At 43.7% G+C, this 461,373-nt stretch carries 446 protein-coding genes, 1 tRNA gene, 1 other RNA gene, 12 pseudogenes, 3 riboswitches and 1 other annotated feature (2 of these 464 only partly in view); of the genes and pseudogenes, 128 read left to right on the forward strand and 332 right to left on the reverse strand.

Annotation, left to right across the window (positions count from 1 at the left end):
• Nucleotides 1-308 carry the 5' portion of a sulfite oxidase-like oxidoreductase gene (locus tag GYO_RS38210; RefSeq protein WP_014115014.1) on the reverse strand. The gene continues 289 nt to the left of window position 1, outside the view, so the window shows 308 of its 597 coding nt (coding positions 1-308); its start codon is at nt 306-308; the stop codon falls past the left edge of the window.
• A 102-nt stretch (nt 309-410) separates the two neighbouring features.
• Here GYO_RS38210 and GYO_RS38215 point away from each other — a divergent pair, with 102 nt between their 5' ends.
• A complete protein-coding gene (locus tag GYO_RS38215) occupies nt 411-1,013 on the forward strand; it encodes a biotin transporter BioY (protein WP_014115015.1) in 603 nt (200 codons plus the stop codon).
• A 69-nt stretch (nt 1,014-1,082) separates the two neighbouring features.
• Here GYO_RS38215 and GYO_RS38220 read toward each other — a convergent pair whose 3' ends face one another.
• Both GYO_RS38220 and GYO_RS38225 read right to left on the reverse strand, forming a co-directional pair.
• Nucleotides 1,083-2,411, reverse strand: a complete 1,329-nt coding sequence (locus GYO_RS38220; protein ID WP_014115016.1) for a Na+/H+ antiporter family protein — start codon at nt 2,409-2,411, stop codon at nt 1,083-1,085.
• Between the two features lie 144 nt (nt 2,412-2,555).
• The gene (locus GYO_RS38225; RefSeq protein ID WP_014115017.1) at nt 2,556-4,058 is read right to left on the reverse strand and encodes a leucyl aminopeptidase; all 1,503 of its coding nucleotides are present in this window, start codon (nt 4,056-4,058) and stop codon (nt 2,556-2,558) included.
• Nucleotides 4,059-4,215: 157 nt separating this feature from the next.
• On the opposite strand from GYO_RS38225, the gene GYO_RS38230 reads away from it, so the two are divergent.
• Nucleotides 4,216-4,692, forward strand: a complete 477-nt coding sequence (locus GYO_RS38230) for a divergent PAP2 family protein (RefSeq protein WP_014115018.1) — start codon at nt 4,216-4,218, stop codon at nt 4,690-4,692.
• Between the two features lie 28 nt (nt 4,693-4,720).
• Here GYO_RS38230 and spsC read toward each other — a convergent pair whose 3' ends face one another.
• From spsC to GYO_RS38250, 4 genes are all read right to left on the reverse strand, one after another.
• A complete protein-coding gene (spsC, locus tag GYO_RS38235; RefSeq protein ID WP_072182286.1) occupies nt 4,721-5,377 on the reverse strand; it encodes a stationary phase survival protein SpsC in 657 nt (218 codons plus the stop codon).
• Nucleotides 5,378-5,482: 105 nt separating this feature from the next.
• Complete coding sequence (locus GYO_RS38240) at nt 5,483-5,803, reverse strand: YuiB family protein (RefSeq protein WP_014115020.1); 321 nt, start codon at nt 5,801-5,803, stop codon at nt 5,483-5,485.
• A 52-nt stretch (nt 5,804-5,855) separates the two neighbouring features.
• A complete protein-coding gene (locus GYO_RS38245) occupies nt 5,856-5,999 on the reverse strand; it encodes a YuiA family protein (protein WP_003220621.1) in 144 nt (47 codons plus the stop codon).
• Nucleotides 6,000-6,171: 172 nt separating this feature from the next.
• On the reverse strand, nt 6,172-7,392 hold the full coding sequence (locus GYO_RS38250) for an NAD(P)/FAD-dependent oxidoreductase (protein ID WP_041521058.1): 1,221 nt from the start codon (nt 7,390-7,392) through the stop codon (nt 6,172-6,174).
• 331 nt (nt 7,393-7,723) lie between these two features.
• Here GYO_RS38250 and yumC point away from each other — a divergent pair, with 331 nt between their 5' ends.
• Nucleotides 7,724-8,722 (forward strand): ferredoxin--NADP reductase 2, encoded by a 999-nt coding sequence (gene yumC / locus GYO_RS38255; protein WP_003220618.1) that lies wholly within the window; start codon nt 7,724-7,726, stop codon nt 8,720-8,722.
• Nucleotides 8,723-8,760: 38 nt separating this feature from the next.
• On the opposite strand, the gene GYO_RS38260 is transcribed toward yumC, so the two are convergent.
• Nucleotides 8,761-8,901, reverse strand: a complete 141-nt coding sequence (locus GYO_RS38260; RefSeq protein ID WP_003220614.1) for a hypothetical protein — start codon at nt 8,899-8,901, stop codon at nt 8,761-8,763.
• A gap of 277 nt (nt 8,902-9,178) precedes the next feature.
• Here GYO_RS38260 and guaC point away from each other — a divergent pair, with 277 nt between their 5' ends.
• Nucleotides 9,179-10,159, forward strand: coding sequence for a GMP reductase (guaC, locus tag GYO_RS38265; RefSeq protein ID WP_014115023.1), 981 nt, complete (start codon nt 9,179-9,181; stop codon nt 10,157-10,159).
• A 72-nt stretch (nt 10,160-10,231) separates the two neighbouring features.
• Here the strand turns inward: guaC and paiB are convergent, their stop codons facing one another.
• From paiB to GYO_RS38295, 6 genes are all read right to left on the reverse strand, one after another.
• Nucleotides 10,232-10,855, reverse strand: coding sequence for a protease synthase/sporulation negative transcriptional regulator PaiB (paiB, locus tag GYO_RS38270; protein ID WP_014115024.1), 624 nt, complete (start codon nt 10,853-10,855; stop codon nt 10,232-10,234).
• A 23-nt stretch (nt 10,856-10,878) separates the two neighbouring features.
• Nucleotides 10,879-11,397 carry a spermidine/spermine N(1)-acetyltransferase gene (paiA, locus tag GYO_RS38275; RefSeq protein WP_014115025.1) on the reverse strand — a complete coding sequence of 173 codons (519 nt, stop codon included), beginning with the start codon at nt 11,395-11,397 and terminating at the stop codon, nt 10,879-10,881.
• A gap of 541 nt (nt 11,398-11,938) precedes the next feature.
• Nucleotides 11,939-12,301 (reverse strand): HesB/IscA family protein, encoded by a 363-nt coding sequence (locus GYO_RS38280; RefSeq protein ID WP_003222918.1) that lies wholly within the window; start codon nt 12,299-12,301, stop codon nt 11,939-11,941.
• A 78-nt stretch (nt 12,302-12,379) separates the two neighbouring features.
• Entirely contained in the window at nt 12,380-13,234 is an 855-nt protein-coding gene (dapF, locus tag GYO_RS38285) for a diaminopimelate epimerase (protein WP_014115027.1), read from the reverse strand.
• A 122-nt stretch (nt 13,235-13,356) separates the two neighbouring features.
• Nucleotides 13,357-14,571, reverse strand: coding sequence for a NupC/NupG family nucleoside CNT transporter (locus GYO_RS38290; protein WP_014115028.1), 1,215 nt, complete (start codon nt 14,569-14,571; stop codon nt 13,357-13,359).
• 138 nt (nt 14,572-14,709) lie between these two features.
• The gene (locus GYO_RS38295) at nt 14,710-14,946 is read right to left on the reverse strand and encodes a YuzB family protein (protein ID WP_003222913.1); all 237 of its coding nucleotides are present in this window, start codon (nt 14,944-14,946) and stop codon (nt 14,710-14,712) included.
• Between the two features lie 262 nt (nt 14,947-15,208).
• Between GYO_RS38295 and GYO_RS38300 the strand changes: the two genes are divergently transcribed.
• Complete coding sequence (locus tag GYO_RS38300; protein ID WP_014115029.1) at nt 15,209-16,276, forward strand: NAD(P)/FAD-dependent oxidoreductase; 1,068 nt, start codon at nt 15,209-15,211, stop codon at nt 16,274-16,276.
• A gap of 25 nt (nt 16,277-16,301) precedes the next feature.
• Here the strand turns inward: GYO_RS38300 and GYO_RS38305 are convergent, their stop codons facing one another.
• The gene (locus GYO_RS38305) at nt 16,302-16,628 is read right to left on the reverse strand and encodes a YuzD family protein (protein WP_014115030.1); all 327 of its coding nucleotides are present in this window, start codon (nt 16,626-16,628) and stop codon (nt 16,302-16,304) included.
• 99 nt (nt 16,629-16,727) lie between these two features.
• Between GYO_RS38305 and GYO_RS38310 the strand changes: the two genes are divergently transcribed.
• The gene (locus tag GYO_RS38310) at nt 16,728-17,063 is read left to right on the forward strand and encodes a NifU family protein (protein ID WP_171017000.1); all 336 of its coding nucleotides are present in this window, start codon (nt 16,728-16,730) and stop codon (nt 17,061-17,063) included.
• A gap of 41 nt (nt 17,064-17,104) precedes the next feature.
• Here GYO_RS38310 and GYO_RS38315 read toward each other — a convergent pair whose 3' ends face one another.
• The 5 genes from GYO_RS38315 to cotNH all read right to left on the reverse strand — a co-directional run bounded on the left by GYO_RS38315 (nt 17,105) and on the right by cotNH (nt 23,668).
• The gene (locus tag GYO_RS38315; protein ID WP_014115031.1) at nt 17,105-19,078 is read right to left on the reverse strand and encodes a S9 family peptidase; all 1,974 of its coding nucleotides are present in this window, start codon (nt 19,076-19,078) and stop codon (nt 17,105-17,107) included.
• A gap of 108 nt (nt 19,079-19,186) precedes the next feature.
• Nucleotides 19,187-20,116: a homoserine kinase gene (gene thrB / locus GYO_RS38320; protein WP_014115032.1), complete on the reverse strand. Its 930-nt coding sequence runs from the start codon at nt 20,114-20,116 to the stop codon at nt 19,187-19,189.
• On the reverse strand, nt 20,113-21,171 hold the full coding sequence (thrC, locus tag GYO_RS38325; RefSeq protein WP_014115033.1) for a threonine synthase: 1,059 nt from the start codon (nt 21,169-21,171) through the stop codon (nt 20,113-20,115). The genes thrB and thrC overlap by 4 nt, the downstream gene beginning before the upstream one ends.
• Nucleotides 21,171-22,472, reverse strand: coding sequence for a homoserine dehydrogenase (locus tag GYO_RS38330; RefSeq protein ID WP_014115034.1), 1,302 nt, complete (start codon nt 22,470-22,472; stop codon nt 21,171-21,173). Before GYO_RS38330 ends, thrC begins: the two co-directional genes overlap by 1 nt.
• 167 nt (nt 22,473-22,639) lie before the next feature.
• Nucleotides 22,640-23,668, reverse strand: coding sequence for a spore coat-associated protein CotNH (gene cotNH / locus GYO_RS38335; protein WP_041521191.1), 1,029 nt, complete (start codon nt 23,666-23,668; stop codon nt 22,640-22,642).
• Nucleotides 23,669-23,820: 152 nt separating this feature from the next.
• Between cotNH and GYO_RS38340 the strand changes: the two genes are divergently transcribed.
• Entirely contained in the window at nt 23,821-24,321 is a 501-nt protein-coding gene (locus GYO_RS38340; RefSeq protein WP_014115036.1) for a phosphatidylglycerophosphatase A family protein, read from the forward strand.
• 25 nt (nt 24,322-24,346) lie between these two features.
• On the opposite strand, the gene GYO_RS38345 is transcribed toward GYO_RS38340, so the two are convergent.
• The 3 genes from GYO_RS38345 to GYO_RS38355 are packed head-to-tail and all read right to left on the reverse strand — an operon-like array spanning nt 24,347 to nt 25,879.
• Nucleotides 24,347-25,117, reverse strand: coding sequence for a TIGR01457 family HAD-type hydrolase (locus tag GYO_RS38345; protein ID WP_014115037.1), 771 nt, complete (start codon nt 25,115-25,117; stop codon nt 24,347-24,349).
• A 28-nt stretch (nt 25,118-25,145) separates the two neighbouring features.
• A complete protein-coding gene (locus GYO_RS38350; RefSeq protein WP_014115038.1) occupies nt 25,146-25,580 on the reverse strand; it encodes a DUF86 domain-containing protein in 435 nt (144 codons plus the stop codon).
• A gap of 23 nt (nt 25,581-25,603) precedes the next feature.
• Nucleotides 25,604-25,879, reverse strand: coding sequence for a YutD family protein (locus GYO_RS38355; protein WP_003228682.1), 276 nt, complete (start codon nt 25,877-25,879; stop codon nt 25,604-25,606).
• Between the two features lie 113 nt (nt 25,880-25,992).
• Here GYO_RS38355 and GYO_RS38360 point away from each other — a divergent pair, with 113 nt between their 5' ends.
• Nucleotides 25,993-26,628, forward strand: a complete 636-nt coding sequence (locus tag GYO_RS38360; protein WP_014115039.1) for a YhcN/YlaJ family sporulation lipoprotein — start codon at nt 25,993-25,995, stop codon at nt 26,626-26,628.
• Nucleotides 26,629-26,643: 15 nt separating this feature from the next.
• Here the strand turns inward: GYO_RS38360 and lipA are convergent, their stop codons facing one another.
• Nucleotides 26,644-27,540: a lipoyl synthase gene (lipA, locus tag GYO_RS38365; RefSeq protein WP_003222888.1), complete on the reverse strand. Its 897-nt coding sequence runs from the start codon at nt 27,538-27,540 to the stop codon at nt 26,644-26,646.
• Nucleotides 27,541-27,774: 234 nt separating this feature from the next.
• Here lipA and lytH point away from each other — a divergent pair, with 234 nt between their 5' ends.
• Nucleotides 27,775-28,755, forward strand: a complete 981-nt coding sequence (gene lytH, locus GYO_RS38370; protein WP_041521059.1) for an L-Ala--D-Glu endopeptidase — start codon at nt 27,775-27,777, stop codon at nt 28,753-28,755.
• 27 nt (nt 28,756-28,782) lie between these two features.
• On the opposite strand, the gene yunB is transcribed toward lytH, so the two are convergent.
• The 7 genes from yunB to GYO_RS38405 form a co-directional block, all read right to left on the reverse strand.
• Nucleotides 28,783-29,556 (reverse strand): sporulation protein YunB, encoded by a 774-nt coding sequence (gene yunB / locus GYO_RS38375; protein WP_041521060.1) that lies wholly within the window; start codon nt 29,554-29,556, stop codon nt 28,783-28,785.
• 69 nt (nt 29,557-29,625) lie between these two features.
• Entirely contained in the window at nt 29,626-29,931 is a 306-nt protein-coding gene (locus tag GYO_RS38380) for a YunC family protein (protein ID WP_014115042.1), read from the reverse strand.
• Nucleotides 29,932-29,995: 64 nt separating this feature from the next.
• The gene (locus tag GYO_RS38385; protein ID WP_014115043.1) at nt 29,996-31,384 is read right to left on the reverse strand and encodes a bifunctional metallophosphatase/5'-nucleotidase; all 1,389 of its coding nucleotides are present in this window, start codon (nt 31,382-31,384) and stop codon (nt 29,996-29,998) included.
• A 19-nt stretch (nt 31,385-31,403) separates the two neighbouring features.
• Nucleotides 31,404-32,225: a sulfite exporter TauE/SafE family protein gene (locus GYO_RS38390; protein ID WP_014115044.1), complete on the reverse strand. Its 822-nt coding sequence runs from the start codon at nt 32,223-32,225 to the stop codon at nt 31,404-31,406.
• A 17-nt stretch (nt 32,226-32,242) separates the two neighbouring features.
• A complete protein-coding gene (locus GYO_RS38395; protein WP_014115045.1) occupies nt 32,243-33,091 on the reverse strand; it encodes a DUF72 domain-containing protein in 849 nt (282 codons plus the stop codon).
• 37 nt (nt 33,092-33,128) lie between these two features.
• Nucleotides 33,129-33,476: a YunG family protein gene (locus GYO_RS38400; protein ID WP_014115046.1), complete on the reverse strand. Its 348-nt coding sequence runs from the start codon at nt 33,474-33,476 to the stop codon at nt 33,129-33,131.
• 95 nt (nt 33,477-33,571) lie between these two features.
• Complete coding sequence (locus GYO_RS38405) at nt 33,572-34,912, reverse strand: allantoinase (RefSeq protein WP_014115047.1); 1,341 nt, start codon at nt 34,910-34,912, stop codon at nt 33,572-33,574.
• A 175-nt stretch (nt 34,913-35,087) separates the two neighbouring features.
• On the opposite strand from GYO_RS38405, the gene pucR reads away from it, so the two are divergent.
• The 6 genes from pucR to GYO_RS43515 all read left to right on the forward strand — a co-directional run bounded on the left by pucR (nt 35,088) and on the right by GYO_RS43515 (nt 41,740).
• Nucleotides 35,088-36,683, forward strand: a complete 1,596-nt coding sequence (pucR, locus tag GYO_RS38410) for a purine catabolism transcriptional regulator PucR (protein WP_014115048.1) — start codon at nt 35,088-35,090, stop codon at nt 36,681-36,683.
• Between the two features lie 146 nt (nt 36,684-36,829).
• Nucleotides 36,830-38,179 carry a nucleobase:cation symporter-2 family protein gene (pucJ, locus tag GYO_RS38415; protein ID WP_052303546.1) on the forward strand — a complete coding sequence of 450 codons (1,350 nt, stop codon included), beginning with the start codon at nt 36,830-36,832 and terminating at the stop codon, nt 38,177-38,179.
• A gap of 5 nt (nt 38,180-38,184) precedes the next feature.
• Nucleotides 38,185-39,477, forward strand: coding sequence for a uric acid permease PucK (gene pucK / locus GYO_RS38420; protein WP_014115050.1), 1,293 nt, complete (start codon nt 38,185-38,187; stop codon nt 39,475-39,477).
• A gap of 12 nt (nt 39,478-39,489) precedes the next feature.
• On the forward strand, nt 39,490-40,974 hold the full coding sequence (gene pucL / locus GYO_RS38425; RefSeq protein WP_014115051.1) for a factor-independent urate hydroxylase: 1,485 nt from the start codon (nt 39,490-39,492) through the stop codon (nt 40,972-40,974).
• A complete protein-coding gene (gene uraH / locus GYO_RS38430; RefSeq protein WP_014115052.1) occupies nt 40,974-41,324 on the forward strand; it encodes a hydroxyisourate hydrolase in 351 nt (116 codons plus the stop codon). Before pucL ends, uraH begins: the two co-directional genes overlap by 1 nt.
• Before the next feature lie 299 nt (nt 41,325-41,623).
• Complete coding sequence (locus GYO_RS43515; RefSeq protein WP_003240909.1) at nt 41,624-41,740, forward strand: YjcZ family sporulation protein; 117 nt, start codon at nt 41,624-41,626, stop codon at nt 41,738-41,740.
• 355 nt (nt 41,741-42,095) lie between these two features.
• On the opposite strand, the pseudogene GYO_RS44175 reads toward GYO_RS43515, so the two are convergent.
• A pseudogene (locus tag GYO_RS44175) lies at nt 42,096-42,411 on the reverse strand (aspartate phosphatase); the annotation flags it as partial.
• Between the two features lie 258 nt (nt 42,412-42,669).
• On the opposite strand from GYO_RS44175, the gene GYO_RS38440 reads away from it, so the two are divergent.
• Complete coding sequence (locus GYO_RS38440; RefSeq protein ID WP_238528863.1) at nt 42,670-43,434, forward strand: hypothetical protein; 765 nt, start codon at nt 42,670-42,672, stop codon at nt 43,432-43,434.
• Nucleotides 43,435-43,466: 32 nt separating this feature from the next.
• Here GYO_RS38440 and resA read toward each other — a convergent pair whose 3' ends face one another.
• Nucleotides 43,467-44,006, reverse strand: coding sequence for a thiol-disulfide oxidoreductase ResA (gene resA, locus GYO_RS38445; protein WP_014115056.1), 540 nt, complete (start codon nt 44,004-44,006; stop codon nt 43,467-43,469).
• Between the two features lie 40 nt (nt 44,007-44,046).
• Here resA and GYO_RS38450 point away from each other — a divergent pair, with 40 nt between their 5' ends.
• Nucleotides 44,047-44,760, forward strand: a complete 714-nt coding sequence (locus GYO_RS38450) for a cytochrome c biogenesis CcdA family protein (protein WP_014115057.1) — start codon at nt 44,047-44,049, stop codon at nt 44,758-44,760.
• Between the two features lie 38 nt (nt 44,761-44,798).
• Here GYO_RS38450 and GYO_RS38455 read toward each other — a convergent pair whose 3' ends face one another.
• A complete protein-coding gene (locus GYO_RS38455; protein WP_041521061.1) occupies nt 44,799-45,179 on the reverse strand; it encodes a hypothetical protein in 381 nt (126 codons plus the stop codon).
• Nucleotides 45,180-46,261: 1,082 nt separating this feature from the next.
• Here GYO_RS38455 and GYO_RS43525 point away from each other — a divergent pair.
• A complete protein-coding gene (locus GYO_RS43525) occupies nt 46,262-46,360 on the forward strand; it encodes a YjcZ family sporulation protein (protein ID WP_003222857.1) in 99 nt (32 codons plus the stop codon).
• 310 nt (nt 46,361-46,670) lie between these two features.
• Here GYO_RS43525 and pucE read toward each other — a convergent pair whose 3' ends face one another.
• The 7 genes from pucE to allC all read right to left on the reverse strand — a co-directional run bounded on the left by pucE (nt 46,671) and on the right by allC (nt 54,592).
• A complete protein-coding gene (gene pucE, locus GYO_RS38465) occupies nt 46,671-47,192 on the reverse strand; it encodes a xanthine dehydrogenase subunit E (protein ID WP_014115058.1) in 522 nt (173 codons plus the stop codon).
• Nucleotides 47,183-49,420 (reverse strand): xanthine dehydrogenase subunit D, encoded by a 2,238-nt coding sequence (pucD, locus tag GYO_RS38470; protein WP_014115059.1) that lies wholly within the window; start codon nt 49,418-49,420, stop codon nt 47,183-47,185. The genes pucE and pucD overlap by 10 nt, the downstream gene beginning before the upstream one ends.
• On the reverse strand, nt 49,421-50,254 hold the full coding sequence (gene pucC, locus GYO_RS38475; RefSeq protein ID WP_014115060.1) for a xanthine dehydrogenase subunit C: 834 nt from the start codon (nt 50,252-50,254) through the stop codon (nt 49,421-49,423).
• Nucleotides 50,251-50,868 (reverse strand): xanthine dehydrogenase accessory protein PucB, encoded by a 618-nt coding sequence (gene pucB, locus GYO_RS38480; RefSeq protein WP_041521062.1) that lies wholly within the window; start codon nt 50,866-50,868, stop codon nt 50,251-50,253. The genes pucC and pucB overlap by 4 nt, the downstream gene beginning before the upstream one ends.
• On the reverse strand, nt 50,865-51,857 hold the full coding sequence (locus tag GYO_RS38485; RefSeq protein ID WP_014115062.1) for an XdhC family protein: 993 nt from the start codon (nt 51,855-51,857) through the stop codon (nt 50,865-50,867). The genes pucB and GYO_RS38485 overlap by 4 nt, the downstream gene beginning before the upstream one ends.
• 229 nt (nt 51,858-52,086) lie before the next feature.
• Nucleotides 52,087-53,337 (reverse strand): (S)-ureidoglycine--glyoxylate transaminase, encoded by a 1,251-nt coding sequence (gene pucG, locus GYO_RS38490; RefSeq protein WP_014115063.1) that lies wholly within the window; start codon nt 53,335-53,337, stop codon nt 52,087-52,089.
• A 16-nt stretch (nt 53,338-53,353) separates the two neighbouring features.
• A complete protein-coding gene (gene allC / locus GYO_RS38495) occupies nt 53,354-54,592 on the reverse strand; it encodes an allantoate deiminase (protein WP_014115064.1) in 1,239 nt (412 codons plus the stop codon).
• Between the two features lie 557 nt (nt 54,593-55,149).
• Here allC and GYO_RS44185 point away from each other — a divergent pair.
• Nucleotides 55,150-55,221 (forward strand): annotated as a pseudogene (locus GYO_RS44185) (hypothetical protein); the annotation flags it as partial.
• Between the two features lie 81 nt (nt 55,222-55,302).
• On the forward strand, nt 55,303-56,169 hold the full coding sequence (locus GYO_RS38505; RefSeq protein WP_014115066.1) for an endonuclease I family protein: 867 nt from the start codon (nt 55,303-55,305) through the stop codon (nt 56,167-56,169).
• A gap of 32 nt (nt 56,170-56,201) precedes the next feature.
• On the opposite strand, the gene GYO_RS38510 is transcribed toward GYO_RS38505, so the two are convergent.
• Entirely contained in the window at nt 56,202-57,305 is a 1,104-nt protein-coding gene (locus tag GYO_RS38510) for an ABC transporter ATP-binding protein (protein ID WP_014115067.1), read from the reverse strand.
• A gap of 180 nt (nt 57,306-57,485) precedes the next feature.
• On the opposite strand from GYO_RS38510, the gene frlR reads away from it, so the two are divergent.
• The gene (gene frlR, locus GYO_RS38515; protein WP_014115068.1) at nt 57,486-58,214 is read left to right on the forward strand and encodes a transcriptional regulator FrlR; all 729 of its coding nucleotides are present in this window, start codon (nt 57,486-57,488) and stop codon (nt 58,212-58,214) included.
• Between the two features lie 24 nt (nt 58,215-58,238).
• On the opposite strand, the gene GYO_RS38520 is transcribed toward frlR, so the two are convergent.
• The 7 genes from GYO_RS38520 to GYO_RS38550 form a co-directional block, all read right to left on the reverse strand.
• A complete protein-coding gene (locus tag GYO_RS38520) occupies nt 58,239-59,093 on the reverse strand; it encodes a fructoselysine 6-kinase (RefSeq protein WP_014115069.1) in 855 nt (284 codons plus the stop codon).
• 13 nt (nt 59,094-59,106) lie between these two features.
• Complete coding sequence (locus GYO_RS38525) at nt 59,107-60,009, reverse strand: carbohydrate ABC transporter permease (RefSeq protein ID WP_014115070.1); 903 nt, start codon at nt 60,007-60,009, stop codon at nt 59,107-59,109.
• A 3-nt stretch (nt 60,010-60,012) separates the two neighbouring features.
• A complete protein-coding gene (locus tag GYO_RS38530) occupies nt 60,013-60,891 on the reverse strand; it encodes a carbohydrate ABC transporter permease (RefSeq protein WP_003222831.1) in 879 nt (292 codons plus the stop codon).
• A 57-nt stretch (nt 60,892-60,948) separates the two neighbouring features.
• The gene (locus GYO_RS38535) at nt 60,949-62,217 is read right to left on the reverse strand and encodes an ABC transporter substrate-binding protein (RefSeq protein ID WP_014115071.1); all 1,269 of its coding nucleotides are present in this window, start codon (nt 62,215-62,217) and stop codon (nt 60,949-60,951) included.
• A gap of 80 nt (nt 62,218-62,297) precedes the next feature.
• Complete coding sequence (gene frlB, locus GYO_RS38540; protein WP_014115072.1) at nt 62,298-63,284, reverse strand: fructosamine deglycase FrlB; 987 nt, start codon at nt 63,282-63,284, stop codon at nt 62,298-62,300.
• A gap of 214 nt (nt 63,285-63,498) precedes the next feature.
• On the reverse strand, nt 63,499-63,873 hold the full coding sequence (locus GYO_RS38545; protein ID WP_041521064.1) for a nucleotide excision repair endonuclease: 375 nt from the start codon (nt 63,871-63,873) through the stop codon (nt 63,499-63,501).
• Nucleotides 63,874-63,968: 95 nt separating this feature from the next.
• On the reverse strand, nt 63,969-65,093 hold the full coding sequence (locus GYO_RS38550) for an NAD(P)/FAD-dependent oxidoreductase (RefSeq protein ID WP_014115074.1): 1,125 nt from the start codon (nt 65,091-65,093) through the stop codon (nt 63,969-63,971).
• Between the two features lie 158 nt (nt 65,094-65,251).
• On the opposite strand from GYO_RS38550, the gene GYO_RS38555 reads away from it, so the two are divergent.
• Both GYO_RS38555 and GYO_RS38560 read left to right on the forward strand, forming a co-directional pair.
• Complete coding sequence (locus GYO_RS38555) at nt 65,252-65,401, forward strand: hypothetical protein (protein WP_003240873.1); 150 nt, start codon at nt 65,252-65,254, stop codon at nt 65,399-65,401.
• Nucleotides 65,401-65,673 carry a hypothetical protein gene (locus tag GYO_RS38560; protein ID WP_003222817.1) on the forward strand — a complete coding sequence of 91 codons (273 nt, stop codon included), beginning with the start codon at nt 65,401-65,403 and terminating at the stop codon, nt 65,671-65,673. The genes GYO_RS38555 and GYO_RS38560 overlap by 1 nt, the downstream gene beginning before the upstream one ends.
• Nucleotides 65,674-65,837: 164 nt before the next feature.
• On the opposite strand, the gene glxB is transcribed toward GYO_RS38560, so the two are convergent.
• From glxB to GYO_RS38665, 21 genes are all read right to left on the reverse strand, one after another.
• Nucleotides 65,838-66,221, reverse strand: coding sequence for a methylglyoxalase (gene glxB / locus GYO_RS38565; RefSeq protein WP_014115076.1), 384 nt, complete (start codon nt 66,219-66,221; stop codon nt 65,838-65,840).
• Between the two features lie 110 nt (nt 66,222-66,331).
• Nucleotides 66,332-66,610: an ArsR/SmtB family transcription factor gene (locus GYO_RS38570; protein WP_041521065.1), complete on the reverse strand. Its 279-nt coding sequence runs from the start codon at nt 66,608-66,610 to the stop codon at nt 66,332-66,334.
• Between the two features lie 452 nt (nt 66,611-67,062).
• Nucleotides 67,063-68,460: a Fe-S cluster assembly protein SufB gene (sufB, locus tag GYO_RS38575; RefSeq protein WP_003228608.1), complete on the reverse strand. Its 1,398-nt coding sequence runs from the start codon at nt 68,458-68,460 to the stop codon at nt 67,063-67,065.
• Nucleotides 68,461-68,480: 20 nt separating this feature from the next.
• On the reverse strand, nt 68,481-68,924 hold the full coding sequence (sufU, locus tag GYO_RS38580) for a Fe-S cluster assembly sulfur transfer protein SufU (RefSeq protein ID WP_003222809.1): 444 nt from the start codon (nt 68,922-68,924) through the stop codon (nt 68,481-68,483).
• Complete coding sequence (gene sufS / locus GYO_RS38585) at nt 68,914-70,134, reverse strand: cysteine desulfurase SufS (RefSeq protein WP_014115077.1); 1,221 nt, start codon at nt 70,132-70,134, stop codon at nt 68,914-68,916. The genes sufU and sufS overlap by 11 nt, the downstream gene beginning before the upstream one ends.
• Nucleotides 70,134-71,447, reverse strand: a complete 1,314-nt coding sequence (sufD, locus tag GYO_RS38590) for a Fe-S cluster assembly protein SufD (RefSeq protein ID WP_014115078.1) — start codon at nt 71,445-71,447, stop codon at nt 70,134-70,136. Before sufD ends, sufS begins: the two co-directional genes overlap by 1 nt.
• Nucleotides 71,448-71,464: 17 nt before the next feature.
• On the reverse strand, nt 71,465-72,250 hold the full coding sequence (gene sufC, locus GYO_RS38595; RefSeq protein WP_003151872.1) for a Fe-S cluster assembly ATPase SufC: 786 nt from the start codon (nt 72,248-72,250) through the stop codon (nt 71,465-71,467).
• Nucleotides 72,251-72,443: 193 nt separating this feature from the next.
• The gene (locus GYO_RS38600; protein ID WP_014115079.1) at nt 72,444-72,581 is read right to left on the reverse strand and encodes a YuzK family famiily protein; all 138 of its coding nucleotides are present in this window, start codon (nt 72,579-72,581) and stop codon (nt 72,444-72,446) included.
• 192 nt (nt 72,582-72,773) lie between these two features.
• The gene (locus GYO_RS38605; RefSeq protein ID WP_003222796.1) at nt 72,774-73,151 is read right to left on the reverse strand and encodes a carboxymuconolactone decarboxylase family protein; all 378 of its coding nucleotides are present in this window, start codon (nt 73,149-73,151) and stop codon (nt 72,774-72,776) included.
• Nucleotides 73,152-73,235: 84 nt separating this feature from the next.
• Nucleotides 73,236-74,060: a methionine ABC transporter substrate-binding lipoprotein MetQ gene (gene metQ, locus GYO_RS38610; protein ID WP_014115080.1), complete on the reverse strand. Its 825-nt coding sequence runs from the start codon at nt 74,058-74,060 to the stop codon at nt 73,236-73,238.
• Nucleotides 74,061-74,073: 13 nt separating this feature from the next.
• A complete protein-coding gene (gene metP / locus GYO_RS38615; protein ID WP_014115081.1) occupies nt 74,074-74,742 on the reverse strand; it encodes a methionine ABC transporter permease MetP in 669 nt (222 codons plus the stop codon).
• Nucleotides 74,735-75,760, reverse strand: coding sequence for a methionine ABC transporter ATP-binding protein MetN (gene metN, locus GYO_RS38620; protein WP_014115082.1), 1,026 nt, complete (start codon nt 75,758-75,760; stop codon nt 74,735-74,737). Before metN ends, metP begins: the two co-directional genes overlap by 8 nt.
• A gap of 105 nt (nt 75,761-75,865) precedes the next feature.
• Nucleotides 75,866-75,972, reverse strand: a riboswitch (SAM riboswitch).
• Between the two features lie 114 nt (nt 75,973-76,086).
• Nucleotides 76,087-76,431 (reverse strand): SCP2 sterol-binding domain-containing protein, encoded by a 345-nt coding sequence (locus GYO_RS38625; RefSeq protein WP_014115084.1) that lies wholly within the window; start codon nt 76,429-76,431, stop codon nt 76,087-76,089.
• 107 nt (nt 76,432-76,538) lie between these two features.
• Complete coding sequence (locus GYO_RS38630) at nt 76,539-76,859, reverse strand: thioredoxin family protein (RefSeq protein WP_014115085.1); 321 nt, start codon at nt 76,857-76,859, stop codon at nt 76,539-76,541.
• 1 nt (nt 76,860) lies between these two features.
• On the reverse strand, nt 76,861-77,223 hold the full coding sequence (locus GYO_RS38635; protein WP_014115086.1) for a toprim domain-containing protein: 363 nt from the start codon (nt 77,221-77,223) through the stop codon (nt 76,861-76,863).
• Between the two features lie 77 nt (nt 77,224-77,300).
• A complete protein-coding gene (locus tag GYO_RS38640) occupies nt 77,301-77,537 on the reverse strand; it encodes a YusG family protein (protein ID WP_003222783.1) in 237 nt (78 codons plus the stop codon).
• A gap of 55 nt (nt 77,538-77,592) precedes the next feature.
• Entirely contained in the window at nt 77,593-77,976 is a 384-nt protein-coding gene (gene gcvH / locus GYO_RS38645) for a glycine cleavage system protein GcvH (RefSeq protein ID WP_003222781.1), read from the reverse strand.
• A 66-nt stretch (nt 77,977-78,042) separates the two neighbouring features.
• Nucleotides 78,043-78,399, reverse strand: coding sequence for an arsenate reductase family protein (locus tag GYO_RS38650; protein WP_003222779.1), 357 nt, complete (start codon nt 78,397-78,399; stop codon nt 78,043-78,045).
• 108 nt (nt 78,400-78,507) lie between these two features.
• Nucleotides 78,508-80,292, reverse strand: coding sequence for an acyl-CoA dehydrogenase FadE (fadE, locus tag GYO_RS38655; RefSeq protein WP_014115087.1), 1,785 nt, complete (start codon nt 80,290-80,292; stop codon nt 78,508-78,510).
• 14 nt (nt 80,293-80,306) lie between these two features.
• Nucleotides 80,307-81,482 (reverse strand): acetyl-CoA C-acetyltransferase, encoded by a 1,176-nt coding sequence (locus GYO_RS38660; RefSeq protein WP_014115088.1) that lies wholly within the window; start codon nt 81,480-81,482, stop codon nt 80,307-80,309.
• A 10-nt stretch (nt 81,483-81,492) separates the two neighbouring features.
• Nucleotides 81,493-83,862, reverse strand: coding sequence for a 3-hydroxyacyl-CoA dehydrogenase/enoyl-CoA hydratase family protein (locus tag GYO_RS38665; RefSeq protein ID WP_014115089.1), 2,370 nt, complete (start codon nt 83,860-83,862; stop codon nt 81,493-81,495).
• Between the two features lie 174 nt (nt 83,863-84,036).
• On the opposite strand from GYO_RS38665, the gene GYO_RS38670 reads away from it, so the two are divergent.
• On the forward strand, nt 84,037-84,183 hold the full coding sequence (locus GYO_RS38670; RefSeq protein ID WP_003240817.1) for a YuzL family protein: 147 nt from the start codon (nt 84,037-84,039) through the stop codon (nt 84,181-84,183).
• 24 nt (nt 84,184-84,207) lie between these two features.
• On the opposite strand, the gene GYO_RS38675 is transcribed toward GYO_RS38670, so the two are convergent.
• A complete protein-coding gene (locus GYO_RS38675; protein WP_014115090.1) occupies nt 84,208-85,116 on the reverse strand; it encodes a proline dehydrogenase family protein in 909 nt (302 codons plus the stop codon).
• Between the two features lie 94 nt (nt 85,117-85,210).
• Here GYO_RS38675 and GYO_RS38680 point away from each other — a divergent pair, with 94 nt between their 5' ends.
• The 4 genes from GYO_RS38680 (at nt 85,211) to mdtP (ending at nt 88,047) form a co-directional block, all read left to right on the forward strand.
• Nucleotides 85,211-85,456, forward strand: a complete 246-nt coding sequence (locus tag GYO_RS38680; RefSeq protein WP_014115091.1) for a hypothetical protein — start codon at nt 85,211-85,213, stop codon at nt 85,454-85,456.
• Between the two features lie 12 nt (nt 85,457-85,468).
• Nucleotides 85,469-85,801: a spore coat protein gene (locus tag GYO_RS38685; RefSeq protein ID WP_003222766.1), complete on the forward strand. Its 333-nt coding sequence runs from the start codon at nt 85,469-85,471 to the stop codon at nt 85,799-85,801.
• Between the two features lie 160 nt (nt 85,802-85,961).
• A complete protein-coding gene (mdtR, locus tag GYO_RS38690; protein ID WP_014115092.1) occupies nt 85,962-86,429 on the forward strand; it encodes a MarR family transcriptional regulator MdtR in 468 nt (155 codons plus the stop codon).
• A 1-nt stretch (nt 86,430) separates the two neighbouring features.
• Nucleotides 86,431-88,047, forward strand: a complete 1,617-nt coding sequence (mdtP, locus tag GYO_RS38695; RefSeq protein ID WP_014115093.1) for a multidrug efflux MFS transporter MdtP — start codon at nt 86,431-86,433, stop codon at nt 88,045-88,047.
• A gap of 36 nt (nt 88,048-88,083) precedes the next feature.
• Here mdtP and GYO_RS38700 read toward each other — a convergent pair whose 3' ends face one another.
• On the reverse strand, nt 88,084-88,467 hold the full coding sequence (locus GYO_RS38700) for a tautomerase family protein (RefSeq protein ID WP_014115094.1): 384 nt from the start codon (nt 88,465-88,467) through the stop codon (nt 88,084-88,086).
• Between the two features lie 18 nt (nt 88,468-88,485).
• A complete protein-coding gene (locus GYO_RS38705) occupies nt 88,486-89,226 on the reverse strand; it encodes an SDR family NAD(P)-dependent oxidoreductase (RefSeq protein WP_014115095.1) in 741 nt (246 codons plus the stop codon).
• A gap of 133 nt (nt 89,227-89,359) precedes the next feature.
• Between GYO_RS38705 and GYO_RS38710 the strand changes: the two genes are divergently transcribed.
• Nucleotides 89,360-90,247, forward strand: a complete 888-nt coding sequence (locus GYO_RS38710) for a LysR family transcriptional regulator (RefSeq protein ID WP_014115096.1) — start codon at nt 89,360-89,362, stop codon at nt 90,245-90,247.
• A 20-nt stretch (nt 90,248-90,267) separates the two neighbouring features.
• On the opposite strand, the gene GYO_RS38715 is transcribed toward GYO_RS38710, so the two are convergent.
• The 4 genes from GYO_RS38715 to GYO_RS38730 form a co-directional block, all read right to left on the reverse strand.
• Entirely contained in the window at nt 90,268-90,555 is a 288-nt protein-coding gene (locus GYO_RS38715) for a YusU family protein (protein WP_014115097.1), read from the reverse strand.
• A 26-nt stretch (nt 90,556-90,581) separates the two neighbouring features.
• Nucleotides 90,582-91,409, reverse strand: a complete 828-nt coding sequence (locus tag GYO_RS38720; RefSeq protein ID WP_079288351.1) for an ABC transporter ATP-binding protein — start codon at nt 91,407-91,409, stop codon at nt 90,582-90,584.
• Nucleotides 91,410-91,625: 216 nt separating this feature from the next.
• On the reverse strand, nt 91,626-92,063 hold the full coding sequence (locus GYO_RS38725; protein WP_014115100.1) for a YusW family protein: 438 nt from the start codon (nt 92,061-92,063) through the stop codon (nt 91,626-91,628).
• A 148-nt stretch (nt 92,064-92,211) separates the two neighbouring features.
• The gene (locus GYO_RS38730) at nt 92,212-94,020 is read right to left on the reverse strand and encodes a M3 family oligoendopeptidase (protein WP_014115101.1); all 1,809 of its coding nucleotides are present in this window, start codon (nt 94,018-94,020) and stop codon (nt 92,212-92,214) included.
• Between the two features lie 133 nt (nt 94,021-94,153).
• Between GYO_RS38730 and GYO_RS38735 the strand changes: the two genes are divergently transcribed.
• A complete protein-coding gene (locus GYO_RS38735; RefSeq protein ID WP_014115102.1) occupies nt 94,154-95,008 on the forward strand; it encodes an oxidoreductase in 855 nt (284 codons plus the stop codon).
• Nucleotides 95,009-95,084: 76 nt separating this feature from the next.
• The gene (mrgA, locus tag GYO_RS38740; protein WP_014115103.1) at nt 95,085-95,546 is read left to right on the forward strand and encodes a metalloregulation DNA-binding stress protein MgrA; all 462 of its coding nucleotides are present in this window, start codon (nt 95,085-95,087) and stop codon (nt 95,544-95,546) included.
• A gap of 42 nt (nt 95,547-95,588) precedes the next feature.
• Here the strand turns inward: mrgA and htrB are convergent, their stop codons facing one another.
• Nucleotides 95,589-96,965, reverse strand: a complete 1,377-nt coding sequence (gene htrB / locus GYO_RS38745) for a serine protease Do-like protein HtrB (RefSeq protein ID WP_014115104.1) — start codon at nt 96,963-96,965, stop codon at nt 95,589-95,591.
• Between the two features lie 277 nt (nt 96,966-97,242).
• On the opposite strand from htrB, the gene cssR reads away from it, so the two are divergent.
• Both cssR and cssS read left to right on the forward strand, forming a co-directional pair.
• A complete protein-coding gene (cssR, locus tag GYO_RS38750) occupies nt 97,243-97,920 on the forward strand; it encodes a two-component system response regulator CssR (protein WP_003221685.1) in 678 nt (225 codons plus the stop codon).
• Complete coding sequence (cssS, locus tag GYO_RS38755) at nt 97,917-99,272, forward strand: two-component system sensor histidine kinase CssS (protein ID WP_014115106.1); 1,356 nt, start codon at nt 97,917-97,919, stop codon at nt 99,270-99,272. Before cssR ends, cssS begins: the two co-directional genes overlap by 4 nt.
• A 28-nt stretch (nt 99,273-99,300) precedes the next feature.
• Here the strand turns inward: cssS and spxO are convergent, their stop codons facing one another.
• Complete coding sequence (gene spxO / locus GYO_RS38760) at nt 99,301-99,465, reverse strand: anti-adapter protein SpxO (protein WP_003221681.1); 165 nt, start codon at nt 99,463-99,465, stop codon at nt 99,301-99,303.
• Nucleotides 99,466-99,633: 168 nt separating this feature from the next.
• On the opposite strand from spxO, the gene GYO_RS38765 reads away from it, so the two are divergent.
• Nucleotides 99,634-100,509, forward strand: coding sequence for a TetR/AcrR family transcriptional regulator (locus GYO_RS38765; RefSeq protein ID WP_014115107.1), 876 nt, complete (start codon nt 99,634-99,636; stop codon nt 100,507-100,509).
• A gap of 38 nt (nt 100,510-100,547) precedes the next feature.
• On the opposite strand, the gene fumC is transcribed toward GYO_RS38765, so the two are convergent.
• Together fumC and GYO_RS38775 are read right to left on the reverse strand one after the other, a co-directional pair.
• Nucleotides 100,548-101,936, reverse strand: a complete 1,389-nt coding sequence (gene fumC / locus GYO_RS38770) for a class II fumarate hydratase (RefSeq protein WP_014115108.1) — start codon at nt 101,934-101,936, stop codon at nt 100,548-100,550.
• A gap of 66 nt (nt 101,937-102,002) precedes the next feature.
• Entirely contained in the window at nt 102,003-102,188 is a 186-nt protein-coding gene (locus GYO_RS38775) for a YvzF family protein (protein WP_014115109.1), read from the reverse strand.
• Between the two features lie 116 nt (nt 102,189-102,304).
• On the opposite strand from GYO_RS38775, the gene gerAA reads away from it, so the two are divergent.
• From gerAA to gerAC, 3 genes are read left to right on the forward strand one after another with little or no spacing between them, the layout of a single operon-like run.
• Nucleotides 102,305-103,753 carry a spore germination receptor protein GerAA gene (gerAA, locus tag GYO_RS38780; RefSeq protein ID WP_014115110.1) on the forward strand — a complete coding sequence of 483 codons (1,449 nt, stop codon included), beginning with the start codon at nt 102,305-102,307 and terminating at the stop codon, nt 103,751-103,753.
• Nucleotides 103,722-104,819, forward strand: a complete 1,098-nt coding sequence (gene gerAB, locus GYO_RS38785; protein WP_014115111.1) for a spore germination receptor protein GerAB — start codon at nt 103,722-103,724, stop codon at nt 104,817-104,819. Before gerAA ends, gerAB begins: the two co-directional genes overlap by 32 nt.
• Nucleotides 104,816-105,937, forward strand: coding sequence for a spore germination receptor protein GerAC (gene gerAC / locus GYO_RS38790; RefSeq protein ID WP_014115112.1), 1,122 nt, complete (start codon nt 104,816-104,818; stop codon nt 105,935-105,937). The genes gerAB and gerAC overlap by 4 nt, the downstream gene beginning before the upstream one ends.
• Nucleotides 105,938-105,944: 7 nt before the next feature.
• On the opposite strand, the gene liaR is transcribed toward gerAC, so the two are convergent.
• The 11 genes from liaR to GYO_RS38845 form a co-directional block, all read right to left on the reverse strand.
• On the reverse strand, nt 105,945-106,580 hold the full coding sequence (liaR, locus tag GYO_RS38795) for a two-component system response regulator LiaR (RefSeq protein ID WP_014115113.1): 636 nt from the start codon (nt 106,578-106,580) through the stop codon (nt 105,945-105,947).
• Entirely contained in the window at nt 106,558-107,640 is a 1,083-nt protein-coding gene (gene liaS / locus GYO_RS38800) for a two-component system sensor histidine kinase LiaS (RefSeq protein ID WP_014115114.1), read from the reverse strand. The genes liaR and liaS overlap by 23 nt, the downstream gene beginning before the upstream one ends.
• A complete protein-coding gene (gene liaF / locus GYO_RS38805; RefSeq protein WP_014115115.1) occupies nt 107,637-108,362 on the reverse strand; it encodes a cell wall-active antibiotics response protein LiaF in 726 nt (241 codons plus the stop codon). The genes liaS and liaF overlap by 4 nt, the downstream gene beginning before the upstream one ends.
• 33 nt (nt 108,363-108,395) lie before the next feature.
• Complete coding sequence (gene liaG, locus GYO_RS38810; RefSeq protein ID WP_014115116.1) at nt 108,396-109,268, reverse strand: LiaG family protein; 873 nt, start codon at nt 109,266-109,268, stop codon at nt 108,396-108,398.
• A gap of 100 nt (nt 109,269-109,368) precedes the next feature.
• The gene (gene liaH / locus GYO_RS38815) at nt 109,369-110,049 is read right to left on the reverse strand and encodes a stress responsive protein LiaH (RefSeq protein ID WP_014115117.1); all 681 of its coding nucleotides are present in this window, start codon (nt 110,047-110,049) and stop codon (nt 109,369-109,371) included.
• 26 nt (nt 110,050-110,075) lie between these two features.
• Nucleotides 110,076-110,456 (reverse strand): cell envelope stress-induced membrane anchor protein LiaI, encoded by a 381-nt coding sequence (liaI, locus tag GYO_RS38820; protein WP_003221659.1) that lies wholly within the window; start codon nt 110,454-110,456, stop codon nt 110,076-110,078.
• A gap of 365 nt (nt 110,457-110,821) precedes the next feature.
• Entirely contained in the window at nt 110,822-112,090 is a 1,269-nt protein-coding gene (locus tag GYO_RS38825; RefSeq protein WP_014115119.1) for an MFS transporter, read from the reverse strand.
• 192 nt (nt 112,091-112,282) lie between these two features.
• Nucleotides 112,283-112,846, reverse strand: a complete 564-nt coding sequence (locus tag GYO_RS38830) for a cob(I)yrinic acid a,c-diamide adenosyltransferase (RefSeq protein WP_014115120.1) — start codon at nt 112,844-112,846, stop codon at nt 112,283-112,285.
• 21 nt (nt 112,847-112,867) lie between these two features.
• Entirely contained in the window at nt 112,868-114,190 is a 1,323-nt protein-coding gene (locus GYO_RS38835) for an ABC transporter ATP-binding protein (RefSeq protein ID WP_080010138.1), read from the reverse strand.
• Nucleotides 114,190-115,251 (reverse strand): FecCD family ABC transporter permease, encoded by a 1,062-nt coding sequence (locus tag GYO_RS38840; protein WP_041521066.1) that lies wholly within the window; start codon nt 115,249-115,251, stop codon nt 114,190-114,192. The genes GYO_RS38835 and GYO_RS38840 overlap by 1 nt, the downstream gene beginning before the upstream one ends.
• Nucleotides 115,214-116,158 carry an ABC transporter substrate-binding protein gene (locus GYO_RS38845; protein WP_014115123.1) on the reverse strand — a complete coding sequence of 315 codons (945 nt, stop codon included), beginning with the start codon at nt 116,156-116,158 and terminating at the stop codon, nt 115,214-115,216. The genes GYO_RS38840 and GYO_RS38845 overlap by 38 nt, the downstream gene beginning before the upstream one ends.
• Nucleotides 116,159-116,263: 105 nt before the next feature.
• Nucleotides 116,264-116,403, reverse strand: a riboswitch (cobalamin riboswitch).
• A 154-nt stretch (nt 116,404-116,557) separates the two neighbouring features.
• On the opposite strand from GYO_RS38845, the gene GYO_RS38855 reads away from it, so the two are divergent.
• Complete coding sequence (locus GYO_RS38855; RefSeq protein ID WP_014115124.1) at nt 116,558-117,349, forward strand: SDR family NAD(P)-dependent oxidoreductase; 792 nt, start codon at nt 116,558-116,560, stop codon at nt 117,347-117,349.
• 37 nt (nt 117,350-117,386) lie between these two features.
• Here GYO_RS38855 and GYO_RS38860 read toward each other — a convergent pair whose 3' ends face one another.
• From GYO_RS38860 to sigO, 5 genes are all read right to left on the reverse strand, one after another.
• Nucleotides 117,387-118,265 carry an SMP-30/gluconolactonase/LRE family protein gene (locus GYO_RS38860; RefSeq protein ID WP_014115125.1) on the reverse strand — a complete coding sequence of 293 codons (879 nt, stop codon included), beginning with the start codon at nt 118,263-118,265 and terminating at the stop codon, nt 117,387-117,389.
• A 68-nt stretch (nt 118,266-118,333) separates the two neighbouring features.
• Entirely contained in the window at nt 118,334-120,076 is a 1,743-nt protein-coding gene (yvrG, locus tag GYO_RS38865) for a two-component system sensor histidine kinase YvrG (RefSeq protein WP_041521067.1), read from the reverse strand.
• Nucleotides 120,073-120,786, reverse strand: coding sequence for a two-component system response regulator YvrH (yvrH, locus tag GYO_RS38870; protein ID WP_041521068.1), 714 nt, complete (start codon nt 120,784-120,786; stop codon nt 120,073-120,075). The genes yvrG and yvrH overlap by 4 nt, the downstream gene beginning before the upstream one ends.
• Before the next feature lie 153 nt (nt 120,787-120,939).
• Nucleotides 120,940-121,176 (reverse strand): sigma-O factor regulator RsoA, encoded by a 237-nt coding sequence (rsoA, locus tag GYO_RS38875; protein ID WP_014115127.1) that lies wholly within the window; start codon nt 121,174-121,176, stop codon nt 120,940-120,942.
• Entirely contained in the window at nt 121,173-121,709 is a 537-nt protein-coding gene (gene sigO / locus GYO_RS38880; protein WP_072566779.1) for an RNA polymerase sigma factor SigO, read from the reverse strand. Before sigO ends, rsoA begins: the two co-directional genes overlap by 4 nt.
• Nucleotides 121,710-121,912: 203 nt before the next feature.
• Here sigO and GYO_RS43980 point away from each other — a divergent pair, with 203 nt between their 5' ends.
• The 3 genes from GYO_RS43980 to rsiO all read left to right on the forward strand — a co-directional run bounded on the left by GYO_RS43980 (nt 121,913) and on the right by rsiO (nt 123,817).
• The gene (locus GYO_RS43980) at nt 121,913-122,068 is read left to right on the forward strand and encodes a YvrJ family protein (RefSeq protein ID WP_014115128.1); all 156 of its coding nucleotides are present in this window, start codon (nt 121,913-121,915) and stop codon (nt 122,066-122,068) included.
• A gap of 120 nt (nt 122,069-122,188) precedes the next feature.
• A complete protein-coding gene (gene oxdC / locus GYO_RS38890) occupies nt 122,189-123,346 on the forward strand; it encodes an oxalate decarboxylase (protein WP_014115129.1) in 1,158 nt (385 codons plus the stop codon).
• 60 nt (nt 123,347-123,406) lie between these two features.
• Complete coding sequence (gene rsiO, locus GYO_RS38895; RefSeq protein WP_014115130.1) at nt 123,407-123,817, forward strand: acid stress-sensitive anti sigma factor RsiO; 411 nt, start codon at nt 123,407-123,409, stop codon at nt 123,815-123,817.
• A 33-nt stretch (nt 123,818-123,850) separates the two neighbouring features.
• On the opposite strand, the gene GYO_RS38900 is transcribed toward rsiO, so the two are convergent.
• The 6 genes from GYO_RS38900 to GYO_RS38925 form a co-directional block, all read right to left on the reverse strand.
• Complete coding sequence (locus tag GYO_RS38900; RefSeq protein WP_014115131.1) at nt 123,851-125,080, reverse strand: ABC transporter permease; 1,230 nt, start codon at nt 125,078-125,080, stop codon at nt 123,851-123,853.
• Entirely contained in the window at nt 125,073-125,762 is a 690-nt protein-coding gene (locus GYO_RS38905; RefSeq protein WP_014115132.1) for an ABC transporter ATP-binding protein, read from the reverse strand. The genes GYO_RS38900 and GYO_RS38905 overlap by 8 nt, the downstream gene beginning before the upstream one ends.
• On the reverse strand, nt 125,746-126,939 hold the full coding sequence (locus GYO_RS38910) for an efflux RND transporter periplasmic adaptor subunit (protein WP_014115133.1): 1,194 nt from the start codon (nt 126,937-126,939) through the stop codon (nt 125,746-125,748). The genes GYO_RS38905 and GYO_RS38910 overlap by 17 nt, the downstream gene beginning before the upstream one ends.
• A 172-nt stretch (nt 126,940-127,111) precedes the next feature.
• Complete coding sequence (locus GYO_RS38915; protein ID WP_014115134.1) at nt 127,112-127,921, reverse strand: ABC transporter ATP-binding protein; 810 nt, start codon at nt 127,919-127,921, stop codon at nt 127,112-127,114.
• A 15-nt stretch (nt 127,922-127,936) separates the two neighbouring features.
• Entirely contained in the window at nt 127,937-128,947 is a 1,011-nt protein-coding gene (locus GYO_RS38920) for a FecCD family ABC transporter permease (protein WP_014115135.1), read from the reverse strand.
• Nucleotides 128,947-129,993 carry a FecCD family ABC transporter permease gene (locus GYO_RS38925; protein WP_014115136.1) on the reverse strand — a complete coding sequence of 349 codons (1,047 nt, stop codon included), beginning with the start codon at nt 129,991-129,993 and terminating at the stop codon, nt 128,947-128,949. The genes GYO_RS38920 and GYO_RS38925 overlap by 1 nt, the downstream gene beginning before the upstream one ends.
• 204 nt (nt 129,994-130,197) lie before the next feature.
• On the opposite strand from GYO_RS38925, the gene GYO_RS38930 reads away from it, so the two are divergent.
• On the forward strand, nt 130,198-131,145 hold the full coding sequence (locus GYO_RS38930) for an iron-hydroxamate ABC transporter substrate-binding protein (RefSeq protein ID WP_014115137.1): 948 nt from the start codon (nt 130,198-130,200) through the stop codon (nt 131,143-131,145).
• 358 nt (nt 131,146-131,503) lie between these two features.
• Here the strand turns inward: GYO_RS38930 and GYO_RS38935 are convergent, their stop codons facing one another.
• Together GYO_RS38935 and sspJ are read right to left on the reverse strand one after the other, a co-directional pair.
• Nucleotides 131,504-132,913 (reverse strand): amino acid permease, encoded by a 1,410-nt coding sequence (locus tag GYO_RS38935; protein WP_014115140.1) that lies wholly within the window; start codon nt 132,911-132,913, stop codon nt 131,504-131,506.
• Nucleotides 132,914-133,017: 104 nt separating this feature from the next.
• A riboswitch (Lysine riboswitch) is annotated at nt 133,018-133,197 on the reverse strand.
• A 118-nt stretch (nt 133,198-133,315) separates the two neighbouring features.
• Nucleotides 133,316-133,456: a small acid-soluble spore protein SspJ gene (gene sspJ, locus GYO_RS38940; protein ID WP_003240697.1), complete on the reverse strand. Its 141-nt coding sequence runs from the start codon at nt 133,454-133,456 to the stop codon at nt 133,316-133,318.
• Nucleotides 133,457-133,624: 168 nt separating this feature from the next.
• Here sspJ and GYO_RS38945 point away from each other — a divergent pair, with 168 nt between their 5' ends.
• Together GYO_RS38945 and GYO_RS38950 are read left to right on the forward strand one after the other, a co-directional pair.
• Nucleotides 133,625-134,107: a metal-dependent hydrolase gene (locus GYO_RS38945; RefSeq protein WP_014115141.1), complete on the forward strand. Its 483-nt coding sequence runs from the start codon at nt 133,625-133,627 to the stop codon at nt 134,105-134,107.
• 99 nt (nt 134,108-134,206) lie between these two features.
• Nucleotides 134,207-136,060, forward strand: a complete 1,854-nt coding sequence (locus GYO_RS38950) for an LTA synthase family protein (protein ID WP_014115142.1) — start codon at nt 134,207-134,209, stop codon at nt 136,058-136,060.
• A gap of 26 nt (nt 136,061-136,086) precedes the next feature.
• Here the strand turns inward: GYO_RS38950 and GYO_RS38955 are convergent, their stop codons facing one another.
• On the reverse strand, nt 136,087-137,013 hold the full coding sequence (locus GYO_RS38955; RefSeq protein ID WP_041521193.1) for a substrate-binding domain-containing protein: 927 nt from the start codon (nt 137,011-137,013) through the stop codon (nt 136,087-136,089).
• A 110-nt stretch (nt 137,014-137,123) separates the two neighbouring features.
• Here GYO_RS38955 and modA point away from each other — a divergent pair, with 110 nt between their 5' ends.
• Entirely contained in the window at nt 137,124-137,906 is a 783-nt protein-coding gene (modA, locus tag GYO_RS38960; RefSeq protein WP_014115144.1) for a molybdate ABC transporter substrate-binding protein, read from the forward strand.
• Entirely contained in the window at nt 137,878-138,570 is a 693-nt protein-coding gene (modB, locus tag GYO_RS38965) for a molybdate ABC transporter permease subunit (protein WP_120698838.1), read from the forward strand. The genes modA and modB overlap by 29 nt, the downstream gene beginning before the upstream one ends.
• Nucleotides 138,571-138,599: 29 nt before the next feature.
• On the opposite strand, the gene pgoN is transcribed toward modB, so the two are convergent.
• Nucleotides 138,600-139,430, reverse strand: coding sequence for a glyoxal/methylglyoxal reductase (gene pgoN, locus GYO_RS38970; protein WP_041521069.1), 831 nt, complete (start codon nt 139,428-139,430; stop codon nt 138,600-138,602).
• A gap of 222 nt (nt 139,431-139,652) precedes the next feature.
• Here pgoN and yvgO point away from each other — a divergent pair.
• Nucleotides 139,653-140,137: pseudogene (yvgO, locus tag GYO_RS38975) on the forward strand (stress response protein YvgO).
• Between the two features lie 43 nt (nt 140,138-140,180).
• Here yvgO and GYO_RS38980 read toward each other — a convergent pair.
• The 11 genes from GYO_RS38980 to csoR all read right to left on the reverse strand — a co-directional run bounded on the left by GYO_RS38980 (nt 140,181) and on the right by csoR (nt 156,050).
• Nucleotides 140,181-142,193, reverse strand: a complete 2,013-nt coding sequence (locus GYO_RS38980; protein ID WP_014115149.1) for a Na+/H+ antiporter — start codon at nt 142,191-142,193, stop codon at nt 140,181-140,183.
• A gap of 255 nt (nt 142,194-142,448) precedes the next feature.
• Nucleotides 142,449-144,164 carry an assimilatory sulfite reductase (NADPH) hemoprotein subunit gene (gene cysI, locus GYO_RS38985; RefSeq protein WP_014115150.1) on the reverse strand — a complete coding sequence of 572 codons (1,716 nt, stop codon included), beginning with the start codon at nt 144,162-144,164 and terminating at the stop codon, nt 142,449-142,451.
• 25 nt (nt 144,165-144,189) lie between these two features.
• The gene (locus GYO_RS38990) at nt 144,190-146,007 is read right to left on the reverse strand and encodes an assimilatory sulfite reductase (NADPH) flavoprotein subunit (protein ID WP_014115151.1); all 1,818 of its coding nucleotides are present in this window, start codon (nt 146,005-146,007) and stop codon (nt 144,190-144,192) included.
• A gap of 171 nt (nt 146,008-146,178) precedes the next feature.
• Nucleotides 146,179-148,503 (reverse strand): RNA polymerase recycling motor HelD, encoded by a 2,325-nt coding sequence (helD, locus tag GYO_RS38995; protein WP_014115152.1) that lies wholly within the window; start codon nt 148,501-148,503, stop codon nt 146,179-146,181.
• Between the two features lie 192 nt (nt 148,504-148,695).
• Complete coding sequence (locus GYO_RS39000) at nt 148,696-149,304, reverse strand: trimeric intracellular cation channel family protein (protein WP_003219999.1); 609 nt, start codon at nt 149,302-149,304, stop codon at nt 148,696-148,698.
• Between the two features lie 185 nt (nt 149,305-149,489).
• On the reverse strand, nt 149,490-149,906 hold the full coding sequence (locus GYO_RS39005; protein ID WP_003235152.1) for a disulfide oxidoreductase: 417 nt from the start codon (nt 149,904-149,906) through the stop codon (nt 149,490-149,492).
• A gap of 4 nt (nt 149,907-149,910) precedes the next feature.
• Nucleotides 149,911-150,579, reverse strand: a complete 669-nt coding sequence (gene bdbD, locus GYO_RS39010; protein ID WP_014115153.1) for a disulfide bond formation protein BdbD — start codon at nt 150,577-150,579, stop codon at nt 149,911-149,913.
• 120 nt (nt 150,580-150,699) lie between these two features.
• Nucleotides 150,700-152,808, reverse strand: coding sequence for a heavy metal translocating P-type ATPase (locus tag GYO_RS39015; protein WP_146881506.1), 2,109 nt, complete (start codon nt 152,806-152,808; stop codon nt 150,700-150,702).
• A 157-nt stretch (nt 152,809-152,965) separates the two neighbouring features.
• The gene (gene copA, locus GYO_RS39020; RefSeq protein ID WP_014115155.1) at nt 152,966-155,377 is read right to left on the reverse strand and encodes a copper-exporting P-type ATPase CopA; all 2,412 of its coding nucleotides are present in this window, start codon (nt 155,375-155,377) and stop codon (nt 152,966-152,968) included.
• An 83-nt stretch (nt 155,378-155,460) separates the two neighbouring features.
• The gene (copZ, locus tag GYO_RS39025; protein ID WP_014115156.1) at nt 155,461-155,670 is read right to left on the reverse strand and encodes a copper chaperone CopZ; all 210 of its coding nucleotides are present in this window, start codon (nt 155,668-155,670) and stop codon (nt 155,461-155,463) included.
• A gap of 74 nt (nt 155,671-155,744) precedes the next feature.
• Entirely contained in the window at nt 155,745-156,050 is a 306-nt protein-coding gene (csoR, locus tag GYO_RS39030) for a copper-sensing transcriptional repressor CsoR (protein ID WP_014115157.1), read from the reverse strand.
• A gap of 126 nt (nt 156,051-156,176) precedes the next feature.
• Between csoR and iolW the strand changes: the two genes are divergently transcribed.
• Nucleotides 156,177-157,253, forward strand: coding sequence for a scyllo-inositol 2-dehydrogenase (iolW, locus tag GYO_RS39035; RefSeq protein ID WP_014115158.1), 1,077 nt, complete (start codon nt 156,177-156,179; stop codon nt 157,251-157,253).
• 37 nt (nt 157,254-157,290) lie between these two features.
• Here the strand turns inward: iolW and azoRB are convergent, their stop codons facing one another.
• The 13 genes from azoRB to secG all read right to left on the reverse strand — a co-directional run bounded on the left by azoRB (nt 157,291) and on the right by secG (nt 168,828).
• Nucleotides 157,291-157,926 (reverse strand): FMN-dependent NADH-azoreductase AzoRB, encoded by a 636-nt coding sequence (gene azoRB / locus GYO_RS39040; protein WP_014115159.1) that lies wholly within the window; start codon nt 157,924-157,926, stop codon nt 157,291-157,293.
• Nucleotides 157,927-158,085: 159 nt separating this feature from the next.
• Nucleotides 158,086-159,984: an FUSC family protein gene (locus GYO_RS39045; RefSeq protein ID WP_014115160.1), complete on the reverse strand. Its 1,899-nt coding sequence runs from the start codon at nt 159,982-159,984 to the stop codon at nt 158,086-158,088.
• A gap of 105 nt (nt 159,985-160,089) precedes the next feature.
• Entirely contained in the window at nt 160,090-160,746 is a 657-nt protein-coding gene (locus tag GYO_RS39050) for a GntR family transcriptional regulator (RefSeq protein WP_014115161.1), read from the reverse strand.
• Nucleotides 160,747-160,753: 7 nt separating this feature from the next.
• Nucleotides 160,754-161,701 carry an EamA family transporter gene (locus GYO_RS39055; protein WP_014115162.1) on the reverse strand — a complete coding sequence of 316 codons (948 nt, stop codon included), beginning with the start codon at nt 161,699-161,701 and terminating at the stop codon, nt 160,754-160,756.
• A gap of 99 nt (nt 161,702-161,800) precedes the next feature.
• A complete protein-coding gene (locus GYO_RS39060) occupies nt 161,801-162,202 on the reverse strand; it encodes a YvaD family protein (protein ID WP_014115164.1) in 402 nt (133 codons plus the stop codon).
• Nucleotides 162,199-162,558, reverse strand: a complete 360-nt coding sequence (locus GYO_RS39065) for a DMT family transporter (protein ID WP_014115165.1) — start codon at nt 162,556-162,558, stop codon at nt 162,199-162,201. Before GYO_RS39065 ends, GYO_RS39060 begins: the two co-directional genes overlap by 4 nt.
• Entirely contained in the window at nt 162,555-163,127 is a 573-nt protein-coding gene (locus GYO_RS39070; RefSeq protein ID WP_014115166.1) for a TetR/AcrR family transcriptional regulator, read from the reverse strand. Before GYO_RS39070 ends, GYO_RS39065 begins: the two co-directional genes overlap by 4 nt.
• Nucleotides 163,128-163,237: 110 nt before the next feature.
• Nucleotides 163,238-164,032 carry an SDR family NAD(P)-dependent oxidoreductase gene (locus tag GYO_RS39075; protein WP_014115167.1) on the reverse strand — a complete coding sequence of 265 codons (795 nt, stop codon included), beginning with the start codon at nt 164,030-164,032 and terminating at the stop codon, nt 163,238-163,240.
• 183 nt (nt 164,033-164,215) lie between these two features.
• Nucleotides 164,216-164,577: a transfer-messenger RNA gene (gene ssrA, locus GYO_RS43545) on the reverse strand.
• 176 nt (nt 164,578-164,753) lie between these two features.
• A complete protein-coding gene (smpB, locus tag GYO_RS39080) occupies nt 164,754-165,224 on the reverse strand; it encodes an SsrA-binding protein (RefSeq protein ID WP_003220025.1) in 471 nt (156 codons plus the stop codon).
• A gap of 144 nt (nt 165,225-165,368) precedes the next feature.
• Nucleotides 165,369-167,708, reverse strand: coding sequence for a ribonuclease R (gene rnr, locus GYO_RS39085; protein ID WP_014115169.1), 2,340 nt, complete (start codon nt 167,706-167,708; stop codon nt 165,369-165,371).
• A gap of 18 nt (nt 167,709-167,726) precedes the next feature.
• Nucleotides 167,727-168,467 (reverse strand): alpha/beta hydrolase, encoded by a 741-nt coding sequence (locus tag GYO_RS39090; RefSeq protein ID WP_014115170.1) that lies wholly within the window; start codon nt 168,465-168,467, stop codon nt 167,727-167,729.
• Between the two features lie 130 nt (nt 168,468-168,597).
• Nucleotides 168,598-168,828 carry a preprotein translocase subunit SecG gene (secG, locus tag GYO_RS39095; RefSeq protein ID WP_003220028.1) on the reverse strand — a complete coding sequence of 77 codons (231 nt, stop codon included), beginning with the start codon at nt 168,826-168,828 and terminating at the stop codon, nt 168,598-168,600.
• Nucleotides 168,829-168,978: 150 nt separating this feature from the next.
• Here secG and GYO_RS39100 point away from each other — a divergent pair, with 150 nt between their 5' ends.
• Complete coding sequence (locus GYO_RS39100) at nt 168,979-169,749, forward strand: alpha/beta fold hydrolase (protein ID WP_014115171.1); 771 nt, start codon at nt 168,979-168,981, stop codon at nt 169,747-169,749.
• 38 nt (nt 169,750-169,787) lie between these two features.
• Here GYO_RS39100 and GYO_RS39105 read toward each other — a convergent pair whose 3' ends face one another.
• Nucleotides 169,788-170,021, reverse strand: coding sequence for a helix-turn-helix domain-containing protein (locus GYO_RS39105; RefSeq protein ID WP_003220031.1), 234 nt, complete (start codon nt 170,019-170,021; stop codon nt 169,788-169,790).
• A gap of 151 nt (nt 170,022-170,172) precedes the next feature.
• Here GYO_RS39105 and rghR point away from each other — a divergent pair, with 151 nt between their 5' ends.
• The 4 genes from rghR (at nt 170,173) to GYO_RS39125 (ending at nt 173,281) form a co-directional block, all read left to right on the forward strand.
• Nucleotides 170,173-170,580: a transcriptional repressor RghR gene (gene rghR / locus GYO_RS39110; RefSeq protein WP_014115172.1), complete on the forward strand. Its 408-nt coding sequence runs from the start codon at nt 170,173-170,175 to the stop codon at nt 170,578-170,580.
• 28 nt (nt 170,581-170,608) lie between these two features.
• The gene (locus tag GYO_RS39115) at nt 170,609-171,028 is read left to right on the forward strand and encodes a helix-turn-helix domain-containing protein (protein ID WP_014115173.1); all 420 of its coding nucleotides are present in this window, start codon (nt 170,609-170,611) and stop codon (nt 171,026-171,028) included.
• 91 nt (nt 171,029-171,119) lie between these two features.
• On the forward strand, nt 171,120-171,446 hold the full coding sequence (catR, locus tag GYO_RS39120; protein ID WP_003220037.1) for a catDE operon transcriptional regulator CatR: 327 nt from the start codon (nt 171,120-171,122) through the stop codon (nt 171,444-171,446).
• Between the two features lie 134 nt (nt 171,447-171,580).
• A complete protein-coding gene (locus tag GYO_RS39125; protein ID WP_014115174.1) occupies nt 171,581-173,281 on the forward strand; it encodes a methyl-accepting chemotaxis protein in 1,701 nt (566 codons plus the stop codon).
• Nucleotides 173,282-173,321: 40 nt separating this feature from the next.
• On the opposite strand, the gene GYO_RS39130 is transcribed toward GYO_RS39125, so the two are convergent.
• The 14 genes from GYO_RS39130 to opuBA form a co-directional block, all read right to left on the reverse strand.
• On the reverse strand, nt 173,322-174,692 hold the full coding sequence (locus GYO_RS39130) for a HAMP domain-containing histidine kinase (protein ID WP_041521070.1): 1,371 nt from the start codon (nt 174,690-174,692) through the stop codon (nt 173,322-173,324).
• Nucleotides 174,683-175,345 (reverse strand): response regulator transcription factor, encoded by a 663-nt coding sequence (locus tag GYO_RS39135; protein ID WP_014115176.1) that lies wholly within the window; start codon nt 175,343-175,345, stop codon nt 174,683-174,685. Before GYO_RS39135 ends, GYO_RS39130 begins: the two co-directional genes overlap by 10 nt.
• A gap of 17 nt (nt 175,346-175,362) precedes the next feature.
• Complete coding sequence (locus GYO_RS39140) at nt 175,363-176,133, reverse strand: lantibiotic immunity ABC transporter MutG family permease subunit (protein ID WP_041521071.1); 771 nt, start codon at nt 176,131-176,133, stop codon at nt 175,363-175,365.
• Between the two features lies 1 nt (nt 176,134).
• On the reverse strand, nt 176,135-176,890 hold the full coding sequence (locus GYO_RS39145; RefSeq protein WP_014115178.1) for a lantibiotic immunity ABC transporter MutE/EpiE family permease subunit: 756 nt from the start codon (nt 176,888-176,890) through the stop codon (nt 176,135-176,137).
• The gene (locus GYO_RS39150) at nt 176,887-177,603 is read right to left on the reverse strand and encodes a lantibiotic protection ABC transporter ATP-binding protein (protein WP_014115179.1); all 717 of its coding nucleotides are present in this window, start codon (nt 177,601-177,603) and stop codon (nt 176,887-176,889) included. Before GYO_RS39150 ends, GYO_RS39145 begins: the two co-directional genes overlap by 4 nt.
• Nucleotides 177,604-177,616: 13 nt before the next feature.
• Nucleotides 177,617-178,114 (reverse strand): NisI/SpaI family lantibiotic immunity lipoprotein, encoded by a 498-nt coding sequence (locus tag GYO_RS39155; RefSeq protein WP_014115180.1) that lies wholly within the window; start codon nt 178,112-178,114, stop codon nt 177,617-177,619.
• 566 nt (nt 178,115-178,680) lie between these two features.
• Entirely contained in the window at nt 178,681-178,851 is a 171-nt protein-coding gene (locus GYO_RS39160) for a gallidermin/nisin family lantibiotic (protein ID WP_041521073.1), read from the reverse strand.
• 73 nt (nt 178,852-178,924) lie between these two features.
• The gene (locus GYO_RS39165; RefSeq protein ID WP_014115182.1) at nt 178,925-180,250 is read right to left on the reverse strand and encodes a lanthionine synthetase C family protein; all 1,326 of its coding nucleotides are present in this window, start codon (nt 180,248-180,250) and stop codon (nt 178,925-178,927) included.
• Entirely contained in the window at nt 180,223-182,067 is a 1,845-nt protein-coding gene (locus tag GYO_RS39170) for an ABC transporter ATP-binding protein (RefSeq protein ID WP_014115183.1), read from the reverse strand. The genes GYO_RS39165 and GYO_RS39170 overlap by 28 nt, the downstream gene beginning before the upstream one ends.
• Nucleotides 182,058-185,150, reverse strand: coding sequence for a lantibiotic dehydratase (locus GYO_RS39175; protein ID WP_014115184.1), 3,093 nt, complete (start codon nt 185,148-185,150; stop codon nt 182,058-182,060). Before GYO_RS39175 ends, GYO_RS39170 begins: the two co-directional genes overlap by 10 nt.
• A 219-nt stretch (nt 185,151-185,369) precedes the next feature.
• Nucleotides 185,370-186,041 carry an ABC transporter permease gene (locus tag GYO_RS39180; protein WP_014115185.1) on the reverse strand — a complete coding sequence of 224 codons (672 nt, stop codon included), beginning with the start codon at nt 186,039-186,041 and terminating at the stop codon, nt 185,370-185,372.
• A gap of 16 nt (nt 186,042-186,057) precedes the next feature.
• A complete protein-coding gene (gene opuBC / locus GYO_RS39185) occupies nt 186,058-186,978 on the reverse strand; it encodes a choline ABC transporter substrate-binding lipoprotein OpuBC (RefSeq protein WP_014115186.1) in 921 nt (306 codons plus the stop codon).
• Nucleotides 186,979-186,989: 11 nt separating this feature from the next.
• Nucleotides 186,990-187,643, reverse strand: coding sequence for a choline ABC transporter permease OpuBB (gene opuBB, locus GYO_RS39190; RefSeq protein ID WP_014115187.1), 654 nt, complete (start codon nt 187,641-187,643; stop codon nt 186,990-186,992).
• Nucleotides 187,644-187,657: 14 nt separating this feature from the next.
• The gene (opuBA, locus tag GYO_RS39195) at nt 187,658-188,803 is read right to left on the reverse strand and encodes a choline ABC transporter ATP-binding protein OpuBA (protein WP_014115188.1); all 1,146 of its coding nucleotides are present in this window, start codon (nt 188,801-188,803) and stop codon (nt 187,658-187,660) included.
• A 284-nt stretch (nt 188,804-189,087) separates the two neighbouring features.
• Here opuBA and GYO_RS39200 point away from each other — a divergent pair, with 284 nt between their 5' ends.
• Nucleotides 189,088-189,621, forward strand: coding sequence for a GbsR/MarR family transcriptional regulator (locus GYO_RS39200; protein ID WP_014115190.1), 534 nt, complete (start codon nt 189,088-189,090; stop codon nt 189,619-189,621).
• Between the two features lie 33 nt (nt 189,622-189,654).
• Here GYO_RS39200 and opuCD read toward each other — a convergent pair whose 3' ends face one another.
• Genes opuCD through opuCA form a run of 4 tightly spaced genes read right to left on the reverse strand, consistent with a single transcriptional unit; the run spans nt 189,655 to nt 193,087 of the window.
• On the reverse strand, nt 189,655-190,323 hold the full coding sequence (gene opuCD / locus GYO_RS39205; protein ID WP_014115191.1) for a glycine betaine/carnitine/choline/choline sulfate ABC transporter permease OpuCD: 669 nt from the start codon (nt 190,321-190,323) through the stop codon (nt 189,655-189,657).
• Between the two features lie 17 nt (nt 190,324-190,340).
• Complete coding sequence (opuCC, locus tag GYO_RS39210) at nt 190,341-191,258, reverse strand: osmoprotectant ABC transporter substrate-binding lipoprotein OpuCC (RefSeq protein ID WP_014115192.1); 918 nt, start codon at nt 191,256-191,258, stop codon at nt 190,341-190,343.
• Nucleotides 191,259-191,271: 13 nt separating this feature from the next.
• Nucleotides 191,272-191,925 (reverse strand): glycine betaine/carnitine/choline/choline sulfate ABC transporter permease OpuCB, encoded by a 654-nt coding sequence (opuCB, locus tag GYO_RS39215; RefSeq protein ID WP_003219978.1) that lies wholly within the window; start codon nt 191,923-191,925, stop codon nt 191,272-191,274.
• A 22-nt stretch (nt 191,926-191,947) separates the two neighbouring features.
• On the reverse strand, nt 191,948-193,087 hold the full coding sequence (opuCA, locus tag GYO_RS39220; protein WP_014115193.1) for an osmoprotectant ABC transporter ATP-binding protein OpuCA: 1,140 nt from the start codon (nt 193,085-193,087) through the stop codon (nt 191,948-191,950).
• Nucleotides 193,088-193,350: 263 nt separating this feature from the next.
• Between opuCA and opcR the strand changes: the two genes are divergently transcribed.
• A complete protein-coding gene (gene opcR, locus GYO_RS39225; RefSeq protein WP_014115194.1) occupies nt 193,351-193,908 on the forward strand; it encodes an opuC operon transcriptional regulator OpcR in 558 nt (185 codons plus the stop codon).
• Nucleotides 193,909-193,925: 17 nt separating this feature from the next.
• Here opcR and GYO_RS43550 read toward each other — a convergent pair.
• Nucleotides 193,926-194,042, reverse strand: a pseudogene (locus GYO_RS43550) (MarC family protein); the annotation flags it as partial.
• Here GYO_RS43550 and GYO_RS39230 point away from each other — a divergent pair.
• Nucleotides 194,038-194,283 (forward strand): annotated as a pseudogene (locus GYO_RS39230) (YvbH-like oligomerization domain-containing protein); the annotation flags it as partial. The pseudogenes GYO_RS43550 and GYO_RS39230 sit on opposite strands and share 5 nt — an antisense overlap.
• Before the next feature lie 152 nt (nt 194,284-194,435).
• Entirely contained in the window at nt 194,436-195,134 is a 699-nt protein-coding gene (locus GYO_RS39235; RefSeq protein ID WP_014115196.1) for a zinc ribbon domain-containing protein, read from the forward strand.
• Between the two features lie 35 nt (nt 195,135-195,169).
• Here GYO_RS39235 and GYO_RS39240 read toward each other — a convergent pair whose 3' ends face one another.
• On the reverse strand, nt 195,170-196,984 hold the full coding sequence (locus GYO_RS39240) for a zinc ribbon domain-containing protein YvbJ (protein WP_014115197.1): 1,815 nt from the start codon (nt 196,982-196,984) through the stop codon (nt 195,170-195,172).
• Between the two features lie 126 nt (nt 196,985-197,110).
• Here GYO_RS39240 and GYO_RS39245 point away from each other — a divergent pair, with 126 nt between their 5' ends.
• The gene (locus tag GYO_RS39245) at nt 197,111-197,578 is read left to right on the forward strand and encodes a GNAT family N-acetyltransferase (RefSeq protein ID WP_080010104.1); all 468 of its coding nucleotides are present in this window, start codon (nt 197,111-197,113) and stop codon (nt 197,576-197,578) included.
• Between the two features lie 42 nt (nt 197,579-197,620).
• Here the strand turns inward: GYO_RS39245 and eno are convergent, their stop codons facing one another.
• The 7 genes from eno to araE form a co-directional block, all read right to left on the reverse strand.
• Entirely contained in the window at nt 197,621-198,913 is a 1,293-nt protein-coding gene (gene eno, locus GYO_RS39250) for a phosphopyruvate hydratase (protein WP_007409956.1), read from the reverse strand.
• A gap of 28 nt (nt 198,914-198,941) precedes the next feature.
• Nucleotides 198,942-200,477 carry a 2,3-bisphosphoglycerate-independent phosphoglycerate mutase gene (gpmI, locus tag GYO_RS39255; protein WP_014115200.1) on the reverse strand — a complete coding sequence of 512 codons (1,536 nt, stop codon included), beginning with the start codon at nt 200,475-200,477 and terminating at the stop codon, nt 198,942-198,944.
• Nucleotides 200,470-201,231: a triose-phosphate isomerase gene (gene tpiA / locus GYO_RS39260; RefSeq protein WP_010328643.1), complete on the reverse strand. Its 762-nt coding sequence runs from the start codon at nt 201,229-201,231 to the stop codon at nt 200,470-200,472. The genes gpmI and tpiA overlap by 8 nt, the downstream gene beginning before the upstream one ends.
• Nucleotides 201,232-201,261: 30 nt before the next feature.
• Nucleotides 201,262-202,446 carry a phosphoglycerate kinase gene (locus GYO_RS39265; RefSeq protein ID WP_003219959.1) on the reverse strand — a complete coding sequence of 395 codons (1,185 nt, stop codon included), beginning with the start codon at nt 202,444-202,446 and terminating at the stop codon, nt 201,262-201,264.
• A 316-nt stretch (nt 202,447-202,762) separates the two neighbouring features.
• Nucleotides 202,763-203,770, reverse strand: coding sequence for a type I glyceraldehyde-3-phosphate dehydrogenase (gene gap, locus GYO_RS39275; protein ID WP_003219957.1), 1,008 nt, complete (start codon nt 203,768-203,770; stop codon nt 202,763-202,765).
• Between the two features lie 46 nt (nt 203,771-203,816).
• Nucleotides 203,817-204,839 carry a gapA transcriptional regulator CggR gene (gene cggR / locus GYO_RS39280; RefSeq protein WP_014115202.1) on the reverse strand — a complete coding sequence of 341 codons (1,023 nt, stop codon included), beginning with the start codon at nt 204,837-204,839 and terminating at the stop codon, nt 203,817-203,819.
• A gap of 300 nt (nt 204,840-205,139) precedes the next feature.
• Nucleotides 205,140-206,534 (reverse strand): arabinose-proton symporter AraE, encoded by a 1,395-nt coding sequence (gene araE / locus GYO_RS39285; RefSeq protein WP_014115204.1) that lies wholly within the window; start codon nt 206,532-206,534, stop codon nt 205,140-205,142.
• Nucleotides 206,535-206,737: 203 nt separating this feature from the next.
• Here araE and araR point away from each other — a divergent pair, with 203 nt between their 5' ends.
• A complete protein-coding gene (araR, locus tag GYO_RS39290; RefSeq protein WP_041521074.1) occupies nt 206,738-207,826 on the forward strand; it encodes an arabinose utilization transcriptional regulator AraR in 1,089 nt (362 codons plus the stop codon).
• A 50-nt stretch (nt 207,827-207,876) separates the two neighbouring features.
• On the opposite strand, the gene GYO_RS39295 is transcribed toward araR, so the two are convergent.
• Nucleotides 207,877-208,887, reverse strand: a complete 1,011-nt coding sequence (locus GYO_RS39295; protein WP_014115206.1) for an LLM class flavin-dependent oxidoreductase — start codon at nt 208,885-208,887, stop codon at nt 207,877-207,879.
• 157 nt (nt 208,888-209,044) lie between these two features.
• A complete protein-coding gene (locus GYO_RS39300) occupies nt 209,045-209,923 on the reverse strand; it encodes a LysR family transcriptional regulator (RefSeq protein ID WP_014115208.1) in 879 nt (292 codons plus the stop codon).
• A 97-nt stretch (nt 209,924-210,020) separates the two neighbouring features.
• On the opposite strand from GYO_RS39300, the gene GYO_RS39305 reads away from it, so the two are divergent.
• Nucleotides 210,021-210,938: a DMT family transporter gene (locus GYO_RS39305; protein ID WP_014115209.1), complete on the forward strand. Its 918-nt coding sequence runs from the start codon at nt 210,021-210,023 to the stop codon at nt 210,936-210,938.
• Between the two features lie 40 nt (nt 210,939-210,978).
• Here the strand turns inward: GYO_RS39305 and GYO_RS39310 are convergent, their stop codons facing one another.
• The 13 genes and pseudogenes from GYO_RS39310 to GYO_RS39375 all read right to left on the reverse strand — a co-directional run bounded on the left by GYO_RS39310 (nt 210,979) and on the right by GYO_RS39375 (nt 222,676).
• Entirely contained in the window at nt 210,979-212,322 is a 1,344-nt protein-coding gene (locus tag GYO_RS39310; protein WP_014115210.1) for an amino acid permease, read from the reverse strand.
• 68 nt (nt 212,323-212,390) lie between these two features.
• Nucleotides 212,391-212,626, reverse strand: a binding site (T-box leader).
• Nucleotides 212,627-212,723: 97 nt separating this feature from the next.
• A pseudogene (locus GYO_RS39315) lies at nt 212,724-213,500 on the reverse strand (glycosyl hydrolase family 18 protein); the annotation flags it as partial.
• A 39-nt stretch (nt 213,501-213,539) separates the two neighbouring features.
• Nucleotides 213,540-214,690, reverse strand: a protein-coding gene (locus GYO_RS39320) for an IS3 family transposase (RefSeq protein ID WP_087941766.1) whose coding sequence is annotated in 2 segments (ribosomal slippage) — nt 213,540-214,417 and nt 214,417-214,690 — 1,152 coding nt in all. Because the reading frame shifts where the segments join, the coding sequence is not laid out codon by codon here.
• Nucleotides 214,691-214,777: 87 nt separating this feature from the next.
• Nucleotides 214,778-215,047: pseudogene (locus GYO_RS39330) on the reverse strand (glycosyl hydrolase family 18 protein); the annotation flags it as partial.
• Between the two features lie 104 nt (nt 215,048-215,151).
• Complete coding sequence (lutC, locus tag GYO_RS39335; protein ID WP_014115213.1) at nt 215,152-215,874, reverse strand: lactate utilization protein LutC; 723 nt, start codon at nt 215,872-215,874, stop codon at nt 215,152-215,154.
• Entirely contained in the window at nt 215,874-217,313 is a 1,440-nt protein-coding gene (lutB, locus tag GYO_RS39340) for a lactate utilization iron-sulfur protein LutB (protein ID WP_014115214.1), read from the reverse strand. Before lutB ends, lutC begins: the two co-directional genes overlap by 1 nt.
• 26 nt (nt 217,314-217,339) lie before the next feature.
• Nucleotides 217,340-218,056: a lactate utilization iron-sulfur protein LutA gene (gene lutA, locus GYO_RS39345; RefSeq protein ID WP_014115215.1), complete on the reverse strand. Its 717-nt coding sequence runs from the start codon at nt 218,054-218,056 to the stop codon at nt 217,340-217,342.
• Between the two features lie 174 nt (nt 218,057-218,230).
• The gene (locus GYO_RS39350) at nt 218,231-218,848 is read right to left on the reverse strand and encodes a DUF2812 domain-containing protein (RefSeq protein ID WP_014115217.1); all 618 of its coding nucleotides are present in this window, start codon (nt 218,846-218,848) and stop codon (nt 218,231-218,233) included.
• The gene (locus GYO_RS39355) at nt 218,845-219,174 is read right to left on the reverse strand and encodes a PadR family transcriptional regulator (protein WP_014115218.1); all 330 of its coding nucleotides are present in this window, start codon (nt 219,172-219,174) and stop codon (nt 218,845-218,847) included. The genes GYO_RS39350 and GYO_RS39355 overlap by 4 nt, the downstream gene beginning before the upstream one ends.
• Nucleotides 219,175-219,293: 119 nt before the next feature.
• Complete coding sequence (yvfU, locus tag GYO_RS39360; protein WP_014115219.1) at nt 219,294-219,896, reverse strand: two-component system response regulator YvfU; 603 nt, start codon at nt 219,894-219,896, stop codon at nt 219,294-219,296.
• Complete coding sequence (locus GYO_RS39365) at nt 219,893-221,029, reverse strand: sensor histidine kinase (RefSeq protein ID WP_041521075.1); 1,137 nt, start codon at nt 221,027-221,029, stop codon at nt 219,893-219,895. Before GYO_RS39365 ends, yvfU begins: the two co-directional genes overlap by 4 nt.
• Nucleotides 221,030-221,032: 3 nt before the next feature.
• A complete protein-coding gene (locus tag GYO_RS39370; protein ID WP_003219923.1) occupies nt 221,033-221,770 on the reverse strand; it encodes an ABC transporter permease in 738 nt (245 codons plus the stop codon).
• Complete coding sequence (locus tag GYO_RS39375) at nt 221,771-222,676, reverse strand: ABC transporter ATP-binding protein (protein ID WP_080010105.1); 906 nt, start codon at nt 222,674-222,676, stop codon at nt 221,771-221,773.
• A gap of 284 nt (nt 222,677-222,960) precedes the next feature.
• Here GYO_RS39375 and rsbQ point away from each other — a divergent pair, with 284 nt between their 5' ends.
• Together rsbQ and rsbP are read left to right on the forward strand one after the other, a co-directional pair.
• Entirely contained in the window at nt 222,961-223,770 is an 810-nt protein-coding gene (gene rsbQ, locus GYO_RS39380) for a sigma factor SigB/phosphatase RsbP regulator RsbQ (protein ID WP_014115222.1), read from the forward strand.
• 34 nt (nt 223,771-223,804) lie between these two features.
• Nucleotides 223,805-225,016, forward strand: a complete 1,212-nt coding sequence (rsbP, locus tag GYO_RS39385) for a phosphoserine phosphatase RsbP (protein ID WP_014115223.1) — start codon at nt 223,805-223,807, stop codon at nt 225,014-225,016.
• A 40-nt stretch (nt 225,017-225,056) separates the two neighbouring features.
• On the opposite strand, the gene ganB is transcribed toward rsbP, so the two are convergent.
• The 7 genes and pseudogenes from ganB to lutR all read right to left on the reverse strand — a co-directional run bounded on the left by ganB (nt 225,057) and on the right by lutR (nt 233,965).
• Nucleotides 225,057-226,346: an arabinogalactan endo-beta-1,4-galactanase gene (ganB, locus tag GYO_RS39390; protein WP_014115224.1), complete on the reverse strand. Its 1,290-nt coding sequence runs from the start codon at nt 226,344-226,346 to the stop codon at nt 225,057-225,059.
• Between the two features lie 80 nt (nt 226,347-226,426).
• The gene (gene ganA, locus GYO_RS39395; RefSeq protein WP_014115225.1) at nt 226,427-228,490 is read right to left on the reverse strand and encodes a beta-galactosidase GanA; all 2,064 of its coding nucleotides are present in this window, start codon (nt 228,488-228,490) and stop codon (nt 226,427-226,429) included.
• 18 nt (nt 228,491-228,508) lie between these two features.
• On the reverse strand, nt 228,509-229,360 hold the full coding sequence (gene ganQ / locus GYO_RS39400) for a galactooligosaccharide ABC transporter permease GanQ (protein ID WP_014115226.1): 852 nt from the start codon (nt 229,358-229,360) through the stop codon (nt 228,509-228,511).
• 3 nt (nt 229,361-229,363) lie between these two features.
• Nucleotides 229,364-230,620, reverse strand: coding sequence for a galactooligosaccharide ABC transporter permease GanP (gene ganP / locus GYO_RS39405; protein WP_014115227.1), 1,257 nt, complete (start codon nt 230,618-230,620; stop codon nt 229,364-229,366).
• Nucleotides 230,621-230,659: 39 nt separating this feature from the next.
• Complete coding sequence (gene ganS, locus GYO_RS39410; protein WP_014115228.1) at nt 230,660-231,925, reverse strand: arabinogalactan oligomer ABC transporter substrate-binding protein GanS; 1,266 nt, start codon at nt 231,923-231,925, stop codon at nt 230,660-230,662.
• Nucleotides 231,926-232,065: 140 nt separating this feature from the next.
• Nucleotides 232,066-233,058, reverse strand: a complete 993-nt coding sequence (gene ganR, locus GYO_RS39415; RefSeq protein ID WP_014115229.1) for a galactan degradation operon transcriptional regulator GanR — start codon at nt 233,056-233,058, stop codon at nt 232,066-232,068.
• A gap of 174 nt (nt 233,059-233,232) precedes the next feature.
• A pseudogene (gene lutR / locus GYO_RS39420) lies at nt 233,233-233,965 on the reverse strand (L-lactate utilization/bacilysin biosynthesis transcriptional regulator LutR).
• A gap of 227 nt (nt 233,966-234,192) precedes the next feature.
• Between lutR and lutP the strand changes: the two are divergent.
• On the forward strand, nt 234,193-235,884 hold the full coding sequence (gene lutP / locus GYO_RS39425; RefSeq protein ID WP_014115231.1) for an L-lactate permease LutP: 1,692 nt from the start codon (nt 234,193-234,195) through the stop codon (nt 235,882-235,884).
• Nucleotides 235,885-235,910: 26 nt separating this feature from the next.
• Here the strand turns inward: lutP and rpoN are convergent, their stop codons facing one another.
• Nucleotides 235,911-237,221, reverse strand: a complete 1,311-nt coding sequence (gene rpoN, locus GYO_RS39430) for an RNA polymerase factor sigma-54 (RefSeq protein WP_014115232.1) — start codon at nt 237,219-237,221, stop codon at nt 235,911-235,913.
• Nucleotides 237,222-237,299: 78 nt separating this feature from the next.
• On the opposite strand from rpoN, the gene yvfG reads away from it, so the two are divergent.
• Complete coding sequence (gene yvfG / locus GYO_RS39435) at nt 237,300-237,518, forward strand: protein YvfG (protein WP_003219905.1); 219 nt, start codon at nt 237,300-237,302, stop codon at nt 237,516-237,518.
• A gap of 9 nt (nt 237,519-237,527) precedes the next feature.
• Here yvfG and GYO_RS39440 read toward each other — a convergent pair whose 3' ends face one another.
• The 15 genes and pseudogenes from GYO_RS39440 to GYO_RS39510 all read right to left on the reverse strand — a co-directional run bounded on the left by GYO_RS39440 (nt 237,528) and on the right by GYO_RS39510 (nt 253,273).
• Nucleotides 237,528-238,496 carry a polysaccharide pyruvyl transferase family protein gene (locus tag GYO_RS39440; RefSeq protein ID WP_014115233.1) on the reverse strand — a complete coding sequence of 323 codons (969 nt, stop codon included), beginning with the start codon at nt 238,494-238,496 and terminating at the stop codon, nt 237,528-237,530.
• Nucleotides 238,475-239,641, reverse strand: coding sequence for a DegT/DnrJ/EryC1/StrS family aminotransferase (locus GYO_RS39445; RefSeq protein WP_014115234.1), 1,167 nt, complete (start codon nt 239,639-239,641; stop codon nt 238,475-238,477). The genes GYO_RS39440 and GYO_RS39445 overlap by 22 nt, the downstream gene beginning before the upstream one ends.
• Nucleotides 239,642-239,657: 16 nt before the next feature.
• Nucleotides 239,658-240,299 carry an acetyltransferase gene (locus tag GYO_RS39450; RefSeq protein WP_014115235.1) on the reverse strand — a complete coding sequence of 214 codons (642 nt, stop codon included), beginning with the start codon at nt 240,297-240,299 and terminating at the stop codon, nt 239,658-239,660.
• Complete coding sequence (locus GYO_RS39455; RefSeq protein WP_003219897.1) at nt 240,296-240,904, reverse strand: sugar transferase; 609 nt, start codon at nt 240,902-240,904, stop codon at nt 240,296-240,298. The genes GYO_RS39450 and GYO_RS39455 overlap by 4 nt, the downstream gene beginning before the upstream one ends.
• Complete coding sequence (locus GYO_RS39460) at nt 240,901-242,418, reverse strand: MATE family efflux transporter (RefSeq protein WP_014115236.1); 1,518 nt, start codon at nt 242,416-242,418, stop codon at nt 240,901-240,903. The genes GYO_RS39455 and GYO_RS39460 overlap by 4 nt, the downstream gene beginning before the upstream one ends.
• On the reverse strand, nt 242,415-243,449 hold the full coding sequence (locus GYO_RS39465; RefSeq protein WP_014115237.1) for a glycosyltransferase: 1,035 nt from the start codon (nt 243,447-243,449) through the stop codon (nt 242,415-242,417). Before GYO_RS39465 ends, GYO_RS39460 begins: the two co-directional genes overlap by 4 nt.
• A complete protein-coding gene (locus tag GYO_RS39470; protein WP_014115238.1) occupies nt 243,446-244,522 on the reverse strand; it encodes a polysaccharide pyruvyl transferase family protein in 1,077 nt (358 codons plus the stop codon). Before GYO_RS39470 ends, GYO_RS39465 begins: the two co-directional genes overlap by 4 nt.
• 4 nt (nt 244,523-244,526) lie before the next feature.
• Entirely contained in the window at nt 244,527-245,561 is a 1,035-nt protein-coding gene (locus GYO_RS39475) for a glycosyltransferase family 2 protein (protein WP_014115239.1), read from the reverse strand.
• 24 nt (nt 245,562-245,585) lie between these two features.
• A complete protein-coding gene (gene epsG, locus GYO_RS39480; protein WP_014115240.1) occupies nt 245,586-246,689 on the reverse strand; it encodes a biofilm exopolysaccharide biosynthesis protein EpsG in 1,104 nt (367 codons plus the stop codon).
• Nucleotides 246,686-247,841: pseudogene (locus GYO_RS39485) on the reverse strand (glycosyltransferase family 1 protein). The gene epsG and the pseudogene GYO_RS39485 overlap by 4 nt, the downstream one beginning before the upstream one ends.
• Nucleotides 247,834-248,670, reverse strand: coding sequence for a glycosyltransferase EpsE (gene epsE, locus GYO_RS39490; RefSeq protein WP_014115242.1), 837 nt, complete (start codon nt 248,668-248,670; stop codon nt 247,834-247,836). The pseudogene GYO_RS39485 and the gene epsE overlap by 8 nt, the downstream one beginning before the upstream one ends.
• The gene (locus tag GYO_RS39495) at nt 248,667-249,812 is read right to left on the reverse strand and encodes a glycosyltransferase family 4 protein (RefSeq protein WP_014115243.1); all 1,146 of its coding nucleotides are present in this window, start codon (nt 249,810-249,812) and stop codon (nt 248,667-248,669) included. Before GYO_RS39495 ends, epsE begins: the two co-directional genes overlap by 4 nt.
• Nucleotides 249,813-249,823: 11 nt before the next feature.
• Nucleotides 249,824-251,644 carry a polysaccharide biosynthesis protein gene (locus GYO_RS39500; protein ID WP_174269684.1) on the reverse strand — a complete coding sequence of 607 codons (1,821 nt, stop codon included), beginning with the start codon at nt 251,642-251,644 and terminating at the stop codon, nt 249,824-249,826.
• Nucleotides 251,645-251,879: 235 nt separating this feature from the next.
• Entirely contained in the window at nt 251,880-252,563 is a 684-nt protein-coding gene (gene epsB, locus GYO_RS39505; RefSeq protein ID WP_014115245.1) for a protein tyrosine kinase EpsB, read from the reverse strand.
• 5 nt (nt 252,564-252,568) lie between these two features.
• On the reverse strand, nt 252,569-253,273 hold the full coding sequence (locus GYO_RS39510; RefSeq protein WP_014115246.1) for a YveK family protein: 705 nt from the start codon (nt 253,271-253,273) through the stop codon (nt 252,569-252,571).
• A gap of 245 nt (nt 253,274-253,518) precedes the next feature.
• On the opposite strand from GYO_RS39510, the gene slrR reads away from it, so the two are divergent.
• The 3 genes from slrR to GYO_RS39525 all read left to right on the forward strand — a co-directional run bounded on the left by slrR (nt 253,519) and on the right by GYO_RS39525 (nt 255,715).
• Nucleotides 253,519-253,977 carry an HTH-type transcriptional regulator SlrR gene (gene slrR, locus GYO_RS39515; protein ID WP_003219874.1) on the forward strand — a complete coding sequence of 153 codons (459 nt, stop codon included), beginning with the start codon at nt 253,519-253,521 and terminating at the stop codon, nt 253,975-253,977.
• Between the two features lie 74 nt (nt 253,978-254,051).
• A complete protein-coding gene (pnbA, locus tag GYO_RS39520) occupies nt 254,052-255,521 on the forward strand; it encodes a para-nitrobenzyl esterase (protein ID WP_014115247.1) in 1,470 nt (489 codons plus the stop codon).
• A 2-nt stretch (nt 255,522-255,523) separates the two neighbouring features.
• Nucleotides 255,524-255,715 (forward strand): hypothetical protein, encoded by a 192-nt coding sequence (locus GYO_RS39525; protein WP_014115248.1) that lies wholly within the window; start codon nt 255,524-255,526, stop codon nt 255,713-255,715.
• A gap of 26 nt (nt 255,716-255,741) precedes the next feature.
• Here GYO_RS39525 and padC read toward each other — a convergent pair whose 3' ends face one another.
• The 5 genes from padC to GYO_RS39550 form a co-directional block, all read right to left on the reverse strand.
• Nucleotides 255,742-256,227 (reverse strand): phenolic acid decarboxylase, encoded by a 486-nt coding sequence (padC, locus tag GYO_RS39530; protein WP_003235304.1) that lies wholly within the window; start codon nt 256,225-256,227, stop codon nt 255,742-255,744.
• Nucleotides 256,228-256,248: 21 nt separating this feature from the next.
• Nucleotides 256,249-256,704, reverse strand: coding sequence for a DUF3237 domain-containing protein (locus GYO_RS39535; protein ID WP_014115249.1), 456 nt, complete (start codon nt 256,702-256,704; stop codon nt 256,249-256,251).
• A 128-nt stretch (nt 256,705-256,832) separates the two neighbouring features.
• Nucleotides 256,833-257,516, reverse strand: coding sequence for a broad specificity amino-acid racemase RacX (gene racX / locus GYO_RS39540; RefSeq protein ID WP_014115250.1), 684 nt, complete (start codon nt 257,514-257,516; stop codon nt 256,833-256,835).
• Nucleotides 257,517-257,531: 15 nt separating this feature from the next.
• On the reverse strand, nt 257,532-258,887 hold the full coding sequence (locus GYO_RS39545; protein ID WP_014115251.1) for a serine hydrolase: 1,356 nt from the start codon (nt 258,885-258,887) through the stop codon (nt 257,532-257,534).
• 147 nt (nt 258,888-259,034) lie between these two features.
• A complete protein-coding gene (locus tag GYO_RS39550; protein WP_041521077.1) occupies nt 259,035-259,592 on the reverse strand; it encodes a C1q-like domain-containing protein in 558 nt (185 codons plus the stop codon).
• Between the two features lie 596 nt (nt 259,593-260,188).
• Between GYO_RS39550 and sacB the strand changes: the two genes are divergently transcribed.
• The 6 genes from sacB to GYO_RS39580 all read left to right on the forward strand — a co-directional run bounded on the left by sacB (nt 260,189) and on the right by GYO_RS39580 (nt 266,317).
• The gene (sacB, locus tag GYO_RS39555) at nt 260,189-261,610 is read left to right on the forward strand and encodes a levansucrase (RefSeq protein ID WP_014115253.1); all 1,422 of its coding nucleotides are present in this window, start codon (nt 260,189-260,191) and stop codon (nt 261,608-261,610) included.
• Nucleotides 261,611-261,686: 76 nt separating this feature from the next.
• The gene (levB, locus tag GYO_RS39560) at nt 261,687-263,237 is read left to right on the forward strand and encodes a 2,6-beta-fructan 6-levanbiohydrolase (RefSeq protein ID WP_014115254.1); all 1,551 of its coding nucleotides are present in this window, start codon (nt 261,687-261,689) and stop codon (nt 263,235-263,237) included.
• 107 nt (nt 263,238-263,344) lie between these two features.
• Nucleotides 263,345-264,907 carry an aspartate/proton symporter AspP gene (gene aspP, locus GYO_RS39565; protein WP_014115255.1) on the forward strand — a complete coding sequence of 521 codons (1,563 nt, stop codon included), beginning with the start codon at nt 263,345-263,347 and terminating at the stop codon, nt 264,905-264,907.
• 94 nt (nt 264,908-265,001) lie between these two features.
• Nucleotides 265,002-265,586, forward strand: coding sequence for a TetR/AcrR family transcriptional regulator (locus GYO_RS39570; protein WP_014115256.1), 585 nt, complete (start codon nt 265,002-265,004; stop codon nt 265,584-265,586).
• Nucleotides 265,587-265,667: 81 nt separating this feature from the next.
• Nucleotides 265,668-266,003 carry a DMT family transporter gene (locus GYO_RS39575; RefSeq protein WP_014115257.1) on the forward strand — a complete coding sequence of 112 codons (336 nt, stop codon included), beginning with the start codon at nt 265,668-265,670 and terminating at the stop codon, nt 266,001-266,003.
• Nucleotides 266,003-266,317, forward strand: coding sequence for a DMT family transporter (locus tag GYO_RS39580; protein ID WP_014115258.1), 315 nt, complete (start codon nt 266,003-266,005; stop codon nt 266,315-266,317). Before GYO_RS39575 ends, GYO_RS39580 begins: the two co-directional genes overlap by 1 nt.
• 41 nt (nt 266,318-266,358) lie before the next feature.
• Here the strand turns inward: GYO_RS39580 and GYO_RS39585 are convergent, their stop codons facing one another.
• A complete protein-coding gene (locus GYO_RS39585) occupies nt 266,359-266,871 on the reverse strand; it encodes a DUF3231 family protein (protein ID WP_014115259.1) in 513 nt (170 codons plus the stop codon).
• A gap of 153 nt (nt 266,872-267,024) precedes the next feature.
• Nucleotides 267,025-267,100, reverse strand: a tRNA-Arg gene (locus GYO_RS39590).
• A gap of 270 nt (nt 267,101-267,370) precedes the next feature.
• Between GYO_RS39590 and clpP the strand changes: the two genes are divergently transcribed.
• Nucleotides 267,371-267,967 carry an ATP-dependent Clp endopeptidase proteolytic subunit ClpP gene (gene clpP / locus GYO_RS39595; protein ID WP_014115260.1) on the forward strand — a complete coding sequence of 199 codons (597 nt, stop codon included), beginning with the start codon at nt 267,371-267,373 and terminating at the stop codon, nt 267,965-267,967.
• Between the two features lie 69 nt (nt 267,968-268,036).
• Here the strand turns inward: clpP and pgmB are convergent, their stop codons facing one another.
• From pgmB to GYO_RS39645, 10 genes are all read right to left on the reverse strand, one after another.
• Nucleotides 268,037-268,711: a beta-phosphoglucomutase gene (pgmB, locus tag GYO_RS39600; protein ID WP_014115261.1), complete on the reverse strand. Its 675-nt coding sequence runs from the start codon at nt 268,709-268,711 to the stop codon at nt 268,037-268,039.
• Entirely contained in the window at nt 268,708-270,393 is a 1,686-nt protein-coding gene (malL, locus tag GYO_RS39605) for an oligo-1,6-glucosidase (protein ID WP_014115262.1), read from the reverse strand. The genes pgmB and malL overlap by 4 nt, the downstream gene beginning before the upstream one ends.
• Nucleotides 270,386-272,659 carry a maltose phosphorylase MdxK gene (gene mdxK / locus GYO_RS39610; RefSeq protein ID WP_014115263.1) on the reverse strand — a complete coding sequence of 758 codons (2,274 nt, stop codon included), beginning with the start codon at nt 272,657-272,659 and terminating at the stop codon, nt 270,386-270,388. The genes malL and mdxK overlap by 8 nt, the downstream gene beginning before the upstream one ends.
• Complete coding sequence (locus GYO_RS39615; RefSeq protein WP_014115264.1) at nt 272,631-273,512, reverse strand: DUF1189 domain-containing protein; 882 nt, start codon at nt 273,510-273,512, stop codon at nt 272,631-272,633. Before GYO_RS39615 ends, mdxK begins: the two co-directional genes overlap by 29 nt.
• A gap of 4 nt (nt 273,513-273,516) precedes the next feature.
• Nucleotides 273,517-274,353, reverse strand: coding sequence for a maltodextrin ABC transporter permease MdxG (mdxG, locus tag GYO_RS39620; protein WP_014115265.1), 837 nt, complete (start codon nt 274,351-274,353; stop codon nt 273,517-273,519).
• The gene (gene mdxF, locus GYO_RS39625; RefSeq protein ID WP_014115266.1) at nt 274,354-275,661 is read right to left on the reverse strand and encodes a maltodextrin ABC transporter permease MdxF; all 1,308 of its coding nucleotides are present in this window, start codon (nt 275,659-275,661) and stop codon (nt 274,354-274,356) included. It abuts the gene before it with no gap.
• A 39-nt stretch (nt 275,662-275,700) separates the two neighbouring features.
• The gene (mdxE, locus tag GYO_RS39630; RefSeq protein WP_014115267.1) at nt 275,701-276,954 is read right to left on the reverse strand and encodes a maltodextrin ABC transporter substrate-binding protein MdxE; all 1,254 of its coding nucleotides are present in this window, start codon (nt 276,952-276,954) and stop codon (nt 275,701-275,703) included.
• 95 nt (nt 276,955-277,049) lie between these two features.
• Nucleotides 277,050-278,819: a maltogenic alpha-amylase gene (gene mdxD, locus GYO_RS39635; protein ID WP_014115268.1), complete on the reverse strand. Its 1,770-nt coding sequence runs from the start codon at nt 278,817-278,819 to the stop codon at nt 277,050-277,052.
• A 110-nt stretch (nt 278,820-278,929) separates the two neighbouring features.
• Nucleotides 278,930-279,880 carry a LacI family DNA-binding transcriptional regulator gene (locus GYO_RS39640; RefSeq protein WP_014115269.1) on the reverse strand — a complete coding sequence of 317 codons (951 nt, stop codon included), beginning with the start codon at nt 279,878-279,880 and terminating at the stop codon, nt 278,930-278,932.
• Nucleotides 279,881-280,103: 223 nt separating this feature from the next.
• Nucleotides 280,104-280,679, reverse strand: a complete 576-nt coding sequence (locus GYO_RS39645) for an LOG family protein (protein WP_014115270.1) — start codon at nt 280,677-280,679, stop codon at nt 280,104-280,106.
• Between the two features lie 117 nt (nt 280,680-280,796).
• On the opposite strand from GYO_RS39645, the gene GYO_RS39650 reads away from it, so the two are divergent.
• Entirely contained in the window at nt 280,797-281,117 is a 321-nt protein-coding gene (locus tag GYO_RS39650) for a MazG nucleotide pyrophosphohydrolase domain-containing protein (RefSeq protein ID WP_003219846.1), read from the forward strand.
• Between the two features lie 26 nt (nt 281,118-281,143).
• Here the strand turns inward: GYO_RS39650 and GYO_RS39655 are convergent, their stop codons facing one another.
• Together GYO_RS39655 and GYO_RS39660 are read right to left on the reverse strand one after the other, a co-directional pair.
• Entirely contained in the window at nt 281,144-282,736 is a 1,593-nt protein-coding gene (locus tag GYO_RS39655) for a SulP family inorganic anion transporter (protein WP_014115272.1), read from the reverse strand.
• Between the two features lie 18 nt (nt 282,737-282,754).
• On the reverse strand, nt 282,755-283,348 hold the full coding sequence (locus tag GYO_RS39660; protein WP_072182636.1) for a beta-class carbonic anhydrase: 594 nt from the start codon (nt 283,346-283,348) through the stop codon (nt 282,755-282,757).
• A 393-nt stretch (nt 283,349-283,741) separates the two neighbouring features.
• On the opposite strand from GYO_RS39660, the gene GYO_RS39665 reads away from it, so the two are divergent.
• Complete coding sequence (locus GYO_RS39665; protein ID WP_080010106.1) at nt 283,742-284,719, forward strand: 2-hydroxyacid dehydrogenase; 978 nt, start codon at nt 283,742-283,744, stop codon at nt 284,717-284,719.
• Between the two features lie 35 nt (nt 284,720-284,754).
• Here the strand turns inward: GYO_RS39665 and psdB are convergent, their stop codons facing one another.
• The 4 genes from psdB to psdR all read right to left on the reverse strand — a co-directional run bounded on the left by psdB (nt 284,755) and on the right by psdR (nt 289,309).
• A complete protein-coding gene (gene psdB / locus GYO_RS39670) occupies nt 284,755-286,695 on the reverse strand; it encodes a lantibiotic ABC transporter permease PsdB (protein ID WP_014115275.1) in 1,941 nt (646 codons plus the stop codon).
• Nucleotides 286,670-287,449, reverse strand: a complete 780-nt coding sequence (gene psdA / locus GYO_RS39675) for a lantibiotic ABC transporter ATP-binding protein PsdA (RefSeq protein ID WP_014115276.1) — start codon at nt 287,447-287,449, stop codon at nt 286,670-286,672. Before psdA ends, psdB begins: the two co-directional genes overlap by 26 nt.
• An 82-nt stretch (nt 287,450-287,531) precedes the next feature.
• Nucleotides 287,532-288,602 (reverse strand): HAMP domain-containing histidine kinase, encoded by a 1,071-nt coding sequence (psdS, locus tag GYO_RS39680; RefSeq protein WP_014115277.1) that lies wholly within the window; start codon nt 288,600-288,602, stop codon nt 287,532-287,534.
• Nucleotides 288,596-289,309: a two-component system response regulator PsdR gene (gene psdR, locus GYO_RS39685; RefSeq protein ID WP_014115278.1), complete on the reverse strand. Its 714-nt coding sequence runs from the start codon at nt 289,307-289,309 to the stop codon at nt 288,596-288,598. The genes psdS and psdR overlap by 7 nt, the downstream gene beginning before the upstream one ends.
• Before the next feature lie 146 nt (nt 289,310-289,455).
• Between psdR and GYO_RS39690 the strand changes: the two genes are divergently transcribed.
• Nucleotides 289,456-289,665 carry a hypothetical protein gene (locus GYO_RS39690; RefSeq protein WP_014115279.1) on the forward strand — a complete coding sequence of 70 codons (210 nt, stop codon included), beginning with the start codon at nt 289,456-289,458 and terminating at the stop codon, nt 289,663-289,665.
• Nucleotides 289,666-289,700: 35 nt separating this feature from the next.
• On the opposite strand, the gene GYO_RS39695 is transcribed toward GYO_RS39690, so the two are convergent.
• The 21 genes from GYO_RS39695 to GYO_RS39795 form a co-directional block, all read right to left on the reverse strand.
• Entirely contained in the window at nt 289,701-290,456 is a 756-nt protein-coding gene (locus tag GYO_RS39695; protein WP_014115280.1) for an arylamine N-acetyltransferase family protein, read from the reverse strand.
• Nucleotides 290,457-290,466: 10 nt separating this feature from the next.
• Nucleotides 290,467-290,724 (reverse strand): HPr family phosphocarrier protein, encoded by a 258-nt coding sequence (locus GYO_RS39700; RefSeq protein ID WP_003219835.1) that lies wholly within the window; start codon nt 290,722-290,724, stop codon nt 290,467-290,469.
• Between the two features lie 23 nt (nt 290,725-290,747).
• Complete coding sequence (gene whiA, locus GYO_RS39705) at nt 290,748-291,698, reverse strand: DNA-binding protein WhiA (RefSeq protein ID WP_003219831.1); 951 nt, start codon at nt 291,696-291,698, stop codon at nt 290,748-290,750.
• A 21-nt stretch (nt 291,699-291,719) separates the two neighbouring features.
• Complete coding sequence (mgfK, locus tag GYO_RS39710; RefSeq protein ID WP_041521197.1) at nt 291,720-292,673, reverse strand: gluconeogenesis morphogenetic factor MgfK; 954 nt, start codon at nt 292,671-292,673, stop codon at nt 291,720-291,722.
• Between the two features lies 1 nt (nt 292,674).
• Nucleotides 292,675-293,562, reverse strand: a complete 888-nt coding sequence (rapZ, locus tag GYO_RS39715) for an RNase adapter RapZ (protein ID WP_014115282.1) — start codon at nt 293,560-293,562, stop codon at nt 292,675-292,677.
• Between the two features lie 24 nt (nt 293,563-293,586).
• On the reverse strand, nt 293,587-294,054 hold the full coding sequence (locus GYO_RS39720) for an 8-oxo-dGTP diphosphatase (protein ID WP_014115283.1): 468 nt from the start codon (nt 294,052-294,054) through the stop codon (nt 293,587-293,589).
• Nucleotides 294,055-294,383: 329 nt separating this feature from the next.
• Nucleotides 294,384-295,334: a thioredoxin-disulfide reductase gene (gene trxB / locus GYO_RS39725; RefSeq protein ID WP_003228139.1), complete on the reverse strand. Its 951-nt coding sequence runs from the start codon at nt 295,332-295,334 to the stop codon at nt 294,384-294,386.
• A 219-nt stretch (nt 295,335-295,553) separates the two neighbouring features.
• Nucleotides 295,554-296,966, reverse strand: a complete 1,413-nt coding sequence (cwlO, locus tag GYO_RS39730; protein ID WP_014115285.1) for a peptidoglycan DL-endopeptidase CwlO — start codon at nt 296,964-296,966, stop codon at nt 295,554-295,556.
• Between the two features lie 380 nt (nt 296,967-297,346).
• Entirely contained in the window at nt 297,347-298,801 is a 1,455-nt protein-coding gene (locus GYO_RS39735) for a tetratricopeptide repeat protein (RefSeq protein ID WP_014115286.1), read from the reverse strand.
• A gap of 124 nt (nt 298,802-298,925) precedes the next feature.
• Nucleotides 298,926-300,695, reverse strand: coding sequence for a multidrug resistance ABC transporter ATP-binding protein/permease BmrA (bmrA, locus tag GYO_RS39740; RefSeq protein WP_014115287.1), 1,770 nt, complete (start codon nt 300,693-300,695; stop codon nt 298,926-298,928).
• A 166-nt stretch (nt 300,696-300,861) separates the two neighbouring features.
• Nucleotides 300,862-301,221 carry a hypothetical protein gene (locus GYO_RS39745; protein ID WP_014115289.1) on the reverse strand — a complete coding sequence of 120 codons (360 nt, stop codon included), beginning with the start codon at nt 301,219-301,221 and terminating at the stop codon, nt 300,862-300,864.
• A complete protein-coding gene (locus tag GYO_RS39750; protein WP_014115290.1) occupies nt 301,218-303,140 on the reverse strand; it encodes a DUF6792 domain-containing protein in 1,923 nt (640 codons plus the stop codon). The genes GYO_RS39745 and GYO_RS39750 overlap by 4 nt, the downstream gene beginning before the upstream one ends.
• Nucleotides 303,130-303,864, reverse strand: a complete 735-nt coding sequence (gene yvcA / locus GYO_RS39755) for a lipoprotein YvcA (protein ID WP_014115291.1) — start codon at nt 303,862-303,864, stop codon at nt 303,130-303,132. Before yvcA ends, GYO_RS39750 begins: the two co-directional genes overlap by 11 nt.
• A 252-nt stretch (nt 303,865-304,116) precedes the next feature.
• Nucleotides 304,117-304,740, reverse strand: a complete 624-nt coding sequence (hisIE, locus tag GYO_RS39760; protein ID WP_014115292.1) for a bifunctional phosphoribosyl-AMP cyclohydrolase/phosphoribosyl-ATP diphosphatase HisIE — start codon at nt 304,738-304,740, stop codon at nt 304,117-304,119.
• Nucleotides 304,737-305,495, reverse strand: coding sequence for an imidazole glycerol phosphate synthase subunit HisF (gene hisF, locus GYO_RS39765; RefSeq protein WP_014115293.1), 759 nt, complete (start codon nt 305,493-305,495; stop codon nt 304,737-304,739). The genes hisIE and hisF overlap by 4 nt, the downstream gene beginning before the upstream one ends.
• Nucleotides 305,492-306,229 carry a 1-(5-phosphoribosyl)-5-[(5-phosphoribosylamino)methylideneamino]imidazole-4-carboxamide isomerase gene (hisA, locus tag GYO_RS39770; protein ID WP_014115294.1) on the reverse strand — a complete coding sequence of 246 codons (738 nt, stop codon included), beginning with the start codon at nt 306,227-306,229 and terminating at the stop codon, nt 305,492-305,494. Before hisA ends, hisF begins: the two co-directional genes overlap by 4 nt.
• Nucleotides 306,226-306,864: an imidazole glycerol phosphate synthase subunit HisH gene (gene hisH, locus GYO_RS39775; RefSeq protein WP_014115295.1), complete on the reverse strand. Its 639-nt coding sequence runs from the start codon at nt 306,862-306,864 to the stop codon at nt 306,226-306,228. Before hisH ends, hisA begins: the two co-directional genes overlap by 4 nt.
• Nucleotides 306,865-307,449, reverse strand: a complete 585-nt coding sequence (hisB, locus tag GYO_RS39780; protein ID WP_014115296.1) for an imidazoleglycerol-phosphate dehydratase HisB — start codon at nt 307,447-307,449, stop codon at nt 306,865-306,867. It abuts the gene before it with no gap.
• The gene (hisD, locus tag GYO_RS39785) at nt 307,446-308,729 is read right to left on the reverse strand and encodes a histidinol dehydrogenase (RefSeq protein ID WP_014115297.1); all 1,284 of its coding nucleotides are present in this window, start codon (nt 308,727-308,729) and stop codon (nt 307,446-307,448) included. The genes hisB and hisD overlap by 4 nt, the downstream gene beginning before the upstream one ends.
• Entirely contained in the window at nt 308,726-309,367 is a 642-nt protein-coding gene (gene hisG / locus GYO_RS39790) for an ATP phosphoribosyltransferase (RefSeq protein WP_041521078.1), read from the reverse strand. Before hisG ends, hisD begins: the two co-directional genes overlap by 4 nt.
• Nucleotides 309,360-310,535 carry an ATP phosphoribosyltransferase regulatory subunit gene (locus GYO_RS39795; RefSeq protein ID WP_014115299.1) on the reverse strand — a complete coding sequence of 392 codons (1,176 nt, stop codon included), beginning with the start codon at nt 310,533-310,535 and terminating at the stop codon, nt 309,360-309,362. Before GYO_RS39795 ends, hisG begins: the two co-directional genes overlap by 8 nt.
• Before the next feature lie 249 nt (nt 310,536-310,784).
• Between GYO_RS39795 and GYO_RS39800 the strand changes: the two genes are divergently transcribed.
• Both GYO_RS39800 and pelC read left to right on the forward strand, forming a co-directional pair.
• Nucleotides 310,785-311,537, forward strand: coding sequence for a C39 family peptidase (locus tag GYO_RS39800; RefSeq protein ID WP_014115300.1), 753 nt, complete (start codon nt 310,785-310,787; stop codon nt 311,535-311,537).
• A 253-nt stretch (nt 311,538-311,790) separates the two neighbouring features.
• Nucleotides 311,791-312,455: pseudogene (gene pelC / locus GYO_RS39805) on the forward strand (pectate/pectin lyase PelC).
• A 23-nt stretch (nt 312,456-312,478) separates the two neighbouring features.
• Here pelC and GYO_RS39810 read toward each other — a convergent pair.
• From GYO_RS39810 to hprK, 5 genes are read right to left on the reverse strand one after another with little or no spacing between them, the layout of a single operon-like run.
• Nucleotides 312,479-312,997: an acyltransferase gene (locus GYO_RS39810; RefSeq protein WP_014115302.1), complete on the reverse strand. Its 519-nt coding sequence runs from the start codon at nt 312,995-312,997 to the stop codon at nt 312,479-312,481.
• A 3-nt stretch (nt 312,998-313,000) separates the two neighbouring features.
• The gene (gene ppaX / locus GYO_RS39815; protein WP_014115303.1) at nt 313,001-313,651 is read right to left on the reverse strand and encodes a pyrophosphatase PpaX; all 651 of its coding nucleotides are present in this window, start codon (nt 313,649-313,651) and stop codon (nt 313,001-313,003) included.
• On the reverse strand, nt 313,648-314,586 hold the full coding sequence (locus GYO_RS39820; RefSeq protein WP_014115304.1) for a nucleoside recognition domain-containing protein: 939 nt from the start codon (nt 314,584-314,586) through the stop codon (nt 313,648-313,650). The genes ppaX and GYO_RS39820 overlap by 4 nt, the downstream gene beginning before the upstream one ends.
• Before the next feature lie 23 nt (nt 314,587-314,609).
• On the reverse strand, nt 314,610-315,419 hold the full coding sequence (gene lgt, locus GYO_RS39825) for a prolipoprotein diacylglyceryl transferase (protein WP_014115305.1): 810 nt from the start codon (nt 315,417-315,419) through the stop codon (nt 314,610-314,612).
• 13 nt (nt 315,420-315,432) lie between these two features.
• Complete coding sequence (gene hprK / locus GYO_RS39830) at nt 315,433-316,365, reverse strand: HPr(Ser) kinase/phosphatase (RefSeq protein WP_014115306.1); 933 nt, start codon at nt 316,363-316,365, stop codon at nt 315,433-315,435.
• A 181-nt stretch (nt 316,366-316,546) separates the two neighbouring features.
• On the opposite strand from hprK, the gene nagA reads away from it, so the two are divergent.
• From nagA to nagR, 3 genes are read left to right on the forward strand one after another with little or no spacing between them, the layout of a single operon-like run.
• Entirely contained in the window at nt 316,547-317,737 is a 1,191-nt protein-coding gene (gene nagA / locus GYO_RS39835) for an N-acetylglucosamine-6-phosphate deacetylase (RefSeq protein WP_014115307.1), read from the forward strand.
• The gene (gene nagB, locus GYO_RS39840; RefSeq protein WP_014115308.1) at nt 317,734-318,462 is read left to right on the forward strand and encodes a glucosamine-6-phosphate deaminase; all 729 of its coding nucleotides are present in this window, start codon (nt 317,734-317,736) and stop codon (nt 318,460-318,462) included. Before nagA ends, nagB begins: the two co-directional genes overlap by 4 nt.
• 17 nt (nt 318,463-318,479) lie before the next feature.
• On the forward strand, nt 318,480-319,211 hold the full coding sequence (gene nagR, locus GYO_RS39845) for an N-acetylglucosamine utilization transcriptional regulator NagR (protein ID WP_014115309.1): 732 nt from the start codon (nt 318,480-318,482) through the stop codon (nt 319,209-319,211).
• Between the two features lie 18 nt (nt 319,212-319,229).
• On the opposite strand, the gene GYO_RS39850 is transcribed toward nagR, so the two are convergent.
• Nucleotides 319,230-323,099: a lamin tail domain-containing metallophosphoesterase family protein gene (locus GYO_RS39850; RefSeq protein ID WP_014115310.1), complete on the reverse strand. Its 3,870-nt coding sequence runs from the start codon at nt 323,097-323,099 to the stop codon at nt 319,230-319,232.
• A 164-nt stretch (nt 323,100-323,263) separates the two neighbouring features.
• On the opposite strand from GYO_RS39850, the gene GYO_RS39855 reads away from it, so the two are divergent.
• Nucleotides 323,264-323,737, forward strand: coding sequence for a MarR family transcriptional regulator (locus GYO_RS39855; RefSeq protein ID WP_014115311.1), 474 nt, complete (start codon nt 323,264-323,266; stop codon nt 323,735-323,737).
• Nucleotides 323,738-323,777: 40 nt separating this feature from the next.
• On the opposite strand, the gene cypX is transcribed toward GYO_RS39855, so the two are convergent.
• Both cypX and pchC read right to left on the reverse strand, forming a co-directional pair.
• On the reverse strand, nt 323,778-324,995 hold the full coding sequence (cypX, locus tag GYO_RS39860) for a pulcherriminic acid synthase (protein WP_014115312.1): 1,218 nt from the start codon (nt 324,993-324,995) through the stop codon (nt 323,778-323,780).
• A 14-nt stretch (nt 324,996-325,009) separates the two neighbouring features.
• A complete protein-coding gene (gene pchC / locus GYO_RS39865) occupies nt 325,010-325,756 on the reverse strand; it encodes a cyclo(L-leucyl-L-leucyl) synthase (RefSeq protein WP_014115313.1) in 747 nt (248 codons plus the stop codon).
• Nucleotides 325,757-326,194: 438 nt separating this feature from the next.
• Here pchC and pchR point away from each other — a divergent pair, with 438 nt between their 5' ends.
• Nucleotides 326,195-326,704, forward strand: coding sequence for a pulcherriminic acid biosynthesis transcriptional regulator PchR (pchR, locus tag GYO_RS39870; RefSeq protein WP_014115315.1), 510 nt, complete (start codon nt 326,195-326,197; stop codon nt 326,702-326,704).
• Between the two features lie 21 nt (nt 326,705-326,725).
• Entirely contained in the window at nt 326,726-327,937 is a 1,212-nt protein-coding gene (locus GYO_RS39875) for an MFS transporter (RefSeq protein ID WP_014115316.1), read from the forward strand.
• A gap of 30 nt (nt 327,938-327,967) precedes the next feature.
• On the opposite strand, the gene GYO_RS39880 is transcribed toward GYO_RS39875, so the two are convergent.
• The 4 genes from GYO_RS39880 to yvlA are packed head-to-tail and all read right to left on the reverse strand — an operon-like array spanning nt 327,968 to nt 329,979.
• Complete coding sequence (locus tag GYO_RS39880) at nt 327,968-328,327, reverse strand: phage holin family protein (protein ID WP_003219771.1); 360 nt, start codon at nt 328,325-328,327, stop codon at nt 327,968-327,970.
• A 1-nt stretch (nt 328,328) separates the two neighbouring features.
• Nucleotides 328,329-328,526 carry a PspC domain-containing protein gene (locus GYO_RS39885; protein WP_014115317.1) on the reverse strand — a complete coding sequence of 66 codons (198 nt, stop codon included), beginning with the start codon at nt 328,524-328,526 and terminating at the stop codon, nt 328,329-328,331.
• A 4-nt stretch (nt 328,527-328,530) separates the two neighbouring features.
• A complete protein-coding gene (locus GYO_RS39890) occupies nt 328,531-329,628 on the reverse strand; it encodes a DUF4097 family beta strand repeat-containing protein (RefSeq protein ID WP_014115318.1) in 1,098 nt (365 codons plus the stop codon).
• Between the two features lie 24 nt (nt 329,629-329,652).
• Nucleotides 329,653-329,979 carry a protein YvlA gene (gene yvlA / locus GYO_RS39895; protein WP_003219765.1) on the reverse strand — a complete coding sequence of 109 codons (327 nt, stop codon included), beginning with the start codon at nt 329,977-329,979 and terminating at the stop codon, nt 329,653-329,655.
• 219 nt (nt 329,980-330,198) lie between these two features.
• On the opposite strand from yvlA, the gene GYO_RS39900 reads away from it, so the two are divergent.
• Complete coding sequence (locus GYO_RS39900) at nt 330,199-330,429, forward strand: hypothetical protein (RefSeq protein ID WP_003219764.1); 231 nt, start codon at nt 330,199-330,201, stop codon at nt 330,427-330,429.
• Nucleotides 330,430-330,627: 198 nt separating this feature from the next.
• On the opposite strand, the gene hag (GYO_RS39905) is transcribed toward GYO_RS39900, so the two are convergent.
• The 4 genes from hag (GYO_RS39905) to GYO_RS39920 all read right to left on the reverse strand — a co-directional run bounded on the left by hag (GYO_RS39905) (nt 330,628) and on the right by GYO_RS39920 (nt 337,086).
• Nucleotides 330,628-331,452 (reverse strand): flagellin Hag, encoded by an 825-nt coding sequence (gene hag, locus GYO_RS39905; RefSeq protein WP_014115319.1) that lies wholly within the window; start codon nt 331,450-331,452, stop codon nt 330,628-330,630.
• Between the two features lie 352 nt (nt 331,453-331,804).
• On the reverse strand, nt 331,805-334,678 hold the full coding sequence (gene uvrA / locus GYO_RS39910; RefSeq protein ID WP_014115320.1) for an excinuclease ABC subunit UvrA: 2,874 nt from the start codon (nt 334,676-334,678) through the stop codon (nt 331,805-331,807).
• A 7-nt stretch (nt 334,679-334,685) separates the two neighbouring features.
• Nucleotides 334,686-336,671: an excinuclease ABC subunit UvrB gene (gene uvrB, locus GYO_RS39915; RefSeq protein WP_014115321.1), complete on the reverse strand. Its 1,986-nt coding sequence runs from the start codon at nt 336,669-336,671 to the stop codon at nt 334,686-334,688.
• Nucleotides 336,672-336,855: 184 nt separating this feature from the next.
• Nucleotides 336,856-337,086, reverse strand: a complete 231-nt coding sequence (locus GYO_RS39920) for a CsbA family protein (protein ID WP_003228053.1) — start codon at nt 337,084-337,086, stop codon at nt 336,856-336,858.
• 915 nt (nt 337,087-338,001) lie between these two features.
• Between GYO_RS39920 and GYO_RS39930 the strand changes: the two genes are divergently transcribed.
• The 3 genes from GYO_RS39930 (at nt 338,002) to GYO_RS39940 (ending at nt 342,506) form a co-directional block, all read left to right on the forward strand.
• The gene (locus tag GYO_RS39930) at nt 338,002-340,497 is read left to right on the forward strand and encodes a PEP/pyruvate-binding domain-containing protein (RefSeq protein ID WP_014115323.1); all 2,496 of its coding nucleotides are present in this window, start codon (nt 338,002-338,004) and stop codon (nt 340,495-340,497) included.
• A 76-nt stretch (nt 340,498-340,573) separates the two neighbouring features.
• The gene (locus tag GYO_RS39935) at nt 340,574-341,137 is read left to right on the forward strand and encodes a TetR/AcrR family transcriptional regulator (RefSeq protein WP_014115324.1); all 564 of its coding nucleotides are present in this window, start codon (nt 340,574-340,576) and stop codon (nt 341,135-341,137) included.
• A 34-nt stretch (nt 341,138-341,171) separates the two neighbouring features.
• Nucleotides 341,172-342,506 (forward strand): MFS transporter, encoded by a 1,335-nt coding sequence (locus GYO_RS39940; RefSeq protein WP_014115325.1) that lies wholly within the window; start codon nt 341,172-341,174, stop codon nt 342,504-342,506.
• Nucleotides 342,507-342,553: 47 nt separating this feature from the next.
• Here GYO_RS39940 and minJ read toward each other — a convergent pair whose 3' ends face one another.
• From minJ to degS, 31 genes are all read right to left on the reverse strand, one after another.
• Nucleotides 342,554-343,750: a cell division topological determinant MinJ gene (gene minJ / locus GYO_RS39945; protein WP_014115326.1), complete on the reverse strand. Its 1,197-nt coding sequence runs from the start codon at nt 343,748-343,750 to the stop codon at nt 342,554-342,556.
• Nucleotides 343,751-343,828: 78 nt separating this feature from the next.
• A complete protein-coding gene (gene swrA / locus GYO_RS39950; protein ID WP_015251121.1) occupies nt 343,829-344,182 on the reverse strand; it encodes a swarming motility protein SwrAA in 354 nt (117 codons plus the stop codon).
• Nucleotides 344,183-344,564: 382 nt separating this feature from the next.
• A complete protein-coding gene (gene ctpB / locus GYO_RS39955) occupies nt 344,565-346,007 on the reverse strand; it encodes a carboxy-terminal processing protease CtpB (RefSeq protein ID WP_014115327.1) in 1,443 nt (480 codons plus the stop codon).
• A gap of 138 nt (nt 346,008-346,145) precedes the next feature.
• Nucleotides 346,146-347,036 carry a permease-like cell division protein FtsX gene (ftsX, locus tag GYO_RS39960; RefSeq protein WP_041521198.1) on the reverse strand — a complete coding sequence of 297 codons (891 nt, stop codon included), beginning with the start codon at nt 347,034-347,036 and terminating at the stop codon, nt 346,146-346,148.
• Nucleotides 347,029-347,715, reverse strand: coding sequence for a cell division ATP-binding protein FtsE (ftsE, locus tag GYO_RS39965; protein ID WP_003219741.1), 687 nt, complete (start codon nt 347,713-347,715; stop codon nt 347,029-347,031). Before ftsE ends, ftsX begins: the two co-directional genes overlap by 8 nt.
• Before the next feature lie 233 nt (nt 347,716-347,948).
• Nucleotides 347,949-348,287, reverse strand: coding sequence for a cytochrome c551 (cccB, locus tag GYO_RS39970; protein WP_014115329.1), 339 nt, complete (start codon nt 348,285-348,287; stop codon nt 347,949-347,951).
• Between the two features lie 48 nt (nt 348,288-348,335).
• Nucleotides 348,336-349,181: a YitT family protein gene (locus GYO_RS39975; RefSeq protein WP_014115330.1), complete on the reverse strand. Its 846-nt coding sequence runs from the start codon at nt 349,179-349,181 to the stop codon at nt 348,336-348,338.
• Nucleotides 349,182-349,370: 189 nt separating this feature from the next.
• Nucleotides 349,371-350,521 (reverse strand): IS3 family transposase gene (locus GYO_RS39980; protein ID WP_087941767.1). Its coding sequence is split into 2 segments (ribosomal slippage): nt 349,371-350,248 and nt 350,248-350,521, totalling 1,152 coding nucleotides; the frame shifts between segments, so codons are not numbered across the junction.
• 125 nt (nt 350,522-350,646) lie between these two features.
• A protein-coding gene (gene prfB / locus GYO_RS39990; RefSeq protein ID WP_114151180.1) for a peptide chain release factor 2 occupies nt 350,647-351,748 on the reverse strand; the annotation gives its coding sequence in 2 pieces (ribosomal slippage) (nt 350,647-351,675 and nt 351,677-351,748; 1,101 coding nt in all).
• 69 nt (nt 351,749-351,817) lie between these two features.
• On the reverse strand, nt 351,818-354,343 hold the full coding sequence (secA, locus tag GYO_RS39995) for a preprotein translocase subunit SecA (RefSeq protein ID WP_014115334.1): 2,526 nt from the start codon (nt 354,341-354,343) through the stop codon (nt 351,818-351,820).
• Between the two features lie 167 nt (nt 354,344-354,510).
• Nucleotides 354,511-355,080 carry a ribosome hibernation-promoting factor, HPF/YfiA family gene (gene hpf, locus GYO_RS40000; protein ID WP_014115335.1) on the reverse strand — a complete coding sequence of 190 codons (570 nt, stop codon included), beginning with the start codon at nt 355,078-355,080 and terminating at the stop codon, nt 354,511-354,513.
• 190 nt (nt 355,081-355,270) lie between these two features.
• The gene (locus GYO_RS40005) at nt 355,271-355,648 is read right to left on the reverse strand and encodes a DUF8042 domain-containing protein (protein ID WP_014115337.1); all 378 of its coding nucleotides are present in this window, start codon (nt 355,646-355,648) and stop codon (nt 355,271-355,273) included.
• 9 nt (nt 355,649-355,657) lie between these two features.
• Nucleotides 355,658-355,999 carry a flagellar protein FliT gene (fliT, locus tag GYO_RS40010; protein WP_041521080.1) on the reverse strand — a complete coding sequence of 114 codons (342 nt, stop codon included), beginning with the start codon at nt 355,997-355,999 and terminating at the stop codon, nt 355,658-355,660.
• Entirely contained in the window at nt 355,996-356,397 is a 402-nt protein-coding gene (gene fliS, locus GYO_RS40015) for a flagellar export chaperone FliS (RefSeq protein ID WP_014115339.1), read from the reverse strand. Before fliS ends, fliT begins: the two co-directional genes overlap by 4 nt.
• Before the next feature lie 21 nt (nt 356,398-356,418).
• Nucleotides 356,419-357,915: a flagellar hook-associated protein 2 gene (locus GYO_RS40020; RefSeq protein ID WP_014115340.1), complete on the reverse strand. Its 1,497-nt coding sequence runs from the start codon at nt 357,913-357,915 to the stop codon at nt 356,419-356,421.
• A gap of 17 nt (nt 357,916-357,932) precedes the next feature.
• The gene (gene flaG, locus GYO_RS40025; RefSeq protein WP_041521081.1) at nt 357,933-358,262 is read right to left on the reverse strand and encodes a flagellar protein FlaG; all 330 of its coding nucleotides are present in this window, start codon (nt 358,260-358,262) and stop codon (nt 357,933-357,935) included.
• Nucleotides 358,263-358,491: 229 nt separating this feature from the next.
• Nucleotides 358,492-359,331 (reverse strand): flagellin Hag, encoded by an 840-nt coding sequence (hag, locus tag GYO_RS40030; protein WP_014115342.1) that lies wholly within the window; start codon nt 359,329-359,331, stop codon nt 358,492-358,494.
• Nucleotides 359,332-359,474: 143 nt separating this feature from the next.
• On the reverse strand, nt 359,475-359,699 hold the full coding sequence (gene csrA, locus GYO_RS40035; protein WP_014115343.1) for a carbon storage regulator CsrA: 225 nt from the start codon (nt 359,697-359,699) through the stop codon (nt 359,475-359,477).
• Complete coding sequence (fliW, locus tag GYO_RS40040) at nt 359,693-360,124, reverse strand: flagellar assembly protein FliW (RefSeq protein WP_014115344.1); 432 nt, start codon at nt 360,122-360,124, stop codon at nt 359,693-359,695. Before fliW ends, csrA begins: the two co-directional genes overlap by 7 nt.
• Before the next feature lie 20 nt (nt 360,125-360,144).
• Entirely contained in the window at nt 360,145-360,720 is a 576-nt protein-coding gene (locus GYO_RS40045; protein ID WP_014115345.1) for a DUF6470 family protein, read from the reverse strand.
• Nucleotides 360,721-360,767: 47 nt separating this feature from the next.
• Entirely contained in the window at nt 360,768-361,664 is an 897-nt protein-coding gene (gene flgL, locus GYO_RS40050) for a flagellar hook-associated protein FlgL (RefSeq protein WP_014115346.1), read from the reverse strand.
• A gap of 9 nt (nt 361,665-361,673) precedes the next feature.
• Nucleotides 361,674-363,197: a flagellar hook-associated protein FlgK gene (gene flgK, locus GYO_RS40055; protein WP_014115347.1), complete on the reverse strand. Its 1,524-nt coding sequence runs from the start codon at nt 363,195-363,197 to the stop codon at nt 361,674-361,676.
• Between the two features lie 18 nt (nt 363,198-363,215).
• Entirely contained in the window at nt 363,216-363,698 is a 483-nt protein-coding gene (gene flgN / locus GYO_RS40060) for a flagellar protein FlgN (protein ID WP_014115348.1), read from the reverse strand.
• Nucleotides 363,699-363,712: 14 nt separating this feature from the next.
• Nucleotides 363,713-363,979 (reverse strand): flagellar biosynthesis anti-sigma factor FlgM, encoded by a 267-nt coding sequence (gene flgM / locus GYO_RS40065; protein ID WP_014115349.1) that lies wholly within the window; start codon nt 363,977-363,979, stop codon nt 363,713-363,715.
• A gap of 79 nt (nt 363,980-364,058) precedes the next feature.
• The gene (locus tag GYO_RS40070) at nt 364,059-364,478 is read right to left on the reverse strand and encodes a TIGR03826 family flagellar region protein (RefSeq protein ID WP_014115350.1); all 420 of its coding nucleotides are present in this window, start codon (nt 364,476-364,478) and stop codon (nt 364,059-364,061) included.
• A gap of 72 nt (nt 364,479-364,550) precedes the next feature.
• Nucleotides 364,551-365,273 carry a ComF family protein gene (locus GYO_RS40075; protein ID WP_014115351.1) on the reverse strand — a complete coding sequence of 241 codons (723 nt, stop codon included), beginning with the start codon at nt 365,271-365,273 and terminating at the stop codon, nt 364,551-364,553.
• Nucleotides 365,237-365,533: a late competence protein ComFB gene (gene comFB / locus GYO_RS40080; protein ID WP_014115352.1), complete on the reverse strand. Its 297-nt coding sequence runs from the start codon at nt 365,531-365,533 to the stop codon at nt 365,237-365,239. Before comFB ends, GYO_RS40075 begins: the two co-directional genes overlap by 37 nt.
• 68 nt (nt 365,534-365,601) lie before the next feature.
• The gene (gene comFA, locus GYO_RS40085; RefSeq protein WP_080010142.1) at nt 365,602-366,984 is read right to left on the reverse strand and encodes an ATP-dependent helicase ComFA; all 1,383 of its coding nucleotides are present in this window, start codon (nt 366,982-366,984) and stop codon (nt 365,602-365,604) included.
• A 107-nt stretch (nt 366,985-367,091) separates the two neighbouring features.
• Nucleotides 367,092-367,937 (reverse strand): DegV family protein, encoded by an 846-nt coding sequence (fakB, locus tag GYO_RS40090; RefSeq protein WP_014115354.1) that lies wholly within the window; start codon nt 367,935-367,937, stop codon nt 367,092-367,094.
• A 99-nt stretch (nt 367,938-368,036) separates the two neighbouring features.
• Nucleotides 368,037-368,726, reverse strand: coding sequence for a two-component system response regulator DegU (gene degU, locus GYO_RS40095; protein ID WP_003219701.1), 690 nt, complete (start codon nt 368,724-368,726; stop codon nt 368,037-368,039).
• 82 nt (nt 368,727-368,808) lie between these two features.
• Nucleotides 368,809-369,966 (reverse strand): two-component sensor histidine kinase DegS, encoded by a 1,158-nt coding sequence (degS, locus tag GYO_RS40100; protein WP_014115355.1) that lies wholly within the window; start codon nt 369,964-369,966, stop codon nt 368,809-368,811.
• Nucleotides 369,967-370,181: 215 nt separating this feature from the next.
• Here degS and GYO_RS40105 point away from each other — a divergent pair, with 215 nt between their 5' ends.
• From GYO_RS40105 to GYO_RS40150, 9 genes are all read left to right on the forward strand, one after another.
• Entirely contained in the window at nt 370,182-370,835 is a 654-nt protein-coding gene (locus GYO_RS40105) for a YigZ family protein (protein ID WP_014115356.1), read from the forward strand.
• A complete protein-coding gene (locus tag GYO_RS40110) occupies nt 370,835-371,827 on the forward strand; it encodes an LCP family protein (protein ID WP_041521082.1) in 993 nt (330 codons plus the stop codon). The genes GYO_RS40105 and GYO_RS40110 overlap by 1 nt, the downstream gene beginning before the upstream one ends.
• 742 nt (nt 371,828-372,569) lie before the next feature.
• Nucleotides 372,570-373,019 carry a DUF2712 domain-containing protein gene (locus GYO_RS40115; RefSeq protein WP_238528883.1) on the forward strand — a complete coding sequence of 150 codons (450 nt, stop codon included), beginning with the start codon at nt 372,570-372,572 and terminating at the stop codon, nt 373,017-373,019.
• Nucleotides 373,020-373,071: 52 nt separating this feature from the next.
• Nucleotides 373,072-373,527 (forward strand): DUF2712 domain-containing protein, encoded by a 456-nt coding sequence (locus GYO_RS40120; RefSeq protein WP_014115359.1) that lies wholly within the window; start codon nt 373,072-373,074, stop codon nt 373,525-373,527.
• A 50-nt stretch (nt 373,528-373,577) separates the two neighbouring features.
• Nucleotides 373,578-374,030 (forward strand): DUF2712 domain-containing protein, encoded by a 453-nt coding sequence (locus GYO_RS40125; protein WP_014115360.1) that lies wholly within the window; start codon nt 373,578-373,580, stop codon nt 374,028-374,030.
• 74 nt (nt 374,031-374,104) lie between these two features.
• Complete coding sequence (locus GYO_RS40130) at nt 374,105-374,884, forward strand: membrane-spanning protein (RefSeq protein WP_014115361.1); 780 nt, start codon at nt 374,105-374,107, stop codon at nt 374,882-374,884.
• Nucleotides 374,871-375,662 carry a hypothetical protein gene (locus tag GYO_RS40135; protein WP_014115362.1) on the forward strand — a complete coding sequence of 264 codons (792 nt, stop codon included), beginning with the start codon at nt 374,871-374,873 and terminating at the stop codon, nt 375,660-375,662. Before GYO_RS40130 ends, GYO_RS40135 begins: the two co-directional genes overlap by 14 nt.
• Before the next feature lie 843 nt (nt 375,663-376,505).
• Entirely contained in the window at nt 376,506-377,165 is a 660-nt protein-coding gene (locus GYO_RS40145; RefSeq protein ID WP_014115364.1) for an ATP-binding cassette domain-containing protein, read from the forward strand.
• Nucleotides 377,166-377,192: 27 nt separating this feature from the next.
• Entirely contained in the window at nt 377,193-377,711 is a 519-nt protein-coding gene (locus GYO_RS40150) for a hypothetical protein (RefSeq protein WP_014115365.1), read from the forward strand.
• A gap of 70 nt (nt 377,712-377,781) precedes the next feature.
• Here the strand turns inward: GYO_RS40150 and GYO_RS40155 are convergent, their stop codons facing one another.
• The 13 genes from GYO_RS40155 to lytA all read right to left on the reverse strand — a co-directional run bounded on the left by GYO_RS40155 (nt 377,782) and on the right by lytA (nt 394,485).
• Nucleotides 377,782-378,858, reverse strand: a complete 1,077-nt coding sequence (locus GYO_RS40155; protein ID WP_014115366.1) for an MraY family glycosyltransferase — start codon at nt 378,856-378,858, stop codon at nt 377,782-377,784.
• A gap of 144 nt (nt 378,859-379,002) precedes the next feature.
• Nucleotides 379,003-380,196: a teichuronic acid biosynthesis protein TuaH gene (tuaH, locus tag GYO_RS40160; protein WP_014115367.1), complete on the reverse strand. Its 1,194-nt coding sequence runs from the start codon at nt 380,194-380,196 to the stop codon at nt 379,003-379,005.
• Between the two features lie 28 nt (nt 380,197-380,224).
• Nucleotides 380,225-380,983: a teichuronic acid biosynthesis protein TuaG gene (gene tuaG, locus GYO_RS40165; RefSeq protein ID WP_014115368.1), complete on the reverse strand. Its 759-nt coding sequence runs from the start codon at nt 380,981-380,983 to the stop codon at nt 380,225-380,227.
• 23 nt (nt 380,984-381,006) lie between these two features.
• On the reverse strand, nt 381,007-381,687 hold the full coding sequence (gene tuaF / locus GYO_RS40170; RefSeq protein ID WP_014115369.1) for a teichuronic acid biosynthesis protein TuaF: 681 nt from the start codon (nt 381,685-381,687) through the stop codon (nt 381,007-381,009).
• Nucleotides 381,688-381,715: 28 nt separating this feature from the next.
• Nucleotides 381,716-383,182: a teichuronic acid biosynthesis protein TuaE gene (gene tuaE, locus GYO_RS40175; RefSeq protein ID WP_014115370.1), complete on the reverse strand. Its 1,467-nt coding sequence runs from the start codon at nt 383,180-383,182 to the stop codon at nt 381,716-381,718.
• 85 nt (nt 383,183-383,267) lie between these two features.
• The gene (gene tuaD, locus GYO_RS40180) at nt 383,268-384,653 is read right to left on the reverse strand and encodes a UDP-glucose 6-dehydrogenase TuaD (RefSeq protein ID WP_014115371.1); all 1,386 of its coding nucleotides are present in this window, start codon (nt 384,651-384,653) and stop codon (nt 383,268-383,270) included.
• Between the two features lie 61 nt (nt 384,654-384,714).
• Nucleotides 384,715-385,884: a teichuronic acid biosynthesis protein TuaC gene (gene tuaC, locus GYO_RS40185; protein WP_014115372.1), complete on the reverse strand. Its 1,170-nt coding sequence runs from the start codon at nt 385,882-385,884 to the stop codon at nt 384,715-384,717.
• On the reverse strand, nt 385,881-387,332 hold the full coding sequence (gene tuaB, locus GYO_RS40190; RefSeq protein ID WP_041521199.1) for a teichuronic acid biosynthesis protein TuaB: 1,452 nt from the start codon (nt 387,330-387,332) through the stop codon (nt 385,881-385,883). Before tuaB ends, tuaC begins: the two co-directional genes overlap by 4 nt.
• A gap of 55 nt (nt 387,333-387,387) precedes the next feature.
• On the reverse strand, nt 387,388-388,047 hold the full coding sequence (locus GYO_RS40195) for a sugar transferase (protein WP_014115374.1): 660 nt from the start codon (nt 388,045-388,047) through the stop codon (nt 387,388-387,390).
• Nucleotides 388,048-388,281: 234 nt separating this feature from the next.
• A complete protein-coding gene (locus GYO_RS40200; RefSeq protein ID WP_014115375.1) occupies nt 388,282-390,186 on the reverse strand; it encodes a glycosyltransferase family 2 protein in 1,905 nt (634 codons plus the stop codon).
• A 219-nt stretch (nt 390,187-390,405) separates the two neighbouring features.
• The gene (locus tag GYO_RS40205) at nt 390,406-391,893 is read right to left on the reverse strand and encodes an N-acetylmuramoyl-L-alanine amidase (protein WP_014115376.1); all 1,488 of its coding nucleotides are present in this window, start codon (nt 391,891-391,893) and stop codon (nt 390,406-390,408) included.
• An 87-nt stretch (nt 391,894-391,980) separates the two neighbouring features.
• Nucleotides 391,981-394,134, reverse strand: a complete 2,154-nt coding sequence (locus tag GYO_RS40210; RefSeq protein ID WP_014115377.1) for a SpoIID/LytB domain-containing protein — start codon at nt 394,132-394,134, stop codon at nt 391,981-391,983.
• A gap of 27 nt (nt 394,135-394,161) precedes the next feature.
• The gene (gene lytA, locus GYO_RS40215) at nt 394,162-394,485 is read right to left on the reverse strand and encodes an acidic lipoprotein LytA (RefSeq protein ID WP_014115378.1); all 324 of its coding nucleotides are present in this window, start codon (nt 394,483-394,485) and stop codon (nt 394,162-394,164) included.
• A gap of 296 nt (nt 394,486-394,781) precedes the next feature.
• On the opposite strand from lytA, the pseudogene GYO_RS40220 reads away from it, so the two are divergent.
• Nucleotides 394,782-395,405, forward strand: a pseudogene (locus GYO_RS40220) (LCP family glycopolymer transferase); the annotation flags it as partial.
• 39 nt (nt 395,406-395,444) lie between these two features.
• On the opposite strand, the gene wecB reads toward GYO_RS40220, so the two are convergent.
• The 4 genes from wecB to GYO_RS40240 all read right to left on the reverse strand — a co-directional run bounded on the left by wecB (nt 395,445) and on the right by GYO_RS40240 (nt 401,511).
• Nucleotides 395,445-396,587 carry a non-hydrolyzing UDP-N-acetylglucosamine 2-epimerase gene (wecB, locus tag GYO_RS40225; protein ID WP_014115380.1) on the reverse strand — a complete coding sequence of 381 codons (1,143 nt, stop codon included), beginning with the start codon at nt 396,585-396,587 and terminating at the stop codon, nt 395,445-395,447.
• 22 nt (nt 396,588-396,609) lie between these two features.
• A complete protein-coding gene (locus GYO_RS40230) occupies nt 396,610-398,514 on the reverse strand; it encodes a glycosyltransferase (RefSeq protein WP_041521085.1) in 1,905 nt (634 codons plus the stop codon).
• Between the two features lie 74 nt (nt 398,515-398,588).
• Nucleotides 398,589-400,109 (reverse strand): glycosyltransferase, encoded by a 1,521-nt coding sequence (locus tag GYO_RS40235; RefSeq protein ID WP_014115382.1) that lies wholly within the window; start codon nt 400,107-400,109, stop codon nt 398,589-398,591.
• 34 nt (nt 400,110-400,143) lie between these two features.
• Entirely contained in the window at nt 400,144-401,511 is a 1,368-nt protein-coding gene (locus GYO_RS40240; protein WP_041521086.1) for an alpha-glucosyltransferase N-terminal domain-containing protein, read from the reverse strand.
• Nucleotides 401,512-401,846: 335 nt separating this feature from the next.
• Between GYO_RS40240 and galU the strand changes: the two genes are divergently transcribed.
• Nucleotides 401,847-402,725 (forward strand): UTP--glucose-1-phosphate uridylyltransferase GalU, encoded by an 879-nt coding sequence (gene galU / locus GYO_RS40245; RefSeq protein WP_014115384.1) that lies wholly within the window; start codon nt 401,847-401,849, stop codon nt 402,723-402,725.
• 38 nt (nt 402,726-402,763) lie between these two features.
• Here the strand turns inward: galU and tagH are convergent, their stop codons facing one another.
• From tagH to tagD, 6 genes are all read right to left on the reverse strand, one after another.
• On the reverse strand, nt 402,764-404,347 hold the full coding sequence (tagH, locus tag GYO_RS40250; protein WP_014115385.1) for a teichoic acids export ABC transporter ATP-binding subunit TagH: 1,584 nt from the start codon (nt 404,345-404,347) through the stop codon (nt 402,764-402,766).
• A 19-nt stretch (nt 404,348-404,366) separates the two neighbouring features.
• Nucleotides 404,367-405,194: a teichoic acids export ABC transporter permease subunit TagG gene (gene tagG / locus GYO_RS40255; protein WP_014115386.1), complete on the reverse strand. Its 828-nt coding sequence runs from the start codon at nt 405,192-405,194 to the stop codon at nt 404,367-404,369.
• Nucleotides 405,195-405,423: 229 nt separating this feature from the next.
• Nucleotides 405,424-406,734 (reverse strand): DUF6270 domain-containing protein, encoded by a 1,311-nt coding sequence (locus GYO_RS40260; RefSeq protein WP_014115387.1) that lies wholly within the window; start codon nt 406,732-406,734, stop codon nt 405,424-405,426.
• A gap of 61 nt (nt 406,735-406,795) precedes the next feature.
• Entirely contained in the window at nt 406,796-410,296 is a 3,501-nt protein-coding gene (locus tag GYO_RS43140; RefSeq protein WP_014115388.1) for a bifunctional glycosyltransferase/CDP-glycerol:glycerophosphate glycerophosphotransferase, read from the reverse strand.
• The gene (locus GYO_RS40270) at nt 410,277-411,482 is read right to left on the reverse strand and encodes a CDP-glycerol glycerophosphotransferase family protein (RefSeq protein ID WP_014115389.1); all 1,206 of its coding nucleotides are present in this window, start codon (nt 411,480-411,482) and stop codon (nt 410,277-410,279) included. The genes GYO_RS43140 and GYO_RS40270 overlap by 20 nt, the downstream gene beginning before the upstream one ends.
• 90 nt (nt 411,483-411,572) lie before the next feature.
• Nucleotides 411,573-411,962, reverse strand: coding sequence for a glycerol-3-phosphate cytidylyltransferase (gene tagD, locus GYO_RS40275; RefSeq protein WP_014115390.1), 390 nt, complete (start codon nt 411,960-411,962; stop codon nt 411,573-411,575).
• Between the two features lie 462 nt (nt 411,963-412,424).
• On the opposite strand from tagD, the gene GYO_RS40280 reads away from it, so the two are divergent.
• The 6 genes from GYO_RS40280 to GYO_RS40305 all read left to right on the forward strand — a co-directional run bounded on the left by GYO_RS40280 (nt 412,425) and on the right by GYO_RS40305 (nt 419,320).
• Complete coding sequence (locus tag GYO_RS40280) at nt 412,425-413,198, forward strand: WecB/TagA/CpsF family glycosyltransferase (protein ID WP_014115391.1); 774 nt, start codon at nt 412,425-412,427, stop codon at nt 413,196-413,198.
• Between the two features lie 95 nt (nt 413,199-413,293).
• A complete protein-coding gene (locus GYO_RS40285) occupies nt 413,294-414,445 on the forward strand; it encodes a CDP-glycerol--glycerophosphate glycerophosphotransferase (protein WP_014115393.1) in 1,152 nt (383 codons plus the stop codon).
• Between the two features lie 88 nt (nt 414,446-414,533).
• Entirely contained in the window at nt 414,534-415,247 is a 714-nt protein-coding gene (locus GYO_RS40290) for an IspD/TarI family cytidylyltransferase (RefSeq protein ID WP_014115394.1), read from the forward strand.
• Nucleotides 415,244-416,269: a ribitol-5-phosphate dehydrogenase gene (locus GYO_RS40295; protein ID WP_003219623.1), complete on the forward strand. Its 1,026-nt coding sequence runs from the start codon at nt 415,244-415,246 to the stop codon at nt 416,267-416,269. Before GYO_RS40290 ends, GYO_RS40295 begins: the two co-directional genes overlap by 4 nt.
• 3 nt (nt 416,270-416,272) lie before the next feature.
• Nucleotides 416,273-417,442, forward strand: coding sequence for a CDP-glycerol glycerophosphotransferase family protein (locus GYO_RS40300; RefSeq protein ID WP_014115395.1), 1,170 nt, complete (start codon nt 416,273-416,275; stop codon nt 417,440-417,442).
• A gap of 18 nt (nt 417,443-417,460) precedes the next feature.
• Entirely contained in the window at nt 417,461-419,320 is a 1,860-nt protein-coding gene (locus tag GYO_RS40305; RefSeq protein WP_041521087.1) for a CDP-glycerol glycerophosphotransferase family protein, read from the forward strand.
• A 38-nt stretch (nt 419,321-419,358) separates the two neighbouring features.
• Here GYO_RS40305 and lytD read toward each other — a convergent pair whose 3' ends face one another.
• Both lytD and manA read right to left on the reverse strand, forming a co-directional pair.
• Nucleotides 419,359-422,001 carry a beta-N-acetylglucosaminidase LytD gene (gene lytD, locus GYO_RS40310; RefSeq protein ID WP_014115397.1) on the reverse strand — a complete coding sequence of 881 codons (2,643 nt, stop codon included), beginning with the start codon at nt 421,999-422,001 and terminating at the stop codon, nt 419,359-419,361.
• 128 nt (nt 422,002-422,129) lie between these two features.
• Complete coding sequence (gene manA, locus GYO_RS40315; RefSeq protein WP_014115398.1) at nt 422,130-423,080, reverse strand: mannose-6-phosphate isomerase, class I; 951 nt, start codon at nt 423,078-423,080, stop codon at nt 422,130-422,132.
• Nucleotides 423,081-423,347: 267 nt separating this feature from the next.
• On the opposite strand from manA, the gene gerBA reads away from it, so the two are divergent.
• The 3 genes from gerBA to gerBC are packed head-to-tail and all read left to right on the forward strand — an operon-like array spanning nt 423,348 to nt 427,032.
• Complete coding sequence (gerBA, locus tag GYO_RS40325) at nt 423,348-424,799, forward strand: spore germination protein GerBA (RefSeq protein ID WP_041521088.1); 1,452 nt, start codon at nt 423,348-423,350, stop codon at nt 424,797-424,799.
• Nucleotides 424,800-424,804: 5 nt separating this feature from the next.
• Nucleotides 424,805-425,911, forward strand: a complete 1,107-nt coding sequence (gene gerBB, locus GYO_RS40330) for a spore germination protein GerBB (protein ID WP_014115399.1) — start codon at nt 424,805-424,807, stop codon at nt 425,909-425,911.
• Nucleotides 425,908-427,032, forward strand: a complete 1,125-nt coding sequence (gerBC, locus tag GYO_RS40335) for a spore germination protein GerBC (protein ID WP_014115400.1) — start codon at nt 425,908-425,910, stop codon at nt 427,030-427,032. Before gerBB ends, gerBC begins: the two co-directional genes overlap by 4 nt.
• 36 nt (nt 427,033-427,068) lie before the next feature.
• Here the strand turns inward: gerBC and GYO_RS40340 are convergent, their stop codons facing one another.
• Nucleotides 427,069-428,442 carry a sugar porter family MFS transporter gene (locus GYO_RS40340; RefSeq protein WP_014115401.1) on the reverse strand — a complete coding sequence of 458 codons (1,374 nt, stop codon included), beginning with the start codon at nt 428,440-428,442 and terminating at the stop codon, nt 427,069-427,071.
• A gap of 327 nt (nt 428,443-428,769) precedes the next feature.
• On the opposite strand from GYO_RS40340, the gene GYO_RS40345 reads away from it, so the two are divergent.
• Together GYO_RS40345 and ywtE are read left to right on the forward strand one after the other, a co-directional pair.
• Nucleotides 428,770-429,756 carry an LCP family protein gene (locus GYO_RS40345; RefSeq protein ID WP_014115402.1) on the forward strand — a complete coding sequence of 329 codons (987 nt, stop codon included), beginning with the start codon at nt 428,770-428,772 and terminating at the stop codon, nt 429,754-429,756.
• Nucleotides 429,757-429,912: 156 nt separating this feature from the next.
• A complete protein-coding gene (gene ywtE / locus GYO_RS40350; protein WP_014115403.1) occupies nt 429,913-430,773 on the forward strand; it encodes a 5-amino-6-(5-phospho-D-ribitylamino)uracil phosphatase YwtE in 861 nt (286 codons plus the stop codon).
• Between the two features lie 35 nt (nt 430,774-430,808).
• Here ywtE and pgdS read toward each other — a convergent pair whose 3' ends face one another.
• The 5 genes from pgdS to pgsB form a co-directional block, all read right to left on the reverse strand.
• Nucleotides 430,809-432,050: a gamma-DL-glutamyl hydrolase gene (pgdS, locus tag GYO_RS40355; RefSeq protein ID WP_014115404.1), complete on the reverse strand. Its 1,242-nt coding sequence runs from the start codon at nt 432,048-432,050 to the stop codon at nt 430,809-430,811.
• 139 nt (nt 432,051-432,189) lie between these two features.
• On the reverse strand, nt 432,190-432,357 hold the full coding sequence (gene edmS / locus GYO_RS40360) for an extrachromosomal elements maintenance protein EdmS (protein WP_014115405.1): 168 nt from the start codon (nt 432,355-432,357) through the stop codon (nt 432,190-432,192).
• Nucleotides 432,358-432,371: 14 nt separating this feature from the next.
• Nucleotides 432,372-433,514 carry a capsular polyglutamate synthetase PgsA gene (gene pgsA, locus GYO_RS40365; RefSeq protein WP_014115406.1) on the reverse strand — a complete coding sequence of 381 codons (1,143 nt, stop codon included), beginning with the start codon at nt 433,512-433,514 and terminating at the stop codon, nt 432,372-432,374.
• Nucleotides 433,515-433,532: 18 nt separating this feature from the next.
• Nucleotides 433,533-433,982 (reverse strand): poly-gamma-glutamate biosynthesis protein PgsC, encoded by a 450-nt coding sequence (gene pgsC / locus GYO_RS40370; protein ID WP_003227889.1) that lies wholly within the window; start codon nt 433,980-433,982, stop codon nt 433,533-433,535.
• A 14-nt stretch (nt 433,983-433,996) separates the two neighbouring features.
• The gene (gene pgsB / locus GYO_RS40375; protein WP_003219593.1) at nt 433,997-435,178 is read right to left on the reverse strand and encodes a poly-gamma-glutamate synthase PgsB; all 1,182 of its coding nucleotides are present in this window, start codon (nt 435,176-435,178) and stop codon (nt 433,997-433,999) included.
• Between the two features lie 781 nt (nt 435,179-435,959).
• Here pgsB and GYO_RS40380 point away from each other — a divergent pair.
• The 8 genes from GYO_RS40380 (at nt 435,960) to GYO_RS40415 (ending at nt 442,711) form a co-directional block, all read left to right on the forward strand.
• Nucleotides 435,960-436,949 (forward strand): LacI family DNA-binding transcriptional regulator, encoded by a 990-nt coding sequence (locus GYO_RS40380; RefSeq protein ID WP_014115407.1) that lies wholly within the window; start codon nt 435,960-435,962, stop codon nt 436,947-436,949.
• The gene (rbsK, locus tag GYO_RS40385; RefSeq protein WP_014115408.1) at nt 436,942-437,823 is read left to right on the forward strand and encodes a ribokinase; all 882 of its coding nucleotides are present in this window, start codon (nt 436,942-436,944) and stop codon (nt 437,821-437,823) included. Before GYO_RS40380 ends, rbsK begins: the two co-directional genes overlap by 8 nt.
• Nucleotides 437,820-438,215, forward strand: a complete 396-nt coding sequence (gene rbsD, locus GYO_RS40390; RefSeq protein ID WP_014115409.1) for a D-ribose pyranase — start codon at nt 437,820-437,822, stop codon at nt 438,213-438,215. Before rbsK ends, rbsD begins: the two co-directional genes overlap by 4 nt.
• A 15-nt stretch (nt 438,216-438,230) precedes the next feature.
• Nucleotides 438,231-439,712 (forward strand): ribose ABC transporter ATP-binding protein RbsA, encoded by a 1,482-nt coding sequence (gene rbsA / locus GYO_RS40395; RefSeq protein WP_014115410.1) that lies wholly within the window; start codon nt 438,231-438,233, stop codon nt 439,710-439,712.
• 1 nt (nt 439,713) lies between these two features.
• Complete coding sequence (gene rbsC / locus GYO_RS40400; RefSeq protein ID WP_014115411.1) at nt 439,714-440,682, forward strand: ribose ABC transporter permease RbsC; 969 nt, start codon at nt 439,714-439,716, stop codon at nt 440,680-440,682.
• A gap of 13 nt (nt 440,683-440,695) precedes the next feature.
• Complete coding sequence (rbsB, locus tag GYO_RS40405; protein WP_014115412.1) at nt 440,696-441,613, forward strand: ribose ABC transporter substrate-binding protein RbsB; 918 nt, start codon at nt 440,696-440,698, stop codon at nt 441,611-441,613.
• Between the two features lie 109 nt (nt 441,614-441,722).
• Entirely contained in the window at nt 441,723-442,259 is a 537-nt protein-coding gene (locus tag GYO_RS40410; protein WP_014115413.1) for an SH3 domain-containing protein, read from the forward strand.
• Between the two features lie 155 nt (nt 442,260-442,414).
• Complete coding sequence (locus GYO_RS40415) at nt 442,415-442,711, forward strand: DUF3892 domain-containing protein (protein ID WP_041521089.1); 297 nt, start codon at nt 442,415-442,417, stop codon at nt 442,709-442,711.
• Nucleotides 442,712-442,751: 40 nt separating this feature from the next.
• On the opposite strand, the gene GYO_RS40420 is transcribed toward GYO_RS40415, so the two are convergent.
• The 3 genes from GYO_RS40420 to alsS all read right to left on the reverse strand — a co-directional run bounded on the left by GYO_RS40420 (nt 442,752) and on the right by alsS (nt 445,920).
• Nucleotides 442,752-443,279 carry an NAD(P)H-dependent oxidoreductase gene (locus GYO_RS40420; RefSeq protein WP_014115415.1) on the reverse strand — a complete coding sequence of 176 codons (528 nt, stop codon included), beginning with the start codon at nt 443,277-443,279 and terminating at the stop codon, nt 442,752-442,754.
• A gap of 98 nt (nt 443,280-443,377) precedes the next feature.
• Nucleotides 443,378-444,145: an acetolactate decarboxylase gene (budA, locus tag GYO_RS40425; protein WP_003235587.1), complete on the reverse strand. Its 768-nt coding sequence runs from the start codon at nt 444,143-444,145 to the stop codon at nt 443,378-443,380.
• A gap of 62 nt (nt 444,146-444,207) precedes the next feature.
• Complete coding sequence (gene alsS / locus GYO_RS40430) at nt 444,208-445,920, reverse strand: acetolactate synthase AlsS (protein ID WP_014115416.1); 1,713 nt, start codon at nt 445,918-445,920, stop codon at nt 444,208-444,210.
• Between the two features lie 159 nt (nt 445,921-446,079).
• On the opposite strand from alsS, the gene alsR reads away from it, so the two are divergent.
• Entirely contained in the window at nt 446,080-446,967 is an 888-nt protein-coding gene (gene alsR, locus GYO_RS40435) for an acetoin biosynthesis transcriptional regulator AlsR (RefSeq protein ID WP_014115417.1), read from the forward strand.
• Between the two features lie 39 nt (nt 446,968-447,006).
• Here the strand turns inward: alsR and cotH are convergent, their stop codons facing one another.
• Nucleotides 447,007-448,098, reverse strand: a complete 1,092-nt coding sequence (gene cotH / locus GYO_RS40440; RefSeq protein WP_014115418.1) for a spore coat protein CotH — start codon at nt 448,096-448,098, stop codon at nt 447,007-447,009.
• Between the two features lie 140 nt (nt 448,099-448,238).
• Here cotH and GYO_RS40445 point away from each other — a divergent pair, with 140 nt between their 5' ends.
• The 3 genes from GYO_RS40445 (at nt 448,239) to GYO_RS40455 (ending at nt 450,135) form a co-directional block, all read left to right on the forward strand.
• Nucleotides 448,239-448,838: a CotG/ExsB N-terminal domain-containing protein gene (locus tag GYO_RS40445; protein WP_014115419.1), complete on the forward strand. Its 600-nt coding sequence runs from the start codon at nt 448,239-448,241 to the stop codon at nt 448,836-448,838.
• 170 nt (nt 448,839-449,008) lie between these two features.
• Complete coding sequence (locus GYO_RS40450) at nt 449,009-449,626, forward strand: flavin reductase family protein (RefSeq protein WP_014115420.1); 618 nt, start codon at nt 449,009-449,011, stop codon at nt 449,624-449,626.
• Between the two features lie 164 nt (nt 449,627-449,790).
• Nucleotides 449,791-450,135 carry a DUF4181 domain-containing protein gene (locus GYO_RS40455; protein ID WP_014115421.1) on the forward strand — a complete coding sequence of 115 codons (345 nt, stop codon included), beginning with the start codon at nt 449,791-449,793 and terminating at the stop codon, nt 450,133-450,135.
• 4 nt (nt 450,136-450,139) lie between these two features.
• Here the strand turns inward: GYO_RS40455 and ggt are convergent, their stop codons facing one another.
• The gene (gene ggt, locus GYO_RS40460; protein WP_014115422.1) at nt 450,140-451,717 is read right to left on the reverse strand and encodes a gamma-glutamyltransferase; all 1,578 of its coding nucleotides are present in this window, start codon (nt 451,715-451,717) and stop codon (nt 450,140-450,142) included.
• A gap of 214 nt (nt 451,718-451,931) precedes the next feature.
• Here ggt and chrS point away from each other — a divergent pair, with 214 nt between their 5' ends.
• Genes chrS through chrA form a run of 3 tightly spaced genes read left to right on the forward strand, consistent with a single transcriptional unit; the run spans nt 451,932 to nt 453,548 of the window.
• The gene (gene chrS, locus GYO_RS40465) at nt 451,932-452,408 is read left to right on the forward strand and encodes a chromate efflux transcriptional regulator ChrS (RefSeq protein ID WP_014115423.1); all 477 of its coding nucleotides are present in this window, start codon (nt 451,932-451,934) and stop codon (nt 452,406-452,408) included.
• Between the two features lie 13 nt (nt 452,409-452,421).
• Nucleotides 452,422-453,015, forward strand: coding sequence for a chromate efflux transporter subunit ChrB (chrB, locus tag GYO_RS40470; protein ID WP_014115424.1), 594 nt, complete (start codon nt 452,422-452,424; stop codon nt 453,013-453,015).
• The gene (gene chrA / locus GYO_RS40475; RefSeq protein ID WP_014115425.1) at nt 453,012-453,548 is read left to right on the forward strand and encodes a chromate resistance efflux protein ChrA; all 537 of its coding nucleotides are present in this window, start codon (nt 453,012-453,014) and stop codon (nt 453,546-453,548) included. Before chrB ends, chrA begins: the two co-directional genes overlap by 4 nt.
• A 26-nt stretch (nt 453,549-453,574) precedes the next feature.
• Here chrA and GYO_RS40480 read toward each other — a convergent pair whose 3' ends face one another.
• Both GYO_RS40480 and GYO_RS40485 read right to left on the reverse strand, forming a co-directional pair.
• Nucleotides 453,575-453,796 (reverse strand): hypothetical protein, encoded by a 222-nt coding sequence (locus GYO_RS40480; RefSeq protein WP_014115426.1) that lies wholly within the window; start codon nt 453,794-453,796, stop codon nt 453,575-453,577.
• On the reverse strand, nt 453,793-454,338 hold the full coding sequence (locus tag GYO_RS40485; RefSeq protein ID WP_014115427.1) for a flavodoxin family protein: 546 nt from the start codon (nt 454,336-454,338) through the stop codon (nt 453,793-453,795). Before GYO_RS40485 ends, GYO_RS40480 begins: the two co-directional genes overlap by 4 nt.
• Before the next feature lie 121 nt (nt 454,339-454,459).
• Between GYO_RS40485 and GYO_RS40490 the strand changes: the two genes are divergently transcribed.
• On the forward strand, nt 454,460-455,341 hold the full coding sequence (locus tag GYO_RS40490) for a LysR family transcriptional regulator (RefSeq protein WP_041521090.1): 882 nt from the start codon (nt 454,460-454,462) through the stop codon (nt 455,339-455,341).
• Between the two features lie 60 nt (nt 455,342-455,401).
• Here the strand turns inward: GYO_RS40490 and GYO_RS40495 are convergent, their stop codons facing one another.
• Nucleotides 455,402-457,687 (reverse strand): beta-L-arabinofuranosidase domain-containing protein, encoded by a 2,286-nt coding sequence (locus GYO_RS40495; protein ID WP_014115429.1) that lies wholly within the window; start codon nt 457,685-457,687, stop codon nt 455,402-455,404.
• Nucleotides 457,688-457,844: 157 nt separating this feature from the next.
• Between GYO_RS40495 and GYO_RS40500 the strand changes: the two genes are divergently transcribed.
• Nucleotides 457,845-458,711: a helix-turn-helix domain-containing protein gene (locus tag GYO_RS40500; protein ID WP_014115430.1), complete on the forward strand. Its 867-nt coding sequence runs from the start codon at nt 457,845-457,847 to the stop codon at nt 458,709-458,711.
• Between the two features lie 30 nt (nt 458,712-458,741).
• On the opposite strand, the gene GYO_RS40505 is transcribed toward GYO_RS40500, so the two are convergent.
• The 5 genes and pseudogenes from GYO_RS40505 to GYO_RS40525 form a co-directional block, all read right to left on the reverse strand.
• Nucleotides 458,742-459,458 carry an endonuclease V gene (locus tag GYO_RS40505; RefSeq protein WP_014115431.1) on the reverse strand — a complete coding sequence of 239 codons (717 nt, stop codon included), beginning with the start codon at nt 459,456-459,458 and terminating at the stop codon, nt 458,742-458,744.
• A 99-nt stretch (nt 459,459-459,557) separates the two neighbouring features.
• Nucleotides 459,558-459,937: pseudogene (locus tag GYO_RS40510) on the reverse strand (hypothetical protein); the annotation flags it as partial.
• Between the two features lie 76 nt (nt 459,938-460,013).
• On the reverse strand, nt 460,014-460,565 hold the full coding sequence (locus GYO_RS40515; RefSeq protein WP_041521091.1) for a hypothetical protein: 552 nt from the start codon (nt 460,563-460,565) through the stop codon (nt 460,014-460,016).
• A gap of 222 nt (nt 460,566-460,787) precedes the next feature.
• Entirely contained in the window at nt 460,788-461,006 is a 219-nt protein-coding gene (locus GYO_RS44385) for a PM0498 family protein (protein WP_503826128.1), read from the reverse strand.
• Between the two features lie 142 nt (nt 461,007-461,148).
• On the reverse strand, nt 461,149-461,373 hold the end of the coding sequence (locus GYO_RS40525) for an SUKH-4 family immunity protein (protein WP_003221754.1). The gene runs 327 nt beyond the window's last position; the window shows 225 of its 552 coding nt (coding positions 328-552); its start codon lies beyond the right edge, outside the window; the stop codon is at nt 461,149-461,151.

The following is a 461,373-nucleotide window of genomic DNA, read 5'->3' on the forward strand; positions in this document are numbered from 1 at the left end:
TCTTCTTTTACACCCGCTTTTTCCGCTATATCACGAGCCCGCACGCCTTGCCATACATTATCAAGCCTTGACCAGCCAGTGACGCAATGGATGTCATTTTTCGATTCGTACTGAGGAAAGGCTTTGACATCTTCAAAGCTTAGCAGCATCGGATGGTCAACCAATCCGTATACTTGAAGATTCCATTTAGCCATATCCTCGTAATACGGTACATTTCCCGTATGAAGCACAGGAAATGAGGTTGTGACGTTTTGGTTTGGCGGGACTCTCCCAGATTGATCGGATTGTTTTGTTTTTCCGAAATACATACAGAACCCTCCTTTTTGTTAACCTTATTTCAGTTTATGTTGACAATATTTCCGTTCTTTATTACTCTATGATTGTGTATGTAAACCTAAGGGGGAACAACAATGAAACAACATAAACTTCGTGCGGGCGATATGGCGCTGATCGGCATGTTCGCCGCACTTATGGCTGTCGGCGCCAACATTACATCAGTGGCACCCTTTTTACAAGTAGCCGGCATTCCGCTGTCAATGCAGCCGTTTTTCTGTCTCTTGGCAGCCATGCTTCTCGGCAGCAAACGAGCAGGTATTGCCATGATTGTATATGCACTTGTCGGATTGGCCGGAGCACCTGTGTTTGCTCAATTTTCAGCAGGCTTCGCACCGTTTGCGGGAAAAAGCGGCGGGTTTATTATCTCCTACATCCCTGCAGCATTTGCAGCTGGATGGTTCTTAGAACGCAAAATTCAGCCGAGTAAAATCCGATTTCTGACTGCTTCTCTTATTGGAACAGCCATCATGTATATCATCGGGACTACCTATATGTATCTTGCACTGAAGCTGTGGATTCATACGCCAGTGAGCTACGGCACGGCTTGGGGCTTTATGACTTGGTTTATGGTAAAAGACACGGCGATGGCTGTGGTACTGGCGTTTATCGCACCTGCGATCTACCGCTCAATTCATAAAGCAACTGGCTTTAACAGAAATCACATATCATCCACGTAAAAACCGTTCTATTGGACGGTTTTTTTATCATAACGAGAAAAGGCTCCCCAGTAAAGGGGAGCCTTTTTCCTATAAAACAAGCGCCGCAACCCAGCCAAAGATGATAAGCGGGATATTATAAAATAAAAATGTCGGCACACAAGTATCCCAAATGTGGTGATGCTGGCCGTCTGCACTTAAACCTGAAGTCGGCCCAAGTGTGCTGTCGCTGGCAGGTGAACCGGCATCGCCAAGCGCAGCAGCCGCTCCGATAATCGCAACCGTTGCCATCGGGCTGAATCCGAGCTGCATGCAAAGAGGCACAAAGATCGTTGTGATCACTGGAATCGTCGCAAAAGAAGATCCGATTCCCATTGTAATGAACAAGCCGACAATAAGCATCAGCAATGCGCCCACTAACTGACTGTGCCCCATAATGCCAGCTGCTGTTTTAACCAGTGACTCGACATCTCCGGTTTTCGTCAATACATTTGAAAATCCGGCTGCAACGAGCATGACAAAACCGATAAAGGCCATTAAAACCATTCCGTCAGTAATCAGTGAGTCCGCTTCATCACGCTTCATCACACCGCTGACAAACAGGATAATCAGACCTGCCAGCGCTCCCATAATCATCCCTTCTACTCCCAATGTCTGAGATAAGTAGAGCTGGACGCCGAGTGACACTGCGATGGCAAGCACCGCGATAGCCAGGCTTTTTTTCGTATATGGAGAAGCATTCGCACCAGATATTTCTTTTGTTTCGTATGTTTTCGGTTTACGAAACACGATGATTGATAAAATCAGACCTACAACCATACCTGCAACCGGGATCATTAAGGCGTAAGGAATATCACCGAGAGATACGTTTAATCCGGCATCCGCCATATTGTCCTTCAGCATCCCCTGGAAGATTTGGCCGAAACCAACCGGCACTAAAATATAAGGTGCCGTTAAACCGAATGTAATCACACACGCGATCAGACGGCGGTCCATTTCAAGTTCATTAAAGATTTTCAAAAGAGGCGGAATCAGCACCGGGATAAATGCGATGTGAACCGGAACCACGTTTTGCGAAAAACAAGATATGATTAAAATAATAAGCACAATCAGCACTTTGGACAGTGCTTTTTTGCGGGTGTCTTCTTTATTTCCGATTAATTTAACGGAGGCTTCCACCATTGCGTCCGGAAGACCCGTTTTCGTTAAAGCCGCAGCAAACGCGCCAAGCATGGCATAGCTGACTGCAACGGTAGCATTTCCGCCAAGCCCGTCCGTAAAAGCTTTAACCGTTTCGCCAAGCCCGAGCCCGCCTGTTAACCCGCCGGCCAAGGCACCTATAATTAATGCGATAACAATATTAACACGCAGCAAGCTTAAAACAAGCATAAGCAGCACTGCGATGACGACTGCATTCATGATAACCCTCCAAAAAATCCTTTAGTTTGCTAATGTAGTAGATAAATAAAGTACGAACGTATCTTATCATAACCGATGCACTTTAGTCAACTAAAGATTTTAGAAGAAAAAATCCCCGCTGCATTCCGCAGCAGGGATTTCACATTATTCGCTTTTATCTTCTTCCAATGTAAATCGTTCCGCAAGTGTGGCAAGTGTTCTGGCCATTACGCCGGTAGCCCCGGACGGCCCGAAGCAGGTTGCTTTATTGGAAGTAGCTGTGCCCGCAATATCAAGATGAACCCAAGGCGTTGTTTCAGCAAATTCACCAAGAAACGTTCCTGCCATAATCGCATGTCCTTCACGTCCCGGCGAATTGCTGAGATCCGCCATTTGGCTGCTTTTCACACGCTTTTTATCCTTCTCTGTTATCGGCAGCTGCCAGATCGCCTCGCCGCACTCTTGTGCAGCATCAGCTACCTGCTGATAAAAGCTTTGATCATTTGTCATAGCGCCAGTCGTTTCTGTTCCTAATGCCACAACGACGCCGCCGGTAAGCGTAGCCACATCAACAAGAACTGACGCGCCATGCTGTTTCGCGTATGTAATGCCATCTGCTAGCACAAGCCTTCCTTCAGCATCCGTATTGAGGATTTCAATTGTTTTTCCGCTTAATGATACGATGACATCATCAGGCTTCATCGCCCCGCCGGAGATCATATTATCGGTTGACGGAATAACAGCCAGCACGTTTTGCTCGGGACGAAGCTCTCCGATGGTTTCCATAGCACCGAGAACCGCAGCTGCTCCTCCCATATCAGATTTCATGCCGACAATTCCAGATTTCGTTTTAATGGAATAGCCACCTGTGTCAAAGGTAATCCCTTTTCCGACAAGTCCGACGACGTCTTCCCAATCCTTTTTGCCCTGGTACTTCAAAACAATCATTTTTGGGGGTTCGGTCGAGCCTTGGTTTACTGCAAGTATCCCGCCCATACCGAGCTCTTCCATCTCTGATTTCTCCAATATCTCACACTCAAAATCATATTTCGCCGCAAGCTCTTCTGCATAAGAAGCGAGGTCAGTCGCTGTCAGCATGTTTCCCGGCATATTTACAAGCGTTCTAGCCGAATTTGCCCCTTGCCCGTATGCCTGGCCGACGCGAAGTCCCGCCTGCACTTCTTGTATATCTTCATCTGTGACGGCATACACAGCTTCAATTTGTTTGTCAGGCTCATTTGATTTGTGCTTATAATCCTGCACCTCATAGGACGCAAGCAGGCAGCTCTCAGCTAAAGCATGAGCGGCATCGGCTGGAGGTACGTCTTCCGAAATAAACGTGTCAAGCAGGACTGCTGCTTCTTGTTTTCGGTCATTGTGAATGGCTTGAAAAACATGGGCAAAACGTTCCTTCACCTGTTCAAACGAATAATTTGCTTCTCTCCCCAGACCAACGAAATAAATCCGTTTCATACCCGCAGAAGATGGAGGGAATACTTTTGATACTTGATTCGGTTTCGAAGAGACATCACCATCTTTTAAAAGCTGTGTCAGATGGCCTTCCAGCATTTCATCAATTTCCAATGCTTTGCCTGTCAACTGGCTTTTTTGAAAAAGCCCGACCACAAGGGTTTCTGTATGCTCTAATTGCTGAACCGCATAAAACATGAGGCTTACACTCCTAACGTAATGGGTATTTGTAATGAACAATGGTATAATAGGAAAAACATTCTTTCCATTACACTTATTTTATCAAACAACAGTCTAAGACTTGCTTTTTTCTTTTGAAACACGAAGGATTTTTTAAATAGAAAGGATGTCGCCTATGGAACTTTTAACGAATTTCCCTTTATTATCAAGCCTGGCCGCGATTATTTTTGCTCAGGTCATCAAAGTGCCCATTCAGTTTATCGTGTCCAGAAAACTGGACTGGTCGCTGGTCACAAGCACAGGCGGCATGCCGAGCTCTCACTCCGCGGCGGTCACCGCACTTTCTACAGGCATCGCTTTGGATCATGGTTTAGGCTCCTCTCTCTTTGCGGTTTCCGCCATTTTCGCCGTCATTACCATGTTTGACGCTACTGGTGTCAGACGTCACGCCGGTGAGCAGGCAACAGTCATCAATAAGCTTGTCATTGATTTTAACCGCTTCGTAAATGAAGCAAAGGACTTCCCGAAGGCTGAAAATAAAGAAAAGCAAAAAAAGCTGAAAGAGCTTCTCGGACATCAGCCAATCGAGGTTTTTTTCGGAGGCTTAACAGGTATTTTACTAACATTGATACTCGCTTACTTTTTCATGTAAAAAACGCTCCAGCCATGGCTGGAGCGTTTTATTCTTTTACAGTTTTATATTGATTTCTGAACACCTGCAAAGATTTTGTTTCATTGAGCTTCTCAAGCTCATCCTCGGTGACCTTTCCCGTTCCCTTTTTAATCACATATACATCAAGGGTTTTTTTGCCCCACTCATTGTACACATCTTTGACGGTATCAAAGTACAGATCAAGGCGGTTTCCCTTAATAGCTGATCCTGTGTCGGCCACAACTCCGAGACCGTAGTTCGGAATGAATAAAATCGTGCCGATCGGAAAAACGGACGGATCAGCGGCAACCGTGGAGTACAAATCCCGTTTCACTTTCACACCTGAATATGTAAGCCCGTATAATGGATCGCCGGGCTTTTTTCCCGTCGATTCAACTCCTGCTGTGTAGCCTGTTGCTGTTACTCTTTGGACCGGATACTCGTCCCAGTCAAATGCTTCTTCTAACGGTTTTGTTTTATCCTTGTCCGCTGACATGGTTTGTGTTTTTTTCTGCTGCAATGCTTTTAATGTCAGTCCTGCATGCTTCAAGTGCTTTTCTTGATGTTCCTGCACCCATTTTGACAAGTCCTTCGCTTCGATTCCTGACACTGATAAAAATGTCGTGCCAAATGCAAGCAGAAATAAACAGGTCATCAGCAAACGTCTGATCATATTCAACATCATTCACCTCTCCTCCGAATCATTGTTCCCAATTGGAGAGAGCAATATTCAAAATGGCGAATGAACAGAAAGCACAAAAAAAAAGCTTTCTTTAGAAGAAAGCGGCATTTAAAACATTTGATATCCTCTTTTTCTGAGCATGTTGATCGCTATACCGGACACGATGGCGCCAGCCAAACCGCTGGCTAAAATCAGCACATCAGCAGCCGCTAATGATACGATACGATGAAACAGGCCGGCAAAGGATTCTCCCGGCGACTGGATATAGCTGACCAGCCTTTCCTTGCTAATAATGAAAAGGCATACAATCGGATAAATCACAGCCATAATCCAAGACATTCTCAGCAGCATGTTTAATAAGAAACCGATTCCAAAAAACAAGACAAAAAATAAAACAATTGAGATGATTACGACTGGCAGACTAATCAACCTATCCCACCCCCTGCGTTATTTTTAGTGTAACGCGGGGGCTGAAATAAAGTCAACGGCTGGAAAAAGAATGATTGTCTTTTCCTGTCCCCTGGCAAGACGGACAAGTTTCTGAACCACCGAGGATCAATTGAAAATACCCTTTCCCTGAGCAAAATGGGCATGCATGTGAAGCGGTTGTCGTTGCAGTTTTCATCTGATCATCACCCTTTTTCTTAATTTTCTGATAATATATCATATCAAGCTGTCAACAATAAAGTCAGATCATGTGACAAATCTTTTGATGTAAGCGGAAACATACTTGTTTTCCTCGCGTTATCTTTTAATTTTAGCGTTTTTTAATAAAGAAAACCCGCTTCCGCGGGTTTTTAGAAAAACTTGAACTTGCCTTTTTTTAGCGTCAGTCCGAGTCCGCCGATCAAAAACAGCGAGCGGTTATCGATGACTTTTTTCATAAACGAAGCCGGTGTGCCTTTCAGCTTTCTGCCATAAACGACCCCTACCGCGTTATGCTCGCCAAGAGAAGCCACCGTTCCTTTAATGTCCGGCTTGAATTCCTCAAGCTCTCCGCCTTTAATGAGCCTGCCAAGATTCTTAGCAACCGTTATTCCCTGCTGCATCGCAATTTGCGCCGTCGGCGGATACGGGCGCTCCGTATCTTCATTCATAAATAGCGAGCTGTCACCGAGAATGAAGACGTTGTCATGTCCGGGTGCGCGAAGGTCAGGATTGACTTTGACCCGGCCGCGCATATTTTCAAAACCGGCTTCCTCCACAATCGGATGGCCGCGGACACCCGCCGCCCATACAACGGTTTGCGATTTGATTTGCTCTGGTTCTTCATCTTTTTTCCCGACTCTGACTCCTTCCGGTGTACATTCTTGTACAGCCGTGCCGATCTTGAACTCAACTCCATTTTCCTCAAGATAATGTACGGCGTAATCAACAAGCTCAGGATCAAAGCCAGGCAAAACGGTCGGCGCTGCTTCTACACAAATAATGCGGACGAGACCCCTATCAACGTCATACTCCTTGCAGAGCTCAGGCACGCGGGCTGCCAGCTCGCCGAGAAATTCAATTCCCGTAAATCCGGCTCCGCCTACAACGATCGTTAACCTGTCCGGCCGTTTTTCCGCTTCCGTATGATAAGTCGCAAACTGCAGCTCAATATGTTCCCGCAGCAGACGCGACGTGTTGATGTTGGCAATCGGAAACGCATATTCTTTCAAACCTTTAATACCGAACGTTTCGGGCACCGCGCCGAGTCCGATGACTAAATAATCGTACTGCAGCTCTCCATTCGCAAGCACAACTTTTTTCTCATCAGTTTTGATTGCCTTTACGGTATCCTGTACAAAATTGACCCGCGACTGGTTGATTACATCTTTTATCTGATAACGGCAGCGGTCATGATGGAGCGTACCCGCGCTCGCTTCATGCATCCATGTCGTTTCATAATGATAATTGTGTTTATTCACAAGCGTAATATCAGCATCATTCGGCCCGACAAACTTTGTCAGCCTAGTTACCGTCATCAATCCGCCATATCCTGCACCTAAAATCACGATTTTGGGCTTATTCAATGCCATCACATCCACCTTCTCTTTTTTTGCTTTTGTTAGACGCATAATAAAAACATCATTTGTGTTAGCTTCAGCTTATTGGCGGGATTTTATGAAATATATTGAAAAGTTTTTTGTGAAGTCCTCACGCATAGCACTACTATCATATTTATCCGGCTGGCCCAGGAAACATTCAGAAAAAGATCAAATCATTTGGTTATCATCGTATCGGCCTGCGGAAATATTTTCAAGAATGGATGCGCACGCGATACACTCACGATTTTTTCTGCTGACTCGTCAATTTGAACGGCAATATGGTATAATTAATAACAATTTTCATTTAGGAGGCATTTTTCGTATGCGAGAGGATACAAAGGTTTATGATATTACAATTATAGGCGGGGGACCGGTCGGCTTATTCACCGCTTTTTACGGAGGCATGAGACAGGCAAGCGTCAAAATTATCGAAAGCCTGCCTCAGCTCGGCGGACAGCTTAGCGCCCTATACCCTGAGAAATATATATACGATGTAGCGGGATTCCCGAAAATCCGCGCACAAGAGCTTATCAATAACCTAAAAGAGCAAATGGCGAAATTCGACCAAACCATTTGTCTGGAGCAAGCGGTTGAATCTGTTGAAAAACAAGCGGACGGCGTATTTAAGCTTGTGACAAATGAAGAAACTCACTATTCTAAAACAGTCATCATCACTGCAGGAAACGGCGCATTCAAACCGAGAAAGCTGGAACTTGAAAATGCCGAGCAGTATGAAGGCAAAAACCTTCACTACTTCGTTGACGATTTGCAAAAATTCGCCGGCAGACGCGTTGCGATCCTTGGCGGAGGAGATTCAGCGGTTGACTGGGCGCTTATGCTTGAGCCGATCGCAAAAGAAGTATCCATCATTCACCGCCGCGATAAGTTCCGCGCGCACGAGCACAGTGTGGAAAACCTTCATGCGTCGAAGGTTAATGTCCTGACACCATTCGTCCCTGCGGAGCTGATCGGGGAAGACAAAATTGAACAGCTTGTGCTTGAAGAAGTCAAAGGCGATCGCAAAGAGATTTTAGAAATCGATGACTTAATCGTCAACTACGGTTTCGTTTCATCTCTTGGCCCGATCAAAAACTGGGGTCTGGACATCGAGAAAAATTCTATTGTTGTCAAATCAACAATGGAAACAAACATCGAAGGCTTCTTTGCCGCAGGTGACATTTGCACATACGAAGGAAAAGTCAACCTGATCGCAAGCGGCTTCGGCGAGGCACCGACAGCAGTGAACAACGCCAAAGCTTACATGGATCCGAAAGCCCGCGTACAGCCTCTTCACTCAACAAGTCTTTTTGAAAATAAGTAATAAAAAAAGGAGTTTGTGTCAGCGACACAGCTCCTTTTTTATTTGAAGATATTTATATAATTCATCGCAGTTCCAATAACCAGCGCAATCACAAGTGCTGCGACGATCCAGATCATTGTCATGATAATGCGGTCTTGGATCTTTTGGGACTTCGGTGTTTTTCCTTCGTTTTGAGTCATTTGATTCGCTCCTTTCACATGTCCATCTCATAAAGAAAGCCTGGTGCTGAACGACCAAGCTTTGCTGAACGTATATCATTCGCGTTTTAATCCGCTCTCTAAGACTTTTCGTTAAGACTATGATACCCAAACTCACCGAGCATGACAAGCTTCGACACTTGAACGTACATGCCAGCAAATAAAAACGTTTGACATCCTAAATAAAACAGAGTACATTATAGAAGGCGAACATTTCATATATTATTGTTTTAAATATTCGTTTTTAGGAGTGAAAACCATGGAAAACGTATTTGATTACGAAGATATTCAGCTAATTCCTGCAAAATGCATTGTAAACAGCCGTTCAGAATGTGATACATCCGTACGTTTAGGCGAACGTACATTTAAATTGCCCGTCGTTCCTGCCAATATGCAGACGATTATAGATGAAAAGCTAGCAATTCAATTAGCCGAAAATGGCTACTTTTATGTGATGCACCGATTTGAACCTGAAACACGAATTGATTTTATTAAAGATATGAACGCACGCGGATTATTCTCTTCTATCAGCGTGGGCGTCAAAGAAGAGGAATATGAATTTGTCTGCCAGCTGGCAGAAGAAAATCTGACTCCTGAATACGTGACAATAGACATTGCCCACGGGCACTCAAATGCTGTCATTGAAATGATTCAGCACCTAAAAAAACATTTGCCGGACAGCTTTGTTATTGCTGGCAATGTCGGAACGCCGGAAGCGGTCAGAGAACTTGAAAATGCGGGAGCGGATGCCACTAAGGTCGGCATCGGACCGGGAAAAGTATGTATTACGAAAATCAAAACCGGCTTCGGCACAGGGGGCTGGCAATTAGCGGCACTGCGCTGGTGTGCCAAAGCTGCCAGCAAACCGATTATCGCGGATGGCGGCATCCGTACACATGGTGACATCGCAAAATCAATCAGATTCGGCGCAACGATGGTCATGATCGGTTCACTATTTGCCGGGCACGAAGAATCACCAGGCCAAACGATCGAAAAAGACGGAAAGCTCTACAAAGAGTACTTCGGCTCAGCCTCTGAATTCCAAAAAGGCGAAAAGAAAAATGTAGAAGGCAAGAAAATGCACGTGGCACATAAAGGCTCAATTAAGGATACGCTGATTGAAATGGAACAGGATCTTCAATCTTCTATTTCTTATGCAGGCGGAACGAAACTTGACGCCATCCGCAATGTGGATTATGTGATTGTGAAGAATTCGATTTTTAATGGGGATAAGTATTAAAAATAAAAAACGCCAAGTCAGCGGTTCTCCGCTTGAGTTGGCGTTTTCTGCTACTTCTTCAGCAAAGTAAGCTTATATTTGCTTTTTGAATTTATTTTCCATCAGTTCTGCCATTTGTTTTGCATTTGGATTTTCTTCATTTTGTAACTGTTCAATGATGTTCATATAATCCGTTTCATTTCGGTTCTGGCTTAATTTATATGCCGCTTGAATGTCTTCCACCTTAATCTTAAATCCAACGATACCTTTCAATTCACTTTCTAAGAGTTTTGGAGAAAGTTTATCCCATAAAACAGGATTTTCACGATGTTTTTCGTATTTCTCCAGCATCATTGTTAATTCTTCTACTAATTCATCTTTCTCTAGGATACTTGCTTTTCCATACATGTGAACAGCCTGATAATTCCACGTCGGAACATTTTCACGCGAATACCAGGAAGAAGAAATATAAGCGTGCGGTCCCTGGAACATGACAAGCACTTTTTCACAGGCTTCAAACGTTCTCCACTGAGAATTTCCATAAGCAAAATGCCCAGTAATATAGTAATGATCGCCTTTTTTATTGAATCCTAACGGCAAATGAGTGGCAATTGGTTTTCCTTGTTCTGTTGTGACAACCGTACCAAAGGAGTTTTCTTGTACAAAATTCCAAATTTCTTCCGCATTTGTGACCTTAAAATATTTTGGAATATACATCATCATCCATCCTTCGAAAAAAGTTATATGAGTGTTTTGGCCATAATAAAGTCCGTTTGTTCTTCATCTCCCATATAAAAAGAGTGGGCGCCGGTCTGAACAAACCCCATTTTCTTATAAAAGGCAATGGCATTTTCATTTTTTTCCCATACACCTAGCCAAATGTTCTTTTTATTACGTTCCAGCGCAATTTCTATAGCTTTATTCAGCAGATGTTTGCCAAGCCCATGTTTTTGAAAGCTGTTCTTTATATAAACCCTCTCGATTTCAAGTGATTCATCACCCATTTTTTCAGACTGAGCATCATCGGTGTTGACCTTTAAATATCCAGCGACTTCATGATTAAAATAAACAAAAAAGAACTGTGAAGACGTATTGGATAATTCCTTTTCCAACTGTTTAGCGTTAAATGCACTTTCCAAATAGGCTTTCATATTTTCAGGTGAATTCTGATCTTTAAATGTATCGTTGAATGTTTCAATACTAAGTTCTTGGAGTATTTTTAAATCTTCACGGCTGCACTTTTTTATATTTATCGTCATTTAAAAATGTCGCTCCTTTATATAATCAATAGTTTCTCGTGTTTACTAAATTTCCAGTCCTTTTCTATTTATAAATGGAAATACATTTTTCCTTTCTCTGTTGGAAAAAGTTTTTTTATAGTACAAAATGCTTTTGTTCGATCTACTAATCTCATTTCAGCTAACTTTTCTTGATACTCCTGGGTTTGCACTTGCTACCACTCCCTTTCACGAAGAATCTCTCTCACCATCAACTCCTCAAACGTGTATTTTGTTGCAAATGCAATAAAAGTATCATACGTTAAATATAACTCAACTTTGTTGCATTTACAATAAAAATACAGATGAAGGAGGTCGAGTTAAAGTAAAATTTATCTGCTGAAACTCTCATAACTCTTGATCGTTCTGATTTTACACCATAATAAAAAACGCTTTCCTTAACGATGGTTTATCGCTAAGAAAAGCGTCATGAACAATCTTACGGTTAATCGTGGAATGCAATCACGCAATCCTCCGAAACAGGTGAGATGATCAATTCATATCTCGAAATATCGGGTAGCGCCTAGCACTCTTCAGGCGTACCTGTATTCGTCGCTGTTCTAAAAGAAGAACCGCAGCCGCATGAAGCGATGGCGTTTGGATTGTCGATAGTGAAGCCTCCGCCGAGCATGGATTGCTTATAATCAATCACGGTACCGTTCATGATATCAAGGCTTTCCTTGTCAACAAGAACAGTAATGCCGTGCTGATCAAACATGCTGTCTGATTCGCCCTTTTCATGCTCAAAGCCCATGCCGTAAGAAAGGCCGCTACAGCCGCCGCCTTTGACGCCGACACGCAGAAACGCATTTTCTTCTTCATGCTCTTTCATCATATCTTTTATATGCAAAGCTGCTGCTTCTGTAATTGTTACCGGGTTGCTCATCTTTGTGAACCTCCTTTTAAAAACCGGATGTTGTCTTTTATTATAAACATGATTGGTCCAATTCTCAAACAAGGTGTTTTACAAGAAATAGACACCCTCACAAACGGTCTCTGCCGGCCCTGTCATCATCACATGGCCGTTGTCTTTCCAGTTAATCACCAAATCTCCGCCTGCTAAATGCACCGTAATGTCCTGATTTCGTTTTGATACGCCGTTTAACACAGATGCGACGGCTGCTGCACAAGCTCCTGTCCCGCATGCCTGAGTTATGCCTGATCCCCGTTCCCAGACGCGGAAATGCAGTTCATGTTCATTCACGGCTTCGACGAATTCCACATTGACGCCTTCCGGAAATCTCGGATCTTTCTCAATCACCGGCCCCAGTGTCGTCAAGGGTGCCTGTTCAATGTCAGCGATCGGAAAAACGATATGGGGATTTCCCATTGAAACAGCAGTGCCTGTTAGTTCAGCTTCACCAAATGTCATGGTTTCATTGATCGTGTGCTCTTCTCCGCCGCCAAGCATCGGAAGTTCGGCTTTTGTCAGGCGCGGTTCACCCATATCGACAGTGACCACATTTACTTTTCCGTTTTCAACTTGAACCTCCGCTTTCACAAGCCCGGAGAGGGTTTCAATCAGAAAAGATGTTTCCTCAACCAGCTTATGCTCATACGCATATTTTGCGACGCAGCGCAGGCCGTTGCCGCAGTTTTTCCCTTCAGACCCATCATTATTAAAAATGCGCATTTTGACAGGCGCTTGATCTGAAGGGCATATTAGGATCATTCCGTCGGAACCGATCCCTGTATAAACAGAAGAAACCTGAACTGCAATCTCAGACAGTTTTTCTTCCGGAAGCTGTTCTTCAAATTGATTCACATAGATATAGCTGTTTCCCAGGCCGTGCATTTTGGTAAATCGAAATGAGTTCATAGGTGCCTCCAACTTTTTTTCTTTTTCTTAGTATAAAAGCTATTATAAACGGACACAATACAATTATCCCCCGTTTTTCATACATAAAAGCTCCTTGCACTGTCGCAAGGAGCTTTTATTGTTTATATAAACATGCCGGCAATGGCTGCGCTAAGCAGATTGGCTAATGTTCCCGCAAGAACAGCCTTCAAGCCGAGGCGTGCGATATCCGAACGGCGGCTAGGTGCTAAACCGCCAAGCGTACCGAGCATAATTGCAATTGACGAAAAATTGGCGAATCCGCATAACGCGAAACTGATAATGGTAGCGGTTTTCTTAGAAAACTCGCCGATGTGCGGACCGAAGTTAGAATAAGCGACAAACTCATTCAGCACCAATTTTTGGCCGATATAGCTTCCCGCCTGCAACGCTTCATGCCATGGCACGCCAATCAAAAAGGCGATTGGGGAAAACACATAACCGAGAATGGATTCTAATGTGACGCCTTTTAAACCGACCAAGCCGAAAACTCCGCCGAGAATACCATTTACTACGGCGATTAATGCAACGAACGCAAGCAGCATCGCTCCAACGTTTAAGGCAATTTGCAGACCTGTTGACGCTCCCTTTGCAGCTGCGTCAATGACATTGGCAGCGCCTTCGCCTTCATCCATATTAAAATCGCTTTTTACGGTTTGCGGCTTTTCCGTTTCGGGAATAATCAGTTTACCAAAGACAAGACCCGCCGGAGCAGCCATAAAGCTGGCCGCAAGCAGGTATTCAATCGGAATGCCGAGAAGCGCGTACCCAAACAAGGTAGAACCCGCAACAGCCGATAGACCGCTCGTCATAATCGTGAATAATTCAGAGCGCGTCAGCCCGGCTATCAGGGGTTTGATCACTAACGGAGATTCTGATTGTCCTACAAAAATATTAGCAGCAGCCGCAAGAGATTCCGTTTGGCTTGTCCCAAGGAGCTTTGACAATCCGCCGCCAATGACACGGAATATGAGCTGCATAATTTTCAAATGATATAAAACTGCAATCAGTGCTGAGAAGAAAATGATAACAGGCAGTACACTTAATGCAAATGCCGGACTGTCGCCGACTTTCAGAAGCGGTCCAAAAATAAAGCTGATGCCTTCATTCGCATAATCAATCAGAAGCTGTACACGGCTTGAAAACCATAAAAAAACAGCGCGTCCCGCTTCCCATTTCAACACGATGTATCCAAACGCCACCTGTGTACATAAACCAACGATGACGGTTCTTATCTTAATATTGCTTTTCTTTTCTGAAAATAAAAACGCGATAGCAATGATCGCAACTGCGCCGAGCAGTCCCCACAGAACACTCATGAATACACCTACACCTCTTAAAATTTTATTTAAAAAAATATCTTTTATACGATAACAATAATATTTTTTGATGTCTACACATTTTTTAGTTCTTTTGGACGACAAAATAAAAAAGGGCCTGTCCCAGGCCCTTTTCTGTTAAAACATTGGATTTTCTTCAATAAAGGTATATATATTCTCAACAAGCTCAGCAGGCGTTTCACCCATGACGACTTCTCCGTTTACAAGAGCGAAAAGCGACTCCATGCATGTCCCGCAGTAGCTTAAGCAGCCGTATTCAAGGACATCCAGATTTGGATCCTTCTCCAAAATCGCCCGGGCTTCCTGAGAGCCGTGAGCCAGATTGCTGACACAAAATTCAATCATTGGATTCATGCGATTTCACCTCACATATGTCCATTATCGCGAATTTTTAATCATTCGTCAAAGACAATGGATTGTTCAAAATTTATTATCGTAACATATCATTACTCGAATAACGTTTTACTAATTTGTGCTTTCAGGCTAATTTGTAGGTTATTTTCAAACTATTATTGTGATTTTAGATCAAATTCGATATAATTCTAGATGTTATTTTACATAGTTCGTATTTTCTTCAATGTGTCTATCATACTCTTCGGATTAAAGGGGAATTCAAATGAAAAAATTGGTCTTGATCGGCGGAGGTTACGGGAACATGCGTGTTCTTCATCGCTTATTGCCAAACCAGCTGCCTGATGATGTTTCAATCACGTTAATTGACAGAAATCCTTATCACTGCTTGAAAACAGAATATTATGCCCTTGCCGCAGGCACAATTTCTGACCATCATATCAGAGTGTCATTCCCAGAGCACCCTCGCCTGGATGTCCAATATGGTGATATCTCATCAATTGATACTGCACAAAAACAAGTGCTGTTCCAAGATCGTGAACCGATTTCTTACGATGACGCTGTAATCGGGCTCGGCTGCGAGGATAAATATCACAACGTGCCGGGAGCGCCTGAATTCACCTACAGCATTCAAACCATCGACCAGTCCCGCGAAACCTATCAAAAGCTGAATAACCTGAGCGCTAATGCCACTGTCGCCATTGTAGGAGCGGGCTTAAGCGGCGTTGAGCTTGCAAGTGAACTGAGAGAAAGCCGTGATGACCTGAACATCATTCTGTTCGACCGCGGTAATCTCATTTTATCAAGCTTTCCCGAGCGTTTGAGCAAATATGTGCAAAATTGGTTCGAAGAGCACGGTGTCCGCATTATTAACAGGGCAAATATCACAAAAGTTGAAGAAGGCATTGTGTATAACCACGATGAACCGATTTCTGCAGACGCCATCGTGTGGACAGCCGGCATACAGCCGAACAAAGTCGTCAGAGACTTAGATGTGGAAAAGGACGCACAAGGGCGTATCGTATTAACGCCTCATCACAATCTTCCTGGTGATGAACATCTGTACGTTGTCGGCGATTGCGCCAGCCTCCCTCATGCACCGAGCGCCCAGCTGGCAGAGGCTCAAGCAGAGCAGATTGTCCAAATCTTGCAAAAACGCTGGAATGGAGAAGCCCTTCCAGAATCAATGCCGCAGTTTAAGCTGAAAGGCGTCCTCGGTTCACTCGGAAAAAAAGCCGGCTTCGGTCTTGTTGCTGACCGCCCGCTGATCGGCCGTGTTCCGCGCATGTTGAAATCCGGCTTGCTGTGGATGTACAAACACCATAACGGTTAATGATAGAGAAGAACCGCTGATCATGTCAGCGGTTTTCTGTATACCCATGCTTCTCCATTTCCTCATAAACGTCTTTTAATTTCGGATTGCCTTCACCGACAATTTTGTCTTCTACGAGCACAAGCGGATAAAAATACTCATCATTTCTGATTTTTTCCGCAAGCTCTTTCGCATGTTCATTGTCAGGCGGCTCATAAATATCGATGTATTGCATCGCAAAAGGCTGATTTGGATATTTTCTTTTCAGCGCAGCCTCAAGCCACTCGTATGTATCCTTGGCCGTCGGCATATTGACACAGCTTGCACAAACGGTTTCTGCCCCGTACACGCTGAGCACGACAGGTTTTGTCACTGGTAAACGCCTCCTTCCCCCTATGTATGTCCTTTCTTTCAGTATACAGAGCCAAAAGACGTTTTTATAGAAAAAAACCGTTTTTGTGTTCAAGTCTTAATGTGCTATAATAGGGAAAGCAACTTTGCAAACCAAACAATAGATTTTTATTGTTACACTGAATATAATGGTTTTATGATGACGAAAGGAGCGAATGTCATGACTGAAGTTGAAATGAAAGAACAGGTGCAGGAAGTACTGGACAAACTTCGTCCGTTTTTACTTCGTGACGGCGGTGACTGTGAGCTTGTAGACGTAGATGAAGGTATCGTTAAGCTTCGTCTTCTAGGCGCATGCGGCAGCTGCCCAAGTTCAACAATTACGCTGAAAGCCGGAATTGAACGCGCTCTTCTTGAAGAAGTGCCGGGTGTCGTTGAAGTAGAACAAGTCTTTTAATAAAGCAGCCAGGCTGATCGTTAATCAGCCTGGCTTTTTTATTAGAGATATTGATCAAACCATGAGCTTATATAATTCAGGCGCTTGATCCGCTGTACCGGGTGTCCGCTGCGTGACAAATTGTGCGACGCTTTCGGAAAACGGACAAGCATCGTTTCCTTGCCCATTTTTTTCAGAGCAATAAATAGCTGCTCCGCCTGCTCGATCGGGCACCGGTCATCTCGCTCGCCATGCAGAATCAAAAGCGGTGTCTCCACGTTTGCTGCGTATTTTAAAGGGGAACGGTCCCAGAGCTTTTCTGTGTCTGCAAACATGTCATGCTCTAGCTGCCAGTCTGTAAAGAAATAGCCGATATCACTGACGCCATGAAAGCTGATCCAGTTTGAAATCGAGCGCTGGGTGACAGCGGCTTTAAAGCGGTTCGTCTGTCCAACGATCCAGTTGGTCATAAAGCCTCCATAACTTCCGCCCGTGACACCGAGCCGCTTAGGATCAATCTGCGGATCTCGTTTGATAGCCTCATCCACAGCCTGCATCACATCCGCATAATCCTTTCCTCCATAATCTCCTCTGACGGCATTCACAAATTCCTGCCCGTAACCGTGGCTTCCTCTCGGATTGACATAAACCACTGCGTATCCTTTCGCCGCCAGCACTTGAAATTCATGAAAATATGTATGCCCGTACATCATGTGCGGACCGCCGTGTATGTTGAGAATAAGAGGATATGAGGTTTCACCTTCCGGCTGTGCAGGCTTCATCAGCCAGCCGTTCACCGTCACGCCGTCTTCTGTGACATATTGAATATCTTCAGGTATTGAAATCGTATGCTCGCCGACAAACTTGTCATTCGCGCCAGTCAGCCGTTTCTCTTCCTGCCCAAGCGGGAGGCTGTAAAGCTCGCTCGGTCTGTCCGGCTTTGTCACACTGGCAATAAAGTGTTGTTCGTCAGGTGAAATGGAAAAACTATTGATGTACTCTTTTTCGAGACGAATCGGATACACAAGGCCTTCAATCGAAATATAATAGATTCCCGTACTGCCTTGATCTGTGCCGATGACATATAACCCTTGGCTGTCTTTCGTCCAAACCGGGCGCTGTTCGGCACCTCCGATCAGTGAATCTCCAATGAGCGCATCCGCTAAATGAACGTCAAGCATTTCAGTCAGACATGTAAGGTTGTCTTGTTCGATATCATAGAGCCACGCCTTTTCGAACGTTGCATTCTGATATTCCTTTTCATGTCCAAGCAAAGCAAGATACCTTCCGTCCGGTGAAAATGAGCTTGGTCCGAATGAGCCGCGATGAGACGTAATCTGCTTGAGATCTCCAGTATCCAGCGACATCATGCAGACATCGTGCGGCTTGCTGGCATCGTCCGTTTCAGTCAAATTAGCTGAGAAAACAAGCGATTTGCCGTCAGGAGAAAAAGCAGGGTCGCCATGATCGGCTTTGTGATTTGTCAGCTGCTTCACCTTACCAGACTTCACGCTGACAAGCACAAGCTGGGCATACGCACCTCTCGTCAGCCCTTTGCCGTCCCGTTTATAGGCTAGACCTTGAACTTCAACAGGTTCAAAACTGTCCGGCTCCGTTTTCTCCCGATCATTAATCCTTTCTCCCTCTCCCAAACTGACAGTAACAAGCACCCATTCGCCATCCGGGGACCATATTGGCTTTGACACGCCATACGGGATATCAGTCAGTTTTCTTGCTTCCCCGCCTTCAGCACTTATGATATACAGCTGTGCTGCATCGCCTTCACGATCAGAAATAAAGGCAAGCGTGCGCCCGTCCGGAGACCATCTTGGGTCCGTGCACCGCTTTTCTCCGTGTGTCCAAGGAATAGACCTGCCTGTTTTCGTTTCATAGATCCATATATTTGATGTATACGAATCTTTCTCTTGATTCGCTTGTGACTGGACATATGCGGCACGGGTGCCATCTGGGGCGTATTGAGGATCGGTTACAGAGACAATCGCTGTGGTGTCTTCTGCGGTTATCAGCTTTTTCATGTTCATCTCCTCCTTTTAACAACTATTTCGTTTTTCTAAATAAAAACTCCTTTATCTCCAGCAGAAAAAAAGCGCCCTCCGCTGATGCTGAGGGACGCTTGGCATGATCTATACACTTTTTACTTGGTATAAAGGATTTCGCTCTATTATACTTCCCTCTTGCGGAACGGTCAAAGCGTCGACTTCACAATGAGGGAAATGAAGCGCGAGCTGTTCTTTGAGCTCTTCTCCCTTTCCTTTTTCAGTCATAACAAGAATCGTCGGGCCTGCCCCGCTGAGAGCCGTTCCGTATGCGCCCTTCATCTCAGCGACATGTTCTACTTTGGACAGCTCAGGCACAAGCATCGCCCGGTATGGCTGGTGGAACATATCCTTCTTCATGATTTTCCCGACGAGCGGCCAATCCTTAGACATGATCGCAGCAATGAGGATATTGCTGACGGCACTTGCTTTTACAGCGTCCGCATACGGAAACTCTTTCGGAAGCACGTCTCTTGCGTCTCTTGTCAGCACTTCGTAAAAAGGAATGACAACGACAATATCAATGTCAGCATCCGGGACGCGGATCATTTGTGTCTCGTCATCTTCATGCAGGCCAATGACAAGTCCGCCAACGAGAGAAGCGCCCGCATTATCCGGGTGTCCTTCTTCAAGGCTGGCTACATGCAGCTTGTCCTCTTCAGAGAGCTTTAAGCCGCATAATTCATCAGCCAGTTCAACGGCCGCTACAATCGCCGCGGCGCTGCTGCCAAGGCCGCGTGCGAGCGGAATGTCGCTCCACACTTTCACATGGACAGGCGGCATTTCTTTACCGTATAAATCTGCTGTCCGTTTTGCCACTTGATAGATCAGATTATCTGTACCCGCCGGAATTCCGGCGACTGTTTCTGTTTCAGCTTCAAAAGACCACTTGTCGCTTTCAAAGACGGTCAGCTTCAAATATCTGCTGAGCGCCATTCCAACTGAATCGAAGCCAGGGCCTAGGTTAGCCGTGCTTCCGGGAACAGTGACAGTGAACAGCATGTCGGCTTCGTTCATACACGGGCCGCTCCTTTTACATATTCAAGGATGCTGTCTTCATTCGTCGGCAATGTGACCGGCTTGATTTCTGAAATGTCGACTGCTGTATTCGGATCTTTCAGCCCGTTTCCTGTTAACACAGCGACGACCTTGCTGCCTTTCGGAATTTCTCCGGATTTCACCTGTTTCAGAACGCCAGCAATGGAAGCGCAGGATCCTGGTTCTGCAAACACGCCTTCTTCACGGGCGATCAGCTGATACGCTTGAAGGATTTCATCATCAGTGACTTCGTCAATTTTCCCGTTGGATTCCTCAGCTGCCTTTACAGCTTTGTCCCAGCTTGCCGGGTTTCCGATACGAATGGCTGTTGCTATTGTTTCCGGATTTTCAATTACTTCATTGCGAACGATTGCCGCCGAGCCTTCCGCTTCAAATCCGCGCATTTTCGGGAGGCCTGTGCCGTTTTTCTCATGATATTCCTTGAAGCCCTTCCAATAAGCTGAGATATTGCCTGCGTTTCCGACCGGGATCGCTAAAACATCCGGTGCTTCGCCCAGCTGCTCGCACACTTCAAAGGCAGCTGTTTTTTGGCCTTCAAGGCGGTAAGGGTTGACTGAGTTGACAAGAGCAATCGGTGATTTCTCACAGATGGAACGGACAATTTTAAGCGCATCGTCAAAGTTTCCGTCAATTGCTATAATATCGGCTCCATACATGACAGCCTGAGCAAGTTTTCCGAATGCGATTTTGCCGTTCGGGATGATGACGATGCACTTCATGTTGGCGCGGGCTGCATAAGCGGCCGCAGCAGCGGACGTGTTTCCTGTTGACGCGCACATAATCGTATCATTGCCTTCTTCTTTTGCTTTCGCCACAGCCATGACCATTCCGCGGTCTTTAAATGATCCCGTAGGGTTGACACCTTCTGTTTTGACATGAAGCTCAATTCCGAGCTGCTCAGACAGCTTCGGCAGATGGATAAGAGGTGTATTTCCTTCATGTAAAGTAAGCGCTGGTGTTTGATCTGTTACAGGTAAAAATTCTTTATATTGATGGATAAGTCCTTTCCACATTAGCTCCAACCGTTCCCTTCTACACGATATGTGCTTTTGACTTCTTGAACGACTTCCAAATCATTTAGGTTTTGCAGAATATCACTGAAATCAGCTTCTGATGTATGGTGTGTCACAATCACGATTTCTGCCAACTCATCATGGTCTTTAATCGGCAGCTGAAGGATTTTTTCAAAGCTCACGCCCCGCTCTGAGAACACAGACGTAATTTTCGAGAATGAACCGACCTCATCTTTTACATGAATTCTTAAAAATTGCTGTGCGTAAATGTCAGACGGCGTCTTCATGTTTTTCTCATATTGCGGCCCAACAAAGCTGTTGCCGGTTACGCCGAGCCTCATATTTTTCATGACCGCGACAAGGTCAGAAACAACGGATGTCGCAGTCGGCATGCTCCCGGCTCCAGGCCCGTAGAACATCGTCTCACCAACAGCCTCTCCGTATACGTAAACGGCGTTAAACTCATTATGCACAGCAGAAAGCGGATGGTGGTCAGGAAGAAGTGTCGGCTGAACACTGACTTCAATTTTGCTGCCGTCACGCTGTGCAATCCCAATCAGTTTCATCGTATAGCCGAGACGTTTGCTGAAGCTGATGTCCTCGTCTGTAATTTGGGAGATCCCCTTTACTTTGACGTCTTCCAAATCTACATTCATCGAGAAGCCGAGGCGCGCCAATATCGCCATTTTCCGTGCGGCGTCAAGCCCTTCCACGTCTGAAGTCGGATCTGCTTCGGCAAAGCCAAGATCTTGCGCTTCTTTGAGCACTTCCTCGTATGGGCTTTTTTCTTTGATCATTTTTGTTAAGATAAAGTTCGTTGTTCCGTTCACGATCCCCATCATCTTTGTAATCCGGTCTGATGAGAGGCCTTCCTCTAACGTGCGCAGAATCGGAATCCCGCCGGCAACACTGGCTTCAAAGTAGATATCGCAGCCATTTTCCTTCGCTTCAGCAAGCAGCTCGGAACCGTACACAGCCATTAAATCCTTGTTTGCTGTGACAACATGCTTTTTCGATCTCAGCGCGTCGACCAAATATTGTTTTGTCTGCTCAACTCCGCCGATCACCTCGATGACGACATCAACATCTGGATCATCGATGACATCATACACTTCTGTCGTGAGCACTTCCTTCGGCAAATCTACTTCTCTCTTTTTCTCTAGATCTTTTACAAGCACTTTTTTTATCGTAATCGGACAGCCGACCTGATGCATCAGCTTATCCTGATGGTCTTGAATAATTTTAACGACACCGCTTCCGACGGTACCTAAACCTAAAAGCCCTACACGAATTGCTTTCAAAAAAACTCCACCTTTCTTTTAATTGTCCTCTCGAAAAAGACAATTGTTAACTCAACACAGACATATAAGTTACAAACATTATATAAGCCCACTCCTGTTTTGACAAGACAGTAATCGGCTGAATTTTATGAATGTAACCGCTTAACCCGTTGATATGACAAGATTCTTTATTTTCTAATTATTTTTCCGCCTTTGCCGAGCCAGCTCACGCGGGGAACAAACGGTTTCTGCGCCCGCATGTTCATGAATTCCTGCGCCGTATTTAGAAATTGCTCATAGCGTTCGCAGTCACTAAGAATGAAGTCAAGCTGCTCTTCATAATAATGCTTTTCTGATTCTGATGACATGTAGTAGCTCTCCACGATTTCAAAATAATGAAGCGGAAAGAGCAGGCGGCTGTATAAAAGACGTTTTGAAAACGAAGACAGCGACGTAACTTGCTCGTATTCCTGCAAAAAGTGAAAACCCTGCTGATGAAAATCTTGTCTATGATGCAAAAACGTATGCCTCATATATTCAGCCAAATCGCGTGAGGCGTGGTCAAATACCCAATCCGCAGGAATCCTGATCAGTGATTCGGGTGACCATGTATGCCTTTCCATCCGCTGATGGCATATCGTTCCTGAATCTGCGGCTTGAGGCTTGTCATCCAGCTCAGTGTCCACTAAATATTGTATCGCGTTTTCTGACAGCCCTAAATAATATGGAAATGATTCGATCATTTTTTTATCGAATGGCTCGTGAGGAGGGGTATGAACCTTTCGCTGCCAAAACACCTCCAGCTGATCAATGCGTTTTCCCCACAGATCCTTCCACTGGCCGATTCTTCCGGCTGCCTTCACTTCATACGGATACCCTCTGCCTTTTCGGTGAAATTCCGCCAGCTCCTGTCCAATAGAGAACGCACGGTTTGAAAAAGGGGGTGCCGCCTTCAGCAGAGCGTACGTTTTCCCCTCATGTTCAAACGTCAGCTCACCTTCTTTTGTAAAGATAAAAACCGAAACGTATGGGTCACTTTGTTCTTGTAAATACTGACTCATGTAATAAAGCTCTGCCAGTTCTGTCTCTGAGAATTGGGAAACGGGGACAATCAGAAAAAATGAATTCGGCGTCTGAAAGCATTGATATGTGTGCTGGTACATGGAAAGCTGCCTGATGTGAATACCGTATTTTTCTTTTATTGTACCTTTCACAATGATCACCTGCCTGTTGAATTAGGGCTCATCACATCGTAGTCATACACGTCCGGAATTATGAATACATATTTTAATCCGACGAAGGCGCAAGAAAAAGTCGTAAACATCTCAAACATTTTGTATAAACTAGTAAAAAAGATTGGGTGAAGCTGATGTCAGAAAACGAACAAATCAGTCAGATGGAAGCAAAAGCAAGAGCACGGATGAAGGAGCGCGGCGTTGAGGTATCAGACATTGCCGAGCTTGTCTTTTTTCTTCAGAAAAAATATCATCCGGATTTAAACATTGATGAATGCACGTTGAACGTCAATCGCGTTCTCGCAAAACGCGAGGTGCAAAATGCGATTTTAACGGGCATTGAATTGGATATTCTTGCTGAGCAGAAAAAACTGTCTGAGCCGCTGCAAACGATGCTGGAAACAGATGAAAGCCTATATGGGGTAGATGAAGTTCTGGCATTTTCCATCGTGAACATTTACGGATCAATCGGGTTTACGAACTACGGTTACATCGACAAAGAAAAACCCGGCATCCTTAAACATTTAAATGATAAATCAACCGGCGAATGCCATACCTTTTTAGATGACATCGTCGGCGCGATTTCCGCCGCGGCCTCAAGCAGGCTCGCACACCGCGCGCGGCATACAGAATAAGGGCACCCTTTTAGGGCGCCCTTTTTTAAATGTATGGAATCCATTCGGTCAGAGAGTCAATGGCGTGAGTCGGTTTTTCCATATCGTCTGTCATATGCTCTCTTTTCGTTACGCCTGTGTGAACGAGCAGCGTATCCATACCGGCGTTAATGCCGGCCATGATGTCCGTCGCGTAGTTGTCGCCGACCATGAGTGTTTCGGACACATCCGTGCCAAGAACGCGCATCGCCTGCTCCATAATGATTGATTCCGGCTTGCCGATAAATACCGGCTGTACGCCTGTGGATACAGTTAATACAGATGTCAGTGAACCGTTTCCAGGCAGAAGGCCTCTTTCAGTCGGGATCGCAATATCTCCATTAGTGGAAATAAAGCGGGCACCATTTCTGATTGCCAGGCAGCCGATAGCAAATTTTTCGTATGTAATGGAACGGTCAATACCGACAACGACAAAATCCGCGTTTTCCCCGCCAAACGTCAGGCCATTTTCTTCAATTGCCTGGCGGATTCCTTCTTCCCCGATCACATATACAGACGCGTCTTTTTTCTGCTGAGCGATATGCTGGGCAGTCGCCATGCTGGTCGTGAAGACCTGCTCTTCTGTTGCGGGAATATCAAAAGACACGAGCTTGTCCGCCACCTGCTTCGGTGTGCGCGAAGAGTTGTTTGTCACGAAAAGATAAGGAACTCCGCGATCTTTCAGCGTTCTGACAAATTCACACGCTTCCTCGATTTTTTCCGTGCCATTGTACATCGTTCCGTCTAAATCAATTAAATACCCTTTATATGTTTTCATTTCCAACACTCCTGTGGCTTTCCAGTTGTTATTTAAACGCAGAAACAGGGCCAAGCTCTGTTTCCAAGTAACTTCTGATCCGTTGCGGGAAGTCTTGCAGAGCTGTCTGATGTGCCGTGATCAGCCTGTAAAGCTCGGCGCTGTCAGCGAGCAGGTACTGCTGAACTAATGTTTTGCGGTAGGCGATCAATTGCTTGAGCTCACTTCCCTCTTGTTCCGTGACAACTTTTTCATCAACAAGTATGTCCATAATGTCATCATAGCTGCCCGGGTCCCGCATAATAAAACCGTCAATCATGTCATTGCCTGTATCCAGGATGCATTCGATTAACAAATGGCCTATACGCTGAAGCGCCGGTCCCCCGATTTCAGACTGCCAGTCTGTTTGTGAGTTAAAAAGCGCCAGCTGGTGCTCATAGAACCTGAGTGTTTGCTCGATCTTGTTTCTGTCAACAAAATACATGACAGCATCCCCTTTGTGTATGTTTATTTTCTGATCCGTTTCAAGACAAAATACGCACAGCCGAAATTGCAGTATTCGTAAATGTATTCATCTAATGTGCTGATTTTCGTTTCGAAGGTTGCCTTTTGATTCTGGTCGTCAAAGAAGCCCTTGAGCCTGAGCTGACCGTATCCCCAGTCTCCCACAATATAATCGTATTTATTTAAAATATCGGAGTAACGGGCTTTAAAAGCCTCTTCATTGAAGCCGTCTTTAAAATTGTGCACCAATTCAAATTCGGCATTTTGAATAAGAATCATGATCTCACCTCTTTTTCACTCATTCCTATCATAATTCATTGCCCCGTCCCCATCAATTGCTAAAGAATAAATCATGCGATTTGGCTACCCTACACATGAGGAGGGATTTACAAATGAAACGAACTGCTGTCAGCCTCTGCCTGTTGACCGGGCTTTTATCCGGGTGCGGAGGCGCAGGATTGGACAATGCCGGGCAAAATGTCCGAAATCAGGCGCAGAATCAAACCAGACCCATTCATGTGTCTGACCGCAACGAGGCTTTTAACCGGCATGATGAGAACGAACAATTTGGCTATGTCCGCTATCAAAAAGAACAATTTGACGGCGAACAGCAGAAAACGCCGGGAATGAACCGGGAAGAAACCGCTCACATCATATCAAGTTTAACGGTTCAGCTCCCCCATATTCAAGATGCTGCAACATTGGTCACCGATCAAGAAGCGCTTGTCGTATACAAAACCGATTCTAAAAACCGCGGGCTGACCGCCGATCAGGTGAAAAAAACGGCGGCTTCTGTAATACCGCGATACTATCATGTGTATATTTCTGATAATCCAAACCATATGCAGTCGATCGAAAATTTCAGCAATCTCGGCTCTGGTTCAAGGGATATCAGAGAAATCATGTCGGGGACGATTCAAGAAATGAAAACCTCCCCGCAAGGAAGCCCCGTCTCAGAGAATGAAAATGCCAACGGAGAAACCCGACAGGACATGAAAACCGATAGGAATGACAAAAACGCCAGATGATCTGGCGTTTTGGCATTATGCTTGTGCTTGGCGCTTTTTAGATGCTTCGTTCACTTGTTCATCCGCATGGTAAGAAGAACGGACAAGCGGGCCGGCTTCGCAGTGGCTGAAGCCTTTTTGCATCGCGATTTCCTTTAATTCTGCAAATTCATCAGGGTGATAGTACTTTTGAACTTTCAAATGTTTCTTCGTCGGCTGCAGATATTGGCCGATTGCCATAATATCCACGTTGTTTGCCAAGAGGTCGTCCATGACTTCAATAATTTCTTCCTTCGTTTCGCCGAGTCCGATCATGATGCTTGATTTTGTCGGAATGTCAGGTTGCATTTCTTTCGCACGGCGCAAAAATTCCAACGAACGGTCGTACGTCGCACGCGCGCGGACTCTTGGCGTCAGGCGGCGAACCGTTTCGATATTGTGATTCAGGATGTCTGGGCGTGTATCCATCAAGGTTTTCAGGTTATCATAGTTTCCGCCCATATCAGACGGCAGCACCTCAATTGTTGTGAACGGGCTTTTTCTGCGGATCGCACGGACAGTTTCCGCAAAAATGCCTGCCCCGCCGTCTTTCTGGTCGTCACGCGCAACAGCCGTAATGACCGCGTGTTTCAGATTCATAAGCGCGACAGAATCCGCTACGCGTTCCGGCTCTTGCAGATCTAGCTCAGTCGGAAGGCCCGTTTTGACAGCACAGAAACGGCATGCTCTTGTACAAACAGAACCTAAAATCATAAATGTAGCTGTACGTCTGACCGCCCAGCATTCATGAATATTCGGACATTTTGCTTCTTCGCATACGGTATGCAGGTTGTTTTCACGCATGAGTTTTTTGAGCCCTGTATAGTTTTCATTTGTGTTTAATTTGATTTTGAGCCATTCGGGCTTTCTGAGGTGTTCGTCTTTCTTTGCCAATTCCCATCATCTCCAATATCCAATATACTCAATTTCTGACACGAAACATTCTGAAAACGAGAAAGGTGCAGGTTTTATTTCTGCAACAAAAATAATGTTTTTCTAACTAAAGAAAGTCTTTTCTTTAGACACTTTAACATAGGAAAAATTTCTCGACAAGGGAAGATGATTACTGACATTTTTAAGCCGGCTTGCCGCAAACTATGTGTATTCAATATGAAAGGAGATTATTTTGTGAAAGTTTTGTTATCCGCTCTTCTTCTCCTTTTGTTTGCGTTTGAGCCTTCTGCGTCTGGAAAAAAGCTTTCAGATCCAGTGCTGTCGAAACGGATGGAATTATATCATAAAGTCGAGGCTGTGACGCAGATTCCTTGGTATGCGCTCGCCGCAGTAGACCAGTACGAGGAAAATGTGCGGAGTAACCGAAAAGATCTGCCTGACAAAGCGGGAATCATCAGCATCTATATACCGGATGAAATCTGGAGCGGGCCTGAAAACCCGAATCCGAAAGACGATGCACCGTTAAGCATCAAAGTATTTGATGGGATCGGGATGGATGGTGACGGAGACGGAAAAGCCGAGGTCAGCAATGATGAAGATATTTTGTATACATTCAGCCAATACTTGCTGTCGTATGGTACAGATGAGGATAACATCCGTATCGGGCTTTGGAATTATTACCGACGCGATCAGACAGTCGGGATCATATCTGAATTCATGAAGCTGTTTAAAGCTTACGGCCATATTGATCTGGGCGAGCATGCGTTTCCGCTTCCGATCAGAACCGATTACAGCTATCGCAGCACGTGGGGAGATGCCCGCGGCTTCGGAGGAAGACGGATTCATGAAGGCACGGATATCTTTGCCCATTATGGCCTTCCTGTCAAATCTACCTGTTACGGCATAGTTGAAATGAAGGGCTGGAACCGCTTCGGAGGATGGAGAATCGGCATCAGAGACATTAACAATACGTATCATTATTTTGCCCATCTCAATGGGTTTGCCAAAGGGATTAAAACAGGACAGATCGTTGAGCCCGGCCAAGTGATCGGATCAGTCGGCAGCTCAGGATACGGCCCGCCGGGAACAGCTGGAAAGTTCCCGCCGCATCTTCACTACGGCATGTACAAAGATAACGGAAAAACCGAATGGTCGTTTGATCCATACCCGCACTTGAGAGCGTGGGAGCGATATGAATACAAAAAAAAGAAATAACGAAAAGCCGCCTCTTCAACGGGCGGCTTATTTGCTGCTTTTTTCATTTTTCGATTCCGATTCAGCACTGTCCTCATCTTTGCTGCTTGGGAGCTGGACAGAAGGCGTGACACCTGAGCCGCCGCTTCCGTTATAAAACTGGGGCACTTCGCCCTGCACTGCTTTAATCGATACAGGAACATTATTTGTGACGACAGCGGTTTTGCTTGCAAACGGAATGATGACCTTCACTTTAATTTCGACAAAGATGCTGATATCAATAAGTGCATTATTTATGCCATACGGCTTGATTTTGGTTTTGACATCTGTAAAAGCGTCACCGATTAAATTGAACCGGACTGGGATTTTCGGCCCGAGGTTTCCGAGGAGGCTGTTGCCGGTTACCTGTCCCAGCGGAATGTTGATCATAATATTTTCACTGGCGCCGCTGTGTCCGGAGTGGGTTTCCATCTCTTTTAGATGAGCCTGAAGCTGCTTTGTCACTTTTGTTTTGACACTATTTACAACCTGTGTATTAAAATCGATTGTCGTTAAGTTTCCGTTTTCATCAGAATTCATTTGAAACATATCTTTCATATTTTCACTGTCAGACATATAATCCTCAATCGAATCCTGGATCACCTCTGTCGCTATACGCTTCGTTTCCATCTCGCCGATGTCCATTAAAACAGGTTTGATCGAGCCATTGATCATCCAAAGGCTGACTGTTGTTGACAGGATAAAAAAGACAACTGACAGAAGCATCACGTACCGGAAAGGCAAAGGTCCTCTCTTGCGAAAAGGGCCGCGATATCTTGGCAAGAAAATCCCCCCTTACATATCACAATATATGCTTGTAAGAGGGGACATAGTAATAGCCGGGCCAAATTTTTATTTCACCATTTTCAAAAGCGCTGCTCTGCCGCTCATGCCGGCATGAATGCCGAGATCTTCCGCGGCGTACGTGACGGATTCTAAAGGTGCGTCTAACAGCTGGTCAATGGTGCGTACACCAACTGCGCGCCCCGCCACAATGCCCCGCTCCTTTAATTTTTCATTCAGCAGCGCCACATCAAGCGCGCCGCACATAATGTATCCGTGCTCATTTGTGACAGCCATAAAATTCGTTTTTGGAAGCTTCACTGTCACAGCTGTAAAAGGCTGTCCTTCTATCATGATTGGTGTCAGATTTACCACGTCAACCACTCCCTTCATTCATCACTTTATGATGAAGGGCACAGCTTGTTGTGGGCTGACCTGCTTATTGCGCGAGCTTCCAAGCGAGCAGATCCCGCAAAAACTCCGGCATAAAATATTCTTTTTCTGCGGCGTCACGGATGATCGGAAACAGTCTGCCGAGGGTAAACATGTCAAGCACCGCAACAGAGTATTGTTTATGTTTTGCAATCTCTTCCCCGTTCAGCGTGATTCGTGTGACATGCGTGATTCCGTCATCCAGCCGTTTCGTTTCTACAGCAACACCCGAGTACACCATTTTTCCCATTACTTCTCCGCGGAAGCCGAGCCCTTTGATCCGGAGCTGCTCCATTTGTTCTGAAGCGGCATGGACAATGGTCTCTTTCAATTCTTCTCCCGTCAGTCGGACAGCCACCGGGTTGATCGGATGAGGGCAGATGCGGTGCAGATCCAGCTTCGTCACAGGACCCGCTTTCAGCGGACCGAGAATGACACCGGAATTCACCATACTGATGTCCGTCCCGCACCATTCCTTTAACGCGTACGCCAAAAGCAAAGGCAGCTCTGATTCTTCAAACCACTTCACCTCGGCATCTTGCGCAAGCTCCGCAACAGCATCGGACAGCTTCTCCTCGGCTTCACGTTCTTTTTCTTTGAGAAACGCTTTTGTTTCTGCTGATTCTCCTGTCCATTCCGCCATGTTTCGCACAGACGCTGTTTTGCTGATGATGCTTCGCTGTATGCTGTCCACCGTGATTTCTACACAGCCCACATAATGCCCGTATTTCTCGGCGCTGGCAAGCAACACGCCGTTTACCACTTGTCCATCTTCGAGCAAATGATGGGTGTGCGATTCGAGGATTACATCAATCTCAGGTACCGCTTCAGCCATTGCCTGATCATCTAGGATGCCTAAATGTGACAGCAGAACGATGATATCAGCCTGCCCTTTCACTTCCTGAATAGTTTCTTTTACGCTTTCAAAAGCATCGGTTACTGTCCATCCCAGCTTGTCATAAACGGGATAATACGGCACAGTTACACCTAAAAAAGCAATGGACATACCGTTTTTCAATGTTTTGATATGGTAAGGAACCGCCCAGGACGGACGGCTTCCGTTTTTGTCATATAGATTAGAGACGATAACGGGAAATTCAGCATGATCATATAAGGCTGCGAGCTCATCATGCGGAAGCGTAATCCCTTCGTTATTGCCGATCACCGCTCCATCAATGTGAAGACGGTTTAAGAGATCGACATTCGCTTTTCCGAAAGTCGCCTCTGTCACGAATTGAAAACGATCAAGATGATCGCCAATATCAAAAACGAGCGTCTCTTCGCTGTCTGATTGATGCTCTTTTCTTTTCTGCTCGATATAATCTACAATTTTCGGCCAGTTTTCAAAATGGCTGTGCAAATCATTTGTATGATATAAGCGGAGCTTCTCCTTCATATTATCTCTCCCTAATCGTTCAGCTGAAAATGCCTTCATAAATGAGCTGGCAGCCGATCAAAATCAATACGATCCGCATGATCATTACGATCGTTTTCGTCTGCATTTTTCTGTTGATGGCGGCGCCAAGCTTTCCGCCGAACCAGGCGCCGGGCACAAGTGCGAGGGCATACAGCCAATTGACATGCCCGGAAATAACATGTGAAACAGACCCTGTCATAGAGGACAGGAAAATAATAAACATGGACGTTGCCACCGCAACCTTCGGCGGGAACAGGAATAACAGCATCATCGCCGGAACCATGAGCGATCCGCCGCCTATTCCGAAAAGCCCCCCTAAAAAGCCGACAACAAAGGCAATCGCAATGCCGATAGGCGCCTGATATGAGTACGTATAAGGCTCACCGGCATCATCCTGAAATGTCCGAATAATCCCTTTGTGCGCTTTGTTGATCGGCCGGGCTTTCGCTTTGAGCATTAAGGATAATGAAATAAGAATCATAAAAATGCCAAACCAAATGGAAAACGAGTTTGAATTGAACAGCTTTGACACGTAAGCCCCGATAATGCTGCCGGGACCTGAACCAATAAAGAAAATGAGCCCGCTCTTATAATCAACGGTTTTATATTTAATATAAGCCAAAGTTGAAGAAAGACCCGTAAAAATAATGACCAAAAGCGAAGTTCCAATTGCGACCTGCGGCGTCACATCCTGAAACAGCGGCGTCACTGTGCTTAGAAACATCAGAGACGGCACGATCACAATTCCGCCGCCAAGCCCAATCAGGCTTCCTACCGTACCTGCGATTAATCCCAGTACGACCAAAATCACCAACGACATCAATCAAAACCTCTTTTCTAAAATAAATCGAGCTGTCTCGGAGCAAGTCCGCTGTACTCGATATCAAGCAGTTCAAGCATCTGCTTGCCATTATCCGCGGCGTCTCCGCCGGAATTGTTGTTGAACAGGACAAAAACATCCTTAGATTGCTGCTGCAATTCATTCAGGTGCTTTTTCCAATCCGCCAGCTCCTGTTGATTGTAGCGGTATAAGTACCTGACCTCCCGCCAGTTTTTCCCGCCGTCAGGCTTCATCCAGCCCTGCTTGTTGCGTCCGTGAAACCTGACGAGCGTTTTGTTTTCATCGGTCGCGCGCAACACAGTCGGGACGCTGCCTTCTCCGATTTGCGGTTCATCACAGACACTGTGAATCCAGCCTTCCGCTTTCATAAATGAAAGCGTCTGCTCATAAAATGGCGGCGAGAACCAGGAGCGGTTTCTGAATTCAAGCGCACATGGAATATCTCCCATTTGGTGCTTGCACCATCTCAAATAAGCGACATTCTCCTTCTTGCAGTCAAACCACGGCGGAAATTGAAACAGCACCATGGCAAGCTTATTGCTATGTAAATATGGCGTTAAAGACACCTTAAACGCGTCAAACATCTCCTCTTTTGAATCAAAGGGGATTTCTCCGCGCTGATGCCCTGTCATGCCCTGATACGCTTTCACGATAAATTGAAAGGTTTCCGGCGTTTCCTTCACCCACTTTTCATTATTTCGCGCCGGCTGAATTGCGTAAAAGCTCGCGTCTAATTCAACGATCGGAAAATGGGAGGAATAGGCCTGCAATTTTTTCTGGCTGGCCGTTTTCGGCGGATAGATGCTGTCATGATCCCCCCATCCCGTCAGTCCGATATAAATCACAATCATTCACCTCTCTCCCAGTTTATCACACGTGTTTTCAGGTTTCCTCGGAAATGCTGTTCATATGGCGGGAAAATGCTGAACGAAGATGCTGGTATTGTTCCTCATTCGTATCTAAAAACGCCTCTTCTCTTGAAGAAGGAATATGCTGATATTCAATCGGCGCCTGAAACTGTTCACTCGTAAAATCGTACATCACGCCATTGATGCTGTTATAAAAATGCCAGCTCTCACCGACTTTGGTTTTGAAAATGGCGCCGCCGAATTGATCTTGAATCACCAATGCCGTCACACCGCATTGTCCGCATGCCGGGCATTCTTCCGTCCATTTAGAGCTCGTATGGCGCGACCAAGATTGCTTGAGTATGTATGTGATATGTTCCATTGCCTCCGCCTCCTTTTAAAAAAGATACCACGTTGATTTCATTTTAAAAACAAGAACGGAGGAAATCAAAAAACCCGGCGGTAAAATCGCCGGGCTTACGAAGGAACGACCAGTGCTCCATCAATTTCGCTGACTGCTTCCCCATCATTGTACACGCACCGGCCTTTGCTGTAAGTGGCCGAAATGCTGCAGGGAAATGTATGTCCTTCGTAAATGCTTTTTTTATGCTTTGAAAACATCGATTCTTTTGTGACAGTGTACGGCTCCATGCTGACGAGCACAAAATCCGCATCACATCCCGCTTCAAGCCGCCCTTTTTTCTGAAGTCCGAATCGTCTCGCAGGGGCCGCCGCTGTCCATTCAGCGATGGTTTCAAACGGAATTTGATGCTCAAGCGCCAGTTCCAGCATTCCTAATAAAGTAAACTGTCCGCCGCTGATTCCGCCCCATGATAAAAACAGATTATCCTCCCGCTTTAAAGACGGACGACAAGGGGAATGGTCTGAGGAAACCATGTCAATGTGCCCCGCAATGAGCGCCTCGATCAGCGCTTCCTTCGATTGCTGTGACCGGAGCGGGGGCGCACATTTTGCGACAGAGCCCTTTTCCCGTAAATCGTCATGGCTGAACAAGACATAATGCGGGCATGTTTCAACCGAAACATTAAGCCCTTCCTGTCTCGCCTCTCTGATCAGCCGGACCGCTTTCGCCGTGCTGATATGGACAAAATGAACCGGACAGCCTGTCACCTTCGCATACTGGATCGTGCGATACACCGCTTCAGCTTCGGCTTCCTCCGGACGGGAGGCGGCGTACGCATCCGCATCCACTTTTCCTTTATTGGCCAAAACCATCTGCAGATAACTTGTGATTGCGTCGCTCTCCGCATGAAGAGCGAGGATTTTTCCTGCAGCCGCGATTTCTGTCATGCCTTTGAGCAAGGTACGTTCATCAACAGAGCGGAACTCGTCTGTGCCTGATTTTGATAAAAACGCTTTAAACCCGATCGCCCCCGCTTCAGCCATTGGGCGGATGTCATCGATATGACCTGGCACAAGCCCGCCCCATAGTGCAAAATCCACAGCTGATTTTCGCCTGCCGAGTTCGGCTTTTGCGAGAAGATTCTCTGCCGTCACGGTTGATGGAATGCAATTGAGCGGCATATCAAAATAGGTGGTGCAGCCGCCTGCTGCCATCATTTGCGAACCTGTTTCAAACCCCTCCCAGTCCTCTCTGCCCGGTTCATTGAAATGAACATGGCAGTCTATCGCACCTGGAAACACATATTGGCCTTCTGCCTGGATCATTGCTGCCCCGCTCGCTTCAATGTCTGAACCAATCTCGGTAATGACACCGTTTTGAACTGCAATATCAGCTTCTTTAACGCCATCTGGCATAACTGCCTTCGCACCTTTTATCACCATATCGTAAGCCATATTGATCCTCCCATGTAAGGTTGACGATTTTTCATGTCAGTTTATGTAACACAATCAGTTCTATTTTCAACAGTTTACTGCTACTATGATCGTATTACATTAGCAAAACCGCTAGAATTCCTATTGAAAATTATTCATCTTAACCAATGCTTTTTATAGAAAAGGAGAATGCGCTATGAATATTTTTGATGTGATGAAAATACCGGCTTATGAAAACGCCAATTTAATCGCAGGAAAAGCAGGAGGAGAAAGAGAGGTTCAGCATGTCAATATGATGGACGCTCCGGATATCGCAGACTTTCTGCATAAGAATGAATTGCTCGTCACCACCGCGTATCACCTGAAGGATCACCCGCACCAGTTATCTGAGCTAATTCGGCAAATGGCAAAACGCGGCTGCGCGGGCCTCGGTATTAAAACAAAGCGCTACCTGGAGGATATCCCGAAAGAAATCATCGAGCTGGCCGATTCATACGCGTTTCCGATCATCGAGCTTCCAGAACACATCCGCCTCGGCGATATTGTGAATGCAACACTCAGCCACATTCTCGATATGCGTTCTAACGAGCTGCAGCAAGCCATTTACGCGCACAAAAAATTCACAAACCACATTATGAGCGGCAAGGGGCTGCAATCTCTCCTCAAAAAGGTGTCAGACCTCCTTCAGCTTCCCGTGCTGCTTCTTGACCAGCATGCCAAAATGCTTTCTGCGTCCCATCAGATTTCATTTGAGACCGAAAAGCTGAAAGGCACCCTGAATACCGTATCCGGGCCGTTTTTCACTTGTTTCTCTACGTTCTCGGATCGAAAAACGTATTCTGTCCTTCCTATTTATAATCATGAAAAAAACTGCGGCTACCTGCTGATACCCGACATGGTGCAGGCCGGAGACAAAGGATTGATTCTCACCATTGAACAAGCTGCTAACGTCATTTCCTTTGAACTCCTGAAGGAAAATGCGCTGAAGCAATTCGGCCGGCGGGCGCGCAATGAGTTTTTCAGCAATTTTATTGAGCGCTCATTTTCTTCAGATGACGAAATCAAAAACCGGGCAAAGGAATTTAAGCTGCGCTGGGATCAAAAATACATGTGCATTGCGGGAAAACTCGACCGGAATGACGAATCGATCAGCTTTACAGAAAATCAGCTCGCCTCCGATGGCGTATTCGAATTTCTTGAAGGCGAATTATCGGCCTTCCCGTTTCCGCCCCACCTCTTTATTAAAGGAAATGTCGGCATTATTCTGATCGAGGCGACAGACAGCTGGAGTGAAATGCACGCCTCGGTGATCAGCTTTTTAGAGCAGTTTCAAACACAGGTCAGAGCTCAATTTAAACGGACTGTGTCCTTTGGCATCAGCAACATATGCCAAAAGCTCATTGACGTTCCCGACGCGTTTACAGAGGCATCTGACGCTCTGCAATCAGGGCATTTGTCAAGAAGCACGGAGTTTATTCAGGTGTATCATGCCAAAGATGTGCCTGAGCTTCTCCGCCTTCTCCCGGTTGAGGATTTAAAGAAATTTTACAACTCCACGCTTCAAAGCCTCGCTGAAAAACAGCAGGAGGATCAAAGCCTGCTTCATACGCTGTCCGTCTATTTAGAGACACACTGCCAAATTTCCGAGACGGCAAAGCGTCTGTACGTTCATCGCAATACCGTCATCTACCGCCTTGAAAAATGTGAGGAGCTGCTGGGCAAAAGCTTAAAAGATCCTGAGACGACGATGCGTTTGCGGCTTGCCTTACGGATGCAGCGGCTGATCAGCTAATGTTTGTCACATTCTCTTACAAACTGAATCGTTTTTCGTCACTTTCATCAATAACACCTGTCTTTTTCGGCTACAGTATCCAATGACACCCGGCAATCGGCACGCTATCATGTTACTAAAGTTCACATATAAAAGGAGGGACTATGGTGAAACAAAAATCGTTCGCGGTGTTGACTCTTGGCCTTCAGCATGTGCTGGCCATGTATGCAGGTGCGATTTTGGTGCCCCTGCTTGTCGGCAGGGCGCTGAATCTAACATCTGAACAGCTGTCTTACCTGTTGGCGATTGACCTGTTAACGTGCGGTGTGGCGACGCTTTTGCAAACCTTGCGCGGAGCATTCATCGGCATCGGGCTTCCCGTCATGCTCGGCAGTTCATTTGTGGCCGTCACCCCGATGATCGCAATCGGCACGAACTACGGCGTTCACGCGATTTACGGTTCAATCATCGCGACAGGGTTATTTATCTTTCTGTTTGCACGTTTTTTCGGCAAGCTGACCGTGTTATTCCCTCCTGTCGTAACAGGTACCGTTGTCACTTTAATCGGCCTTTCACTTGTTCCGACAGGTGTGAAAAATATGGCTGGCGGCGAAAAAATAAACGGCAGCGCCAACCCCGAATACGGTTCGCTCGAAAACCTTCTTCTCTCTGTCGGCGTCCTTGTCCTGATCTTAGTCCTCAACCGCTTTCTCAAAGGGTTTGCCCGAACGCTGTCCGTTCTGGTTGGAATCGCTGCCGGGACAGCGGCAGCAGCCATCATGGGCAAGGTCAGCTTTTCTGCTGTCACTGAAGCCCCGCTTTTTCAAGTCCCGAAGCTGTTTTACTTCGGAGCCCCTTCATTTGAAATCGGCCCGATCTTAACGATGCTGATTGTCGGAATCGTCATTATTGTCGAATCAACCGGCGTTTTCTACGCAATCGGAAAAATATGCGGCAGACCCTTAACCGAAAAAGACCTTGTCAAAGGCTATCGAGCGGAAGGAATCGCTATTCTTATCGGTGGACTGTTCAACGCCTTCCCCTATAACACCTTTGCGCAAAACGCCGGCTTACTACAGCTGACGAAAGTGAAAACAAGAAACATCGTCGTTACCGCCGGCTGTATCCTTGTCTGTCTCGGACTGGTTCCGAAGATTGCAGCCCTTGCTTCTGCCGTTCCTGCGGCTGTGCTTGGCGGCGCGACGGTTGTCATGTTCGGCATGGTGATTGCGTCAGGCGTCAAAATGCTCAGCACAGCGGATCTCAAAAATCAATATCACATGCTGACCATCGCATGCTCAATCGCACTCGGCATCGGCGCCAGCACGGTGCCCGGGATTTTCGCTGAATTCCCCGCTCCGATCCGGATTCTGGTTAGTGACGGAACCATCACCGGAAGCCTGACCGCCATCTTTTTGAATCTATTTTTCAGCTTGCGCGGCAAAAAAGAAACAACCGCTCAGAAAACTGAACTTCCGGTATTAGACCATACACTCGCATTAGAAAAAGAGGTGTAAAAAAGATGAAGGAACAGCACAATGTCTTTCAGCTGATGATGCTCGGACTTCAGCACATGCTCGCCATGTATGCGGGAGCAATTCTCGTTCCGCTGATCGTCGGAGCGGCGATCGGGCTGAATCCGGGGCAGCTGACGTATTTAATTGCGATCGATTTGTTCATGTGCGGGGCTGCGACTCTTTTGCAGCTGTGGAAAAACCGATACTTCGGCATCGGCCTCCCTGTTGTGCTCGGATGTACGTTTACCGCGGTCGGCCCGATGATTTCCATCGGCAGCACATACGGTGTCTCAGCGATATATGGCGCCATTATCGCCGCAGGGCTGATTGTCGTCTTAGCCGCGGGCTTCTTCGGAAAGCTTGTCCGTTTTTTTCCGCCTGTCGTGACCGGTTCAGTCGTCATGATCATCGGCATCAGCCTGATTCCGACGGCAATGAATAACCTGGCCGGCGGTGAAGGAAGCAAAGACTTCGGCTCACTGGACAACGTACTCCTCGGGTTTGGCGTCACAGCTTTTATCTTATTGCTGTTTTATTTCTTTAAAGGCTTTATACGCTCCATTGCGATTTTGCTCGGCCTTATCGCAGGAACAGCGGCTGCATTCTTTATGGGAAAAGTTGATTTTTCTGACGTCATAGAGGCGTCCTGGCTTCATGTTCCGTCTCTGTTTTATTTTGGCCCGCCAACCTTTGAGCTGCCGGCTGTTGTTACGATGCTCCTCGTTGCCATTGTCAGCCTGGTTGAATCGACAGGTGTTTACTTTGCTCTGGCCGATATCACAAACCGCAGGCTGTCGGAGAAGGATCTGGAAAAAGGCTACCGGGCGGAAGGCCTTGCGATTGTGCTTGGCGGCTTATTTAACGCGTTTCCCTATACAGCCTTCTCGCAAAATGTCGGTATCGTTCAGCTTTCAAAAATGAAAAGTGTCAATGTCATCGCCATCACAGGAATCATGCTCATGGCGATCGGACTGGTTCCAAAAGCCGCAGCATTGACAACAGTGATTCCAACCCCAGTTCTCGGCGGCGCGATGATTGTCATGTTCGGCATGGTCATTTCTTACGGGATCAAAATGCTTTCCAGCGTTGATTTCGATTCGCAAGGCAACCTACTGATTATCGCCTCTTCCGTCAGCTTAGGGCTCGGCGCCACAACAGTTCCCGCGTTGTTTTCATCTCTCCCGGGCTCGGCCACAGTCTTGGCTGAAAGCGGAATTGTGATCGGCAGTTTGACGGCAATTGCACTGCACGCTTTTTTTCAAACCAAACAGCCTAATGGCGCTGAAATAAAAACGTAAAGGAAGATGCCCATGTTCACAATGGATGACCTGAACCAAATGGACATACAAACACTGACAGACACGCTTGGATCTATTTTTGAACATTCTTCATGGATTGCGGAGAAAGCCGCGGCATTGCGCCCGTTTTCTTCCCTTTCTGACCTTCACCATAAAATGGCCGGCATTGTAAAAGCCGCGGACCGCCGGACACAGCTTGATTTAATCAACAAGCACCCCCGACTCGGAACAAAGAAAACAATGAGCGTTACCTCGGTAAGAGAGCAGCAAAACGCGGGGCTCAGCAAACTTGAACAAGAGGAATACGAGGAATTTCTCAAGCTGAATGAGTACTATTATGAACGCTTCGGCTTTCCTTTTATTTTAGCGGTAAAGGGAAAGACGAAACAGGACATTCACCAAGCCCTGTTGGAAAGGCTTGAGAACGAACGAGAAACGGAGTTCCAGCAGGCTCTTGAAGAAATTTACCGCATCGCCCGTTTTCGGCTGGCGGACATCATAACTGAAAAAGGAGAGACGCAAATGAAAAGAACCATGTCTTATGGCAAAGGAAATGTATTTGCATACCGAACGTTTTTAAAGCCGCTCACAGGAGTACGGCAAATCCCAGAGTCTTCTTTTACAGGGAGAGACAATACTGTTGTCGGCATTGATGTGACATGCGAAATTGGCGGAGATGCCTTTCTGCCATCATTTATAGACGGAGATAATACACTCGTCGTGGCTACAGACTCAATGAAAAACTTTATTCAGCGCCATCTCGCTTCCTATGAAGGGACGACAACCGAGGGATTCTTACACTATGTGGCTCACCGATTTTTAGATACCTATTCTCATATGGACACGATCACTTTGACAGGCGAAGACATTCCGTTTGAGGCGATGCCTGCATACGAGGAGCAAGAACTCGGCACAAGCCACCTCGTCTTTAGAAGATCACGCAATGAACGCGCCCGGTCTGTGCTGAAAGCGGAACGAACCCGGGATACAATAACGATCAAAGAGCAGTACAGCGAAATCATGGATCTTCAGCTCGTCAAGGTGAGCGGCAACTCCTTCGTTGGCTTTATCCGGGACGAATATACGACGCTCCCGGAGGACGGCAACCGCCCGCTGTTTGTCTATTTAAACATCAGCTGGCAGTATGAAAACACAGATGACGCACGTGCTACCGATCCCGCCCGCTACGTCGCGGCTGAGCAAGTTCGTGACTTGGCGAGCACCGTTTTTCACGAACTCGAAACCCCTTCAATTCAAAATTTAATCCATCATATTGGCTGCAGAATATTAACGAGATTCCCGCAGCTCACTGATGTCAGCTTCCAATCTCAAAACCACACATGGGATACAGTCGTTGAAGAGATCCCAGGATCCAAAGGAAAAGTCTACACCGAACCGCGCCCGCCATTCGGTTTCCAGCGCTTTACCGTGACAAGAGAAGACGCCGAGAAAGAAAAACAGAAAGCCGCTGAAGCATTAGGGAGCCTGAAGGCCTGATGGGAAAGCTGACAACCCATATCTTAGATTTAACCTGCGGCAAACCCGCGGCGAACGTAAAAATTGAATTGAAGCGGCTGAGCGAAGAGATCATCCTTGTTAAAGAGACATTCACCAACAATGACGGCCGAGTCGATGCTCCGTTGCTGGCAGGGGAAGAGCTGGTGTCTGGAGAGTATGTGATGGAATTTCATGCAGGAGACTATTTTGCGAGTCAAAAAGTGAACACGCCCGATAAGCCGTTTTTAACCATTGTCACCGTCCGTTTTCAGCTTGCAAATCCAGATGCGAATTATCATATCCCGCTTTTGCTGTCGCCTTTTGGTTATCAGGTGTATAGGGGGAGTTAAGGAGGAAGCTCGCCGGTGAGGCGGGCTTTAATATGTTTAGGCGGCTGGCAATACTGCATAAATAAAAACCTTCTCTACTTGAAAAGGTTCCTGGTTTGAAAACAGTAAGAAGCAGTATGGGTCATACTACATGTTTGATTTCTGTTAAGCTTTATCCTAACTGTTTAATAGTTTTTGATTATGCGTATTCTGTCTAGCCTTTAAACAAAATATTCATTTTTTCTTATTTGGACTTAAATCTATGTCGAAAATGATCGTTAGCCATATCTTATACTATCCTCACTGAAGGAGGTGGCAATATGGGTTACTCTAACGGTTATGGTAGCTCCTTTGCTTTGATTGTAGTGCTATTCATTCTATTAATCATTGTTGGAGCATCTTTCTTTGGAGGTTATCCAGAAGGCGTTCCAATTTAACAGTATGTTATAAGCACCTGCCCTGTTCGGGCTAGACGCCATAAGAAGTCTTTATGGCGTTTTGCTATGTTATTAACTAACGATGTGCTGACAAAGGTTCTGAACCAGGGAAATATAAACATCGTATTAGGTTCAATCGTTTTTGAGACATAAAAAAGACCCTCCGCGTTAGAAGGGATTATAGGAGTAATCTTTCTTCAGGTTTGAAGACGATCTGAAGCAATATGAAATGTGTTTTGAGTTTGGTTCTCTGGTAAGTTAACTATGAAACCACATACTAAAGTCAATGACAGCCCAAGAATTAAGAACACACTTTTTTACGTTTGAAAACGGTCAGAAGCAATATGGATCATGCTATAAGCTGTTTCTCCGCTTCTCTATAATAGTAGATGGCTTTCATATAGCTTTTGATCAAACTCATACATCCCTCGGAAAAACAGAGAATAATACGACAAAAGACCAGATATGCCTTTATTTGATGCCTCTATTTTTTCAAGCAGTTCAACAATAGTTGGCCTAATTCGTGTTGTAACTGGTTCCAAATAATCTAACATGTGCTGATACCGGAATTTCATGAGAGAGAAGTAAATAAGTAAATACTATTGACGAATCATTTTATACCATTCATTGATCTTTACGCCAACTTTTGATGATGGCAATACCGGATTCACAAGATCCCTCCTCATATACCACTTTGTGTAATATTCTAACATTTCCGATAATATGTATGTCCGCAAAAAAACCGCAAATTAATTTGCGGCAGATTCCATAAACACGCAACAGCTGTTATAGCTTAAAGAAAGAATGGCCTGTAATAAAACAAACCTAACACGATAACTGCCTCTATTATAGAAAGCGACAGTAGAAATGTTTGGTTTATTGCCGTTTTCATTAGCTTCTGTCCAATATAATTGATTAGATAAAAGATGATGAATAAAGTAACAACTGCAAAAATGATGCTCAACAACTTCATTCCTCCTTTTTATAAACATTACCATATTATAGTAGACAACCCATTATATGTAATGGTACCATTGTATTGTACTTTATCACGTGAAGAGGAGTTGAGCAATATGCGTTTTGGATCATTAAGTAAAAAAGTTTTGTTCTCGTCCCTTTTGCTTCCGGTTACTGCATTATCATTAGCCCTTAGTCCTGTTGACGTTAATGCCCAGACACCAAAAGAACCCGCTTACACTGAAAATACATTCACTATTCATAAGGCAAATCAAGCTCTTAGTGAGGCTAAAAAAGAAGTAAACAAGCAACTTGCATCTGGCAAAACAAATGTTGTAGTCAAAAAAGCACTGAATGTACAGGGTGACGGAATTGAACTAGGTGTCAATACTAAGACATCCGGTGAAGGCTCCATCAAAGCAGTACAACAGAAATCATATTCTGGCTACATCGCAAATACCTTTCCAGGGGCAGGATTTAAACACTCTGTTAGTGGTAAATTCACTTATGAAAAAGGTAAAATTAAAGGAAACAGTTACGATGTCTATTTAACCGGACCACTTTACTCAAAATCTCACTCAACATCAGTTTCTAAATTAGATCCTAGTGTTTGGGAGATTAGGAGTTCCGGGACATTTAAAGCGTTGAAATATACCCCTTTTGAATATACTACAAGAGTAGTTATTGGCCTTTATGGTAGTGGGACATATAGAGTTTTGACTGCTAAAATTAATTAATACTAAACCCCTTTAAGGGGTTTTTTGAGTTACTAAGATTTATTAGGTAATATATCTCTTATCCACTGGTCTAATTGTTTCATTTTCATTTCACCCTCATAGGTCCTTTCTATGGTTCCATTAGGATTTATAAAGACGGACGTTGGAAGATTAAAAATTTCCCATGATCGGTACACTTCCCCTTGCTTGTCTAAAGCAATCGGAAATGATAAGTCGTAACTTTTTATAAAATTTTTCACAGTAATGTCAGATTCTTGAACATTAATTGCAACTATTTCAAACTTATCTTTCTTATAATGATTATATGCATCTTGCATGGCAGGCATTTCATTTTTGCACGGTTCACACCACGATCCCCAAAAATTAACAAGTACAGCCTTTCCTTTAAGTTGTTTTAATTCAATGGGTTCTCCATTAAATTGAGCTAGTTTAAAGTTTGCCGCCGGCTTGTTGACTTGTACGGCTTCCTCGCTGTTTGCTGCAAATAAGTTTTGATACAGTGCAAATCCAATTGCCGTAAAAAGGAGAAACAAAATTAACATTCTAAGCAATAATCTTTTTCTTTTTTTCATGTCCTCACCTCTATAATTTTATTAAATAGGAGCTGATTCAATGGAAAATGTGACTGTATGGTTAGCTTTTGGTGGAGGGTTATTATCATTTATCTCACCCTGCTGTCTCCCTTTATACCCCTCATTCATATCTTATATTACAGGGGTTTCTGTCAATGAGTTAAAAAATAGAAATTCTAAAACACTTAATAAAAATATTGCTATTCATGCAGCATCATTTTTATTAGGATTTTCAATCATTTTTTACATATTAGGATTCTCTGCTAGTTCAATTGGAAGATTTTTCACCGAGTACAAAGATCTTATTAGAATGCTTGGCGGAATTTTTGTGTGTACAATGGGTTTTTTTTTACTAGGCATTTTTCAACCAAAATTCATGATGCAGGAAAAAAGATTTACTTTTCGAAGAGGCAAAATTGGCGTATTAAATTCAATATTAGTTGGCATCATTTTTGCAGCAGGATGGACTCCATGTATTGGCCCGATTTTCGGAACGATCATGTACGCAAACTTTAACAACCCAAACACGATAGATACTTTTATTAACGTAACCGGATATTCGTTAGGTTTTGCCATCCCTTTCTTTCTAATGGCATTTTTCATCGGAAAGGCAAGAGTGTTTCTCAAATATTCAAACCTGCTACTAAAGATAGGTGGAGGTTTACTTGTTATTATCGGCGTACTCTTATACACCAATAAAATGATATGGATAAACATATGGTTTTCAAACCTTACGACTTTATTTCAAAGTTAATATTAAGACGCCAAGCTATTGGCGTCTTTTACTTTGCATTATCTCACAGTAAGTAGGCCTTGACCATAACAACCTTTTTGACCGCCATTTTTCCCACAATATAACCTTAGTGAATATTCTGCCGCACCAGGATTTTTATAAGTATAGTCATAGATGGATGGAGAACTGGTTAGGTTACTGGTCCAAGCTTTACCGTTTTTGAATACAGTCAACTTAATCGTTTTATTGTTGAAAGGGAAAACACGAACTTGTAAATTTTGACCTGCTTTAACTTTAATTCTCTTCGTAGAGTTTGAAGTTTGTGATTTTTGGAGAATAGTCTCCACTTGTGAAGCTGCCGAAGCTGACTCTTGATGCACCATAAATGAACTGAATAAAACTGCACAACCAATTACTACAGAACCTAAAAATTTCTTCATGACTCTAACACCCTTTCGATTTTTAATATAATTTTACAAGTATGTAAAATACTTGAATATGTATACTCTATCATTTTTAAACACCATTATTCCAGAGGATTCTGTATTTTCCACAAAATATACAATTCTTCTACAAGTTCATTGATCATATATTATTGTGTTACAGCCCAACTATTACCGTCCGAAGTATGTTCAGAAAATTCAAATAGAAATTCTGATTTGAGGCGAGTTACCAATAAGATGCATTAAAAGGAGTCAAAATAGATGATTTTATACTTTTTAAAGAGACGAGATTAGGAGAATTTCATGATGTAACCGGAAAGGGAACGTGGATCTATAGTATTTCTTGGACATAATATTTAAGAGGAAGAAGTTGAGTTTGAACTCACCTTCTGAAAGGTGGTTAAAAGATGAAAAATTGGTGCATTCTTGATGAAAATAAAAGCAAAAGAGGAAATCATTGTTCCTACGATTTACCCTGACGAAGCTATAAACTTGAGATGGACATTACTATCGCCCAGAAAAATCTTATAGTAACCCTAAAAGGGAGCAACGCTTTCTTTTATTCATTATATTACAGAGTTTTCCGATTTATATGACCCATAAGTTTTTACAGTGCTATCCAACAACTCTTATACGATATGTATACCTTTCACTAACTTCAATAATGATTCAATAACTCCATAATAGTCGAGAAAGAAATAAGGGAATACCCTCTCGATCGTCTAACAGTATGAGAAATCAATTTTTACGTACGGCTTTTAAAAGCTAGACTCCCTTTTTCTACCATTCGATTCTTCTAGTCCTGCAAGCTGACCGCATAAATAATCCCGGTACACCCGCTCAAATTGCCTGCAACCTTTCTTCTATGCTTCACCTGTAGGGTGCGGGTTTTCTAAAAACAGCGTTTTGAGAGCAATCGTCATTCCTGGGGTGCAGCAGCATTTGAGATAGTGATTGATTATGCGTTCTCTCTTACACTTTTAGACAAAATATTCATTTTCTCTTTTTTAGACTTAAATCTATGTCGAAAATGATCGTTTGGCATATCTTATACTATCCTCACTAAAGGAGGTGGCAATATGGGTTACTCTAATGGTTATGGTAGCTCCTTCGCTTTAATCGTGGTGCTATTCATTTTGTTAATCATTGTTGGTACTTCTTTCTTTGGTGGTTTTTAAGCTTTAACTTTGCCTAGCACCTCCGTTTTATGAGCACCTCCCTGTTCGATAGACGCCATAAAAAATTTTTATGGCGTTTTGCTTATCTATCTGACACAAACGTTTCTTAATCAGGGAAATATAAACATTTTCTACAAATCTGCATCTTTAAAATATCCACAGTGTTCACCCTAATATGACCGTTTTGAAAATCTTTGTTCCCACTGGGTGAGTCCACAATGCCCCAGCAAGAGACCGGCAATTGATCCTTCGGCTGCTCTTTACATATGACAATTCGAAAATAAATTGATTAGACTAATAAGCCCGGCTTTTAAAAACCGGACTCCCTTTTCCCGCAGCTCAACTCTTTTCTAATCCTGCAAGCAGACCGCATAATCCCGCCATACCCGGTGCAGCGGCACAAATTCCCCGCCAGCCCTTCTTCTATTTCTTCATCTGTGGGATGCGGGTTTTCCTCGAACAGCGCTTTGAGGGCAATCGTCATGCCAGGGGTACAGTAGCCGCATTGGAAGCCCCCTTCTTCCAGGAAAGCGGTTTGGCAGATATCCAGTTCTTCTTTTTGAAGTCCCTCGATGGTTGTAATGGAATGGCCGTCCACTTGATAAGCCATGGTCATGCACGCATTGGCCAGCTTTCCGTCGATTAGGATGGAGCACGTTCCGCAGCGGCCGATTCCGCAGGACACCTTTGTCCCGGTCAGCTGAAATTCCATTCTAAGCAGGTCACTCAGACGTGTCGTAGGAACGGCTGCAACCTCCCGCTCCTGCCCATTCACGGTCATTCGGAACTGTTCCTTTTTTACAGGAAATGGTCCAGCTTCTTTTACGTCCATTGCTTCATCCCCTTTCTGTCTATCTCGTCAAGCAGCTCTTCTCTTGAAATCGGCAGCTTGTTTATCCAGCATCCGACCGCATCGTGCACTGCCTTTACAATCGCTGGGGTGATGGCAATCGTTCCGATTTCGCCTACACCGCGCGGGCCGTGGGAATCGCCTTCCATCAGCTCTTCTAACGCAGTCAGCTTCATTTCGGGAACATCCTTCACGCCGGGAATGATATACTGGTCGAGATTTTCCGCGGCATAACGGCCGTCCGTCATTTTCGCTTCCTCCATTAGTGTGTAGCCGAGCGCCATGGCAGCGCCGCCTTCGATTTGCCCCCGGTAGCCCTGTGGGCTGACAACCGGTCCTGCCGCAATGGCGTGCTCACAATCTATCAATTTGACATCGCCTGTTAATAGATCAACCTCCACCTCAACAGCCGCCGCGCCAAATGAGTAGAGAAAATGGCCGCCTACCACAGGATCAGGCGTTGTCGGAAAATCGAATGCTGTTTCCTCTACCAAAGGGCCTTCTTCAGCCAGCTCTCTATATGTCACCACGAGCTCCTTTGTGTTTTTGTCACGCAAGCCCTCGGCGCCGGGAATAAGGCTTTCCGCTGAACAGCCGCTCCATTCTGCCGCCCGTTTTTTCAGCTGAGAAAGAAACGGCTTCTTCAAACGCTGGATCGCGTGCCATACCATGCTTGTGCCGCGGGATGCTGTGGATGAGCCTGATTTTGGTACTTTTGCGGTATCCCCAATGACAATGGAAATATCTTCCGCAACACAGCCCAGCTCCTCGGTGACAATATGTTCGATTGCCGCTAGAATACCCTGTCCGCATTCTTCAAATCCGAACGAAGCCGTAATTTTGCCGTCACTTGAAAGGGACAAACGGCCTCCTGCCGCATCCATTCGTCCATACCCCAGCCCGCCGCCGTGCATTGTGATTGCCGCTCCCGTGCCTCTCCGTATATACCCGGAGTTCTGGTGTTTTCTTGTAAGAATGGGAGATTCAGAAATGGCATTCAACACCTGCGCCGCTCCGTCAGTCGGTGCAATCCGGTGCTCAAGCGGCCCCAAGTCATACGGTTTTCTGATATTTTTTCTTCTCAGCTCCAGCGGGTCGATGCCGAGCATGCCGCTGAGACGATCTAGATGGGTTTCGAGGGCAAATGTGATTTGGTTGCCGCCAAAGCCCCGAAATTCACCCGCCACCCCGTTGTTCGTAAACACAGATATCCCTTCAGTCCGGATATTTGGAATACGGTAAGGCCCCGCGGCGTGCTCGACAGAAAAGTCAAGAACAGCCGGTCCGAGTGTAGCGTAAGCGCCTGTGTCCGCAACAATTTTCACATCATGAGCCAAAAGTTTCCCCGCATGATCCGCACCCGTTTTTATCGTAATCTTCATCGGATGGCGTTTAATGCCAGAACGTACAGATTCCTTTCTGGTCTGATGAATTTTGACGGGAAGTCCGCTTTTCAGTGCTAAAAGAGCGGCATACGGCTGGATATTCAGCTCATCCTTCCCGCCGAACGAGCCGCCCATCGGACTCGACACAACCCTGATCTTTTCTTCAGAAATGTCAAAAATACGGGCAAGCTGGAAACGGTCTTTATAGCCATGCTGCGTTCCTGCATACATCGTAAAGCCCCCATTGTCTTCAGGAACGGCTACGCCTCCTTCCGTTTCCATATACGTATGCATCTGCCGCGGCAGCTCGTAGGTTTCTTCAAGGATCGTGCCAGATGCTTGAAACCCTTCTTCAACATCGCCGTGTGAAAAACATGCGCGATGCAGGATATTCCCGTCCTCGTGCAGTTTTTGCGCGTTCGGCCGAAGCGCTTTTTCTGGTGAATCAATGACCTCCAGTTCTTTATACTCAATACGAATCAGCTCCAGCGCCGCTTCCGCGATTTCCTCCGTTTCCGCAGCAACTGCGGCGACCGCATCTCCGACGTACCGTACCCTATCCGTACATAAAACCGGCTGATCAGGGATGACAATGCCAAATCGGTTTAAACCGGGAACGTCTTTATGAGTGACAACTGCCCGCACACCTTCCATTTCTTCAGCTTTCATGGTGCAAATCGACACGATCTCCGCATGAGGATAAGCGCTTCTCAGCACTTTGCCATACAGCATTCCTGGAAAGCTGAGATCGGTCATATATTTCAGTTCCCCTGTGACCTTTCCTCTTCCATCCGGCCTGATTCTTGACGGTTTGTTGATCATCATTTATTCCCCTCCCTCAGCCATCAGCTCTGCCATGATGACGTTGGCAGCGGCTTTTTTTCTGTATGCCGCTGACATAAAAGCATCTGCGGCAAACGGCAGCTCACGCATAAGCGTTTCGTAAAGCTCGTGCGGATTCCACCCTGACGCCATCCATATCGCTTCGCTTTCCATTAATCTTTCCGGTGTAATATCGGCATGGCCAGCGGCGAGGCTAATGCCGTCGTCTTTCAAAAAACGTCCAGCTATAACCGCAACAGCTCCAGTAAAAGCCTGGCGCCTCCCAAGCTTGCGGTAAAACACTCGCTCTCCCTCCGCACGAGGGATGATGACACGCGTAACGATGGCCGTTTCAAAGTCTTCATCTATGAGCCAATCGCCAAGCGGTAGCCTCATCAGCTCCTTTTGGTACACGATAAGCTCAGCATCAAGCACAAGCAGGAGGGGAAGCAAATCCCCGATTTTACTCGCGATGTTGCCGCCAAGCGTGGCCCGGCTGCGGATTCCGGGTGCAGCAACAGCGGAAGCAGCTTCGCTGAAACAACCAAGCGCACTCTTAATTAGGGAGTTCTTTCTGCATTCACTCAGTGTTGTAAGCGCCCCGATCGAGAGGTGGGTGTCACTGGCGCTGATTCCTCTCATCTCGTTGATTCCTTCAAGACTGACGAGATGCTGTTTCGGAAGAATCCCTTTGTCCCACTGAATCTGAAGCAGCGTGCTGCCCGAGACGGCACACACATCTGGTGCAAGCTGCTCCAAAAGTGAGTAGGCTTCATCGAGCGCTGCCGGCCTCCATAATTGAATATTCATCCTTGCTTTTGTCACTTGGCCATTCAAACCATCAACCTCCTCACCATGTCGTATTCCTCCGGTGTATCAATGTCTTTCAACTCCGAGCTTGCCTTTGCCTCCAAAACGGCTCCTGTTCCAAGCTGCCCGCTTTTCAGGAGACTGCGAGCCCCCTCATCTCCCTTTAACTCCTTTACATAAGGAAAACAAGCCGATGAGAAATAGATTGGCGGGGCGAACGCGCCTAAAGACGAAGACACGGCAAATGACTCAGGAGCCATTGCCACAAGGGCATTGAGATGATCAACGGAAAGCTGCGGCTGGTCGGCTAATAAAATGACAACCCCGTCCGCTCCCATGCTTTCTGCTTTTCTCACCCCGCTGCTGACTGAATGCCCTTGCCCTTTTTCAGCTTCTTGACAAACGTGCAGGCTCCAGCGTTTTCGAAAAGGCGGCGCGTGATATGGCGCTCCCATCCACTCATGGGAAGCACGTTCAGTTCTCTCGATGATCAGCACGTGATCAAGGCGGGACAAGAGAGCGGTTTTCAAAGAAAGCGATCCGATGGTTTCTCCCTTTAACGGCAAAGCCAGCTTGTTTTGCCCCATTCTTTTGCTTTTGCCGGCAGCGAGAAACACTCCGATCATATAGGGGTTTCTCATACAACCGCCAGCCGTTTTCTTGTTTGAATGATTTCCGCGACAACGCTGACGGCAATTTCCTCGGGGCCTTCCGCACCGATCTTCAGCCCGACCGGACTGTAAAAGTGAGCCGGCGGCTGTTTTTCATTCAGCAGCCGCTTCGTACGGTTTGCCGAACCCAACAGTCCGATATAATGAAGATTTTGAGAAAATAAGAAGTCGATGATCGCTTGATCGTGCTGAAAATGGTGGGTTGCCACAACAGCTGCATCATGCGGGTAAAACTGAAATTCACTGAGCATTTGTTCCGGAAAAGCGGTGATCAGCCGATCCGCTTTTGGGAATAGAGAGGATGTGCAATAAGCGGGACGCCAATCTGTCACGATAACAGAAAACCCTGTATCAGCCGCCAAATTGGCAAGCGGCACAATATCCGGCCCCGCTCCAAACAGAATGAGACGCGGCTTCGGTTCAATTCGCCGAATAAACATGTTGGTTGATGAATCAAAATGAGGTAAATGAAGCGTTGAAGCGGTACGTTGAATGTCTTGCAGAGGCGCGTCCGGCCAGTTCCCAAATTGCCCGTTCTCCGACAGAAATATATAACGGGAGGAGTCGAGCTGCGTAACGGCTGTGACAGCTTTGCCTGAATGAAGGCAGTCCCTCACTCTTTCATAGTGCCGTCTTTTTTCCTGAGTGATCCGCTCCGCATGAATATGAATTATGCCGTTACATCCGGCTCCCATGCCCCAGGAAAGATCGTCCTCCGCCCGCATGTCATATGGAATCAGCACTGACGTCAGCTGATCGCCCAGTTCACTAATTCTCTGGAGCAAATCTTCTTCCACACACCCGCCGCTCAGCAATCCGACCCGTTCGCCATTTTTCTTAAAGAGCATAGAAGCGCCTGCTTTTCGATACGATGAGCCTTCCACTTGAACAATTGTCGCAAGCACAGCCTCATCCTGATCTTCCAGGAGCGCATCTAACACCATGTGCAAATTTCCCAATGCTGCATCCCCCTCTCAAAAATCGCTGTAAGAAACAACAAGTTCAGCATGGTTTTATAGGTAACTTGTATAAAGAATAGATGATGGAAGGAGAAATGACTCATGCTTCGTCAGAAAATGCAACACAGAGAAAGAGGATTTGTAAAAAGAGTCAAACAAAGAAAAACAGATTGGAGAAAAAGCGAAATCGCATCACTAAAAAAGCTTGCGGCGTTCCGCAAGCTTTTCTTTATACCGCTGCCTGGCGGCCAGCGTTTTCATACACATCAAGCGCTGCCTGGAGGGCTTTTCCTGCTTCGATCCCTGCGCCATGTCTCAGCAGTACAGCCTCTAACCCGGCAAGCACGAACAGCACGTTTTCTTTCCTGCAGCTGTAGCCCATCGTGCCAATTCTCCAGATCTTTCCCGCCAGCGGGCCGAATGAGCTGGCGATTTCGATGCCGAATTGCGCCAACAGCATGTGGCGGACAGACTCGCCGTCAATGCCGCCGGGGATTTCTACACAAGTGACAACAGGCATTTTGCAGCTGTCATCTCCAAACAGCTTCAGCCCCATTGCCCTAATCCCAGCTGCTAATGCGGTCTCATGGTGGCGATGCCGCTCAAAACGGGCTTCAAGACCTTCTTCAAGCACCAGCCTGACACCCTCACGCAAGGCGTACAGCATCGTCGTCGCTTCTGTATGATGATTGAGCCGTCTTTCGCTCCAATAATCCTCAAGCTGGCTCAAATCAAAATAATTGCTTGTGATTGGCCGGTTTCCCGAAAGCGTTGTCCTGTCAGCTTGTGTCGCAATCCCGCGCTCCACCTTTTTACGCGCCGCAATCACATCCGCCACCCGCTCATTATATGTAATCGGCGCCATTCCCGATGGAACAGACAAGCACTTTTGTGTGCCGCCGATAGCCGCGTCAATCTTCCAATCATCGACTTTAACCCCGCAGCCGCCAATCGTCGCAACTGCATCGACAATAAACAATGCATCCTCGGCTCGGCAGGCTTCGCCGATGGCTTTTAGCGGGTGAATCCGCCCTGTCGATGTTTCCCCATGCACCATTGCCACAATTTTCGGCTTCACTTTTTTCATTTCCCGTATGATGTCATCCGGGTCAAAAACCGTTCCCCATTCACACTCAAGCGTATGAACATTCGCCCCATACCGTTCGGCAATTTCAGTCAGCAAATAACCGAAGCGGCCGTAAATTGGAATAAGCACATCATCTTCCGGCTCAATCACACTCGCAAGCACCGCTTCGATTCCCGCCCGTGAAGTACCGTCAATCGGATATGCCCAGCGGTTTTTCGTTTGGAACAGCTCCCGAAGCATCTCCATTGTTTCATTCATGATACCGGTAAACGCTGGATCAAATTGCCCAACAATCGGGGTACTCATCACTCTTAATACACGCGGATCAACCTCAACAGGACCCGGCGTCATAATCGTTCTTAACGGGGTACATAATTCTTTTCTGCCTGACACAGCCATTCCTCCTTTATCAATAAGCCAGTTTGTATAATAAATCAGTCAATGCGCGGACGCCGATCTCAAGCTGTCTGGCTGAAGTATATTCCTTCGGAGAGTGGCTGATGCCGCCGCGGCTTGGCACAAACAGCATACAAGCCGGATAGCACCTTCCGATCATTTGTGCATCATGCCCTGCTCCGCTCACCATTTCTTCACAGCTGATCCCGTTTTCTGCCGCTGTCTCAAAAGCCGCAGCCTTTAGCCTTTCGTCCATCGGCACAGGCTCTATCCGCATATATTCATCGATCATGGCGCGAATTCCTTTTTGATGGCAAATGCCGTTGATCAAAGCAGCCATATCTTCATGAAATTGCTCCAGCACGTGCTGATGCTGATGGCGAATATCGATTGAAAACTGCACGCGGCCCGGTATGACATTGGCTACATTGGGCTCTGCCGTTATTTTTCCGCATGTCAGACGAAGCTCATCCGGCTGCTCTTCCGACCGCAGCAGCAGTTCATGAATGATGCGGCTGCTGGTTGCAAGCGGGTCCTTGCGCCATTTCATGGAGGTGGTTCCCGCGTGATTGCATTCCCCCTCCAGCGTGACGAGATATCGCCTCTGCCCCGCAATACTTGTCACAATGCCGAGATCCCGTCCTGACATTTCCAATGTCTTCCCCTGTTCAATATGAAGCTCAACAAAAGCACTGATATCTGTCCTATACGCTGACTGAAACACGCCTTTGCCAAAGCCGTTCTCATACATCGCAGATTGCAGTGAAACTCCTGATTCGTCTCTCGGTTCTCCCGCATCCTGTACTGAAAAAACGCCTGTCATATTCCCCGATCCCCAATAGGTCATCGGGAAACGGCTCCCCTCCTCCTCACATAAGGAGACCGCTTCGAGTGTTTTTTTCGGCGCTCCGTACGTTTCTTTGAGCTGCTTGATCGCCAGCATGGCCGCAAGAACGCCGTAAGCGCCGTCATACTTTCCCCCATTGATGACAGTATCGATATGTGAACCGGTTACAATCACTTCATCCGGAGACTGGGTGCCCGAAAGCCTTCCAAAAACATTGCCGACATCGTCGAATCTTGTTTCAAGCCCGAATGAAGACATTTCCGTTTTGACTGCGAGCTGCGCGTCCATCCACTCTTTTGTATACAAAAGCCTCGTTACGCCGCCGTCCGCAGATGCGCCGTATTGGGCGAGCCATTCAATATAATCTGTGATGCTGTTTTTGACTGATAGCTTCTGCTTTTCCATGTACTCCCCCCTCTGGCCGTTATGGTGACTTCATTATAGAAGGAGGAACTCGATAGTTCATTGACAGAATAACCAAAAAAACGTTTATTTTTTAGTCACAGTATCTATCCAGCACCATAGCAACCAGAAACCTCCCTACCTCGCAGTGCCATTTTCATGTAAAGTCAAAAGAAAACACAGTAAGGGAGAGAGCCAAAATGCAACAATGGATTAAAGACACAGCAAGAGGAAAAAGGGGGTCAAAACACCTTTCATATGAACAAGCCAAGCTTGCGGGAGAAGCGATGTTTTCCGGTAAAGCAAGCGATGTGCAAATCGCGGCATTTCTGATCGCAGAACGGATCAAAACAGAAACGTCGGACGAAGCAGCAGTGGATCAAATAATGAGCCAGGCCGGACAGGCAGAAAAAATCAAGGCGATTCTCAGCGGCAGCGAGGAAGCCGGATTAGACTATGAAAGAAAGCAAGTCATCATGAATGCGGGACTGCGTTACTATTTATTCGGACATACCACATCAATTGAAGAAGGAACAGACCTTGCCAAATCTCAGCTGAAGCAAAAACGGGGCCTAAAGATATTGGAACAGTGGATATCTGCCTCCTCCAAAGGAACTAATTTACAATTTTAAAGAAAAATATACAAAATGACACTTCTATCCTTGATTTCATTTTTAGATAATAGACATGATCTGATAAAAGGAGGGCAAGTGATGACAAAAAGAACAAGGTTTCTGCCGCTCGTCTGTGTATTACTGATTTCTGGATGGTTTGCGCCCGCCGCATCAGCAAGCCCGCAAACCGCATTGAGCCTGAATGACCGATTAGCGTCTTCCCCTTCAGGAACCGTGGGCCTTCTCTCATTAGCCGCTCCCGCTGCACCCTACACTGACACAGATACCTATTATGAAGGGGCTGAAGGAAAAACAGGAGAATCGCTAAAAAGCGCTCTGCACCGCATCGTTAGCGGACACACGATGCTGTCCTACAGCGAAGTATGGAACGCGCTGAAAGAAACCGATGAAGATCCGGCAAACCCGAATAACGTCATCCTGCTCTATACGAATGAATCGCGGTCGAAAAACCTGAACGGCGGCAATGTCGGCGATTGGAACCGCGAGCATGTCTGGGCGAAATCTCATGGCAATTTTGGTACAAGCAAGGGACCTGGCACCGACATTCACCATTTGCGCCCGGCTGACGTTCAAGTCAACAGCGCCAGAGGAAATATGGATTTTGACAACGGCGGCACTGAATATGCAAAAGCGCCGGGAAATTATTATGATGGAGATTCATGGGAGCCTCGCGATGATGTAAAAGGCGATGTGGCGCGCATGCTGTTTTACATGGCTGTCCGTTACGAAGGTGATGACGGCTACCCTGACCTTGAGCTTAATGATAAAACAGGCAACGGCTCAGCCCCTTATCACGGAAAACAATCTGTCCTGCTTGAATGGAATAGGCAGGACCCGGTTGATGACCGCGAGAGAAAAAGAAATGAAATCATTTATGAGAAATATCAGCATAACCGCAATCCATTTATTGACCACCCTGAATGGGCTGACGACATTTGGCCGTAAGAAAAAGGTGCTCCTGTTTAGGAGCACCTTTTCTAATACACAGCCTCTTCTGTCTCCGCATCGAAAAAGACGGCGTGATCCATTTTCACTGCCAGCTGGATCAGATCGCCTGCGGCGATTCGCGTGTTTCCGTCCAGGCGGACCGTGAGCCGCTCGCCCCCAGACGTGACATGTACAATTTGCTCTGATCCCAGATTTTCATTCACTTCCACCTTCGCTTTAAACACTGAATCAAACAGCTGATCATTTTCAGTCATATGTGTGATATGCTCCGGCCGGACGCCGGCAATCATCTGCTCGCCGGCATATCCCTTTTCTTTAAGCCGCTTCGCTTTTTCTTCAGGAATATGAATCCGGATCGAAGGGTTTGTGAAAAACAGCTCGCCATGGTGCTCTTCAATGGCGCCTGTCAGAAAGTTCATTCCGGGAGAGCCGATGAAGCCTGCGACAAACAGATTTGCCGGGTAATGATAAATGTCATGAGGTTTCGCCACCTGCTGGATTTCCCCATCATTCATCACGACAATCCGATCGCCCATTGTCATCGCTTCGGTCTGGTCATGCGTGACATAAATGATGGTTGCCTCTAAACGCTGGTGCAGCTTGCTGATTTCTGTCCGCATCGTCACTCTCAGTTTTGCATCCAGATTGGAAAGCGGCTCGTCCATTAAAAAGACCTTCGGCTCCCTTACAATCGATCTGCCAAGCGCCACCCGTTGCCGCTGTCCGCCAGAGAGCGCCTTCGGTTTTCTCTTCAGCAAATGTTCAATCTCTAAAATTCTAGCTGCCGCATGAACCCGTTCAGCAATTTCCTGTTTCGCCATCTTCCTAAGTTTTAATCCGAACGCCATATTATCAAATACCGTCATATGCGGATAAAGCGCATAGTTTTGGAATACCATCGCAATATCACGTTCTTTCGGCGGGAGATCATTGACCCGTTCCCCATCAATGAGGAGGTTTCCTTCAGAGATGCTTTCCAGCCCCGCCACCATACGCAGCGTTGTCGATTTTCCGCATCCTGACGGCCCCACCAGCACCAAAAGCTCCTTATCCTTTACATCTAAATCAAAGTCCTTCACCGTTAATTGGGAGTGATATGATTTTTTGACATGTTCAAATGATAATGCAGCCATCAGAAATTCCCCCTATCTTTTAATCTGTTATTTCGTCACTGGAAACAACTTGGTCTTTCTGTTATTTTTAGAGTAATCGATTCCTATTTTTGCTATATTTCTAAAATAAAAAATGTAAATTTGTATTATAACGTCATAATACATTATAATATGAATAATAGCTTAAAAGGAGGCTACCCTTTGTTAAACAACGGAAGTTCTACACCTTTATACATTCAGCTAAAACAAATCATCACTGATGACATCAAAAAGGGCGTGTATTCCCCAACCGCCAAGCTGCCTACTGAAAACGAGCTTTGCAGCAAGTATAATGTCAGCCGCATTACCGTCAGGAAAGCCATTCTCGATTTAGTTGAAGAAGGCTATCTGATCCGGCAGCAAGGAAAGGGAACGTTCGTTAAAAGCCCTAAATTAAAACGAGAGCTGATTGCAGTAAACGGCTACTCGGAATTTATGGAATCAACCGGCAAAAAACCGAAGCATCAGGTGCTGTCCCATGAGATCATTCCGGCGGCAAAACCCATAGCCGAAAAGCTGCAAATCAATCCCGAGAGCCCTGTCGTTGAATTAAAACGGATTTTATATAACGATGATCAGCCGCTCACCTTTGAAGTGACACATTATCCGCTGGATTTGTTTCCCAGCATTGATACCTTTATTGCTGACGGCGTATCCATGCATGATATTTTACGACAGCAATACCAAGTTGTGCCCACACACAATACGAAGCTATTAAATGTTGTATATGCCCAGCAGGAGGAAAGCAAATACCTGGATTGCGATATAGGGGATGCACTATTTGAAATCGATAAAACGGCTTTTACATCAAACGACCAGCCAATCTACTGCTCATTGTTTTTGATGCACACAAACCGTGTTACTTTTACCATCAACAGCCCCTACACATAACAGGCATAAAAAACGAGACACTGCTTATAGTATTCTCGTTTTTTCACTGCTTCCCCCATCCTCCAAGCGAAAAGGATGGCCATAGCCGAAAGCCCCGTACACGCCGCATGTTTTTGCAGCCGTTTCCGCCGCTTTGCCCAAAGCATGCATTATGTCCTGCTTCTCGCAAAAAGCAGTCAAGAAACCCGCTATAAATGAATCTCCCGCTCCAAGTGTATCTATTATATCAGTTTCCACAATCGGCTGATGATAGATTCGGTCACCCGCAGACAAGATCGCCCCTTGGCCCCCGCGGGTCATACATACGACTTTCGCTCCATACTTATGAGCTTTTTCAGCAAGCTCGCCGCACTCTGACTCACTCAAATCGCTGCCTGAAAAAAACGCATACGTCACATAAGGACAGACCTTCCTCAAATAATTATCCTCCCGATTGGTTGAAAAATCAAAGGAGACCGGGATCAGGCCGCACAGCTGCGGAAGATCGTTCTCAAGTCTGCTGTACACACTGGTATGCAGCAGATCATGCCCGCTGATAAAGGATACATCTTTCTCCTGAAACACAAGACGGAGCCGGGACTGAATACCGCCTTTATTTGATCTGACAAAAATACGGTCCCCCTGTTCATCAAGGGTGACAATCGCCATTCCGTTTTCTCCGTGCGCCTGGCGAATATAATCCGCATTGACCTTCTCCAATTTCAATACGTTCAAAAGATGTGCCGCGGCTTCGTCATTGCCGACGATTCCGATATAGGAAGCCTCGTGCCCGAGCCGTTTGGCAAGCACTGCGACGTTTAAGGCATTTCCTCCCGGGTAGAACGTTTCTTGGTCCTGATAGTAATCTACAACGTTATCTCCAACCGCAATCAATTTCATTGTGCTTCCTCCTTTATCCTTTTACACTTCCGCTTGCAATCCCGCGGACAAAATATTTCTGCATAAATAAAAATAGAATAATAATCGGCGCAGCCGAAATCGTTAATCCCGCCAGCAGGACGCCCCAGTCTGTCTGCAGTGCGTCTCTGAACTGCATCAGCCCGGCTGGAATGGTCCGCAAATTCTCATCATCTATGAAAATAATCGCAAACATAAACTCATTCCACGTATGGTAAGCCGTCAAAATGCCGGATGTCACCAAAATCGGCATGCTCATTGGTAAGAAAATTCTGAAAAATACCCCGAAACTCGTACAGCCATCTAAATAAGCCGCCTCCTCCAATTCTTTGGAAATAGAGAGAAAATAAGAGCGGATCAAAATGATGGTGAACGGGATCCGGTAAGCAGCATACGGCAGGATTAACGCCCAATACGTATTGTAAAGGCCCAGCGACTGAATAATAGAATAAAGCGGCACAAGACTGACCTGCGGCGTCAGCATCAAACCGCCAAGACAAAGCACCAAAAAGAATCCTTTTCCTTTAAACTCAAACCGGGAAAGGCCGTACGCCGCCCATGCACTGATAAAGACGGTGATCACACACGTAAGCGACGTGACGATGACACTGTTCATAAAATAAGAAGAAATCCCCTGATTCCAGGCGGACACAAAATTTTCCGGATGCCACGAAGACGGCAGCGACCAGCTATGTTCAAAAATATCGTCCGAGTTTTTAAAGGCGCTCATCACCATCCATAGAAGCGGATAGGCGATCGCAATCAGATAAAGAAACAGAAAAACCCACACAGACGTTTCTCCGATGTACCATTTTCGTCTAGGCTTTCTTTTCATCTCAATGTGCCGGTCAGGCACAGGCTCCAATCTGAACGAATCTGTCTTCTTCTGAGGCAGCATCTGTTACTCCTCCTTTCCGGTTTTAAAGAACTTCATTTGCATGAGCGACAATGCGAGCGTAATGATTAACACAACGGTGGCTATCGCTGAGGCATAGCCCATCATATCCTTTGTAAAGGCGCTTTTATATAAAAACGTGCTTAAAACTTCTGAAGCGTTTCCCGGCCCGCCGCCTGTCAATATGTACGGTTCATTAAATACCGTAAAGGCGCCGGTCAGCGTCATGACCACCGCAACAAAAGACATCTCTTTCGTCTGGGGAACGGTAATATGAAAAAACTGCTGAATTTTCCCCGCGCCGTCAAGCCGGGCCGCTTCATACAGTTCATCCGGTATTTTTTGAATCGACACAATGTACAGCATCGCAATATAACCGACAGATTGCCATTGAGACACAAAAATAACAGAAAGCATAGCCGTGCTGTCCTCCCCAAGCCAGGCTCTCGTCAGCTGATCAAGACCGACCGCCTGAAGCAACTGATTCAAAAGCCCCGTCTCAGGGTTGTAAATAAAATCAAACAAAAGCGCGATCACCGTCATTGAGATGACAACCGGCAAAAAGAAAACAGTACGAAAAAACGGCGACCATTTTCTGACCAGCTTATCCTCAAGCACCGCCGCCAAAATCAAACCGCCAAATACCTGGCATACAATTGAGATCACTGCGTAAAGCACATTATTGGTAAGTGCCTGATAGAAGACAGGATCATGAAATAATTCAACATAGTTTTTCAATCCGATAAACGTTTTTTCCGGAGAAAAAGAGCTCCACTGAAACAGGCTGAGGAAGACATTCTCAAAAATCGGGATATAAACAAAAAGTAAAAAAACGAGAGCGGGCACCAAAAACAAATAGGGGATTATTTTATTCTGATTGACCAAGGATATCTCATCTCCTTTATAAAAAGAAAAGGTGCGAAGTTTCACCTTTTCTTTGATTTATTCAGCTGACGCTCTCACTTGCTTCGCTGCTTTTTGAACAGCTTTCATCACCTGCTCCGGTGTCATGTCGCCGCCAAGCATTTGCTGGACGCTCGTTAAGTACGCATCTGCGATTTCAACATCGACATCCATATCAAACCATGGAACCATTGATTTGGCATCAACAATTTGCTGAACCGCTTCACGCTGAATGGCTGTAGAATTTTCTTCGGTAGCCGTTCCTTGCACCGCGCTGTATTTCCCGACATCTTTGACGAGCTTTTCACCCATTTTTTTCGACGTCAGAAACTGCAAAAATTCCATCGCTTCCTTCGGATGTTTTGTTTTTGAGGCAATCATGAACCCTTCCGGCGCTCCCGTTAACGCTTCTGATGATCCTTTTTGCCCGCTGATTTCAGGGAATGGGAACATCCCCAGATTCACCGGTTCAACCAGCTTGATTTCCGCTGTTTCTGCATATATCATCGCCGACTTTCCGCTCTTAAATTGCTGTCTTACATATTCGTGGTCGACGGAGTTTACATGTTTATTGAAGTAAGGCATCAGCTCCTGAAGCTTTTCAAGTGCTTTTACATAGCCTTCATCAGTAAATTCACCCGTTTTGGCGTTATAGTCCTTTTCCCGTGTTTTTTCATCGACCATCCGCTGATTGAGCGTGCCGATATAGTGCGAGATTGTCCAAGTCGCCTTTGTTCCAAAGCTAATTGGTGTGTAGCCATTTTCTTTCAGCTTCTTTGACACATCGATTAATTCATCCCATGTCTTCGGAGGATCAAGGTTCAGCTTTTTAAAAATGTCTTTATTATAAAAGAATGATTTAGCGTCCATTTGCCATGGCACGCCATATTGCTTGTTTTCATAAGTAAATGGTGTAACTTGCGATTGAACGAGCTGTGATGACCAATCTGTATCACTTTCGTAGTAGGACGAAAGATCAAGTGCCTTATTGCCTCTGATGAATTTAAAAGCAAACTCGTCACTCCAAGAGAAGTAAATGTCAGGAGGGCTGGTGGTTCCCAGCATGACCTTAATTTTATCTTTATAAGAGTCATTCAAAACGGCTTCAATTTGAATGTCGATATCCGGATGTTCTTTTTCAAATTCCTTAACAACCTCTTCAAAATAACTTTTTTCCGGCTCCTTCGGCCATCTGTGGAAAAATTTCAATGTCACCTTTCCGTCTGATGAACTGCCCTGACTCGAACAGCCCGCAATGGTGAGCATACTGACAGCTGCAATGATCAAAAACAACAACATTTTCTTCAAAGGGTTGGCCTCCTCTGGACATTAGACTATAATGTTATATAACATTATAGTCTAATGCATAATGGTTCCTCAGTTTCAGATCAATACTCAACTTTCCACATGTATCTTCTATGAGATAAAGGATGATTTCTCGCCTCTGCCAGCTCATCCGCATAGCTTCTCAGTACACGGTTGAGAACGAGCGGAGCAAGGTAGCCTTTAACTGAATCGTCAATTGCAGTGAAGTCGTAAGATGCGGCATCAAGCACTGTGAGCTTTTTGCCATACTTTTTCGAGAAGGTAAGCGCCCGCTCTTCAAGAGGTCTAGTTTCATCTAAACCGAGCAGGATGATAAACGGCACGGATTCATCAATAATTTCAAACGGTCCGTGAAAATATTCTCCGGCATGAATGGCGTGGGAATGAATCCATTGCATTTCCATGAGAATGCAGATGCTGTAGGAGTAAGCGACACCGTAGTTTGCACCGCTTGCCATTGTATAAATAATGCTTTCTTTTTCATGAGCTTTTGCGAATTGCTGTGCGTTGTCAGCTTCCTGCTTAAGGGCTTCTTCATACACAGCCTGCAATTGATCTAAACCTTCAATTGCTTGTTCAAATTTCGTATTGTTTTCTAATACTTGCAGGGTGCCGAAAACGATTTGATACAGAACGCCATAGTTCGTATTGATCGCAAGCGCCTCGTCACCCCAATCGTACTGGGCAACATATTGTGCTTCCTGCGCTAAAGGAGACTCTGGTTTATACGTCATCGCAATCGTAAGTGCGCCTTTGCCCCTTGCAAACGCAGCGGCTTTGACTGTTTCCGGGGTATTTCCCGAATGCGAGCACAAAATAACAAGAGACTTTTCACCAAGCTGAACAGGGTTGCGCTGAATAAATTCATTAGAGCTGTAAAGGTCGGAGTTGATTGATTTTGACTCCCTGTCAAACACATATTTACTCGGATACATAATGGCCGAAGACCCTCCGCATGCGACAAAGAATACATGGTCAATGGTTTTCCCTTTCAAATCCTGCAAGAAAGCTTGAACCTCACGATTTACTTTTACTGTGGCCTGACTCAAATCCTTCACTCCTCATTTTTATTATATAACGTTATATAACATTATATATTGTTATATTAAAGTCCGGAGCTAGGATTGTCAATATTATTTTCTGAAATTTCTCAATAATTTACTCAGATGATAGTCAAAGGTCTATCTGCGGAAAAATGCCCAAATCAAAAGCCAGAACTTTACATAAGCTCTGGCTTCGCTGTTCAATCCGCAGACTGACTTCTTATTTAAAAAATACCTTGTCTATATTGTACTTCGAGTGCTGTGTATTGATGATATATGTTTCGTAAATTTCTCTTTCCATTGGATCTTCAACTACACATACTTCAATTTTATATACTTCGTCTCTGTGATGTTTGATCGGTGAGACAGTATCTTCAAAATGCTTCTTAATTCTCTGTCTTAACTTTCTAGCTTTACCGACAAACAGCAGCTCGTCATGAATGTTATAAAACATGAAGATGCCGCCTTTATCCCTTGGTATCTGGTGAAAGTCGATGAATCCGTAAATCGCCTTTATTTTCGGCTCGTTATCATTAGCTGACTGCTGTCGTTCGGTGATGGTGACATTCGGTGCAGGTATATCAATTTTTATCAAAATCAGTTCACGTCCTCTTTTTCATTAAAGGTAAATGCTAACACAGACAGAAAAGAAAAGCTAGAACAGCTTTACTATATTTGTTTGTTATGCTTTTACTTATTATGCAACGCTCCGGCTAGATCATAAGGGCTAAGGTCGATTTCTGTCTGTTTTCCGAGAACTAGCTTTGCGAGCTCTGATCCCAAGAACGGCCCCATCGTTAATCCCGAAGCGCCTAAACCGTTAGCGGCAAAAAGGCCTTGAACGTCCGGTACAGCGCCAACAACCGGCAAAAACCCTGGTGTAAACGGCCTGAAGCCCACTCTTGTTTCAATGGCAGCAGCATCAGCAAGACCCGGTGCTGACGCTAGCGCTTTACTCAATACTTCGTGCTGTCCTCCGGCTGTCACACGCAGATCATCTAGATCGGCATCGTTTTCGTGTGTGGCGCCAGCTACAATTCTGCCGTTATCAAACGAAAGAATGTACTGATCGTTCGGCGGCATCACAACCGGCCACGATCCTGTATCCGGTTTCGTCATTTCAAAATGCATAATCTGCGCTTTCTGAAAGGACACTTGAAAATGAATGCCAAGAGGTTTCATGACCTCATTGGCCCATGCCCCCGCTGTCACAATTACCGCGTCAGCCGTAAACTGCTGTGTGTCTATTTGTACACCGGTGACCGTTCCATTTTCAAAAAGCAAGGACGCATTTCCTTTGATGATCTTTGCGCCGCGTTTCTCTGCAGCGCTTAAAAGGGACCCGCACAGCGCTCTTCCGTTCACACGGGCGGCACCGCTGATATGAACTGATTCATAACCGTCAGCTAAAATCGGAAACAGCTTTTTCGTTTCACTTGCGGACAAGCGGGTAATGTCGCCGATCTCCGGCGCATCCTCCCGTCTCTTATACGCCCGCTCCTCCATCTTATCAAGCTTTGCCGCATCAGTATGAATGCTGATGGCACCGACACGCTTATATCCTGTATCCGTTTCTCCGTCTTCTTCCAATTGATGGATTAAATCCGTATAGTACCGTGCTCCTCCCTTAGCAAGCTGATACCAATCCTGATTGCGGCGCTGCGAAAGCCAAGGACAGACGATCCCTGCTGCCGCATCAGTCGCTTGACCAGGTTCCTTCCGGTCAATCACCATGACCCGGGCACCCAATTTGACAAGATGATAAGCCGTCGACGCACCAAGAATCCCTGCACCGACGATGATGTACGATTTCATATGCAAACACCTTTTCTTTTATAATGTCTATTCATTTTACCAAATAGAGTGCTTCCCTTCGACCTTTAGCCCCAATGTGAAAAAACCGCGAAGTTCGTCCAATCTCTTCACTCTCCTATCGAATATCCTATCACTATCAATAGAGAAAGGATGATACCATGAGCGAAAATCGTCATGAAAATGAAGAAAACCAAAAGCGCAATGTATCAGTTGCTAAAGTTGAAAACAGCGGCAATGCAAAAGTCGTAGTCAACGTGAATACAGATCAGGATCAGGCACAGGCACAGTCTCAAGACGGAGAAGAGTAATGAACGAGAATATCATTCCTATCAACAGACATACTCAAGAGATGCCTAACAATGGATCTATGATCGAAAACAGCGGCAACTCAGAGGTCCATATCGATATCCACATTGATACAATGCCGATCGCCTTTGCCATTTTATGCTCTGCATTAGCCGCAAAACAGATGTCAAAAGAGGAATTTGACACGGCTTATACTCGTTTACAAGAGATGAATAGGGAACATAACAGCAATACATCTGTAAAACAAATCATCAATCAGGAGATCGAAGAATAAGAAACCGCGGCCCCTCGGCCAGCGGTTTTTCTTCTGCATACAAAAAGGACGCGATTAAAAAATAGACACGTCCTTTTTTATGAAAAAATTCACTTAATTAATTGTGAATAAAACAGTTTTATTTTTTGATGAAAACCACTTTACTGAACTTAAACTCGCACCGGTTACTTCTGTACAATTTGAATAAGGTTGCCGCAAGTATCGTCGAAGACAGCTATTGTGACTTCGCCCATTTTTGTCGGTTCCATAGTAAACTTCACGCCTTTTTCCCTTAATCGTTTGTACTCTTTTTGAATATCTGCAACGCCAAACATTGTTGCTGGGAAGCCTTCGGCGAATATCTTCTTTTGATACTCCTTGGCGGCAGGATGTTCATTCGGTTCGAGTAAAAGCTCGGTTCCGTCTTGATCATCTTGAGAAACAAGCGTTATCCACCTAAATTTCCCCATAGGAACGTCTTCCTTTTTTACAAACCCCAGTTTTTCTGTATAAAACTCCAGTGCCTTGTCTTGATCTTGTACGAATATACTGGTAACAATGATTTTCATACTGTTTTTCCCTCCTTTGATATGAATGACGCATGGTAATGTGCTAACAATCTGGCTACAAGCAAAACAACCCACACATTTGTCAGAAGTCCTGTTCTGATTATATAAAATTATTCTACCCATCCTTTGAGCAAATTTTTAAGCGGTTCGTTGTTGAATATAAGTACTCGATATTTTCCCTTTCGTTTTGATTTTACGAGCTCTGCATCTTCCAGGACAGAAAGGTGTTTAGCTATCGCCTGTCGCGTTATGGAGAGGTTGTGCTTCGTAATGAGACGTACCGTAAGTTCATACAACGTCAGCTCGTTTCGTTCGGATAGTTCGTCTAATATAAGCCGACGAGTCGAATCGCCGAGTGCTTTGAATATAGCGTCGTTGTCCCAATTCATATATCGAGTATAAGCAACTACATGGTTGCGTGTCAAGTATAAGCAACTGTATGGTTGCTTGATAAAGGAACCGTATCATGCAGCCGTTAAAGTCACATAATAGTCGTTTGAATCTTATAAAAGTTTACTTATGCATGCAGGAGATATTGTCCCGATTGTATAGACATCATGTGGTCATTATCGCAACAAGAACAAATTTATCCTGAATTTTTCATTAGACTTCAATATTTTTCAGGATAGGCTTTTGACAAAAGAATCGCAAGTCTGACATATGTATTTTCGACTAGGATATTTAACCATCAAAAAAATAGTGGATACTTAACTTGATATCACTGAAAAAATAAAAGAAGACGAACTTCAAAAGTTCGTCTCCTACACACGAAATCGGCACGCCGACAATTTTACAATTTATAATAATCCCTTAAACCCTTGATAAACAAAGGTTTTCATCATTAACCAATAGAACCTTCCATTTCGAACTTAATCAAACGGTTCATTTCAACTGCGTATTCCATTGGAAGCTCTTTTGTGAATGGCTCGATGAAGCCCATTACGATCATTTCAGTCGCTTCTTCTTCAGAAATACCGCGGCTCATCAAGTAGAAGAGCTGCTCTTCAGATACTTTAGACACTTTCGCTTCGTGCTCCAATGAAATGTTATCATTTAAGATTTCATTGTAAGGAATTGTGTCTGAAGTTGATTTGTTATCCATAATGAGCGTATCGCACTCGATGTTAGAGCGGGCGCCTTCCGCTTTGCGTCCGAAGTGGACGATGCCGCGGTACGTTACTTTTCCGCCTTGTTTTGAAATCGATTTTGATACGATTGTGGATGATGTGTTTGGTGCAAGGTGAATCATTTTCGCACCTGCATCCTGATGCTGGCCTTTACCCGCAAGAGCGATAGAAAGCGTCATACCGCGCGCGCCTTCGCCTTTTAGGATACAAGCCGGATATTTCATTGTCAGTTTAGAACCGATGTTGCCGTCGATCCATTCCATTGTTGCGTTTTCTTCACAGACTGTACGCTTCGTTACTAGGTTGTAAACGTTGTTCGCCCAGTTTTGGATCGTTGTATAACGGCAGTAGCCGCCTTTTTTCACGATGATCTCAACAACTGCACTGTGAAGTGAGTTTGTTGTGTAAACAGGCGCAGTACAGCCTTCAACATAATGAACGCTTGCTTCTTCGTCAACGATGATCAGTGTACGTTCGAACTGACCCATGTTTTCAGAGTTGATACGGAAGTAAGCTTGAAGCGGTGTTTCAACCTTCACGCCTTTAGGGACGTAGATGAAAGATCCGCCGGACCAAACAGCTGAGTTAAGCGCCGCAAACTTGTTATCAGTCGGCGGGATCACTTTTGCCCAGTGCTCACGGAAAATATCTTCATTCTCTTTCAGCGCGCTGTCAGTGTCTTTAAAGACGATGCCTTGCGCTTCAAGATCTTCTTTCATGTTGTGGTATACAACCTCAGATTCGTACTGAGCAGAAACACCCGCAAGGTATTTTTGTTCAGCTTCAGGAATACCGAGCTTGTCGAATGTTTGCTTAATTTCTTCAGGAACTTCATCCCAAGAACGCTCTGAACGCTCAGACGGTTTTACGTAGTACGTAATTTCGTCAAAGTTCAGTGAGTTTAAATCTCCGCCCCATTGAGGCATCGGCATGTTGTAGAAATGCTCAAGTGATTTCAAGCGGAAATCAAGCATCCATTGAGGCTCTTCTTTCATGCGAGAAATTTCTTCTACGATTTCTTTTGTCAATCCGCGCTCTGAACGGAAAATGGAAACGTCCTTGTCGTGAAAACCATACTTGTATTCACCAATATCAGGCATTTTTTTAGCCATCCATTTTCACTCCAATCCTTTTAATTGCCGCCTTCTTCTTTTGCGACTCCTTTTTCAAGTGCTTTCCATGACAGGGTTGCACATTTGATACGGGCCGGGAATTTTGAAACGCCTTGAAGGGCTTCAATGTCCCCGAGATCTATAGAATCATCATATTCTTTCCCTTGCATCATATCCGAGAAAATCTTAGACATGGAAAGGGCTGTTTCAATATCTTTTCCTTTAATCGCCTGAGTCATCATCGAAGCGGATGCCATTGAAATGGAACAGCCTTCCCCTTCAAATTTCGCATCTTCCACGATGTCTCCGTCAAGCTTCATTGTCAGTCTGATTCGGTCGCCGCATGTCGGATTGTTCATATCCACGACGATGCTGTCATTCAAAACCCCTTTGTTGCGCGGGTTTTTGTAATGATCCATAATCACCTGTCTGTACAATGTATCTAAGTTTGCATTAAAAGACATTTGTAAAATACTCCTTTGTCTTTTGAAGAGCTTCCACAAGCTTATCAATCTCTTCCTCTGTATTATACAGATAAAAGCTTGCTCTTGCAGTAGCAGTTACATCCAGCCATTTCATCAACGGTTGCGCGCAATGATGGCCGGCTCTGACAGCGATCCCTTCCGCATCAAGTACGGTTGCCACATCGTGAGGATGAACATCATCAAGATTAAATGTGACAAGTCCGGCACGCTCTTCCGGTCCGTAAACTGTTACGCCGTCAAGCTGGCTGAAGCATTCAAGTGCATAAGCTGCAAGCTTGTGCTCGTGGCGGGAGATTTCATCAAGACCGATTTCTTCGAGAAAATCAATTGCGGCACCGAGACCGATTGCTCCTGCAATAATCGGCGTACCCGCTTCGAATTTCCACGGAAGCTCTTTCCAAGTTGATTCATAAAGCCCGACAAAGTCGATCATTTCACCGCCGAATTCGGCAGGCTCCATGCTTTCCAGCAGGGCTTTCTTTCCGTACAGCACACCAATACCGGTAGGGCCGCACATTTTATGGGAAGAAAGCGCAAAGAAGTCGCAATCGAGATCCTGCACGTCAATTTTCATGTGAGGCGTGCTTTGCGCACCGTCCACCACAATAACAGCACCATTGTCATGAGCGATTTTCGCCATGTCTTTAATCGGGTTGATCGTGCCGAGGACGTTAGATACATGAGACACCGCAACAATTTTTGTGTTGCTTGTGACCGTTTCTCTGACGTCTTCTAAAGAAATCGTTCCGTCTTCCTGCAGCGGAATATATTTTAATGTGGCGCCAGTCGCTTTGACAGCCTGCTGCCACGGAATGATATTCGCATGATGCTCCATGTAGGTGATAACCACTTCATCACCCGGTTTCAGGTTGGCGCGCGCATAGCTTAACGCCACCATATTCAGTGATGTGGTCGTGCCTTTTGTGAAAATAATCTCAGCCATTGACTTCGCGTTAATAAACTTGCGGACTTTTTCACGCGCTCCTTCATAACCGTCTGTCGCTCTGGTTCCAAGTGTATGGACGCCCCGGTGAACATTGGAATTGTATTGGTTATAATACTTATCCAGTGTTTCAATGACAGCACGCGGCTTCTGAGAAGTCGCCGCGCTGTCGAGATAAACGAGATCATGTCCGTTCACTTGCTGATGAAGGATCGGGAACTGTTCACGAATATCTGTGATATTCATTACTTCACTTTCCTTTCGATAACAGAAACTAATTGTTTCTTAACGCCTTCAATCGGAAGTTCGTTTACTACCGGCGCAAGGAATCCATAGATGACTAAGCGTTCTGCTTCTTCTTTCGCAATTCCGCGGCTCATCAGGTAGTAAAGCTGAATAGGGTCTACACGGCCGACAGATGCCGCATGTCCTGCAGTTACATCGTCTTCGTCAATTAAAAGAATAGGGTTTGCGTCTCCGCGTGCTTTTTCACTAAGCATCAGCACACGTGATTCTTGTTCCGCATTCGCTTTAGAAGCGCCATGTTCGATTTTGCCGATTCCGTTAAAGATAGAAGAAGCAGAATCCTTCATCACACCGTGCTTCAAGATATATCCTTCTGAAGCTTTACCGAAATGGATGATTTGTGTTGTAAAGTTCTCTGTTTGCTCTCCTCTTCCGACAACAACCGTTTTCGTATCGCCGTATGTGCCGTCACCGTAAAGGTTTGTTGTGTTTTCGGAAATCGTGTCGCCATCGTTCATCAGGCCGAGAGCCCACTCGATTTTGCTGTCGCGTCCGCGAGCAGCACCGCGGCGGTTCACATATGTTGTCACACCGCTAGACAGATTATCCACCGCACCGTATGTCACGCTGGCATTATCACCTGTGATGACCTCACTGATAATATTGAAGACAGCGTCTTTCGGGTTTACAGTGCTGATGTAGTTTTCTACATACGTTACAGAACTGTGGTCTTCAGCCACAATCAGTACGTGGTTGAAAAGAGCCGTATCATTGCTTTCGTGGACATAAACAGCCTGAACCGGCGTCTCCACCTGAACATTTTTCGGAACATAAAGGAATGCTCCTCCGTTAACAAGAGCTGCGTGAAGTGCAGTTAATTTATGCTCGTCAACCTTCACGCCGTCCTTCATAAAGTATTTCTCCACCAAATCGCTGTGCTCGCGTGCGGCAGTCAGAATATCAGTGAAGATGACACCTTTGTCTTTCAATTCTTGAGAAAGAGAAAGGTATGCCGGCGTCTGGTCACGCTGTACATATAATGTTTTATCTTCGTTTTCAACATCGATCAGCGCTTTTACTTCATCAGTCAAATCTTCCAATGAAGAAAGCGGTTCGTTATCAACTGTATGCTTCGCGAAATTCGTGAAGTTCCAGTTTGTGATTTTTGTTTTATCAGGCTTCGGCATCGGCAGATCCTCAGCTTGTTCAAGAGCCTGTAAGCGCAGGTCTTTCAGCCAGGCAGGTTCTTGATGCTTTTCGGAAAAGCTTTTGAGATACTCCTGATCTACGGATAGTTTTGTACCTAGTGTCATGTTAATCCCCCTAACGCTTACGCTTCTTGACCTACAGTTTCGTCTTCAATACCAAGTTCTTGTTTGATCCAGTCATAACCTTCTGCTTCAAGACGCTGTGCAAGCTCTGCACCGCCGGATTTTACAACACGGCCTTGCATCATAACGTGAACAACATCTGGAGTGATGTAGTTTAACAGGCGCTGATAGTGAGTGATCATCAGGCAGCCGAAGTTTTCGCTGCGCATTTTGTTGATTCCTTTAGATACAACTTTCAGTGCATCAATATCAAGACCTGAGTCGATTTCATCAAGGATGGCGATTTTCGGTTCAATCATCATTAATTGAAGGATTTCGTTGCGTTTTTTCTCCCCGCCTGAGAAGCCTTCGTTAAGGTAGCGCTGGGCCATTTCAGGGTCCATTTCAAGGAACTCCATGTTTTCGTCCATTTTGCGGATGAATTTCATAAGAGAAATTTCATCGCCTTCTTCTCTGCGCGCGTTGATTGCTGAGCGAAGGAAGTCGGCATTTGTCACACCGCTGATTTCACTTGGGTACTGCATCGCAAGGAATAAACCTGCCTGCGCACGCTCGTCCACTTCCATCTCCAGTACATCTTTGCCGTCAAGCGTGATGCTTCCTTTTGTTACTTCATATTTAGGATGCCCCATAATAGCAGCTGACAAAGTGGATTTACCTGTTCCGTTCGGTCCCATTACGGCGTGGAACTCTCCGCCTTTTATTTCAAGGTTTACACCCTTTAAGATCTCTTTCCCTTCGATTTCAACGTGAAGATCTTTGATCGTTAATGTTGAAGCAGCCATATCTATACCTCCAAAAATATATAATCATTATTCTCATTTTATTCTCATTCTAATTTTATAACAAATGAAAAGTAAATACAACTTTTTATCGTGCCTTGCACATTCCTCAAGTTTAACAAAGATCTGCACTTTATTAAAGCGATTGAAAAAGAAAAAGAGTGGATTCCCACCCTTTTTTAAAAGATTGATTTTCTCAATAACCTCCCGCAGAAATCCGCTTGCTCTTTTCATAATCAAGCTCTCTCTGCCGCTCTACTTTCATTCTTGTTTCCAGCCGGCGTCCGTATTCCTCGTATCCAATTCCGTGAGACAGAAGCATTGCTTTTTCCATTTCTGACGTATAATCGAGGTCCAGTCTATCCTGGCTGCTGCAAATAATGAATCAATCCCTTCATATATTTGCTTCTATTGTATCAACGCTGCAATGGATACCGCAAAAAGGATATGGCTTGAAATAACGGCAGATGAGACGAAGGCATCCTTTTAGATCAAATGAGAATGGTTTTTCGGAATATTCCTTCTCTTAATGCGTGGTGTTTCCAAATTCCTCTATGCACTGCTGGACAACTGTCACGCCTTGGCTGAGAGCCGCGCCGCCTCCAAATGCCGCCGCCACACTGACGGCTTCGAGAATATTTTCTTCTGTCGCTCCCTCATCAAGACAGCCTTTTGTGTGATAGATCATGCAATATTCATCCTGGGCATTGATGGCGATTCCGAGGGCGATCAGCTGTTTTTCTCTTTCAGTCAGAGAATTGCCGGCAAAGCATTGTTCAGTAAACTCGTTAAACTTTCTTCCCATCAGCGGCATCTTTTGTTCAAATGTGCCTAAACCTAATTTATACTGTTTTAGCGCGTCCTGCATGCTTCCTCTGTCTTGATTCAAAGAAAATCCCTCCATCTGTTTAACATTCCTTTTTATTATGAACAGCTTTTAGGAAAATACCCGAAAAAAACCCCGGATTTCTCATCCGGGGTTTCAGTCTTATTCAGATACAGGAAGCACAGCTCCGTCGTATTTTTTCTCGATGAAGTCTTTGATCTCTTTAGAATGAAGAACTTCCATTAGCGCTTTGATTTTTGCAGAATCTTCTTCGCCTTTTCTTACCGCAATGATGTTAGCGTATGGGTTGTTTTTCGTTGATTCTACTTCAATCGCATCTTTTTTAGGATTTAATTTATTTTGGATCGCATAGTTTACATTGATGAAGACCGCGTCTCCTTCTTTGTTATCATATGCTTTTGCCGTTAATTCAGGCGCTACTTTTTTGAATTCAAGGTTTTTCGGGTTTTTCTTAATGTCTTTCAATGTTGCGTCAACTGTTTCCACTTTAGAATCAAGTGTGATTAATCCTGCGTTTTCAAGCATTGCAAGCATACGGCCTTGTTCAGCGACGTTGTTTGTCAGGATAATTGTCGCACCGTTTGGAAGGTCTTTCAGTGATTTGTATTTTTTAGAGTAAATACCGAATGGCTCTAAGTGAACAGCTCCGGCATTCACAAGTTTGTAATCTGTGTTTTCTTTCATTTCTTGCTCAAGGTAAGGAATGTGCTGGAAGTAGTTCGCATCCACTTCTTTATCAGCTAAAGCTTTGTTGTACATCTTGTAATCACTAAGCACTTTCACTTTCAGCGTGTAGCCTTTTTCTTTCAACAATGGTTCAGCTTCTTTTAAAATTTCCGCATGCGGTGTTTTTGTCGCTGCAACCACAATTTCTTTCTTGCCGGATTCAGCGCCGTTATTTGAACCGCAGGCAGCCATAACCCCTGCAAATACAAGCAGTAATGCACCCAAAAATAGCTTTTTCAATGTAAATCCTCCCTTATCGTTTGTCTATAATATTTGTTATTACATCACCGATGATTTGAATAATAAAGACGATGATTAAAATAAACACAGTAGCAACGAAGGTAACATCAGCATTATTAGACTGATATCCTTCTACGTACGCAAGGTTTCCAAGGCCGCCTGAACCGATGGCTCCGGCAATTGCCGTTGAGCCAATCAAAGCGATGGCCGTAACCGTGATCCCAGAAATAAGAGCCGGCATAGACTCCGGAAGCAGCACTTTGAAAATAATCGTAGACGTTTTAGCGCCCATTGATTTAGCGGCTTCTATCACACCTTTATCAACCTCGCGCAATGCGATTTCAGCAAGGCGCGCGTAAAACGGTGCCGAACCGATCACCAGCGCCGGCAATGCGGCGTTAGGCCCTAAGATCGTGCCGACTAAGAACTTCGTAAACCCTAACAGTAAAATAATTAAAATTAGGAATGGAATCGATCTGAATATGTTGACAATGGCCGCAATCACAGAGTTGACCGCTTTATTTTGCCAAAGGCTCCCTTTGCTTGTCAGGAAAAGCAGCAAGCCGAGGATCACTCCGATGACAAAAGCAAACAATAAAGAGATCAGCGTCATATAAAGTGTTTCATATGTCGCGTTCCACAACTCAGTTAAATCAACGTTCGGAAAGTATTTTTCAAACATTCGTGATCACCTCTGCTTTCACCTGTTTGTCATTAATGAACCGGATCACGTTTTGCACTTCTTCCTCGTCTCCATCAATATGGATGAACAGTGAACCGTAAGCTCCATCCTTCGTCTGAGAGATTTTCCCTTGCAGAATATTGACGCTGACATTGAAGTTTCTGATCATCTCTGTAATCAGAGGCTGTTCAGCAGAATCACCGACAAATGTGAGCTGAACCATTTTTCCTGATGCTGTTTCATCAAGAAGGTGCTGTAGCGTTTCTTTCGTTTCTTCCGGCTCTGTCACCTGCTGAACAAATCGTTTTGTCATGTCTTCCTTCGGATTTTTGAAGACATCGAGAACTTCGCCTTCTTCCACAACCTTTCCGTTTTCCATGACAGCGACTCTGTTACAGATTTTGCGGATGACATGCATTTCGTGTGTGATCAGCACAATCGTCAAACCGAGTCTTTCATTAATATCGGACAATAGATCCAAAATTGAATCTGTCGTTTGCGGATCTAATGCTGATGTCGCTTCATCGCAAAGGAGAACCTTCGGATTGTTTGCAAGCGCTCTGGCGATTCCGACACGCTGCTTTTGTCCGCCGCTCAGCTGAGACGGATAAGATTTTTCTTTTCCTTCTAAACCTACCAGTTTAATCAGTTCATCGGCGCGCTTGATCCGTTCGCTCTTTTTCACCCCGGCAATTTCTAAAGGAAACATGATATTGTCTCTAACGGTCCGCGACCAAAGCAAATTGAAATGCTGGAAAATCATGCTGATTTCATGGCGTGCATTTCTTAAAGCGCGTCCGTTCACTTCATTAATCTTGGTTCCCGCCACTTCCACGGTTCCTGAGGTTGGTTTCTCAAGGCCGTTCAGCAGACGGATTAAGGAACTTTTACCAGCTCCGCTATATCCTATAATTCCAAAAATCTCACCTTTTTTAATGGAAAGCGAGACATTTTGGACAGCATTGACATCTCCGTGTTTCGACTTATAAACTTTTGAAACATCTTGAAGATTGATCAAAGCAATCACCTGCCTTAACACTATTCTAAGAAATCTTCCGGGTTTTTCTGCAAAAGAAAAGCCTTTCTGCACACTTGAGCAGAAAGGCTTATATAAAATGCCTTTCTCTCATCTTTCAAAGCTGAACGCTTCGTGTGAATTGGCACCATTTCAACAGCGTTGATGGTTGCCGGGCTTCATAGGGCACTTCCCTCCACCTCTCTTGATAAGAGAAATATATAGTCTTTTTCGTCCGGAAATTCTTAATGTAGAATAGCATGGCGAATGATTAAATGTCAATAAAATAAATGATGTCAACTTTTACTATTATAATAATTTCCTATTTTTTAATTCTTTAAAATCCTCTGAAAAAATCCGTTCGTCAGCCAGAGTATGGCTTCTAGTTTTAACAGGGCCCTGAATGACCCCTTTACTTTGAGGCTTCCGCTCTGAATAAGGTGCTGAAGGGAAATGTCTCCGTGCAATAAGTCAATAATTTCTGTTTGGTTTCCGTAAAAGGTCAGGTTGGACGTTTGGGGCGAAGAAATTTTTTTCATTTCTCCCTGTTCGTTTATTGAGACGGTTAAGGCTTCTGTTTCTCCTTGGAAGGTAATGAGCAATGTCGAAGCGTTCAAAAGGGGTTTTAAAAACAGATGCTGATACTCATCTTCTAAAACTTCCGCTTTCTCCATATGTACAACCTCCTATTTGTTGGTCATACATACACATTTCTCTTTCTGGCGCAAGAACCCCTTTATAAAACGAACGACAATTTCATTGGATTGTGCAGAGAAATATGTCATAAATGGGATGCGGAAGATGATTTTTGTTTGATCAGCTCATATAAATAAGAAACAGAGTGAAACGCATATCCTCTTTCGACCACTTTTCCGCCTTTAAACAGCAGAAAACAAGGGACGCTTTCAATTTGATATGCTTTTGCGAATGTCGGAGAGTAATTGACATTGTTTTTATAGAAGGCGACATCAGGCAGCATTTCTTTCACCACTGTCAGCATTTTGCTTGCTAGCTGGCAGGTGCCGCAAAACGGAGTATATAAATAAAGGAGATACACATCATCTTCAATGTGCTCAAGCTCATATTCTTGGAGTTCTTTCATGCTATACACCTCGGGATTTTCTTTCAAGAAAAATAGTATGGACATTCAAATTCGCGCGCAGCAATACAGAGGCGACATGGTGCCTGGGTGCAGCCGCTACTTCCTTATAGGCTCTGTCGATATGGAGATGGCAGGCTTCGTTAAATTCTCTTTTCAGCTGTTTTCTTAATTTCTCGCCTGATTCATCAGCATCAACTAATATATAGACGTCTTTATCGTAAAGCTCGTCAGCCAATTCCTCAAGCTTCAGCTGGCTGATTGTTCCGTTTGTGCAGATAATGCGCACTGGTTCATTCAGGACGCTTTCGATTTTCTCTTTATCTGTTTTCCCTTCGACAATCATAACCTTTTCCAGCTCATCCATCTTCATCTTCTTCACCTGCCGCGTCATATTTGAAACGTTCAGATTGTAAAAGAAGGCAGTGAAATTCACCGCCAACATTAACACCAGCCGTTTTCGTAGTCACAATCCACGTATTTTTCGTCGTTTCCTGAGACCACATCAGCTGTCTTATAAAATTTCTCATTTTCAAAGGAATAACCGGACTTAAGCTCATATTCATTCATGCTTGTCATTTGGCCGATCATCTCATTTTCATGATATAACGAGAGCCGGCCATTTTGAAAGCGGCCTGTCACATCATTGGTGACATCGAGCTTTTGTTTGCTGAAAGCCATATTGGACACCTCCCATAACGTTAGCGTGTCCAATTGCCTTTACAGCTATCCTGTTTTAGTCTTCTTGTGTCATCTCTTCGTATTGCTCTGCTGTCATCAGTTTTTCAATTTCAGAAGCGTCAGACGGCTCAACGACGATCATCCATGCTTTTTCGTACGGAGATTCGTTGACGAATTCCGGACTGTCATCAAGATCTTCGTTTACTTCCACAACAGTTCCGTTAATCGGTGCATAAAGCTCAGATACCGTTTTAACGGATTCAACACTGCCAAATGGCTCGTCCGCTTTGATTTCAGCGCCGACTTCAGGAAGTTCGACAAACACGATGTCGCCTAGCTCAGACTGGGCAAAATGCGTAATTCCAATTCTGGCTTTTTCTCCTTCAACTTTTACCCACTCGTGTTCTCCTGAGTAACGCAAATCTTTAGGTATGCTCAATTGAATCCCTCCATTTTTTACAGCACTACAATAAGAAGATAACATACTTTTCAAAAAAAATTTACATTAAGCCCAGTTTTCTTCAAATTGGTCTTCTTTAAATCCGACTGTCACTTTTTCGCCGTCTGTTGTAAGCGGGCGTTTGATCAGCATTCCGTCTGAAGCCAGCAGTTCAAGCTGCTCGTCCTCCGACATGTGATACAGCTTTTCCTTGAGATTCAGCTCACGGTATTTCATGCCGCTCGTGTTGAAAAATTTCTTGAGATCCAGCCCGCTTTTTTCATAAAGCGCTTTTAGTTCTTCTTTGCTTGGAGGCTGCTCTGCAATATGTATTTCGTTTATTTCTTTCCCATGCTCTTCAAGCCATTTCTTTGCTTTGCGGCACGTTCCGCATTTAGGGTACCAGTAAAAAGTTAACGACATCTTCTTCCCCCTCAATAAAATAATCGAGGTTATTTTAACACAGTTTGTTTTAAAAACCTAAAACAGTGCTTCTTAAAAAAGCTCCGCGCATGCGGAGCTCTTGGCCAATCAGACAATATATTTTTCAGCTTCAAAAACGCCCGCTGCCGCTTCGCGTTTTTTCTGAATAACGTTTTTAGGTGTTACACGCGTGAGCTTGCGCAGAGCGGAAAGCATCATGCGGAGTGAATCTCCTTCTTCCATTGCGATGAGGGATTCCTTCGCGTGCGCTTCAATTTCATTAAAGGCTTCTTGAATGAAAATTTCTGTATACAGCACCTTTTGCGCCGCTTTTTCTTCGCCTTGCGCGGCAATGGCCTTTTCCGTTCTGAGCACGGCTGATTCCATTGCATACACATTGCTGACGATATCCGCGACGTTGACGAGAATTTCTTGTTCGCGATCGATGGCTTTTCCGTATTTTTGCGCGGCGAGACCGGCAGCGAACAACGCGATTTTTTTGGCTTGCTTAACGATATATTTCTCCTGCTCTAACACGCCGCTGCCAGGCTCTTCAGGCATAAGCATCATGAGTTCTTCCTCCAGCGATTGCGCTTTTTCAAATAGAGGCAGTTCGCCTTTGAGCGCTTTTTTCAGGAAGGTGCTTGGCACGATTAACCGGTTGATTTCGTTTGTGCCTTCAAAAATCCGATTGATCCTTGAATCCCTGTAGGCTCTTTCTACTTCGTACTCCTGCATAAAACCGTAGCCTCCATGAATCTGCACGCCTTCATCTACGATATAATCAAGCGTTTCAGAGCCAAATACCTTATTCAGAGAGCATTCGATGGCATATTCGGCAATTGACTTGGCAATTTGCCGGCCGTCCTTGAGATCTTCGGCTGTAAACTGGCTCATATTGTCTTCAAACAGCCCAACAGTTCTGTACACAGAGCTTTCCATCGCGTACAGCCTTGATGCCATTGTGGCAATTTTTTCCTGGGTCAGCGAAAAGCTAGCAATCGGCGTTTTAAATTGGCGCCGCTGATTTGCGTATGCCGCAGACAGCTCGATTACCCGCTTAGATGCACCGATTGTGCCAACCGCCAGCTTGTAGCGGCCGATGTTTAAAATATTAAAGGCGATGACATGCCCTTTGCCGATTTCTCCAAGCAGGTTTTCTTTTGGCACTTCAGCCTGATCTAAAATAAGCGTTCTTGTCGATGATCCTTTGATTCCCATTTTCTTTTCTTCCGGACCCGTGGATACACCCGGGAAATTTTTTTCCACAATAAAGGCCGAGAACTTTTCGCCATCCACTTTAGCGTAAACAACAAATACATCAGCAAAGGCAGAGTTGGTAATCCACTGTTTTTCCCCGGTTAACACGTAATGCGTTCCTGCTTCATTCAGCACGGCTGTTGTTTTTGCTCCAAGCGCATCAGACCCAGAGCCCGGCTCAGTCAGTGCATAAGCAGCGATCTTTTCGCCTGAAGCGAGTCCTGGCAAATATGTTTTCTTTTGCACTTCTGATCCGAAAAAGACGATCGGCAAGGACCCGATGCCGACATGCGCCCCATAAGAAAGAGAAAAGCTTCCCGCACGCGAAAATTTTTCAGTGATGAGTGCCGAGCTGATTTTATCAAGACCGAGCCCTCCGTATTCCTCAGGCACATCAGCGCCAAGCAGCCCAAGTTCGCCCGCTTTCTTCAACAGCCTGACGGAATGCTCGAATTGATGGTTTTCGATGTCATCTATATGAGGGAGAACATCCTGCTCAATGTAGTCCTCAGTTGTTTTCGCAATCATTTTATGCTCGTCAGTGAAATCTTCCGGTGTATACATTTGATCGTATGGAACATCCTCGATTAAGAAACCGCCGCCTTTTTGTACTTCAGCCGCTTTTTTTGCCATTTGTTTTTCCCCCTTTAGCATAATTCAAATACACCGGCCGCTCCCATCCCGCCGCCGATACACATTGTAACGACTCCAAATTGCTCGTTTCTCCGTTTCATTTCATGAATCAGTGAAAGTGTAAGCTTTGTACCCGTACAACCGAGCGGATGTCCAAGCGCGATTGCGCCCCCGTTGACATTCACTTTTTCCTCATCAATTCCCAGTTCCCTTATCACTTGAATGGCCTGTGATGCAAAAGCTTCGTTCAGTTCAAACAAGCCGATGTCCTGCAGTTGAAGCCCGGCAAGCTTCAAGGCACGCGGAATGGCTTCCACCGGTCCGATGCCCATCACTTCCGGCGGCACGCCGCCTACTGCAAAGGAGCGGAATTTCACAAGCGGCGCCAAGCCCAGTGCATCAGCTTTTTCCCGGTCCATCAGCATAACTGCCGCCGCTCCGTCACTCGTCTGCGAGGAATTACCCGCAGTAACCGTTCCGTCAACGGAAAAAGCCGGGCGCAATGTCGCTAAGATGTCTGTCGTCGTTTGCGGGCGAACGCCTTCATCCTGAGAAAATACAAACTGTTTTTCCTGAGACTTATGGTTTTCTCCGATTTCTGTCACCGTCACTTCGACGGGAACAATCTCATCTTTAAATTTCCCCTCTGCAAGAGCTTTGGCCGCATTCTGGTGGCTGCGAACGGCAAACGCATCCTGATCCTCGCGGGAGACGCCGTATTTTTTCGCGACCTGCTCGGCTGTGTGGCCCATGCTCATGTAATATTCCGGCGCCTTTTCTGCCAATGCGAGGTTCGGACGGGTCACATGCCCCATCATCGGAACCTGAGACATGGATTCTGCTCCGCCGGCGATCGCTGTATCATAGGCGCCGAGCATAATTTTTTCTGCCGCATATGCGATGGACTGAAGACCTGAAGAGCAGTAGCGATTGACTGTAATTGCCGGGACCGTGTACGGCAGTCCCGCAAGCGCGCCAATATTTCTCGCCATATTTAGCCCCTGTTCCGCTTCAGGTGTTGCACAGCCGATAATCAAATCGTCAATATTGCCTTCGTAGCCGCCTGCCCGTTTCAGTGTTTCTTTTACGCAAATCGCTCCCAAATCATCCGGACGAACGGTGGCCAACGATCCTTTTTTTGCTTTCCCAACCGGTGTTCTTGCACCTGACACTATGACTGCCTCTTTCATAAGCTCCCTCCTAATTCCGTAAAGGTTTACCTTTCACAAGCATATGCTGCATTCTCGCTTGAGATTTCGCCTCTCCTGCCAAACTCAAAAACGCTTCTCTCTCGATCTCCAATAAATACTCTTCATCAACCTCTGTACCGAACGGCACTTTTCCGCCGGCAATGACATAAGCGAGTTTTTTCGCGATCTTGAAATCATGCTCTGATATATAGCCGGACAGCTTCATTTGCTCAGCGCCAAGCAAGAGTGCCGCATAACCGGTTTCTCCCGCCACCTTGACCTTTTCTTTTACAGGCGGCCGCCAGCCGGTATCGTATAAAGATGCGGCCAGCTGTTTTGCATCGTAAAGCAGGTGGTCCTGATTCATGCTGATGTGATCTGTTTCTTTTAAGATGTTCATCTCACGAGCCTCTTGGGCGGAAGCGGATACTTTCGCCATCGCAATCGTTTCAAATGTTTTCATTGCCGCATTCATCGGATCAAGACTGCGGCGAAGATGGTTGATGTACAGCTCTTTGTTTCCACCTCCGCCAGGGATGAGGCCGACGCCGGATTCCACAAGCCCCATATAGGCTTCGCTTGCTGCTTGAATACGAGCCGCCGGCAGACACACTTCCGTTCCTCCGCCGAGCGTCATGCCAAATGGCGCGGCGACAACCGGTTTCGCACTGTATTTGATCTTCATCATCGTCTCTTGGAAACGGCGTATCACGAAATCAACTTCCAAAAAGTTGTCATCCTGGACTTCCATTAAGATCATGCCAAGATTCGCGCCGACGCAGAAATTTTTTCCTTGGTTGCCGATGACAAGGCCTTTGTAGTTCCGCTCTGTTTCCTCTAACGCTTTGTTGATCATTTGAATGATATCGAGGCCGATCGCATTGCTTTTCGAATGGAATTCAAGAAGGGCCACATCATCTCCAAGGTCAATCAAGCTTGCTCCGTTATTTTTTGCAATCACGCCTTTTGTTTCTTTAAGTGCTTGTAAATGAATCCGTTTTTTGTTTTCTTTCACGGCTCTATATTCGCCGCGGTCATAATAAAATACCGTTCCGTTCTCTTTGATGTAGAAGGTTTCATTCCCTTTGTCCAGCATGTCTTTGATCCAGCCAGGCATATCTGCTCCAAGCTGCTCAAACTTTTCTGCCGACTGCCTGAGGCCGATGGCATCCCACATTTCAAACGGGCCCAGCTCCCAGCCGAATCCCCACTTCATGGCTTGGTCAATCGCATGAATATCATCGGCAATCTCACCAAGCAGTTCGGCTGAGTAAAGCAGGGTTTGAGATGTGATATTCCACAGCAACCTGCCGGCTCTGTCGTCTGAGTAAATAAGCGCTTTCATTTTCGCTTTAGTCCCTTTTGCCTGTTTTGCCGCTTCAAGTGCCGGTGATTTCATTTTTGTCCGCTCGCCATAAGTAAGCGTCACTGGGTCAAGCTCATAAATCGTTTTTCCTTCTTTTTTATAAAAGCCTTGTCCTGCCTTGCTTCCGATCCACCCTTTTTCCAGCATATCGTTCATGAAAACTGGCAGGCGGAACACTTCTTTCTCGTCTCCATCCGCTTTGTCATACACATTTCGGGCGACGTGGGCAAATGTATCGAGTCCGACAACATCAAGCGTTCTGAAGGTCGCGCTTTTCGGTCTGCCGATTAGCGGGCCTGTGATCGAATCAACTTCCCCAACCTGATAGCCGCCTTTCAGCATTTCTTGGACTGTGACGAGAAGTCCATATGTTCCGATGCGGTTTGCGATAAAGTTCGGTGTGTCCTTTGCTGTAACAACGCCTTTGCCGAGGACATTTTCACCGAAGGCTGTCATAAACTTTAAAATATCAGGATCAGTTTCCTTAATCGGAATGATCTCCAGCAGCTTTAAATAGCGGGCGGGATTAAAAAAGTGCGTTCCAAGAAAATGGGCTTTAAAATCATCCGACCGGCCTTCAGCCATTTCCTGCACTGATATGCCGGAGGTGTTGCTTGAGACAATGCTCCCAGGCTTCCGGTGTTCATCCACAAGTGCGAAAATTTGCTTTTTAACTTCAAGGTTTTCGACAACAACTTCAATAATCCAATCTGCTTCTTTGAGCTTTGCTGCATCATCCTCCAGATTGCCTGATGTGATATAGGAGGTATTTTTTGCTGATGTGAGGGGAGCGGGCTTTTGTTTCAGCAGTTTTTTCACCGCCTGCCGGCTCAGCCTGCTGCGCACCTCCGGACTGTCTTTCGTCAGTCCCCTTTTTTCCTCTTCCTTTGTCAAATCGTTCGGCACAATATCAAGCAGCAGGACAGGAATTCCGATGTTAGCCAAATGCGCCGCAATCCCGGAACCCATTACCCCCGATCCTAAAACGGCTGCCTTCCGAATGTGTTTGTGCATGAGATATCCCCCTTGAACATTGAATGAATAGTCATTCATTTTTTGACCAAAAAAAATGAAACCCGTTTCTTCTTTCATCTTAAAAGATTTCCGGTTCGACTTCAATAGCTAATTTGTTATTTTTTTGTATGAAGCTTATAAAAGACGGGCAACTTAAGCCCGGAGGTGAAGGGAATGGTGCGAGAGAAAAAAAATCCGTCTTCAGCGGCAGTCAGCGCGGCGAGCGTAAAGGGAGATGCCGGTCCGACTCAGCATTACGGCGGCGGAAAACGGACAAGTCAAAATCAGCAGTATAAAAAACATAACATGGAACAATCATAATGCAGCTGCTTCCCGCGGCTGCTTTTACTTTTTCAAGATCCCTTTTAACACAAACGCTGCATTGGCGGGCCGTTCGGCAATTCTTCTCATAAAGTAGCTGAACCAGTCCGTTCCATATGGGACATACACACGCATTCTGTACCCTTCCTTGGCGAGTTCCTTCTGCCGCTCCGGCCTGATGCCGTAAAGCATTTGAAACTCAAATTGTGACGCTGGGATATGATGTTCAGCAACGAGCTGTTTCGTAAACGCAATGATGTCATCGTCATGTGTGGCGACAGCCGTGTAGTTCCCACTTAACAGCTGCAGCTTTATTAGGCTCTGAAAATGAAGGTCTGTTCCTTTTTTGTCTGGAAACGCTACAGCCGCAGATTCTTTATAAGCGCCTTTCACAAGTCTGAGATTCGGCTTTAAGTCGCGCATATTTCTGATATCTTCTGCCGCCCGGTACAGATACGCCTGAATCACCGTGCCGAGCATCTCAAATTCCTGTTTGCATTGCCTGTAGATAGCGAGTGTCTGTTCATAATGAGAATAGTCTTCCATATCAATGGTCACAGCAACACCATATTGCTTCGCAGCGGATAGAATGGCACGCAAATGAGATAGGGCAAGTTCTTCTGAAAGATCGAGCCCGATCGAGGTCAGCTTTAATGAAAGCTCTGAGTCCAATTGATGTTTGGCAATGGCTTGAATGGCCTTCTTGCATTCCTCTGCGACTTGATCTGCTTCTTTTTCTGAAGCGGCATACTCGCCTAAATAATCAATTGTTGCGCATAAACCGGATCTGTTTAGCCTTTTGACGGTCTTAACCGCCGACTCAATTGTATCGCCGGCGACAAACCTTCGTGCCCCAAGCCGCGTTCCGTATGCTTTGGCGAACTTGGTAAGTGTTTTATTTTGAGATAAGAATAAAAACACATGTCTCAACATCCGACTCCCTCCTGCCTTCATCTTCAAAACACCTGTATATAACTCCCAGCCTGAAGGAAACTATAAAATGAACAGAAATCAAAGGAGGATCACAATGGAAAATCAGCAGCAATCTCAAATGCCGCCTTCCGTTATTTCGACAAAGGATCATTTGTATCTGAATGACATGCTGAACTGGAATTTGCTCGCGATGAAAAAAGCGCATTTCATGGCGCAGCAGTGCCAGGATCAATCGTTAAAACAAGAACTCGACCGCGTCGGACACATGCATCATGATCACTATCAAAGAATATTAAAGCACCTGCAGCCAGGCCAGCAGCAGTCCGGCTACATCCAATAAGGAGGCGCCAGAATGAATCAGCAAAATCAGAAAATCAGCAATCCGCAGACACCTGTACCGACAACTTCGGAAATGAATGACAGAGATTTCGTCAATGAGTTGCTGACAACAGAAAAATACATGACAACAGCTTATTGCACAGCCCTGCACGAATTCAGCCACGAGTCTCTTTATCAGGATATTCAATCCATTTTTGATGAGTCACAAAAAGCGCAAAGAAAACTGTATGACCTCATGTTCCAATATGGATGGTATTCTGTTGAAGCGGAGGATGCCCAAAAGCTGCAGCAATCCTATCAAAAATTCCAGCAGACCATTCAGCAGCAGTCTCCATATCAGCAGTAACAACATCAGCAAAAAGGATACGATGTTCTTCCGGGCATCTATCCTTTTTTTGTGCGTAAAATCAGTTGACTTTTCATTAACACTTATTTATATTTAATAAGCATTAACTATTTTGTCATCAAAATATATATACAGTGTATGTAACAGAGGGGAAATGAATATGAAGAGTGCGGATCAGTTAATGTCCGATATCCAATTATCGCTTCAGGCGCTCTTTCAAAAGATACAGCCTGAAATGCTAGAAAGCATGGAGAAACAAGGTGTCACCCCAGCGCAGCTGTTTGTGCTGGCCAGCTTAAAGAAACACGGCAGCCTCAAGATTTCTGAAATTGCCGAGCGTATGGAGGTTAAGCCAAGCGCGGTGACGCTAATGGCTGATCGCCTTGAACAAAAAAATCTTATCGCCAGAACACACAACACAAAAGACAGGCGAGTGATTGATCTCAGTCTTACTGATGAAGGAGACAGAAAGTTCGAGGAGGTTTTGGCGGGCAGAAAAGCCATTATGGCGCGATACCTTTCCTTCTTGACGGAGGAGGAAATGCTTCAGGCGGCGCATATTACAGAAAAGCTCGCACAAGCAGCGGAAACTGATGAAAAGCAAAACATGAAAGAAGGAAACGGATGAAATGAGTAATGAAGGCAAACAATCAAAACGAACGTTATTAATAACAGGCTTAATTATTGCCATGTTTTTTTCAGCTCTTGACGGTACCATTGTCGGAACGGCCATGCCGAAAATTGTCGGTGATCTGGGCGGTTTGAGCATGATGACCTGGCTGACAACTGCATATTTGTTAACATCAACAACCATTGTTCCAATTGCCGGTAAACTGGCCGATTTATTGGGACGCCGCATTGTCTATGTATCAGGATTAATTATTTTTATGGCAGCTTCTGCTTTGTGCGGGATGGCCAACAATATGACAGAATTGATTATCTTCCGAGGACTGCAGGGAATCGGTGGGGGCATTATGATGCCGATGGCGATGATTGTCATCGGTGACTTGTTCACAGGAAAACAGCGTGCTAAATTCCAAGGGGTCTTTGGCGCGATTTACGGGCTAGCTTCAGTGATTGGGCCGCAAATCGGCGGCTGGATTGTAGACTCACTAAACTGGAAATGGGTTTTCTATATTAACCTTCCAGTCGGAATTATTGCGGTTATTTTTATTGCCAGAGGATTGCAGGGCCGTCAGCAGACTGGTCCGATCAACTTCGATATCGCTGGTATTTTCACGATGATTGTCGGGGTTGTCAGCCTCCTTCTCGCCCTAAGCTTTGGCGGAAAAGATTATGCGTGGGGCTCATGGCAGATTCTTGGCTTGTTCGCACTCGCGCTGATCGGCATTGTCAGCTTTATTATCGTAGAATCAAAAGCAAAAGAGCCAATCCTGCCAATGTATTTATTTAAAAACAGAACGTTTACATTTTTAAACCTGATCGGCTTCTTTATGAGTATCGGAATGTTTGGTGCCATTACGTTTGTTCCTTTCTTTATGCAGGGAATTGTCGGAGTCAGCGCGTCTGAATCAGGTACAATTATGACACCGATGATGATCTCTATGATTATTACAAGTATTATCGGCGGCCAGCTTGTTTACAAAGTCGGCATTAAACCGCAAATTATTACAGGCATGATAGTTATGGCCGGAGGATTCCTGCTGTTAACGACTTTGGACCTTGATACGAGTAAGCTTGTTGCTACATCGTATATGGCAATTATTGGTCTAGGAATGGGTCTGGTTATGCCGATTCTGACACTAGCTTTACAGGAAAGCTTTTCGAAGGAGGAGCTTGGGGTTGTCACCTCTTCCAGCCAATTCTTCCGTTCTATCGGAGGAACATTCGGCATTACCATGCTGGGAGCCGTAATGAATGCAAGATCAGGAAGTTTATTAACAGATAAACTGGTGCCGTACTTAGACTCACTTCCGGCACAGGCAAGCTCATTTGCCTCCCAGCTAAAGGGTATGATTGATACAAATCCGCAAGGGCTGCTGCAATCACTGTTCAGCCCGGACGCAATCAAACAAATCCCTGCGGCTTTCTCATCCCATATTATGCCGATATTAAAAACATCGTTGATGGATTCACTCCACAGCGTGTTTTATACAGGCCTGATCTTTATCGCCGTCGGAGCCGTATTTACATTGTTCTTAAAACCTATCAAGCTATCAAATAAGAAAACGGGAGAACAAGTAAAGGAGAAAGCGGCACAAGCCGTTGAATCCCCTTCCCATTAATAGAGTGCCCCGCGGATACCAATCCGCGGGGTTTTGTTATTCGATCATCTGAGCCCTTCCATTTCCGAAGGACCAATCCTCATCCTGATTTCCGGCCAGCATAATAAACACATCTTCTTTTCTTACGCCAAGCTGGGAATGAATCCGGCTCGCGATTGAGTGGTAAAGGGATTTTTTCTGTTCAGTTGTTCTTGACTGTTTCAAGGTAAAATGAATGTATATCAGTTCATTGGTGCGCTCGACCTGCAGATAAGACGGATCATAAAAAAATTCACTATTTTCATATTGCCTGATGACTTGAAAGTAGTCATCTTCCGGCACATTAATTTCTTCGATCATCGATTGGTGAATGGTCCTGCTTAGTTTTTGAAGCCACGCTTCACTTCTTCCCGCCCGTAAATGAATCTGTACAAATGGCATCCCCCGCATCTCCTCTCTTTACAGCGTCTGTCCGCTGTCAATCGTGATGATTTGGCCTGTGAGTGATTCCTGTTCAACAAGCGAACAAATCAATTTGGCGACTTCATCCGGTTCAGCGATACGCTGTAACAGCAAAGTGCCGATCATGCTTTTCATTTTTTCTTCCCGGCCAGCCCACCATCTCGTTGCGACAGCTCCCGGTGCTACACCGCTCACCCTGATTTCGGGCGCTAAGGCGTGGGCCAATGATTTCGTTAAACCGTGCACCGCCGATTTTGACACTGCATAAGGCATAGATGAACCCGCCCCGGTTAACCCTGCGATGCTGCCGACATTTACGATCGCTCCAGCCTTGCTTTTTTTCATGAACGGAACCACTGCCCGCGCGCAGAAAAACATCCCTTTCACATTGACAGCGTATAACTCATCCCAGATGTCTTCTGTCGCAGCTTTAAGATCATCCATTGGAATGTGCCGTGTAATGCTGGCATTATTGACTAAAACATCAATCGTGCCGTATGTTTTCACGATTGATTGAACCATGTCCTGCACTTCGCTGTTTTTTGATACATCCGCTTGGATGGCGAAGGCTCGGCCGCCAGCTTTTTTAATCATATCCACTGTTTCCTGCGCTTCGGATTGTGAACGTGAATAATTCACCGCAACAATCGCTCCGCGTTTTGCCAATTCCATACTGGCTGCTCGTCCGATTCCTGTGCCGCCCCCCGTTACGAGAGCTATTTTGTTCATTACATTCATTGCCGCCACTCCTTGCTGTTGATTAACATCTCTTGCTGATTCCATTGTAATCCAGGTCAGGTGTTACGTATAATGATTGTTAAAGATACTTGCTATCACTCAGATTGATAGCAAGCGAACGGAGGAGTTCAACATGGAAAGTGGAGATTTACGTGTGTTTCAAATGGTAGCCCGTGAAGGCTCCATTACGAAAGCAGCCCTGCAGCTTGGCTATGTGCAATCGAATGTCACAGCCAGAATTCAGCAATTGGAAGCTGAGCTGGGCACCATCCTGTTTTTGCGCCACAATCGGGGTATGACACTTTCTGCAAGCGGAAAACTGCTGCTCGACTACGCAAATAAAATTATCGGCCTGCTGGATGAAGCGTCTAAAGCGCTCTTATCTACTGTAGAGCCAAGCGGACCGCTTATGATCGGCTCCACTCAGACAACAGCCGCGGTAAGGCTTCCGAAACTTCTGGCTTCTTATTATGAAGAACACCCAAACGTCCAGTTGTCTTTAACAACAGGACATACACAATTCCTCCTTGATAAAGTTCTCCGGTATGAATTAGATGGCGCATTTATCGGATGCGAATGCAATCATCCTGAGCTCGAATCCTATCCTGCATTTGAGGAAGAACCAGTAGTTGTTTCAGCTGCCTCCATATCCGATGCAGAGGAAGCCATCAAAAAGCCGATTCTCGTTTACAGCACAGGCTGTTCGTATCGAGAGACACTTGAAAAATGGCTGCGAACTGTCGGTGTCACACAGCCGGTCATTATGGAATTTGGTACGCTTGAAGCGATTATCGGCGGGGTTACAGCAGGTCTTGGCATCTCGTTGCTGCCGAGAACGGTTGTACAGAAACACGAGGCTGAAGGGTCGATTCGATTGTACCCGCTGCCCAAAGCTCTCAGACAGATGAAAACAGAATTTATTGTCCGAAAGGATTCGTTTATCAGCAGCGCGCTGCGGACCTTTATGGATTCCTTTGCGCCAGATAAAACGGCAGAATCACAAAAAAACAGTCTGCTATAATTGGCAGACTGCTTTTTTAGCTATTGTTTGTTTCGATGCGCTTCATTTAATTCCTTAATATGCTGAATGATATCTTTAATGCCCTGCTTCGCGTCAGGATATGTCGCATTCCAATGTTTAGCGAGCGGCGGCATGCTTTTGGCTATATGTGTGTACAAAATCCATTGCTTCACTTCTTCTTTTAGCTCATTGTTTGTGTCACCAAGCAGAAGCTCAGTATACTTCTCCAGCAATCCATCCAGCTGCTCCTGAAGTTTTTGTTCCATTTTCCATCTTCCTTTCGAAAAAACAGCAAGGAGCTTTCTCAAGTAAAAGCTCCTTTCGCTGGCGTTATTTATCCATGTGATGTGAAAGCCGCTTCCTGGACAATGCATCTGCCCCTGCCATGAGGAATGCAAAGAGGCGTTCCGAACAGCGGGTCCTGTGTGACCTGACAGTTCATAGAAAACACATTTTGCACAAGATCACAAGTGATGACCTCTTCCGGACGGCCTTCAGCATAAATCTGTTTATCTTTTATGGCCACAAGATGATGCGCATAGCGGCATGCCAAGTTTAAGTCATGGAGAACCATGACAATCGTCCGCTCTTCCTTTTCATTCAGCTCAAACAGCAAATCAAGAATTTCAATTTGGTGCGTCATGTCTAAATACGTCGTCGGCTCGTCTAAAAGGATAATGTCAGTCTCCTGTGCAAGCGTCATCGCGATCCAAGCCCGCTGGCGCTGTCCGCCTGACAAAGAATCGACGGCGCGGTCAGCCATGTCCTCAAGCTTTGTTGCTTTAAGCGCTCGCTCAACTGCTTCCTCATCCTCTTTTGACCATTGTTTCAGCCAGTTTTGATAAGGATATCTTCCTTGCTTCACCAGCTGATGTACTGTCAGCCCCTCTGGAGCCGAAGGACCCTGCGGCAGGATTGCGAGCTCTTTTGCGACTTCCTTTGTCGGAAGCTTGGCAATCGCTCTTCCTTCCAGCAGCACTGAACCGCCTCTCGGCTTCATCAATCGCGCTAATGAACGTAAAAGTGTCGATTTTCCGCAGCCGTTGCTGCCAATAAATACGGTAATTTCACCTTTGGGAATTGTTAAATTCAACTCATCAATAATAACGGCATCCCCGTATCCTAAGCTCAGCGTTTCTGTAGAAATTGCACTCATACCCATAACCGCTCCTTTTTGCTGGCTTTTTAGCAGCACTATGTATTGCACGTTTTCTATATACATGCGTTTTAAGTCAATTGTCATCAATGCAAGTGATTCGATATTCAGCCATTTGATTGGTCATATATCCCTCATTGTAGCAGAAAACAATGACTTTGAAAATCATTTTCAATTAGTTTTTTGGACATAATTGGCGTTTATGGGGTATTTAGCACAAGGTTATTTCTTAATTTCTCTGACTGAGCCGTTCTTCAGCTTCAGCTTTAAGTTGATATGATCATAATGGCTGTCCAGATTAAATGCTGCCAGTACACTGTGGATCACTTCTGTTTCTGCCATTTGGTCTGTCACGGAAAGCTCGCTCAGGATCATTTTCATCTCATCTAGCGCTTCTTCTCCCTCCTGTTTGACGCCGGAGAGCTTATCCTGTATTTCCGCTGTTTCCCGAGTCCCATTTTTTGTATATATACTTTCATAACGATTATGCTCACCATCTCCGTAGCTCACGCGAAGCGAGAAATTGCTGTAAGGAACGGACTTCTGCTGGGTGATGGCTGTATTTTCTCCTTCTGCCTGCTGCTGATCTTCATTGAGACGGCAGCCCGCAATCAGAACCACTGCGAGACAAACAGCCACGGCTGCTCTGATCAAACGCATATGTTTCCCCCCTGTAGGATTCCATTTATTTTAGGTATATCCAGAGAATGAAATCCTCATTCAGAGGAGAATTGAAAAAGCCGGGGCGTATAACGCCACGGCTTCAGCGTGTCGACAAATGCTCGCCCTTCCTAGACTTCAAGGGTTTTCATTCACGCTCAAAAGATTCAGTCAGTTGCAAAAAGTCTTCCGCGTCACGCACGGCTAGCTTGATGGCATTCTCCCAGAAATCGCGCTTCGTGATATCAGCACTCAAATGCTTCATCGCCAACTCTTCCACAGTCATAGAAGCCGTATCCTGCAATAGTGCGATATATTTCTCTTCAAACCCGTTTTTTTCTTCAAGCGCCAGTGCGTAAATGCCCAGAGAAAACAGATAGCCGAACGTATAAGGGAAATTGTAAAATGGCACCCTCGTGATATGGAAGTGCAGCTTTGATGCCCAAAAGAGCGGATGGTACTCTCCTAACGAATTGCAGTATGCCTCTTTTTGCGCCTCTTCCATCAGCTCATTCAAACGGCCGGCCGGGACGACTCCCCGCTTTCGTTCTTCGTAAAATCTCGTTTCGAATAAGAACCTTGCATGTATATTCATGAAGAACGCAACGCTTCTTTGCACTTTATCCTCAAGAAGGACAAGCTTTTCTTCCTTCGTCTCCGCTTGCTGGACAGTCGCGTCCGCCACAATCATCTCTGCGAACGTCGAGGCCGTTTCCGCGACGTTCATAGCGTAGGAACGGTTTAACGGCCTGACGTTGAGCATCGCTTCCTGATGGAACGCGTGTCCGAGCTCATGTGCAAGCGTTGAGACATTTGAGGCACTTCCCGAAAACGTCATGAAAATCCGCGATTCTCCGCTGTCCGGAAAGCTCGTGCAAAAGCCGCCGACTCTTTTTCCGCTCCTGTTTTCCGCTTCAATCCAGCGGTCCCGAAACGCTTTTTCTGTGAAAGAGGACAGCTTTTTGCCAAACGTTGAAAACTGGCTGACAATGACATTTGCAGCTTCATCATATGAATAGACCTTTCCATCAGAACCAATTGGGGCCTCAACATCGTACCAGCTAAGCTTTTCAAGGCCGAGCATGGATGCTTTCCGGTTCAAAAACTGAACGAACGGCTGCTTGTTTTCAGTGATGACCTGCCACATCGTATCCAGTGTTTCTTTTTTCATTCTGTTGATCTGCAGCGGCTCCTTCAGGACATTCTCCCAGCCGCGCGCTTTATAGGTTTCAAGCCGGAACCCCGCCAAATGATTGAGCGTGTTGCTGAAAATATCCTGTTTGCTTTCCCAAGCTTGATGCAAACGTTCATATATTGTTTTTCTGACAGCGCGGTCTTGATGGTCCATCACATTTTCAGCCTGACCGACAGACAATTGCTTGTTCACACCGTTTTCCTCATACGGTATTGTCATTTTTCCGACAACCATATTGTATAAGTCACTCCAAGCATGATATCCGTCCACCGCAAGGTTTCCAATCAGTTTTTCTTTACCCGGGCTGAGCTTTTCGGCAACCCTCTGTCTTCTTTCATTTAATATGTACGATACATAGCGTAACCCCGGCTTTGTTAATAATTCATTCCAAACGTTTTGTTCAATGGCCACCAGTTTATGATCTAATGTGACGAGGGATGATTGAAAATCTGCGGAAAGCCGATTCATGAGTGACTGATGCTCAGTAGCCTTTTGATCACTGATATTCTGGGCCTGAAGGCAAGCAACAAAAGCGCCGGCCTGCTGAAGCTTGACAGATGTCTGTTCGAATAAATCAAGCAAAGCAATCAGTCCTTCAGCATCTTCAGGCGATTCAGGCACCTGAAACGCCTCAGTCATGTCTTGAAAGGCACTCAGACTTTGTGACAGCTTCTCGATATATTTCTTGAATTCTTCTGATTGGCTCCCGCCCTTAAAAAATGAATCAAGATCCCATCTTTGGTCTACCCCTTGCAGCGCCATAATACAAAACCCCTTTCCTTCTTTCGTTTTATTATAGAACAATTCTGAATTATTGTATAAAAATTTCTTTTATAGGCGTCATTTTCCGTTCATGATTGTACAATAGCTGTAGCAGTTAAATAGGAGGTATATCATGAATAAAAAAATCGCGATTGTAACAGGAGCGTCAAAAGGCTTTGGTCAGCTGGCAGCCGTAAAGCTCGCCAAGTCATTTTTCGTGATTGCCACAACAAGACAGCCTGAGAAAGCTGAACAGCTTCGGGAATTGGCCGCAGCACACAATGTGGCTGATTCTATTCACATTACCGCTCTCGACGTCACAGATGAGCAATCCATAGCCTCATTCGGAAAAGCCATTAGCGCTTACGGTCCTATTGATCTTCTCGTCAACAACGCCGGAACGGCTTACGGAGGATTTGTCGAGGATGTGCCGATGGAACATTTCAGACAACAATTTGAAACGAATGTCTTCGGAGTGATCCATGTGACAAAAACCGTTCTGCCTTACATAAGAAAGCATAGCGGAGCAAAGATTATAAACGTGAGCAGCATCAGCGGTCTGACCGGATTCCCTGCGATGTCGCCTTATGCATCTTCCAAGCATGCATTGGAGGGTTTTTCTGAGAGCCTGCGTGTGGAGCTGCTTCCGTTCGGTATCCAAACCGCTTTGATCGAGCCAGGCTCATACAAGACATCGATCTGGTCCACATCATTATCAAATTATATGTCGGTGCCTGCTGACGATTCAGCTTATCATCAATACTATAAAAAGATCCTTTCCTACGTTGAAAAAAACGCAGATGAAAGCGGAGATCCCCAAGAGGTTGCCGACCTCATTTATCAATTGGCAACAAAACAGCACGTAAAGAAATTGCGATACCCGATCGGAAAAGGCATCAAGCTTACCTTGTTATTCCGATCGCTTTTTCCCTGGTCTGCGTGGGAATCTATCCTGAAGAAAAAACTATTCAGTTCATCTAAATTATAATTATTATAATTTAGTATTGATTTTTAATTAATACGTGGTATAATTAAATTAACAGATCACAAGGAGGACGTAACTTATGAAAACTGAAAATGCAAAAACAAATCAAACATTAGTTGAGAATTCAATGAACACACAATTATCAAACTGGTTCCTTTTATACTCTAAGCTCCACCGTTTCCATTGGTATGTAAAAGGGCCGCATTTCTTTACATTGCATAAGAAATTTGAAGAACTGTATGACCATGCGGCTGAAACAGTCGATACCATCGCTGAACGCCTGCTGGCGATCGGCGGACAGCCTGTTGCCACATTGAAAGAATACACTGAGCATGCGTCTATCTCAGACGGCGGAAACGAAACATCAGCGTCAGAAATGGTACAAGCATTGGTAAACGACTACAAACAAATCAGCAGCGAATCTAAATTCGTGATCGGCCTGGCTGAAGAAAATCAAGATAATGCGACAGCGGACTTGTTTGTCGGATTAATTGATGAAGTTGAAAAACAAGTGTGGATGCTTTCCGCTTATTTAGGATAAAAAAAGCTGAACCCTTTTCGGGTTCAGCTTTTTGATTACCGCTTAGCTTGAGCTGCTTTCTGTCTGCTTGGTCAGTGTCACGTTTAGCGTTTTCGTTTTTCCGTTCCGCAGCACTTGAATTGTCGTTTTATCTCCGACTTTCAAGTCTTTGTATAGGATCTGACGAATATCCGCGCTGCTTTCCACGTCTTTACCGTTTAGTTTGACAATGACATCCTCAGATTTGATGCCGGCTTTTGCCGCAGGTGAATTTCCTTGAACTCCTTTTACATAAACACCTTTTCCTAATTGATCTCCAAACATGCCGAGTGTATTTTCCTGATACGTTTCAGGAACTTGAGACATATCAATCATTTGCACGCCTAAAAACGGACGGTCTACCTTCCCGTTTTCCAGCAGCTGGTCAACAATGGGTTCGACATCATTGCTTGGGATCGCAAATCCAAGTGACTCCACGCCGCTTTCGCTCACCTTCAAACTGTTGATGCCGATGACCTGGCCGCTTGCATTGATTAACGGGCCTCCGCTGTTCCCCGGGTTGATCGCTGCGTCAGTTTGCAGCACGTTCATTTCCACCGTACCTTGTGTTGTATCCACATCAATCGTCCGGTTCAGTCCGCTGATGATGCCTTGTGTCACCGTACCGGAAAACTGCTGTCCGAGCGGATTTCCAATAGCGATGACCTTTTCGCCTGTGCGCAGCTGTGAAGAGTCACCGAAGCTCGCCACTTTTTTGACGTTCTTGCTGCTGATTTCCAGAACAGCTAAATCAGTTATCGTATCGCTGCCGACCAGCTTGGCAGTCTCCGTTTCTCCGTTGTAAAGCGTGACAGTCAATTTATTTGCGCCTTCAACGACATGGTTGTTTGTAATGATATACGCTTTATTGCTGTCTTTTTTGAAAATGACGCCTGACCCCGTTCCGCTTTCACTTTCTGAGCTGGAGCCGCCTCCCGTGCCGAATGTGTTATTTTGCGAGGTTTGGATATTTGAGATTCCCACAATCGTCGGCTCTAAATCCTCCACCATATCAGCGACGTTTGAAGCGTTCGTTATCGGTGTCGTTTTAAAATTACCTGACTGCACCTGTTTATTTGCAGAAACGGCCTCGGTCGCCTGATCTTGGTCTGATGGCAGATAAGGCGCGATGCCGAGCATCAGACCCCCGCCGATAATCCCGCCTAAAATAGGGCTAAGCCATGCGGCTCTCCGTTTCTTTTCTTTTTTCACAGCCGTTTCTGTCTTTTCCATTTCTAAAGAAGAAGCTGTTTCTTGTTTTCCCGCTTCATACGAAACCGGCTCGTCAAGCAATTCCTGTTCGGGATGTTCAATCAGCTGCCGGTTTTCTGTATTCTGATGTTCTGTATGTGAAGATTCTGTTTGATGTTGATCGTTTTGGTCATCACGTCGATAATCCATGTTCTTACACTCCTTTAACGGTTTTTCATTTATCGTTACATATTCATCGCATGTACAAGTTCAATTGTCCCAATAATGAGGAGAAAAGCAAAGCACCAAAATAGAATATGTTTGATCATCCTACATCTTCCTCGCTCTTTTTCTCTTCCTTTCTTCCCTTATACATATCATAAACAAACATTGTGGGATAAAAATGAAAAGAATATGTGAAATTATGAAAATTGCCTGCCGTATGTTAAAACTAGTTTATAATGACGTTGAAAGGATGTGAAGAGCCTTGTCATACACCATTTATCTAGTTGAAGATGAGGATAACCTGAATGAACTGCTGACGAAGTATTTAGAGAATGAGGGCTGGAACATTACATCTTTTACGAAAGGTGAAGACGCCAGAAAGAAAATGACGCCGTCTCCCCACCTGTGGATTCTCGATATCATGCTGCCGGATACCGACGGCTATACATTAATAAAAGAAATCAAAGCGAAAGATCCTGACGTACCGGTCATTTTTATTTCCGCCCGTGATGCAGATATTGACAGAGTGCTTGGCTTAGAGCTTGGCAGCAATGACTACATTTCAAAGCCGTTTCTGCCGCGGGAGCTGATCATACGTGTTCAAAAACTGCTACAGCTCGTTTATAAGGAAGCTCCGCCTGTACAAAAAAATGAAATCGCCGTCTCCTCGTATCGGGTCGCTGAAGACGCTCGCGAGGTCTATGATGAGAACGGAAATATCATCAATTTGACGTCGAAGGAATTTGATCTGCTGCTATTATTTATCCATCATAAAGGACATCCATACTCACGTGAGGATATTCTCGTAAAAGTATGGGGGCATGACTACTTCGGAACAGACCGAGTCGTTGATGACCTTGTCCGTAGACTGCGCAAAAAGATGCCTGAATTGAAGGTGGAGACGATTTACGGGTTCGGCTACAGGATGATGACATCATGAAAAACAAGCCGCTCTCGTTTCAAATATGGGTTGTCATATCCGGCATTCTGTTAGGGATATCCCTTTTACTGCTTGTGTTATTTTCAAACACACTGCGCGATTTCTTCACCAATGAAACGTATACGACGATTGAAAATGAGCAGCATGTTCTGACGGAATACCGCCTGCCGGGTTCAATTGAACGGCGCTATTACAGCGAAGAAGCCACGGCACCGACAACCGTTCGATCCGTACAGCACGTGCTTCTGCCTGAAAATGAAGATGCTTCTTCAGACAAGGATTTAAGCATTCTCTCGTCTTCGTTTATCCATAAAGTGTACAAACTGGCTGATAAACAGGAGGCCAAAAAGAAACGGTATAGCGCCGACGTCAATGGAGAGAAAGTGTTTTTTGTCATTAAAAAGGGGCTTTCCGTCAATGGGCAATCAGCTATGATGCTCTCTTACGCGCTTGATTCTTATCGGGACGACCTGGCCTATACCCTGTTCAAACAGCTTCTGTTTATTATAGCTGTTGTCATTTTATTAAGCTGGATTCCGGCCATTTGGCTTGCGAAGTATTTATCAAGGCCTCTCGTGTCATTTGAAAAGCACGTCAAACGGATTTCCGAACAGGATTGGGATGACCCAGTGATAGTGGATCGGAAAGATGAGATCGGCAAATTGGGCCATACCATCGAAGAGATGCGCCAAAAGCTTGTGCAAAAGGACGAAACAGAAAGAACCCTATTGCAAAATATCTCTCACGATTTGAAAACGCCGGTTATGGTCATCAGAGGCTATACGCAATCGATTAAAGACGGAATTTTCCCTAAAGGAGATCTTGAAAATACAGTAGATGTCATTGAAGGCGAAGCCCTTAAGCTGGAGAAGAAAATAAAGGATTTATTATATTTAACGAAGCTGGATTATTTAGCGAAGCAAAAAGTGCAGCACGACATGTTCAGTATCGTAGAAGTGACAGAAGAAGTCATCGAAAGACTGAAGTGGGCGCGGAAAGAATTATTGTGGGAAATTGATGTAGAAGAAGACATTCTGATGCCGGGCGATCCGGAGCAATGGAACAAACTCCTTGAAAATATTCTGGAAAATCAAATCCGCTATGCTGAGACAAAGATAGAAATCAGCATGAAACAAGATGATCGGAATATTGTGATCACCATTAAAAATGACGGACCGCATATTGAAGATGAGATGCTCTCCAGCCTCTATGAGCCTTTTAATAAAGGGAAGAAAGGCGAATTCGGCATTGGTCTAAGCATCGTAAAACGAATTTTAACTCTTCATAAGGCGTCTATCTCAATTGAAAATGACAAAACGGGTGTAACATACCGCATAGCAGTGCCAAAATAGACTGTAGATGTTTTTGCAGTCTATTTTTTTATGTGAAAGAATAGCCGTTAAAATCTCTATAATTTGTTTTGAGCGGCTGTTTGCATTGATGAACCCATTTTTTCTCTGACAAGGTCTGCTTCGGATATTTGACTTTCTCCACTTTAATTCCTCTGTTTCGCAAGCGGCTGATCATTTCGTCCAATTCTCTCATTCTAGATTCACCCTTTCGCTTGAGCTTTGACCATTCGGTCATCTCAATTTATAATATAAATAATACATGATAAAAAAACAAGTTACAATAAGGTTAATTTTATAACAGAAGGTGTGACTATATGGTCATATCCTGTGCAGGCCTCCGGGCTCCGAAAGGGTGGAACCATTGAAGGAAAAAGAAAAGCTGATTATTGAAACAGCCTTAAAACTATTTGCCCAAAAAGGATACAACTCAACATCAGTTCAGGAAATCGCAAAAGAATGCAAAATATCTAAAGGCGCTTTTTATATTTATTTTCCTTCGAAAGAAGCGCTTCTTCTGTCTATGCTGAACTACTATTATGATAAAACGTTTACCCGAATTTTAAATATTAAAACGAAGGGCGACAGCCCCAGAACGGCTTACCGCAAACAGCTGACCGTGCTCTATGAAAACATCCTTGAACACAAGGATTTTATCGGCATGCAGATGAAGGAAGGTTCTCTGCCTTACACGGAGGAAGTGGAGCAATGCGCCAAAAAAATCCGCCAGTCCTCACTTCAATTTCATATCGACAGCCTGCTGAACATTTACGGAAAAAAAGCGGAACCGTATACTGCAGAGCTTTGTTTTTTAATAGAGGGCATCAGCCAGATTTACCTGGAATGCATGATTTTGTTCGGCTATAATGTGAAGCCGGATCAATTAGCCGATATCATTATTAATAGAATTGATGATATGGTAAAAGGCATGTCTGAACGAAACGATAAGCCTTTCATCACATTGGAAGAGGCAAGCTCTTTATTTGGGCCTCTTACGCACGGACGGCCTGATCCGCTGACTGAATCGATTGTGAAAAGCCTTCGTGACAAAATTAACAGCTTAAACACAAACTCCTCTCTTGAATTATCGGAGAGCTTGGACATACTTGAAGCAGAAATGAAGAAAAAAACACCGAAGCTGGCGATCATAAAAGGAATGATCCATAACCTGACGGAGTCTGAAGCTCTCGCCAAAGATGCGGAGCAGCTTAAATATCTATTAAAACAGCAACATATTTAGAAGAACGGCTGCTTAAAAAGCAGCCGTTTTTCTTTCTCTTACGCCTTTGGTTTTACCATATCTTCCGGCTTAACCATTTCGTTAAATTGCTCCTCTGTCAGCAATTCAAGCTTCAAAGCCGCTTCTTTCAGCGTCAATCCCTCTTTATGGGCGAGCTTGGCGATTTTCGCCGCGTTTTCATATCCAATATGCGGGTTCAGCGCCGTAACAAGCATTAATGAATTTGACAGGTTTTCTTGGATGGTTTCTTTGTCAGGCTCAATACCGACAGCACATTTATCATGGAATGAATTCATGCCGTCACTCAGCAGCTGCACAGATTGCAGGAAGTTGTAAATGATAACAGGCTTAAACACGTTCAGTTCAAAGTTCCCCTGACTCGCCGCAAAGCCGATTGTCGCATCGTTCCCCATGATTTGCGCTGCGATCATTGTCAATGCTTCACTTTGTGTCGGGTTGACTTTACCAGGCATAATGGAGCTGCCCGGCTCATTTTCAGGAATGACGATCTCCCCGATGCCGCAGCGAGGCCCGCTTGCAAGCCATCTGACATCGTTCGCGATTTTCATTAAGTCAGCCGCAAGCGCTTTTAATGCGCCATGCGCATAAGTGATTTCATCATGGCTTGTCAGCGCGTGGAATTTATTCGGCGAGCTGCTGAACGTTTGGCCGGTCAGTTTTGTGATCTCTTCTGAGACAAGCTCTCCAAACTCTGGATGAGCGTTGATTCCCGTTCCGACAGCCGTTCCACCGATTGCAAGCGCACGCATTTTATCTGTCGCTTCCAATATCATTTCCTTCGAACGGTCCAGCATGTAAACCCATCCGCTGATTTCCTGTCCAAGCGTCAGAGGCGTAGCATCCTGAAGGTGCGTGCGTCCGATTTTGACAATATCATTGTATGCTTTCGCTTTTTCATCCAATGTATTGCGAAGCTGGTCAAGCGCAGGCACTAGCTGCTCGTAAACAGCCAAAACAGCGGCAACATGCATCGCAGTCGGGAATGTGTCGTTTGAGCTTTGGCTGCGGTTCACATCATCATTTGGATGAATCGTTTGATCAGAGTTCTTTTCTTTTAATAAAGCAGTCGCGCGGTTGGCTACCACTTCGTTCATGTTCATATTGCTTTGTGTGCCGCTTCCGGTCTGCCATACGACAAGCGGGAAGTTGTCATCGTATTTGCCTTTGAGCACATCATCACAAACCGCTGCAATCGCTTCCGCTTTTTCTGCGTCCAGATTGCCAAGGCGTTTATTAGCGAGAGCTGTGCTTCGTTTTAATATTGCAAACGCCTTCACAACACGCATCGGCATTTTTTCAGAACCGATCTTAAAGTTCTCCTTGCTTCGCTGTGTTTGGGCGCCCCAAAATTTATCAGCAGGAACTTTTACTTCTCCCATGGTGTCTCGTTCAATTCTGTATTCCATTTATGTATCCCTCCATAACGGTTGCTTCAATAGATCATAATTCGCCAGTGGTACAAAAAATCCTTTTTATTTTTCGATCTTGGCAGATTTTAATTTTAATTCAAGATATACGCGGGAATCCTTTGAATATTTGTACTTCGGATTCGTCCTGCCGTACTCCTTTGATGTATAAGAGACGTCATAATGCTTTTCAAATGATTTGATGAGCTGTTCTATTTCTTCTTGTTTTCCAGCAAGCCTTACCTGTGCCACTTTGTATCCTCCGCTTTCATAAAAAACTTACACCATAAAATACTCTAACACAGTATATCATTTTTTTAACAGGAAAAGATAACCTCTACTAAGGTTTTGGATAAGAGGTGACCTTGTTGGAACAAACAGAGTTTAAGGAATATATACACGATAATTTAGCATTGGTGCTTCCAAAATTAAAAGAAAACGATGATCTGGTGAAAAATAAAAAAATGCTCTCCAACGGTCTTGTTTTTTACTATCTCTATTTTAGTGAACTGAATGATCAGAAGAAGGTTGCAGAATCGATTAAAACCTTAATCAAAGATGAAGAGAGCCTCACGCTTGACCAAGTCAAAAAACGCCTTGACCAGCTTGACGCAAGACCCGTTGAAACAGCAGAAAAAACGGTCGAGGAGATTCTCAGCGGAAATTGTGCTGTATTTGTCAACGGTTTGGACAAAGCCTACATCCTGTCTACAGAAAAGAAAAAAACAAGAAGCCTGGCAGAGCCGACAACAGAAAAAGTGGTTCGCGGACCAAAAGTTGCGTTTGTAGAGGATATCGATACAAATATGGCTCTGATTAGACAACGGACCCCCCATCCAAAACTCATTACAAAAAAAATCATGATCGGCAAAAACAAGCTGAAGTCGGCGGCCATTATGTACATTGAGGGCAAAGCAAAAAAGTCCGTCATAAAAGAAGTAAAAGCGCGGCTTAAAAATGTTCAACTCGAGGATATCCAGGACAGCGGAACGCTTGAGGAGCTCATTGAAGATAATAAATATTCGCCGTTTCCGCAGATTCAAAATACGGAAAGACCCGATAAGGTATCGTCGGCCCTGTTTAACGGCCGTGTGGCGATTTTGGTCGACAGTTCACCATTTGTGCTGCTGGTGCCGGTTTCTCTCGGTGTCCTGATGCAGTCCCCGGATGACTACTACGAACGCTGGATTTCAGCATCTCTTATCCGGTCGCTGCGGTTTGCTTCTATCTTCATTACCTTGTTTTTGTCATCGATTTATATTGCACTCGTTTCCTTCCATCAGGGGCTGCTGCCGACCGCGCTCGCCGTCACGATTTCGGCAAACAGGGAAAACGTGCCGTTTCCACCGATATTTGAAGCCCTGCTGATGGAAGTAACCATCGAGCTGCTCAGAGAAGCCGGGCTGCGTCTTCCAAACCCGCTCGGCCAGACAATCGGGCTCGTTGGTGGCGTTGTCATCGGACAGGCGGCTGTAGAGGCGAATCTCGTCAGTTCGATTATGGTCATCGTTGTCAGCGTCATTGCCCTTGCATCCTTTACCGTTCCTCAATACGGAATGGGTCTGTCTTTTCGGGTCCTGCGTTTTATTTCGATGTTTTCCGCTGCTATTCTTGGGTTGTACGGGATTATTTTGTTTATGCTTGTCATTTATACGCACTTAACGAGACAAACGAGCTTTGGATCTCCTTATTTTTCGCCAAACGGATTCTTCAGCCTGAAAAACAAGGAGGATTCCATTATCCGTCTCCCAATTAAAAACAAACCAAAAGAGGCGAATAATCCAAATGAGCCAAAAACAGACTCCACTAAAACTTAATACCTTTCAAGGTATATCTATTGTTGCAAATACGATGCTTGGGGCCGGTCTTTTAACATTGCCGCGAGCGCTGACCAGTAAGGCTAATACTCCTGACGGCTGGATCGTGCTGATATTAGAAGGTATCATTTTTATCTTTTTTATTTATTTAAACACGCTCATTCAGAAGAAACATCAATACCCCTCTCTGTTTGAGTATTTGCAGGAAGGGCTTGGTAAATGGATCGGTAGCATTCTCGGCCTTTTGGTCAGCTGCTATTTTATCGGAGTGGCCAGCTTTGAAACCAGGGCAATGGCTGAAATGGTAAAGTTTTTCCTGCTGGAGAGAACGCCGATTCAGATCATTATTTTAACGTTTATATGCTGTGGCATCTATTTAATTGTTGGGGGGTTAAGTGATGTATCGCGGCTGTTTCCCTTTTATTTAATGATAACGATTATTATTTTGCTTGTTGTATTTGGGATCAGTTTTAAAATTTTTGACATCAATAATTTGCGCCCTGTTTTAGGTGAGGGCCTTGGACCCGTTGCAAACTCCCTTACTGTCGTTTCCATCTCTTTTTTAGGAATGGAAGTGATGCTGTTTCTTCCTGAACATATGAAGAAAAAGAAATACACATTCAGATACGCGGCTATCGGCTTTCTGATTCCGATTATTTTATATATCCTGACGTATGTCATCGTTGTTGGGGCTTTGACCGCTCCTGAGGTAAAAACGCTGATCTGGCCGACGATTTCTCTCTTTCAGTCTTTTGAGCTCAAAGGAATATTCATTGAAAGATTTGAATCGTTTTTACTGGTCGTCTGGATCATTCAATTTTTCACAACGTTTGTCATTTACGGGTATTTTGCCGCTAACGGGCTGAAGAAGACGTTTGGATTATCGACTAAAAAAAGCATGGTGATCATCGGTGCGGCTGTCTATTATTTTTCTTTATGGCCGGATGACTCTAATCAGGTCATGATGTACAGCGATTATCTCGGATACATTTTCGTCTGCCTGTTTCTGCTTCCCTTCATTCTCTTTTTCATTGTCGCTCTCAAAAGGAGGATTACAGCAAAATGAAAATCCGGATTTTATGTATGTTCATATGCACCCTATTACTGGCCGGATGCTGGGACAGCCGGAATATTGAGGAATTAAGCTTGGTGATCGGAGTAGGTCTAGACAAGCCTGATGATAAAAATTTAGAACTGACACAGCAGATTCTCGTCCCGAAAAAAATCAGCTCCAAGGAAGGCTCTTCATCTGACCCGACACAGCTTGCTATCACAAAGGGGGAAACTGTCCATCAAATGATGAGAACATCTGCATTAAAGCATAACCCTACGTTTTCACAGCATTTGCGTCTCATTCTGCTTTCCAAGAGCGTGATTGCGGATCATATTGGAATGGACGCGATCATTAACCAGTTTGTCAGAGACAACGGAACAAGGAGGAGTTCGTACGTCTTTGTCACCGATGGCAGAACTAAGGATATATTTAAAATGAATGATCAAGGCGAGCCCGCATCCAATGTAATTTATGATCTGACAGAGAATAATGCGGTAACGATCAGAATGATGGAGCCTGTTACATTGGGGGAGATCTCAGAACACTTGACCTCTGACGATTCGTTCCTCATCCCTCATGTCGGTAAGGAAAACGGCAAACTCGCAATAAACGGTGCTGCTATCATCAAAAATAAATTATGGAACCGGAATTTAACACCGGTTGAGGTTCAAAATATCAACTTATTTACAGGCACTGTCGAGGGAGGGGTCATTGATATGAGGCATAATGGCAATCTTTTTTCTTATGAAGTGTACTCCAGCAATCGCAAGATCAAGACAGACTACAAGGACGGAACGTTCAAATTCACCGTCACACGCAATATTGAAGGCCGTTTATCAGAGGACTGGAATCCGAATGAAGATTCATTTAAGGATTCATATATCAAAGATATTGAAAAGACAGTCGAAAAACGATTACACAAAACAGTAACAGCATTTATTACAGGCAAACTGCAGAAAGATATCAAAGCAGATGTCACCGGGCTGGGAAACGAGGTCAGAATTCATTATCCTCAAAAGTGGAAAAAGATTGCAAGAAAATGGGATGATGATTATTTCAGCAATGCGGAAATAGACTACCGGGTCAATGTGGTTGTCAGAGACTTCGGGACGAAAGGCGCAAACAAATAGCAGACGCCTATTTTACGAGGTGATTTCGGTGTGCGTACACCGCCGCCTGCGTCCGGTCACTGACATCCAGTTTTGATAAAATATTGGTGATATGGGTTTTGACTGTTTTAATGGTGATAAACAGTTCCTCGCCTATTTCTTTGTTTGTTTTTCCTTCTGCGATCAGGCAGAGAATTTCGAGCTCCCGTTTCGTAAGTGATTCATGCGGGAGCGCGTTTTCACCTGTGTGGCGCAGCCGGGATAATACTTTTCCCGCCACTTTTGATTCGAGCTTTGGCTCTCCCTTGCTTGCGGCGCGGATGGCATCGGCGATTTCCGCAGCTTTTGAGGTTTTCAATAGATAGCTGAGCGCACCAGCTTCAATGACCGGATACACTTTGTCATCATCAATGAAGCTTGTGAGCACTATAATTTTCGGATCTGGAAGCTCCCGGCAAATTTGCTTTGTGGCTTCAATGCCATCCATGCCCTCCATGACAAGATCCATTAAAATGACATCTGGCGACAGTTCCACAGCAAGCCGCACGCCTTCGCTGCCGTCAGACGCTTCGCCGATGACTTCAATATCGGGCTGTGCCTCCAAAAAAGCCGCGAGCCCCATTCTGACCATTTCATGATCATCAATCAATAATACTCGAATCACGTTCGTTCTCTCCTTTTTCTTCCGGGAAAATCGGAACCTTCACTTCGATTTGTGTGCCTTTTCCTTCTACTGAAATCACTTCGGCGACCCCGCCGATTTCGCTTGCACGTTCTTTCATAGAGTTCAAGCCGTATGAGGATGCTTTCACCTGATCATTTTTAAAGCCTTTTCCATTATCAATCACCTTTAGCCGGAGCTGATTGTTCTTTACGCCCAGAATCACGGATACTTTTGAGGCTTTTGAATGTCTAAATACATTCGAAAGGGCCTCCTGAACGATTCTGAACAAATGATCTTCCATCCCCTTAGATATCGGCGTGTCCTGAATATCCCACTCAATATCAAGCGGCTGTTTCTTCCGGAACTCGTCCAAAAGCTCCGTAAGCCCCTCTTTCAGTCCTTTTCCTTCAAGGGTAACAGGCCTTAAATGGAGCAGCAGCGCCCTCATTTCATTTTGGGCTTCACCTGCCATATGCTCGACCAGCTGGATCCGCTTGACCGTTTTATCATCAGCATCCTTGACATGTTCCAACACAGCTGATGTCATCATTGATATTGCAAAGAGCTGTTGGCTGACTGCATCATGAAGATCTCTTGCCAATCGCTGGCGTTCTTCTGAGATGACTGACTTCTTCATTTGCGCCTGCCATTCCGCACGTTCATTTGAAAGTTTTTGCAAGGAAGCGACTTGAAGCTCCACGCGCTTTGCCATTTCATTCAGCTGATCGGCGGCCAGGCCGATTTCATCATCTCCAAGCGGGGGTATTCGATAAGCGAAATTACCGTTTTCAAAGATTAAAATCGATTCGACTAATGAATCAACCCTTGTCTTCAGCCGGTTGCCGTACATATACCCTGAGGCAAAACCAACCGTCACACTGATCAGAAGCAATATCAGGATAAACGGAATTCCGAACCAGCTTGATGACAGCAAAACAAGCGGATCGAGCCGATAATAAAACATCATAAAGGAAATCAAACAGGCAAAAAGGAGCAGGCTGATTCCCGTTGTCATGCGGATGGCGCGCCACTGAAGGCTGGCAAGCAGTTTTTTTCTCATACGTACTTCACATCCACATCACCGATAAATAAGGAAACGGACACTTTGACACGGCGCTTTGACTCGCTGAAATCGGAGGACGCGGCATATACCTTCGTGCTTAATCCGCTTTTCTTCGAGCCAATCAGATTGATATCTCCGATAAAAACAGCCGAGCTGACAGCCACTTCAAGGTCTGATGGCACATAAATATCAACGTTTCCAATGACTCCGCTAATGACAATTGTACTTTCTCCCTCGGGAATCATCGCTTTAGACAAGTCGATTTTGATATCACCGATAAAACCAGAGACATTTAAATCATTCAGGTCAAACGGCTGCTTCATCATTTGCAGCTCTCCGATAAAAAAGCTGCGCATGTCAGGATGTTTCTCATCTTTTGGCGGCTCATGCCGTTCTTTTTTAGTGAGATCGATCCGTTTTTCATTCGATTCAAATATTGGCTTTCCTTTGACAAGCCTGTAGCCGGCGTAAATCAGAAATGCGGCAAACACATAGCCGAATAAATTAAAGGTGATGCTGAAGAGGTTTTTCAAGAATAGAAATGCGGCAAAGATGTACATGACGGAACCGAGCCAATCACGGGAATATCTTTTCAAGAAATAGCCGGCAATCAGAAAAAAGAGCGGCCAAAACAGCAGATCGCCTATTCCGATAATTTGCAAAAACATGCTGATGCCGAATAAAGCAATGATAAATCCGAGAAGCTGTTTTTTTGTCATTCCTAGTGTCCGCCTCCTTTCTTCTGCCTGGTGCTACCGTATCGTTAGATCCCCGCTGTCCGTTTTGATATCGATTTGATACTGGCCGTTTCCTTGCAAGCCTGTGATTTGATGATGTTCTTTATGTGCTGTATCAGCAAATGAATACGGCGAACTAACCTCTCCGCTCGTTGATTTTGCGTTGACTGTAAAGCTGCCATTTTGGGGAAGGCTCAAATCCGCATCACCGCTTGTCAGTGTGACAGATAAAGGACCCGTTACCTTTTTCGATGCAGCATCTAGGTTTCCTGAAGTCATCCTTACATCAAGAGAGCCTGATACATCAGCCAGATTTGCGTCTCCTGAAGCTAAGTCAATGCTGGTTGTTTTGGAGATGGTGTTTGAAATGGTAACATCTCCGGATGACCCCTTTACTTTCAGATCTTTAAGGCGGACGTCCGTCACTCTCATATTTCCGCTCGCAGATACTGCGTTCAGCCCGGAAAGCACAAGATGATGATTCCCGTCCACTGACACGTCACCACTTGAGGTTCGCACCGTCAGATGCCCTTTATACTCATATGGAATCCGGACAATAAGGGAAGAGCGATTAAACCCATTCAAAAATTGAAATTCCTTTTCCTTTGTGGTCAGCTCCAGTTTTCTTCTGTTTTCAGTAACAAATAACTTTCCTGAGTCTCCTGAAATGCCTGCCGATATGTCATTTCGCTCTTCTGCTATGATCTGGACATCCTTGTTATCTGACTCAATGACTACGCTGTCGATGTCTCGCGGCGATGCGCTGGCTGAATCGGCTTCTGTGCCGTTTACGAAACCCAAGCCTGCAGCAAACACGTCTTTTACGACGACGGCGAAAAATATAAGAATACCGGCAGTGATCAACAGTTTGCCCAGCATTTTTTTCATTCGATTTCATCCTTCTCATTCATTCTATTATAAAGGAAAAGCCTGTGAATTGATACGTGCGGAAGGGAAGGACTTGACCGCAAATCCTTCCCCGTTCCGCTTATTCATTTGCTGCATGTGATGTCTGATCTGTTTTTTGCAGTGAGAGCGCCCGCATTTTTTCAATCTCCGCTTCCACATCGTCTGCGAATTCTTTGCGCGTGAGTTCTGTGCCGGCTTCCGCTGACTTTGAATAATTCGCGCGGATTTCCATTTCTTCAATACGGTTTTCAATACGCAAAAATTCACGATACGCGCTTTCGCTGTCAATTTTGTCAAATGTCGTATTCATATGCTCTTTTGCTTTCGCGGCATTTGCCCGGGCAATCAGCGCCTGCTTTTTATCCTTTACGTCCTGTAGCTTTGTTTCAAGTGCAGCCAGCTGTTCTTTCAGATCAGTCAGCTGACTGTTCGCTTGTTCATAGGACGCTTTATGTTCAGCCGCCTTCCCTTCTAAATACTTCATTTCAGTCAGCGCCTTTTTCGCCAGCTCTTCTTCGCCTGCGTCAAATGCAAGCTGTGCCTGATTTTGGCGTTTTCCAGCCATTTCAGCTGCTTCTTCATATTTTTTCTTAAATTGATAGGCAATCGTGTGCTGTTTCACAATTGTTTGTTTTGCTTTTGCAATGTCGCTTTCCATATCACGGACATATTGATTCAGCATCACCTTTGGGTTCTCCATTTTATCAAGACCTTCATGAACTGACGCAACAAACATGTCTCTCATTCTTTTTAATACCATACCTGATTCCTCCTAATATGCTGATATTATTTTTTCTTCAAAAATTCTTCCCATTCGTCATCAAAGTGAGATTGGTAGGCAGCCGAAGCCGGTTCAGGATCAAAAGATGACACACCGTTATCAGCTGATCCGTTTTTCATGAGCTTCCAGCCGTAATACACCATAGCGGCCGCCAGCGCAATTCCGACGACAAACGGAAGTGAACAGATGAGCATGATCGCTCCGATACCGCCCAAGATGATTCCTGTGATCGTTTTTCCTGCGGCAAATCTTTTCATTCCTGCGTATGTCATCAAGCTCCCTATGGCGAGCGGGATGATAAAGCCGAAGCTTCCTCCTCCAAAAAAGACGGAGATCCCAAATACAATTAATAAGAATCCGCCTATTGTTTTCTTGTTTATCTTCATGCAGATCCTCCTTTCGTTTTCCTTGTCTTCATCTTAAACAAATTGGCATTTGCGCAAAACGAATCAGAGATTGATTTTTATATAAGACCGGAGTCGTATCTTGTGCCGGACCTATGGACACAAAAAAACACCATGCACGAGGCATGGCGTTTAAGATTGTTGACAAAATTCTAAAACGGTTTATAGTTTTAGGATTTTGTCATCCTTTCAGCGTGATTGAAAACCCTTGAAGTTTAGGAAAGGCGAGCATCGGAGCACAGCGAATGTTGGAATTCGTGAGCACCGAAGCGCAGGCTTGACAATGAATGCGAGGGTTTGTCTACACGCTGACACACCATGCACGGGGCATGGCGTTTCAAAACCCTTTACAGATGAACACTTGCTTCCCTTTCTTTGATCAGGTCGGACCGTTCTGCTTTAGCCAGCTTTGTGAACAGCAAAATGCCAATACCCGCAATAATTTCGACAACCCCTCCGACAGCGATCACAGTTCCTGAGCCAAAAGCGTTTGCAGCATACCCGCAAATGACAGCTCCGGCAGGTATGGAAATATTAGAGATCATATGTATAACGGCATAGACCTGCGGCTGATCCTCACTATCCACAGAGGTCTGGATAATCGTGTACTCTGGAACATTAACAGCACTGACTGCGGCGCCAAAGGTAAACGCAGCGAGAAAGACGAGCGGCAAAAAGGTATTCATACCGGTAATAAAGAAAGCGAATCCTTCAATAATGCCGGCAGTTACGAATAACAGGCCGTATCTGTTTACTTTGACTTTCGCCAGCACAAATCCCAATAAAAATGCGCCTGCGGCAGTGGTGGCCTTTAAAAGCGAGTAAACAATCGGCTGGCCGTTTAAATCCTCCGCAACGTAAACTGCTGAGAGCGCTTCCCAAGGGGCTGCCGCGAAATTCATAAAGATACAATAAATGGCGAGTGGATATAAAATTTGATGTCTTCTCACGAGCGTAAAACCGCGTTTCAGTCTGCCGGTATATGTGCCTCTCTGCGTAACGACAGCAGACTCTGATTGGGATTCAACCGCAGTGTACTTAATAAAAAGGACGAGAAAACCAGAAACCAAATAGAGAACAAGTGCAATAAGCATTGTATAAGAAGGGCTGATAAATGTAAGAAAAGCGCCGCATAACGTGACAGCTCCGAGCCGGACAATTTGAGCGGAGGATTGCAGCACGGCGTTTGCTTTTTGAATGCCCTGTTCATTTACGATTTGGGGAATTAAAGCTATGGAGGCGGGATTGTAGGCAGCCCCTGTAGCAGAATGGACAATCATAAGTGTCATGACAAACCACAGCGGAGAGAAGCCCGCAAAATGACAAAGAGGAATAATCAAGACAATCACAGCCCTTGTCAGATCTGAAAAGTACATCCAAAATTTCAGCGTATTCTGTTTCATGAAAGGACCCGTCACAGGCGCCAGCACAGCTTCCGGCAAAAAAGTAACAGCAATCAATAAAGCAGTGCCGATCGCACCTTTGCCGTCATAAATTAAAAACCATAATATCGAATTAAATGCGAACATATCGCCGGATATCTTGACTATTCTTGAGAAAAAAAGATAATTGAAATTTCTCTTCCAGATGCTATCACTTTCAATTAAATTCACCATCTATCAGAGCCCCCCACTGCCTATTTTTTACATCTATTTGTTACAATATCTCATTTTCCCACTTTTCAGTCAATAATTCATAAGGTTCATTTTTTGTCGTAAAATGGGAGATTGACAGAATGAAAAACAAAAAAGCCGGCATGTAGAGAACACGCCGGCTTTCATTTTCTTTTTTTATGATTCGCTGCTGTTTTAGTCCCGAAACACAATAGCGCTTCTTTCATATTCCACGTCGTCAATGCCGCTTCTCACATTCACAACCCGTGCGGCAGCAAAGAAATAATCGGAAAGACGATTGAGATAACGCAGCACTGTTTCATGAATCTCCTCCGATTTCATCAGTGCCACCACTCGGCGTTCCGCCCGCCTTGTTATGGTACGCGCCGCATGGAGAAGCGAAGCACCCTTCGAGCCGCCTGGAAGAATAAATTTCTTTAGTTCCGGCGCTTCTGATGTATAGGCATCAATGCGCGTTTCTAAAAAGGAAACGGATTCTTCAGTTAGTTTATAGTCTTTTCTTTCTGTGACGATTGCCAGATCGCCTCCGCAGTCAAACAGCTCATGCTGGATGATCAGCAGCTCGGCTGTCAAATCTTCAAAGCCGGGCTGCCCGGAAAGCTCTGCCAAAGCTAGCCCGACAAAGCTATTCAGCTCGTCAATCGTGCCGTAACTTTCAACGCGGAGGCTGTCCTTGTCCGTTCTGCCTCCGACTAAGCTCGTTTGTCCCTTATCGCCTGTTTTGGTATATAGTTTCATACATGAGTCTCCTTTACAGACTTATTCAAACAGCTCTGCCGCCTCTTTTACACATTCAGCTGTCCCTTTCTGTATCAATTGATTCAGCCGCTGTTCTGTGTTTTGAGATTGCTGAGTTTGTGTCGCGGCGATGAGAATATCCCCCTCTGTCAGTCCGTCTCCGAGCACTTTCACCCGTTCGGCTTCGGCGGTCATTAGGGCTTTGACGAAGAATTGATCCGCCGCATAGCCGTTGATCAAAATCCAGATCGAAAAGCCGGTCATGACGCATATGAAAACGGATAACTCTCCATCTTTATACGTTCGATTCACAAAACGGTCAAGCCTTCCCGGAGAAGCCATCGCACAAGTTTCGGGCAGATGAAAACCGTTTTCTAATAGGCAGGCCGTAAGCCCCTCTACAGGATCTGCCTGAACTGGCAGCCGTTTATGGATCAGCGTCCTGCTCCATGAGAACCCTGCACCGATAGGCGCTGAGGACAATGTTCGAAGCGGGATTTCCGTTTGCAGTAGAATGTCATCGCTCCCCGCCTGCAGCAATGTTTCAAATGGGATAGGCCGCTGCTTTACGCTGTCTTTTTCAGGCTGAATCACAACCATCGGTTTAGGTGAGCTGTGATGAACCAAAGCGGTGACATCTGTATCGTACACCGCCTTTATGTCTGAGACAGCATATTCCGGTTTTTGCTTAGGCCCGGCTGTACCGTTTTTCATAAACAAGAGCTCATCACAGTACAGGCTCGCGGTGTTCATATCATGAAAAACGCTGACAGCTGCCAATCCGCTATCTCTTGTCAGGCGTTTGATGAGATCAAGCAGTTCTTTTTGATAAGCCAAATCGAGAAAATTTGTCGGCTCGTCCAGAAATAAAATACGCGGCTGCTGCGCCAAAGCTTGAGCCAAATATACCCGCTGCTGTTCTCCTCCGCTTAGATCGCGGATCGATTTTTCCGCAAAAGCGGCCACTCCAGTTTGCTTCATTGCTTCCTGTACAATGGCTTCATCCTTTTCAGTATGCTGCCTGAATAGCCCTGTTTGGAATGGATATCTGCCGAAGGCTACCGTTTCTTTGACGGTAAAGGTAAAGGCTTGATCCGTTTTTTGCGGCAGGACGGCCATAATTTGCGCCAGTTCCTTCGGTTTATAGTCAGCCAGCGGTTTGCCAGCCAGATCAACGCTGCCTTCCTTGGCCGGCAGCGTACCTGTCAGCAAGTGCAAAAGCGTGGTTTTTCCGCTCCCATTAGGGCCGAGAATGCCGAGAAATTCACCCTTCTCCACTGTTAAGCTGACATTGTTGATCAGCCTGCTATCCCCGTATCCTCCCGACAGCCCTTCTGCCTTTATCATAAGCTTCTCCCCCCGCGGTGCTGCCGAATTAAAATAAGAGCGAAAACAGGCGCCCCCGCCAAGGACGTAATGATCCCAATCGGCAGTTCAATCGGCTCAATGATCGTTCTGGAAAGCAGATCGGCTAAAACGAGAAAACCTGCTCCGAGCAAGGCGGACAGCGGCAGTAAATGCCGATGGTCAGTTCCCCACAAAAGCCTTGTGATATGCGGAATCACAAGGCCGACAAAGCCGATCGTGCCGGATACAGCCACAGCGCTTCCCGTCAAAAGAGAGCCGGCGATCAAAATCAGCATTTTTCTCTGCTGGACACTGACTCCGAGAAGCTTTGCTTTGTCTTCTCCATAGGTCATTACGTTCAGCTCTCTTCCGTTTATGATCAGTAAAATCGTTCCTAAAAGAAAAAACGGCAGAAACAGAATAACATAGCTCCATCCCCTCATTGAGACGCTGCCAAGCAGCCAGTGCACAATCGGCAACAGGTTGTCGCCTGTTAGGGCAATGATAAGAGAAATAAATGCGCCCAAAAATGAGTTGATGATGACACCGGTCAAAATGAGGGTGGAGACAGACATTGAAGCATGAACGAGGCGGCTGAAGGAAAGGACCGCCGCAATCGTGACAAGTGCCGCGGCTACACTCACAACCGGGAGTGTAAACCCTCCGACGACAGGAAGCTGCAAGCCAAAAAACAAGGTCAACACCGCACCAACTGAAGCACCGGATGAAACGCCGAGTGTGTAGGGATCAGCAAGAGGATTTTTCAACAGTCCTTGAAAAGCGGCCCCTGCGATAGAAAGAGCCGCCCCCACAAGGGCGGCCAGCACAACTCTCGGCAGTCTAATATTCATCATAATATTTGTGTACATCGGGTCATCAGAGCCGATAGAGCCGCCGAAGCCTTCATGCCAAAAGACACGAAAGATAGCGGGGATAGGAATTTGCAGGCTGCCGCAAGATATTCCTAAGATGATGCTCGCAACTAAAAATGAGAAACCGATGATATATGCGGCATAACGATTATTCCTTAAACGTATCCGGGTAGATGCTTTCCGCAAGTTCTTCGACCCCTTCGATCAGACGGGGGCCGGAACGTGTCACGAGATCAGGATTTACATCATACACACGATGATGTTTCACAGCATTGATTTCGCTCCAGCCATCGCGTTTTTCCACTGCTTTCGCTTTTACTCCGTCTGTTGTAATGATAGCATCAGGATTGAGTTTTACGATCGCCTCGTCTGTCATTTGCACCCAGCCTGTTTGGTCCGCTGCTGCGTTTTTAGCATGGATGACATTCAGCATTTCATTCATAAACGTGTCTTTTCCGGTTGTGTAAATGTCAGGATCAGGAGAAACCTCGATAAATACGCTTTTCTCCTCTTTTTTTGAAATGTTTTTTGCTTTTTCTTTAATATCCTGCAAATCTGATTTCATGCGTTTTACGAGCTGATCGGCTTTTTTCTCTGCCCCGGCAGCTTCTCCGATCATTTCGATTGATTTGTACACCTCGGAAAATGATTGTGCATCATTGACAGTCAGTACAGTAATGCCCGCGTCCTTCAGCTGTTTGATGGCATCCGCTGACGCTGACATGGAAGACTCATGGGCAAGAACGAGATCCGGCTTTAGAGAAATGACTTTCTCAACGTTTACATTCATGTCTCCGACCTTCTCAACCTTTTTGACTTCCTTTGGATATGTATCGTTCGTGGTGACACCGACCACTTTGTCACCGAGGCCGAGAGCGTATGTGATTTCTGTGTTGCTCGGCATTAATGAAACAATCTTTTTCGGCTCCTTTTTGATGGTCACATCTTGATTTGACGCATCATCAATGGTGACAGGGAACGCTTCTGTCTTTTGTTTTGCCTTGGAATCCTTCTGATCCGCAGTATTGCCGCAGCCTGCCATCATAACGGCAGCCAGCAGAAGCGCAGTCCATATTCCGGCTAGTTTTTTCATAACCTTTCCTCCTAAGTGAACTAAAAAAAGCATCTCTACGATGGTAAAGATGCTGTAAACAACACAAAAAAGCCTATTGTTTACACATCATCTGTCCTCGCAGACTTCGTGCTGATCAAATAGGCAGGTATCCTGGCTTTTGACGCTATGGCCAATTACAGTGGCGGGACCGCACCGGCTTTTACCGGTTTCCCTATTAAGCCGGCTGTTGTTCACGGACCGGCACCTATTTGACATTCGTATCCTTTTTTCGGAGTAATTATACTATATGACTGACAGGCTTGTATATGCGCCCTGAATGACTTTTCCCCCTGTATATGTATGGAAGCAAAATCCTCGTAAACACTAATTTTGTTCTTGTATACTTAATACCATCATCTATAAAAAGGAATGATTCTTATGGATTTAAAGCTAAAAGACAAACTCGTCTTAATCACCGGCTCGACTTCCGGCATCGGGAAAGCCGCAGCAAAAAGCTTTCTGCAAGAGGGAGCGGCAGTGATTGTCAACGGGCGCAAACAGGAGACTGTCGATCGCACGATTGAAGAGCTTTCTGGATACGGAACGGTGCACGGCGTGGCAGCCGATTTGTCAAAAACAGATGAAGCAGCGGCTTTTATTGAAAAAGTAAATGAAATCGGTGATATCGATATCCTTGTCAACAACCTTGGCTTCTTCGGGGTAAAAGACTTTGCCGATGTGACAGATGAGGAGTGGAATCAATATTTTGAAGTGAACGTGATGAGCGCGGTTCGGACAAGCCGTCACTTCCTTCCAAAAATGCTTGCCAAAAACAGCGGCCGCATTTTAAATATCGCAAGTGAAGCAGGCATCAAACCGCTTCCAACAATGATTCCATACTCCATGACAAAAACGGCGCTGATCAGCCTTTCAAGAGGGATGGCTGAAATGACGAAAGGCACGAATGTGACAGTCAACTCAGTGCTTCCGGGACCTACTTGGACAGAGGGCGTGGCATCCTATATGGAAGGTGCCGCAAAAGCAGCCGGCCAGGATACAGATACATTCATCAAAGACTATTTTAAAGTTAATGAGCCGACTTCTCTTATTCAGCGATACGCGACAGCAGAAGAAGTCGCCAACACGATCGTATTCCTCGCATCTGACGCCGCATCCGCCATCAACGGCACGGCACAGCGTGTGGAAGGCGGCATTATCCGTTCTCTGTAATATACAAAAAACGCATCCGTGTTTCGGATGCGTTTTTTTATACATCTCCAGCGAATGGAACCGGCTGATAGCCGCCTGTTTCCAATTTTGCTGAAAACAATCCTCCCGCGTGAGGCTGCTCGTATCTTTCTGTTTCTGTCATTTGTTCCGTTGCCGTTGTGATGTAGAGGGTTTTTAAGTCTCTGCCTCCGAACGCGCAGCACGTGACATATTTAGCCGGCACGCTGATTGAATCGATTTCTTTTTTCTGAAACGGGTCAATGTGTACCACGCGGCTGCCGCCAAACAGCGCCACCCACAGCATGCCATTTTGGTCGATTGTCATGCCGTCCGGCAATCCTTCTGATTGATCAAAACGATAGACGGGTTCTGGATTTGAGACATCTCCGCTTTCAGGATCATACCTGTAGCGCACAATTTCCTGTGTCGGCGTGTCGATGTAATACATCAAATTCCGCTCGCGATCCCAATCCAAACCGTTCGAGGTGGAGACTTGATCTTTCATTTTGATAAGTCTGCCGTCTGGATCCAAACGGTATAACGAAGCCTGTTTTTGTTCGCCTTCCATGCTCGTCGTCCCCGCCCAAAGTCTTCCATACGGGTCACATTTCGCGTCATTAAAACGCAGGCTCTCATCCATATCCTTCGGCTGTTTGATCTTTTCCAAGCTGTCATCCTGAACATGATACAGGTAGAACCCGTCCTTCATCGTCATAATCAGCTCATCCTTTGTATATTTCGCAAGCGCGGTCACAAAGGACTTGAATTTGATCGACCGGTTGATTTTTTCTTCAGGATCGAAGATGTGGAGCTCGCTCCCTAAGATATCGACCCAATATAAGCGGCCGTTTTCTTCATCCCATAACGGGCCTTCACCAATCACTGCCCGAGTGTCTGCTTCCAATACTGCGTCCATGTGTTACACCTCTTTAGCTTCAGTCTATATATTGTTATTCCCGGCAAAAAGGTGTCCAAACCACATGTTTATTGTTTTTTGAAAAGGATGGTAATGACCGTTCCAATGTTCATTCTGCTGTTTACATGAATCGTCCCGTTATGCAGATGGACAAGCTCCTTGGCAATGGCGAGCCCGAGGCCCGTTCCGGCAGATGGATCTTTTGTGTTCGTCCCTCTGTAGTAACGGTTAAATAAATGGGTAATCGTTTCTTCATCCATTCCTTTCCCATTGTCCTTAACCTTCAACGAAATATGATTTTTTGTTTGTTCCAGAATGACCTGAATTTCTGTTCCTTTGTCGTTGTGCTTTACGGCATTCCCAAGCAGATTTTCTAATATGCGCCTGAACCATGCTTCATCAAGCGCAAATTCAATATGCTCTTCTTTGGATACAAAGGAGATATCATACCCTTCAGAAAACGGGTTTTTCTTGAAATCCTCAATGACATTTTTAAAAAACGGGATCAGGTTTGTGAGCTTTCTCTCAATTGGAAGAGCATCATTTTTCAGCCGATACGTTAAATTTAAGTCTTCAATCAGCTTGGACATGTATTCGGATTTTTCTCTGACAACCTGTCCCATTTCTTTCACTTCTTCCGGCGACCAATCATACTGCTTCGACTCAAGCATCATGCTGTAACCGTAAATACTGCTGAGCGGTGTTTTTAAGTCATGCGACAAACCGGCAATCCATTCTTCTCTTGTCGCCTGGATTTTTTCTCTGTTTCTTTTATCCCGTCTCAGCGTTTCAGTCAACTGATCCATTGATTCAAATATCTCACCGAAGAAGCGGTACGGCTGTTTGATTTTCCCCTTTTTGTTTTTGCTGACAGGAAGGCCTTTCCGGTTTTTCGGTTCCTCAAGCTTCCCTTTTGATAGATTGACCAGCCATTTAATCGTGTGAAAAATCGGCAGCCCGAACCGGAACATATACCAAACGGTCATCCAAATGATATACAGGAACAGGACACCCATAATCAGGAACATCGCCTTTAGCACAACCTTCAGAAACGATTTGTTAAACTCCTGATCGGTTACATAGACAGGGTTCGGCACCGTAGCGACCATCCATCTGTCTTTATTGAGGATCTTAACGGAAATTTCCCGTTTATAGTTCCAAGGCTTAGAGCTGTATTTAAGCAGCTCCAGCTGGTTCATCGTTTTTCTTTCACTTTTTGTGCTGTTAATGCTGTCGAGAATGTTTCCATTGCTGTCTAATAAGTAAATGGCTCCTTTTTCCCGCTTAATATAGTCGATGGTGCTGGACTGATAATGTGCTAGAGAATCTATCTTTTGTTCGCGCTTTTCAACGGAAGTCAACAGCTGTTCGCTCTTTGATTTCCAGCCGGACAATAGAAGATACGACTTATCTTCAATATTGATGGCCCAATAATTCAGCTTATAGTTATTAAGCTTTTTGGTTTTATAAATAGACAAGAGCTCTTTCTTGGTATAGGTGCCGGGCACGTCTTTCGGCACGCTGTAGGAATAATCGGTTTTCCCATCGGAATCAATGATTTGCATCCAGCCATGCTGTTTATCGACAGATTTCTTCAGAAAATTATCGACTTCCCATGTCCCGTTTTCGTTTACATCGAGATATGCCTCAAGTGTGTCGGTGGTTGCCTTTGTCAGCCCAGAATTCGATTCCGCATCGCTAAATCGAGCGTCTAAATAGAAAAATGAAGCGACAAGCATTACCGTAAGCAGCAGGATCACAATCAGCATCTGCCCAAAAAAGTGAAACAAAAACTTCCATCTTAATCTCATGACCGCTTGCCTTCAGGATTCGGGATAAAACGGTAGCCGAGACCGCGAACGGTTACGATATACTCCGGATTGCTCGGATCGCGCTCAATTTTTTCCCGAAGCTTGCGAATATGAACCATAACGGTGTTGTTGTCGCCGTAAGAAGGATAGCCCCAAACTTTTTCATAAATTTGATCTTTGGAAAGCACCACATTGGGGTGTTCACAAAAATACTGCAAAAGCTGCAAAAGCTGGGCTGAACAAGCGACGGCTTCTCCGCCTACAATCAGCTCGGCATTTTGCGGAGAAAATGTAAAATAATCATATGTATAGGTTTGATTTGAATTCGTTTCTTTCGATTGATATGTCCGCTTGAGGTGCGCCCTGATCCGCGCCGCTAATTCCAGTGGATTAAATGGTTTTGTGATATAGTCATCAGCCCCAACCGCAAAGCCGGACAATTTATCCGCGTCGGATGATCTTGCCGTCAGGAAAAAAATCGGAGCGTCTGAATACTCTCTGATCAGCGTGCAGGCTTCAAAACCGGACATTCCGCCCATCATGACATCGAGCACGATCAAATCAACCTTATTGGCCTTCACAACCGGAATCGCTTCTTCTGCGCTTGCCGCATCCAGTAAATTTCGATAACCTTCTTTTTCGAGAACGCGTTTGATCATGTCTACAATCGCTTTCTCATCGTCTACGATTAAAATTGACGCATTTTCCACTTTTATGTTCCTTTCTGTCACTGTTTTTTTCATCTTATCATTATATCGTTTATTTTTGGTACATTTTTGAATAGGAAGAGTCTTGCCGAGCAGAACAAATAAAAAACGGGAACGTGGCAGTTCCCGTTTTTCGTATTTTCAGATGATAAATGGTTATGAGTCCTCGTCTACCATATACAAAATAAACTCCCAAAACCCCGGAACGTCCTGGCACAAAAGCATATCAGCCTTTTCAAACATTTTGATCTTCAGCTCTTGCTCTAAATCTTCTCTTTCTTGATAGGATGTATTGCAGAGTTTTTTTCTGATCATCGGTGAAAAGCATTCAATCAGATGTTCAATGTCAAATTTATCGTCTTTTTGGTTCTTTGATTCAAACTGGCCGTTCACAGCTTACTTTCCCCCTTTTTTTGCGCCGCTAGCTGTTTTCTGATATTCTCAAGCCCTTTTTTATGAATGTTGGAGATGTTTTGCCGGGACTCTCCTAGTGAATCGGCAATCTCTTGCATCGTGGCACCATGAAGATAGACTTTCGTCAGCACACTTTTTTGTTTGTCAGTCAGCTTCTGGATCGCTTGGTAGAGCTGATAATCCTGAACATGCTGGCTCAAATCATCCTGCATATCTAAAAATGCTTCAAACGCATCGCTTCCAGTTTCGGAAGGAAGTCGTTCTCCTGCTTCCGGATGATCGACCGTCAGCGGATACCGTTTTTGGTTTTTGCGAACACGCTTATCAAAATCAATAGAAAAGATCCGAATCATTGAATTCATATACTTGACGATGCGAATTTCCTTATAAAATTGCTTAAATTGCTCGTCCAATGATTTTGCATCTTTTTCGTTCGGGCTTTCCATTACGTTTTTGAACAAACGGTAATGCTGAGGATTGCTCAAAAAATGCTTCACGATGGGATGCTTCATTATCTCCTTACATTTTGACCGTAAAAGACCTTGATAGTCCATCAAACCGCCTCCCTACTAAATTAAATGAAGGAAAGCAAAAAAAAGTAAACTACTACTTTCTGACTAGCGCTTGTCTTAAATACTCCAGCCGCAGTTTACGTTTTCTTGGATTTCCTTCACTTACATACATGACTGCAAAAAAAGAAGGGAGGTATTTTCCTATGGATCAGGTTTTTATAGAGGAAGTCGTGAAACAGATCAGCAATCTGGGGTTTCCTGCGTTAATTGCAATGTACCTGCTGACCCGATTTGAAAAAAAGTTTGATCAGCTTATCGAACTGATGACAGAGTTGAAAGATCAGAAAGCAAAAAATTAATTTTCAATCGAAGTTGACTTTTCACTGTTTTTTTTCACTTAACAAGGCAGAAGGGAAAACGAAAGGCCTTTCACCTTCTCTTTCTGCTATCACATTTAAATTTCAAGGAGGAAACATTTCATGAAAAAACAAAATGACATTCCACAGCCAATTAGAGGAGACGAAGGAGCAACAGTAAAAATCCCGCGCAATATTGAAAGAGACCGCCAAAATCCGGACATGCTTGTTCCGCCGGAGACTGATAATGGTACAGTAAGCAATATGAAGTTTTCGTTCTCTGATACTCATAACCGCTTAGAAAAAGGCGGATATGCCCGTGAAGTGACAGTACGGGAGCTGCCAATTTCAGAAAACCTTGCATCTGTAAATATGCGGCTGAAGCCAGGTGCCATTCGCGAGCTGCATTGGCATAAAGAAGCAGAGTGGGCTTATATGATTTACGGAAGTGCAAGAGTCACAATTGTGGATGAAAAAGGGCGCAGCTTTATTGATGATGTAGGCGAAGGAGACCTTTGGTACTTCCCGTCAGGCCTGCCGCACTCCATTCAAGCGCTGGATGAAGGAGCCGAGTTCCTGCTCGTGTTTGACGATGGCTCATTCTCTGAAAACAGCACGTTCCAGCTGACAGACTGGCTTGCCCACACGCCTAAAGAAGTCATTGCTGCGAACTTTGGCGTAACACAAGAAGATATTGCTAATTTGCCAGGGGAAGAGAAATATATTTTTGAAGAACCAGTCCCAGGATGTTTGAAAGATGACATTGTAGAAGGACCGAACGGCGAAGCGCCTTATCCGTTTACTTACCGCCTTCTTGAACAGAAGCCAATTGAATCAGAGGGAGGAAAAGTATACATTGCAGATTCAACAAACTTCAAAGTGTCTAAAACGATTGCATCTGCGCTCGTAACAGTGGAACCCGGCGCCATGAGAGAGCTGCATTGGCATCCGAATACTCACGAATGGCAATACTACATCTCCGGCAAAGCAAGAATGACCGTTTTTGCTTCTGACGGCCATGCCAGAACATTTAACTACCAAGCCGGTGATGTCGGTTATGTTCCATTTGCAATGGGTCATTACGTTGAAAACATCGGGGACGAACCGCTTGTCTTTTTAGAAATCTTTAAAGACGATCATTATGCCGATGTATCTTTAAACCAATGGCTTGCAATGCTTCCTGAAACATTAGTTCAACAGCATCTTGATTTAGGAAAAGACTTTACTGATATTCTTTCAAAAGAAAAGCATCCGGTTGTGAAAAAGAAAAGCAGTAAATAAAAAACGACCAGCTTGCAGAGAGCAATCGTTCTCTGCAAGCCTTTATAAGGAGATGTACCAGTGAAATATCAAATTTCTTCCAAACGATTATTGCGGCTCTTTATAAAGTACTTGCTGGCCGCGACAGCAGTAGTGTTCACCTATTTTGCCGTCATGTTTATATTGTTTTCTTTAGCAGGAACGAGCTACCGTTCAGTAGCTCATGTCCTGCTTTTTGCCGTGTTATTTCTTGTCCTTGGACTATTCTTAGAACCATTTGAACGCCTGATGGTACATAGTTTTACTTTTTTCAAGACAGACAAACGCTTATTCATTCTCCTTGCTGGCATCGTACAGCTGCTGTTTTTGTGGATGACTGCTCATACAACAGACGAAATGATCAGCGACATCTGGCTGTCCACCACAGAAGAAATGATCGTCGCAGCCGTTTTTCTTATTTTAGATAAATGCAATTCGGCCATTCCCAGCTAAAAAAAGAACGCATTCCAAATGGATGCGTTCTTTTTATTCATAGCGAAGCGCGTCTACAGGCTGAAGCTTAGATGCCTTGATGGACGGAAGCAAGCCGAAAATAATGCCGACTGCCATTGAAAAGATGAGTGCTCCGACAACAGCCGGAACGGAGACGATAAAAGGCATCGGAAAAACGACCGTCAGCAGCTTAGCGATGCCGAAGCCCGCTAGCACACCGAGTATTCCGCCAATGCTTGTCAGCACGACAGCCTCAGTTAAAAACTGAAATAAAATCACACGCCGCTTAGCACCGAGCGCTTTCTTAATCCCGATTTCCCTCGTGCGCTCCGTGACGGAAACGAGCATAATGTTCATGACGCCAATACCGCCTACCAAAAGTGAAATACTGGCGATTCCGCCAAGCAGCAATGCAAATGACTGATTAAAGGACTCCACTTCCTGCGCGATCTCCTGAAGATCCATCACACTGTACTCTGCTTTTTCCAACTCAGCTTCAGACAGTCCCTGATTTAAAAGATCCGCAGCCATTACACCGGCTTCTTGAATATGCTCAGAAGAATCAGCCTGCACGGCAATCTGCGTTGGCGCATCAAAGCCTTCAATGAGCGGCCACACTTTTTTCGGCACGTACAAAACCGGGTTCGCGTAGTCGCCTTCAAACATGCTTTCCTGCTGATCTTTTTCTTTAAAAACACCGGCAACCCTAAACGGCACACCATTCATCTCAATGTTTTGATGCAGAGCGCCTCCGTCTGGAAACAGTTCATCTCTGGCAGCTTCATTGATCATCACCACTTGGTGTGTGCTGTTTAGTTCGTTTTCCGTCAGCTTTCTCCCTTCGGTTATACGGATTGGGAACATATCAAAGTAATCACCGTCGACTCCGTACACTTGGGGGTACGAAACGTTTGTTAAATGAAAAACGCTCGCGCCTTCAGACAAGTAATATAAGGATAATCCTTTGACCATAGGATCAGATTTGATCGCCTTTACTGTTTCCTCTGCTACAGGCGGCGCGGACGTATAGGAAACTTGGTAGCCTCCGCCCTCCTCTTCTCCGCCCGACGGCTGGTAGACAACATTGATCGCGTTATTTCCCATGCCGATCATGCTCTGCTTTAATTGTTCGCTTTGGCCTTTTAGCATCGAAACAATTGCAATGATTGCCGCTATGCCGATAATGACCCCAAGCATTGTCAGTATGGATCTTAATTTATGAGAGAAAATGGATTGAAAGGAGATTCGAATATGTTCAAGCATGGCTGATATCCCCTCTCTCATCTAATACCAATTCTCCATCCCTGATAAAAACCGTTCTGTCAGCTTTTCTGGCGACGTCCGGGTCATGGGTAATCATAATAATTGTCTTGCCTTCCTGATGCAGTTCAGAAAACAGCGACAAAATTTGTTCGCTTGATTTGGTATCAAGCGCCCCGGTCGGTTCATCAGCTAAAATAAACCTCGGCTGATTGACAAGGGCCCTCGCTATCGCCACCCGCTGCTTTTGCCCGCCGGACAGCTTCGGAGGCTTGTAGGCGACTCTGTCTTTTAAACCGACCTTTTCCAGCGCTTCATAGGCTCTTTGCCTTCTTTCTTTTTTCTTCACTTTATTATAGATCATGGGCAGTTCGACATTTTGCAACGCGGTGAGACGCGGCAGCAGATGAAAGGTTTGAAACACAAACCCGATTGATTCGTTGCGGATTTCGGCTAAGGCACCGTCTTTCCCTTTCAATATATCTATCTGGTCAAGCGTATAGGTTCCGGAGGTTGGCCTGTCCAAACAGCCTATGATATTCATTAACGTCGACTTTCCAGAACCGGAAGGCCCCATAATCGCCAGAAACTCACCAGCCTGGACAGTCAGATTGATATGTTTCAAGATTGGAACTTCTTCTTTTCCCAGCTTGTACGATTTCGAAATATTATTCAGTGTCAGCATTGACTGTAACCTGCTTTCCTTCCTTGACTGCGGGGTCAGGATAGATTACATAATCTTCCGGCGTCAGGCCGCTCTTGATTTCCACCATATCATTTTCATCAGTTTCCCCGATTTCAACAGGCTGTTTGACCGCTTTCTGCTTCTCATCAGCTTTCCACACGTACGGTTCGCCGTCATCCTGAATGACCATGTCAGACGGCAGCTTGATCTTATCCGCATCAGCCTCATCACTCATCACTTCGATGTTGACATGATAGCCGACTTCGAGACCTTTATGGCTATCTAATAAAATTGAGAAAGGATAGTTAGAGGATTGAGGGTTCATTTCTTCTTCAGCAAAACTTTCTGATTCCTCACCCTCGCCTGCTCCTGCTGGAAGCTTGCCGATCGAGGTGACCTTTCCTTTCCACTCGCCTTCACCGCCTGTTTTCAGCGTGACTCTGACTTTGCTGCCTTTTTTGATTGTGTCCATTAACAGCTCATTGATTTGGCTTTTGACTAGATATTTGCCCGTCGAAACAATCTGGATATACGGACCTGCTGCCTGGTCACCTGTTGCTCCGTCAGCGATATCCTGATTGACGCTTTGAACGATCCCATTATGCTTGCTTGTAATGATATTGGAACCTTTGTTTTTCGTCAGGGCAGCCAGCTCTTTTTGATGCTGCTTCAGCTCAAGCTGGCTTGTTTTTAATTCGAAATTGGCCTGATCAAGCTCATCTTGAAGCTGGGATTTCTCTTCCTTTCCGGCCGATTTCAGCTGCTTTTCCGTTTCCGTTATTGTTTTTTGTAAACGGCCGATTTGCAGGTTGGTCATTTCAATTTGCAAATTGGCTTGCTCAACTTCGTCAGAATGATCCTCACCCTCATACTCAAAAAGTTTATCGCCCTTTTTGACCTGATCGCCTTCTTTGACGTATGTTTTTTTAATGTTGCCTTTTTCTGAATCTATGTATACTTTCTGCTGTTTCTCAGGTTCTACCTTTCCAGAAAACGTTTGGCCTGATTCTGATTCTCCTCCCATGTATACCGCTACCGATTCAGCATAGGGCTCCGATGATACGGCAATTTGGTTCATGTGGGTAAAAAAGTAAAAACCGCCGGCACCGATCCCAGCTAATACAAGCACACCGGCACATATCGCACCGCCAATAAGCCATTTTTTCTTCTTGGACACAACGATCTCCTCTTTCTGTAAACTATGTAATATTTTCGAAACATTCTAACCAATATTATCTATTAATTCAAAAAGACTTGCAATCTTTTTATTGAAATGATGGGATCAAATAGAAAAATTGTATTTTCACGGCCGAAAATAAAAAAATCCCGGCTCTGAACCGGGATTTTTCTTACACAGAAACAAGCGCTTTTTCATTTTTAATCAGATCATAGGTCAAGCATACAGGTTTATTTGTACGGGGATCAGTCACGATTTCGGCATCAATCTGAAATACCTGCTTCAAAATGTCCGGTGTCATGACCTCCAGTGCGGTGCCTTCCTTGATGACCGTGCCTTTTTTGAGCGCGATCATATAATGAGAAAAACGGGCTGCGTGGTTAAGATCATGAATGACCATTAAAATCGTCCGCCCCTGCTCTTTGTTGAGTCTGTCAAGCAGCTGAAGAATTTCAAGCTGGTGTGCGAGATCAAGATACGTTGTAGGTTCATCCAGCAGCAGCAATTCAGTCCCTTGTGCAAGCGCCATGGCAATCCACACGCGCTGACGCTGTCCGCCTGACAGTGCCTCAATCGGCCTTTCAGCGAATTCAGCCATGCCTGTTTCTTCAAGCGCCCATTTGATAATCCGGCGGTCTTCATCATTTAATCTGCCGAATCCTGACTGATGCGGAAACCTGCCGTACGATACCAATTCATACACCGTTAAACCGCTCGGCGCTTCAGGTATCTGCGGCAGAATCGCCATATCTTTCGCAATGTCCTTTGTAGACATTTTATGAATCGCTTTGCCGTTTAAATAGACGGTCCCTGCATGTGAACGCATAATTCTGGACATTGTTTTTAATATCGTTGATTTCCCGCAGCCGTTCGGGCCGATTAAGGTGGTAATTTTCCCTTTAGGAATCGATATATTTAACTCTTCTACAATCACCCTGTCGCCATAACCGATTCCAAGCTGATCTGTTGATAATGAATTCATATTCGGCCCCCTCCTCTAATTCGCTTTCATCAATAAATAAATAAAGTAAGGCGCACCTAATACGGAAATGACAAGTCCAACCGGAATTTCTGACGGTGCCAATACATTTCTCGCCAGCGTATCTGCGAGCAAAAACAGAAATGCGCCGATGAAGGCGGAGACCGGTATCAGCGTCTGGTGACGGGGACCGGTAAGCCTTCTTGCCACGTGGGGCGCGATCAATCCGAGAAACGCAATGCCACCTGCAGCTGCCACGCATGAAGCGGCAAGTGTGACCGCTGCCAGAAGAAGAATCCGTCTTTCCCTTTCCACAGCAGTGCCCAGCCCGGTCGCTAATTGGTCTCCAAGCTGTAAAATGTTCAAATAGCGTGCCTTATATAAAGTAAACGGAAGCAAGATCACAATCCAAGGGAGAATCGCCCAGATCATATTCCAGTTCGCCCCCCATATCGAGCCGGATATCCAAACCGCGGCTTGCATAAAATCATGAGGGTCCATCTTGAGCTGAAAAATCAGCAACAGGGCGTTAAATCCGGCATTCACACCAATACCGACTAAAATCAGCCGAATCGGGGTCACGCCTTTTTTCCAAGCCAGAAGATAAATGAGAAACGCGGCGAGGATCGCGCCCGCCAACGCACTGAACGGCAGCATAAATGTACCGAAAAAGCTGAGGTCTGAAGCTGACTCTTGAAAAAAGTAAATAAAAAGCACAACAGCAAGAGAGCCGCCGGCGTTAATTCCGAGAATACCGGGCTCAGCCAGATCATTTTGAGACACGCTTTGCAAAATGGCTCCAGCAACAGCGATTCCTGCCCCAACGAGCAAGGAAAGGATGATTCGGGGAAGCCTGAACTCAAATAAAACAAGCTCGTCACGCGCCGTTCCTTGGCCGAAAAAGACCTGAAGCGTTTTAAGCGGTGCAATTTTGATGACGCCCAAATTTAGACTGATAAAAAAGACCAGCACGATGAGCAGAAAGGTCACAGCCATCACAAAGAACGGCTTTTTCGTTTTTGTTTTCATTACAGCCCTCTCCTTTCACGGCGTGCCAAATAAAAGAAAAAGGGAACGCCGATTAGAGAAGTCAGCGCGCCGACAGGCGTTTCAAAGGGCGCATTTACGAGTCTTGCCGCAATGTCAGCAAACACAAGCAAAACAGCGCCGAGCACTGCCGAGCAAGGAATAATCCACCTATAATCTACACCGACCAAAAACCGGGTAATATGCGGAATGATCAGTCCGATAAATGCGATGGTGCCAGCTATGGAAACCGCAGCTCCCGTCAAAATCACAACGACAAGCATGCCAACCAGTTTTACCGCTGATGTATATTGTCCAAGCCCTTTCGCCAGCTCATCACCGAGACTTAACACTGTCACAGACCGGGCGATGATAAACGCCAGCGTTAAACCGACAGCCCCTGCGAGAAGCAAAAGCTGGACACCTGACCATTTCACGCCCGCTACTCCGCCTGCGTACCAAAAACTGATATCCTGAGCGACATCAAAGCGGATTGCAATGGCGGTTGAAATGCCCGTAAAGAAATAAGTAACAGCCGTTCCCGCGAGAGCCAGTTTTACAGGCGTAAGTCCGCCCCTTGAAAACATGCCGATACCCATTACCGTCGATGCCCCCAGCCCCGCTCCTGCAAAGGACCATAGCACAAGCCCCATAGCAGAAAGTCCGGGGAAAAAGGCAAACGCAATCGAAACGGCAAACGCGGAGCCCGATGTAACGCCCATAATCGAAGGCTCTGCCAAAGGGTTTCTCGTCATCCCCTGCATGATCGCTCCCGACACTGCTAGCAATGCGCCGACAAGTGCGGCAGCAGCCGTTCTTGGCAGCCGAAGATCGTGTATAATTTGGTGGGACGTCTCTGTCGGCTGAAAATGAAAGATGGCGTCCCACACAGTGCGCAAATGAATATCCGCTGCACCGAGAGATATGGATAAAAGCGCGCCAAGGCATAGTAAGCATATCCCTGCAATAAGGACAATGACCGCGCCATATGACCTTGACGTCCATTGGATTTCTTCTGATGTGGTCTGTCTATTTTTCTTTTGACTCAACAGCCGTACTTCCTTTCCGATAATGATAATGATTATCAATTGCTGTTCCAGTATATCACTTTTTTCCGCTGATTTAATAGAGCGTTTTAAACAAAAATGAGAATATAATTGCAAAAATATCGTGTCAACTGGCTCTTGCGATGGTATAATCACATTGATAATGATTCTCTTTATCACCTATTTTCCAGAAAGAAGGTATGAGATATGACCCATATCTATAAGAAACTCGGAGCCGCATTTTTTGCCCTGCTATTAATTGCAGCGCTGGCAGCCTGCGGAAATAACTCAGAAAGCAAAGGCTCTTCCTCTGATTCAAAAGACGAAGAAACCATTACATACAAGGCTGAAAACGGAAATGTGAAAATTCCTAAACATCCTAAACGGGTGGTTGTCATGGCTGACGGCTACTACGGCTACTTCAAAACACTGGGCATCAACGTCGTCGGTGCGCCTGAGAATGTATTTAAAAACCCTTACTACAAAGGAAAAACCGATGGTGTCACAAACATCGGAGACGGCACGTCCATTGAAAAAGTCATTGATTTGAATCCTGACTTGATTATTGTCTGGACAACGCAAGGCGCTGATATTAAAAAGCTTGAGAAAATCGCGCCGACTGTCGCGGTAAAATACGATAAGCTCGATAATATCGAACAGCTGAAAGAATTCGCAAAAATGACGGGAACTGAAGATAAAGCGGAAAAATGGCTGGCTGAGTGGGATAACAAAGTTGCGGCAGCTAAAACAAAAATCAAAAAAGCCGTCGGTGACAAAACAATTTCCATTATGCAAACGAATGGAAAAGACATTTACGTATTCGGTAAAGATTTTGGAAGAGGCGGAAGCATTATTTACAAAGATCTCGGCCTGCAGGCTACAAAGCTGACAAAAGAAAAAGCCATTGACCAGGGTCCTGGATATACAAGTATTTCATTAGAGAAGCTCCCTGACTTCGCCGGAGATTATATTTTCGCAGGACCATGGCAATCAGGCGGTGATGATGGCGGCGTTTTTGACAGCTCCATCTGGAAGAACCTAAGCGCCGTTAAAAATGACCATGTCTATAAGATTGACCCAATTGGCTTCTATTTTACAGACCCGATTTCATTAGAGGGCCAGCTGAAGTTTATTACGGAAAGCTTAACAAAATAAACAAAAGAGCCGCCTGCCTGCGGCTCTTTTTCCATCCATTAAAAGGAGCGGCTCATTTTGAACCATATCGGATATTTTCTTGCGCAATTCATATTTAGCTGCATAATCATCGCGATCAGTTTTTTTAACAGGCTCTATATCGGAAAACCTTTTTATCATGTGCTCTTGGTATTCATCATAGTGTTAGTCGTGTTTAGTTTCCTGGAGAGACTGAAAAAACGGTTTTTGCATATGCGATTATCCGCAAAGGTTTTTCTCTTTATTTCAGCTTTCCTGTCAGCTATTTTAACGATCGGATTACTAACAGGAGAAATTGTATTTCGATAAAAAAGACACCTGAAAATCAGGTGTCTTTTGTTTATGCTTGTTTTTCTTTCTGGAACTTTTTAACCACAAATGGATAAACGATCAACCCGACAAAGAATAAACCGATGCCGAGAATAAATGTCGTTAAATCCGCTGTGCCTGTTACTATCACAAACAATGAGTATACGCACGCTAAAATCGCAATCAATCCGTCTTTTACGCGGGAGCCTTTTAGCTGGTCATATGTTTCACCTTTGATGACAAGCTTCAAGCTGTAAATCGCTGATACCAAATACGGAATTAAATACGCAAGTGTTGCCGCTGTCGTTAAAAACGTAAATGCGTCACTTATTGTCCGGGAAATAACAGAGAAAATGAAGACCTGTGACATCACATTTGTAATAATCAGCGCATTAATCGGACTTCCCTTTTTATTCGTTTTCGCAAAGAATGCCGGAAAATCTCCTGCTTTAGCAGCTTGGTAAGGAACCTCAGAGCCAAGCAAAATCCAGCCGAGCATCGTTCCGAATAAGCAAAGAATCGCCAATAGGGCCATGATCACGCTTCCCGCGTTCCCGACAATCGCATACAGCACATCAACGAACGGTTTTTCAGAGCCGACAAGCTTATCATGCGGCAGAACTCCCATCGTAATTAAAGTCACAATAATATAAATGCTCAATGCAATCAGCAATCCGGTAATTGTCGCACGTTTTACATCACGCTGAGAACGCGCGCGTCCGGACAGGATAACCGCTGATTCAATTCCGACAAACGCCCAAAGAGTAGAAATTGCGGCGTTGTGAACCTGGCCGCCAATTCCGATGCTTGTGCCGTTTTCGCCTTGAATTGGAAAATAAAAATGATCGAATAATGTCGTTTGAAATACAAACAATCCGGCAACGATAAAGAAGACAAAACCTAATACTTTCGAAAACGTTGTGATAAAGTTTAATTTACTTGCACCGTTAATGCTTGCAACAAGAATCGTGTGCGTTCCCCATAACAAAATTGTACATACAGCAAACGTCAGCAATTGGCCGAGTGTCACCTCTTGCCCGCCGATTGAAAACATTTCACGTTTATCAACCAAGACCGGGAAGAACGAAGTCAAGTAACCGGCAAGACTTGTAATAATCGCTACGTTACTGATCCAGCTCGCCACCCAGTAGCCCCACACCATTGTGAATCCGGCAGCGTTCCCTTTCTTCGGATCAGAAAACAGCGCTCTCGCATAACTTTGCGGTCCCGCTGTCAGCTCAGGCTTGCGAATGGACAAGTGCCCGAAGACAAGCGCAATCATTAGCACGCCGGCACCTGTCAAAAGCCAGGCGGACGTAGCGCCAAGCGGACTTGCGATCGTAGCAAGCGAACTCGGCAGGGAGAAAATTCCTGATCCAACCATATTTCCAACGACAAACGCCGTTAATAACCAAAAACCCCATTTTTTCGTCTGTTCCATTCCAGTACCTCCAATGATTCTTTGTACGGACCAGACCCCGAGATCATATAAACGCAAAAAAAGCCTGAACAAAAGTCCATGCTTAAAGAAACACACACCCTTGATCTCCGGATAGCCCTCCGCGAAAAAGCACGCGGCAGTCCTGCACTTATTCAGATACAGTCCCAGCATAGAGAAGGATCGGCTTTCTCCACACTTCGGCGCTGATGCCTTTTACACATGTTTAACAGCTCCTGTCAGCCTAGCATGTGTGACTCATCATCCGCGCAACCTCTACCTCACTGAGAAAGAGTGAGGATTTAAATATTCAGTTACTCCCAGAAGGTTATCAAAGAAAGGATGATCTGTCAAAGGGAACAGATGGAAAATACGGATAGAGACAAGCCCTATCCGCACTGTGGTTTATCGATTATTTTTCTTTTTTTGCACAGCTTCTTGAAGCGGATCATCTTTTAGAGCTGAACCGGCATCTTCAAGAGCTCCCTGGATTACGTTTTTTTCTTTATCAGAACGTTTTCCTTTATCTTTATTAAAGAAACCCATTCGTATCACCTCTTTATAGAAAATAGGTACATGTTTAAGATGCCTTTTTCCTTGAGAAATTATGCGGGAAATTTTTTATCGTCCAAAGTCCTGTTGATCAAACATACATTCTCTTGATATATTTGTAATTCAGAGATTTTTTGCAAAAGATAAAAGGAGAAGCGGGAAATGACAGGAAAAACACACATCATGGGAGGCATCGCTTCTTGTACGGCAGTGGCTTATTATTATGGATTTGATCCAGTGCTTATGGCTACGTCAGGCGCGGTTGGGGCATTGATACCCGATATCTGCCACACGCAAAGCAAAATCGGGAGAAGATTTCCTATTTTATCGAAAGTGGTCAGCTCCGTTTTTGGCCACCGAACCTTTACGCACAGCCTGCTGTTTCTGCTCATCATGTTTTTTATCACAGGCACATATATTCCAGATAAAAACATATCAACCGGACTGATGATCGGAATGGCGAGCCATTTGATTCTTGACGCTTGGACGGTGAACGGAATCAAATTATTATTCCCTTCAACGATCCGCGTGCGGCTCCCACTATATATGAAGACAGGCAGTTTTTCCGAGCAGCTCGTGTTAGCCGGGCTGACAATTGCTTCATGTTACTACTTTTATATGCTGTTTCATGGACGCATGTTTTAAACGTGAGTGCTGACACTTGTCTGAACGGGCTGTTTTTAGTAGGTTTTACATAAGAAGCATTTCATGCAGATGATCAAGAAAACGTGAGGAGTCATATTAATGAAAGGAACCTTTTTTCACAATCAGCGGTTTTTATGTATTTCGATCGTATTCATGTGGATCAAAACGTATGCGATCTATAAACTCGGCTTTGATTTGCAGATCGATTCTCTGTTGGAGGAGCTGATGTTGCTGATCAACCCGCTCAGCTTTATCCTTCCTTTATTCGGGATCGGCCTGCTTCTGAAAGAAAATAAGCAGCGGGTCTTTTTGCTGATTGCCAATTTGGTTCTGACTGTAATCTTGATTTCCAACACGATTTTTTACGGCTTTTATATCGATTTTATTACCATCCCGGTTTTGTTTCAGGCCAGTAACATGAGCGATATGGGCAGCAGTGTAAAAGAACTGTTCAACCCTCTGTTTATCGCCCTGTTTGCAGATTTGGTTTTTCTTCTGCTGCTTGCCCGAAAAGAGAAACACTCGCAGACAAAAGCCGCATCCCGCACGGTCAAACGGTACTATGCAGCTTCCTGCGGCATGATTTTATGCACCCTGGCACTTGCAGAAGTACAGCAGCCGAGGCTTTTGGCACATTCCTTTGACCGGGAAATGCTCGTCAAAAGCATCGGTCTGTTTCAATTTCATATCTACGATACGATATCTCAGACTGTGAATATAAGCGCGAAAGCATTTGCAGATGAAGACAGCATGACTGCCATTAAAAACTACACAGAGGCTGATTACAGCAAGCCTGACCAAAGCAAGTTCGGGCTGGCAAAGGGGCGCAACGTCATCTTTGTGACGCTTGAATCGACCCAAAGCTTTGTTCTGAATGAAAAGGTAAATGGAAAAGAAATTACCCCGTTTATGAATGATTTCATCAAAAAAAGCTATTACTTTGATCATTTCTATCAGCAAACCGAACAAGGCAAAACATCTGATTCAGAATTCATCGTCGCTAACTCGCTGTATCCTTCCCTTAGCGGCGCCGTCTTTTTCACGAAAAGCGACCATCAATTTCATACGATGTACAAATCGCTGAAACAACATGATTATTATTCAGCCGTCTTTCACGCCAATCATAAAACATTTTGGAACCGAAATGTGATGTACGATACATTTGGGATTGACCGCTTTTTTGATGTTGATGACTTCCATGTCACTCCCGGAACATCAACAAGCTGGGGCTTAAAGGATAAGGAATTTTTAGAGCAGTCAGCCGGAAAGATGAAAAGCCTGCCGCAGCCGTTCTACAGCAGTTTCATCACATTAACGAATCATTTTCCGTTTGAGATTGATGAAAAGGATCAGCTGATTGATGAATACGATTCAAGCAGCGACCTGCTAAACCGTTATGTGACAACGGTTCGCTATGAAGATGAGGCATTGAAGCATTTTATCAAAAAACTGAAGAACGAGGGCTTATACGAAAATTCGATGATCGTGTTTATGGGAGATCATTACGGGATTTCAGAAGCCCATAACGATGCGATGGCTGAGTTTTTAGGGAAAGATGAAATCACGCCGTATGACAACGTTCAGCTCCAGCGGGTACCGTTTATTATACATATCCCGGGAATTACCGATCAAAAGCCGGAAACCATCTCTGACGCCGGAGGGCAGGTCGACGTCAGGCCGACACTGATGCATTTGCTAGGCATTGAAACAAAGGGCGATATTCAATTCGGCAACGATTTGCTGTCAGATGACCGCACCCCATTCGCCGTGCTGAGAAACGGCAGTTTTATAACGAACGACTATGTATACACGAAAAACACGTGCTACAGCCAAAAAACAGGTGAAGCGCTGGAAGATCAGAATGCGTGCCTCCCTTATAAGGAGAAAGCAAACGAAGAGCTGTCTTTCTCTGATAAAATCTTAAACGGCGACCTGCTCCGTTTTTATGAATAAAAAATCCCTCTGTACAGAGGGATTTTTTACGTTTCAAACATTACTTTACCGGTCAGCTTTGTGTGATAGCCGTTTAAATGGGACAGATTCGCCTTGTATTCTTCAGAATTCAAGATCTCCTTCACAGCCTTCAGCAACTGCTCATGTTTTTTCAAAACGACGATATCATATTGTTCGTCGATAAGCGGGATAAAATCAACACTGCCCATATGTGCCGCGTGCTGCGCCCCGATTCCTGCGTCAGCCTGTCCGCTTGAGACTTGTGAAGCGACAGCGTAATGATCGGTCACGATTTCGCCGTATCCCTTTACATCAGCCGGATTCACACCAAGCAAGCCAAGCTGTTCATTAAGGAGCACCCTTGCGCCCGAACCCTTTTCCCTGTTGATAATCCGGATATCGGTCCTTTTCAAGTCTTCCCAGCCTTGAATGTTTTTCGGATTCCCTTTTTGAACATACAGTCCTGCTTTGCGGAGAACGACATTGATCAGACAAAACGGTTCACCTGACAAAATCCGTTTCACATAAGGCGCGTTATACTGGCCGGTTTCTGCATCGTACAAATGGAGGCTGACAATGTCACACTTTCCTTGATACATATCAATCAGGCTGTTTAAGCTTCCTTTGTATTTGCGGAGCGGCGTCTCCTGAATGGCATTCTCCAAATGCTTACTGAGCATATCCATCGAAATGTCCTGTCCGCTGATCATGACATTTGGTCTGCCATCCGGCTCAGCCTCCTGCCTCTGTTTCGGTACTTCGGCTGCAGCAATAGGCTGAGACATTCTCATATTCGTCTTATATTGCTTTAGGTCTTCTTCGTCCACACGCATCTGCCTTCCGACGCGGTAAGCAGGCAGCACGCCTTTTTTAATCAAATCATAAACGGTCAGCTTTGATACCTTCAGCAGACCTGCAACTTCTTCTATCGTATAGGAAGAGGTTTCATTCATCATCATCACTCTCCTATTTTATTATACCTTTTCGTCGAATGTAAAAAAACCCACATAAACCAAACATAATCAGTTATAATTAGTTATATCTAATGATAAGGGGTGCAATCATGTTTAAGAAGTATTCTATTTTAATCGCAGCCTTAACCGCTTTTCTGCTTGCAGCAGGCTGTTCTTCAAACCAGTCTTCAACGGACAGCGAGAAAAAAGTTACGTTAACCATCTCAGCTGCCGCCAGTGTACAGGATGCACTTGAGGAAATCCAAAAGAATTACGAAAAAGAACACCAAAACATTACAATCCAAGATAACTATGGCTCATCCGGCGCCTTGCAAAAACAGATTTCACAAGGAGCAGGAGCTGACCTGTTCTTCTCAGCTGCTGAGGATAAATTTCAAAAGCTGGTGGATGATGGGGATATCGCCAAAAAAGACAGCACTGATTTAGTAGGCAATGAAATTGTGCTGGTCGTGCCGAAAAACGGTGATTCGCCTGTGACTCGCTTCAGCAATCTGGCTGATTCAGAAAAAATCGCCCTCGGAACGCCGGAATCCGTGCCGGCAGGAGCTTACGGGAAAGAATCACTGACAAAGCTGTCTCTATGGGACAAAGTGAAGGATAAGATCGTTTACGGAAAAGACGTTCGCCAAGTTCTTTCTTATGTTGAAACAGGCAATGTAGACGCAGGCGTTGTTTATAAAACGGACGCTCTGATCTCAAAAAAGGTCAAAATCATTGACGAGGCAAAAGCAGATACACACAGCCCGATTGTCTATCCGTTAGGAATTGTAAAAGATACAAAACACCGTAAGGAAGCGAAGGAATTTTACGAGTACCTGCAATCTGATGAAGCAATGAAAGTATTTGAGAAATATGGTTTTACTGCTGAGTAGCATAAGCGCTTCAGATTTTTTCACACCTGTTTTGCTTTCCTTTCAGGTGGCGGCAGTTGCCGGAATTGTTGTCATTATTCTCGGAACACTGGCTGGAGCATGGATGTCGCGGGCATCATTTTTCGGAAAAACGGCGCTCGAAACATTTTTTATGCTTCCGCTCGTTCTTCCGCCTACTGTTGTCGGTTTTATTTTGATCGTCATTTTCGGAAAGCACAGTTTCATCGGTCAAGCCATCGAGTGGGTCTTTCAGCAGCCTGTCATTTTTACCTGGTGGGCCGCTGTGATCGCCTCAGCGGTTGTAGCCTTTCCGCTTATGTATCAATCCGCCAAAACCGGATTTGCTGACATTGATCCCGATATACAGGGCGCGGCAATGCTAGACGGCGCAAGCAGATGGAAGGTATTTATCCATATTTCAGTCCCGCTCGCCTATCCTTCATTGCTGACCGGAAGCATCCTCAGCCTTGCGCGGGCGCTCGGAGAATTTGGCGCAACACTCATGTTTGCAGGGAACATCCCCGGTGTTACGCAAACACTGCCGACGGCCATTTATGTGGCATTGGATTCCGGCAACAATACCCTTGCCTGGGCGTGGGTCGTCTGTATTGTTGTCATTTCCTTTTTGATGCTGTTTTTCATTCAACAGAAAAACACACACTAAAAAAACTCCCCGTGACGGGGAGTTTTTCATTAAAACAGGAGCTCATCGGGATTTGGGCCGACACGCTCATCTTTGTTTAACGCGTCAATTTTGTCCATGTCTTCTTGAGACAATTCGAAATCGAAAATATCAGCGTTTTCGATGATACGGTGTTCTTTAATGGATTTTGGAATTGTTACAACTTCATGCTGCAGATCCCAGCGCAAAATCACTTGAGCCACAGATTTATTGTGTTTTTCAGCAATCTGTGTCAGTACTTCGTTATCCAAAAGCTGTCCCTGCATGAGCGGAGACCACGCTTCCAACTGGATGCTTTGCTCTTTACAGTAATCTCTTAATTCTTTTTGCGTCAAACGAGGGTGAAATTCAACTTGGTTCACCATCGGTTTGATTTCAGCATCTTTCAACAGCTCTTCTAAATGATGAACTTGGAAGTTGCTGACGCCGATCGCGCGGATTTTGCCGTCTTTGTACAGCTTTTCAAGCGCGCGCCATGTATCTTTATATTTATCCTTGCCAGGCCAGTGGATCAAATATAGATCTAAGTAATCAAGCTGAAGTCTTTCCAAGCTTTTTTCAAAGGCAGCAAGCGTTGTTTCGTAGCCTTGATCTTCATTCCATACTTTCGATGTGATGAAGAGCTCTTCTCTTGCCACACCGGATTCTTTAATTCCGATGCCAACGCCTTCTTCATTTTTGTAGATCGCTGCTGTATCAATGCTGCGGTAGCCGTTTTTAATTGCCGCTTTCACTGATTCAGTCGCTTCACTTCCATTTTCTACTTTAAAAACACCCAGACCGAACCAAGGCATTTCCACTCCGTTATGTAACTTTACAGTATCTTTTAAACTTGTTGGCACTTGAACATCCACCCTTTCACTGAAATGTAAGCGTCTATATTATCTCACATTCCTCTCAGCCGATACCAATAATACGCTTAAGACCCTCTTTTTGCTTCTTTTTTCACAGCACAGGCAAATTCAAACACTATTTTTTTCCTATTTTAACAATATTGAGATTATCAATACATTGAGCAGGGTATGCGTTTAGTGTAACCAAATGAAAACAAAGGAGGAAACAACTTGAAACGTATTCGTATCCCAATGACACTTGCGCTTGGTGCCGCTTTGACAATTGCCCTTTGTCCTTTGCTTCCGCTGAAGAAAATCCTGCTCCGAAGATCTCACAGACAGCAACTGCCGGAACAACTGCCGCTGATGTAGGTTTAAACGTCAACCTGGATGTGCTTGGAATTGCCAACCAGATCGCTGATGCCATCAAATCCTCACAGAACCGGGATGGATTTGTGAAAAACCTCATGGAGTCTTCCTTCTACGCATCCGGCCAAAAATATAACGTCATGGTATTTAATTTAAGCCAGGAGTATGAAGATCACTTGAACGGTGTGCAATTTTACGGTTCAGCCGTTTACGACGGCATTACGTACGGCATTTGGGTATTTGAAGACGGAACCTTTACAAACAAAGGTGATGGTGGCTGGATCAACTGGGCCTTCAGAGGCTGGTTCGACCGGGATGGCAGCACTGTCGAATTCCATCGCCCTTAATATAGAAAAAAGCTGGCGTTAGACGCCAGCTTTTTTGCTGTATTTATTCGCCGCCTTCAAGCATGGCGGCTTCCACATCATTAATGTATTGGCGAAGCTCATGGGAGATGTCCCGGGAAATTTCCCGCTCCTCGAAGAGCGTTTGAATTTCATTTCTGATCGCCTGCACAGCCTTCAGCTTCACTTCCAGCTTCTGATTTTCAAAATGAGCGCTTGATTTCAGCTCATGATGGCTGTGCTCCAGCCTGAAAATTAATTGTTTATAAAACGTAATGACAGATAAAAACACTTCTTTATGTTCTTCCGTCTTATGTTTTTCCAAGTATTCTATCGCTGCTTTTGCTGTTTTCACTCTCGTTGCCCGTATCAATCCCGCTTCATTTAAAATCGACATCTCCGGCTTTTTATGTTCACCGAAGAAAATCCAATACATCAGCCGTTTGAGCCTTGTTTTTGATAATCCGACTTTAAATGGGTTGCCATACAAAATTTCTAATTCGTTAAACCGTTCTTGCAGTACATTTGCCGTTTCTTCTGGGATGTCTCCCCGCTCCAGCATTTTTACCAGTGCCTCTTGCTCAGCGTTAACCCCTTGCGCACGGACTTTTCGCTCTTGCTTTTTGATCCGATTAGATGATGTATACTGCTGAAAACGAAGATTTTTCATTTTCTCATTGTATTCAGCTATAACCGCAAGAGAGGCTGTTTTGTTTGTATCGTTCATGTCCTCTTTAATCGTTCGGAGAGCTGTTTTAATCAATTTGCGTCTTGCCGTCAGCAGCTTTTCATTTCGTTTCTCATCCTCTTCTTCTTTTTCAGTCAGAAGCGGGAGTACAACAGTGGCAATGACAAGTGTGCATAAAATGACGCCGGCTGCTAAAAAGAGAATCAGATTTCTTTCCGGGAACGGTGTGCCGTCCTCCAGAAAATACGGAATGGAGAAAGAACCCGCAAGCGTTACAGCTCCGCGCACACCGGAAATCGAAAGTAACAGCGTTGAACGAAGACCCGGTTTATAGATGTTCTGATCCCTATTAAAGAACCATTTGCCATTCCAGAAGAACAGCACCCACATAAATCTGAGAAGCATTAACGTAAATGTGATCACAAGGATATAGCTGATCACCTTCAAGTTGCTGATTGCGGTGTCGTTAAAGATGACAGAAATGACGTCCGGAATCTGCGTCCCGAGAATAACGAAGACAAGACCGTTCAAAATAAATAAAATAATGTTCCACGTACTTGAGGAGACGATTTGCAGTTTGACCATCGTTGATTCCAGACGATCCTGTTCAACCGCATGGGTAATGCCTCCCGCTACAACGGCTAAAATGCCGGAAACGCCGATTTCTTCCGCTGCCAAATAAATCACAAACGGCGTCAGAATTTGAATCAGCATATGCATCGTGACATCCTGCATACCAAGGCGGCGCAAGAATAGGCGAAAACGAATAATCAAAAACGAAATGACAACCCCGCACAGCAATCCCCCGAGAGAAATAAATACAAAGCTGACAGCCGCTTGTGCTAATGAAAATGCACCGGTCACTGCAGCTGCAATCGCAAACTTGAAGGCCACCAGACCTGATGCGTCATTCATCAGCCCTTCCCCTTCAAGCAATCGAAGAATCCCTTTTGGCATTTTCACTCTTCCTGATAATGCGCTGACAGCGACAACATCAGTCGGTGAAAGAATGGCCGCAAGTCCAAAAGCCGCTGCCAGCGGAATATCAGGAATCATCCAGTGAATCGTGTAGCCTCCTACAATCACAGTCGCAAATACAAGGCCGAGTGCTAGCAATAAAATTGGAGCTCGTAAATTCCAAAGCTCTGCCCGCGGCGTTCTCTTCCCATCATTAAATAGAAGAGGCGCAATAAACAAAACAAAAAACAATTCGGTGCTTAATTCAAAATGAAGCCCCTGTGGAAATGAGGCCGCAAGAATCCCTAGCGCCACCTGAATAAGAGGCACTGGAATAAATGGAATAAACCGGTTCACGATATTGGATATCGCAATAATCGTTAATAAAACGAGAACAACTAAAAATATGTCCAAATGCATGACCTCCTTCGTCTGTTGTGTTTCGTGCATGATGACTCGATGTCTGATTGTCTATAAGAGGCTGAGGATAGGATGGCCTTGCATCCATTATGTGATTTCGCAGGAGTTCTCTCCACACTTGTCTTCTTTTATAGTACCCTTTTTAGGGTATTATTTCTCATGAAATGCTCATAGTGAACTTTTTTGCAGCAGAGCAAATTCTAGAAAAAAAGAGACAGGGAGTTATTCCCTGTCTCTCATCTTTCTTTATCAATCATGAAAATTTGTGCCGTCAGTCGTTGCTTTAATGATGCCTGCGCGGATGACAAAATCACCGAAGTGCTCGCCTTCCTCACGTTCTTTCGCATAACGGGAAAGAAGGTCGCGCAGCTCGCTTAAAATGTCTTCTTCACCGATGTTTTCACGGTACATTTTGCTTAAACGGCTTCCGTCAAATGCAGCGCCAAGATACATATTATATTTGCCCGGCGCCTTTCCGATAAATCCGATCTCACCAAGCGCATGGCGTGCACAGCCGTTAGGGCAGCCTGTCATGCGAATGGTGATTTCCTGATCACGAAGGCCGTTTTCGTCAATAATCTCTTCAACCTTATCTAAAAGGGTCGGCAAATAACGTTCTGCTTCAGCCATTGCCAATCCGCAGGTCGGAAGAGCGACGCACGCCATAGAGCTGCGGCGGAGCGCTGAATGATGCTTGCCATCAGTGAGTCCGTATTGCTCGATTAACGCACTAATTTCATCTTTTTTATCGCTTGAAACGTTCGCAATAATCAAGTTCTGATTGGATGTCAGACGAAACTCGCCTGTATGAACCTTGGCGATTTCCCGCAAGCCTGTCATCAGCTTATAATCATCGTAATCCGTTACACGGCCGCCTTCGACAAACAGTGTAAAATGCCATTTATCCTCAATGCCTTCCACCCAGCCGTAACGGTCGCCGTTATGGTCGAAGTGATACGGCTTCGCTTCTTCCAAGCTCCAGCCAAGACGGTTTTCCAATTCTTCTATTACGGTTTCTAAACCGAGGCGGTCAACCGTGTATTTGAACCGCGCATTTTTGCGGACAGAACGGTTTCCGTAATCGCGCTGAATCGTAATCGTTTTTTCAGCAACGTCATACATTTGCTCAGGACGGCAGAACCCAATCACCTTGGCTAATTGCGGATATGTCGCTGTGTCACCGTGCGTCATTCCCATACCGCCGCCGATCGCCACGTTAAAACCAATCAGTTTGCCCTCTTCAACAATCGCAATGAATCCCAGATCTTGTGAAAAGACGTCAATATCATTAGACGGCGGAACTGCAATACCGATTTTAAATTTCCGCGGCAGATAGAGCGGTCCGTACATTGGCTCAACTTCTTCCTCAGGCGTGCCGGCTACTCTTTCCTCATCTAGCCAAATTTCATGATATGCTCTCGTCCGCGGCAGCAGATCATCACTTAATGTTTTAGACCACTCGTATACCTCAGAGTGGATTTCAGACTGATAAGGATTCGATGCGCACATTACGTTGCGGTTTACGTCTCCGCAGGCTGCGATCGTATCCAAAAGAGCTGAGTGGATCGTCTGAATGGTTTTCTTCATGTTCCATTTCAGAATCCCATGCATTTGGAACGTTTCACGTGTCGTCAGTTTTAATGTGCCGTTCCCGTATTTCTGAGAAAGGTCATCCATGACAAGCCATTGCTCAGGCGTTGAAACGCCTCCTGGCATACGCACGCGCAGCATAAACTGATATGCAGGCTCCAGCTTTTGCTTTTGGCGTTCGTTGCGGAGGTCACGGTCATCCTGCAAATAACTGCCGTGGTGTTTCATCAGGCGGTTGTCATCATCCGGAATTCCGGCACTGATCCGATCCAGCATGACTTCTTTCAGTGTGCCGCGCAAATAATCACTTTCTCTTTTAATGCGTTCAACATCACTTGGAGAGCCGTCCGGTGCTTTTAAGATTTTGGTCACCATGTTGAAAAACTCCTTTCAAGTCAAATCAATATACATCACGCTGATAGCGTTTTTGCTGCTGCATATCGGCAAGATAAGCTTCCGCTTCATCGCGGCTCATATTGCCTTCTTTCTCGATAATTTCAACCAATGTGTTATGGACGTCATGCGCCATGTGCTTTTCATCGCCGCAAATGTAAACAACCGCGCCTTCTCGAAGCCATTCGAACAATTCTGCGCTCTGCTCAAGCATGCGATGCTGCACATATACTTTTTCTTCCGTATCACGTGAGAACGCCACATCCATTTTTGTCAGCACACCGTCTTTGAGCCAATTTTGCCACTCTGTCTGGTAAAGGAAATCTGTCACAAAGTGCTGATCGCCAAAGAACATCCATGCTTTTCCTTCCGCTCCCGTCTCCTCACGCTCCTGCATAAAGGAACGGAACGGAGCAACGCCTGTCCCAGGGCCGACCATGATAATCGGTGTTTCAGGATCTTTCGGAAGCTTAAAGTTTTGATTATGCTGGACATAAACCGGCAGTGTATCTCCCGGCTGCAGACGCTCCGCGCATAAAATTGAGCAGACGCCTTTTCGTTCACGGCCATGCGCATCGTAGCGGACTGCACCGATCGTTAAATGCACTTCATCCGGATTAGCTGATAAACTGCTCGCAATCGAATAGAGGCGGGCCGGCATTTTTCGCAGAATCGAAACAAACTCCTGCGCCGATACACTGAACGGGCCATAATCACGAACGAGATCAAGCAAATCGCGCCCTTCAAGATACGCTTTTACATTATCCTCATTTCCTGGGGCTAAAAGCTCTCTAAGCTTATCGCTCCCAGACAGCTGGGCTGCCTGTTCAAGAAGCGGTTTTGTGAGAACGGTAATCTCATAGTGAGAAATCAGCGCTTCTTTCAGCGGGCGGACATCACCTTGCTTATTAAGCGTCACAATTTCTTCGGGGTCCCAATTCATTTCCTTAAGCAGCAGCTCGACAAGCTCCGGATCGTTTTCCGGATAGACGCCGAGGCTGTCACCAGGCTCATAAGTCAGGCCAGATCCTTCAAGAGACAGCTCCACATGGCGTGTTTCTTTATTTGATCCGCGGCCGTTCAAATTTAAATTTTCTAACACTTCAGCCCGAAACGGGTTTGTTCTTGAATACGCAGATTCAACTGTTTGAGGCACTGCTGCCGGCGCAGGCGCGGCACTTCCGCCCTCAGCTTCACTTAAGCCATCAAAAACGCTTTCCAGCCATTCAGCTGCCGGCTCATCATAGTCAAGATCGCAATCAACGCGCGGAGAAATCCGTTTTCCGCCGAGTTCTTCTAAGCGCTGATCAAATTCTTTCCCTGTCTGGCAGAAAAACTCGTACGAGCTGTCACCAAGCGCCAAAACAGAAAAACGAAGATCTTCAAGCTTAGGCGCCCGTCTACCATGCAGAAATTCATGAAACGACAGTGCGTTATCTGGCGGATCGCCTTCACCGTGCGTACTGACGACGATCAAAAGATTGTTTACTTTTTTCAGCTGATTCGGCTTAAAATCGCTCATGGATGAGACGGTTACTTGAAAACCGCGCTGCTCAAGCTGCTTGCCGGCATTTTCTGCAAGACCCTGTGCGTTTCCCGTCTGTGAACCGTAAAGAACGGTCACTTCTTTTGAAACGGCTGGTGCCGCCACTTTCGCAGACACAGCAGCCCCCGGCGCCTCCGCTGTTTCTTGGGCGGAAACAGCTTGCGCGGATAAATATCCGCTCAGCCAGATTTTCTGAGATTCGGTCAAGGTTGGCAGAAGGCGGTTAAGGAGCTCTGCCTGCTCCTGATTAAACGGACTGTTCATTACCTGAAGTTGCAACGTATTCCACCTCACAAAGTTATAAACTGATCGAAAATTGCATCTAATTGAACTTTACCGGAATACTAGGCTTAAGTAAAATATATTTACATGATGATAACTATTAGGAATCCTAATGATAAAACCGCTTTGTTTCATTATAAATAGAAAAAGAGAAGGACTCCCTTCTCTTCATTCAGCCTTCTGATATAAGTGAGGCGGCACAGCTGTTACAAACGGACTGGCTTCACCTGTATAAAATACCGTCAGCATATGCATTGCTCGGGTGCAGGCAGTGTATAACAGCCTGCGGTCGTGCTCTGTTTGATAATGTTCTTCTGATGCATCATAGACAAGCACTGCGTCAAACTCAATTCCCTTCGCTAAATATACTGGAATGACACAAACTCCCTTTTGGAATGTTTGATTTTCTTTATGAATCAGACGAACATCTATATATTCGCTCATGTGAGCGTGCGCCTGTATGCATTGCTGCGCAGTCTTGCAAATGACGGCTATCGTTTCGTGCCCTTGCTTCTTGAGACGGTCAATTTCTTTCGTGAGTTTTTGACAAAGGTCCTCATGTCCTTCGGTTTTGAAAACGAGAGGCATTTCCCCGTTTCTGTTAAAAGGCTCAATATCCGCTCCGTCCTGAAGCATCGCTTTTGTTAACTCGACAATCTGCCTTGTCGATCTGTACGTTCTCTTTAAACGAACATATTCAGCCGGGTCAGCTTCAAAGCACGCATCCATACGCTTTACGCCATGTATGGCGTGGGCGTAGATGGACTGATTGATATCACCGAGCACCGTCATGCTGGCAGATGGAAAAATACTTCTCATGTAAGCCATCTGAAACGGTGAATAATCCTGAGCTTCGTCGATAAAAAGATGTTTGATCTTCGTATTTTTCTTTCTGCCTTCAATCAGATCCTGCATATAAAGAAACGGTGCCGCATCCTCATAGAGCAATTTATTTTCCGCGAATGCCGATCGGGTCAGCTCTCCTATCGCTGCCGTCTCCTCATGCTGACATTTCCCTCCCCAGCCAGAAAACAATTGCAGATACAGCTGTGTAACATCAAGAAATGCAAGGAGTCTGACCGCCTGTTTGAGCGGTTTGAAGGCCTTTTTCACAATGATGGCGGCAAGCAGCTGTTGCTCTCTTTGATAATCGTTAAATGTACTCTCACTGAACTGTTTCCTTTCCTGCAGTTTTTTGTACACGTCCAAGTAATCCTCTTTGTCGAGCAGCTCAGCTTCCTGAACGACCCAATCCTTACGCCGTTCCTTTTTCTCAAGCTTGTACAGCTCACTCAGCAGCCACCTCGCCGTTTGCTCCATCCGGTTTGGAATGGACTGGCCTTGATCCAGTGAGTAAAAATAGGATTGAATCTGTTCCTTTGTGATCAGTTTTTGCCCGCGGAAGATGATGTTTTTAAAAATCATCCCTTCAGACGACAGCCGGCTAACGTATTCATCAATGAATTGCTGAAAAGATAAGCCCGCCTTCCATGTGATTCCCGCAAGCCTTGAAGGAAAACCGTCATCCTTTGTTTCGGTCAGGCAATATTCAAGCTGGTCAAAGGGGCTTTCACATTGAAACTTGCGGCCAAGCCGATGCTCGATATATTCCTGAAACGTCGCCTGCTCCATATTCTCTTCTCCTAACTCAGGCAAAACAGAGGAGACATAGCTGTTAAATAAGAAGTTAGGAGAAAATAAAACGATTTGTCCGGCATCAATGACGCCGCGGTGCCTGTATAACAAATAAGCGACACGCTGAAGCGCTGCCGATGTTTTTCCGCTCCCGGCCGCTCCCTGCACGATCAGGAATTTGCTTTTTTCATTACGGATAATCTGATTTTGTTCTTTCTGAATCGTAGACACGATGTTTTTCATTTGGGTATCAGACTGATGGCTTAATACCTCTTGCAGCATTTCATCGCCAATCGTCATATCAGTATTAAACATCGCCTTAAGAGCGCCGTTTTTAATGATAAACTGGCGTTTCAGCACCATTTCCCCTTCTATCGTTTCGCCGGGCACTTCGTACTCCGCTTTTCCTGGGGAATAATTGTAGTACATACTTGATATTGGCGCCCTCCAGTCATAGATTAGAAATTGTTCCTCCTTCTCATCCATACAAGAAGCTAAACCGATATAAATTCGCTCTGCCCGCTCCTCGCCGTTTTCAATAAAATCAATCCGCCCGAAATAAGGCGATGCTTTTAATCGATGAATTCGTTTGAGCTGCTGATCCATACGCCGATGATTCCGTTCCCGATCAGACAGCAGCTCTGCCTGCTGCTTAATGCTTGCCATCGTTTCAACCGCTTCATGGGCATCATCAAGATTAACCGTAACATCCTCCCAAAAGCTTTTTCTTAATCCGATAATGTCATGCTTTAACCCGCCTGCAGACGTTTCGAGAAACCGCTCTTTTTTGCCGAGCTCCTGCAGCACCTCATCTATTCTTGACTGCTCTTCCTTCCATTCCTTATCCTGCTGATTCATGAACGGCACCTCCAGAAAATAGTTGACAAACACAGATGAAATACTGTAAAATATAATTGGATACATATATAAAATATATGATAAAAATAGGCAAATACAATTCATCTTAGCACATTCACCCAATATCAATCAAGGTTTGGGTTATTTATATGCAAAAAAACCGATTTCAAATTGAAATCGGTTTTTTTGATGTTAGTTATCTAAACGAAAAGAACGGTTTGGCAGCTTCCAATTAAACATATAAGAACAAACGCGGCAAACAACGAGCACGAAAAACAGGACGTACAAGCCAAATGAGTTTCCCAGCCAGCCCAAGCCGACGATTAAACCGCCGAGAGCCGCCCAGACTGCATAAATTTCTGCTTTCAGCACAAGCGGTTTGCGTCCGGCAAGAAGATCACGGATGATTCCGCCGCCGCTTCCCGTCAGCACCGCAGCCACGATGACGGCACTAAGCGGATGGCCCATTTTGACGGCATACAGTGCACCTTGGATGGCGAAGGCTGCGAGACCGATCGCATCTGATAAATTTCCCCACTTATTCCAATGCTTCAGCAGCAGCTTCGGGAACAGAAATACAATCGTAATGGATAAGAGCGCGATTTGAAAGTATGCTCCCTGCTCCCATAGTGCTGACACCGGAACACCGATCAGCAAATTGCGGATCGCTCCGCCTCCAAAAGCTGTGACAATCCCTAATATATAAACTCCTAAAATATCATATTCCTCTTCCATCGCAACAATTGCGCCGCTGACTGCAAACGCAATGATGCCTATCACACTGAGCAGCTCCCAAGCCATTCTGATGACTCCCTTTATGTTTGTTAAATTTTCTGACGACCTCTAGATTTTATAATCGCTCAAGCGTAAAATCAATAACATTTTCACGATAAAAAAAGATAAATTTAGAGGGAATACCGCTAATGCTGATGGATATGAGTTTTCGAGATTAAAAAAAGCGCCCGGCATACGCGGGCGCTTTTTTGTTATTCAGATTTTTCGCCTTTCAGCAGACACATAAATACAATAATCAGGATAAAAGCAATCAGGGCCAGGAATGGAATGGTAATAAAACCAAACCAGTTAATATATTGGCCTGAGCACGGCACACCGCTTACACACGGCTTAATGCCGGTAAAGCCGGGCACTTTTTGCTCTAAGTAGTGCATGATCGAAATAAATGCTCCGATAATCGCCATCGGGAGCACATATTTTTTCACGCGTGTATCCCCTTGAAAGGTGGCAATGCCTAAAATCAGAACGAGCGGATACATGAGGATACGCTGGTACCAGCACAGTTCACATGGAATGAACTTTCTGATTTCACTGAAATACAGGCTGCCCAGCATAGCGACAAGAGCCACAACCCAGGAAGCATATAAAAATACAATTCTATTTTTCATATGATTACTTCCCTTTCAGCTCTTTTTCTATCGTTTCTTTGATTTCGTTATAATCCGCAAAATTTTTGATCACTTTATCATTTACGTAAATCGTCGGTGTTGCGTTTACGTTCATTTTTTGATTAAGGTCTGAGTCCTTTTCCACTTGAGAAGCAAATGTTTCCTTATCAAGATTGTCCTTGAGCGTCTCAGGTTTTACCTTTGTGGTGCTTTTTGCAAGATCACCGAGAACGGCTGGGGTTACCCATTCCTGTTCTGTGTCCGGCTGTTTTTCGAACAGCTTTTCATGGAATGCCCAGAAAGAATCAGGATCTTCTTTCCATACTTCTTCTGATGCAAGAGCCGCTAATCTCGAACCTTTTCCATGGAACATGACGTTCACGAATGAAAATTTCACGTCGCCCTTATCAATAAAGTCTTTTTGTATTTTTGGAAAGATGTCACTGTTAAACACCTTGCAAGACGGACATTTGTAATCTCCGAATTCTACTACAGTTACCGGCGCATCATCCTGGCCAAGCACAGGCTGGCCTTTGATAGACGGCTGTCCGGAAACCGCTTCATTGCCTTGTTCCGTTTTGTTATTAATGATGACAATGGCTGCTAGCAAGACAACAACCACAACCGTAAGGATGACCGCGAATTTCGCAGAAGACTGCTGTTTCTTTTTCACTCCGACACCTCATCGTTTTAAAATTAAAAAAAGAAGCGGATCGCAATAGACCCACTTCTTTATTTTAACAAGACAAGTGCCTATAAGAAAACCCCGAAAAAATGAATTCTCTCCGACAATTTATCTGTTTTCGAGACGCATGACGCGCATCGCGTTTGCCACAGCGAGCAGTGTAACGCCGACATCTGAGAAAACCGCTTCCCACATGGTTGCAATTCCAAATGCTCCAAGAATGAGAAAGATCGCTTTCACACCTAAAGCAAAGCCGATGTTTTGCCACACGATTCGCCGTGTCCGTTTCGCAATCCGAATCGCTTCTGCTATTTTTGACGGCTGATCTGTCATCAGCACGACGTCTGCGGCTTCTACCGCGGCGTCTGAGCCAAGGCCGCCCATGGCCGCTCCGATATCTGCGCGCGCAAGCACCGGTGTATCATTGATGCCGTCACCGACAAAAATGAGTTTTTCATTTGGCGAAAGCTTGGCTTCTAATGCTTCGACCCGTGCGACTTTATCCTGCGGCAGCAGCTCCGCATATACCTCGTCGATGCCAAGCTGTTTTCCGACGGCTTCTCCCGTTTGTTTCGAATCACCTGTCAGCATAACTGTCTGTTTGATTCCAAACGATTTCAGATCAGCAATCGCCTGTGCCGCATCTTCTTTTACTTCATCCGCTATGATGATTGCTCCGGCATAGCGTTGATCAACAGCAATGTGTACGATTGTTCCGGCATATTCATCCAGGACGCTCTCAATCTGTTCTCTTTCCATGAGCTTTTTATTTCCAGCAAGGATTTCTGTTCCGTTTACTTTTGCAACAATGCCGTGGCCGGATATTTCCTCATATGACTCTATTGCGTCAGAGGAGAGCATTTTCCCGTAAGCTTTACGCACAGATTCGGCAATCGGATGCTGGGAATGAAGCTCAGCATATGCCGCCGCTTCAAGTAAACTTTCCTTTGTAAATCCTTCAGCAGGTTTGATTTCTGTCACTTCAAAGCTGCCTTTTGTTAATGTTCCTGTTTTATCAAACACAGCGTATTTGACTTGATTCAAGGCTTCTAAATAATTGCTTCCCTTCACAAGTACTCCGGCCTTTGAGGCTGCTCCGATTCCGCCGAAGAAACCAAGAGGAATAGAGACAACAAGCGCACATGGACAAGAAATCACTAAGAAAATAAGTGCGCGGTACACCCAATCAGAAAATGCGGCGCCAGGAAGAACAAGCGGCGGGACAAAGGCCAGCAATACCGCGATGATCACAACAGCAGGTGTATAATACTTAGCAAACTTCGTGATAAAGTTTTCTGTCCGGGCTTTACGGCTGCTCGCATTCTGAACCAAGTCTAATATTTTTGATACTGCAGACTCTTGGTAGCCCTTTGTGACTTCAATATGCAGAACGCCGTTTTGATTGATGAAGCCTGACATCACATCTTGTCCTTCTGCAGCTTTTCTCGGAACGGACTCACCTGTCAAAGCAGACGTATCAACCATCGCTGATCCCTGCACGACCTTACCGTCAAGGGGTATGCTTTCTCCCGGATTGACTACAATGATGTCTCCTGTTTTTACGTCCTCCGGAGAAACCTGTTCGATGCCGTTCTCTGTTTTGACATTGGCGTAATCTGGCCGGATGTCCATTAACGCACTGATTGATTTTCTGGACCGGCTGACAGCGGCTCCTTGAAAAAGCTCACCGATTTGATAAAACAGCATAACTGCGACGCCTTCAGGGTATTGCTGAATCAGAAAAGCGCCGATTGTGGCAAGAGCCATTAAGAAATGCTCATCAAATACCTGACCGCGGCTGATGTTTTTGACCGCACGGATGATAATGTCACCGCCAATGATCAAGTAGGCAGCGAGAAAAAGGAAAAATTCGATTGTTCCGGAATGAATCAAATATGCCGCTGCCCCGAGAATGACAGCCGCTGCCATTCTGATCAGCATATTGATCATTCGATTACGATAGCCGTCATCAGCTGATTTCTTTTTATGCTTTTGACGAACCGATACATGCGGATCGATTGATTTTACTTTTTTCTCCACTCTATTGGTGACCCATTGCTCTTCTTTCCCATCGGCTGAGACAGTTAAGGTGCTTGCCGCAAAATTTACCGCGCATCCGTCAATGCCTTTTATGCCTTTGACTCCATTTTCGATTTTTTGAGCACAATTGCTGCAATCCAAACCGTCCAGAACGTATTCCTGTTTCACTAGTCTCACCTTACCTTCCGATTTAGGGTTCCCTCTTCAAAGCGTATCAATGAGTGTTGGTATTGTTTTTATATATGAGCACATACTCATATATTGCTTACATCTATTATATGTCGTTTTCCAAGAAAGTGTCAATGTAAAACAAAAACCGGCATATAGCCGGTTTTTATTTTACTTTCTGCAGACGCAGCGCATTCAGAACAACGGAAACGGAACTGAACGCCATTGCTGCTCCCGCTATCCATGGCGCTAAAAATCCGAGCGCCGCGATTGGGATGCCGAGGCTGTTATAGCCAAGCGCCCAGAATAAGTTTTGTTTAATGTTTTTCATTGTCAGTCTGCTCATGCGGGTTGCGTCGGCAATGCTGTTCAGGTCGCCGCGAATCAACGTAATGTCTGCTGTTTCCATAGCAATGTCCGTGCCTGTTCCAATCGCCATGCCGATATCGGCAGTGGCAAGCGCCGGCGCATCGTTAATTCCATCGCCTACCATGGCCGTCTGGCGGCCTTCTTTTTGCAAGCGGGAAATTTCTGCTGCCTTTTGTTCAGGAAGGACTTCCGCAATGACACTCGTAATCCCCGCTTCCCTGGCGATGGCTTCAGCGGTTCTGCGGTTGTCTCCTGTCATCATGATGACATCCAGGCCCAACTCTTTCAGACGGGCTACTGCCGCCCGTGACGTGTCTTTTATCGTATCGGCAACCGCTACAAGGCCCGCGGCTTCACCATCAATGGAGACAAGCATAACTGTTTTCCCTTCTGCCTCAAGTTCTTCCATTTGGGCAAGAAGGGCTCCATGCTCAACCTGTTCGCTCTCCATTAACTTTCTTGTGCCGACGAGAATGGTTTTTCCTCCGGCTTCAGCCAAAATGCCTGCGCCGATTTTTGCTTCAAAGCGGGTCATCTTCGGTATCTCAAGCCCTTTTTCTTTCACTCCGGCAACAATCGCTTCACCGAGCGGATGCTCCGATCCCAATTCAGCTGCCGCCGCAAATTGAAGCAGATCTGTTTCTTCAAAACGGCCGAACGGAATGGCATCTGTCAGTCGCGGCTTCCCGTTTGTAACAGTTCCGGTTTTATCGAGAACAATCGTATCGAGATGATGTGCTTTTTCTAAATGCTCGCCGCCCTTAAAAAGGATCCCGAATTCAGCAGCGCGCCCAGATCCAGCCATAATGCTCGTCGGAGTGGCAAGGCCCAAGGCGCACGGGCAGGCAATGACGAGAACGGCAATAAACTTACTGATCGCTTCGGCAAAATCGCCGGGAGCCGCCCAAAGATACCAAATGAGGAAAGTGAGAACGGCAATCCCTAATACGATGGGTACAAAAATGCCGGAAATCTGATCAGCGAGACGCTGGATCGGCGCTTTTGATCCTTGTGCTTCCTCGACAATTTTGATGATATGAGAAAGTGCCGTATCCTTTCCAACGTTGACAGCTTTGATTTTCAGGAAGCCGTTTGAGTTGACGGTTGCACCTGTCACGCTGTCACCTGGATTTTTGTCAACAGGAAGACTTTCTCCTGTAATCATGGATTCATCTACTGCCGAGCGGCCTTCAACTACTTCTCCGTCGACAGGAATTCGTTCGCCCGGTTTGACGTAAACAATGTCATTGACAAGCACTTCATCAATTGGAATGATTTGCTCCTGTCCGTCTCTTACGACAGTCGCTGTTTTCGCTTGAAGCTTCATCAACTTCTTAATGGCATCCGAAGAACGGCCCTTTGCTTTTGTTTCAAACAGCTTGCCTAATAAAATCAACGTCAGCAAAATTGCGCTTGTTTCATAGTAAAGACCATCTGTATGCCCATGGGAACCAACGCTTTGAATCGTAAGATAAAGACTGTAAGCGTAAGCAGCCGACGTTCCAAGCGCGACCAATACATCCATATTGGCGCTCTTATTTCTGAGCGCCTTATACGCCCCCGCATAAAACGGCCAGCCGATCAGAAACTGGACTGGTGTCGCCAGCGCAAACTGCATCCACGGATTGAGGAAAATATCCGGCACCCAAATGAACGATGTAAACGTAAAATGGCTCACCATCGCCCAAAGCAATGGGAATGACAGAACCGCTGAAAAAATCAGTCTCGCTGTTTGCTTCCGTTCTTCTTTCTTTTTAGAAGCTGCCGCTTCACGTTCCTCATCGCCCTTGGGCTGAAGCTTATATCCCAGCTTATCTACCACTTCTTTGAAATCGGTGACAGACGTTTCTTTTGGATTGTACTCGATTGTAACGGTTTCTAGAGCGAAGTTTACAGGAGCATTGGTGACGCCTTCTATTTTGTTAAGCCGCTTTTCAATCCGATTTGCGCAGGCCGCACAGGTCATGCCTTCAATATCGAATTCAGCTTTTTCTGTTATGACGTGATAGCCCAGCTTTTCAATTTTTTCCTGAATCGCTGCAGCCCCTGTTTCAGCAGGATCGAAGGTGACATTTGACGTTTCGGTTGCCAGATTGACATTGGCATCTGTGACACCCGGCATCCGCTTGAGGCCTTTTTCAATTCTGGATGCACATGCCGCACAGGTCATCCCAGATACCTGCATCGCGATTTCCTTTTGTTCACTCAACATACTCACTCCTTTATATACACCCGGGGGGTATATAAAAATGAAAGAAATATCGCGCCTTCATAAAGGCGCGATACCTTGAATCAATCGGCTACATCATAGCCTTGATCTTCTATCGCATCCGTAATGTCTTTGACTGATACTTTGTCAGCATCAAACGAAACATCGACTTTTCCCGCTTCTAGGTTGACATGAACAGCACTGACGCCATCCAGTTCTCCTACGCTCGTTTCCACTGCTTTGACGCAGTGCTGACAAGACATTCCTTCAACTTGCAATGTTTTTTGTTCCATATGAATTCCTCCTGTTTATTCTTTCTGTTTTCATCCTACCATACCCCCGTAGGGTATTACAATAAAAAAAGACTTTATGATTTTGTGAACTTTTTAAATACGTCCAAAAGCTCAGAAATGGCCTGTTCCCCGTCTCCACTTTTGATGGCATCTGCTACACAATGATGGGCGTGGTCCTCAAGCAAGTGAAGCGCCACATTTTTCATTGCCGCCTGAACAGCCGAAATCTGCACAAGGATATCTACACAATATCTATCGTTTTCCACCATATTTTGAATGCCTCTGACTTGGCCCTCTATCCGCTTCAGCCGGTTTGTGATTTGATCCTTTTCTTTCGAGCTTTTATGGTTTAATGCTTTATGTTCGTTATGTTTCTCCATACGTACACCTCTGTTCCTTATATTAATTCCCATTATACTGATTGTCCAAACTGTTGTCTAAGCATGCCGCGGCAAAAAATGAATCAGTTAGGTTTTACCATTTGATCAGGAGGGTATATACTTCTTGTGAAAACGCTTTTAAAGGGGAGAAGAAAAGTGGATACGATAAAGGTTGGGATATTAGGGTACGGACTTTCTGGTTCTGTGTTTCACGTACCGCTGCTTACTGTTCTGGATGAGTATCACATCAGCAAGGTCATGACATCGCGGACAGAAGAAGTGAAACGGGATTTTCCGGATGCTGAAGTTGTGCATGAGCTTGAGGAAATCACAAATGACCCGGCCATTGAGCTTGTCATTATCACCACCCCGAGCGGCCTTCATTACGAGCATGCTATGGCATGCATACAGGCCGGAAAACATGTTGTGATGGAAAAACCGATGACAGCAACGGCCGAAGAGGGGGAGAAATTAAAGAAGGCTGCTGATGAAAAAGGTGTATTGTTAAGCGTATATCATAACCGACGCTGGGATAACGACTTTTTAACGATTAAAAAGCTGATCGCTGACGGATCGCTTGAAGATATCAATACATACCAAGTCTCCTATGACCGCTACAGACCTGAGGTTCAAGCACGGTGGCGGGAAAAAGAAGGCGTTGCCACTGGTACACTGTATGATCTCGGCTCCCACGTCATTGACCAAGCCCTGCATTTGTTCGGGATGCCTAAAGCCGTTACTGCAAACGTGATGGCCCAGCGTGAAAACGCCGAAACAGTTGACTATTTTCATTTAACTCTAGATTATGGCAAGCTCCAAGCCATTCTATACGGAGGATCGATCGTTCCGGCAAACGGCCCTCGTTATCAAATCCACGGACAGCATTCCAGCTTTATAAAATACGGAATCGACGGACAGGAAGACGCACTCAGAGCGGGAAGAAAACCGGAGGATGACAGCTGGGGCGCGGATGATCCGGAGTATTATGGACAGCTGACAACCGTTCATGGCACGGACAAAAAAACAGAAACCATCCCATCAGTAAATGGCTCCTACCTTACCTATTACCGCAAAATAGCGGAAAGCATACGGGAAGACGCAGCGCTGCCAGTCACCGCTGAGGAAGGTATTGATGTCATCCGCATCATTGAAGCCGCGATGAAAAGCAGTGAAGAGAAACGAACCATTATGCTGGAGCACTAAATAAAAGCCTCCCCATTAATTAGGGGAGGCTTTTTCATTAAAATGTTTTTCCTGCTTCTTTCGCACGCGCAATCGCGTCTTCTTTAATTTGCTGTGCTTTATCAGGCTCCGCATTATGTCCCTCTACGAAAATGCCATCGAAGGATGGTACACCGAAGAAGTTCATCATGATGCCGATGTAGCGGTGGCCCATTTCCATTTCAGCCGCAGGACCCTCAGAATAGTAGCCTCCGCGTGCTTGGATATGAATCGCTTTTTTATCAGTTAACAATCCGACAGGGCCTTGTTCAGTGTATTTGAATGATTTTCCTGCAACTGCAACAGAATCAAGATACGCTTTCATTACTGGCGGGAATGAGAAGTTCCATAAAGGAGTAACGAATACGTACTTATCGGCAGATACAAATTGATCGCTAAGCTCTCCCAGACGGCCGACTTTTGCTTTTTCGCTTTCAGAAAGCTCTTCAAAGCCTGTTCCTGATTGAAGCTTGCCCCAGCCGCTGAATACATCTGCGTCAATGTGCGGGATGTCTTCATTGTACAAATCAATATGTACAACTTCATCATTTGGATTCGCTTCTTTGTAAGATTCAATGAATGCTTTACCTGTTGCCATACTGTAAGAAGTTGCTTCATCATGCGGGTGAGCAGTGATATACAATACTTTTGCCATTTTAACCAGCCCTTTCGTTTTTAAAAATCACACATCAATTATTATCATACAGATGCACTGCCATTATTCTTTCTCTCTTACGCTTTATTATAGAGACAACAAAAGTTACTATCAAGTAAAATATCTTGAATTAAAGATTATTTAACTCTTCCAAACTGTTCACTTTTCAAAAGCGGTCCGCAAGCCGGAATACAGTGCGGAGAGCTCCTTGCTGATCCGCGGATAATAAGGAACATTCGGTACTTGTATGTCCGCCGGCATCCTTTTCATCAAAGCGGATTGCTCAGCCTGTTCAAAAAATGCCCTTAGCTGCTTCATCTCTTCTTCAGAAAACGGAGCAGGCGGTCGATGATGGGCTTGTGCCGAGAGCAAATAATACCCTAAGTGCTGAGCACCGGAAATGGCAGGCCAAAGCGCATCCGCATGAGTATTGGGAAATTCCCCAAGCGCCTTGTCATACGCATCCCGAAGCCTGACCAGGCTCACCCTTAACTTGTGTTCGTCTGCTTTCTGCCCGGTTAACAGTTTCTCCATAAAAAGCCCTTCCAGCCGGATCACGTCCCGCATCAGTTCAGGCAGCCGCTTCGTTGAAAACCGCCTCCACAAAAGCATCGTTCCCAATAGTCCGATCACGCTGCCAACAGCTACATCCGTCAGCCTCGCTATCATAAAATAACCGACGTCCGCACCGCCATGCATGCTTTCTGTGATGACAAGCGCATTTGCGGTCAAAAAAGGCACAGCCAGCGCATAATTGCGGACAATCAGCATCTCAAGAAGACATTGCAGCGCTGCAATACATAACGCAATATAAACACCGCCCGGTTTAACAAACAGGATTGCGCCTGCCAGCCCCACACCGATCACAGTTCCGGCCGAACGCTGAATGGCCCTGTGAAGCGTAAAGACAACAGTAGTGCCAAGCATGACCGCTGCTGCCGAAAGCGGAATCCAATAGGAGCGTGCAAAACCGAATGTAAGGGCAAACATATCGGCGGCAAACAGCACAATCCCGTACTTTAACGACCGTATCAAAACGGGAGACTGCCAGTCAAAGGCATTTCTCAAAAAGTAGAAAGAGGCTGGCAGGCGGCTTGGTTCCCCGTCCAGCTGCTTATCAAACCGCCCTAAAGCGATATGCAAAGCCTCATTGATTTCTCCAAACAGCTTTCGGCTTGGCTCTGATTCATTCTCGTTAATCTGAAATGCACTGGAAACACGGGCATGCCCAAGCATATCTCCGGTTTGGCGGAGTGCCTTTTCAATCTGTGCCTTCTCTCCGTCTGGCGTTTCAGCTGAAAAATGAATGATGGCAAGGAATATGTCGTCAGCTTTTTCGAGCAGGCGGAAAAATCGTTCATCATGCTGTGATTTTTTCCGCCTGTTCCCCTTGCCGAGAACCGTTTGACGAGCTGTTCTGAGCATGAGCACCGTCTGATGCTGCGCGTTATGAAAGCCTGACGTCCCGACGGCCGAAAGACATGCTGCCAGCTGATGGTATGTTTTTTGCAGCACTGCCTCCTCCGGTCCATGTTTGTTCCATAACCACCCGATTAAGGCGATACTCATGGCGAAAATGCCGCCGAGAAACGTCAATCCCGCTCTAAACAGCGCTTGTGAAGGGTCGGCCGGCAGCCCGGAGCTAACTAAAAAAGCAAGGACAAAAAACATCGGCGCAGGGCCTTGTATACCGAGCGCGCTAAAAATAAACATCGCCGCTGCACCGATCAGCCCCAGGACAGCCGCCATCATCCAAACCGTATCGGACAAAAGTGTGCCTAATCCAAATGAAAGGGCGATCCCAATGGAAACCGAGAGCAGCTTCAAAGCGCGCTTTTTATACGATTCACCGCCCGCATATAAATAAACAAAGCCCCCGATGCTTGCAGTTAAACCGTAATCCGTGTGACCCGCCAATGCGCCGATCAGCACAGGAAACCCCGAAGCGATGCCTGATCCGATTGCCTTTTTCCATGGAAAGGGATGTGCATGAATGCGAAAGGCATCTTTCACGATGCTTGGCATGGTTCTTTGATTGTTCTCAGCAGTCTTGTTCATATGACAAAATCCTTTTCAATGAATGTGTAGAACTCTTCCCGTTTATCCGCTATAGTATGCCCCAAAAACGTTAAAAAAGCAGAGACCGTACCGTCTCTGCCTGTCTTACATCAATTTATTCGCAATATCCTGAATTGGCTTGATCCAGTTGCTGTACGTCAGCTCGGCCGCTTTTTTTCGATCCTTCTCCTTACATGCCTGAATGATTTGTTCATGCTCTTCAATCGAATTTTGCGGCGATTTGAAAAAAAGATATTCGAGCCGAAGAATATGCATATGAAGAACAGATGTGAAATTGCGGATATATTCATTATCGGCCGCATCAATCATGACATCATGAAACGTTTTATCAAGCCCAAGCACTTCATAGATTTCATTTCGGTCAATAGCCGCCTTCATTTGCTGATTGATCGCCGCCATCTCCTCCAAGTGGGATGACTGAATGTTTTCAATAGCTAGTTCGGCAGCGGTGGATTGCAGAGCCGCCATTGGCGGATACACCTTGAAAACATCGTTTTTTTCAATTTGTGAAATTCTTGTTTCTTTCCCCGGTGACATTTCAACAAAGCCTTGTACTGCCAATAATTGCAGAGCTTCTCTGACTGGCGTTCTGCTGACGCCAAGCGCTTTCGCTAACTCGTCGTCATTGATTTTTTCTCCAGGAGCAAGAATGCCTTCCACGATCCATTTTTGAATTTGTTCCAATGCAATCGTTTTAGCTGTCTGCCTGACAGGCTTCGGGGTATTTGACGGGATTGGCATAAAAGCATCACCTCTGAATATTGGTTTGTTTTTTTAACGTCGCCGATTTGCCGGCACTCTTCTTTTGCGATAAAACAAAAATCATTACCAAAATACATGCTGCTCCTGCCGCTTGATATAATCCAAAGGACACACCGAGCCACAGAATGGAGGATGCCACTGCCGCAACCGGCTCAGAGCACCCAAGCATGCTCGCTTCTTGCGGAAATAAGTATTTCAAGCTTGTCAAATACATATAAAAACCCAATAGCGTTCCGAAAATGACAATAAAACCGACTGATACGTTCTCAGAAATCGTCCATCCCTGTACATCAACGTCCCATGGGGGATGGATAAAGCTCATGCCAATGCCTCCGATCAGCATTCCCCAGCCAATGACGAGAGCAGATCCCCATTTTTTCAAGAGAGAACTGGAGTACAGCGTATAAAAGGCAAGAGCCGCAGCAGAAAGCAAGCCCCATATGACAGACAAAGGCGAGACGGTTAAATTATTAATACTTCCATTGGTCAGCAATAAAAAAGTGCCTCCCATAGCCAGCACAAGTGCGCAAATATCTGCAGACTGAAAGGAATTCTTCCGTGTCACAAGCATAAACAGCACAATCATAACGGGTGCCAAGTACTGAAGAAGCGTAGCTACAGCTGCATTTCCAGTTCCGATTGAAGCTAAAAATGTATACTGAACGCCCAGCATGCCGACAATCCCGAAAACAATCAGCTGGATAGCCGATTTTTGATCTTTCCATATCTCCCACACAGCACGTCTGTTTTTACCGGCAGATATGATCATCAGCAGAAGCAAGCCAGATAAAAGCAAACGCACGGTGACAAGCCACTCTACCGACACATCACTTGTTTCAAACAAATGCTGGGCAACAGTTCCCGATAATCCCCAAAAAGCAGCTCCAACAATGACCATAAAAAATCCGTACATCCGTTGTTTTTGAGTCGCCAACGTACATCCTCCTGACAGATAATATGCAATATATTACATATTATATCGTTTCACTTTTCAGAAAACAAAGGTTTTTTACAAACATAAAAACAGTGCCTGTCAGCACTGCTTTGTTGCATTACTCTCCTTTAAGAGAAGATGAATAAAAAATAAAGGATAAATTAACAGATATCCGTTAAACAGCCACCAAACAAGATCAAAGTCCCTGCTGAATGTCCAGAATGAAATCGCCTGAAGGCCTGAACAACAGGTCAGCACAAGTGAAATCAGCGCCATCAGCTTCCAGTCAGCACGATTCACCCGATGTAAGTACAAGCTGTACAACCCTGTTAAAGAGATTAAGATATCCAGCGGGAAAAAAGACCAGTTCCAGGCGATCATAAACGGATGGTCATGGTGTTTAAAAGCCCAGCTTTCCGGTATCAGTGAAAACCCGGCTGACAGCCAGTACAAGATAAAACCGATATCAGTCACGAGAAAAAACAGTTTCATATATCTCATTTGTACTGCCCGCTTTTATGTACCGGCTCAGACACCGCAGCATGCTCGATCAGATTTAAAGACACAACACCGGCAATAATCAATCCAATTGAAATGAGTTTCATGACACTAACATGTTCTTGAAAAAACAAAAAACCAACGACTGTAATCAGGACAATCCCCATCCCTGACCATACAGCATAAGCAACAGATACATCAATGGATTTTAGCGTAAGCGTCAGAAAGAAAAGACTGCCGCCATAAAAGAAAATCAACAGCACGCTGGGAGTAAGCTTTGTAAAACCTGACGATAGCTTCATGCTGACCGTCCCGGCAACTTCAAACAGAATCGCTAAGCATAGAAACACCCAATTCACGTCGCATCAACCTCCTCATCAGCTGTTATGCCGTTAAACAATACATCTACAATTGATTCAAGAACCTCTCCTGTCGTGAATTGATGTTTGAGCGGATATTCAGGGTCATACACTTGGTTGATGCTTCCTATATACATATGAACAAACAAGTCCGGGTTGATGTTTCTGATTCTTTTTTGCTGTTTGCACTCGTTTAATAACTCTAGGACAACCGTCCATTCTTCCTTAATAAACGTATCTAATGTAAGCCACGCTTCGTAATGGTATTTCTTCAGTTCACTTAATAATCCCATGTTCAGCAGTTCCATTCCCTGCGGAAGACCGATCAGCATTTTTTTCACTTTTTCAAGCACATCTAAACTTTCATTCTCATAAATGTCTCTTTCCATTTGCTTCATCTCTGCGATAAATTGCTCGACAACCGCTTCCGCAAGTTTGTCTTTTGATGAATAATGAGCATAGAGCGTCCGCTTGCTCGTTCCCAGCGCTGCCGCCAAATCATTCATCGTAAATGAAAATCCTTTCTGCCGGATCAGCCGGATGGTTTCCTCAAGAATTCTTTTTTCCAAATCAATCCCCTCGCTTCCGGTACTAAAAAAACTATGTTGGTACCAAAATTATATGACAGCAATTTATGGAAATCAACATCATATAAAAAAACCTCTCCAAAAGGAGAGGTTTAAAAGACACTGCGGACCAAACCGCCGTCCACCCGAAGTGCCGCGCCATTGATCGCAGAGGAAAGCGGACTGCTTAAAAATGTAACGAAGTGGGCGATTTCTTCCGGACGGATCAGTCTTTGAATAATGGATGTCGGCCGGTTTTCTTTCATAAAACGTGCCTCAGCCTCTTGAACAGTCAGGTTTTCACCAGGATACAGCGAATTCAGCATTGTTTCCACACCCTCTGTTAAGGTAGAGCCCGGCATGACGGTGTTGACCGTGACATTCGTACCGGTTGCCAGCTCCGCCAAACTGCGGGAAATGGACAACTGCATCGTTTTTGTCGCACTGTAATGGGCCATTTCCTGTGACGGCATAATCGCCGCTTCACTGGCAATGAAAATCACACGCCCTTCTTTTTTCTCTATCATGTTGTGCAAATATTTGCGTGTCAGCCTTACCCCGCTCATAATGTTCACTTCAAAAAAACGAAACCATTCATCATCAGGAATATCAAAGTACTCCGCCGGTTCAAAAATCCCTAAATTGTTGACCAAAATATCAACCTCTGGATATGCCTGAAACAGCTCATTACAGCCTTCTTCTGTTCCCAAATCATATGCAGCCGGATAAAGGACCGCTTCAGAATGTTGTGTTTTCAATTCTTCTATCGTCTGATTCACTTTCTCTTCCCGGCGTCCGTTAATGATCACCGCCGCGCCTTCTTCAGCTAACGAAGAGGCAATGGCTTTCCCGATCCCCGATGTCGAACCGGTCACCAGTGCGGTTTTTCCTTGTAAATTCAGCTTCATTCTTCATCCCTCCGTTTTTGATTCCTCTCATTTATTGACAGAAATCTGATTGGTCTAAACATTTGCTCTGCAATCAGTATGAAACAGCTGGGATTGAAATGGAAGTACGCACTTTTTGGTGCCTGTGATCTGGAGAAAAAATAAAGCAGAACCCCTTAAGAGGTTCTGCTTTATTGTCAGTATGTATGGAGACGGTGGGAGTCGAACCCACGTCCAGAAACATCGATTACTTAAGCGTCTACGAGCGTAGCCTGCATATTTATGGTTTCACTCATCTTCTTGCCTGCGGGCGGGCCTTCCGAGAGCTAGTCTGTTCATCTCTTCTTACGTTCTCAGACGGGAACGCAAGCGTAGCCTACTTGGATGTGCTCTTCACAGACACATAGGCAATGTCAGGAAGAGCTCGCTGCGCTTATTAGGCAGCTAATGCTACGTTTTGGTTAAAACTGTTAGTTTTGCCAGTTATATTTAGTGCGTGTTTACGAGATCGCCTCTCGGCTCGCAGCTCAAGCTCGATCCATCCCTGTCGAATCCGTAACGTCCCCTTGTTATAAGGGAAATACGGGAGAAAATATCAAGCTCTCACTCAAACTGGCTATAGTCTTATTATAACATGATCACGTCTCTTTTCAATTGTCAAATCCTTCAAAAGAAAAGCGTTATGATTTGTTCGTGAACACAGTATAGCACATGCCTGATTTTTGAATCAAGCACTATGCCTTTAGAAGCCTTTTTGACTGTCTCTGAACGCTCTTTCGATTTCACGCTTCGCGTCCTTGCGCTTCAGGTCTTCCCGTTTGTCATAGTTCTTCTTCCCTTTTCCAAGGCCGAGAAGCACTTTGGCAAAGCCGTTTTTCAAATACAGCTTCAGCGGAACGAGAGAATAGCCTTTTTCTTTTGTTAATCCGATCAGCTTATTAATCTCCTTGCGGTGCATTAACAGCTTTCTCGTCCGGAGCGGATCGTGGTTATAGCGGTTTCCCTGCTCATACGGGCTGACGTGCATATTGTGGAGAAACACTTCTCCCCGTTCGATTTTGGCGAAGGAATCCTTAAGGTTTACGCGGCCGGCACGAATCGATTTGATTTCGGTTCCTTGCAGAACGATGCCTGTTTCATAGGTTTCTTCTATAAAATAATCGTGATTGGCTTTCTTATTTTGAGATAATACTTTTCCTGACCCTTTTGGCATGCCAGAACCCCCTCTCTCTAAGGAAAAACTGTCCACCTTTTGCGATACGCTCTATTTTACCAAATGACACGTACTGCTACAATGAAAAGCTGTTTCCGAAAGAAAGCAAATAGAGCGCTGCGGCCCTATTTGCTGGTTGAGCTGCTATTTCTTCTTTTTCCGTTTCTGTTTCGGCGCGTTTTGGAAGCCGCGTTTTTTCTTTTTCTTCTTCGGCTTAGTGAACCACTCCCCTTTTTCCTCAGACGGAGCTGGAGAAACAGGTGTATTGGTGCTTTGGACGCGTTTTCTGGCAGGTTTTCCGCGTTTTCGGCTCCGGCTGCTGTCCAGTTCTCTCGGACGCCGCGGAGAGCCCTTCATCCCGACAATTTCAAAGTCGATGTTGCGCTCGTCTTTGTTGACATCGACGACCTTGACTGTGATTTCATCCCCGATGCGGAAGACGTTGCCTGTCCGCTCGCCGATCATCGCAAAATGCTGTTCGTCAAAGCGGTAGTAGTCATCCGTCATAAAGCTGACGTGGACGAGTCCTTCGATTGTATTCGGCAGCTCGACAAACATTCCGAAGTTTGTCACAGAGCTGATCATGCCGTCAAACTCTTCACCGATTTTATCAAGCATGTATTCCGCTTTTTTCAGATCATCCGTTTCACGCTCGGCGTCAACTGCACGGCGCTCCATCGTTGATGTATGTTCGGCGATATCCGGCAGGCGTTCAGCCCACTTTTCCTGTGTCGCTTCATCGACCTTGCCGTTGATTAAATACGTTCTGATCAGACGGTGGACGATTAAGTCCGGGTAACGGCGGATCGGCGATGTGAAATGCGTATAGAATTCCGTTGACAGGCCAAAGTGCCCCAAGCTCTGCGGGTCGTATTTCGCCTGTTTCATCGAACGGAGCATGACAGTGGATATAACTGTTTCTTCAGGTCTGTCACGCACAGCGTCCAGAATGCTTTGAAGCGCGCGCGGATGAATATCTCCTGCGGTTCCTTTCACCACATAGCCAAAGGTCGTTACGAACTCTAAAAACTTTTGCAGCTTTTCAGCATTCGGCTCTTCGTGAATCCGGTATATAAACGGTACGTTCATCCAATGGAAATGCTCCGCTACCGTTTCATTCGCCACAAGCATAAATTCTTCAATCAGCTTCTCGGCGACTGAACGTTCTCTGATGACAACGTCTTTAACCGCGCCTTCATCATCGACAAGCACTTTGGCTTCTTTGAAATCAAAATCAACGGCGCCGCGGTTCATCCGCTTATCGCGCAGAATTTGAGCCAGGCGCTCCATGTCTTTGAACATTGGAATAAGAGGCTCGTATTTTTGTTTCAGCTCTTCATCATCGTCAACAAGAATTTTATTCACATCTGAATACGTCATTCTTTCCGTTGTTTTGATGACACTTTGGAAGATCTCGTGCTCTGTCACCTGTCCCTGACTGTTAATTGTCATTTCACAAGAAAGTGTCAGGCGGTCAACCTTTGGATTTAAGGAACAAATCCCGTTTGACAGTCTGTGCGGAATCATTGGGATGACACGGTCAACCAAATACACACTCGTCCCTCTTTCGAGCGCTTCTTTGTCAATCGGCGAGTTTTCGGTTACGTAATGGCTGACATCAGCAATGTGAACGCCAAGCTTGTAGCTTCCGTCATCAAGCTTCGTCACGGTAACTGCATCATCCAAATCCTTCGCATCCGCACCATCAATGGTGACAATCACCTGGTCACGGAGATCACGGCGGTCTTTCAGATCTTTTTCATCAATTGTGTCAGGCGTACTTGATGCCTGTTCCATCGCATCAGCAGGAAATTCTCCCGGCAGGCCGTGCTTATGAATGACCGATAAAATATCAATCCCCGGATCATTTTTGTGGCCGAGAATGGTTTCAATCTCGCCCTCTGCGTTCATGCGGCCTTCAGGATAGCTCGTCAGCTTGACAACAACCTTATGCCCTTCCGCAGCTCCGTTTTTCCCGTTTTTCGGGATAAAGATGTCACTCGTGATTTTTTTGTCGTCCGGAATGACAAAGCCGAAGTTTCTTGTTTCAGTATACGTACCGACAACTCGCTGAATCGCTCTTTCTAAAATGCGGATGACGGTTCCTTCCTGTCTGGAGCCGCTTGACTGTGAATTCAGACGAACCATAACGATATCGCCGTTCATTGCCGTATTGAGCTCATTAGGCGGAATAAACACATCGCTTAACGACGTATCCTCAGGCAGCAAAAAGGCGAATCCTTTCGCATGGGCTGAAATCTTTCCTTTTATTAAGTTCATCTTCTCCGGAATGCCGTAGCGGTCACTTCTCGTCCGTACGATAAGCCCTTTTTCTTCCAAGGCGACTAACGCTTTGACGAGCTCTTTAAACTCCTCGGCTTCCGTAATATTTAACATCTCCTCAAGTTCCTGAACGGTCAGAGGCTTGTACGCCTCTTCCTTCATAAACGAGAGAAGCTTTTCCATAAATGCTTCTTTTTCCATTATCCGACCTCCTGTTGATTACCAATCGAGCTTCTCTAAAAATTCATACACATCCTGATGGACGAGGTCACGTTCTTTGTCGAGTGTAATGACATGCCCTGATTCCTCGTACCATTTCAGCTGTTTATCATCAGTTTCCACTTCGTTGTAAATAATATTGGCGCTTTCAGTATTAATCATGTGATCATGACGTGCCTGCACCACAAATGTCGGTGAATAAATCATATCGACATTGTTCCGCACATCGGCAATTAAGTCTTGCAGCGCCTTAAGAGTGTTCATCGGCGTTTTTTCGAATTCCTTCATTTCCTCTTCAATTTGCTCCGGGTTTTTCCCCTCGAATTTTTTGTAATTGCGAGCGTATGAAAGGACGCCCTGATACATGACCTCTTCACTCTTAATGTGCATCGGTGCGCACATTGGAACAATTCCCTTTATGGGTACAGTGTAACCCAATTTCAGCGAAAAAACCCCGCCAAGCGACAGTCCGCAGGCAGCAATGCTCTCATAGCCTTCAGATTTTAAGTATTCATAGCCATCCATCACGTTTTTCCACCAGTCTTCAGGCCCCGTATGTACTAGTTCTTCAGGGGGCACGCCGTGTCCTTCATATTGAGGCGCGTGGCACGTATAGCCCCGTTCATTCAAGTAACGCCCCAGCATTCTTACATCCGCTGTATTTCCTGTAAAGCCATGCAGCAAAAGCACCGCTTTGTCTCCGCCTTTAAATGTAAATGGTTTTGGTGTCACAACTTTCATGCTCATGTCTCCCTTTCTATCTGCACGATCATTTTAGTTTTCCACAGTTTGATCAGAAAAAAACGCTCTGAATATCACCAGAAACGTGAAAAAGGCCTGACTTCACATCAGACCTTATACAAACATTGCCCTATAGGATATAAGCAAGCGCAATCGTTAACACGAAAAACAAGACTGCCAGCACAACCGTGATGCGGTGCAAAATCAAATCAAGACCTCTTGCTTTTTGTTTCCCGAAGAGCTGCTCCGCTCCGCCTGAAATCGCACCAGATAATCCGGCGCTTTTACTGGATTGAAGCAAAACGACAATAATAAGTGCAATGCTGACGATAACCAATAAGGTAATCAAAACCGCGTGCATCTCTTACACCTCCAGACTCACTGGCCTACATTACTTCTATTTTACATGAAAAGGGTTGGCATGTCACGCTGTATCAGACGCCAAAAGGCGGGATAAGACGTATTATCTTGGTTACCCTATTCATATGAAAAGGTCAAAAGGAGAAAAACAATGCCCCTTATCAGCATAGCCAGCAGAAAACACCTTTATTATGAGGAATATGGACAGGGAATTCCTATCATTTTTATCCATCCGCCGGGCATGGGACGCAAGGTTTTTTATTATCAGTGCCTTCTCTCCGAGCATTTCAGGGTGATTTTTCCCGATTTAAGCGGCCACGGCGACAGTGATCACGCGGATCAGCCCGCCTCTATTTCTTATTACGCAAACGAGATCGTGCAATTCATAGACGCTCTGCACATTGATAAGGCTGTGTTATTTGGGTATTCCGCAGGCGGCTTAATTGCGCAGCATATCGGCTTTACCCGCCCGGACAAAGTATCTCATCTTGTTCTGTCCGGCGCTTACCCCGCTGTTCATAACGTAATCGGAGAGAAGATTCACAAGACGGGGATGAATCTGCTCGAGAAAAACGCCGGTTTGCTCATCAAAATCCTTGCTGTCAGCCACACAAAAAACAAAGAACTTCGAAACCTATTAACAGGCCATATGAAAAAAGCGGACCTTGCCCATTGGCATCAATATTATCAGGATTCGCTCCGCTACAACTGCATTGAACAGCTGCCTCATTTACACATGCCAATGCTGTTTATGTATGGCGGCCTTCGAGACTGGACCTTCTCAGCCTCAGGCTATTACCGCAAAGCTTGCAGCCATGCCGAATTTTTCAGATTGGAATATCAGGGGCATCAGCTGCCGACAAAACAATATAAAACATGCAACGAACTGGTGACAGGGTTTGTGTTGACACATCATTCATAGGGATAGAAAACGCTTGGTCTCCTTGCGTTTTCCGCTGTTTATTGACTTTTGTCAATAAAATCATAGTAAAAAAGATCCTCAAATTTCAAATTAAAATAGTGAAGCATTTTACCGATCACAAGCTGCCCCGGCCGTCTTTCTCCATTCAGCACGCGGCTCAGTGTGGCGGGTGAGACTCCGATTTCCAGCGCAAGCTGATTAAGGGAATAATCGTTATTGACCATATACTGCAATACATAATCACGTCTAATCTGTATCTTTTCTACTGGCACTTTCCTCACCTTCCATTCCTGGAAAACTTTTTTCTATACTTTTACATTACGGCTTATGTTAACTTTTGTCAATACTTTTCCAGCCTACCTATTCCCTTTAGTCAATAAACATACTAAAATATGAGTAACAGTGAGGGACGGGGTGAGATACATGGAAAGCTTCGGCAAACAATTGCGGGCATTGCGTGAAGAGAGAAAATTAACAGTCAACCAGCTGGCGACTTATTCAGGCGTAAGCGCAGCCGGCATCTCCAGAATCGAAAACGGCAAACGGGGCGTTCCCAAACCTGCCACCATAAAAAAACTGGCGGAAGCTTTAAAAATTCCTTATGAAGGGCTTATGTATAAGGCAGGTTACATTGAAGAAGTGCATGAAGCCAGGGCTCCTTATGAAACGAAGTGCAAGCTGCTTGAAAAAGCGGAGGCCTATGACCTGAAAAACCTTGCTCTTCTTGAGAACGAAAAGTGGCAATATCTCAATAAAGAAGATTTGCTCATGCTGGATCATTATTTTTCGTTTATTTCAGACGAAGCCAAAAAACGGTCTGCTGATGACTAACCCTTGATAGAAATGTGAGGCGATCACCATGTCACCGTTCGGACAGCAATTACGGGAGCTGCGCCGCGCCCGCAAACTGACAGTGAATCAGCTTGCGGTGTACTCAGGCATCAGCTCAGCCACCATTTCAAAAATTGAAAACGGCAAGCGGGGCACGCCAAAACCTGCCACTATCAAAAAATTGGCGGCCGTACTGAAGGTTCCCTACGAAAACCTGATGGCTGCCGCAGGCCATATTCGGGCCTTTCCAGAAGAAATCCGCGAAGCTTCGGAAAGCTATCAGTCCATATATGAAATTTATCAAACGGCTGTCACTCGAGGAGCGGAGCACCTCCCGATTTTCAATAGCCAAAAATGGGGATATCTCTCAAAGCAGGATATTGAAAATCTCAGCAAATACTTCGATTTTTTAGCCTCGGAAGCAAAAAAACGAACCTCTTCTTTATAATCCCCTGTATCTCTTTCTGCATTTTATCAATCACGCTTGCATACCTTCCCTCGTTATTTGCGTTATAATAGTGTCAGACGAGGTGAAAAGTATGAACCAATCAGAAATGTGTCCTAGATTTGAAAAAGCAGTCGACATCTTGAGTAAACGCTGGGTCGCTTTGATCGTATTTCAGCTCTTGAACGGGTCGCAGCGATTTAGCGAAATTGAAGCAGCACTTCCAAATCTAAGCGGCAGAGTTCTGTCAGAACGGCTGAAAGAACTTGAGCTTGAAGGAGTGGTGAAGCGGGATGTCATCCCTGAAACTCCGGTTCGCATCGAATATTCATTGACCGATAAAGGAAAGGCGTTAGCCCCCATTTTGGGTGAGATTTCTAAATGGGCGACGGATTGGATTGACCCTTCCTTTCTTGACTAATTGCTAAAACGGTTCTGATCTCAAAGGCGAGAAAAGAGCCGTTTTTTATTTTTCATTTTCCAGGTAAAAAAACGATTTCTCAGCCGATATATAGTACATCCACACACATTACGATTTTAAAGGAGACCACTTATATGCGACTGACGATTTCCCGCAAATTCAGCCTGGTATTTTTGACACTGATCCTGATCAATTTACTTGTCGGCGGAATAGGCGCTTTTAATATGCAGCATATCATTCAAAAGACAGATGAAATCAACACAAAATGGATTGACGGCATCAAAGAAATTACATCGATTAATTATTTGACCGAGCATCTCTCTTCTAAAGAAAAGGATTTTCTGATTTTCACAGACAAAAGCAAAATGGATACGCTTGATCAAGAAATGAATCAGATCCTTGAAGACATCAATCAAAAGCTTGATAGCTACGAAAAAACGATTTCCAATGATAAAGAACAGAAACTGTTCGAGGAGCTTCAAAATGAAGTGAATACCTATGCTGATATTCATGCGCAAATTATAGAAAGCGGACGCACGAATGACATGGACAAAGCAAGAGGTTTATTGGTACAGACTGAGGCCAGCTTTGAGAATATGAAAAAATCAGTCACTCAGCTCGTTGACTTTAATAAAGAAGGCAGCAACACAGCGGTAAAAGAAACGAAGGATGTATACCATAAAGGACTCATTTACACGGCTTCGCTTGTGGCAGCTTCGATCATTATCAGCATTTTCATCTGGCTTTATATCACGCGAAACATTGTAAAGCCTATCATTCGTATGAAGGAATCTGCCAATCATATTGCCGAGGGAGATCTGTCGAGTGACATAGAGCCGCTCAATTCAAAAGACGAGCTGGGTGATCTGAACGAAGCGCTGCAAAAAATGGTAGGCAATCTGAGAGATATTGTCGGATACTCCAAAGAAATATCAAGCCGGGTGCTTTCTTCTTCACAAGTGCTGGCAACTGCAACGAATGAAACAAGATCCGGCAGCAAACATATTACCGAGACGATGAACGAAATGGCTGAGGGCTCTGAACAGCAGGCCCAAGACGCGGTGACAATTGCCGAATCAATGAATGAGTTTACAGAAAGCATTGATAAAGCCTATAATCACGGCATCACAATCAGCGATACGTCTCAAAACGTTCTCGAACTCGCAGTGAGCGGAAACGAAAATATGGATACGTCATTACAGCAAATGAAAACCATCCATCATATCGTTCAGGAAGCCGTGCATAAAGTGAGATCACTGGAACAGCATTCTCAGGATATCAACAAGCTCGTTCAGGTCATCAACGGCATTGCCGAGCAAACGAATTTGCTGTCACTTAACGCTGCGATTGAAGCTGCCCGCGCAGGAGAAAGCGGCAAAGGCTTCGCTGTTGTGGCAGAGGAGGTCAGAAAGCTGGCTGACGGCGTTTCTGATTCCGTGCAGGATATTACCCGGATTGTCAACGGCACACAGCAGGAAATCTACACCGTTATTGAATACTTGGAAAGCAGCTTTACAGAAGTCGAAAAAGGAACGGAAAACCTGACAGACACCGGACAAGCTATGCAGCATATCAAACAGTCCGTCACTCATGTTGCAGACAGCATTAAGGAAGTAACGGATGGCCTGAAACAGTTAACAAACCAATCGATTACCATCAATCAATCGATTGAAAATATCGCTTCTGTATCTGAAGAATCGGCCGCCGGCATTGAAGAAACATTTTCAATTACCGAGCAATCCGCCCATTCCATGGATCAAGTGCTCCAGAATGCCGAAGAGCTTGAGCAGCTGGCGAAAGAGCTTAATGAGAAGATGAATCAGTTTACCATTTAAAAATAACCCACGTCCAGATAGGACGTGGGCTTTATTCGTTTCATAAGGGTATTTTTACTCGAACCTCTGCTCCACCCGCTATAGTGTTCCCAAGAGTAAGTTCTCCATTATGTAGATTCACTGCATTTTTTGCAAAAGTCAATCCCATTCCATAATGACCTTTAGAATGACGGCTCTTGTCATCCATATAAAAAAGTTCTGTGGCTTTTTTTAATCCCATTTCCGAAAATCCATTTCCCGTGTCTTTTACAAAAAAATAAAATATCTCAGAATCGCATTCTGCATGTACTGAGACAGTGCCGCCTTCCGGTGTATAATCAACTGCGTTTGTTAAGATATTCAATAATGCCCTATGTAACAATTGCCAGTCTATTTTCGCTTCTTTCATTAGATTTTCTTTTTTGAACGAAATGTTTATATTTTTATTTCCTTTATAGGCGGATATATCTTTCAGTAGGGTTTCTGTCAACTTATCTACAGATGCTTTCTCCAAATGAACAGTTAAGGCATCCTCCGTTTTCGAAAGATGAATCAGCTGATAAATATATTGTTCAATCTGATTTCCTGCTCCAAGAATATACTTTGTATACTCAGCTTGTTCCTCGTTTTGTATTGACAAGCTGAGTAATTCAGCATTCCCCTTAATAATGGTAATCGGAATCTTGATATCATGTGCCAAAGCACCTATTTGTTCTTTCTTGTTTTTTTCTAAACGCCACTGTGCCTCAAGTGAGGACTGAAGGGCATCTCTCATTTCAATCAAGGAGTCAATCACATCATCGAATTCCTTAATATGTGTAAATTCGGGAGTGAATTGCAAATTTTGCTCTTTTATATATCGAGTGATTAAGTTCAATGTCTCAAAATGTTTTCTTAATCTATTCGCAAAGTAAGTTGTTATAATAGAGATAACTATAATGAGCAAGATAATCAATATACAAATACTCGTTAATTCATAATTAGGAAGGTATTTTCTTAGTAAAGGCGAAGTGAAATCTGCACGCAATGAATATTGCAAAACACAATATTCATCGTTTCTTTCTATAACCAAATATCCTTTTTGCTTATAATTGACATATGGTTTTTTTTCAATCTTCTTTTTTACAAGCTGCAAATCTTTTTCTTTAATATTTCCAGCTGTTTTTTGTTTTGTTTCTTTATCAAGGATGGCATATGACATTGTATCAGGAATCATATCAGCAGTTACTTTATCGATGCTTTCCAGCTTCACCGCCAGTTTTTCTGCTTCTCGTTCATTATAATTCGCTGGGTGTGAGAAACCTGTATTCATTGCGATCGTATTCATAAATAAATATAGCAGAGCAAGTATGACCAAACTAATACATAGAGTCACCATATACTTTATCAGTTCTCTAAGAAGTGTTTTCTGCCCCTTAAAACCTATTCCCATTTGTATCCAACGCCCCATACCGTTTTAATGGGGTCTGCATTATGCTCTTTACATTTTTTTCGAATCGTTCGAATAAATTCAGTAATTGTTGAATACAAGGCATTCCCCTCTAATCCATATATCTCCTCATAAATTTGTTCTCTTGAAAAAGTTCTCCCTTTATGTTGAGCTAAAAATTCACAGATTTTATATTCATTTTTTGTTAGGTTGAGTTTGTTGTTATTAATAAATACTTCTTTACTATCAAAATGAAATAAAAAACCGGAGATAACTCTCTTCGATTGATGTTTATCTCTCCGTTCTCTTCTTAAGTGAGCATTAACTCGGGCACTAAGCTCTCTAACGCCGAACGGCTTAGTAATATAATCATCTCCGCCGGTAATGAGGCCTTTTACTATCGCTTCCTCTTCCGTTTTAGCTGTGAGGAATAAAATTGGACAATCAACCAAAGGCCGTATCTGTTTACATAACTCAAAACCGTCAATATCCGGCATCATAACATCAAGCAAAATTAAATCATACCCTTGAAATAAATCAGGCGGCTGGCCTTTAACACGATCTAAAGTGTCAACTTGATGCTGATCACGGCGCAAAATATTTTGTATCAGTACAAGAATATCTTTTTCATCATCGACAGCAAGGATTTTTGCCATTTCCCGGCCCCCTCATACTATTCAAACGTTTTTCTGCCTTCCCATTTACTAAACCATATAAGACTGGCAATGATTGTACATATTATACCAAAAACCATAATCAATTCCCCTGAATTCATTTCATGCATTAACAAAGGATTATCACCTTGATTTACTTCTTTAAAGTGAAGTACTCCATTTAAACCTGACAATCGAATCCCCCAAGCCCACGGGTTAAATTTCCACATCATATCCCCTAATCCAGTGTTCATTAGAGCTGTCATGAGCAGGCCGGCTCCTCCTATCAGGACAGAAGCCCCCATTCCAAACATACAGCTGATAAAAAAGTAAATACAATACAGGACTACACTGCCCGCAACTAGCCAGGCACCACCCATTATAAAAATACCGTAAGACAAATCCGGCACTTTTAAAATAAACTTTAATCCTATTATATAGATGAATAGCGCTAAACCAATAGAGCACAACCCCATGAAAAGCAGCATTAACATTTTACTCACATAAGCAATGACTTTCGGAGATGTGCTCCCTAGTAACACTTGAAATTTCCCTGCCTGTTCTTCTAAGGATGCAGTCATTCCGCATAGCACCCCGATGAGCAGCGGCAATGCTACTGCAACAGCTTCCATAAAAGATTTATACAAGTAAAATTGGCTTTGTTCTCTCCCATAAAAATACAAGATCAATACACATGAACAAACTATAGGAATAATAAAATGCAGCCACATAAAGGAGGTGTGCTTGCTTTTCTGGAAATCAGCTTGTAAACACCTCAAAAGCAATCTCACCTTACATCGCCCCCTGCTTTTTTGTTCTGTAATCGATTGAAGGGGCAAATGAACGGCTGGTTAAAAATGACAGTATCAAAAATAATAGAATAGAAATCAATATAGCAGGAGGGACGACCAGCCAACTCAACAAAGGATCATTTTTTTCAAGCAACAGACCGTTAGGATGAATACCAATAGTTGGACTCATCATTCGAATTGGCCAGCTCCAAGGAATAAACCACCAAAAGGAACGAGATGCCGGCATAATGCCCAGAACGAAGGTTCCTATAAGATTTAACATTACCGCTATTGTAAGCCCCCACTTTTTGGCCACAAATAAACAGAGTGGAATTTGCCAAAGACTTGTCATCCAGAGTAACAAACTCGCGGCAATTGTAGAAAGCGTAATAATGGCAAAATCAGCTATAACGAATCCCATGAGTAACATAAAAACTAAAAATACAATCTGAGATAATAGCGAATAAAACATGATAATTATAATCTTTGCATACCATAATCTCCCTAAATCTATAGGTAATGAATACGTACCATTATAATTAGAAGCCTTTTTTTCTTTTTGATGAGATAAAGAACAAAATAAAGCAATCATCACCGGCATAAATATAATAGACCACCAGTTAAAAGTACCGGATACAAAAAATTGAATGTTCATTAAAAAAGAAAAACCTATATTAAGAAGAGGTACAAAGATAATCATTTTTCTGGAAAACGTCCTCTTAAACTTCAGGTTTTCGGCTTTTATATAATTCATCATCTATCTACACCTTCTTTTTCACGGCTTGACTTTACAACTTCCATAAACAAGTGCTCTAAATCATCAGCCTTGTTTATTTCACCCTGATACCCAAGGTGACCGCCGATGATAATCCCAATATGATCTGCTATTTGTTCGACTTCTGAAAGAATGTGGCTAGATAAAATCACCGTTATTCCTTCCTGAGGAAATGAGCGAATTAGGTCCCTAAGCTCCTGTATACCTATTGGATCTAGCCCGTTTGTAGGCTCATCAAGAATTAATAATTTAGGATGATTTAATAAGGCGATTGCAATTCCAAGCCGCTGCCTCATTCCCATCGAAAACTGCCCTGCTCTTTTCTTTCCAGCATGCTCCATATCCACAGTCTTTAGCACACTGTGAATGCGATCTTCAGAAAGACCGAGCAGCGTGGCATGGACTTTCACATTTTCAAATGCAGTTAAATTATCGTAAAGTGGTGGAGTTTCTATTAACGATCCGATATTTTGTAAATCAGATCGTTTCCATTTATGTCCGTCGAAGAAAACCTCACCAGAAGTCTTCCGTAAAATTCCTGTTAAAATTTTAAGTGTTGTCGATTTTCCAGCTCCATTTGGTCCCAGCAGACCATAAATGCTGTTTTTTTGAACAGTTAATGAAACATCTGAAACAGCTGTTTCTTTGCCAAACTTTTTTGTAAGGCTTTTGGTTTCTAATAGGACTGTACTCATGTCACTCTCTCCCTTATTCCTTTTCATTCTTTATTAAAACCGCTCGATAATACTCACGATTAAACTCAACAATGATTTCATTTTTGGCATCAGGATCCTCGTTTGTACTGTAAACCTTCCCATAGCGTAATGGTTTTTTCTCTCTGATTTCATCCGGGTCATTAGAGATATACGGTTCTTTCAGTTCTTCTTCCGACCATCTCTTTCCATCACCATCTACAAAGAAAGTTTGGCCTATTGCCCCTATTACTTTTCCTTTTTTGTCTTCATCAACTTTATCTTTCAGCTGATAAAGTTTATCGTCATAGACCACTTGATCGAGTTTTCCCTTATCAATCAGGCTCTCCATTGTTTCAGATGTATCGTTTTCATTATCATCAGTAAAATGCATTGTTTTTTTTGTTTCTTCAACAACTTTATCTTTAAACTTTATTAATGATTGACAAGCAGATAACATAAATAAAACAATAAAACAGCCTAAAAGGTTTACACATCTTTTCAAAAACAACATACACCACCTCAATCTTATGAATTTTCCCCAATAGATGTTAAAAAGCAAAAATGGATTCCTTTGCCAATGTGTATCCATGTGAAGATTCTTTTTTACCGGATGCAGATCATTCTAGAATACTTTTATCAAAATTTAATCAAAAAAACATTTCCAACTGGAAACTTTAAGCATTTGGGCGGCTAGCACCACGATCACATGCCAAATAAAAAAAGTGTGATCAGGTCACACTCCTTACTCTAGATGGATCAATCTCATTTATTGATCTCCAAATTAAAATATGATTTTCTTAGAAATATTCTTAACCATAAACCCTATTAAGAACCCTTGAGTCATTCATCCCTTGTCTGTACTTGACGAAGGTTGTTTAAACTTCATTATAGAATTATCCGTTTATCCCCACTGCAATTTATCGATTCATAAAGCTGAATATAAAAAACGGGTGTGAAATATAAACTCTTTCACACCCGTTGCTTTTTACATAGTTTTCATGCCCCAACTCTATGAAAATAAGTATGTATAACGCTCAGAAGTGCAAGGAGTCGGGGCAAAGTGATTAATGGTTTTACTTATTTAGAGATTTTGCAGTTACAAGTGATTGTTTGAAGGAAGCAAGTTTGCAATAGACCAGTTACACACCCTGGTGTACAAACTGACTCACTTTTCCATTGAGGAGTGATTTTTGAGTCTTGCTTAGAGACTTTCACAACATCCAAATCGAAATCATCGAACTTTGACATATTGGTCACCTCCTTTCAATACCTATATAGTAACAGACAAATATCAAGATTTTATCATTTTTTCCTTTTTTTATTAAATTAATAATGCTTTTGTCCACTCTGTTTTTGAGCCTAATTCCATGTTTAATACTCCTAACCCTACACCTACAGCTCCATCCAACAGACCAACGTACTGCAAAGGTACTACTTCGTTCTCTTCCATTGATTCATAGTTATGGAATCCAAAGATATACTCCTTGTCATAGTAGCTCATAATCTTTTGTTTAATCTCTTGAAGCTCTTCCTTAAAATAGTCCTGTCCGGTGAGTTGATTTACGGCAAGCAAAATCTGACCGATACCGTTGTATCCATGGCATATGGTAGGTGAAAAAATTCCCCGTGTATCAGATATTGTGTATCTTAAATTCTGTACTCCGATATTTAAAAGTTCAGTATTATGAAGTGCTTTTCCGGCTTTAACAAGCGCTAGACATACACCTGGTCTTCCATAACACCAAGCATCTCTGCTAAAATTTATTGCGTCCGGCGGAGATCCGTATTGATACTCCTCAAAGCTTATGATTCCTTTCCAAAACAAGCTGTCTTGCTCTTTTTCAGAAAATTCCAGTAGGAAATCCACCATTTTTTCAATCGCTCGTTCTTGGCCCTTTACTTTAATTCCCTGCATGAGTGCTGAAGACAGAACACAAATAGGGCCAGGTATTCCATGTGCTAATCCCATATTAAAGTTTCCGTTTGGATAAGCTTTTTTTTCGATATCTGTAAACTGATGTTCAGATGAAATATGCCATCCAGGAACTTTTTCTCCATCTACGGTAATGTCTTCAGTTAACCTAACCAGATATTTTAAAATATCAATTAACAAATCCTTCATAGCCTTATCTTCTTGAAATAGCAGCAGATAGCTTGCAATTCCGCTGACTCCTTCTATAACATCGTAGTCACTCATATACACTTGCCGCTGGTAAAATTCAGTTAACAATTGAGGTACGACTTCAGCCAAATATTCATTAATACGAGCAATGAAACCATTGTAATAGGTGAAATGTTGCGATAAACAGACTGCTGCCAGTCCAATGCCAGCTGCTCCAGAAAACATTGAAGGAGTATGCAGCCCTTTTTCTTTGATTTCATTTACTAAAATCGATAAATATTGATGTCCTAGGTCGTCCCATCCTTCCTCAGGAAAATGAGCGTGCAATTCGCCATACAGCATACAAATGCCTGGTATACCGTGACTCAAAGCAGTTGACTTCCAAGGTATAAGCGGAACTTCGCCAATATTGCGAAAGTTATCTTTTTGATTCACTATTTCCAGCACTTTATCGTAATTAGAAATTTGACGAGCCATTTCCTTCACAATTTCAACTTCTATCCCTGATACAGCGCCTCTTTCCATTTACTGCCTTCCTCCTCTAGTGGATTCATATAATTCTCGGATTCATCCATCTTTTTATACAGCGGACATGTTTTTAATAGCTCTTCATGTGTGCCTATTCCAACAATTTCTCCTTTATCCATTACAATGATCCGATCTGCAAGTTTAGCAGCAACCAATCGATGGGAAATAAATATTCCTATTTTTTCTTTTGACAAACTGAAAAAAGTATCGAAGGTTTCTTTTTCTGCAATTGGATCCAGCGCAGAACTTGGCTCATCCAAAATATACAAAGAAGCTTCCCTAAAATAAGCCCTTGCCAAAGCAATCTTTTGCCATTGTCCACCGGATAACTGCCTTCCTTCTTCAAACCATAGTCCGAGCTGTGTATCGAATTGATAGGAAGAATGGCTTTTTAAGAAATCGGCCTTCACAATATCGAGAACCTCATGCATTTTGTTTGTTTGATGCAGTTTATCAACTTGCCCGAAACCTATATTTTCTTTTAATGTCATTTCATATTTCATAAAGTCTTGAAATAGTGCTGCAATTTGATTCATATAACTGTCCATATCCAGCTCTTTAATACTTATTCCATTAATCAAAATGTCACCCTGCTGAACTTCATATAAGCCGGTAAGGAGCTTAATGAATGTACTTTTTCCTGATCCGTTTGGTCCAACAATAGCTATTCGTTCTCCTTTATGCAATGAAACGTTAATATGTCTCAGTGTCTGTTCTCCTTGATTGGGATACATAAAGCTGACATTTTGAAAGACAACAGAATGAATAGGCTCAACAATTTGTTTCTTGTGACCTTGACTTTTCTCTTCTTTTAATTCCAGAAATTCATACAATTGATTCATATAGAGATTGCTGTTATATATGGAATAAATGCTTGTCATGATAGATTGTGAGTGGTTTTGCACCAGAGAAACAGATCTGATATAACTCATCACATTACCGACCATAATTTTTCCCGCAAAAGCAGACATGATTGCAACAAATATAATGACAGCTCCAACTAATTGCACTGCAATCTCATATATTAGGTTCAAATAAGTTTTCTTTCTCAATATTTTTGTATCTTGTTCTATAAATGATTTTTTGATATCCCAGTACTTGTTTAATAAATAATCCTTAAGGTTATACAATTTTAATTCTTTAAAAGAAAAGTCATGTGTGAGTATATAGCTGATATACCATGATTTCCTTTCCTTTCCTGCTCGTTTCCAATGTATAAAAAATTCTTGCTGTCCAATTTTCAAGAAATAGAATAGAGAAATCACTGGAATAACTAACAATAACAGTGAGACTTTAGGGTTCCATGACATCAAAAACGCAATTGAAGAGAGCAGGGTCACAAATGATGTGGTCATTGTAATGATGGCCTGAATTATCTGATAGGGTTTATAGCTGATTTCTTTGGTTACCCTTTCTAATTTGTCGTATATTTCTGGATTTTCAAAATCCTTCAGGCCTAAATTACTGCTCTTTTTCATGACTTTATAGTTTAGTTTATAACCAATATTTAATTGGAATTTACCATTATAATATTCAGAAATCTGAGAGATGAGCTCCGCACAAAATGATACCCCAAGATATGTCAAGAAAATGGTGATAACGATTGAAACATCTTTTCGGATAGTCACAAGGGAATTAATCAGTTCTTGTGAAATATATAGTGAAACAATTGGCAGGATACCGGTAATAATACTGAATAAAATCAACTTTAAAAACAGTGACCTTTCTAAGGTGAAAATCAATTTGATAGTCCTAGGCATTTGTTTCATGATAAACAGCAGCTCTTTTAGCTTCAGTTGTTCCTTTACTTCCATGCCAAGCTACCATTCATCTTTTGATATCGTTGTGCATATAAAGAATGTCTGCAAAGTGTAAGAATTTTATTTTCTAGTTCTCTGTCGGTTCCGAATAAACGATTGCAATGCAGGTGGATGACACTTCCTATACGTGAATAAACCGCATCTTTGTTATCAAATGCCGTTTTGATTAAACCTGCATAATGAGCTGCAGCCATTTTTCTTACTTTCAAAATGTCATGCAACATTCTGCCATCACTTGTTTTCTTGAGATTATCCCAATCTCTATCAGAATTGCACATTTCAATATACATTTCTCTATCCTTTTTAAATTCAGTACGATACTCGTTCTGCAGAGAATTTCTCTCTAAAAAAGTTAACTGCTCTTCAAACGTAAGCTCGAACTGTTCTAAAAACTGTATAACAGAAACCATGCCTGCAATTTCCTTGCTTATCTCAATATCCTTCATCCGGTGCATTCTGATTATCGTTTCAACAGCTTTGCTGTCTTCACAGAAAAGCTGTTCTGCAGCTTCCATTAGGCTTAGCCCGCCATATCGCTCTACCTCCCGCTCGTATTGGGTGATAACAGACTCTGAAACCAGCCCTTTTTCTCTTAAGCTTTTCAGCCAATTCAATAATTGGGGAAACAAGCTGTACAGCACTTCGGCTTTCCCATTAAATCTAAGTCTTATATGAGGCTTTGGATCCCGATACCTCATAAAGAAATGTCTGACTGGATATTGATCAGAAATCTGGTTATAAAAATCTGCTATTTCAAAAGCAATTAGCTCTTCTTCTCTTGTTTGTTTACAATAAAGCTTAATAAACAGCCAATCTTCAAATGGCATTTTTATTCTGTCGGTTCCACTTTCCTCTATTGCGTTAAGAACCGGTAAATACAATGGTTTTTCTGGTTGTTTTCTGAGCAGCGGAACGACGATTTCTCCCGAATAGACATTTTGGTTTCTATCCATTAACGCATCTACATCACGCTCAGCAGCCACAAGTTGCAATGGCTGGTTATGGTCCGTTTTTTTCAGTTCCCAGAAAAAAACGTCCAAAGTACGATCATTCTCTATATCAATTAATAACCGATTATCTGCGTTAACGATATAAAATGTTTGCGGCAGTTCATAAGTACGATGAAATTCAAAAAAAGCAGATTTCACCTCTTCTATTGATGAATTCGAGTGCATGCTTAAATCACTTTTGTATATTAGCCATTGTTCACACGATAAGATTATTTCTTTATATTTGATTTCAGGAATATACTTGAAATCACTATAGATGCCAAACCACGGGAAATCATTCCATTTTCTTTTACCGTCTCTTGAAATCTCTAATAAAAATCGTACAGCGTTGGTCATTAATAAAGGATTAAACATATGATTTGATTCAAAAGACAGAATTTCGCCAGTTGTTTTATGTCTAGCATAAAAGATATGGTCTTTATTGATTCCAATTAGAACATCTTCAGCTTTGACAGAATCATGGAGATGCAGAGCACTGTTCGTAAAAAGAGACATCTCTTTTTCTCGGTAGCTAACATTTCTTGTTACATTTCCAGACCTAGTTTGATTAGGCACAATACTCAGTTCACAAACTTTCGCATTACTCTCTGTTAACTCTTTCTCCTTGTTATGTAAGGTCTTTATGATGTCACTGATTGAATCAGACATATGAGAAAATCTTCCAAATGTTTTCCCTGCGCGGGTAGATCCGACGTTGGGGCCTAAATAAAGCATAACTCTGCCATTACGTAATTTAACAAAGAAATTGAGTTCAAATGATAATGGAATTTCTTCATCAGCAATTTCAGAGTTGCAAATTCTATGGAATGTTTCGTCGTCTAATTGAATTGGAGCTTTCTTTCTAACTGATTCAAAGTACTTTCTCATGAAAAATTGTTTCATTTCCGGTGAAAATTGCTCCGCAAATGATGTTTCTTCGAAGAATTCATTAGCAGGATTCGTGTAGGTAGCAGGCGCACCGATACCAGTGTTGGAACAAAGCATTTCTAAAAGCGGAACTTCTCTTTCATATCCATAGCGTTCCAAAAACACATTTTTGTACTTTTCTAAGTGGTCTAATTTCTTCGCAGAGGGAGAAGCCATATAAGTGAACATGCTTGCCAATTCACTTATGGCAAGAGATGTTTCATTATCTAGTTGAATGGAGGAGTCTGCTAATCCAGCGTCTACTTGCAGAGGAGATGATGCCTTTATGAATTTATTCATTGTTTCAATCAGATTTAAATACTGATGCTCTCCCTCTCCAATAGTGATCCGATTATATGCATCTATCTGATATTGAATGTTCTTACAAGCCTGAATGAGCTCATCTGGAATATGGCTGCTTTCTGCTTGAGCAATTAAATACTGAAATTGATCTGAAACAGTCATCGGCGGCCGTAAGTTAGATATAAGGAACTCTTTGTCAATCAGGTCTGCTACGTACTGATTAATTTTATTGATTGGAGTATTTGGATAGTTATCTATCAAACAACGGATAATCTCTTGATATGCAGCAGATTCACCACAAAGTTCATTTATCAAATAGAAAACCGATGTCGCACGAACACTAACTTCTTCAGATTTTCCATCTGTGCTGTACAACAAGTAAGCCCGGTCACCTTTAATATAACAAGCGGAATTTAATGTAAAAGAAAGTCGGTCAGTGTATTCGTTTTCCAGTTTTCTAATTAATTGATAGAGCCACTCAAAATCAACACGAGCCTTTTTGTAAAATGAATGTTGATTAAAAGATAATTGGTTTTTATCGGAAAAAGACCCTATACCGACTGAAGAAAAAAGGCCAAAAGGTGTTGTTCTTGTTGCTCTTCTTGTTGCATACTTCAAAATTGCCTGCTGAAAGTTCCGCTTTTTTTTCCCTTTTAATTTATCCGGCGCTTGCAGGAAAGTATTTATTGTTTCATATAGTGTCTTGCTAGATACCAGTATTTGTTCCCGAAATAATGAATCGTTGCAAAGGTCATGTAATAACTGATCGATATCCTGCGAGTTCCCATTTTTTAGGTCATGATGTACTAAAGGAACCCGAATCATATAATGATCTGTAGGTGTATATAAGGATTTCATATTAGTCTATTGCCCCCCATATTTATCCACTTCATATAATAACAACAATTCTACGTCCCTCTGCAGAGTCCTCCATTTTATTCTATTTAAACCAAAATTGTTACAATATTCTATTTGTACTATACATTCTAAAAATCAAAAAAATATCAAGATCCACCCAATAAATACCATAAAAAAGGACTCTTTTCCCTCTCAGAAAAGAATCCATTTTGCTTAACTCTATACACTTATTAACTTTTTTCTATTTTTTTGTTTCACTGGATTCAACAACCTTTCAATCCAGGCCATTATCAGATCTGCTCCTATGGCCATCACCGCAGTCGGGATCGCGCCAGCGAGAATAATCGCAGTTCCGTTTGTCGCATTTGAGCCACGGACGATCATATCCCCGAGCCCCCCGGCGCCGACAAATGTACCGATTGCTGTAATCCCGATGGCAATGACGAGAGCCGTGCGCAAGCCTGCCATAATGACAGAAAGCGCGAGCGGAAGCTCAACCATCCGGAGCACCTGGAATTTCGTCATGCCCATTGCGTTTCCCGATTCTAAGTAGGCGTGTTCAATGCTGACAATGCCTGTATACGTGTTTCGGATAATCGGCAGGAGGGAATACAGAAATAATGATACAATCACGGTGTTTGCGCCGAGCCCCATGACAAGCATTAAAACGGCCAGCATCGCGAGCGCAGGGATTGTCTGGATGACATTTGTTACGGCGAACACCCAGGCTGATAAGCGGCGATAATGCGCAATGAGGATTCCGACCGGAACCCCGACGACAGCAGCAAACAATACGCCGTAAACCGACATGAGAAAGTGGCGGCCGAATTCATCCATGACGTAGCTGCCGTTCTGCGCGTAATATGTCATTAACTGATCAAGCACGTTCATTGGCTTCGTCCTCCTTTCACGATTCGAAGTAGTGGTGCTTTTCTAAATATTCCTTGGCAACGACAGACGGTTCTTTTAGATTGCCGTCGACTTCATAGTTAAGCTCCTGCATTGTGGCTGTGTCGATTTTCCCGATCATTTTCTGGATGGTGCCTTCAAGCTCAGGATGTTCTTTGAGCACTTGTTCCGGAACAACCGGAGAGCAATCGTACGGCGGGAAAAATTGCTTATCATCCTTTAGCATTTTGAGACCATAGGACTTGATTCTTCCATCAGTCGAATACGCGAGGACAATGTCCATTTTTCCGCTTTTTACCGCATCATACACAAGCCCGATCTGCATTGGATACGTGCCGCCGAATGTCATGCCGTAGGTTTTTGTAAAATCTTGATAGCCGTTTCCCTTGAGCTTCATCCAATAGTTATCGACACCCAGCTTTAATTGCGGTGCCCATTTTTTCACATCTGATACGTTTTCTAAATGATATTGATCCGCCAGCTCCTTGCTGACCGTAAAGGCATACGTATTATCAAACCCGTAGGAGTCATACCATTTTAAATCATATCTTTTTTTAAACTCCCGCTGTGTTAGCGCCAGCGCTTTCTCCGGATCTTTCTCAGGTTCCATTCGCAGCGTTCCTGGCAGCGCGTCTCCCGTATATCTTGTGGCCGCAATGTCGATTTCCCCATTCATTAAGGCCTGCTGCTGTACCGCGTTAGAGCCGAGATTTTTAATGGTTGTTGTTTTAAGATCAGTATGGTGTTCGATCAGCTGGCCAAGCATGCTGGCGATGATTTCTGATTCGCTCATGCTTTGCGCGCCGATTTTAATGGTCTGGTCTGAAGCGGCGCTGAGCCCCGGAAGCGAACAGCCGCTCAACGTCAGCATTGCTGCAAGCGTTAACCCGATCATCCATTTGAGATATTTTCTTTTCATGAGCCGCCTCCTTATGAAACTTCCTTCAATCTCTGCATGCCGGCAGGTGTCAGTTTTCGTTCAGTCACTGCCAGCACATAATCAATCACAATTGCCAATATTGTAACGGGCACCGCGCCCCCGATGATATATTCCGGCTGATATAAATTCAGTCCGATAAAAATATAATCACCCAATCCGCCGCCTCCGATAAAGGAAGCAAGCGTAGCCCAGCCGATTAAGTAAATCGTCGATGTTCTGATTCCCGCCATGATGACAGGTGCGGCAAGCGGCAGCTCCACCAGGCGGACTTGTTCAGCCGGCGTCATTCCGATGCCTTTGCCAGACTCGAGCAGATTTTTGTTGACACCGCGAATGCCGGTATACGTGTTGCGCAGAATCGGCAGAACGGAGTAGAAAAACAATGCCACAATAGCTGGAACCTTCCCGACACCCAGTAGCGGAATAAAGAAGGCGAGAATCGCCAGACTCGGCAGCGTTTGAATGATATTGACGATGCCGATAATGGTGCCGGCTCCCTTTTTCATTCTAGTAAGGACAACCCCGAGGGGAACGGCAACGAGCACGCCTAAGATAACAGCAATGAGCGAGATCGTGATATGCTCAAATGTTTTATAAAGAAGTTCGACCCCGTTGGTTTGCAAAAATTGAATAATTTGATGCATGACTTATCGCCTCCCTATGACAATACCGCGAGCTGCTTTTCTTCTCCCCAGAGGGAGTCATACACGATGTCGACCAGACTTGCTCTAGTCACAATTCCGATTAAGCGCCGATTTTCATCCACAACAGGGACATATTTGACACCCCGTTTTAAAATTTTACGGACCGTGTCGCGCAGCAATGTGCCGCCCAATACTGTGTAAAGATCTTCATGCAGAACCTCTCCTACGAGATTGGCTTTTTTCCTGCATTGATCAATGATTTCAACATCCACATAGCCTTGGAGAACGTGCTCGTCATCAACGACAAGCAATGAATCAACACGCTCCTGCCTCATCAGCTGAATCGCTTCAGAAAGCGTTTTATCCGCGGTAATCGTTACAGGCTGCGTGTTCATAATCTGGTCAACCCGTTCCACATCCGGGCTGGATGACTGAATCAGCCGCTCCTTGCCGATAAATTCCTCAACAAATTCGTCTGCTGGATTTCTCAAAATATCATCGGGCGTTCCAACTTGAACGATTTCTCCCGCTTTTAAAATCACAATCCGGTCTGCCAGCTTAATCGCTTCATCCATATCGTGGGTAACAAATACGATGGTTTTATGTAAGGTTTTTTGCAGTTTTTTAAATTCTTCCTGAAGGGAATCCCTCGTAATCGGGTCGAGTGCCCCAAACGGTTCATCCATTAAGATAAGCGGCGGCTCCGCGGCAAGTGCCCGTAATACACCAATTCGCTGCTGCTGTCCCCCGCTTAATTCATGAGGGTAACGGTCTAAATATTCTGGCCCCATATCGACCAATTTCAGAAGCTCACGCGCCCGTTCTTTCCGCTGCTGCTCCGGCCATTTCAGCAGTTTAGGGACAAGAGAAATGTTCTGCTGAATGGTCATATGGGGAAACAGGCCGATCTGCTGAATGACATAGCCGATCTTACGCCTAAGCTCTACAGGGTCCTGTTCCATGATGTTTTCGCCGTCAATGAAAATCTTGCCGGCGGAAGGCTCAATTAATCGGTTAATCATTTTCATTGTTGTCGTTTTCCCGCAGCCGCTCGGACCGATAAAACAGATAAATTCGCCTTTTGCAATCTTAAGATTCACGTTGTTCACGGCTTTTTTGCCGCCCTTGTATGTTTTCGAGACATTTTCTAATGTCAGCAAACATCGCACCTCCAAAATTAAGTTTATTCAATTCGTTCAGTTTATATTTAATTTTTCAGACAATTGAATGCTTCCCATTATAGAATAAAGTTTATAAAATAAAAAGTTTACAATTTGTTCATATTGTTTATAAAGTATGTGTAAGCGCTGATTTACCCGCATTGACCTGTGATGATCTCCTTATTGCTCCAATTTCCTGCCAAATTCTCTTGTTGCAGCATTTCCGCCGTATCAAAAATGTGGTATATTGACATCGGAATTGTTAGCTGAAAGGATTGAAACCGTTGGAGAAAGATCCGTTAACGATCATTGAACAAGCTGAGGACCATTTAATAGAAAGAATCGCAGAAAACATGCATGCATTTGGAATGCCCTCTACCGTCGGACGTGTGCTGGGCATTATTTATATGAATCGAAAACCGATGACGCTGACCGAATTGTCTGAAGCGACCGGCATGAGCAAAACACGCATGAGCCAGGTTGTGCGGGAAATGCTAGATGCCAATATTGCCGAAAAAGTGTTCGAAAAGGGCGTGAGAAAAGATTTATATGAGGTTGAGCAGGACTACTACCAAACGTTTATCACGCTGTTTACAGCCACTTGGAGCAAAGTCGTCAGCAAAAACAAAATGATGCATAAAAAACTCAATCGGGAACTGCTCAGCGTCTTGGATGAAGAGCTTACCCCTGAAGCGGAAGAAAAAGTGAATGAGCTTCTGAAGGAATTAAAAGAATGGCTCGATTATTATAATTGGCTCGGGCGATTGATTGAGTTTTTTGAAAGCGAAGAGATTTTTAAATATGTGCCGAAGCCGTAAAAAAACGCCCTGTCATTCACAAGGCGTTTTTTCTTATGCGGCGCTGGCCAGATTTTTCTTCTTTTTAATCGGGCTTAACGCGCGTTCAAGCCCGCCCATGACCAAATCGGCAATCACCGCCATCAGAGCTGTGGGGATCGCGCCCGCTAATATTATCGCTGTTCCGTTTGTTGCGTTTGATCCCCTGACGATGATATCCCCCAGTCCGCCTGCACCGACAAATGTTCCGATGGCCGTAATGCCGATCGCAATGACAAGCGCTGTGCGAAGGCCCGCCATAATGACAGAAAGTGCAAGCGGAAGCTCGACCATCCGCAGCACTTGAAATTTTGTCATTCCCATCGCTTTTCCGGATTCAAGATAAGCGTGTTCAATGCTGATAATGCCTGTATACGTGTTTCTGATAATCGGCAGAAGTGAATACAGAAATAATGACAATATCACCGTATTAGCGCCCAGCCCCATGACAAGCATCAGCACAGCGAGCATGGCGAGAGCCGGGATGGTCTGAATGACGTTCGTCACCGCAAAAATCCACCCGCTTAATGTTCTGTATCTGGCGATCAGAATGCCGAGCGGAATTCCAACAATGGCGGCAAATAAAACGCCGTACACCGACATCAGAAAATGGCGGTAAAACTCCTGCAGCACGTAACCGCCGTTTTGCGAATAGTAAGTGCCAAGCTGCTCTAGTACTTCCATATGATCCGCCTCTTTTCTTAGTCAAAATAATGATGTTTCTCTAAAAATTCCTTTGCTACGACAGAAGGCTCCTTCAGTTTGCCATCTACCTCATAGTTAAGCTCCTGCATCGTTTCCGTATCGATTTGCCCAATCAGCTTATTGATCACACCTTCAAGCTCCGGATGTTCCTTAAGCACTTTTTCCGGAATCACCGGTGAACAGTCATACGGCGGGAAGAAACGCTTATCGTCTTTTAAGATTTTCAGATCATAGGCTTTAATCCGTCCATCCGTTGAATAAGCCAGAACGGCGTCCATTTTCCCATTTTTGACTGCGTCATAGACAAGCCCGATCTGCATCGGATAAGTTGTGCCGAACTCAAAGCCATATGTGCTGACAAAGCCTTTATATCCGTCGCCTTTTCGTTTCAGCCAGGCATTGTCGACGCCCAATTTATATTGTGAAGCGTTTTTCTTCAGGTCAGACACGGTGTTAATATGCTCCTTTTCCGCAAACTTTTTTGTTACGGTGAAGGCATATGTGTTATCAAATCCGTAGGAATCAAACCATTTATAGGAAAAGCGCTTCTTAAACTCGTTCTGCACAATGTTAAGTGCTTTTTTCGGATCCTTTTCCGCTTCCTTGCCGAGGGTGCTTGTTAAATCCGTTCCGGAATAGCGCGTGGCAGAAATATCAATGTCACCGCCCAGCATTGCTTGGTGCTGTACATAGTTTGATCCGAGGTTTTTCACTAAAGCAGTATTCAAATCTGTATCATGTTCAATAAGCTGCGCGATCATATTCGCTAAAATTTCTGATTCTGTCATGCTTTGCGCCCCGATTTTGATCGTTTCATCTGAAGCGCCGCCGAGTCCCGGCAAAGCACAGCCGCTCAGCAGCAGGACAAAGGTGAGAGCGAGCGCGCCAAGCCATTTGATTTTTTTCGTTTTCAACAAAGCCAACTCCTTACGAAACTTCCTTCATCCCTTGCAATCCTTTCGGCGTCACCTTTCGTTCTGTCACAGCCAGCACATAATCAATGATAATTGCCAGGATCGTGACCGGGACGGCGCCGCCAATGATATATTCAGGCTGATACAGGTTCAGGCCGATAAAAATGTAGTCACCGAGACCGCCGCCGCCGATAAACGACGCAAGTGTCGCCCAGCCGATTAAATAAATCGTTGACGTGCGGATTCCCGCCATGATGATCGGAATCGCCAGCGGGATTTCGACGAGCCGAATCTGCTCCCATCCGGTCATGCCAATCCCTTTGCCCGATTCCAGCAGATTTTTGTTTACACCTTTGATGCCGGTATACGTATTACGCAGGATCGGCAGCACCGAATAGAAAAATAAAGCGACAATCGCAGGCACTTTCCCTACGCCGAGAAGCGGAATAAAAAAGGCTAAAATCGCCAGACTCGGCAAGGTTTGCACAATGTTGACGACACCTATAATCGCACCTGCACCTTTTTTCATTCTAGTGAGAGCGACACCGAGCGGCACTGCTACGATTATGCCCAATACAACGGCTATGAGTGAAATATATAAATGCTCTCCTGTTTTATACAGCAGCTCTCCGCCGTTCGTTTGCAAAAAAGTCATCATTTGATTCATCTTAAAAGAGCTCCTCCCCTGATCAGATCGTCATAAGCTGGTCTTCCTCACCCCATATAGAGTCGTATACGATATCAACAAGGCTCGCTCTCGTCACAATTCCTGCTAAATGGTTCTGTTCATCCACCACAGGAACATACTTGATTCCCTGCTTCAAGATTTTTCGGACCGTATCGCGAAGAAGCGCCCCTTTTTGTACGGTATATATATCAGAGCGGTATACATCGCCAACGACGCTCGCTTTTTTGCGGTTTTGATCAATCATTTCCACATCAACATAGCCCTTCAGCACATTTTGCCGGTCTACAACGAGCAGCGAATCGACACGTTTTTCTCTCATCAGCTGAATCGCCTGAGAAAGCGTTTTGTCCGCTGTGACCGTGACAGGCGTTCTGTTCATCATCTGCTCAACCCGCTCAATTTCAGGCCTTGTCTGGATCAGGCGCTCTTTCCCGATAAATTCTTCCACAAATTCATTCGCCGGGTTCCGGAGAATCTCATCAGGTGTACCGACTTGAACGATTTCTCCCGCTTTTAAAATCACAATCCGGTCAGCAAGCTTAATGGCTTCATCCATATCGTGGGTTACAAACACAATGGTTTTGTTTAGTGTTCTTTGCAGTTTTTTAAATTCTTCCTGAAGGGAATCACGCGTAATCGGATCAAGCGCTCCGAACGGTTCATCCATTAAAATGAGAGGGGGTTCCGCAGCCAGTGCACGCAGCACGCCGATTCTTTGCTGCTGTCCGCCACTGAGCTCATGGGGATAACGGTCTAAATATTCCGGGCCCATATCCACGAGCTTTAACAGCTCTCTCGCCCGTTCTTTCCGTTTTTCTTCAGGCCATTTCAGCAGTTTTGGTACGAGTGAGATATTCTGCTGAATGGTCATGTGAGGGAACAAACCAATCTGCTGAATCACATAGCCGATTTTTCTCCTCAGCTCAACCGGGTCCTGTTCCATAATATTTTCTCCGTCGATAAAGATCCTTCCCGACGATGGTTCTATCAGTCTGTTAATCATCTTCATCGTCGTCGTTTTTCCGCAGCCGCTCGGGCCGATAAAACAGATAAACTCACCCTTGGCAATATCTAAATCAATGCTGTTCACAGCTTTTTTTCCGCCCTTATATACTTTTGACACTTGTTCCAATTTCAGCAATCCGTGCACCTCCGCAGGTTTCCTTTGATTTTTCTGAAAAGTATAATCTTTATTATAGTTTGAACTTTATAAAATAAAAAGTTTACAATGTGTTGAAATTATATGTTATTTACAGATTATTTATTGTTATGACCAAAACGGAAAGGGTGTTCTTACAATTACGCCGGATACCTCCCTCTTCCTCTGCATTCAGCTATTTTCAACAACTGGCAGAAATATGATATATTGACACCATCAATTGCCATTTGAAGGGATGATCAGCTGTGGAAAAAACTGCTCTCGACATCATTGAACATGCTGAAGAGCATCTCATTGAGAAGATTGCCGATAATATGCATACGTTTGGAATGCCTTCAACTGTCGGGCGTGTGCTTGGAATTATTTATATGAATCGAAAACCGATGACATTAAGCGAGCTCTCTGAGGCAACGGGCATGAGCAAAACACGGATGAGCCAAGTTGTCCGTGAAATGATCGATGCCAATATTGCCGAAAAGGTGTTTGAAAAAGGCGTACGAAAAGACCTTTATGACGTCGAGCAGGATTATTATCAAACCTTCATTTCTTTATTTGCGGCGAATTGGACAAAGGTCGTGAGCAAAAACAAAGTGCTGTATAAAAAATTAAACCGGGAGCTGACTGATCTTTTACAAAGGGACGGGCTTACCCCCGAAGCGGAAGAGAAAGTCAATCAGCTGCTGAATGAACTAAGAGAATGGCTTCATTACTATGACTGGCTGAGCAGATTGATTGAATTTTTTGAGAGTGAGGAAGTCTTTCAATACGTGCCGAAAACAAAAGAAAGCAGCTCCCTGAAGTAAGGGAACTGCTTTTTGCATTATGACGTTAAGATCGGAAACATGCCTTTCAGCCCGGCACCAATCATTCCGACCGCAACGACCGCCAAGATTAATCCCATCAGTCTGGTAATGACGTTCATCTCGGTTTTAAAGTTAAAAGACCTATATAAAGCACTGCTTCGCATCGCCAAAACAATCTATGAAAATGATATTTTAATCAATCAAGCGGAACAAAGCTTAGATAAAGCCGTGACTATTCTTCATCACACCCGTCCTGAACACGTCAACATTGTTTCTCAATATAAAGAACTGGCCGAAATCAGATTCACTTGGCTGACATCCGTTCGCTCGCAGTATCATCTTAAGGATTTTGGAGATGTATTTGAAAAATATTTAATAACTAGCATAAAAAAAGACACAGCTGGTATTGGGCTCGTGTCTTTTTTGTGTGGTATTTTTGTATGAATATTGGTTACTTTACAACTTTTTTCTTTTATAATAAAACTAGTAGTCTATTTTCCCTATATTACAGCTAAAGGAGTAATTTTATGTATTGTCCTCAATGCGGCCATCAAACAGATGGCGGAAAGTTTTGTGAGAAATGCGGATCACCGCTCCCTGGTCAATCAGGCCAACAGCAGGCAGCGCAAACCGGAGCCGCTGCAAAACAAGCAGCAAAGCAGTTCGGATCTTTTGTCCTGGCCGTCCTGAAACGCCCTTATCAGGAATGTAAAACAACAGGCGGAGAGCAGCTGATCAGCGCGATAATTACGTTGGTTCTTTTCAGTTTGCTGACCCCTTTGATGTTTTATATTCTTTTTTCAGACGGTCCCGGCAGTGTAAGCTTTACAGCAGTCTTTTTAGAGCCAACCATTTACTTTGCCCTGTTTATTTTCGGTTTGCATGCATTGATCTTTTTCGCCTTAAAAATCGCGGGAAACCCAGTATCTTTCAAAGATTCATTTTCCAGATTTGGTGCGTTTCTCATTCCATTTACGGCTATTTTGATTATTGCCCTTTTATTCTTTTTATTACATACAGACATATGCTTCACCGTGTTAGCTGTTGGTTTAATCGGTGCATTCTTTGCCATTCCTCCTGCGATGCTGAGCAGTTACCAGCATTCATATAAAGGAAAGGTTGATATCATTTACTCAACGATTGTGATTTATCTGATCACATGCGTTACATTTCAGCTTATTATCGAACACTATATGAAAGAGATTTTCCGTTATATGCTCTTTTAAAAACAACCCCATCACCTGCTGGTGATGGGGTTATTTTATTGAATAGACGTTAAGTAAATTCTTCCGTTCTTCACTACGCCGGTATAGGTCCAGTTATATGTTCTGAGCTTTGGACTGCCACCTGATTTTGTGATGTAGAATTCTTCATACGTTTTAATCGTAATCGCTGATCCATTTTGGCTCCAGCTTTTCACTTCATAGTTATTAAAGTCTTCTGTTGTCCCCTCTTTATTTAATTTCGCCACGAGGTGCTGCTGGTCGGAATAAAGGGAACTGCCTTTTTCAAGGCTGTCTTCCATCAGCGAGAAATTATTTTGATTCACGGCATCTGCCTGACCTTGCAGATAACTGCCCATAAATAATGTCACTTGTTCATCTGTAACATCACCGCTTGTTGACCTTTTACTGTCTTTATTTTTTGAGTCTTCCCAGGCGGATGTATACGTCTCCGGTTTATCATTTTTGATTTTCTTTACATTTGTTCCGGCAGATTCAAATGTTGATTCTGCATTTTCGAAAATCCATTTTTTCTGTTTTTTATCATATGAAAGGAGATATTCGTAACTCGGGCTGTCATCAGTCATTTCAGGATTTGAATAGTCGTTATACGAAGAAGACTGGTGAAGTTCTTTCCCTGTTACCGATACCTGCCATGTCCCGTCGTTTTTCTGAGAGAGCGCGAATGTATCTAGGTCAAAATCTGTTTCTAAGTATTTATCTTTTAAGTATGAATCCGTGTTTTTCATTGAATCGACGGTATCCTTCGTCTCTGCTTTCCATTTGGCACTAGCCTCTGTCATCTGGGCTGTATTCCCATCTGATAGCGCTTTAGAGTACTGTTTTGTTGTTTTGACAATCGTGTTCATCATCGTTTCCTGAGTATCTTGATCAGGAATTAACGTTAATTCCATTTCTTTATGATCAATCGGAACGCCCGCTGTTTTTGTTTTTCCCCATGGAAACTCTGCTTCGACCGAAGCCGTCATGGATCCGTCTGTCAGAAGCGGGCCGTATGTTACGGATTTGAACGGGTCTTTATGAATCGACTTGCCGTTAATCAGCAAATCTCCCTTCCCGCTTTTAATGTCATCCGCTAAGCTGAATGTCACATCGTCAGCTTCCAATGAGAGATCCACACGAAAGCTGTTATCGCCAACCGCCTGAATGTCTTCCTTTTTCACAAGATCGACTACATCGTTTTTCAGTTTGGCTGAGACTGTATAGTCACCGGGAATGTACGGACCGAGGGTTTGTGCTTGATCCGCCTTCTTTACAGATCCGGCTTCCTCTTTGTTGACATATAAATCGGTATTTTTATAATTGCTGGTCACTTCAAAATAAACAGGTGCTATCTTTAAGTCATAATGGTCAAATACTAGCACGCTTTTCCCGTCTTTCTCCGCATATACGATATCCTTTTGGGCTGTTTCAGCACGCAGCGATGCAAAAAGCTCATCTTTTTTGTCAGGATGGTCCTTTAAATAGGTAAGAAACGGTTTTACATTATTTTTAGTCAGATTGAGCTTGTCATTTACCGGCGTAAGGAGAGACGCGATTTGCTCTTTATCCTCATCATTTACAGCCTGTTCAAATTTGTCGACTAACCTATCCTTTGAAGTAAAGTACGCTCCGGTTTTATATGCGGCGAATAATATGATGCACGCTGCGGCAATGCTGCTCCATAAAACGATGGTCTTCTTAGGGATTGGTTTTCGAGGAGCCTGCCTCGTTTCAGCATTACTTGCTGTTTCTTTATGTGCCTGTCTGCCGCTCTCTCCGATCGGGGTGCCGCATTCTTTACAAAACTTGGCTCCTTCTTTATTTTTTTGACCGCATTCCTTACAAAACATGTGACTTTCCTCCTATTTTCTATCCACTAATTTGTACAGATTTCCTATGTTACATATTTTATAATAGAATGGTATGAAATTGGAGGAAATCACAAAAATATCTCTATAAACATGTGAAAAGGTGGAATAATGATGCAACAGCTCACCATTCAAAAAGCTACAAACTATAACCAAGCGCTGTATGAGCTTCTGCTGCTCGCCGATCCGTCGAAAGAGATTGTTGATGAATACATAACCAGAGGAGAATGCTACACTGCCTATATATCGGGCGAGCTGGCTGGTGTATACGTGATGATCACAACCAGACCGCAAACCGTAGAAATCGTTAACATCGCAGTAAAACCAACAATGCAAAAACAGGGCATTGGCAAGCTTCTTATCCGCGATGCCATTGAAAAAGCGAAACAAATGGGAGCAAAGGTGATTGAGATTGGCACTGGAAATTCCAGCATCCATCAGCTGTCTCTTTATCAAAAATGTGGATTCCGCCTTCAGGCGATCGATCATGATTTTTTTATTAGACACTATGATGAGGAGATCTTTGAAAACGGCATTCAATGCCGCGATATGGTGAGGCTTTATTTGGATCTCTAAAACATAAAAAAACCGCCGAGAATTCTCCCGGCGGTCATTTTATTACTTGTTTAAGTTGTAGAAAGAGTTAATACCGTGGTATTGAGCAGTTTCAGCCAACTGATCTTCGATGCGAAGAAGCTGGTTGTATTTCGCAACACGGTCCGTACGAGACGGAGCACCTGTTTTGATTTGTCCTGCGTTTGTTGCCACAGCGATGTCAGCGATTGTGCTGTCTTCAGTTTCACCAGAACGGTGAGAGATAACAGCAGTGTAGCCTGCGCGTTTCGCCATTTCGATCGCATCGAATGTTTCAGTCAATGTACCGATTTGGTTTACTTTGATCAGGATAGAGTTGCCTACGCCGTTTTTGATACCTTCAGCAAGTTTTTTCGTGTTTGTAACGAAGAGGTCATCACCAACAAGCTGAACTTTTTTGCCAAGACGCTCAGTAAGAAGCTTGTGACCTTCCCAGTCGTTTTCGTCAAGTCCGTCTTCGATAGAGATGATTGGGTATTTAGAAACCATTTCTTCGTACCAATCAACCATTTCAGCAGATGTTTTCACAACGCCTTCGCCAGACAGATGGTATTTGCCGTCTTCTTTGTTGTAGAACTCAGAAGATGCAGCATCCATAGCAAGTTTCACTTCTTCGCCAGGTTTGAAGCCGGCTTTTTCGATTGCTTCAACGATTGTTTGAAGCGCTTCTTCGTTAGAACCAAGGTTTGGAGCGAATCCGCCTTCATCACCTACAGCTGTGTTCATTCCTTTAGCAGAAAGAACTGATTTCAGGCTGTGGAAGATTTGAGCGCCCATGCGAAGTGCTTCACGGAAGTTAGGGGCACCTACAGGCATGATCATGAATTCTTGAATATCCACGTTGTTATCAGCATGCTCTCCGCCGTTTACGATGTTCATCATCGGTACAGGAAGCGTTTTTGAGTTGAATCCTCCAAGGTATTGGTAAAGAGGAATCTGTAAGAAATCAGCAGCAGCGCGCGCACAAGCCATAGATACGCCAAGGATTGCGTTCGCACCAAGTTTGCCTTTGTTTTCAGTACCGTCAAGCTCGATTAAAAGCTGGTCGATAGCGTTTTGTTCAGTTACATCAAAGCCAAGAAGCTCTGGAGAAATGATTTCGTTTACGTTGTTAACAGCTGTTAACACGCCTTTTCCAAGGTAACGGTCTTTGTCGCCGTCACGAAGCTCAACTGCTTCGTATTCACCTGTAGAAGCTCCGCTTGGCACTAGTGCGCGGCCGAAAGCTCCTGTTTCTGTATATACTTCAACTTCAACTGTTGGGTTGCCGCGGGAGTCTAATACTTCGCGTGCATAAACATCAACAATGTATGGCATGAGTTTTGTCTCTCCTTTTGATTTCAAATTATTTTTGAATTAACGATGTTCCTGTCATTTCTTTCGGTTTTTCAACACCGAGAAGGTCTAATAACGTTGGTGCAAGGTCGCCTAGGATTCCGCCTTCACGCAGCGTGATGCCTTCCTTCGTAACAATCACAGGGACTGGATTTGTCGTATGTGCAGTGTGCGGTTCGCCTGATTCTGTAATCAGAATATCAGCATTACCGTGATCAGCGGTAATGATAGCATGTCCGCCTTTAGCGAGAATCGCGTCAACGACTTCGCCTAAGCATTCGTCCACTGCTTCAATTGCTTTAATTGTTGGTTCAACCATTCCGGAGTGGCCGACCATATCAGGGTTTGCAAAGTTAAGAATGATCGCGTCATGCTTGTCAGCTTCAATTTCTTTGACAAGCGCGTCCTTCACTTCATACGCACTCATTTCAGGCTTCAAGTCATATGTTGCAACTTTCGGCGAGTTGATGAGAATACGCTCTTCACCCGGGAATTCAGCTTCACGTCCGCCGCTCATAAAGAACGTGACGTGCGGATACTTTTCAGTTTCTGCAATTCGAAGCTGTTTTAATCCATGCTGAGATAATACTTCTCCGACTGTGTTATCAAGATTTATCGGTTTAAACGCTACATAGCCGTCAACTGATTCACTGAAGTGAGTCAGGCAGACGAAATGCAGGTTCTTCGGATAATTCTCGCCGCGGTCGAAATCGCGGAAGTCTTTGTTTGTGAACGTGTTAGAAATCTGGATGGCGCGGTCCGGTCTGAAATTATAGAAAATCACAGAATCGCCGTCTTGGATTTTCGCAACAGGCTCACCGTTTTCTTTTGTGATGACAGATGGAATCACGAATTCATCATAAATTCCGTTCGCATATGAATCATCCACAACATCCAGTGCGCTGCGGTATGTCGGGCCTTCGCCGTATGCCATTGCGCGGTACGCTTTTTCTACGCGGTCCCAGCGTTTGTCGCGGTCCATTGAGTAGTAGCGTCCGGAAACGCTGGCGATTTCTCCAACACCGATTTCCTCAATTTGTTCGTTCAGCTGGTTGATGTATGTTTTCGCTGTTTGCGGACCTACATCACGGCCGTCAAGGAAACCATGAATGTAAACCTTTGTCAGCCCTTCATTTTTCGCAAGCTTTAACAATGCGAACAAATGATTGATGTGGCTGTGCACGCCGCCGTCTGATAAAAGGCCGAACAGGTGCAGGGCTTTGTCGTTTTCTTTCGCGTTGTTAATCGCGTCAAGGAATGTTTGATTGCGTTCGAACTCTCCTTCACGAATGGCAACATTTACGCGTGTTAAGCTTTGGTACACAATACGTCCCGCACCGATATTTAAGTGACCTACTTCGGAGTTCCCCATTTGCCCTTCAGGAAGACCTACAGCCTCGCCTGAAGCAGTCAATGTTTGATGAGGATACTGGTTCCAGTAGCGGTCAAAATTCGGTTTTTTCGCTAAAGCGACTGCGTTTCCTACTGTTTCGTTACGTAATCCGAACCCATCAAGAATGATGAGTGCAGCTGGTTTTTTACTCATATTGACCTTCCTCCAATAATTGAACGAATGACTGTGGCTCAAGGCTCGCGCCGCCGACCAAAGCACCGTCAATATCGGATTCTGCCATATATTCTTTAATGTTTGCAGGCTTTACGCTTCCGCCATATTGGATGCGAAGCTTGTCTGCAACTTCTTGGCTGAAGCTTTCAGCGACGGTTTTACGGATATGCGCACACACGTCGTTCGCATCTTTTGCTGTAGAAGATTTGCCTGTTCCGATTGCCCAGATTGGCTCATACGCAATAACAGAAGCAGCAACTTGTTCTTCAGAAAGACCAGCAAGGCCTTTTTTCACTTGGTCAGCAACAAGATCATTTGTTTTGCCGGCTTCGCGCTCTTCAAGCGTTTCACCTACACAGATGATCGGCACAATGCCGTGTTTGAAAGCAGCGTGTGCTTTTTTGTTAACTGTTTCATCAGTTTCAGCGAACATTTCACGGCGCTCAGAGTGGCCGATGACGCAGTAGTCAACGCCAAGGTCGTTAAGAGCAACCGGGCTGATTTCGCCTGTGAACGCGCCGCTTTCTTCGAAGTGCATGTTTTGTGCGCCGACTTTTAGGTCAGTGCCTTTAACAGCAGAAGTAAGCTTTTCTAAGAAAAGTGCTGGCGCGCAAACAACAGCTTCCGCTTTGTCTGCTGCTGGAATGGAAGATTTCACTTCTTCAACGAAGCTGACAGCTTCGCCGAGTGTTTTGTTCATTTTCCAGTTACCGGCGATAATTGGTTTTCTCATCTGTTCCACTTCCTTATAGCAGTTTTGAGATTATTTATCGTTAAGTGCAGCTACCCCTGGAAGCTCTTTGCCTTCCATAAACTCAAGGGATGCGCCGCCGCCTGTTGAGATGTGGCTCATTTTGTCAGCAAGGCCGAATTTTTCAACCGCTGCCGCAGAGTCTCCTCCGCCGATGACAGAGTATGTATCTTTCGCCTCTGCCAATGCTTCCGCAACCGCTTTTGTTCCTTGAGCGAACAAGTCGATTTCGAATACGCCCATCGGTCCGTTCCACACGACAAGTTTGCTGTTTTTGATTACGTCAGCATATGTTTCGCGTGTTTTCGTACCAATGTCGATTGCTTCTAAATCACTAGGGATTTCAGAGATCGGCACAATTTTCACGTTTGCATCGTTAGAGAAATCATCTGCAACGAGTACATCTTCAGGCATGTAGAAGTTAACGCCTTTTTCTTTCGCGCGGTCCATAAATGATTTCGCAAGCTCGATTTTATCCTCTTCAAGAAGAGATTTACCGACTTCATGGCCAAGCGCTTTAACGAATGTATAAGCAAGACCTCCGCCGATGATCAGGTTGTCTACTTTATCAAGAAGACTTTCGATCACACCGATTTTGTCTTTTACTTTCGCTCCGCCGATGATCGCTGTGAACGGGCGGTCAGGGTTAGAAACCGCTTTTCCGAGTACGTCAAGCTCTTTTTCCATTAAGAAACCTGCAACTGCTGGCAGATGCTCGGCAATTCCAGCTGTAGATGCGTGAGCACGGTGGGCAGCACCGAATGCGTCATTTACATATACATCTGCAAGCTCAGCAAATGCTTTTGCAAGCTCAGGATCATTTTTCTCTTCACCAGGGTAGAAACGTACGTTTTCCAATACAAGAACGTCTCCGTCCTTCATGTCAGAAATTTGTGCTTTTACAGCATCACCGTAAGCTTCATCCGCTTTTTTCACTTCTTTGCCAAGCAGTTCGCCGAGACGTGCAGCGACAGGAGTTAAACGAAGCTCCTCAACCACTTCGCCTTTCGGGCGGCCTAAGTGGCTCGCAAGAAGGACTTTTGCGCCTTGTTCTGCAAGGTGTTTGATTGTTGGAAGCGCAGCACGGATACGTGTATCGTCTGTTACTTCCCCGTCTTTCATTGGAACGTTAAAGTCAACGCGGCAGAATACAACTTTGCCTTTTACGTCGATGTCTTTGAGAGTTTTCTTATTCATGCCTAGGAGATCCTCCTTCAAAATGGTTTGCATACAGCACGAAAAACGTGAAACCGTCTGGTCAAGCGATAACTCCGCTAGGGCAGATCGCAGTCTTTTTCGGCACAGGGCAGTTCGTCTGAAGCCAGGGCAGCGGCCTTAGGCGAAAGCGCCGGCAAAGCTGCTAAAAACGCGGTCGTTTCTCTATCACAGAACGTTTTCTGAAAGCCGGTCTTCATGGAAAAAGGGAAAGGGAGTCCGTCCCCTTCCCTTGTCCGCTTTCATTATAGCGCTTCTATTCAAAAGAACCAAGTCAGGTCCTTTTTTCAGCTATAAATTAAAGACCTTTTTTTGCGATGTAAGCTGCAAGGTCAACAACGCGGTTAGAGTAGCCGCTTTCGTTATCGTACCAAGAGATTACTTTTACCATGCTGCCTTCCATAACCATTGTAGAAAGAGCATCGATTGTAGAAGAGTTTTTGTTTCCGTTGTAGTCGCCAGAAACTAATGGCTCTTCGCTGTAGCCAAGGATTCCTTTAAGATCGCCTTCAGCTGCTTCTTTAAGAGCTGCGTTTACTTCTTCAGCTGTTACTTCTTGGTTCAGTTCAGCAACCAAGTCAACTAGAGAAACGTTTGGAGTTGGAACACGCATTGCTCCACCGTTCAGTTTGCCTTTTAGTTCAGGAAGAACTAGAGAAACTGCTTTAGCAGCACCAGTTGATGTTGGGATGATGTTTTCAGCTGCTGCACGCGCACGACGGTAGTCTTTGTGCGGAAGATCAAGGATTTGCTGATCGTTCGTGTAAGAGTGAACAGTTGTCATCATACCGCGTTTGATGCCGAATTTGTCGTTAAGTACTTTTGCAAACGGCGCAAGGCAGTTTGTTGTGCAAGATGCGTTAGAGATAACATCATGGTTAGCCGCATCGTATTTATCTTCGTTAACACCCATAACGATTGTGATATCTTCTTCGTTAGCAGGAGCAGAGATGATTACTTTTTTCGCGCCAGCTTCTAAGTGTTTCGCAGCGTCTGCGCGTTTTGTGAAGAAACCAGTAGATTCAACTACGATTTCAACGCCTTGTTTACCCCAGCTAAGTTTAGCAGGATCGCGTTCTGCAGAAACTTCAATTGTTTTGCCGTTAACAACAAGGTTGTTACCGTCAACTGAAACTTCAGCGTCTAATTTTCCGTGTACAGAATCATATTGTAAAAGATGAGCCAGCATGTTAGCATCTGTTAAATCGTTAACCGCTACTACCTCAACTTCAGGATTGTTTAATGCTGCGCGGAATACGTTACGTCCAATACGACCAAAACCGTTAATACCGACTTTTACTGCCATGATTGTTTCCTCCTTTAAATAAGTGAGAGATATTTATATTGAGGGATTATTCATCCCTTAATAACTTCTTTGCGGCTCCTTCGTCTGTGACGAGAACCGTGTTTCGGGGCTTTTTAAAGTAAGCCTCGATCGCCTCGGCTTTTGATGATCCGCCCGCTACCGCAATAATATCGGGGATGGCGTCTATGTCATCCAGCTGCATTCCGACAGAATGCACTTTGTGGACCACTTCGCCGTCCGCGTTAAAATAGTAGCCAAACGCTTCTGTCACCGCGTCGTGATCATCTATTTTCTTTAAGTCTTCTAAAGGTGTGTTTCTCCGCTGAGCCATAGTTTTAGCTTCACCGATTCCGTGAACCAGCATACTCGCTGATTTAATCGTGTTCAGCACCTCTTTGACAGAAGGTTCTTCAATAATAGATGAATAGGCGCCTTGTGACAGCTGTCCCGGAACAAACAAAAGCCGGTAAGTGCCTGAAGCCTTTTCCGCCATATGCGCGCATATGGTGTTCGCCTGGTTTTTCACGTCTTCGCCTAAACCGCCTCTTGCAGGCACAAACAAAAGCTCACGGTTTTTAGAATCCGGCGTCATCATTTCGGCGACAGCTTCAATTGTCGTACCGCCAGTTACAGCGACGATATTTTTGCCTGAAAATCTTTTTTTCATACATGCGACAGCTGCTCTTCCCATTTCTTTTTTGACCCATGGGGATTGATCGCTATCTCCGGACACGATAATAGCATCCTTTAGATTTAAACGTTCTTTTAATGTCTTTTCCAAAAGCGTCAAACCTAAAACATCTTTCATCGTATCTTCCAGAACGGAAAGCAGTTCATAACCCTCTTCTGTCAATGTCATGCCGTTTGTTTTAATATCGACCAGGTTCTGTTCCTTTAAAAACTGAACCTCGCCCCTCAGCACACGCTCGCTGATTCCGAGACTGGCAGACAGGCTTCTTCGCCCGATGGGTTCTGTCAGCCTGATATACTGCAAGATTTCAAACCTCTTTTGCATAACGAGCAGAAGATCAGGCAATAATTTTTTTTGAGCTTGTATTAACTGGTTCATGACTCAAACGTTCCTTCCTTTTTTTTGCTGGACATTATACGTCCCGCTATGACAAAAAACGTCCCATCATAGCCAAAAAAAATTATTTCTGCTTTCTTTAATTATTTTAACAGGGTGGAATTGTTTATTCAACTGTTAAGAGTCAATTCATCGACAATATTCGCAGAGTTTTCATGCCGCAGCGTTTTATCCAGCATTATTTTTTCCTATATATCTATATCTTATACAGTAAACGCCAAAAGGTGCATCCCAACATAAACAGCCCTTCCAAAAGAAAGGGCCTGTTTTTTTAAAGCGTTTTCATTTTATCCAGAGCTTTTCAATCTCTTCAAGCGATTTGTTCTTCGTTTCCGGACAGATCGTAACAACAAACAGGAAGCAAAGGATGTTAATCACCGCAAAAATCCAGAATGTATAGGCGAGCCCGAATGAATCGATCATCATTGGCACAAACTGTCCGATCGCCCAGTTTGCTCCCCATAAAAAGATGGTCGCAATACCCGCGGCCCGCGCACGCAGATGGTTCGGGAAGATTTCAGAAATCATAATCCATGTGATCGGCCCTACAGATACACAAAATGCCGCCACAAAACCTAAAATAAAGAAGACCAGCATAAGTCCGTCTGTTAACTGAAAGTAGAACGACGTTCCGATTAAGATCATAAAAATAGCCATAAAAGCAGATCCGATGGACATCAGTTTTTTTCGTCCGACTTTATCAATCAACAGCACCGCAATAATGGTAAAGATGACTTCTACAACCCCTACGATACAGGTTGTCACAAATCCGGCATTTTGTCCGAATCCCATCATTTTGAAGATTTCCGGCCCGTAGTAAGTAATCGCGTTCATGCCAATGACTTGGTTAAACAGCGCCAGCAGGATTCCAATGACAAGCGCCTTTCTGAGACCCGGCTTGAAAAGCTGGGAGAGCGATCCCATTTGTTCTATTTTTAAAGAGTTCTCAATGTTCTTTAATTCTTCTTTTGCAACAGTTTCTCCATTAATACGTGTCAGTATCTTTAGCGCTTCTTTTGTTTTGCCCGCTTTCGCCAGCCATCTCGGACTTTCCGGCACGACGAGCAATACGAGGAAAAAGATCACAGACGGCACCATTCCATAAGCGAGCATCCATCTCCAGCCGGTGTGCACACCCCATTCGTATGTTCCAGACCGCTGCACAGCGAGATTAATAAAGTACGTCGCGGAAATACCCAATATCGTAAAGAGCTGATATAAGGAAGAAAGGCTTCCGCGTATGGCAGGCGGCGCAGCTTCCGTAATATACGTAACAGAGAGTGATGAGCCCATCCCAATCCCGAGGCCTCCGATAATCCTTGCAATAATTAAGGTAGACACGTCTTGAGAAAGCGCTGAAACGATGGCTGATATCGCAAATAACAAAGCAGCTGTCATTAAAATTTTTCTCCGTCCGAACCTGTCGCTTAAAAATCCAGAAATTCCGACGCCCACTACTCCTCCGATCATAATGCTGGAAATCACAAGCCCTTCCATAAACGGACTCAGACTGTATAAATCTTTCAGAAAACCGATGGCGCCTGAAATCACTGCCGTGTCATAGCCGTACAATAAGCCGCCAAGTCCCGCCGCGCATGAGATCAAAATGACAAATCCCATTGAATGGCTTCGTGTTACAGGAGCATCTGGTTCTAATTGAGTTGGAGTATTCTTCATTTCCCTGCCCTCCCGAATGTTGAGTAAAGCGTTTACATTTACTTCTGTAATTGTACGTACTTATATTAAAATTTAACGAAAATCTCATTTAATTAGTACGTACAAATATAGAATAATCCTGTTTGCATTTTCTGTCAATGTTTTCTTACAAAGGACGCTGTGATATACTGAAATTTGTCCGTATACATTTTGGAGGAATGGATATGTTACCAAAATACGCTCAAGTAAAAGAAGAAATCAGTTCATGGATTAATCAGGGCAAAATACTGCCCGATCAAAAGATCCCTACCGAAAACGAATTAATGCAGCAATTCGGCGTCAGCCGGCATACCATTCGCAAAGCGATCGGAGACCTCGTATCACAAGGTCTGCTGTACAGCGTGCAAGGCGGGGGCACCTTTGTCGCTTCACGCTCTGCTAAGTCAGCGCTGCATTCCAATAAAACGATCGGTGTTCTGACAACCTACATATCAGACTATATTTTCCCGAGCATCATTAGAGGAATCGAATCCTATTTAAGCGAGCAGGGATATTCCATGCTGCTGACCAGCACAAACAACAACCCGGACAATGAAAGAAGAGGATTAGAAAACCTGCTGTCCCAGCATATTGACGGACTCATCGTGGAACCGACAAAAAGCGCCCTGCAAACGCCGAACATCGGCTACTATCTGAATTTAGAGAAAAACGGCATTCCTTTTGCGATGATTAACGCGTCATACGCCGAGCTTGCCGCACCGAGTTTTACCTTGGATGATGTGAAAGGCGGCATGATGGCAGCGGAGTACTTGCTTTCTATCGGCCACACGCACATGATGGGTATTTTTAAAGCTGATGACACACAAGGTGTGAAGCGGATGAACGGGTTCATACAGGCACACCGGGAGCGTGAGTTATTCCCTTCTCCGGATATGATTGTGACGTTTACGACAGAAGAAAAAGAATCAAGACTGCTGGAGAAAGTGAAAGCCACATTGGAGAAAAACAGCAAGCATATGCCGACAGCCATACTTTGTTATAACGATGAAATTGCGCTGAAGGTGATTGATATGCTGCGGGAGATGGATATCAAAGTGCCGGAGGATATGTCTATCGTCGGGTATGACGATTCGCATTTCGCCCAAATCTCCGAGGTGAAATTAACCTCTGTCAAGCACCCAAAATCCGTGCTTGGAAAAGCAGCTGCCAAATATGTTATTGACTGCTTAGAGCATAAAAAGCCGAAGCAAGAGGATGTCATATTTGAGCCTGAGTTGATCATTCGCCAATCCGCCAGAAAGCTGAATGAATAAAAAAAGCAATGTATGGGTCTCCCCCTTTACATTGCTTTTTTTTATGGCCTTTATCTGTTTTTCCAAATATCAGCCACGATTTCAAATGAACGCATTCTGTCTGCGTGTTCATAGGTTTCTGAGTTGACCATAATTTCATCAGCCTGTGTCGTTTTGACAAAGTCTTCTAGCTTCGCCTTCACTTCTTCCGGACCGCCGACAATCGTGGAGCTCAGCTGTTCATTGACCATCGCTTTTTCATACGGGCTCCAGATTTGATCCATATCCTCAACAGGCGGCTTAAGCTGGTTCGGGGTGCCGCGTACTAGATCAAGAAATCTTTGATAATGCGAAGTCGCAAGATGCTGCGCTTTCTCGTTTGTATCTGCCGCGATAATGGTGACGCCGACCATTGCATACGGTTCGTCGAGCACTTCTGACGGCGTAAACGAATTGCGGTACAGCTCCAAAGCGGGAACCGTATTCGCCGGCGAGAAATGAGCGGCGAACGCAAACGGAAGACCCAGTTCGCCTGCCAGTCGGGCGCTGAAGCCGCTTGATCCCAGCAGCCAAATCGGCACATCTATGCCCTCTCCCGGAATGGCGCGGACTTGATTGCGCACATTTCCGGACGGTTTAAAGTAATTGCGCAGTTCTTCTAATTGTTCCGGGAAATCTTCACCGCTGCTGATGTTTCTGCGGAGCGCTCTTGCTGTCAATTGATCTGTTCCCGGCGCACGTCCGAGCCCCAGATCAATCCGTCCGGGATACAGCGTTTCCAGTGTGCCGAATTGCTCAGCTATCACTAGTGAAGAGTGGTTCGGAAGCATAATGCCGCCGGAGCCGACGCGGATTTTCTTTGTGCCGCCGGCAATATGGCCGATCAAAACCGCGGTGGCAGAGCTTGCGACACCTTCTATATTATGATGCTCAGCGAGCCAGTAGCGGTGATAGCCCCATTCCTCCGCACGGCGCGCCAAGTCCATGCTGTTTCGGAATGATTCTGCAATCGTTCCTCCCTGAACAACCGGAGATAAATTCAAGACAGAAAGCAAGGTATCTTTGCGTTGTTGAGTAGACATGTTTTTCTCCTTTGCAATTGTGATATCAGTAAACAGCCTCAAGCTGTCAAGTCATGATCGAAAGGACTTCTCTCACACCATAACACAACTGCAATCAGGAATAAAAGAATTTGATTCGATGAAATTCGAACAATATAAAACGAACGGGTTGGCACCGTTATTCTGCACCAAACAATTCCTGCGCCATATCAATGAATAGCTTAGCCGCCAGAGAAGCCTCCTTCAGTGATGGAACAGCAAGCTGCACATCACGGTACACCTGCGGGTCCAAATCCCGCGTCACCACATGCTCTGGCAGCGGCATGCCCGACATGGACATTTCTGATAAAATCGCCAGGCCCAATCCTTCTCTGATCATATTGACCGAGGTGTTCATGTTATAGACTGTGAAAGCGGCGTGAAGCGTAGCGCCCGCCTGCCTGAACATATCGATAAAAGGCGATTCATAGCCGCCGTCACAGACGATCATCGGTTCACGGTCGAGATCCTTCAGCGTAATAGCCGAACGGCTGCAAAGCGGATGATCGTCCCTGAGCACGACGGTCATTTTGTCTTTTTTCAGCCGAATGTACTCCATCTCCTCTGTTGGATACAGAAGAATGCCGACATCTATCATCCGTGTGTGAAGCCACTCCTTGACTTCATTTACAGTTCCCTCGTGCAGCACGAGCTCCAGTTTCGGATATTTTTGTTTAAACTCACTGATCAGCTTCGGCATAAAATAAGCCGAGGCAGTTGAGAATGTGCCGATATGGATCGTTCCCAGTTCAAGCCCTTTTTCCGCGGCTGCGACTTGCTCAACTTTTTCAATGCCTTTTAAGACTTCCCTGATGTGGACTAAGATTTTTTTCCCCGTCTCGGTCAGCATCAGGCCATTGCGGCGGTCACGAATGATCAGCTTCACATCAAGCTCAGCTTCAATCGCGGAAATCGCATGGCTGACAGCCGGCTGTGTCATGTTCAGCGCCTGCCCCGCTTTTGTAAAGCTTCCCGTTTCAGCAATTTTCACGAAAACCCTTAACTGTGTAATGGTCATAACAATTTACTTATGCTCCTTATAAAAAAGATTCATTTTATTTATCTTATATTCTACAGTATCATAATGGAAAAGTTCTACAAGGAGTGATTGAAAAGTGAAACAGCTCTCAAAAACGCGGACAGCGCTCCTGCTCGCCTTTCTCGTTATCATGTGGGGCATCAATTGGCCGCTGTCAAAAGCAGCGCTCGCCTATTCGCCGCCATTGTTGTTCGCGGGCATCCGAACGCTGATCGGCGGGCTTTTATTAGTCATTGTCGCACTGCCGCGTATTCATAAATTGCGCTTAAAAGAAACATGGCCGATTTATCTTATTTCTGCACTTTTAAATATTACGCTATTCTACGGTCTTCAAACGATCGGGCTGAACTACCTTCCAGCGGGCCTGTTTTCCGCGATCGTCTTTTTTCAGCCGGTTCTGATGGGCGTGTTTTCTTGGGTGTGGCTCGGCGAATCCATGTTTGCCATGAAAGTAATCGGGCTGATCCTCGGTTTTGCAGGAGTAGCTGTCATTAGTGCCGCAGGCTTTGGCGGGCATATTTCTGTTATTGGGGTTCTGCTGGCTCTCGGCTCCGCACTCAGCTGGGCGCTCGGAACAGTATATATGAAAAAAACAGGCAGTCGTGTCGATTCCATCTGGATGGTCGCCTTGCAGCTGACGACCGGCAGCGTGTTTCTGCTTATATCCGGCCTTTGGACAGAAAGCTTTTCTGCGATCCAATGGACAGCTCCGTTTATCACGAGCCTGCTGTTCATCTCTGTATTCGTTATCGCACTCGGTTGGCTTATCTTTTTTACACTTGTCGGTTCAGGAGAAGCAAGCAAGGTCGCTTCCTATACTTTTTTGATTCCGCTCATTTCGATCGTGGCCAGCTCTATTTTCCTGCATGAACCGCTCACCTATAGCCTATTGGCGGGTCTGCTGCTGATTGTGACGAGCATCTGCCTCGTGAATTCAAAATCAAAAGCACAAAAAACAGCGGCGATCTGTGTAAAGAAGAAGGCTGCACAATAATAAAAACCCTCTTGTCGGATGTGACAAGAGGGTTCCTTATTTACTGATGCTTGCGTCCTTTGACCAAATATACAACTGTAATCAAAAGGTAGATCGCCGCAGTAATGCTGGTAATGACAATTGACGTTGTCAAGATGACCCCGATCAGAATGGCGAGTAACGCCAGAATCGCAAACCATGTGGTGTACGGGAACCATTTTACATAATAGGCCGGTGTTTCTGTTTGCTCTTTTCTCGATTTCAAATGAGCGAATCCGATGATCAGCCAAATGAATAAAACGGTATACCCCAATGATCCCATTAAGTAATTAAACGTTTGGCTTCCTGCGAACAGAGAAATCAATACGCCAATATAGAGAGAGGAGGTGCACATCAGAATCGCAAACATCGGCACGTTTTTCGATGAAAGCTTCGAAAAGATCTTCGGAAGCCTTCCGTCAGTAGCCTGTGTATATAAAATGCGTGATGATCCGTATAAACCTGAATTCATAGAAGAAATGATCGCCAGCAGGATGACTGCGTTCATAATATGATCCGCGCCCGGAATACCTACCATTTTAAAGACCATAACGAAAGGACTTTCCGGAACGGAATTGACTTGATTCCATGGAATCAGGCTGACGATGATGAAAAACGGCAGCAGGTAGAACGCGACAATCCGTGTCAGTGTGCTTCGGACAGCTTTCGGGACAACCTTTTCCGGATTCTTTGTTTCAGCAAGCGTTACACCGATAATTTCTGTACCGCCGTAAGAGTAGATCACGACAAGCATCGCCGTAATCAGCCCTGTGCCGCCGTGCGGGAAAAATCCGCCGTGCTCTGTCAGGTTTGAAAACCCGGCAGCTGTATGATCACCGAATGATACAAATAAGAGCAACAATCCTAATATAATAAAGAGAATAATAACAGTAATCTTGATCATTGCCAGCCAATATTCGGTTTCGGCGAAGATTTTAACAGAAAGCAAGTTCACAATCGTGACGATAAGAGAAATCCCTAATGCCAAAACCCAGATCGGGCAGCCCGGCAGCCAATATTGGATAAAGATCGCAGCCACAACAGCTTCAGCCGCAATGTTAAGCACCCACATTTTCCAGTATATCCAATCCAAGAAATAAGCAGCGTAATTTCCTAATACCTGTTGAACAAGATCCCGGAAGGTTCTGGCGTTTCGATTGCGCACAGCCATTTCCGCGAGCCCCTGCATAATAAACAGCAAAATAATGCCGCCGAGCAGGTAAGCGATAATGACAGATGGCCCTGCCACATCAATCGCTGAGCTGCTCCCTTTGAATAAACCTGCGCCGATTGCTCCGCCCAGCGCCATCATCATAATGTGGCGGGACGTCATCGTGCGTTTTAACGTCTGATTGTCCTTTTTCATCCTCTTGTACCTCTCCTTCTCATTTTCAAAAACAAAAAAGCCCGCCGTCTCCTATCTAATCTAATAGATAAAGAGACGACGAGCCTTCGGCTGACCGCGGTACCACTCTTGTTGATTCTTCATGAAGAATCCAGCTTTTGACCTGTAACGAAGGTTAGCCGTTAAAACATGGGGAATATTCAATCTATTCCGTTTCGTCTTACCACTCCCGGGCGAGTTCAAAGAAGAATCAGGCTGCGTCGCACCATCCCGCAGCTCTCTGTTCTGATCACTTTCTTTTACTGCTCCCAATCTATGTGTTTTAGTTTTCTGAAAAACTTAAATTTTACGATCTGAATATATTAACATAATATACGTGCTTCTCTTTTCCCTGTCAATAACTTCAGAAAAAAAAGAAACTGTTATTTTGTCCCTTTTTGAATGGCTTTCCAAAAGGATTCTGACTCGTTTCCTAATGCGTAGACTGAGACACCTGCTATTTTATATTGCTTTGCCAGGCGGCTTTTCGTTTGAATGGTTTTTTCGTTTTCATACCACACGACATGTTTATGCTTCTTTTTGTCAACGTAAGAAAACGTCATCGAACCTGACTTTTTGTTGAATGCCGGCTTTGCTTTTTGCTTTTTGATGAGGGACTTGAGTTCATTCCATTCCCACATTGTGCTCCCGCTGCCGTCTTTCATATCCCAGTCATAGCCGTACGCCGGGATTCCCATGATGACTTTATTGGCTTTGATTTTTTTAACCGAAAACTGCAGAGAGCTTTTGATCCAGCTTGTGCTTGCCACTGAGCCCGGCTCGCCCCAAATGCCGTGTTCGTCGTAAGTCATGACTTGTACGTAGTCGGCATATTTACCGATTTTCGCATAATCATACGGCCAGCTCCATTCATCGTTTTGATCATCTGCGCTTTTGGCCGGAACGGAAACCATTGTTTTGATCTGTTTCTTTTTCAGAGCCTGTGAGACATCTTGAATGAAGCGTGAGTATTTGGATCGGTCTTCTGGATTCACTGCTTCAATATCGATATTGATACCGTAGTATGAGTGCTTTTTAGCCAGTGCTATTAGCTGATCTGTGAATCGTTTTTTCGCTGTTTTATTACTCATGACTCGACTCGCTAAATCTCCGTCAAAATCGTAAATGTCGTCATTATAGTTTGAAATCACAGCCCAGGGGACTGACCCCCGTTTTTGAGACAGGGATCAAAACACCTTTTAAACAGCCAATTGCCGATAGTTTATCGGTGATTGGTTGTTTAGTTTCGTTTGAATACGAATATTGTTATAATAATGAATGTATTCTATGACAGTGCGTTCTACGATGGCGGTCGTAGTTCGATCAATGCTGTTAAGATAGAACGTTTCAGACTTTAGTGAGGAATGAAACGATTCGATGGAGGCATTATCAGCGGGCGTCCCTTTGCGGGACATGCTCATGGTAATGCCTTTTGTGTTAACAACTTTTTGATACTCGTAAGATGTATACACAGAACCTTGGTCACTATGTAACACGCAGTTCTCAGGCAGTGTTGGCAGCTGATCAAGTGTGTCTAAGACAAAGTCTGTGTCCTGCTTATCGCCAATCGTAAAAGCAATCACTTCTCCATTGTATAAATCTAATATACTGGAAAGGTACAATTGTTTCTGTCCATAAGGCAAATATGTGATGTCCGTTACTAGTTTTTCAAGAGGGCGATCAGATTTAAAGTTCCGATCCAATATATTATCGACCACGGCATATGGCTGCCCATTCTTCTTGCGCTTTTTCACCTTAACCTGGCACTGCCATTGATTTTTCTGCATAATACGTTGAACCGTTTTATGGTTAATACGCATTCTCTTTTTTAGTATGGCTGTGATTTTTCGATATCCATATCGATACCTGTGCTCTCGGCACAACGTGCCGATTTGTTTTTCCAAATGGCGCTTGGGATAATCTTTCGTCAGATTCTTCTTCCAACGATAATAGGACGCTCGAGAGATACCTAAATGAATACAGATATCCTGCACGGTCATTGTGCTGTGCAATGCTTCTACAAGTTCGACTGACGTTTCGCTATCAACTTCCTTTCCAATTCGTTGTACTTTTTTAAAACTTCATTCTGTTGTCTCAGATAACGGTTCTCTGCCTGCAGTTTCTCTAATTCGGAAGAATACTCTGGACCTTTTCCGTAAGTGTATTGCTTTCCAACAGGCTGTTCGAATCGATGTATATCCCCAGCCTTATGCCATCTAACCCATGTCTGAACCTGTGTCTTATTCTTAATATTCAATTTCTGCATGATCTCTTTCATAGGCACGCCTGCCAATCTCATTTCTACAGCCTGCTGTTTCACTTCAACCGGATAACTCACTCTTGTCCCCATAGAAAAAACACCTCCAAGTCTAATTTCGGATAACAATCATCCGTTTTCAAACTTGAAGGTGTTTTTATTTGTCTCATCTTATGGGGTCAGTCCCCAGGTCTTGATTTTTTTCTTTTTCGCATATGTCAGCTGCTTGCTTGGGGCATCGCCAATGACTTGTCCGTTTTTTTCAAACGCAAACGTATCTGTAGCGATGGCATTCATGTATGTATGATACTTCGTTAGAGAATTGTATGAGGCCGTATCCCCAGTCGTGTAGCCTAATGTCACGCCGGCTGCCTTCGCTTCTGTTTGTGTATACATAAACAGCACGATCGCAATCGCCAGTGAAACAGCTATAATCAGCCATTTTTTCATCGCACTTCCTCCTTTTTCAAGTCATACTCTTCTCATCGGCCAAAAAATTGGATAGTTGAAGTTTTTTTCAAGCAGAAAGCCCGGCATATGCCGGGCTTTTAAAATCAACGGTCAGAAACGAGAATGTATGCGGCTTTTACAGGTCCGTGCACCCCGACGACCAAATCCATTTCGATGTCGGCTGAGTTACTCGGTCCGGTAATGTAGTTGATGCATGAAGGAACAGTGACGCCGTCCGCAATGTTTTGACGGATGATTTCACTGGCTTGCGTCATTCTTGGCACAATGCTTGATTTCGGGACAATCGCAATATAGGTCGTCGGCAGAAGGCTGACAGACCGGCCGATGTCTTTTGAGGAAAAGAGGACAACCGTCCCCGACTCAGCCAGTGTGATTTCACTGAATGTGATCCCTACATTGGCTTGCTCCGCTTTTTTGATATTTTCTTCGCCTTTGTCAGCATCCCACTCCCAGACCGGCGTTCCTTCGCCCGGCCAGTCCTTGGTGAGCAAGCTTTTTAGTCCGTATTCTTCAAAGCGGGGGTCCTTCGGAATGATGACAGGGCCTCCGGAAAACCGGCTGACCTGCTCGCGGAGGGCATCGTAAAGGCCGGTTGAATCCGTTTCAATCAGCTCTGTATGGATTTTGACGCAATGGTTTTTGAGGACTGTGACTAAGTCATCCGCTGAATATCCTTTAAGTGTTTGATATTGCGGCTGATGAGCCCACTCAGGGACTGCCACGCCCCCTGTTCTTCTTTCACGGCCCAGGCGTGATGCGATTCGGTTTAAAAAGCTCTCCTGATTCTGAACGTTTCCCTTCGTCATCACTGCTCCTCCTTCGTGCGTTCACTTGTTTCTCTGTCTGTAAACCAATCTCTGAATCTCGATTTATGCGGTGCTGGGAAATCGCGGATCTGTGTCCAGCTTTTGAGCGGGCCCGGCCCTTTCGAAATTTTTTCGTCCTCTGTAAAAGGCGTCATGGCGGCTGGCGCCCATTTTGAGCCCATTTTATAAAGCGACAAAGAGGACGCGCCAAGTCCGAACGCTTTCATCGCAAGCTTTTCACTGATCGGCGCTCTGCCTTCTTTTTCGACGATGTTCTGGCGATGCTTGAGAAGCAGCTCATGAAGCGGAATTTTGACCGGACAGGCTTCAGAACAAGCCGCGCACAATGTAGACGCGTACGGCAGCTCCTTAAAATCGTCATAACCTCCGAGCAACGGCGATAAAACCGCTCCGATCGGCCCCGAATAGATGGAGCCGTATGAGTGTCCGCCGACATGGCGATACACAGGGCAGACATTGATACAAGCTGCACAGCGGATACATTGCAGCACGGATTGGAATTCCGTTCCGAGAATATTGGACCGGCCATTGTCAACAATGACAAGATGGAATTCCTCCGGCCCGTCCACTTCCCCTTCCAGCTTCGGTCCTGTCAAAGCCGTAATATAACTTGTCAGCCGCTGTCCGACAGCGCTTCTTGTCAGCATGCTGACAAGGACTTCAAATTCAGAAAATGACGGGACAATCCGCTCCATTCCCATCACAGTGATTTGCGTTTTCGGCAAGGTGCTCACAAGCCGTCCATTTCCTTCATTGGTCACAAGGCTGACAGAACCCGTATCAGCAATGGCGAAGTTACAGCCGGTAATGCCGATATCCGCCTCCAGAAACTTTTCCCGGAGGATGGCGCGCGCATGCATCACTAGCTCTTCCGGTTTTTCTGTATGTTGATAGTCCAGCCTTTCTTTAAATACATCGCGTATCTGTTCTTTATTTTTATGAAGGGCGGGCGCTACGATATGTGAAGGCGGATCATGATCATCAATCTGCAAAATATACTCGCCGAGGTCGGTTTCGACGACTTCGCAGCCTTCCTGTTCCAGCACCTCATTCAGATTGATTTCCTCTGTGACCATTGATTTTGATTTTACGATTTTCTTCCCATTCTTCTTTTGAATGACATCGCGAATATAAGAAGATGCCTCTTCCGCTGTTTCCGCGAAATAGACATGCCCCCCTCTTTTCGCCACATTTTCGGCTAGCTGGCCGAGATAGAAATCGAGGTTTTCAAGAACATGCTGCCTGATTTCCTCTGATAGCGAGCGCCACTCCTCCCAGTTACCCAGCTCTTCGGCTGCTTCAAGGCGCCGTGTCCGCAAACGCTCCTGCGCCCCCGAAACAGCGCCTCTCATAAATTCATTATCGATCCCCTGTGATACCCGCTCTTTAAAAGCGTCAGTACCGATTTTCATCGCCATGATCCTTTCCCCCTCTGAATCCAGTTTTATCTGCTGTTGAGCACTTCGGCGATGTGCATCACTTTGACATTCTTGTCTTTACGATCAAGCCGTCCCCCGATATTCATCAAACAGCCGCAGTCAGCACCGATCAGCACCTCTGCTCCCGTTTCCTCCACGCATGCGACTTTTTCATCGACCATCTGCTCAGAGATCTGCGCCATTTTGACGGAGAACGTTCCTCCGAATCCGCAGCAGTTATGTTTGCCCGGAAGCGCTGTGAATTCTAGGCCCTTCACATGGCTCAGAAGCTTCATTGGCTCCTCCCGAACCCCGAGCAGCCTTGTCATATGGCACGACGTATGTAAGGTTGCTTTTGTATCAAGGGTCGCGCCGACATCCTCTATCCCAAGGACGTTCACGATAAAATCCGTCAGTTCATACGTTTTATCGGCAAGCTTTTGCGCTTTGTCTGCCCATTTCGGATCATCCTGAAACAGGTGCGGATACTCCCGGAACATCGTCGTGCAGGAACCGGAAGGGCTGACGACATATTCGGAATCCTGAAACGTTTCGATCATCCGTTTCATTGCTTTTTTGGCGTCATTCACATAGCCGCTATTGTAAGCCGGCTGCCCGCAGCAGATCTGCCCCTCCGGAAAATCAACCTCACACCCAAGGCGCTCCAGCAGCTCAACTGTTGCTTTTCCGACATTTGTTTGAAACATATCAACAAGACAAGTGACAAAAAGTGAGACTTTCATGATGAACCCCTCTCTCATCCCCAATATATGATCAGGTCATCTGATGACCTGAGTTAAAATAACTATATGAATATCGTACACTATTCTGATAATGGAAGGGAAGGGTTTTCTATACATTCCTGCAATAAAAAACGCCTGTTTCACTGGACAGACGTTCATGGTGCAACACACTTTTTAATGGTCATACAGGCACTTCCTGTACTTTTTATATGTTTTCACAAATAGATAAAAGAAGCTAAGAGCGCTGAGGAGAACAATCCATCCCGCTCCCCCTCTCATCAGTGCAAAAGGTGTTTCAAACAAAAAGGCTCCGATAAAAGTTGCTCCGGTCTTATCCCACAGTCCCGGCGTATAATACAAACTCTGGGGACGGATAAATAAATCAGTATTCAAAGCATTGGCAGTAAAGAGAGTCAGGATGAAGGATAAGAATATAAATGAAAGTGCAAAGTACGCTTGAAATAAGCGTTTGTATCTTCCAGCTCTGGATTCTGCATCAGAAAAAATATCATCTGATGCACTGGAGTTCTCTTTTCTAAAATAATGCAGGCCTTGTGAACTGAAAAGATGCTTCCATCCGCTGTCTTCAAATAGAGTGCGATAATCAGTAAAATCCTCCGGATGTTTAAAGGTGCGATAGTCTATTTTGACGATAGAAGGGTCTGACGTTGCTTCGTCTGCAAACCGATAGGAAAAAAAACCCTTTCCTTTCAATCCGTACCCCTTATCTGCCATCTTATTGAGCCACTGTTCCTCACAGTCTATGTCCGTAAAATATCTGTATTTCTTCATATGGCCTCCCCCTTTTTATTTAACTCCTGCCTTGTTATCTCAACCAGCCGCTCCATTCTCTCCATGTCCTTCCTTAATACACTTCTTCCAAGTTCAGTGATGATATATGTTTTTCTGCGGCGGTCTTCACTTGGATAAGGCTCTATCAATTGATGCTTCAATAAGTTTTCGATTGCGCCATAAAGAGTTCCAGGCGCCATTTTAACTCTTCCGCCGCTAAGATCTTCAATATTTTTCATAATGATGTAGCCGTGAGCAGGATGTAACAAAGATAAAAGTACATAGTAAACAGTCTCAGTCAGCGGCAAATGCTTATTTTCATTCATATATCGGCCTCCATATTCAGTACAACTGTATAGTTCCATAATATACAGTCGTACTGAATATTTCAACCATAAATAACCAGATGAACAAAAAAACCTGGCTATAAATAACCAGGTCTACATTAAATCCATCCTTTTTCCTCAGCAATGCTGGCTGCTTCTGTCCGATTTTTCGCATCGAGCTTTTGGATGATTTCTGATATATAGTTTCGGACTGTGCCTTGAGATAAATAGAGTTCCAGCGTAATATCTTTTGTTGTCTTGCCTAAAGCCGCCAGACGCAGAATTTCTTGCTCTCTTACAGTAAGCGGATTTTCGTCTCGCATCATATTAAACGTCAGCTCCGGGCTGAAGACTCGTTTTCCCTTTACACACTTTCGGATGGCGTCGGCCAGATCGTCAATTTCGCCGTCTTTCAGCAGATAACCATGTACACCGGCTTTGACGGCGCGTTCAAAATATCCTGGGCGGGCAAAGGTGGTTAAAATAATAACCTTGCTGCCGCAGCCTTTTTGCATTAATTCCTCTGCCACATCCAGCCCGCTTCGAACCGGCATTTCAATGTCCATAATGCATACATCCGGCTCCAGCTTCAAAATGGCTTTTAACGCCTCTTCCCCATTTAATGCTTGTCCGATGACTGTCATATCCTCTTCTAAATCAAGCAAAGATCCCAAAGCGCCTAACAGCATTCGCTGGTCCTCAGCAATAAACAGACGAATCATTCTTTTCGTCCTCCTATCATTCTCGCTTTTTTTATAAGAGGAACTGTCAGTGTCACAACTGTTCCGTTATGAGCTGAAAGCGTTAATCCCCCTTCAATGAGCATGAGCCGTTCTTCCATTCCCCGCAGGCCATTCCCAAACATTTTTTCCTTCGCCGCTCCCTTTCCGTCATCCCGTATGACTATCCTCATTTTGTCAGCGAACTGGGTAATGGTGATGGCGCAGTGGGTGGCATTGCTGTGCTTGATGATATTGGTCACGGCTTCCCGCATACACATGCTAATAATATTTTGAGTGACGGGAGATATTGCTGAAAAGTCTTCGTCCCCTTCGTATTGAAAGGTAATGTTCCCCGTTCTTAATATGTGCTGAATGTTGGCGAGCTCCTCCGTCATCGTGACTGTTCTCATATCAGAAACCAGCTCACGAACTTGCTTGAGTGCGGCTCGTGAACTTGTTTCCATTTCTTTTGCTTCAAGCCGGGTCCGTTCTGGATCAGATGTTGCCAGCCGCTGAATCAGCTGGCTTTTTAATGTAAGCAGCGACAGAGTATGGCCGAGAGTATCGTGAAGATCACGGGCGATTCGAACGCGCTCCTCCCTTTTGGAGAGTTCTTTTATCTGTTCGTTGGCTTGGGCAAGCTTGGTTTCGAGTTCAATTCTCCGAAACAAAGAACGGATTCCAAATGGAGAAATGAGCATGATAACGAGAAACGGGAGAACAGAAAAAAGCTCCCGGAGCGAGACCGAATTCGCAAGTAATTGATAAAAACAAGGGAATAGCAGCATAAAGATTAAACCGCAGAACGCACGGTTAAACTTTGTTTTCTCTTTGTAATAACCAACAAAGTTTGCCGGGAAAAAACCTAAATAGATATAGGTGATATTGTAAAACACACTATAGATAAAAATAACCGCCATTTGCACGATAAGCCAATACGTAAACGAAGCTCTGTCGACACTGCAGAACAACTGGCGATATGCCATGACAAAAAAGATCAGCATGCCATATCCAATCACCTGTTTGATGCCTGATTCTCTCAATAAAGTAAGAAACGGCATGATGGTATACACCAGAAAGATATAAGGGAAAAACCCGAATTGCCTAGGGAATATGGATGTTAAGAGTTTCATGTATTACACCGCTTCTTGTTTTCTTCTTATATATTTAGATAGTAGCATGAAGAGCATCAAATAAGCGATTAATACCAGAATATTTTTCCAGGTTGGACTCCCGCCTCGGACAAGTTCCCACGCTCCGCTCCCGAAATGATAGGATGGAAGCCACCGGCCAATGTTCTGCATCATATCAGGCATGACCTCAAACGGCATCCACATGCCCCCGCCTAAAGCGAGCAGCATGTAAAGCACATTACTGATTCCGGCTGCTGTTTCTACTTTTCTCATGAGGCCGATGAGTGTACCTAACGCTAAAAACGGCAATGCGCCAAACAAAATCCATAGTCCGCTCATGATCCATTCAAACGGTGACAAGGCAATGTCATTGATAATTGCGCCGAACAGAAAAATGACGGTAATGGATAAAACGTGAATCACACTTTGGCCGATCATCTGAGCTGATAAATAGATATGATCCGGAAGAGGCGTAATGCGGATAAAAGCTGTCCAGCCTTGTGACCGCTCTTGAACCATACGGATTCCAAGCGTCATGATAGAGGATCCCATCACACTGAAGACTGTCATCGACATTAAGTAATGGGCGTCCCATGCACGTTGATCAGGTACGTTGGTATTCACTACATTGGTAAAGAGATAATAAAAGGCAATCGGCATCATCAGCGACCAAAGCACAAAGTACTTATTCCTAAGCACCCTTTTCATTTCAGCTATGCTTTGTTTCTGCAGCATGTTCACTCACATCGCCTCCCTGTTTCCGTCAGCCAGCTGGCGAAATGCCTCATCGAGCGTTCCTTGCTCAATCCGGATATCGCGTGCATGTATGTTCTCTTGAAAGATCAGCGCTAACACTTTGTCTGTATTTGATGTTTGGATGATGGTTCTCTTATGCTTGTGGATCACCCGCTCTACTTCCGGATGACGAGACAGCCTTTCCAAGGATTCATCTGAATGTAACGTAAAGGAAACAGACTGTTTTTGAATCCTTGAGCGGATTTGCATTGGCGAGTCGTCAGCTACAAGGCGCCCGTCAGCAAAAAATAAGATTCGCTGTGCGGCATCATCTGCTTCCTGTAAATAATGAGTTGAAAATATAATCGTTTTTCCTTGGTCCGCCAGTCCATGAATGGTCTGCCAGAATCGATGTCTTGATGATGTGTCCATCCCGACTGTCGGTTCGTCGAATATCAGCAGCTCCGGATTCCCGGCAAGAGCCAAAGCAAAGCTCAAACGGCGTTTTTGTCCGCCGGATAATTTTTCTGCTCTTGTTTTCAAATCTTCTTTTGTGAGTGCTGTTAACGAAACGAGTTCTTTCATGGACAATGGATTCGGATAATAGCTTCGGAAGAGTTCGAGGATTTCACTCACCTTCAGACCCGGCATGACACTCACTTCCTGCAGCATCACGCCTATTTTTTCGCGAACCTGTTGATCATCGGGAACCCGGTTAAATAGTTTGATTTCTCCCTTACTCGGTTTCAGCAATCCTAGGATCATGGAGATGACGGTCGTCTTCCCTGCCCCATTCGGTCCGAGAATAGCTGCAATTTCTCCTTTTTTCATACTGAAGCTGATGTTGTTTACAGCTGTTTTTTGCTGAAAATGTTTTGTCGTATTGCTTACTAATACAATCTCATTCATCACATGAGCACCTCCTGATGGCTTACATTGATTGTAAAATGACGGAGAAGATGACGTTAGTATGGGGTGTCATGATATCAGAGTGACAAATGTCATATTCTTCCCCACCGCATGTGCCTAGGCCATCCATCCTCTACATCTTCCAATTCATCCAGCTCTCCTATGCCTGGTGTCCCCTTTCTTTTAAACTGCTATTTACTTTCATAGAAAGACACACTCTTGAAACGGCGAGTGTTATGATATACATATTGAACTTTATTTTACTTTCCGGCTGAAAGGAGCCAATCATGAACGAAGCGATTTTGTCTCGAAATGATGTGAAGGTGAAGGGAAGCGGCAAAACATCTATCATTTTTGCACCTGGCTTTGGCTGCGATCAAAGTGTGTGGAATGCCGTGGCGCCGGCCTTCGAAGAAGAACATCAGGTCATTTTATTTGATTACGTCGGTTCGGGGAATTCGGATTTACGCGCATATGACCTGAATCGTTACGGGACACTTGACGGCTATGCCCAAGATGTTCTTGATGTTTGTGAAGCTTTAGATCTGGGAGAAACCGTGTTTGTGGGGCACTCTGTTGGGGCTGTAATTGGCATGCTAGCTTCCATCCGCCGCCCGGAGCTGTTTTCCCATATCGTGATGGTGGGGCCTTCTCCTTGCTATTTGAATGATCCGCCTGAGTATTTCGGAGGATTTGAGGAGGAGCAGCTCCTTGGTTTGCTGGAGATGATGGAGAAAAATTATATAGGTTGGACTACTGTATTTGCGGCAACCGTTCTGAATCAGCCAGATCGGCCTGAAATCAAGGAAGAACTTGAAAGCCGTTTTTGTTCTACTGATCCTGTGATTGCCCGGCAGTTCGCGAAAGCCGCGTTTTTTTCTGATCACCGGGGGGATCTTTCGAAGGTGACGGTTCCCTCTCTTATTCTCCAATGTGCAGATGATATCATCGCACCGGCAGCAGTAGGTGAGTATATGCATAAGCACCTCCCTTATAGCAGACTGAAACAAATGGAGGCACGCGGGCATTGCCCCCACATGAGCCATCCGGAAGAGACGATACAGCTGATCAGCGATTATTTGAAAGTATACGTGTGATATAGGAACGAAAGGGATAGAGGTGACCCTCTTAATGGACAAACAATTGAATGATGCACCATGCGGTTTCCTCACTTTGTCAGAAGAGGGTTCGATAGTAGCAGTCAACCGTACCCTGCTTAACATTCTGAATTATGAGCAGGAACAAGTTATCGGCCAGCATATGGATACAATTTTGACCGTTTCCGCACAGCTTTTCTACCAGCTTTATTTTGTTCCGCTTTTGAAGCTGGAGCATCACATTGAAGAAATATACATTTCCCTGAGAACAAGAGATGGAGAAGAAATTCCCGTCCTTGTCAATGCTGTTGTAAGAACTGATAGCGGAGGAACTGTCACCGAGTGTGTTCTGATTCCGATGCGGAAGCGAAATGAATATGAAAATGAGCTGCTGATGGCCAAAAACGCGGCCCAGGAAGCTTTGCTTGCCAAGCAGAAAGCCAATGCGGAGTTAGAAATTGCCTTGGGAACGCTGAAGGCCAAACAAGAAGAACTTCTTGAGACCAACAAACAAAATGAGCAATTTAAATTAAATACCAAAAGAGAGCTTGAGCTCGCCAGAAAGATCCAAGAAAACTCGTTGACTGAACCGATTGTAAACGATCAGATTCAGATTGACGCTTATTACAAAGCATCCAGTGAGTTATCAGGTGATCTATACGGATTTTATCAAATTGATGAACATCGTTACGGCATTATTATTCTTGATGTGATGGGGCACGGGATTTCATCTGCATTGATTACGATGTCTCTTCATCCTTTGTTCCAGCGCCAGATCACGCAAGGTCTCAGCCCCGTCAAAGTCATGAAGGAATTAGACCGCCACCTCCACAGCTTGTTTCAAAATGATGAGGAAGCAAGACATTATTGTACTGCCATTTATCTTGAGATTGATACAGCCCGGCAAAAAATTAATTATGTCAACGCAGGACATCCGCCAGCATTATGGCAGGGCGCCGGCGGAACCCAAAATCCGCTGCACGCAACCGCGCCTCCGATCGGGATGTTTGAAGACACGGTGTTTCATTCTAGCAGCCTTCCCTACACGGAGGGCGGAAGGCTCCTTCTATATACGGATGGCGTGATGGACCCTACAGCTTCATGTTATTTATTTGATTTATTAAAGGATCATCCCGATTTGCCTATTGCTGACCTGAAAGAGAAAATCCTTACATCACTGCATCATCATAAGGAAGCCCATCATAAAAGTGATGACGAATGTTTTATATTAGTTGATTTAAAATAAAATGATCCATGAGATAGTACATCTCATGGATTTTTATGTTTCAGCGCTTCTTCGGGGTATGGCCTGACTCCGCATATTGAAACACCTGCAAGGAAGGCAGCGGGTGTCCGTTAACATCAAACAAAGCTTGGTTATCCACAGCACTTCCCCCATACCACTTCCCAGCATCTTCAGGGTCATATTCAGCAGCATAGCTGGAGGCCCAGCCTGACCCGTATGTTTCCCACAGCACTTTGTTTTTCTCTACCTGTGTTTTCGGCCCGACTGGAGTCCACGCAGGCTCCCAATAGAAAACGCCAAGTCCCGCCGTGCCTGTATTCGCTACGGCCTGCATCACATCTCTTATCGCATCCGCCTGGCCTTGAACGGAAATTGGATATGGCAGCGCCTGCCCGCTTTTTGGCGCTGTATTTTCATGCCCATCGTTATCCTCAGCGGTATAGGTGTATGATGTCTCCGCCACCATGACTTTTTTGCCGTACGTATCGGAAACAGCCTTCAGCACGGAGGTCAAATTCTGTAATGTGCCGTGCCAGAAAGGATAATACGAGCTGGCAAACACATCATAATCCACTTTGTTTTTGCTGAGTGTTTCTGCAATAAATGAATACCTTCCTGCCGTTTCAGGATTGGTAAAATGCAGTGCGACCAAAATACCTGGGTCTGTCTCCCTGACCGCGCGGCTTCCTTCATTAAATAATTGGCTCATTTTCGCCCAATCGGTTTCACCTGCAAATGCCCCTGTCGTTTCATTTCCGACCTGAACCATGCCAATGTCGACGCCTTCCTTGATCATCTTTTGCAGGCTTTGTTTCGTATACTCATAGAGCTTTGTTTTTTTAGCTTCAAAGCTGAGATTCGCCCAAGCTTTGGGTACCTTCTGTTTCGCAGGATCGGCCCAGAAATCAGAATAATGAAAGTCGACCAGCACCTTCATTCCATTCGCTGTGGCTCTTTTTCCGATTTCGATGGCTTTTTGAACATCATTGTTCCCCCCTCCATACCCATTGCCATTTGAATCATACGGGTCATTCCAGATTCGGACGCGAATATAGTTGATGCCAGCTTGTTTTAAGGTTGTAAAAATGTCCTGGCGTTTACCGCTAGTATTGTAAAAGGTGACTCCGCTGTTTTCTAAAGCAATAACACTGGACACATCTGCCCCTTTGATAAAGTCCTTGTTCATACCCTCTACTTTTTTAACGAAAAGATTATCTGTCCGAAGCTCAGGCACATGTTTCTGCCCCTCAATGGCAGCGGCATTTCCCGTAGAACTGAATGCACTCCACACGATGGCAGCCGCAAAGAACATTTTCACTCTGCCCCTCATGATTCCACCCCTCACTCTAAAGTAAGCGTTTTTCAAATATGCTAGAAAAAGAATCCGCCCGTATCGAGCGGAGCATCAGCCTAATGTGTATTTACGACAATTCTGACTTCATATTTTTCCAGCGTCAGGTCACCTGATAATATGTCTCCTGTCATCATATCCTTCACACTGTGATCAAACGTGACCAACTGCTTTTCTTCCGTAAAATTCATGACAAAAATATAATCATTATCCTGATCCTGCCTCGCTTGTACGGAGACACCTTTTCCATGCCGAACCGGAAAAACAGGAGAAAGAGACAGGTCTGTGATGAGCCCTTCATAAAAATCCCGGTGAAATTGATCCTCCAAACGCGCACCGATAAAATACGCCTTGCCCTGTTGATATTGATGGCTTGTCACCGCTGGCGTACGCGCGTAAAAATCTTCTTGATACACCGCTTCTGCTGATGCGGTCTTGACATCGATCACGGTTGCATAGTCCTTCATTTCATATGTTTGGCTGCGATAGCTGACAGCATTTCGATCCTTCGGATATAGCGTGTCGGTTTCAAGAGGCTCAATTCCGAAAATAGCTTGCAAATCCGGATGCCATCCTCCTGTATACGTTAAATCATGCTCATTTACAATCCCGCTGATATATGTCATGACTAAGGCGCCGCCGTTAGCCGTAAACGTTTTCAAACGGGAAATGGTGTCTTCGCTGATTAAATATAGCATCGGGACGATCAACAGTTTATATGGTGAAAAATCCTGTTCTTTTGTGATGACGTCGACAGGGATATCGTGTTCCCAGAACGTGCGGTAATGCTGCTGAAGCGTTTGCGCATAACGTTTTGTCGCCTTCGCAAACCCCTGAGCATCCTCGAGCGCCCAGTGATTTTCCCAGTCATATAAAATAGCCGTTTCAGCGGGCCTCTTCGTTCCGACAACCTCGGACAGCCGTTCTAATGTTTCGCCGGTTTTGGCCACTTCTTGAAAGACCCGGTTCTTCGGGCTATTGTCATGATCTACTATTGCCCCGTGCAATTTTTCTGATGATCCGCGCGATTTACGGTATTGGAAATAGAGAACGCTGTCCGAACCGTGGGCAATCATTTGCATGGACGACAGCAGATTCATGCCCGGGCGCTTCGCCTTGTTGACGTTATGCCAATTGACCGCGCTTGGCGTACACTCCATTAATAAGAAAGGCTGCTGCTTCAGGCTCCGGTACAGGTCATTGATAAAGCCGACCTTCATCGCCAAATCAGCTGTGCTTTCCCAGTCATTGTGCCAGACCGGATAAGCGTCCCAGCTGATGACATCGACATGCTTCGCAAATTTGCTGTAGTCTAGGCCCTGATACGGAATCAAATCCGGTGTGTCAGCCATAAAATTCGTTGTGATAGGGATATCAGGCGTCAGTTCTTTCAGCGGAATGATTTCATTTTCATAAAACGAAATCGTTTGATCTGTGACGAACCGGCGCCAGTCTAAGTTCAGGCCGTGTAAGCCGTTTTCACCGATCGGCGAAGGGCTTTCAATTTGTGACCAGTCATTGAATGTGTGGCTCCAAAAAGGAGTCCACCACGCATGGTTCAATGCCTTGAGGCTGTTGTCATATTTCGATTTCAGCCACTCCCTGAAAGCATGCTGGCATAGATCGCAGTGGCACTCTCCTCCGTATTCATTTGAAATATGCCACATTAACAGCGCAGGATGATTGCCGTATCGTTCTGCTAGTAACCGATTGATGTGACGTGTTTTTTCACGGTAGACTTTAGATGTGAGGCAGTGGTTGTGCCTTCCGCCGTGAAGCTGTTTGACACGGGAGGCATTGACGCGCAAAACTTCAGGATAGGTTTGCGACAGCCAGGCAGGACGAGCTCCGCTTGGTGTTGCTAATATGACCCTCCCGCCTATGCTGTGGATCCGTTCAAAAATATCGTCCAGCCATTCAAATTGGTATACGCCCTCCTCTGGCTCAAGCGCGCTCCATGCAAAAATGCCGACAGAAAACGTATTCGTATGAGAAAGCTTCATCAGCTTGATATCATCGGCTAAAATATCAGGGCGATCCAGCCATTGATCAGGATTGTAGTCTCCTCCGTGAAGCATAAATTTTGCCCCTGTTACGTGCGTTTTTTCAAGCTTTGACATCATATTCTCCTCCTTAATCTCTTAACCTTTTGTTCCCCCCGCGGTTAACCCGGACACAAAATTCTTTTGCAGCATGATAAAGATGACGGCAACCGGTATGCTGATAAGCAGGGCTCCAGCTGCAAATGTCGTATAGCTGGCCCCCATAACATCATTCACTAAATTGAATAGACCTACGGGCAATGTATATGATTCAGGCGTTCTCAATATCGTTGAGGACAGTACAAAATCTCCGAGCGGGCCGGTAAAGCCGTTCATGGCGACCACTGCCGCCATCGGTTTTGATAATGGCAAAATGATCTGGAAGAAGATTCTTGTGCTGCTGGCCCCGTCAATCTTGGCGCTTTCGTCTAAATCCATCGGAATGGAATCCATGTACCCTTTCATCAAATACGTATTCATCGGGATCAGCCCTCCGATATATAGCAAGATTAACAGCCAGTGGCTATTGATCATTCCTAAGATTTGCGCCAATACAAACAAGGCAATTAAAGCCGAAAACTGAGGAATCATTTGCAGCAATAAAAAGAGGGTTAAAGCGTATTTTCTCCCTTTAAATCGAAAGCGTGAAAATGCATAGGCCGTAAACGTCACACAGATTAAAGACCCCGCCATCGTAAACAGGCTGATCTTCATTGAGTTGATATACCACTGCACATATTGAAGGCTTTCTTTGCCCGCAAATAATTCCTTGTAATGGTCGAATGTCGGATGCTTCGGAATGATGGATGTACTGATCAAGCTATTGCCGGGGTTAAAACTTGCGCCTGCCGTCCAAAGGAGAGGATAAACAATGATGACCGCCATACAGGCTAACAACAAGTAAGAGAGAAGGAGACGGATATATTTTCTGACCTTCATATCTGCCAGCATGCCTCATGCCTCCTCTTTAAAAGACTTCGTCTGTCTGAACTGCCACAAAGCGATGGAGATGACAAACACAGATAATAAAATGGTTAAAGCTGCGGCGAGTGAATATTGGCTTGACTGCATTGTCAATTTATAAATCCACGAAACAAGGATATCTGTCCCGCCGGCAGTTGATCCCGTTACAGCCGGACCGCCTCCATTGAATAGATAGATAATATTAAAGTTATTAAAATTAAACGTGAACTGAGTAATGATAATCGGAGCCATGGCAATGAACACCATTGGAAGCGTAATGTATCTCAGCTTTGCGAAGACTGAAGCGCCATCAATCGTGGCTGCTTCATACAGATCGTCCGGGATGGACTGCAAGACGCCTGTTGAGACGAGAAAGATGTACGGAAACCCGAGCCAGCCCTGCATAAGAATCAGCGCAAGTCTCGACCAATTGGCATCTGTCATCCATGGAAGAGGCTCTATGCCGAAGAAAGCCAAGATATCGTGATTCATCGCACCGAAGCTATCATTAAACAGCCCTGCAAAAATTAAAATCGTAACGAATCCGGGAACGGCCCATGGCAAAATGAGAATCGTCCTGAAAAAGCGTTTAAAACGAATGTCTTTTTGATTGACAATAATCGCGAGAAAAATCCCTATACTGACTTGCAGTGTGGATGCGGCAAGTGTCCAAACCACCGTCCAAGCCAGCACATCAAAAAAAGTCGACCTCCAAATATCAACTGTGAAAATGTTTGAGAAGGTTTGAAAACCGACCCAATCTATTAATTTAGCAGGAGGAGAATGATACAAATCATAGTTTGTAAACGCTAATGCAAAGCTGAATAAAATGGGGAAGATTACGGCGAAAATTAATATAAACAAAGATGGACCGCTGACGACATAAGGATAGCCATGAGAAATAATATGTTGGTATTGTTCCTTGAGGGAGCTCAATGGCTTGTTTTCATCGCGCTGTTTTCCGCTTTGAAACGCATCGCGAAGATTCACATAATACACCGCAAGGCCAAAGCAGGTCACGATTACAGCGATAATCCCTTCCGCCAGAAGAAACACAGAATTATCCCGCGGCACTTCTGTTCCTAATGTAAAAATCCCCCAAAACCCCATGTTGAGCAGATCTCCAAAGACTGCAAAAAACGATGCGCCTAAGAAAAGAAAGACAAAACCTTTTATCCATTGCTTGTTATAAAATTGCCCGAGCCCCGGGATGATTGACAGCAACAAAGCGATTTGACGATGCTGCACCGTTTTCACCTCTCTTACAATACAAATCTAGCTTTCTCTTTATTTTCCACTGTGCTTTGCCTTGATTTGTCCTCTGGCCGTTTCAGCAGCTTGATCCAATGCTTGTTCCGGATCCGCTTTTCCTGTTGCAACCGTCTGCAATGCCGAATCAGCCGGCGTCCATATTTCATTCATTTCCGGAATATTTGGCGTCAGCTCTGAGAAGCGGGATTGTTCAGTAACAGCCCGTGCCGCCTCGCTTTTCATAATAGCTGGGTTATCGGCTAAGGATTTCACAGCTGGGACTTCTTTCGTTTGTTCATATCGTGTTTTAGAATTTTTTTCGTTTGCCAGGAAAACAGCCAATTCTTGCGCCAGCTCCGCATTCTTTGAAAATGCACTGACGTTGTAGCTTTTGACACCGATAAAGGCACTCATGTTTTTGCCATTTTCCAGCTCCGGCAGTTTCGTTATGCCATAATTGATTCCTGCTTTCGAAAAGGCTTCTACATTCCACGGACCTGAGATAATCGCGGCGGCTTTTCCTTCTGTGAACAGCGATTCCAACACATTAATCCCTTGTTCTCCAATAATGCCGGCAGGGAATAAGCCACCTTTGTAAAACTTCTGAATTAGCGCCGCACCTTTGACAGCGCCTTCATTATTGATCCCGATATCTGACGGGTTATAGCTGCCGTCTTTGTCCTTTCCGAAAATGTATCCGCCGTATCCGCTCATCACACTTTCCGCATAATAAATTTGATCGAACAGGGCTAAAAAGCCAAACTTGCTTCCATCAGCAGTCTTTTTAGAATAGTCGTACCACTCTTCCAGCGTTTGTGGCAATTCCTTTTCTGAAATGAGATCTTTGTTGTAAAAAAGCACTGTCGTTTCGACCGCTTTAGGCAGCCCATAAAGCTTTTGATCTACCATTTGAGATTGAATGGAAGCGTCAGTATAAAGCGATTGAACGTTCTTTTCGACATGTAATTCCTTGAGTAATCCTTCTGTGACAGCCGTTCCGATTTGGTCACCTGGCATTGTTAACACGTCAGGACCCGTGCCGGCCGGTCCGTCCATCCGCAAATCTTCAATCTGCTTGGCATATGGTTTTTCAACAACTTTGACCTTCACATCATGCTCTTTTTCAAACGCAGCCACGGTGTCTTTAATGCCGATGCTCTTTTCCTTATCCTCCCACACGACAAGCTCCGACCCTTTTGAACTTGATTTGGCGCTGCTGCTTTCCTTTGGGCCACAAGCCGCCAAGGATAAACTGACAGCCGCGCAGACCATGAGTGCGGAATACTTTTTTGCCATTTTCATTAATTGTCACCCTTTCGCTATGAATGAAAGCGCTTTAAAAATAATATAGCACGACTGAGAAAACGTGTAAACAAACTATTTACTCTCATCGGTAAATTTTTTTACCTAAATAAAAAATGACTTAGTCTCCTAAGCCATTCTTAATTCATACTCTTTCTGACGATTAATTCCGCACCCACATATAATGTTTTTACCGTTCTTCTCTTGTCCTGCACTTGTTCAAGCAGCATTTCAACGGCATTTTTACATAATTCGTGTATATCAATATGAAACGTCGTCAGAGGGGGCGAGACATACTTTGCGAAGCTGATGTTGTTGATGCTTACTACGCTTACCCTGTTCGGTATGGGAATTCCTTTTTCGTTCAGGGCTTGCAGACAGCCTACTGCAATCGGGTCCGCTGCGATCAAGAAAGCAGTCGGAAGCTGATCGCCTAATGTATCGATCGCTGTTGTCATCAGGCGGTAGCCGTTTTCTACAGAAAACCCGCGATGACAGAAAATATAACGCTCGTCCAGCATGCCTTTTTCCCTCATATAGGATCTGAAGGTTTGTTCACGGATGTCCATTTCATCCTGATTGGTGTTCGGATTTTTGTATGTGCCGCCGATAAAACCAATTCTTTTATGCCCTTTCTCGCTCAGGATGTTTACCGTCTTCTTTGTCATTTGAGCTAAATCAGGCCTTACCGAGTCAAAATGATCGGGATCAGGAGTTGAATCGATAAAGACGCCGTTTTCAGTGAGATTTCTGAGGAAAGCCAGTTCTTCATCAGAAAATGTCCCGACAGCTATAAACCCTTCCGTATGTTCAGGGATGCTTTCGATGCCATCCGATATTTTATAAGTTGTCATGTCGACATTGAAGGTTTTCGCCAATTTCTCTACTTCTAATCTCATTGTTTTAAAATAGACATCTTCTAATTCTTCTTTATCGGTCAGCCAATATAAAAACGCAATATGTTTCACCAGCGGCCTCACTGTTTTCTTGCGGTAATTGAGCTTTTCAGCCGCTTCATAGATTTTCTCCCGTGTCTCATCAGGAACAGACAGGCTTTCATCGTTATTTAAAACGCGGGAAACGGTTGAAATTGAAAATCCCGCTTCCTGCGCGATATCCTTAATTGTCGCCATTGTATCTGCCTCCATTATTCAGCTCGTTGTTCATTTTAGTAAAATATTTTACTCCCTTTTCCGCAAATGTCAACAAGCTCTTCCTGCATCATGTAAAAAGACTGAACCATTTGCGGCTCAGTCTCGGTTGTTCGTACATGCGGCACTTGCGGAATTGCCCGGGAAATGAGTTGGTTATTGCACATTTTCCTCGAAATATCCCGAAAGAACATCTTCCACATTCGTTAAATGCGCCAGCATGGCGGTTTCTGCCTGTGCTCCATCCTGTGATGCCACGGCCTTGTAAATCCGTTCATGCTCCTCATACAGCCGCTGAACTGAGGTCTTCTTGGAAAACAGCCAGATTTTCCGTGTTTCTCTCATCGTTTCCAGCAGCAATGATGACACATGGTTCATCAAGTGTTTAAGAAGTTCATTTTGGGAAGCGTCAGCTAACGCCAGATGAAATGCGAAGTCTGCTTTCTCGCCCAGCTCCCCGTCCGTTTCAATGCTGCCCATTTCCTTTAACGCAGCATGAATTCTTTCGAGATCAGCTTCTGTCCTTTTTTCAGCAGCTAATGACGCCACGCCGATTTCAAGCAGTTTTCTGACCTCAAGCAGCTGCTTGACGTCCTCTTTTTTCATCAGAAGGGCGGCTGAGAGCGGCTGAGAGCGGCTGAGAAATTTGATTGAGCTCAAATTCCTTCAGGTACGTGCCTTCTCCCTGTTTCATTTCGACAAGCCCCATCGCTTTTAGCGCGGAAAGTGCTTCGCGAACTGCTGAACGGCTGACTTGAAAGCTCTCAGCAAGCGCCTGAACAGAGTCCAGTTTGTCCCCCGGCTTCAATTCGCCGTTTTTGATCATATCTAATAGGGCATCCGCCACTTCTTCATATATTTTTTTTGTTTTAATCTGTTTATATTTCAATGCAATTCACCCCGTAACTTGTAGGTCTGGCTGTTTACGATCTATTATACTCTGTTTTGGGGGCCGCCAAAAGATTTTGACTATTTTGTCAAAAAGTCTTGTACTTTGATTTTTTTCAAAATATAATGCTAGGTAACTGGTCTTATTACCCAGTCATCAGATGATCATATCATCTATAGAAACCGCTTACATATGGCGCCAGTTTATGTTTCAAGGAGGGGTTTGGGATGCAATGGACACAGGCATATACGCCTATAGGGGGAAATTTGCTATTATCAGCGCTTGCCGCACTTGTACCGATTATTTTCTTTTTTTGGGCACTCGCGATTAAACGGATGAAGGGGTATACAGCAGGCTTGTCCACATTGGGAATCGCACTTATCATTGCTGTATTGGTTTATCGGATGCCGGCAGAAAAAGCGCTGATGTCCGTGACACAAGGAGCCGTATACGGGATTTTGCCGATCGGCTGGATCATTGTGACGTCTGTTTTTTTGTATAAAATCACTGTGAAAACGGGACAGTTTGATATCATTCGCAGTTCTGTTCTCTCGATTACGGATGACCGCCGGCTTCAGGCGCTCCTGATCGCTTTCTCATTCGGGGCTTTTTTAGAAGGAGCTGCCGGCTTCGGAGCGCCGGTCGCCATTTCTGCCGCGCTGCTGGTCGGCCTCGGCTTTAACCCTCTTTATGCGGCGGGAATCTGTTTGATCGCCAATACGGCGCCAGTCGCCTTTGGCGCGATTGGGATTCCGATTACAGCCGTAGAAGGGCCGACTGGGATTCCGGCGATGGAGATTTCGCAAATGGTCGGGCGGCAGCTGCCGTTTTTATCCGTATTTATTCCTCTTTATTTAATCATCATCATGAGCGGGTTCAGGAAAGCCTTTGAGGTCTGGCCGGCGATTCTCGTTTCCGGTGTTTCCTTTGCTGTTGTTCAATATCTCAGTTCCAATTTCTTAGGGCCTGAGCTGCCGGATGTTTTGTCGGCGCTTGTTTCGATGGCTGCGCTTGCTGTGTTTTTGAAATGGTGGAAGCCGAAAACAACATTCCGGTTTGCCGGTGAACAAGAATCTGCCGCCGCGATTGAAATGGCGAAAACGAATCCGGCCGCGCCTGCGTACAGCGGCGGACAGATTTTCAAGGCCTGGTCGCCATTTCTGCTGCTGACGGTGATGATTTCTGTATGGGGCATTCCATCTGTCAAATCCGCGCTGACCGGGCATTATGAAGGCGCTACGGTTTTCTTGAAGTGGCTGAACGCAGTTGGCGAAAAACTGACTTTTGCCCCTGGTGTGCCTTTGTTGAACAATCAAATTATCAATGCTGACGGCGCGCCGATTGAAGCGGTTTACAAGCTTGAGGTGCTTGGTTCAGCCGGCACCGCGATATTGATTGCTGCTGTGCTGTCAAAGTTCATCACGGCGATTTCGTGGAAAGACTGGGGAGCTGTTTTTAAAGAAACGATCCAAGAGTTGAAGTTTCCGATTTTGACCATCGCATCTGTCGTTGGTTTTGCCTATGTCACCAACTCCTCGGGAATGAGCACGACACTCGGGATGACACTCGCACTGACAGGTTCGATGTTTACCTTCTTTTCGCCTGTTCTCGGCTGGCTCGGCGTCTTCATTACCGGCTCGGATACTTCTGCCAACCTGCTGTTCGGCAACCTGCAGAAAGTCACCGCGTTATCGGTCGGCATGGACCCAGTTCTCTCTGTCGCCGCCAACTCTTCAGGCGGTGTCACAGGAAAAATGATTTCGCCGCAGTCGATTGCGGTGGCTTGCGCCGCGGTAGGACTCGCCGGGAAGGAGTCAGATCTTTTCCGCTTTACCATTAAACACAGCCTGTTTTTGCTGCTGCTCGTTTGTATCATCACCTTTTTGCAGCATCATGTGTTCAGCTGGATGATTCCTTAAAAAAATCCTCCCAACATGGGAGGATTTTATTTATACCGTTTTCTCGATGCCGATGACGGAATGTTCATTTGATCGCGGTATTTTGCGACCGTGCGTCTGGAGATTTGGATGCCGTGCCGTTCGTACAGCAAGTCGGCAAGCTTTTGGTCTGAGAGCGGTTTTGTTTTGTCCTCTTGATTGACCAGGTCTTCTAGATGGGTTTTGACTGCATAGTTAGACGCATCTCCATCTCCTGAAGCCTCGGCTTTTGCTGAGAAAAAGAGTTTCATCTCAAACAGTCCGTACGGCGTTTGTATCGTTTTCCCTTTGATTGCCCGGCTTACAGTTGATTCATGAAGGCTCAGGTAGTCTGCTATCTCCCTAAGAGTCAGCGGCTTCATTGCACCTCGCCCTTTCAGAAAGAAATCCTTTTGCCGTGTGATCAGCTCATTGACAATTCTCGTGATCGTCTGTTTTCGCTGTCGCAGCGCGCGGCTCAGCCAGCGCCATTCCTGGTATTTCGCAGATAAATAAGAGGCGGTATCCTGACAGGAGCCGGACGATAAAAGCGTTCTGTACTGCGGATGCAGGTCTATCTCTGGAAACGAGCGGGTATTCAGCTCTGCTGCGATGTGCCCGTTTTTCACGGTGATAAAAATGTCAGGCTCGATATACACATCTTGCTCTGGCTGGGCAAACAGAAGGCCCGGTCTTGGATGAAGAGCTGCGATGTCATCAGAGATATCTTGAATCGCATGAAGCGGAATTCCTGTTTCTCTTGAAAGCGCTTTCCATCTTTTTTGCGCAAAAGCATCAAAATGAGCTGAAACAAGCATTTCCGCTTGTTCATTTCTATTCGGCAGCCGCTGTAATTGGAGAAGGATACATTCCTGCAGAGATCTTGCGCCAATTCCAGCCGGCTCTAACGACTGAAGCTTTGCCAAAACCGTTTCCGCTTCCTTAGTCGAAACAGATAGTCGCCGTGCTGCTTCCTCCATATCTTCTTCCAAGTACCCGTTTGAATCAAGCGAATGAATCAGATAATTGAAAATCTTTTTTTCAGTGTTTGTCAGATTCATATCGAGTGACTGCTGCTTTAACACATCCTGCAGTGTTTTTTGCGGATCACTTAATTGAAGGCCTGCTTCCTGTGCATTCATCCTGTTTTTGTTTGTTTTATGGTAAGATAGTGGCGGTGTGTCTGTTTCCTTTCGTTCAATAAGAGGGTTTTCCAGTGAGAGCTCATCAATGTATTCGGCGAGTTCTGCCGAATGATAGCCAAGAAGCGTGATGGCCTGCCTGAGCTCCTGTGTCAGTTGAGGCTTTAATACTTGTACTTGCTGAAGTTTCATATCCATCTTGCTCACTCCCCTTTCTTCATTGTACATGATTGAGATCACACCGTATACATTTATGAAAAAGGAGCTGCCAAAGAAATGTCTGAACTTTTTTCCGTCCCTTATTTTATTGAGAATTTAAAACAGCATATTGAAATGAATCAGTCTGAGGATAAAATCCACGCGATGAACAGCTACTACCGTTCCGTCGTCTCAACGCTTGTGCAGGACCAGCTGACGAAAAACGCAGTCGTCTTGAAACGGATTCAGCATTTAGATGAAGCGTACAACAAAGTCAAACGGGGAGAATCAAAATAAACCTTCCGCTCATATGTGAGCAGGAAGGTTTTCCTTCTTTGAGGCGTTCTGGATGAGTTGGGTGCTTGGCACTCCTTCCATCCAGGTATGATAGTAATTGGCGTTTTTCCCGTAGGAATTATCAATGACCGTGTTTTCTTTTTGAAGAAGGGAGGACAGGATGTGGCCGTGCAGCCTCGATGTTTCCACCGATTCGTAACGGCTGAAAAACCGAATTGCTTTTTTGACGATATAATCCGAGTATTTTTCCCATATATACGCGATGGGCAGAGGATTGCCCGCTTTTTTATTCAGGACGTTCAGCGTTTGCAGAAAAGCGATCGTCCGGCGGTCTGAAGCTGACAGCACCGTGCGCCAGTCGTAGCTTTCCGCTTTTGCGTGTTCCTGAAGCTCCTTGTTTGCTTCATGATCTGTTCTGATAAATCTCAGCCTTTGGTTGAACGGCTGCTGCGTTGGAGCGACCGGAAACAGCTGATGAGCCATATCAGGCAGAAGCTTAATCTGATTGCTTGTAAAATAAGCCTGCGCCGTTGCATAGGAGGCTTTTTCCCTTGTGATGATATGGAGATTCGCATGCTTAGAAAATATCTCCGCCGTCCGTTTCAGATTGTCTTCGTTTTGGAAATAAATCGATTGCGGCAGGATCACGATTTTGTGATTCGGATAGGTTTGGACGATTTTCTCTCTAAAGCCTTGATAATACGGATACAAATCCCCGAAGTTGCCGCCTCCCTGGCAGACGATGATGAGATTCGGATCGAGCTTTCGCCCAAGTGGAAAATTGTCGGGATTCCAGCGTTTTCTGACCCGGATCCCGTGTTCTTTAAAGAAGGCTTCTGTTCCCTTCATAATAAATAAATCCCCTACATTTCCGTATAGAGGATAGTCGGCATATATGATCTCGGATTGTTTCGGAATGACGTCGAGCAGCCCGGACAGTTTCTGTTTCAGGCTGATCATCGAATGCTTGCTGTCCATTTCTTCACCTCGCCAGTTTGGAATAAGTGTGCTAGCACATCAATGACCCGGTCTTGCTCTTCTTCCGTCAGATTTGACCCTGATGGGAGACAGATCCCTCGCTTGAAAAGACCTTCGCATATGCTTCCTGTATCTTCATGAGAATAGAATAAAGACGGCTCAAACAGCGGCTGGGTATGGAGCGGCTTCCAAAGCGGACGTGCTTCAATGTTTTCTTCCGCAAGTCGTTGAACCGCGTCATATGGGCTCAGCCCGTTATCAAGGGTGAGCGTGGTCAGCCAGCGATTGGATACACCTGCTTCATGCTCCGGCATAAAGCGGACACCGTTAATATGACCGAGCGCGTTTTTGTATCTTGTAAAAATGGCCCTTCTTTTCTCCACCCGCTCATCCAGCACCTCAAGCTGGGCAATGCCCACGCCGGCGAGGATATTGCTCAGCCTGTAATTATGCCCGACTTCGCTGTGCTGATAATGAACAGCCGGTTCTCGTGCCTGCGAAGCGAGAAATCGTGCTTTTTCAATGGCGGCTTCATCGTCTGAAACGAGCATCCCGCCGCCTGATGTGGTGATGATTTTGTTCCCGTTAAATGAAAAAACGCCGAAGCGCCCGAATGTCCCGCTTTGCTTCCCTTTATAAACTGTGCCGAGAGATTCGGCTGCGTCCTCAATGACAGGAACTCCATATGCATCACACAGGCTTACGATGTCATCCATTTTCGCGCTCTGCCCATATAGATTGACGGCAATAACCGCTTTTGGCAGAGTTCCGCTTCTTTTCGCATCCTCCAGCGCTCTTTCGAGGGCTTTCGGCGACATATTCCACGTATCAGGCTCAGAATCAATAAAGACGGGTACCGCTTTTTCATACAAAATCGGGTTGGCTGTTGCTACAAATGTGAAGGACTGGCAAAACACAGTGTCTCCTTCTTTTACTTCAAGCAAACGCAGCGCCAGGTGAATCGCCGCCGTTCCAGAGCTGACCGCAGCTGCTGCTTTTACACCGACGCGTTCTGCCAGCTGTTCTTCAAATGAATTCACGAGAGGCCCAAGCGGCGCGATCCAGTTTGAGCGAAAGGCTTCTGAAATATAGTGCTGCTCCCTGCCGCTCATATGAGGGGGAGATAAGTAGATTCTTTTATACATATAATCATCCTTTGTTTTATGTTTGAATGGAAGAAATAATGCGCGCCGGGGCACCGGCAGCCGTTACCCTGTCCGGTATGGAACGGATCACTGCGGATCCGGCGCCGACAATGCTCCAAGATCCGATTGTGAGCTGCGGTATGACGGCCGCGCCGGTTCCGACGTGAGCGCCTTCCTGAACGGCGACCGCTCCTGACAGCGTGACACGCGGAGAAAGATGAACGTAATCGCTGATTTGATTATCATGCTCTGCCACTGCGCCCGTATTGATGATGCAGTGGGCGCCGATACGCGCATCCGCCTGAATGATTGCGCCCGCCATAATCACGGTCCCTTCCCCAATGACAGCCGACTTGCTGACGATGGCTGACGGGTGAATCAATGTAATGAAATCTTCTTTCTTAAGTCCCAGTCGCTCCGCCAGCTGTTTTCTGACACTGTTGTTTCCGATGGCGACCAGAAACAATACATCGGGAATGAGCCTTCGCAATTCAGCAACGGCTTCCGGCGGGCCTGTGTACCACTCTGATCCCGCTTCAAATGTTCGGAATTTATCATCAAGCACCGCGGCTAATCGCATGTCTGACCGAGCGTTTATCAGCTCTCTGATCACCTTTCCGTGTCCGCCGTCACCCACAATGGCCACGTTTCTTCTCATGAGGACACATCTCCGCTTCCCGTAAACCGTTCCGCTGTCACATGATTGGTTTGCTGAATCCCTTCTGAAACAAGTACTTTTCGCACCGTCAAACATAAAATTTTCATATCGAGAAAAAATGATCGGTTGTCAACATACCAAACATCTAATTCAAATTTCTTTTCCCAGGAAATCGCGTTTCTGCCGTTGATTTGTGCCCAGCCTGTGATACCCGGCTTCACCTCATGGCGCCGTGCCTGTTTTTCTGTATAAAGGGGCAGATAGTCCATCAAAAGCGGCCGCGGGCCGACAAGGCTGAGATCGCCTTTTAGGACATTCAGCAGCTGCGGAAGCTCATCAATGCTCAGCTTTCTGATCAGCCTGCCCGTTTTCGTCAGCCGGACTTCATCAGGCAGCAGATTTCCTTCACTGTCCCGTTCATCCGTCATCGTTCGGAATTTATAAAGGGTGAATGGCTTGCCGTGCAGGCCCGGCCTTACTTGCTTAAAGAAGACAGGTGATCCTATTTTCAGCCTGACAACGGCTATGGTGAATAAAATGATGACACTCGTACAGCACAATAAAAAAATGGCGGCCGTCAGATCAAAAAGTCGTTTCAGGATCAAAGATTCACAGCTCCTTTCGTTTTTCGAAACCGCTTTAGTACCAGCTGTCTTTCCTCTTTCGTACAAACGAGCATAAAAGCGAAAACCGCGTAGCAGCAGCTGACTGTCATTCCCGCCGCTATCAGTGATGCCCAGCCGTCAATCTTCACAACGAACTGGATTGCCTCACAGACCGCCCACGCAAACACAGCCGCTGAAAGAGGCCCGATTATCCCTTTAAAGAACACGTGCTTTTTGTAGCCGGTAATGCGGGATACGTAAAGCGGCGTAAAGATGGCATTTTTCAAAATAAGGGATACCGCCCCGGCCAATGTAATGCCGTACAGTCCGAGATGGGCCGGCCCGCTCAGCGTGACAGCCAGCACCACATTCACTGCGCCTAACAGCAGGGTAACGATCGCCGGTGTTTTTTGTTTATTAAAGGCGGTCCATATATAAAACAGCGGCATAAAGGCGAGGCTGACCACTAAGTATCCGGCATGAATATATAAAAGCGGTGCTATAGACGAAAAGGATGGTCCAAGCCAGATCGTCAGAAAAGGCCCCGCCAATCCGCCCAATAAGGCAGCAGGAAGCGCAAGCAAAAGACCGTTCAGCCTCACTGCCTTGTTGGCGTAATTCACCAATCCGTCCATATCGCCTTTTGAATAATATGAAGTAATAAGAGGCGCAAACAGGGATGCGACCGTGCCAGCCAAGCTGCGCAGCAGCAGCGGAAACTGGATAATCGCCGCGTATTTCCCGGATGCAGACGCCCCCAGCACCAAATTGGCAGTTAATAGATCAATCTGCAAAAAAAGCAGGACGCCGATTTGATTGACGGAGCTCCATGCGCCCGCCTGAAACAGCTCCCTGCTTATGCGGAATGAAAGATCCTTCATCCGAAACGAAAACCACGGAATCAGTTTTTTGAAGAAATAGAAAGACAGCATAGACGCGATGACAGCACCAGCTAAAGCGGCAAGCTGGATCTGCCAGATTTTCGGCGCAAAACATGCAAACAAGAGCAGCACAGACAGCACGCGTATAAGCATTTGCACCGCCTGAATTGAACTGGTGATGTAAAGGCGGTTTGCATAAAATGGTGCAGCGCCGAAACCCGCCATCAGAAACGTTAAAATGAACAGCAGACTGCCGATCAAAATTGACAGACGCACATCAGCCAAAAGCGCTGGCGGCACGTTCATGACGCGGTCAATAAAGAAAGCCGAACCCGCAAGAGGCAGCAAAAGTAGCATTGAAATCAGAACAGACGCCGCTAAATAATTACTGATATACGCATTTGCTTTATCGCGCTCTCCCCTGTGGGCGGCGACAGAAAAGAACCGCACAACAACCGAACTGAGCGCCACGGTGATAATCGAAAAGTAATTAATCACATTTTGTGTCAAATGAACAAAGCCGAACGCTTCCACACCGAGCGTTTTGACAATAAAAGGCGTCATCCAGACCGACAGAAAAACGGACAAGAGAAAAGCCGTGAGATTTGCGCTGAAGTTTATCGTGAATTTCATGCCTGCTTTGCACTGCCTTTCATCGTTCCCCGCTGCTCAAAAAACAGCTTGATGAGAAATATGAGCCGTAATTTGCACAGTCCTAATACCAAACGCTCGCCTCTTAATAATTTCTCATGTTGAATCGATGTATTTCTGACAGCCTGCCGCACCATGTCATAGGACAAAATGAGTCTAATCTGTTTTTTGATGTCTTTCGGCGGTTTCGGAGAAGCACAGGCGTTTGCGAGTAGCATCGGAAGCTGGTGCTTGCAAATGTACACACTCAAATCTTCTTTGCATGCACCTGCTAAACCGTAATGATTATAGAATGCGATTTTCGCCTGATATTGCTTTTGAATATGTTCATCCATTGCCGGCTTATAAGGAATTTCTGTCAGACTGTTCGGGTTTTCACGATAGATGTACAAGCCTTCATCCAGCATTTTCACCCGCTCGGCTTCGCAAAAAGCGGACAAATTGAAGGGAGAATCTTCAGCAAAACGGATGTCTTCATCAAACATCAGATTGGCTCTCTCCAAAAGCTCCCGGCGATAAACATAGCGCCATACATACCAGATAAATCTCGTTTCGTGAGCATGTTTGAGCCGTTCAGCCATTTCCGGTTTTGTCAGCACGCGGTTTATGTCAAGCTGCGGCGGCACATACACGCGCCTGTCCGCTGACTGCTTATAAAAACCGCACCCAGCGATGTCGAGCCGATTTTGTTCTGCTTCTTCAATCAGCCTCTGGAACATGGCGGAAGATACATAATCGTCTCCGTCAACAAAGCCGATATAAGTACCCCGCGCGACCTTTATTCCCGCATTTCGTGCTGAGCTCAGCCCGCCGTTTGCCTGATGAATGACCCGGATTCTCGCATCCCGTTTTGCATAGTCCTCTGCAATCTCGCCTGAACGATCCGGTGTTCCGTCATTCACGAGAATAATTTCAATATCAGAAAGCGTTTGACGAAGCAGAGAGTCAATGCACTCTTCTATAAATGATTCAACGTTATACATCGGGACAATAATGCTGACGAGCGGGGTCATTGCGCTTCACCGCTGATTTTGTCCCGCAGTCCTTTAAAATACATATCTCTCGGAAAGCCGGCACGGGGTGTTTCTTTTGTTAACAGTTCTTTTACTGCGGCTGTTACACGCTCCGGGTCCGGATGTTCAATCAGCTTCATGGATGGGATGTCTCTGAGCCATTGATAGCCTTCCATCACCTTGTGGTCAAAGGAGCGGATGACGACACACGGCGTTCCTGTCAGCGCGCAAAAAATCATGCCATGAAGCCTGTCAGTGACAACGGCTTCTGCGCTTTGCAGCTTAGACCACAGCGATTCAAGCTCCCGCTCCCGTGAATCGCGGCTGATCCGGCGCCCGATCGTTGTCGTAAAGGCTTTGATGTCGCCGAATTCTTCAAATAGCGCAGCCTTTACCCGGTTTCTCTCATCCTCCTGAAGCACGCTTTCCTGATCCTCACGCAAACACATATAAACCCCTTCGCGCTCTGCGGGGGTCTTGCTTCTATCTAAATACAGCACCATGTCCGGCTGCTTCAAAATCGTTTTTTCTTGAAAATGCCGTTTCATAAACTGATACGTTGTTTCATCCCGGGCCATCAGCAATAGGCCAGGGTGCGCGTTATAAATTTTCTGCGCCCGTTTCAGCTCTTTGCGCCCTTTTTTCGTGTCAGAAAAATGAGCCGTTGCCGGCAGCTGGACAACTCGATAGTCGTGAAATGTTTTAATGATGAAGCGGCGCGTCCACTCCTCATAACGGTATAAATCACCCATGTTTCCTCCGCCGATTATAAAGACCATATCCTCCGGATGGCGCGAGCGGAGCAGCGATTTTGCTGATTTGTAAATGTCCTTCATATCGACCTCGATGATGTCAAAATCGGGGTATTCCTGGTCAAGAAATGCTTTGCTGGCATAAGCAATCGCATGATCTCCCAAATTGTCATGGGACGGCAGCAGGGTCAGTATGATTTTTTTCTGATGTGCTTCGGTCTTTACCGGCTGATCGGCCGTACCCAGCCAATATTGAGACGGGTATTTGACCTTAAGCAGCAGCCATTCTGCAAGATTGATTTTCAATGATTGTAACGACATGTCCTCACCCTCTGTTTCTCATTTTGTACTCGATCGCCCGCTGATACACGGCCGAGGCCATAGCGACGAACGGAATCATTCTGTATTTCGCCATCAGAAGCAGGCATGATCGTTTTGCGTCAAAGGGCGCAGTACCCGTTTTTGAGAGGCTCTCCCGAAACACTGGATCCGCGCAAATTACGCCGACATTTCTAAGCTTTTCGAGCAGCCGGCGGCTCCCGCTTGTTTTCCATTCGTTCAGCATACAGATGCTGCTGTGAAGCACCATAAAAGTATCAAGCTCCTTTTGGTACGCCTCCAGTTTGTTGTTCTCCTGTAAAAACGCTGCATTTGCCTCATACAGCGCAAGCCCTGATTCAAACAGTTTTTTCTGATAGCTTTGCACAATGGAGGAAAGGTGAATCCGGTAATGATAGAGCGGCGCTTTCACATAGGATACAGAGCGGGCGAAAAAATGAGCCCGAAAGCTGAAAAACTGATCCTCTACATGCTCTAGCTCGCCGCGGAGCGGAAACGACAGCCGATGCGCTTCAACCATGCTTCTTCTGTACAGTTTGTTCCATGAAAACCCTCTGACCTTTCCTTCAAATAACGCCTTGATATACTGCTCCTTCGGCTGATCCTGGTAGGTTTCCGCAATGTCAGAGATCATGGCTTTTCCAGTGTCCTCAAACTCCGCGGCGTAATTGCAAATGACCAGATCCGTTTTATCGTCTGATGCCTGGAGCATTCGCTCGCAATAATCAGGTTCGATCCAATCGTCTGAATCTATAAACGCGATAAACTCGCCGCGTGCCGCGTCGATGCCTTTATTCCGAACCGCGCCGAGACCCTGGTTCTCCTGATGAATCACCCTGAATCTGTGATCGTTTTTGGCGTATTCCTCCGCGATATCCGGGCTGGCATCTCCTGAACCGTCATTGACAATGATGATTTCAATATTATTCAGCGTCTGGTTCCGCAGCGATTCGAGACACGTTCTGATATATGTTTCTGTGTTATAAACAGCGACTAACAGACTAACCGCAGGTGTTTCCATAATGACCGGCTCCTCTTGCATAAATTACCGGGAAAAAATCGTTCTGTAAGGCAGAACGGACGAATCAACCGGCATAAGCAAATAACTGTAAAGAAAATAACAAACAATGATAGCGATATAGATAAGGGCATTCGATTTTTCATCAAATATCCTGACGAAATAAGGGACTAAGATCATTTGATACAGGCCGAAATAAATATTGAATCTGGCAAAGATCACATCCTTTGTGGCCAAAAGCCCGAACAAAAAACCGAGCAGGCACAAATTGACGACGATGTCGATTTGCGGCCACAGCTTTCGCAGACGCGCTCTGTAGCAAAAGGCGAGAAACAGCGGCAGAACCAAGACAGCGATTTTGATCACATTCATTCCATTTGTGTTTGTCATGAGCCATTTTTCATAATGGCTGTATGAGCTGTTTTCAAGCACAACGACAAACACAGAAACAAATTTTTGATATAAAAACGTCATGCCAAGAAATAGAGCGGATAAACCGAATATCGCCGGTGACCAGGCTTTTCTTCTGACAATAAAGTACACCGGAATCATAATCAGTGCCGAAGAATGAAAGAGCGAGCTGATCAGCACGATTAGAAAATATCGCTTCCAGTTCCCGCTGATGATATAACGGATCGCCCAAAACAATGCGGCTGCCACCATGTATTGCCTGATGCCGTTAAAAGACGCGTAATAATGAAAGGTTCCTAAAAATAAAAAGACACTCAGCTCAAACGGCCTTCCGTAATCAGCGAGTGTCTTCATAACCAAACTGTAGGTCACGGCCGCAACCGTTATATACATGATTTGCGGATCTTCCGTGATAAAATTCATCAGCCAAAGGAGTGCGGTAAAGCCCGGATCTGTCGCCGTTTTTGCTGTGCCGAAACCGAATATCTGCCACACATTTTGATAATCGCCCGCCAATTCGTACAGCAGTGTGTACGTCTGAAAATCCGTGCCGACTCTGTAACGGAGACCCGACACGAGCACAAGTGAAGCAAGCGGAATCCAAATCAAAAGTTTATTCGGCCGATACCCCGTGGCGAGCGAATCGTCACGGCCGCCGCACATTTTGGCAAACCAAGACCAAATATATACAATTCCCATATTGACGGCATATACAATCATCGTTTATTGTCCTTTTCCGCTAGTAATGTTGTATACATTCAGCAGCGCTCCTACGTTTTGCTGTGCATCGTAGCCAAGTTTTGCGAGTGTACCTTGGATGAGCTCCTGCTTCGGCCTGCCTGCGGCGGCCGCTCTTGCAATGGTTTCAGCCCAGATGCCGATCGGCTCAGAAAGACTCAATCTCGTCACAAGCCCAAGCCCAGCGTCAACTTTATCTGTAATGTTGTCTGAAATAATGCATGGAAGCCCCGATGCCTGCGCTTCCACTAATACCACCGGCAAGCCTTCGTATAGAGACGGCATGACAAACACATCAAATGTGCGCATCAGCTCATGAATGCGTTCTTCAGTGCCTAAAAAGAGGACTTCTGAAAGCAGATTCTGCTGCCGCGCCTCCTCTTCCATTTTCTCGCGCAACGGCCCGTCTCCTGCAAGAACGAGCTGAAAGCGAACCCCTCGTTCTTTGAGATGTGCGGCAAGCTTCAGCAAAAACGCGTGGTTTTTCACTTCATGAAACCGGGCCACATGGCCAATGATGAGACGGTCAGCAGCAATGCCGCGTGCTGTTTTTTCTTCATCAGCTCTCTGCCCATTTGGGGCGAACAAATCAAGATCAATCCCGTTCGGAAGGAGATGAACACGCTCCCGCTCCATGTTGGACTGGCCGAATAAAAACCTGCCCGCATCCTCTCCGCAGGCACACAGTGCTGTCGCATTCGCCAAAATAAGCCGCCTAAACACCATCAGCTGCAGGCGATCCTTCCAATTGAAGCCGGTCTTCCACGACGTATTGTGGGAATGGCATACCCTGACCGGCACTCCGGCAAGCCTTGCCGCAAGGGCGATAAAACCCGTTTGAAAATCCGTGTGCGCATGAACGGCGCTGAACGGCCCGTTTTCTTTTATCGTGTTTCTTACATTCCTCACAAATGTAAGGGGATTGCTTTGCCCGATGCTCGGGACATAAAAAAGCCGCCCGCCTAAAGATAAAATCTCTTCATCATAAGCGCACGGATCATTTCGATACGTTAAAAAATCAAATTGTACTTTGCTCCTGTCCATTTTCCGATATAAATTCATCACCATGGTTTCCGCGCCGCCCCTGTTCATGCCGCTGAGAACTTGAAGCACGCGTTTTTGGCTGCTACTCATGCTTGACAAGCCCTTCCTTTTGGTTCATCACTCTTTTTTTGTGGTAGCGATTCATCACTGCTGGAGGCATAAATGCGCGAATTAACGGTTTTGCAATATATATGTAATCAGATAGAGGAAGCTTCAAGCGTCTGCATGCCTGATAGACAAGGATGGCATTGTCTATGGAATACGTAAATGACCTCCGTTTGAATGCATCACTGTCTTCCCTTACTTTATACAACGCTTCTTGGAGATTGTAGCCTCTGAAGCCCTCTTCAAAAAAGCGAAGCCACAAATCAATATCCTCCATCCGTCTCGTCCGCCGCACCGAACGGTAGCCTTTCAGCGTTCGGTAGGCGCTGGCTCTCATCATAATTGTTCCGTGGCAAAACGGGGTTCCTTTTGCCATGATGCCCGGCTCTGGAACAGAAGGCAGGATGCGTGTGCCCCTTACGCCACATTCATCAAATACAAGCATGCCGGTGCCAACCACCTGATAGTGGTGGTGCTTTTCTAAAAACGCGACCTGCTTTTCCAGACGGCGCGGGAATGAAAAGTCGTCTCCATCCTGACGTGCGATATACTCGCCTGTCGCATGCGAAAGACAATGATTTAATGAAGCGGCAAGCCGCTTGTTTGTTTTGTTTTGAATCAGCTTGATGCGGTCGCTGTAATGAGCGGCATACTGCTTCGCGATGCGGAGCGTGCCGTCTGTTGACGCATCATCGCACATAATCAGCTCCCAATTTTTATAGGATTGGCTGAGTATGGATTCAATGCTTTCCGCCAAAGTGCGTTCACAATTATAAATGCCCATAATGACAGAAACTTTTGGTCCTGAGTTCATACGCTTTTCTCCTTTGTATCCATATCCATGTACGCGGAATAAATATCTGCCATTTCTTCCACCGTTCGCGACTCCGAAAAGCGCAAGGCTGTTTTTCGGCCTTCCTGTCCCAGCTTTCTGCAGAGTTCCGGCTTATGGTAAAGCTGTTCAATTCGGCGGGCAAAAGCGGCACTGTCACCGATGTTGATCAGAAAACCGTTTTCTCCATCCCGGATGATTTCCCGATGCCCGCGGTTATCCGTGGCAATCGCCGGTTTTTCCGCTGCCATCCCCTCAAGCACATTCATGCCGAGGCCCTCCCTGATGCTTGATGCGACAGATACATCTGCAAGCTGAATCAGCTCATGAATGTCGCGGCAAAAGCCGTAAAAGCGGACATTGCCGGAAGCACCAAGCTTTTCAGCCAACGTTCGATACGCTTGTTCCATCGCTCCTTCTCCGGCAAAAACAAGGCGGAGCGACGGAATGTGTTCTTTCAGCAAGGCTGCGGCTTCAATTAACAACTTCTGGTTTTTGTTCAGATTGAGCTCAGCGGGATAAACCAATATAAAATCATCTTCACGGAAACCGTGTTTTTCTCTAAGTCTTTGCTGCTCTTCCAGGCTGACAGGCCGGAACCGCTCGGTATTGACGCCGATGCCATGAATTTTCTGCGTCTTTCCGCTCCGCCTTTGAAGTCTCTTCGCCCGTGTGTAATCCTCTTCATTGATCGTAATCAGGCAGTCTGTATATGCCGAAAGCCATTTCTCAATCGGATAGTAAAGCAGCCAATTTTTCATCGGCGCTCCGCTGCAAAAGTGAAATCCGTGCGCTGTGTACAGCACCTTTGTTCCATGCCGCCTGGCCTGCCTCGCCGCTAGTCTGGCAAGCACGCCGCCGACCGGCGTATGGCAATGGACAATATCGTATTGATTGGTGTTGATCACTTCCTTCAGCTGTCTGTAAACGGCCAGATTCTGAGGATGAAAGGGTGACCTGCGAATTGGGATGGAGAACTTCTCATCCACATACGGCAGCTTGGTTTGTCCGCTCGCAGCGACATGAACCTCCCAGCCCATTCGTTTAAACCATTTAAAGTAAGGGAGGTGAAAGGCTTTAAAATGATAATCGACAGTCGCGCAAAACAATATCTTTTTCGTCATCTTCACTCCCCCTAATGAGCACTGGCAGCCGTCATTTCGTCTGATGTATTGATTGCCGCAAACAGCCTCGCTCTCAAGTCGGCTTCCGGCAGATCATTAAAATCCTCAATAAAGCGCATCAGCACCGGCCAATCGCCGTCAACTGCTTTGCCGATATGAATTTTCGGAAAGATTTGTTCAGCGTGTACTTCATTTTTATTCAGCAATTCCTCATACATTTTTTCGCCGGGACGAATGCCTGTGAATTCGATTGGAATCTGCTCAGTCGTGTAGCCGGACAAATGAATGAGGTTTTTGGCAAGATCCACAATCTTTACAGGCTCCCCCATATCGAGAACGAAAATCTGACGCCCTTTCGCCAGTGCCCCGGCCTGGATGACAAGTCTTGAGGCCTCGGGTATCGTCATGAAATAGCGGGTCATGGCCGGATGTGTTACCGTCACCGGGCCACCTTTTTCAATCTGTTTTTTGAAAATCGGAATGACGCTGCCGCGGCTCCCAAGTACATTGCCGAAGCGGACAGCGACAAACTTGGTTCTGCTGATTTTTCCAAGATTCATAATAATCATCTCGGCGAATCGTTTTGTCGCCCCCATTACATTAGCCGGGTTCACCGCTTTGTCTGATGAAATCAGCACAAACGTCTCTGTCCCCGACATATCGGCTGCTTCCGCGACATTTTTTGTTCCGATGATATTGTTTTTGACAGCCTCTTCAGGATTATGTTCCATTAAAGGCACATGCTTATGGGCAGCTGCATGGTAGACAACGTGCGGCTCGTACTTTTTCATCAAGGTAAACATTTTATCGCGGTCCTGCACATCCGCAATTTCCGTATGGAACACAATGTGTTTGCCGAATCGTCCGTTCAGCTCTGTATAAATCGAATGAATGCTGTTTTCCCCATGGCCGAGCAGAATGATTGCATTAGGCTGAAACGGGCTGATCTGCCGGCAGATTTCTGAGCCGATTGATCCGCCCGCTCCCGTGACAAGAACTGTTTTTCCTTTGATGCGGTTCGAAATTTCGCTTGTGTCGAGGGTTACCGGCTTTCTGCCGAGCAAATCCTCAGCTTTTACATCTCTGATTTGTCCGGCAGTTCGTGTGCCGAGCAGCATTTCATCAAAATGAGGCATAATTTTAATGTTTACTCCAGTTCGCACACATTCTTTATATAACACCTGAAGCTCATGGGTGCGGAGTGAAGGAATGGCAATAATAATATAGTTAATTTTGAGCTTTTGCACCGCAGGCATGATACTTTCTTTTCCGCCGATTACGGGCAGCCCCATAATTTCTAATTTATGCTTCGTTTGGTCGTCATCAATAAAAGCGACAGGTATGATGTCAGGATCATCTTTTGAAAGCAGCTGCCTGACCATCAGAGTCCCTCCTGAGCCCGCCCCGATAATCAGCGCGCGGGATGATGCGCTGCGTTTTTTTCTGATGCTTTCTTTTAACACTCTGGATAAAACACGGGTTCCTCCAATAGACAAAAGCTGAAGCACCCAGCATGCGGTTAACAGACGGAAGAACATCGTATGATACACAGCATACTGAATGACGCCTGTCACAGCGGCTGAAAGCGTAATGCCCTTAAGCAGGACGATCAGCTCGCCGAGACCGGTGTATGTCCACACCTGTTTATACTGACGGAACAGGAAAGCACATACATGATAGCTGAGGAGCAAGCTGACAGCGGTAAGCAATAATGCTCCGGAGTCATAAAATTGATAGGAATCTTTTAAAAATTGATATCCTGCAATAACTGAATTTAAAACGAGATAAGTATCCAGCGCAATAATCATTGACAGTCTTCTCCGGTAACTCAACCTTTTCCCCCCTAATTCTTTTATCGGTTTAGCTGCGGCGGTTTTCGTCCACCAAAACATCGGCAGCAGCTAAACCGACAATACATCCTATGTATATATCAGATAAGTGGGCATTTAACCCGTCCTCACGCCCCGCCAGCGACGACCAGCATCTAAGGCAACAACTTCAGCTGCCCACAGCAGAGCCGAGTGCCTCCATTGATACAGGTCAGGAGACATCACCTTTACCATCTATTTAGTAGGAATAGTGTTCCGATTTTTTCATTTTCTTTTTGTTTAAAAGAGCGCCTAACAGCTTCGCATTGGATTGTTCCAGTGCATCCTTTGCTTTCAGGACGGTATCAGTTTTTGTTTTTCCGCTTAAAACAACGAGCACGCTGCCATCTGTCTGATTTGCTAGAATCTGAGCATCCGCAACAGCCAAAAGCGGAGGGGAATCAAAGATGACGAGGCTGAATTGTTCATAGATGTCAGATATTAAATCTCCCATCGCTTTTGAAGACAGCAGTTCAGCCGGATTCGGCGGGGTCGGTCCGCTTGTCAGCACATACAAGTTATCGATCGGCGTCTTTTGCACCGTCTCACTGAGTGAAGCATTCCCGACCAGCACATTTGTCAGCCCGGTTACATTCTCAACCTGAAATGTCTGATTGATGGTGGGCTTTCTTAAATCGGCATCCACCAGCAGCACTTTCTTTTCCTGCTGCTGCGCAAAGACAGCCGCAAGATTCGCTGCACTGAACGATTTACCTTCACCAGGCACAGAGGAGGTGACGAGGATAGACCGCAAGTTGGTCTGAACGGATGAAAACTCAATGTTTGTCCGAATGGTGCGATATTGTTCCGCAACAATTGATTTATTGTGTAAAACGGATATTTGAGCCAAACCTCGTCTTGCTTTCTTTTTTCTAAAGACCACTCGCTTCACTCCCCGAAATGTTTTATCCCGCGATTCCGCCCTTTTTGAACATCAGGGACGGAGCCTAAGCATGGCAATCCGGTTCTCTCGCTGAGCTGCCGTGCGCTTTTGCACGTATCATCGAGAAAATGCAGAAAAAATGCCAGTGTAATGCCGCCCATGACAGCAGCGCCAAAAGCCATAACCATATTTCGCAGCCGGGCCGGCTTGATCATTGGGCTTTCAGAAGCCTTCGCCTCTGATAAAATATGCACGCCTTGTACGTTCATTCTTTCATCTACTTCTTTTTCAAACTTGTTCACTAATGTGTTCGCAATCTCAGCCGCTTTCGCCGGATCGTGGTCCTGAACGGCAACGGTGATAATTTCTGATTCATTTTCACTGCTGGTAATCACTTTTCCTTTCAGCGAGGAAGCCGATTCAGAAAGATGCAATTCCGCCTTGACCTCTTCCATCAAGGCAGTGCTTTTCATAATCGATTGGAACGTGCTGCTGTACTGAAGATTTCGCTGGATGTCACTGAGATTCGAGTTTTCTTCACCGTCTGATTCATGAACCAGCACTTGCGTCGATGCTTGATAGGTCGGTGAAATGACCTTAAATTGCACAAAGCCCGTCATAACGGTGACGCCGATTGTGATGAGCAGAATCAGCACGAATCTGTGTCTGACAATCGCATATAATTCTTTAAAACTCATATTCTCATTCATGTATTCATAGCCTTCAGCCTTCCCGCGGCTGGCTTCCCGCGCCCCTTTCTGTTAATGATTGGATTATAAAAGAAAACTTTATTATTTAAAAATTGCAAAATAAGCCAATAAGTTCTCTTTAGAGAACAAAATCATGATTTTCCTCTTATTTACTGCACTTCCCTTATTATTTTAAATTTTATAAAGAACGAATAATTCCTTATAATGAACAAAATAACGACAGGAATAGAGGAGAATTTCATATCATGATTGGAAGAATTATCCGTTTGTACCGTAAAAGAAAAGGCTATTCTATTAATCAGCTGGCTGTGGAGTCAGGTGTATCTAAATCCTATTTAAGCAAGATTGAAAGAGGCGTTCATACAAATCCGTCCGTTCAATTTTTAAAGAAAATTTCCGCCACACTGGAGGTTGAATTAACAGAATTATTCGACGCAGAAACAATGATGTATGAAAAAATCAGCGGCGGTGAAGAAGAATGGCGCGTGCATCTTGTGCAAGCCGTCCAAGCCGGAATGGAAAAGGAAGAACTGTTCACTTTTACGAACATACTGAAGAAAGAACAGCCTGAAACCGCTTCCTATCGCAATCGTAAACTGACAGAATCCAATATAGAAGAATGGAAAGCGCTGATGGCGGAAGCAAGAGAAATCGGCTTAACCGTTCAGGAAGTCAAATCCTTCTTCAAAACAATGGGAAGATGAATATCGGCTAAGGGCTCACGTTCGCATCCGCAGGGCAAATCTGTTTATAATGGGGGAAAAAGGGAGAGAATGCGATGACTCATAAAACAGTAACAACTCAATACGGCAAAGTAAAAGGCACAACAGAAAATGGCGTACATAAATGGAAAGGCATCCCCTATGCCAAACCGCCTGTCGGACCATTGCGTTTTAAAGCACCGGAACCTCCGGAAGCGTGGGAGAACGAACTGGACGCAACAGCGTACGGCCCTATTTGCCCGCAGCCGTCTGATTTGCTGTCACTTTCATACGCTGAGCTTCCCCGACAGTCTGAGGATTGCCTGTATGTCAATGTATTTGCGCCTGACACTCCAAGTCAAAACCTGCCTGTCATGGTGTGGATTCACGGCGGCGCTTTTTATCTTGGAGCAGGCAGTGAGCCATTATACGATGGGTCAAGACTTGCGGCGCAGGGAGAAGTCATTGTCGTTACACTGAATTATCGTCTAGGGCCGTTTGGATTTTTACATTTGTCTTCGTTTGATGAGGCGTATTCCGATAACCTTGGGCTTTTGGACCAAGCCGCCGCACTGAAATGGGTGCGAGACAATATCTCAGCATTTGGCGGTGATCCGGATAACGTAACGGTATTTGGAGAATCCGCAGGCGGTATGAGCATTGCCGCGCTGCTCGCTATGCCTGCGGCAAAAGGCCTGTTCCAGAAAGCGATCATGGAAAGCGGCGCTTCTAGAACAATGACAAAAGAAAAAGCAGCTAGCACCGCAGCAGCCTTTTTAAAGGTCCTGGGGATTAACGAGAGCCAATTGGACAGATTGCACACTGTATCTGCGGAAGATTTGCTTCAAGCGGCCGATCAGCTTCGGAAAGCAGAAAATGAAAATATCTTTCAGCTGTTCTTCCAGCCCGCCCTTGATCCGAAAACGCTGCCTGCTGAACCAGAAAAAGCAATCGCAGAAGGTGCTGCTGCCGGCATTCCGCTGTTAATCGGAACAAACCGCGATGAAGGATATTTATTTTTCACCCCGGACTCAGACGTTCATTCTCAGGAAACGCTTGATGCCGCGCTTGAGTATTTATTAGGGCAGCCGCTAGCCGAGAAAGTTTCCGATCTATATCCGCGTTCGCTGGAAAGCCAAATTCATATGATGACTGATTTGTTATTTTGGCGCCCGGCCGTCGCCTATGCCTCCGCCCAGTCTCATTACGCGCCTGTATGGATGTACCGATTCGATTGGCACTCTGGTAAACCGCCGTACAATAAAGCGTTTCACGCATTAGAGCTTCCTTTTGTTTTCGGAAATCTCGACGGGTTAGAGCGGATGGCAAAAGCAGATGTTACGGATGAGGTGAAACAGCTTTCTCACACCATACAATCAGCATGGTTCACGTTCGCCAAAACAGGAAACCCAAGCACTGAAGATGTAAAATGGCCGGCGTATCATGAAGAAACAAGACAGACGCTGATATTAGATTCAAAGATTACGATCGAAAACGATCCTGAATCTGAAAAAAGGCAGAAACTATTCCCTTCACAAGGAGAATAAACATGGGGAAAACGGGATACATTGGTGCTGTCATCGTTGTGGCAGCTTGTATCATGATTTTGTCAGAAGTGGTGTTTTTACGGGACACAGCCTATTACCAGCCCATCCGCTGGACTGGAATCATACTGTTTTTCGCGGGAATTGTGATGGTTCCCGAATATAAAGCAAAAAGAAAACCCGGGAAAGAGAAGTAATTCTCTTTCCCGGGTTTTTATGTTTTTTACAATTTTCCCGCGCGAATATCGTCTGTCATTCCTTCATAAGGAGCTTTCGAAATCACTTCTTCATTGTCGGCTCCCTCATTTTTCAGAAATGTAATCTCCGCAAATTCAGGTACAACGTATTTTGGATACGTTTCATATTTTTCGCGGGATTCTTTCATCAGATCAATGTGGTCATTTTGGTAGCAGACCGTAATTTCAGGATGTTCATGCACCCATTTCGGGAAGAAAATAATGCCGTGCATGCGTTTTTCATTCGGCATAAAGTTTAATGAAACATCTGTGCCTGTCGGCTCTGTCCAAGACACTTTATATACGCCTTCTGTCAGTTTGACAATATTGACTTCCTGATCCCGAACCCAGCGTCCGGCAACCATTCCGCTATGAATTCTATAATCAATTGTATGGTCGTTTTTAATATAAATCTCGTATTCCCAACCGTTTTCATAAGTATAAATCATGTGGCTTCCGATAAAGTTTTCCATCTTTCACACTCTCCTTAGTCTTTACTGAACTTCATAAATGTCTAGTCGAACGTAATCAGGGGTTCTTTCTGCGGAACCGATAAACAAGCGGTCATGCAGCCATTGATAGACTTCACTGCCTGTTTCAAATGTCGGCATCGTACGGAAATAAACATGCTCCGGATCAATGATTTCCCCGGCCGCGGCTTGTTTTCGAAACGGCTCGCTGACTTGCCGTATTCCATTGTTTTCAATGTAAATCAGTTCATGATCTGCTGTTTCGATCACATACCTGGCAGATAAATCTGTTCTGCCGTCAGCGCGAATGATTTGTGAATCTGCACCGCCCGGCAAAATACGCCCCTTTATTTCCCCGGTTATTGTTCCCGAACGAATCGGAATGAATCGTCTCAGTCCCAGGCCTGTCTCACCAATGGTGATAGGCGGATCAACCTTGATTTCTAAAGAGGCGAATGGTTTTAAAACCGGCTTCTTCATGAGCACCACCTCACCTTCAGAAAAAATCATGTAACTATTTACATGTTTACTTTAACATCATTATAGTTAACTGTCAAACAATAGGAATATAAAAAAACAAGGGCTGTGAAAACAGCCCTTGTTTGATACTAGCTTTGATAGGCAAGATATGTGCTGACAGTGCTTTTTGCAAGACAGTCAGAGGAATCTATAATCGGAATCTCACTTTGAATATGATCTAACACCGCATTTAAATCCGTGCAAGCTGAAATGATGATGTCTGCATGCTGACTGATTTCTTCATATAGCGTCTGCCACAATGCTTGTGTATGCTGCATATGATTTGGCTGTTTGATTGCAGCGATGAGCTGATTCACAGCCTGCTGCCAATGGTCCTTGTGAACAGCTTCTTGTCCATTTGCCTTCAGCCCTTTTTGGTAGATGACGGATTGGATGGTTGAATCTGTTCCTAAAACCACCGCTTTTTTTGCAGGATGCGGAATCTCTTTTATCGTTTCCTCAATGATATGCAACAAAGGAACCGACAATGCCTGCTGAATCTCTTCATAGTAGACATGTGCCGTATTACAAGGCAGCGCAATGAAATCAACGCCTGTTTTCTCGAGCTTTACCGCTCCGTCGATAATTGCTCTTTTCATCTCACCATGGTCAATCGGACGATCTGCATAGAAGGGTGTCGGACATGAATAGATCATCATGTGCGGATAGTCAGCATCGTTTGAAGCCCCATACAGCTTCTGACAGTAATCAATCACCTTATCAATAAACGGCGAGGTCGATTTCGGCCCCATTCCGGCTAATATTCCGATCATTACGCTCATCCCTTTCTAATTCGTACGGACCGCTTCTTCTTCTGTTCCATCCTCATAAATGATAAAGCTTTTCACAACATCATCACCTAACATAAATTCTAATTCAACAGACAATGATCGCAGAAAGAAACGGGTTTCCGAGGAAGGAAACAATTCCAGTCTCAGCTGCCCAGTGATCTCCAAATAAAGACGTTCATTCTCGGCCGTCACCCGTGCAGCCGTCCCATCCTGAAACGAGTAGCTGCCAACATAGCGGCTGTATATCGCCGTATCAATTGCTTTTTTCTTCTTATCAGCAGGACGTTCTGGGATCTCATACGGCTGGCCAAATAGAATATTTTCCGCAGCCTTCAGAATCGCTTGTTCATATTCAGCATCCTCTTCTTTATTACTCAAATAGATCAGCGTTTTACGATGATCGATATATCGGATCATCGTCGTCGAATAGCCGGGCCACCCTCCGCTATGGCTGACAATCTGCCCTTTTTCAGGACTGTTTTGCAGCACCCAGCCAAAGCCGTAATCAAACGTTCCCCCATTATTCAGGCGTACCGGTGAAAACGCGGCTTCCTTAGAAGCATTACTGATTAAATCATCCTGATATAAAGCCTGATCAAATCGAAACAAATCGCTTGTGACAGAGTTCACCGTTCCGTCTCCTTGTATGCCATCGAGGTAAACGACATAGCTTGTTTCCTCCAGATCATCAGGAAGGACGTACGTTTCGGAATGTACATCATACACATATCCATATGCATAATGATCAATCCGCTCAGGCCGAAGCCTCCTGTTATACACTCTCGTTTTATTCATGCCGACCGGTGAAAAAATACTTGTATTCATAAAATCCGCATAGCTCATGCCAGATGCTTTTTCAATAATAACCGCCAGCAGCACATACCCCGTATTGCTGTACAGCCAGCCTTCATTCGGCTCAAAATAATTAGGAAGCCCCTCATTCATCAGCATATCGACAATATCCTGATTCAGCGCAATCTTGTGTTGATCCCAATTGCTATAAAACCATCCCATATATTCAGGAAGCCCTGACGTATGGTTCAATAAATGCCGAATCGTTATACCCTGATACGGAAAACCCGGCAGCCACCGCTCCACTTTGTCTTCATATCCAAGAATTCCTTTCTCCTCCAGCAATATGATTCCCATAGCTGTAAAAGGCTTTGACAAAGACGCTAACTCAAACAAAGAGTTGGTTTGCAAGGGGCGCTTTTCCGTCAATTCTGCATAACCGAAAGAGTGATGATATAAGATATCGCCATCCTCCGCAGCCAGAATCGTCCCGTTGAATTGATATTTTTCGCCTAATGTCTCAAATAACGTCTTAAGATGCTTCCTTTTATACTGCTTCATTCCTCCACCTCCCTTTTCTCTGTACGTTACTAAACTATTAACGTTTCAATTATTTTGAAAATAATAAAAAAGCTGATCAATCCAAAACAGGAAAAATCAACTTTAATATAGAGCGGCTTTGATCTGCCTGAATCAAATATCCCTTTTTTACGAAGTCAGAGAAGGAACTCTAGCGGCTGCAAAACGAGTTCTCGTAGTCGCTTGAATTGTTCCGGCGGCAGTACTTCTCATGGCAACTGTCACCGTATCTCCAGCGTTTAACTGAAGTATTTCCGTAATGGCTACGACTGCCGGGAGATTCCCTGCTTGAGTTTCGTTATTTCCGCCTACCACATCTTGATTCACGAGAAATACGACTTCTAAGTTGAAGTCAACATTCGCATTCGCTTGAAACTCAACTGATGCGTTAAGAGAATATACGCCTGCTGTTCTCGGTGAAAATGTAGATGTGTCGGGGTTATATTCATTCGCCAAATCAAATTGCTCATTTTGAAATAAGACTCCGCTTGCTGCATTTGCAGCCACTGACAAATTCATATTGCTTGTGGCTCTGAAAGCAGAAATAGGCTGGTTAGTAATTGGTGCGAAGGGCTGGTTTTGTTGAGATGTTGGGGTGTTTCCATTTCTGCCTTGCATGACACTTGGTGATAAAAGAGGTTCCGGTCGATCGTTCCTCTTAATCCATTTTGATGGCCGTGGCGGCATGACTTTTTCCTCCTAAAAAAATTCTTTCGCTTCTATCATTTGTTGACTAGCAATACATTATTATATTGGTCGTTACTGACATTGAAACGGTATCTGCCCGACTGTGCTCAAAAATAGAAATGACAGCAGTAAGTTCCCAAAACGAATTACTGCTTATGATCCAAGATTAATTTCAAGGCATGGTTCACCAAGGATGATCATTTTCTGAATCATTACTCAAAAGGTAACTTTATGCCCATACATCAGGCGTTATAAAAAATACAGAGAATAAAAAGAAATAGATAAACAAGTTAGTTCTTTAGACCCGTAACCTTTACATTCTTTTATGATTTTCTATCAAACAAAAGAGGAAAATAGACCAGTTGCAATCCAAACGAGAGTCTAATAGAATGATGTCGAAAAGTAAATCACGCAGGTTTGTTACTGATAAAGCAGGCAAGACCTAAAATGTGTAAAGGGCAAAGTGTATTCTTTGGCGTCACCCCTTACATATTTTAGGTCTTTTTTTATTGTGCGTAACTGACTTGCCATCTTCAAACAGGAGGGCTGGACGAAGCAGACCGCTAACACAGTACATAAAAAAGGAGACATGAACGATGAACATCAAAAAGTTTGCAAAACAAGCAACAGTATTAACCTTTACTACTGCACTGCTGGCAGGAGGCGCGACTCAAGCGTTTGCGAAAGAAACAAATCAAAAACCGTATAAGGAAACGTACGGCATTACCCATATTACCCGCCATGATATGCTGCAAATCCCTGAACAGCAAAAAAACGAAAAATATCAGGTGCCCGAATTCGATCAATCCACAATTAAAAATATCTCTTCTGCAAAAGGCCTGGACGTTTGGGACAGCTGGCCATTGCAAAACGCTGACGGCACAGTCGCAAACTATCACGGCTACCACATCGTCTTTGCATTAGCCGGAGACCCTAAAAATGCGGATGACACATCCATTTACATGTTCTATCAAAAAGTCGGCGAAACTTCTATTGACAGCTGGAAAAACGCTGGCCGCGTCTTTAAAGACAGCGACAAATTCGATGCGAATGATTCTATCCTAAAAGAACAAACACAAGAATGGTCTGGTTCAGCTACATTTACATCTGACGGAAAAATTCGTTTATTCTACACTGATTTCTCCGGTAAACATTACGGTAAACAAACACTAACAACTGCACAAGTTAACGTATCAGCATCAGACAGCTCTTTGAACATCAACGGTGTAGAGGATTATAAATCAATCTTTGACGGTGACGGCAAAACGTATCAAAATGTACAGCAGTTCATCGATGAAGGCAACTACAGCTCAGGCGATAACCATACGCTGAGAGATCCTCACTACGTAGAAGATAAAGGCCACAAATACTTAGTATTTGAAGCAAACACTGGAACTGAAGACGGCTACCAAGGCGAAGAATCATTATTTAACAAAGCATACTATGGCAAAAGCACATCGTTCTTCCGTCAAGAGAGTAAAAAGCTTCTGCAAAGCGATAAAAAACGCACGGCTGAATTAGCAAACGGCGCACTCGGCATCATTGAGCTAAACGATGACTACACACTGAAAAAAGTCATGAAACCGCTGATTGCATCTAACACAGTCACAGATGAAATTGAACGCGCGAACGTCTTTAAAATGAACGGAAAATGGTACCTGTTCACTGACTCTCGCGGATCAAAAATGACAATTGACGGCATCACATCTAACGACATTTACATGCTTGGTTATGTTTCTAATTCTTTAACTGGCCCATACAAGCCGCTGAACAAAACAGGCCTTGTGTTAAAAATGGACCTTGATCCTAACGATGTGACCTTTACTTACTCACACTTCGCTGTACCTCAAGCGAAAGGAAACAATGTCGTGATTACAAGCTACATGACAAACAGAGGATTCTACGCAGACAAACAATCAACGTTTGCGCCAAGCTTCCTGTTGAACATCAAAGGCAAGAAAACATCTGTTGTCAAAGACAGCATCCTTGAACAAGGACAATTAACAGTTAACAAATAAAAACGCAAAAGAAAATGCCAATATCCTATTGGCATTTTCTTTTATTTCTTATCAACATCATAAAGGTGAATCCCATATGAACTATAAAAAAGCAGGCAAATGGCTAACCGTATTCCTAACCTTTTTAGGAATATTGCTGTTTATCGACTTATTTCCAAAAGAAGAACCTGTCAAAAAAACAAAATCAACACAGAAGCCGGACTACCGAGCGGCATATCATTTTACGACACCGGACAAATGGAAAAATGACCCTCAAAAACCGATCTATTTTGATGGCAAGTATCATTATTTCTATCTATATAACCGGGATTACCCAAAAGGCAACGGCACAGAATGGCGCCATGCCGTATCAGAGGATTTGGTGCATTGGACTGATGAAGGCGTGGCGATTCCGAAATATACAAACCCGGACGGTGATATTTGGACCGGTTCCGTCGTGGTGGATAAAGAGAACACAGCCGGCTTCGGGAAAAACGCGCTTGTCGCGATTGTGACACAGCCTTCAGCCAAAGACAAAAAGCAGGAGCAACATTTGTGGTACAGCACAGACAAAGGAAAATCATTCAAATTCTACAGTGGCAATCCCGTTATGCCTAATCCGGGCACAGACGATTTTAGAGATCCGAAAGTGATATGGGATGGCCAGGATAACAAATGGGTCATGGTCATGGCTGAAGGATCAAAAATCGGCTTTTATAAATCCGATAATCTTAAGGACTGGCATTACACAAGCGGATTCTTCCCAGAGCAGGCGGGAATGGTCGAATGTCCTGACCTCTACATGATGCGGGCAAGCGACGGAACGAATAAATGGGTTCTCGGCGCGAGCGCGAACGGCAAACCGTGGGGCAAACCAAATACGTACGCCTACTGGACCGGAGGCTTCGACGGAAAAGAATTTACAGCGGATCAGACCGAAGCCCAATGGCTTGACTACGGCTTTGACTGGTACGGCGGCGTGACGTTCGAAGACGGCAAAAGCACAGATCCATTAAAAAAGCGGTATGCGCTTGCCTGGATGAACAATTGGGATTACGCCAACAACACACCGACACTGAAGAACGGCTTTAACGGCACAGATTCTGTCATACGCGAACTCCGGCTGCAAGAGGAGGATGGCACATACAGCCTCATCTCACAGCCGACCGAAGCTTTGGATCAGCTGACCGTTTCAACTGACAAAGAAGAGGATCAAGATGTGAACGGATCAAAAACACTGTCCATCACAGGTGATACGTACCAGCTTGAAATGGATCTTTCTTGGTCAGAGCTGAAGAATGCTGGCGTCAGACTGAGAGAGTCAGAAGATCAAAAACGCCATATTGATGTCGGCATTTTTGCCGAAGGCGGCTATGCATATGTCAACAGAGCGGCCACAAATCAGCCTGACAAAAGCAAGACCTATGTCGAAAGCCAGGCTCCATACGATGTAAGCAAACAGAATGTGCATTTGAAAATTCTCGTGGATAAAACAACGATAGAAGTATTTGTCGACGATGGGAAAACCGTTTTTTCAAATGAAGTGTTCCCAAAGCCTGAAGATAAAGGCATTACTCTTTATTCTGAAGGCGGCACAGCCTCATTCAAAAATATAACGGTGAAACATTTGGATACGGTTCATGAATAAGAAACAGGTGCAGCGCTTGCTGCATCTGTTTTTTTATTAGAGCGGTATTCTCTGTTACATATTGGGCATTGTAAGGAATATAAGGCTGGTTTCTAAGGAGGAAGCGGATGTCTAAACAAGGAAATTTTCAAAAATCAATGTCGTTGTTTGATCTGATTTTGATTGGGATGGGGGCCATCTTTGGGTCTGCTTGGCTGTTTGCCGTCAGTAATGTCGCTTCAAAAGCAGGACCCTCAGGCGCTTTTTCCTGGATCATCGGCGGAGCCATCATTTTGTTAATCGGGCTCGTGTACGCGGAGCTTGGAGCCGCTCTGCCTCGTACCGGAGGCATCATTCGATACCCAGTTTATTCACATGGCCACCTTGTCGGCTATTTAATTTCATTTGTCACAATTGTCGCTTACACAAGCCTGATTTCAATTGAAGTGACGGCTGTGCGTCAGTATGTTGCCTATTGGTTTCCCGGCCTGACCATAAAAGGATCTGATTCGCCGACCATTGCAGGCTGGATTTTGCAGTTTGCCTTGCTATGCTTGTTTTTCCTGCTGAATTATTGGAGCGTCAAAACTTTCGCTAAGGCGAATTTCATCATATCGCTTTTTAAATATATTGTCCCGATTACCATCATTATCGTGCTGATCTTTCATTTTCAGGCTGAGAATTTATCTGTTGAAGGATTTGCACCGTTTGGTTTTACAGGTATTCAGGCTGCGATTTCGACAGGCGGCGTAATGTTTGCGTATCTCGGTCTGCACCCGATTGTGGCTGTTGCAGGTGAAGTGCAAAATCCAAAACGCAACATCCCAATCGCTTTAATCATTTGCATTATCGTTTCAACCATCATTTACACTGTTTTGCAGATCACCTTTATTGGTGCAATCCCGACAGAAACACTGAAAAATGGCTGGCCGGCAATCGCGCGGGAGTTCTCATTGCCGTTTAAAGATATTGCGATCATGCTCGGTTTAGGCTGGCTTGCAACGCTTGTCATTTTAGACGCCATTCTGTCTCCCGGGGGAAACGGGAATATTTTTATGAATACGACGTCTCGCCTCGTTTACGCCTGGGCGCGTAACGGCACATTATTTAGCATATTTTCAAAAGTGAATAAAGAAACGGGAACACCCCGTGCTTCACTCTGGCTTTCGTTTGCCATGTCAATTTTCTGGACGCTCCCCTTCCCTTCGTGGAACGCGCTTGTCAATGTCTGTTCTGTTGCGCTCATCCTTTCTTATGCAATTGCACCAATTTGTTCAGCAGCGCTGAGGGTCAATGCGAAGGACTTAAACAGGCCGTTTTATTTAAAAGGAATGGGCATCATCGGACCGCTTTCCTTTATTTTCACGGCGTTTATCGTGTATTGGTCAGGATGGACAACCGTTTCCTGGCTGCTCGGTTCACAGCTCGTGATGTTTTTAATCTATCTCTGCTTTAGAAAATATGCGCCCCAAGAGGATGTCAGCCTTGCCCAGCAGCTGAAATCAGCGTGGTGGCTTGTCGGGTTTTATATCATGATGCTGATCTTTTCCTACATCGGCTCTTTCGGACACGGTTTAGGCATCATCAGCAATCCTGTCGACCTCATTTTAGTCGCCATCGGTTCACTTGCGATTTTCTACTGGGCAAAGTATACCGGGCTCCCGAAAGCCGCTATTGATTATGATAAATAAAGAAGCAAGAATTTTTCTTGCTTCTTTCTTCTTTACAAACACACATACCCGCGATAAAATGAATGATAGTCAGTCATTACAGGAGGTGTTCCTCATGCCAAAACAAACATCGGGCAAATATGAAAAAATTCTGCAGGCTGCCATTGAAGTTATTTCTGAAAAAGGTCTCGATAAGGCCTCTATTTCTGATATTGTCAAAAAGGCCGGCACTGCCCAAGGAACGTTCTACTTGTATTTCTCATCTAAAAATGCCCTTATTCCGGCAATTGCAGAAAATCTTCTCACCCATACGCTGGACCAAATCAAAGGAAGGCTGCATGGAGACGAGGATTTTTGGACCGTTTTAGATATATTAATTGATGAGACATTTCTCATTACCGAACGCCATAAGGATATTATCGTCCTCTGTTACTCTGGGCTTGCGATCGACCACTCCATGGAAAAATGGGAGACGATCTATCAGCCTTATTATTCTTGGCTTGAAAAAATCATCAATAAGGCCATTGAAAACCTTGAGGTAATGAAAGGAATCAATGCAAAATGGACAGCAAGAACGATTATCAACTTGGTTGAGAACACTGCAGAACGATTCTATATCGGGTTTGAACAAGATGAAAATGTCGAAGTGTATAAAAAAGAAATCTTTACTTTCTTAAAACGAAGTTTAGGTACTACTTAAAAAATGACTGGGTAACACCGCTCATTTTTTAATGGTTCAAAAATGACTGACGTTCATTCATAAACTAGAGAGGTGCTTCATATGAATTGGGTGCTTGTTTTTATTGCAGGACTTTTAGAAGTTGTTTGGGCGTCTTCCCTCAAACATGCCGATTCGCTTTTGGATTGGGTCATCATTTTTATCTTAATCGCAATCAGCTTTATCCTGTTGATCCGCTCTTATCAAAAAATTCCGATGGCCGCGGCATACACTGTATTTGTCGGAATCGGAACCGTCGGAACATACATCACTGGTATTGTTTTGGGCGAATCCTTTTCAGCAGCGCAAATGTTCTTTTTAGCTTTATTGCTGGCCGGTATTTTAGGAATGAAGCTCTTTACAAAAGAAAGCAAATCACAGCCGGGAGGTGAAAAATAATGGCATGGTTTTTATTAGTGGTTGCCGGCATAGAAGAAATTATAGCTGCTGTGGCCATGAAATATATCGACGGTACAAGAAAAAAATGGCCGATCATTGTGATGACGATTGGATTTGGCTTATCCTTTTACTGCCTTTCACAAGCGATGCTGATCCTGCCTGCCGGAGTCGCTTATGCCGTCTGGACTGGCATTGGCAGTATTGGCGTTTCGGCGGTCGGGTTCATCTGGTTTAAGGAGCGTTTTCAGCTTTCACAGGTGATTTCTCTTTGCCTAATCCTCACCGGCGTCATCGGCCTGCGTCTTACGGCTTAATCATAAGATAAGGGCATATACAGCTGTATATGCCCTTGCCATTAATCGTCTTGGTGCTTTTGAAGATGAAGCGGCGGCGGGATAAGCCAGCCTTTGTTTTTTAGCAATCTTAAGTATTTTGCGCCGGTTGCCGCTTTCGATACATGGAATTGCCCAAACATCATGGCAATATCCTCACGAATTGACTGTCCCATAATTTTGCTGCATGTCACAAGGCCTGCAGCATTTTGCGCTGCCGCAGAGGCCGCCACATCCGGATCAAGAAACCGCGCACCCGGCGGAATATCTTTAAGATCTGCAGCAGGCGGTTCAGGAGAAGCCGGCGGGAGCGCCACCCCGTTTTCTTTCAGGATCGCACTGATCTGTTTCACTTCATCTTGGCACTTCTCAATGGATTCACGAAGCAGCTTCTTCAAGTCGTCATCACCGACATGATGCAATAACATCTGGTAATTGCCGACCATTTTATTGCCCGCCATCACATAACTCCACAAGCTGAATACCTCACCGTAATGCATCGGTTCATCCTGCGGATTTCCGCTTAAAATACCCATGTTCATCCTCCTCGTAAATTCAATATCACACATCCCATAACGTGCCCGAGAGGAGGAAAATTTATGTTACGTTGAGAAAGATTTTTGAAACAAAACAAAAAAGACAAGAGCGGCGAAATGCCAAACCCTTGTCTTTCCTGTTGTTCTATTGGACGCGCTCGGAGGGATTCGAACCCCCGACAGACGTGGTACCGGAAACCACCGCTCTATCCAACTGAGCTACGAGCGCATATGACTGCGTTATGAGAACGTCAGCACAACTAATTATACGATAATTCCATTGAAATAACAACCCTCTATTTCAAGAGGCCGTTTTTTAGAATCAGACACATCATCTTATTTGGCAATCTAACATACGATGGTTTGAACACCTGTATTTTTGGGGAAAATGGGAAAAAGAGACGACTTTGCATATCTAGCCAGCTTTTTGTTTGACCTTTATTGACCAAAAATGTATCATGTAACTACATACTTACCTAAAAGGTGAAGGAGGAGCATTATGAATTTAATACCTACAGTCATTGAACAAACGAACCGCGGGGAAAGAGCGTATGACATTTATTCTCGTCTATTAAAGGATCGTATCATCATGCTTGGATCTGCGATTGATGACAACGTTGCGAACTCCATCGTGTCACAGCTTTTATTCTTAGAAGCAGAAGACCCTGAAAAAGATATTTCTATTTACATCAACAGCCCGGGCGGCTCTATCACAGCTGGTATGGCGATCTATGATACCATGCAGTTTATTAAGCCAAAGGTATCTACAATTTGTATCGGTATGGCTGCATCAATGGGCGCGTTCCTGCTTGCTGCCGGCGAAAAAGGCAAACGCTATGCGCTTCCAAATAGTGAAGTCATGATTCACCAGCCTCTTGGCGGTGCGCAAGGTCAGGCAACAGAAATTGAAATTGCCGCGAAACGCATTCTCTTGCTTCGCGACAAATTAAACAAAGTTCTTGCTGAGCGTACTGGCCAGCCGCTTGAAGTGATCGAACGCGATACAGACCGCGATAACTTCAAGTCTGCTGAAGAAGCGCTTGAATACGGCCTGATTGATAAAATTCTGACTCGCAACACAGATGAGCAAAAGTAATACTGTAACCTGCAAGAGCTATGTCTCTTGCAGGTTTTTTCTTTGAAGGCATTCATCCTCTAACGCTTCTTAAAAATGTTTGATTCTATACTGCTCCCATTCCTCATTCAACAGCTCAAGCGTCAAATCACGACTTTGCCTCACAATCAGATCAGCGCCAAGCATTGACTCTTCATGACCGACTCCAACCGCAAACATCCCAGCAGATTTGATTGCGGAAATGCCTGCTTCAGCGTCTTCTATTGCTGCACAATCAGCCGGGGAAACGCCAAGCAGCGCTGCAGCTGTTAAAAAGATTTCGGGATCAGGTTTTCCGTTCGCGAGAGCTGTCGGGTCAACAATGGCATGAAAATCATCCATAATCCCCAAACGTGTTATAATCTCGGGCGCATTACGACTTGAAGACGCTAACCCGATTTTTATATTTTCACCTTTTAATTCACAAAGAAGCCTGCCGATTCCCGGCAAAAGATTTTCCGGCGTCAATTTGCTGATCAACGTTTGATAATATTGATTTTTTAGGTGCATAAGTTTTTTTTTCTCCGCATTTGTATACTTTGTTTTCGCACCGCCAAAGGTAAGCATGCTTTCAAGTGACTCTTCTCTGCTGATTCCTTTTAGGCTTTCATTCACACTTCTGTCAAAAGGAATATCGATTTGTTCCGCGATGTGCCTCCAAGCGAGAAAATGATATTCAGCAGTATCTGTTATCACTCCATCTAAATCAAAAATGACTGCTTTCATATGCTAATGCCCATCACAGCTTCATAAGGTTCGAGACAAATGCTCTTTAAGTCAGCCGGCTCCTGCGAATAGTTGGAAATCAGCACTTTCCAACGCTCATGAATCAGTTCCGCAGGCGCCTCGAAGAGAGCCTTGTCTTCCGACAAATTCACAACGACGAGAAGCTTTTCCCCTCGATATTCACGGAGGTAAGAAAAGATTTGCGGATCATTCTCCTGCAGCAGCTGATAATCTCCATATACCATGACCTTATATTGCTTTCGTAATTGAATAAGCTTCTGATAGTAATAGAAAATCGAATCTTGATCTTCCAGGGACTCTTTCACATTGATATCTTGATAGCGAGAATTTACTGCTATCCAAGGGTCTCCGGCTGTGAATCCCGCATGTTTTCCGGCATCCCATTGCATTGGTGTTCTCGCATGATCCCGTCCTTTTTTCGTCACGGCTTTTAGAAACTCTTTTTCTGACATCGTTTTGTTTTCGATGACTAGTTCACGATATGCATTTTTTATTTCAAGATCGTCATACATCTCCAGCGGCATATCACTGTTGACCATGCCAATTTCTTCTCCCTGGTAAATAAACGGTGTTCCTTTCATCCCGTGGAGAACCGTTGCAAATGCTTTTGCACACTGTTTTCGCAGCTTGCCGTCATTGCCCCAGCGGGAAATAACCCTCGGCTGATCATGGTTTTCAAAATACAAGGTATTCCAGCCGACATTCATTAACCCGGTCTGCCACCTTGTCATCGTCTTTTTTAAAGCAATCACATCAAACGGCTTGATCTGCCATTTCCCATTTGGCGAGTTTTGTTCTGTATCAATATCCATATGTTCAAATGTAAAGATCATATTCAACTCTTGCCTGTTTGCATCTGTGTACTTTTTCGCCTCTTCAATATCAGAGCCGTTTGCCTCTCCTACCGTCATGCAGTCGTAATGAGAAAGCACTTCCCTGTTCATCTCTTGAATAAATTCATGAAGGCGGGGGCCATTCGAATGATAACGTCCGACGATATAGCTGCGGCTGCTATCTGTTTCGTAGTCCGGAAAATCGGTGTACTTGGAAATGGAGCCGATCACATCCATCCGCCAGCCGTCAACGCCTTTATCCATCCAAAATCTCATCAAATCATAAACTTCCCGGCGTACCGCTTCATTTTCCCAATTTAAATCAGGCTGTTTTTTCGAAAAGTAGTGCAAATAATACTGCCCTGTCCCTTCATCGAACGTCCACGCCGGGCCTGAGAAGATCGATCCCCAATTATTCGGCTCTGAGCCGTCCGGTTTCGGATCTTTCCAAAAATAATAATCACGGTAAGGATTGTCCTTTGACTTACGGCTTTTAGCAAACCAGGCATGCTCATCTGACGTGTGGTTCACGACCAAATCCATGATGATTTTCATACCTCGTTGGTGCACTTCATCAATTAACTGAAACATATCTTCATTTGTCCCAAATTTTTCGTACATGTTTCTGTAGTCGCTGATGTCATAGCCGTTGTCATCCTGCGGGGAATCAAACACCGGGGAGAGCCAGATCACATCCGCCCCGAGATTTTTGATATAATCCAGCTTTTGAATCACGCCTTGCAAATCCCCGAATCCATCTCCATTGGAATCATAAAAACTGCGCGGGTAAATTTGATAAACGACAGCTTCTTTCCACCATTTACTCATCAGGCGTTCTCCTTTCACATCGTCCATTTAGGACAAGCGGTTCCTCATAAGCTATCATGTGCAGCGGCTCGCCTCTTAAAAGCTCAAAGATGGCGTTCATTTCGTCAACCGTAACATTGATTAATCGGTTTCGATAATTGATTTTGAACGAATATCCGTCCCATTCTTTCGGCAAAAACGGAGCAAATGACAGCGTCTCATTCCTGATGCGCATGCCCGCAAAGCCCTGAACGATCGCGAGCCAGCTTCCCGTCATTGATGTAATATGCAGGCCTTCTTCCGTGTCATGATTGTAATTGTCGAGATCAAGCCTTGCTGTACGCTTACATAACTCAAGCGCTTTCTTTTCCATCTTGAGTTCAGCGGCGAGAACCGCATGGACAGAGGGCGACAGGCTTGATTCATGAACAGTCATTGGTTCATAAAATTCAAAGTTTCGCCTTTTTTCTTCCATTGTAAAACGGTCATGAAAAAGGTAAATGCCTTGAAGCACATCTGCCTGCTTAATAAAATTGGAGCGGAGAATCTTGTCCCAGGACCAATTCTGATAAAGAGGCCGCTCAGCTGGATCTAATTCGTCCGCTGATTGCAGGTCTTTGTCCAAGAATGTGTCATGCTGAATAAAAATTTGCAGTTCTTCACTATACGGATAATACATGTGCTGGATGATATTTCTCCAGGCCTTCAACTCTTCTTCCTGCACATCAAGCAGGCGGCGTTTTTCCGTTGAGATACTTTCGAGATTTTCTAATGTATACTCCAACGTCCAAGCCGCAATTACATTTGTATACCAATTGTTGTTGACATTGTTTTCGTATTCATTTGGCCCTGTGACGCCGTGAATCATATACTTGTTTTTTCGTTTCGAGAAGTGAACGCGGTCAGCCCAAAACCTGCTGACTTCCACGAGTACGTCTATTCCGTATTCTTTCATATAGCCATGGTCGCCTGTATATTGGACATAATTGCAGATCGCATAGCAAATCGCGCCATTGCGGTGAATTTCTTCAAAGGTGATCTCCCATTCGTTGTGGCATTCATCACCAGTGAACGTCACCATCGGGTAAAGTGCCCCCTTCATCCCCAGTTTGGCGGCATTCCGTTTAGCTGCCTCCAAATGATGATAGCGGTACAAAAGCAGGTTTTTCGTCACCTCCGGCTCGGCTGTCGCCAAATACATGGGCACGGCATATGCCTCAGTATCCCAATATGCTGCACCTCCGTATTTTTCGCCAGTAAATCCTTTCGGTCCGATATTCAAACGAGCATCGCCCCCGTAATATGTCGAAAATAACTGAAAGATATTGTAGCGGATTCCTTGCTGAAGTTCCTCATCCCCTTTAATCTCTATGTCCGCTTTCGCCCATCTATCCTTCCATTGAGCAGTGTGCCTCCGTTTTGCTTCTTCATAGCCGTTTTCAAGAACACCCGCCAAAAGCTCCTTGGCTTTCGGTAAAAGCTCTGCCTCCCGTAAATCCCGAGAAGTCGTGACAATAATAAACTTTTTCAAAGAAGCCTTCGTTTGGTAACTGTAGCGATTCTCGACATACATCCTAGCTGTGTGAGAGCTTTCATTGACAAAACCCTCTGTCACGTTTGCCATTGTCGCTGAAACAGTAAAGCGCGGTGTTCCAAATCGATTTTCGATCGTTTTTGTGACTAAATGGCCTCGGTGAGGATCAGCCTCTTTCGCTTCTTCCTGCCAAAACTGTTCTTGGTAGTTAGAATCTTCATTTGTAACATTTCCATCCAGGTAAGGAACAAGCGTAATAACAGCATCTTCTGTCAGGCACTCCGCTTCATAATGAATCGCACAAAGCTCTTTTACGGCAAGGCTAAGAAATCGCTCGGATCTGATTCTGACGATTTTATCCTGAATGCAGACAACAGCGCTTCGCCGCAGAATCCCCTCTTTCATATCGAGTTCTAACTCAAATGATTCGATTTGGTTCTGATAGAGATCGACTTTTTCACCGTCTACATATAGGCCTATGCCAATAAAGTTCATCGCATTGATCACTTTTCCGAAATATTCTGGATACCCGTTTTTCCACCAGCCCACTCGCGTTTTGTCAGGGAACCACACCCCTGCAATATATGTGCCTTGGTGGCTGTCGCCTGAATAGCCTTCTTCAAAATTCCCTCTGACTCCCATATAGCCGTTAGCAAGAGACGTCAGGCTTTCCTGAAGCCGTGTGTGTTCCTTCTGAAATGTATGTGTTTTGATTTTCCATTCATCAATCTCGAATAACCGCTGATTTATCATAATTTCCTCCCGAATGTAAGTTTTCATTATAACGGCGGGTTTTGGCCAAATATCTAAATGCAAAAGAGATCATCAAAGTGACGCCACACGAATGGATCATCAATACAGTGATCAAGTCAAAATGAATCATACCGACAGCAGCTGCCACAAATGCTGGCAGTGCTGATGCACAGATCGCCATAGATGCCGCTTCCTTGAATGACGCAATAGAGATCATGTTTGATATTTTTGTGATCCAGATGCCCCCCGCAAGAACAGCCATTAAAAAAAGCTGAATCATAAAAATCACCGCATATGCCAGCATCATGATCATCGGCTTATACTGTGCCAACCACAATGTATCGATTAAAGCCTCTACATCATGAACGTTCGGTTTCTTGAGCTTAGCGTCCATTTTTGCATAGCCAACAGAAAATCCCGTTCCGTTTTGATCGGTGATCACCAGTTGATCAGATTGAAATACGATGGCGTTATCATATCCAGTTACTTTCAATCGCCCATTTTCACCGCTTGTCTCATATTCATGCTTCATATCTACCGCCAGCAAATTCTGTCCATCTTCAATCTGCTCAGAGCTCTTCCCGCCTGTCAGTTTTCCGTTTCTGATTTGAAAACCTTGTAATTGATCAGCAAATTGATCATTAACCTTTTGAATCGCTGACGGCATGAAAGATGTAACACTGAAGCGATCCATTTTTATAAACGAAACCGTAAACGGCGCCATCAAGCAGGCCGTTAAAAACATAAAAAGAAAAGAGAGCTGCAGCCAGCTAAATGTGTTCCCGTAACGGCAAACACCTGACGGAGATGCAGCCGCTTTCAGGCAGCGGATAATATAGCTTTCATTTTTCATCGAATTACCCCTTTGTTCCGCCGGCTGTCAGCCCGGACACAAAGTTCTTTTGGAGAAAAAAGAACAAGACGCATATCGGCAGTGCAGCCAGTATAGCTCCGGCCGCAAACAGGGCGACTTTTTGCTGCTGCGGATTTGAAATGAAGGACTGCAATCCTACAGCGATGGTCAGCCTTTCTGGTGAGCGAAGCAAAAACTTTGCCAGCAAATAGTCGCCGAACGGTGCCATAAACGCCCAAAGCGCTTGCACCGCGAGCATTGGCTTAACAAGCGGCAGCACAATTGAAGCGAAAATCCTCAGATGTCCCGCTCCATCAATTCGCGCGGCTTCATCAATTTCTCTCGGCACAGTATCAAAATAACCTTTCATCAGCCACGTGTTCATCGGAATTCCGCCGCCGATATAAATCGCTGTCAAAAACCAGTATTGATCGAGTGCGCCTATCAGCATCGCCAGAACGTAAAAAGCAGTCAGCGCTGCCATCGTCGGCACCATTTGAATGATTAAAAAGAATACCAGACTCTTTTTTCGGCCTGCAAACCGATAACGGCTGTACGTATACCCGGCAAGCGTCACAATCGTAACCTGCAATACCATGACCGATAACGCGATGACAAGTGTATTGCTGTACCAATGAAGATAAAGCGTCTCGTCAAACAGCCGCTTAAAATGATCCAAAGTCCAAGAACCCGAAAAATCGAGTTGAAAAGCTGCTGCATTTCCCACACGGAAAGCGGATGATGCCGTAATCAGCAACGGATATATAATGACAATACTTAAAAGCGTCAAAAATAAATAGGTACAGATTCTATTAAGCATTCTGACAGTTCTCGCGTTCACCTACATAACCTCCTCATTGCCAAAAGCATTCGATTTTTTGAAAGCAATCAGAGAAATTCCAATGACAATGAAAGAAATTAACAGTGTAACAGCCGCCGCTACGGAATATTGCGGTGATGTGCCTGTTGTCAGTTTATAAATCCAAGAAATTAAGATATCGGTCGACCCGGCCCCGGCTCCCGCGCTGCCCGGTCCTCCCTCATTAAATAAGTAGATGATCGAGAAATTATTGAAATTAAACGTATACTGGGTAATCATCACGGGTGCTGTCGCAAATAAAATCATCGGGAATGTAATATGCCGAAAACGCTGAATAAAAGTAGCCCCGTCAATCTTTGCCGCTTCATACAATTCACCTGGAATCGCCTGAAGCACTCCCGTTACCATGACATAAATATAGGGAAAGCCGAGCCAGGTCTGAATCATAATGAGGGCTGTCTTTGTCCAGAAAGGATCAGTCTTCCACGCAATCGCCGGCAGCTCTACAAACGGCAGGTGATTTAATAATGGAATCACCTGCGCATTCACCGCCCCTATGCTGTCGTTAAACATGTTGGAAAAACTCATGATTGTAATAAAAGCCGGAACAGCCCATGGAAATAAGAAAATCATTCGGAAAATCCGCTTGCCTTTTATAAAATCCTGATTGACGAAAAGTGCCGTCACGATACCCAAAATGATTTGCAGCGTTGTTGCACAGATTGTCCAGATGATCGTCCAGCCGAGAACATTCACAAATGTTTCACGATAGGAGCCGAGGAAAAAAATATTCAAGAAATTTTTAAAACCGACCCAGTCAATCAGACTGTTAGGAGGAATATGATAAAAATCATAGTTTGTACATGCAACAAACAGAGTCACTAAAACTGGAAAAATAATTACAAACACCATCATGATATATGCCGGCAGTGTAAATAAATATGGAAACCCTTTATCACCCGCATGACAGATCATATCCTTGGCCGTTGTATTGACCTCCAAACCCGCCGCTTTCATAGCGGCGGTCTTACGCGAATCATGAATATTAAAGATATAGAACATGAGGAAAATCAGCGTCACGATCAATTGCAGCGTGCCTTCAATCAGCATAAACAGTGAATGGTCTTCACCGGGAACACTTCCCAATGTAATCAATCCAGTGAGCGCCTGAATGCCGAAAACGCATAATTCAAAAGCAAACAAACCTGTGATGGCAAGAAACAAGATTCCCTTTGAAAACTGCTGATTCGCAATCTGCCCAAGTCCTGGAATGATTGATAAAAGCCCTGCCTTTCGTTTTTGCTTTGCAAGTGTGTGGTGTGTATTCATTATTTCGCCCTCTATTCTTCCGGACGCTACCCCGCCGTTTTATTTCACATACTTTTCTTTGATATTTTCCTTTATGACGTTTACAGCATCATTCGCTGATGTTTGCGCCGCTTTTTTTCCTGAAACTGCGTCAAAAATCAAACTTTCCGCTCCCGTCCATACCTCAGCCATTTCCGGAATATTCGGAGTCGGTGTCGCTGTTTCATATTGTTTAATCACAGCTGACGTCAGCTCATTTTTTTGCTCATCCGCTTTCTTCCTTGCAGCTGTATTAGCCGGAACTTCGTTTGTATCCTCATAAAAAGCGTAAGCATTGGCATCATTTGTAGCATATTCAAGCCATTTTTCAGCCAGTTCGGGTTCTTTTGTATATTTTGATGCAACCCAGCCCTTCCCGCCGGCAAAAGGGGCATATTCTTCTCCATTTGGCAATGTCGGAATGGGAGCCGCTCCGTAGTTCAATTTGGCCTCTTTATAGTTGGCAGCTGACCAAGGTCCGCCGATGATCGCAGCCGCTTTTCCATCTAAAAACATCTGCTGAATAAAATCGTCAGCGCTTGAATTGTCTTGCATGCCTTTTGGCCAATAGGTTTTAAACCATTTCTCCGCATATTTCACTGCTTCTACAGCCCCTTTATTGTTCAGGCCGATGTCCCCGGAATCTGTGCCGTTTTTTCCAAATACGTATCCGCCGTAACCGGCCAACAACCCGTACGACATATAAAAGTCAGTCCATTTCGCTAAAAAGCCAGTTGATTTTCCTTTTTCTGAAGCAAACGCAAACCGGGAATCCCCCGTTAATGTTTCCAGATCTTTAAATGTTTTTGGTGCTGTTTGTAAGAGATCTTTGTTGTAATACAAAACTAGTGTTTCAATGACTAGCGGCATTCCATACACCTTGCCGTCAACCGTCACCTGCTGCATCTCTTTATCTCCGAAACTTTTTGTATTAGATGGCTTAATATCAAGCAAATGTCCTTGCTGGCCCAAACCGCCGATCCGGTCGTAGGCGGCAAGCATCACATCAGGTGCATTACCCGCCGGGCCATCAAGAGGAAGCGCTTCCAACTGCTCGAACATTTGCTTTTCAACGACTTTTATTGTGACATCATTCTCTTTTTCGAATGTTGCTTTCATGCTTTCAATGTATTCTTTATAGGTCTCTTCGACAGACACAGTCAGGACCTTTTTGCCATCAGAACTTGCCGGATCTTTTGAATTAGAACAGGCGGCAAGGCCAAATGTCAGAACTGATGCCGCCAATAAGGCGAACCCCTTTTTAAAAAGTATCATCTTGTTTCCCCCTTCTATTTATGAATCTAAAACAATTGTATTGTTCTATAGAAAGCGGTTACAACAACTTTTGATTTGTTACCGATAACAGAAATTTATACAGGGACGGCAGCACCCAAAATAAAAAACTCTCCCGGCTGAACGGCAATTACATCGTGATGATGAAGCGGCTGCTCTGTCCATACATCGTAGATTTTTTTATTCCTTTCAATATTCAAATCTCGCAAACTGACATGTTGGGTCGCGTCCCCCTGATTAAAGAAATAAATCAGTGTTTTTTCATCAAGATTCCGTGAAAAGCTAATAAAATTGTTTTGGTCATCCAGCAGATTCCACTCAAGACTTCCCTCAGTCAATAAAGTGTTTTCCTGTTTGCGTAGAGCAATCAATCGTTTCATAAATCGCAGCATGTCTCGGTTTTGCTTCTCTTTTTCCCAAACCATACATTTCCGGCATAATGGATCATTTTCGCCGTCCAGCCCGATTTCCGTTCCGTAATAGATGCATGGTGAACCTGTCTGGGCAAACATAAAGGCCAGCAAAGCGCGTGCTTTTTTCTCGTCATGTCGGCATCTGGTCAAAAGGCGTTTAGTATCATGGCTATCCAGTAAATTAAACATCACCTCATTGACCTGCTTCATCCCATTCATTAAATGCGCATTTACACGGTGGGCCATACGCGAGGCTGGAATCGTCCCGTCAGCAAAATATTCAATCATAGGCTCTGTAAAAGGATAGTTCATCACCGCATGAAATTCATCTCCTCTAAGCCAAGGTTCGGCAGAATGCCAGATCTCCCCTAAAATATAAACGTCAGGCTTTTCTGCTGAGACGGCTTGCCTGAATGTCTTCCAAAAAACGTGATCCACTTCATTTGCCACATCCAAACGCCAGCCGTCAATGTCAAATTCACGAATCCAGTACAAAGCAATATCAAGCAAATATCTCTGTACTTCAGGATTAGCCGTATTTAGCTTCGGCATATCAGGTGTAAACGCAAACCTATCATAATTGTCTTCTTTGACAGGAAAAGAGTGAATATGAAACCAGTTTTTATAACGGGATTGAGCTCCGTTTTTCACGACATCCTGCCATTGCGGAGAAGCGCTGCCTATATGATTAAAAACAGCATCAAGCATAATTCTCATCCCCCGCTGATGAAGCTGGCTGACCAATGTACGAAAAAGCTTCGGATCTCCAAAATGCGGGTCAATGGAATAGTAATCCAGCGTGTCGTATTTATGATTAGAAGGCGCGGAAAAAATTGGAGTCAAATAAACTCCGTTTACGCCTAAATCCTCTAAATAATCAAGCTTGTCAATCATCCCTTGCAAATCTCCTCCAAAAAAATCATTGACATCCGGATCTTTGCTCCCCCAAGGTAATGCATTCTCCGGTGACAAGTCTTCTCTTCCATTCGCAAAACGCTCTGGAAAAATTTGATACCAAACCGTTGATTTGGCCCACTCAGGCGCTTGGAATGTATCAGCCTCGTGAACAAATGGAAGTTTAAAATAATAATGGGTCGTCTCCAGCGTTTTTTCGTTATGAGGGCATACACCTGAACTTCCGAAAAAGATGTCTCCTTGATGGTCTGATATAACAAACGCATATTGCAAACGCCTATATGGCGGCACCACTTCAGCAAACCAATAATCATGCAAGTCTGTTGCGGCCATTTTCCTCATCGGCTGCTCGTTTGCCGACCACCTGCCGACGTTGTATTCATAAGGATCACCCCAAATGAATCGAATGTGATCTGCATCACCTTTTTTTGTCCGAATCTTGATATGCACTGTCCGCCCGTCATAAGAATAAGCATCAGAACTGAACGGCTGATGATGAATCGCTGCATATTCCATCATGTCTCCTCCTTTGAATTCCGTTTTATTTAGGCCGGCTCTTAGTGAAAGTATCATGATGAAATAGCAGGAACAATCCTTTTTACCTTGTTACCGATAACAGAATAAAGCTCTTACAAAGTTGATTCACGTACAATTAACTCCGGCTCAAAAAATAGATTTCCTTGAGCAGCACCGTCTTCATTCATTTTTTTCAATAGCATTCTCGCACAGGCTTCCCCCATTTCTACAACAGGCTGTCTGACCGTAGTCAACCGGGGCGAGGAAATGCGATCAAGAAAAACACCGTCATTCCCGGTCACCGCAACGTCTTCCGGAATTCGTTTTCCAAGCGATTGCGCCGCACGAATGACGCCGAGCGCGATTCGATCGGATGCGCAGACAAATGCGGCCTGGTTATCCAGGGATTTCAGCACTTCTCTTGCAAGGCATTCACTTTTCTTAGAACTATTGTCGATCCGATACAGATTCGTTTTTCTAAAACTTTCATTCATCGCCCGAATATAGCCCTGTTCTCTTGAACGTTCAAAAGGCTCATCTAAATCGATGCCAAAAAAGACAACTTCCCGCTCCCCCAGTCCCATAACATGGCGGGTTGCCATAAAAGTGCCTTTCTCGTTATTTACATCGATAAAGTCATAGCCCATTTCATTTTGCCCAAATACGACCAGCGGTTTTTCAAAAGCTTTGATCACACCTTCAAAATCGGTCTTTCTCAACCCGGTGGCAATAATGCCGTCGCATTGGCCAATATTGAGAGAGTTTCTTGTCACAAGCTGCAGAGCATAATGATTGCGATCCAGCTCCCGGCTGATTCCGGTCAGCAGGTTCATGTAATATGGTTCAGTCGTATCCATTTCCTCAAGAATCAACAGTTTGACAACCTGTGTTCTGTTTTGCACAAGCGCTCTCGCCGCATAATTAGGGATGTAATTCAGCTCTTTCATCGCAGAATGAACAAGCTTTTTCAATTCATCTGTCACCGTCTCAGGATGATTGATCACTCGTGATACCGTCATTTTCGAAACATTTGCTTTTTTTGCCACATCTGACAATGTTGCCATTTTCATCCCCCTCCTTACCTGTGCTTATTATCCAAACTAGTGAAAAAGTCCTTTATTACTGCTAAATACGATGCAGGCAAAAGAGAAGTAAAAAAGAGATTTCCCTTAAGGAAATCTCACTTTGTTAAAAAAACTCGATTTTTAATGAATTCTCTGCCCGGCAATAGACCAAATACGCTAGGTGGCGGACTCATTCTCTCCTCTTCCACGTGAAAGTCTCTTTTTAAATTTCTGTCCACTTTTTCTCTAAAATCGGATAAGAGTAGTTCTGCATTTGCTCAATTAACTCATCCGGCCGCGACGAGCTGTGGATCAGTTTTAGATGAGAATCGTTAGAAAATCCTTCTTGAATGCTGTATTTGACCATTTTCATCATTGGTTCAAAATATCCGTTGACATTGTACAGTCCGATTGGCTTTTGGTGGATGCCGATCTGCGCCCAACAAAGCACTTCAAATAATTCTTCATATGTACCGAAGCCGCCCGGCATGGCGATAAAGCCGTCCGCCAGCTCGCTCATTTTGGCTTTTCGTTCATGCATCCCGTTTACTTCAATCAGCTCAGTCAGGTTCTGATGGACAACCTCCCCGCTGAACAAGCCGCTCGGCATGACCCCGATTGCAGTTCCGCCGTTTTCCATAATCGCATCAGCAATCGCGCCCATCAAGCCTACGCGGGAACCCCCATAGACAAGGCCGATTCCCTGCTCAGCCATATACGCTCCAAGCTCTGCCGCTTTTCGTTTATACGCTTCATTCCCCCCCGGGTTTGAGCCCGCAAATACACAAATGGTTTTCATCTTTGTCATCTCCGTATCTATATATCGTATCAAACATTCAAAAATACACTATATATTGTCCCATCTTCATGTGATAATATCAATATGAAATACATAAAGAATGCAGGAGTGATGATGGTGCAGCTGGCTGATGCAGAAAAATGGATGAAAGAGTTTTACGAAAAAAGAGGCTGGACAGAATACGGACCGTTTATTCGAGTCGGCTTTTTAATGGAGGAAGCCGGAGAGCTGGCCCGGGCTGTCAGGGCATATGAGATCGGCAGAGACCGGCCGGATGAGAAGGAATCGACACGAGCTGAGCAAAAACAAGAATTGATTGAAGAAATGGGAGATGTCATCGGAAATATCGCCATTCTTGCTGATATGTACGGAGTTTCTTTAGAAGACGTGATGAAAGCCCACCAAGAAAAACTGACCAAACGATTTGAGCATGCATAAAAAAGCGGCCGCAATGGCCGCTTTTTTTAACCTGTGATTTCATCATGGTGATCAAAGAAATGCTGCTTCCCTATTTTGTGAAATAGGCCTGTTTTATGCAGCAGCTCCTTCGGCTGCGATTGCAGTCCTACAATCATCAGCTTTCCATTGTGGCGTTTAATTCTGTTCATAACATTCCCAAGCACTGCTTCAGCCGACGTATCCATGTAGTGCACCTTATTCATGAGCAGGATAAGGGTCTTCGGCTTTTTCTGTACATGCTCCAGCAATGAAGATTCAAGGGAATCAATTGATCCGAAAAACAGCGGCCCTTCTATGGCATACATGCTGACAGATGGATCTTCTCTCTTCGCCAGAACAGGATGCGATTCCTGATTGTGGATGCGGGTCGCTTCGCTCATTCTTCTGATAAAGAACACAAATGCGAGCAGCAAGCCGGTTGCCACACCGACGATTAAGTCAAACAGAACCGTTAGCGCAAAAGTCGCTGCCAAAATAAAGGAATCAGCGTTTTTCAGTCTCAGCATGTTTGCGACTTCCTTGCGCTCACTCATATTCCATGCGACAACCATGAGAATCGGCGCCATACTGGCAAGCGGCACATGAGATGCATAAGGCGCGAATACGAGCAAGACAAGAAGAACGACTACACCGTGAACGACGCCGGAAACAGGAGAAACCGCTCCGTTTTTAATATTGGTTGCCGTTCTGGCGATCGCTCCTGTTGCCGGGATTCCGCCGAACAGCGGCGCAGCCATATTCGCAATCCCCTGGCCGACAAGCTCCTTGTTGCTGTCATGCTTTGAGCCCTTCATGTTATCAGCGACCATTGCGGACAAAATGGACTCAAGGCCGCCAAGAAGCGCGATGACAAGCGCTGCCGGAAACAGCATAACCATTTTATCCAATGTAAGCTCAGGAAACTGAAATTCCGGCAAATGGCGAGGAATTTCTCCATAAGTTGACCCGATCGTTGCCATGCGGTCAGGGAAAAACACAACCGCGACCAGTGTGGAAATCAGAAGCGCCAATAAAGCGCCCGGTACTTTAGGCATCACTTTGGCAGATACAAGCAAAATGACAAGCCCGATCACTGCTGTCAAAATGGCATACACGTTAAAGGTGCCGAGCTTCTGTGCGATTTCAAACATGTTGTGATGAAAGTTCTCATGTTTTTCAACATTTCTTAAACCGAGAAAATTAGCGATTTGCTCAGTAAAGATCAGCACGGCAATTCCGGCTGTAAAACCGACGATAACAGGTTTCGGCACGAATTTCATTATTTTTCCGAGCTTAAACAGCCCGAACAGCACCAGCATCACCCCTGCCATAAACCCTGCAATCAGCAGGTTCTCCAAGCCGTACTGTATCACAATGCCAAATAGAATCGGGACAAAGGCGCCTGTCGGACCGCCAATTTGATATTTGGATCCCCCAAACAAAGAAATACAAATCCCTGCCACAACAACAGTGTACAGCCCGTATTCAGGCTCGACTCCCGAGGCAATGGCAAACGCCATCCCTAAAGGAATTGCCACGACACCTACTACGATACCTGCAATCAGGTCTTTCTGAAATTTCTGCAAATTGTATCCCTTGAATCTCCCTGAGAATCGCATATTTTGTTATAACCTCCCTTATGAATTTGTGTTTATGAGCTCAGTTTCATAACCGTTAATGACGACATCAAGTTTTCCTGTTTCAGGGTGAATGACAAGCCCGTGCACCGGCACCTTTTTCGGCAGCAGCGGATGATTCTTGATCATATTCACACTGTGGGAAACGCTTTCTTCTACGCTGTGAAAGCCGGTCAGCCATGATTTCAAATCGAGTCCGGCGCTCGACAGCAAATTCAGGCAGCTTTCTTCCACTCCGCGTTCCTTTGCTTTCTCGAGAATCGAAGTTGCATTTAATCCTGACATCCCGCACTCATGGTGACCGACAATGCACACCTCTTCAGCCTGCAATTCATAAATCGCAACCAGTATGCTTCGCATCACGCTTCCAAATGGGTGAGAAACGATGGCTCCCGCGTTTTTTACAATTTTAGCATCACCGTTTTTAAGCCCCATTGCTTGCGGAAGAAGTTCTGTGAGCCGTGTATCCATACAGGTGACAATGACGAGCTTTTTTGAAGGAAATTTTGTCGTTTTGTACGGTTCATACTTCTTCTCTCTGACAAACCGCTGATTGTGTTCCAAAATTGATGTTAAAGAAACCATTTGATTCATCTCCCATCCATATGATTTTGCAAGCCTTCTTACCCAGCTTACAGTAAGGAATTATAGCATAGGAACACGCCGCGAAAAGGCTTTCAAAAAAAGACACTATAATTGGACTGTAGAATAAAAGCATAAAAATTTATATCTTTCAAAGATAATAAAATTTATATTTATTGAATCCTATAATCCGGCTACAGCTCGCATATTGATGATTTGTCTGACAAAAAATATAGGTGAATTCAGATAATTAAAAAACTTTTTTAAGCAGATTTAGCTGTTCAATCAATTTCAATATCCATTTTAAGTTCAAAAGAACCAGAAATTTAAAAAGACACAGCTATATTTTTAACATCTATTTATTTCCGATATAATTAAATAGACAACAGCCATAAAGGGGGAGCCTTGATGAAACCATTTGTATTGATCACAAAACCGATTCCTGAAGAGATTGAAGCATTCATCGGTGAACATTGCCGTTATGAAATATGGCAGGAGGATACGCTTCCGAATGACGTGCTATTTGAGAAATTAAAAGAGGCAGAAGGGCTTTTAACTTCAGGAACGTCCGGACCGTCAATCAATCGTGAATTGCTGGAGCATGCGCCTAAGCTCAAAGTGGTCAGCAATCAATCCGTAGGCTATGATAACTTCGATATAGAAGCCATGAAAGAAAGAGGTGTCCTTGGCACTCATACACCTTATACACTGGATGACACGGTCGCGGATCTGGCCTTTTCTCTGATTCTATCTTCCGCCAGACGTGTTGCCGAACTGGACCGTTTCGTCAGAGCCGGAAAATGGGGAACAGTTGAAGAGGAAGCGCTTTTCGGCATTGACGTTCATCATCAGACGTTAGGCATAATCGGCATGGGCAGAATCGGCGAACAAGCAGCGAGACGCGCCAAATTCGGCTTCGATATGGAAGTGCTTTATCATAACCGCCATCGGAAACAAGAAACGGAAGACAGCATCGGCGTCAAGTACGCTGAGCTTGATACATTGCTCGAACAATCTGATTTTATTCTTCTCATTACGCCGCTGACTGATGAAACGTATCACATGATAGGGGAACGCGAATTTAAGAAGATGAAGGATTCAGCAATTTTCGTCAATATTTCCCGGGGAAAGACGGTTGATGAAAAGGCCCTCATCCATGCCCTTCAAGAAGGATGGATTCGTGGCGCCGGCTTAGACGTGTATGAAGAAGAACCTGTCGCAAAAGACAATCCGCTCTTGCAGCTAGATAATGTTACTTTACTGCCGCATATCGGCTCAGCAACAGCGAAAGTGCGCTTTAATATGTGTAAACAGGCTGCCGAAAACATGATCGCAGCCATTCAAGGGCAAACACCGAAAAATCTCACAAGAGAATTCCAATAAACAAAAATCCGGTCTGATCCAGACCGGATTTTATATTACATATGCTGAAGAACAGCACGCTTATAAATATGGCGGGTGACGATATAATAAACAGCCTGGAACACAAAATAAATGAAGATGACAATCACAGCCTCAAGAAATAAGTTGGAATTCAGCATGTTGCTTAACGCTGCATACGCAAAACCGGCGTGAATTGTGCCCGCGATAAATGGGATGAAGAACAAAAATCCAATTTGCTTTCCTAGGATGGAGTGAATCTCTTTGTCCGTAATCCCCATTCTCTTTAATGCTAAAACTTGGACTCTCGTATCTTCTATTTCCGTAAACATCCGCAAGTACAGCATGCTTCCTTGCACGATAAAAAACAGCACGCTGACAAACAGACCGATAAACAGCATTAATGCGACTCCCTGCTTCACAATTTGAAAATTAGGAGCACGCGTTTGAAAATCAGATGTATGTTCCTTCGGCACCATATTTCCAAGCTTTTCAGAGACATCTACCGTCTCCTGCCAATGCTCAAGCTCATAACCTACCACTCTCATCTGTTCCTTCAGCGGCACTTCCTGAGTAAGGCTGTCAAAGCTGTTTTCGCTGACGACTAATAAACGGCTGACTCCTTCAACTGACATCAATATCCCTTTGTTTTGCTGCTTTTTCATGACGTAGGAAAGTGTTTTCCCTGACTTCATATGAAATGCTGCTTTTTCCCCTTCACCAAATGTATCTTTTACCATCATTTGAAACGGAACATTAATAAACGCTTCATTTTCTTGTAAATGAATAACAGGGAAACCTTTTTCCTTTGCGACTTGATTATAAATTTTCTCTGAAATCAGCAAAGCCTCCGCTTCCGCTTTCCTGTTTCCATACGGCAAGTCTGATTGAAAAGTGACAGGAATCCCTGTGGCATCCACCTTATACTTGATATTAGCATCAGCTTTTTTCAATGTATTCTCAGCCGTCTCAGGCTTCATAACCTGAAAGCTGGAAGCGTCTTTTTCTACCCAGGCGACAGATTGAGGAATGCTTTGCTCCTCCTGTCTTTCTAAATCAGCATAAAACATATAGATAACACCTGTAGCGGTTAAAATGACCGCTGTAATGATAGAAGTTAAAAACAGCATGCGTGCATGATCCTTCAACCTGAATATCATGTTGGAACGGACAATGATATTCGTTCCTTTATAAAAGCTGTGTTTCTTTCTGTACAGCATGCGGAAAAACGCCACACTGCTTTGTGTAAAAAAGAAATACGTCCCAATTAACACTAAAATCAAAATCGGAAAGACACGAAATACCATATCAATTGCATTCGCTGTGGCAGACAGATAATAACCGCCAGCCAGACACAGCAAAGACAGCACAGTGAGCCATTTCGAATAGGCCGGCAAGCTTTTCGGCTTTTGAGCCGATTTAATCAGCTCAATGATTTCCAGCTTGCGAATCCGTGCCAGTGATAAAATGAGCAGCGTCTGAAACAGGATGAGAAAGCCCACAGCTGTCATCACAAACGCTTTCGGCACAATGACAAACGAGATCGGCACCTTCACGCTGAGCATCCAAGTCATGATCATAAAAAACAGTTTTGAAAATAACAGCCCTGCTCCAATGCCGGCAGCAATCGCCGCTAGAGAAATGAGTGACTGCTCATAATAAATCATCTTGCGGAGCTGCTGCTTTGATGTTCCGAACAGCGTCAGCAGCCCAAACTCTTTCTTTCTCGCCTGCAAAAATGCTGAATTCGAATATGAAATAAAAAATATACAAAATACAATGATGACGACAAGGGCTGCGCTCAAGCACGTTTTGACAAGGCTTCCGCCATATACATTGTCTTCATTGACATCTGGATGAAAAATAAAAGATGTGAAGACAAAAAACACCGAAACGGCAAATACACAGCTAAGAAAGTAGGCGACATATCGTTGCAGATTCCCAAGAATGTTTTTACGGGCGATGGTTCTCAAATTCATGAAAATCGCCTCCCAACACACTCAAGGTATCCAGTATACTTTGATAAAACACCTGCTGGTTTGACCCTCTATGAATCTCTGAAAAGAAACGTCCGTCTTTAATAAACACAATCCGTTTACAGAAGCTTGCCGCTGTGGCATCATGCGTGACCAATAAAATTGTCGCTTCCTTTTCTTCATTCAGCTGAGCCAGCGTGTTCATCACTTGCTTAGCCGATTTTGAATCAAGGTTTCCCGTCGGTTCATCGGCAAGAATGAGCGCCGGATTGTGAATAATCGCTCTGGCACAGGCCGCGCGCTGCTGCTGCCCGCCCGATACCTCATATGTCCGGTGGTCAAGAATATGCTTGATTTGCAGCGTATCCGCCAGTTCTCCCAAGCGGGCTTCCATTTCTCTCAGCTTTACCTTGTCCAATGCGAGCGGCAAGAGAATATTTTCCCGAATCGTCAGCGTATCAAGCAGATTAAAATCCTGAAAGACGAAGCCGAGTTCTCTTCTGCGAAACAGAGCCAGGTCTTGATCCTTTAACGTTTTCGGCTGAATGCCGTTAATCATCATCTCGCCCTGGGTCGGTTTATCAATGGTGGCCAGCAAATTCAGGAGCGTGGTTTTTCCGCTTCCCGACGGCCCCATAATCCCGACAAATTCTCCTTTCGTTACATTGAGATCAAAGTCGCTGAGCGCTTGGTATGATATCGTTCCTTTATTTGAATAGTACGTTTTTGACAGGTTCGTTGTTTGTAACACGTTCATGTTCTGCTCCTCCTTTTTCTTTATTATAAAAAGGAAGTCAGCAGCCTCCCATCGAACTTTCTTTCAATTCCGCTCCCCAACCTTACAATGCTGTCACATTCATTAAGGTGTCACTTGAAAACACGATGGTCATCACAGTGCCAGCCCCTTCTTTTGATTCCGCATACAGCTGATGGCCAAGCCTGCTGCACACCTGTTTTGCTAAATAAAGGCCCATTCCCGTTGCCTCTGTCATGCTTCGTCCGTTTTCCCCGGTAAAAAACGCATCAAAAATCCGCGGCAGATCCTGCGGCGGTATGCCGATGCCTTCATCAGCAATCGATAAGCGCGTTTCATGTCCCTCTGTTTCAATCCGGATTGTAATATGGTCTCCCTCACCTTGCTTTGAGTATTTTAAGGCATTGAAAAGGATTTGCTCGACAACAAAGGAAAGCCATTTTTGATCACTTGAAATCTGAACGGTGTTTGGCGGCACATGTAATTTTGGGAAAAGGCGCCGTTTGATAAACTGCCGTTTTTCCTGATTAATAAGTGAACGGACAAGCTCGGTTACATCAAAGGTTTGCGGCCTTACATCAAACGCAAATTCCTCCAGCCGGGCCGTTTGCAGCATCATATCAAGACCATGGCGAAACCTCTCATTTTCATCCTCCAGCTCCTCTAAAAACGTCGGAAAAGAAGAAGAGGTTCCATTTTTTCCTTCTTGAATCATTAAGGAAATGACAGATACCGGGGTTTTCATATGGTGGACCCATTGATTGGTGAAGGTATAATGCTGTTTTTGCTGATTGTTATATTGTAAGAGCCTGCCTTCGTATTGCTGCCCGAGTGCGTTGATCATTTTCGTCCAAAGCGCCTGCTCTCGTGTTCTTGGCTTTCGGGCTTTCAAAGACTGGCCGATGTCATTCGAAGAAGGCGCTTGTTCTGCAAGCTTTTTGACATAAGCCAGAAAGGAAAATTGCCGTACGTAATCAGCAGCAAAACCGGCAGCTAAAAGAACACCAGGCAAGACCCACATGTATATCATATTTTCTGCAGGAGGTTCTGCGCCGCTCTCTATGATGCTTAAATACGCAATCAGCGTGGCAGCTCCTATCCCTAATAATGCAAATAGAATAATAGCGAAGCGGTCGATGAGATAAGTCTTTAACACTCCGGTTCATCCTTCCGATTGACTTGAAATTGATAGCCTTGTCCTCTTATCGTTGAAATGCAATCTTTCAGTCCGGCATTCTCCAGTTTTTTCCGCAGCCGATTGACATTGACCGTTAGCGTATTATCATCGACAAAATCAACGTCATCCCATAACGCCTCCAATAATTCATCACGGGAGACGATTTTTTTATGCTCCCTCACGAAAATCGATAGAAGCTGAAATTCTTTTTGTGAAAACAAGATGCGGGTGCTGTTCCACTCGGCCTCATTCTGATCAGGATAAATCGTCAGCCCGCCAAGCTCAACTATTCTTGATTCCTGTGACAAAGAAGGCGAGTATTCACCATATGTGCGGCGCAGGACGCTTTTGATTTTGGCCATCACTACCTCTAAATGGAACGGCTTGGTGATATAATCATCGCCGCCATTTTCAATCGCCATTACCTGATTCAGCTCATCGGTCCGCGCTGATATAAAGATAATCGGCGCATTAGAAATGGTACGGATTTGCCTGCACCAATAAAACCCGTCAAAAAAAGGCAGATTGATATCAAGCAGCACCAGATCCGGCTTCATTTCCGCAAACTCCAATTTTATATCATTCAGCTGTTCAGCAATTTTCACTTCATATCCGTATTTTTGAAGATGCCCGCCCAACAAAGCAGCAATCCGCTCATCATCTTCCACAAGCAAAATTCGATACACGTTGATCCCCCTTATATGTACATCACGATGATTTTTCTAGAAGATTCCAAAATTATTATAGCATGTGCGGAATAGTAAATCGGTCTTTTTCTTTTTGTTATGATAGAATGATAAAGGTAAAATTTTCATAATAGGCAGGTGTCGTGATGAAGAAAAGCATGCTGTTTCTGGCAATTACGTCAATTCTTTCAGCATGTCAGCCCAACTATACCGGGAAATACATAGAAATTGGGGATACGCTAACTGACTATACCAAAGAGTGCTTTAAAGAGAATGAAATTCCTTATAAATACGAAAAGGGAAAACTGTATATCCCAGAAGATGCATTTGATGCAGCAATCTACACTTGCTCATAAGAAAAAGCTTGCAGACATGCTGCAAGCTTTTCACGTTACAAAAAATGAGTATTTAATTTCTCTTCAAACTCTGAAGGGCCGATGTCACTTTTTTGGCCTTTACCGCCGTTTTCATGAATGGTGAAATGGCGGCCTGACATGACCATCCGTCCGTTCGGTGTCAGCTTTGAGGCAAGCAGTGATTTGTTAAAAGGAGATTTTTCATGAGAATGAATCATGTCCTTCATGTCATCTAAATCACCGGCATTGCTCTCTTCAAGGGTAAAGGCGTAACCGATTTGCCAGCCTTCCCCTTTGTCCATTAACAGAACATGGCTGCCCTTTTCTGTCTCTTCTTCTTTGATTCGGAATGAACCAACAGATGATTGTACCGTTTCTCCAGAAAGCGGTATCGGCTGGAGCGCCAGGTTGATGCCGAAGCCGATATCAACGATATACTCGCCTTTTCCCGCAGACAGCAATACAGCAGCATGCGTTCTGTCTAACGCCCACTCTTCTTGTTTTCCGGCATAAACTGTTCCCCGAATGAGCTTCACCTGAAACCCGGCCTCACGCAAAACAAAATAAAGGAAGCCATTTAAATCGTAGCAAAGGCCGCCGTGCTGTTCTTTGACCAGGCGGCGCCACAGATCTTCTTTTGTTACCTTATAATTCTCTTTTGCGAGTACGGCGCGGTTTTCAAATGGAAAACGGTATGCCATTGCTTTGAGAAAAAGGGGGAGATCGCCGAAGCTGACATGGTCTTTCTCCCAGCCGATTTTCTGAAAGCATTCTTTTAGAAAGTCATTCATCTTTTATCACCTAAACTTCTTCTTGAACGTAAGCAGCCAGCTTTTCAAGCGCTTCTTGTTCGTCTTCTCCCTGGGCAATCAAGGTAACCTCAGTGCCTGTGCTTACCGCAAGACTCATCAGCCCCATGATGCTTTTTGCGTTTACTTTTTTCCCATCCTTCTCAAGAAACACATCTGACGTAAACCGGTTTGCCTCTTGTACAAACAAAGCAGCAGGACGCGCCTGCAGTCCTGTCTTTAATCGAACTTCCACTTTCTGTTGAACCATAAGATCTCCCCTTTTCTTTACGGTTATTTTAAAGTGACGGTTTGCCCTGTCCGCAGCTGTTCTGCGATTTCGTCAAGTTTTCTCAGCCTGTGATTGATCCCTGATTTGCTGATTTTCCCGCTTGCTACCATTTCCCCCAGCTCTTTCAGCGTCACTTCCTGATAATCAATTCGCAGCTGCGCGATTTCCCGAAGTTTTTCAGGAAGCGCATCCAGGCCGATTCTTTCATCGATGTATTTAATATTCTCCACCTGTCTGAGCGAAGCGCCGATCGTTTTGTTTAAGTTGGCTGTTTCACAATTGACGAGGCGGTTGACCGAATTTCTCATATCCCTGACGATTCTGACATCCTCAAATCGCAGAAGCGAATTGTGGGCGCCGATCACGTTCAGAAACTCAGTAATCTTTTCCGCCTCTTTTAGATAGGTGATATAGCCTTTTTTCCGTTCGAGCGTTTTACTGTTTAATTGAAACTCATTTAACAGGTCGCATAATGAATCGTTATGCTCCTTATAAAGAGAGAAGATTTCTAAATGATACGAGGAGGTTTCCGGGTTATTGACCGAACCTCCTGCCAAAAATGCCCCTCTCATATAAGAACGCTTGCAGCATCTCTTTTTGACCAGCTCTTTCGAAATACTTCGTTCAAACACAAAATTCTCCCCAAGTATTTTTAAATCCTCTAAGATTGCTTTTGCATTTTCTGAAAAACGCACAATATAGACGTTATTCTTTTTCAGCCGCATTTTCTTTCTGACCAGCAGCTCGACCGACACATCATATTGTTTTTTCAGCAATGTATAGATGCGGCGGGCAATCGCCGCATTTTCGGTTTGAACATCAAGTACGAGATGGCGGTTTGTAAATGATAATGCTCCGTTCATCCGGATAAGCGCCGACAGCTCTGCGTTAATGCAGCAGTCTTTCACTTCCAGATTCGTTAATTCTTTTTTTGTTTCTGATGCAAATGACATATAGCCACCTCATTTCTGGCTTCATTCTTTTAGTAAATCGACAAGAAGAGAGGCCACTTTATGTGTATCGTGACGAATTACGTCATTTTTATACGTTACGATTTGATCTCTGATGACTTCAAGCCCCATTGCTTTCAGCTCCTCGATATCAAAATCAACAGGACGCGCCGATTCCATTTCGTACTTACGTTTTATTTCGTCAGGAATGTCTTCGCTGTTCACTAATATCGTATCAATAAAACCACAGCCCATATGCTGATTGAGCGCTTTCACATGATCAGCTGCGGTGTAATGGATTGTTTCGCCGGGCTGAGTCATTACGTTGCAAATGTATACTTTTTTCGCTGGCGCCTTCACCACTTCTTCCCCGATTTTCGGGACGAGCAAATTGGGAAGAATGCTTGTATAGAGGCTTCCCGGACCGATAATAATCAAATCCGCTTCCCTGATCACGTCTATCGTTTCCGGCAGCGGATCAATATGTTCAGGCGTGAGGAAAACACGCTTAATGCGCTGTCCGGACGCCGGGATCGTGGACTCGCCTGAAACCACGCGGCCGTCTTCCATCTCAGCATGCAGAACGACACTGGCATTGGCAGCTGGCAAAACCTTTCCTCTTACATTCAGCACCTTGCTCATTTCTGTGACAGCGTGAAAAAAATCACCGGTTATATTTGTCATCGCTGCCAAAATCAAATTCCCGAGAGAATGGCCTGTTAAGTCATTCCCCTTATTGAAGCGGTGCTGAAAGAGATCTTCAACAAGCGGCTCCACATCGGATAAAGCGGCAAGCACATTTCTGATGTCTCCGGGAGGCGGAATTTTCAGTTCATCCCGCAGACGGCCAGAGCTTCCCCCATCATCGGCAACTGTCACAATGGCCGTAATGTCAACAGGTTTATGCTTTAAGCCCCGAAGCAATACAGAAAGACCCGTACCACCGCCAAAGATTGCAATTTTCGGCTTTTGTCCCATCTTATTTCCGGCTTCTCTTTTCAATGTCCCGGTGAGTAACATGAGTATAGTAATCCTTTTTGAAATAACCAGCTAAATTCTCGGCAAGTGTCACAGAGCGGTGCTGGCCCCCTGTGCAGCCGATTGCAATGACGACCTGGCTTTTTCCTTCTCTTTTGTAAGATGGAAGCATAAAGCTCAGCAAATCGATTAATTTTTCATTGAACTTTTGCGTTTCATTCCACTTCATGACGTAAGAGGAAACCTCTTCATCCTTGCCAGTCAGCGGCCTCATGCTTTCGATATAGTAAGGATTCGGCAAAAATCTGACATCAAAGACGAGATCTGCGTCAATCGGAATACCGTATTTAAAACCAAATGACATGACATTCACGGTAAATGTCTCTCCTTGGTTTGACGCAAAGTGCTTTACGATTTTTTCGCGTAAATCACGCGGCTTCATGTCTGACGTATCGTAAATGATTTGAGAGCGGCCTTTTAATTCCTCAAGAAGCTCACGTTCCAGCGCGATGCCTTCAAGCGGCAGGCCCGTCACTGCCAGAGGATGCGAACGTCTCGTTTCTTTATATCTCGTGACAAGAATGGAATCCTTCGCGTCCAAGAATAAAATTCGCGGGGTAATCCACGGATTTTCCGCCATTTCATCCAGTGCTTCAATTAGCCGGTCAAAAAATTCACGGCCGCGCAAATCCATCACAAGCGCAACCTTGCTCATTTTTGAATTTGATTCCTTCATCAGCTCTAAAAATTTCGGAAGCAATGAAGGCGGAAGATTATCGACGCAGAAATAGCCGAGATCTTCAAAGCTTTGAATAGCGACAGTTTTCCCCGCTCCCGACATTCCGGTTATAATGACAAGCTGAATATCATGTGATTCACTAACACTCATCTTTCTCCCCCCTGACTTGTCTTTCTATTTGATATGCTGCGGGTCTAAACGATAACTGAGCAGCTCAAAATCCGGTGTATACGTAAATGTGCCGTGCAGCAGCCCTTGTCCCTTCATCATAAAATCAAGGATATGGCCGTCTCCCGGCGCCATAGGCAGGTTTTGAATGTCATTGACATCGTGCCACTGCAGCTTGCCTTCCTCTGATTCAGCTACATTTTGCCCTGTATAAGAATCAGCGACAAACGTAAACATCATCCACTCAGAGACAATGTGGTCACCGTCTTTAATAATAAAGGTAAAAACGCCTTTTAACTGAGGATTTATGATATAGATACCAGTCTCTTCTCTGTACTCTCTGATGACGGAGTCTCTGACTGATTCTCCGCTCTCCATCTTGCCTCCCGGTGCGACCCACCAGCCGCGTCTCGGCTTTTGAAGCAGAAGGACTTTGTCATCCGTCTGAAGCACACAATTTGTCACTCTTTGCAAGTACGTTCACCTAACCTTCTCGTCCTGTCATCGTCTCTTTATTATACCGCTTCAAGATGCCTCCCACAATGAAGAGACATTGACAATCTTTTCTTCTATTTTACAGCATATTCATTTCTTAGTTCAGGTGATTTGCTGTAACAGGCATCCGTCTTTTATTTTTGGACAAAAAAAGGACACGGATAACTGGAGAATCCGTGCCAAAAAAGTGTATTCATTATAAAAAGGGGGTCAATTACTTTATTAATCATAACCGAAAAGCATTACACAACTGTTACAGCGGAATTAAAACCCAGTAACGTAATGTGAAACTCGTATGACAGCCCTTTTTATTTTAAAGTTTTCAGCGTTTCTTGGAGCTCTTCGACATAATGCTGTACGCTTTGTGCCGCAATACTTCCGTCTCCTGTAGCCGTTACAATTTGGCGCAGTGACTTTTCACGAATGTCTCCGGCAGCGAAAATACCTTCAACCTTTGTTTCCATGCGGTCGTTTGTTTCGATGTAGCCTTCTTCATTCGTAATGCCCAGATTTTCAAACGGTTTAGACAGAGGAAGCATGCCGATGTAAATGAATACGCCGTCTGTTTTGAATTCACTTTCTTCACCGGTTACCGTATCGACAAGCGTTACGTTACCGACTTTGCCGTTTTCCTCATGAATTTCCTTCACGGTTTTGTTCCATAAGAAGTCAACTTTTTCATTATCAAATGCTCTCGCTTGAAGAATGCTTTGCGCACGGAGTTTATCACGTCTGTGAACAATCGTTACTTTTGAAGCGAAACGTGTCAGATACACACCCTCTTCAACCGCGGAATCTCCCCCGCCAACAACAACAAGCTCTTTGCCTTTAAAGAAAGCGCCATCACATACTGCACAATAAGACACACCGCGGCCGCCCAATTCTTTTTCGCCAGGCACGCCGATTTTTTTATACTCCGCACCTGCGGCTATGATGACAGCACGTGCTTTATATTCTTTTGAACCGGCTTTGACCACTTTATATTCTTTGCCGTCAACGACTTCTTTAATATCACCATAAGCGTATTCAGCACCGAATTTTTTCGCGTGTTCGAACATTTTGTTAGAAAGCTCAGGCCCAAGGATACTTTCGAATCCAGGATAGTTTTCTACATCTTCCGTATTGGCCATTTGCCCGCCTGGAATTCCTCTTTCAATCATTAATGTCGATAAATTTGCTCTTGATGTGTATACAGCGGCCGTCATCCCAGCAGGGCCCGCGCCGATTATAATCACGTCATAAATTTTTTCTTCTGACACACTATTCACTCCTTAAACCATCTTTTCAAGTTTGGGCTCTTTCTTATATGATAAGAATCCCCATCAAACCTATTCCTTACCCATATCCTATAAAATCTCATGGTGATACGCTATTTTTTTGCTCACTTTTTTTCTCATCACGATTAAATGTATTGTAAACGGGTATACATGTTAATAAAGAAAGAGCCTTCTGTTCAGAGAAGGCCCTTGTCTTATTTATTATTGAACAACACGTCTTACAACGCCTTTAAATGCTTTTTTCCAGTAAACGTTGCTCATAGAGTCAACAGATACACCGTGAGATGTATTGTCGTTTAGGAAAGTACCGTTTCCTAAGTAGATTCCTACGTGTCCGTTTGTTTTGTAAGTGTCAAAGAACACAAGGTCTCCACGTTTCATTTCGGACGCGCTGACAGCTTGTCCTCTGCCAACTAACGTATCAGTTGTTGTTCCGCCGACAGGTCCAAGGTTCACACCTGCAGAAGCGTATGCCCAGCGTACGAATGATGAGCAGTCAAAAATACGGTTGTTGATATCAGACTGAGTGCGTCCGCCGCCAAATTTGTACGGGGATTGTCCTACAATGCTTGAACCAACGCTGATCGCGCCTTCAATTCCGCCGGAGTTGCTGATAACAGTGCCGCCTGAATTGCTGTTTGAGCTGCTGCTCTTCTTAGAAGATGATCCGTTAGACGAACTATTTGACGAACCCTTAGAAGAGTTATCTGAAGAGTCATTATCAGATGAGCTTGCTTTTGCTGATTCAGTTGTAGCCGTTTGGCTGTCATCTGTTTGTGTTTCATCAGATGCTTTTTGTGCTTCTTCCTGCTTTTTGATCAAAGCAGCCGCTGCTTCTTGTTCTTTTTTGATGCGTGCTTGCTCAGCTTCAGTATCTGCTTTTTGATTTGCAAGTTTAGACGCTTCTGATTTTAATTCAGAAATCGCGGCAGCCGTTTTCTTCTGGCTTGCTTTTGCTTCGTCGAAAAGCTTGTCTTTTTCATCAAGCTGTTTATCAAGGTCTTTTTGCATTGTTTCTAATTTAGCCAATGCAGCTTGAACTTCTTTCAGCTTATTATTCAAATCCGCTTCAGAATCTTCAAGCTTCGCTTTATCCTGCTCTTGCTGCTTGATTAAATCTTTGTCTGCATCCACAATAGATGAAACCGCAGTGGCGCGAGAGATAAAATCACCAAAGCTTGTTGATCCTAAAAGGACATCTATGTACCCTTGAGATCCGCCGCTTTCCTGTAAAGAACGAACGCGTTTTTTCAGGATTTCATTGCGTTTTTCAATGCGGGCTTCTGTCTCTTTAATCTCTTTTTTCAGTTTTTTGATTTCTTCTTTTGTTTTATCGTTTTCTTCTTTTTTATCTTCGATCTTGTTGCTTGTATCAAGCGCCTTAGCGTTAATGTCTTTCAGTTCTTTTTCAATCTTTGTTTGGTTCTCCTGAAGCTCAGTTAATTCTTTTTCCTTTGCTTCAATACTGGAAGCAACCTCAGATTGCTTGCTTTCGATTTTTTGTTTCTTTTCATCTAATGTTTCCGCCGATGCAGTTTTACTTGTAAATGGGATCAAAAAACTGCTTGTCCCGATGACGGAAGCCAAACCAAGTGTCAATAAACTCTTTCTCACTTTTTATATCCTCCCTTTTACTGTGAACCTGTTCTCATTTGGAATTGTATTTTGAACATCAAGTTTCGTTCCTCATACTCTACGAGGAATGATGGTCGTTTATGGTTAATTATTCTGTGCATCTCTTATTCTGGTTGTATAGCGTTTATTTCACATCATATGTAAAAAACACTAATTCCTTATGTACGAGAATCATTATACCATCAAGTTTCGACAAATTAGCGATAAATTTTATTACATTTGTGTTTCAAACAGATGTCAAGTCGCGCATCATCTGTCATTTTTCTTAAACGAGTAAAAAAACTGTCGATATTATTTTCTTAATATAATCTATCAAACGAAAAAAGAGTCGATTCTACAAATCGACTCTTCAAAATATTTTATTCTAGAATATCATCAATATATTTCATATATTTCGTCAAAGTTGCCGGAGAGATGCCGAATCGGGCCGCTGTGTCTTTTTTCGTGTCATGCTTGCCGTGGGCTTCTTTCCAAATATAACAGATCGCCGCTGCCCAGCCCCTCTCATTTTTCAACGGAGCGGCTGCACGGATTTGCTGGATGACATGGAATACCCAGCAGCTCATGACTTCTGTTTTCATCTCTTCTTTTTCAGCTTGCTCTAATAATTTGACGGTTTGATAAGCAAAAAGTGCATCCTCTGTTACGTCAGCAGCCGCGGAATCTCCATTCAACAGCAGCTTAACAAAATGATTTTCGAAAGGAGCGGTAATTCTCTTTGAGCGTATCACCGCTTCAAGATGCTCCGTTTCTCCCTTTGTGCTGCTGATATAATAGGCTGCGAGACGCTGTTCCACAGATGAAGGAAGAGCTTCCCTCCGCTCAATCCAGGGAGCCGGGCGGTCTTCTCCGGGATATTGCGACTCGACTTTTCTCCAGATCGTCTCGGCAAAGTCGGTATGGCCCGTAAAATAAGCGGAGCACGAGAGCCAGTAAAAGAATGTATCGTCACCTTCAAAACCGGTTTTATATAATGATTTGAGCCATTTATATCCGATCTCGTAACGGCCGACAAGCGCCAAAGTGGCCCCCAGTTTATAGCGCTGTTCCAACAGCATCGGATATACATTAGAAAGCTGATCACTCAATTCCGCCACTTTTTCGTCTTCTCTTTCATAATAGTAGAAAACAAGAAGATTGCATAAGGCGTGAAGATTTCCTTCATTATGAGAAAGCACTTCATAAGCGGTTTGCTTCGCTTTTACAACGTTTCCTGAATAGAAATAGGCAAGCGCCAGATTGTTGTATGCTGACCAAAGCTCCGGATATTCTGCTGTGATTTCCTCAAGCGCCGCAACTGCTTCAGCAAGCTGGCCGCTTTCCAGCAATGACTTTGCCCGATCCTGTTTCATCAGCAGTTCATCCTGATCATACAACGAATCCTCAATGCCGTCGTCTCCTAAATCGAGCAAATCAAGCAGACTATCGTTTTCTTCGGCGAACTCACCGTCCGGGTCCGCATCTGAATAAGCGGCCGCTTCTTTATAAGCTTCTTGAAAGAGCCCCAGATGGGCGAAGTTATTCGCTTTAAAGTAATGGCACTCCGGCATTTCGTCCTCCAGATTTGCCATGATATAATCAAGAAGATCGTTCGACTCTTGATACTGGCCCATTTCTGAATAAATGACCGCAAGCTGCGATAGCATCTCTGAATCCTCCGGCTCCAAGTGAACCGCGCGCTGAATCAGTTTGCTTGCCCGTTTCAGATTGCGCTCTTTATACGCTTTCAAGCCTTTATGAAAAAAATATTGTCCATCTTGAAGCAGCTGGACAATTTGTGCGTGATTTTTATGTTCAGAAGTGTGTTTTCCCACAACTACCCTCCGTTTTATACAATATTACCGTCAGTAGTATACCATAAATCATAAGCCCCTCAATAGTTCAAAAGGAAGGATTGGGAAAATCCCTCCGCTTTTTACTGGCTGATTCGACCAAAATTTACCCGGCTTTGTTTTCTAAATCTGCATTCATTTTCAGCTGTTGTTCAGCAAAATCCCTATATAGATCATGGGAAGCCATTAATTCATGATGTGTTCCACGCCCGGTAATTTCTCCTTTTTCAACAAACAAAAGCTGGTCCGCGTCTACAACAGTAGATAAGCGGTGGGCGATGACAATCGTTGTGCGGCCCTCCATCAGCACCTCCAGTGCCTGCTGAACTGATTTTTCAGATTGGCTGTCGAGGCTTGAGGTGGCTTCATCGAGCATAAGAATGCTCGGATCACGAAGAAGCGCTCTCGCAATCGCGATTCTCTGTCTTTGTCCGCCTGACAGCATAATGCCGCGTTCGCCCACCTCTGTATCAAGCTGATTCGGCAGCTCCTTTATAAAATTGAGCGCATATGCCATCTCCGCGGCTTTTTCGATCTCGGCATCTGTAACATCACGTTCTAACCCGTAGCAAATATTTTCTCTGATTGTTCCTGACATTAATGGGCTTTCCTGTGATACATACCCGATGTGCTCCCGCCACGATTCAAGCGAGTAAGTATCAACTGGATCGTCCCCCAGCCGGATGGCCCCTGCAGTCGGAGTATAGAAACGTTCAAGCAACTTAAACAGCGTCGTTTTCCCGCCGCCGCTCGGGCCGACAATCGCTGTTACTTTTCCTGCTTCAATGACAGCGCTGATCTCTTTCAAGATCAGCTGATCAGGCTTATATCCAAAAGACACACGATCAAGCTGAATAGGCAAATGCGCGTTTTCGATTTGTTTTCCTGTGACTGTATCTTCCTCTTCCTCTGCTAAAATCTCAATCATTCGTTCTGTTGCGCCAATTGATTTTTGGAGCTGTGTGAAGAACGTGGTAATCTGGCCCATCGGCATAATAATTTGAAACAAATATAAAATAAAAGCCACGAGCGCTCCGGCGGTGAGCTCACCTGATGACACCTGCATGCCGCCGTATCCGATAACTGCCACAAGCGCCGCCATTAACACGAGTGAGATGAGCGGGCCGACAAGCGACTGAACCTTTGCTTCACGCACTCCAAGTTTAAATAATGAAGAAATCCCCATCTTCCCGCGCCCATATTCGACATCCTCCGCATTTGAAGCCTTGACGAGTCTGATTTCCGGAAGAATTTGATTCAGCAAGCCTGTAAAACGGGCTGTTTCATCTTGCGTTTCCCGGGAAATGGAGAACATCTTCCGGCCAATCGGTATTAAAATAAGAGCTGCCAGCGGAACGACAACTAACACAAGCAGTGTCAGCTTCCAATTCATAATAAACAAGATTGTCAGTGATCCAATAACAGAAATGATCCCTGTAATAAATCCGCTGATATGGGTTGTAATCAGTTCTTTGACCACCATCGTATCATTCGTTACACGGCTGACTGTTTCTCCTGAAGCGTTTGTATCGAAATAAGAGACAGGGAGCTTAATTAATTTCTTCCATAATAAATCCCGCAGTCCGGAGATGATTTTTTGCCCATTATAGTTAAGCGCATAGGTGGCATAAGCGCTTAAACCGGCCTGAACGAAAAAAACTAGCGTGATCAGCCCGATTTGCGTGCCTGACAGATTTGACATGGAAAATCCGTCGACAAGCTGCTTCGTTAATAATGGAATCAGCAGGCTGACCAGCGTGGTCACAATACTGAGGGCCAGCGCAAAGGCAAGCTTTCCATAAGAAGGATTGGTCTTCTTTACTAATGCAAAAAAGGGTTTCAATTTACTTTTAGATTTTTGTTGCTTGGTTGGCATATATGTTTCCTCCTGTTTCAGCGTTCAGAAAGGTGAAATGGCATAGCAAAAGGATGATTTTTACTCTTTCTCAATCATATCAATGGAGAGAGACTTTTTCAGTATATTTTTGCCGTGATGAAAATAAAAATCTCCCACTCATTGTTTGAATAGGAGATTTTTTATATTAGACACCTTTAACAGGCTTCTTTTTTCTGTAAGTCAATGTCACATCCTGCTTTCGCAGGTCTTCAATCATCATTTTGTACCGGTCAACTTTTGCAGTATGTTCTTCTTTTATCATTTGAAGTGCAGCTTTTCGTTTTTCGCTTTTTGATTCAAGCTCTTCTTTTATTTTTTTTACAATCAACCCTTTTTGTCCTTTAATTTCCTCTTTTAGCGAAGACTCAAATTTCTTTGTCAGGCTTAGAATGTCGTTGATTGGTTTATTGAGGTTGCCTGCTTTCCCCTTCATTTCGTCTTGGGTAAGAAACATATAGGTGGTTGATACAATTTCTGTTTCACTTTCTGAAAATAAGGAAGTCACTCTTCATATTCCTCCTTGGGCTGAAAATCAAATAACTGAGAAATCATTTCTTCTTTTTCAAACAACTTTTCAATACTCTCGCGGATATTTTTGATGAAATCTCTTTTTTCTGTTGCCTGTTTTTTTAATTCAGCAACAATTCCATCATTAGCAGGGAGCGCACCTGTGTGGAACGATTCATGAACTGAGATATTCTCCAATTTATCGAATGTGTGGCTGAAACCGGCTGCAAGCCGGAATTGAAGATCGAAGGCATAATGCGAAGGATTTTCTTCCATATGATGAATAGCCGTGATGATCGCCTGTTTTTTATCTATGAAGTCTTCATCGATTTCCTGACTGTAAACCTTCTGGTACTGAGAAATCGCATCTTCCATATCTTCAACGAGCTTCATACCGTTTTGATAGATTCTGACAGCGGATGAGAGATTGACTTTAATCGTTTCTCCCGAGCCGCTCTTTCCTGTAAAGTAAATATCGGAGCCTTTATAGCTGAATCCTTTTTCCTTTGATAACGCGTTCAGCATTTGAACGATGCTGTGGCCGTCGACGATGAGTTTTAATGCGTCTTTTGTTTCTGTGTCGAGTGTTTCTAATGCCGCCTTTAATTCTTTAACACTGCCTACTAACTCACAGACATAATAAACAATTGCAACTACATTATTAGTAGAAAGTGCGTATTTTAACTGTTGATATTGAATTTCTATATCGCTTATCTTATTATTAACAATTTTCAACTGTTTTTTGATACTCTTCTTTTGTGTCTCATCAATATACCCATTCTCTTTAAGCTGATCCACAAATGTCCCGCTATTATTCAAGATAGTATGAAAGAATTTAATAAAGGCCGGCATTTTTTCCCCGATATTTTTAACCATTACCTGTATATCACCAAACCGGTCTTTCACTATTTTCCCTTTCGCCACATTTCCATCAGCACTAAATATACTGCCGACAAGCTCTGCATCTATCCCAGTTGAAGCCATGACAAATCCGTTTAGCCCACCTTTTTTATAGTCATCCGAATACTTTCGCAAAAAGGTTTGGATAGAGCGGACTTCCTCATCAGGAATCTTATCTATAATGCTTCTGATTCCTTTGACATCCGTGTTTGTATCTTTCATCTTTACATTGCCAAATGTAATAAAATCAGCCTTTCCGCTAACGCCATAAAGCGGGTCATCTTTGGAGATGCGTTGGGTGATGTTTGCTGTTACGCCTTTGTCATTGTAGTATTTGGTGATTGCTTTTTTTAGCTGTTCTCGTGGGAGCTCTTTAAGTTCTTGACGACTAAGTTCATATTTGTTCAATAGAAAATCCACCAATTTTCTATCAGCTAATAATAGTTGGTCGATATTTATTTGTGCTCCATTTACACCATATACTTCATCAAATTCTCCATCAATTAACTGGGCTAATACTTGGTTATTATTAGCAAGAGAATGTCCTAACGCAAATGTTCTCAATTCCTCGGAATTACCTGCTTTTTTCTTTGAGGTCTGTACAAACTCTCTGGTAGCTCTGTATTGGTTATCATCAATACCTAAAAACAAACCAAAGAAATTATAAGACCAATCTGCGTTATCAGCACTCCCCTCAGAAATAATATGAAGCTGCTCTATATCATTATTCTTATCCTTTATATAAATTGCTGTACCATCATAACCAGAATCTTTAATATGTTTATCTATGTTCTTATTTTCTTGAATAAGTTCATGTGAAGTATATATATCTATTTCTCTCGGAAGTTCAGAGTTTGTTTCTTCTTTATAAATCCTCCGTACTTCAGCTATAAACTCTTCCTTGGCTTTTTTTACTTTTTCCAGATTGTCCGATGCAAACTTTTCTTTATAGGCATACTCTAAATTAATTAAACGGAGCTTTACATTTTCATTTCCGAAAACATTCTTATTGTCCATCTCTACCCTCCTTCTTATTTCCTAAAAAGGTGATAGAATTAATTAGAGTATCAGTTCTTTCTCTTGCTTGATCTTCATTCAAGGTACAGGGTTTATCATCTTTTTTACAACGAACTATAAAAGAATATACTATTCCCAGGTACTCTTCATCACTGGATTTTATATATCCAAAATAACGAAAGGAATAATTGTATTTACGATCACTGTTTTTAAAAGTGCTTTTTTTTGATGCTGTATAGACTGTTTTCCCATCAGCTTTTTCTTTCTTAAAATTTCCTTTGTAACCATTCTCATTACTAATTTGGTGCAGCATTGTCTCTGGATTATTAATAAAAGAAGATTTGCTATAGTAACTAATTTGTGCATCTAAAAGTATATTTGATTTTTCATTATAGCTTTGAAACCCTATCGATTCGCTATTCTTTCCATTTGATGTAGAATAATCAGGAAGATACTCCCCATCCTCCGGAAACAACATCCTAAATCCTTTCGACTTAGACTCAAGCAAATAATACCCGGGCTCCTCTTCTTTTGTTGACACCATGTACTCTCTCGTTTTTTCGTCCTGAAACGCAGGAACTTGCGGCAGGTCTTTTGGATCCATATCTTTTGGTTTTACGGCTTCTGTATTGTCATTTTTGGTGTTTTTATCATTGTCGTTCATACTGCATCCTCCTGTCAGGGCAAGTAATAAGCTGAAGCAAATAAAGATGATCTTTTTCATTACGAACCTCCACGGGTATTGTGAGAATAGTATTCTATTTTTACTCTAAAAATAATTCTATTGACCTGGTTAATGAGTGATTAATTTATCCTTTTCCATGTTACAACATGGCGGAATTTGGATAAATAGGAAATCCGACTTGGTTTTACTCTCCTTTTATTAACTAATCATGCAAAACACCTTATGCACACCTAAATACCTATTACTTTTTTCACAAAACAAAAAGAGCCGTATGATAACGGCTCTTTACTCTTATTTTTCAGAATGTCGTTTCTTCAATACGTCAAGCACATCATCCAGCGGCAGTGCTTGTTCTCTGAGCAGGACAAGCAGGTGATACAGCAGGTCTGCCGCTTCCCATTTGAGTTCCTCGTGGTCTCGGTTTTTCGCGGCGATGATGACTTCGGATGCTTCTTCTCCAACTTTTTTCAAAATCTTATCGACGCCTTCTCGGAAAAGGTAAGTGGTGTAAGCTCCTTCAGGCATTTCCGCTTGGCGTTCCGCGATAACGCGCTCCAGCTCGTTAATGATGTCGAATCGGCCCGCAGCCTGTTCTTCTGTTTGTTCCTTTGTAAAACAGCTGTAGCTGCCAGTGTGGCATGCCGGTCCGGACGGTTCTACGAGCACGATCAGCGCGTCTTGGTCGCAGTCATACCGAATACCCTTAACGGCTTGCGTGTTCCCTGAGGTTTCTCCTTTATGCCATAACGCTTGGCGTGAGCGGCTGTAAAACCATGTTTCCTTCGTTTCTAGCGTTTTTTCGTACGATTCCTTGTTCATATAGGCAAGTGTCAGCACTTCTTTGCTTGCCGCATCCTGCACGATGGCAGGAATTAATCCATCCTCATTAAAACGCAGTTCATCTGCCTGTTTCATCTCACATTCACCCCGTGCTCTTTCAAGTATGATTTCACTTCTTTCATTGATGTTTCTTTATAATGAAAAATAGAGGCGGCCAGCGCAGCGTCGGCTTCTCCTTTTGTAAAAGCCTCAAGCATATGCTGCGCGTTTCCCGCTCCTCCCGAGGCGATAACAGGTACGGGGACAGTTTCAGAAACAAGCTTTGTCAGCCTGTGATCAAAGCCTTTTTTCTCACCGTCAGAGTCCATGCTTGTCAGCAATATTTCTCCTGCGCCGCGTTTGACGCCTTCTTTTGCCCATGCTGTGACTTCCCAATCTGTTTTCTTTCTGCCGCCGTGCGTGTAGACCTTATATGTGCCAGATTCCTGGTCATACTTGGCATCGATGGCAAGTACGATGCATTGCGAACCGAAAAACTCGGCTCCTTCCGTAATCAGCTCAGGCCGGAGAACAGCTGCCGTGTTCACAGAAACTTTATCTGCGCCGGCACGCAGAATCGTTTTCATATCGCTGAGCTGATTGATGCCGCCGCCGACTGTAAACGGAATCGCAAGCTTCGCGGCAACCTGCTCCACCACGTCAACCATCGTTTTTCGTCCTTCATGCGAGGCGGAAATATCGAGAAAAACCAGTTCATCCGCGCCTTCTTGGTCATACACTTCCGCCAATTCAACAGGGTCACCGGCATCTTTTAATTCGAGAAATTGAATTCCTTTGACAACGCGTCCTTCTTTGACATCAAGACATAGAATAATCCGTTTTGTGATCATTTGCGTTTCACCCTTTCAAGCGCCTCGTTCAGCGTAAACTGATTGGTATACAGCGCTTTTCCGATGATCGCTCCAGAAACGCCGTCCGCCTGACAGCGGGCGAGGGCTTCGAGATCCGCGACGGAACTGACTCCGCCGGAAGCAATCACAGATTTCCCCGTTTCCTTAGCAAGCTCGACCGTGCTTTCAATATTGGGGCCTGACAGCATTCCGTCTGTCGCAATGTCAGTAAAAATAAAAACTTCAGCTCCTTCATTGGCAAGCTCTTTGCCTAGTTCAGCTGCCTTAAGGGTTGATGTTTCCAGCCATCCCTCAGTTGAAACAAAGCCGTTTCTCGCGTCCAGTCCGATTGCAATTTTCTCGCCATATTGTTTCAGCATTTTTTTTACAAACGGAGGGTTAGAAACAGCTGAACTTCCCAGGATTACTCGATCGACTCCTGCTGATAAGTATTCATAGACGTCACTTTCGGAACGGATCCCGCCGCCGATTTCCACTTTCAGATCCAGCTTTTGCGAAATTTCGATCACATGACGGTCATTTACTCTTTTTCCTTCTTTTGCGCCGTCAAGATCAACGAGATGGATCCATTCGGCACCCTCACTCGCAAATAACGAGGCCATGTCGTATGGTGAATCGCCGTATATCGTTTCCTTACTATAATCTCCTTGAACAAGGCGGACACATTTGCCGTTTCTCATATCAATTGCCGGATATAATGTAAAAGCACTCATTTTTTCACCTTCTGTTCTGCTGCCATTTTCGTGAATTGGGTTAGGATGGACATTCCGACCGTGCTGCTTTTTTCCGGATGAAATTGGGCGCCGAAGACGTTCCCTTTTCCGACTACAGCAGGCACTCGCACACCATAATCAGCGCTTGCCAGAAGCGCGTTCTCCTCCATCCCGTCAATATAATACGAATGCACGAAATAAGCGTAGCCTTCTTCTGTTTCAGCCAGCAGCGGAGATTCGTTATGAAAGGAAAGGCGATTCCAGCCCATATGCGGAACCTTCAGCTTGTTTCCTTCCTCATCTTCTGCTTTCAGTCTGACTGCTTTTCCTTTTAACAGCCCAAGGCCTGACGCGGTCCCGTTTTCTTCGCTTTGATCAAATAAAAGCTGCATGCCGAGGCAGATCCCGATAAGCAGTCTTCCTTCTGAGACCATATCGCGAATCAATTGATCGAGCTTCGCGTTGTGCAAATTGTCCATCGCGTCTCCAAATGAACCGACTCCCGGCAAAATGAAGGCATCAGCTTCTTTCAGCTCCTCCGGCTTTTCAGAAACAAAATACGGCACGCCGACACGCTCAAGCGCCTTTGAGACACTGTATAAATTGCCCATTCCGTAATCTATCACGCCGATCATTTACAGCATCCCTTTCGTTGATGGTATCCCTTTAACACGCGGATCGATCGTAGTCGCTTCATCAAGCGCACGTCCAAGCGCTTTAAAAACAGCTTCAATCATATGGTGGGTGTTTGTGCCATAATGAACGATGACGTGCAGGTTCATCCGTGCTTCAAGCGCCAGCTTCCACAAAAATTCATGTACAAGCTCCGTATCGAATGTGCCGACTTTAGATGATGGGAAGTCTGCGCGCATTTCCAAGTGCGGCCGATTGCTTAAATCTATGACGACTTGAGCAAGCGCCTCGTCCATCGGCACAAACGCCGATCCGTAGCGTTTGATTCCTTTTTTATCGCCCAAAGCTTCTAGCAGCGCCTGCCCTAAGCAGATGCCGATATCCTCAGTCGTGTGGTGATCATCTATATCAACATCGCCTTTTGCGTTAATCGAAAGATCGAATTGCCCGTGTTTCGTGAATAAATCCAGCATATGCGTCATAAACGGTACGTCTGTTTTGATATCAACTTGTCCCTCACCGTCTATTGCGAATGCCAGCTCAATATCTGTTTCGTTTGTTTTTCTTGCGCGTTCCGCTTTTCTCATTTTGAATTCCTCCGTTCTCTCGCTTCGATTGATCTGGCATGGGCTTCTAATCCTTCAAGTCTGGCAAAAGCCGCGATGCTTTCGGCATGTTCTTCAAAGGCTGATTGGCTGTAAGAAATAATGCTCGATTTCTTTTGAAAATCCGTTACGTTTAATGGACTTGAAAATCTCGCTGTCCCATTTGTCGGAAGCACGTGATTCGGTCCGGCAAAATAATCTCCGACAGGCTCAGGGCTATATCTGCCTAGGAAAATTGCACCCGCATGTTTGATTCTGCCAAGCAAAGCTTCGGGAGACTGTGTGATGATTTCTAAATGCTCCGGTGCAAGCGTATTGACAGTGTCAATCGCTTCATCCATTGTTTCCGCCACATAGATACAACCGTAATCACTCACTGAAGCGTCCGCTATTTCTCTTCGCGGCAAGGTTTTCAGCCGCTCCTTCACCTCTGCTGAAACCGCCTCGGCCAGCTCCATGGAATCTGTGACAAACACACACGAACTGAGCTTATCGTGTTCCGCCTGTGACAGCAGGTCGGCTGCAATTTCGCTCGGAATCGCTGTTTCATCAGCCAGCACAACGATTTCACTCGGTCCGGCAATCATATCAATATCGACATCGCCGAATACCTCTCGTTTGGCCAGCGCGACATAAATGTTTCCCGGACCTGTGATTTTGTCTACCGGCTCAATGGTTTCGGTTCCGTACGCCAGCGCCGCAACCGCCTGAGCGCCGCCCATTTTGTAAATATCTTTTATGCCCAGCTCAGCAGCAGCGACTAAAACCCCTGGAGATAGCTGTCCGTCTCTTCCCGGAGGCGTCACAAGAACGATTCTATCCACACCGGCTGTCAGCGCCGGAATGACATTCATCAAAACAGATGAAGGATATGCAGCCGTTCCCCCTGGCACATATACGCCGGCGGAATCAAGCGCCGTCACTTTCTGCCCCAGCATTGTGCCGTCCTTTCTGTGATAAAACCATGAGGATTGCAGCTGTCTTTCATGATATTCCCTAATATTTTCGATTGCCTGCCTAATCACCTGAAGCAGCTGTGAATCCAGTAAGGTGTATGCTTCCTCAATTTCTTCTTTTGTGACCAGCGGGCTGTCTATTTCGATGCCGTCAAATCTCGCCGTATAGCTGCGGACCGCCTGATCACCGTTTGCTTTGACATCTTCAATAATAGATCGAACCGCTTTTCTTTGCTCTTCCGTTCCGGCATCTATGGACCGCTTCAGAGAAAGCCGTTCAGCGCCGCTGATGGTTTTGATCTTCATTTTGCCGTTTCTCCTTCCACTACGAGAGATAAGCGGGATGCCATTTCGTCAATCACATCGTCTTTCATGCGATAGCTTACCGGGTTGACGATAAATCGGGAAGTAATGTCGCAAATGTGCTCTGTTTCAACAAGCCCGTTTTCTCTCAGCGTCTGTCCCGTGGAAACGATGTCCACAATTCGGTCCGCAAGCCCAATAAGCGGTGCCAGCTCAATTGAACCGTTGAGCTTAATGATTTCGACTTGTTCTCCCTGCTCTCTGAAATAACTGGAAGCCACATTCGGATACTTTGTCGCGATCCTTGGCGCTACGCCGCTCCAGTCTGTATTCGGAAGTCCGGCGACTGCCAAGTGGCATTTGCTGATGTTCAAATCCAGCACCTCATACACATCGCGTTCCTCCTCCAGCATGACATCCTTGCCTGCAATTCCGACGTCTGCCACGCCATGCTCCACATATGTGGTCACGTCCATCGGCTTAGCTAATATAAAACGGAGATTTTCCTCAGGCACATCGATGATCAGTTTTCTCGAGTCGTCAAACTCCTCAGGGAGCTTGTAGCCAGCCTGCCGCAGCAGCCCTGCCGCTTCTTCAAATATCCGGCCCTTTGGCATCGCCATTGTGAGTAACTTACCCATTTTGCTCTTCCTTTCTGGCACCGATAAAATAGGTGACGTTTGCAAAAGATTTTGTCATCTGATCGATATTTTCAATTCCCGATAAATCTTGAAGAACCACTTTGTTCCCTTTCATACGTTCTTCATTCGCATAAGCGATGGCTTGCGCCCGCTGCTCTTTGCTGAAAATAACAGCGTCAATGTCACAAGGTTCGTCTTTCAAATGAAGCGCTTCAATCAGCCGGTCGATCCGAAGCCCGAAGCCAGTTGCAGGCGCGGGTGAATCAAAATGACCCAGAAGCTTGTTATAACGGCCGCCGCTTCCAATGACAAAGCCGACATTTTCGGCGTACACTTCAATTAAAATCCCTGTGTAATAGCTCATGTGGCTAACCATATTCAGATCAAGGCGGACATTTTCCGTACATCCGTAATCCTCAAGAATGTCCCACAGCGCCTTCAGCTCATCAACCACGCTTTTTCCTTGTGCAGAATCGACGATTTCCTCAGCACGTCCGCAAACTTCTATGCCGCCCCGCAGTTCAAGAAGCTCAAGCAGCCTGCTTTTATCAATGGAGGAAAGCGGGAGAGACTTGACATGTTCTCTGTAGCCGACGTAGTTCTTCTCGTATAAAAACCTCCGCAGCACATCAGCGCGTTCAACGTTTCCGAGTACCTCAACAAACAGGGCATCCGCAATACCGGCGTGGCCGATGGCAATTTTAAAGGAAGCAAGCCCGGCGCTTTTTAACGCACCGATTACTAATGCAATGACCTCCGCATCAGCGCTTGTCGTGCCGTCACCGATTAATTCCACTCCGACCTGCTCGAATTCGGCGGGACGTCCGCCTTCGCGTTCCTGAGCCCTGAATACATTTGCCGCATAGCCGACTCTGAGCGGATGATCGTGTTTCAGAAGCTTTGATGCCGCCACCCTTGCAATCGGTCCTGTCATATCTGGGCGAAGCACCAATGTCTTGCCGTCCTGATCAAGAAGCTTAAACAGCTGCTGCTCTTCAATCGCTGACTGTACGCCAACGGTATCGTAAAACTCCAGTGTCGGCGTTTCCATAAATTGATATCCCCATTTATCTATCAAATCGGTTAACGATTGTCTCACCTTTTTTTTCGTTTCGTATAAACCGGGCAGTGTATCTCTCATGCCGTGCGGTTTCTCAAACATAAACATCAACCCGAGCACCTCCGTTGCATTGTTTGAAGGAAAATTCCGAATCCTTTAGTTCGCTAATATGATAATATGTTAGCAGATGAAAGAATGAAAATCAATGCTTAACTTCAGTCAAGATATTTTTAGTTCAGATATCCTCCTCCCAATTATGAAAAAATCATGAATAAATGATTAAAGGTACGTAATATCTCAAATTCTTTATGTTTGGCATGCTATAATACAAATCAAATAGAGAACAAGGAGATAAAGATGAAAACACTGCGAACTCTATGTGTACTGATCATTCTTTCAGGCGTTATTTTTTTCGGACTTAAAATAGATGCAAAAGATATAGATATTCCTTTTTTGAACAGCCTTAAAAAAGTGGTTTCTGATAGCAATACGGGCACAGCCGCGAACAGCAAAAAGGAGCTGAAGGGAAGCGCAGAACCACTGGATGTCGTCCTTTACAATCAGATGGACGCGCCTCGGCTCTATAATGGCTGTGAAGTAACAAGTCTTGCGATGGTGCTGAATTACGCGGGATACAGCGTGACAAAAAACACACTGGCTAACCAGATAGCCACAGTGCCTTTGACATACAGCAGCGGATTAAAAGGTGATCCGAATGACGGATTTGTCGGGGATATGGCGAATGGACCGGGTCTCGGTGTCTATCATGGACCGATCTATCAGCTGGCGAAAACCTATGCCGGAGACAAAGTGTCTGACCTGACTGGAAAAAGCATTTCTGCTGTTTATGAACAGCTTGAGAAAGGCAATCCTGTTTGGGTCATCACAACCTCCAACTTTACGCCAGTTGACAACATGCAGACATGGAAAACACCAAACGGAACGATTGACATTACGTACAGTGAACACAGCGTCGCCGTCACGGGATATGATGCAAAATATGTCTATCTCAATGATCCGTATGGCTATAAAAACAGAAAAACCGACAGAGCCAGCTTTGAAAAAGCGTGGGAACAGATGGGCAGCCAGGCCGTTGTGATTCAAAAGTAAACAGCTGACAACCGTTCGTTTTCACAATAGTATGCTCTATCCTGAGCAAATACGACAATATTCACGCTTTTTGTTTCAATCGGTAATATCGATTCATTTTCCAGTTACCATCCAACATTATCTTTACTTTCAGGCTGTCTGTTTTTATGATTAAAGCAGATTCAGCCTTGCCCCGATCTATGTGAGAGAAGCCGGCGCAAGACGCTGAAGCTTCTCTTACAAAAATTAAAGCGATCCGGGGAGGATTTTATCATTGAAAAAAATCGTGTCTATCCTATTTATGTTCAGTTTGGTTATGGGTTTCAGCCAGTTTCAGTCATCAACTGCTTTTGCAGCTGACAAAGTGGTGCACGAAACAATTATCGTACCAAAAAATACAACATATGACGGGAAGGGACAGCGGTTTGTAGCAGGGAAAGAATTAGGTGACGGAAGCCAGTCCGAAAATCAGGAACCTGTTTTTCGTGTAGAGGATGGAGCAACTCTGAAAAATGTGGTGCTCGGCACACCTGCTGCTGATGGCGTGCACACTTATGGAAACGTTAACATTCAGAATGTGAAGTGGGAAGATGTTGGCGAGGATGCGTTAACGGTGAAGAAGGAAGGAAAAGTGACCATCGACGGCGGCTCTGCCCAAAAAGCGTCAGATAAGATTTTCCAAATCAATAAAGCCAGCACATTCACAGTGAAAAACTTCACTGCGGACACTGGCGGAAAGTTCATTAGACAGCTTGGCGGTTCAACCTTCCACGTTGATGTGATCATTGACAAGTGCACCATCACGAACATGAAAGAAGCGATATCCGGACAGACAGCAAAACAAGCACGGTTAGAATGACAAATACACGCTACTCCAATGTCGGCCAAAAATGGATTGGCGTTCAGCATATTTACGAAAACAATAATACTCAATTTTGAATATAAAAAAAGTCCGCTGATGTTTATTCAGCGGGCTTTTTCCATCTTTCTTGCAATTCTTCCTTTGTATAGATGATCCTCATCGGATTTCCGCCGACAAAAGCCCCGGCAGGCACATCTTTATGGACAAGTGTTCCGGCGGACACAACTGCGCCATCCCCTATTTCCACACCGGGCAGAATAGTCGTGTTGGCACCGATCATCACTTCGTCTCCGATCAGGACTTTGCCGATCCGGTATTCTTGAATCAAATACTCATGGGCCAAAATGGTCGTATTGTACCCGATGATTGTATTTGTTCCGACTGAGATCTTTTCCGGAAACATAATATCCGGCATCACCATGAGGGCAAAGGAAGTCTGCTTTCCAACCTTCATCCGCAGAAATGTACGGTACAGCCAGTTTTTCATCCCTATAAACGGTGTATATCTCGCAATTTGAATGACAATAAAATTTTTGACAACCTTTAAAAAAGGCACCGTTTGATAGACATGCCATAGTGAGTTAGCCCCCGAGACCGGATGACGATCTGTTTTTCTCACAGATTACTTCACTCCAACGATTTGTAATAGATCACTCATTTTCTCAAGCATATAATCAGGCTCATGCTTCGCCAGTGTTTCCGGCCCTTTAATCGTCCATGCGACTCCAGCCGTTTTTGTCCCGGCGTTTTTCCCTGACAGCACATCATGGTAATTATCTCCGACCATAATGGCTTCCGCCGGCTCGCTTCCCAGCTGTTTCAGCGCTAAAAGCACAGGCTCGGGATCAGGCTTTGCCATCGTCACATCATCAAGGGTAACGACCGTTTCAAAGAATTCGCCGATTCCCGTCAGCTTGAGGCCCATATTGACAGTATCTCTTAATTTCGTTGTCACAATCCCTAATTTAAAGCCGGCTTTTTTTAATGCATCCAGGGTTTCATACACCGTTTCATATTCAGTCACGAGTGTATCATGCATGTCATGATTGTACGCTCTGTACATGGCGATCATATCATCGCATTTATCAGCGTCCATCGAGGAGAATGTGTCAAAAAGAGACGGCCCGATAAACGCAAGAACGTCTTCTCGTTTATACTTGCTCGGGTAATAATGCTCCAGTGTATGCAAAAAGGACGCGATAATTAATTCATTCGTATTAATAAGAGTTCCGTCTAAATCAAACAGAATCGTCGTTACTCGTTTGTCACTCATATTGCTTCCTTTCCAACCGCTGAGGGTTTCCATTTTTTCCATGTGTGCGCAATAGCCATTGTCAGCAGCACTGCGGTGGTGACACGAATCAGAAGAAGAGGCCAGACCGGTATGCCGAGCGGAATAAAGACAAGTGTATCTTCCACCACCGCGTGGCAGGCAACGAGAAAAATAAATGCCAATGTCATATCCCGTCTGCTCACGCCGTCGTCCTCGACAGCTTTGATCATAACACCCGCTCCGTAGGCCAGACCGATCGTCAGTCCCGCCACCATTGTCATGGACGTATTTTTATTCATGCCAAGCAGCTGCGTAAACGGAGACAGCCACCTCGAAAACCGATGCAGCCAGCCTAAATCTCTTAAAAACTGAATGATGATCATCAGCGGGATCACTATTGCCGCCAGCTGCAAAATACCAAGTCCAGCTTTCGTTAAAGCTTCGGCCAGCATTGCCAGCCAGCCGTCAGGGGCCGCACTCTTCGCGGTGATAAAACCGTACTGCGCCGTTTCCTGTCCGCCATGCCAGATGAGGTTGATGACGATCGCTGACACAGCGGCCAAACCGATGCGCACCGCCAAAATAACGCCAATTCTGATACCAACCTTTGCGGCAACTGTCGATTCGATAATCAAGTTATGACAGAATGAAAGCATTACAGCTAAAATAAAGACTTCCTTCACAGATAAATCCAATGTCAAAATTCCGGCAATTCCTGCATACAGATTCAGCATATTTCCCAGTACAAGCGGAATGGCCGCTTCACCCGAAAGCCCGAACAGGCCCATAACTGGTGTGATCAGCCGTACAAGCCAATCCATGACAGGTGTATGCTGAAGCAAAGTGACCAATAGTGTTACCGGGAAAATGACTTTACCGAGTGTCCATGTTGTTTGAAGCCCCGCCGTTAGACCGGCCATAAAGATCTTCTTCATCCCTCATCCCCCTTTGTTGACGTCTACTCTGCGTACCGCTCCTTCGAGTATCCCTTGACGCGTCTGAAGATGATGGCTGCCACAGCCAAAACAATCAATACGATTGAAATCACCTGAGCGATGCGAAGTGCATCAGTCAGCATTAAGCTGTCAGTCCGCATTCCTTCAATAAAGTATCGTCCGATTGAATACCAAATGATATAGATCAAGAACATCTCGCCTCTACGCAAATTTGCTTTGCGCAAGAACAGCAAAATGATGACGCCGACAAAGCTCCATAGTGATTCATATAAAAAAGTAGGGTGATAATATTGTCCATCAATGTACATTTGATTGATAATAAATTCAGGCAGGTGCAGGCTTTCTAAAAAGGCTCTGCTGACTGCCTCACCGTGCGCTTCCTGATTCATGAAGTTTCCCCAGCGGCCGATCGCCTGGCCGAGTAAAATGCTTGGCGCGGCAATATCCGCAAGCTTCCAGAACGAAAGGTTTTTCACTCTCGAAAACACATAACCTGTTAAAATGGCGCCGATCAATCCGCCGTGAATGGCAATGCCGCCTTTCCAAATCTTAATGATTTCTCCGGGATGTGCCGCATAATAATCCCATTCAAATGCAACGTAATAAATTCGTGCGCAAATAATCGCAATCGGAATGGCAAACAGGACAAGATCGATAAACGTATCTTTCTGCAGCCCCCGTTTCTCACTTTCCCTCATCGCAATCCAAAGCCCAAGCAAAGCGCCGAGACCGATAATGATTCCGTACCAATGGACGGCCAACGGCCCTAGCTGAAACGCTATCGGATTAAGTGGTTCTATCGCTTCATTCATTTAACGCCAACTCCTATTCGTCTTGTTCACTGTCTTCAATGACATCCGCCAGCTTATTGGTAAATTGCTCAGCGGCGTTCAGCCCCATCCGCTTCAATCTGAAGTTCATTGCTGCCACTTCGATGATGACTGCGAGATTTCGGCCCGGACGGACAGGAATCGTCAGTTTTGTAATTTCTGTATCAATGATTTTCATGGTTTCTTCCTCAAGCCCGAGACGGTCGTATTGCTTGCCCTGCTCCCAAAGTTCAAGATTCATGACAATCGTAATCCGTTTATTGCTTCTGACCGCACCGGCACCAAACAGCGTCATCACGTTGATAATGCCAAGCCCTCTGATTTCAAGGAGATGCTCAATTAATTCAGGAGCGTTTCCGACAAGGGTATCCTGATCTTCCTGCCGAATTTCAACACAATCATCGGCGACAAGGCGGTGCCCCCTTTTCACAAGCTCCAGCGCGGTTTCACTTTTCCCGACGCCGCTCTTTCCTGTGATCAATACGCCGACACCGTATATATCCACAAGCACACCGTGAATGGCTGTGGTTGGCGCAAGTCTGCTCTCAAGGAAGTTGGTCAACCGGCTTGACAGCCTTGTCGTTTTCAGCGGCGATCTGAGGACAGGCACGCCGTTTTTCTCAGAAGCGTCAATCAGCTCCTGCGGGATAGGCATATCTCTAGAAAGAATAATAGCTGGTGTTACATCCGTGCACAGAGAATCCATTCGCTGCTTTTTATCCTCTTCCGGCAGCTGTTCAAAGAAAGAAAGCTCCGTTTTTCCGAGAAGCTGCACGCGCTCTCTCGGGTAATATGTAAAATATCCGGCAATTTCAATGCCTGGTCTTGATAAGTCACTCATTGTAATCGGGCGGTTAACTCCTTCTTCTCCGCTGATTAATTCCAAATTGAACTGTTCCATTACGTCTTTTGTGCGAACCTTTGCCACGATATGTTCCTCCTGTTCCGGGCTGCCCCGAGCTTGCTCACAATAATTTCATTTTATCACTTTCGGGCTTGAACCTAAAACAGATTTTATAAAAGACAGGAAAACGCCTTAGCTGGTCTAGATCACTAGTCTGAAAAGGGGTAAAATAAATGTATTCATATTCCAGAAAGGCGGATCACCTATGGCAGAAAGTCTTCTTATCAAAGGCATCGCGATCGTGACAGAAAACGAAGTAATCAAAAATGGCTATGTCGGAATCAATGAAGGAAAAATCAGCACAATCTCAACAGAACGTCCTAAAGAGTCTTATTCAAAAGAGATTCAAGCACCGGCAGATTCCGTTTTGCTTCCCGGGATGATTGACATTCATATTCACGGCGGCTATGGCGCAGATACAATGGATTCAAGCTTTTCAGCCCTCGACACCATGTCGTCAAGGCTGCCCGAAGAAGGCACGACGAGCTTTTTGGCAACAACGATTACTCAGGAACATGGGCACATTTCTCAAGCTTTGGTAAATGCAAAAGATTGGAAAGCAGCTGAGGAATCCTCTTTATTAGGTGCGGAACTGCTCGGCATTCATTTAGAGGGCCCCTTTGTTTCACCTAAAAGAGCCGGGGCGCAGCCAAAGGAATGGATCAGGCCTTCGGATGTTGCGCTTTTCAAAAAGTGGCAGCAGGAGGCGGGCGGACTGATCAAAATTGTCACACTCGCGCCCGAAGAGGACCAGCATTTTGAACTAATCCGCTATTTGAAAGACGAATCGATTATCGCGTCGATGGGGCACACAGATGCCGACTCCGCATTACTGTCGGAGGCCGCGAAAGCAGGCGCGAGCCATATGACCCATCTTTACAACGCGATGAGCCCGTTTCATCACCGAGAGCCCGGAGTGATCGGAACGGCACTTGCCCATGATGGGTTTATGGCAGAGCTTATTGCCGACGGCATCCACTCCCATCCTTTAGCGGCAAAGCTTGCTTTCTTGGCAAAAGGCAGCACCAAGCTCATTTTAATTACCGATTCAATGAGGGCAAAAGGCCTGAAAGACGGCGTATATGAGTTCGGCGGCCAAAGTGTGACGGTAAGAGGAAAAACAGCTCTTCTTTCAGACGGAACACTTGCCGGTTCGATCCTCAAAATGAACGAAGGCGCACGGCATATGCGTGAGTTTACAAATTGTTCTTGGACGGATATAGCTAATATAACTTCTGCAAACGCGGCCAAACAGCTGGGCATCTTTGACCGAAAAGGCAGTGTGACAGAGGGAAAAGATGCGGATCTTGTCATTGTCAGCAGTGATTGCGAGGTGATTCTCACCATTTGCCGCGGAAACATTGCATTTATATCCAAGGAGGCTGACCAGATATGAAAGTAATAGAATGTCAAACATATGAAGAGCTAAGCCAAAAAGCAGCCAAAATAGCGGCAGACACAATCAAGGAAAAACCTGACGCCGTTCTCGGTTTAGCGACAGGCGGCACACCGGAAGGCACGTATCGCGAGCTGATCCGCCTGCACCAAACTGAGAATCTCTCATTTCAAAACGTCACCACGGTTAATTTGGATGAATACGCCGGACTTTCAAGCGATGACCCGAACAGCTATCACTTCTATATGAATCATCGTTTTTTTCAGCATATCGATAGCCTTCCAAACCGGCATTTTATCCCGAATGGAAATGCAGACGACCTGGAAGCCGAATGCAGACGGTACGAACAAGTAGTCGAATCCCTCGGCGGCACTGACATTCAGCTTCTCGGCATCGGCCGAAACGGACATATCGGCTTTAACGAACCGGGAACGCCTTTCAAGTCGCGGACACACGTTGTGACCTTAAATGAACAAACCCGCCAGGCGAATGCCAGATATTTTCCTTCAATAGACAGTGTGCCAAAAAAAGCGCTCACAATGGGAATCCAGACGATTCTCACAAGCAAGCGCATTCTGCTGCTTATTTCCGGCAAAAGCAAGGCAGAAGCAGTGAAAAAGCTGTTAGAAGGAGACATAAGTGAAGATTTCCCTGCATCTGCTTTGCACCTGCATTCCGATGTAACGGTTTTGATTGATCGTGAAGCAGCGGCATTAAGACCTTGAAAGGAACATGCTGACTTATGAAGATCGATAAACAATCGCCTATTCCGATTTATTATCAGATTATGGAACAATTAAAAGCGCAAATAAAGAGCGGAGAGCTGCTGCCGGATATGCCTCTTCCCTCTGAGCGTGAATATGCCGAACAATTTGGGATCAGCCGGATGACGGTTCGCCAGGCTCTTTCTAATTTAGTCAATGAAGGCTTTCTCTATCGCCTTAAAGGGCGGGGAACCTTTGTCAGCAAGCCAAAAATGGAACAAGCACTCCAAGGGCTGACAAGCTTTACCGAGGATATGAAAAGCCGCGGGATGACACCGGGCAGCAGGCTCATTGACTACAAGCTTATTGATTCAACGGAGGGGCTCGCCGCTATATTAGGTTGCGGGCACCCCTCCCCTATCCATCAAGTCACTCGGGTGCGACTGGCAAATGATATTCCGATGGCGATCGAATCCTCGCATATTCCGTTTGAGCTTGCGGGTGAATTAAATGAATCGCATTTTCAGTCTTCGATTTACGAGCATATTGAAAGGTACAACAGCATACCGATTTCCAGTGCAAAACAGGAGCTTGAACCAAGCGCTGCAACATCTCAAGAAGCAAGCATTCTCGGCATTCAAAAGGGGGCGCCTGTCCTGTTAATCAAACGAACAACATATTTACAGAACGGAACTGCTTTTGAACATGCCAAATCTGTATACAGAGGCGACCGTTATACATTTGTCCACTATATGGATCGGCTTTCATAAAAAAACCTCCAATCCTTTTTAAGGATTGGAGACATGGCGAAAATCTAACTGGTCTGGCGCCGGACGATATGTCTCTTTTTTCGTCTTGAACTTCCAGATCGGTGATTTCGTTTTGCCGTTAAAACTGTCTTCTACAATGATGTACCAATAATAAACAGAATGCGGCTCGAGATGATCCCAGCGGAATTCAGCAGTATCCCCGCTCTTTACTTGCTCCCGTTTTCCGAGCTCTTCATTGGTATATACATTACACTCAAAATAATCGGTTTCCACCTTTTTGATCCTCGGCTTCAAATCAAGCGAAAGAGAAAACTCATCCTTGTCACCGTGGGTATCCGCATCATAGTAGTTTTTATCTTGTAAATGCGGAGAGTACGTCGACACATGCACCATATCATTCGCCTGGTCAAATTGCAGCAAACGCAAATACCCTTGCCCGCCTTCTGGCCCGCCCTGATAATCGGCCAGCATTTGATGCACGAGGCGATCCGGTTTTCCATCACCATCATCATCAAGCTCATCAGTTTTTCTCATCGCACTATGATAATGTCCGCTTAACACCATCACGACATTCGGATTCGTCTTCACGACTTTTTTAAATATTTTCTCTCCGATCGGGCTTCTGTTTCCGCTGACCAGCAAATACTCATGAAAAGCTAAAACAGCCATCCGGTCAGGGTGCTTCTTCAGTACCTGATTCATCCATGCGATGTCTTCATTGGTAATGCCCCATCCCATGTATAGCATGATGTAATCATTGCCGTTGCTTGAAATCAGGTCGTAATGCCCTCGGTTATTTTTATAGGAACCGCCATAATGCAATTTTTTATCAAAACGATCACTGCCAAAGTATTTGCCAAACGCCCTGTAGGAGCCGTCCTTATGCCCGACATCGTGGTTACCGGCCAGCACGCCGTAAGGAATCCCGCTTTTATCCAGAACGGACATTGACCGATTCGCGTTTTTCCACTGTCTGATATCAGCTGAATCATCTACAATATCACCCGTGTGAAACACATATTTGATATTGAGTTGCTTTTGATTATCTTTTATCCATGCAGTTTGTTTATCAAAAATATGCGGATAGCTTTCGGCGTAATACTGTGTATCGGACATCCAGACAAATGTGTACATATCCTTCGCAGGAGGAATTTCATCCTGTACGATCACATTCATCTTCGACTTCCGTACAAAATCGGAGGCGATCACAGACGCCTTCAGCATAAACGGTTTGTCATTCTTTGCAACAAAGCTGTCAACCGGCTGCCACTCGTTTGTCCGATAATTCCAAACATACATCGTCACCTTTCTCCCCGGCAAAGAACTTCCCTTCCAGACTGCTTCCGCCAAGTCATTCTCATCAACTGACGGATCAACCGCCACTTCAAAGCGATGATAAGGGAAAAGTTCCTTCTTTTCTGTCGATACTGTTTTTCCGTCAGCAGCAGATACCCTCTCCAATTCTTTATTCGTAAATGGGGTCTCGCTTTCCGGCACAAAGCTTTTCGGCGGCTCAGTCAGTGACGCATGCTTGAATATTTTCACATTGTTTCGCGCTGTATATTGAAATCCTCTATAAAAAGCGACATCCATGGCGTCATTCGTCGGATCCTTCACCCGCACAGAAAGCTTAGCCCTATGCGTGTCGGCTTCGCTGTCTATGACCTCCGGCTGATCTGGATGCTCTCGTTCTGTTTTAAACGTCCGCTCAATGACTGTTTTATTGCCCGCGAGATCCGTTGCTGTCACTTTTAGCGAATGTTTTCCCGGCAAAAGTTCAGAAGATGACGTATGGTATGGGAGTGTAATGCTTTCACCATCTAAAGACGCCTTCACTTCCTCAATTTTGCTCCATTTATCATACATATCCGCCTGCAGGATGAGGTTTCCTTTGTACGTTTGTCCCTCGGTGATATTCGGCTCAATGTGAGGCCCTGAATTATCTACCCGCACAACCAAGCTTACATTTTCCTTGCCGTCGCTCGCTTGAATATGGTGAACCCCTTCAGAAAGCTTTGATGTATCCCACTCCAGCAGCTGTGACGTAAACAGTCCGTCAGGCAGATTGAATTGAAATTGCCAGCTTTTATTCGAGCGCTGATTATCTCCAATAAAGAGTTCCTTCTCAGGAGAAACCCTCTGATCCCTGATCACCGTACCATCCGATAACACCAGTCGGGCGTTTTTGACTAAGAAATCATCACGGTTTTCAGCCGTATCAAACGGCGATACCTTTGAACCTGATCGTATCGTAATATGCTGCAGCTGCTTCCCTTTGCGAAGCAGCGTCTCCGGCAATGGAACAGAATAGGTGCGGTATTTATTTGTCGTATCATCGAACACCTTTAATACTTTGCCTTCCATCGTTACCGCGTTTTTAAAGTAAAGATTCGTTTTTCTCGTATCGAACGCAAAATACACTTCTTTTTCCATAGCGGGCTCTGTCACTTGTTTTTTTCCGTCAATCCACAGCCTAATGCTGTCAGTGCGCCCGTCTGTCGTCGCTTTTAGAAACTGAGTTCCCGATAGCGTATCTCTGTTTTCAATATTCATCCGCAAACCGTGCGACTTGCTTGTTTGTTTAATATCAATCATTTTGACCGGGGTTCTTGCTTCATTGATCCCGTCCCCTGCAGTCACGTAATACTCAAGCTGATCCTTCCCGATCAGTTCAGGCGAATACACAATATAATGATAGAGATTGTCGTTGCGGTCTTTTTCAGCGAAAATGCGCTTAAACGGTTTGTTTTCATCTGTCCGATAGTAGAAAGCCGCCGTTTTCACAAGACTGCGATCCCGTATGTCAGCACGCAGCTCAATGCTTTCAGCAGGACGGACAGGCTTGCGGTCAGTCAAATCCTCAATGACTGGTTTTTCTTTATCAAGCTTGATTTTTCGTTTCTGCTCAGGCACCTGCGCCTGTAATACAGTTCCGGGGGACGGATTCTTTTCTCCGATTGAAATATTGAGAAGTTCTGCGGTACCGTCCATCGGATACTTGTAAAGCACAGACGACAGCCGGCGCAGCGCATGTTTCCGATAATGTGCAACCGAAATATCTTTTCCTGTATTCGTTGATATCACGGCTGCACGCGGTCTGGTATTGGCCATGCCCTCTGTCTCTTCTATCACCGCAAGATTTTTCCCTTCCGTTAATTGTGTCTGATAATATCGATTGAAATCCTCCGCCGTCAATTCTGGATGTCCGGCAGGCTTCAGCCAAAACACAAACGTTTCACCGGATGGAATCGTGATCTTTTTTTCCGGTCTCCAAATCAGATCGGAGTCAGGCCCTTCTTTCGGATAGCGGTAACGGATGTGATAGTCTTTAAAATCAATCGTTCTGTCAGTCGTATTATAAATCTCAATAAATTCATAACCGTCTGCACGTCCAATGTTCTTTGTATCAACCGCTAGTTCTGTGATCAGAAGCTCCGGGATATGGGCAAGATCAGCCTGATATCCTTCGAGCTTCAGTTTCTTCATCTCCGACTCGACCCGCTGCTTCCCATTGGAAACCACAATGTAATACTCAAGCTCGCTGTTCCAAATCAATCGTTTCGGAATTTGCGCGAAAAACTTGCGGACCGCTCCAGGTGTCGGATCCATCGGCACCATTTTGTAGCCCAGCTCATTACTTTGTTTATAAAACAGAAAGGCAGAAAATGCTTGATACTCATTGTCACGCACTTGAGCCTCAATCATCAGATTGCTTTTCATTTCAGCTTTCACATCGATTTGAGGAGGATTTTCAAGCAAGGGTATGTAATGAGGCGTTTGGAATGGTTCCTGATTTATAACAGGAAAAGCTTTCGGTTCATGATGGCCGCCAGACAAAACTGAAAGAAAAGACAAGAATAAAGAAGCAATAACAGTGTATTTCCTCATCAAAACACCTCCCTTTTCATGTATTTTGCGTCTGAACAGGGAAGCTTATGAGTTCATTTTTGTGCATAAAGAACAAAAAAGCGTCTGCCTCTTGAAGATTCCACTATTACCCAGTAAACTAAGGATAGTTAACCAGTTAACAATTAAATCAGAGAGGCAAATTGATGGACAACAGTATTCATGATGAATTAATTCAAGCTATACAACAATTCGCTTTAAAAAGGGATAAACGTGTCATGCAAAAGGTACAGATACCATCCCGCGACATGTCCTCAGAACATCTCGAACATCTCAGAAAAGAATGGACATTGACCCAGCTTCACATTGTTTCCTGTATACATACCAGCCAAAATGTGAACAACAGCTTCTTAGCATCCCGCTTACATATTTCAAAAGCCGCTGTTTCAAAAGCAGTTCAAGCTTTGTTGAAACACAATATCATCACAGTGACAAAAAAGCCCGGCAACAAAAAAGAAATTTTTTATACGCTAACTGAAAGCGGCAGAGAACTGGCGGCATTACATGAACAGCTTCATGAGAAAGCAAAGGAGCAATACAAACAGCTCTTCAATGAATTTTCAATTGATGATTTAAAAACAGTGACTGCGTTTTTCAACTTGTGGGTAAAACATATGTAAAAAAAGCCTCCCCCGCATGGGAGAGACCTTTGAAATCTTATTACGCCCTGTCAAACGCAACGTGAAGTGAGACAGGTCCGCGTGTATACAGACCGGACTCAGCATAACGAAAACCTTCCTCTAATCTGATATTCCGCATCTTATCCAGCACAATATTGGCTACAATCTCGATTTCGGTTTTGGCAAAAGCTGCTCCTACACAGTTATGGATGCCTGATCCGAAAGCGAGATGCCGGGCGGCGCCGCTAAAAGCGCTCTTGATGCCGAGATCTTCCCGATGAATATAAAACACGTCAGGACGTTCAAACGCTTCAGGGTCCCGGTTAGCCGCTCCGATCATACAAAAAACAATCGTATCTTTTTTGATTTCCATACCGCCGACCACCGTATCTTGGGACAGCTGCCGCGGAATCAGCTGAACCGGCGGTTTATACCGCAACGTCTCCGCAATGGCTCTTGGCACTAACGAACGGTCAGCCAAAACATCATTCATCTGCTCGGGATTGTTGAGCAAATGATAAATCATCAGTGCCAGCGTCTTATCTGCCGGTTCCGTTGCGGCTAACAGCACATTGAGTATCAGTGCCAGTATATCCTTGTCCGACATCGCCATGCCTTCATATTCAGAAGTACATAGGATGGAAATTAAATCAGATCCCGGATTGACGCGGCGTTCTTCGATGACCGGCATCAAGTATTGAGAAAGCTGTTCGCTGCACCATAAAGAATGCGCCCGCGCTTCTGGAGTCTGAGAGATACTCGTAATAAAATCGGCAACCCCGCTGTGCCACTCAGCGATTTTTTCATGATCTCTTTTATCCAGCCCGAGCATGTCCATCGTGACACACACTGCAAACGTCTTTCCAAAATCATTGACGAGATCGATTCTTCCTCTTTCAAGATAAGGTGCTAACAAGTTTTCTGCATTTTGTTTAATCAATGGAGACAGATGATCCAATGCGTCCCCTACAAAGCTTCTCACTACAATTCTTCTTTTAGCGGAGTGTTCTTTCCCATGCATTTGGGCCAGCACAGGGCCGCGCATGACCGGTTCAGCACGCTGAACAAGTGATTTTGTCGTGAAAATATCAGGATGCTGAAGGATATAGCGGACATCGTGATAGCGGCTGATAAAATAGCTGTCTATCGACTCTTCATAATGAACAGGATCTTCCTCCCGCAGCTGTGAAAAATAAGCATATGGATTTTCTTGAAATTGATCAGAAAGCACGCTAAACAATTTAATGGATTGATTCATGTTAACTCCCCCTATCATCCTTCAGATGTGATCCGTGTTTCAGAAAGCATCTGCGCCATTTCTTGCACAATGAGATACCCTTGATTCGGCCGCATACGAATAGAAAATTCATGGTTACTGATCTTCTCACCCAGCTTCCACGGACGATGATAAGCAAGGAGCGTCTCTTCCACCTCAAGAATATCCGGAGCTCCGATAAAAAACGGCAGCTCAGCAATGACATATTCCACAGCCAAATTCAGCATATCCTCACTGACTTCTTCCATCATCAAACTGATTCCGCGTGCACGCCCGATAATCGCTTCATGAGACATGTCCAAACAAGCATGCCGAAAATGTGGCTGCTCAAAAAACGCATGTTCAACTTCTTGTCTCATCAGCTGATAGGCTTTGTTTTCCGTGAAATCAGAAAATGTATGAATCGCCTTCGTGTCCCCGCCATGAGCCGCAAGAGCCCTTTCTGCAAATCTCCTGTTTCGCGATACCTCTTTCCTTACCTTTCGTTCAGCCTTGCCTCTGGGAGTGCCGAGCGCTTCAAGAAGGTTAGCCGCCTCATGCCCCGCAAGCAAAACGGAAACGCTTTTAAATTCAGCTGTCGCCCATCCAATCAATCTGTAAATATAATCTTCAGAAAACCTGCTGTTAAATGGGCTGATCCCCACCAAAACATGCTGGCGCCGTTCAAATATTTCTCTGCAATTTTGTGTCAGTGGCTCAGCAGTAAAATCTATAGGCTTTCTTTCCGTCGCCATTTCGGTCATCTCATTCACCCCTAAAAAACTTATCCCGCTTTAAGTCATCACCCTCATAAAGAATTGGAACAACTGGCACAACTGAACAAGACGAATGGCAGGCAGCACTTAAAGTTACCAAGCGAATTATGTTAAGATTCAAACTTCTATGTTCATTTTTCAAGGTGCATATCATAATTAATGTTTACTAGTAAACATTAGTCATTTTATCCCTTATTCCTCTACCCGTCAATATAATCTGTACCCAAATATTTGAAAATAAATGTAAATGTCACATTTTTCACACACTTTTTACACTCATATTCAGCATGACACAACACCAAATAAAGCTTAAACACCAGCAATTGACAACGAAAACAAGAAAAGATAAAATAATATTGTTCACCGGTAAACAATATTGTTTATTGTTTCATCGTAAACTATTATTCCTAAGAAAGAAGGTAGCCTATGTCTGATTTGACGAAGCAGATGATATACGACATATATGTGAGACTGCTGCACCTTAATGAACAAAAAGCGAATACTTCACTTCAGCAATTTTTTAAGGAGGCCGCAGAGGAGGATGTGATCGATATCCCTAAAAACATGACAAGCATTCATGTCATTGACTGTATCGGCCAGCATGAACCCATTAACAATGCGGGAATCGCCAGAAAAATGAACTTATCGAAAGCGAATGTAACGAAAATCAGCACAAAACTGATCAAGGAAGAATTCATTAACAGCTATCAGCTGACAGATAACAAAAAAGAAGTGTATTTCAAATTAACTCGTAAAGGCAGACGGATTTTCGACTTGCATGAGAAATTGCATAAAAAAAAGGAGCTGGCTTTTTACCAATTCCTCGATTCATTTTCACAAGACGAACAAAATGCTGTATTGAAATTTCTAGAGCAGCTGACATCTACACTTGAAGCAGAACAAAACGATGAGACTCCGGACAAACCTGTAAAGTAAACAAAAAGGCGGTGTACACTTATGACTCAAACAAAATCAAAGGCGGTATTGATCTTATACATTGTTTGCTTCAGCGCATTTTTTGCATCTTTAAGCCAAAACATTTATTCACCTATTATCCCGATTATTAAAGAATCATTCCATGTTTCCGCAGCAATGGTAAACCTGTCAGTCTCAGTTTTTATGATTGTGACAGCGATTATGCAAATTATATTAGGGACCATCATCGATTTTAAAGGCGAGCGGTTTGTCTTGATTGCCGGAATTATGGCAACGGCAGCTGCCAGCATCGGCTGTGCGGTAACCACTGACTTTACTTTATTTCTGATATTCAGAATGATACAGGCTGCGGGATCTGCAGCACTGCCTCTTATTGCTGCCACAACGATCGGACAGCTGTTTACAGGCAGTGACCGCGGGAGTGCAATGGGAACATATCAAATGCTCCTGTCCGCCGCGCCGGCTATCGCACCCGTTCTCGGGGGATTCATAGGCGGAGCAGCCGGGTACGAAGGGATCTTTTGGATGCTTACGGCCATCTCTGTCGTTATGCTGGTGACAAACAGCATCATCTTTCCTAAGGACTCTCCCGCTGGATCTAAGCAGCAAGCCCAAGGCAATGTGTTCGCTCATTACAAATCAATATTTACAAATCGAACAGGAAACGTCATTTTGACCTTAAGTTTTGTCCTCTTTTTCATTTATTTTGCGGTGATCGTCTACCTCCCGATATTGCTGACGGAGCACTATCATATTGATGTGAGCATAGCAGGATTGTTATATTTGCCACTGGCGCTAAGCACGATTGCCGGTACGTTTCTGTTTAAAAAAATACAGGCAAAAATCGCGCTGAGCACCTTGTTTATCGGCAGCAATGTAATCGCAGCCTGCAGTATCATGTTGTTCGCCGTTACACATTCCGTTTCTCTCATTCTCATGGCTCTCACACTGGCACTGTTTGGCATCTCGATGGGGGTCATCCCTCCCTTGTACTCCACAATGATCACCAATGAATTTGAACACAATAGAGGGAGTGCAATCGGAGTTTTTAACTTTATCAGATATACAGGCATGGCGGCAGGTCCGATGATATCCGCCTATCTGCTCACACTGATGCCGTCTGCCATGTCCTTTGGACTCTTAGGCCTTATATTTGCCGCATTGAGCTTTTGCCTTCTGCCGCAAATGTATCCGCCGCAGAAGCGCGTAAAACAAAAAAAACACCACATGTAAAAAAAGCTGCCTTCTGTATGGCAGCTTTTTTTATTTCTTTCGCAGCGGCTCTAAAATGCCTTTTTGAATCAGCAAGTGGAACACCGACAGGATAACAGATGCCCATATCGCTGTGCCGAAGCCGTCAATTTGAAAACTGTCACCCATAATGGACGCGGTCATCATCAGGGTGATGGCGTTAATCACAAACAAGAAGAGACCAAGCGTCACCATCGTGACCGGCAGTGTAAAGATAATCAAAAGCGGTTTAATCAGCACGTTTAAGATCGATAAAATGAGACTGGCGATAATCGCTGCCCCAATGCTGCTAACATGAATGGAGTCAATGTATCCATCAATGACGATTAATAACAATGCATTTACCAAAATGCTGACTGCCCATTTTACCATGTCATTTCATATCCCTTTCTGACGGGACGATAAAAATCCAAATGATATAAATGAGCAAAACAGGGAAAACACTTGTCATAATAGCTAGGATGACAGTTATGACTCTGAGGAGTGATGCATCCCAATTGAAATATTCCGCGAGACCTCCGATGACACCGGCCATTTTCTTGTTTTTTTCTGAACGATAAAGCCTATTCATTTGATCACCTCTGTGAGTACTTTAGTTTGATGGTGCCTGTTAATGATTCTGAGAAGACGGTGATGTTTTGATCATGTGCCTGATTTGAAGTGAACAACATTTCTTTTTGAATGGTATCATTTTTTTCTTTCAGCATCTCAACATCCATTAATTCATGGGACAACGAACCAAGATTGCTTTTTAGCTCTGCCTTCACTGCAAGATCGTCCGGAATCGAAAGCTCCACATTTCCAGTTGTTGTTTTGGTATAAATGGAGCGGCAGTCAGAGTCTGTTACGTGAATCGCAATATTTCCGTTAAAGCTTTGAACGTCAATGGATTCGCTTCTCCCACGGAGATCGATCAATCCGTTAATGGTTTCCGCTTCTATCGTGCCACAGCTGTGGCTGGCAAGCTTAATTTGCCCGTTGGCCGTTTCGGCTGTGGCTTTTTCGGCTGTTAAATGCGAGAACGACAGCACGCCGTTTGTCGTTTTCGCCGAGAACTCTTTTACATGTAAATGTTCCCCTCTGACCGGACCATTAAACAGCTTCACCCGAATCTTATCATACTCCTTCTGAGGAATATATAAAGTCACATTGGTTTTCATTGTTTTCTTCTCAGTACGGATAAAAAACTTATTTCCTTTGATTTCACATTCAATATGCTGAAGAAATGCATGTCTCGCCGCATCCTGACTGTCAGCGCGATATACCTTCGCCTGGCATTCCGCTCTGATATCCTCGTCTTCCCAAGGGACGATATTCACGCTGCCGTTGGCAATTTGAAGCTCAACACTGGAGAAGTCAGTATCTTTAAATTGAAAAATGTGCTGAACATCATACGCATGGCCAAAGTTCAAATCAAGGTCAACTTCCTTGACCTTTTTCACAGCGGAATCAATCCAATCAAACAGCTTGGCTCCTAAAGACGGCTTGCTGCTTTCTTTTTTTTCTGCTGTAAACGGCTCTTCCTCGTCATGTACATGAACTGAGAGCGCTGTGATTTTTTCTTCTTTTTCCTTGTAGTCGCTGTCAAGTTTTTCAATCAGTGTCAAAGCCTCTTGTGCTGTAAGCTTTCCTTCCTCAACAAGCTTAAGGATTCGTTCCTTTTCTTGCTTCATGACGATCTCCTCCCCATTGTCTACTTATGCTGCACGCAGCACCTTAATGCCCTGAATCACATTCCAAATCATAATGCCAATAACAACTAAGAAATAAATAACTGCTCCCCCAATGATCACAAATACAGGCAGCAGGCTGTCTCCATCAATGGCAATGGCTCCGCCCAGAAAAGCGATAAAAAGGACCAGCCAGCCGGCAAAAGGAACAATGTGAGAAATAAGAGAACGTATCGCATGGCGTTTTGTTTCTTTCTCATCTACAACAAAATAAGCGACAATCGGCACAATGATTGGCGCAATGAACACACTGAAATAGCAAAGTGATGCAATAATAGCTTGATTACGGTTCAATTCATTCCACACTCCTATTGTGAATTTTACCCATGACAAAAGATCAGGGACGTTTTACTTATATATACGTTTAAAACGTCAGCAGGTTTCAAATTCATTCTTTAGACATGCTCCGATTTACGGAAATTGGATTTTAAAAAGTTTTAGAAGTAGAATCTTCCGGCTGTACCGATTACAATATGTAAAAAGCTTACGGCAATCAAGGAGGCTGGACAAGCAATGGAGAAAGACCCCAGTGACTATACAGTAACACAGGAATCGGTGTTAAAGCTGATTCGTGAACAAAAAAGAATGAATCGTGAAATGATCGCTGAGCTTGAACAGATCCACGGACCTCTTCCGATCTCTCACGATATTCAATACATAAAAGTACTGCTTGACAGCAGCAACACGCATATCGTTCAAGATTTAATGAGTGTAAGTAAGCAGCTGTATAAGAAGACTTTGTAATTGCGGAAAAAGTTGCATTCATTATAACTGAAATCAAGCTAAAGGTTAGATGACAATATCTTGCCTTTTTTGTTTTAAAGAAACAAGTGACTCCCTGGCTGTCACACAATGATTGTAACAAAAAAAGCCTGCCGGCATATCCAACTAATGGACCTGTCGGCAAGCTGTAACTATCAGAAATAGATAGCCGTTCAGAAATTAACGTAATAATTGAAGTACGTTTTGCGGCTGTTGGTTCGCTTGAGCAAGCATAGCTTGAGAAGCTTGAGAAAGAATGTTGTTCTTTGTGAACTCGCTCATTTCTTTAGCCATGTCAACGTCACGGATACGAGACTCAGCAGCTGTCAAGTTTTCACTAGATGCGCCTAAGTTGTTGATAGTGTGCTCTAGACGGTTTTGTACCGCACCGAGTTTAGCACGTTGTTTTGACACATTGTTGATTGCAGTATCAATACTTTCAAGTTGAGTATCAAAAGGAGTAGTAGCAAAATCTTTTACATTAAGTGTGTCTACTCCTAAAGCATTTGCTGACATGCTATCAATGTTAACTGTAAGCTGTTGGCCAGCATTTGCACCAATTTGGAAAGTGAAACCATCAGTTTCAGTTCCATCTAATAACTTTTTGCCGTTGAACTCAGTACGATTTGAAATGCCGTCAATTTCTTCAATAAGTGCATCCATTTCATCTTTAATTGCACCAAGATCTTCTGCTTGCTGTGTACCTGTGTTTCCTGCTTGAACTGTAAGTTCACGCATACGTTGAAGGATCGCATGAGTTTCAGTCAATGCACCCTCAGCTGTTTGGATAAGAGAGATTCCGTCTTGAGAGTTTTTAGAAGCCATTTCTAAACCTCTGATTTGTCCTCTCATTTTTTCAGAGATCGCAAGACCTGCTGCGTCATCTCCCGCTCGGTTGATACGAAGGCCTGAAGAAAGTTTCTCCATGTTCTTTTGTGCTGCACCGTTGTTTGAAGATAAACGGTTCAGTGTGTTAAGTGCTGCGATATTGTGGTTAATTCTCATGTGTAAAATACCTCCATGTGTATTTGTTTTTGAAATCAAAGACTTCCTTTTCTTTGATTTCTGGCGTATGAGATCCCAGTAAAGCTTCTAACTTATGTAGATCCGGTTATTGATTAAGGATAGATTCAAATCCCTTAATAGGACTTTTTTGCTTAATATGGAAAACATCATCCGCCTTTCAATTCATTTATCGGTAGCACTTTGTAAATGTTTAGGCATTTTCCCAAAGAAATTTTCCCCATTTTAAAAAGACTATTCTAAACTATCACACAAAAACCCTAAAGAAAAAGCTTGCCTGCTAAGCCCGAGGATGGACTTGCTGACAAGCTGAATTCCCTCTGAAAAGAGGATTTTAAGATGTTGCCGTTTCTTTCGCTTCCAAGAGCGATGTCATGCGTTTTTTGTCACGCTCCATAACAGGCTTCAAATAACGGCCTGTATACGATTCTTCCACTTCAGTGATTTCCTCAGGCGTTCCTGACGCGACAATGGTTCCGCCTCCGGCTCCGCCTTCTGGCCCCAGATCGACAATGTAATCCGCCGTCTTAATGATATCAAGATTGTGCTCAATGACGAGTACTGTATCTCCATTGTCAACCAAACGCTGAAGCACGACAAGGAGTCTGGCGATGTCGTCGACGTGCAAACCTGTCGTCGGCTCGTCTAAAATGTAGAGCGTACGCCCAGTTGAGCGTTTGTGCAGCTCTGATGCAAGCTTCACACGCTGCGCTTCTCCGCCCGACAAGGTTGTCGCTGGCTGACCGAGCGTAATATAACCTAAGCCAACATCAAAAAGAGTTTGGAGCTTACGCTTGATTTTCGGGATATTTTCAAAGAAAGAAAGAGCATCTTCAACCGTCATATCAAGCACATCAGAGATGCTTTTTCCTTTGTACGTCACTTCAAGCGTTTCACGGTTATAGCGTTTGCCGTGGCACACCTCGCACGGAACATACACGTCAGGAAGGAAGTGCATTTCAATTTTAATAATCCCGTCTCCGCGGCAGGCTTCACAGCGCCCGCCCTTCACGTTAAAGCTGAAGCGGCCTTTTTTATAACCGCGGACCTTCGCTTCATTTGTCTGCGCGAATACATCTCGAATGTCATCAAACACACCGGTGTATGTCGCAGGGTTGGATCTCGGCGTTCTTCCAATTGGCGCCTGATCAATATCAATGACTTTGTCTAAATGATCCAAACCTTTAATCTCTTTATGGCTGCCGGGCTTCGCCTTCGCTTTATGAAGCTTTTGCGCCAGCGCCTTATGCAAAATTTCATTGACGAGAGTACTCTTTCCTGAGCCGGAAACCCCTGTAACCGCTGTGAACGTTCCAAGCGGGAACTTGGCATTCACTTTTTTCAGGTTGTTTTCTGCAGCGCCTTTAATTTCAATGTAACGGCCGTCCGGCTTTCTTCTTTCAGGAGGCAATGGGATGAACTTTTTCCCTGATAAATAGCTGCCCGTTAATGAATTTGGATCTTCCATCACTTCTTCCGGCGTACCCGCAGCCATCACCTGACCGCCGTGAATGCCGGCACCAGGTCCAATATCTATTAAATAATCGGCTGCCATCATCGTGTCCTCATCGTGTTCGACAACAATCAGCGTGTTCCCAAGGTCTCTCATATTTTTCAGAGCGCTGATCAAGCGGTCGTTATCACGCTGATGCAGGCCGATAGACGGTTCATCTAAAATATAAAGCACACCGGATAAGCGCGAGCCGATTTGCGTTGCCAGCCTGATGCGCTGCGCCTCTCCCCCGGACAATGTTCCCGCTGCCCTGCTCAATGTCAGGTAATCAAGGCCGACTTTGTCCAGAAAGCTTAAACGCTCCACAATTTCACGCAAGATCAAATTGGCAATCTGCATATCCTTCTCAGAAAGGGTAAGACCTTTGAAGAAAGCAAGTGCGTCGGCTACAGACTGCTCGGTAATTTTTCCGATGTGGCGGCCGTCAATCAGTACGGCAAGCGCCTCTTTCTTTAACCGATAGCCTTTGCATGTCGGACAAGACTTCTGAGACATATACTGCTCCATTTGCTCACGGATGAAATCAGAGCCTGTCTCCTTATACCGTCTTTCAATATTGCGCAATACGCCTTCAAATTGAATTTCGCCTTCACGGATTTGCCCAAAATCATTTTCGTAACGGAAATAAATCAGGTCGTCTCCGCTGCCGTACAGCACTTTATCCAGCTGATGCTGCGGCAGATCTTTTACTGGCACGTCCATATCAATCCCATAATGGGTGCAGACCGCCTCAAGAAGCTGCGGATAATACTGTGAACTGATCGGTGTCCAAGGGGCGACCGCATTCTCCTTTAATGACAAATCTTGATTGGGGATGACGAGATCCGCATCCACTTCAAGCTTCATTCCGAGACCGTCACATGTCGGACACGCTCCGAACGGGCTATTGAACGAAAACAGCCGCGGCTCAAGCTCACCGATTGAAAAACCACAGTGCGGGCAGGCATGATGCTCACTAAACATCAGCTCTTCCTCACCGATGACATCAATCATGACCCGCCCTTCACCTAAACGAAGCGCCGTTTCCAATGAATCTGACAGACGGGCCGCCACACCTTCTTTCACCACAATCCGGTCAATGACAACCTCAATCGAATGCTTTTTATTCTTTTCTAATTCAATATCATCAGAAAGCTCAGCCATTTCGCCGTCAATTCTGACTCTGACATAACCTTGTTTTCTGATCTGGTCAAGGACTTTGACATGGGCGCCTTTACGGCCCGATACGATCGGGGCCAGCACCTGAAGCTTCGTCCGTTCCGGGTATTCCAGAATTCTGTCGACCATTTGCTCGATGGTCTGCGATGTAATCTCAATTCCGTGCTCCGGACAATGAGGCTTCCCTACTCTCGCATACAAAAGACGCAGATAATCATAAATTTCAGTTACCGTACCGACAGTAGACCTCGGATTGCGGCTCGTGGTTTTCTGGTCGATGCTGATGGCGGGAGACAGCCCCTCAATCGCATCGACATCCGGCTTATCCATCTGTCCTAAAAACTGGCGGGCATAGGCAGACAATGACTCGACATACCGTCTCTGCCCTTCTGCATATATGGTATCAAAGGCAAGGGAGGATTTCCCTGATCCGGACAAACCAGTAACAACGACAAGCTGATCTCTTGGAATCGTTACATCGATATTTTTCAGGTTATGCGCCCGGGCTCCCTTCACCTCTATCCGATCCATAGCCATTTGTTCATCATCCTTCCGCTTTTAGCTCTAAAAGTAAATCGCGAAGCTCCGCGGCTCTTTCAAAATCAAGCGCCTTGGCTGCTTCCTTCATTTCGTGCTCCATCTGTTCAACGACTTTCTGGCGTTCTTTCTTCGTCATTTTCGACAGCTTCGGCGCGGCTTTTGTTTTGTATTCCGCTTTATCCTCAGCTGCTACTGTGGCACGAATGACATCGCGAATCTCTTTATTTATCGTTTTTGGCGTAATGCCGTGCTCTTCGTTAAACCGCTCCTGCTGCTCGCGGCGGCGTTTTGTTTCATTAATCGCAATTTCCATAGACTTCGTCATTTTATCTGCGTACATAATGACGCGGCCTTCTGAGTTTCTTGCTGCCCGTCCGATGGTCTGGATCAGCGAACGCTCAGAACGAAGGAAGCCTTCCTTATCCGCATCCAAAATCGCAACGAGAGATACTTCAGGAATGTCGAGCCCTTCCCTCAGCAGGTTGATGCCGATAAGCACATCATGCTTGCCGAGACGCAGATCACGGATAATTTCAATCCGTTCAAGCGTCTTAATCTCTGAATGCAGATAGTTTACTTTAATGCCGATTTCCTTTAAATAATCGGTCAGGTCTTCTGACATTTTTTTCGTCAGGGTTGTCACGAGCACCCGTTCATTCCGCTCAATCCTTGCTTGAATTTCACCGATCAAATCATCAATCTGGCCTTCAATCGGACGCACATCAATCAGCGGGTCAAGAAGCCCTGTCGGACGGATGATCTGCTCGACCATTTCATCCGTGTGCTCAATCTCATACGGCCCTGGCGTTGCTGATACATACACGATATTGTGCATATGCTTTTCAAACTCTTCAAAACGGAGCGGACGGTTATCAAGCGCTGACGGAAGCCGAAAACCGTGATCCACGAGTACCTGTTTCCGCGCCTGGTCTCCGTTAAACATGCCGCGCACCTGAGGAATTGTCACATGCGACTCATCCACCACGATCATAAAATCGTCAGGAAAATAATCAAGAAGCGTATACGGTGTTGAACCCGGAGGCCGAAGCGTCAAATGTCTTGAATAGTTTTCAATGCCGGAGCAGAAACCCATTTCCCGCATCATTTCAAGATCATATCTTGTCCGCTGCTCTAAACGCTGCGCTTCAAGCAGCTTGCCGTTTTCATGCATGACCTTCAGCTGCTCCTCAAGCTCTTTCTCGATATTTTGAATCGCTTTCTCCATTTTCTCGGCCCGCGTTACGAAGTGGGATGCCGGGAAAATCGCGACATGATCACGGTCGCCGAGAATTTCTCCTGTCAAGGCATCCACTTCTCGGATCCGCTCGATTTCATCTCCGAAAAACTCGACTCTGATACAGTGTTCATCACGGGATGCCGGGAAGATTTCCACTACATCTCCGCGCACACGAAATGTACCGCGCTGAAAGTCGATATCGTTGCGGGCATATTGGATGTCTACAAGCTTTCTGAGCAGCTCGTTGCGCTCAATTTCCATTTCAGACCGCAGTGACACGACCATTTCCCGGTATTCTTCAGGCGAACCGAGACCATATATACAAGACACACTCGCAATAATAATGACATCTCTCCGCTCAAACAGAGACGATGTTGCGGAGTGTCTTAATTTATCTATTTCATCATTAATACTTGCGTCTTTCTCTATAAACGTATCCGTTTGAGGCACATACGCCTCCGGCTGATAATAATCATAGTAGCTGACAAAATACTCGACAGCGTTGTTCGGAAAAAATTCCTTGAACTCACTGTAAAGCTGTCCGGCGAGGGTTTTGTTATGGGCAATGACAAGCGTCGGCTTATTGACTTCTTTAATCAAATTGGACACCGTAAATGTTTTGCCCGTTCCTGTCGCCCCCAGCAGAGTCTGATGCTTCTTGCCCTCCTGAATTCCTTTTACAAGTTTTTCAATGGCTTTCGGCTGATCTCCCTGGGGCTGATATTTCGAGACTAACTCAAAGCGATCTTTCACAAAATAAGCCTCCGTTTCTTTAACGAAATCTTCCTATAGATATAGTAACACAATGGAATGCAAAATCACTAAAAATACGAACTAAAGTTCGGTGGTTTTTTATTTCCAGCTGTTTTCGTGTATAAAAAACCTGCTTTTAAAACGTAAAAGCAGGAATTCAGTCTTTATATTCATTATGTCCGATTTATTCTTCTTTTTTCTCAGCAGCTTTTTTGGCCATATACAGCCCGCCAGCCACAAGAGACACAACATCCAATCCTACAATAAAATACGTTTCTGTATAGCCTTTTAAATAAGAGGCAAACAGCAATGCAGCTGTTAGAGCGATCGCCACATAATGATTAAAGGTGACTCTTGTAAAAAGAACAACGAGCATAAAAGGGAAAAACAATGCAAAAACGGCTTTTGTAATCAACAAAAACCCTCCTCAGGGATTCTTCATCTGATCTGATTATAGTAAAAAATGAAGAATCGGACAATCGTGCAATCGTTCCCTCTTTCTACACCATACCCTTTTTCAGCCAAAATCAATCACTATATTTGCGCTTTGGTCCCGGTCAATAGAAACATCAATAGATCAAACAATGATAAATAATAGAATGGAATGATTCACAAGATAAACAAGCAGAGTTATATAGTATGGTTGTAGATCTGGCCAGTTCAACAAAAAAATGGACAGGGAGTGGACAAATATGAAGTTCAAGTTCGTTACATATGTTTCAACAGCAGCTGTACTCCCCGGTCTCCTTATAGCATCACAACCCGCTTTTGCAATCACAAATCTAGCTGATGATAAAAGTTCAGCCCTCGAAGTTCTTCCCGATAATCATTATAGATGGAAGCTCCAGACGGCTGCCGATGAAGAATGGTTCCTTTGGACAATTGTTATCCAAACTGAAGATCATGGCCAAGGAGGAACTTACTCTCGATTAAGAAGTCCGGAGAACGTGTGTATATGAGGCTGAAATCCCATGATGGCGACTACAGCACAATAAGCAACTATGATTTCACTTATTCCATAAAGTAAGAACATATATGAATTTACATGAGTGCCGCTGTTCCAATCAGCGGCACTTTTTTTATTAAAGCATGCCCGCCGCCAGATTCCGAGAATATAAGAAAAATAGGCATACAGCACCAGCCTGGCCCCATTTTTCATGATAATCTAACTAACTTAACTATTCATTTTATTTAGGGCTTTCTGCGTTTGACAGCATTTTCCTGAAAACCTACAATTGAATGATAGTGTCTACTATCATTTTTTAAACACAGGCTCCGTCATAAAAAGACTAGAGAGAAAAACAAAATGAAGGAAAGAGGGGTTTCAAATATGTATTCTGTAATATTTCGCCAAGCAGAAGAGTCCAGCCAGCTTGCTGGAGCAAAAGGCATGAACTTGATTAAATTGACCAAACACGGTCTTCCTGTTCCGGACGGGTTTATTATTCAGACGAATGCGCTCGCCCGTTTTATGGAGGATAACCAGCTTCATGAAACTAGCGAAAACATCGAAAGCGGGATCATCGCCGGAACGTTTTCTGAAGAACTGAAACATGAGCTGACAAGTTCCTTCTACAAGCTGAGAGAATCATACCAATCCGTTGCCGTGCGTTCTTCATCTGCCTCAGAAGATTTAGAAGGCGCTTCATTCGCGGGTCAATATGAAACCTACTTAAATATTAAAACAGAGGAAGAGTTTCTCACTAAAGTGAAAGAATGCTGGGCCTCATTTTTCTCTGGCCGAGTCAGCAGCTATAAGAAAAAAATGAATAACCAAATCGCAGAGCCATTAATGGGAGTTGTCGTTCAGGGCCTGATCGATTCAGAGGTATCAGGTGTTATTTTCAGCCGTAATCCTGTTACCCATGATGATAGAGAGCTATTAATCAGCGCCAGCTATGGTTTGGGGGAAGCTGTCGTTTCGGGAAGTGTCACCCCAGACACATTTATAGTCAATAAATCTTCGTTTGAAATTCAGAAAGAAATAGGTGCAAAGGAAATCTATATGGAGTCTGCAGCAGAAGGAATCACAGAAAAAGAAACGAGCGAAGATATGCGCAGCCGTTTTTGCCTTGCAGATGAACAAGTAATTGAACTGACTGAAATCACGAAAAAAACCGAAGACCTGTACGGATATCCAGTCGATATAGAATTCGGAATCGCTGATCATCAAGTATACCTTCTGCAGGCCCGCCCGATTACAACCATTGATCAGGACAAAAAGGAAGCAGAAGAAGAACGCAGCTTCATGATTACAGACGCTGATATGAATGATTTCTGGCTCAACATGGAGTCAAATATTGAAGGTCCGGTGAGCCCGTTATTTTCATCCTTGATCGTACCGGCATTGGAGTATGGCTTAAAGAAGAGCATGCAAAAGTTTCCGATTGGTGTTGTTGTTGACGAAGTAAAACTTTATCGCGGGCACATTTATTCCAAAAACCAAGGCGGACAACAGCCACCTTCTAAAGACTGCGGCAAAGAGCTTTTTCCAATATTATCGGAGCGTATGTATGACATCATCAATCACACATACCTCCCATTTTATATAACGCTTGACCAGCTCACACAAACTGAGCATACTGCAGAAAGTGCACTAGATGCTTTTCAAAAATTAAAGGCTTTTTATCTCACGGCTTATGAGGAGCACTTCAATATCGTTTTTCCGCAAGTTCTTCTAACAAACAAATTGCAAGCGATGTACCAACATATTCAAGGAGAATCCCAAAACGCTCATTTTTACGAGATGCTGACAGGCAAAATGAACAAATCACTGGAAACAGACCGCCGCCTGTGGCTATTTTCTGTTGAAGTTCAGGAAAACCCGAATCTGCTGTCCATTTTTGAAAACACCAAGCCGGAACAGCTGCAGGAAAAAATGGAACAAACAGATGAGGGCAGACACTTCCTGAAGAACCTCCTTGAATTTTTACAGGAATACGGATGGCGATCTGTAAAGAGCCATGATCTGATTCAAGAGACCTGGGCAGAAAATCCGTATTATGCCCTTGCCAATATTCAAAATTATGTCCGCAATGGCTATCATTTTGACAATGAATTTCAGAAAACGAAAGAAAAACGAGAGAAATTATACAATGAATTCTTGGAAAACATAAATGATCCCGATTTGCGGAAAGAATTTGACCGTTATTATCAGTGGACGTTGAACTCTGCAAATATAAAGGATGATCATCACTTTTATATTGACGCCATGCTGGATGCCAAGGCGAGAGTCTTTTTGCTTAAGGTAGGTGAATTGCTGGCGGAAAACGGTGTCATTCAAAATCGTGAAGACCTTTGGTTCTTATATGATGATGAAGTGGAAAACGCGCTTCTTCACCCTGTATCCCTGCAAGAAAAGGCTGAAAAACGCAGACAGACCTTTCACGAGTATGAACTTGCTCAAGCCCCTGCCTATCTCGGCACTCCGACAAAAGAACAGCTCAAAGCTGCAGAAGAAATTGTCGGCGCTGTGATAGAGGATGAAAAAAACACGGAGAATCATATTTTTGGCATTGCTGCATCAAGCGGCATTGCAACAGGTCCGGTCAAAATCATTCGGGACGCCAGTGAATTTTCTCAATTCGAGCCTGGGGATGTCCTCGTTTGCAAAATGACCACACCGCTATGGACCAGCCTGTTCCAAGACGCAAAAGCAATTATTACAGATACAGGCGGCATTTTGTCTCACGCTGCAATCATTGCTCGCGAATACGGCATTCCCGCCGTTCTCGGCACACGTACAGCAACGGAAAGACTTCGGGACGGTGACATCATCACTGTTGATGGAAGCAACGGCAAAATCACAGTTGTCAGCCGGGCCTGATGCGTCCTCCCTCTTTCTTATACAAGCGGGGCAGGTGTATACTTGTCCTGCCAGTATATTCGTGAGGTGAAACGTATTGAGACCGACAAACAAGAGAATCCTTGACGCTGCCATGCAGCTGCTTGTCAAAAAAGGATATCGCGCAACGACTACAAAAGAAATTGCAGAAAAAGCAAATGTAAGTGAAGCGACGATTTTCAGGAATTTTAAAAACAAACAGGGACTAGTCGAGGCTTTGCTTTCTCAGCATTCTCCAAACAGAAGCAGCATTCTGGAACAAACTGAAGGCGATTTGTACAAAGACCTGCTTCATATCGGAACCTGTCTCTTAGAGGAGCTGGAACATAGAAAAGATATCATTAAAATCAGCTTTCGTGAACCGGCCATGTTTCAAGATGTCATCAACCACGTAACAGAATATCCCCAATCTATGAAACAGCTATTGGTTGATTATCTCAAAACAATGGGTGAAAAAGGGGTTATTCAGACAGGAAATGAAGCGGAGCATGCCGACGTGTTTATGTCGATTATTTTCGGTTATTTTATTCACCGTCTCCATTTAGGAGACCGGGTGATTTCAATGCCCCAGGAAAAAATGCTGGAGCATAGCACAGCTCTATTTGTCAAAGGAATTTCGTGATGAACTCCTTGGCATAACAAAAAGGAGGATCCCAATGAGTTCAAGAAAAGAATGGGCGCTGATCGTCTCGCTATTATTAGGGGCCATCCTGGTTCCCATTAACTCCACGATGATCGCGGTCGCGCTCTCATCTATATCCCATACGTATAACGAGTCCATCGCCAGCATCACTTGGGTGGTTACCGTTTATTTAATCGTGATGGCAGTCACACAGCCGATTGCCGGAAAACTTGGTGACATGTACGGTAATAAAACCATGTACTTATGGGGCGTCGGCCTTTTTCTAATCGCGTCCTTAGGCTGCGCACTCTCACCGAGCCTGCTGCTGTTGATTGTCTTTCGGGCATTGCAGGCTGTCGGCGGCGCACTGCTTACGCCAAACAGCATTGCCATTATCCGTCACGTTGTTTCTGAAAAACGCCTTCCGAAGGTGTTTGGATTTTTTGGACTTGGCGCAGGACTTGGGGCAGCACTCGGGCCATTTATTGGCTCTATACTGATTGACAGCTTCAGCTGGCATTCGATTTTTTGGGTCAACATCCCATTTCTCGCCATTGCTTTATTTACGGCATTAACCATGTTCCCTCAATATAAAGAAAATAAATCTGACGCGCCACTGGATATTATCGGCTCTGTCTTGCTTGCAGGCAGCATCGTTTCGATTATCCTGCTGACGAAAAACGAGGCTTCATGGGGCTATGCGGTATACAGTGTATCGATACTTCTTTTTGTCCCGCTTTTTTTCAGAAGAGAAAAACGCACACAGCACCCAATCATTGATTTTACTCTGTTTAAAAGCTCAACATTTACAAATGCCAATCTATCAGTCTTATTAAGCAATCTGATGATGTATGCCGTCTTATTGATCATGCCGTTATTCATGACGAGCCAATTTGGGCTTAATACGTCTAACAGCGGCATGGCGCTCTCTGTATTTTCGATATTCATGTCGGCCAGCAACTGGGTCGGCGCCCAGCTCCATCACAAATGGGGAGCAAAAAAAATCATTTTTCTTTCATTTGCCATGATGGCTGGAGCGAATCTATTATTTTTGCTGTTAAGCAGCTCACATTCCGTCTTGTTCCTTATGCTCTCTCTTATCCTGGGCGGGCTCGCGTCCGGAGTCGGCCTGACCAGCATGCAGGTGTCTTCCCTTGCCACAGTAGACCCCGGCATGTCAGGAGTGGCGTCTGGTATTTTCTCGACCTTCCGTTATTTCGGAAGCATCATTTCATCAGCCTTAATCGGCCTGATTTCGGGATATCACACCTTATTTATGATTCTCTTTGCTGTATCCATTATTGGCGTTTTTGTTTCATTAGGCATCAAATCTGATGAAACGGCACGGATGGAAAAAAACTCAGCATAACACAAAACAGCCCGGCACCACATCTTCTCGCGGTGCCGGGCTGTCTTTTATGATCCGGACAAAGCGGCTGCTTCGTCTTCACGGTCATCCTTTACGAAAAGGATACCCAATTCATGATGTTCTCCCTCATAAGAAGCTCGCTGATCAAAACGAATTTCTCCATTCAAACCGATAATTTCAAGCTTCACATATGCACGGTTATGCTGGAGCGCTTCATAAAAATCAGAAACATTCTTAACCGGTATGCCATTAACTTTCGTAATGATTTCCCCGATTTTCAATTCCAGATCCTCAGCAGGTGTGTTTGGTATAATCCCAAGCACCATTAAGCCCTGATCACGTTTCGAGAAATAAAACGGAGCCGCGTTATCATTCACCCTTTGCTTAATGGACAGAAAAATACGTCCTAAAACAGCCACACAGACGGCTGCACCCGCAAGCGGCGTCCACAGTAAGCTCGCTGCACCGAGAACTGTGACGGCAAGGCCGAGAATACAAACGCGTTTCGCTGTGATCCTTATGCTCGTTTCAGGCAGCGACCCCTGCACCCTTTGCCCGAATCCGACAAAGTAAGGAATCCATAGAAAATGGAATGACCCACCGGGAACAGTAAACACAGGCCACCAACTGAGGTGCGATTCTAATCCGTTACCGGGTACGAGAAGGAACAGCGGCAAAAGCCATATCCGGTTTGCCAGCTGCTGTCCAATCGGCAAACCGCGGCTGCTTACGACAAGTGCCGGTGATGTTCTCACATGTGCAGAACGATAAGCAACCGCTCCTTCAATGATAATCAGCAAGCCTAAAAACACACCCATAGCCGGCCAAACGACTGCAAATCCTTGCGGAAATCTCTCTAGAAAAGGCTCCGCCTGATACATTTGCAGTCCAAAACCTATCAGCATACTCACACTGACGATATATGCAGCAGACATCCAGTTTGCGCGAAGAGTGAGCGCTGCCACTGCAGTGATAACGGCAATAATCGCAAGTAAACCGAGAGGAATCGAGATTCCGAGTACGCCTAAAACAACTGACAAAAGGAGACCAGGGATCAGTCCCTTTGTATAAGTAAATTTCAGATCATCATAAATATCTGCTATTCTTGTATGAAAGGTTTTACGTTCCCGTTTGATTCTAACATAGCCGAAAGCCAGGCTTATGATGATAAAAAACCAGAAAAGCGGGTGTAAGAAGAACAGGCCCGCACTTTTTAACAGTTCAATTCCCCATTGAACAGACACTATCTTTCACCGCCTCAAGCCAAACATGTTACTCATATTCTATCAAATATTAAGTGGCTTGGATATCCTCAGGAGGGTTTATCTCTCTTGCGTCATCCACAGCGTGACATTCGATAGTGAAAAATCCTTTAAATAATGGTTTACATCCACATCCAATAACCCGCTGATCAGATGCATCGACCTTTTTATATCTGTCAGATTGATTCCTAGTCGCTTATGGTTTTTCATTAAGTAATTAAAATAATGTTTGGCACATTCTTCATTGATGTCATTTACTGATTCGACATTGGTGTAATTGACCAAATACCTGCTGAATAGCATAAGAAGACTTAGTGCTTTTGTAGCCGAAAATGTTACATCTTGTGTTCTGTCTTTTAATTGTTCAACTAATTCATAATATTTTTTTTCACGCACAATACTTGCCCTCTTCAATTGTGAACCCCCATTTTCTTTATACAGATAAGCACGGGCCAGTATAAGCAGCAGTACTGGAGTGCTAACAAGCATTCTCGCTAACGTTACTCTTTAATACCTGTCGTTCAGCTGCCATAAACCTGATTACTGTTCTTTTTAGAACCTTCTTATATTGTATGAAGTAAACAAAGACTAGGCAACTTGCAAAAGTTTCATTTTAAATGCATATTATCTCGTTAGAAAGTCTCTCTCATATATTGATATCGGGTAATCACAGTCCTTTATAAATGTTTATTTGTGAAAATTTTTTTAATTTCTTGTCAAAAACTCAATTTTTATGTGACTTATGGTTCATTTTATCGTTAAGTATAAAGAAATAGGAGATGGGACACCATCTCCTTTAATTGACAAATAATGATTTAAGCGCTGTTTGAAGCTGCAAGTCATTTTTTTCGTCGGATTTTTTCTTTTCTACCAGCTGATTTAATGCCTCTGCAGTGCGAGTGTCGATTACACCCGTTTTATCCAGCTTATTTTGATCCTGAAAGGCCATAACCGCTTTTTTCATGTCTTTGCTGAAATAGCCATCGTCACGTCCCGGATCAAAGCTCAGGCCTTTTAATAATACCTGTGCATGCTTGACGTCTTCATTGTTCATATCCACTTTAAGCGGCTCTTTCAGCTGCAAGGGCCCGGCGGAAAAATAATCAGGCTGCTTAATTGCAATGGTCGGCTCAATTCCTTTCTTATGAATCCAATTCCCATTTGGCGTCAGCCACTTGTAAAGCGTCAATTTGATGTTGCTGCCGTCTCCCATCGGAACAGCCTGTTGAACCGTTCCCTTACCAAAAGACGTATCACCTACAACATCATAATGCCCTGCTTCTTTTAATGCGCCAGCAAGAATTTCTGATGCGGAGGCACTCCCTTTATCCGTGATCACATTGACAGGATATGATTTTTTATGGGCCAATGTTGAAAAATAACGTTTTTTATCTCCATTGCGTTCAGCAATTTGAATATACGGCTGATCCTTTGTGACGAAGTGCTTCAGAATTTCTTCCACACTTTGAAGATATCCGCCCGGGTTGCCGCGTACATCAATAACGAGGCCTTCTATTCCTTTTTTCTCAAGATCCTTCAGCTCTTTTGCAAAATCCTCCGCGGTATGCTCAGAAAAAGTAGAGATGGCGATATATCCGACAGAATGCCCCTGCACTTTTTTCTCTGAAGCAAAAACCGTTTCGAGCGGAATCTCATCTCTTTTGATCCGGAATGACAGCTGCTTCTTCGTCCCAGGCCGCTGAATCTTCATTGAAACGCTGGACCCTTTCTTTCCTCTTATTTTTAACACAGCGTGGTTTAAATCCTTGCCGGCCATCGATTCTCCATTGATGCTGATGATTTCATCATTAGGCTTGAGCCCGGCTTTTTCCGCTGGCGATTTCTTAAATGGGGAAACAATAATAATTTTGCCGTCTTCCATTCCAACCTCAGCCCCGATGCCTTCAAATGAGGAATCAAGAGAATCAGAAAATTGCTTAGCCGTCTGCTTGTCCATGTAGACAGAATAAGGATCATTTAGTGTTGACAGCATTCCCTGGATGGCTCCCTCGAGCAGCTTTTCTCTATCAACTTTTTCTACGTACTCATTCGAAATTAACTCATACGCTTTTTCGATTTTGTCCATAGCCTTATCCCGTTCAGAGTCAGCTTGTGCCGTCGCGGGAACTGCTTCAGTCTGGGACTTATCCATCTCAAGCAGGTTTATTCCCGCATATACACCGGCGCCTCCGAACAACATGCTCCCCGCTGCGATCACAGCCATTAATTTTTGCTTCATCCTTTACTCCTCCTGTATGCCAGACTGTCTTTATCAAAACCTAGAGATAGTATATGTAAAGGATGGAGATTTCATGTAATCATAGAAGAAAAAGAAGGCAAAAGAAAAGCCGCCCCGGTAGCGGGACAGCTTTTCTCTTTATACTCGCAGAAACTTGCGGATGGAAGTCAGGCTTCCCCATACGCCAATTACGGCGCCAATTGCAACAAGCACTAACGAAATTTGGAATACAAATGGATTATAAGGAAGAAGAGAGACAAATGAACCTTGAACCTTCGGAACGACCCATCCGATGACATATTGGTAAGTGCTCAGCACCAGTGCGATCGGAATCACTGAACCGAATACGCCAAGCAGCAATCCTTCAAGGAAAAACGGCCAGCGGATAAACCAGTTCGTCGCGCCGACAAGCTTCATGATTTCAATTTCTTTTCTTCTTGCGAAAATTGTAATTTTAATGGTGTTGGAAATTAAGAACATCGCCGTAAATACCAGGCCGATAATTAACGCGATTCCGATGTTGCGGGAAACGCCGACCACTTTAAACAAACGGCTGACCTCTTCTTTTCCGTAAGTAACTTTATAGACATGATCCATTTTTTCAATCTTTTTCGCCACGTTCGGCGTATCATGCGGATCTGTCGTTTTTACGACAAACGCGTCATTAAGCGGGTTTTCCTGATCCTTCATTGTCAGGGATTGTCCACTGTCGCCAAAGCTGTCAACCAGCTGGTCAAGCTCTTTTTCTTTAGATGAAAAAGTGACACTTTGAATGCCCTTCAAATCCTTAATATCGCTCTGCAGCTTATCCTGTGCCTTCTGATCTGCAGTCAGATCAATCAACACTTTGATTTCGACTTGTTTTTCAGCATTCGAAGCCATGTTATTCAAATTCAGCATAATCACTAAAAACACGCCGACTAAAATCAGCGTAACGGTTACAGCACTAATGGATGCAAACGTCATCCATGTGTTTCTCCCGAGAGATTTAAAACTCTCACGCAAGTGGCGCCCGAGAATTTTAATCATATGAACCATACTCCCCTCTTGACTCATCACGCACAATGATACCATCTTCGATTGCAATGACACGTTTCTTAATGGTGTTTACGATTTCTTTGTTATGTGTCGCCATCACGACTGTTGTCCCGCGGTTATTGATTTCCTCCAGCGTCTTCATGACTTCCCAGGACGTATCCGGATCAAGGTTTCCTGTAGGCTCATCAGCAATGACAACATCAGGGTTGTTCACAATTGATCTGGCAATAGATACACGCTGCTGTTCCCCGCCTGAAAGCGTGTCAGGAAATTGTCTTGCTTTATGCTTCAGCTGCACGAGATCAAGCACTTCAAGCACCCGTTTTTTAATGACAGACGGCTGTTCTCCAATCACTTCAAGGGCAAATGCCACATTTTCAAAAACAGTTAGTTTAGGCAGAAGCTTAAAATCCTGGAAGACAACACCTATTTTACGGCGCACAAAAGGAATCTCTTTTTCTTTAATTGTAGCGAGATCTTTATGATTGATTAAAATTTGTCCTTTTGTCGGTTTTTCTTCTCTGTATATCATTTTAATAAAAGTAGATTTACCCGCTCCGCTCGGACCGACAACATAAACAAACTCGCCGGGATGAATGGTAACAGAAATCCCATTGAGCGCTTTAACGCCGTTCGGATAGGCTTTGTATACTTCCTTCATCTCTATCATGAAATCACCTAATCTTTTATGTCATTTTATCTATCACACGGTCATACTCTTCGAATGCATTCGACAATTTATGACCCTTTCATTTGTAAAAAGATGAAAAATCTGAAAGTTTCATTTTTCAACACACTTCATTATACGTCAAATTTAGACATAATACTATTACAGTTTCTTTTCATTCATATTGTCATGGCATAAAAAAATCCTTGCCTGCACTGCGGCAAAGATTTTTCATCTTACTTTTTTTCTGACAGCCATTTGGCAATAACAGCGGCTTCCTTATCATCGACAAGCCCCTTCGGCATATTGCCGCGGCCGTTTTTAATAATACTTTCAATTTTGTCTTCGTCGTATTTGCCTCCGACCTCTTGGAGGTTAGGCCCTGACATACCTTCTAAATCCTTTCCGTGGCAGCCTACGCAGCTTTGCTGATATAATTCTTCCCCTTCAGATGCTGAGGCTTCAGTCTTGCTGCCGGTGTCTGTCTTCTCTTCTTTTGCATCGTTTGAACCGCAGGCAGCCAATAGAACAGAAAGCGCAAATACAAGCATTAGTATCGATAACTTTGATTTCATGTTGAGAAGCACAACTCCTTTACGATCTCTTCCATATTATAACCTCGTTTAAGCGCGTTTGAAACCCTCGCCCAGCACCTCACTCGCATCCGCCACAATCACAAAAGCTGACTCATCAATCTGTTTGACGATTTGTTTCAATTTGGTGAATTCAGTTTGCCCAACCACACACATTAAAATCGGGCGGTCATCGTCAGTATATCCGCCTACCGCGGAAATTTTCGTCACGCCTCTGTCAATTTTCTGTAAAACGGCTTCCTTGACAGCCTGCTCCTGCTTTGTAATAATGAGCGCCATTTTTGAACGATTGAAGCCGACTTGAACGACATCAATCGTTTTGCTGGACACATAGACGCCAAGCATGGCATATAAGCCTTGCTCAATATTAAATACGATCATCGCCGTAACGACAATCAATCCGTCAATGAGGGCGAGACACGTCCCTAATGACAAACCGGAGTACTTATGAATGATCTGTGCAGCCAAGGCCGTTCCTCCCGTCGAGCCTTTCCCTAAGTACACAATGCCAATTCCGACACCGATGCCTACGCCGCCAAAAATCGCCGCCAGAAGCTCATGATGGGTGGCGGGCTGAATATCTCTTGTCAAAAAGACAACAAGCGGCAAAAAAACAGAACCCGCAAGCGTCTTAAGCCCAAATTTTCCGCCGAGCAAAATGACACCGGCAATAAATAAAGGAATATTAATAATCCACTGTACATACGCTGCTTCAAAACCATATGACTGCAAAATCGTGCTGATTCCGCTGACACCGCCGGCAGCAATCTTGTTCGGAAGCAAAAATACATTAAAGGACACACCTGTAATCGCTGCTCCTATTAATATGTATACATAATCCCGCAAAACCCGAAGTGTTTGATTCCGTACATCCATCATATATCCTCCGTTTCTTCCAATGCTCTCCGATAGCATTTTAATCCTTCCCTGATTAGATGTAAATAACACCCAAATACAGTGGTAATATGCTAAAGCAGCAGTGAAATCAAGGATATGAAGAAATTAAAAAAACACACCTGTATACGGGACTGACCCCCGTTTTTGAGACAGGGATCAAAACACCTTTTAAACAGCCAATTGCCGATAGTTTATCGGTGATTGGTTGTTTAGTTTCGTTTGAATACGAATATTGTTATAATAATGAATGTATTCTATGACAGTGCGTTCTACGATGGCGGTCGTAGTTCGATCAATGCTGTTAAGATAGAACGTTTCAGACTTTAGTGAGGAATGAAACGATTCGATGGAGGCATTATCAGCGGGCGTCCCTTTGCGGGACATGCTCATGGTAATGCCTTTTGTGTTAACAGCTTTTTGATACTCGTAAGATGTATACACAGAACCTTGGTCACTATGTAACACGCAGTTCTCAGGCAGTGTTGGCAGCTGATCAAGTGTGTCTAAGACAAAGTCTGTGTCCTGCTTATCGCCAATCGTAAAAGCAATCACTTCTCCATTGTATAAATCTAATATACTGGAAAGGTACAATTGTTTCTGTCCATAAGGCAAATATGTGATGTCCGTTACTAGTTTTTCAAGAGGGCGATCAGATTTAAAGTTCCGATCCAATATATTATCGACTACGGCATATGGCTGCCCATTCTTCTTGCGCTTTTTCACCTTAACTTGGCACTGCCATTGATTTTTCTGCATAATACGTTGAACCGTTTTATGGTTAATACGCATTCTCTTTTTTAGTATGGCTGTGATTTTTCGATATCCATATCGATACTTGTGCTCTCGGCACAACGTGCCGATTTGTTTTTCCAAATGGCGCTTGGGATAATCTTTCGTCAGATTCTTCTTCCAACAATAATAGGACGCTCGAGAGATACCTAAATGAATACAGATATCCTGCACGGTCATTGTGCTGTGCAATACTTCTACAAGTTCGACTGACGTTTCGCTATCAACTTCCTTTCCAATTCGTTGTACTTTTTTAAAACTTCATTCAGTTGTCTCAGATAACGGTTCTCTGCCTGCAGTTTCTCTAATTCGGAAGAATACTCTGGACCTTTTCCGTAAGTGTATTGCTTTCCAACAGGCTGTTCGAATCGATGTATATCCCCAGCCTTATGCCATCTAACCCATGTCTGAACCTGTGTCTTATTCTTAATATTCAATTCCTGCATGATCTCTTTCATAGGCACGCCTGCCAATCTCATTTCTACAGCCTGCTGTTTCACTTCAACCGGATAACTCACTCTTGTCCCCATAGAAAAAACACCTCCAAGTCTAATTTCGGATAACAATCATCCGTTTTCAAACTTGAAGGTGTTTTTATTTGTCTCATCTTATGGGGTCAGTCCCATACATCGGGTGTGTTTTTGTGTTTTTCTGCTTATGATAGTTTAGAACGCAGGTAGGCATCAATAAATGTATCAATGTCTCCATCCATTACCGCTTGAACGTTCCCCATTTCTGTATTGGTCCGATGGTCTTTTACCATGGAATACGGATGGAATACGTAAGAACGGATTTGGCTGCCCCAGCCGATTTCTTTTTGTTCACCACGAATTTCATCCAGCTCTGCCTGCTGTTCTTCAATTCTGCGCTGATACAGTTTGGCCTTTAGCATTTTCATGGCTCTTTCACGGTTTTTAATTTGTGAGCGTTCCGTTTGGCACGTCACGACCACATTCGTCGGCAAGTGAGTAATCCGAACGGCTGAATCCGTCGTATTAACGTGCTGTCCGCCCGCTCCGCTAGCACGGTACGTATCAACTTTAATATCCTCCGTACGGATATCAATATCGATCTCATCGTTAAATTCAGGCATGACTTCACATGAAACGAAAGACGTGTGGCGGCGGCCTGATGAATCAAACGGTGAAATCCGCACGAGACGATGGACACCTTTTTCTGCTTTGAGATAACCGTAGGCGTTGTGCCCTTTAATCAGCAATGTAACTGACTTGATTCCCGCCTCATCACCCGGAAGGTAATCGAGCGTTTCCACTTTAAAGCCGCGGCGTTCTCCCCATCTGGTATACATTCTAAGAAGCATAGAGCCCCAGTCCTGTGACTCTGTACCGCCAGCACCAGGGTGCAGTTCTAAAATCGCATTATTTTTATCATACGGCTCACTGAGAAGAAGCTGAAGCTCAAACTCATTGAACTCTTTTGTTAATGATTTTAGTTCTTTTTCAAGCTCAAGCTGGAGGTCAGAGTCCGGCTCTTCCTTCAAAAGATCATGAGTCATTTGCAATTCTTCATGTGATTCATTTAATTTTTTATACGAATTGACATAATCCTTTATACCGTTTGCTTCATTTATGACCGTTTGAGCTTTCTGCTGATCATTCCAGAATTCCGGATCAGCCATTTGTTCATCTAGCTCAGCAATGCGGGCCTCCTTTGATTCGAGGTCAAAGAGACCCCCTAAAGTCCGCTAAACGAGAAGCCATATTTTCGAGCTCTGCTCTGATTTCTGATAATTCCATTCCATTCACCTCATTAAAAGATCCGCGGGCGCCTACAGGCGCCGCGGTCAGTAAACTTGCCCGAGCGGACTATTCAGTCCGGCCGCAGCAATTTTTATATTTTTTCCCGCTTCCGCAGTGGCATGGGGCATTTCGGCCAATATCAACCACTTTGCGAACCGGTGCTTTCTTTGCTTTTTTGTTATCGTCGCCTTCTTGCTGCTGATGAGCCGTTGTCTGGCCCTGTACAACCTCTTCACGCTCCAGATTGTTTTCAATCTCAGCTTTCATCACAAATTTTGCGACCTCGTCCTCGATCGATTCAATCATATTCTCAAACATCGCAAAGCCTTCCATTTGATACTCTCGAAGCGGATTCGTCTGTGCATACGCTCGAAGGTGAATTCCTTGGCGAAGCTGATCCATTGCATCGATATGATCCATCCATTTTGAATCAACGGCTCGAAGGACGATGACTTTTTCGAATTCGCGCATTTGCTCTTCGCCGAATTTCACTTCTTTTTCATTATATTTCGTCATGATGCGATCCATAATGAGTTCATGCATTTCATCCGGCTCTTTGCCAAAGATATCGCTCTTCTCAAGCGCACCTTCATCAAGATAAGTCGTGTTGACAAGCTCAACAAGACCATCAAGCTTCCACTCCTCAGGAAGCTCTTCTCTTGGCGTATAGGCTGCAATTGCACGTTCGAGAGAAGACTTGATCATATTTTCAACGATTTCGCGCAAGTTTTCAGAGTCAATGACTTCAAAGCGCTGCTTATAAATGACCTCACGCTGCTGGCGGAGAACGTCATCATATTGCAGAAGCTGTTTACGTGAATCGAAGTTATTGCCTTCGACGCGTTTTTGAGACGATTCAACCGCGCGGGATACCATTTTGCTTTGAATTGGAGTAGAGTCGTCCATCCCGAAGCGGTCAAGCATTGCCATTGTCCGCTCAGCTCCGAATCTGCGCATCAATTCATCTTCCATAGAAAGATAAAATTGGGTGATCCCCGGGTCTCCCTGACGTCCGGAACGTCCTCGAAGCTGATTGTCAATCCGGCGTGATTCATGGCGTTCCGTTCCGACAACTGCAAGACCGCCAAGCTCTTTTACACCTTCGCCAAGCTTAATGTCCGTTCCGCGCCCCGCCATGTTTGTCGCAATCGTAACTGCGCCTTTTTGGCCGGCCTCTTCAATGATCTGCGCTTCACGTTCATGGTTTTTGGCGTTTAACACTTGATGCGGGATTCCTTTGTTTTTAAGCAGCTTAGAAATCAATTCAGATGTTTCAACCGCAACCGTACCGACAAGAACAGGCTGTCCGGTCATGTAACGCTGTGCGACATCCTCCGCAACCGCCTTAAACTTCCCTTCCATCGTGCGGTAAATTAAATCCGGACGGTCGTCACGGACAACAGGCTTGTTAGTAGGGATCGTGACAACCTGCATGTTGTAGATGTTGCGGAATTCTTCTTCCTCTGTCTTAGCTGTACCAGTCATACCGGCAAGTTTTTCGTACATCCGGAAGTAGTTTTGGAACGTAATGGTCGCCAAGGTCATGCTTTCGTTTTGAATCTCAAGCCCTTCCTTCGCTTCAATCGCTTGGTGAAGCCCCTCGCTGTAGCGGCGCCCTTTCATCAGACGTCCCGTGAAGGAATCCACAATAACAACCTGTCCGTCTTCCACTACATAGTCAACGTCCTTCTGCATCGCAGCGTGCGCTTTTAAGGACTGGTTGATATGGTGGTTAAGCGCGACATGTTTCACATCAAACAGGTTATCGATGCCGAACGCTTTTTCTGCCTTCGTCATTCCTTCCTCAGTCAGCTGTACACCTTTTGTTTTGATATCATACGTATAATCCTTCTCTGCTTTTAACGTGCGGACAAAAGCATTTGCCTGCACGTACAGCTTAGTGGATTTCGCAGCTTGTCCAGAAATGATAAGCGGTGTTCTCGCTTCATCAATTAAAATAGAGTCAACTTCATCTATTACCGCAAAATGAAGCGGGCGCTGAACCATCTGCTCTTTATAAAGAACCATATTGTCACGCAAATAGTCGAAACCAAGCTCGTTGTTTGTGGAGTAAGTAATGTCAGCGGCATAAGCTTCCCGTTTTTCGTCTTTTGACATTGAGTTTAAATTTAAGCCGACAGTCATACCGAGAAACTCGAAAATTTTCCCCATCTGCTCAGCGTCACGGCTTGCCAAGTATTCGTTGACAGTCACGATGTGTACGCCTTTACCTGTTAACGCATTTAAATAAACAGGCAGAGTAGACGTTAACGTTTTCCCTTCCCCTGTTTTCATTTCAGCGATATTTCCGTCATGGAGCGCTACGCCCCCCATGAGCTGGACTTTGAACGGAAACATTCCGGTTACGCGGCGCGAAGCTTCCCGAACAACAGCGAATGCTTCAACAAGAAGATCATCAGTTGTCGCCCCTTTTTCAAGGCGCTCTTTAAATTCAATCGTTTTATGTTTCAGCGCGTCGTCAGAGAGATTTTCATAGTCTCCGCGAACCGCATCAATATCGTTAGCTATTTTTTCGTATCTATTCAGCGTACGTTTTGTTGGATCAAACATTTTATTTAAAATTCCAAGCATTTATAACGCTCCTCTATCATCACATGCCTGATTTGCAGGCATGTATAAATAATTTACTAGTCCATGTATACCTCTCATTATCATATCATACCTTTTGTTATTTCCAAAGAATTTGCAAATAAGAAAAACAAAAACCTTCCGCGGTCATCACGGAAGGCTTTTGTTCTTTATTCAGTCGGTTCAATCAAGCCATATTTCCCATCATTTCTGCGGTACACGACATTTGTAAGGTTTGTTTCTGCATTTGTGAAAACAAAGAAATTATGGCCGAGCATATTCATTTGCAAGATCGCTTCTTCACTGTCCATCGGCTTTAAATTAAAGCGTTTCTGACGGACAATGTCCAAGCTCTCCTCATCTTCTATTTCATCCTGAACCGCAATATCTGTATCAGAGCCAAGGCCGTTTGCCAATAAATATTTTGGAGAGCCCTGCTCACGGAATTTACGGTTTACTTTCGTTTTGTGCTTACGGATTTGACGTTCCAGTTTGTTTGTTGCGAGATCAATTGCGTTGTACATATCCTCGTTATGCACCTCGGACCGAAGCGCCAGATCTGTCATCGGAATCGTAACCTCAACTTTAGACTCCTTGTCGTTGTAAAACTTCAAGTTGACGTTCACATCGGCATTCACGCTATGGTCAAAATAACGCTCCAGCTTGCCGATCTTCTTCTCGACATGATCCTTTAACGCGGGTGTCACTTCAATATTTTCTCCTCTGATGTTATAGTTCATCAAAGAACGCCTCCCTTTTATTAAGGATATGTATCTATTTCTTCTTTACCCTTTACAATTCCTGCTGAAACGTAAACCTTTTGTGAAAATTCAGTGAACTTTGTCGAATTGTGTTTGTATGTGCTGATGATTTGGCGGTTCGGAGGTATATGTATATGCTGATTGTAATAAACAAATACCTCACCCTCGCCTAATTGATTACAAAGGGCTCCATACATTGATGAATGGACAGCATCCATTTTCTATAATGAATCAGAAAATGTTCTTTTAAAAACTCGCAGAACTCATAAGAGGGAAAAGAGAAAGAAACCAATTGATCAAACTCCGCAAAAATTTCGTCAAATGCTTTAATACATATTTCAGCACACCGCGTGTTCATAACAAAGAGAAGTGTTGAATGTGTTGAATCCAAATAAAAAAAGGCTTGGATCAGATCTTGGTAGATCCGATCCCCTTCTGTTTTTGATAAATTCTGTTCAGCTTCTATCAAATAACATAGCCCTTCCTCAATGGTAAAAAGAAGATGATAATAAGCTGATAAAAGCGTATAATCTTCAATGCTCTTCAAGGCACTCACCTATTTACGCTTGTCATAATATCTGCCGTCAATCGTAATGTTGTTATAAGGATTTAAATACGTCGTGTGCATCGCACGTTTTCTTTTTACCTGCTGAAGTTCTGTTGCGATTGACTGCTTTAGTCTTTTCATTTCCTTCACAATAAGCTGATCCCATGTCAGGACAAGCTTCATCTGCTTTTTTTCTTCTTCTGAAAGCGGCAGAGATATCTCCTGAATAAGTTCAGACCGTTTAGCCACAAAGTCTTCAATTTGCTTTAAAAGTTCATCGCTTTCAGGTGTATCTTGTATGTGTGACAGCATACTCTGCGTCTCAGTGTATAGTTGATCTATGTTATTCATGCGATCCCGCCTGATCCGTGCCGGTCCTTCCGTTCACTTTGAATGGCTTGTTTCCATGCATCACGAAAATCTGTTACATATCCTTCAACCTCATCCAGCATGCTCGTATCACTTTTGATATTTGCCTGTACCAATCTTCGATACATATAATCGTACATCGCACCCATGGAAGCGGAAAGCTCTATGTTGCGGTTAAGTGTAAAATTTAATTCCTGAATGATATTTTGCGCTTTAATCAGATTTTCATTTTTACGTTCCATATCATCATTCTCAATGGCCTGAGATGCGAGTCTTATAAATTTCAAACAGCCATTATACAGCATAAGTGTCAGTTCACCTGGTGTAGCAGTATTCACTGAATTTTGCTGATAGGCTGTATAAGGATTTTGGATCGCCATGTGTCATCCTCCAAATTACATTTATTGTACAAGAAGCTGTGATAAATAGGACGCTTGTTCGTTCATTTTTTGAATCGCAGAATCCATTGCACTGAATTTTTTATAATAACGGTTTTCTATCGTGTTCAACCGGTCCTGCATTTTGATGATATCAGTGCTGATCGTGTTTAAATTTTTACCGATTGAGTAGTTATCGGCGCCCATTGTCGAGTTGCCGGCTTTTGCTTCAATGCTTTTCACTGTGCTTTTCAGTGTATCACCGATGCGTTTCATAATTCCTTTATCACTATAGTCACTGCTGTTCGTTCCGCTTGTAAATAAGGCGGCAACACTTTGCGGATCTTCTTGTATTTTTGCTTTCAGTTTATCTTCATTAATCTCTAAATGTCCCCGTAATTGGTAAGCACTTGATGTTGTGATGCCAAATTCAGTTAATTGATAGGTTTTTCCATTCGCATTTACTTGAGTATAAAAATCAGTCCGCATTTGGTTCGTACCGGTGCTTATACTGGCATCATTTCTCAGCAATCCGCTTTTTGCCTTCTCTTCCCACAGCTCTACCTCTTTATCAGACATTGCTTCTTTTTGTTCACTCGTCAGCGGCGTATAGTCTCTGTATTTTTCTTCCTTAAGCTTTTCATTCAGACTGTCAACCAATTCATTGTATTTATCTACAAACTCTTTAATTTGGTTATAAATCCCGTCAACATCAGTAGAAACAGATGTGGTAACAGGGCCTGTGGCTGCCGTTGTATTTTTGATCGAGTAGGTAACGCCATTAACCGTAAAGTTGTTTGTCAGCTTCTCCATTTCAAAGCCATTAATTGTGACTTTTGCATTTGTTCCTTCCTTGTAAGCAGTGAGCTTATTATCAGCGTCTAAAGAAAAACCGAGCTGACCGGACATAAAGTCGGCTGTAGAAGAGTCTGCTGCCTGTATGCTGCCTCCTGCGCCTGTTGCTTTAGAAGAAAACGCAATCGTTTCTACATACTCTGTACCGTTCCAAATTTTATCTTTAAATGCTGATACTCCTAGATCTGAGCTGTTAATTTTAGAAATCACATTATCAATCGTATCGGCGCTCGTCACACTGATGTTTACTGTTTTTACCGTTGTCTCGCCAGGCGCAACAACGTCAAATGCCAAATTATAATCGCCTTGTGTGTATCCCGTATAATTATTTGCCTTATAAGTCGCTGCGGTTGCCAAGCTCGCTACTTCAACAGTAGAAGAAGAGTTTGGCGCACTTGCGCTTCCTGTAGCAGTTAACACAGACTCATTGGAGCTGGTAACAGTTTTGCTCTGATACGTACTCGGATATGTCAACGTATTTTTAGACATATAATCTTGCAGTTCTTTTATTTTTGAGTTTACTTCACGGTAGCTGTCACGCTGCCATTCAAGAGTCTGTTTTTTTTGTGTCAGCTTATCAAGCGGCGCTCTTTCTGTCTGCATCAGCTTTGATACGATATCATCTATATCCATTCCTGACGCCAGACCTGTTATTCTCGTGACCATTCCAAACCACTCCTAATCTACTTTTTCTCATCTACAAATAACCCAAGAAATTCAGTCATAGCCGCATAAAAATCAAGCCACCGTTTCGGCGGAATTTCGCGGATGACTTCATTTGTAGAGTCCTCTATTACTTGTACATAGTATTCATTTAACTTCTCATGGAGCTCAAACTTCAGGTGAACTTGCGAAGGTTCCAAAAGCTTGTTCATTTCCCCTACCATTTCAGCAAGATTGGTATATGAAACTTGCTGAACAGGAACCACACTCTCATGATCTTTCTGATTATGTATTTGAGTATCATAACGATCCCAAACAGGTTGTAACGTAGTGAGCCTTTCAATATTCAATTGATCATCCCCTATGTCCCAATCTATCGTTTATATCGACTAAGTCGAGATAAGATTACACATATTTTTGGAAAAAAACTCATCTGTTTTAGATTTCTTGTTTGGAAATACATTTATAAAGCAGGTGGAGAATCCGATTATTATATCACGAGTTATAGACAGCAAGGGGAAAGATTTGGAGTTAGGAATATAAAAAAAGACCCCGGCAATCGCCAAGGTCTTTTCAAAATTAACGTAACAATTGAAGTACGTTTTGCGGCTGTTGGTTTGCTTGAGCAAGCATCGCTTGAGAAGCTTGAGAAAGAATGTTGTTCTTTGTGAACTCGCTCATCTCTTTAGCCATGTCAACGTCACGGATACGAGACTCAGCAGCTGTTAAGTTTTCAGAAGAAGCACCAAGGTTGTTAATTGTGTGCTCTAAACGGTTTTGTACTGCACCAAGTTTACCACGCTCAGAAGATACTTTGTTAATTGCAGAATCTACTTTAGTTAGAAGCGCATCTGTGTTAGCTGCCGTAGCTGTTGTTACTTTGTAATCTGCTTTTAACATGTCAAGACCTGTAGCAGCAGTACTCATATCCCCAATGCTAACTGTTAATTGTTGACCTTTGTTGGCACCTATTTGGAAAGTGAATCCATTTGTCTCCGTACCATCAAGAAGGTTTTTACCGTTAAAAGCTGTACGTTGAGAAATTCCATCTACCTCATCAAGAAGGTTATCAATTTCATCCTGAATTGCTTGAAGGTCTGTCGTTGCATCTTGAGTACCAGTGTTACCCGCTTGAACAGTTAACTCACGAACACGTTGAAGAATTGAGTGAGTTTCAGTCAATGCACCCTCAGCTGTTTGGATAAGAGAGATTCCGTCTTGAGAGTTTTTAGAAGCCATATCAAGACCTCTGATTTGTCCTCTCATTTTTTCAGAGATCGCAAGACCAGCTGCGTCATCTCCCGCACGGTTGATACGAAGACCTGAAGAAAGTTTCTCCATGTTCTTTTGTGCTGCACCGTTGTTTGAAGACAAACGGTTCAGTGTGTTAAGTGCTGCGATATTGTGGTTAATTCTCATAGTTTTGTTCCTCCCTGAATGTGTTTTTAGGCACGTCCTTGTGCCTCATTTTTGTAACCGGCGGAGTCATTTACGCTTCCTCCCGGCTACATCATTAATATCGGATTGTCTCTGATTTTGTTAATACCAAAATAAAAAAATCCTCACTTTTTTTGTGAGGATAATGCGGAGATCACATCACTGGATAACGCTGCCGCACGGTTATTTTCTTCCTGAATGGTCAAGTAAATTTCTTTCCTGTGAATATCAATATGCTTTGGGGCGTCAATTCCAATTTTCACTTGATCACCCTCAACCGCAATGACTTTCACTTCAATATCAGCACCTATTTGAATCGCTTCGTTTATTTTCCGCGATAAAACTAGCATGATTCTCCTCCAATCGGATGCTTTGTCGTATATGAGGAGTCGTGTAAAACGACTTGCTTAGCCATCATGTTTTTACGATTCACAATAATGGGAGCCAATAAATTGGCAGTAGATTTTTCGAACGGCTCTGCCATGGTCAATATTGTCATAACTTCTACGTCTTCAATATTATCGATATCCAAAAGTTCAGCAGTTGATTCATCAAGGTCAAATTCATAATTCTTAAAAAAGATGAACGGACTGACAACGATGAACGCAAGATTTTCTGAAGTGACGGACTGCAGCGCCACGAATGGAGAGTCTTCTGAAAGCGGAAGAATGACGAACTGTTTTTCTTCTAAAAAGCCCGGAATCCCGTTTTCAAAAAGAATGATTTGTTCTTCTTTTACGTTCATTTGGCCATGGTACTTTGTATGAATGATCATTGTTCACGATCCTTTTCTGTTTACTTTTCGTGTGATTCTTTCGGGTATTCTACATCTATATTTAAATCAGGGTATTGAAGCATGTCAACCTTAACGTTTCCAGGCGTATATTCAACAATTGGTTTATGCGGTTCAGCCTGAATAACAGGCTTTTGCGGCGTAATCTGAATATCAAGCTCTGACGGGGTATATTGTATTTTCACCCTTGAAAGAGAAGGAGCATAATGTTCGCCTAATTGAATCTGGTGCATCTCAGAGTTCCTCCTTGCTTGTGAAGCGATTGGGTTCCCCTTATTTTCAATTCTCATAAGCTCGGCTCCTTCTTCTGCAGTGCGGGCTATTCCCTCCATTACATCCTCATGCCCTTGTTGCGCGGCTTCTTCGATTCTCTTGAATATATGTTTTCTGTCTAATTCTTCCCATGCTTGCGTCTGATCAATCGTGAGTTTTCCAGGCGTCACCGAAATTTCCATTTCCGCGCTTGGCTGTTCGATCTCTAGGTCGGCTTGCGGCTGCTCCATTTTTAAGCTGGCGGGCGTCGTTGTTAAACCAATTTTCCCTTGAACACTATGCATAATCAATCTGGGAATTTGCATTACTCTACCTCCTGAACTATAAAAAAAGCGAACTCCTGAGAGCCGCTTTACTTTAAAAAGTCAATCAATGTAGGCTGAACAATTTGTGCATTTACAGCCAGGGTAGCCCTGTGCACGCTTTGCTGCGCAATAAATTCAGTTATTATTTCTTCCAGTTCTACATCTTCATTGTCTGACAACACTTTTGTAGCTGTTTCTTCTTGAGCTGAAAGTCTTGTATTAACCAGTTCAAGACGATTATATCTTGCTCCAAGATCAGAACGTTCAGCACTCATGCCGCCAGAAAATTGATCAATATCATCTAAAACATTGTCCATGCCATCTAGTGAATCTGAACTCAGTGCTTTCTCAAATGAGTCAAGCATTTCAAATACATTCTGTCCGCTTTCAGAAGTGCCCCCAAAAGCTGACTTTGGATCTGAATTCACTTTCAATGCCATATTATTTGATATATTGACAACAACATCAGCAGTATCAGAAATTGTATAAGTTCCGTCTCCGTTATCTGTAACCGGAGGCTTGTCTGAATTTGTGCCGTTAAAGATATATCTTCCGTTCACTTGTGTATTCGCAATATTCAAAAGCTGCTCCTTTAATTGCTTAACTTCTACGCCAATCGCTTGCCGCTCCGCTTCGCCGTTTGTATCACTTTGAGCTTGAACAGCTAATTCTCTGACCTTTGATAGGATGTCAATTCCTTCAGTAATGTTTGTTTCTGTGTTTTCGAGCCAGGTAAATGCCTGAGAAGCATTGCTTTGATATTGCTGCACTTGTGACAATTGATTATTATACTTTAAGCTTTTCATCGCTACTACAGGATCGTCAGAAGCTTTTGAGATTTTTTTTCCTGAAGAAATCTGTGATTGAAGTTTATCCAGCTTCGAGTAGCTTGAACCGATATATCTCAATGAGTTTTGCTGAATCATCCCTTGTGTTACTCTCATTTGATCTACCTACCTTCCTCCGACACCCATGCCATTGATCACTTTGTCGAGTATTTCGTCTTGTAACGTTACCATTCTCGCAGCAGCATTGTATGCGTGTTGGAATTGAATCATATTGGTCATTTCTTCGTCTAAAGAGACCGCGCTCATTTGCTGACGGTTGATGTCAGCATCATTGAGCTGTGTTTCTGTATTAGACGCCAGGCGATTCGCCTCTTGAGCTTTGATCCCCAGCTCGCCAATCAAACCCGCATAATAATCTAACACACTAGTTTCTTTGCCATTAATGATCATTTTACCGGTTAAAACATTCGCTAAATTTGTAGCATTTGCATTATCGTTGGCTGCACCAGTCAGTGAGAAAGCAATGTTTGCGCCTTTAGAATCTATTATGCTGTCAGCAACTTTAATCTTGCCCGCTGCTCCCTTTGCAGGCTCAGTGTCACCGCCAGTAAAATCAAAAAAGTCCCCGCCCTGTTCACCGCTCTTGGTCAAACCATTTCTGTGCACTTCATTGAAAGCTTTCGCGAATTCAAGGGCCATATTGTCAAGGTCAGTTAGCATTTCAGGGTATATGCCCTTTTCTTCACCGTCTGCTGTTATATACCCGTAAGACTCTACAAATCCTAAAAGGGATCCCTTACTGCTGAATGACTCCACCTGTACAGCCGTATCTCCGATTGAAATACTTGATACTAACCCAGTTTCATTATCATAGTTGGCTGCAAGTTCTGAAACCGCGTAATTTTTACCGTCCAAAACAGTTCCCAGCGACTGTTTATTTTTATCAAGGATTTCAATTGATACAGTTCCCTCAGCAGAAGAAAGTGCATTCCCTCCTGATTTGTTGTAGCTGACTTTGATATCAACCATTGAGGATAATTTATCTATCAGCAAATCTCGCTGGTCATATAAGCCATTCGGAAGAAGTCCGACCGGTTCTACTTGTGCAATTTGCTTATTTAAACTGTTTAATTGAGATAGCAGAGAATTAACGTCCAACACAGTTGTATTTAGTTCTGCTTTTAAGTTCGATTGAACATTTGTAAGTGATTCAGAAATATAATTAAACGTTTCAGCTACAGCTTGTCCTTTTCGAGCAACAACAGAACGCGCACTGTCTTCATTAGTATTATTCGATAATTCCTGAAGGGAATTCCAAAACGAATTGAGCACACTGTTCAAGCCGCTGTCATCGGTCTCATTTAAAACGCCTTCCATTTGGGACAGAGCTTTGGCTTTCGTGTCATAGTATCCGGCACTGTTGTTTTGAAGGCGGTATTGGTAGTCAAGAAAGATATCTCTTATTCTCTCAACTGACTTCCCTTGAACACCCGTTCCCATTTGTCCCGCGGTTTTTTCTGTATTTTTTGATACAGCAGGGAAATAGTCAGTTGCCTCTAATGAGACTCGCTGTCTTGTATAACCATCAGTATTGGCATTTGCCACGTTATTTGCAGTAGTGCTTAACGCTGCTTGCTGAGCGCTTAACGCCCGCCTTGCAGTTTCAAGCCCCATAAAGGTAGATGTCATATTCTGAATTCCTTTCTGCTAAGCTTTTGAATCAAAAAGTTTCATTGGGCTGCTCTTTGGAAGCTCAGCTTTAATTGATTTGCTGTAATTGAAATTATTTTCCTTAGGAACCAGCATATCGTACGAAATAGAGATGAATTGCAGCGCGTCTCTCGTCAACTGCCTATTCATCTCATTCACTTCTTTCAGATGTCCGAGAACGTTAGAAAGAGCTTCGTATAATTGTTCCAGCTCTTCCTTTTCACTGCCTGAAGTTTTGGCGATACATGCGGAAATGGTGTTATTATCGCTGTATCCGAGAAAGGCGGAAGTCGCCTTGATCCGGTCATCTTCTGTCTGCCCGATTGCTTGAATATACTTTTGTTCTTTTGTCAAAATGTTAGAAAGCTCTTTTGTTTTGCCGGCTTTGAGCGCTTCCGTCTTTTCCTCAGACAGCGTGAGCAGGTGCTCATGCAGAACGCAAAGTCGCTTCAATTGTTCAATAATTGGCTTTGCTGACATGGGCTTTCTCCTTTTTATTGCTTTTTATAAAAATCAATCATATTTTTTGCTATATGATTTGCGTCTACTTTGTATGACCCGTTTTCAATTTGCGCTTTAAGCTGCTCAATTTTTTCCTGGCGTGAACCAGTGACTGCGTCGGATGCATTTTGCAGTTCCTTAGCCTGTGATGAAATTTCAATTTTATCTTGAGGCTGTGCAGCAGTTTTTTGCACCGCTTGCTTTTCATAATTTTTTTGGTATGGATTAACGGATTGTGTTCCAAATTGATTGATTTTCATAGGATTCCTCTCGCTTTCCGTTGCAGTCTTTAAACAATCTAACCCTTTTATCGACTGCGGTTTCAGTTAGTTTAGGGAATCAGTTGTTTTTGGTATTATAGGCATAGTATGTGTCTTTTTTACTATTTTCCTTCTCTGTTTTCAGTGCGTCCTCGTGGTCCAAATGATCCATTTGAGCCTTTAAATCGGACTGACAAGCCTTGCAGAACTTGCCTTCCCGAATCGATGTCCCGCACCTTTCACATGGGTATGCCAAATTAGGGAGATGAGTGATTTGAATGCGTTTCTGCCTGATGAATTTCAATATCAGCTCTTCTTCTACACCTGTTTCCTCGGTTATCCGGCTCAAAGTCGATTGCCGGTTTTCCTGCTTCCTTAAAAACTTATATACAATCTCAAATGATGTTTCTTCTTCCTTAATACACGCCTGACATACGGTTTGCAGCTTTGTTTTTAAAAATAAAGCATTGCATTTCGGACAATTCGCCAGTTCTCCCATCTTTTTTCTCCTTATTCGATAATATGCCTGTGTTAATTTCTAGTGATTATATCGGCATAAAAACAGAATCATTTAGCTTCTGATTAAGGTAAAAGATGCCACTGAAGCGGCTTTTCCTTTCTCTAATAAACAGCGGGCTGCAAAATGCAAAGTGGCGCCTGTTGTATAAAGATCGTCTATTAAAATGATATTCATACCTTCGGCTGAGTTGTTTTTTGTATCAAAAATACGTGCTGAAAGCAGGCGTTCTGTTTTCTTTTTCTTAGACTGTTTCTCATTATTCAGGCGGATGAGGGGATGGTGGATAGGCCGGTCTAAACATTCTGCCAGGAGCTGTGCCTGGTTAAATCCGCGCTCTTTTTCCCGTTCCTTGCTCAGCGGAATAGGAACAAGAACAAAATGCTTATCGGGGTAAACCAGTGAGAAGGTTGAAGAAAAATCACTTTTAAAAGCATTTATGATTTCTGCATCTCCTCTAAATTTAAAACGGGAGAGCGTTTCTTTCATCATATCATTATATGTGTAAACTGAACGGTTTTGGCGCAACAGCAAGCTGTCACTGACTCTTGATTTCCACGCCTCGCAATCCCTGCATACCGCATGAACGGATTGAGGCCTGCCGCACAGGGTGCAGATATGTCCTGTTATTTTCTTTAATTTGCTTCTGCAGGTATGGCAGACTTTTTCTTCAGGCTTTAATAAAAAAAGAGCTCTCCATGTAATAGCTTGAAAAAATGGTGAATCGCATAATAGACAGATCAGTTTATAAATGCCCCCTCCTGCTTCATTTGGCATAAATCGCTTGGACTCTCTGATACCACAGCAGCAGATTCAGCCAAAATGACAAGCATAGCCGTGTTTTTTTGTTTATCTACAAGCTCAGCTTTTGTATATGCGATCTTTTGAAGATCAGTGACGTAGGATGGTCTTACTTTGTTTAAAGAAAGTGCCAATACATCGTTTTTGCATACTTGGCAAGTGCAGATCATATGAAGCTGATCCATATATCGGTCGAGCAGTTCTTTCATTACGATTTCTTTTGAATTGACAAGCATTTTTACAGCTCCTCATCGTCGGTTATATGAGTATACTGTACCACGTTTTCAAATAATGGCTAGTCTGTTCATTCATTTTTTGCTGCCAAGGCATTCATTTCTTTTATATGCTTTCTTGCATCCAGCATACTCTTTGTTTTTCCGTAGTGAAAGAAAATGACATCACCGTCTGCATGCTCTTTATGCCGCCCGGTTCTTCCTGCGACTTGAACAAGTGCGCTTTCCGTAAAGATAGGCGATTCCGCCCCTAATACACCCGTTTGCACCTTGGGAATCGTGACGCCTCTTTCTAATATTGTTGTTGTGATTAAGAGATCAAGCTGACCGTCTCTGAATTGCTGCACTTTCTCTTTTCTGTGTTTATCTTCCGCATGTACTGCCGCTGCTCGGCAATTAACATCTTTAAAGCATGCAACTGCCTTTTCCAGAACAGTAACGGAGGGAACAAACAAAAAAACAGGCCTCCCTTCTTTCACATGAAACTCTATCCATCTTTTTACCGCTAGCGGGATTTTATTTCGGTATAATTTCTTTTTCCAGTTTCCACACCATAGAAAGCGCGGTTCGGGCAAAGGTTTCCGATGGTGTCTTGCTGGAATACGAACTGAATATAACTGTCCATTCAGTGTTTTTCTTTTTAATTCTTGAGGAGGTGTTGCACTTAAATAAACAAGGGTGCTGTTTTTCTTTCTAGCTTTTTGAACAGCGAACTGAAGTGTTTGATCAGCAGAATACGGAAACGCATCAACTTCATCAATGATTATAACGTCGAATGCCCCTTTATATCGCAAAAGCTGATGTGTGGTAGAAATCATAAGCGGAGATAAACAGCCTTTGTCATCACTTCCTCCGTAAAGTGCTGAAATGTCAGCACACTGAAAGGCAGCCTTGAGTCTAGGAGCAAGCTCTAATACTACATCGGTGCGGGGTGTCGCAATACATACACGCAACCCTTGATTTAACGCGGATTCTATACCGGGGAATAACATCTCTGTTTTGCCAGCGCCGCAAACAGCCCAAATGAGGAGCTCTTCTTTTTTTGATATTGCATCAATTAAGACATTGGCGGCTTTTTGTTGTCCGCTTGAAAGCTTGCCATCCCATGTCAGCTTTATTTGCGGCCAGTTTGGTTCATCCTCCTCTATCCACGAATATAAAGGAACATTCTCACTCACTCTGCCCATCATGACACAGGAACGGCAATATAGCTGATTCTTTCCAGATGAGAGATAAAAAGAAAAATACCGCTGATCATTTTGGCCGCACCTATTACACTTATATCCCCGTTTATTTATGGATATAGAGTTTTGGGCAGCGACATATCCATTTTCGATATGCCATTCAATCAACTTATCGGAAAATGGGAGTTCGGTTCTGAGCAAATGACGGCTTTGAAGCGTCTGCTGCAATTCTTTTGAAAAAGAAATGTTCTTTTCTGCTGGCACAATCAGCATAGCACCGCCTCCTTTCGAGACAGTATGCCTTAGTGAATATTTTCTGTCCAGCAATCAAAATAAGAATATAAAAAAATCTCCGCTGTTAAAACGGAGATTTTACGTTATTTAAAACACCAGCATATTCCTAGCGCACCCTCACCCAAATGAGTGCCGATTACCGCGCCAAAATAACTGTTATAAAATTCAACGTGAGGATATTTTGCAGAAAGCTCTTCAATGATCTTCGCTGCTTCTTCTTCTCGATTAGCGTGGATAACAGCAGCACGCATAGGCAATCCTTTACTCGCATCTTCGTCTAAAAGCTCATAAATTCTCGAAATAGCTTTTTTTCGTGTGCGAATCTTCTCAAAAGGCACAATTACCTTATTGTCAAAATGAAGAATAGGCTTTACCTTTAGAAGACTCCCAATGAAGGCTTGAGCGCTGCTTAATCGTCCGCCCCGCTGAAGATGGGCTAAATCATCTACCATAAAATACGCCCGAACTGTTTTTTTCATTTCTTCCAGTTCTTTTATGATATCTTCCGGCGATGATGCTCCATTTCTGATTAATTCAGCAGCTTTAAGAGCATAAAAGCCTTGAGCCAAACAGCTGATCTCTGAGTCAAATGGATACACTTCAATATTGTCAACCATTGTGTCAGCCGCTGCTGCACTGCTGAACGTTCCGCTGATCCCGCTGGAAAGATGGATACTGATGACCGCATCATAAGACTTGCCAAGCTCTTCATACAAAGCAACCAGTTCTCCGATTGACGGCTGAGAAGTCGTCGGAAGCTCGGTATGTTTTTTTACTTCATCGTAAAAGCTTTTCCAGTCCAGTTCGATTTCTTCACGATAAGTTTCTTCACCAAAAACAACCTGGAGAGGGATCATATGTATTTGATGTTGTTCACGCATTTCTTTCGGAATATATGCCGTGCTATCTGTTACGACTGCAATATTCATAGCTTCGATACCTGCCTTATTGCTTTATAACTCTATTGTAAGGGAAACGGCAGCCTAAAAAAAGACCTGCCTAGTAAAAGGCAAGTCTCGTATATTATACTATCTCATTTCTACCCAGCCATTTTTAATGGCGACCACAACGGCTTGCGTCCGGTCGTTTACATTCATTTTTTGCAAAATATTGCTCACATGGTTTTTAACGGTTTTCTCACTGATAAACAATGATTCACCAATACCGCGGTTGCTTTTTCCGTCTGCAAGCATCTGCAGCACTTCACATTCCCGCCGGGTTAAAATATGTAATGGTCTGCGGATTTCAGGGTAAACCTCATGCTGAGGATGTGCAGAAACTCCGCTTGTTGCAAGACGGCGGAATTCGTTAACGAGATTGTGAGTAACCTTCGGATGAAGGTAAGAACCGCCCTCGGCAACTACTTTAACCGCTTCGATTAATGTATCAGCATCCATCTCTTTCAGCAGATAACCTCTTGCGCCTGTTTTCAGGGCATGTGTTACATAATTTTCGTCATCGTGAATTGATAGAATAATTACTTTAGATTCGGGATACAGCTCTACAAGCTGTTTTGTAGCTTCCACACCATTTACGTTTGGCATATTGATATCCATGATCACAACATCAGGATGATAGTGCTCAACAATACGAGCCGCTTCGTCTCCGTCGTCACCTTCGGCTACCACTTCAAAGGTAGGTTCAAAATCCAATATCCGTTTAACACCTTCACGAAATAACTGATGGTCGTCGATAATAACAATGTTTACTTTAGTCACAAGCCACGCCTCCTTGTATTATTGTTCAATATACTCTAGCATTCGGTCAATATGCCTTTTGGCTCTATTTTACAAATCATAGTCAAAGAGATAACGGAACCTTAATCATAATAAATGTCCCAAGACCTATTTTCGAATCTATTGTCATGGTTCCTTCCAATAGATCTACTCTTTCTTTCATGCCCAGCAAGCCGAATGATTTGTTTTTCTTCTCTTTCGCTTCCTTCAAGTCGAACCCTTTTCCGTTATCTTTTATCATTAAAATCACAAAATCCTTTGTGATTTCAACTTTGACTGTAATTTCTTCAGATTCAGAATGCTTTAGCGCATTAGACACAGCTTCCTGTGCGAGCCTGAAGAGCGCAACTTCAAACTGAGGCGCAAGCCGCTGATCCTCTGTTTCACCAATGCACTGAAAATGTATTTTGACCTTCCCGTTATATTCCTCGGTTGTATATAGATATTTTCTTAAAGTTGGAATCAGGCCTAGGTCATCAAGGGCCATCGGTCTTAAATCATATATAATCCTTCTCACTTCGTAAAGGGCATTCCGCACATTTTGACGGAGATTTTTAATTTCTTGGAATCCGTCCTCAGTACCCCGGTCACGGAAAATCCGCTCGATTAATTCCGATCTCATCATAACATTTGCCAGCATTTGAGCAGGTCCGTCATGAATTTCTCTGGAGACTCTTTTTCGCTCTTCTTCCTGTGCCTCAATAATTCTTAAGCCGAAATCCTGTTTTGCCTGAGCATCAGCAAGAAGCAGTCCGACCTCGCGCAAATCCTGATTCAAGTAGTTAAGCACAACTGTTATTTGGCTTACTAATGATTCAGACCGCTCAATGATTTCCTGAAGGCCTAACAATCTTCGCTCTAAATCATCCCGGCGTTCCCGCAGTTGCTTCTCACGCTGCTGGATCATCGTCAATTCTACCTGCAGTTTATGGGCTTTTTCGTAAGCATTGCGGATTTCTTCTTCACTGAACCTATGAAAATTGCGGCTGACCTCGGATAAACGGTTTCTCGCATGGCGGGTTTGCACTTCAAGTTTATCGCCAAGCTCGATAACTTCATACACCTGCTGTTTAATTTGTTTCAGTTCTTCAACCAGCTGTTCATACTGCTGGCGTGACTGCTCCCCGATTTGAAAAACCTCGTCCTTGCTCCCGTCAACGGTTTTCAGCATCTTCATCAAAATAGAATCCAGAACTTTGGAATCCATCTTTGTTTTATTCATAATTTCCCTCCGTCACGGCGTTGTCATATATTTTTATTATAAATGTAATTGATCTGCAAATTATGTCGAATTATAATGAAAGAATGCGTATATTCTAGAAAAAAACAATTTTATATACCTTCTATTCTTTATGATACCAAAATACGCACAAAAATTCTAAAGACTGTACGAATTTGTATAGGCAGTCTTTTATGCTTAGCAGGGGGTCAGCAAGCATGCTGCACAGCTATTTTACTGTGAAAGAAGCAGGAGAACACGAGATTGTTATAGAAAAATCGCGTTTTATCTGTCATTTAAGCCGTGTTTCTACCGAACAAGAGGCACAGGAATTTATACAGAAAATAAAGAAACAGCACTGGAATGCGACTCATAATTGCTCGGCTTACGTAATTGGCGAGAACGATCATATCCAAAAAGCCAATGATGATGGAGAACCAAGCGGTACAGCGGGAGTGCCAATGCTTGAAGTATTAAAAAAACGCGGACTTAAGGATACTTGCGTCGTCGTTACACGATACTTCGGAGGCATTAAACTTGGAGCCGGCGGATTAATTCGCGCTTATGGGAAATCAGTTTCTGAAGGATTAAATCATATAGGTGTTGTAGAACGGAAGCTTATGCGGGTCATGCACACTTCCGCAGATTACACTTGGCTTGGCAAGATAGAAAATGAATTAAGGGAATCACAATTTCTGTTAAAGGAAATCCATTATGCCGAAAATGTTGAATTCGATGTATACGTAGATGAGAAAAGAACTTCCGAATATTCTCAATGGATTTTAAATTTAACGAATGGATCATGTTATACTAAACTTGGTATTTTGAAATACCTTGAAAATCAAGTTAAAAATCAAAAGGAGAATAAATGATGCCAGAACGAGTTAAGGTTCGTGTAAAGAAAAAAAAAAATAAACGAAAAATTATTTTAAAGCGAATACTCTTGCTCTTTTTCCTATTTTCTATAGTATTCGCCGGGCTAATTGGGTATAAAGTATATAAAACACTTCAAGCCGCTGACAGTTCTTATAAAGAATTAGACCGTGGCGAAAAATCGAAATTACGTAAAGAGGTAGTAGACCTTAAGAAAAAACAACCTTTTTCTGTTCTTTTGTTAGGAGTTGAAGACTATGCAACAAATGGAAAAGGAGGAAGAACTGATTCTATTATTGTTGCTACTATAAACCCTAAACAAAAGACAATGAAGTTACTGAGTATTCCTCGTGATACAAGAGTTGAAATATCTGGTGATACTTCCGGGACAAAAACGAGAATTAATGCTGCCTATGGCAAAGGCGGAGCTCAAACAACTGTCGAAACTGTTGAAAACCTTTTAGATATACCTATTGACTATTACGCCACTGTGGATTTTAAAGGATTCAAAAAAACAATTGATGAAGTTGGCGGAGTTGATGTTGATGTACCCTTTGATTTTAGTGAGAAAAGTGATACATCAAAATCTAAAAAGTTTTATTTCCAAAAAGGGAACATGCATTTAAATGGGGAAGAGGCTCTTGCTTATGCACGAATGAGAAAACAAGATCCACGGGGAGACTTTGGACGTAATGATAGACAAAAACAAATATTGATGGCTATGTTAGATCAAACATCAAAACCTTCTAATCTGGCAAAAATTGATACTTTAGCAGATCAAGTAAGTGATAATATAACAACAAATTTAAGAATTACCCAAGTCCTAGCACTTCAACAAATTTTCAGCGGTTTTAAAGGAAGCGACGTTGAAACATTAACTTTAAAAGGCTCCGATTTATATATTGGAAATAAGTATTTCTTCCAACCTGACGCTGAAGAGTTAACAAAAATTCAAGAAGAACTTTATAACTTTTTGTACCCTAATAAATAATAATTCGCAATATTCCACTCTGTACTGTCAAAGTTTCAGACTGTGGTCAATAAGAGGCTAAGAATTCAAATTTCTTAGTCTCTTTTTTGATTTTAAACAACTATGGATTTGATCTCTTTCGAAACCGATTTTCCAGATTCAATGTGTTAAACAAATATTGTTGCACGAAAGTCGACTAATGAATTTGTATTCAAAAGCTCATAGAGACCCAATTTATTTATACTATAATTGATCTACTCTCCACATTTTTAGTCGTTTTTAATTCTGAAGATAATTGAAGGATTTCCACCTACTAAATAATAAGTATGTAACATTAGTTTAAATGCGATAACTGAATATTGTATGGAACAATACCCGAACTTATATTGTTATAAACCATTACGATGATTACTAATGGATTATACTCGACATTCCATAGCTGAACCTTATCAAAAAAACAATCTTTCTCTAAAAACCACACCCTTATAATTTGAACACTTATAATACTCCATACTATTTTTCCTTTTGCTACTCTCCTTTACATTCACACAAAGCCTGCTCGACTATATGAAGAGAAGCACCTTAAACCAGTTATTTAGTGCATTAGTACTTTACAGGTGCATAGTAGACATTTGAAATACAGACAAATTATCCTTTAAAATTAGTTTAATTTTCTATTTAAACCTTTAATTTTCTATATTCCATGGTATAATTACACAGAAAATCAAATTAAAGGTTTAGTGAGGAGGTGAAAAAGTTGAAGATGAGTTTTAAAAAACTTATTGGAGCTGTAACCATTACTGGCTTGGTATTGACTGGTTTTGCCGCGACTAATGCTCAAGCAAAAGCAAATACAAGTGATTCCAGTTTTAATTTGAAGTTTAGTGGTAATAGTACAGCTTATACTCCAGTAAGAACCAAATATAACTCTACAAGTGCTTACATTAATGTCAAGACAATTAGTGATGGCGATCCGTACTATAAAGTATCTCTTGTAAAATCGAACGGGAAAAATTTCTCTAAAACATGGACATATACATTTGGCACATATGATGCTGAAAACCCTAAATTAGCTAAACATTATATCAAGAATTATGCTATGGAGGATAGTCACGGTTCTCCTGTTAATGTAAAAATTAAAGCAAGAGGTTATAGAGGAGCCGCTAGTTATAATTGGCACTCTCGTGGTGTATGGAGCCCTGATTCCATCTAAAAAGTTTAAGCTATTCTTTAAAATTTAAAATTGTGAATAAGGAGAATCATATATGAAGACTAAATTAAAAAAACTTATTGGAGCTGTAACTATTACTGGTTTGGTATTAACTGGGTTTTCCGCAACTAATGCTGAAGCAAAAGCAAATACAAGTGATTCTAGTTTCAATTTAAAGTTTAGTGGTAATAGTACAGCTTATACTCCAGTTAGAACTAAGTATAACTCTACAAGTGCTTACATTAATGTCAAAACAATTAGTGATGGCGATCCGTACTATAAAGTATCTCTTGTAAAATCGAACGGGAAAAATTTCTCTAAAACATGGACATATACATTCGGTACATATGATGCTGAAAACCCTAAATTAGCTAAACATTATATCAAGAATTATGCTATGGAGGATAGTCACGGTTCTCCTGTTAATGTAAAAATTAAAGCAAGAGGTTATAGAGGAGCCGCTAGTTATAATTGGCACTCCCGTGGTGTATGGAGCCCTGATTCCATCTAAAAAGTTTAAGTTGGTCCTTTAATTTTAAATTGTGAATAAGGAGAATCATATTGAAGACTAAATTAAAAAAACTTATTGGAGCTATAACTATTGTAAGTCTTGTATTGACAGGGTTTGCCGTAAGCAATGCAAGTGCTAAAGGAAATACAAAAGATACTAATTTTTCTTTTCATTTCACCAACAGTACAAGTGGAAAATATGAATATACTGGTTCAAGAGAAAAACGTGATAATACAAGCGCTTATATGAGCGTTAAAAGCATTAACATGACAGGTTCTGTTCATTATTATGCAGAACTTGTTACCAGCTCCGGAAAAAGTTTCTCAAAACGGTATAGAAACGTATTTGGAAACAATTTCAGATTATACCCTAAAACCCAATACTTAAAAAACTATGCTCATGAGGATTATAAAAAAACCATTAAAGTAAAAATTAAAGCAACAGGTTATGGAACAGTTAATAGTTGGGGGGCTTCTGGAGTTTGGAGTCCTGATTCTATCTAAAAGGTTATTAATCTCAGATGATAAGATATGAAAGTTTCTTTCATATCTTATCCTTTATGTAAAGGAGATTTGCAATGTTTAAAAGCATAACAACTAGAGGTTTCACTAAAAGTACAACTTTATTTATTTTAGTTTTAGGTTCAATTATTGCTATCTTAGATGTGATAGAAAATAATGTTATTCACTTAAAACCATCTGATTATTGGGATTATCCTCTTGGCGTATATAACTGGTGGTTTTTATTTAACCCAGAAATATACCTTTCAATCATTATCACTGTTTTTCCATTGCTAGCATCAGTACCATATGCAGATTCTTATATAGAAGAAAAGAAAAGTGGATTTTTAAAGAATATTCTACTAAGGCAAAACAAAAACAAATATTTAATAACAAAGTTTTTCGTTAACTTTTTAGTTGGTGGGATGGCATCGATTGTTCCGCTTGTATTAAACTTAGTAGTTTATTTCTCCTTACTACCAGCTATTAAACCAAACCTATACTTTGGTAATATTCCTATTATTAGTTTTTTGCCTGATTTATATATAAACCATCCTTTAATATATATAATTTTAAGAATTGGAAACTGTTTTATATTTGGAGGCATTTTTGCTTCAGTTGCTTTGACCTGCAGTCTTTTTGTCGAAAATCGTTATATAGTTATTGGAATACCTTTTTTTATTTACACAATTTTAGACATTATTTTAGACACATTACACTTTCAAAGTTACTCTCCGCTTAAATTTTTGTTTTTAGATGTCCCCTTTACATATGGAATCTACGTCATTACAGTTATAACAATAATCATACTATTTGTTGTCTTTTGTGTTGGAGGTAAAAAGAGTGAGAACATTTAGACTCTTCATTTATGTATGCAACCAAACTAAATATTCAATATTCTTAACTGTATATCTCGCTGCTTTACTCATGTACTACCAAATAAAAAATAATATTGACCTTGATCAGCTTTCGATATTTGATTTCCTATCTGACTTAAACGGTATCATGGGTCTTACTAATAAAAATGTGATGATTTTTATACTTATCCCAATTATTTGTTTGACAGTACTATTAATTATGAAACAAGAAGAAACATATAATAAAATAATTAAATTACCATCTAGAAAATCGGTGTGGAATAAACATGTAATAATTTCATTGGTTTATATCTTTCTATTGACATTCACTTTAGTCTTTGGAGGATATATAATTGGTGGATTAATTTTTGGTTTTGATAATAAATGGATAGGAAACAACGGACAAATTACTGTACTTTTAAACGAAAACAAGATACCGAATCCAGAACACTACTTAGATAAGCTTTCAACATTTAATATTTTAATAATTATATTTTCCACTAAGTTTTTGTGCTTATCAATCGTAGCATTAATTACGGGCATCATTAAAACCATTATAAAAAATAGCAGCTTGACTCTCTTATGTATATGCATATACAGTTACATTGATGCTATGTATTTAAATCCTTCTTTATTTATAAATAAATCTATCATCGATGTCAATAACTGGTTGAATTTAAGAAGTGTATTAATTAATAATATGTATTTCATCATCTTACTATTTGCTGTGTATTTAATTGGCCGAGAGTTATATTCGAGAAAGGACTATCAAAATTAGGAGGAAAAATGCTAGTTAATGATATAAATATTGTATCCGAATTACTAATAAGAGATATACGTAACAATTTTCATAGAAACAAGTGGAAGTATTTATTACTTAGTATATTAATATGTTATATGTCAATAATAAACTCTAATCAGTTTGAAGATGCGTCTATAAGTATAATTGAACTTTTTTATCTAAACTTTAAGGATGTAGGCTTTATAGATAAATATGAATTAAGCAGTGTCCCAACAATTTGGATTATTATAAATGTTTTCGTGATATTTATATGTGGTGATGCATTGTACTATGATAGCAAATTAAATCTTTACCTTTTATTAAGAGTTCAAAAAATCCATCTATATTGGATTTCTAAAACATTGTTTATTATTTTAAATATAATCAGTACCTATCTAATTTTGTTTCTTGTTACATATATAGTAGGTTTGATATATAACTTAGACTCTTTACATTGGAACATGCGGGCTGTCAATATTATAAATGACTTAAGATATGTACAGGTTTCTGAAGGAGAACTTTTAATTACAATTTTCACGCTATATGTTTTAACATCTATATCACTGACTTTAATTCATGTATTTTTATCCCTTAATTTAAATTCTAACTATAGTTTTCTAATAGTTGCTATCGTCATATGTCTTTCAATATTTATAAATCATCCATTGCTCCCAGCAATACATTCAATGATTCTTAAACATACTATTTTTGAACCAAGTCATCATCTAACGCTTCAATATTCAATATGCTATAACGTCTTGTTAAGCATTTTTTTATTTATTGCTATTTACATTTCTTTATTAAAAAGGGACTTAATTTAAATGAAAGCAGAGGATTAACATGTCAAAAAGTACATATTTAAAAGTAGATCACCTTACAAAAAGAATAAGAAAGCAAGTCCTAATTGACGATATCAGTTTACAATTAGATCGAGGAAAAATTTATGGATTCACAGGGAAAAATGGATCGGGAAAAACAATGCTATTTAAGGCTATATGTGGTCTTATTAAACCATCAAGCGGATTTATAGAAATTAACGGGAAAAAACTTGGGGAAAAAATTTCTTTTCCAGAAAGTGTTGGAGCTATAATAGAATATCCAGGATTTTTACCTAACTATACAGGGTTTAAAAATCTTAAAATGATAGCGGATATAAAAGGAAAAATCACTAAGGATCAAATAAAAAACACAATAGAATCCGTCGGTTTAAACCCTGATGATAAAAGAAAATTTAAAAACTATTCATTAGGTATGAAGCAAAGACTTGGAATTGCCCAGGCAATTATGGAAGATCCAGAACTTATTATTTTAGATGAACCTACCAATGCTCTTGATAAAGATGGAATATCTCTTGTAAAAGATTTATTAATAGATTTAAAAGAGAAGAACAAATTAATTCTTCTTGCTAGCCATGAATCGGAAAGCTTAAAATTTCTTTCAGATGAAATTTTCACGGTTGAGAAAGGAAAAATTATCAATCATATAATACTAAAATCATAAGACATAAAATTCAAGGGAGAATTTTAAATGTTTAAAAAGAAAAAATATATACTATTACTAATAACTCTTTTTATATTATTTTTTGTTTATCGTGTCTACATAATAAACAAAAATGTTCCTACTGAATTTTCAATTGAGTATTTCCATAAAAAAGAAGTGATAAAATGTGAAAATATAAATATAAAGATTTTATCTTCTAAAATAGGAGACGCAAAAAACAACAATATAACACCAATAACAATTGAAGCAGAAATTAAAAATAAAAATGATCATGTAACAACTGATGGAGCATTGTTTATAGAAACAATGCTCGGTATAAACAATTATACAAGCCAAACCAATGAAGGCAATTTTGATATGAACAATTTAAAAAAAATGAAGCCCCACCAGTCAACTAAAATTAAATTGGTTTATCAGGTTAATGACTTTGCCCTTGAAAATAAAAGTAAAAATTTAATTTTGTATTTGCCAACTAAATTGTATAATAATGAAGCACACGATAAATATAATCAAGGGATTCGTTATGCTAAAGCAATTAAGCTATAAATAATATTAAAAAAAGGATTTCTAAGTTGAAAGTATTATCATCAACTTAGAAATCCTTTTTCGTTTGTTTTTAATTTCTTTTCACCAGCCGTTTATAAAATTTCGTAAACGGCTTAAATTTTTCATTCACAAGTCCTGTCACTTCCGCTATGATCTGCATAAAAATAATTAAAATGAAGATAATAAACAAAGAGAACCAAATTGTGGCACTTTTAAGTACAATTGCACAGATACTGAATATAAACCCTATCAGGTAAATAACAATAACCGACATCCGATGTGAAAGGCCAAATGCCATCAATCTATGGTGGATATGCGACTTGTCGGGTGCCGATATCGGCTGTTTGTTTAATATTCTCCTGATGATAGCAAATGTTGTATCAAAAATTGGCACGCCTAAAATAATAACCGGTATAACTATACTGAACAATGTTACGCTTTTATACAGACCTAATAATGAAAGAATCGAAATACTATACCCTAAAAAAAGTGATCCTGTATCACCCATAAAGATTTTTGCCGGGTGAAAGTTGTAAAACAAAAATCCAAGTGTGCTGGCGATCACAACCAATGAGAGCGACAGAATCAGTACTTTTCCGCCGGATAGCGCCATAACGGCGATTGTTGACAAGCCAATAACAGAGAGACCGGCGGCAAGGCCATCCAATCCGTCAATCAGATTAATCGCGTTTGTAATGCCGACAATCCATAATACAGTCAGCGGATAAGCCAGCCATCCTAACTCAAATCGTTCTGCTAAAAAAGGCACTGAGAAAAAGTCCATTTTTAAGCCAGTGCTTACAATCATAATGGCTACACCTAATTGAATCAAAAACTTAACTTTTGCACTTAATTGATATTTATCGTCAAGAATACCTAACACAATAATGATGAATGCTCCGACTGTAATAGCCGTCATTCTTGTTTCTGTGTAAATACCGGATGCAAGCACACCTGCAACCACCCCGATAAATATGGCCAGCCCGCCCATCCGGGGCATAATTTTGTCATGTACTTTTCGATTGCTGGGCTGATCAACTGCACCTATTTTAATCGCAATCCTTTTTACGATTGGGGTTATGATTAAAACTGTAAGCAGCGAGACAATAAACGCAACAACAATGCGAATCATGCGTTCGTCAAGCATAAAGAAGTCTCCTTTGGAATTAAATGAAGTCTTTATTTATATAGAGAACCGTTCCTTCCATTATACCTTCTCCTTAGTTATTATAACAAGCTTCATCAAAAAGAAACACGTTTAATCAAAAAACGCGCATCCCAAATTATAGGACTACGCATGTTTTTGAATCCCTGTATATTTCATAATTTGTTTAAATAAGCAATTCCAATCCTGTGCGCGGGCGATGTTTCTGCGTATTTCTTTATACGTTTCATCTCCGTTTTGGCCGATTACTTTTTCGCACGCAGCTATAAAATCAAGCGGATGATCGCCTTCTACATATTCGTATACATACGGCTTTTTCATTTTTGAAGTTGACGGAAGATTAGAACCGACAACAGGCTTTCCAGCCGCTAAAAATTCAAATAGTTTCAGCGGAAACACAGCTTGATTATACGATGATTTTTTATATGGCATGATGCCAATGTCAATAAGCTCCATATAATGCGGAACTTCTTTTGGGTCTGCCGGGCCGGTCCATATAACATTGGGAAGTCTCAGAAGCTCTTGAAACGAAACGTCGCCATTGGTGGCATCCGGGCCAACCCATAAAAATGTCCACTCAGGCTTTTGGAGCGCAGCCTCTTCAATCATTTTAAAATCGAGCTTAGGTTTAATCCCGCCGATAAAGCCTAATACTGTTCCTTCTCTACCCTGCAATATGCTGCGATCAGGAGCCGGTTGATTTGCAGAAAACAGCTCATATTCAACACCGTTTTCGACAGTATGCACCTTTTCTCGCCCTTCAGTCAGTTTTTTATCTACTTCTTTGTGAAGATAATCCGATGAACAGGTAATGGAATCTGCACGATATATAATTCTCAGCTCCGCCGATTTAATGACTTTTCGCCGGAATTCAGACAGCAGATTTGAACGGCCGCTGATCGGCGCCGCCCATAAATCACTGCAATCATAAATGACCTGATCCCAGGGATACAGCGATGACAGCAGCGGGAACCCGGGGAACGTATACCATAAACAGCAGCGTTCACCGTTTGCAGAAGCAGAGGTCAGTTCATCAAGTAATGGTGAGAGCTTATGTCTGTAAAACACATCTGTGTATCGTCCGAAACGAAACATTTTTTTCTGCAGCAAGTCTTTGATAGCGAATTGCCTGATGCCTGAATGAACTTGCTGAAATTCATTTCCTTGGGGGCGCGGAGCCGGACACACCCAAATGACTTCCTTCGTTTCCTCCTGAGCAGCTAAAAATTCCGCCAGTCGGTGCCTTCTGTATCTCAATTGGTCTTTTCCCCATTCGGCAGTGGCAACGATGACATGAATGATTGCTTCTTTTGTTTCCACCTTCATCACCTTTTCTCTCTGTTTGCGGCTATAATCTCTTTTTCACCGCATTTTTTGCATATTGAACAAAACACCATGTTGCTTTCATTAAATGTAGACGTTCGATCTCCCTATAGACAAACCACGTTTTTTTCGCAGCCTTCCATTTGTTGCTGGATATCGAGTTATTTACAAGCCGATATTCAGCCAGGCATTCATTCATACCATATGCGGTAAATCCCTTTTTCAAAAGAGACAGCCATGTGGCCAAGTCCTGTCTCGTTCTGATATTTGGCATTTGGATCTGTCCCGTTTGCTCCCTGTCAATCATCACCGTCAAGCAGCCGATAATCGTATTTTTCAGAGCGTCATCGTACGTCAGGCTTTCCGGAGCATGAATAAATTTATCGAGCGGGGTCCCGTCCTGCGCCATTAAGCTGTAGCCTGTGAAAGAAAACGCACAGGAACGTTCCATCATAAACTCAAGCTGCTTTTCCAGTTTGTCTTCTTTCCATTTGTCATCACTATCCAGAAATGCTACGTAACGTCCTTGAGCGCGCTCCAATGCTTTATTGCGAGCAACTGCAGCTCCGCTGTTCTCGTCCAGATACACCACATGAATTCTTTCATCTATCTTTTCATACTGCTGTAAAATGTCGCGTGTGCCATCCGTTGAGCAATCATCCACGATAATCATTTCCCAATGAGAGTGGCTCTGATCTAACACTGAATGAATCGTGTCTTCAATATAGTCACGCGCATTAAAGGAAGGCGTAATGACAGATACGAGAGGTTTCCAATTGGTCATGATCACATCTCCATCGTATGATTTTAAAAGGATTCCCTGAAAAATTCAGGAATGACAACGAACATAAAGGCAATCGTGAGGCCAATCATAACGCCGAGAACCGCTTTCTTTTTCGGAGACATTCCGCCGCCTGCTGTCTCACCTACGGTTTCAGAATCCGTGACACTGGCCGCTTTCAAATTAAGCTGCGTGTTTTTCAGCTCATACAAAAATCTCTCTTTATCCACTTTGGAATCCTCGCTCACCGACTCGCCTTCGAGCGCATCTATGCTGCGGCGGATGACGGCTTCTCTTTCTGCATACAGTTTTTGATCGTTTTTGAGAAAAGCAGAGGAAATGGCATTTAAGACGGATTCCGTTTTATCCTTATCCTTGTCGCTATAACTCAATGTCAGCAAAGATTTGGATTCCATTTTGATGGTAAGCTTCTCTTTGATCTCTGCCAAATCTTCATCCTTTTCGCCAGGAAGCGCCTCCTTCAAAAAAGAGTCGCTCTTGAGCAAAAGGGGAATCTCCTCTATGCTGTTATAAACCGGATGGTCATATCTCCCCACAGCTAAAGTGTCCTCAGCTGTATAGCTCTTTTGATCAGCGATCTGTGACGGCAGGATATACCCCGCCGCACCTAATATAATGGGCACTGCTATTATCCAAATGATATTTTTTTTAATGCGACGGGCTATTCTTATCAATATATCGTTCATATAAGTCTCCCTGCTTTTTGTAGTCTGTTTATCTGTACATCGGTTCAGGCATCTGTCTGGATCGCCTTAACACATTGACGGCGGCGATGACGAGTGCCAGAAATACCCAATGGAAAAATAAATTTGAAACAGAGCTTGGGCTGATACTAGATACCAGAAAACTGACCAGAGCAGTAATAAGCCCTTCTGTGATCAGTTTTGACTGATTTTCTAATTTTCTTTCATAAAATTTATAAAGCACCCATATGAGGTAGGCATAAACGGCCAGATATCCCAGCATGATGAACAAGCCAAAGTTAGTAAGGATTTCAACGAGCCAGTTGTGCACCTCTGCCACATTGTCAGTATCATATAAAGCATTGTGCTCAAGATAGTAGGATACATTCCCTGCTCCGACTCCGAATCCGTATGAATCAAGGAAAAAGTGCCATGCGTTTTTCAGCAGATTGGCCCGGGCCACATTTGATGGAAGCCTGTCATGAAATGAATGCAGTGTCTGTGGTGCCAGAAACAGCTCCCAAAACTTTGAATAAATTCGGCTGGCGAAAAGAACTGCAAAAATGGCAATTCCCGCCGCTGACAGCCATATGGCCATTTTCTTTAGAACAGGCGGCAATACAATGAAGATATAGACAGCAATGCCTGCAAAAATCCCCAGAAGGCTGGCTCTTGAACCAGTGGCAAAAATTAAATACAACGTACAGAGCGAAAGCACAAGGCCAATCGCCTTGATGTATCCATTCTTTATGTTTTTCATCAAAGTGATGTAAAAAAAGAAGCTGATTGATAAAAAGGTCGCAAAGTCATTTTGATTAAAAAATACCGAGGTCGGATAATGCTGCTTATATTCCGGTCCGCTGTACAGCGTGGAACTCGGGAGATGATGATGGGTGATATGATTGTAAAAACCAATGATCATCAGGAATACTGTCATCACCAGCCAAATGGCATAAACAATCATCAGCCGCTCCATTTTTTGCACATACATGACAATGAGGTAAATGAAGAAAATTCCCATTGCCAATAAGGCCAAATATTTGATGCCGGCTGTCACCGACTTAGCCCATAGCAGAGAAACAAGGCCGTATATAAACCAAAAGGCGAAAAAGAGCAATATCCCTTTCACTTGCAGTCCGTTCCATCTTTCAATATGTGTTCGATTCCGAACCATCCCGATCACATGGAGGCACCCCGCTGCAATGAGTAGAAGCCTGTAAAGGAACAAACTGAAAAACCCAAGATGTATCGCGAAAAATGCATTATTTAAAAAAGTGCAGGCGATCAAAATATAGATTACAGCCATAAAGAGCCGTTCTTTTGTTGTAAATGCGGTTGCAAGCGTCAGCGCAAACAGACCGATCGCCAACACCGCAAGCAGGGCAGCCATCTGTATGAAACCTATATCTTTACGGATGGCTCCCAGCAATAGGACGACTCCAAATATGACAGCGGCCAGTAACGCAAGCGTATGGACCGCTGAACGTTTGATACTCACATGTTTAACCCCTTTCCTGATGTTTCAGGAGCCGGCGGCCGAGCCTAGCAGCCGGCAGCTTCAACCAAGTAACACTTTTTTCTTTTTATAAATTGACGCTCCCCAAGTCTTTAGCCAACTCCTCGAGCGGCAAGCCCGGAAAATACTTGTCAGAAGGTTCCGTTCCCCGAACAGCAGGACGGCCGATAGAGTGGTAAATGTATCCTGCTGCCTGCATCTCTTCAAGTGAAAATAAATTTCTGCCGTCGATGATGATTGGCTGTTTTAAGAGGGTTTTCACCTTTACAAGCTCCATTTCTTTGACTTCCGGCCAGTCCGTTAAGATCAGGCAGGCATCTGTGCCCTCAATCGCATCATACACATCTGTGTAATACTCGAGCTGTTCGCCAAGGATCGCTGAAGCTTCAGGAATAGCGATCGGATCGTATGCTTTTACATGTGCGCCCAGCTGTTGCAGCATCGGAATAATATCAAGAGCGGGAGCGGATCTCACATCGTTTGTATTCGGCTTGAAGGCCAATCCGAGGACGGAAATGGTTCTTCCTTTGATGCTTCCCATAACAGTTAAGAGTTTATCTACAATATGAACGCGCTGCTTTTCGTTCGTTTCAATGACAGCTTCGATGAGCTTAAATGGATAGCCAGCCGATTTTGCGATTTGAAGCAGTGCGGTTGTATCCTTAGGAAAACAGGAGCCGCCAAACCCAATACCCGCTTTTAGAAACTTTCTGCCGATACGGCTGTCAAGCCCCACGCCATCAGCAACTTTTGAAACATCTGCGCCGACTCGCTCACAAATGTTTGCGATATCGTTGATAAAGGAAATCTTTGTCGCCAGAAACGCATTCGCGGCGTATTTAATCATTTCTGCACTTTCTAAGTTTGTTTTAATGACAGGAGCATGGAAAGGCTGGTGCAGATCCTCAATGATGGCAGCAGCTTTATGACTTGTTGAGCCAATCACGGCACGCTCCATCTTCATCGTGTCATGAATCGCTGAGCCTTCCCGAAGGAATTCAGGGTTAGATACAACATCAAACGAGAATCTTCCCTTTGAAGCTTTTTGAACGATAGATTGAACGAGTTTTCCTGTTCCGACCGGGACTGTGCTTTTATTTACGATCACTTTATAGCCGTTGAGGTGCTCACCAATTGTTTTCGCTGCCGCTTTTACGTATGTTAAATCTGCTTCACCTGTTTTGGACATCGGCGTTCCGACTGCAATATAAATAATGTCTGACGCCCGAATGGCGGACGGGATATCGTTAGTAAAGGACAAACGCTGATCCAGCACATTTTTTTCAACTAAGTCTGCAAGCCCTGGCTCATAGATCGGGATTACCCCATTTTTCAGACTTCTGATTTTTGATTCATCGATATCACAGCAAACAACTTTATTGCCGATCTCCGCAAAGCAAGTGCCTGACACGAGTCCTACATAACCTGTTCCAATGACAGCTATTTTTTTCACAGTGCTCATCCCTCTCCTGTAAAATGACCTTCCTATTTATATTGGTCGCAGTTTCTTACGATTAAACGGACGTTTTCATGACCGTCTGATACTGTTGATGCAAAGCCTTGGCATTTTTTCCGGCGTCAAATTGAGCCTGCACGATTTCATACAAATCATCTGCTACTTCTGGTTTCCAAATTTGCTCATGTTCGTACAGAGCGATCGCCTCCGCCAAGGCTTGAGCCGATTTCGGTTGAATCAACAGATGCCGATGCTTTCCGAATAACGATGCCACACCGCCAACATCTGTACAGATGACAGGAACCCTTAGCGCCAGCGCCTCAATCACGACAGTCGGCATCCCCTCACTGTAAGAAGGAAGCACGAACATGTCTGCCGCAAGCAAATAGTCTCTTACCTTATGATTCGGCACTTGGCCTGTGACGATATGTCCTTTCTGGGTCAGCATTGATTTTGCCGGACCATCCCCGACAAAGACTGCCTTAGGAGGTTCCTTCAACGATTCGATGGCTTCAGACAGTTCAAAAATACCTTTCTCCCTGACGAGCCGTCCCACATAGACGGCCAGACGCTGACCGAGCGGGAGCCCGAGTTTTTCTCTGATTTCTTCTTTTGTCTGCTTATTCTCCTGAAAGCGGCTGAGCTGTATGCCGATCGGCAAAACCGAGCTTTCAAAGCCAGATAGCTTTTTGGTTTCTTCCTGGAGCTTGTGGCTGACTGCTAAAACGGCTGACGCAGAACCTACCGCACGATTGAAGGCTTTAAACGCCCCTTTGCTGTAGTGCGGATAGACATTCACATCACTTCCGTGCAAGGTCAGAACATAAGGAATTCGCTCTGACTCCGACACGACTGCCGCAGCCCCGCCCGATGGCATGGCAAAATGCGCATGGATCAGATCCGGATGTAAGTCGTGCTGTTTCATTGTTTTTAAAACAGATGATGCGATTCTTCGGTGAGGCTGCGCCCACTTCAGCTGGCCGGGAACTGCTCGATAGAAAGGCCGGTAAACCGGTATCCCCTTCCTAATCTCATACTCCGGTCTGGCATCCTTTTTTCGATATGCCTTTTTCAGCATGCGGACAGGCGCAGAGTGAAAAGGCCTTGGACATATGACGGTGATATCAAGCCCGAGCTTTTGCAGCTCTTGCACCTGTGTCTCATGAAACACACCCTCACCGGGTTTCAGGCTGCTCGGATATACGCTTGTGATCCACAAAATCTTCATGACAAACGCCCTTTTCTTAGTAGTTTGCTTTTCGTTTGAGGGTACGCTTTTACTAAAAGAAAGAGATAGCATAGCGCCCCGGCCGCCACTGAAATGGCCAGCCGCATTTCTGCCTGCAGACTGAAGTGTTCCGTACCTAGGCTTACACCAAACGCGATGATGGCCATCACGGCTGTGAGCAGAAACGGCTTGATAATCGACTGGAAATAAGCCGAAAGGTTAAGTTTGATGACATAAGCCAGCAGCCAGCGTCCGATCAGGAAATTGAAAACGCTAATGATGGCGTATACCCATGCGACTGTCAGCAGACTTCCCGTTTGAACGGCTGCAAATAATGACAATCCGTACAGCAGCAGTACACCGGAATCCCAATAAAACGCTAAGTCCGCTCTTCCTTTAGCAAGAAGCACAGATCCATTTGGATTCATGAGCACTCTGAGTATCCCGACAATGGCCAGAACATTTAGGACTGGAACAGCCGCAAGCCATTTTTCTCCGAAAACTGCTGCGATAAAGGCGTCTGACACAGACACGAGCCCGATTAACAGCGGAAACGAAACAAGCGCCAGCATTTTTGTCATATTCAGAAAGCCTTCTCTGATCACACTGTTTTCATATTTGTTTTTTGCGAAAACAGGGAATGCCACGCGTGTCACGATCGGATTGATCTTCAAAACCGGAATGGTGACAATCTGGTAAGCAAGGTTATAAATCCCCAATGCTTCAGCACCAATAAAACGGCCGATCAAAATCATATCGATATTCGCTCCCAGCCTGTTCACAAGGCGGGATGAAAGCTGAAAGGCTCCAAAGGAAAAGAACGCCTTCATTCCCCTCAAGTCAAAAACAAAAGCGGGGTGCCATTTTTTCCGGTATACGGCCCAATATAAAATCCCTTTACTGGACTGCAGCAGCACTTGAGAAATGACGTACGCCAAAATTGCATCCATCATAAAAACCGCTACAGCTAAATATCCGAATGACAATACATTTGAAAAAATCTCAATTTTGCTTAACGTATTAAAATGCAGCTGCTTTTGCAGCATATACTGATACTGCTGTCCGATTGGCGCGATCAAAAACATAATCGCTAAAATCCGAATCAGAAACACCAGCTCTTCCCTTTGATAAAATCCCGCAATCACAGGACTGCTCACATATAAAAGAACAAACAGCAAAACGCCGGTCATAATGTTAAGCCAATATAATGTTGACATCTGGCGCTCCGTCGCATCATCTCTCTGAATTAACGCTGCGCCAAAACCCATATCAAGCACAATCTGGGCGAAAACTGTAACCGTTGTGATCATGCCGACGAGTCCAAATTCCGTTAAGGTCATCATATTTCCTAGCAGGGCAAACTGAACGATTTGTATGATTGTAATACACATGGTTGAAATACTTGTCCACTTTGCACCGCTCAAGATTTGTTTAGTAATACTTGGCATCATATTCCCTACTTCTTTTTAAGCTCAGATTGATGGTGAATGCAGGCATTCAGTTTTATCTTGCACCATCACCTGTCCAGACTACTTTACAAGTTTTTAACATAATTTTTAATTCCAAAGTGAAAGTCAGATTGCGAATGTAATATAAATCAAATATCAGCTTTTCCTTCGGCGTCATATCGTAACCGCCGTTCACCTGAGCCCAGCCGCTCAATCCCGGTTTAACTGCCAGACGCTGTGTAAAGCCTGGAATCTCATTCTGGAATTTTTCCGTAAACACAGGACGTTCCGGACGAGGGCCAATCATACTCATATCGCCTTTCAGCACATTAAATAGCTGAGGAAGCTCGTCAATTCTCGTTCTTCTGATAAAAGCTCCGATCCTCGTCACCCGCGGATCTTGCTTCTGCGCCCAAACAGCACCGGACTTCTCGGCATCTATTTTCATGGAACGAAGCTTATAAAGCTTAAATGGTTTCCCGCCTTTCCCTACGCGTTCCTGCGTATATATGGCAGGCCCCGGCGTCTCCAAACAAATCAATATTGAAAATACCGCAATCATTGGCAGCGCAATCGCCAATCCAATGAGCGCAAACCAAATATCCATTACGCGTTTTACTGCCAAATAACGAGCCGTCTTTTCAGATAATGTAAATGAATGTATTTGCTGGACTGAGAATTCACGACTCACATTCATGCTTTTCTCTGCACTCACTGACACACACCTCACGATTTGTTTGGGATGTTATGATGACCTATGCCAGTCAGTTTAGCAGACGGATGTTAATTGGATGTAAATGGTATGTTAAGAAGTGTGAATTTGTTATTTTTTCTGACATTTAATCGTAAACTTTTTATTGTTTTAGACACTTTTTTTAAAAATTAAGCATATTGTATAAAAAAAGAGACAAACCATTTTGCAGATTTGTCTCTTTTCGCTGCGAAGCATTTAATATTGAAAATAAAATTTTGATTTAGAGGTTAGCAGCTTGTACTGAACTTCAACCATTTTATTGAAGAATAACATGGATTTTCGTTCCACGCTTTTTGTGTCTAGGATAATTGCTTGGTTATCTACTTTTGCACTGATTTTATTTTGAGAAGTGTTTATCGCAAATTGAATTAATCGCTCTTTCTTTACATGAGCTAGCTGTTCAAGCAAACTCTGCACGTTTACCGTCAATTTTGTGCAATTAGGCTCTAAATCAATACGTTTTACTGGTAATGAAATTTCAGACTGTCCAGTATTCACAATGATTTTTGAATGATTTGGCAAACAGATTTGCTTATCTTTAAAAACAAATGATAAATCTTTTGATTCTGTCTGATAGGAAAGTTCAGCTGCTGTATATGCATGTTTCTTGATATCAATCGAAAGATTATCATAGTTCATTGTAAAATATGGTCTAGCGCTGAAGATAAATAAAGCATTATGTCCTAAATACATCGTCTTGGTTGAATATTTGTACGGGGCTCGTTTGTTTCCGATTCTTCCCCTTAGTTTATAGCCATCTATTGATGATTCAATAAAGAAATCCCAAACGCCTAAGTCTTCTTCAGCAGATGCTAATTCACCAAACTTACACTCAAATGTAAACGTAGAATTTTCAAATGAGACTGGAGAAATATATTTTTCTGCTTTCGTATTGCGATGAACAAACACTCCTGTTAGCGACTGATTACAATTTGTTTCATCATCCGCTAATTTGTGTTTAATCGTTCCCTCAATCCTGAGGCAGCGATCTCTGAATTCAATATTCTGCAAATGATGTTCAAGCTTGTTTTTATAATTTACCTTTAACAATTCTTCAGAGATGGGATACCCCTCTAAGCTTGGATAACGTGCAATTAAATTCCCATTATGCACAGTACAGAACTTTTTAATGTCCTGCTCCTCTCGTTCATATTGGGTTAATCCTTGCAAATCATTATTTCGAATAAACAGCAGCCTTAATTTAATATGCGGAAGTACAAATTGATCCACCTCTTCAGGCACTGTTCGAATAAATGATGACAGGTATTGAAACCACTCTGCTCTTACTTCTTCTTTTTTTATTTTAATGGTGACATTTCTGGTCCGAGAAAAATCAAAATGCCTATTTAAAAATACTGCCATCAGCTTAATTTTTCTGTCTTCTTCAAGGTCACTGGCTCTAATTGCACGAATAATATCTTCCATTGCCTCATAAAAATTATCCGGAGAAACATAAGCGCTACTCATATGATCTCCGTCTCGTTTGACAGCATAGTAATAATCATAGTCAGCTAAAACAGATATCTTCTTTGCTTTCAAATATGCCTTCATCGTAAAGACTTGATCCTCTGCTGCCTTTATATGAGTAGGAAAAGTTATCTGATTCTCTTTTAAAAGTGATGTCTTATATAATTTTGTAGGTCCCAGACTAAAAACAATTCTAGAATCTACCAAATCAACATCGGAGTTTGTTTCATTAAACATTGATTTCGGAACGCCTCTGCCGTTTACCCCTTTTAATTTCCCCAAAGTAATATCAGATTGATTCTCCTTTGAGAAATTATACCATCTCAATAATGCTTCATTTCCTAAATAATCATCGGAATCAACAAATAGAATGTATTCACCCTTGGCAATTTTTATAGCATCATTCCGCGGAGCACCTGGACCGCCTGAATTTACTGTTCTTTCAATAACAACAACATTTTCATATTTCTTTTTATATTGATTCAAAATGTCTAAAGATGAATCCGTAGATTTATCATCAACACATATAATCTCATAATCCTCTTTTGGCATCGTTTGATTAACTAAGCTGTCAAGACATTCGGAAATAAGATCTTCTGAATTATATACAGGGATAACAATGCTTATTTTCATCGATTACCTCACTACCCTAATGGATCGGTTATATTTTTGCCTAATAATTATATCAAATACATCTGTCAATAAGAATAGGCCTAACCTTAAATTTTGTTAAACTTTTACATAGCATGTAGTATACCTTTAAAATTTTTCTCATTTTATCGTATAAAAAAGCTTGCCGGCAATTCCTGATGGGTTCTGCCGGCAAGCCGCTATCAATGTATACAAATTTTCCTAATAATAACCAATGATTCCTTCATATATTGCTTGAGCTGCTTTTTCTTGGTACAAAGCACTCTTTAGTTTACTTGCGTCGTTCACATTTGATATGAATGCCAGCTCCACTAAACTGCTTGGCATTGTTGATTCTCTGATAACATGGAAATTCCCGATTTTCACGCCTCGGTTTTGAGTATTGAGTGCTTTATAGAGTCTGTTTTGTATTTCTGTCGCAAGCCGTTTGCTGTTATCTGCCTCATACTTTGTATAATAGTATGTTTCAGTACCGGTTGCAGCAGGACTCGCTGAATTGGCATGAATACTCACAAACAGGTTTGCATTATTGCTTTTAGCTTTGGCAACCCGTTCAGAAAGCTCTAAAAAAACATCTGTAGATCTGGCCATAACCGGAATCGCTCCGCCTGCAGAGAGTTTGCTGTTTACAATCTTTGCTACGGCAAGGTTAACATCTTTCTCCTTTAATCCGTTACCGACGGCACCGCTGTCATAGCCCCCGTGTCCGGCATCCACAAATACCTTTTTGCCTACAATTACATTTTTCAGCTGGTTGACAACATTAGTTGTAACAGAGATAGTACCCCCGAGTACAGTGAACGTATTCTTGCTGTTTGAACCGATGACTGCTCTTGTGGCAGTCGGCAGTGAGCCGGCATCCGTAAATAGCATTGGACGATTTTGTTTAGCCGCCAGAACGGAACCCGCTAGAGCATCCGCATATTGATAGCCATTGCTGACAAAAGCGGCTTTTGATGAAGAATAATATTTTTTCGCTATGTTTGCAGCCACTTCGAAACGGCTGTTTCCGCCGATTCTTGTTGGTGAAGGAAGCTGGCTGTAAACACTTTTTGAGACACTGATTTCTCCCCCGACCACAATAGTCGATGTTGTTCCTTTGCTGCTCATCGCATTTTTCGTTGGTTCAGGAATGGAGCCTGCAGTCGTCAGAAGAATGGGAATGCCATTACGTGCAGCATAAGAACCGATTGCCAGACTGTCAGCATATGCCGTTCCATTTGCGATTACTGCTTTTGAATTTGAAGACAATTTTTTAGAAATATTTTGAGCAACTTCGTAACGGCTTCTTCCGCCGATTCGTTCCACTGTGGAAACACCCAAATTTTTAATTTCACTTACAACATTGTTAGACACACTGATCGATCCGCCAATGACGATGACCTTGCTCGGTTTAAGCTGGCTGATTCTGTTTTTCGTCGGTTTAGTCAGTTTAGATGATTCCGTTAATAGTATCGGAGCATTGTATTTATAAGCCAGAGGAGCAGCCGTTAATACATCGGCATATGCTGTTCCGTTCGCCACAACAACCGTGCTCGCACTGCTCCATCCTTGTTTTGAAACATTTACAGCAACCTCATATCTGCTTGCTCCATCCAGCCTTGTAACAGAGTTGGCCGCAAACACATTTGGTACAAATAACACGACTCCTAATATCAGCATCGGTATGCTTTTAAGAAAGATCCGCAAAGATAGTCCCTCCAAAGATTGATTATGATTCGTACATCAAATAACGAACGAAGGAGGCATACGCCTCCCTGGACTGCTATCAATCTTTTAATAGCTTGATAGAGTCGTTCCTGGATAGTAAAAACTTAAGATCGTTGTATAGGATTGTCCGGCAGCAGCTCTGGCATTGGCTCCGTACTGGCTCATGCCTATGCCATGTCCGTATCCTTTGCCGCTGATGATAAAGGCGTTTGTATTGCTTGAGACAGACGCATATGTACTCTTCATATTCGAAGCTCCAAGCATTGTTCTCAGCTCTGTAGTTGGTACAGAAATTGTTGCTGTTTTTTCACTCAGGCTTCCATTTGAAAGAATGTAGCCATTTGATTTTTCTTTCACGAAATATGAGAATGTTACACTTGCTGTTTCCGGCCGCTGACCGGCAGTTTTCTCCGTGCTGAATTTCACACTGGATATGTTCGTGATTTTGATAGACTCGGCACTGCTATATTTATTTTTAATAAACCAGCTTTTCAAACCGCTCAAATAGGCTGAATTCGTTTCATTTTTAGTGCTCCACCAGGATCCCGGGCTTTTCAGATTCAGACTGCTTTTATCAAGCTGGGTTTTGTTTAAAGACAGAGACCAGCTGATTTGCGGGTCGTACGTATCTTTTTTGGCGATTAAATAAGGAAGCTGGCTGCTCCACACCTCGCCGCTCGCTTCTGTGTAGCCGCCGTTACTTGAGGAATACGTAGCCGAAATCAAATTGCCATTGTGTTTCAAAACTTTTCCTTTTGTAGCTTCTACTACTTCTGAAGTTTTCGAATTCCAGTCATATCCGCCATATACCTGAAAAGCGGTGGTGTCTTGTACTTCTTTTCCGGCCGAGGTGATGGAATAAGTTCTGGCAGCGACAGCTTGAGCTTTAAGCGCTTCTTTCTGCCAGCTCGCCGGCATCTCATGAGGTACAACACCCTTTAAATAATCTTCAAAAGGGATATCCACATTGATCGGACGAACGTATTTGCCTGACTCAATCGTAAATTTCATGTTTCCGAGATATGGCGTTCCATTCAGACTGATAGAATTTGTCGTTGCATATTTTTTAGGATTTGCTGTGAAAGAAGTTCCAAGCGTCTTGATGGCAGTGCTGTTTTTATAAAGCACTAGATTTCCGCCGGATAACTTGACTGTAAAGCCAGTTCCTGCAAAAGTATCTGCCAGTTTGTTCTTTAGCGTATCGCTGATGGAGATGCTTCCTCCAAGCAGCGCAAATGACTGAGTTCCTTTTGTTGCAACTACATCAGCGACTGGTGACGGCAGGCTGCCGGGTTCAACTAGCAGTAAAGGACTGCCTTGCTTCGCGGCAAGCACAGACCCCGTCAATGCGTCCGCAAAGGTTTGACCGTTTGACATGAATACCTTTGTTGCTTTCATATTTAATTCTTTTACGATATTGGCAGATACCTCATACCGGGAAACCCCGCCAATCCGTTTCACAGTCGCCTGCTTTTTTAATGTGGATTCCACGCCAGTGCTGACACTCAACGGACCGCCGACTATTGTTACGTTGCTCGGAATTTTGTAATCGCTGCGGATGTTATTGTCTCCTGCAAGTAAAATCGGATAACCGTTCATTGCAGCATATGGCGCGATTGACAGGGCATCTGTAAAGACCATGCCCGTAGCCACTACTGCCTGGCTGTAATTCCCCATTCGATCGGCTATGTTTTTAGAAACCTCGTAACGGGTTGCTCCGCCAATCCGATCGATAGAACCGTATTTTTTTAATGTATTTTCTACATTTTTAGAGACACTGATTGTCCCGCCAATGATAAGAATATTGTCAGGATTTAGTTTTGCAATTTCGCTTTCTGTTTTTGGTGTTAGCGAATCTGCGTCTGTTAATAGAATCGGTGCATCGTACTTTTTGGCAAGCGGTGTTGCTGAGAGCGCATCTGCAAAAGCGTCTCGATTCACAACGACCACAGTCGTTGGATTTGTCCATCCGGCTGAAGCTACATTATTGGCAACATCAAAACGGGTTGCTCCCCCATATCGCTCTGTATCCGCAATTCTTGAGCCGGGAATTTCATAACCGCCTGTGATATCGACATCCAAGCTTGATTTGCTGCCTACATAATTACTCAGCTTAACAGAAATGGTTTTATCAGCGGCTTTCGCAGACTGCATAAACGATGGGCATGCTAAAGCTGCCGCAGTGACTGATGATAGAAGCAAGAGCTTCATTTTTTTCAAAACATGGAACCCCCTAAGAAGTTTTTATTACTTTGTCTCAAGATCCTTAAGCATTAAGACGCCATTTGCATCCTTTGTATATTTGACCACAACTTTTTGTCCTTCTGAAATGCTGTTCATTTTGTCCTGAAGGTCTGAACCAACCTGAATCGAAGTCTCTTTACCATCAATAGTGACTGCAATCGTATGGCTGTCCGCCAAACCGGCAAATGTGCCTTCCTTCGTTACAGTCTCTTCAGCAGCCGCATCCTGGCTACCTGAATTTGTTTCTGAACCTGATGAGTTCTCAGTTGTCCCGCACGCAGACAAAAGCAGCAGCATTGAGAACATTAAAATAGCAAATTTTTTCATTCCTATATCACCTCTCCACTTTTTATCGACAATTTTAAGCTTATTTTAAGATTTCTTTCAAAACAACGAAAAATTTTTGCGGATTTTCTTAAAATACCGAAATATTTGTACCCGTCTACTGTGATGAATTAGAAAAGTTTTAGTCATTTTCAAATATTAAGAAATTTATAATTGATTGCACTTGATTACAAAAAAGTCGAGAAAATTTATTATGAGAGCTGAAAAATTGAAAGGTATATTTTAAATTAGCCATTGTGGCGTTTGTAAGTGGAACTGGCAGCTATGCATACTACTTAGACATGGTCAGCATTCCGCGTGACACATATACAAAAATTATCGGGAAAGGCACAATGGATAAAATCAACCATTCATATGCATTCGGCGGTACGCAGATGACGGTTGACACGGTTGAGAACTTCCTCGATGTTCCGGTTGATTATTTTGTAAAAGTGAACATGGAAAGCTTTAGAGACGTTGTTGATACACTTGGCGGCGTCACAGTAAACAGCACATTCGCGTTCAGCTATGACGGTTATTCGTTCGGCAAAGGAGAAATCACGCTGAACGGAAAAGAGGCGCTCGCCTATACCCGGATGAGAAAAGAAGATCCGAGAGGCGATTTTGGCCGTCAGGACCGCCAGCGCCAAGTGATCGAAGGAATCATTAATAAAGGCGCAAATATTTCTTCCATCACGAAATTTGGAGATATGTTTAAAGTCGTTGAAAAAAATGTGAAAACGAATTTGACCTTCGATGACATGTGGGATATCCAATCTGACTACAAAGGCGCTCGTAAAAATATTAAACAGCACGAATTGAAAGGTACTGGCACGAAAATCAACGGAATTTACTACTATCAAGCAGATGAAAGCGCCCTTTCTGATATCACAAAAGAGCTGAAGGAAAGCCTCGAAAATTAAAACAAAAAGAAGCTTCGCACAGTGTGCAAAGCTTCTTTTTTATTTGCCTGTAAATGAATCTGGATGTTCTTTCCGAAACCCGTAGTGAAACAGCAATTCTTCCACAATCCGGCGGGAAGCCTCTCCATCGCCATACGGATTAGAAGCGTAGGACATTTTCTTGTACTCATCATCATCAGTTAACAGCTGTTTTGCCAACTGATAAATGTTTTCCTCATCCGTCCCTGCAAGTTTCAGCGTTCCTGCTTCCACTCCTTCAGGGCGTTCCGTCGTATCGCGCAGCACAAGCACCGGTTTCCCGAGAGAAGGCGCTTCCTCCTGCACGCCGCCCGAATCTGTCAAAATAAAATGCGATTTTGCCGCAAAGTTATGGAAATCAATGACTTCTAAAGGTTCAATCAGATGCACTCTGTCAGAATCGCCAAAATGCTTCTGAGCCGCTTCCCGGACAACAGGATTCAGGTGCACAGGGTAAACGACCTGTACATCGTTAAATTCCTCAACAATTCTTCGGATAGCCTTGAACATGTTTTCCATTGGCTCACCCAGATTTTCCCGACGGTGCGCGGTCAGCAGAATCATTTTATCCTCACCTACCTGATCGAGGACAGGATGAGAATAGCCTTCCCTCACCGTTGTGCGGAGTGCATCAATCGCTGTATTGCCTGTCACAAAAATAGAGTCGGCCTTTTTATTTTCTTTTAATAAATTGTCTTTCGCCTGGCCTGTCGGCGCAAAATGCAAATCAGCAATCGCCCCGGTCATCTGGCGGTTGAGCTCTTCCGGAAACGGGGAATACTTATTCCCTGTACGGAGCCCGGCCTCCACATGGCCGACAGCAATTTGATGATAAAAAGCGGCTAGGCTTCCGGCAAACGTCGTCGTTGTATCACCATGGACAAGCACAATATCGGGCTTAATATCTTTAAACAGCTCATCCAATTTCACAAGTGCGTTGGATGTAATCTCTGCCAGCGTCTGCCGCTCCTTCATTATGTTCAAATCGAAATCCGGCTTGATGTGAAATGCATCTAGAACCTGATCTAGCATTTGTCTGTGCTGGGCAGTGACCGTTACATAGGAATCTATTTCAGGATATTTTTTCAATTCCAGCACAAGCGGTGCCATCTTGATCGCTTCAGGCCTGGTCCCAAAGACGGTCATGACTTTTAGTTTTTTCATATTTGTCACCTGGTTTCTTTGTTTAACGGGCTGTTAGATAGAATTTTGATTGGTCTGATTGTATAAATAGGTCTACTTTCTTCTTTATTTTAAAGCACCACAGCTTTTTTTCAATATTTTTACTGCAAAAGTACACGCTGACATCCTTTTTGGGAACCAATGTCGTTTTGTATGAATTTATTGATAAAACGATATTCATGTTTTTCAAGTGAGCCGGGGCAAACTTTTGTTCAACTAGATTCCGGTCAACCTGTATCACTGTCCCATCAACAGAACTGATTTGATTTTTTATTGGGATTAAAAACTCTTGATTATTGCATTCCAGCAATAATAAGGATTGCTTCGGAAAGAACAATTGGCTTCCAGGAAATACGAACGTTAAATCTGAATCATTATTTTTAAATTCCACTTTCAAAACTTCTTGCTTTCTTATATCCACAGACAGATTACCGTATGTTTTTGTAAAGTATGGCCTTGCGCTAAAAGCGTATTTCCCGTTATTCCCAATATATTTAGCATGTTTTGAATAAGGATACGGTTCTCTGCTGCTGCCAATTCGGGCGCGTTTTTTATACCCGTCTATCTCCGATTCAATAAAGAAGTCCCAAACACCAATATCTTCTTCATGAACAGCCAAATCAGTAAACTTCGTGAGAAATTCAAATTCTCCGTCCTTAGAATATACCGGAGAAATGATTTTTTCAGTTTTTCTTTCGCGATGCACCCAAATGCCTAATAAAGTTTGCATAGCTTGTTGCTCTGGTTGTAAAGCCGTGTGGGTAACCGATCCTTTTAATGAAAAAGTATCGTTCTTCATTTGAAATTTGCTCACGTAATGACTGATTTTATTTCTGTCATCAATAATCCGTTCATTCTCTGTTAACTGATACGGCATAAGGCTGGGATAGTTTGCTATGATATGACCATTTTCAACAGACGTAAATTGAGTCATATTTTCTTTATCAGCTTCAAACTGCTTCAAGCCCTTTAAGTCATTCTGACGTACAAAATATAATTTTAACCGCGTATGGGAATGAACAAGCTTATCAATTTCCTGCGGAATATTTTGTTCAACAAAACGATGCAGCTCTGTCATCCATATTTGCTGTTCCTGCTCACTCTCGATCGTTACGGTAAAGTCCGTTGTTCTGGAAAAATCAAAATGGCGATTTATAAACTTCGCCATAAACTTCATTTTGCCGGTATGAGAAAGACGGCTCTCACAAATCATATCTATGATTACCTTCATTGCACCGTAGTAGTTTTGAGGCGCAACATAAGCAAATGTCATATGCTCGCCATCATGCTGTACAGCGTAGTAATAATCATAGTCGGCCAAGACAGAAATTTTGTCCGCTTTTATATAAGCTTTCATGACAAATACCTGATCCTCTGTGGCCTGTATATTAGATGGAAAATATATGTCATGCTTTCTAAGCAGTGAAACTTTAAAAAGTTTTGTCGGGCCAATTGAGTAGACAAGCGGAGATTTAACAAGATCCGCCTCAGGTTTTGTTTCTTTAAAAATAGCTTGCGGGACCGCTCTGCCGTTTACACCGACCATTTTTCCAAGCACAATATCTGAATCGTGTTGTTGTGCAAATTGATACATTCTCTCAAACGCTTCAATTCCTAAATAATCATCGGAATCAATAAAAAAGATGTATTCACCGTTCGCAGCACGTATGGCTTGGTTTCTTGGTTCTCCCGGCCCTCCCGAGTTTTCCTTTCGTTCAATAACCGTTATATTAGAATACTGTTCACTGTATTTTTTCAATATTGAAACCGTGCCATCCTGAGAACAATCATCTACACAAATAATTTCATACTCATTATTCGGCATGGTTTGTTGAACCAGACTATCCAGGCAGCGGGAGATAAAATGTTCTGAGTTGTATGTGGGTACTGCTGCAGTAATTTTCAACATTACACCTCTATCCTTATCCGCTTCTATTTCCTCACAAAAGCTCATATAATGAACAAAAATGGTATAGAAATGCACTATTTCGTCATTTCAAATACTTCTTCCCATCTTTCAAACAATCGGTCTTCACTATATTCGGTATCCATTAAATTCTTTGCATTTTTTCCATATTGAATGGCTTTCTCTGGGTTGTCGTACAAATAAATGATACTCTCAGCAAGCATTTCAATATGATCAGGTTCTACAAGCATTCCCGTTTCGTGTTCTTTGATGAGCTCTCTAGGGCTATATTTCACATCAAAACTAATGACCGGGGTTGCGCACGAAAACGATTCACAAATGGCAAGACTGAACCCCTCAAATTTTGATGTTAATAAAGTGGCAAGCGCCTGCTGATAAAATGGAGCAGGATTTGCGATATACCCTTTTAAATGCACATTATCTAACTGGAGATCATCGATCAATTGCTGATATTGCTCGTGGCCAGGACCGCTGCCATAAACATTAAGGACAATATCAGGCCGAGATTTTTTTACGATTTCCATTGCTTTTATGACCTTATCAATCCCTTTTTCTTCATGATATCTGGCCACCATGACAAATTCGTTTTTCTTTTTTTCATACGTTTGTAATTTTTCAAGTCTTCTTGGGGCATGGGGAATAACAAAAATATTATTGTTCGACTCAAAGTCTTTCATGATATCTTCCTTTTGTTCATTCGTTAATACGATCAGCCCGTCATAATCTTTAATATGTTCCATCGCGTATTGATGATTTTTCCGAACTTTGCTGCCCAACGTATAAGGATAATCTAAATGATTTGAGTGAACACAGTAATATCGTTTTGCCAATCCATCACGCATTTCATTGACTTTTGAAGCACTTCCGACTCCATCACAGATGATAATAGGGTCTTTTTCTTTTTCACAAATCTTCTCAAGCCAATGTGTATGAAACGTGTGCTTGTTTTTGAAAAATACAGCTTCCTTTTCATCTCGTTCAAACAGCATAACTCCTTGGCTGGCTCCTGTATTAAAATGGTGCCATTCCGTTAAATAGCAAAAGCCGTCTGGTGCTGTGTAGTGAATTTGATTGATTTTTCCGCTTCTCGTATCGAATAATACCGTTTTATTTACATAAGCGTCATGAAAGTATTCCCGCTTTGTCATCTGCATATTTTCATTGAAGTGATCTACATATAAAAGGTTATCCGACTCATCCCACTTTTTCTTTTTCATATATAAACCATTCTTAAAGTATTCCGTTTCTAATTTTTCCTCATTATGATACACGGCATAGGGTTCTTCAAAGCGATTGCGATTTTGTTCATAATAACTTTGTTGTGCATTCCCGACTTTTATATGCTTATGCTGATTTTTATAGTCATCATAAATATTAAGGATATTTACATCAGGATGCAGCCTTCCTGCGTTCTTCAGCTCTTTCTCAATCTGATTATAATTGTCTTTAAAATCAAGTGTGACCAAATCGATTTTATGGCCGCGCTCCGCAAATGTAAAAGATCTTGACATCATAGAGCTTGTAATGCCGCCTTTTTCAATGTCTATTTCATATATTAGTGAAAAGATCCTTCTCATCTTCAAGCCCCTTCTTTTGGTAAAGCTTTCTCTGCTATTTTTTTGCAAACAGCCGCTTCATTAATTTTCTCCTAAGTCCCTCGGCTGTATGAACATGCAAATAATTATTTTCTACTGCCAAAGTAATTTGCCAGCCCAAAATACTTTGTTCAGATGATGGAATTTCCTTTGGATCGGTGACTCGTACACTCGATGCAAAGAAGCTATTATCCCACTCTGAACAGAGATACAATTCAATCATGGACAGCTGATCTAATACAGAATGAACATAGAGAGTACCGCTTACAGTAAACATCAGCTCTTCCTCACTGCTTACTTTTGCGTTATATGTAATTTCAGTACCGCTCTTCTTATTTTTTAATTTCCAATACATTTTGTGACGGCCTACAGAATGGGTCGGAACGTCGCCTTTAAACTCGACCTTGGCTGACAAATATAAGTCGGATTTTGATTGCCATTCTGCCGTTAACAGCTCAACATCCATATTTTTTAAGTGATTATTAAAAGTCACCTGATCAATTAGTTTGTCTACAAAACGTTTGCGGGTAAATGGCTCTTCAGAAACATAGTAAATATTTGTGCGAGGTCCCGTTTTTTCAATCGTGTCATGATATCTCTTCAATGAAGGGACCACGAACGCATCAAGGTGGCCTATTTCCTTTTCAGGATTGTCTAACAGCTCATTCGTCTCTATAAAACCTAAGTACATGGATGAACATTTAACCGAAAGAGACTTCAGTGTTTTATATATCTCGAATTCTGATGTTAAAAATAAATATTCCGTCTTGTTTATCAAGCGGCTTAGAAAATAATAGGAAAGTTCATTTTCTGAATACAATACATTGACTATATTCTCTTTTTCGTCAAAAATGACAATTTTTTCAGTTGTTTCATCATTCTTATACCATTTGGTCATATAACAGGTGCCATCTGCTCTTAAGTAAAGATGCTGCTTCGGTTTGTTAGTCTCCAGATTCATGTACATTAAACTGTGTACATAGCCGGATGAATCGTATTCTTCTCTTTTAAACCTTTGCCTGTTTTCATTAAAGTAATCAATAACAGCAAGTTCTCCTGATGCTGTAAACCTTTGGTATTTGATATAACGCCCATTATGGTAATAGCGGTAAATGGGCTTGTTCGGTTCTTGAATATATGTTAAACCTTCTTGTTCAATCGGATGCTTAATTTTATCTTTCTGAGGTTCATATCCTTTAAAGTAGCTGTACATATTGATAACAGCAGCATCTTTAAAAGAAGAAGGCCCATTAGGCTCATGATTAAAAGTGACAATTTCCATTGGATAATTCCAATCGATTGTATTAATACTAAACTTTTTTGCAGCCTGCAGTCTTGAACAAACATATGCTAATTTTGGGGTAGAAACCTTCATCGTCATCATCTATTTTTTACCTTTCGAAAAAATTCGTACAGTCACATTTTCAGAACTACATTATAACATTTTTGCTTATATGGCTCTAGCTATAATCTAGAGTCCACACGCTTTTGGTTGATATTAAAATATAATTAAAAGTGTTTATCGATATCTATCGCTAAATAAACATTTATTTATGGTATTTTCCTTCACTTTTCTGATCATAAAGTCTATGAATTTACCCTTGTTTAATATTGGTTTTTCCTATATCATTAACTGTGTTTATCAAATTTATTTTAGGGTACTAAATGTAGAGAATGGATTTGAAACTATATCTTTAAAGATAAAGGAAGGTGCTTATATTGAAAAAAGTACGGAAGGCTATAATCCCTGCAGCTGGTCTCGGTACAAGATTCTTGCCGGCTACGAAAGCAATGCCGAAAGAAATGCTTCCTATCGTTGACAAGCCAACCATTCAATACATAATTGAAGAAGCTGTTGAATCTGGTATTGAGGATATTATTATTGTAACAGGAAAAAGCAAACGTGCGATTGAGGATCATTTTGATTACTCTCCTGAACTTGAAAGAAACTTAGAAGAAAAAGGGAAAGTTGAACTCCTTGAAAAAGTGAAAAAAGCCTCTAACCTGGCTGACATCCATTATATCCGCCAAAAAGAGCCTAAGGGACTCGGGCACGCTGTCTGGTGCGCACGCAACTTTATTGGCGATGAGCCTTTTGCGGTTCTGCTTGGAGACGATATTGTCCAGGCTGAAAAGCCAGGATTGCGCCAGTTAATGGATGAATACGAAAGAACACTTTCTTCCATTATCGGTGTTCAGCAAGTGCCTGAAGAAGAAACACACCGCTACGGCATAATCGACCCACTGACTAGTGATGGCCGCCGTTACCAGGTGAAAAACTTCGTTGAGAAGCCCCCTAAAGGAACGGCTCCTTCTAATCTTGCCATCTTAGGCCGTTATGTATTCACACCTGAAATCTTCATGTATTTAGAAGAGCAGCAGGTTGGCGCTGGTGGAGAAATTCAGCTGACAGACGCTATTCAAAAGTTAAATGAAATTCAAAGAGTGTTTGCTTACGATTTTGAAGGCAAGCGTTATGATGTTGGTGAAAAGCTTGGCTTTATCACAACAACTCTTGAGTTTGCGATGCAGGATAAAGAGCTTCGCGATCAGCTCGTCCCATTTATGGAAGGTTTATTGAACAAAAAGGAAATCTAAACAACAGGGCTATTGGACATTCATCCAATAGCCTTTTCTTATTTCGTCATCAAGGTTAGCGTATGCTCTTCATTATCAACTGCAAAAACCCTATCAGCTGTATTCACAAGAAAACGATTCTCGCTGCTGTCATACAATACATCGGTTTCACTTAAAGATAGTGATGCCGGGGTAACGGGAGAAATGTTGTAAAAGATAAGCTCTGATGCTTTATCATCCTCCAGCACATAGCTGATTTTTTCATAATCAAAATCCAACGTTTTTCTGCCGTCAGCTGTATCACTTTCAGTAAAGCCTTTCATTTTAGAATGAATAGTGACACTGCTTTCTCCAAGAAACGTCAAAAAATATTCATAGGAATCTGCTGCAGTTTGCTGGATATAAGGTGTAAAAGCAGAAATCTGCAACTCTGTCTCCTTTAAGTTAGTCTCAACATCCTTCTGGCTAACATAAAAGGATTTTCCGTCAAACTTAATTTTAGCAATTTGTTTACTTTTAGCGCTAACCGGCACCTTTGTACCAAATTGAAGCGTAACGTCAGCCTTATGCTTTAAACCTTGATCTTTATAGACAACTGCTTTTTCAACATCAATAAAGCCTTGCTTATTGACAGTCGTTAAGCTATCTTTTGCCTTAGTTTTCACACTGCCCTCATGGTTCTTCACTTCATTTTGCGGAATAGCGCCAAGCGAAGCAATTGTACGAAGCGGGGCATTAAAGAACATTGTTCCCGCAGTAAAAACCGTCAGGATAGACAAAATAGCAATTTGAACAGCATTAGCCAGTGATTTAGGCTTTTTCTTCTTTTGCCGGAAACGGGCTAACGCTTCAGGATCTTCTTTCTTCCTCTCTTCCGTTTGCTCTTTTTTATATGTCTCTTTTTCTTTTTTCGACAGCTTATTAAACCAGTCAATAAACGCTTTGTACTCTTTGACAACCGTTTTTGTTTCATCAAACATACGAAGCTCGCCGTAGTGCATCCAAGCGACGCGGTCACACATCTTCTCAATCTGGCCGATGGAGTGGCTGACAAAGAAAATGGTTTTTCCTTGCTTTTTAAACTCATTAATTCTGTCTACACACTTCTGATAAAACGTTTGGTCCCCTACGGAGAGCGCTTCATCAATAATTAAGATGTCAGGGTCAATATGCACGGAAATCGCAAAACCGAGACGCGATTTCATACCGCTGGAATAGTTTTTAACCGGCTGATTAATAAAATCGCCAATCTCGGCAAATTCCACGATGCTGTCGTACATATCATCAATTTCTTTATTGGTTAACCCCATCATTAAACACTTGAGCCGGACATTGTCCCGGCCCGTCAATTGGTTATTTAAACCGGCAGCAATCGCAATCAGCGACGGCTGGCCGTTCATTTCAATTTCACCGCTGGTCGGCGGAATAATTTTAGCCAGCAGGTTAGACATGGTCGATTTCCCTGACCCGTTTATCCCTACAAAGCCGATTGTCTCTCCCTCATACACGTCAAAGGAGACATTCCGCACAGCAAAAAAACCATTATCTTTGACCGGAAAAAACAATCCTTTAATCTTGTCCGATTGTTTTTTATACAAATGATACTGCTTTGAAACATTTCGAAACGAAACTTTTAGTTTCATCGTACAATCTCCTTACGTATTAAAGAAAGTCAACAAACTTGTCTCTAAATTTCATATGCAAGATAGAACCTACTGTCAATAAAAGGAATGTAAACAACCAGAAATACAGTGTGTATTTCATGTCTTGGAAGAACCATTTGCCATCTAAGAAGCTGTTCCGGAACCCTTCTATAAGATAATAAATCGGGTTTAATTTAATCACAGGAAGAAGACCAGGATAATTCTTCCCAAGTTGCTCTGTGATATTCCAGAAAACCGGAAGCAAAAAGAACAGTAATCTGGTTACCGCTTGCAGAAAAAATTGATAGTCTCTGACAAGCACACTGATTGTAGAGTTAAACAAGCTAAACGCAAACATAAATACAATCATGCAAATAAAATAATAAAAATATTGTATCCAATGCAAGTCGGGATACACACCGCTTGCTAAAAGGACTATAACATAAATACCCATCATCACAAAATAACTAAATAAATTTGATGCAATCACAACAGATGGAAGCGAACTAATTGGAAAATTCATTTTCGCAACCATATTGATCCGTTTAAATACACTGTTTGATCCATCAAGAATCGTCGGGCTAATAAAAAACCACGGAATCAAACCAGCCAGCATCCAAACAATAAAAGGCACTTCTCCGACACCTGTTATGACCGGCTGACTGTTGCGAATCCCCATACCAAATACAAACCAGTATGCCAGCATTTGAATGAGCGGATTTAGAAACTGCCATAATACACCAAGATAATTCATCTGGTACTGAGACTTTGTCTCATACGAAGCCAAGCGCAAAATTAAAGGAAACGATGTCACTTGCTCTTTTAAGATTCTTACTAATGCATTCATTGTTTATCTTCCTTAGACTTAAATGTTTTTTGGATCTTTCGGTTAAAGAAATTTGAAAGCACCGGTCTTATTTTAACAGATGTTGAGCTTTTTTTCATTTACTGCATTAGATAAATTCCTCTCTAAATTTAGTTAGTCGAAAAAAACATACCGGGCCAGTAAATTATAAGCAAATTTAACGTGAATTTAAAGGAAGAACTGTTTGTACTGTTTTCAAAATTCTATTAACCTAAAATTTCCTTAAAAGTTTAATGTCTCTCCAACAAGCATGTCCATTTCTGGGTAAATAAGGTCCAACCTTGATATATTTACCTTTTTCAGGTCTGAATTTTAGTGTATACCTAAGCCATTTGTTATTACACAAGTCTTGTATATCAGTTGTCTTAACATTTCTGAACCAAACTGCATCTGTTTGCAAATATTTTTCCGAAGAGTCAAACATCCTTATAGAAAAAATACACTTATAACTATCGATTAAATTAATATCAGAAACCTTAATATCAAAAGATAATTCAAATTCTTTGTGACCATCAGCATTAATTTCAATTGCATTCGACCATACTTGGTTATTCTCGTCTTTTACTAACCTTCTTTTTGAAATACTTAAAACGTTGTACTCTAGTTTGTCAGAATCAGGATCTTTTATTTCGAATTCATTCTGCCAAAATGACCAGTTGCTCTTGCCTAAAGAAAATGTTGGATTCTTGATTAAGTTATTTTCTTTATTTTTTTTGATTTTTATCCTTGGATCATCAAGTATATTCCTAAAATCGTTCGTTATAATTGATAGGAATTTACTGGTAAAGTCCAAATAAAATTCATTAACATAATGTAAATAAAATAATCCCCATTTGTGCATAGGATCTAATAAATAATATTTATCTTCGTAATCGATGAATTGTACGTCATGATTTTTTATAACATAATTATCTAGTCTATCCCAAATTTCATTATACAGAGAAGTATTAATCTGTTTTACTTTTGTAGTCTTGCTAAGATATTTATAAGAACCGGATATTTCATCATAATAAACATCTGAAAATCTTGCTTTATTAACAACCACTTTACAGTTAGGTAAATTTTGATTTAAAAAATCAAAAAGATTTTTTATTGATTCTTTCCATCGCTCGAAATAGTGTGTAAAGTCTTCTAATAAACTCAAAGGTTCTCCTTCTTTAAAAGTCTTATACAAAGTCGTCTTACTAAAGAGCCACCGTTTATTAGTAATAGTACTACCTTCTAACTCTCTAATACCATAAAATACATCAGCATAAAAGTCTAAAATAAGATAATCTGGCTCATTAATAATTAAAGTATCTAATATGCTTTTATCTAACTCTGTCTCGAATTGTCTCTTATCAAAAGGTTTCAAATTGTCTAGTTTTTCATAATCAAAAGCAATTGGATCAGCCATTAATGATATGATAGACATTTGGTTTTGATGAACAACACAACTATAATATTTTTTATAGTTTTCTATAAAACAACTATTAAAATTATCTCTTGAAACACAACTACCTATAATAGCTACCTTCAACATAATTTCCCTTCCTTTTAAAAAAACCCATAACATTGAATAATGCTATGGGTTTTCAAATATGTTAATCAACGTTTAAGAATTTCTTTACAACTTTTTCAGAAGCATTTCCATCGTCAAATTCACAATATTTTGCTCTAAAACTATTATATTTTTCACCATATTGGGTAAAATAATTATCTAATTTTTCGATAGAATCAATCAATGACATATTATCTCTTACTAATGGTCCCGGAGCTTCATCTTCAATATTCAAGTACATACCTCGAAGATTATCCCGATACTCCTCTAAGTCATACGTGAAAAATATCATTGGTTTCTTTAAAATACCATAATCAAACATTACAGATGAATAATCAGTGATTAGAACATCCGAAAGTAAATATAAGTCTTGAATATCATCGTAATTGGAAAGATTATAAGCAAATCCCTTGAAATCGCTAATATCAAGCTCATCAGATATAAAATAATGTAGTCTTAATAATATTACATAATCATCTTTCAGTTTTTTTCTGAGCTTCTCTAAATCTAGTTTCAACTCAAATCCATTTTTAACTCTAAAAGTTGGAGCATATAATATAATCTTTTTATCATTTGGTAAGTTCAACTTCTTTTTCAATTGATTTCTAAAAACTTCATTATTGTCTTTGAATAATTTATCATTTCTAGGGTAACCCGTTTCAAGTATTTCATTTTTATAGTCATAAATTCTTCTTGCTAGATCACTAACATATTTGCTTGGTACAGTTAAATAATCCCATCTGCCGCACCGTCTCAAGAATCTATTTCTCTTATCTTCTGTATCTACTTCTCCAGGGACATCTAACCCTAGAGTTTTTAGCGGGGTGCCATGCATAGTTTGTAATTCAACTGCATTTTTTCTTTTTTCATAAAAATCTGGGAAGTTAACATTATTCACAAAGTATTTGGCACGAGCCATATACTGAAAGTATTTCAAAGACTTTATTTTAACTTTAATTGCTTCTCCATCTACTTTTACATAATCATTATTTACCATCCAAACACATTCATATTCTGGATAATGTTCGTTTATATAATCATATATAGCTTTAGGGTTACAACTAATTTGTTTGCCCCAGTAACTTTCAAAAACAATTGTCTTCTTTTTCATTGGTAAAAGTCTGAAAAGCGGATAAAGAAATTTTTCTATCACTTCTTGCCTACGAGGACCTCTCTCAATCCAATTCCATTCAAATATATTATTAATACTTATATTGTCCTCTTTTGTAACATATGGAGAATACTTTATATTACCGACAGTTTTTTTAGGGAAATTTATTTCTTTATCTCTTACTTTTATACGTTTTAATTTTTTAAAGCTCTTATTACCCTTTACTGTAAATTCTAAGTAAACTCTCCATACTCCGTATTCTTCATTGAATGGAGTTCTGACTTTATTGTTTGAAAGATCGAAACCTGTTTTAAGAAAAAACTCACCCTTCTCTTTGTATTCTCTAAGTATATTTCCAGAAACCGTGTGACCTGTCTCCACATTCTTTAAGACCATATTGATATCGGTTAAATTTTTTAAAGTTTTAATATATTTATCCGTAATAGATGCTTCTATTAATAAATTCTCATTTGAAAAATTAATATCTTTAAGATACGCTGTGTAATTTCTTGTTAGAATTCTTAGGTTTCCTGCTGGGCTAGCATCTATTGAAATCTCTTTAGTATCAAGAACAATATTTTCAACTTTTACACTTTCCAAATAAGTTAAAGGTTCATTATCATTATTATACCTTACATAGCCTATTAACTCAGTATTATTTTTTAATCTATTAATGGTTGATTTAGGGATTATTGTTTTAAAACTGTTCGAATGTCCATCCTTTTCCATATAATATCTATATTGTTCATTCTTATCATAATCTCTAAATAGAAGTTGGCATTCGTTTAACGGTAGAGACGTCTCACCTTTAATGATTAAATTTCCATTTTCATATATTAAACTGTTAACCTGAGTAGTAACAGGTCTTAAGTCTAAATATAAGTCCCATGAACTATTGTATTTGATGAAAATCCTTCTCGAGGAGTAGACTCTGTGCTTTGGTCTAGGTTTTTTACCACTAACAGGTTCACCAATTCTATAACTTCTCGTTTTTCCAGAACAGTTAATCTCTACCCATATTTCTAGTTTTCCAGAAAGCCTGTCAAATAAATCATTTGTATCTACTTCAATAATATATCCGGACCAATCATAGTTATTAACCCTTGAAAGAGGGATATTATTATTTTTTTTGGTACCGAATTTTAATGTTATATCTGGCCTTTTTACTGAAAAACAATTTATGAATTTCTTTTCTCCCGAAATTGGATCAAAAACATAAGCCTTTAAACTAACATCTTTTTTTCTTTTTATGTCAAGATGTCTAATAAAATGATAACCTTCAATACGGATTACGGAGCTATCCCATTCTACTCTTTCTATTTTTCTTTTAATAGTAAACTCACTGTCTGGTTTACAAATATCTTTTGGAAGTTCCTTCCCAAATGGGAATTCCCAAAAGAATTGACCCTTTACTTTTTTAGGCTTACTATATTTAAACTCATTCTTTTGGAACTTTAAAACATCGAGTAATCTTTCAATATCATTTTTAGAAATAAAATAATACTTAGCTCTATCTATTGCATTTAACTTTCTAAACGTTTCATCTGATATAGTTTGTAAGTATGTTGACACTTTGGTCATAAAAACTTTAATGTATTCAGAATCCGCAGTGTCTAATATATTCAAATAGAGTGGGATATCAAGACTCAGGGCTTTATAATCCTTTAAATCCTTTAGTTCCCCTTTTATATTTGCATAATTAAAAAAGGAATCAACTAAATCTAATGCTTTTAATCTATCTGTAAGATTAACCAGATCATTTCTCTGTTGTGTTATTGATTTATCCCCTGCTTCCCGGGCTCTCCAAAAATAAATAAAATCTTCAAGAACACTAACTGACTCAGCTTTATAATGTGCAGGTATTGTTACAGGTAAATCTTCATATAGCATGCCCTCAGGAAATTTAAAATCATTTTTTATCCAAAATTCTCTTCTAAATATCTTATTCCATGCAGTTGTATCATAAATTAATTCATTATTTTTGGTAATATGAGTTTTAGGAATTGTATCACTAAATACTTTTTTATGAAGTCCAGAACCATAAACCTTAGTCGAGTTGAACCTTTTTACATTCCCTATAACAATGTCTGTTTGATTTTCACTAGCTAATTGATACATTTTTTTATATGCATCTAAACTTAAATAATCGTCTGAATCAACAAAGGCTATAAATTCACCTTTTGCATATTGGACGCCATAATTCCTGGCATGCCCTAGACCGCCATTTTCTTTATGATAAGAATAAAAGTTATCGTACTTAGAAGAATATTCATCCATTATTAATCCACTATTGTCTGCTGAACCGTCATTTACCATTAAAACTTCAATTGATTTTAATGTTTGATTAGCTAAAGAATCTAAACATTCTCTTAAATATTTTTCAACATTGTAAACTGGAACAATTACACTAATCTTAGGTTTTCTTTTTGTCACTAACTCTCTCTCCTATTTCTTTACCAAATATCTTATCAACAACTCTTTTTGCAGCTTTGCCATCTTCATATAAACAAAACTCATTATAAAATTGAGTATAATTATCATGCAACTTGGGATTTTTCAGTAGTTTTTTTAATTCTTCAATTAGATTATCTGTATTGTCTACTACATTACCAGGTGCATTTGATTCAAAATCAAAATAAAATCCTCTAAGTCTATCTCTATAGTACTCTAAATCATAGGCATAAAATAATATTGGTTTTTTTAAATTAGCAAAATCAAAAAAAACAGATGAATAATCCGTGACCAAAATATCAGATATAATATATAAGTCTCTTATATCTGGATAATCAGAAACATCCATGATAAAATCCTTATAATCGACAAGCTCAAAGTCTTGATTAACCAGATAGTGCATTCTAAGTAAAATTATAACTTGATTCCCCAATTCCTTTTTTATCTTTTCTAAATTTAAATTGAGATCAAATTTGTAATTGCCTTTTGAATAAAAATTATCATCCCTCCACGTAGGGGCATACAATATTATTTTTTTTCTCCCTAAACCTAATTTCTTCTTGAGTTTTTCTTTATAGAGTTCTATATCTTTTTGATATAGTATGTCATTCCTAGGGTAGCCAGTTTCAATAACTGTATTATTGAATTGAAATGCTCTCTTAAATATTTCTGTTGAATATCTATTAGGAGATATTAATATATCCCACTTACTTGATTCTTTAGAGAAATTTTTTTTGTACTTTTCTGTAGTAGTTCCCGGCATACGAACTACATCCATATCATTAGCTAGTCTCTTTAATGGTGTACCATGCCAAGTTTGGATGTATATTGTTTTTTTAGGCTTTGGAAGCCATAATGGTAACCTGCTATTTGTTACCCAGTATTTTGCAGTTGCCATTTTCCATAACCAAGAAAGTGTAAATCGATTATTGTACTTTAAGCCTTGTCGGTTAAATTCATGTTCGTATTTTCTATCAACACTCCAGACCATATCAAAACCATATTTACTATTATTCTGCTGCAAATACTCGTATATCGCCCTTGGATTACAACTAAATTGTTTACCTAAATAACTTTCAAAAATAATCATTCTCTTATTTTTAGGTAATGTACCTATTACCGAAAAAAGTATGGAGTAAATTTTAATTAAAATGTTTTTCTTTTTCATTTAAAGAAGCCTTCCATCTCACTTTTATAAACTACTTGTAATAAATTAAAGAGGCAATACAAGAAAAAAAGAAGCAACGTTACATTACTTCTAAAGATTTGCTATCTCTTTTTTTATCTTAGTCGTAGAAATCCCTTCAGTTCTTGGCAGATAAACAACCTCACAATGATCTTTTAAGAAATCAAATTTACCTTCCCAATCATTCCCCATCACAAAAACATCAATGTCATATTCCTTTATATCAAGTATTTTCTGATCCCAACTTTTTTCAGGAATTACTTCATCTACATAGCGTATTGTTTCTAAAATTAATTTTCTATGTTCATAACTATGATAGGCTTTTTTTTGTTTCTGTAAATTAAATTCATCAGTACTAATTGCAACCACTAAATAGTCACCAAGTTCTTTAGCACGTTCAAGCAATTTAATATGACCCCAATGAAGCAAGTCAAACGTGCCATAAGTAATAACCTTTTTCACTTTAAAAAACTCCTTTCAGGGTTGAGAGAAAAGACCGAGCTTTTTTACAATCTCTTAATAATTCCGACATAATTTTCACATATCCTTAATATTTAACAATAATAGCATAATCACCTATAAAAGTTAAGGGGATTTAAAAAACAGAAAACTACAGTAGTGTTAAAGACCTGTTGTCAATAGTTCTATTTTAACATTTCAGATCATTACCCGACACCAAACTTACTGATTTTTTTCTAAAGCCTGTGAAACGATTTTCTTTCTGCTGCGTCATTTATTCTGTACACCCTCCTCATATTAATTCATCGTCAAAACGTGAAGGAATTGTAATGTGAATGTTAAAAGTTCCTAAAGATTTTTGTGGTAAAATAGAGTAAGATGTTTTCAGGCAAAGAGTCTTTAATCAAACTATACGAATGACACGTGTTTTTTATAGACATATAGATGAAAAGGAGGGTTGATACGATGCAAACGAAACCCATTAATCAATTAGATTTTGTAGACAGTGAACTAACTTCATTTGTATCACATTTAGAAACGTCATATTTAGATCAGAATAAAGGTGCGTTCATCGTAACAGCGAATCCTGAAATCGGATTTGAAGCAATGCAGAATCCGCGTTATGAAGCGGTTCTTTCGTCTGCTGATTTTATTTTGCCGGATGGAATTGGTGTTGTAATGGTTTCCAAAATGATTGGAAAACCTCTTCAATCCAGAATCGCCGGTTATGATTTGTTTACGTCTCTGCTTGAGAAAGCCGACCAAAAGAAAAAACGGGTTTTCTTTTACGGTGCGGCTAAGCATGTGATTGCGGAAACAATTGAGCGAGTTAAACGTGATTTTCCCGGGATTGAAATTGCCGGATACTCTGACGGCTATGTGAAAGATCAGCGTGAGGTGGCGGACAAAATTGCGGCCTCAAATCCTGATATGGTATTTGTCGCATTAGGTTATCCTAATCAGGAGTTCTTTATCCATAAATACCGCCATTTATTCCCTCAGGCTGTTGCTGTAGGGCTGGGCGGAAGCTTTGATGTGTTCAGCGGCAATGTAAAAAGAGCGCCCTCATTTTTTATCCGTTTTCACCTTGAATGGATGTACAGGCTGATTACCAACCCTGCCCGCTGGAGAAGGATGCTGAGCATTCCTAAGTATGTTACAGCCGTGCTGAAACATGAACGGGCTTCAGCAAAGCCGCAATATACAGGACAGGTTAAAGATCAATCACGCCATCTGTAATCGGCCTTAAAGGAGCTATGGTATGTAATGAAATGCATGAATCATTCGCTGAGCCTGCGGACAATCTGTGAAAGCCGTTTTGAGCTGATGACAGATTGAAATCCTGGTTTGCGTTTTTTTATTATTTGTTCATCAAAGTCATTGGCGCATTGCTGTTTTGGGTCAAGCCGGGCAATCAAGTGACGCTTCTGGTTTCCTTTCCTGATAATGCCCGTGCCATATTAAAGGAATACCAGAAGGGGCACTTTTCATTTCCCATTCATGTACTGCTGACCCAGCATGCCAAGTCGCTGGAAAAAGAATTTCCTGAGCTTACTGTTTCGGTTATTAACGAAAAACACCCGCTTCATATATGTAAAGCGATCTTTTCTATGCTGAGCAGTAAGACTGTGATTGTTGATAACTATTTTGTTTTGACAACTGTTCTGACCAGCAGGCCTGATATCGAGTGTATCCAAGTTTGGCATGCGAACGGGGCGTTTAAGCGTTTTGGGTTAAAGGATATCAACACACAGAATCGTTCTCGGGCTGACGTAAGACGCTTTCGAAAAGTGTATGCTTCATTTGACAGGATTGTCGTTGGTTCTGAACATATGGCTGACATATTCAAGGAATTTTTCGATATAAAAGGTGATAAATTTCTTCGGTTTGGTGTGCCTTTAACCGATGCTTACTATGAGGAGCAGGAAAACAGCAATGACCTTAAAAGCAAATATCATCTGCCAGTGGAGAAAAAAATCATTTTGTATGCGCCGACCTTTAGGGACGACCAGTTCGAAAGATTTTCGCTGCCGTTTTCAGAAAAACAGCTGCAGCATGATTTAAAAGGTGAATATATACTTGCAGTAAAACTGCATCCTGTTATGAAGCAATCTGCTGAATTACCTGAGGATAGTGCGTGGATAAAAGATGTGTCAGATCTCCCTCTTGCAGACCTTTTAAAAATGAGTGATCTGTTAATATCAGACTATTCTTCTGTCCCATTTGAATTTGCGCTGCTGGACAAACCCATTTTGTTTTATACGTATGATATGGAAGCTTACAACAAAAACCGCGGTTTAATTCGGCATTATACAGAGGTGATCCCCGGGGTGCCTTGCTGTGATTCAGGAATGCTCTTGGAGCAGCTGAAAGATATGGACAAGCTCCAATCCGAAGTAGAGCGCTTTTCACGTGAGTGGAATCTGTACTCTAGAGGGCATGCCAGTAAGCAGCTTTTAAGCTATGTGAATGAGAAATCAAGCTGATCTTTATATATAATAGAGGTCGGTATTGCAAATAATATGAAAACCTTTTATAAAACATTATGAGTTGTAGTAAGGAAGGAGTCATTTTATGATTTATGCTGAGATTCTAGCCGGTGGAAAAGGTTCCCGCATGGGGAACGTCAATATGCCAAAACAGTTTTTACCGTTAAATAAACGCCCTATTATCATTCATACGGTTGAAAAGTTTTTATTAAATGACCGTTTCGATAAGATTTTAATCGTTTCACCTAAAGAGTGGATTAACCATACAAAAGACATTTTAAAGAAATTCATCGGGCAGGATGATCGCCTGGTTGTTGTTGAAGGCGGCAGTGACCGTAATGAGTCTATTATGAGCGGCATCCGCTATATTGAAAAAGAATTCGGCATTCAGGATGATGACGTGATCATCACTCATGATTCTGTGCGTCCATTTCTGACTCATCGCATTATCGACGAAAACATTGATGCTGTTCTTCAATACGGTGCGGTCGATACTGTGATCTCAGCCATTGATACGATTATCGCTTCAGAAGACCAGGAATTTATTTCTGATATTCCTGTCCGCGATAACATGTATCAAGGGCAAACACCGCAAAGCTTCCGGATCAGCAAATTGGTCGAGCTTTATAATAAACTGTCCGATGAACAAAAAGCTGTCCTGACTGATGCTTGCAAGATCTGTTCGTTAGCAGGTGAAAAAGTGAAGCTGGTCCGCGGTGAAGTCTTTAATATTAAAGTAACAACACCATATGACTTAAAAGTGGCTAATGCCATTTTACAGGAGCGAATTTCACAATGATTAATCAAACGTATCGTTTAGTTTCTGCCCGACAATTTGAAGTGACGTATAAAGATAAAGTTGTCCATTCAGATAAGGTCGTCGTCCGGCCCACCCATTTATCGATCTGTGCTGCCGACCAGCGCTATTATACTGGCTCACGCGGCAAAGAAGCGATGGATAAAAAACTGCCGATGGCTCTGATTCATGAAGGAATCGGGAAAGTCATGTTTGATCCGACAGGCACATTTAAAGTCGGAACACGGGTTGTTATGGTGCCGAATACACCGGTTGAAGAGCATGAAGTCATTGCGGAGAATTACCTGCGTTCCAGCAGATTCCGTTCAAGCGGCTATGATGGATTTATGCAGGATTACATGTTCATGGCGCCGGATCGGCTCGTTGAACTTCCGGACAGCATTAATCCGCATGTCGCAGCCTTTACTGAGCTTATTACGATTGCAGTTCACGCGCTTTCCCGCTTTGAGCGTATGGCACACAAGAAGCGCGACACATTCGGTGTCTGGGGAGACGGAAATCTCGGATTTATCATGACGCTTCTCCTGAAGAAGAAATATCCGGACAGCAAAGTGTTTATCTTCGGAAAAACACCTTACAAGCTTGATCATTTTTCTTTTGTTGATGCAGCTTATCAAATTAACGACATTCCTGAGGATGTCAGACTCGATCATGCCTTTGAATGTGTAGGCGGACGCGGCAGTGAAAGCGCAATTGAGCAGATCATTGCCCATGTTCACCCTGAAGCCTGTGTAGCGCTCTTAGGCGTATCTGAATACCCTGTTGAAATTGAAACGAGAATGGTGCTTGAAAAAGGAATTACGCTGATCGGCAGCAGCCGCAGCGGACGCGAGGATTTTGCCCGTACTGTGGACTTTTTAGCTCAATACCCTGAAGTCGTTGATTATTTAGAAACATTAGTAGGCGGACGCTTCCCGGTACGCAGTATTGAGGAAATTACAAACGCGTTTGAAGCAGATTTGACTTCATCTTGGGGAAAAACTGTTATCGAATGGGAAATTTAAACAGTGAAAACATTCCTTACACGAATCGTAAAAGGAGTATTCGGCACTGCTTATAAACTATTGAGCGCTTTATTACCAGTACAGCACAACAAAGTTGTCATAGCTTCCTATCGTGAGGATCAATTAAGTGATAATTTTAAAGATGTCTATGAAAAGCTGAAGCAAGATCCGTCTCTTCGCATCACCCTGCTTTTCCGCAAGATGGATAAGGGGCTGGTCGGACGAGCTGCATATTTGCTTCATCTTTTCAGCTCGCTATATCACCTTGCCACGTGCCGTGTGCTTTTGTTGGATGATTATTACTTTCCTTTGTATGTTGTGCCAAAACGCAAGGAAACTGTCGCCATCCAGCTTTGGCATGCTTGCGGCGCCTTTAAAAAATTCGGCTACAGCATAGTGAACAAGCCGTTCGGCCCATCTTCTGATTATCTGAAGATTGTTCCCGTGCATTCTAACTATGATTATGCCATCGTCAGTGCACCCGCTGCCGTGCCGCATTTTGCCGAGGCTTTTCAAATGGAGGAAAAGCAGATTTTGCCGCTCGGCATTCCAAGGACGGATTATTTTTATCATAAGGAACATATGCGCACTGTACTGGATGAGTTTCATCAGGCTTATCCTGAACTTAAGCATAAGAAAAAGCTTTTGTATGCTCCTACTTATCGAGGCAGCGGACATCATCAAGAGGGTGACGCTACCCCGCTTGATCTGCTACAATTAAAGTCGGCGCTACACCATAAAGATTATGTCGTGATGCTCCATCTTCATCCGTATATGCGCAAGCATGCGCACACGGAAGAGGATGATTTTGTGCTGGATTTAACCGATTCGTACTCTTTGTACGATTTGATGGCAATCTCCGATGGGCTGATAACCGATTATTCTTCAGTCATTTTCGAATACAGCCTGCTGAAACGTCCAATGTATTTTTACTGCCCGGATTTAGAAGACTACTTGAAAGAACGTGATTTCTACTATCCGTTTGAATCGTTTGTACCCGGGCCGATTTCAAAAGACGTTCCATCGCTTGTACACGATATCGAGAGTGATCACGAGGCTGATACGAAGCGGATTGAAGCTTTTTCACAGACATTTATTACCCATCAAGACGGCAAATCTTCAGAGCGGGTAGCCGATTTTATTTCATCATTTTTAACATCTGGTGCCGATTAGGAGAAAGTGAGGTACAAAGTGAAGCTGGCCAGAAAGATTAAGAACAGACTTTTCAGATCAAAAAAGAAAACGAAAAAAGAAAATGCAGCTGTTATTGTCAATCCGACAGATAACAGGGTTTTTTCTCTTTTTGATAAAACGAAGCGAATTGAAGAAAACCAGCAAGTCCCTGTCAGAAAAATTTCTGAGTTTTCTTGGAATGGGTCAATTCTTAAAATTGCGGGTTATATGTATATCAAGGGCTTACCGCTTCAAAAAGAGGATCAGGTTCGAAAACGTTTATTATTGGTGAACAACGGTGTTTTATTTACAGCTGTTTCACTGCGGGATATTCCGGTAGATCAGCTGTCAATTGATACTTCAAATGTGCCAGGGGCCTATAAGTGGGCAGGATTTTCACAGCAAATTAACTTTTCTAAGCTGATGAATGACAAGCCTCTTCCGCAGGGCGAGTATAAGCTGTTTCTCGAAATTGAAGCTGTAGATGATCAAAATGTAAAACATCAGGAAGTGCATACGGTTGGAAACGTCAGCAATTTCCTCTCTAATGATGTGTATGCCACAAAGATGGAATTTCATTCTGCTAAAAAGCTGATGAAGTTCAATTTGATTGTTAACTATGATGAGGGCGAAAAGACCATTAACTTGTCTTGCAACAAACTGCAGGAAATCGATCCGAGCCTTTTGGAGCTGGATACTGGAAAAGAAGCAAACCGCTTTATGCGCAAGCTGAATACGAGCTTATTCCATTTTGCTTATGATGTATTCCGCCTGCTGCCAATTAAGTCCAATAAGATCGTCTTTGCTTCTGACAGCCGGCTTGATATGACAGGAAACTTCGAATTTGTTTATGAAGAACTGCTGAAGCGTGAAGAAAACTTTGATTTCAAATTTTTCTTAAAGAGCAGCATTCGAGATAGAAAAAGCCTGTCTGAACTGATGTCTATGGCTTATCACTTTGCGACAAGCAAAATCATTTTTATTGATGATTTTTATCCGATCATTTATCCGTTGAAAATCCGTAAAAATGCTGATCTTGTCCAGCTGTGGCATGCTGTCGGCGCCTTTAAGACATTCGGCTACAGCCGAATCGGGCTGCCGGGAGGACCTTCGCCGCATTCGAAAAACCATAGGAACTACACGAAGGTTATTGTTAGCTCTGAAAATATACGAAAACACTATGCAGAGGGCTTTGGCGTAGACATAGAGAACGTCATCGCTACCGGCGTACCTCGAACAGACTTCTTCTTTGATGAAGCGAAGAAGGCATTTGTAAAAGAACGTCTCTATACAGAATATCCGTTTCTGAAGGACAAAAAGGTCATTCTTTTTGCGCCAACCTTCCGCGGAAACGGTCAGCAATCAGCTCATTATCCTTTTGAAGTGCTTGATTTTGACCGTCTGTATCGTGAGTTAAAGGATGAATATATCTTCTTATTCAAAATTCATCCATTCGTACGTAATGATGCCAATATTCCTTATCAGTACAGTGATTTCTTTTATGATTTCTCCTCGTTCAGGGAAATTAACGAGCTATTGCTAGTAACAGATGTTCTGATCACGGATTACTCTTCTGTCTGCTTTGAGTATGCTTTATTAAATAAACCGATGATCTTCTTCAGCTATGATGTAGATGATTATATTCGCAAACGTGATTTCTATTATGATTACTTTGACTTTATTCCTGGTCCGCTTGCGAAAACGTCTGATCAAATGATTTCGATCATTAAAGAAGAGAAGTATAACTTTGAGCAAATTGATTCATTTGTTCATTATTTCTTTGATGATCTTGACGGAAAAGCAAGTGAACGTGTGGTCGATCAAATTGTCTTCCCTCAGGAAGAGGAGCCGGTAGACGATAAAGTCCTTAAAAGATAAATCAAAAACACCTTTTGCAGCTGCAAAAGGTGTTTTTTTTATTGATATTCCGGAACATCAAAGTAAAGCGTATAACCGTCCAGCAATGAATACAGGCTGTACATGCGGTTTACTTGTTTGTACGCCCAGCCGATGTCTGTTGCGTATTGGTGTGTCGCTGTGGATGACCATCTCATTTTGTACAGTGTGTCCTGATTGTAGGCTGTGTTGTGTATATACGATGAGCCTATGAATTTGGCACCGCCGATAATAGCAGCTTCTGGTGTGAACCAGCCTTGCTCGTATGCATATTTAGCGCCGTAGTAATTCGGGTTGCCGTCGTAGGCGCCAATTCCGTACATGTTATATACTTTTTTTCCGTTATAGGTTAAACCATTGGCTAAATCGGATGTTCCGTTGCCTGTTTCAAGGAGAGCGTGTGAGATTAAATACAGCTCGTTGATGCCGTATTGATTGGCAGCATCGATAAATGCCTTTGCTTTCCCTGTCAGGATGCCTTTGCCCGCAAGCACTTTCTGATTGACCTCAGTAACGCTGAGGCCGGCTGTCTGTGAGAGCTTGAGAAATTGGAAGTAGTATTTGCTGTCTCTGGAAAAGTTATTCGGATCCACGTATTGAACCACTTCATCACTGCTTGCGTTTCGCCAGCCTAAATTGATTTTGGCCCAGCCGTTTGTCTGGCTGATGATTTTCACCTTATCGCCTTTTTTAAATTGGCCGATCACGTTCGTCGGGATGACTGCCGGTGTTGACCGGATATTCAGCACATCAGCCGTAACGGTTGAAGTTGCTGTATTAATATAAGTGAGCGATACGTAAGCGGCCCCGTCTGTTTGCGGGCTTACTGTCATTTGTTTTTGGACCATATCACGAAGCGAGAGATTGTAATTTGTTTTCATGATTTGCGGGCCGTTTTTGATTTTCACGATAGATGATGTCCATCCATATAATTGTTTTAGCTTTGTTGATGCCGCAGTAGCCGCATCATTGCCTGTGAACTGTTCGTTTAAGCTGATTTTATAAAGCGTATTGCTTTTCGTTGTGTAACTTGGGCTTAAACTTTGCGTTTTAAGATAGGTTAACCCATTGTTTAATGCTGTTTTGCTGCTGAGCTGAGCTGTTACAATTTTGTATTGTGTATATGCCGTCTCGCCTGTTTTTGCTGTGGTGCCGGCGGCTTTGTTTTGTTTAAAAAATGCTAAAACGCGGTCAATATCTTCTTGGCTGATGATTGCTCCAGTTATGATTTGATAGCTGCTCGCTGTAGTCTGACCGGTTTTCTGGCTTGTTGCTGATATGTGATTTGATCGAAAGAATGTAAGTGCCTGATTGACTTTCGCTGTATCAAGCAGAGATTCAGTTGTTATTTTAAACGTCTTAGCTATTTGTTTATTTACTGTTTTCGCAGTTGCACTCAGCTGATTTTTCTTTAATATGTTCAAGCCCTTTGTAACTTTTGCTTGATCTGATGTTTCTTCTGAGATGAGCTGATATTGGTTTTCTGCTGTTGTTCCAGTTGCTTTTTTCGTTGCCTTTACTTTTTTCTGAGAAAAGAAGGCTGCGGCTTTGTTTGCTTGCTGCTCGCCTAAAATCTGTGCCGTCATTATTTGATAGGCTGTAGACGTGGTCGTTTTTTTGACGCTGGATGACGTGTAATGCCATTTTTTCTTTTTAAAGAAAGTGTCTATCTTTTGCAGCTGCTGTTTCGTTACCCCCTTCATATTCACTGTATATGATGTGCTTTTGCCAACCTGTTGATAACTCCCTGATACGCCGGTGTTTTTCTTGATTTGGCTGATGGCGTCCTTCACTGTATTCAGCCCTTTGAAATAAGCTGATTGGACATTGTATGACTCAGCAGTTGTTTTTTGATTGATTGACTTGTAGCTTCCTGTGATACCGGTGCTCTGTTTCAGCTGATTTAATAGATTTTTGGCATTCGCTTCACCTGAAATGGCGGCTGTAGTGAACGTGTAGTAGGCTTGTCCTTTCACCGTTTCTTTTAATGATGCCTGCAGCCCTGATTCCTTTTGGAATGCACTTTTGATCTGCTCTGCTTTGCTGTTTCCCACAATTGTGCCTGACTGAATGGTTGTGACGGACACCGTGTGGGTGATGGGCTGATACGAGCTTTTAATCCCCGTTTGCTTAGCCAGGCTCTGAATAAGCGCCTTGACTTTTGTCTCATCAGCGATTTCTGATGTCATGACGTTCACATAGGACTGAGCTTCTCCGGAAGCTTTTACAGCACCAGCCACTCCCGTCTCCTGTTTAAGCTTGGTCAGCAAAGTGTTTGCCTGTTTTTCTCCGGAAATGGCACCTGAGGTGATGGTGACATAGGGCTGTTTGCTTCCGACAGGGCTTGTCGTACCTGTAATCGCTGTCTGTTTGGTAAGCCCGCTCAGTATTGCTTTCGCTTCTGCTTCGCTATGTATGCCTGCAGCGGAAATTTGGTAGGTCGTTGTTGTGCCTGAAGCTTGATAGGAAGCATTCCAGCCAGTGTCCTTTTTCAGTTGGGCGACAGCCTGCGAGGCTTGGCTTTCTGTACTGAACGTTTTTGACGGCTCTACCTCATATATCGAGTAATCCGTATACGCTGCAGCCTGGGCAGAACCGGATATGGCAAAAAAGGCAAGGGACGCGGCGGACAGAAGCATAGGTGCGATTAATCTCTTTTTCATTCCTTCTCCTCTTTCTTATTCAATGAGTATATAAAACTAGTTTATTTATCGGCACGCATATGCTTCATTTATAGGTGAATCACTTCCATTTTTTAATAAAAAAAACTTAATCTCGAAGTGAGATTAAGTTAAATGTGAGACACGATAAGTGTACAGGTTCCTTTAATCGTAAAATCGGGCATTTGAGCCGGCAACATAAAGTGATCGCCTTTTTTGAGCGGACATGTTTCGTCTTCATACATCAGCAAACCGCTTCCTTCTATCACGCTGCAAAGCAGGAAGGATTCATCCTGAGATAGTTCAGCCTCGCCATTTATGTCCCATTTATATACCGAAAAATATTCCCCTTGGACAAACGTTTTAATGGTTATTCCTTTTCTTGATTCGGTCGATTCATCTATATACCCGTCCACATGGGGTACCGTGGCCGCATTGACCGCTTTGGCAAAATGAAGCTCTCTCGGACTCTCATTGTTATCAAGCCGGTCATAGTCGTACACCCGGTATGTGGCATCTGAATTTTGCTGGGTCTCTAATACAAGTGCCCCCTTGCACAATGCGTGCAGCGTTCCGCTCGGCACATAATAGAAATCACCCGGTTTAATTTTGATTCTTCGCAGCAGGCCTTCCCAATCACCGCTGTTGATCATTGTGACAAGTTCTGTTTTTGAACGGGCCGTATGCCCGTAGATAATCTCCGCGTTTTCTTTACAGTCGATAATGTACCAGCATTCCGTCTTGCCGAGTTCTCCCTCTTCGTTTTCTCCGGCATAGTAATCATCAGGGTGAACTTTAATTGACATATCTTCCTTCACGTCTAGCAGCTTTGTCAGAAGCGGAAATCGCTCCCCCTCCACGCAGCCGAATACTTCCCGATGCTCATCCCAAAGCTCAGTCAGTGTCTTTCCTTTATACGGGCCATTCGCAACTGTGCTCGGTCCATTTGGATGAGCGGAAATGGCCCAGCATTCCCCCGTTGTTTCTGAAGGAATACCGTATCCAAATCTATCTCGTAAAGCGGTGCCGCCCCAGATTTTTTCTTTAAACACAGGCGTTAGAAAAATCGGTGATTGCGTCATGATCTGTACCCCTCCCCTGTAAATAGCTGATCATTATTTTCCCGGTGCGCTCCCCTTACAAACGCCGTATAAGCTGTCTTTTTCCTATGACAACATATGTACAAAGCATTATGTATCAATGACCCCTTTTTGAGAAAACGCTTCCTATTTATTATATCACTTTCAAAAGAAGGTTTGTTTCAGCCTTTTCCTCATAAAGAATAATTCTCCTTTTTTGATACAAATTAAGAAAAACCGTCAATCTGTTTTATAAAGGGGAGAGAAACTTTGCAAATCGACTCTGATCTCCAGCACAATGTAGAAACATTGAAAAAAAAATTGGGGCAAAACGACGATATCATATTTTATACGTTTTCTTTCGGAGACAGCAGACAGAAGGCGTGCCTGTTGTATATTGACGGTTTGACAGAAAATAAGCTTCTGGCGCAACACGTCATTTCTCCTTTACAAAAAGAAACGTTAACTCAAAAAGAAGGCTTGATTGAAGATTTATCCGCTTTTTTTTTCGGCTATCGCCACAGCGTTGTTTCTTCAATAAACGAAATTCAGCAACTCGTTTTTTCTGGCCAAGCGATTTTGCTCGCAGACGGTTACGACGGAGGGTTGGCATTTGATACAAAAACGATAATGTCGCGCAACCTTGAAGAGCCAACATCTGAAGTCTTGGAACGCGGGCCAAAGATTGGCTTTATTGAAAAACTGCGGACAAACACAGCACTTTTGCGGGAGCGGACGAGTGACCCTAATCTCGTCATAAAAGAAATGACAATCGGCAAAAGGACGAAAAAAAAGGTAGCTGTCGCTTATATTCAGGATATTGCTCCTGATTATGTCGTAAAAGAAGTGTTTAAGCGGCTAAAGTCCATCATGACAGATGATGTGCCCGAATCTGGCTCACTTGAACAGCTCATTGAGGATGAACCTTTTTCCGTCTTTCCCACAATATTAAGCACAGAACGCCCTGATCGTGTAGAAAGCTCGTTGTTAGAAGGACGGGTTTCGATTTTAGTAGATGGTACGCCATTTGCATTGATTGTACCAGCAACGGTTGATGAATTTATTCATTCACCGGATGATTACAACCAGCGCTGGATTCCAATGTCTCTTATTCGTTTGATTCGCTATACGAGCATTCTCATTACCATTTATTTGCCTGGCTTATATATTTCTCTCGTTACCTACCATACCGGGCTTTTGCCGACAAGGATGGCCATTTCGATTGCAGGCAGCAGGCTGAATGTCCCTTTCCCGCCTTTTGTTGAAGCCTTTAATATGATATTTACGATAGAACTGATCAGGGAAGCCGGGTTAAGGCTCCCAAAGCCGATCGGACAGACGATTGGGTTTGTCGGAGGGGTTGTTATCGGACAAGTAGCCGTACAGGGCCAAATCGTCAGCGCACTAATGGTCATTGTTGTATCCATTACCGCATTGGCATCCTTTACCGTTCCATCATACGCTTATAACTTCCCGCTGCGGATTATTCGTATCGCGGCAATGTTAAGTGCAGCAGTGTTGGGCATGTATGGCGTCATCATGGTCTTTCTGTTAGTAATTGGCCATTTAATGCGTTTGAAAAGCTTTGGCCAGGATTACATTATTCCGATAATGGCACAGCCCGGACAAGATTTAAAGGACACTGTGATTCGCGTCCCTACCATATTTTTAAAAAGAAGACCTACCCGCAAAGGCACAAAAGATAAAATCAGACAAAGGTGATGGCTATGAGGCAATCAGAGGACAAGCTTACATTTATGCAGACGCTTATTATGGTAAGCAGTACAATGATCGGTTCCGGTGTCTTAACCCTTCCCCGCTCAGCCGCTGAAACCGACAGTCCGATTGGATGGATCATGATCCTGCTGCAGGGCGTTATTTTTATTGTTTTTGCTCTTCTTTTTTTGCCTTTTCTTCAACGAAACAGCGGGAAAACGATTTTTGAGCTTAACAGCATTGCAGCCGGAAAATTGGTCGGTTTCTTATTGAATTTATTTATTACCCTTTATTTTATCGGTATCGTATGCTATCAGGCGCGGGTTTTGGGCGAGGTTGTCGGATTTTTTCTTTTAAAAAACACACCGATGGCGGTTGTCGTGATTACGTTTCTGGCGGTTGCCATTTATCATGTGGCTGGGGGCGTGTACCCAATTGCAAAGGTATATGCATATATCTTTCCTATTACCATTATTATTTTTCTCATGCTTTTGATGTTTAGCTTTCGTTTGTTTCAGTTAGATTTTATACGACCCGTTTTTGAAGGCGGCTTTCAAAGTTTTTTTTCTTTATTTCCTAAAACTCTTTTATATTTTTCAGGATTTGAAGTCATATTTTATCTCGTCCCCTTTATGAAGGATCCGAAGCAGGTAAAAAAAGCTGTCGCTTTTGGCATTGCAACTTCGGCTGTTTTCTATAGCATTACTTTGTTTATGGTCATTGGCTGTATGAGTGTTGCTGAGGCAAAAACAGTGACGTGGCCGACCATTTCACTCATTCACGCATTAGAAATTCCAGGAATTTTTATTGAACGATTTGACCTATTTTTACAGTTAACTTGGACAGCCCAGCAATTTGCATGTATGCTTGGCTCCTTTAAAGGGGCGCATATCGGATTAACAGATATCTTTCACTTAAAAAATAAAAACAACCCTTGGCTGCTTACTGCATTGCTGGCTGTTACATTTTTTCTATCAATGTTTCCTGAAGATCTGAATGCCGTGTTTTATTACGGTACACTTCTCGGTTATGTATTTCTAGGTGTGATTGCAATACCATTTTTCATTTGGTTTTTAAGCTGGATACAGAAAAAACTGGGGAGGGGTCAGCTGCAATGAAGACAATGATGAAGCTTGCAGCAATGGTTCTGATGCTGCAGATGCTCTGCGGATGCTGGGATGTCAAAGATATTGAAAAACTGTCTTTTGCCAGAGGACTTGCGATCGATGAAACTGATGACCATCAGTATAAATTAACGTATCAAAACCTTCTTCCCCAAAGTGAAGACAGCCAAGCATCCGGAAAACCCGAATTTGTCAATGTGACGTCCTACGGGAAAACCATTTTAGAAGCAGTCAGTGATGTATCCATCAAGGACCCTCCTATCTATAGCGATCATTTAAAAGTCATTCTTCTGGGAGAAAAGCTAATGAGGAATCAAAACATTGATCAGGTCTTCAACCATTTTATCCGGGATGATGAGCTGCGGCGCAGCAGCTATTTGATGGCTGCCAGAGGGAAAGCCGGAGATGTTTTTACGAAAGGAAGTCCGAAGCAGCAGCAGCCGATGCCTTCCGAAAAGCTGATTGAACTGACCAATAACAGCGGGTATAACGGGAAGATTATGATGCCGCTTCGCATCGGCAGGGCCTCTATCTATTGCCAAAATGGCTACAGTTTTCTCATTCAAGCCATTAGTAACCAAAAGGGAAAAGCAAAATATGACGGGGCAGGCATTATCAAAAGCGGCAGTAATAAACTCGTTGGATTTCTTTCAGCTGATGAAATCCAGACACTGACATGGGTCATGGGGACGATCCAAGGAGGCGTCATGCCGACGACAGATAAAGGACATCCGATTACATTTGAGATTAAAAAGTCGAAATCTAAAATCAAGCCGGCAATTGAAAACGGAAAGCCTGTCTTTCAGATTTCTGTCAAAACAAAGGGTATCCTGACAGAAGACCAAAATCCGAATGAAAATTCCTTTCGTAAAAGCTATTTGCACAGGATTGAGAATATTTTTGAGAAAAAGCTTGAACGCGATGTAAAGAAGGTTATGGATAAACTGCAGCATGAGTATAAAAGCGATCCGATCTTTTTATCGGACTACATCCGGATTCAACACCCTGAATACTGGCATAAAGTAAAAGGACATTGGGATGACATATTTTCTGATGCTGATTTTAAATATGATATTTCTTTCAAAATCGTTAACTTCGGCACAGTAGGATCGTGAGAAATCAAAAGGGTGCGCATGCTCGCGCACCCTTTTTTATGTTCCGACAGTCTGCTGTTTTCCAGCCGATCCTCCCTGTCCGTTTTTGTCCCGTAAATCCTGTTCAATTTCTTCAAGGCTTTTTCCCTTCGTCTCTGTCACTTTAAAACGGACAAATAAGAACGCCATGATACCGATCGCGGCATAAATCAGGAATAAATAACTGATGCCGATCGCTTCCATTAATATTGGATAGGTAAGTGAAATAATCAGTGTCCCAACGTGCAGCATCAAGGTCGATACCCCGGTCCCGATTCCTCTGACATGGAGCGGGAACAATTCAGGAAGCATCACCCAGACAACCGGGCCCCAGCTGACCGCAAAGACAACGATAAATACGCCTAAACAAATGACAGTCGTCCATGAGGCAGCCGGGGTGTTATCGAAAAAGAGATTCACCAGCGCAAGAACGATTAAGCTGATCACCATCCCGGCATTCCCGAATAACAATAGCGGCTTTCTTCCGATCTTGTCGATGATTTTAATCGCTACTAACGTCATGAGAACATTGACTGTACCGATTCCGACCGTTCCTAAAATCGATGCGGAGTTTCCGAATCCGACGTTTGTAAAGGTCTTTGGCGCATAATAGATGATCGTATTTGTTCCGATAAATTGCTGCAGAAACGCCAGTCCCAGACCGGCAATCAGAGCGGGACGCACCCATGGATCGAATAGTTCCTTCAGGCCGCCTTCATCCTGCTTTTCCGCTTCTTGAATATCATGTATTTCCTGATCAATATCTTTTGTGCCACGCAATTTTTCGAGAACCTTTTTCGCTTTATTCTCTTCGCCATTCGTAAACAGCCAGCGCGGGCTCTCCGGCATGAACAAAATGCCAATGAGCAAAAGCAGCGACGGCACAGCAGCTAATCCAAGCATCCAGCGCCATGCTTCGGCATCGGCAAATATGTAATTGACAATGTAAGAAAGAAGGATGCCGACCGTGATCATCAGCTGATTCAGAGATGACAGCGCCCCGCGCTTATGTTTTGGCGCCAGTTCAGATAAATAGAGCGGCACGATCGTCGTCGATGTTCCGACTGCAAGTCCCAAAATAATGCGAAACAGCACCATGACTCCCGTATTCGGGGCAAATGCCACACCAAGCCCTCCTATACAAAACAGCAGTGCTGCCGCCATAATTGCTTTTTTTCTTCCGAACCGGTCAGTCAGCTTGCCGGCCGCTCCTGAGCCTAATATCGCCCCCACCAATAAGGAGCTGACAACAAGTCCTTCCGTAAAGGCATTCAAGCCTAAGTCCTTTTTCATAAATAAAATAGCTCCGGAAATCACTCCGGTATCATAACCGTATAACGCGCCTCCAAGAGCGCCGAAAAAATAAAGCCATATATTGGACTGCTTTTTCATAAAAATGACTCCCTTTCTCCATCAGCTGGAATGACATTGTCTGTGGAGTTTTTTTAGAAATCTTTTAGCCTTTTTTTCTGGCCATTAAACCTTTTCATTCTTGCTGATCATAAGTTTCCAATCATTTACTTGCATTTTTTTCAACGTCATTGAAACATTTTCTCTGCTGCGGCGTCTAATATAGGTAGTTCTGCACATCCGGAATATTATTCGTATAATACTAACATATAAATATAGGGATTTTTTTCGAATATTGTCATTTTATGAGTTGTGATATGGCAAAAAAAATGGTACGCTTCAAATATTAAGAAAACGTGAGGTATTGATATGGAGGAACGATTACAACACAAGAAGAAAAAGAGACGTCTGAAAAAATGGGTTAAATTTACAATTGGTTTGTTTGCTATTTTAATTATTGTAACTGGTTCAATTGGTACCTATGCTTATGTAAAGTTAAACAATGCGTCAAAACAAGCACATATTGATCTAAATGACAATGGTCAATCCGTTAAACGAATAAAAGAATTTGATCCTAAAAAAGACTCATTTACTGTATTACTTCTAGGTATTGATTCTAGAGATTCCAAAGGTGAGACGGTTGATGATGCTCGAAGTGACGCTAATGTCTTAGTTACCTTTAATCGAAAAAATAAAACAGCAACAATGTTAAGTATACCGAGAGATTCTTATGTCAACATTCCCGGCTATGGTTATGATAAATTTACACATGCCCATGCATATGGAGGTGTTAAACTCTCAGCTAAAACCATTGAAAATCTTTTAGATATTCCAGTTGATTATGTTATAGAAAGTAATTTTGACGCTTTTAAAGATGTTGTGGATGAATTAAATGGAGTTAGTGTAAATATACAAAGTGAAAAAATCGTTAATCAAATTAAAAAAGATACAAAAGGAAAAGTCTTGTTGAAAACTGGCGTTCAAACTCTAAACGGTGAAGAAGCACTAGCTTATGTAAGGACACGTAAAGCTGATACAGATTTTCAACGCGGACAAAGACAAATGGAAGTTCTAAATGCTATAATCAAAAAATCTAAATCATTAAGCTCTATACCAGCATATGATGATATTGTTGATAGTTTAGGGGAAAATTTAAAGATGAATTTATCGCTAAATGATGCAATCGGTTTATTCCCATTTATAACCACTTTGAAATCAGTTGATACTGAACAGCTTACCGGATCAGACATGTATCTCTACAGCTCTCGTGAGCGTAAAAAACTTTATTATTTGAAACTTGATAGTGAAAAGCTAGAAGAAGTCAAAACTGAACTAAAAAATGACATAAACGACTGATTTAAACGGAATGGTCATTACCATTCCGTTTTTTTACTCATTTTGTTGAAAATTTTCAAAGTAACGTTTAGCCTTGGTTTATATGGATAATGTTTCACAGAAAAGCTGAATATACTACACGAAGCAGCTTCATTTTTAAGGAGGTTCCCCCTACATATGAAATTAATTGCGATTGATTTAGACGGTACATTACTGAATAAAGAGAGCGTCATTTCTGATGAAAACAGAGCGGCGATCAAGCGGGCCGTTGATGCCGGCATCCTCGTCACCATTTGCACGGGAAGAGCGACATTTGATGTAAAAGCGCTGCTGGAAGACTTGGATATCCCTATCATTGCGGCTAATGGCGGAACGATCCACGACACGGGTTACCGTTTGATCAGCCGGACATTAATGGATCAGGAGGCCGGTAAAGCGATCGCTGATTACTTACTGTCAAAAAACATTTACTTTGAGGTATATACAGATAACCATCTGCTTTCTCCTTTTGACGGCGAAGCTAAGCTGCATGCGGAGCTTGATATTCTAAAGAGCGCAAATCCAAACGAGAAGACGGATGAATTGTGGCAAGGAGCCATGACTCAGTTTAAGCAGTTTGGCATTAAACCAATCCCTCATATCGAATCGGTTTTTGACGGTAGTGAAAACATTTATAAGCTTCTTTGCTTCTCCTTTGATATGGACAAGCTGAAACAAGCGAAGGAAGAACTGAAGCATCATAAAAAACTGGCGCAAACCTCTTCTGGAAAACACATTATCGAAATCTTGCCAGCCTCCTCAGGAAAAGGACGCGCGCTGACAGAGCTGGCTGAAAAATACGGAATTGAAACACAGGATATCTATGCGATCGGCGACAGTCCGAACGATTTGTCCATGTTTGAAGTCGCCGGACACCGTATCGCCATGGAAAATGCGATCGATGAATTAAAAGAAAAAAGCACCTTTGTCACAAAAAGCAATGACGAAAATGGTGTGGCCTACTTTATAGACCAGCTTCTTTCCGGCCAATATGCATAAAGAAAAGACTCCAGAGATTCTGGAGTCTTTGTCTTTTATTGCACCCGTATACTTCCCGCATATTTATCTTTCCAATATGTGCTCGTGTTCATATTGGTGATGGTCACACCGTTTGATAATGTGACATGAACAACTTGTCCATTTCCGATATAGATGGCCGGATTTAGGCTTGTTGATTGGAAGAACACAATGTCTCCCGGTTTCAGGTCCGCCTTCTCAATCTTAGTTCCGGCTTTGAACTGGCTTGTTGCATACCGAGGCAGGGAAATACCAGCTGCTTTCTGATATACATACTGGACAAATCCAGCTGTATCAAATCCTGTCTCTGGAGACACTCCGCCCTGTTTGTAAGGGACTTCTCCGATATAAAGTGTTGCCTCAGACACAATTGGATTTTCTTTCGGGATTGTCAGGTTGTCAAATCGGCGAATGCCTGTCATCTTCGATTTCCAGTAATCCTCTGACAAGTAGGAAATGGTTACTTTTTCTGACCGGCTTGCCTGAATAAACCTTCCTCCGCCTGCATAAATCCCTGCATGTGAAATTCCCGATTTATACGTATTGCTGAAATAGACAACATCACCAGGCTTTATGTTCTGAGGCGCCACCTTCTCACCCACTGCCCACTGCTGTTCGGCTGATCGCGGCAGATAAATGCCGAGTGCCTGTTGAAACACGTATTGCACGAGCCCTGAGCAATCAAATCCCTCTGACGGTGTGCTTCCGCCAAACACATATGGAATGCCGATATACTTTTCGGCCTCCTGAACGACAGGAACATCAGCGGTTGCCGGATCGACTGCGATTCGTCTCGCCCCAATATAAGACCCGCTCCAATAGCTGCTTTTTGCGTAATTGGTAATGATAACCCCTTTTGATTGCGTACTGTGAATCATTTGGCCGTCTCCGATGTAAAGTGCGTCATGTGTCGGAGTTGTCCCGCTGCTTCCCTCTTTCTTGAAAAACAAAATATCGCCCGGCTTCAGGTCTTCGGGCTTTATGGCCGTTCCGACTTTATACTGGTCGTTCACAGATCTCGGCAGATGAATATCAGCCTTACTGAAAACATATTGAATCAATCCCGAAGGATCGAATCCCTCTTTCGGCGTTTCACCGCCGTATTTATACTGATACCCAAGCAGTTTTTTTGCTTCGCTGACGATCAATTCAGATGATGTATCAGCCTCCGCAATCTCCGCTTTTGTCATAATTGGAACCAAAAAACAAATGATAACCGCCACAAGCAAAAACTTCTTCCAGTTTGCCAGTGTCTTCACTTTTATTATCTCCTCCTCTATTTGCAGTTTTAACATCGGTATTTTTTTGAATATGTTAAGAGCCTTTTTGATATTTTTACAGAATGAATGTGCTGGGCAAATAAAAAGAGAATGTCTCATCAGACATTCTCTTTTTGAATTATTTATTAGCGTTTGCCGGTTCTTCCTGCTGTTGGATTTTATGCATTTCCGTATCAATCTTCTGCTTTTCCTGATCTGTCAGCTGATCATTGAATTTAAAAGCTGACATAAACATGAACACGATAGCTACGGCAACAAACGGCCAGATGGCTTTGACAAATTTCATCTTTATCACTCCGATTATTTAGATTTTAGTTTGTCGCTATGATCAACATCAAACGTCAGTTTTCCGTCTTCTACTTTCCATGCGAAATTAGAATCTTTCGTGAGTTCGCGAATAATCGTTTTTTGTTTAAGGCTTCCTTTTTTCACCGGTGCAGGCGTCGCTTCGTGGATGTCAATCGGCGTCACTTCAAAGCGGCCTATTCCGTTTTTCTTCAGGTGATACTGAACCAGTGCACTGTCTCTCGTTCTTGTCCAGCCTTGGTCAAAGACAAAGTTACCGAGGCTGTAGAAAATGACGGTTCCGTTATATACTTCAATCGGTTCTAAGACGTGCGGGTGATGGCCGACAATGATATCAGCACCAGCATCAGACATGGCTCTTGCAAGTTGACGCTGACGGTCGTTTGGATCATTGTCATATTCTTGTCCCCAGTGTGACTGCACAACGACGATGTCCGCATGTTTTTTCGCCTCTGAAATCATAGGGATGAAGATTTCAGGATCTGCAGGCAGAACGCCCGGCGTATTCTTTTTAGCCGCGAAACCTTTTCCAGACACATCGGTAAAGCCGAGCGTCGCGATGGTTACCCCATTGACTTCCTGGTACGAAATATTCTTTTTCGCATCACTTAAGCTGTATCCTGCTCCAACGATATCAAGGTTTTGCTTCGCAAACTCTCCAAGAGTATCTTTCATGCCTTGAACGCCGTAATCCATTGCGTGGTTGTTTGCGCTGTTGAGAACCGTGAAGTTCATATCCTTCAAGACTTTCACTGATTCCTTATTCGTCTGCAGATGAATCTCTTTATCTGCTTGTTTATAATTCTTTTGATAGGTTACCGGGTTTTCAAAGTTTCCGGCTACATAATCAGAGGCTTTAAAGATCGGTTCAACATACTGAAAAATACTGTCTGCCCCTTTTTGCTCCGTTACTTTTTCAACATAACGCCCCATCATAATATCTCCGACAAATGAGGCTGAGAGAACGTCGTCAGAATACGTTTTGACCTTCGGCGTTTCTGCTTTTCCCGCCCACATAAAAGCGAACATGAGGACAAAAACGATCGGAATGGCAATAAATACGTGCTTATTGGTTTTCTTTTTTTGCTGTTTTGTCAGCTTCAGCAGCTTTTCATGAAAGCTCAGTTCTTTTTTCATCGTTTGACACACCTTACATTAAATTAAGTAGTAAACAAACATGATAGCAAAGGTCGCTCCGCTCAATAACAGCGTGCTTCCGAACGTAATGGTTAAACCTTGTTTCTGAATGGTATTGGCAATTAAACCTGGCACGATGATGCCGATTCCTCGAAATTCTGCGATTTCAAATGGTACAATCGGGTATAGAAAATCAAACGCGATTTTCAGGACGATCCCTGTTATCAGCATGGCAGCAAATTTTCTACGTCCGTACAAAATCATAAATTTGGATAAACCATATTTCACAATGACATAAGTGAGCAAGCTCACTAGCAAAACGAGTAAAATAAAGACCGGCTGATTAAACACAAGTCCTAAATATCCCGGTACAACCAGTCCTGCCGGCACGATCCCTGTTTTTTCTGCAAAAATCAAACTAAGTAGTACACCTAAAATGAGTGCGATGTATAAATCTGATCCGAACATGTCTGCATTTCCTCCTAGCTTACGAGCTGCTTAACCTTGTATTCGTGGATTTTTTCAATTAAAGGCTCTGCGGCACCATGAATATTGCCGACGCCATATATGACACGGTTGTGCATTCTTTTCTTTAACAATTCCATAATTTCTTCTGTTGACTTGTACTCTAGATCATGCAGTTTGTCTGCAGGAATTTTGCCTTCTTCATAGGCTTTTACGATCGGTTCTGTTGTTTCACCGATTAAGATCAGTTCACTTGCTTCAATATAAGGCAATACGTCATTTGCGAATTGCTGTGTCCGATCCACACGGTCTGCGCGGCAGTTCATGATGATGATTGGATCATCGGTCGGGTAACCGATTTCTTTTACACGTTTCCATATATTCAAAGTAGAAGAAGCGTCGTTTGCGGCAAACCCATTAACAAAGTGCCCAGGCTCGCTCGGACTGATCAGCGGAAGAATCCTCATTGCTCCCGGATCTGGCGGCGCATTCAGCATTCCTTTAAACGCTGTTTCTTCGTCAATGCCAAGTGCTTGAGCCACACCCAGTGCGAGAGAAGCGTTATCAGGAAATACCATGTATTCAAATTTACGCAAATATTCATCTGTAATTTTTGAGTTATCAGCAATGATGACTTTTGTGTTTCGTTCTTTTGCTTTTTGTTTAAAGAACTCGGTATATTCACTATCTGTAATGACAAGATGGCCATTATAAGGAATAGTAGCGGTAAACGCTTCTGCAATTTCATCAAGCGTCGGCCCCATGACATCCATATGGTCTTCTAAAACGTTAACAATAACACCGATATTGGCTTGCAGAAGTTCTTCCTGAAAGATGATTTGATAATCCGGATTAACAGCCATGCATTCACTGACGATAGCGTTAGCTCCTCTTTCTACTGTTTCTTTCATCACTTCTTTTTGCTCTCCGATATTCGGCCCTTGAGGTTTCCGTTTAATCGGCTTTTCCTCCGGTGTGTCCCAGTAGATCATTCTTGCATCTGTCCCTGTTGTTTTTCCAACAGTTTTGTAACCGGCTTCTATTAATATTCCGGTTGTCAGCCTTGTCACAGTCGATTTTCCTCGGATGCCGTTAATATTCACTCGCACAGGGAGGGCATCAATGTTTTTCTGATGTCGTCGTTTTTCTAATATTCCGATGACCAGTATGACAGCACAGGCTATAATGAGTAACCACATTGCTTTTCGACATCTCCTTCTATATTGTTGTAAATTCATTCATCAGTATATAGAATCACTATGAATTCTCAATCGGCATTATGTAACATAATCTTCCCTAATCCACTAAGCCAAACTTCTCTTTTGAAAGAGATTTTGTACCTACAAACTGTTTTCTATTTTTGGAAAACAGCAGGACTTACACCTCATCTCTTTTTTTAAAAAGCAAAAGGAATGCGCTTACATTTCTCCCCTGATATCCTTCTGGACGTATAGTCACACCTTGGTGTTTGCATTTAATATGCATTTCAAATCAATCTTTTTTACAGCCCGTGATATCAAGCTTTTCCTGCTACCATGCGTGTTTCCGGTTCTTATGAACACAAAATATTTTTTCCTGTTTCTTAAGAACAAGGTCATAATGTCATCCTTTCTGCATGGAAGTGGAAAAATTAGTCCCATTCCAAAATGACTAATGGGGCTATCTATGAAAACGCTAAACATACGGGTCCGAATTCTCTAACATAATTAAACATTTTCTGGGCTGATAGTCTTTTCCGTTTCTCCTCATTTACAGGTCTAAACGCATGACTTTGAAACAATTTTAATAAAACTTAATATTTGTTCAAGAAATCTTCATCCAGAAATGTGAAGACTTTGTCAAAAAAAGAGTGAAAACCTTAAATTTCTCAATTATATATACAATTTACAATAGATTTCTTTCGATATTTTTATTGCCAACTTCGGATTGCTCATGATAATCTATCTATGTAAACGGTTACATAAACAAGGAGGAGCTGTTTTGGCTACAATTAAAGATGTCGCCGGAGCGGCGGGCGTTTCAGTTGCGACGGTTTCCCGCGTCCTGAATGACAACGGCTATGTACACGAAGAAACGCGAACGCGTGTCATAGCGGCGATGGAGAAGCTGAACTATTACCCGAATGAAGTCGCCAGATCTCTTTATAAGAGAGAATCCCGGCTGATCGGGCTTTTGCTCCCGGATATCACAAACCCTTTCTTCCCCCAGCTTGCCCGCGGTGCGGAGGATGAATTGAACCGGGAAGGCTATCGCCTTATTTTTGGCAACAGTGACGAGGAATTAAAAAAAGAACTTGAGTACCTTCAAACCTTTAAGCAAAATCATGTCGCAGGCATTATTGCCGCAACGAATTACCCGGATCTTGAGGAATACAGCGGCATGAATCACCCAGTCGTTTTTCTGGACAGAACACCTGAAGGCGCTCCTTCTGTATCCAGTGACGGCTATACAGGAGGAAAATTAGCCGCCGAAGCCATCATTTACGGAAAAAGCCGGCTCATCACGCTCTTGAGAGGCCCCGCTCACCTGCCGACCGCTCAAGACCGCTTTAACGGCGCTTTGGAGATCTTACAGCAGGCTGAAGCTGATTTTCAGGTCATCGAGACGGCTTCATTTTCTTTTGAGGATGCGCAATCGATGGCGAAGGAGCTGTTTGCCGCTTATCCTGAGACAGACGGTGTGATAGCGAGTAATGATATTCAAGCCGCTGCAGTTTTACATGAAGCATTGCGGCTCGGAAGAAACGTGCCGGAGGACATTCAAATTATCGGCTATGATGACATTCCGCAAAGTGAGCTGCTGTTCCCTCCCCTGTCTACAATTAAACAGCCCGCATATGACATGGGCAAAGAAGCGGCCAAACTGCTTTTGCGTATCATCAAAAAACAGCCGCTGACAGAAACGGCGATTCAAATGCCTGTCACCTATATAAGAAGAAAGACGACAAGAAAGGAAGATTATGATGCGTAATATTTGTGTGATTGGAAGCTGTTCGATGGATTTAGTGGTCACCTCGGACAAACGCCCAAAGGCCGGAGAAACGGTACTTGGCACGTCGTTTCAGACGGTACCGGGCGGTAAAGGAGCAAATCAGGCCGTTGCTGCTGCCAGACTTGGCGCCCACGTGTTTATGGTCGGCAAGGTCGGAGATGATCATTATGGAACAGCCATTTTGGATAATTTAAAAGCAAACGGCGTGCGCACCGACTATATGGAACCGGTTACACATAAAAAAAGCGGAACCGCCCACATTGTGCTTGCTGAAGGTGATAACAGTATCGTCGTTGTCAAAGGTGCGAACGATGATGTCACTCCATCATATGCGATAGACGCGCTTGATCAGATCGAAAAGGTCGATATGGTCCTGATTCAGCAGGAAATTCCGGAAGAAACGGTTGATGAGGTGTGCAGATACTGCCATTCTCACGATATTCCGATCATGCTCAACCCGGCACCGGCCCGCCCGCTGAAACAAGAAACAATTGATCATGCCACCTATCTCACGCCAAATGAACACGAGGCGTCGATCTTATTCCCTGGTCTTACCGTTTCTGAAGCCTTGGCGCTTTATCCAGCGAAGCTCTTTATTACGGAAGGAAAACAAGGCGTCCGCTATTCAGCCGGCAACAAAGAGCGCCTCATCCCGTCCTTCCCCGTAGAGCCCGTTGATACAACCGGAGCCGGTGATACGTTTAACGCAGCCTTAGCCGTGGCTCTGGCTGAGGGGAAAGACATTGAAGCCGCATTGCGGTTTGCCAATCGTGCTGCTTCCCTTTCTGTCTGTTCCTTCGGCGCTCAAGGCGGAATGCCGACTAGAAAAGAAGTAGAGGAGCTGCTGTCATGAAAAAACACGGTATACTGAACAGCCATCTTGCCAAGCTTTTAGCCGACCTTGGCCACACTGATAAAATTGTCATCGCAGATGCAGGGCTGCCGGTTCCAGACGGCGTTTTGAAAATTGATCTTTCACTGAAGCCGGGTCTTCCGGCTTTCCAAGATACAGCGGCAGTGGTCGCGGACGAGATGGTCGTCGAAAAAGTCATTGCTGCAGCTGAAATAAAAGTATCTAATCAAGAGAATGCGAGATTTCTAGAGAACCTTTTTTCTGAACAGGAGATAGAATACCTTTCTCACGAGGAGTTTAAGCTGCTGACAAAAGAAGCAAAAGCCATTATAAGAACAGGTGAATTCACACCGTATGCCAACTGCATCCTGCAGGCGGGTGTGCTTTTCTAGAAAGGAGGATGGGACATGCAGATTGACATGAAAGACATTCATAAAGCATTCGGAAAAAACCAAGTGCTGTCAGGCGTTTCCTTTCAGCTCATGCCTGGCGAGGTTCACGCATTAATGGGAGAAAACGGCGCCGGCAAGTCCACGCTTATGAACATCCTGACAGGCCTGCATAAATCGGATAAAGGGCAAATCCGCATAAACGGAAACGAAACGTACTTTTCCAATCCGAAAGAAGCAGAACAGCATGGAATAGCCTTTATCCATCAGGAATTGAATATCTGGCCGGAAATGACCGTTCTTGAGAATCTATTTATCGGGAAAGAGATATCCTCCAAGCTGGGCGTTTTACAAACAAGAAAAATGAAAGCGCTAGCAAAAGAGCAATTTAACAAACTGTCTGTCTCTCTTTCTCTTGAGCAAGAAGCCGGCGAGTGTTCCGTCGGGCAGCAGCAAATGATTGAAATTGCAAAAGCGCTCATGACAAATGCTGAGGTGATCATTATGGATGAGCCTACCGCTGCTTTGACGGAACGGGAAATCAGCAAGCTCTTTGAGGTCATTACAGCGTTAAAAAAGAACGGCGTATCCGTTGTATACATTTCTCATCGCATGGAAGAAATCTTTGCGATTTGCGACAGAATCACCATCATGCGTGACGGAAAAACGGTAGATACAACAAACATCTCAGAAACCAATTTTGATGAAGTTGTCAAAAAAATGGTCGGACGCGAGCTGACTGAACGATATCCGAAACGCACTCCTTCTCTCGGCGACAAAATATTCGAGGTGAAAAACGCCTCCGTCAAAGGACGTTTTGAAGATGTCAGCTTTTCCATTCGTTCCGGTGAAATCGTCGGTGTCTCCGGATTGATGGGAGCCGGCCGGACAGAAATCATGAGAGCGCTGTTCGGCGTTGACAGGCTGGACTCGGGTGAGATATGGATCGCTGGAAAAAAGACAGCCATTAAGAACCCGCAGGATGCGGTGAAAAAAGGGCTCGGCTTTATTACAGAGAACCGCAAAGATGAAGGGCTGCTGCTCGACACCTCGATTCGCGAGAATATTGCGCTGCCCAATCTGTCCAGTTTTTCTCCAAAGGGCCTCATTGATCACAAGCGGGAAGCTGAATTTGTCGATCTTTTAATTAAACGCCTGACCATCAAAACGGCATCGCCGGAAACGCACGCACGCCATTTATCAGGAGGCAACCAGCAAAAAGTGGTAATTGCCAAGTGGATCGGAATCGGACCAAAAGTGCTTATCTTGGATGAGCCAACCAGAGGTGTGGATGTTGGCGCGAAACGGGAGATTTATTCGCTGATGAATGAGCTGACTGAGCGTGGTGTCGCCATCATTATGGTGTCATCAGAGCTTCCGGAAATTCTCGGGATGAGCGATCGCATTATCGTTGTCCATGAAGGCAGAATCAGCGGAGAAATCGATGCGCAGGAAGCAACTCAAGAACGAATTATGACACTTGCCACAGGAGGGCGGTAATATGAAAACGGAACAACTGCAAACAGAACAAAAACGGATTCACTTCGACGGAGTCATGCAAAAACTCGGCCCGTTTCTCGGTTTATTTATTCTCGTTATCATTGTATCTATTTTAAATCCCAGCTTTCTTGAACCGCTGAATATTTTAAACCTGCTTCGTCAGGTAGCCATTAACGGATTAATCGCGTTCGGCATGACCTTTGTGATTTTAACAGGCGGCATTGATCTTTCTGTCGGCGCTATTCTTGCTCTGTCCAGCGCTTTAGTTGCGGGGATGATTGTATCTGGTGTCGATCCGGTTCTCGCGATCATCCTCGGCTGTATCATTGGTGCCGTACTCGGGATGATCAACGGACTATTGATCACAAAAGGAAAAATGGCGCCCTTTATCGCTACGCTTGCGACCATGACTGTATTTCGCGGACTGACGCTTGTGTATACAGACGGAAATCCGATTACCGGACTTGGCACAAACTACGCTTTTCAGCTGTTCGGACGCGGTTACTTTTTAGGCATTCCTGTACCGGCGATTACGATGGTTCTTGCCTTTGTCATCCTTTGGGTGCTTCTTCATAAAACACCGTTCGGCCGCCGAACGTACGCAATCGGAGGCAATGAAAAAGCCGCGCTCATTTCAGGCATTAAAGTGACGCGCGTAAAAGTGATGATCTATTCTTTAGCCGGGCTTTTATCCGCTCTCGCCGGCGCGATATTGACTTCCCGCCTGCATTCAGCCCAGCCGACTGCCGGGGAATCGTACGAACTGGATGCTATCGCGGCGGTCGTCTTAGGCGGAACAAGTCTTTCCGGCGGCCGCGGTCGCATTATCGGTACGTTAATCGGGGTGCTGATCATCGGCACACTTAATAACGGGCTCAACCTGCTTGGCGTCTCATCGTTTTATCAGCTGGTTGTCAAAGGGATTGTCATCTTAATTGCGGTATTATTAGACCGCAAGAAGTCAGCATAGGAGGGTTTTTTACATGAAAAAGGCTGTATCCGTCATTTTAACGTTATCATTGTTTTTATTAACTGCCTGTTCGCTTGAGCCCCCCCAATGGGCAAAGCCGACAAATTCGGGTAACAAAAAGGAATTCACCATCGGCTTGTCCGTCTCAACGCTTAATAATCCCTTTTTTGTCTCATTAAAAAAGGGCATCGAAAAAGAAGCTAAAAAACGGGGAATGAAAGTCATCATTGTCGATGCACAAAATGATTCATCGAAACAGACGAGTGATGTGGAAGACTTAATTCAGCAAGGTGTCGATGCATTGTTAATCAACCCGACTGATTCTTCGGCGATCTCAACGGCAGTAGAATCTGCAAACACAGTCGGTGTGCCCGTCGTAACAATCGATCGTTCCGCCGAACAAGGAAAAGTTGAAACCCTCGTTGCTTCCGATAATGTAAAAGGCGGCGAAATGGCCGCAGAATTCATTGCTGACAAACTTGGAAAAGGAGCGAAGGTGGCAGAGCTCGAAGGCGTGCCCGGCGCATCTGCCACACGAGAACGCGGCTCAGGATTTCATAACATCGCAGATCAAGAGCTCGAAGTTGTCACAAAGCAATCAGCCGACTTTGACCGCACCAAAGGCCTGACTGTCATGGAAAACCTGCTGCAGGGACACCCGGATATCCAAGCTGTTTTTGCTCACAATGATGAAATGGCGCTCGGTGCTCTTGAGGCAATTAACAGCTCGGGAAAAGATATTTTAGTGATCGGTTTTGACGGCAATAAAGATGCGCTCGCTTCCATTAAAGACGGAAAGCTCTCAGCCACCGTCGCTCAGCAGCCTGAATTGATCGGTAAACTGGCTACAGAAGCAGCAGACGATATTCTGCACGGAAAAAAAGTGAAAAAAACAATATCTGCGCCTCTCAAACTAGAAACAAAAAAATAATTGCCACGGATCAGATTTTTATCTGATCCTTTTTAATGTTTAGGAATCTGTGAAAACGTGAATAGGGATATAGAGTGAATTATTTCTCTTACGTGAGGAGAGGAACGAAATGAACAAAACAACAAAAATACTATCAACTTTAGCACTTGCAGCTGGGATGACTGCGGCTTCTGCAGGGGGCGCAAGTACGATCCATGCACAACAGCCAGAAACAACGGTAAGCATTGATGATTTATACAGTTATCCGATTGATTCTTATTTGGTGTCAGCAGAGGCGCTAAATGTCAGAACGAAGGCTTCCGCATCAAGTCAGAAAGCCGATACCCTGTACTTGGGCGACAGCTTAAAACTGATTTCCTTCTCAAACGCTGACTGGGCAAAGGTTCATTATAAAAACGGCAAAACAGGCTTTGTCTCCACTCATTACATTGTAAAAGCAGCTACAACAGTAAAAACCAAAACAAAAACGAAAGTATATACATCCGCTGAAGGAAAAAGCATCAAGACTCTGCCAGCAGACACAAGCGTTTCTTTTTTAGGCTGGAGTAAAACGAAAAAAGGCAGTTTTGATTTTGATTGGGTATTCGTTGATTACGGCGGTGCGACAGGCTATATGAAAACAAAGGACTTACACCTGACAAAATAACTGAGAGGGATTCCGTATTTATGCGGAATCTCTTTTATTATGAATTGATTTGTCATATTCTCTAGATATTTCTCAGGAAATATTGTCGTATGCTGTGTCGAAACCTTACATGATCATCGACATTTTTGTTCACGCTAAAAAGTGGAGGTGTAAATATGGATCAATTTGAAGCAGCATATGAATCGTATAAAGCCCGGCAAACAACTGCCGATCAGGAAAATGTTCCATCTGGAAAAGAAGAAATTATTGCGGTCAGAAGAAATGAGGAAGACAATATTATCGCAGTAAAAACGAACACAGGAAGAGAGCTCGACTATCCCACTGCGCTGTCAGATGCAAAAGCGGGAAAACTCGCTCATGTTGATGTCTTCCATAAATACGGGCGTGACATTTTGCGAAGTGAACCGGACGGCTTAAAGGAAAATAACCTGTCTGAGCTTCCGGACTTTTAATCATAAAAAAGCCCTGCCGCATGCCGGACAGGGCTTTCTTTTAAGCGAAAGGCTTCTGGATGTATTCAGCTAAACGTTTTGCACTGAGAGAAATATCCTCTGCAGTTGCATAATTCACGCCGTAGAATACATATGGGGGCAGGTATTTCATGCCGATCAGATTGCTCGTGGCCTGAAATGGTTTCAAAAGCTCACTGATTGAGTAATGATTTGCTCCGCCTGCTTGATATTTTTCTGCTTCGCTCCCTGTTGATACAGCCAGCATCAGCTCCTTGCCATGCAAGGCGTTTCCTTGTGAACCAAAGGCCCAGCCGAAAGTCAGCACAAGATCCTGCCATTTTTTTAAGAGCGGCGGAGAGCTGTACCAATAAAACGGAAATTGGAAGACAATCCGGTCGTATTGCTCGCACAGCTGCTGTTCCTTCGCAACATCTATCGCTTCATCCGGGTACTCCTTATAAAGCTCCCGTACTGTGATATTGTCATGATGACTCAATTCCTCTGCCCATGCCTTATTCACAACTGAGGTTTCCATATGAGGATGAACTGCCAAAACCAATATTTTCATCAAACCACACCTTTACCCTTTTGACGTTATTTTATCTAAAATCAGGAAAAGAGCCAAATAAAAAGAAAGCCCTTCACAAAGGGACTTTCTTTTTTTCTTTATTCAGGGCTTCCTTCAGTTGTTTCAATATCTTTAGCAAAGTCAGGGTTATCCAGATTCGCATTAAAGAAATCCGCTGTATTCGGAAGTCTGAGATTCATGTTCATTTTTTGAGAAATCGTAACCGTGCAATCCTCAAGCACATAGTCAAAAACGTGTCCGCCTGAATTGCGTCCTTCGTCAATGAAGTGCAGGTGATAGCCAGAAACGGCGATTCCGTTTGCATAAGCTGGTGTTAAGAAGCCTACGATCGTTCCTCTCACGTTGTCGAAGTTAAAAATCGGCTGTGTTTTAACCGCTTCAACCATTGGCACATAAGGTTTTTCTTGCAGTTCTACCGTTCTTGTCTGCACTTTTTTAAACAATCCGTCAATGCGGATAGCGTAAAATAAGTTTTTGCTTGGCAGAATGCTGTTGATCTCTTTTTCAAACTCTTCACGTGTCATTTTCGCATCAATTTTGTGCGTCATGTCCGGTGTAAAGAATGTAAATGAACAGAACGGAGAACGGTCCCCGTTTTGGACCGGTGTCGCAGTTCCATCTGAACGGAGACGGTAAAATTCACCGTCAAACCCAATCAGCTCTCCGTCAAGCTTGTTAAAGGTTCCGATACCGAAGTCTCCGTATTTCGGGATCTCTGACAGTTCAAAATCGCCGTCATATACCCCGTCTAATAGAGAAGTCATTGTTGATACTTGATAAATCTGGCTCACAGGCTGATCTTTTTGCCCGCGGCTGAGCACTTGAATATTGCTTTCGCGTTTCATAATTCCCTTCACTCCTTTTTGTTTAGTGCTGTTCATCAAACAGTGTCGTGATGCGCAGAGTGCTAGAGAGCTTTCGTTTTCATGAGTTCCCCGAATTCTTTCGGAAGCTTGTCACTTGCTAAATTAATGTTATCACTGTAGTCAACCGGGACATCAATGATAACAGGACCCTCAGTGTTCATACCTTGACGCAGAACATCTGCCAGCTGGTCTGGTGATTCAACGCGCAAGCCAGTTGCTCCGAAGCTTTCCGCATATTTCACGATATCGATATTTCCGAAATCGACCGCAGATGTACGATTATATTTTTTCAATTGCTGGAATGCAACCATGTCATATGTGCTGTCGTTCCATACAATGTGTACAATTGGTGCTTTTAAGCGGACTGCTGTCTCTAATTCCATTGCTGAGAATAAGAAACCGCCGTCACCAGAGACTGAAACCACTTTTTCTCCCGGTTTCACCAATGAAGCGCCGATTGCCCAAGGAAGTGCAACGCCGAGTGTTTGCATACCGTTACTGATCATTAATGTTAACGGCTCGTAGCTGCGGAAATAACGTGACATCCAAATCGCGTGTGAACCGATATCGCAAGTCACTGTAACATGATCATCGACTGCGTTTCGCAATTCTTTTACGATTTCAAGAGGATGCACTCTGTCTGATTTCCAGTCTGCAGGCACCTGCTCACCTTCGTGCATATATTGTTTTAAATCAGAAAGGATCTTCTGCTCACGCTCCGCAAAGTCTACTTTCACAGCATCGTGTTCGATATGATTGATCGTAGATGGAATATCACCGATCAATTCAAGCTCCGGCTGGTAAGCATGATCAATGTCAGCCAGAATCTCGTCTAAATGAATGATCGTCCGGTCTCCATTGACATTCCAGAATTTCGGATCGTATTCAATTGGGTCATAGCCGATTGTCAGAACAACATCAGCCTGCTCAAGCAGCAGATCGCCAGGCTGGTTACGGAATAAACCGATCCGGCCAAAATACTGATCCTCTAAATCTCTCGTAAGTGTACCGGCAGCTTGATATGTTTCAACGAATGGAAGCTGAACTTTTTTCAATAGCTTGCGAACTGCTTTAATCGCTTCCGGTCTTCCGCCCTTCATGCCGACTAAAACGACAGGAAGTTTCGCTGTTTGGATTTTTGCAATGGCCGCACTAATTGCGTCATCTGCTGCGGGACCAAGTTTTGGCGCTGCGACAGCACGTACGTTTTTTGTGTTTGTGACTTCATTCACAACATCTTGCGGAAAGCTCACAAAAGCGGCCCCAGCCTGCCCTGCTGACGCTATCCTAAATGCATTTGTAACAGCTTCCGGTATATTTTTAACATCTTGAACTTCTACACTGTATTTTGTAATCGGCTGGAATAGCGCCGCATTATCCAAAGATTGATGTGTCCGTTTTAAACGATCTGCACGGATCACGTTCCCAGCAAGCGCAACGACAGGGTCACCTTCAGTGTTTGCTGTCAGCAGTCCTGTTGCCAAGTTAGAAGCACCTGGTCCTGATGTGACTAACACGACTCCCGGTTTTCCAGTTAAACGGCCGACTGCTTGCGCCATAAATGCTGCATTTTGTTCATGCCGGACAACGATAATTTCAGGCCCTTTATCTTGTAAAGCGTCAAATACTGCATCAATTTTTGCACCTGGAATGCCAAATACATGTGTGACACCTTGCTCCGCTAAGCAATCAACAACAAGCTCCGCCCCTCTGCTTTTCTCAAGGGATTTTTGTTCTTTTGTTGCTTTTGTCAACACCCTCACTCCTTATTATGCATTTTAAACATAAAATTTTAAATATTTCTTGTGATACGTTTCACTATACACTCTTTGGAAATTGACCTCCAATATCGATTCGCCTTATGATTAATATGTATTACGAATTATTAACCTATGGAAAGGAATGCATATTGAATGGAGCTTCGCCATCTTCAATACTTTATCGCAGTAGCCGAAGAGCTTCATTTCGGAAAAGCTGCGCGGCGGCTGAACATGACACAGCCTCCTCTCAGCCAGCAGATCAAACAGCTGGAAGAAGAAGTCGGGGTGACGCTTCTGAAAAGGACAAAACGATTTGTCGAGCTTACGGCGGCTGGTGAAATCTTTTTAAATCACTGCCGATCAGCTTTGATGCAAATTGGTCAAGGAATTGAACTTGCCCAACGGACGGCTCGCGGCGAACATGGCCATCTCGTTATTGGTTTTGTCGGATCAGCTACATATGAATTTCTGCCGCCGATCATCCGGGAATACCGTAAAAAATTCCCTTCTGTGAAAATTGAACTGAAAGAAATCGCTTCTTATCGGCAGCAGGAGGAATTGCTCAAGGGAAATATCGATATCGGCATTCTCCATCCGCCGTTAGAGCATCCCGAGCTGCAAATTGAGACAACCCAGAGCAGTCCATGCATCCTCGCATTGCCGAAGCAGCATCCGCTTGCATTAAAAGAATCAATTGACATTACAGATTTGGAAAACGAACCGATCATTACCCTTTCCAAAGAAGCGTGGCCTACGCTATATACCGACTTTATTCAGCTCTGTGAAGACGCAGGTTTTGTGCCGAATATCGTTCAAGAAGCGACAGAATATCAAATGGTGATCGGGCTGGTGACAGCAGGCATCGGCATTACCATTGTCCCATCCTCTGCCAGACGGCTGTTTAACCTTGATGTCACGTATCGCAGCGTGGATCATTTTCAACTCAAAGCAGAATGGATCATCGCATATCGAAAAGACAGCCAAAACCCTGTACTGAGGCAATTTGTGGATATATCCAAATCGTTAAATGAACGGAAATAAAAAAAGGCGCTCCGTTCTCCGGAATCCGCCCGTTTATCGTCAGGATAAAAGATCAAGCTCACTTTTGAGGTAATCAGCTCTTTTTATAATATACTCGCAAATCACATCCGGCTCACGGTCAAAACGCTCAATATCATTCTTTTTATATGGGTCCATCAGGACAAACGGCCTAATCTGCTCATATATCGCCATTATTTTCGGTTTCATATATTCTATTGTAAAAAGAGATTGGAGCGTTTTCTCTAACAGTTGCTTGTAGGACTTGCGAAAATCGGGTTCATCCAAAATCCGGGCGGTTAGTGTATTAAATCCTTGAATTCTTACATAATCGGCAGCCATCCGCTCTCCATGGATATCCCTGCCCCAAGTCGCATCATAATCCCAAGGAATCACCTCAAATAATCCGGTTTCACTGCTTCTGTACAACGAGTAGTTGTGGACAAACCCGTCATAGTTTGAGGTGAATACAATGCCGGCGAGCCAGCGCAAATACTTATCGACATCCACATGCTTTGTCACTTCTGATTTAAACTGGGCTTTAGGGACAGTATTAATTTTAAAAATCATATCCTGTAAATAAAAATCGTCTTCCTCAGTCCCTGTCTTCTTTTCATAGCCAAGCTCAAGCGACGTCTTCGTTTCCCTTTCCAAATCGCTCATCAGAGAGAAATTAGCATCATCATCAACCGCGTAAAAAACCGCCCCGTCCGCCAGCTTCCTTTTCGCTAAATAAAATTCATCGACGGATTCAAGTTCAAGATAAACCCCTTCGTTCTTCCCATTCACTTTTAAAAACACAAACTCCGCCTTTGGAGACAGCGTCCCAAGCTCTGAGAAAAAATCCAGTGACAACTTGTTTCTCATCATGGAAGGATCTTTATATTCTGCATTCAGGTGAACCTCGCGGGCGCCGCGGAATGTTTTCGGCTGATAAAAGGAAATATGGTATGACTTCTTTTTGAAGTCTCTAATATGTGATCCCCGGTAAGCAATATCAATATCCAGCCTTTTTTGATTTACCTTCATGACAGCAGGCACCGGATCATCGTCCCATATATCTTTTTTTAATTCACGCAAATCTTTTGGATGAACAAACAGCTGATAAAGCGGCAAATTGGATTGATTCTTCATCCATATTCCCCCTCACAAATTTAGGCTTTTATTTTTGTGTGATCTCAGCGGAACACTTATACACTTTTTAAAACTGCGCGTACTATGTGGGTAGTAAGGATCTTCATCCTTAACATCATTTTCAAAAGGAGGATTTCAAATTGGGCCACTATTCCCATTCTGACATCAAAGAAGCGGTGAAATCCGCAAAAAAAGAAGGTTTAAAAGATTATTTATACCAAGAGCCTCATGGAAAAAAACGCAGCCATAAAAAGTCGCACCGCTCTCACAAAAAATCTCGCAGCCATAAAAAATCATACTGCTCTCACAAAAAATCTCGCAGCTACAAAAAATCATACTGCTCTCACAAAAAATCTCGCAGCTACAAAAAATCATATTGCTCTCACAAGAAATCTCGCAGCTACAAAAAATCATATTGCTCTCACAAGAAATCTCGCAGCTACAAAAAATCATACTGTTCTCACAAAAAATCTCGCAGCTACAAAAAATCTTACCGTTCTTACAAAAAATCTCGCAGCTACAAAAAGTCATACTGTTCTCACAAGAAAAAATCTCGCAGCTATAAGAAATCATGCCGCACACACAAAAAATCATATTGCTCCCATAAGAAAAAATCCCATAAGAAATACTACAAAAAACCGCATCACCACCATTACTACAAAAAAGAGGATGATTATCACAGCAAAAAAGAATTCTGGAAAGACGGCAATTGCTGGGTAGTCAAAAAGAAATACAAATAATCTAAGATTTCATTTTCAATAGGCTGCCGGCGGACGTACGGAAGCCTATTTTTACATTTCCCCTGTATTAGATATATGTCATGACATAACATATGCAACCCACATCATTTGGTTTCCTTGAAACCATTTCGTTATAATCAAGGTATCCTACGATAAAGGCGGTTGTTGCTATGTACATATTTCAAGCGGATCAGCTTAGTGCCAAAGACACATACAAGCTATTGTCGGGTGCTGTCATCCCCCGTCCCATTGCATTTGTAACCACCCTTTCTTCAAGCGGAGCGGTAAATGCAGCGCCTTTCAGTTTTTATAACGTTGTCAGCTCAGATCCTCCGCTTCTCAGTGTTTCTGTTAACAGGGCTGGAGGACGCCAAAAAGATACAGCCCGAAACGCAGTGGAGAACGGAGAATTTGTCGTTCATGTCAGTGATGAAGCCATCATTGAAGACATCAATGAAACGGCGGCAAGCTTAGATCCGGACGAAAGCGAGCTCACACGCACCTCGCTTCATCCCGTCGAAAGCAAAGCTGTTTCAGTTCCCGGCATTAAAGAAGCACGAATCCGCTTTGAATGCACATTAGAGCGGCATATGACGTTCGACAATGATCAAGGCGTTACTACAGCAGATCTGCTTATTGGGAGAGTCGTCTGCTTCCACCTTGATGAAAAGGTGTATGATGCAGAAAAAGGCTATGTTTTGACAGATGAATTAAAGCCTGCTTCAAGATTGGCGGGAAATCACTATGCGAAGCTCGGCGAAGAATTTACGCTGGTTCGTCCAAGCTAAACAGAAGGACTATTTAAATAGAAGAAACTAGTCAAAAAGACCTTGTAATCACAAAAAAGCAGGAAGAAAATATAGTTAAAAAACACCCGGAGAAAACTCCGGGTGTTCTTTTATGAAACATTTTTCCTTTTCCACCGTATATAAGATAGATAGGAGGGGTATATATGACAGGCACTCATTTTTTGATTGTGTTACTGGTTGCAGCTTTAATCAATACTACTTTTTATATCTATGCCAGAAAAAAACTAGGCATCCCTAAACCGCCTTGGTGGTATAAACCTGTAAATAGCACACAAGGGCTGCTGGAAATCATCATGCTCATTTTATTAGGTTTTTCTGTTTTACGCTTTCCTCCAGAGATTATGCTTATTTTCTTTCTATTCCTGACGAGTTGTTTTCGTACATTTATGGAATGGAAATATAAGCGTGAAGAAAAACAATATATACACTATTTATTTGGCGCAGTCCTCTTTCTAGTCGTTTTTATTTATATGTGTATTTTCTTCTGATACCTCAAACCCCCACAGCCGCTCCGTCTCCCCGCGGGTCGACTCCGCCTTGGAGAAAGCCTTCCTCATCAACTTTGATTGCTGCTGCGTGTCCCATCAGCGGATCATAGTCACCGACAACCTCGACAAGATGTCCGCTGTCTCTCAGCTTTTCAATTGTTTCCTCTGGGAATCTGCCCTCGACTCTAAGCCCTTCATATTCCTCTCCCCACGTTCTGCCCCACACCCAGCGCGGTTCGCTGATTGCCTGCTGAGGATGCATTCCGTAGTCCAGCATTCTGGTAATGATGGCCGTCTGGGTCTGCGGCTGGCCTTCGCCGCCTTGTGTGCCGTACAGGACTTTCGGTTTTCCGTCTTTGCAGGCTATAGCCGGCATCAGCGTATGGAAGCTGCGCTTTCTCGGTTCAAGCGTATTGACATGATTATTATCCAATGAGAAAAATGACCCGCGGTTTTGCAGTAATATGCCTGTATCACCAGCGGTGACTGCCGAGCCAAATTCAAAGTACAGGCTTTGAATGAAAGATACTGCATTGCCATCCGCATCGATGACGGCCGCATATGCAGTATCACTTCCTACTGGCCTGCTTTCCGCCGGTTCTGCCAAATAGCCGATTTCTTCCGCCAATTGTTTCGCGTAACTTTTGTCCAAAAGCCTTTCAAGTGGGATGTCCGCAAACGCCGGATCAGTCAGGACGGCATTCCGATCTAGAAAACTCTTTTTCAATGCCTCCACAAGCACATGATAATACTCAAATGAACCGTGTTCGATTTGGGTGAAATCATAGTTTTCCAGAATGTTCAGTGTTAATAAACCGGTAAATCCCTGAGAATTCGGCGGCGCCTGGTACACACTGTATCCTCGGTAATCACTTGAGACAGGCTCCGCCCACTCGCCCCGGTGCGCTTTAAAATCATCGAGTGTCATGTAGCTGCCGTTATGCTGTAAATACGAGACAATCCGCTGAGCGATATCTCCTTCATAGAATGCGCTTCTTCCTTTTTTGGCGACCATGTTCAGACTTTCTGCAAGCTCTTTTTGCACAAACCGCTCTCCCGGGACAGGCGCTTTTCCGCATCTCGTGAAGATGCCGGCCGTGTAAGGCGTGGAGGCCAGCAGTTCAAGATTCGTTTCTGTGTGACGGCACTGATCAGCTGATACTGGAAAACCATTTTGGGCATAGTCGCGTGCGGGCTCCAACACGTCCGCAAGGGACATACGTCCGTACTCCTTCAGCACCGCATCCCAGCTATCAACCATCCCCGGAACGGTGATGGCACTGTCGATTCCCCTCAGCGGAATCGCGTTTTTTCCCTTATATACCTCTCTCGTTACATGTTTTCCTGAACGGCCGCTGCCATTGTAGACTCTTACCGACTTTGTTTCCTGATGAAAGGTCAGCCAAAAGGAATCCCCGCCAAGCCCCGTCATATGCGGATACACAACTGCCAGACAAGCACTCACAGCAATGGCGGCGTCAAAGGCGTTTCCTCCCTTGTCCAGTATTCGGTTTCCGGCTTGAGAAGCGAGATAATGCGGACTGACGACCATTTGTTTTGTACCGATGATAGATTTGTTCATCACAAGTCCCCTTTATCATGAGATTTTCTTCAGTATAGAGAGCTTGATTTTTCACATCTACTCACCCGTCAGAAAAGCTGACGAACTTTATTCGTTTCGTAAACAACAAAACATTTTTATATTCATTGTGAAAATAAATTAAAATTTTATCGTACGAAACGAAACTTATATGATAAAATAACGTCTAAAAGGCTTACGAAAGCAGGTGGAGAAATTGAGCAATGAATACCAAATCCCCAACCTTGTACTTGATGAGATCGACAAACAAATCCTCACCATTTTGCATGAAGAAGGAAGAATTTCTTATACGGATCTTGGCAAGAGAGTCGATTTATCACGGGTTGCCGTCCAAGCTCGGATCAATCAGCTCATTGAAGCAGGCGTCATTGAAAAATTCACAGCGGTCATCAATCCCGCTAAAATCGGCATCCATGTATCCGTGTTTTTCAATGTCGAGGTAGAGCCGCAATTTTTAGAAGAGGTCGCTCTCAAGCTTGAGGAAGAGCCTGCGGTCACCAGCCTTTATCACATGACAGGCCCGAGCAAGCTGCATATGCATGGGATCTTTGCCAACGATCAAGAAATGGAAGAGTTTTTAACAAAACGGCTGTATCCGCTGCGAGGCGTCGTCAGTGTTGATTGCCAGATGCTGATCAAACGATACAAAAGCCGTATGGGAATGAAGCTGTAAAGGAGAGAAACGAATGAAAAACCATCCTTATCGGGATATGACGGCCGCAATGGTGCGCACTGGCATACTAGGGTTCGGCGGCGGACCTTCCGTGATTCCGCTGATCCGCCATGAAGCGGTCAATAAATATAAATGGATTGATGATGATGAATTCGGAGAAATATTAGCGATCGCTAATGCGCTTCCCGGACCGATTGCCACAAAAATGGCTGCGTATCTGGGCTTCAAGCTAAAAGGCACGTTAGGCGCACTCGTGGCGACACTTGCCCATATTCTGCCTACATGTCTTGCGATGGTGGGCTTGTTTGCGGCTGTAAATGTCTTAAGCCATTCAGCAATTGTTGCCGGCATGATTGGTGCCGTAACGCCGGTGATTGCGGTAATGCTTGGCATAATGGCGTACGAGTTTGGCCAAAAAGCGCTTAAAGGTTTCGGCTGGGTCACCGGCATCCTGTTTTTTATTATCGCTTTTATCGGCCTGCAAACGTTACAGATCAATCCCGGCCTTGTCATTATCATTTTCTTAGCGTACGGCGCGTTTCATTTTAAACTGAAAGACAAAATCACAAATAAACATTCAAAAGATAAAGGAATGTCGGCCTCATGATATCGATCTATTTATTTATGGCGTTTTTTATCGCAAACCTACTCGGATATGGCGGCGGACCTGCGTCTATCCCGCTGATGTTTGAAGAAGTCGTAAACAGATACAACTGGCTCTCAAACGACCAATTCTCAAACATGCTCGCACTTGCGAACGCATTGCCGGGCCCGATCGCAACCAAAATCGCCGCGTATGTCGGCTACAGCGCAGGCGGGTGGCCCGGCTTCCTGATTGCGCTGATCGCAACCGTCGTACCGTCGGCGCTTGCATTGATTGTCCTGCTGCGCATCATTCAGCGCTTCCGCCAATCACCCGTTATCAAAGGCATGACGCTGTCCGTTCAGCCTGTCATCGCGGTCATGATGCTCATTCTTACCTGGCAAATCGGCGCAGACGGCATCAAAGCTATCGGCTGGATCCAATCTATAGTGATTGCGGGGATTTCCCTCCTTGCCATGACTAAATTCAAGATGCATCCGGCATTTCTGATTATCGCGGCATTTTTATATGGCGGCCTTGTCATTCCTCATTTATAGAAAAAAGCACCTGGACAGGTGCTTTTTTATTTTGGTCCCGAAATGCCGTTCGATATGACAGTTGTTTCTTCTCCTGCATCGCTCTTGATGATGTGCTTGACTTGCAGCGTGGTTCCTGCCATTCTCATAGATTGCTTCAACTGAGGCGAATTGGTTTCAACATCTATCCAAACAGGAGGCTGGACCTTCCAAAATACAAAGAATGCAAGAATCAGCATGCCAGCAATGACCGACAGCAAAAACTTCATATAGCATCGCTTCTTTTCAGTAAACGGCTCGCAGCGGACAGCGCCTGATGATCACGAAGAATATCGCCTGGGCGATTGCCTTCTCCCAGCACATAGCCTTTAAAGGGCAGCCCCATAAAATCAAAAATATGTTCAAATTGCTGAATCAGCGGCAGCCCCTTTATTTTTGGATTGTCTCCGCCCACTGCTGTCACATATGCTTGCTTCACCGACATTTGTTGTTGAAAATCAGGAAATCGGGGATCTCTCAACGTCTGTGACCAGCGATCAATAAATAGCTTTAACGTCCCTGACATGCCGAACCAATAAATTGGAGTAGCGAATATGAGAATATCGCACGGCAATATCCGCTCAATAATAGAATTGTAGTCATCATGAACAGGACGGAAGCCGTCTTGAGTGTGACGATGATCTTCAATTGGCTGGATCTGATATTTACGCAAATGAATGTGTTCCGCATCGAATCCTTGAACAGCCTTCTCCGCAAGAATATCCGTATTTCCGCCAGACCGAGTTCCGCCGTTAATAACCGCAATTTTCATGATGCATCTGCTCCTTTGTTTACGAATGATTTTCTTCATCATATAATGGATTCACCAATCATTACAGATGATTATTTTGATTAATTCAATCGGTAAAACCGATTTAGAAAGGAAGAGACAGGTGGAATTGAAGCAGCTGATCACCTTTGTTACGGCGGCAGAACATGTAAACTTCACCCTTACCGCCAAGATGCTTAATTATGCACAATCAAGCATTACCTCCCAGATCAAATCACTTGAAGAAGAAATCGGGACTCCTTTATTTGAACGGCTCGGCAAACGGCTTATCTTGACAGAATCAGGAAAAACGTTCAAATCCTATGCGGAGAAGATCATTACTTTAACAGAAGAGGCGAAAATGGCCGCAAATCAAGTAAGAGAAACAACGGGAACCTTAAAAATCGGGGCGACGGAAAGCCAGTGCACATACCGCCTTCCGCCTATCATAAAAGAATTTAAACACGCTTTTCCCCAAGTAAAGCTCATATTCAAACCATATATCTCCAATGAACAAGCAAAAGAACAGCTCTTACAGGGCCAGCTTGATATCACCTTCATCTTGGATGTAAACCGACCGGACGACACATTGCACATTGAATCTTTGATTCAGGATGAGATCAAAATGGTGGCTGCTAACGACCATCTTTTTCCTGCGGATTTACCAGTAACATTGAAGGATCTTCAAAACGAAACTCTTCTGCTGACAGAGGACGGCTGCTCGTACCGCACGCTCTTTGAGAATACTTTACATGACTCCGGTGTCTATCCTAATAAATTGGAATTCGTCAGCATAGAAGCCATCAAACAATGCGTGATGGCCGGACTTGGGATTGGAATCTTGCCTGAAATGACAGTAAAAGATGATATTGCAGCAGGCCGGATGAAAGAACTCAATTGGCAGAGCGATTGCCCCGTTTTCACTCAACTAGCATGGCATAAGGACAAGTGGATGTCTGCGCCATTAAAGGCTTTTATCGATTTGACGCGGAAAACATTCAAATAAAAAACTTGCGGCCCATGGGTCGCAAGTTTTTGAGTGAACAAGCTTCATATCGATATGCATTCAATGTAAAACCATTTTTTCATTAATCATCCTAACCCCAAACACTCCGCCGGCTGCTGTTCCCTTTCTTGATTTGAACGTGACAGTTACTCTCTCTTTTCCTTTCGTATATGCAACTGGAATGTCATAACATACATCAAAAAGCCTTCCTGGGTGATTTGCCTTTAGCTGCTGTCTGGCCAGTAGTTGATCATCTATCATGATCTCAAAATTTCTTTCGTATGTTTGTTCCTCCGATTGAAAGGTATCATCACTTCCAAAATAAGTGACCAGCAAATACATGGGTTGACTCGGCTCTGTTTTCATCTCATAACTGAAAAAACCATCTCCTCTGCTGTCTCGCCAGCCTCTGTGAACGATACTTGCGTAACCGGAGTAAGAGTTTTCTTTTTTCAAGTGATGTTCTATCTCCTGCTGCTGTTCATTCGGCTGAACGGCATCAACGGTTATGCGTCTGATGATTTCCTGCCTTTCTTTTTCTTCATCTGTAAAATCAAGATATTCCTTTTCGGTCATCACATACCAGTAAACGGAATACCGCTGATGATGCACATTGTAGAACGGTATGAATGTGATTTCTTCATTCCCCGGCTGGCCAATCCGTTTCGTTTGAAATACGAGTGATGTTTCATCTACCCGCTTCACCCAATGATCCAATTGACGCTGATCCGCCACCAACACAGGGACATCAATTAACGGATGGTTATTGAGGGCGAGATGATCAGCAAGTATATCTGTTTCAGGGAAGTCCTCTCTGCCTAGTGCTCCTGCCAATACAACCGGCCCATACATCAGGACGCTTTTTTTAGGATCATCCTTCGCTTGATAGATGTGGAGTTTCATCGGCAAATCAATCTCAATACAATCTCCTGTATTCCAATGTTTGTGAATAACGAGGTACCCATTTTTCTCAACCGATTGAATTCGTTTCCCATTGACCGCAGCTTTAAGGCCGCCATTTGTCCAATAAGGAATACGAATATGCAGTGTCATAGGCACACCGTCAGCTTTTTTGACAACTAGCCTGGTTTTTTCGGCTGCTGGAAAAGAGGTTTCCTGTGTGATGATCAGTTGTTTTTCTTGCATGTTTATTTGTGAAGGAATAAATAAATTCACATACAGATCGTCTTGGTCTATATCATAAATATGCTGCGTATAGCGCGCAGGGTTTTCCATCCCGGTGCCTGTACAGCACCAAAAAGAATCTTCTGGAGAACAATACACCTTGAAATGCCCCGGCTGTGTGGAAACAAAATAGGTTTTCATGCCTGAATCAGGATCTTGGGAAGCAAGAATGTGATTATAAAGCGCATTCTCATAGTAATCCATAAATCTCGCTTCGTGAAACCACCGGAATAAATGCCCGGTCAATTTCAGCATGTTATACGTATTGCACGTTTCTGCGGTTGTCACCCCCAACTCCTCGCTGCCTTCCGCTCCGAAATGCTCTCCAATACTGTTGCCGCCAATTGCGTAGGAACGCTGATATACAACCTGTTCCCAAAAGAAGAGCGCGGCATTTCTATATGCTTCATTACCAGTAATGTCATACAGCTTGGCGGCCCCGATCACCTTTGGAATTTGGGTATTGGCATGCTTTCCTTCAAGCTCATCCTTCCCCTCTGCCAGTGGCTGAAGAATGGCACGATGACAGAAACGTTCCGCAAGTTCAAGATATGCTTTGTTTTTCGTCAGCATAAAAAGATCGGCCATCGCCTCATTCATCCCGCCATGTTCACATATCAGCATACGCTGAAATTGCTCGTCCGTCAGACGATCCAGCCCCTTTTTTGCCCAATCAGCCAGCTTGACGACGACACGTAAAGCCGTCTGATTGCCGGTTAGCCGATACGTATCTATTAATCCCGCAAACAGTTTATGGATGCTGTACCACGGCACCCAAGAACCTCCCAGACTAAAGTGGTCCACCCGAAAATCACCGCTGAACACCTCATCAAAACACGCTCTGGAGAAACCGCTTACATATCCCTCTTCATCAAATTGTTGGATATGACTCAGCTCATTCACTGCGTACTCTGCTTTTCTTTTCAGTTCTTCATCTCCGGAAGCCTGGTACATGGCTGATGCGGCTGACAGCCAATGACCGATCGAATGCCCGGCAATTTCCTTTGCCTCCCACCCGCCGTAGCGCGGTTTTTTAGGCGTCTGTAATACAGCCTCATAACACGGAGCCAAAAGACGGTCTACATCCAAAAAAAGCAAATATTCCTTCCCTTTCATCTGGGAATCATAAAACATACCTTTTAATAATGTTACATCTTTCATATCTCGATCTCCCCCTATCACGTTTCATCATTCATGGTGATGCTTTCATTATCCAAATGATGATATGGGATGTGAATTCATTATTTATCAAAAACATATCCTTTTTTTAGATTGAACCGTTACACTGGAGATAAGAATAGCGAAAGATGGTGAAGCCATGTATAAAGTAAAACTCCAAGCCAATCATCTCCCTAAAATCCGTGAGGCCGGACATATGAAGGATACAGAAGGGACTTTACGTCACCCTGACAGGACGATGGATAGAATCAGTGTATTTTTTTACGTAAAACAAGGCGCGATCCATGTATTTGAGAACGAAAACGAGTACCGCATTCAGGCGGGGGGATATCTTTTTCTTAAGAACAATACACCGCATTGGGGAGGCGATTTTTATACACCCGGCACCGAATGGTACTACATTCATTTTTATGCCGAACCTTCCGTGGATCAGGAGGACGAGTTTTCTCCATTTCACAATTCACCAATCCTTCTCGACAGCATCTATTCATCACAATTAACCTTTCCGAAAAGCGGTTCTGTCTCTCATCGTGAGTACACAGAAAAACAGCTGAGCAGCATTGTTCATGCCTTTGAATCACCAAGTGCTTTCAGGGCGCTCCAAGCGTGTTCTCTCACCTATCAACTCTTCATTGATCTGTATAGAAATGCTATAAACAGTCAGGCCGGCACACGCTCTTCAAGGGTCATCAGCCGAATCATTGAATTTCTGCACCGTAACAAGCATGCAAAGCTGGTCAGCAGAGACTTTGAGGATGCTTTAGAAATGAATTATGCCTACCTTTCCTCCCTCTTCAAAAAGCAAACCGGGAAAAGCATAACAGCTTATAAAAATGAACTGCTGATTGCACAGGCAATTGATCTATTCAAAACAACCAACTTAAATGTAACTGAAGTCAGCAGCACATTAGGCTTTTCTAACCCTTATTACTTCAGCAGAGTGTTCAAACGGGTGACTGGAGTGTCCCCGTCTTTATATATAAGCGAAATATACAGAAATCAATAAAAAACACTTGCAGTTCCGGGCCTGCAAGTGTTACACGTGATTTTTCTGATAGAACGTTCGCAAGATATGTGTTTCTAGGTCAGCAAGGCGGACAGGGATTGGCAGCCTGCTTTCTTGATTGATCAGGCTCATCGTGATCTGATAGCTGCTTTCTAAATCAATATGATTTCCGCAAGACAAGAAGATAGGCTTCACGTCCCGCCGCGTCCGCAACCCCCGACCATATACCTCGCCATCAATGATAATATCGGTATATGCACCAACTTCATTTTCAGGCATGACGAAATCACAGTCTTTGATTTTGAGATAGGTTTTCGCAATCCCAATTGTCGGCTTACCGAGAAAAAAAGCAGCATGGGTGGCAACGCCCATATGGTTGTAATGCAGATACCCGTTGCCATCAAACAAAAACACATCGGGCTCCGTCTCCAGTTTTTTCGCCGCCTCGATGATCAGCGGCAGCTCACGAAACGCAAGGAAGCCAGCAACATACGGCACACTGATTTTCCCCATGCTGTGCACTTTTTCAATGACTTCTTTAGTATCAGCATCAATCACGATAATACTACACACCCCGTACGGTTCGCCGTCCTGCTCCCAATAAGCGAGGTCGACGCCTGCGCAGGTGTTGATGGAGTCTGGGGTGATGGAGGGTGATAGGTCGATTTTATGTTTAAGGGATTGTTGTGTTTGAACAAAATCCGATTCATCTTTTAGATGAAAATCGTGAATTTGATGTACTTTCATTTCACTAGTTTTCCTCTCTTTACTTCTTAAAATAGTTTTCTCTGTTCAGATGTATTGAAGGCGATAAAACTTCCATTAGGATAATCTCCATACCATCCACAATGTAATATAATCGACAGTCCAACCCGTTGGAATCCTAAGTTTAAAAAATTGGGAACCTGTTGGCTTAGTGGCTGCAAATCCTCTAAAACCCCACTTCCCACACTCCAGATTTGATATTCTAACTCTTCTAATACATGTTCTATTTTATCAAAAGATTCTACGTCATAAATCTTATTTATTTTTAAGCCAACCACTTTGATATGGTATTGATCCTCTCTATATATTACCTTAATAATGGCATTACGTTTTTCATTTTGCAGTATTAGTAGTTCATATTCTTCTTCCGTTCTTTTTTCTGAATTTAAATTGTTCAATCCTACAGACCAGCCATCACAGATTTTTAATGGCTGCAATTGAGAAATATGATCTCTGCTCATGCCGCTTCTCCTTGTACTCCACATTGTTATCCTATCTATAAAAAAACTTGCCGATGACAACACGGCAAGTTTTTAACTATAGCAATTCTAATACATCGGTAAACAAGGCATCTCCTAATGTTAATCTTCTGTTGAAAGGCTGTAAATCAGGTAATTGATTCCACTCATAAACCGTATCATAGTAATCATATAAATAACTGAGCTCAATAAAACCTTTTTCTTTCATTATTTTATTAATATAGTTGGTACCCTGTATTAATTCTAAAGATTCAGCTGTTCCTACAATATCATAAGCGCCATCAATTAAATCGTGTCTTAGGGAATAACTATAATCTAGTACATAAACAGGAACCAATTTAGATACTTTCATATTGATTTGCTGTTCTAAATGAAATCCATTTTCTCCAGAAAGATCAAGTAGTTGAATAGTTATGTCCCCAGATGGATTATTCAAATCTCTAACTTCAATTTTTTTCAGGTGTTTTATTTGATTAAATTCTTGAGGAACTTGTATTTTTTCCGCACTTTTGTTTTTGTACCATTCGTCTAATTCCCTCTTCACTAAAAGACGATGCAGCAATTCACCTATCTCCAGGTTTTCAACAGTAAATCTTATTCCATGTTCCATGATTTAACCACAATCCGTTCCTATCAATGGCCTTTTCAACATCTGTACATTGATCGAATGCGATATTCTCTTGCTTTCGCAAATTATAATAGAACTATAAAAGCAGGTAGTTTACCGCACCTGCTTTTACGATTAAATTTTATGATCACAGTTAATTTCTATTACTAGGATAGCTTCGTTTCCGTACTCTTCTTCAATATCCTCCTTTAGGAAATTTCTCATTTAAATGATGCTCCCAGCCATCCATAACCTGAAGACGTAAATTAAAATCTCTTCATCGGACAAATCACTGTAGTCTAAATAATCGTTTATGCAGAGCATATTACAGGATGCTTCATCCCCTGTTTTGTCACCATACATTTTCAAAGTTCTATTCCAATTTATAGTTGGACTATCAGTTAACTCATACTCTAGGTCCAGAATAAAGCAATCGTCTACCATTAACTATATTGGGAGAAATAACATCCGTTAAATTAGATATGTCGACCTTTTGTATTGGTCAGATCTATAAGTCGTTCTTTTAGTCTTCATTTTAAAGGGGCCTTTAACAGGCATCAGCCTATAAAGGTAATAATTCTCTTCCTTATTCATATAAATTTTCTATTTCAATATCCCAAAAGCTTCCTTCTTTTATACAATTTGAGTCTACTCTTTTAAGTTCTTCTTTCAACCACTCTATTACATATTCCGGAATGTCATTATCAATAAAGGCATCCTCACCATTTATTTGTACAGCCTTGTCAATCATTTCTGAGAAAAGTAATATACATTCTGCAAATTGATTTATTGAAGAGTTAATAAATACTTC

The sequence above is a fragment of the Bacillus spizizenii TU-B-10 genome (assembly GCF_000227465.1).
Classification (GTDB): Bacteria; Bacillota; Bacilli; order Bacillales; family Bacillaceae; genus Bacillus; species Bacillus spizizenii.

Bases quoted from the DNA above. Each gene is read 5' to 3' on its own strand.
- lytA (WP_014115378.1), bottom strand. From the start codon at position 394,485: ATGAAAAAATTTGCTATTTTAATGTTCTCAATGCTGCTGCTTTTGTCT.
- GYO_RS38670 (WP_003240817.1), top strand. From the start codon at position 84,037: ATGGTGCGAGAGAAAAAAAATCCGTCTTCAGCGGCAGTCAGCGCGGCG.
- GYO_RS39475 (WP_014115239.1), bottom strand. From the start codon at position 245,561: ATGGAAACACCTGCGGTTAGTCTGTTAGTCGCTGTTTATAACACAGAA.
- GYO_RS38215 (WP_014115015.1), top strand. From the start codon at position 411: ATGAAACAACATAAACTTCGTGCGGGCGATATGGCGCTGATCGGCATG.
- liaH (WP_014115117.1), bottom strand. From the start codon at position 110,049: ATGGTATTAAAAAGAATGAGAGACATGTTTGTTGCGTCAGTTCATGAA.
- GYO_RS38700 (WP_014115094.1), bottom strand. From the start codon at position 88,467: ATGCCATTTGTACAGATTCATTTACGGGCGGGAAGAAGTGAAGCGTGG.
- GYO_RS39150 (WP_014115179.1), bottom strand. From the start codon at position 177,603: ATGAGTACAGTCCTATTAGAAACCAAAAGCCTTACAAAAAAGTTTGGC.
- GYO_RS39975 (WP_014115330.1), bottom strand. From the start codon at position 349,181: ATGGATGTACGGAATCAAACACTTCGGGTTTTGCGGGATTATGTATAC.
- GYO_RS38825 (WP_014115119.1), bottom strand. From the start codon at position 112,090: ATGGTGAATTTAATTGAAAGTGATAGCATCTGGAAGAGAAATTTCAAT.
- pgmB (WP_014115261.1), bottom strand. From the start codon at position 268,711: ATGAAAGCAGTCATTTTTGATTTAGATGGAGTGATAACAGATACTGCT.
- pchR (WP_014115315.1), top strand. From the start codon at position 326,195: ATGTCTGATTTGACGAAGCAGATGATATACGACATATATGTGAGACTG.
- GYO_RS39060 (WP_014115164.1), bottom strand. From the start codon at position 162,202: ATGAGATATATGAAACTGTTTTTTCTCGTGACTGATATCGGTTTTATC.
- GYO_RS39575 (WP_014115257.1), top strand. From the start codon at position 265,668: ATGAATTGGGTGCTTGTTTTTATTGCAGGACTTTTAGAAGTTGTTTGG.
- flgN (WP_014115348.1), bottom strand. From the start codon at position 363,698: ATGTCAGCAAAGCCAATTATTGAACAATTGAAGCGACTTTGCGTTCTG.
- GYO_RS39690 (WP_014115279.1), top strand. From the start codon at position 289,456: ATGAAGAAAAGCATGCTGTTTCTGGCAATTACGTCAATTCTTTCAGCA.
- GYO_RS39535 (WP_014115249.1), bottom strand. From the start codon at position 256,704: ATGAAGAAGCCGGTTTTAAAACCATTCGCCTCTTTAGAAATCAAGGTT.
- yvrG (WP_041521067.1), bottom strand. From the start codon at position 120,076: ATGAGATTAAGATGGAAGTTTTTGTTTCACTTTTTTGGGCAGATGCTG.
- hpf (WP_014115335.1), bottom strand. From the start codon at position 355,080: ATGAACTATAACATCAGAGGAGAAAATATTGAAGTGACACCCGCGTTA.
- GYO_RS40145 (WP_014115364.1), top strand. From the start codon at position 376,506: ATGTCAAAAAGTACATATTTAAAAGTAGATCACCTTACAAAAAGAATA.
- GYO_RS40415 (WP_041521089.1), top strand. From the start codon at position 442,415: ATGGATCAATTTGAAGCAGCATATGAATCGTATAAAGCCCGGCAAACA.
- azoRB (WP_014115159.1), bottom strand. From the start codon at position 157,926: ATGGCAAAAGTATTGTATATCACTGCTCACCCGCATGATGAAGCAACT.
- GYO_RS39550 (WP_041521077.1), bottom strand. From the start codon at position 259,592: ATGCCGCCACGGCCATCAAAATGGATTAAGAGGAACGATCGACCGGAA.
- GYO_RS40110 (WP_041521082.1), top strand. From the start codon at position 370,835: ATGCCAGAACGAGTTAAGGTTCGTGTAAAGAAAAAAAAAAATAAACGA.
- GYO_RS39115 (WP_014115173.1), top strand. From the start codon at position 170,609: ATGTCACCGTTCGGACAGCAATTACGGGAGCTGCGCCGCGCCCGCAAA.
- GYO_RS40290 (WP_014115394.1), top strand. From the start codon at position 414,534: ATGATTTATGCTGAGATTCTAGCCGGTGGAAAAGGTTCCCGCATGGGG.
- budA (WP_003235587.1), bottom strand. From the start codon at position 444,145: ATGAAACGCGAAAGCAATATTCAAGTGCTCAGCCGCGGGCAAAAAGAT.
- racX (WP_014115250.1), bottom strand. From the start codon at position 257,516: ATGATCGGAATATTAGCCGGAATGGGGCCGAAATCGACCTCGCCGTTT.
- GYO_RS40270 (WP_014115389.1), bottom strand. From the start codon at position 411,482: ATGAAAAAGAAAAACATTTTAATTAAAATTTACTCCATACTTTTTTCG.
- fliW (WP_014115344.1), bottom strand. From the start codon at position 360,124: ATGATCATTCATACAAAGTACCATGGCCAAATGAACGTAAAAGAAGAA.
- GYO_RS38455 (WP_041521061.1), bottom strand. From the start codon at position 45,179: ATGAAGAAATTTTTAGGTTCTGTAGTAATTGGTTGTGCAGTTTTATTC.
- opuBB (WP_014115187.1), bottom strand. From the start codon at position 187,643: ATGCATCAAATTATTCAATTTTTGCAAACCAACGGGGTCGAACTTCTT.
- mdtR (WP_014115092.1), top strand. From the start codon at position 85,962: ATGAAGAGTGCGGATCAGTTAATGTCCGATATCCAATTATCGCTTCAG.
- mgfK (WP_041521197.1), bottom strand. From the start codon at position 292,673: ATGGGACAAAAGCCGAAAATTGCAATCTTTGGCGGTGGTACGGGTCTT.
- rbsK (WP_014115408.1), top strand. From the start codon at position 436,942: ATGCGTAATATTTGTGTGATTGGAAGCTGTTCGATGGATTTAGTGGTC.
- GYO_RS38510 (WP_014115067.1), bottom strand. From the start codon at position 57,305: ATGGCTGCATTATCATTTGAACATGTCAAAAAATCATATCACTCCCAA.
- liaI (WP_003221659.1), bottom strand. From the start codon at position 110,456: ATGAAGATAAACAAGAAAACAATAGGCGGATTCTTATTAATTGTATTT.
- GYO_RS39580 (WP_014115258.1), top strand. From the start codon at position 266,003: ATGGCATGGTTTTTATTAGTGGTTGCCGGCATAGAAGAAATTATAGCT.
- mdxE (WP_014115267.1), bottom strand. From the start codon at position 276,954: ATGATACTTTTTAAAAAGGGGTTCGCCTTATTGGCGGCATCAGTTCTG.
- GYO_RS39300 (WP_014115208.1), bottom strand. From the start codon at position 209,923: ATGACCATTACACAGTTAAGGGTTTTCGTGAAAATTGCTGAAACGGGA.
- GYO_RS39890 (WP_014115318.1), bottom strand. From the start codon at position 329,628: ATGAAGCAAGAAAAGGAACGAATCCTTAAGCTTGTTGAGGAAGGAAAG.
- GYO_RS39295 (WP_014115206.1), bottom strand. From the start codon at position 208,887: ATGTCTACTCAACAACGCAAAGATACCTTGCTTTCTGTCTTGAATTTA.
- GYO_RS39795 (WP_014115299.1), bottom strand. From the start codon at position 310,535: ATGTTTATGTTTGAGAAACCGCACGGCATGAGAGATACACTGCCCGGT.
- GYO_RS38290 (WP_014115028.1), bottom strand. From the start codon at position 14,571: ATGAGTGTTCTGTGGGGACTGCTCGGCGCAGTTGCGATCATTGCTATC.
- GYO_RS39045 (WP_014115160.1), bottom strand. From the start codon at position 159,984: ATGAACAAGACTGCTGAGAACAATCAAAGAACCATGCCAAGCATCGTG.
- GYO_RS39880 (WP_003219771.1), bottom strand. From the start codon at position 328,327: ATGGTAAAATGGGCAGTCAGCATTTTGGTAAATGCATTGTTATTAATC.
- GYO_RS39585 (WP_014115259.1), bottom strand. From the start codon at position 266,871: ATGGGTATTTTAAGCGGAAATCCGCAGGATGAACCGATGCATTACGGT.
- mdtP (WP_014115093.1), top strand. From the start codon at position 86,431: ATGAGTAATGAAGGCAAACAATCAAAACGAACGTTATTAATAACAGGC.
- htrB (WP_014115104.1), bottom strand. From the start codon at position 96,965: ATGGATTATCGACGTGATGACCAAAACGATCAACATCAAACAGAATCT.
- GYO_RS40515 (WP_041521091.1), bottom strand. From the start codon at position 460,565: ATGGAACATGGAATAAGATTTACTGTTGAAAACCTGGAGATAGGTGAA.
- secG (WP_003220028.1), bottom strand. From the start codon at position 168,828: ATGCACGCGGTTTTGATTACCTTATTGGTTATCGTCAGCATTGCACTT.
- liaF (WP_014115115.1), bottom strand. From the start codon at position 108,362: ATGACAAAAAAACAGCTTCTCGGATTTATCATTGCTTTATTCGGCATC.
- GYO_RS38930 (WP_014115137.1), top strand. From the start codon at position 130,198: ATGACCCATATCTATAAGAAACTCGGAGCCGCATTTTTTGCCCTGCTA.
- hisA (WP_014115294.1), bottom strand. From the start codon at position 306,229: ATGAGTGCTTTTACATTATATCCGGCAATTGATATGAGAAACGGCAAA.
- cypX (WP_014115312.1), bottom strand. From the start codon at position 324,995: ATGAATCAATCCATTAAATTGTTTAGCGTGCTTTCTGATCAATTTCAA.
- GYO_RS40130 (WP_014115361.1), top strand. From the start codon at position 374,105: ATGTTTAAAAGCATAACAACTAGAGGTTTCACTAAAAGTACAACTTTA.
- GYO_RS40155 (WP_014115366.1), bottom strand. From the start codon at position 378,858: ATGCTTGACGAACGCATGATTCGCATTGTTGTTGCGTTTATTGTCTCG.
- GYO_RS39875 (WP_014115316.1), top strand. From the start codon at position 326,726: ATGACTCAAACAAAATCAAAGGCGGTATTGATCTTATACATTGTTTGC.
- levB (WP_014115254.1), top strand. From the start codon at position 261,687: ATGAACTATAAAAAAGCAGGCAAATGGCTAACCGTATTCCTAACCTTT.
- GYO_RS38630 (WP_014115085.1), bottom strand. From the start codon at position 76,859: ATGAAAGAACTCCAAGAATATGAGCTTGAGCACATTGAAGATGATGTG.
- smpB (WP_003220025.1), bottom strand. From the start codon at position 165,224: ATGCCAAAAGGGTCAGGAAAAGTATTATCTCAAAATAAGAAAGCCAAT.
- nagR (WP_014115309.1), top strand. From the start codon at position 318,480: ATGAAGATCGATAAACAATCGCCTATTCCGATTTATTATCAGATTATG.
- tuaF (WP_014115369.1), bottom strand. From the start codon at position 381,687: ATGAACGATATATTGATAAGAATAGCCCGTCGCATTAAAAAAAATATC.
- catR (WP_003220037.1), top strand. From the start codon at position 171,120: ATGAACCAATCAGAAATGTGTCCTAGATTTGAAAAAGCAGTCGACATC.
- hag (WP_014115342.1), bottom strand. From the start codon at position 359,331: ATGAGAATTAACCACAATATCGCAGCACTTAACACACTGAACCGTTTG.
- opuBC (WP_014115186.1), bottom strand. From the start codon at position 186,978: ATGAAAAGAAAATATCTCAAATGGATGATCGGGTTAACGCTTGCAGCA.
- GYO_RS40295 (WP_003219623.1), top strand. From the start codon at position 415,244: ATGATTAATCAAACGTATCGTTTAGTTTCTGCCCGACAATTTGAAGTG.
- GYO_RS39165 (WP_014115182.1), bottom strand. From the start codon at position 180,250: ATGGAAAGAGGCGCTGTATCAGGGATAGAAGTTGAAATTGTGAAGGAA.
- tuaC (WP_014115372.1), bottom strand. From the start codon at position 385,884: ATGAAGATTTTGTGGATCACAAGCGTATATCCGAGCAGCCTGAAACCC.
- GYO_RS38855 (WP_014115124.1), top strand. From the start codon at position 116,558: ATGGATTTAAAGCTAAAAGACAAACTCGTCTTAATCACCGGCTCGACT.
- GYO_RS38345 (WP_014115037.1), bottom strand. From the start codon at position 25,117: ATGAAAACATATAAAGGGTATTTAATTGATTTAGACGGAACGATGTAC.
- yvfU (WP_014115219.1), bottom strand. From the start codon at position 219,896: ATGATTCGTCTGTTTATTGCTGAGGACCAGCGAATGCTGTTAGGCGCT.
- GYO_RS38625 (WP_014115084.1), bottom strand. From the start codon at position 76,431: ATGGAGAAAGCGGAAGTTTTAGAAGATGAGTATCAGCATCTGTTTTTA.
- allC (WP_014115064.1), bottom strand. From the start codon at position 54,592: ATGGAAAAGCAGAAGCTATCAGTCAAAAACAGCATCACAGATTATATT.
- rbsA (WP_014115410.1), top strand. From the start codon at position 438,231: ATGCAGATTGACATGAAAGACATTCATAAAGCATTCGGAAAAAACCAA.
- lutC (WP_014115213.1), bottom strand. From the start codon at position 215,874: ATGACGAAGGGAAACGTTCAGAATCAGGAGAGCTTTTTAAACCGAATC.
- flgL (WP_014115346.1), bottom strand. From the start codon at position 361,664: ATGAGAGTAACACAAGGGATGATTCAGCAAAACTCATTGAGATATATC.
- GYO_RS38905 (WP_014115132.1), bottom strand. From the start codon at position 125,762: ATGCTGACACTGAATAATATTTCGAAATCGTACAAGCTGGGAAAAGAA.
- GYO_RS39075 (WP_014115167.1), bottom strand. From the start codon at position 164,032: ATGAAGCTGAATTTACAAGGAAAAACCGCACTGGTGACCGGTTCGACA.
- lutP (WP_014115231.1), top strand. From the start codon at position 234,193: ATGCAATGGACACAGGCATATACGCCTATAGGGGGAAATTTGCTATTA.
- GYO_RS38260 (WP_003220614.1), bottom strand. From the start codon at position 8,901: ATGACTCAAAACGAAGGAAAAACACCGAAGTCCCAAAAGATCCAAGAC.
- GYO_RS38225 (WP_014115017.1), bottom strand. From the start codon at position 4,058: ATGTTTTATGCGGTTCAGCAATTAGAGCATACAGAAACCCTTGTGGTC.
- GYO_RS38350 (WP_014115038.1), bottom strand. From the start codon at position 25,580: ATGTATTTTGTTGACAGAAACAAGATCGAGCAAACACTCAGGTTCTAT.
- gpmI (WP_014115200.1), bottom strand. From the start codon at position 200,477: ATGAGTAAAAAACCAGCTGCACTCATCATTCTTGATGGGTTCGGATTA.
- gerBB (WP_014115399.1), top strand. From the start codon at position 424,805: ATGAGGCAATCAGAGGACAAGCTTACATTTATGCAGACGCTTATTATG.
- GYO_RS39355 (WP_014115218.1), bottom strand. From the start codon at position 219,174: ATGAATGAAAATAAGCATTTGCCGCTGACTGAGACTGTTTACTATGTA.
- gap (WP_003219957.1), bottom strand. From the start codon at position 203,770: ATGGCAGTAAAAGTCGGTATTAACGGTTTTGGTCGTATTGGACGTAAC.
- rbsC (WP_014115411.1), top strand. From the start codon at position 439,714: ATGAAAACGGAACAACTGCAAACAGAACAAAAACGGATTCACTTCGAC.
- GYO_RS38660 (WP_014115088.1), bottom strand. From the start codon at position 81,482: ATGAAAGAGGCAGTCATAGTGTCAGGTGCAAGAACACCGGTTGGGAAA.
- rapZ (WP_014115282.1), bottom strand. From the start codon at position 293,562: ATGAGTGTTAGTGAATCACATGATATTCAGCTTGTCATTATAACCGGA.
- GYO_RS39240 (WP_014115197.1), bottom strand. From the start codon at position 196,984: ATGTTTTGTAAGGAATGCGGTCAAAAAAATAAAGAAGGAGCCAAGTTT.
- csoR (WP_014115157.1), bottom strand. From the start codon at position 156,050: ATGGAGAAACATAACGAACATAAAGCATTAAACCATAAAAGCTCGAAA.
- GYO_RS38355 (WP_003228682.1), bottom strand. From the start codon at position 25,879: ATGATTCTTATTCAAAATGCCGAATTTGAATTGGTGCACAATTTTAAA.
- GYO_RS43525 (WP_003222857.1), top strand. From the start codon at position 46,262: ATGGGTTACTCTAATGGTTATGGTAGCTCCTTCGCTTTAATCGTGGTG.
- dapF (WP_014115027.1), bottom strand. From the start codon at position 13,234: ATGAACTCATTTCGATTTACCAAAATGCACGGCCTGGGAAACAGCTAT.
- rsbQ (WP_014115222.1), top strand. From the start codon at position 222,961: ATGAACGAAGCGATTTTGTCTCGAAATGATGTGAAGGTGAAGGGAAGC.
- fliT (WP_041521080.1), bottom strand. From the start codon at position 355,999: ATGAATAACATAGATCAACTATACACTGAGACGCAGAGTATGCTGTCA.
- GYO_RS38635 (WP_014115086.1), bottom strand. From the start codon at position 77,223: ATGGATGAGCTGGAAAAGGTTATGATTGTCGAAGGGAAAACAGATAAA.
- liaG (WP_014115116.1), bottom strand. From the start codon at position 109,268: ATGAAAAAAATGCTGGGCAAACTGTTGATCACTGCCGGTATTCTTATA.
- aspP (WP_014115255.1), top strand. From the start codon at position 263,345: ATGTCTAAACAAGGAAATTTTCAAAAATCAATGTCGTTGTTTGATCTG.
- GYO_RS39545 (WP_014115251.1), bottom strand. From the start codon at position 258,887: ATGAAGCAGTATAAAAGGAAGCATCTTAAGACGTTATTTGAGACATTA.
- sufD (WP_014115078.1), bottom strand. From the start codon at position 71,447: ATGACACTAGGTACAAAACTATCCGTAGATCAGGAGTATCTCAAAAGC.
- GYO_RS40115 (WP_238528883.1), top strand. From the start codon at position 372,570: ATGAGTTTTAAAAAACTTATTGGAGCTGTAACCATTACTGGCTTGGTA.
- GYO_RS39265 (WP_003219959.1), bottom strand. From the start codon at position 202,446: ATGAATAAGAAAACTCTCAAAGACATCGACGTAAAAGGCAAAGTTGTA.
- opuCB (WP_003219978.1), bottom strand. From the start codon at position 191,925: ATGAATCAAATGATGACTTTTTTGCAAACGAACGGCGGAGAGCTGCTG.
- GYO_RS40450 (WP_014115420.1), top strand. From the start codon at position 449,009: ATGTACATATTTCAAGCGGATCAGCTTAGTGCCAAAGACACATACAAG.
- GYO_RS38600 (WP_014115079.1), bottom strand. From the start codon at position 72,581: ATGGAAAAAGCAATGCTTCTGTCTCACGGAATTGGATACGAGGAATAC.
- sspJ (WP_003240697.1), bottom strand. From the start codon at position 133,456: ATGGGTTTCTTTAATAAAGATAAAGGAAAACGTTCTGATAAAGAAAAA.
- GYO_RS39495 (WP_014115243.1), bottom strand. From the start codon at position 249,812: ATGACGAAAAAGATATTGTTTTGCGCGACTGTCGATTATCATTTTAAA.
- GYO_RS39445 (WP_014115234.1), bottom strand. From the start codon at position 239,641: ATGTATAAAAGAATCTACTTATCTCCCCCTCATATGAGCGGCAGGGAG.
- helD (WP_014115152.1), bottom strand. From the start codon at position 148,503: ATGAATCAGCAGGATAAGGAATGGAAGGAAGAGCAGTCAAGAATAGAT.
- manA (WP_014115398.1), bottom strand. From the start codon at position 423,080: ATGACGCAATCACCGATTTTTCTAACGCCTGTGTTTAAAGAAAAAATC.
- pucR (WP_014115048.1), top strand. From the start codon at position 35,088: ATGAATATTTTTGATGTGATGAAAATACCGGCTTATGAAAACGCCAAT.
- alsR (WP_014115417.1), top strand. From the start codon at position 446,080: ATGGAGCTTCGCCATCTTCAATACTTTATCGCAGTAGCCGAAGAGCTT.
- paiB (WP_014115024.1), bottom strand. From the start codon at position 10,855: ATGTATATTCCAAAATATTTTAAGGTCACAAATGCGGAAGAAATTTGG.
- GYO_RS39005 (WP_003235152.1), bottom strand. From the start codon at position 149,906: ATGAAAAATAGAATTGTATTTTTATATGCTTCCTGGGTTGTGGCTCTT.
- ganS (WP_014115228.1), bottom strand. From the start codon at position 231,925: ATGAAAATGGCAAAAAAGTATTCCGCACTCATGGTCTGCGCGGCTGTC.
- GYO_RS39640 (WP_014115269.1), bottom strand. From the start codon at position 279,880: ATGGCAACATTGTCAGATGTGGCAAAAAAAGCAAATGTTTCGAAAATG.
- uraH (WP_014115052.1), top strand. From the start codon at position 40,974: ATGGGAAAGCTGACAACCCATATCTTAGATTTAACCTGCGGCAAACCC.
- tuaB (WP_041521199.1), bottom strand. From the start codon at position 387,332: ATGCCAAGTATTACTAAACAAATCTTGAGCGGTGCAAAGTGGACAAGT.
- GYO_RS38390 (WP_014115044.1), bottom strand. From the start codon at position 32,225: ATGTCGTTGGTGATTTTGGTCGTACTGGGATTAATCGCAGGTACGGTA.
- GYO_RS40240 (WP_041521086.1), bottom strand. From the start codon at position 401,511: ATGATGACGATGAAGGTTTCTACCCCAAAATTAGCATATGTTTGTTCA.
- GYO_RS39155 (WP_014115180.1), bottom strand. From the start codon at position 178,114: ATGTTGTTTTTGAAAAGATGTGTAAACCTTTTAGGCTGTTTTATTGTT.
- edmS (WP_014115405.1), bottom strand. From the start codon at position 432,357: ATGAAATTTGTCAAAGCCATCTGGCCGTTTGTTGCCGTAGCTATCGTG.
- GYO_RS44385 (WP_503826128.1), bottom strand. From the start codon at position 461,006: ATGGTAGACGATTGCTTTATTCTGGACCTAGAGTATGAGTTAACTGAT.
- GYO_RS39700 (WP_003219835.1), bottom strand. From the start codon at position 290,724: ATGGTTCAACAGAAAGTGGAAGTTCGATTAAAGACAGGACTGCAGGCG.
- GYO_RS40410 (WP_014115413.1), top strand. From the start codon at position 441,723: ATGAACAAAACAACAAAAATACTATCAACTTTAGCACTTGCAGCTGGG.
- GYO_RS38710 (WP_014115096.1), top strand. From the start codon at position 89,360: ATGGAAAGTGGAGATTTACGTGTGTTTCAAATGGTAGCCCGTGAAGGC.
- cccB (WP_014115329.1), bottom strand. From the start codon at position 348,287: ATGAAATCAAAGTTATCGATACTAATGCTTGTATTTGCGCTTTCTGTT.
- sufB (WP_003228608.1), bottom strand. From the start codon at position 68,460: ATGGCTAAAAAAATGCCTGATATTGGTGAATACAAGTATGGTTTTCAC.
- GYO_RS38310 (WP_171017000.1), top strand. From the start codon at position 16,728: ATGTGCTATAATAGGGAAAGCAACTTTGCAAACCAAACAATAGATTTT.
- sufC (WP_003151872.1), bottom strand. From the start codon at position 72,250: ATGGCTGCTTCAACATTAACGATCAAAGATCTTCACGTTGAAATCGAA.
- spxO (WP_003221681.1), bottom strand. From the start codon at position 99,465: ATGAGAGAATTGGACGAAATGATCAGCCGCTTGCGAAACAGAGGAATT.
- slrR (WP_003219874.1), top strand. From the start codon at position 253,519: ATGATTGGAAGAATTATCCGTTTGTACCGTAAAAGAAAAGGCTATTCT.
- chrA (WP_014115425.1), top strand. From the start codon at position 453,012: ATGATATCGATCTATTTATTTATGGCGTTTTTTATCGCAAACCTACTC.
- GYO_RS39130 (WP_041521070.1), bottom strand. From the start codon at position 174,692: ATGGGAATAGGTTTTAAGGGGCAGAAAACACTTCTTAGAGAACTGATA.
- GYO_RS39170 (WP_014115183.1), bottom strand. From the start codon at position 182,067: ATGGAAGTAAAGGAACAACTGAAGCTAAAAGAGCTGCTGTTTATCATG.
- GYO_RS39440 (WP_014115233.1), bottom strand. From the start codon at position 238,496: ATGGACAGCAAGCATTCGATGATCAGCCTGAAACAGAAACTGTCCGGG.
- GYO_RS39465 (WP_014115237.1), bottom strand. From the start codon at position 243,449: ATGACCCCGCTCGTCAGCATTATTGTCCCGATGTATAACGTTGAATCA.
- araE (WP_014115204.1), bottom strand. From the start codon at position 206,534: ATGAAGAATACTCCAACTCAATTAGAACCAGATGCTCCTGTAACACGA.
- GYO_RS43980 (WP_014115128.1), top strand. From the start codon at position 121,913: ATGGATCAGGTTTTTATAGAGGAAGTCGTGAAACAGATCAGCAATCTG.
- metP (WP_014115081.1), bottom strand. From the start codon at position 74,742: ATGTTTGAAAAATACTTTCCGAACGTTGATTTAACTGAGTTGTGGAAC.
- pucL (WP_014115051.1), top strand. From the start codon at position 39,490: ATGTTCACAATGGATGACCTGAACCAAATGGACATACAAACACTGACA.
- sufS (WP_014115077.1), bottom strand. From the start codon at position 70,134: ATGAATATCACAGATATTCGTGAACAGTTCCCGATCCTTCATCAGCAA.
- GYO_RS39570 (WP_014115256.1), top strand. From the start codon at position 265,002: ATGCCAAAACAAACATCGGGCAAATATGAAAAAATTCTGCAGGCTGCC.
- GYO_RS38385 (WP_014115043.1), bottom strand. From the start codon at position 31,384: ATGAAGGAGAAGCTCCGCTTATATCATACAAATGATTTGCACAGCCAT.
- ganQ (WP_014115226.1), bottom strand. From the start codon at position 229,360: ATGCTGGCAGATATGAAGGTCAGAAAATATATCCGTCTCCTTCTCTCT.
- GYO_RS38900 (WP_014115131.1), bottom strand. From the start codon at position 125,080: ATGCTTGAACATATTCGAATCTCCTTTCAATCCATTTTCTCTCATAAA.
- sigO (WP_072566779.1), bottom strand. From the start codon at position 121,709: ATGAAGCATCCCATCGTGAAGCATTTTTTGAGCAATCCTCAGCATTAC.
- GYO_RS39310 (WP_014115210.1), bottom strand. From the start codon at position 212,322: ATGAAAAAGGACAATCAGACGTTAAAACGCACGATGACGTCCCGCCAC.
- pgsB (WP_003219593.1), bottom strand. From the start codon at position 435,178: ATGTGGTTACTCATTATAGCCTGTGCTGTCATACTGGTCATCGGAATA.
- GYO_RS38230 (WP_014115018.1), top strand. From the start codon at position 4,216: ATGGAACTTTTAACGAATTTCCCTTTATTATCAAGCCTGGCCGCGATT.
- GYO_RS38665 (WP_014115089.1), bottom strand. From the start codon at position 83,862: ATGCACAAACACATTCGGAAGGCAGCCGTTTTAGGATCGGGGGTAATG.
- GYO_RS38400 (WP_014115046.1), bottom strand. From the start codon at position 33,476: ATGGAACATATCACATACATACTCAAGCAATCTTGGTCGCGCCATACG.
- GYO_RS38935 (WP_014115140.1), bottom strand. From the start codon at position 132,913: ATGGAACAGACGAAAAAATGGGGTTTTTGGTTATTAACGGCGTTTGTC.
- resA (WP_014115056.1), bottom strand. From the start codon at position 44,006: ATGAAAAAAAGAAAAAGATTATTGCTTAGAATGTTAATTTTGTTTCTC.
- GYO_RS40045 (WP_014115345.1), bottom strand. From the start codon at position 360,720: ATGCAAATTCCCAGATTGATTATGCATAGTGTTCAAGGGAAAATTGGT.
- GYO_RS38720 (WP_079288351.1), bottom strand. From the start codon at position 91,409: ATGGGTATGAGTGCAATTTCTACAGAAACGCTGAGCTTAGGATACGGG.
- GYO_RS39820 (WP_014115304.1), bottom strand. From the start codon at position 314,586: ATGAAGAAGATCTTTATGGCCGGTCTAACGGCGGGGCTTCAAACAACA.
- GYO_RS38250 (WP_041521058.1), bottom strand. From the start codon at position 7,392: ATGGCATTGAATAAGCCCAAAATCGTGATTTTAGGTGCAGGATATGGC.
- GYO_RS40505 (WP_014115431.1), bottom strand. From the start codon at position 459,458: ATGAAAGTACATCAAATTCACGATTTTCATCTAAAAGATGAATCGGAT.
- fliS (WP_014115339.1), bottom strand. From the start codon at position 356,397: ATGGCGATCCAAAATCCTTATACAGCCTATCAGCAAAATTCAGTGAAT.
- GYO_RS39930 (WP_014115323.1), top strand. From the start codon at position 338,002: ATGTATTCTGTAATATTTCGCCAAGCAGAAGAGTCCAGCCAGCTTGCT.
- lutA (WP_014115215.1), bottom strand. From the start codon at position 218,056: ATGAAAGTCTCACTTTTTGTCACTTGTCTTGTTGATATGTTTCAAACA.
- GYO_RS39645 (WP_014115270.1), bottom strand. From the start codon at position 280,679: ATGAAAACCATTTGTGTATTTGCGGGCTCAAACCCGGGGGGGAATGAA.
- pgsA (WP_014115406.1), bottom strand. From the start codon at position 433,514: ATGAAAAAAGAACTGAGCTTTCATGAAAAGCTGCTGAAGCTGACAAAA.
- GYO_RS43515 (WP_003240909.1), top strand. From the start codon at position 41,624: ATGGGTTACTCTAACGGTTATGGTAGCTCCTTTGCTTTGATTGTAGTG.
- GYO_RS39695 (WP_014115280.1), bottom strand. From the start codon at position 290,456: ATGAATGACTTTCTAAAAGAATGCTTTCAGAAAATCGGCTGGGAGAAA.
- GYO_RS39100 (WP_014115171.1), top strand. From the start codon at position 168,979: ATGCCCCTTATCAGCATAGCCAGCAGAAAACACCTTTATTATGAGGAA.
- GYO_RS39800 (WP_014115300.1), top strand. From the start codon at position 310,785: ATGAAAACACTGCGAACTCTATGTGTACTGATCATTCTTTCAGGCGTT.
- GYO_RS38950 (WP_014115142.1), top strand. From the start codon at position 134,207: ATGAAAGGAACCTTTTTTCACAATCAGCGGTTTTTATGTATTTCGATC.
- GYO_RS38705 (WP_014115095.1), bottom strand. From the start codon at position 89,226: ATGAATGTAATGAACAAAATAGCTCTCGTAACGGGGGGCGGCACAGGA.
- hag (WP_014115319.1), bottom strand. From the start codon at position 331,452: ATGAGAATTAACCACAATATCGCAGCACTTAACACACTGAACCGTTTA.
- GYO_RS38640 (WP_003222783.1), bottom strand. From the start codon at position 77,537: ATGGCTTTCAGCAAACAAAAGCTCGATGTCACCAATGATGTGACAGGC.
- GYO_RS39850 (WP_014115310.1), bottom strand. From the start codon at position 323,099: ATGAGGAAATACACTGTTATTGCTTCTTTATTCTTGTCTTTTCTTTCA.
- cggR (WP_014115202.1), bottom strand. From the start codon at position 204,839: ATGAACCAGTTAATACAAGCTCAAAAAAAATTATTGCCTGATCTTCTG.
- ganA (WP_014115225.1), bottom strand. From the start codon at position 228,490: ATGATGTCAAAGCTTGAAAAAACGCACGTAACAGGGGCAAAATTTATG.
- GYO_RS38300 (WP_014115029.1), top strand. From the start codon at position 15,209: ATGAAAAAATTGGTCTTGATCGGCGGAGGTTACGGGAACATGCGTGTT.
- GYO_RS38520 (WP_014115069.1), bottom strand. From the start codon at position 59,093: ATGAAATTGATTGCGGTTGGAGATAACGTTGTAGATTACTATCAGGAC.
- nagA (WP_014115307.1), top strand. From the start codon at position 316,547: ATGGCAGAAAGTCTTCTTATCAAAGGCATCGCGATCGTGACAGAAAAC.
- pucE (WP_014115058.1), bottom strand. From the start codon at position 47,192: ATGGACGTAAAAGAAGCTGGACCATTTCCTGTAAAAAAGGAACAGTTC.
- guaC (WP_014115023.1), top strand. From the start codon at position 9,179: ATGGAAAACGTATTTGATTACGAAGATATTCAGCTAATTCCTGCAAAA.
- GYO_RS39900 (WP_003219764.1), top strand. From the start codon at position 330,199: ATGGAGAAAGACCCCAGTGACTATACAGTAACACAGGAATCGGTGTTA.
- GYO_RS39855 (WP_014115311.1), top strand. From the start codon at position 323,264: ATGGACAACAGTATTCATGATGAATTAATTCAAGCTATACAACAATTC.
- GYO_RS38570 (WP_041521065.1), bottom strand. From the start codon at position 66,610: ATGAATTGGGACAACGACGCTATATTCAAAGCACTCGGCGATTCGACT.
- GYO_RS38340 (WP_014115036.1), top strand. From the start codon at position 23,821: ATGTCAGAAAACGAACAAATCAGTCAGATGGAAGCAAAAGCAAGAGCA.
- GYO_RS39000 (WP_003219999.1), bottom strand. From the start codon at position 149,304: ATGGCTTGGGAGCTGCTCAGTGTGATAGGCATCATTGCGTTTGCAGTC.
- hisG (WP_041521078.1), bottom strand. From the start codon at position 309,367: ATGGGTAAGTTACTCACAATGGCGATGCCAAAGGGCCGGATATTTGAA.
- GYO_RS40340 (WP_014115401.1), bottom strand. From the start codon at position 428,442: ATGAAAAAGCAGTCCAATATATGGCTTTATTTTTTCGGCGCTCTTGGA.
- GYO_RS39090 (WP_014115170.1), bottom strand. From the start codon at position 168,467: ATGAAAGTTGTGACACCAAAACCATTTACATTTAAAGGCGGAGACAAA.
- fumC (WP_014115108.1), bottom strand. From the start codon at position 101,936: ATGGAATACAGAATTGAACGAGACACCATGGGAGAAGTAAAAGTTCCT.
- GYO_RS39470 (WP_014115238.1), bottom strand. From the start codon at position 244,522: ATGTCGTTACAATCATTGAAAATCAATCTTGCAGAATGGCTGCTGCTT.
- ggt (WP_014115422.1), bottom strand. From the start codon at position 451,717: ATGAACAAATCTATCATCGGTACAAAACAAATGGTCGTCAGTCCGCAT.
- GYO_RS38650 (WP_003222779.1), bottom strand. From the start codon at position 78,399: ATGTCGTTAACTTTTTACTGGTACCCTAAATGCGGAACGTGCCGCAAA.
- GYO_RS38560 (WP_003222817.1), top strand. From the start codon at position 65,401: ATGAACGAGAATATCATTCCTATCAACAGACATACTCAAGAGATGCCT.
- opuCD (WP_014115191.1), bottom strand. From the start codon at position 190,323: ATGGAAGTACTAGAGCAGCTTGGCACTTACTATTCGCAAAACGGCGGT.
- ganR (WP_014115229.1), bottom strand. From the start codon at position 233,058: ATGGCGACAATTAAGGATATCGCGCAGGAAGCGGGATTTTCAATTTCA.
- GYO_RS40280 (WP_014115391.1), top strand. From the start codon at position 412,425: ATGCAAACGAAACCCATTAATCAATTAGATTTTGTAGACAGTGAACTA.
- GYO_RS39135 (WP_014115176.1), bottom strand. From the start codon at position 175,345: ATGGCAAAAATCCTTGCTGTCGATGATGAAAAAGATATTCTTGTACTG.
- GYO_RS40075 (WP_014115351.1), bottom strand. From the start codon at position 365,273: ATGCCAAATGAAGCAGGAGGGGGCATTTATAAACTGATCTGTCTATTA.
- GYO_RS39350 (WP_014115217.1), bottom strand. From the start codon at position 218,848: ATGAAGAAATACAGATATTTTACGGACATAGACTGTGAGGAACAGTGG.
- secA (WP_014115334.1), bottom strand. From the start codon at position 354,343: ATGCTTGGAATTTTAAATAAAATGTTTGATCCAACAAAACGTACGCTG.
- rnr (WP_014115169.1), bottom strand. From the start codon at position 167,708: ATGGAAAAAGAAGCATTTATGGAAAAGCTTCTCTCGTTTATGAAGGAA.
- psdB (WP_014115275.1), bottom strand. From the start codon at position 286,695: ATGAATTTGAGAACCATCGCCCGTAAAAACATTCTTGGGAATCTGCAA.
- GYO_RS39145 (WP_014115178.1), bottom strand. From the start codon at position 176,890: ATGATGAATTATATAAAAGCCGAAAACCTGAAGTTTAAGAGGACGTTT.
- GYO_RS40120 (WP_014115359.1), top strand. From the start codon at position 373,072: ATGAAGACTAAATTAAAAAAACTTATTGGAGCTGTAACTATTACTGGT.
- GYO_RS38860 (WP_014115125.1), bottom strand. From the start codon at position 118,265: ATGGACGCAGTATTGGAAGCAGACACTCGGGCAGTGATTGGTGAAGGC.
- modA (WP_014115144.1), top strand. From the start codon at position 137,124: ATGTTTAAGAAGTATTCTATTTTAATCGCAGCCTTAACCGCTTTTCTG.
- cotH (WP_014115418.1), bottom strand. From the start codon at position 448,098: ATGAAGAATCAATCCAATTTGCCGCTTTATCAGCTGTTTGTTCATCCA.
- csrA (WP_014115343.1), bottom strand. From the start codon at position 359,699: ATGCTAGTTTTATCGCGGAAAATAAACGAAGCGATTCAAATAGGTGCT.
- ctpB (WP_014115327.1), bottom strand. From the start codon at position 346,007: ATGAAGCAAAAATTAATGGCTGTGATCGCAGCGGGGAGCATGTTGTTC.
- fakB (WP_014115354.1), bottom strand. From the start codon at position 367,937: ATGAATATTGCAGTCGTAACAGATAGCACGGCATATATTCCGAAAGAA.
- GYO_RS38525 (WP_014115070.1), bottom strand. From the start codon at position 60,009: ATGCTGCCTCAGAAGAAGACAGATTCGTTCAGATTGGAGCCTGTGCCT.
- GYO_RS40020 (WP_014115340.1), bottom strand. From the start codon at position 357,915: ATGGTCACGAGAATAACAGGTCTGGCGTCAGGAATGGATATAGATGAT.
- GYO_RS39365 (WP_041521075.1), bottom strand. From the start codon at position 221,029: ATGAAACTCTTAACATCCATATTCCCTAGGCAATTCGGGTTTTTCCCT.
- GYO_RS38555 (WP_003240873.1), top strand. From the start codon at position 65,252: ATGAGCGAAAATCGTCATGAAAATGAAGAAAACCAAAAGCGCAATGTA.
- lutB (WP_014115214.1), bottom strand. From the start codon at position 217,313: ATGGCGATGAAAATCGGTACTGACGCTTTTAAAGAGCGGGTATCACAG.
- hisIE (WP_014115292.1), bottom strand. From the start codon at position 304,740: ATGAAACAGGCAGATGAACTGCGTTTTAATGAGGATGGATTAATTCCT.
- GYO_RS38725 (WP_014115100.1), bottom strand. From the start codon at position 92,063: ATGCGTTTGATCAGAGCAGCCGTGGCTGTTTGTCTCGCAGTGGTTCTG.
- GYO_RS38920 (WP_014115135.1), bottom strand. From the start codon at position 128,947: ATGAAAACAAAAACGAAAAAGCCGTTCTTTGTGATGGCTGTGACCTTT.
- GYO_RS38280 (WP_003222918.1), bottom strand. From the start codon at position 12,301: ATGAGCAACCCGGTAACAATTACAGAAGCAGCAGCTTTGCATATAAAA.
- sacB (WP_014115253.1), top strand. From the start codon at position 260,189: ATGAACATCAAAAAGTTTGCAAAACAAGCAACAGTATTAACCTTTACT.
- GYO_RS38360 (WP_014115039.1), top strand. From the start codon at position 25,993: ATGAAACGAACTGCTGTCAGCCTCTGCCTGTTGACCGGGCTTTTATCC.
- yvcA (WP_014115291.1), bottom strand. From the start codon at position 303,864: ATGAAAAAGATCATCTTTATTTGCTTCAGCTTATTACTTGCCCTGACA.
- mdxK (WP_014115263.1), bottom strand. From the start codon at position 272,659: ATGATAAATCAGCGGTTATTCGAGATTGATGAATGGAAAATCAAAACA.
- GYO_RS40235 (WP_014115382.1), bottom strand. From the start codon at position 400,109: ATGAGAAGGATCTTTTCACTAATATATGAAATAGACATTGAAAAAGGC.
- oxdC (WP_014115129.1), top strand. From the start codon at position 122,189: ATGAAAAAACAAAATGACATTCCACAGCCAATTAGAGGAGACGAAGGA.
- chrB (WP_014115424.1), top strand. From the start codon at position 452,422: ATGAAAAACCATCCTTATCGGGATATGACGGCCGCAATGGTGCGCACT.
- GYO_RS39525 (WP_014115248.1), top strand. From the start codon at position 255,524: ATGGGGAAAACGGGATACATTGGTGCTGTCATCGTTGTGGCAGCTTGT.
- GYO_RS40070 (WP_014115350.1), bottom strand. From the start codon at position 364,478: ATGGGAGAACTGGCGAATTGTCCGAAATGCAATGCTTTATTTTTAAAA.
- gerAC (WP_014115112.1), top strand. From the start codon at position 104,816: ATGAAAATCCGGATTTTATGTATGTTCATATGCACCCTATTACTGGCC.
- GYO_RS38675 (WP_014115090.1), bottom strand. From the start codon at position 85,116: ATGTTGAGACATGTGTTTTTATTCTTATCTCAAAATAAAACACTTACC.
- lgt (WP_014115305.1), bottom strand. From the start codon at position 315,419: ATGAATGAAGCGATAGAACCACTTAATCCGATAGCGTTTCAGCTAGGG.
- GYO_RS39655 (WP_014115272.1), bottom strand. From the start codon at position 282,736: ATGCGATTCTCAGGGAGATTCAAGGGATACAATTTGCAGAAATTTCAG.
- nagB (WP_014115308.1), top strand. From the start codon at position 317,734: ATGAAAGTAATAGAATGTCAAACATATGAAGAGCTAAGCCAAAAAGCA.
- rbsB (WP_014115412.1), top strand. From the start codon at position 440,696: ATGAAAAAGGCTGTATCCGTCATTTTAACGTTATCATTGTTTTTATTA.
- wecB (WP_014115380.1), bottom strand. From the start codon at position 396,587: ATGAAAAAACTAAAAGTCATGACCGTCTTTGGGACCAGGCCTGAAGCG.
- rbsD (WP_014115409.1), top strand. From the start codon at position 437,820: ATGAAAAAACACGGTATACTGAACAGCCATCTTGCCAAGCTTTTAGCC.
- ppaX (WP_014115303.1), bottom strand. From the start codon at position 313,651: ATGAGTGACAAACGAGTAACGACGATTCTGTTTGATTTAGACGGAACT.
- spsC (WP_072182286.1), bottom strand. From the start codon at position 5,377: ATGATGTTGAATATGATCAGACGTTTGCTGATGACCTGTTTATTTCTG.
- psdA (WP_014115276.1), bottom strand. From the start codon at position 287,449: ATGAACGTGTTACAAACAACGAACCTGTCAAAAACGTACTATTCAAAT.
- rpoN (WP_014115232.1), bottom strand. From the start codon at position 237,221: ATGGATATGAAACTTCAGCAAGTACAAGTATTAAAGCCTCAACTGACA.
- hisF (WP_014115293.1), bottom strand. From the start codon at position 305,495: ATGATCACAAAACGGATTATTCTATGTCTTGATGTCAAAGAAGGACGC.
- yumC (WP_003220618.1), top strand. From the start codon at position 7,724: ATGCGAGAGGATACAAAGGTTTATGATATTACAATTATAGGCGGGGGA.
- lytD (WP_014115397.1), bottom strand. From the start codon at position 422,001: ATGAAAAAGAGATTAATCGCACCTATGCTTCTGTCCGCCGCGTCCCTT.
- GYO_RS38945 (WP_014115141.1), top strand. From the start codon at position 133,625: ATGACAGGAAAAACACACATCATGGGAGGCATCGCTTCTTGTACGGCA.
- GYO_RS38915 (WP_014115134.1), bottom strand. From the start codon at position 127,921: ATGAATTCATTATCAACAGATCAGCTTGGAATCGGTTATGGCGACAGG.
- GYO_RS38605 (WP_003222796.1), bottom strand. From the start codon at position 73,151: ATGGAGGGATTTTCTTTGAATCAAGACAGAGGAAGCATGCAGGACGCG.
- GYO_RS40260 (WP_014115387.1), bottom strand. From the start codon at position 406,734: ATGTTGAAGGTAGCTATTATAGGTAGTTGTGTTTCAAGAGATAATTTT.
- GYO_RS39750 (WP_014115290.1), bottom strand. From the start codon at position 303,140: ATGGACAATAAGAATGTTTTCGGAAATGAAAATGTAAAGCTCCGTTTA.
- GYO_RS38730 (WP_014115101.1), bottom strand. From the start codon at position 94,020: ATGGCGCTGCAAGGGGTAGACCAAAGATGGGATCTTGATTCATTTTTT.
- mrgA (WP_014115103.1), top strand. From the start codon at position 95,085: ATGAAAACTGAAAATGCAAAAACAAATCAAACATTAGTTGAGAATTCA.
- pnbA (WP_014115247.1), top strand. From the start codon at position 254,052: ATGACTCATAAAACAGTAACAACTCAATACGGCAAAGTAAAAGGCACA.
- GYO_RS38505 (WP_014115066.1), top strand. From the start codon at position 55,303: ATGACAAAAAGAACAAGGTTTCTGCCGCTCGTCTGTGTATTACTGATT.
- GYO_RS38405 (WP_014115047.1), bottom strand. From the start codon at position 34,912: ATGGCTTACGATATGGTGATAAAAGGTGCGAAGGCAGTTATGCCAGAT.
- GYO_RS38220 (WP_014115016.1), bottom strand. From the start codon at position 2,411: ATGAATGCAGTCGTCATCGCAGTGCTGCTTATGCTTGTTTTAAGCTTG.
- sufU (WP_003222809.1), bottom strand. From the start codon at position 68,924: ATGTCTTTTAATGCAAACTTAGATACATTGTACAGACAGGTGATTATG.
- comFB (WP_014115352.1), bottom strand. From the start codon at position 365,533: ATGCTTGTCAATTCAAAAGAAATCGTAATGAAAGAACTGCTCGACCGA.
- padC (WP_003235304.1), bottom strand. From the start codon at position 256,227: ATGGAAAACTTTATCGGAAGCCACATGATTTATACTTATGAAAACGGT.
- GYO_RS40200 (WP_014115375.1), bottom strand. From the start codon at position 390,186: ATGAAAATAAGCATTGTTATCCCTGTATATAATTCAGAAGATCTTATT.
- mdxD (WP_014115268.1), bottom strand. From the start codon at position 278,819: ATGATGGAATATGCAGCGATTCATCATCAGCCGTTCAGTTCTGATGCT.
- GYO_RS38680 (WP_014115091.1), top strand. From the start codon at position 85,211: ATGGAAAATCAGCAGCAATCTCAAATGCCGCCTTCCGTTATTTCGACA.
- GYO_RS40230 (WP_041521085.1), bottom strand. From the start codon at position 398,514: ATGTTGAAAATTACTGCAGCAGTACCCACATACAACTCAGAACATTTT.
- mdxF (WP_014115266.1), bottom strand. From the start codon at position 275,661: ATGAATACACACCACACACTTGCAAAGCAAAAACGAAAGGCAGGGCTT.
- GYO_RS40345 (WP_014115402.1), top strand. From the start codon at position 428,770: ATGGAGGAACGATTACAACACAAGAAGAAAAAGAGACGTCTGAAAAAA.
- degS (WP_014115355.1), bottom strand. From the start codon at position 369,966: ATGAATAAAACAAAGATGGATTCCAAAGTTCTGGATTCTATTTTGATG.
- gerAB (WP_014115111.1), top strand. From the start codon at position 103,722: ATGAGCCAAAAACAGACTCCACTAAAACTTAATACCTTTCAAGGTATA.
- tagG (WP_014115386.1), bottom strand. From the start codon at position 405,194: ATGAATGCATTAGTAAGAATCTTAAAAGAGCAAGTGACATCGTTTCCT.
- glxB (WP_014115076.1), bottom strand. From the start codon at position 66,221: ATGAAAATCATTGTTACCAGTATATTCGTACAAGATCAAGACAAGGCA.
- ganB (WP_014115224.1), bottom strand. From the start codon at position 226,346: ATGAGGGGCAGAGTGAAAATGTTCTTTGCGGCTGCCATCGTGTGGAGT.
- GYO_RS38550 (WP_014115074.1), bottom strand. From the start codon at position 65,093: ATGAAATCGTACATCATCGTCGGTGCAGGGATTCTTGGTGCGTCGACG.
- GYO_RS40500 (WP_014115430.1), top strand. From the start codon at position 457,845: ATGTATAAAGTAAAACTCCAAGCCAATCATCTCCCTAAAATCCGTGAG.
- GYO_RS39940 (WP_014115325.1), top strand. From the start codon at position 341,172: ATGAGTTCAAGAAAAGAATGGGCGCTGATCGTCTCGCTATTATTAGGG.
- GYO_RS39460 (WP_014115236.1), bottom strand. From the start codon at position 242,418: ATGAAATTCACGATAAACTTCAGCGCAAATCTCACGGCTTTTCTCTTG.
- pucB (WP_041521062.1), bottom strand. From the start codon at position 50,868: ATGAGAAACCCCTATATGATCGGAGTGTTTCTCGCTGCCGGCAAAAGC.
- GYO_RS39175 (WP_014115184.1), bottom strand. From the start codon at position 185,150: ATGAAATCCTTATATACACCTACAGATCATTATATGATTCGGGTTCCT.
- GYO_RS38440 (WP_238528863.1), top strand. From the start codon at position 42,670: ATGAATAAAGTAACAACTGCAAAAATGATGCTCAACAACTTCATTCCT.
- GYO_RS39180 (WP_014115185.1), bottom strand. From the start codon at position 186,041: ATGAACGTGCTTGATCAGTTAATGACATATTACGCGCAGAACGGCAGC.
- GYO_RS39510 (WP_014115246.1), bottom strand. From the start codon at position 253,273: ATGAATGAGAATATGAGTTTTAAAGAATTATATGCGATTGTCAGACAC.
- hisD (WP_014115297.1), bottom strand. From the start codon at position 308,729: ATGAAGATCAAAACCATCAGCGGCGCTGAACGGCTTTCTCTGAAGCGG.
- GYO_RS40485 (WP_014115427.1), bottom strand. From the start codon at position 454,338: ATGAAAATTGCGGTTATTAACGGCGGAACTCGGTCTGGCGGAAATACG.
- GYO_RS40150 (WP_014115365.1), top strand. From the start codon at position 377,193: ATGTTTAAAAAGAAAAAATATATACTATTACTAATAACTCTTTTTATA.
- thrC (WP_014115033.1), bottom strand. From the start codon at position 21,171: ATGTGGAAAGGACTTATCCATCAATATAAAGAATTTTTACCTGTAACA.
- gerBC (WP_014115400.1), top strand. From the start codon at position 425,908: ATGAAGACAATGATGAAGCTTGCAGCAATGGTTCTGATGCTGCAGATG.
- GYO_RS39885 (WP_014115317.1), bottom strand. From the start codon at position 328,526: ATGAATAGGCTTTATCGTTCAGAAAAAAACAAGAAAATGGCCGGTGTC.
- GYO_RS38450 (WP_014115057.1), top strand. From the start codon at position 44,047: ATGGAAAATGTGACTGTATGGTTAGCTTTTGGTGGAGGGTTATTATCA.
- paiA (WP_014115025.1), bottom strand. From the start codon at position 11,397: ATGACGATAAATATAAAAAAGTGCAGCCGTGAAGATTTAAAAATACTC.
- ywtE (WP_014115403.1), top strand. From the start codon at position 429,913: ATGAAATTAATTGCGATTGATTTAGACGGTACATTACTGAATAAAGAG.
- yvfG (WP_003219905.1), top strand. From the start codon at position 237,300: ATGTCTGAACTTTTTTCCGTCCCTTATTTTATTGAGAATTTAAAACAG.
- thrB (WP_014115032.1), bottom strand. From the start codon at position 20,116: ATGAACGAAGCCGACATGCTGTTCACTGTCACTGTTCCCGGAAGCACG.
- fadE (WP_014115087.1), bottom strand. From the start codon at position 80,292: ATGGCAAAAAAAGCGGCTGAAGTACAAAAAGGCGGCGGTTTCTTAATC.
- GYO_RS38955 (WP_041521193.1), bottom strand. From the start codon at position 137,013: ATGAATGAAACCTCTTCCTATACGATAGAAGAAGTTGCAGGTCTGCTG.
- pgsC (WP_003227889.1), bottom strand. From the start codon at position 433,982: ATGTTCGGATCAGATTTATACATCGCACTCATTTTAGGTGTACTACTT.
- epsE (WP_014115242.1), bottom strand. From the start codon at position 248,670: ATGAACTCAGGACCAAAAGTTTCTGTCATTATGGGCATTTATAATTGT.
- hisH (WP_014115295.1), bottom strand. From the start codon at position 306,864: ATGATCGGCGTGATAGATTACGGAATGGGCAATTTATACAGTGTCTCA.
- GYO_RS39160 (WP_041521073.1), bottom strand. From the start codon at position 178,851: ATGTCAAAGTTCGATGATTTCGATTTGGATGTTGTGAAAGTCTCTAAG.
- GYO_RS39615 (WP_014115264.1), bottom strand. From the start codon at position 273,512: ATGAAAAATGAAAGCTATATTATCCGCTGCCTGAAAGCGGCTGCATCT.
- pucD (WP_014115059.1), bottom strand. From the start codon at position 49,420: ATGATGATCAACAAACCGTCAAGAATCAGGCCGGATGGAAGAGGAAAG.
- uvrA (WP_014115320.1), bottom strand. From the start codon at position 334,678: ATGGCTATGGATCGGATAGAGGTGAAGGGAGCCCGGGCGCATAACCTG.
- GYO_RS39050 (WP_014115161.1), bottom strand. From the start codon at position 160,746: ATGCCAATCCCGTCAAATACCCCGAAGCCTGTCAGGCAGACAGCTAAA.
- GYO_RS39125 (WP_014115174.1), top strand. From the start codon at position 171,581: ATGCGACTGACGATTTCCCGCAAATTCAGCCTGGTATTTTTGACACTG.
- GYO_RS39660 (WP_072182636.1), bottom strand. From the start codon at position 283,348: ATGAATCAAATGGTTTCTTTAACATCAATTTTGGAACACAATCAGCGG.
- rsbP (WP_014115223.1), top strand. From the start codon at position 223,805: ATGGACAAACAATTGAATGATGCACCATGCGGTTTCCTCACTTTGTCA.
- rghR (WP_014115172.1), top strand. From the start codon at position 170,173: ATGGAAAGCTTCGGCAAACAATTGCGGGCATTGCGTGAAGAGAGAAAA.
- flgM (WP_014115349.1), bottom strand. From the start codon at position 363,979: ATGAAAATCAATCAATTTGGAACACAATCCGTTAATCCATACCAAAAA.
- pchC (WP_014115313.1), bottom strand. From the start codon at position 325,756: ATGACCGAAATGGCGACGGAAAGAAAGCCTATAGATTTTACTGCTGAG.
- tuaG (WP_014115368.1), bottom strand. From the start codon at position 380,983: ATGACCAATTGGAAACCTCTCGTATCTGTCATTACGCCTTCCTTTAAT.
- GYO_RS40480 (WP_014115426.1), bottom strand. From the start codon at position 453,796: ATGAAGTTTTTGCTGTCGGTCATTGCTGGCATGCTGATTCTTGCATTC.
- hisB (WP_014115296.1), bottom strand. From the start codon at position 307,449: ATGAGAAAAGCGGAACGCGCAAGAAAAACAAACGAAACAGATATTGAG.
- GYO_RS38315 (WP_014115031.1), bottom strand. From the start codon at position 19,078: ATGAAAAAGCTGATAACCGCAGAAGACACCACAGCGATTGTCTCTGTA.
- GYO_RS40455 (WP_014115421.1), top strand. From the start codon at position 449,791: ATGACAGGCACTCATTTTTTGATTGTGTTACTGGTTGCAGCTTTAATC.
- whiA (WP_003219831.1), bottom strand. From the start codon at position 291,698: ATGTCATTTGCATCAGAAACAAAAAAAGAATTAACGAATCTGGAAGTG.
- ftsE (WP_003219741.1), bottom strand. From the start codon at position 347,715: ATGATAGAGATGAAGGAAGTATACAAAGCCTATCCGAACGGCGTTAAA.
- pucK (WP_014115050.1), top strand. From the start codon at position 38,185: ATGAAGGAACAGCACAATGTCTTTCAGCTGATGATGCTCGGACTTCAG.
- cssS (WP_014115106.1), top strand. From the start codon at position 97,917: ATGAAAAACAAGCCGCTCTCGTTTCAAATATGGGTTGTCATATCCGGC.
- bmrA (WP_014115287.1), bottom strand. From the start codon at position 300,695: ATGCCAACCAAGCAACAAAAATCTAAAAGTAAATTGAAACCCTTTTTT.
- GYO_RS38685 (WP_003222766.1), top strand. From the start codon at position 85,469: ATGAATCAGCAAAATCAGAAAATCAGCAATCCGCAGACACCTGTACCG.
- cysI (WP_014115150.1), bottom strand. From the start codon at position 144,164: ATGGTGACCAAAATCTTAAAAGCACCGGACGGCTCTCCAAGTGATGTT.
- tagH (WP_014115385.1), bottom strand. From the start codon at position 404,347: ATGAAACTAAAAGTTTCGTTTCGAAATGTTTCAAAGCAGTATCATTTG.
- GYO_RS38830 (WP_014115120.1), bottom strand. From the start codon at position 112,846: ATGAAACTATATACCAAAACAGGCGATAAGGGACAAACGAGCTTAGTC.
- liaS (WP_014115114.1), bottom strand. From the start codon at position 107,640: ATGAGAAAAAAACTGCTTGCCAGCCTTCAGTGGCGCGCCATCCGCATG.
- eno (WP_007409956.1), bottom strand. From the start codon at position 198,913: ATGCCATACATTGTTGATGTTTATGCACGCGAAGTATTAGACTCCCGC.
- GYO_RS39450 (WP_014115235.1), bottom strand. From the start codon at position 240,299: ATGAGAAGAAACGTGGCCATTGTGGGTGACGGCGGACACGGAAAGGTG.
- epsG (WP_014115240.1), bottom strand. From the start codon at position 246,689: ATGATTGTATATGCCGTCAATATGGGAATTGTATATATTTGGTCTTGG.
- tpiA (WP_010328643.1), bottom strand. From the start codon at position 201,231: ATGAGAAAACCAATTATCGCCGGTAACTGGAAAATGAACAAAACACTC.
- malL (WP_014115262.1), bottom strand. From the start codon at position 270,393: ATGAGTAAATGGTGGAAAGAAGCTGTCGTTTATCAAATTTACCCGCGC.
- GYO_RS40495 (WP_014115429.1), bottom strand. From the start codon at position 457,687: ATGAAAGATGTAACATTATTAAAAGGTATGTTTTATGATTCCCAGATG.
- GYO_RS38245 (WP_003220621.1), bottom strand. From the start codon at position 5,999: ATGAAAACTGCAACGACAACCGCTTCACATGCATGCCCATTTTGCTCA.
- GYO_RS38295 (WP_003222913.1), bottom strand. From the start codon at position 14,946: ATGAATCCAATGATTGAATTTTGTGTCAGCAATCTGGCTCACGGCTCT.
- GYO_RS40420 (WP_014115415.1), bottom strand. From the start codon at position 443,279: ATGAAAATATTGGTTTTGGCAGTTCATCCTCATATGGAAACCTCAGTT.
- clpP (WP_014115260.1), top strand. From the start codon at position 267,371: ATGAATTTAATACCTACAGTCATTGAACAAACGAACCGCGGGGAAAGA.
- GYO_RS39235 (WP_014115196.1), top strand. From the start codon at position 194,436: ATGTATTGTCCTCAATGCGGCCATCAAACAGATGGCGGAAAGTTTTGT.
- copZ (WP_014115156.1), bottom strand. From the start codon at position 155,670: ATGGAACAAAAAACATTGCAAGTTGAAGGAATGTCTTGTCAGCACTGC.
- GYO_RS38735 (WP_014115102.1), top strand. From the start codon at position 94,154: ATGAATAAAAAAATCGCGATTGTAACAGGAGCGTCAAAAGGCTTTGGT.
- flgK (WP_014115347.1), bottom strand. From the start codon at position 363,197: ATGACATCTACCTTTATGGGGCTTGAAACTGCAAGGCGGGCGTTAAGC.
- araR (WP_041521074.1), top strand. From the start codon at position 206,738: ATGTTACCAAAATACGCTCAAGTAAAAGAAGAAATCAGTTCATGGATT.
- ftsX (WP_041521198.1), bottom strand. From the start codon at position 347,036: ATGATTAAAATTCTCGGGCGCCACTTGCGTGAGAGTTTTAAATCTCTC.
- GYO_RS40105 (WP_014115356.1), top strand. From the start codon at position 370,182: ATGCTGCACAGCTATTTTACTGTGAAAGAAGCAGGAGAACACGAGATT.
- GYO_RS38845 (WP_014115123.1), bottom strand. From the start codon at position 116,158: ATGAAAAAACTAGCCGGAATATGGACTGCGCTTCTGCTGGCTGCCGTT.